General features: G+C 36.4%; 396 protein-coding genes, 3 tRNA genes, 1 pseudogene and 1 riboswitch (2 of these 401 cut by a window edge). Of the genes and pseudogenes, 202 read left to right on the forward strand and 198 right to left on the reverse strand.

The annotated features are described in order from the left end of the window. The 5 genes from ZA07_RS05415 to ZA07_RS05435 form a co-directional block, all read right to left on the reverse strand. On the reverse strand, positions 1–456 hold the beginning of the coding sequence (locus ZA07_RS05415) for a regulatory iron-sulfur-containing complex subunit RicT (RefSeq protein ID WP_053970707.1). 774 nt of this gene lie to the left of the window's left edge; 456 of the gene's 1230 nt are visible here — the first part of the coding sequence; it begins with the start codon at positions 454–456; the stop codon falls past the left edge of the window. A 117-nt stretch (positions 457–573) separates the two neighbouring features. Beyond that, positions 574–1578, reverse strand: coding sequence for a radical SAM protein (locus ZA07_RS05420; RefSeq protein ID WP_053970708.1), 1005 nt, complete (start codon positions 1576–1578; stop codon positions 574–576). Positions 1579–1600: 22 nt separating this feature from the next. Then, on the reverse strand, positions 1601–1831 hold the full coding sequence (locus ZA07_RS05425; protein WP_053970709.1) for a ferredoxin: 231 nt from the start codon (positions 1829–1831) through the stop codon (positions 1601–1603). Continuing rightward, positions 1831–3075, reverse strand: coding sequence for a peptidase U32 family protein (locus ZA07_RS05430; protein ID WP_053970710.1), 1245 nt, complete (start codon positions 3073–3075; stop codon positions 1831–1833). The genes ZA07_RS05425 and ZA07_RS05430 overlap by 1 nt, the downstream gene beginning before the upstream one ends. 3 nt (positions 3076–3078) lie before the next feature. Continuing rightward, the gene (locus tag ZA07_RS05435; protein WP_053970711.1) at positions 3079–4158 is read right to left on the reverse strand and encodes a rhodanese-related sulfurtransferase; all 1080 of its coding nucleotides are present in this window, start codon (positions 4156–4158) and stop codon (positions 3079–3081) included. 308 nt (positions 4159–4466) lie between these two features. On the opposite strand from ZA07_RS05435, the gene ZA07_RS05440 reads away from it, so the two are divergent. From ZA07_RS05440 to ZA07_RS05460, 5 genes are all read left to right on the forward strand, one after another. Then, a complete protein-coding gene (locus ZA07_RS05440) occupies positions 4467–4871 on the forward strand; it encodes a hypothetical protein (protein WP_053970712.1) in 405 nt (134 codons plus the stop codon). A gap of 124 nt (positions 4872–4995) precedes the next feature. Next, positions 4996–5439, forward strand: a complete 444-nt coding sequence (locus tag ZA07_RS05445) for a hypothetical protein (RefSeq protein ID WP_157492070.1) — start codon at positions 4996–4998, stop codon at positions 5437–5439. Between the two features lie 21 nt (positions 5440–5460). After that, complete coding sequence (locus tag ZA07_RS05450) at positions 5461–6246, forward strand: hypothetical protein (protein WP_053970714.1); 786 nt, start codon at positions 5461–5463, stop codon at positions 6244–6246. 79 nt (positions 6247–6325) lie between these two features. Next, on the forward strand, positions 6326–7735 hold the full coding sequence (locus ZA07_RS05455) for a hypothetical protein (RefSeq protein WP_053970715.1): 1410 nt from the start codon (positions 6326–6328) through the stop codon (positions 7733–7735). Positions 7736–7839: 104 nt separating this feature from the next. Next, positions 7840–8751 (forward strand): CPBP family glutamic-type intramembrane protease, encoded by a 912-nt coding sequence (locus tag ZA07_RS05460; protein WP_157492071.1) that lies wholly within the window; start codon positions 7840–7842, stop codon positions 8749–8751. Here ZA07_RS05460 and ZA07_RS05465 read toward each other — a convergent pair. After that, entirely contained in the window at positions 8748–9692 is a 945-nt protein-coding gene (locus ZA07_RS05465; protein ID WP_053970717.1) for an FAD-dependent oxidoreductase, read from the reverse strand. The genes ZA07_RS05460 and ZA07_RS05465 overlap by 4 nt on opposite strands. 449 nt (positions 9693–10141) lie before the next feature. Here ZA07_RS05465 and recA point away from each other — a divergent pair, with 449 nt between their 5' ends. The 4 genes from recA (at position 10142) to ZA07_RS05485 (ending at position 13888) form a co-directional block, all read left to right on the forward strand. After that, positions 10142–11149, forward strand: a complete 1008-nt coding sequence (recA, locus tag ZA07_RS05470) for a recombinase RecA (protein WP_053970718.1) — start codon at positions 10142–10144, stop codon at positions 11147–11149. A 107-nt stretch (positions 11150–11256) separates the two neighbouring features. After that, complete coding sequence (locus ZA07_RS05475) at positions 11257–11682, forward strand: hypothetical protein (RefSeq protein ID WP_157492072.1); 426 nt, start codon at positions 11257–11259, stop codon at positions 11680–11682. Between the two features lie 29 nt (positions 11683–11711). Continuing rightward, positions 11712–12254 carry an RNA polymerase sigma factor gene (locus ZA07_RS05480; protein WP_053970720.1) on the forward strand — a complete coding sequence of 181 codons (543 nt, stop codon included), beginning with the start codon at positions 11712–11714 and terminating at the stop codon, positions 12252–12254. After that, positions 12254–13888 carry a hypothetical protein gene (locus ZA07_RS05485; RefSeq protein WP_053970721.1) on the forward strand — a complete coding sequence of 545 codons (1635 nt, stop codon included), beginning with the start codon at positions 12254–12256 and terminating at the stop codon, positions 13886–13888. The genes ZA07_RS05480 and ZA07_RS05485 overlap by 1 nt, the downstream gene beginning before the upstream one ends. Before the next feature lie 86 nt (positions 13889–13974). On the opposite strand, the gene ZA07_RS05490 is transcribed toward ZA07_RS05485, so the two are convergent. After that, the gene (locus tag ZA07_RS05490; protein ID WP_053970722.1) at positions 13975–14712 is read right to left on the reverse strand and encodes a 1-acyl-sn-glycerol-3-phosphate acyltransferase; all 738 of its coding nucleotides are present in this window, start codon (positions 14710–14712) and stop codon (positions 13975–13977) included. 123 nt (positions 14713–14835) lie between these two features. Here ZA07_RS05490 and trpS point away from each other — a divergent pair, with 123 nt between their 5' ends. After that, positions 14836–15804, forward strand: coding sequence for a tryptophan--tRNA ligase (trpS, locus tag ZA07_RS05495; RefSeq protein ID WP_053970723.1), 969 nt, complete (start codon positions 14836–14838; stop codon positions 15802–15804). On the opposite strand, the gene dprA is transcribed toward trpS, so the two are convergent. After that, positions 15801–16901: a DNA-processing protein DprA gene (gene dprA / locus ZA07_RS05500; RefSeq protein WP_053970724.1), complete on the reverse strand. Its 1101-nt coding sequence runs from the start codon at positions 16899–16901 to the stop codon at positions 15801–15803. The genes trpS and dprA overlap by 4 nt on opposite strands. 105 nt (positions 16902–17006) lie before the next feature. On the opposite strand from dprA, the gene ZA07_RS05505 reads away from it, so the two are divergent. Both ZA07_RS05505 and ZA07_RS05510 read left to right on the forward strand, forming a co-directional pair. Then, a complete protein-coding gene (locus tag ZA07_RS05505; protein WP_053970725.1) occupies positions 17007–17945 on the forward strand; it encodes an SPOR domain-containing protein in 939 nt (312 codons plus the stop codon). 98 nt (positions 17946–18043) lie between these two features. Continuing rightward, a complete protein-coding gene (locus ZA07_RS05510) occupies positions 18044–18556 on the forward strand; it encodes an acyl-CoA thioesterase (RefSeq protein ID WP_053972056.1) in 513 nt (170 codons plus the stop codon). Between the two features lie 4 nt (positions 18557–18560). On the opposite strand, the gene ZA07_RS05515 is transcribed toward ZA07_RS05510, so the two are convergent. From ZA07_RS05515 to ZA07_RS05600, 19 genes are all read right to left on the reverse strand, one after another. Beyond that, the gene (locus ZA07_RS05515) at positions 18561–19784 is read right to left on the reverse strand and encodes a murein hydrolase activator EnvC (RefSeq protein ID WP_053970726.1); all 1224 of its coding nucleotides are present in this window, start codon (positions 19782–19784) and stop codon (positions 18561–18563) included. Next, positions 19784–20563 carry a DUF4292 domain-containing protein gene (locus ZA07_RS05520; RefSeq protein ID WP_053970727.1) on the reverse strand — a complete coding sequence of 260 codons (780 nt, stop codon included), beginning with the start codon at positions 20561–20563 and terminating at the stop codon, positions 19784–19786. The genes ZA07_RS05515 and ZA07_RS05520 overlap by 1 nt, the downstream gene beginning before the upstream one ends. Then, a complete protein-coding gene (locus tag ZA07_RS05525) occupies positions 20563–21930 on the reverse strand; it encodes a lipopolysaccharide assembly protein LapB (protein WP_231628635.1) in 1368 nt (455 codons plus the stop codon). Before ZA07_RS05525 ends, ZA07_RS05520 begins: the two co-directional genes overlap by 1 nt. A gap of 22 nt (positions 21931–21952) precedes the next feature. Continuing rightward, positions 21953–22969: a nucleotidyltransferase family protein gene (locus ZA07_RS05530; RefSeq protein WP_053970728.1), complete on the reverse strand. Its 1017-nt coding sequence runs from the start codon at positions 22967–22969 to the stop codon at positions 21953–21955. Positions 22970–23045: 76 nt separating this feature from the next. Then, complete coding sequence (gene dut, locus ZA07_RS05535) at positions 23046–23480, reverse strand: dUTP diphosphatase (protein WP_053970729.1); 435 nt, start codon at positions 23478–23480, stop codon at positions 23046–23048. A 1-nt stretch (position 23481) separates the two neighbouring features. Further along, complete coding sequence (locus ZA07_RS05540; RefSeq protein WP_053972058.1) at positions 23482–24909, reverse strand: polysaccharide biosynthesis C-terminal domain-containing protein; 1428 nt, start codon at positions 24907–24909, stop codon at positions 23482–23484. A 156-nt stretch (positions 24910–25065) separates the two neighbouring features. After that, positions 25066–25926: an ATP synthase F1 subunit gamma gene (atpG, locus tag ZA07_RS05545; RefSeq protein WP_053970730.1), complete on the reverse strand. Its 861-nt coding sequence runs from the start codon at positions 25924–25926 to the stop codon at positions 25066–25068. A gap of 70 nt (positions 25927–25996) precedes the next feature. Continuing rightward, positions 25997–27577 (reverse strand): F0F1 ATP synthase subunit alpha, encoded by a 1581-nt coding sequence (gene atpA, locus ZA07_RS05550; RefSeq protein ID WP_053970731.1) that lies wholly within the window; start codon positions 27575–27577, stop codon positions 25997–25999. A gap of 77 nt (positions 27578–27654) precedes the next feature. After that, positions 27655–28191 (reverse strand): ATP synthase F1 subunit delta, encoded by a 537-nt coding sequence (gene atpH, locus ZA07_RS05555; protein ID WP_053970732.1) that lies wholly within the window; start codon positions 28189–28191, stop codon positions 27655–27657. Between the two features lie 5 nt (positions 28192–28196). Further along, positions 28197–28697 (reverse strand): F0F1 ATP synthase subunit B, encoded by a 501-nt coding sequence (locus ZA07_RS05560; RefSeq protein WP_053970733.1) that lies wholly within the window; start codon positions 28695–28697, stop codon positions 28197–28199. An 81-nt stretch (positions 28698–28778) separates the two neighbouring features. Next, positions 28779–28970 (reverse strand): ATP synthase F0 subunit C, encoded by a 192-nt coding sequence (gene atpE / locus ZA07_RS05565; RefSeq protein WP_053970734.1) that lies wholly within the window; start codon positions 28968–28970, stop codon positions 28779–28781. A 32-nt stretch (positions 28971–29002) separates the two neighbouring features. Next, positions 29003–30124 carry a F0F1 ATP synthase subunit A gene (atpB, locus tag ZA07_RS05570; protein ID WP_053970735.1) on the reverse strand — a complete coding sequence of 374 codons (1122 nt, stop codon included), beginning with the start codon at positions 30122–30124 and terminating at the stop codon, positions 29003–29005. A 115-nt stretch (positions 30125–30239) separates the two neighbouring features. Further along, positions 30240–30629: a DUF6168 family protein gene (locus ZA07_RS05575; RefSeq protein ID WP_053970736.1), complete on the reverse strand. Its 390-nt coding sequence runs from the start codon at positions 30627–30629 to the stop codon at positions 30240–30242. Continuing rightward, a complete protein-coding gene (locus ZA07_RS15870) occupies positions 30622–30858 on the reverse strand; it encodes an AtpZ/AtpI family protein (RefSeq protein ID WP_231628636.1) in 237 nt (78 codons plus the stop codon). Before ZA07_RS15870 ends, ZA07_RS05575 begins: the two co-directional genes overlap by 8 nt. Beyond that, positions 30812–31237, reverse strand: coding sequence for a polymer-forming cytoskeletal protein (locus ZA07_RS05580; protein WP_053972059.1), 426 nt, complete (start codon positions 31235–31237; stop codon positions 30812–30814). Before ZA07_RS05580 ends, ZA07_RS15870 begins: the two co-directional genes overlap by 47 nt. A gap of 13 nt (positions 31238–31250) precedes the next feature. After that, positions 31251–33812: a hypothetical protein gene (locus ZA07_RS05585; protein ID WP_082316582.1), complete on the reverse strand. Its 2562-nt coding sequence runs from the start codon at positions 33810–33812 to the stop codon at positions 31251–31253. 105 nt (positions 33813–33917) lie between these two features. Next, positions 33918–34625 (reverse strand): ABC transporter ATP-binding protein, encoded by a 708-nt coding sequence (locus ZA07_RS05590; RefSeq protein WP_053970737.1) that lies wholly within the window; start codon positions 34623–34625, stop codon positions 33918–33920. Between the two features lie 12 nt (positions 34626–34637). Then, positions 34638–36122, reverse strand: coding sequence for a DUF5687 family protein (locus tag ZA07_RS05595; RefSeq protein ID WP_231628637.1), 1485 nt, complete (start codon positions 36120–36122; stop codon positions 34638–34640). A gap of 15 nt (positions 36123–36137) precedes the next feature. Continuing rightward, positions 36138–36539, reverse strand: a complete 402-nt coding sequence (locus ZA07_RS05600; RefSeq protein ID WP_053970739.1) for a DUF2059 domain-containing protein — start codon at positions 36537–36539, stop codon at positions 36138–36140. A gap of 117 nt (positions 36540–36656) precedes the next feature. Between ZA07_RS05600 and ZA07_RS05605 the strand changes: the two genes are divergently transcribed. After that, the gene (locus tag ZA07_RS05605; protein WP_053970740.1) at positions 36657–37718 is read left to right on the forward strand and encodes a ferredoxin--NADP reductase; all 1062 of its coding nucleotides are present in this window, start codon (positions 36657–36659) and stop codon (positions 37716–37718) included. 23 nt (positions 37719–37741) lie between these two features. Here ZA07_RS05605 and ZA07_RS05610 read toward each other — a convergent pair whose 3' ends face one another. Both ZA07_RS05610 and ZA07_RS05615 read right to left on the reverse strand, forming a co-directional pair. After that, positions 37742–38758, reverse strand: coding sequence for a glycosyltransferase family 9 protein (locus ZA07_RS05610; protein ID WP_053970741.1), 1017 nt, complete (start codon positions 38756–38758; stop codon positions 37742–37744). Between the two features lie 9 nt (positions 38759–38767). Beyond that, the gene (locus ZA07_RS05615; RefSeq protein WP_053970742.1) at positions 38768–39379 is read right to left on the reverse strand and encodes a DUF4254 domain-containing protein; all 612 of its coding nucleotides are present in this window, start codon (positions 39377–39379) and stop codon (positions 38768–38770) included. Positions 39380–39450: 71 nt separating this feature from the next. On the opposite strand from ZA07_RS05615, the gene upp reads away from it, so the two are divergent. Continuing rightward, complete coding sequence (gene upp / locus ZA07_RS05620) at positions 39451–40110, forward strand: uracil phosphoribosyltransferase (protein WP_053970743.1); 660 nt, start codon at positions 39451–39453, stop codon at positions 40108–40110. On the opposite strand, the gene ZA07_RS05625 is transcribed toward upp, so the two are convergent. After that, positions 40099–41025, reverse strand: coding sequence for a DUF6427 family protein (locus tag ZA07_RS05625; protein ID WP_053970744.1), 927 nt, complete (start codon positions 41023–41025; stop codon positions 40099–40101). The genes upp and ZA07_RS05625 overlap by 12 nt on opposite strands. Positions 41026–41141: 116 nt before the next feature. Between ZA07_RS05625 and ZA07_RS05630 the strand changes: the two genes are divergently transcribed. Further along, entirely contained in the window at positions 41142–41369 is a 228-nt protein-coding gene (locus ZA07_RS05630) for a hypothetical protein (protein WP_053970745.1), read from the forward strand. On the opposite strand, the gene purD is transcribed toward ZA07_RS05630, so the two are convergent. Then, the gene (purD, locus tag ZA07_RS05635; RefSeq protein WP_053970746.1) at positions 41364–42635 is read right to left on the reverse strand and encodes a phosphoribosylamine--glycine ligase; all 1272 of its coding nucleotides are present in this window, start codon (positions 42633–42635) and stop codon (positions 41364–41366) included. The two genes, ZA07_RS05630 and purD, sit on opposite strands and share 6 nt — an antisense overlap. Positions 42636–42760: 125 nt before the next feature. On the opposite strand from purD, the gene ZA07_RS05640 reads away from it, so the two are divergent. From ZA07_RS05640 to ZA07_RS05650, 3 genes are read left to right on the forward strand one after another with little or no spacing between them, the layout of a single operon-like run. Further along, on the forward strand, positions 42761–44029 hold the full coding sequence (locus ZA07_RS05640) for a phenylacetate--CoA ligase family protein (RefSeq protein WP_231628638.1): 1269 nt from the start codon (positions 42761–42763) through the stop codon (positions 44027–44029). Between the two features lie 3 nt (positions 44030–44032). Then, entirely contained in the window at positions 44033–45124 is a 1092-nt protein-coding gene (gene wecB, locus ZA07_RS05645; protein WP_053970748.1) for a non-hydrolyzing UDP-N-acetylglucosamine 2-epimerase, read from the forward strand. A 3-nt stretch (positions 45125–45127) separates the two neighbouring features. Further along, positions 45128–46294 (forward strand): glycosyltransferase family 4 protein, encoded by a 1167-nt coding sequence (locus ZA07_RS05650; RefSeq protein WP_053970749.1) that lies wholly within the window; start codon positions 45128–45130, stop codon positions 46292–46294. Here ZA07_RS05650 and ZA07_RS05655 read toward each other — a convergent pair. The 25 genes and pseudogenes from ZA07_RS05655 to ZA07_RS05775 form a co-directional block, all read right to left on the reverse strand. Further along, a complete protein-coding gene (locus tag ZA07_RS05655) occupies positions 46291–47646 on the reverse strand; it encodes an undecaprenyl-phosphate glucose phosphotransferase (RefSeq protein ID WP_255349986.1) in 1356 nt (451 codons plus the stop codon). The genes ZA07_RS05650 and ZA07_RS05655 overlap by 4 nt on opposite strands. 97 nt (positions 47647–47743) lie before the next feature. Beyond that, positions 47744–48871: a glycosyltransferase gene (locus ZA07_RS05660; RefSeq protein ID WP_053970750.1), complete on the reverse strand. Its 1128-nt coding sequence runs from the start codon at positions 48869–48871 to the stop codon at positions 47744–47746. A 1-nt stretch (position 48872) separates the two neighbouring features. Continuing rightward, entirely contained in the window at positions 48873–49937 is a 1065-nt protein-coding gene (locus ZA07_RS05665) for a glycosyltransferase family 1 protein (protein ID WP_053970751.1), read from the reverse strand. Then, positions 49924–51267 carry an O-antigen ligase gene (locus tag ZA07_RS05670; protein WP_053970752.1) on the reverse strand — a complete coding sequence of 448 codons (1344 nt, stop codon included), beginning with the start codon at positions 51265–51267 and terminating at the stop codon, positions 49924–49926. The genes ZA07_RS05665 and ZA07_RS05670 overlap by 14 nt, the downstream gene beginning before the upstream one ends. Continuing rightward, the gene (locus ZA07_RS05675; RefSeq protein ID WP_157492073.1) at positions 51248–51967 is read right to left on the reverse strand and encodes a hypothetical protein; all 720 of its coding nucleotides are present in this window, start codon (positions 51965–51967) and stop codon (positions 51248–51250) included. The genes ZA07_RS05670 and ZA07_RS05675 overlap by 20 nt, the downstream gene beginning before the upstream one ends. Before the next feature lie 452 nt (positions 51968–52419). Then, on the reverse strand, positions 52420–53610 hold the full coding sequence (locus ZA07_RS05680; protein ID WP_053970754.1) for a glycosyltransferase family 4 protein: 1191 nt from the start codon (positions 53608–53610) through the stop codon (positions 52420–52422). Further along, the gene (locus tag ZA07_RS05685) at positions 53561–54541 is read right to left on the reverse strand and encodes a glycosyltransferase (RefSeq protein ID WP_053970755.1); all 981 of its coding nucleotides are present in this window, start codon (positions 54539–54541) and stop codon (positions 53561–53563) included. The genes ZA07_RS05680 and ZA07_RS05685 overlap by 50 nt, the downstream gene beginning before the upstream one ends. A gap of 3 nt (positions 54542–54544) precedes the next feature. After that, complete coding sequence (locus ZA07_RS05690) at positions 54545–55453, reverse strand: sulfotransferase (protein WP_053970756.1); 909 nt, start codon at positions 55451–55453, stop codon at positions 54545–54547. 2 nt (positions 55454–55455) lie between these two features. Beyond that, positions 55456–55575 (reverse strand): annotated as a pseudogene (locus ZA07_RS16365) (acyltransferase); the annotation flags it as partial. A gap of 237 nt (positions 55576–55812) precedes the next feature. Further along, the gene (locus ZA07_RS05700) at positions 55813–57120 is read right to left on the reverse strand and encodes an oligosaccharide flippase family protein (protein WP_197276703.1); all 1308 of its coding nucleotides are present in this window, start codon (positions 57118–57120) and stop codon (positions 55813–55815) included. A gap of 238 nt (positions 57121–57358) precedes the next feature. After that, complete coding sequence (cysN, locus tag ZA07_RS05705) at positions 57359–58612, reverse strand: sulfate adenylyltransferase subunit CysN (RefSeq protein ID WP_053970759.1); 1254 nt, start codon at positions 58610–58612, stop codon at positions 57359–57361. 52 nt (positions 58613–58664) lie between these two features. Continuing rightward, positions 58665–59570 (reverse strand): sulfate adenylyltransferase subunit CysD, encoded by a 906-nt coding sequence (gene cysD, locus ZA07_RS05710; protein WP_053970760.1) that lies wholly within the window; start codon positions 59568–59570, stop codon positions 58665–58667. After that, positions 59567–60166, reverse strand: coding sequence for an adenylyl-sulfate kinase (gene cysC, locus ZA07_RS05715; RefSeq protein WP_053970761.1), 600 nt, complete (start codon positions 60164–60166; stop codon positions 59567–59569). The genes cysD and cysC overlap by 4 nt, the downstream gene beginning before the upstream one ends. A gap of 14 nt (positions 60167–60180) precedes the next feature. Then, entirely contained in the window at positions 60181–60609 is a 429-nt protein-coding gene (locus ZA07_RS05720; protein WP_053970762.1) for a DUF2061 domain-containing protein, read from the reverse strand. Between the two features lie 3 nt (positions 60610–60612). Further along, a complete protein-coding gene (gene cysQ / locus ZA07_RS05725) occupies positions 60613–61413 on the reverse strand; it encodes a 3'(2'),5'-bisphosphate nucleotidase CysQ (protein ID WP_231628640.1) in 801 nt (266 codons plus the stop codon). Continuing rightward, positions 61400–62446, reverse strand: coding sequence for a GDP-L-fucose synthase (locus tag ZA07_RS05730; RefSeq protein WP_053970764.1), 1047 nt, complete (start codon positions 62444–62446; stop codon positions 61400–61402). Before ZA07_RS05730 ends, cysQ begins: the two co-directional genes overlap by 14 nt. Before the next feature lie 7 nt (positions 62447–62453). Then, the gene (gene gmd / locus ZA07_RS05735) at positions 62454–63572 is read right to left on the reverse strand and encodes a GDP-mannose 4,6-dehydratase (protein ID WP_053970765.1); all 1119 of its coding nucleotides are present in this window, start codon (positions 63570–63572) and stop codon (positions 62454–62456) included. After that, entirely contained in the window at positions 63569–64429 is an 861-nt protein-coding gene (gene rfbD / locus ZA07_RS05740; RefSeq protein WP_053970766.1) for a dTDP-4-dehydrorhamnose reductase, read from the reverse strand. Before rfbD ends, gmd begins: the two co-directional genes overlap by 4 nt. Continuing rightward, positions 64419–64970, reverse strand: coding sequence for a dTDP-4-dehydrorhamnose 3,5-epimerase (gene rfbC / locus ZA07_RS05745; RefSeq protein WP_053970767.1), 552 nt, complete (start codon positions 64968–64970; stop codon positions 64419–64421). The genes rfbD and rfbC overlap by 11 nt, the downstream gene beginning before the upstream one ends. Next, a complete protein-coding gene (gene rfbA, locus ZA07_RS05750; RefSeq protein WP_053970768.1) occupies positions 64967–65839 on the reverse strand; it encodes a glucose-1-phosphate thymidylyltransferase RfbA in 873 nt (290 codons plus the stop codon). Before rfbA ends, rfbC begins: the two co-directional genes overlap by 4 nt. Further along, positions 65836–66891 (reverse strand): dTDP-glucose 4,6-dehydratase, encoded by a 1056-nt coding sequence (gene rfbB / locus ZA07_RS05755; protein WP_053970769.1) that lies wholly within the window; start codon positions 66889–66891, stop codon positions 65836–65838. The genes rfbA and rfbB overlap by 4 nt, the downstream gene beginning before the upstream one ends. Then, on the reverse strand, positions 66884–67936 hold the full coding sequence (locus ZA07_RS05760) for a hypothetical protein (RefSeq protein ID WP_053970770.1): 1053 nt from the start codon (positions 67934–67936) through the stop codon (positions 66884–66886). Before ZA07_RS05760 ends, rfbB begins: the two co-directional genes overlap by 8 nt. A gap of 10 nt (positions 67937–67946) precedes the next feature. Further along, on the reverse strand, positions 67947–69635 hold the full coding sequence (locus ZA07_RS05765; protein WP_053970771.1) for a hypothetical protein: 1689 nt from the start codon (positions 69633–69635) through the stop codon (positions 67947–67949). 27 nt (positions 69636–69662) lie between these two features. Then, the gene (locus ZA07_RS05770) at positions 69663–71165 is read right to left on the reverse strand and encodes a GH3 auxin-responsive promoter family protein (protein WP_053970772.1); all 1503 of its coding nucleotides are present in this window, start codon (positions 71163–71165) and stop codon (positions 69663–69665) included. Next, positions 71165–72034, reverse strand: a complete 870-nt coding sequence (locus ZA07_RS05775) for a M23 family metallopeptidase (protein WP_053970773.1) — start codon at positions 72032–72034, stop codon at positions 71165–71167. Before ZA07_RS05775 ends, ZA07_RS05770 begins: the two co-directional genes overlap by 1 nt. A 117-nt stretch (positions 72035–72151) precedes the next feature. Between ZA07_RS05775 and tatA the strand changes: the two genes are divergently transcribed. Beyond that, complete coding sequence (gene tatA / locus ZA07_RS05780; RefSeq protein WP_053970774.1) at positions 72152–72334, forward strand: twin-arginine translocase TatA/TatE family subunit; 183 nt, start codon at positions 72152–72154, stop codon at positions 72332–72334. Positions 72335–72405: 71 nt separating this feature from the next. Here tatA and ZA07_RS05785 read toward each other — a convergent pair whose 3' ends face one another. The 3 genes from ZA07_RS05785 to pgk form a co-directional block, all read right to left on the reverse strand. Beyond that, positions 72406–73392 (reverse strand): DUF4837 family protein, encoded by a 987-nt coding sequence (locus ZA07_RS05785; RefSeq protein WP_053970775.1) that lies wholly within the window; start codon positions 73390–73392, stop codon positions 72406–72408. Between the two features lie 29 nt (positions 73393–73421). Further along, positions 73422–75020, reverse strand: a complete 1599-nt coding sequence (locus tag ZA07_RS05790) for a LysM peptidoglycan-binding domain-containing protein (RefSeq protein ID WP_082316584.1) — start codon at positions 75018–75020, stop codon at positions 73422–73424. Between the two features lie 95 nt (positions 75021–75115). Then, entirely contained in the window at positions 75116–76303 is a 1188-nt protein-coding gene (gene pgk / locus ZA07_RS05795; protein WP_053970777.1) for a phosphoglycerate kinase, read from the reverse strand. Positions 76304–76377: 74 nt separating this feature from the next. Between pgk and ZA07_RS05800 the strand changes: the two genes are divergently transcribed. Continuing rightward, positions 76378–77532, forward strand: coding sequence for an ATP-binding protein (locus tag ZA07_RS05800; RefSeq protein ID WP_053970778.1), 1155 nt, complete (start codon positions 76378–76380; stop codon positions 77530–77532). Between the two features lie 57 nt (positions 77533–77589). On the opposite strand, the gene ZA07_RS05805 is transcribed toward ZA07_RS05800, so the two are convergent. The 11 genes from ZA07_RS05805 to ZA07_RS05855 form a co-directional block, all read right to left on the reverse strand. After that, entirely contained in the window at positions 77590–78093 is a 504-nt protein-coding gene (locus ZA07_RS05805; RefSeq protein ID WP_053970779.1) for a hypothetical protein, read from the reverse strand. Between the two features lie 171 nt (positions 78094–78264). Further along, positions 78265–80067: a hypothetical protein gene (locus tag ZA07_RS05810; RefSeq protein ID WP_053970780.1), complete on the reverse strand. Its 1803-nt coding sequence runs from the start codon at positions 80065–80067 to the stop codon at positions 78265–78267. Positions 80068–80182: 115 nt separating this feature from the next. Next, the gene (locus ZA07_RS05815; protein WP_157492074.1) at positions 80183–81025 is read right to left on the reverse strand and encodes a hypothetical protein; all 843 of its coding nucleotides are present in this window, start codon (positions 81023–81025) and stop codon (positions 80183–80185) included. A 126-nt stretch (positions 81026–81151) separates the two neighbouring features. Then, positions 81152–81997: a DUF4249 domain-containing protein gene (locus tag ZA07_RS05820; protein WP_053970782.1), complete on the reverse strand. Its 846-nt coding sequence runs from the start codon at positions 81995–81997 to the stop codon at positions 81152–81154. 1 nt (position 81998) lies between these two features. Further along, a complete protein-coding gene (locus tag ZA07_RS05825) occupies positions 81999–84374 on the reverse strand; it encodes a TonB-dependent receptor (RefSeq protein WP_053970783.1) in 2376 nt (791 codons plus the stop codon). A gap of 132 nt (positions 84375–84506) precedes the next feature. Beyond that, entirely contained in the window at positions 84507–85409 is a 903-nt protein-coding gene (locus ZA07_RS05830) for a LytTR family DNA-binding domain-containing protein (RefSeq protein ID WP_053970784.1), read from the reverse strand. Between the two features lie 83 nt (positions 85410–85492). After that, the gene (locus ZA07_RS05835) at positions 85493–86005 is read right to left on the reverse strand and encodes an OmpH family outer membrane protein (protein ID WP_053970785.1); all 513 of its coding nucleotides are present in this window, start codon (positions 86003–86005) and stop codon (positions 85493–85495) included. Positions 86006–86216: 211 nt separating this feature from the next. Then, positions 86217–87083: a class I SAM-dependent methyltransferase gene (locus tag ZA07_RS05840; protein ID WP_053970786.1), complete on the reverse strand. Its 867-nt coding sequence runs from the start codon at positions 87081–87083 to the stop codon at positions 86217–86219. 115 nt (positions 87084–87198) lie between these two features. Then, positions 87199–89076, reverse strand: coding sequence for a tRNA uridine-5-carboxymethylaminomethyl(34) synthesis enzyme MnmG (gene mnmG, locus ZA07_RS05845; protein WP_053970787.1), 1878 nt, complete (start codon positions 89074–89076; stop codon positions 87199–87201). Positions 89077–89139: 63 nt separating this feature from the next. Further along, positions 89140–89559 carry an rRNA maturation RNase YbeY gene (gene ybeY / locus ZA07_RS05850; protein WP_053970788.1) on the reverse strand — a complete coding sequence of 140 codons (420 nt, stop codon included), beginning with the start codon at positions 89557–89559 and terminating at the stop codon, positions 89140–89142. Further along, positions 89552–92974, reverse strand: coding sequence for a DUF4175 family protein (locus ZA07_RS05855; protein WP_053970789.1), 3423 nt, complete (start codon positions 92972–92974; stop codon positions 89552–89554). Before ZA07_RS05855 ends, ybeY begins: the two co-directional genes overlap by 8 nt. Positions 92975–93072: 98 nt before the next feature. On the opposite strand from ZA07_RS05855, the gene gltX reads away from it, so the two are divergent. Continuing rightward, entirely contained in the window at positions 93073–94587 is a 1515-nt protein-coding gene (gene gltX / locus ZA07_RS05860; RefSeq protein ID WP_053970790.1) for a glutamate--tRNA ligase, read from the forward strand. 53 nt (positions 94588–94640) lie between these two features. Here the strand turns inward: gltX and ZA07_RS05865 are convergent, their stop codons facing one another. Then, complete coding sequence (locus ZA07_RS05865) at positions 94641–95324, reverse strand: hypothetical protein (protein WP_053970791.1); 684 nt, start codon at positions 95322–95324, stop codon at positions 94641–94643. Positions 95325–95396: 72 nt separating this feature from the next. On the opposite strand from ZA07_RS05865, the gene ZA07_RS05870 reads away from it, so the two are divergent. Next, on the forward strand, positions 95397–96326 hold the full coding sequence (locus ZA07_RS05870) for an SPFH domain-containing protein (RefSeq protein WP_053970792.1): 930 nt from the start codon (positions 95397–95399) through the stop codon (positions 96324–96326). Continuing rightward, positions 96326–96715 carry a hypothetical protein gene (locus tag ZA07_RS05875; protein ID WP_157492075.1) on the forward strand — a complete coding sequence of 130 codons (390 nt, stop codon included), beginning with the start codon at positions 96326–96328 and terminating at the stop codon, positions 96713–96715. The genes ZA07_RS05870 and ZA07_RS05875 overlap by 1 nt, the downstream gene beginning before the upstream one ends. Here the strand turns inward: ZA07_RS05875 and ZA07_RS05880 are convergent. From ZA07_RS05880 to ZA07_RS05895, 4 genes are all read right to left on the reverse strand, one after another. After that, complete coding sequence (locus ZA07_RS05880; protein WP_053970794.1) at positions 96712–96915, reverse strand: hypothetical protein; 204 nt, start codon at positions 96913–96915, stop codon at positions 96712–96714. The genes ZA07_RS05875 and ZA07_RS05880 overlap by 4 nt on opposite strands. Positions 96916–96988: 73 nt before the next feature. Continuing rightward, on the reverse strand, positions 96989–98143 hold the full coding sequence (locus ZA07_RS05885) for a GNAT family N-acetyltransferase (protein WP_053970795.1): 1155 nt from the start codon (positions 98141–98143) through the stop codon (positions 96989–96991). A 53-nt stretch (positions 98144–98196) separates the two neighbouring features. After that, entirely contained in the window at positions 98197–98679 is a 483-nt protein-coding gene (locus ZA07_RS05890) for a DUF1761 domain-containing protein (RefSeq protein ID WP_053970796.1), read from the reverse strand. Between the two features lie 114 nt (positions 98680–98793). Next, positions 98794–100827, reverse strand: a complete 2034-nt coding sequence (locus ZA07_RS05895; protein ID WP_053970797.1) for a glutamine--tRNA ligase/YqeY domain fusion protein — start codon at positions 100825–100827, stop codon at positions 98794–98796. A 104-nt stretch (positions 100828–100931) separates the two neighbouring features. Between ZA07_RS05895 and ZA07_RS05900 the strand changes: the two genes are divergently transcribed. From ZA07_RS05900 to ZA07_RS05910, 3 genes are all read left to right on the forward strand, one after another. Continuing rightward, positions 100932–101141: a zinc ribbon domain-containing protein gene (locus tag ZA07_RS05900; RefSeq protein WP_053970798.1), complete on the forward strand. Its 210-nt coding sequence runs from the start codon at positions 100932–100934 to the stop codon at positions 101139–101141. Next, positions 101141–101503 carry a dihydroneopterin aldolase gene (gene folB / locus ZA07_RS05905; protein ID WP_053970799.1) on the forward strand — a complete coding sequence of 121 codons (363 nt, stop codon included), beginning with the start codon at positions 101141–101143 and terminating at the stop codon, positions 101501–101503. The genes ZA07_RS05900 and folB overlap by 1 nt, the downstream gene beginning before the upstream one ends. A gap of 53 nt (positions 101504–101556) precedes the next feature. Next, a tRNA-Cys gene (locus tag ZA07_RS05910) sits at positions 101557–101627 on the forward strand. Positions 101628–101666: 39 nt separating this feature from the next. Here the strand turns inward: ZA07_RS05910 and ZA07_RS05915 are convergent. From ZA07_RS05915 to rnr, 3 genes are read right to left on the reverse strand one after another with little or no spacing between them, the layout of a single operon-like run. After that, positions 101667–102347, reverse strand: coding sequence for a LysE family translocator (locus ZA07_RS05915; RefSeq protein ID WP_053970800.1), 681 nt, complete (start codon positions 102345–102347; stop codon positions 101667–101669). A gap of 58 nt (positions 102348–102405) precedes the next feature. Then, the gene (locus ZA07_RS05920; RefSeq protein WP_053970801.1) at positions 102406–102705 is read right to left on the reverse strand and encodes a heavy metal-binding domain-containing protein; all 300 of its coding nucleotides are present in this window, start codon (positions 102703–102705) and stop codon (positions 102406–102408) included. After that, positions 102706–104901 carry a ribonuclease R gene (rnr, locus tag ZA07_RS05925; RefSeq protein ID WP_053970802.1) on the reverse strand — a complete coding sequence of 732 codons (2196 nt, stop codon included), beginning with the start codon at positions 104899–104901 and terminating at the stop codon, positions 102706–102708. Positions 104902–105480: 579 nt separating this feature from the next. On the opposite strand from rnr, the gene rpiB reads away from it, so the two are divergent. From rpiB to ZA07_RS05950, 5 genes are all read left to right on the forward strand, one after another. Continuing rightward, positions 105481–105915: a ribose 5-phosphate isomerase B gene (gene rpiB / locus ZA07_RS05930; protein WP_053970803.1), complete on the forward strand. Its 435-nt coding sequence runs from the start codon at positions 105481–105483 to the stop codon at positions 105913–105915. After that, on the forward strand, positions 105915–106826 hold the full coding sequence (locus ZA07_RS05935) for a cation diffusion facilitator family transporter (protein ID WP_053970804.1): 912 nt from the start codon (positions 105915–105917) through the stop codon (positions 106824–106826). Before rpiB ends, ZA07_RS05935 begins: the two co-directional genes overlap by 1 nt. Further along, on the forward strand, positions 106826–107278 hold the full coding sequence (locus ZA07_RS05940) for a GNAT family N-acetyltransferase (protein WP_053970805.1): 453 nt from the start codon (positions 106826–106828) through the stop codon (positions 107276–107278). The genes ZA07_RS05935 and ZA07_RS05940 overlap by 1 nt, the downstream gene beginning before the upstream one ends. Before the next feature lie 121 nt (positions 107279–107399). Continuing rightward, positions 107400–108080 (forward strand): hypothetical protein, encoded by a 681-nt coding sequence (locus ZA07_RS05945; RefSeq protein ID WP_053970806.1) that lies wholly within the window; start codon positions 107400–107402, stop codon positions 108078–108080. Between the two features lie 74 nt (positions 108081–108154). Next, complete coding sequence (locus tag ZA07_RS05950) at positions 108155–108613, forward strand: SRPBCC domain-containing protein (RefSeq protein ID WP_053970807.1); 459 nt, start codon at positions 108155–108157, stop codon at positions 108611–108613. A gap of 69 nt (positions 108614–108682) precedes the next feature. Here ZA07_RS05950 and ZA07_RS05955 read toward each other — a convergent pair whose 3' ends face one another. From ZA07_RS05955 to ZA07_RS05995, 9 genes are all read right to left on the reverse strand, one after another. Beyond that, positions 108683–109078, reverse strand: coding sequence for a hypothetical protein (locus ZA07_RS05955; RefSeq protein WP_053970808.1), 396 nt, complete (start codon positions 109076–109078; stop codon positions 108683–108685). Positions 109079–109086: 8 nt separating this feature from the next. Then, positions 109087–109932, reverse strand: coding sequence for an OmpA family protein (locus ZA07_RS05960; RefSeq protein ID WP_053970809.1), 846 nt, complete (start codon positions 109930–109932; stop codon positions 109087–109089). Between the two features lie 46 nt (positions 109933–109978). Beyond that, positions 109979–111628, reverse strand: coding sequence for a S41 family peptidase (locus ZA07_RS05965; RefSeq protein WP_053970810.1), 1650 nt, complete (start codon positions 111626–111628; stop codon positions 109979–109981). Positions 111629–111635: 7 nt separating this feature from the next. Then, positions 111636–112013 (reverse strand): ribonuclease P protein component, encoded by a 378-nt coding sequence (gene rnpA, locus ZA07_RS05970; protein WP_053970811.1) that lies wholly within the window; start codon positions 112011–112013, stop codon positions 111636–111638. A 45-nt stretch (positions 112014–112058) separates the two neighbouring features. After that, entirely contained in the window at positions 112059–112664 is a 606-nt protein-coding gene (gene pncA, locus ZA07_RS05975; RefSeq protein ID WP_053970812.1) for a bifunctional nicotinamidase/pyrazinamidase, read from the reverse strand. Then, positions 112661–114061 carry a nicotinate phosphoribosyltransferase gene (locus ZA07_RS05980; RefSeq protein ID WP_053970813.1) on the reverse strand — a complete coding sequence of 467 codons (1401 nt, stop codon included), beginning with the start codon at positions 114059–114061 and terminating at the stop codon, positions 112661–112663. The genes pncA and ZA07_RS05980 overlap by 4 nt, the downstream gene beginning before the upstream one ends. Before the next feature lie 77 nt (positions 114062–114138). Beyond that, complete coding sequence (locus ZA07_RS05985; protein WP_053970814.1) at positions 114139–115953, reverse strand: M1 family metallopeptidase; 1815 nt, start codon at positions 115951–115953, stop codon at positions 114139–114141. 220 nt (positions 115954–116173) lie between these two features. Further along, a complete protein-coding gene (locus tag ZA07_RS05990) occupies positions 116174–117784 on the reverse strand; it encodes a S8 family peptidase (RefSeq protein ID WP_053970815.1) in 1611 nt (536 codons plus the stop codon). 20 nt (positions 117785–117804) lie between these two features. Next, positions 117805–118665 (reverse strand): MBL fold metallo-hydrolase, encoded by an 861-nt coding sequence (locus ZA07_RS05995; protein ID WP_053970816.1) that lies wholly within the window; start codon positions 118663–118665, stop codon positions 117805–117807. A 161-nt stretch (positions 118666–118826) separates the two neighbouring features. Here ZA07_RS05995 and ZA07_RS06000 point away from each other — a divergent pair, with 161 nt between their 5' ends. Together ZA07_RS06000 and ZA07_RS06005 are read left to right on the forward strand one after the other, a co-directional pair. Then, positions 118827–119186 carry a DUF202 domain-containing protein gene (locus ZA07_RS06000; RefSeq protein ID WP_231628641.1) on the forward strand — a complete coding sequence of 120 codons (360 nt, stop codon included), beginning with the start codon at positions 118827–118829 and terminating at the stop codon, positions 119184–119186. Between the two features lie 23 nt (positions 119187–119209). Continuing rightward, positions 119210–120991: an SLC13 family permease gene (locus ZA07_RS06005; RefSeq protein WP_053970817.1), complete on the forward strand. Its 1782-nt coding sequence runs from the start codon at positions 119210–119212 to the stop codon at positions 120989–120991. Here the strand turns inward: ZA07_RS06005 and ZA07_RS06010 are convergent. Together ZA07_RS06010 and ZA07_RS06015 are read right to left on the reverse strand one after the other, a co-directional pair. Continuing rightward, a complete protein-coding gene (locus tag ZA07_RS06010) occupies positions 120957–123197 on the reverse strand; it encodes a SulP family inorganic anion transporter (protein WP_053970818.1) in 2241 nt (746 codons plus the stop codon). The genes ZA07_RS06005 and ZA07_RS06010 overlap by 35 nt on opposite strands. Continuing rightward, positions 123194–124036, reverse strand: a complete 843-nt coding sequence (locus ZA07_RS06015) for a universal stress protein (RefSeq protein ID WP_053970819.1) — start codon at positions 124034–124036, stop codon at positions 123194–123196. Before ZA07_RS06015 ends, ZA07_RS06010 begins: the two co-directional genes overlap by 4 nt. Positions 124037–124150: 114 nt before the next feature. Between ZA07_RS06015 and ZA07_RS06020 the strand changes: the two genes are divergently transcribed. Then, the gene (locus ZA07_RS06020) at positions 124151–125986 is read left to right on the forward strand and encodes a sodium:proton antiporter (protein WP_053970820.1); all 1836 of its coding nucleotides are present in this window, start codon (positions 124151–124153) and stop codon (positions 125984–125986) included. On the opposite strand, the gene lepA is transcribed toward ZA07_RS06020, so the two are convergent. Beyond that, complete coding sequence (gene lepA / locus ZA07_RS06025) at positions 125983–127779, reverse strand: translation elongation factor 4 (protein WP_053970821.1); 1797 nt, start codon at positions 127777–127779, stop codon at positions 125983–125985. The genes ZA07_RS06020 and lepA overlap by 4 nt on opposite strands. 123 nt (positions 127780–127902) lie before the next feature. On the opposite strand from lepA, the gene ZA07_RS06030 reads away from it, so the two are divergent. Further along, positions 127903–130326: a TonB-dependent receptor domain-containing protein gene (locus tag ZA07_RS06030; protein ID WP_053970822.1), complete on the forward strand. Its 2424-nt coding sequence runs from the start codon at positions 127903–127905 to the stop codon at positions 130324–130326. Here ZA07_RS06030 and ZA07_RS06035 read toward each other — a convergent pair. Then, positions 130323–131426, reverse strand: a complete 1104-nt coding sequence (locus ZA07_RS06035; protein WP_053970823.1) for a PD40 domain-containing protein — start codon at positions 131424–131426, stop codon at positions 130323–130325. The genes ZA07_RS06030 and ZA07_RS06035 overlap by 4 nt on opposite strands. A 61-nt stretch (positions 131427–131487) precedes the next feature. Between ZA07_RS06035 and ZA07_RS06040 the strand changes: the two genes are divergently transcribed. Both ZA07_RS06040 and dusB read left to right on the forward strand, forming a co-directional pair. Then, positions 131488–132714 carry a M20/M25/M40 family metallo-hydrolase gene (locus tag ZA07_RS06040; protein ID WP_053970824.1) on the forward strand — a complete coding sequence of 409 codons (1227 nt, stop codon included), beginning with the start codon at positions 131488–131490 and terminating at the stop codon, positions 132712–132714. Then, on the forward strand, positions 132714–133709 hold the full coding sequence (gene dusB / locus ZA07_RS06045) for a tRNA dihydrouridine synthase DusB (RefSeq protein ID WP_053970825.1): 996 nt from the start codon (positions 132714–132716) through the stop codon (positions 133707–133709). The genes ZA07_RS06040 and dusB overlap by 1 nt, the downstream gene beginning before the upstream one ends. Here the strand turns inward: dusB and ZA07_RS06050 are convergent. Continuing rightward, complete coding sequence (locus ZA07_RS06050) at positions 133706–134917, reverse strand: ABC transporter permease (RefSeq protein ID WP_053970826.1); 1212 nt, start codon at positions 134915–134917, stop codon at positions 133706–133708. The genes dusB and ZA07_RS06050 overlap by 4 nt on opposite strands. Next, complete coding sequence (gene rbfA, locus ZA07_RS06055) at positions 134918–135313, reverse strand: 30S ribosome-binding factor RbfA (protein WP_053970827.1); 396 nt, start codon at positions 135311–135313, stop codon at positions 134918–134920. 72 nt (positions 135314–135385) lie between these two features. On the opposite strand from rbfA, the gene mce reads away from it, so the two are divergent. After that, positions 135386–135790, forward strand: coding sequence for a methylmalonyl-CoA epimerase (gene mce, locus ZA07_RS06060; protein ID WP_053970828.1), 405 nt, complete (start codon positions 135386–135388; stop codon positions 135788–135790). 81 nt (positions 135791–135871) lie between these two features. After that, a tRNA-Ile gene (locus ZA07_RS06065) sits at positions 135872–135945 on the forward strand. A 123-nt stretch (positions 135946–136068) separates the two neighbouring features. Here the strand turns inward: ZA07_RS06065 and rhaT are convergent. Together rhaT and ZA07_RS06075 are read right to left on the reverse strand one after the other, a co-directional pair. Further along, positions 136069–137112 (reverse strand): L-rhamnose/proton symporter RhaT, encoded by a 1044-nt coding sequence (gene rhaT / locus ZA07_RS06070; RefSeq protein WP_053970829.1) that lies wholly within the window; start codon positions 137110–137112, stop codon positions 136069–136071. 140 nt (positions 137113–137252) lie between these two features. Then, positions 137253–138299: a GntR family transcriptional regulator gene (locus ZA07_RS06075; protein WP_053970830.1), complete on the reverse strand. Its 1047-nt coding sequence runs from the start codon at positions 138297–138299 to the stop codon at positions 137253–137255. A 171-nt stretch (positions 138300–138470) separates the two neighbouring features. On the opposite strand from ZA07_RS06075, the gene ZA07_RS06080 reads away from it, so the two are divergent. From ZA07_RS06080 to ZA07_RS06095, 4 genes are all read left to right on the forward strand, one after another. Continuing rightward, the gene (locus tag ZA07_RS06080; RefSeq protein WP_053970831.1) at positions 138471–140567 is read left to right on the forward strand and encodes a bifunctional rhamnulose-1-phosphate aldolase/short-chain dehydrogenase; all 2097 of its coding nucleotides are present in this window, start codon (positions 138471–138473) and stop codon (positions 140565–140567) included. Positions 140568–140689: 122 nt separating this feature from the next. Then, positions 140690–141967 (forward strand): sugar isomerase, encoded by a 1278-nt coding sequence (locus ZA07_RS06085; RefSeq protein ID WP_053970832.1) that lies wholly within the window; start codon positions 140690–140692, stop codon positions 141965–141967. Positions 141968–141982: 15 nt separating this feature from the next. After that, on the forward strand, positions 141983–143362 hold the full coding sequence (locus ZA07_RS06090) for an FGGY-family carbohydrate kinase (RefSeq protein ID WP_053970833.1): 1380 nt from the start codon (positions 141983–141985) through the stop codon (positions 143360–143362). 4 nt (positions 143363–143366) lie between these two features. Continuing rightward, a complete protein-coding gene (locus ZA07_RS06095) occupies positions 143367–144515 on the forward strand; it encodes an alpha-hydroxy acid oxidase (protein WP_053970834.1) in 1149 nt (382 codons plus the stop codon). An 89-nt stretch (positions 144516–144604) separates the two neighbouring features. On the opposite strand, the gene ZA07_RS06100 is transcribed toward ZA07_RS06095, so the two are convergent. Beyond that, complete coding sequence (locus tag ZA07_RS06100; RefSeq protein ID WP_053970835.1) at positions 144605–146266, reverse strand: family 78 glycoside hydrolase catalytic domain; 1662 nt, start codon at positions 146264–146266, stop codon at positions 144605–144607. A 172-nt stretch (positions 146267–146438) separates the two neighbouring features. On the opposite strand from ZA07_RS06100, the gene ZA07_RS06105 reads away from it, so the two are divergent. The 7 genes from ZA07_RS06105 to ZA07_RS06135 all read left to right on the forward strand — a co-directional run bounded on the left by ZA07_RS06105 (position 146439) and on the right by ZA07_RS06135 (position 159677). Then, a complete protein-coding gene (locus ZA07_RS06105; RefSeq protein ID WP_053970836.1) occupies positions 146439–148748 on the forward strand; it encodes a glycoside hydrolase family 3 protein in 2310 nt (769 codons plus the stop codon). A gap of 192 nt (positions 148749–148940) precedes the next feature. Next, entirely contained in the window at positions 148941–151976 is a 3036-nt protein-coding gene (locus ZA07_RS06110; RefSeq protein WP_053970837.1) for a TonB-dependent receptor, read from the forward strand. A gap of 13 nt (positions 151977–151989) precedes the next feature. Beyond that, on the forward strand, positions 151990–153489 hold the full coding sequence (locus ZA07_RS06115; protein ID WP_082316586.1) for a RagB/SusD family nutrient uptake outer membrane protein: 1500 nt from the start codon (positions 151990–151992) through the stop codon (positions 153487–153489). Positions 153490–153555: 66 nt separating this feature from the next. Further along, positions 153556–155463, forward strand: coding sequence for a cellulase family glycosylhydrolase (locus tag ZA07_RS06120; protein ID WP_082316525.1), 1908 nt, complete (start codon positions 153556–153558; stop codon positions 155461–155463). Between the two features lie 486 nt (positions 155464–155949). After that, positions 155950–156342: a hypothetical protein gene (locus tag ZA07_RS06125; protein WP_053970840.1), complete on the forward strand. Its 393-nt coding sequence runs from the start codon at positions 155950–155952 to the stop codon at positions 156340–156342. A 3-nt stretch (positions 156343–156345) separates the two neighbouring features. Then, on the forward strand, positions 156346–158973 hold the full coding sequence (locus ZA07_RS06130; RefSeq protein WP_053970841.1) for a DUF4132 domain-containing protein: 2628 nt from the start codon (positions 156346–156348) through the stop codon (positions 158971–158973). Then, positions 158970–159677: a HesA/MoeB/ThiF family protein gene (locus ZA07_RS06135; RefSeq protein WP_053970842.1), complete on the forward strand. Its 708-nt coding sequence runs from the start codon at positions 158970–158972 to the stop codon at positions 159675–159677. Before ZA07_RS06130 ends, ZA07_RS06135 begins: the two co-directional genes overlap by 4 nt. Before the next feature lie 56 nt (positions 159678–159733). Here the strand turns inward: ZA07_RS06135 and ZA07_RS06140 are convergent, their stop codons facing one another. From ZA07_RS06140 to ZA07_RS06165, 6 genes are all read right to left on the reverse strand, one after another. Beyond that, on the reverse strand, positions 159734–160153 hold the full coding sequence (locus ZA07_RS06140) for a hypothetical protein (protein WP_157492076.1): 420 nt from the start codon (positions 160151–160153) through the stop codon (positions 159734–159736). Positions 160154–160183: 30 nt separating this feature from the next. After that, positions 160184–160918 carry a hypothetical protein gene (locus tag ZA07_RS06145; RefSeq protein ID WP_053970844.1) on the reverse strand — a complete coding sequence of 245 codons (735 nt, stop codon included), beginning with the start codon at positions 160916–160918 and terminating at the stop codon, positions 160184–160186. After that, positions 160918–161607: a hypothetical protein gene (locus ZA07_RS06150; RefSeq protein WP_157492077.1), complete on the reverse strand. Its 690-nt coding sequence runs from the start codon at positions 161605–161607 to the stop codon at positions 160918–160920. Before ZA07_RS06150 ends, ZA07_RS06145 begins: the two co-directional genes overlap by 1 nt. Before the next feature lie 2 nt (positions 161608–161609). Further along, on the reverse strand, positions 161610–161897 hold the full coding sequence (locus ZA07_RS06155; protein WP_053970846.1) for a helix-turn-helix domain-containing protein: 288 nt from the start codon (positions 161895–161897) through the stop codon (positions 161610–161612). Between the two features lie 76 nt (positions 161898–161973). Then, positions 161974–162738, reverse strand: a complete 765-nt coding sequence (locus ZA07_RS06160) for a hypothetical protein (RefSeq protein ID WP_157492078.1) — start codon at positions 162736–162738, stop codon at positions 161974–161976. A gap of 16 nt (positions 162739–162754) precedes the next feature. Continuing rightward, positions 162755–164041: a site-specific integrase gene (locus tag ZA07_RS06165; protein ID WP_197276704.1), complete on the reverse strand. Its 1287-nt coding sequence runs from the start codon at positions 164039–164041 to the stop codon at positions 162755–162757. Positions 164042–164613: 572 nt separating this feature from the next. On the opposite strand from ZA07_RS06165, the gene ZA07_RS06170 reads away from it, so the two are divergent. Further along, on the forward strand, positions 164614–164793 hold the full coding sequence (locus tag ZA07_RS06170) for a hypothetical protein (RefSeq protein WP_231628642.1): 180 nt from the start codon (positions 164614–164616) through the stop codon (positions 164791–164793). On the opposite strand, the gene ZA07_RS06175 is transcribed toward ZA07_RS06170, so the two are convergent. After that, the gene (locus ZA07_RS06175; RefSeq protein ID WP_053972063.1) at positions 164790–165380 is read right to left on the reverse strand and encodes a riboflavin synthase; all 591 of its coding nucleotides are present in this window, start codon (positions 165378–165380) and stop codon (positions 164790–164792) included. The genes ZA07_RS06170 and ZA07_RS06175 overlap by 4 nt on opposite strands. 63 nt (positions 165381–165443) lie before the next feature. Here ZA07_RS06175 and pdxA point away from each other — a divergent pair, with 63 nt between their 5' ends. The 6 genes from pdxA (at position 165444) to accC (ending at position 170470) form a co-directional block, all read left to right on the forward strand. Continuing rightward, the gene (pdxA, locus tag ZA07_RS06180; protein WP_053972064.1) at positions 165444–166490 is read left to right on the forward strand and encodes a 4-hydroxythreonine-4-phosphate dehydrogenase PdxA; all 1047 of its coding nucleotides are present in this window, start codon (positions 165444–165446) and stop codon (positions 166488–166490) included. Between the two features lie 73 nt (positions 166491–166563). Beyond that, positions 166564–167109 (forward strand): DUF177 domain-containing protein, encoded by a 546-nt coding sequence (locus ZA07_RS06185; protein ID WP_053970850.1) that lies wholly within the window; start codon positions 166564–166566, stop codon positions 167107–167109. 6 nt (positions 167110–167115) lie between these two features. After that, positions 167116–167319, forward strand: coding sequence for a 50S ribosomal protein L32 (gene rpmF / locus ZA07_RS06190; protein WP_053970851.1), 204 nt, complete (start codon positions 167116–167118; stop codon positions 167317–167319). A 180-nt stretch (positions 167320–167499) separates the two neighbouring features. After that, positions 167500–168495: a beta-ketoacyl-ACP synthase III gene (locus tag ZA07_RS06195; RefSeq protein ID WP_053970852.1), complete on the forward strand. Its 996-nt coding sequence runs from the start codon at positions 167500–167502 to the stop codon at positions 168493–168495. A gap of 37 nt (positions 168496–168532) precedes the next feature. Next, a complete protein-coding gene (accB, locus tag ZA07_RS06200) occupies positions 168533–169030 on the forward strand; it encodes an acetyl-CoA carboxylase biotin carboxyl carrier protein (RefSeq protein ID WP_053970853.1) in 498 nt (165 codons plus the stop codon). 84 nt (positions 169031–169114) lie between these two features. Then, the gene (gene accC / locus ZA07_RS06205) at positions 169115–170470 is read left to right on the forward strand and encodes an acetyl-CoA carboxylase biotin carboxylase subunit (RefSeq protein WP_053970854.1); all 1356 of its coding nucleotides are present in this window, start codon (positions 169115–169117) and stop codon (positions 170468–170470) included. A 29-nt stretch (positions 170471–170499) separates the two neighbouring features. Here accC and ZA07_RS06210 read toward each other — a convergent pair whose 3' ends face one another. Then, positions 170500–171036, reverse strand: coding sequence for a hypothetical protein (locus ZA07_RS06210; RefSeq protein ID WP_053970855.1), 537 nt, complete (start codon positions 171034–171036; stop codon positions 170500–170502). A gap of 64 nt (positions 171037–171100) precedes the next feature. Between ZA07_RS06210 and ZA07_RS06215 the strand changes: the two genes are divergently transcribed. The 3 genes from ZA07_RS06215 to ZA07_RS06225 are packed head-to-tail and all read left to right on the forward strand — an operon-like array spanning position 171101 to position 175439. Beyond that, on the forward strand, positions 171101–173833 hold the full coding sequence (locus tag ZA07_RS06215; RefSeq protein ID WP_197276705.1) for a reprolysin-like metallopeptidase: 2733 nt from the start codon (positions 171101–171103) through the stop codon (positions 173831–173833). 47 nt (positions 173834–173880) lie between these two features. Then, on the forward strand, positions 173881–174993 hold the full coding sequence (locus ZA07_RS06220) for an FAD-binding oxidoreductase (protein ID WP_053970857.1): 1113 nt from the start codon (positions 173881–173883) through the stop codon (positions 174991–174993). 35 nt (positions 174994–175028) lie between these two features. Next, positions 175029–175439: a 3-oxoacyl-ACP synthase gene (locus ZA07_RS06225; RefSeq protein WP_231628643.1), complete on the forward strand. Its 411-nt coding sequence runs from the start codon at positions 175029–175031 to the stop codon at positions 175437–175439. A 1-nt stretch (position 175440) separates the two neighbouring features. Here ZA07_RS06225 and ZA07_RS06230 read toward each other — a convergent pair whose 3' ends face one another. The 3 genes from ZA07_RS06230 to ZA07_RS06240 form a co-directional block, all read right to left on the reverse strand. Next, a complete protein-coding gene (locus ZA07_RS06230) occupies positions 175441–176352 on the reverse strand; it encodes an ABC transporter ATP-binding protein (protein ID WP_053970859.1) in 912 nt (303 codons plus the stop codon). A gap of 26 nt (positions 176353–176378) precedes the next feature. After that, entirely contained in the window at positions 176379–178451 is a 2073-nt protein-coding gene (locus ZA07_RS06235) for a prolyl oligopeptidase family protein (protein WP_231628644.1), read from the reverse strand. Between the two features lie 126 nt (positions 178452–178577). Further along, entirely contained in the window at positions 178578–180131 is a 1554-nt protein-coding gene (locus ZA07_RS06240; RefSeq protein ID WP_053970861.1) for an aldehyde dehydrogenase family protein, read from the reverse strand. Between the two features lie 120 nt (positions 180132–180251). On the opposite strand from ZA07_RS06240, the gene ZA07_RS06245 reads away from it, so the two are divergent. The 8 genes from ZA07_RS06245 (at position 180252) to ZA07_RS06280 (ending at position 193553) form a co-directional block, all read left to right on the forward strand. Continuing rightward, positions 180252–181322, forward strand: coding sequence for an isoaspartyl peptidase/L-asparaginase (locus tag ZA07_RS06245; protein ID WP_053972065.1), 1071 nt, complete (start codon positions 180252–180254; stop codon positions 181320–181322). A gap of 76 nt (positions 181323–181398) precedes the next feature. Further along, positions 181399–186966, forward strand: coding sequence for an alpha-2-macroglobulin (locus tag ZA07_RS06250; protein ID WP_053970862.1), 5568 nt, complete (start codon positions 181399–181401; stop codon positions 186964–186966). Further along, on the forward strand, positions 186963–187682 hold the full coding sequence (locus ZA07_RS06255; protein ID WP_053970863.1) for a YqjF family protein: 720 nt from the start codon (positions 186963–186965) through the stop codon (positions 187680–187682). The genes ZA07_RS06250 and ZA07_RS06255 overlap by 4 nt, the downstream gene beginning before the upstream one ends. Beyond that, entirely contained in the window at positions 187679–187990 is a 312-nt protein-coding gene (locus tag ZA07_RS06260) for an antibiotic biosynthesis monooxygenase (RefSeq protein WP_053972066.1), read from the forward strand. Before ZA07_RS06255 ends, ZA07_RS06260 begins: the two co-directional genes overlap by 4 nt. Positions 187991–188139: 149 nt before the next feature. Then, positions 188140–189318, forward strand: coding sequence for a mannonate dehydratase (uxuA, locus tag ZA07_RS06265; RefSeq protein WP_053970864.1), 1179 nt, complete (start codon positions 188140–188142; stop codon positions 189316–189318). A 142-nt stretch (positions 189319–189460) separates the two neighbouring features. Continuing rightward, positions 189461–191812 carry a penicillin-binding protein 1C gene (pbpC, locus tag ZA07_RS06270; RefSeq protein ID WP_197276706.1) on the forward strand — a complete coding sequence of 784 codons (2352 nt, stop codon included), beginning with the start codon at positions 189461–189463 and terminating at the stop codon, positions 191810–191812. A 130-nt stretch (positions 191813–191942) separates the two neighbouring features. Continuing rightward, complete coding sequence (locus tag ZA07_RS06275; RefSeq protein ID WP_053970866.1) at positions 191943–192851, forward strand: AEC family transporter; 909 nt, start codon at positions 191943–191945, stop codon at positions 192849–192851. Between the two features lie 99 nt (positions 192852–192950). Further along, entirely contained in the window at positions 192951–193553 is a 603-nt protein-coding gene (locus ZA07_RS06280) for a hypothetical protein (protein WP_053970867.1), read from the forward strand. A 249-nt stretch (positions 193554–193802) separates the two neighbouring features. Here the strand turns inward: ZA07_RS06280 and ZA07_RS06285 are convergent, their stop codons facing one another. Further along, positions 193803–194345 (reverse strand): YciI family protein, encoded by a 543-nt coding sequence (locus ZA07_RS06285; RefSeq protein WP_053970868.1) that lies wholly within the window; start codon positions 194343–194345, stop codon positions 193803–193805. Next, entirely contained in the window at positions 194333–194806 is a 474-nt protein-coding gene (locus tag ZA07_RS06290; RefSeq protein WP_053972067.1) for a CYTH domain-containing protein, read from the reverse strand. Before ZA07_RS06290 ends, ZA07_RS06285 begins: the two co-directional genes overlap by 13 nt. A gap of 44 nt (positions 194807–194850) precedes the next feature. Between ZA07_RS06290 and dinB the strand changes: the two genes are divergently transcribed. Next, complete coding sequence (gene dinB / locus ZA07_RS06295; protein ID WP_053970869.1) at positions 194851–195951, forward strand: DNA polymerase IV; 1101 nt, start codon at positions 194851–194853, stop codon at positions 195949–195951. A gap of 3 nt (positions 195952–195954) precedes the next feature. On the opposite strand, the gene pyk is transcribed toward dinB, so the two are convergent. The 5 genes from pyk to ZA07_RS06320 all read right to left on the reverse strand — a co-directional run bounded on the left by pyk (position 195955) and on the right by ZA07_RS06320 (position 200225). Then, positions 195955–197388: a pyruvate kinase gene (gene pyk / locus ZA07_RS06300; protein ID WP_053970870.1), complete on the reverse strand. Its 1434-nt coding sequence runs from the start codon at positions 197386–197388 to the stop codon at positions 195955–195957. Then, positions 197388–197876 carry an IPExxxVDY family protein gene (locus ZA07_RS06305; protein WP_053970871.1) on the reverse strand — a complete coding sequence of 163 codons (489 nt, stop codon included), beginning with the start codon at positions 197874–197876 and terminating at the stop codon, positions 197388–197390. Before ZA07_RS06305 ends, pyk begins: the two co-directional genes overlap by 1 nt. A 105-nt stretch (positions 197877–197981) precedes the next feature. Then, positions 197982–198722: a ribonuclease III gene (gene rnc / locus ZA07_RS06310; protein ID WP_053970872.1), complete on the reverse strand. Its 741-nt coding sequence runs from the start codon at positions 198720–198722 to the stop codon at positions 197982–197984. Positions 198723–198730: 8 nt separating this feature from the next. Further along, the gene (fabF, locus tag ZA07_RS06315; protein WP_053970873.1) at positions 198731–199981 is read right to left on the reverse strand and encodes a beta-ketoacyl-ACP synthase II; all 1251 of its coding nucleotides are present in this window, start codon (positions 199979–199981) and stop codon (positions 198731–198733) included. Positions 199982–199991: 10 nt separating this feature from the next. Then, positions 199992–200225: an acyl carrier protein gene (locus tag ZA07_RS06320; RefSeq protein WP_053970874.1), complete on the reverse strand. Its 234-nt coding sequence runs from the start codon at positions 200223–200225 to the stop codon at positions 199992–199994. Positions 200226–200407: 182 nt separating this feature from the next. Between ZA07_RS06320 and purN the strand changes: the two genes are divergently transcribed. From purN to ZA07_RS06340, 4 genes are read left to right on the forward strand one after another with little or no spacing between them, the layout of a single operon-like run. Further along, a complete protein-coding gene (purN, locus tag ZA07_RS06325; RefSeq protein ID WP_053970875.1) occupies positions 200408–200974 on the forward strand; it encodes a phosphoribosylglycinamide formyltransferase in 567 nt (188 codons plus the stop codon). Then, entirely contained in the window at positions 200967–201608 is a 642-nt protein-coding gene (locus ZA07_RS06330; protein ID WP_053970876.1) for a viroplasmin family protein, read from the forward strand. Before purN ends, ZA07_RS06330 begins: the two co-directional genes overlap by 8 nt. 57 nt (positions 201609–201665) lie before the next feature. Continuing rightward, positions 201666–202592, forward strand: a complete 927-nt coding sequence (locus ZA07_RS06335; protein ID WP_053970877.1) for a PfkB family carbohydrate kinase — start codon at positions 201666–201668, stop codon at positions 202590–202592. 60 nt (positions 202593–202652) lie between these two features. Then, positions 202653–204551 carry an amidophosphoribosyltransferase gene (locus tag ZA07_RS06340; protein ID WP_053970878.1) on the forward strand — a complete coding sequence of 633 codons (1899 nt, stop codon included), beginning with the start codon at positions 202653–202655 and terminating at the stop codon, positions 204549–204551. 653 nt (positions 204552–205204) lie between these two features. Here the strand turns inward: ZA07_RS06340 and ZA07_RS06345 are convergent. Further along, positions 205205–205813, reverse strand: a complete 609-nt coding sequence (locus ZA07_RS06345; protein WP_053970879.1) for a superoxide dismutase — start codon at positions 205811–205813, stop codon at positions 205205–205207. A 122-nt stretch (positions 205814–205935) separates the two neighbouring features. Here ZA07_RS06345 and ZA07_RS06350 point away from each other — a divergent pair, with 122 nt between their 5' ends. The 5 genes from ZA07_RS06350 (at position 205936) to ZA07_RS06370 (ending at position 215475) form a co-directional block, all read left to right on the forward strand. Further along, on the forward strand, positions 205936–209073 hold the full coding sequence (locus ZA07_RS06350; protein ID WP_053970880.1) for an exodeoxyribonuclease V subunit beta: 3138 nt from the start codon (positions 205936–205938) through the stop codon (positions 209071–209073). A gap of 30 nt (positions 209074–209103) precedes the next feature. Next, a complete protein-coding gene (gene kbl / locus ZA07_RS06355) occupies positions 209104–210297 on the forward strand; it encodes a glycine C-acetyltransferase (RefSeq protein ID WP_053970881.1) in 1194 nt (397 codons plus the stop codon). Positions 210298–210423: 126 nt separating this feature from the next. Continuing rightward, positions 210424–211782, forward strand: coding sequence for an OmpA family protein (locus tag ZA07_RS06360; RefSeq protein WP_053970882.1), 1359 nt, complete (start codon positions 210424–210426; stop codon positions 211780–211782). Between the two features lie 64 nt (positions 211783–211846). Then, positions 211847–214588, forward strand: coding sequence for a PD-(D/E)XK nuclease family protein (locus tag ZA07_RS06365; protein ID WP_053970883.1), 2742 nt, complete (start codon positions 211847–211849; stop codon positions 214586–214588). A 107-nt stretch (positions 214589–214695) separates the two neighbouring features. After that, the gene (locus ZA07_RS06370) at positions 214696–215475 is read left to right on the forward strand and encodes a hypothetical protein (RefSeq protein WP_053970884.1); all 780 of its coding nucleotides are present in this window, start codon (positions 214696–214698) and stop codon (positions 215473–215475) included. Positions 215476–215618: 143 nt separating this feature from the next. Here the strand turns inward: ZA07_RS06370 and ZA07_RS06375 are convergent, their stop codons facing one another. From ZA07_RS06375 to ZA07_RS06385, 3 genes are all read right to left on the reverse strand, one after another. Then, entirely contained in the window at positions 215619–216038 is a 420-nt protein-coding gene (locus tag ZA07_RS06375; RefSeq protein WP_053970885.1) for a hypothetical protein, read from the reverse strand. A 180-nt stretch (positions 216039–216218) separates the two neighbouring features. Then, positions 216219–216292, reverse strand: a tRNA-Ala gene (locus tag ZA07_RS06380). Between the two features lie 60 nt (positions 216293–216352). Next, entirely contained in the window at positions 216353–217150 is a 798-nt protein-coding gene (locus ZA07_RS06385; protein WP_053970886.1) for a universal stress protein, read from the reverse strand. A gap of 47 nt (positions 217151–217197) precedes the next feature. On the opposite strand from ZA07_RS06385, the gene ZA07_RS06390 reads away from it, so the two are divergent. After that, positions 217198–217698, forward strand: a complete 501-nt coding sequence (locus ZA07_RS06390; RefSeq protein WP_053970887.1) for a GNAT family N-acetyltransferase — start codon at positions 217198–217200, stop codon at positions 217696–217698. Beyond that, entirely contained in the window at positions 217695–219029 is a 1335-nt protein-coding gene (locus tag ZA07_RS06395) for an MATE family efflux transporter (protein WP_053970888.1), read from the forward strand. The genes ZA07_RS06390 and ZA07_RS06395 overlap by 4 nt, the downstream gene beginning before the upstream one ends. A 290-nt stretch (positions 219030–219319) precedes the next feature. Here the strand turns inward: ZA07_RS06395 and ZA07_RS06400 are convergent, their stop codons facing one another. Continuing rightward, positions 219320–219961: a 2OG-Fe(II) oxygenase gene (locus ZA07_RS06400; protein ID WP_053970889.1), complete on the reverse strand. Its 642-nt coding sequence runs from the start codon at positions 219959–219961 to the stop codon at positions 219320–219322. A gap of 89 nt (positions 219962–220050) precedes the next feature. On the opposite strand from ZA07_RS06400, the gene ZA07_RS06405 reads away from it, so the two are divergent. Both ZA07_RS06405 and ZA07_RS06410 read left to right on the forward strand, forming a co-directional pair. Further along, the gene (locus ZA07_RS06405; protein ID WP_053970890.1) at positions 220051–220500 is read left to right on the forward strand and encodes a 6-carboxytetrahydropterin synthase; all 450 of its coding nucleotides are present in this window, start codon (positions 220051–220053) and stop codon (positions 220498–220500) included. Positions 220501–220568: 68 nt separating this feature from the next. Beyond that, positions 220569–221321, forward strand: a complete 753-nt coding sequence (locus ZA07_RS06410; RefSeq protein WP_053970891.1) for a UDP-2,3-diacylglucosamine diphosphatase — start codon at positions 220569–220571, stop codon at positions 221319–221321. On the opposite strand, the gene ZA07_RS06415 is transcribed toward ZA07_RS06410, so the two are convergent. From ZA07_RS06415 to ZA07_RS06435, 5 genes are all read right to left on the reverse strand, one after another. After that, positions 221318–222583: an MFS transporter gene (locus ZA07_RS06415; RefSeq protein ID WP_053970892.1), complete on the reverse strand. Its 1266-nt coding sequence runs from the start codon at positions 222581–222583 to the stop codon at positions 221318–221320. The genes ZA07_RS06410 and ZA07_RS06415 overlap by 4 nt on opposite strands. Before the next feature lie 69 nt (positions 222584–222652). After that, on the reverse strand, positions 222653–223756 hold the full coding sequence (locus ZA07_RS06420) for an OmpA family protein (protein WP_053970893.1): 1104 nt from the start codon (positions 223754–223756) through the stop codon (positions 222653–222655). A gap of 27 nt (positions 223757–223783) precedes the next feature. Beyond that, positions 223784–225469, reverse strand: coding sequence for a single-stranded-DNA-specific exonuclease RecJ (recJ, locus tag ZA07_RS06425; RefSeq protein ID WP_053970894.1), 1686 nt, complete (start codon positions 225467–225469; stop codon positions 223784–223786). Between the two features lie 6 nt (positions 225470–225475). Beyond that, positions 225476–227389 (reverse strand): peptide-N-glycosidase F-related protein, encoded by a 1914-nt coding sequence (locus tag ZA07_RS06430; RefSeq protein WP_053970895.1) that lies wholly within the window; start codon positions 227387–227389, stop codon positions 225476–225478. 2 nt (positions 227390–227391) lie between these two features. Next, the gene (locus ZA07_RS06435; RefSeq protein WP_053970896.1) at positions 227392–227814 is read right to left on the reverse strand and encodes an OsmC family protein; all 423 of its coding nucleotides are present in this window, start codon (positions 227812–227814) and stop codon (positions 227392–227394) included. Positions 227815–227880: 66 nt separating this feature from the next. Here ZA07_RS06435 and ZA07_RS06440 point away from each other — a divergent pair, with 66 nt between their 5' ends. The 7 genes from ZA07_RS06440 to ZA07_RS06470 all read left to right on the forward strand — a co-directional run bounded on the left by ZA07_RS06440 (position 227881) and on the right by ZA07_RS06470 (position 236823). Further along, positions 227881–228471 (forward strand): carboxymuconolactone decarboxylase family protein, encoded by a 591-nt coding sequence (locus tag ZA07_RS06440; RefSeq protein WP_053970897.1) that lies wholly within the window; start codon positions 227881–227883, stop codon positions 228469–228471. Between the two features lie 186 nt (positions 228472–228657). Continuing rightward, on the forward strand, positions 228658–230550 hold the full coding sequence (locus ZA07_RS06445; RefSeq protein ID WP_053970898.1) for a DUF3604 domain-containing protein: 1893 nt from the start codon (positions 228658–228660) through the stop codon (positions 230548–230550). Positions 230551–230590: 40 nt separating this feature from the next. Then, positions 230591–232492, forward strand: a complete 1902-nt coding sequence (locus ZA07_RS06450) for a DUF3604 domain-containing protein (RefSeq protein WP_053970899.1) — start codon at positions 230591–230593, stop codon at positions 232490–232492. A 51-nt stretch (positions 232493–232543) separates the two neighbouring features. Beyond that, positions 232544–234415: a DUF3604 domain-containing protein gene (locus ZA07_RS06455; RefSeq protein ID WP_082316528.1), complete on the forward strand. Its 1872-nt coding sequence runs from the start codon at positions 232544–232546 to the stop codon at positions 234413–234415. Positions 234416–234419: 4 nt separating this feature from the next. Further along, a complete protein-coding gene (locus ZA07_RS06460) occupies positions 234420–235292 on the forward strand; it encodes a peptidyl-prolyl cis-trans isomerase (protein WP_053970901.1) in 873 nt (290 codons plus the stop codon). Next, entirely contained in the window at positions 235289–236281 is a 993-nt protein-coding gene (locus ZA07_RS06465; protein WP_082316529.1) for a HupE/UreJ family protein, read from the forward strand. Before ZA07_RS06460 ends, ZA07_RS06465 begins: the two co-directional genes overlap by 4 nt. A 59-nt stretch (positions 236282–236340) precedes the next feature. Continuing rightward, on the forward strand, positions 236341–236823 hold the full coding sequence (locus tag ZA07_RS06470; protein WP_157492079.1) for a hypothetical protein: 483 nt from the start codon (positions 236341–236343) through the stop codon (positions 236821–236823). Here the strand turns inward: ZA07_RS06470 and rsmI are convergent, their stop codons facing one another. Continuing rightward, the gene (gene rsmI, locus ZA07_RS06475) at positions 236824–237495 is read right to left on the reverse strand and encodes a 16S rRNA (cytidine(1402)-2'-O)-methyltransferase (RefSeq protein WP_053970903.1); all 672 of its coding nucleotides are present in this window, start codon (positions 237493–237495) and stop codon (positions 236824–236826) included. Between the two features lie 132 nt (positions 237496–237627). On the opposite strand from rsmI, the gene ZA07_RS06480 reads away from it, so the two are divergent. Further along, positions 237628–240978 (forward strand): gliding motility-associated C-terminal domain-containing protein, encoded by a 3351-nt coding sequence (locus ZA07_RS06480; protein WP_197276707.1) that lies wholly within the window; start codon positions 237628–237630, stop codon positions 240976–240978. Here the strand turns inward: ZA07_RS06480 and ZA07_RS06485 are convergent. Further along, positions 240975–241709, reverse strand: coding sequence for a hypothetical protein (locus ZA07_RS06485; protein WP_053970905.1), 735 nt, complete (start codon positions 241707–241709; stop codon positions 240975–240977). The two genes, ZA07_RS06480 and ZA07_RS06485, sit on opposite strands and share 4 nt — an antisense overlap. 103 nt (positions 241710–241812) lie before the next feature. Between ZA07_RS06485 and ZA07_RS06490 the strand changes: the two genes are divergently transcribed. The 4 genes from ZA07_RS06490 to ZA07_RS06505 all read left to right on the forward strand — a co-directional run bounded on the left by ZA07_RS06490 (position 241813) and on the right by ZA07_RS06505 (position 245138). Next, on the forward strand, positions 241813–242487 hold the full coding sequence (locus tag ZA07_RS06490; RefSeq protein WP_053970906.1) for a thymidine kinase: 675 nt from the start codon (positions 241813–241815) through the stop codon (positions 242485–242487). Beyond that, positions 242453–243559, forward strand: a complete 1107-nt coding sequence (gene alr, locus ZA07_RS06495; protein ID WP_053970907.1) for an alanine racemase — start codon at positions 242453–242455, stop codon at positions 243557–243559. Before ZA07_RS06490 ends, alr begins: the two co-directional genes overlap by 35 nt. Positions 243560–243624: 65 nt before the next feature. Further along, positions 243625–244026 (forward strand): large-conductance mechanosensitive channel protein MscL, encoded by a 402-nt coding sequence (gene mscL, locus ZA07_RS06500; protein ID WP_053970908.1) that lies wholly within the window; start codon positions 243625–243627, stop codon positions 244024–244026. Positions 244027–244148: 122 nt separating this feature from the next. Next, entirely contained in the window at positions 244149–245138 is a 990-nt protein-coding gene (locus ZA07_RS06505; RefSeq protein WP_053970909.1) for an aspartate-semialdehyde dehydrogenase, read from the forward strand. Positions 245139–245423: 285 nt separating this feature from the next. Here ZA07_RS06505 and ZA07_RS06510 read toward each other — a convergent pair whose 3' ends face one another. Further along, the gene (locus ZA07_RS06510; protein WP_053970910.1) at positions 245424–246563 is read right to left on the reverse strand and encodes an ATP-binding protein; all 1140 of its coding nucleotides are present in this window, start codon (positions 246561–246563) and stop codon (positions 245424–245426) included. Positions 246564–246585: 22 nt separating this feature from the next. Then, complete coding sequence (locus ZA07_RS06515) at positions 246586–247338, reverse strand: SDR family NAD(P)-dependent oxidoreductase (protein WP_053970911.1); 753 nt, start codon at positions 247336–247338, stop codon at positions 246586–246588. A 307-nt stretch (positions 247339–247645) separates the two neighbouring features. Between ZA07_RS06515 and ZA07_RS06520 the strand changes: the two genes are divergently transcribed. The 13 genes from ZA07_RS06520 to ZA07_RS06580 all read left to right on the forward strand — a co-directional run bounded on the left by ZA07_RS06520 (position 247646) and on the right by ZA07_RS06580 (position 261191). After that, positions 247646–248455 (forward strand): DUF4382 domain-containing protein, encoded by an 810-nt coding sequence (locus tag ZA07_RS06520; RefSeq protein WP_231628646.1) that lies wholly within the window; start codon positions 247646–247648, stop codon positions 248453–248455. A 147-nt stretch (positions 248456–248602) separates the two neighbouring features. Next, positions 248603–249607, forward strand: a complete 1005-nt coding sequence (locus ZA07_RS06525) for a MoxR family ATPase (protein ID WP_197276708.1) — start codon at positions 248603–248605, stop codon at positions 249605–249607. Between the two features lie 65 nt (positions 249608–249672). Beyond that, a complete protein-coding gene (locus ZA07_RS06530; RefSeq protein WP_053970912.1) occupies positions 249673–250539 on the forward strand; it encodes a DUF58 domain-containing protein in 867 nt (288 codons plus the stop codon). Position 250540: 1 nt separating this feature from the next. Further along, positions 250541–252226: a BatD family protein gene (locus tag ZA07_RS06535; RefSeq protein ID WP_231628647.1), complete on the forward strand. Its 1686-nt coding sequence runs from the start codon at positions 250541–250543 to the stop codon at positions 252224–252226. Then, positions 252226–253230, forward strand: a complete 1005-nt coding sequence (locus ZA07_RS06540; RefSeq protein WP_053970913.1) for a VWA domain-containing protein — start codon at positions 252226–252228, stop codon at positions 253228–253230. Before ZA07_RS06535 ends, ZA07_RS06540 begins: the two co-directional genes overlap by 1 nt. Next, on the forward strand, positions 253231–254268 hold the full coding sequence (locus ZA07_RS06545; RefSeq protein ID WP_053970914.1) for a VWA domain-containing protein: 1038 nt from the start codon (positions 253231–253233) through the stop codon (positions 254266–254268). It abuts the gene before it with no gap. A gap of 89 nt (positions 254269–254357) precedes the next feature. Next, the gene (locus tag ZA07_RS06550) at positions 254358–255221 is read left to right on the forward strand and encodes a tetratricopeptide repeat protein (RefSeq protein ID WP_053970915.1); all 864 of its coding nucleotides are present in this window, start codon (positions 254358–254360) and stop codon (positions 255219–255221) included. Positions 255222–255247: 26 nt separating this feature from the next. Beyond that, entirely contained in the window at positions 255248–257026 is a 1779-nt protein-coding gene (locus ZA07_RS06555; protein ID WP_053972072.1) for a BatD family protein, read from the forward strand. A gap of 2 nt (positions 257027–257028) precedes the next feature. After that, complete coding sequence (locus ZA07_RS06560) at positions 257029–257793, forward strand: tetratricopeptide repeat protein (protein WP_053970916.1); 765 nt, start codon at positions 257029–257031, stop codon at positions 257791–257793. 66 nt (positions 257794–257859) lie between these two features. Further along, a complete protein-coding gene (locus ZA07_RS06565) occupies positions 257860–258162 on the forward strand; it encodes a hypothetical protein (protein ID WP_053970917.1) in 303 nt (100 codons plus the stop codon). 72 nt (positions 258163–258234) lie between these two features. Beyond that, the gene (locus ZA07_RS06570; RefSeq protein WP_053970918.1) at positions 258235–259827 is read left to right on the forward strand and encodes a SulP family inorganic anion transporter; all 1593 of its coding nucleotides are present in this window, start codon (positions 258235–258237) and stop codon (positions 259825–259827) included. A gap of 51 nt (positions 259828–259878) precedes the next feature. Next, positions 259879–260508 (forward strand): carbonic anhydrase family protein, encoded by a 630-nt coding sequence (locus tag ZA07_RS06575; protein WP_053970919.1) that lies wholly within the window; start codon positions 259879–259881, stop codon positions 260506–260508. Positions 260509–260564: 56 nt separating this feature from the next. Then, positions 260565–261191, forward strand: coding sequence for a carbonic anhydrase (locus ZA07_RS06580; RefSeq protein WP_053970920.1), 627 nt, complete (start codon positions 260565–260567; stop codon positions 261189–261191). Between the two features lie 90 nt (positions 261192–261281). Here the strand turns inward: ZA07_RS06580 and ZA07_RS06585 are convergent, their stop codons facing one another. Together ZA07_RS06585 and ZA07_RS06590 are read right to left on the reverse strand one after the other, a co-directional pair. Then, the gene (locus ZA07_RS06585) at positions 261282–262373 is read right to left on the reverse strand and encodes an HmuY family protein (protein WP_053970921.1); all 1092 of its coding nucleotides are present in this window, start codon (positions 262371–262373) and stop codon (positions 261282–261284) included. A gap of 13 nt (positions 262374–262386) precedes the next feature. After that, positions 262387–264519, reverse strand: a complete 2133-nt coding sequence (locus tag ZA07_RS06590; RefSeq protein ID WP_053970922.1) for a TonB-dependent siderophore receptor — start codon at positions 264517–264519, stop codon at positions 262387–262389. Positions 264520–264598: 79 nt separating this feature from the next. Here ZA07_RS06590 and ZA07_RS06595 point away from each other — a divergent pair, with 79 nt between their 5' ends. Genes ZA07_RS06595 through ZA07_RS06610 form a run of 4 tightly spaced genes read left to right on the forward strand, consistent with a single transcriptional unit; the run spans position 264599 to position 269664 of the window. Beyond that, on the forward strand, positions 264599–265504 hold the full coding sequence (locus ZA07_RS06595) for a DUF6607 family protein (RefSeq protein ID WP_053970923.1): 906 nt from the start codon (positions 264599–264601) through the stop codon (positions 265502–265504). Positions 265505–265509: 5 nt separating this feature from the next. Next, complete coding sequence (locus ZA07_RS06600) at positions 265510–266982, forward strand: ankyrin repeat domain-containing protein (protein WP_053970924.1); 1473 nt, start codon at positions 265510–265512, stop codon at positions 266980–266982. 5 nt (positions 266983–266987) lie between these two features. After that, a complete protein-coding gene (locus ZA07_RS06605) occupies positions 266988–267476 on the forward strand; it encodes a DUF2271 domain-containing protein (RefSeq protein ID WP_053970925.1) in 489 nt (162 codons plus the stop codon). Positions 267477–267486: 10 nt separating this feature from the next. Next, positions 267487–269664 carry a PepSY domain-containing protein gene (locus ZA07_RS06610; RefSeq protein ID WP_053970926.1) on the forward strand — a complete coding sequence of 726 codons (2178 nt, stop codon included), beginning with the start codon at positions 267487–267489 and terminating at the stop codon, positions 269662–269664. On the opposite strand, the gene ZA07_RS06615 is transcribed toward ZA07_RS06610, so the two are convergent. Beyond that, entirely contained in the window at positions 269661–270191 is a 531-nt protein-coding gene (locus tag ZA07_RS06615; RefSeq protein ID WP_053970927.1) for a CvpA family protein, read from the reverse strand. The two genes, ZA07_RS06610 and ZA07_RS06615, sit on opposite strands and share 4 nt — an antisense overlap. Before the next feature lie 51 nt (positions 270192–270242). Here ZA07_RS06615 and ZA07_RS06620 point away from each other — a divergent pair, with 51 nt between their 5' ends. The 9 genes from ZA07_RS06620 (at position 270243) to ZA07_RS06660 (ending at position 279859) form a co-directional block, all read left to right on the forward strand. Continuing rightward, positions 270243–270599: a hypothetical protein gene (locus ZA07_RS06620; RefSeq protein WP_053970928.1), complete on the forward strand. Its 357-nt coding sequence runs from the start codon at positions 270243–270245 to the stop codon at positions 270597–270599. Between the two features lie 34 nt (positions 270600–270633). Next, positions 270634–271653 carry a phenylalanine--tRNA ligase subunit alpha gene (gene pheS, locus ZA07_RS06625; RefSeq protein ID WP_053970929.1) on the forward strand — a complete coding sequence of 340 codons (1020 nt, stop codon included), beginning with the start codon at positions 270634–270636 and terminating at the stop codon, positions 271651–271653. 125 nt (positions 271654–271778) lie between these two features. Then, a complete protein-coding gene (locus ZA07_RS06630) occupies positions 271779–272270 on the forward strand; it encodes a GbsR/MarR family transcriptional regulator (protein ID WP_053970930.1) in 492 nt (163 codons plus the stop codon). A 15-nt stretch (positions 272271–272285) separates the two neighbouring features. Next, positions 272286–273410 carry an efflux RND transporter periplasmic adaptor subunit gene (locus ZA07_RS06635; RefSeq protein WP_053970931.1) on the forward strand — a complete coding sequence of 375 codons (1125 nt, stop codon included), beginning with the start codon at positions 272286–272288 and terminating at the stop codon, positions 273408–273410. 19 nt (positions 273411–273429) lie between these two features. Beyond that, the gene (locus ZA07_RS06640) at positions 273430–276570 is read left to right on the forward strand and encodes an efflux RND transporter permease subunit (protein WP_053970932.1); all 3141 of its coding nucleotides are present in this window, start codon (positions 273430–273432) and stop codon (positions 276568–276570) included. 2 nt (positions 276571–276572) lie between these two features. Continuing rightward, positions 276573–277988 (forward strand): efflux transporter outer membrane subunit, encoded by a 1416-nt coding sequence (locus ZA07_RS06645; RefSeq protein WP_053970933.1) that lies wholly within the window; start codon positions 276573–276575, stop codon positions 277986–277988. Between the two features lie 29 nt (positions 277989–278017). Further along, positions 278018–278833: a universal stress protein gene (locus tag ZA07_RS06650; RefSeq protein WP_053970934.1), complete on the forward strand. Its 816-nt coding sequence runs from the start codon at positions 278018–278020 to the stop codon at positions 278831–278833. Positions 278834–278858: 25 nt separating this feature from the next. Beyond that, positions 278859–279449, forward strand: a complete 591-nt coding sequence (locus ZA07_RS06655) for a TetR/AcrR family transcriptional regulator (protein WP_053970935.1) — start codon at positions 278859–278861, stop codon at positions 279447–279449. A gap of 14 nt (positions 279450–279463) precedes the next feature. Then, positions 279464–279859 carry a hypothetical protein gene (locus ZA07_RS06660; protein WP_053970936.1) on the forward strand — a complete coding sequence of 132 codons (396 nt, stop codon included), beginning with the start codon at positions 279464–279466 and terminating at the stop codon, positions 279857–279859. Positions 279860–279921: 62 nt separating this feature from the next. Here the strand turns inward: ZA07_RS06660 and ZA07_RS06665 are convergent, their stop codons facing one another. Further along, entirely contained in the window at positions 279922–280404 is a 483-nt protein-coding gene (locus ZA07_RS06665; RefSeq protein WP_053970937.1) for a hypothetical protein, read from the reverse strand. 81 nt (positions 280405–280485) lie between these two features. Then, positions 280486–280878 (reverse strand): hypothetical protein, encoded by a 393-nt coding sequence (locus tag ZA07_RS06670; RefSeq protein ID WP_157492080.1) that lies wholly within the window; start codon positions 280876–280878, stop codon positions 280486–280488. A gap of 329 nt (positions 280879–281207) precedes the next feature. On the opposite strand from ZA07_RS06670, the gene pckA reads away from it, so the two are divergent. Continuing rightward, the gene (gene pckA / locus ZA07_RS06675) at positions 281208–282830 is read left to right on the forward strand and encodes a phosphoenolpyruvate carboxykinase (ATP) (RefSeq protein WP_053970939.1); all 1623 of its coding nucleotides are present in this window, start codon (positions 281208–281210) and stop codon (positions 282828–282830) included. Positions 282831–283002: 172 nt separating this feature from the next. Here pckA and ZA07_RS06680 read toward each other — a convergent pair whose 3' ends face one another. Beyond that, a complete protein-coding gene (locus tag ZA07_RS06680) occupies positions 283003–284004 on the reverse strand; it encodes an NAD(P)H-dependent glycerol-3-phosphate dehydrogenase (RefSeq protein ID WP_053970940.1) in 1002 nt (333 codons plus the stop codon). Positions 284005–284257: 253 nt separating this feature from the next. On the opposite strand from ZA07_RS06680, the gene ZA07_RS06685 reads away from it, so the two are divergent. From ZA07_RS06685 to lysM, 3 genes are all read left to right on the forward strand, one after another. Then, complete coding sequence (locus tag ZA07_RS06685) at positions 284258–286513, forward strand: tetratricopeptide repeat protein (protein WP_053970941.1); 2256 nt, start codon at positions 284258–284260, stop codon at positions 286511–286513. 116 nt (positions 286514–286629) lie between these two features. Beyond that, the gene (locus ZA07_RS06690; RefSeq protein ID WP_053970942.1) at positions 286630–287568 is read left to right on the forward strand and encodes a hypothetical protein; all 939 of its coding nucleotides are present in this window, start codon (positions 286630–286632) and stop codon (positions 287566–287568) included. 157 nt (positions 287569–287725) lie between these two features. Further along, positions 287726–288211: a peptidoglycan-binding protein LysM gene (lysM, locus tag ZA07_RS06695; RefSeq protein WP_053970943.1), complete on the forward strand. Its 486-nt coding sequence runs from the start codon at positions 287726–287728 to the stop codon at positions 288209–288211. A 55-nt stretch (positions 288212–288266) separates the two neighbouring features. On the opposite strand, the gene ZA07_RS06700 is transcribed toward lysM, so the two are convergent. The 7 genes from ZA07_RS06700 to ZA07_RS06730 form a co-directional block, all read right to left on the reverse strand. Continuing rightward, positions 288267–288704: an OsmC family protein gene (locus ZA07_RS06700; protein ID WP_053970944.1), complete on the reverse strand. Its 438-nt coding sequence runs from the start codon at positions 288702–288704 to the stop codon at positions 288267–288269. Between the two features lie 112 nt (positions 288705–288816). Beyond that, positions 288817–289401, reverse strand: a complete 585-nt coding sequence (locus ZA07_RS06705; RefSeq protein ID WP_157492081.1) for a hypothetical protein — start codon at positions 289399–289401, stop codon at positions 288817–288819. A 35-nt stretch (positions 289402–289436) separates the two neighbouring features. Continuing rightward, a complete protein-coding gene (locus ZA07_RS06710) occupies positions 289437–289937 on the reverse strand; it encodes a hypothetical protein (RefSeq protein ID WP_053970946.1) in 501 nt (166 codons plus the stop codon). A 20-nt stretch (positions 289938–289957) separates the two neighbouring features. Beyond that, complete coding sequence (gene nadD, locus ZA07_RS06715) at positions 289958–290536, reverse strand: nicotinate (nicotinamide) nucleotide adenylyltransferase (protein ID WP_053970947.1); 579 nt, start codon at positions 290534–290536, stop codon at positions 289958–289960. 2 nt (positions 290537–290538) lie between these two features. Continuing rightward, the gene (gene gmk, locus ZA07_RS06720) at positions 290539–291111 is read right to left on the reverse strand and encodes a guanylate kinase (RefSeq protein WP_053970948.1); all 573 of its coding nucleotides are present in this window, start codon (positions 291109–291111) and stop codon (positions 290539–290541) included. Next, entirely contained in the window at positions 291104–291805 is a 702-nt protein-coding gene (locus ZA07_RS06725) for a hypothetical protein (protein ID WP_053970949.1), read from the reverse strand. The genes gmk and ZA07_RS06725 overlap by 8 nt, the downstream gene beginning before the upstream one ends. Continuing rightward, on the reverse strand, positions 291802–292659 hold the full coding sequence (locus tag ZA07_RS06730; RefSeq protein ID WP_053970950.1) for a YicC/YloC family endoribonuclease: 858 nt from the start codon (positions 292657–292659) through the stop codon (positions 291802–291804). Before ZA07_RS06730 ends, ZA07_RS06725 begins: the two co-directional genes overlap by 4 nt. A gap of 119 nt (positions 292660–292778) precedes the next feature. Here ZA07_RS06730 and ZA07_RS06735 point away from each other — a divergent pair, with 119 nt between their 5' ends. Further along, a complete protein-coding gene (locus ZA07_RS06735) occupies positions 292779–293255 on the forward strand; it encodes a thioesterase family protein (RefSeq protein ID WP_053970951.1) in 477 nt (158 codons plus the stop codon). Here the strand turns inward: ZA07_RS06735 and ZA07_RS06740 are convergent. Then, positions 293242–294150, reverse strand: coding sequence for a DMT family transporter (locus tag ZA07_RS06740; RefSeq protein WP_053970952.1), 909 nt, complete (start codon positions 294148–294150; stop codon positions 293242–293244). The two genes, ZA07_RS06735 and ZA07_RS06740, sit on opposite strands and share 14 nt — an antisense overlap. Beyond that, positions 294143–294496 carry an arsenate reductase family protein gene (locus ZA07_RS06745; protein WP_053970953.1) on the reverse strand — a complete coding sequence of 118 codons (354 nt, stop codon included), beginning with the start codon at positions 294494–294496 and terminating at the stop codon, positions 294143–294145. The genes ZA07_RS06740 and ZA07_RS06745 overlap by 8 nt, the downstream gene beginning before the upstream one ends. An 84-nt stretch (positions 294497–294580) precedes the next feature. Here ZA07_RS06745 and ZA07_RS06750 point away from each other — a divergent pair, with 84 nt between their 5' ends. Further along, a complete protein-coding gene (locus ZA07_RS06750; protein ID WP_053972073.1) occupies positions 294581–295045 on the forward strand; it encodes a DinB family protein in 465 nt (154 codons plus the stop codon). Here ZA07_RS06750 and ZA07_RS06755 read toward each other — a convergent pair. Then, positions 295034–295747 carry a DUF3298 and DUF4163 domain-containing protein gene (locus tag ZA07_RS06755; protein ID WP_053970954.1) on the reverse strand — a complete coding sequence of 238 codons (714 nt, stop codon included), beginning with the start codon at positions 295745–295747 and terminating at the stop codon, positions 295034–295036. The two genes, ZA07_RS06750 and ZA07_RS06755, sit on opposite strands and share 12 nt — an antisense overlap. A gap of 86 nt (positions 295748–295833) precedes the next feature. Between ZA07_RS06755 and ZA07_RS06760 the strand changes: the two genes are divergently transcribed. After that, entirely contained in the window at positions 295834–296973 is a 1140-nt protein-coding gene (locus ZA07_RS06760) for a cystathionine gamma-synthase (protein WP_053970955.1), read from the forward strand. Positions 296974–297040: 67 nt separating this feature from the next. Here ZA07_RS06760 and ZA07_RS06765 read toward each other — a convergent pair whose 3' ends face one another. Further along, complete coding sequence (locus ZA07_RS06765; RefSeq protein WP_053970956.1) at positions 297041–297850, reverse strand: glutamate dehydrogenase; 810 nt, start codon at positions 297848–297850, stop codon at positions 297041–297043. Positions 297851–298060: 210 nt separating this feature from the next. On the opposite strand from ZA07_RS06765, the gene gdhA reads away from it, so the two are divergent. The 3 genes from gdhA to recO all read left to right on the forward strand — a co-directional run bounded on the left by gdhA (position 298061) and on the right by recO (position 302582). Beyond that, the gene (gene gdhA / locus ZA07_RS06770) at positions 298061–299404 is read left to right on the forward strand and encodes an NADP-specific glutamate dehydrogenase (RefSeq protein WP_053970957.1); all 1344 of its coding nucleotides are present in this window, start codon (positions 298061–298063) and stop codon (positions 299402–299404) included. Between the two features lie 116 nt (positions 299405–299520). Beyond that, entirely contained in the window at positions 299521–301863 is a 2343-nt protein-coding gene (locus ZA07_RS06775) for a two-component regulator propeller domain-containing protein (protein WP_053970958.1), read from the forward strand. Next, positions 301863–302582, forward strand: coding sequence for a DNA repair protein RecO (gene recO, locus ZA07_RS06780; protein WP_053970959.1), 720 nt, complete (start codon positions 301863–301865; stop codon positions 302580–302582). Before ZA07_RS06775 ends, recO begins: the two co-directional genes overlap by 1 nt. A 9-nt stretch (positions 302583–302591) precedes the next feature. On the opposite strand, the gene ZA07_RS06785 is transcribed toward recO, so the two are convergent. Then, positions 302592–307550, reverse strand: a complete 4959-nt coding sequence (locus ZA07_RS06785; protein WP_053970960.1) for a choice-of-anchor D domain-containing protein — start codon at positions 307548–307550, stop codon at positions 302592–302594. A 116-nt stretch (positions 307551–307666) separates the two neighbouring features. Between ZA07_RS06785 and ZA07_RS06790 the strand changes: the two genes are divergently transcribed. After that, positions 307667–308140: a regulatory protein RecX gene (locus tag ZA07_RS06790; RefSeq protein ID WP_053970961.1), complete on the forward strand. Its 474-nt coding sequence runs from the start codon at positions 307667–307669 to the stop codon at positions 308138–308140. A gap of 48 nt (positions 308141–308188) precedes the next feature. Here the strand turns inward: ZA07_RS06790 and ZA07_RS06795 are convergent, their stop codons facing one another. The 3 genes from ZA07_RS06795 to ZA07_RS06805 form a co-directional block, all read right to left on the reverse strand. Continuing rightward, complete coding sequence (locus tag ZA07_RS06795; protein ID WP_053970962.1) at positions 308189–308716, reverse strand: DUF6646 family protein; 528 nt, start codon at positions 308714–308716, stop codon at positions 308189–308191. Between the two features lie 34 nt (positions 308717–308750). Then, positions 308751–309614 carry a cupin-like domain-containing protein gene (locus tag ZA07_RS06800; RefSeq protein ID WP_053970963.1) on the reverse strand — a complete coding sequence of 288 codons (864 nt, stop codon included), beginning with the start codon at positions 309612–309614 and terminating at the stop codon, positions 308751–308753. Between the two features lie 122 nt (positions 309615–309736). Beyond that, positions 309737–311551 (reverse strand): TonB-dependent siderophore receptor, encoded by a 1815-nt coding sequence (locus tag ZA07_RS06805; RefSeq protein ID WP_231628648.1) that lies wholly within the window; start codon positions 311549–311551, stop codon positions 309737–309739. A gap of 82 nt (positions 311552–311633) precedes the next feature. Here ZA07_RS06805 and ZA07_RS06810 point away from each other — a divergent pair, with 82 nt between their 5' ends. From ZA07_RS06810 to ZA07_RS06835, 6 genes are all read left to right on the forward strand, one after another. Further along, positions 311634–313133, forward strand: a complete 1500-nt coding sequence (locus tag ZA07_RS06810) for a PLP-dependent aminotransferase family protein (RefSeq protein WP_053970965.1) — start codon at positions 311634–311636, stop codon at positions 313131–313133. An 80-nt stretch (positions 313134–313213) separates the two neighbouring features. Then, positions 313214–314956, forward strand: a complete 1743-nt coding sequence (locus ZA07_RS06815) for a sodium:solute symporter family protein (protein WP_231628649.1) — start codon at positions 313214–313216, stop codon at positions 314954–314956. A gap of 161 nt (positions 314957–315117) precedes the next feature. Continuing rightward, positions 315118–317340 (forward strand): ATP-binding protein, encoded by a 2223-nt coding sequence (locus ZA07_RS06820; protein WP_053970966.1) that lies wholly within the window; start codon positions 315118–315120, stop codon positions 317338–317340. A 1-nt stretch (position 317341) separates the two neighbouring features. Continuing rightward, positions 317342–317755 (forward strand): response regulator, encoded by a 414-nt coding sequence (locus ZA07_RS06825; protein ID WP_053970967.1) that lies wholly within the window; start codon positions 317342–317344, stop codon positions 317753–317755. A gap of 3 nt (positions 317756–317758) precedes the next feature. Continuing rightward, positions 317759–318319 (forward strand): response regulator, encoded by a 561-nt coding sequence (locus tag ZA07_RS06830; RefSeq protein ID WP_053970968.1) that lies wholly within the window; start codon positions 317759–317761, stop codon positions 318317–318319. After that, positions 318300–318869, forward strand: a complete 570-nt coding sequence (locus ZA07_RS06835; protein ID WP_053970969.1) for a biliverdin-producing heme oxygenase — start codon at positions 318300–318302, stop codon at positions 318867–318869. Before ZA07_RS06830 ends, ZA07_RS06835 begins: the two co-directional genes overlap by 20 nt. A 52-nt stretch (positions 318870–318921) precedes the next feature. On the opposite strand, the gene ZA07_RS06840 is transcribed toward ZA07_RS06835, so the two are convergent. The 7 genes from ZA07_RS06840 to ZA07_RS06870 form a co-directional block, all read right to left on the reverse strand. Then, positions 318922–319206, reverse strand: a complete 285-nt coding sequence (locus tag ZA07_RS06840) for a F0F1 ATP synthase subunit epsilon (protein WP_053970970.1) — start codon at positions 319204–319206, stop codon at positions 318922–318924. A 78-nt stretch (positions 319207–319284) separates the two neighbouring features. Then, complete coding sequence (gene atpD / locus ZA07_RS06845; protein WP_053970971.1) at positions 319285–320793, reverse strand: F0F1 ATP synthase subunit beta; 1509 nt, start codon at positions 320791–320793, stop codon at positions 319285–319287. A 167-nt stretch (positions 320794–320960) separates the two neighbouring features. After that, positions 320961–322625, reverse strand: a complete 1665-nt coding sequence (locus ZA07_RS06850; protein ID WP_053972075.1) for an SGNH/GDSL hydrolase family protein — start codon at positions 322623–322625, stop codon at positions 320961–320963. 11 nt (positions 322626–322636) lie between these two features. Then, a complete protein-coding gene (locus tag ZA07_RS06855) occupies positions 322637–325405 on the reverse strand; it encodes a TonB-dependent receptor (RefSeq protein WP_053972076.1) in 2769 nt (922 codons plus the stop codon). A gap of 204 nt (positions 325406–325609) precedes the next feature. Next, entirely contained in the window at positions 325610–327457 is a 1848-nt protein-coding gene (gene glmS, locus ZA07_RS06860; protein ID WP_053970972.1) for a glutamine--fructose-6-phosphate transaminase (isomerizing), read from the reverse strand. A gap of 12 nt (positions 327458–327469) precedes the next feature. Beyond that, positions 327470–329119 carry a DUF4270 domain-containing protein gene (locus tag ZA07_RS06865; RefSeq protein ID WP_053970973.1) on the reverse strand — a complete coding sequence of 550 codons (1650 nt, stop codon included), beginning with the start codon at positions 329117–329119 and terminating at the stop codon, positions 327470–327472. 22 nt (positions 329120–329141) lie between these two features. After that, the gene (locus ZA07_RS06870) at positions 329142–329948 is read right to left on the reverse strand and encodes a glycogen/starch synthase (protein ID WP_053970974.1); all 807 of its coding nucleotides are present in this window, start codon (positions 329946–329948) and stop codon (positions 329142–329144) included. Between the two features lie 109 nt (positions 329949–330057). On the opposite strand from ZA07_RS06870, the gene panC reads away from it, so the two are divergent. The 7 genes from panC (at position 330058) to ZA07_RS06905 (ending at position 337579) form a co-directional block, all read left to right on the forward strand. Further along, positions 330058–330906: a pantoate--beta-alanine ligase gene (gene panC, locus ZA07_RS06875; protein ID WP_053970975.1), complete on the forward strand. Its 849-nt coding sequence runs from the start codon at positions 330058–330060 to the stop codon at positions 330904–330906. Positions 330907–330919: 13 nt separating this feature from the next. Further along, positions 330920–331270 carry an aspartate 1-decarboxylase gene (gene panD / locus ZA07_RS06880; protein ID WP_053970976.1) on the forward strand — a complete coding sequence of 117 codons (351 nt, stop codon included), beginning with the start codon at positions 330920–330922 and terminating at the stop codon, positions 331268–331270. 1 nt (position 331271) lies between these two features. Then, complete coding sequence (locus ZA07_RS06885; RefSeq protein WP_053970977.1) at positions 331272–332231, forward strand: lysylphosphatidylglycerol synthase transmembrane domain-containing protein; 960 nt, start codon at positions 331272–331274, stop codon at positions 332229–332231. A 75-nt stretch (positions 332232–332306) separates the two neighbouring features. Further along, the gene (locus ZA07_RS06890; protein ID WP_053970978.1) at positions 332307–333449 is read left to right on the forward strand and encodes an alpha/beta hydrolase; all 1143 of its coding nucleotides are present in this window, start codon (positions 332307–332309) and stop codon (positions 333447–333449) included. Between the two features lie 81 nt (positions 333450–333530). Next, positions 333531–334775, forward strand: a complete 1245-nt coding sequence (locus tag ZA07_RS06895; RefSeq protein WP_053970979.1) for an alpha/beta hydrolase — start codon at positions 333531–333533, stop codon at positions 334773–334775. Positions 334776–334838: 63 nt separating this feature from the next. Next, complete coding sequence (gene radA, locus ZA07_RS06900) at positions 334839–336200, forward strand: DNA repair protein RadA (RefSeq protein WP_053970980.1); 1362 nt, start codon at positions 334839–334841, stop codon at positions 336198–336200. Between the two features lie 62 nt (positions 336201–336262). Then, positions 336263–337579 (forward strand): serine hydrolase, encoded by a 1317-nt coding sequence (locus ZA07_RS06905; protein ID WP_053970981.1) that lies wholly within the window; start codon positions 336263–336265, stop codon positions 337577–337579. Here ZA07_RS06905 and ZA07_RS06910 read toward each other — a convergent pair. Continuing rightward, positions 337576–340428 (reverse strand): MFS transporter, encoded by a 2853-nt coding sequence (locus ZA07_RS06910; protein ID WP_231628650.1) that lies wholly within the window; start codon positions 340426–340428, stop codon positions 337576–337578. The two genes, ZA07_RS06905 and ZA07_RS06910, sit on opposite strands and share 4 nt — an antisense overlap. Positions 340429–340620: 192 nt before the next feature. Here ZA07_RS06910 and ileS point away from each other — a divergent pair, with 192 nt between their 5' ends. The 5 genes from ileS to ZA07_RS06935 all read left to right on the forward strand — a co-directional run bounded on the left by ileS (position 340621) and on the right by ZA07_RS06935 (position 346371). Beyond that, entirely contained in the window at positions 340621–344025 is a 3405-nt protein-coding gene (gene ileS / locus ZA07_RS06915) for an isoleucine--tRNA ligase (RefSeq protein ID WP_053970982.1), read from the forward strand. A 4-nt stretch (positions 344026–344029) separates the two neighbouring features. After that, the gene (locus tag ZA07_RS06920; protein WP_053970983.1) at positions 344030–344410 is read left to right on the forward strand and encodes a TraR/DksA C4-type zinc finger protein; all 381 of its coding nucleotides are present in this window, start codon (positions 344030–344032) and stop codon (positions 344408–344410) included. A 58-nt stretch (positions 344411–344468) separates the two neighbouring features. Next, complete coding sequence (locus ZA07_RS06925) at positions 344469–345095, forward strand: hypothetical protein (RefSeq protein WP_157492082.1); 627 nt, start codon at positions 344469–344471, stop codon at positions 345093–345095. Between the two features lie 30 nt (positions 345096–345125). Further along, on the forward strand, positions 345126–345746 hold the full coding sequence (locus tag ZA07_RS06930; RefSeq protein WP_053970985.1) for a lipoprotein signal peptidase: 621 nt from the start codon (positions 345126–345128) through the stop codon (positions 345744–345746). 205 nt (positions 345747–345951) lie between these two features. Next, the gene (locus ZA07_RS06935; RefSeq protein ID WP_082316533.1) at positions 345952–346371 is read left to right on the forward strand and encodes a lipocalin family protein; all 420 of its coding nucleotides are present in this window, start codon (positions 345952–345954) and stop codon (positions 346369–346371) included. Positions 346372–346570: 199 nt separating this feature from the next. Here the strand turns inward: ZA07_RS06935 and ZA07_RS06940 are convergent, their stop codons facing one another. Genes ZA07_RS06940 through ZA07_RS06955 form a run of 4 tightly spaced genes read right to left on the reverse strand, consistent with a single transcriptional unit; the run spans position 346571 to position 349395 of the window. Beyond that, positions 346571–347134 carry a 5-formyltetrahydrofolate cyclo-ligase gene (locus tag ZA07_RS06940; protein WP_053970987.1) on the reverse strand — a complete coding sequence of 188 codons (564 nt, stop codon included), beginning with the start codon at positions 347132–347134 and terminating at the stop codon, positions 346571–346573. After that, a complete protein-coding gene (locus tag ZA07_RS06945) occupies positions 347131–348102 on the reverse strand; it encodes a succinylglutamate desuccinylase/aspartoacylase family protein (RefSeq protein WP_053970988.1) in 972 nt (323 codons plus the stop codon). The genes ZA07_RS06940 and ZA07_RS06945 overlap by 4 nt, the downstream gene beginning before the upstream one ends. Then, entirely contained in the window at positions 348102–348974 is an 873-nt protein-coding gene (gene rimK / locus ZA07_RS06950) for a 30S ribosomal protein S6--L-glutamate ligase (protein ID WP_053970989.1), read from the reverse strand. The genes ZA07_RS06945 and rimK overlap by 1 nt, the downstream gene beginning before the upstream one ends. Further along, the gene (locus ZA07_RS06955) at positions 348952–349395 is read right to left on the reverse strand and encodes a RimK/LysX family protein (protein WP_053970990.1); all 444 of its coding nucleotides are present in this window, start codon (positions 349393–349395) and stop codon (positions 348952–348954) included. The genes rimK and ZA07_RS06955 overlap by 23 nt, the downstream gene beginning before the upstream one ends. Before the next feature lie 109 nt (positions 349396–349504). Between ZA07_RS06955 and uvrC the strand changes: the two genes are divergently transcribed. The 11 genes from uvrC (at position 349505) to ZA07_RS07010 (ending at position 365780) form a co-directional block, all read left to right on the forward strand. Continuing rightward, the gene (gene uvrC / locus ZA07_RS06960) at positions 349505–351295 is read left to right on the forward strand and encodes an excinuclease ABC subunit UvrC (RefSeq protein ID WP_053970991.1); all 1791 of its coding nucleotides are present in this window, start codon (positions 349505–349507) and stop codon (positions 351293–351295) included. Then, on the forward strand, positions 351295–353535 hold the full coding sequence (locus ZA07_RS06965) for a patatin-like phospholipase family protein (protein ID WP_053970992.1): 2241 nt from the start codon (positions 351295–351297) through the stop codon (positions 353533–353535). The genes uvrC and ZA07_RS06965 overlap by 1 nt, the downstream gene beginning before the upstream one ends. 182 nt (positions 353536–353717) lie before the next feature. Next, the gene (locus tag ZA07_RS06970) at positions 353718–354875 is read left to right on the forward strand and encodes a homogentisate 1,2-dioxygenase (protein ID WP_053970993.1); all 1158 of its coding nucleotides are present in this window, start codon (positions 353718–353720) and stop codon (positions 354873–354875) included. A gap of 17 nt (positions 354876–354892) precedes the next feature. Continuing rightward, on the forward strand, positions 354893–356053 hold the full coding sequence (gene hppD / locus ZA07_RS06975; protein WP_053972078.1) for a 4-hydroxyphenylpyruvate dioxygenase: 1161 nt from the start codon (positions 354893–354895) through the stop codon (positions 356051–356053). Positions 356054–356192: 139 nt separating this feature from the next. Beyond that, positions 356193–356975 (forward strand): DUF3108 domain-containing protein, encoded by a 783-nt coding sequence (locus ZA07_RS06980; RefSeq protein WP_053970994.1) that lies wholly within the window; start codon positions 356193–356195, stop codon positions 356973–356975. A 3-nt stretch (positions 356976–356978) separates the two neighbouring features. Next, complete coding sequence (locus ZA07_RS06985) at positions 356979–357902, forward strand: tryptophan 2,3-dioxygenase family protein (RefSeq protein WP_053972079.1); 924 nt, start codon at positions 356979–356981, stop codon at positions 357900–357902. Beyond that, positions 357860–359191 carry a peptidoglycan DD-metalloendopeptidase family protein gene (locus ZA07_RS06990; RefSeq protein ID WP_053970995.1) on the forward strand — a complete coding sequence of 444 codons (1332 nt, stop codon included), beginning with the start codon at positions 357860–357862 and terminating at the stop codon, positions 359189–359191. The genes ZA07_RS06985 and ZA07_RS06990 overlap by 43 nt, the downstream gene beginning before the upstream one ends. 3 nt (positions 359192–359194) lie before the next feature. Further along, entirely contained in the window at positions 359195–360841 is a 1647-nt protein-coding gene (gene pgi, locus ZA07_RS06995; protein ID WP_053970996.1) for a glucose-6-phosphate isomerase, read from the forward strand. A gap of 182 nt (positions 360842–361023) precedes the next feature. Continuing rightward, the gene (locus ZA07_RS07000) at positions 361024–363558 is read left to right on the forward strand and encodes a TonB-dependent receptor (RefSeq protein WP_053972080.1); all 2535 of its coding nucleotides are present in this window, start codon (positions 361024–361026) and stop codon (positions 363556–363558) included. Between the two features lie 12 nt (positions 363559–363570). After that, the gene (locus ZA07_RS07005; protein WP_053970997.1) at positions 363571–365238 is read left to right on the forward strand and encodes a choice-of-anchor J domain-containing protein; all 1668 of its coding nucleotides are present in this window, start codon (positions 363571–363573) and stop codon (positions 365236–365238) included. A 101-nt stretch (positions 365239–365339) separates the two neighbouring features. Then, entirely contained in the window at positions 365340–365780 is a 441-nt protein-coding gene (locus ZA07_RS07010; protein WP_053970998.1) for a hypothetical protein, read from the forward strand. Between the two features lie 56 nt (positions 365781–365836). Here the strand turns inward: ZA07_RS07010 and ZA07_RS07015 are convergent, their stop codons facing one another. Further along, positions 365837–366895, reverse strand: a complete 1059-nt coding sequence (locus ZA07_RS07015; protein WP_053970999.1) for an endonuclease — start codon at positions 366893–366895, stop codon at positions 365837–365839. 139 nt (positions 366896–367034) lie between these two features. On the opposite strand from ZA07_RS07015, the gene ZA07_RS07020 reads away from it, so the two are divergent. Then, entirely contained in the window at positions 367035–369815 is a 2781-nt protein-coding gene (locus ZA07_RS07020; RefSeq protein ID WP_053971000.1) for a TonB-dependent receptor, read from the forward strand. 11 nt (positions 369816–369826) lie between these two features. Beyond that, the gene (locus tag ZA07_RS07025; RefSeq protein WP_197276710.1) at positions 369827–371149 is read left to right on the forward strand and encodes a DUF5689 domain-containing protein; all 1323 of its coding nucleotides are present in this window, start codon (positions 369827–369829) and stop codon (positions 371147–371149) included. Between the two features lie 53 nt (positions 371150–371202). Here the strand turns inward: ZA07_RS07025 and ZA07_RS07030 are convergent, their stop codons facing one another. Continuing rightward, entirely contained in the window at positions 371203–372156 is a 954-nt protein-coding gene (locus ZA07_RS07030; RefSeq protein WP_053971002.1) for an endonuclease, read from the reverse strand. Positions 372157–372264: 108 nt separating this feature from the next. On the opposite strand from ZA07_RS07030, the gene hflX reads away from it, so the two are divergent. Further along, positions 372265–373479 carry a GTPase HflX gene (gene hflX, locus ZA07_RS07035; RefSeq protein ID WP_053971003.1) on the forward strand — a complete coding sequence of 405 codons (1215 nt, stop codon included), beginning with the start codon at positions 372265–372267 and terminating at the stop codon, positions 373477–373479. Positions 373480–373523: 44 nt separating this feature from the next. Here hflX and ZA07_RS07040 read toward each other — a convergent pair whose 3' ends face one another. The 18 genes from ZA07_RS07040 to ZA07_RS07125 all read right to left on the reverse strand — a co-directional run bounded on the left by ZA07_RS07040 (position 373524) and on the right by ZA07_RS07125 (position 390543). Then, positions 373524–374462: a DUF3078 domain-containing protein gene (locus tag ZA07_RS07040; protein WP_053971004.1), complete on the reverse strand. Its 939-nt coding sequence runs from the start codon at positions 374460–374462 to the stop codon at positions 373524–373526. Positions 374463–374539: 77 nt separating this feature from the next. Then, a complete protein-coding gene (locus tag ZA07_RS07045) occupies positions 374540–375043 on the reverse strand; it encodes a DUF2480 family protein (RefSeq protein WP_053971005.1) in 504 nt (167 codons plus the stop codon). 18 nt (positions 375044–375061) lie between these two features. Then, the gene (locus ZA07_RS07050; protein ID WP_053971006.1) at positions 375062–376897 is read right to left on the reverse strand and encodes an ABC transporter ATP-binding protein; all 1836 of its coding nucleotides are present in this window, start codon (positions 376895–376897) and stop codon (positions 375062–375064) included. A 13-nt stretch (positions 376898–376910) separates the two neighbouring features. Then, positions 376911–377237, reverse strand: a complete 327-nt coding sequence (locus ZA07_RS07055) for a DUF59 domain-containing protein (RefSeq protein ID WP_053971007.1) — start codon at positions 377235–377237, stop codon at positions 376911–376913. A gap of 2 nt (positions 377238–377239) precedes the next feature. Next, positions 377240–377662, reverse strand: a complete 423-nt coding sequence (locus tag ZA07_RS07060) for a SufE family protein (RefSeq protein ID WP_053971008.1) — start codon at positions 377660–377662, stop codon at positions 377240–377242. Positions 377663–377714: 52 nt separating this feature from the next. Then, the gene (locus ZA07_RS07065; protein ID WP_053971009.1) at positions 377715–378494 is read right to left on the reverse strand and encodes an META domain-containing protein; all 780 of its coding nucleotides are present in this window, start codon (positions 378492–378494) and stop codon (positions 377715–377717) included. 120 nt (positions 378495–378614) lie between these two features. Beyond that, complete coding sequence (locus tag ZA07_RS07070) at positions 378615–379694, reverse strand: zinc metalloprotease (protein ID WP_053971010.1); 1080 nt, start codon at positions 379692–379694, stop codon at positions 378615–378617. A 173-nt stretch (positions 379695–379867) separates the two neighbouring features. Further along, complete coding sequence (locus tag ZA07_RS07075; RefSeq protein WP_053971011.1) at positions 379868–381085, reverse strand: aminotransferase class V-fold PLP-dependent enzyme; 1218 nt, start codon at positions 381083–381085, stop codon at positions 379868–379870. Positions 381086–381094: 9 nt separating this feature from the next. After that, the gene (gene sufD, locus ZA07_RS07080) at positions 381095–382408 is read right to left on the reverse strand and encodes a Fe-S cluster assembly protein SufD (RefSeq protein WP_053971012.1); all 1314 of its coding nucleotides are present in this window, start codon (positions 382406–382408) and stop codon (positions 381095–381097) included. Positions 382409–382499: 91 nt separating this feature from the next. Continuing rightward, positions 382500–383252 (reverse strand): Fe-S cluster assembly ATPase SufC, encoded by a 753-nt coding sequence (gene sufC / locus ZA07_RS07085; RefSeq protein ID WP_053971013.1) that lies wholly within the window; start codon positions 383250–383252, stop codon positions 382500–382502. A gap of 6 nt (positions 383253–383258) precedes the next feature. Next, positions 383259–383630 carry a hypothetical protein gene (locus ZA07_RS07090; protein ID WP_053971014.1) on the reverse strand — a complete coding sequence of 124 codons (372 nt, stop codon included), beginning with the start codon at positions 383628–383630 and terminating at the stop codon, positions 383259–383261. A gap of 17 nt (positions 383631–383647) precedes the next feature. Beyond that, positions 383648–385096, reverse strand: coding sequence for a Fe-S cluster assembly protein SufB (gene sufB / locus ZA07_RS07095; RefSeq protein WP_053971015.1), 1449 nt, complete (start codon positions 385094–385096; stop codon positions 383648–383650). Positions 385097–385114: 18 nt separating this feature from the next. Further along, positions 385115–385444, reverse strand: a complete 330-nt coding sequence (locus ZA07_RS07100; RefSeq protein WP_053971016.1) for an iron-sulfur cluster assembly accessory protein — start codon at positions 385442–385444, stop codon at positions 385115–385117. Positions 385445–385558: 114 nt separating this feature from the next. Further along, positions 385559–385984, reverse strand: a complete 426-nt coding sequence (locus ZA07_RS07105; RefSeq protein WP_197276711.1) for a DUF4251 domain-containing protein — start codon at positions 385982–385984, stop codon at positions 385559–385561. Positions 385985–386126: 142 nt separating this feature from the next. Then, on the reverse strand, positions 386127–387200 hold the full coding sequence (locus ZA07_RS07110) for a cytochrome-c peroxidase (protein ID WP_082316534.1): 1074 nt from the start codon (positions 387198–387200) through the stop codon (positions 386127–386129). 10 nt (positions 387201–387210) lie between these two features. Then, a complete protein-coding gene (locus tag ZA07_RS07115) occupies positions 387211–387975 on the reverse strand; it encodes an MbnP family protein (RefSeq protein ID WP_053971018.1) in 765 nt (254 codons plus the stop codon). Then, complete coding sequence (locus ZA07_RS07120) at positions 387972–389294, reverse strand: hypothetical protein (protein WP_053971019.1); 1323 nt, start codon at positions 389292–389294, stop codon at positions 387972–387974. The genes ZA07_RS07115 and ZA07_RS07120 overlap by 4 nt, the downstream gene beginning before the upstream one ends. A gap of 7 nt (positions 389295–389301) precedes the next feature. Then, positions 389302–390543, reverse strand: coding sequence for a choice-of-anchor B family protein (locus ZA07_RS07125; protein WP_053971020.1), 1242 nt, complete (start codon positions 390541–390543; stop codon positions 389302–389304). A gap of 154 nt (positions 390544–390697) precedes the next feature. Here ZA07_RS07125 and thiL point away from each other — a divergent pair, with 154 nt between their 5' ends. Further along, on the forward strand, positions 390698–391738 hold the full coding sequence (gene thiL / locus ZA07_RS07130; protein ID WP_053971021.1) for a thiamine-phosphate kinase: 1041 nt from the start codon (positions 390698–390700) through the stop codon (positions 391736–391738). 2 nt (positions 391739–391740) lie between these two features. Here thiL and ZA07_RS07135 read toward each other — a convergent pair whose 3' ends face one another. The 4 genes from ZA07_RS07135 to ZA07_RS07150 form a co-directional block, all read right to left on the reverse strand. After that, positions 391741–391965, reverse strand: a complete 225-nt coding sequence (locus ZA07_RS07135) for a hypothetical protein (protein ID WP_053971022.1) — start codon at positions 391963–391965, stop codon at positions 391741–391743. Positions 391966–392031: 66 nt separating this feature from the next. Then, positions 392032–392304, reverse strand: coding sequence for a hypothetical protein (locus tag ZA07_RS07140; RefSeq protein WP_053971023.1), 273 nt, complete (start codon positions 392302–392304; stop codon positions 392032–392034). Positions 392305–392364: 60 nt separating this feature from the next. Continuing rightward, positions 392365–393141 carry an alpha/beta fold hydrolase gene (locus ZA07_RS07145; RefSeq protein WP_053971024.1) on the reverse strand — a complete coding sequence of 259 codons (777 nt, stop codon included), beginning with the start codon at positions 393139–393141 and terminating at the stop codon, positions 392365–392367. Positions 393142–393197: 56 nt separating this feature from the next. Then, entirely contained in the window at positions 393198–393854 is a 657-nt protein-coding gene (locus ZA07_RS07150) for a hypothetical protein (protein ID WP_053971025.1), read from the reverse strand. 106 nt (positions 393855–393960) lie between these two features. Here ZA07_RS07150 and ZA07_RS07155 point away from each other — a divergent pair, with 106 nt between their 5' ends. After that, complete coding sequence (locus ZA07_RS07155; protein WP_053971026.1) at positions 393961–395283, forward strand: aspartate kinase; 1323 nt, start codon at positions 393961–393963, stop codon at positions 395281–395283. Positions 395284–395333: 50 nt separating this feature from the next. Here the strand turns inward: ZA07_RS07155 and ZA07_RS07160 are convergent, their stop codons facing one another. Then, positions 395334–396626 carry an aminopeptidase P family protein gene (locus ZA07_RS07160; RefSeq protein WP_053971027.1) on the reverse strand — a complete coding sequence of 431 codons (1293 nt, stop codon included), beginning with the start codon at positions 396624–396626 and terminating at the stop codon, positions 395334–395336. 213 nt (positions 396627–396839) lie between these two features. Here ZA07_RS07160 and ZA07_RS07165 point away from each other — a divergent pair, with 213 nt between their 5' ends. From ZA07_RS07165 to ZA07_RS07190, 6 genes are all read left to right on the forward strand, one after another. Beyond that, the gene (locus ZA07_RS07165) at positions 396840–397514 is read left to right on the forward strand and encodes a succinate dehydrogenase cytochrome b subunit (protein WP_053971028.1); all 675 of its coding nucleotides are present in this window, start codon (positions 396840–396842) and stop codon (positions 397512–397514) included. Between the two features lie 11 nt (positions 397515–397525). After that, entirely contained in the window at positions 397526–399538 is a 2013-nt protein-coding gene (locus tag ZA07_RS07170) for a fumarate reductase/succinate dehydrogenase flavoprotein subunit (protein WP_053971029.1), read from the forward strand. Position 399539: 1 nt separating this feature from the next. Further along, entirely contained in the window at positions 399540–400295 is a 756-nt protein-coding gene (locus ZA07_RS07175) for a succinate dehydrogenase/fumarate reductase iron-sulfur subunit (protein ID WP_157492083.1), read from the forward strand. A gap of 85 nt (positions 400296–400380) precedes the next feature. Beyond that, a complete protein-coding gene (locus ZA07_RS07180; protein WP_053971031.1) occupies positions 400381–402150 on the forward strand; it encodes a DNA mismatch repair protein MutS in 1770 nt (589 codons plus the stop codon). Positions 402151–402190: 40 nt separating this feature from the next. Then, positions 402191–402757 (forward strand): hypothetical protein, encoded by a 567-nt coding sequence (locus tag ZA07_RS07185; RefSeq protein WP_157492084.1) that lies wholly within the window; start codon positions 402191–402193, stop codon positions 402755–402757. Between the two features lie 53 nt (positions 402758–402810). After that, positions 402811–403593: a nitrilase family protein gene (locus ZA07_RS07190; protein WP_053972082.1), complete on the forward strand. Its 783-nt coding sequence runs from the start codon at positions 402811–402813 to the stop codon at positions 403591–403593. On the opposite strand, the gene ZA07_RS07195 is transcribed toward ZA07_RS07190, so the two are convergent. Beyond that, complete coding sequence (locus tag ZA07_RS07195; RefSeq protein ID WP_053971033.1) at positions 403580–405190, reverse strand: Ig-like domain-containing protein; 1611 nt, start codon at positions 405188–405190, stop codon at positions 403580–403582. The two genes, ZA07_RS07190 and ZA07_RS07195, sit on opposite strands and share 14 nt — an antisense overlap. Positions 405191–405244: 54 nt before the next feature. Continuing rightward, a complete protein-coding gene (locus tag ZA07_RS07200) occupies positions 405245–405931 on the reverse strand; it encodes a ComF family protein (RefSeq protein ID WP_053971034.1) in 687 nt (228 codons plus the stop codon). Between the two features lie 146 nt (positions 405932–406077). Between ZA07_RS07200 and ZA07_RS07205 the strand changes: the two genes are divergently transcribed. The 3 genes from ZA07_RS07205 to ZA07_RS16000 all read left to right on the forward strand — a co-directional run bounded on the left by ZA07_RS07205 (position 406078) and on the right by ZA07_RS16000 (position 408748). Further along, complete coding sequence (locus ZA07_RS07205; RefSeq protein WP_157492085.1) at positions 406078–406962, forward strand: hypothetical protein; 885 nt, start codon at positions 406078–406080, stop codon at positions 406960–406962. Between the two features lie 64 nt (positions 406963–407026). Next, complete coding sequence (locus ZA07_RS07210) at positions 407027–408568, forward strand: glycine--tRNA ligase (protein WP_053971036.1); 1542 nt, start codon at positions 407027–407029, stop codon at positions 408566–408568. Between the two features lie 9 nt (positions 408569–408577). Then, positions 408578–408748, forward strand: a complete 171-nt coding sequence (locus ZA07_RS16000; protein ID WP_157492086.1) for a hypothetical protein — start codon at positions 408578–408580, stop codon at positions 408746–408748. 37 nt (positions 408749–408785) lie between these two features. Here ZA07_RS16000 and ZA07_RS07215 read toward each other — a convergent pair whose 3' ends face one another. The 4 genes from ZA07_RS07215 to ZA07_RS07230 form a co-directional block, all read right to left on the reverse strand. Continuing rightward, complete coding sequence (locus ZA07_RS07215; RefSeq protein WP_053971037.1) at positions 408786–409928, reverse strand: efflux RND transporter periplasmic adaptor subunit; 1143 nt, start codon at positions 409926–409928, stop codon at positions 408786–408788. A gap of 2 nt (positions 409929–409930) precedes the next feature. Beyond that, positions 409931–414253 (reverse strand): CusA/CzcA family heavy metal efflux RND transporter, encoded by a 4323-nt coding sequence (locus tag ZA07_RS07220; protein WP_053971038.1) that lies wholly within the window; start codon positions 414251–414253, stop codon positions 409931–409933. Between the two features lie 78 nt (positions 414254–414331). Next, positions 414332–414718 carry a hypothetical protein gene (locus tag ZA07_RS07225; RefSeq protein WP_053971039.1) on the reverse strand — a complete coding sequence of 129 codons (387 nt, stop codon included), beginning with the start codon at positions 414716–414718 and terminating at the stop codon, positions 414332–414334. A 56-nt stretch (positions 414719–414774) separates the two neighbouring features. Next, complete coding sequence (locus tag ZA07_RS07230; RefSeq protein WP_053971040.1) at positions 414775–418209, reverse strand: hypothetical protein; 3435 nt, start codon at positions 418207–418209, stop codon at positions 414775–414777. Positions 418210–418330: 121 nt separating this feature from the next. Here ZA07_RS07230 and ZA07_RS07235 point away from each other — a divergent pair, with 121 nt between their 5' ends. The 8 genes from ZA07_RS07235 (at position 418331) to ZA07_RS07270 (ending at position 437260) form a co-directional block, all read left to right on the forward strand. After that, a complete protein-coding gene (locus tag ZA07_RS07235) occupies positions 418331–419095 on the forward strand; it encodes an exodeoxyribonuclease III (RefSeq protein ID WP_053971041.1) in 765 nt (254 codons plus the stop codon). Positions 419096–419111: 16 nt separating this feature from the next. Beyond that, a complete protein-coding gene (locus ZA07_RS07240) occupies positions 419112–420068 on the forward strand; it encodes an OmpA family protein (RefSeq protein ID WP_053971042.1) in 957 nt (318 codons plus the stop codon). 329 nt (positions 420069–420397) lie between these two features. Beyond that, the gene (locus ZA07_RS07245) at positions 420398–425872 is read left to right on the forward strand and encodes a choice-of-anchor L domain-containing protein (protein WP_082316535.1); all 5475 of its coding nucleotides are present in this window, start codon (positions 420398–420400) and stop codon (positions 425870–425872) included. A 22-nt stretch (positions 425873–425894) separates the two neighbouring features. Next, positions 425895–426812: a type IX secretion system membrane protein PorP/SprF gene (locus ZA07_RS07250; RefSeq protein ID WP_053971044.1), complete on the forward strand. Its 918-nt coding sequence runs from the start codon at positions 425895–425897 to the stop codon at positions 426810–426812. Between the two features lie 20 nt (positions 426813–426832). Next, a complete protein-coding gene (locus tag ZA07_RS07255) occupies positions 426833–428746 on the forward strand; it encodes an OmpA family protein (protein WP_053971045.1) in 1914 nt (637 codons plus the stop codon). A 390-nt stretch (positions 428747–429136) separates the two neighbouring features. Continuing rightward, positions 429137–434386, forward strand: coding sequence for a fibronectin type III domain-containing protein (locus ZA07_RS07260; protein WP_082316536.1), 5250 nt, complete (start codon positions 429137–429139; stop codon positions 434384–434386). A gap of 22 nt (positions 434387–434408) precedes the next feature. Continuing rightward, positions 434409–435326, forward strand: a complete 918-nt coding sequence (locus ZA07_RS07265) for a type IX secretion system membrane protein PorP/SprF (RefSeq protein ID WP_053971044.1) — start codon at positions 434409–434411, stop codon at positions 435324–435326. Between the two features lie 20 nt (positions 435327–435346). Beyond that, the gene (locus ZA07_RS07270; protein ID WP_053971047.1) at positions 435347–437260 is read left to right on the forward strand and encodes an OmpA family protein; all 1914 of its coding nucleotides are present in this window, start codon (positions 435347–435349) and stop codon (positions 437258–437260) included. A gap of 63 nt (positions 437261–437323) precedes the next feature. Here the strand turns inward: ZA07_RS07270 and ZA07_RS07275 are convergent, their stop codons facing one another. Together ZA07_RS07275 and ZA07_RS07280 are read right to left on the reverse strand one after the other, a co-directional pair. Further along, the gene (locus ZA07_RS07275) at positions 437324–438868 is read right to left on the reverse strand and encodes a ribonuclease E/G (RefSeq protein WP_053971048.1); all 1545 of its coding nucleotides are present in this window, start codon (positions 438866–438868) and stop codon (positions 437324–437326) included. Between the two features lie 302 nt (positions 438869–439170). Beyond that, positions 439171–439470, reverse strand: coding sequence for an HU family DNA-binding protein (locus tag ZA07_RS07280; RefSeq protein WP_304438205.1), 300 nt, complete (start codon positions 439468–439470; stop codon positions 439171–439173). A gap of 126 nt (positions 439471–439596) precedes the next feature. Here ZA07_RS07280 and mutY point away from each other — a divergent pair, with 126 nt between their 5' ends. The 4 genes from mutY to gldD all read left to right on the forward strand — a co-directional run bounded on the left by mutY (position 439597) and on the right by gldD (position 443089). Next, positions 439597–440652, forward strand: coding sequence for an A/G-specific adenine glycosylase (mutY, locus tag ZA07_RS07285; RefSeq protein WP_053971050.1), 1056 nt, complete (start codon positions 439597–439599; stop codon positions 440650–440652). A gap of 71 nt (positions 440653–440723) precedes the next feature. After that, entirely contained in the window at positions 440724–441173 is a 450-nt protein-coding gene (locus ZA07_RS07290) for a single-stranded DNA-binding protein (protein WP_053971051.1), read from the forward strand. 27 nt (positions 441174–441200) lie between these two features. Continuing rightward, the gene (locus tag ZA07_RS07295; protein ID WP_053971052.1) at positions 441201–442505 is read left to right on the forward strand and encodes a gliding motility-associated protein GldE; all 1305 of its coding nucleotides are present in this window, start codon (positions 441201–441203) and stop codon (positions 442503–442505) included. Further along, entirely contained in the window at positions 442505–443089 is a 585-nt protein-coding gene (gene gldD / locus ZA07_RS07300; RefSeq protein WP_053971053.1) for a gliding motility lipoprotein GldD, read from the forward strand. The genes ZA07_RS07295 and gldD overlap by 1 nt, the downstream gene beginning before the upstream one ends. Positions 443090–443139: 50 nt before the next feature. Here gldD and ZA07_RS07305 read toward each other — a convergent pair whose 3' ends face one another. Next, positions 443140–443670, reverse strand: coding sequence for a heavy-metal-associated domain-containing protein (locus ZA07_RS07305; RefSeq protein WP_053971054.1), 531 nt, complete (start codon positions 443668–443670; stop codon positions 443140–443142). A gap of 87 nt (positions 443671–443757) precedes the next feature. Between ZA07_RS07305 and ZA07_RS07310 the strand changes: the two genes are divergently transcribed. After that, a complete protein-coding gene (locus tag ZA07_RS07310) occupies positions 443758–444636 on the forward strand; it encodes a DMT family transporter (protein ID WP_053971055.1) in 879 nt (292 codons plus the stop codon). Between the two features lie 40 nt (positions 444637–444676). Here the strand turns inward: ZA07_RS07310 and ZA07_RS07315 are convergent, their stop codons facing one another. Next, entirely contained in the window at positions 444677–445405 is a 729-nt protein-coding gene (locus ZA07_RS07315; RefSeq protein WP_053971056.1) for a hypothetical protein, read from the reverse strand. Positions 445406–445555: 150 nt separating this feature from the next. On the opposite strand from ZA07_RS07315, the gene ZA07_RS07320 reads away from it, so the two are divergent. The 7 genes from ZA07_RS07320 (at position 445556) to ZA07_RS07350 (ending at position 453641) form a co-directional block, all read left to right on the forward strand. Beyond that, entirely contained in the window at positions 445556–446008 is a 453-nt protein-coding gene (locus ZA07_RS07320) for a DUF4199 domain-containing protein (RefSeq protein ID WP_053972083.1), read from the forward strand. Between the two features lie 98 nt (positions 446009–446106). Next, on the forward strand, positions 446107–446589 hold the full coding sequence (rplU, locus tag ZA07_RS07325) for a 50S ribosomal protein L21 (protein ID WP_053971057.1): 483 nt from the start codon (positions 446107–446109) through the stop codon (positions 446587–446589). A gap of 24 nt (positions 446590–446613) precedes the next feature. After that, entirely contained in the window at positions 446614–446874 is a 261-nt protein-coding gene (gene rpmA / locus ZA07_RS07330) for a 50S ribosomal protein L27 (RefSeq protein WP_053971058.1), read from the forward strand. Between the two features lie 134 nt (positions 446875–447008). Then, positions 447009–448592 (forward strand): tetratricopeptide repeat protein, encoded by a 1584-nt coding sequence (locus ZA07_RS07335; protein ID WP_053971059.1) that lies wholly within the window; start codon positions 447009–447011, stop codon positions 448590–448592. Between the two features lie 161 nt (positions 448593–448753). Continuing rightward, entirely contained in the window at positions 448754–451603 is a 2850-nt protein-coding gene (locus ZA07_RS07340) for a TonB-dependent receptor (RefSeq protein WP_082316537.1), read from the forward strand. A gap of 4 nt (positions 451604–451607) precedes the next feature. Continuing rightward, a complete protein-coding gene (locus ZA07_RS07345) occupies positions 451608–452615 on the forward strand; it encodes a phytase (protein WP_157492087.1) in 1008 nt (335 codons plus the stop codon). Positions 452616–452681: 66 nt separating this feature from the next. Further along, positions 452682–453641 (forward strand): metallophosphoesterase, encoded by a 960-nt coding sequence (locus tag ZA07_RS07350; RefSeq protein WP_053971061.1) that lies wholly within the window; start codon positions 452682–452684, stop codon positions 453639–453641. Between the two features lie 129 nt (positions 453642–453770). Here ZA07_RS07350 and ZA07_RS07355 read toward each other — a convergent pair whose 3' ends face one another. Together ZA07_RS07355 and ahcY are read right to left on the reverse strand one after the other, a co-directional pair. Beyond that, the gene (locus ZA07_RS07355) at positions 453771–454238 is read right to left on the reverse strand and encodes a very short patch repair endonuclease (RefSeq protein WP_053971062.1); all 468 of its coding nucleotides are present in this window, start codon (positions 454236–454238) and stop codon (positions 453771–453773) included. Between the two features lie 117 nt (positions 454239–454355). Continuing rightward, the gene (gene ahcY / locus ZA07_RS07360) at positions 454356–455672 is read right to left on the reverse strand and encodes an adenosylhomocysteinase (RefSeq protein WP_053971063.1); all 1317 of its coding nucleotides are present in this window, start codon (positions 455670–455672) and stop codon (positions 454356–454358) included. A gap of 63 nt (positions 455673–455735) precedes the next feature. On the opposite strand from ahcY, the gene ZA07_RS07365 reads away from it, so the two are divergent. The 8 genes from ZA07_RS07365 to ZA07_RS07400 all read left to right on the forward strand — a co-directional run. Continuing rightward, on the forward strand, positions 455736–456362 hold the full coding sequence (locus tag ZA07_RS07365) for a 4'-phosphopantetheinyl transferase superfamily protein (protein WP_053971064.1): 627 nt from the start codon (positions 455736–455738) through the stop codon (positions 456360–456362). Further along, the gene (locus ZA07_RS07370; RefSeq protein WP_053971065.1) at positions 456362–457111 is read left to right on the forward strand and encodes a geranylgeranylglyceryl/heptaprenylglyceryl phosphate synthase; all 750 of its coding nucleotides are present in this window, start codon (positions 456362–456364) and stop codon (positions 457109–457111) included. Before ZA07_RS07365 ends, ZA07_RS07370 begins: the two co-directional genes overlap by 1 nt. Next, the gene (locus ZA07_RS07375) at positions 457108–457368 is read left to right on the forward strand and encodes a thiamine-binding protein (protein WP_053971066.1); all 261 of its coding nucleotides are present in this window, start codon (positions 457108–457110) and stop codon (positions 457366–457368) included. The genes ZA07_RS07370 and ZA07_RS07375 overlap by 4 nt, the downstream gene beginning before the upstream one ends. Further along, positions 457352–457984, forward strand: a complete 633-nt coding sequence (gene pnuC / locus ZA07_RS07380; protein WP_053971067.1) for a nicotinamide riboside transporter PnuC — start codon at positions 457352–457354, stop codon at positions 457982–457984. Before ZA07_RS07375 ends, pnuC begins: the two co-directional genes overlap by 17 nt. Then, entirely contained in the window at positions 457945–458517 is a 573-nt protein-coding gene (locus ZA07_RS07385) for an AAA family ATPase (protein ID WP_053971068.1), read from the forward strand. Before pnuC ends, ZA07_RS07385 begins: the two co-directional genes overlap by 40 nt. After that, entirely contained in the window at positions 458507–460066 is a 1560-nt protein-coding gene (locus ZA07_RS07390; RefSeq protein ID WP_053971069.1) for a DUF4301 family protein, read from the forward strand. Before ZA07_RS07385 ends, ZA07_RS07390 begins: the two co-directional genes overlap by 11 nt. Further along, the gene (gene arfB, locus ZA07_RS07395; RefSeq protein ID WP_053971070.1) at positions 460066–460470 is read left to right on the forward strand and encodes an alternative ribosome rescue aminoacyl-tRNA hydrolase ArfB; all 405 of its coding nucleotides are present in this window, start codon (positions 460066–460068) and stop codon (positions 460468–460470) included. Before ZA07_RS07390 ends, arfB begins: the two co-directional genes overlap by 1 nt. Before the next feature lie 79 nt (positions 460471–460549). Continuing rightward, a riboswitch (TPP riboswitch) is annotated at positions 460550–460641 on the forward strand. A 129-nt stretch (positions 460642–460770) separates the two neighbouring features. After that, positions 460771–461373, forward strand: the 5' portion of a protein-coding gene (locus ZA07_RS07400; protein ID WP_053971071.1) for a TonB-dependent receptor. It continues 1602 nt past the right edge of the window; only the first 603 of its 2205 coding nucleotides appear in the window; its start codon is at positions 460771–460773; its stop codon lies off the right edge, out of view.

Below are 461373 nucleotides of genomic sequence, written 5' to 3' on the forward strand. Positions count from 1 at the left end.
TTCCAAGCCCAAGTCTATTGCAAACTGACGGGCTTTCACCTTCATTTTTTCTTCCTTTTCTCGACACTCTGTCCATATATCTATATCCTTTTGAGAGGCTTTTCTATAGATCTTTAGAACATCGGTCTTAGTGTCAAATTTCTTCCTTTTGATTTGTACTCTTACTAATTCACCAGTAAGCGTAACCATTCCTACATCATGACCCGATTGGGCTTGTGTCGAAACGACATCACCAATTGAAAGCGATAAATTTTCGTTATTTATATAATAGTGTTTTCTTCCATTTTTAAAACGCACCTCAACCCAATCATAAGGTTTTTCCCCATTGGGCAAAGACATGTTAGAAAGCCAATCAAAAACAGTTAATTTGTTACAACTGTCCGTTCCGCACGTACCATTATTCCTACATCCCTTTGGCTGACCGTTTTTTCCAGTCGCGCAACTTCCACATCCCATAAATACTGTATATATATTGATTCTGAACGAGATAAACCCTATTTCAGAAGACGATTAATAAAAATTGTTCAAGATGTAAAGATAAGATTATTCTAATGAGATAAAAAACCTATTTTTCTAATTGAAATCCACCTCGTAATTTAGTCTGTTAGAAAGCGATTTTAAGGTCTTTTTAGACTTGAAGATATTGGAAAACAATTGCTTTTCCCAGCCTATTTTTTTTGAATACTCGTTAAAACTTTCCTCACGCCATTGAAACCCATTTTTCCAAAACTTTTGAGGGGATACATAGCAAAAAGTATAATCAAAAATAAGACTGGAATCATTGATTGATTCCTTACTTGGAATTTGGTCTGGCGCCAACAAAACAATATTATTTGCTTTGCAATTGGTTCTTATTTGGCCAATGATATTGGGATAGTCCTTCCGTAAAACATCTAGGTCAAATTCTTGATATTCTGTATTTCCAATTTTTTGAATAGGTCTAATTTGAAGTACATCAAAACTCTGCCCATCAAAATGCTTAAATAGGTGCGTTAACTCATGAAAATTATCCTTATTGAATGTATAATTGATTCTCACCTTAAAATCATAGCGCTTCTTTAACTTGGCAAATGCTTTAAACGCCTCATGAAATTTCTCATAGTTTGCCTTTTTCATAAACCCTTCATAGCTTTCTTTAGTAACCCCATGAAGAGAAATGGTAAATTCATTTAAACCGGCATCCAAAAGTTCCTTGATACTATCTTCGGTCAATAAATTGGCATTGGTAGTTATGGAAATATAAGGTACCTGATATTGCTTTCCCAATGCGACAATCTTTGGCAGATTTTTATACAAAGTTGGCTCTGTACCACAACCTATCTGAAGCTTTAGAGCTCTCTTAAAAATGGCTTTAGCCACTTGCTCCAACTCTTCTTCTTTAAACTGACCTTTGAGAGTTTTCACATAATCGGCATCTGTAAAATAGCACATTTTACATCTGAGGTTACATGCTAAAACAGGGTCAAGATTAACCGCTAAATATCGCTTGTTCAACTTATGCAATAAATAGAGTCCCAAGAATTTAACCTGGTGGCTCTTTATTTTTCTATTAAGTTGTAAAAGCTTGTAAATATCCATTCGACGTAGTAGGGTTTACCTATTAAACGTTTTTGACCGAAATTATTTTAACGGGACACGCCTTTGCGGCTTGATCACAGGGTTCAAAAATAGTATGGTCTGGCGACTTCAAAGTAAAGAATCCTTTTTTTTCTTGACTTCTTAGAAGTACTGACTTCCCATCCTTTTTTGACATTTGAAATTGCTCTGGTGCTAGTTCCACACAGTAATTACATCCTATGCATTTATTTCTTTGTAGGGTAACTACAACCATTAAGCTTCCACTTTATTTTCTACAATTTTGTAGAGTTTGTCAGAAGGACGCACTCTAAAAGGAATCGGAATGGTTACTGAATCGCCTTTCCCACCTTTTTCAAGCTTTTCATCATTAACCAACATGGTATCTACGGTAATTTCTTTGGAACCCGTGGTAGGACCTGTTATTAAAATGGTATCTCCAAGTGACAAATCATAGGCCTCGATTTTAAATTCGGCAATACTTGTTTTGGGATAATAATGAACTCCTTTCCCTATATATACTTTCTTTTGGGTAGCATGAGACCCAGAACCTTTACTCCATTCTCCAAGTTTTTGACCTAAGTAATAACCACTCCAGAAACCTCGATTGTATACTTTTTCCAATTCTTGCATCCAACCGATCACTTTTTCTTTACTATAGGTTCCTTCTTCTATACTATCAATAGCTTCACGATAACATTTTATAACCTGAGCCACATATTCTGGAGCTCTTCCCCTACCTTCAATTTTTAAAACCTTGATTCCAGCATCCACGACTTCTTCTAGAAAATCAATAGTACACAGATCTTTTGGAGACATGATGTACTCATTATCTATCTCCATTTCAAATCCAGACTCTTGGTCAATGACTGTATATTTTTTTCTACAATTCTGTTTACAAGCCCCTCTATTTGCTGAAGAATTATGAGAATGTAAACTCAAGTAGCATTTACCAGACACCGCCATACACAAAGCACCATGACCAAAAATTTCAATTTCCACCAAACGTCCAGAAGGCCCTTTGATTTGTTCCTTTTCAATCTGTTCGGTAATCTTTTTGACCTGCCTTAAACTTAGCTCTCTACTTAATACCATAGTATCAGCAAACATGGCATAAAACTTTACCGTTTCAATATTGGTAATATTGATTTGCGTAGAAATATGCACCTCCATTTGATGTTCGCGAGCCATAGCTATCACCGCCTGATCCATAGCAATGACCGCCGTAATATTTGCCTCTTTGGCCTTTTTGACAAGAGTTTTCACTATGGACAAATCATGGTCATAGATAATGGTATTCAAAGTAAGGTAGGTTCTAACTCCTTTTTCTTGACATCTTCTGGATATTTCAGGAAGGTCGTCTAAAGTAAAGTTAATAGAAGCTCTTGCCCTCATATTGAGTTGCTCCACTCCAAAGTATACCGAATTGGCCCCATTGTCCAAGGCTGCCTGTAAAGATTCAAAATTACCCGCCGGCGCCATTAATTCTATCTGCTGCATAACTTAGTCTTTTAACACATTGGGTTGTAATACTTCGAATATGTTTCGCAAGTCTTGCTTAAAAGGTAGGTGATCTGCTCTTCCTTTTTTGAATATATCATTGCTATTTCCCTGCCCTTTTCTCAAAGCCTTTTGCTCCTCATAAGGTAAATGGATGATTTCCTGGCAATTGGTTGAACAGCAATTCTCCATCTTTTCTTTACATTCATCACACTGAATAAAAAGCAGGTGGCAGGCTTCATTGGCACAATTAGTATGGGTATCTGCTGGTTTCCCACACTGATGACACTGAGCGATAATATCTTCTGAAATGCGCTCGGAGCGTCTTTCATCAAAAACAAAATTCTTTCCTATGAATTTGTTCTCCAGTCCCTCGGCGTTAACCTGTCTAACATAGTTAATGATCCCTCCTTCCAACTGAAACACGTTTTGAAATCCACGATGTTTGTAATAGGCACTGGCCTTTTCACAACGGATTCCTCCAGTGCAATACATGACCAAGTTTTTATCTTCTTTGTGATCTTTTAAATCGTCCTCTATGATAGGTAAAGACTCCCTGAAAGTATCTACATCAGGAGTTACCGCATTTTTGAAATGTCCTATTTCGCTTTCATAATGGTTACGCATATCTACCAACACCGTGTTTGGGTCTTCAATAAGCTCATTGAATCTTTCGGCATTGACATGCACTCCAATATCAGTCACATCAAAGGTTGCGTCATTTAAACCATCGGCTACAATTTTATCACGCACTTTGACTTTCAATTTTAAAAAGGCAAAGTTGTCATGTTCTATGGCGATGTTAAGGCGTACATCCTTTAAAAAGGTGATGGTATCCAAATGGGATTTGAAGGCATCAAAATTTACGGCTGGCACTGATAATTGGGCATTTATACCTTCGTGGGCCACATAGATTCTTCCTAGGACATCTAGTTGGTCCCATGCTAGAAACATATGGTTCCTAAATAATTCTGGATTGCCAATTTTGGCGTATGTGTAGAAAGAGATGGTAAGCCGGTCTTGACCCGCTTCCTCAATTAGTTTCGCTCTTTCTTTAGCACTTAAGTTATTGTACAGTTGCATGCTATACCAATGGTTTAAGGTTAAAGATTAAATTTTTGAGCTGCAAAGGTAATGTTTTTTAACTATTTGCATTAAAACATACCATCAAGCCTCAAAAGCGTAAGTTTTACCCAAGTTATTGTTGGTGATTTGGCAATCAAGTATGTATCTTTTTCTAAGCCTTAATGAGATTTAAAAAAAATTAATTCCGCTGCGCCCTATTGGTCCGAACCAAACTTGAACGGGGTTTAAGTAATCTCTGGTTCTTTTCATTTAAGGTACTAGCTTTTGTAGGATTTTTAATTATTTTTAGCCTGCAAAAACCAAAAATGGAACACGTCAAATTGTTTAAGCGGAGAAAACAACTATCAATTGCAATTGGAGTAGTTGGTTTACTTTTCATTTTGTTAGTCATTCTTGATCGTACGACTGACTTAGGAATAGGTGAACATTTTCCTTTAGTGGGTTTTATTTTTGTGATCCAAATGTTCTTAAATTTTGGAAATTTCAAGAAATACTTTTTTCAATTTGACAAACAACACATCAAATGGAGATTTCCTGGTATGGCTGAACCTAAGGTTATCGTTATTTCGGAAGATTCCATGGATATTACAACCAACTGGAAAGGTGTACAAATAAACCACGAAGACCAATATTATGAGATTTTGACCGACGGTTTATGGAAAGGAGAGAAAAAGCTCATCTACAAAACATTGAAACAATATTATAGTTGAGCCGAATACGGTCTTTTCTCACATAAATCGTTTCAAAATAGCTTAAAATGAGGTTCTTTAGCTATCTTTAATCCCATGCGGGCTTGTAAAGATCTCGTTAAAAACGCCATTGTTAAAAGACCTTATGAGACTTCTTTTATTTTTAATCGCTACTTTTTTGACAATTCCTTGGACCAGTGCCCAAAAGAACATGGAAAACAGGGAGCTTGTATTTGACTCCATGGATTTGAAAATAATTCAGCGAGCCGATTCCATACTTTCGGATGCGGCCATTTGGAACAAGCATGATGACCGCCAATGTGATGATGACATAACCAATGGCAAGTACAGTTTGTTTTGTGCTCTTTTCAAAGCATCCATTGATGTTTCTGGAGAATACATCCACAGAAGGCCCAGTCTTCAAATTGTGAGGTTCACCTTGGAGAAATATGAAAACGGTCGCGTTATTAACCATAGACTTATGGATTGGAACAACCACGCTGACACTACCTTCGAAGAGGTAAAGCAAGTTTTACGGGAATCTGAAGAAGTGGTGAAACAACAACTAAACAAATCAACCAAAAACTAATTGGACATTTAAAATAGCATTATGAAGTACATTTTTCCTTTTTTGATCTTTAATCTTTTATTTCTAGGTTGCTCTAATAATCATGTTGAAAAAAAAGGCTTTCAAGTAAGTGATATCACCGAAGATGAAAGTGGTCAAAAAGTAGTTGGACTTCTCATAGACTCCCTAAAACTGGAAACTAGACCCAGAAATGTTCTTTTGACCTATAACAATGAGCACCGATTGACTCCAATCTATAAAGTGAACTATAATAAAAAAACAAACAAACCTTTTGTGGGCTCCAATTTGTATCATTCTACTTGGAATGATGATGATAGGAAAGGAAACAATTGGAACAATAACTTCATGCCAGGTTTTGAAGCGATTTACGGTTATAACTTTGTGAACGTTTCCCATTACAACAACTTGACAAATACTGAAAACAAACTTTTTGACAAACCTGTTTTGATCAAAACCCTTTACTATCCCGCCTTTTCCAAAGACACTCTGAATTATGAGCCTGTAAAAAGAGGTTATTACATGGTATCAGTTTATGATGAGGACTCTAACAAAGATGGTTTTATAAATATGAAGGACTTGAGAAGACTCTATCATTTTGACATAGACGGAAAGAATAAAACGACACTAATCCCGAAAACACATTCGGTCATGAGTTCGGAATATGATCCTGCCAATGACCTCATGTACGTTTTTGCAAAAAAAGACAGCAACCAAAATGGGCAAATGGAAACTGAGGAGCCCACAGACATTTTTTGGATTGATCTTAAAAACCCTGAAAAGGTGGGAAAACAATATCAAGCTGAATAAAATAACTTCCAAAAGTCCCCATTTATAGAGTTGCCGATAATTTGGGATATTGCCTATTTTTGCTCATGTTTGAACATCTATGACCCACAAACAATTTACTTTTAGGACCACCAAGCCAGAACAGAAGCAACACTGTTCTATTGTTACCATCGATAATTACTATTTACAGTTTAGCAATGACCTGAATTATACCTTTTCAGAATATAAAGGCACTTCCATCCATCTGTTAGGGAATCTTTTTGACTACATACGTACAGAGGCATCCAATCAAGAACTATTGGACACTTTAGCAAATCAACAGTCAAAGGAGGACTTTTTTAAAATGCTCAACACTTTTTATGGTGAATATGTCCTTATTCATGCCACCCAAGAATCCTTGATTGTATTGAATGATTGTTGCGCCCAAAGAGAAGTATATTATACCGAGGACTATAAGGATTTAGCTTCAGAATTACACTTCATTTCATCAACATGGGAACATCCAAAGAATCATGCTTATTATAATTCCAAGCTTTATGATCAAAAGAAATTATTTATAGGGACCACAACTCCAGACCCATCTATAAATCACTTGTCCCCTAATCATTATCTGGATTTACTGAACAAAAAAACGGTTCGTTTTTTCCCCTTTTCAAAAATAACTCCTCAATCTATCAATGATGTTGCCAATAAAGCCGCACTCATGTTGAAAGGTTATATTAAAGCTATTGCAAACAGACATCCTATCATTCTGCCTGTTACTGGAGGATTTGATAGTCGATTACTATTCCTTGCCAGTTTATCAACGGAATGTGATTATTTTGTTTTCCAACATGATAATATGAATGAGTCCCATTATGACATTCAAATAGCCAAAAAGTTAACTCATTTGTTCAATAAAAAACTACATGTTATTGAAGATGGAGCAACTGATATCACTTCAAACAAAAACAATTCTTTCAAAACTGACTATCAAAAATTCATTCCTGGCAAAGTAATAATCAATGGAAACATAAGCGAGGTAGCTAGAAATTTTTTCAATTACATTAAGCCAGTTTCTGGAATAAAACTTGCTGTTCTTAATGGTTTTTCCACCAACAACTTTGTAACAAATCATTATGATCAATGGTTGACCAAAAACCAACGCCCATTTGAAACTTTTGGTTATAACATGCTAGATATGTTTTATTGGGAAGAGAAAATGAGCAATTGGGCCGCTAGATCAAAAACAGAAAATTCCAAAGAAGGTTTAGAGGTCATGTCTCCCTTTAATTCTCGAGCACTTTTAGAACTGCTTCTTTCTACTAAAAGAAAAGACCGAGATAAGTACACAAGCAAGCTTTACCAAAAGATTATAGAAAACTTGGCGACCAACCATAAAACCATAAATGGAATCCCTACAAATCCTGATTTTGAGAGAAAAAAGGCGATGTTTCTCAAAAAAATAGGGTTATTTCAATTTTATGATGAGATACTGTTAAAAGTAAGGATTCTGAAACGAAAGATTTGAGAACTTCAAATCATGATTATTAAATAGTATCCTGTAAACCCCATTTTATAGGAGCACAAACTTGCTTTACTTTGTTAAATCCATTCAATTATAAAATTATACGTTTGACTTTAAAAAATAAAAAACACAGTTGGTTGCTAATTTCTGGAATAGGCATGTTCTGTTTAGGAATAGTAACCTCTTTTTTTGTAGACTTAAATTTAGCAGAAAACTATAAAACTTTTGAAAGTTACACTAGGGTTGGATTCCCTCTTTTTCTCGTTTTCGCAATTTTTATAGCTCCTATTTTTGAAGAATTGAGTTTTAGAGGAGGCTTTGTTCAATCCAAAATTATAAGAGCTATCTCCCTTATTGGTTTGATTATCTTTTTCTTTCTGACCCAAAGTTATTTAACCAAAGTAATTACCATTATCTATTTAGTTTTATTGATTGTTTCTTTTTTTAAGAAAGAGGTCTCTTTACTAGTCCCTTTAGCCCTACTCAACGCTTTTCTATTTGCATTATTCCATCTGGACACCGATCATTTGATAAGCTGGAATGCATTAGCTGGATTTAGCTTTAGAAGTGCTTTTGCATTTTTTGCCATTTGGATTTGTATCAATTTTAATCTATTAAAATCCATACTTTCCCATTCCGTGTGGAATTTAAGCCTAGTGTTAGTTTTTTCCTATTCCCTATTTTTCCCAGATGAAACCATTCAACATTATGAAAACGAAAACATACATGTCACTTGGAGCAGGACTTCAAAAAAGTTTCATGGAAAAGTGAACTTTCCAACTATGAACCACATAAAGGCAACAAGTTGTGAAGCTTCATTTTTATTAAAATCTGTGCTATGGAGCGATATGACTGCAAGCCAAACAGATCAGTTCATACCTACCGAACTTTTTATGGATTATCATTTCGAAATTAAGTTAAAAGATTCTACAGCTAAACAACCTAACTTATACCAACCCATCAAACAATTTTTACTTGATGAAGAATTATTGATGATTACAAAACCTGAAGAGAATTAAAGTTGCTTTTTAAAACGCTCTGCCAATTCCATGGCACACCCCCAAGCTACCGTAAAACCGGCACCACCATGACCGTAATTATGAAAAATGTTGGAGTATTCGGCATCATATTCAAACCGCACTTCGCTCCTTAAAGGTCTCAAACCCACTAAAATTTCTAAAACTTCCGGTTGTTTCTCACTTAAGCCCGAGGTTTTCAATCGGTCCAAAATTTTTTGAGTATCGACATCATCTACTTGTTCATTATAATCATTAATATAGTCCGTCCCACCCACAATGCTATCTGTACTTCTATTGAAGATATAAGTCAGCTTGCCAGGTTCTGTTGAGTTGACACAAGATGCTCCTGTTAGCTTTTCACACCTCAGGATCTGTCCGCGCATGGGTTTTAAGTGAATATCCCGACACAAATCCTTAGCCCCCATTCCCGTGCAATTAACAACCCTGCACCCTAATGAGGCCATTTCTTGAAGCGATTTTACTTCCTTCAGGATAAATTGTCCATCAGCATCCAAAAATTTCTGAAATAAATAAGGCAAATATAAAGGCGGTTCTGCTAAAGGTACTTGAGCCAAAAAAGCATTTTCAACACCCTTTGGTAGTTCATGGTCATGGGCTTTTCTAACTTGGTCATCTGGTAAATGAGAAGTCCAAGACGTATCACTTTCAGAATTATAAACTACCATGAACGGTATGATAGACACGCCATTTTTCAGACTTACTTCTTCTAAGTATTTCTGATAGGAATACGCAGCCCATTTATTTGCCTTTTCAATGGGATGCACTTCAAAAGGAAACCAAATAGCACCCACTTTATGGGATAAGGTCTTTTGAAACGGTTCTTTTGAAACGATTTCGACTTGAAATCCCTTTTCCTGTAGTTGCAGAGCTGTTGTAAGCCCAACAATGCCGCTACCAACCACCACAACTTTCTTTTGCATAAGCTCTTTATCACTAAGTTTTCAAAGATATTTAAAAGCGTCTTTAAAACATTCTTTTTATTCTTGTAAAACCCCTAAAAACAAAAAGCACTTTATAGAAACTATAAAGTGCTTTAAGTAGACTAACTCGTTATTATTAATTCAATTTTTTTCTCAAAAAACAAAATCAAAAAACGAGTTAACCACCATCGGCTTTACAGTTGCTGTTTATAAAAACAGGAACTGAAACACCCCATGCGTTAATAAATTTCTTAAAAAATTTCATCTGGTAATCATTTTAAATTAAACATTCCGGATGAAAATTTGCTGCACTCTGCAGCTCTTTTCATAGCAAAAGTTCCCCACTTTATTCTATAGATGCAAAAAGAATAAAAAGGTTGCGTCATAAAATTGTAAACTGATAAAAGTTGTAGTATTTTAGCATTTATCACAATGAAAAAAAACAGAGTATGAGCAGCGAGAAAGAAGCCAAATTAAAAGCATTAAAATTAACCTTAGATAAATTAGATAAAGCTTACGGAAAAGGAACTGTCATGAAGATGAGTGACCAAGCGGTTGCTGATATTGAGGCTATCTCATCTGGTTCTTTAGGCTTGGATTTAGCACTGGGTGTTGGAGGATATCCACGTGGCCGAGTGATTGAAATTTACGGACCAGAATCCTCTGGTAAAACCACCTTAACATTACATGCTATTGCCGAGGCTCAAAAAAAAGGAGGCATCGCCGCTTTTATTGATGCAGAACATGCTTTTGATCGATTTTATGCCGAAAAGTTAGGAGTTGATTTAGAGAATTTAATCATCTCCCAACCAGATCATGGAGAACAAGCATTAGAAATAGCAGACAACTTAGTGCGCTCAGGGGCCATTGACATTATTATTGTGGATTCGGTTGCTGCATTAACACCCAAAAGTGAAATTGAGGGAGAAATGGGAGACTCCAAAATGGGGTTACACGCCCGATTAATGTCTCAAGCTTTGAGAAAGTTAACGGCTTCCATCAGCAAAACCAATTGTACCATGATTTTCATCAACCAATTACGTGAAAAAATAGGGGTCATGTTTGGAAACCCTGAGACCACCACAGGTGGAAATGCTTTGAAATTCTATGCTTCCGTAAGGTTAGACATTAGACGTTCTACCCAAATAAAAGATAATAACGGGGATGTTTCTGGTAACAAAACTCGTGTTAAAGTGGTTAAGAACAAAGTCGCACCACCGTTTAAAACGGCTGAATTTGACATCATGTATGGAGAAGGAATTTCTAAAGTGGGAGAAGTTCTAGACCTAGCTGTTGATTTTGGCATTGTTAAAAAGAGTGGGTCATGGTTTAGTTATGAAGATAGCAAACTAGGGCAAGGAAGAGATGCTGTTAAAGCCTTATTGAAAGATAACCCAGATTTGATGGATGAACTTGAACAGAAAATCAAGGAAGCTATCAAAGAAAATCAACAATAAAAAAACAAATCCCGAAAAATTCGGGATTTTTTTATATCCAGACGCAACCTTTTTATTCATTCTGCATCTACTAAATGAATTGTTAAACCAAAGATATACTTGATTCAATGATGAGGAGTTTTAAAATATTTGTAACCTTGGTTTTGACTGTAGTCATGTTTCAATCTTGTAGCCTCAGTGATGATGACACAATCAATGTTCAATATGAATTGTTACCCGTTGAGGAAGCCTTTTTGCCCACAGAAATGACCGTTAATGAAATTTATGAAATATCGGTCTCTTATATTCTGCCTACCGATTGTCATGCTTACAATGACATTTATTATTCCAAGGTCGATTTTGAAAGAACGGTAGCCATTGTTTCAGCCTATTTTGCAAATAATGAGCCCTGTGAAACGCAAACTGCCATTTTTGAAACCAACTTTAATTTTAAACCCCTAAATTCAGGGACCTATACTTTTAAGTTTTGGAAAGGAACAGATGATTCGGGAACAGATCTCTATGAAGAAGTTCTGGTAGAAGTTTCAGAGTGAGTTATTAGATTTAATTAATTCAAAACAATGTGAGTTTAAAGCAACTCATACAAAAATGTAGTAATCATGATACCCAAGCACAAAGCGAATTATACCAGATATATTCGGGTAAATTGTTTTCGGTTTGCTTGAAGTATTCAAGAAATTACGCGGAGGCGGAAGATAATCTGCAGGATGCGTTTGTGACTATTTTTAACAAAATAGCACAATTTAATCATAAAGGTTCTTTGGAAGGATGGATGAAACGAATCACCGTCAATACAGCGCTTCAAAAATATAGAAAACAAGGTGTTTTTGAAATTATTGATGAAGCTCATATTGAAGATGTGGAGGTGGAAATTGAAGATGATGATATTACTATTGATTATCTGTTGAAAATTATTCAGGATTTACCTGACAGGTACCGACTCGTTTTCAATTTATATGTTATGGATGGTTATTCCCATCAGGATATTGCTGAATTGCTATCTATTTCATCCGGAACATCCAAATCCAATTTAGCCAGAGCCCGAAAGATTTTAAAAGAAAATATTGAAGATTACAAAAGGCGAATGAATTCGCAGACGCTATAATGAGTGATAAAAAGCACATAGACCGAATTTTTCAAGAAAAATTCAAGGATTTTGAAGTTGCGCCTAAAGATCATGTTTGGAAAAACATCCAAAAGGAACTTCAAGTCGAAGAAAAGGATACTAAAGTAATCCCTGCCTGGTATAAATGGGCCGGTGTTGCAGCCTTGTTATTAATTCTATTGACCGTTGGTGGTCTTGTTTTTACCAATCTTGATGTGGTGCCAAATGACAAGATCTTAAACCCTGAAAATTCTGTTGTGGATACAGAGCTTCCTGATTCATCCAGTTCAAATGAAGGAGATAATTTAAACATCATTAATGATCGAGAATTCAATGATTCTCCAAGTGTGAGTGATAATGGGCAAGAAAATCAAGAACAAATCAACCTCCAAAACACAAATACCAATAGAGCAAATCCATTAACCCAAACTTCAAAAGATAACAACTTCAAGCCCCAAGACAATTCCAGAACGGGAAACAACTTAGTTGATTCGGTTCATACGGATGCTACCGCATCAACTGGTCTAGCCAACAATGTAAAATCGAACGTTGGAGATTTTAAAGAAAACGCAAAAGAGGACCTAGAAGACAACAATCAAGCGTATTCAAAGGCTTTGGCAGACAACGAGAACAACTCCAAATCCCAAAATAACAAGCTTAACAATCCTTCTGGAATATCCAATCAATCTAAAGACGTAAGATTAACTACAGAGGAAAATCCACTTGTTCAAAAGAATGCATTGGAACAAAATAAATATGAAAACGCCCTAGCTACCCACCAGATAAATAAAGACTCAACAGCCATTAAGGCTGAAGAAAGCATTGAAAATTTCCCTGAAAAAGAAAAAGAGATGTCAATTGAAGAGGCCATCGCCGAGGCCGAAGAATCAAAGGAAAAAGATGAAAAAGAAAAATTAAAAAACAGGTGGCAAGTGTATGCAAACATTGCCCCTGTTTATTACAATTCCTTAGGCGATGGCTCTCATATTGATGAACAGTTTGTGGGAAATTCAAAAACTGGTGAAGTAAATACCAGTTATGGTGTCAATGTAGGTTATGTGATTAATGAGAAATTAACTATCAGAACAGGAGTTAATTCATTAAAACTTAGTTATGACACTAATGATGTCATTCTTTATGAAACCCCAGGTGGGGGAACTGGAGGAAATCCACAATATTTAAAGAATTTAACCATGGCCCCAGGAAATGAATCCATTAATGCCATTAGCGCTGATAATTTGGGTGTTCAAACTGTAAGCTCCATGTTTGACGCCAATGCTGCCATAAGTCAAAGAATAGGTTATTATGAAGTGCCCTTAGAACTGGAATACACCCTAGTTAATAAGAAATTTGGCGTAGGTGTCGTAGGAGGTTTTAGCACATTCTTTTTAAATCAAAATGAAGTTTATTCAGAGTTTGAGAGCTACAACACTTACATAGGTGAAGCCAACAATATCAATAATGTGAGTTTTTCTGGAAATTTGGGAATTGGATTGAATTACAAATTCTCTCCCAAGTTCAAGTTCAATTTTGAGCCTGTTTTCAAATACCAGTTTGGAGCTTATGAAAATACATCTGGAAATTTCAACCCTTATATCTTAGGGGTTTATACCGGATTCAGTTTTAAGTTTTAGTTTTTAGTTGGTTAGATTGTTCATTGGTATAAAAATTCCAATAGAACAACTAGGGAAAAGCTGCTTGGTGTCATAGGCAGCTTTTTTCAGTTTTGATAACTATGAAGGCTCTTTAAAATAACGTTTCTAGATTTTTCATTTAACTCCTTGGTAGTCGCTATAGTATAATCCTTTGTTTCTATAAATGGTAAAATCTTGGCTCTCATTTTACCTGGACTTCCACTAAAAAAGGTATAAGAGAACCGTTTTATATTATCAGGAAACACCATGGGCACGATGGGAATTTGGTGATTGATTGCCAATCGAAATGCACCATCCTTAAAACTATCGAGCAAAATAGACTCATCAGGAACTCCTCCCTCAGGAAAAATACAAATACTTAAACCTTGCTTCAATCTCTTTTGGGCTCTCAAAAAAACTGCCTTCCTGCTTTTTTCTGAACTGCGATCAACTAATATACAGGTACGTTTATAAAAGAATCCAAACAATGGGATTTTGGCTAGCTCCTTCTTACCCACAAAAACAAAGGGATTTTTAACAGCTACTAACATCAACATGATATCGGCCATAGAGGTATGATTGGCAATAAACATATAGCTTTCCTTTCTCTGAGGTGTTTGATCTCTGTCAATTTTTACTCGGAAGCCCATTCCAACTAAAATGAATTTGGCCCATAATCTAGCAATCCTGAAGAAAAACGGATACCAAGATTCATTGGCGATAGATATTAATAAAATAGGAAATAATATAATGATGGGTAAGGCCACCAAAATGTAAAACCAAATTCTATATAAAAGCCAAAAAGGATATTTAATAAATTTCATTGGCAACAAAAATAGTATTTATCTCCATATTCCTACAGAATGATAAAAGTTTAAATTCTAACACCTTCTACTTTTCATAATTCTTTAGGATTGGTTACTTTTGCTGTCCAATATTTGAAATCCATGGCGAGAATTTTAACAGGAATCCAGAGTACAGGGACACCACATTTAGGTAATATTTTAGGTGCCATTTTACCAGCGATAGACATGTCTAAAAAAGAGGAAAATGACTCTTTTTTGTTTATTGCCAATTTACACACCTTAACCCAAATCAAAGATGCTGCAGAACTAAGAGAAAACACCTATTCTGTTGCGGCAACCTGGCTAGCCTTCGGTTTAGATATTGACAAAACCGTTTTCTATAGACAAAGTGATATTCCACAAGTTACTGAATTGTCTTGGTATTTAAGTTGTTTCTTTCCTTACCAAAGATTGACTTTAGCGCACAGTTTTAAAGACAAAGCCGATAGGTTGGCAGACGTCAATTCTGGGTTGTTCACCTACCCTATGTTGATGGCAGCTGATATTTTGTTATACGACGCGAACATCGTCCCGGTTGGGAAAGATCAATTACAGCATATAGAAATGACACGAGATGTGGCTTCTAGATTCCATGCTAAAATGGGAGACACCTTTGTATTGCCAGATGCCAAAATTGAAGAACATGTGATGATTGTTCCTGGTACTGATGGCGAGAAAATGAGCAAAAGTAGAAACAACTTTATCAATATCTTTTTGGATGACAAGAAACTGAGAAAGCAAATCATGTCCATCCAAACTGATAGCACCCCACTTGAGGAACCTAAAGACTGGAAAACCTGTAACTGTTTTGCTATCTATTCTTTATTAGCTTCTGATGAAGAAGTAGAAACCATGAAATCCAATTACGAAAAAGGAGGCTATGGCTATGGACATGCCAAACAAGCTCTTTTTGAATTGATTGTTGAAAAATTTGCAGAAGCGAGAGAAAAGTATCATTATTATATGAATAACCTTGAAGAAGTTGATAAAGCCCTATCAGTAGGTGCTGAAAAAGCTAAAAAGGTTGCAAATGATGTACTTTCTAGAGTTAGGGAAAAAGTAGGGTATTAAATAAGTTCAAACAATTTGCCTGGTAAAGGCCTAACGACGCCTTTCAATTCCATATTCAAAAGAATACCAGCTAATTTATAAGTTGGCAACTGGGTGTCTAGAGCAATCACATCCAGCAACTGCTTTTTTTGATCCTTTAAATAGTTGTAAATAAGCTGTTCATGCTCATTTAAATCCACAAACAGTTGTCGCTGTATGGTTGGCTTTTCCTGTTCCAATTTCCAGTCCAACATAAAGGGCACATCCATGGAATTGGACAACATCTGTGCCTTTTGTTGCTTAATCAGATTATTGCACCCTACACTTTGGCTATCGGTCACCCGACCAGGAACAGCAAATACCTCCCGGTCATAAGAGTGGGCAATATCAGCCGTTACCAAGCTGCCTCCCTTTTCGGCAGATTCAATAACAATGGTCGCTTCACTCAGGCCAGCAATAATACGATTCCGTTTTAAAAAGTTCTTTCGGTCAAAGTTCGAGGTACTGCAAAAGTCGGTAAAAAAACCACCGTGAGCTTCTACTGATTTCACATATTTCGAATGAACCTTAGGATACATATCGTTAAATCCATGAGCTAAACAACCAATCGTTTGAAGGTTATGATCTATGGCAGCCTTATGCGCTGTAATATCTGTCCCATAAGCAAAACCAGAAACAATAATGGGATTAAATGGAGCCAAGTTCTCAACTAATTTCTTGCAAAATTCCATGCCGTGGTTTGTGATTTTACGTACCCCAACAATACTAATAATCCTTTGATTATTCAGGTTGACATTTCCCCTTTGAAAAAGTAAAATAGGGGCATCGATACAGTGTTTCAATCGTTCGGGATAATCCGATTCCATAAAATAAAGGCAGGATATTTGATGAGTCTGAATAAAACGAAATTCATGTTCTGCCTCACGTAAGTGGTTCGCATCAAACAGACCTTCCAAACTTGCTGCTCCAATCCCGTCGATTTTTAATAGATTGCCTCTTTTTTCTTTTAAAACAGCTTCTGCAGACCCGCATACACCAATTAGCTTTTTAGCTGTTATATCCCCTATTTTAGGAACATGTTGCAATGCCAGGGTATAAATTAATTGCTGTTCGGTCATGGGTATCTGTTTGAAATACAACCTACAAGAAACTAAATTTTATGATGTTAATAAATAGTTAAGGGTAAAATTTATTGATATACAAAAATTTCTAACTTTGTTTTTATGCACTTAGAGACGTACATAAGCGATTTATTATACCGATACGAATGCGTGACCGTACCTGAATTTGGTTCCTTTTTAACCCAAAGGGTATCGGCGAGCATTCATTCATCTACAAATGCCTTTTATCCGCCTAAAAAGATTTTGTCTTTTAATGAGCAAATCCAAAAAAATGACGGTATTTTAATAAGATACGTAGCTGATGTAGAAAAAATCCCTTATGAAGTAGCATCCAAAAAGGTAGCTAAACACGTGAAGTCCATAAAATCGTATATGACCGAGGGTGAAACCATCTCCTTTCATAATATTGGTGATTTGACCCTTAATTCGGAAGGTCGTATGCTTTTTGAGCCTTCCTATCATCTTAACTATTTAACAGATGCCTTTGGTCTGGCTCAATTTAATTCGGACACCATAACCAGAGAGGTCTTAAAAGAAGAGGTTGAAGCTATTGAAAAAGTAGTGCCATTGACGGTCACTCCTGAAAAACGCCAATCCAGAAACTATTTGAAATATGCAGCCGTTGCTGTTATTGCATTAAGCCTAGGTGGCTTTTTAGCATCTAAGTTTTATGTGAATCAAATAGAAACACACAACCAAATGGCTCAGGAAGAAGCGAGCCAGCAATTAGAAACCAAAATCCAAGAAGCAACCTTTGTAATTTCAAACCCATTACCTGCAGCGACTTTACCAGTTAAAAAGCTTTCTGGAAATTACCACATTGTTGCCGGTGCCTTCAGAATAGAAGAAAACAGTGATAAAAAAGTAGAGGAACTTCAAGCTGAAGGGTACAATGCTCGTAAAATTGGTGTCAATAGATTCGGACTGCATCAAGTGGTTTATGCCAGTTATGAAAGTCGCTCAGAAGCTCTAAAAGCGCTTCAAGACATCAAGAAAAATGATAACAAAGCGGCTTGGTTGTTGGTTAAAGAACTAGATTAAAACACTCCATTTTCATACAGCTATTTTCAGTTTTTAGGCATTTATCCTATCTTCTTTGAAATAACCCGTACCTTTGCACCTCATTTTTGATGTTAGGTATGCAAATGAAAACTCCAGAACAATCCAAAACAACCATGACGGACTTGGTACTTCCAAGTGAAACCAACCCATTAAACAATTTATTTGGTGGCGAACTTTTAGCCCGTATGGATCGTGCAGCCAGTATTGCTGCCAGAAGACACAGCAGACGTATTGTTGTAACCGCTTCTGTAAACCATGTAGCTTTTAATAGAGCTGTTCCCCTAGGCAGTGTTGTAACGGTTGAAGCAAAGGTATCCAGAGCCTTTAAAACTTCTATGGAAGTGTTTATTGATGTTTGGATTGAAGACCGCGAATCTGGAAATCGTACCAAGGCCAATGAAGCTATCTACACTTTTGTGGCTGTAGATGAAATAGGCAAACCTGTACCTATTCCAGAAATCACTCCTGAAACTGACTTGGAAAAGGAACGTTATGCTGCTGCTTTAAGACGTAAACAACTTAGTTTGGTATTGGCTGGAAAAATGAAACCTCAAGAAGCTACAGAACTTAAGGCCCTATTTGAAGAATAGATTTTTACATCTGAAAAATCCAATCGGCTGGATTTTGGGTGTTGATTTCCTTCCAAATACTAAATTTCAATGTGGTTTCACCATTGCTAGGGTTGGTAAACACTTTTCCTATAACCTGTTTGGTATCTACCATGTCTCCAGGGTTGACAAATACTTTGGATAAATTGGTGTAATTGGTAATGTAATTACCGTGTTGTATCATGACCAACACATTCCCGTGTCTAATGGCCTGTACTCTTAAAACCTTTCCTTTATAAACGGCGCGAACATCGGCATCCTTTTCAGTAGCAATTCTTACCCCATTACTTTGAATGGTAATGGTTCTGTCAATTGGGGAAGGTTGCTTTCCATAGCGTACTTTTACAACCCCTTTTTCTACGGGCCAGGGCAATTTCCCTTTATTAGCTACAAAACTACTTGCTAAGGCCTTATCCTCAGGCGTTAAAGCAAAACTGCTAGTATTGGTACTTTTACCTGCTTTCTTATTTGAGTTGGCAATAGCCTCACGGATCATTTTTTCAATTTCTTTGTCAATACGGTCGGCCTCCTTTTGCTTTTCTTTGATTTGATTGCGGTACTTACTCAGGTTTTGATTGATGGAGGCCATCAAAGATTGTTGCTGCTTCAACTCACCTTCTAATTCCCTTTGAGCCACTCTATTTTCAGCAATCAACTTTTGCTTGTCATCCTTTTGCCTTAATAATTCTTTATTGCTTTTTTGAAGTTCGGCAGTCTTCACTTTAATCGCTTCTCCTTGCTCCTTTTGAAACTTGGAGTATTGGGTCATATACTGAATGCGCTTATATGCTTGTTTAAAGTTGCTAGAAGACAATAAAAACATGATTCTGCTTTGCTCACTTTTACTCTTGTAAGAGCGTAAGATCATTTTAGCATAATTCTCCTTTAAGGTTGTCAGTTCGTCACGTAGCTCTGATATTTTCTTTTGATTAGCGTTGATTTCACGCGTCAATAAATTGGCCTGTTGGTTGGTGACCTTAATTAAATTCTTTCTCACGTTCACCTTATAGCTCAAATCTTCTATTAAGCTGGTTTGTGACTTTTTTTGTGATTGATTTTTAAATAACAAATCATTGATTTGTCGTATTTCTCTTTGAAGTTCTTGACGGCGCTCCTCAAGTTCCTTTTGCTTCTTACTTTGTGAAAAAACAGAAGAGGTGAAACACATCAAAAAAATGACGAAATATGTAGCTAGTTGGTTATGGCGCATTATTCAAGTTCTATTTCTTCAAAGCCCGAAGGAATCTTAAACGGGAACCTTAAATCTTCATTCAAAGATATTGATTTGTACTCCAATTCTATGGTAGTTTGTTGATCCTTTTCCAAAGAAATAACTCTTAAATTTTCAGGAAAAACTTCCTTTTCTACTTGTTGATAGCTCAAATAATCAATCTCCAAAAATCGATTGGTTGCAGACTGTGCCAATTGTTGTGACTTCATCTTGAAATTTCTCCCGCTTATGATATAAAACAGCTCAAACAATGCTGTTTGGTCTTTGGGTTGAAACAAATAGGAATTATCATTGATAGACATATCAAAATCTGTTCTATTCAGTTCAAAAAGGGACTCTCCCATTAGGATGTTCTGCACCATTTTAAAGTCCACTTGTGTTCCTAAAATTTTACTGATATAAGCAAAATCACCATCAAAATAGGTGTTATCCAATTTGTTGTAGAAACTTACCTTTTCAGGTGTTACCTGAGCCCTTATCACATTAAAAGCGGCAGTAATCCAGATGATTTCATCCTTTTTCATACGTAATGTAATGGTATGGGTTTGGGAACTTTGTCCTTCCTTATAAACCAAACGTACCTTGGATTGAAGGGTCTTGAAATCGGCTAATCGCTTTTTGTTTTCCTTAAGCACTTCTTTGGCAGAAAGGGATAAGTTATTTTCACCTTCAACTAAAGATTTTGTTGACTTACAGCCAACAAAAACCATAAAACACATGCTTACTACTATGGAAAAATAGACAGATGATTTGCTCATTAATTGGTAGATTCTAACTGTTTGGCTTTATCACTAAACGTTTTAGCCTTCTTTGTATTGTTTAATTGGGTATAGGACAGGCTAAGTTGGTTATAAAAATCTGATTCCATTTTGGTATCTTCAATGATATAATCCAAACCTGTTTCTAAAACCTCTGCTGCTCTATTGAACTTCCCAAGTTGATTTAATGCTACGCCATTGATTAAATAGAAAAGGGGCTGAGACGGATACTTCAATAAGGCATCACTACTTTTGGCTTCCACCTTTTCAAATTGTTTTAAGTCCAACTGAAGGAGCATTATATTCTTGAGCAGTCCAAAATTTCCCGAATCCACTTGATAAGCCTTTTCAAAATATTCCAACGCTTTGGTCTTATCGCCCTTGTTCAAAAAATAGTTGGCAACACCTTCATAGGATTTTCCATTTTCGGAATCCAAATTTAAAGTAGTAGCTTCTACTAAATCAGCTTCATACTCTGGATGCTCTTTTACAAAATTGACAAAATCTGAAAGTACCATAGTTTTGGCTTCTGGATTTACCTTTAGACTCCCCATCACAATTTTCATAGATTCAATAGCCTCTTGGGTTTGCCCGTCCTCTAAATAAAACTTATAAAGAGCTAAATGCACCAACTCAGAATTGGGCTTGATCTCAAGTAACTTTTTTGCAGTCTCAAAGGCCTTCTCGTTATCGCCACTTTCACTGTATCGATAAATCAACGCCAAATAGTTGGTTTCTTCATCGGGGTTGCTTTCCAGACGATCTTCCAGGTTTTCAATTTGATCCTTTTTACGACCAGTAGCGGCATAAATTTGATTTCTTAAATGATCTCTAGAAGAGGATACACCACGCTTTTCATCCAACTCATCCAATATTTTTAAGGCATCTTTGTATTCTTTATTATCAAAATACAAATGAGCCAAATCTTCTTTATATTTAGGATGATATTCAACTATATCCTCAACCGTTCTGATGGCTCTTTTGTAATCCTTCTGCTGCATGTAAACATCAAAAAGCTCATTGGCATACCATTCATTGGTTGGTTCCATTTTAACGGCATCTTTCAACGCCTCCTCAGCGGCTCCAAAATTTTTGAGTTTGTTGTAGTTTTTACCCAATTCATAATAAAATACCGATTGGGATTTATCCATTTCAATACACTTCAATAAAGCAGTAACAGCTCGGTCGTAATTTTCAATGGCCTTTTGCTTTAACGCCTCAAAGAACAGTTCCTGTTTCTTATCCTCCACTTCACCCAAATCATCATTTGGGGTTTTATTGAAATCAACCTGCGCCTCCATTCCCAAAGGTAAAAAGGAAAGAAACCCAAAAAATAAAATGAATATGTAACGGTTATATTGCAACATAGTGGTTTAGTCGAAACAAAAGCTATTCCAAAACAGAGTAATCACCTATACTTACTCTTGAGAAATTTCCATCATAATAAGCGTGATTACCTATCATGGCTTCCTCTAAATTAGCATTTTTAATAGTAGAAGCGCTCTGTATTAAACTATTTTTAACGGTAGAGTTCTCTATGATCGTTTGATTCCCGATTGAAACGTTAGGACCAATGGTGCTATTTTTCAAAATGACCCCCTCCCCAATATAGCAAGGTTCGATGATTTTAGAATTTTCTAAAGTTACACTTTCTGAAATCAGGTTTTCCCCATCGCTTTGAAGGAAATTCAACATTTTACCATTGGTTTCTACGGTAATGGCCTTGTTTCCACAATCCATCCACTCATCAACCGTACCCGTCTTAAAAATGCGACCATCTGCCATCATACGCTTGATACCATCATTAATTTGATATTCCCCTCCATTCATGATATTTTCATCCAAGACTTCTTGAAGCTTTTCTTTTAAAACTCCAATATCCTTAAAATAGTATATCCCGATAACCGCTTGGTCTGAAATAAATTCTTTTGGTTTTTCTACCAATTCAACAATTTCCTTTAGGTCGTTTAATTTGACAACCCCATAGGCTTCCGGATTTTCCACCTTTTTTGTCCAAATTACGGCGTCTGCTTCTGGATCCAAATCAAAATCAGCACGAATCAAGGTATCAGCATATGCTACAACCGCAGGACCTGACAAGGAGGGTTCTGCACTCATGATGGCATGACCTGTACCTAAAGGCTGATCTTGGCGGTATATGGATCCTTTAGCTCCTAAATTGGATGCCAGTTTTTGCAAACTTTCAACAACATCTTCACCAAAAAAAGCCGGATCTCCGAGTACAAAGGCAATTTCTTCAATAGGTTGGTTCAAAACCTTTGCTATATCCTTAACCAACCTATGAACAATAGGTTCTCCTGCTACAGGAATTAGGGGTTTTGGAACCGTTAACGTATGTGGTCTAAGTCTGGAGCCACGTCCAGCCATGGGTACGATTATTTTCATATTAGTGCCCGCTAATGCGGAATCTTTTTTAATTCAACAAAATACTTTGACCTACTCCTAAAAGGTCATTCGAGGTTTACTTTACCCCAGTGCTACCAAATCCACCAGCACCTCTTGAAGTTTCAGATAAATCATCTACTTCTACCCATTCAGCTCTTTCATGTTTTGCTATGACTAATTGGGCGATTCTTTCACCATTCTCGATGGTGAAATCCTCATTGGATAAATTGACCAAAATCACACCTATTTCTCCTCTATAATCCGCATCAATGGTTCCGGGTGCATTTAAAACTGTAATGCCCTTTTTGGCTGCCAAACCACTTCTTGGTCTAACCTGTGCTTCAAAACCTACAGGCAATTCCATAAACAACCCTGTTTTTACAATGGTTCTTTCCAAAGGTTTTAGGGTAATTAATTCATTGGTAAAGGCTCGTAAATCCATTCCAGCCGAAGCCAAGGTTTCATAACTAGGTAAATCGTGATTGGATTTATTGATAATTTTTATCTTCATCTTAATTTTTTAATAAGCGTTTTAAGTCTTTTCTTTCGACTATAATGACAACCCCCAAAAATACTAAAAGCAAAATGGTACTCATAAGATAATTACTTTTAAATCGGAGATAAATGATACCGGATAAAATAACTGTTAGCCCCAAATAAAGTAAAATTTTACCCAAATCATATGGAACGGGATAATACCTTTTCCCAATGACATAGGATAAAACCATCATAATCCCATAAGCTGCCAAAGTGGCCCAAGCAGACCCCATAAATCCTATCCTAGGAATCAAATTATAATTTAATGCTATAGTAATAAATGCGCCTACCAGTGACAGATACATTCCAAATCTGGTTTTATCGGTTAACTTATACCAAATGGCCAAGTTAAAATATATCCCCAAAAACAGATTGGCCAACAAAACGATGGGAACAATATCAATGGCTATCCAATAAGAAGAATCACGAACAACCAACTGCTTGAATAAATCAAAATAAGCCATAATAAACACCATCATTAAGCTTCCACAGATCACAAAATATTTCATGATATCTGCATAGGTTTTTTTGGCATTTTGGTTTTCGGCATAATTAAAGAAAAATGGTTCGGCACCCAAACGAAAGCCCTGAATGAAAATAGTCATAAAAACAGCTATTTTGTAGCAACCACTATAAGCCCCGTTAATATCCTTTCCCAATAATTCTGGCAACAGCCATTTATCAAAATTCTCATTGATCACATATGCCATTCCTGCGACCATAACAGGCCAACCATAATTCAGCATTTGTTTAAGAATCTCCATGCTGAATTGGATTTTGGTTTTTATAAAGTAAGGCGTCAATAGAATAAAGGTTACAACACTAGCGGCCAAGTTTGCAACGAATATATATTTCACTAAATCTTTTGAATCATAGCCTGGATACCCTATTCCAAATTTTGGAATAGCCCACAGGAAGAAAAAATTCAAAACAACATAAATAGCAATATTTGTTAATTTAATAGCCGTAAACTTAATGGGCCTTCCTGTAGCCCTAAGAAAGGCGAAAGGCACAACAACCAATGTATCTAAAGCTAGTACTCCTAAAAGCAAATTAAAATAAGACAACTTCAAATTGACCAAATTTGCCAAAGCGTCATTATTCAAGAAAACCACCAGAAAGAACAACACCGTAGTCACGGTAAGACTTATAAAAGCGGTTGAAAACACTTTATCTTTATCCTGATGTTTACTGAAAAATCTGAAAAAGGCCGTTTCCATACCGTAGGTAAGCAGCACATTAAAAAAGGCAGCATATATATAAAAGGTGGTATTATCTGAATAACTGGTTGTTTCCAGTTTATCGATATGCAAAGGCACAAGCACAAAATTCATCAATCTAGGCAAAACAGTTGCCAAACCGTAGATGATGGTATCCTTTAAAAACTTTTTAAGTGCGCCCAAATAATAGGTATTTAATTCTGCTAAAAATACGTTTTTATGCAAGTATATGCAACGTGTATGACTATAATAGGGGAATTGGTCCTTATAAAAGAAAAAAGCCCCACAACGTGAGGCTTTCTATATTTCTGAGCCAAAACATTTTGGCATCTTGTTTTATTATCCGTTTAGGGCTTCTGCACCACCTACGATTTCCAAAATTTCGTTGGTAATAGCCGCTTGACGCGCCTTATTGTAGGTTAACGTTAATTGATCTTTTAACTCCTTGGCATTATCAGTTGCTTTGTGCATTGCAGTCATACGGGCACCATGCTCAGAAGCAAATGAATCACGCACAGACTTGTACAATTGTGTCTTTAATGATTTCGGAATTAAGGTTTGAACGATTTCCAATTTGGAAGGTTCAAAAATATAATCCAAGTTTTTATTGGCTTCATTCTCCACTGGAACGATTGGTAAAAATTGTTCCGTCATGATAATTTGAGTAGCAGCGTTTTTAAACTTGTTGTATATCACTTCGATTTTATCAAAATCTCCAGCAACAAACTTGTTCATCATCCACTCTGCAACTTCAGCGACATTATCAAATGTCAAATCATCATAAATATGGTTGTGATTACCAATTACATTGAAACGCTTAGAAAGTACATCGTTCCCCTTTTTTCCTATAGTTACAAAAGAAACTTCTTTACCTGGATACACTTCTGTAGCCAAACGGGTTGCTTCCTTTATAACATTAGAATTGAAGGCTCCACATAAACCTCTATTGGAGGTAATTGCAACTACAAGTACTTTTTTTACTTCTCTTTGCTCAGAGTACTTACTTCCAGAATCGTCATCTAAAGTCGCACTCAAATCTCTAAGAAGTTCAGTCAGTTTATCTGCATAGGGTCTCATCGCCGTAATAGCATCTTGAGCCTTCTTCAACTTTGCAGCAGATACCATTTTCATAGCACTGGTAATCTGCATGGTTGAACCAACCGACGTAATTCTACTGCGTATTTCCTTTAAGTTTGCCATATTTTAGTCATTAGTATTGAGTATTCAGTAGTTAGAATCTTAGCTCTCACTACTCAATACTAAAATCTAGTTATGCTCTATATTTTTCTGATAATTCTTTAGCTACTAAAGTTAAGGTATCGATTACCTCATCAGTTAATTTTCCAGCTTTTAAAGAATCCAATACATCTCTATGCTTAGCATTTAAGAACTCTAAATAATCTCTTTCGAATTCCTTTACTTTCTCTACAGGAACATCTCTCAACAAGTTTTTAGAACCTGCATAGATAATAGCTACCTGATCTTCTACTGTAAATGGATCGTTTTGAGCTTGTTTTAAGATCTCAACGTTACGCTTTCCTTTTTCAATCACATTTAAAGTAGCTGCATCCAAATCAGAACCAAACTTAGCGAAAGCTTCCAATTCACGGAATTGGGCTTGGTCTAATTTCAAGGTACCTGCCACTTTTTTCATAGATTTAATCTGAGCAGATCCACCTACACGTGATACAGAGATACCAACGTTAATTGCAGGACGTACCCCAGAGTTAAATAAATCTGACTCCAAGAAAATCTGTCCGTCTGTAATCGAAATTACGTTAGTAGGAATATAAGCAGAAACGTCACCAGCTTGTGTTTCAATAATTGGTAAGGCCGTTAAAGAACCTCCTCCTTTTACAATTGGCTTTAATGATTCTGGTAAATCATTCATTGTTTTTGCGATTTCATCATCAGCAATAACCTTTGCAGCACGCTCTAACAAACGAGAGTGTAAGTAGAAAACGTCTCCTGGATAAGCCTCACGTCCTGGTGGTCTTCTTAATAATAAAGACACCTCACGATAAGCAACCGCTTGCTTAGATAAATCATCATAGATGATTAAAGCAGGACGACCAGTATCTCTAAAATATTCACCAATTGCAGCTCCTGCGAAAGGTGCATATACCTGCATTGGAGCAGGATCTGATGCATTTGCAGCAACGATAGTAGTATAAGCTAACGCCCCCTTATCTTCAAGAGTTTTAGCGATGTTAGCAACGGTTGATGCTTTTTGACCAACTGCTACATAAATACAGTAAACAGGCTGTCCAGCATCATAAAATTCCTTTTGATTTAAGATAGTATCAATACAAACTGTTGTTTTACCAGTTTGACGGTCACCAATTACCAACTCTCGTTGACCACGTCCTACAGGAATCATGGCATCGATAGACTTAATACCAGTTTGTAATGGCTCATTTACCGGTTGACGGAAAATAACCCCAGGAGCTTTACGCTCTAAAGGCATCTCATAAGTTTGCCCTTCAATAGCACCTTTACCATCGATTGGGTTACCTAATGTATCAACAACACGACCAACAATACCTTCACCAACATTGATAGAAGCGATACGATTGGTACGTTTTACAGTTGCTCCTTCTTTAATTTCTTTAGAAGGACCTAACAATACCACACCAACGTTGTCTTCTTCCAAGTTCAAAACCATTCCTTCAAGGCCTGATTCAAACTCTACTAATTCCCCGTATCCAGCATTTGATAAGCCGTATACACGAGCAATACCATCACCAACGGTAAGTACTGTTCCTACTTCATCCAATGAAGCACCTGCTTCAAAACCTGATAGTTGTTGTTTTAAGATTGCTGATATTTCAGCCGGTTTTACTTCTGCCATCTTTTTAATTTATTTAAATCCCTCAACTTTGCTCGGGACATGTATTAGATGTTAGATACCTGTAAGGACCTAACTATTTAATTTAATATAAATTCTCTTTTAAGTCTGTTTAATTTATTGGCGATACTCGCATTGTATTGAATATCCCCAACTCGTAAAATGAATCCACCAATGATGTCCTCATCCACTATATTTTTTATCTCTGCTTCCTTCCCGGTCAATTCTTTAACCTTAGCCAACACTTTTGTCTTTATATCATCTGTCATAGGAACAGCTGTAGTTACTTTAGCAACTTGCATATCATTCAAATGATCAAACAATAAATTGTATTGCACTGCAATTTCATCTAAAAGCGCTATACGTTTATTGGCAATTAAAGTGTCTATTAAATTGCTTGTACTAGGGGTGATATCTTTGAAAGTACCAACTAGTATCGATTTTTTAATAGCCGATCTAACCACAGGACTTTTAAGCACATTCTTTAGGTCTTTGTTATCTGCAATGGTCTTTGAGATTAGTTTCATATCATTGTTTACAACCTCAGTTGTATTTTGATCTTTTGCTAAACTCAAAATGGCTTTTGCGTAACGTGCTGCTGCTCTAGTTCCTGCCATGGTTATTAATTTAAGGTTGTTTCACCCAACATAGATTCTACCAAATCCATTTGTTTGTCTTTGCTAGACAACTCGCCACGCACTACTTTCTCAGCAATCTCTAACGACAAAGTGGCCACCTGGTTTTTCAACTCGGTCATAGCTAATCGCTTCTCGCTTTCAATAGCAGATTGTGCGGCCTCAATCATTTGATTGGCTTGAACTTGTGCTTCATCTTTTGCATCAGCAACCATTTTAGCCTTGATTTCTCTAGCCTCTTTAAGCATTGCCTCACGCTCAGCTCTAGCTTCTTTTAATAATCTGTCGTTATCTGCTTGAAGGTTTTGCATTTCAAGTTTTGCATTTTCTGCAGCTTTCAATGCATCTTCAATTCCTGATTCTCTTTTCTCAACAGCATCAAGAATTGGTTTCCAAGCAAATTTTCTCAACAATAATACTAATCCAACAAAAAGCAATAATTGCCAGAAAAATAGTCCGAATGAAAATTCATTAATTAACTTATCCATTTATATCTCGGTTATATCTAATTAATCCTTTTTTAATAAAACACCAGCTATAACCAACCGTTATAGCTGATGCTTGTGTTATTATGCCGCGAATAAAGCAGCAAATCCAATACCTTCAATAAGGGCAGCTGCAATAAGCATAGCTGTTTGGATTTTTCCTGAAGCTTCAGGTTGACGAGCAATAGCTTCCATAGCTTGTCCACCAATTCTACCGATACCTAAACCAGCACCGATAACAATTAAACCAGCTCCTACAATGTTTGGAATAGTCATAATATATATATTAAATAATTAAACATTCAATTTTAGTGATCGTCGTGGTGTTCTTCTACAGCCGACCCAAAATACAATGCTGAAAGCATGGTAAAAATATAGGCCTGCAAAGCAGCAACCAACAACTCTAATAAGGATAAAACAAACGCCAATCCGAAAGACAACGAACTTCCTATCCAGTTTTTAAAGATAAACATCAAACCAATGATACTCATCAATACAATGTGACCAGCTGTGATGTTAGCATACAAACGAATCAATAATGAAAACGGTTTGATAAAAGTTCCTAACAATTCAATTGGTGCTAAAATGATTTTCATTGGAACAGGTACTCCTGGCATCCAGAAAATGTGTTTCCAATAATTTTTGTTACCAGAGAAAGTGGTAATCAAATAGGTTAAAATTGCTAAAGCAAAAGTCACTGCTATATTGTTAGTAACATTAACTCCTAGCGGCGTTAAACCTAATAGGTTGATAATCCAAATAAAGAAGAACACACTCAACAAAAAGCTCATGTAACGCTTGTAATGCTTCAACCCAATATTTGGAATAGCAATATCATCACGAATGTAAAGAACTATAGGCTCTAAAAAACGACCCATTCCAGATGGAAGCGCTCCTTTTTTATATGATTTTGCCATGGAACTAAACATCCATAGAAGCAAAAGACCTACTATAAAAATGGTAAAGACATTTTTAGTGATTGATAAATCAAAAGGCTTTGCGTTAGTTGGATGATGGTGGTCATCTAGAGTTATGTCACCTTGTGCATTGGTTTTGTAAACCTTATTATGGTAAAGTTTGTAATATTCACCTCCTACCTCAGCAACTTCTTCTCCATGATGGAATTTTGAAGACGAGAACACTTTTAATCCCCCATCCCATAAAATAACTGGAAGTGGGAATCCGATGTGTACTTTTTCTCCCGCATCATTGGTATAAGAATACAAACTAAAATCATGCGAATCTAACAAGTGATGATTTATGTATTCTTTAATCTCTTTCTTGAGTCCTTCTTTACCCTCAACACCTGGAGCAACTTCTTGAAGTTCCATCTCTTCATGTTGATTTTCACCATGTTGAGCTAACATAGTAGAAAGGGACAAAGAGGCTATAAAAAACAAAAGCAAACTAAAAACTGACTTTCTTGGCATGTCGAAACAAAAATTGTATCCTTAAAAATTGGTGCAAAGGTATGCTTTTATCTCAAAATCAAAAAAGAAAATTTTACATTATTTTGGAATGCTTCTTTCACCCCTTAAATTGGGACTAATCTAAACTGTTTAAGAGCCTTACGCCTCCAAAAGTTTCTGTAATCAAGGAAGTTGCATAGGGAACAAAAAATGAAGTGAACTCCAGAGTCGATACTTCATTGTCGGCATGATAGGCTGGGTAAAAGAGAATGAAAAAAAAGATAAACTTCAAAAAGCTTCCAAGCATAAATAAAAATCCCAACTGATCTCTGAATTTTTCTTTGAAAAAATACAAACAGAACAGAATCCCCATGGCCAAACAGGTATTCACGATATAAGCCAAAACAATTTTATGCTCATAAGGTGGCAGCTCCATTTGTTTTAAAACGACTGTATGGATAAAAAAAGCAATCAACGAGGTGATTGCTATTATTAAAAGGTATATGAATAATCTCTTTTTATTCATTCAATTTATTAATTTGTTTCAATACCACATAAAGGGAAATACCTACTCCCAATAAAGTACAGACAATAAGAAATAACTTGCCACCATCGGTAAATTTGCCATCCAGCCATTTACCCAACAGCACAAACAAATAAATGGTGATTCCCATTTGAATGGCAACCCCAGACATGGCAGCCAGATTCTTAAGCTGATTGCCCTTGTTCTTGTTTTCTTTCTTTTGGTTGTCCACCTTGGTTAAATTCCTTTACGGCTCCTTTCATGGCGCAATTTACATTGAAGGTTGCTCCTGGTTCTACAGATAGTTTCCCTAATACCACTTCACCCTCAACATGGGCTGAAGATTTAAGATTCAAGGTTCCTGATAAATTTAATTTTCCGGAAAACTTTCCTTCAAAATGTGCATCGGTACCATTTAAGGTTCCTTTAATCAATCCTGATTTTCCTACCACAACTTTCCCTGGGGTTTTGATATTTCCTTCAACGATACCGTCAATTCTAATATCTCCCTCGCTGGTTAAATCACCAATAATTTTGGTTCCTTTCGCGACAATGTTTTGATTCGATGATGAATCAAAAGATTGCTTTTCCTTTTTGTTTTCTGAAAACATAGCCATCTTACTTTTAGTTATTAGTTTCTAAATAATTCAAATAATCATCCATGTTCTTATGAATTTGGATGATTTTATAGTTTGAAGACGAAACTGGGAAAAACTGATGGACAATCTTGTCTTTCTTCCTTTCCTCAAGCGCTAGGGCAAATCCTTTAGCACCTTCTCTACTCTTCAAACCATGAACTACTACAAAGGTAGTATTGGGGTTATAAATGTCAATGGAAGTGGACAGTTCAAATACATTAACCTGTTCTACCTCCTTGTCTAATTTCTTTTTAAATGCTTCCAAGGTTTCTGAATCGGCATTGTTGAAATAATACACGATTTTAAAATTGGTTTCATTAGCATTTTCAGCGAAATCCTTCACAGCCAATTTAGGCAATACTTCAGTTACCATGCGTTGCGCTTCAATGCCTTCTGGTGTGTTTGAATAATTTACTGCCACCTCATTAATACCCTTAGAGTATTTTTCAAATCCATATAAACGTCCTTCTGCTGTGGCTTTTAATATTTCAAACTTCGGCGCCATAGGATCGCCTTCCAGTTGGGTGATCATTTCAGATGACTTGCCAAGAACTTCTGCATAGTTTTGATCTTGCAACTCTTGGTACAACCTTTCATAAATACTTTCTGGACTGTTTTCATCCTTTTGGGTTGCCGACTCTGGATTTATCAGTATCGCCGCATATCTTGAATCTGGGTATTCTGAGATAATCTCCTGTTTTATTCTTTCAGCTTTGGCTGTTTCTTCCAACTCTAGATACACACGATATAAATTGTACTTGGAAGGAAGAATGAGTTTTTCCTCTGGATCACTTTCCAACAAAGCTTCCAAGCGATTTTCAGAAAGTCGATATTCTTTGAACTTCTCCTTATAAATAATACCCAATTGGTAATAAGCAAAATTGCGTTCTTTGGCAATGCTATCTATAGCCGTTTGTTCCACTGGAATTTGCCCAATGTAATAATTAGGGTCAAACATTTCAGTTTCATCAATTGTGGCAACTTCCTCTTCTAACTCTTCGGTATTTGACGTTCTTAATTGATTGGAAGACCACCTCCAGTTGTCCTCAGGAGCCCTATCTCCCCAAACCTGTCTGAATTCATTTTTCCCAAATGAAATGGTATTTTGATTGTAGAAATAAAAACTTGAGGCACTTTGTGGATTTGGACCTCTATTGGTTTTACTTACCAAATTATCATTCACAGTAACCAATCCTTGATTGGCCATTCTTTCTGCCGCTTCTTGACGTTCCTTTTCTTCTTCAGCTTTCACCTTTAAATTTTCAGTATATTGCGTAAAATATTCCAATCGCTCGGTGTCATTCATAGCCACCAAGCCTAAAATACTGTCATTTGATTCAGCAATATCCTCATAGAGTATGACATCTTCTAGGTTATCCCTTTTTCTCTTGATAATTCGATAAGGCTTCTTATTTTTTTCCATGTTCAACATGGTGCTGTCGTAATATAAACCAGCAGTCTTATACTCTGCTTCATCAAAATAATAATCTCCTAAGATTACATAATTTCTGGCTCTTAGTTTTTTATCTCGGGTAGGCGTTCTTAAAGACTTGTTGTAATATACCAAGGCTAAGGAATCCATTCCTTCTGTCAAAAAGAACTCTCCCTTTTGGTGATAGATACGATCTAAATAGGGACGGTTTTCACGATTCTCTTCAAGCTTTGTCAATAACTCAAGAAACGCCAATTTATCTCCTTTATCATAATCAAAATTCTTGGCCTTTTCCAAATGAGCACTTATATAGTAAATTCTTGGAGTTCTTCTATTCAGTTCAATAACTTGATCAAAGGCAATGTTGGCACTGTCTTTATACCCCAACTCATTATATAATTGTCCTTGAATAAATCTGTATCGCCCTCGTTCGTCATCATCTTTGGTGCTATTGCTTGCAGTTTCAAGTTGTGTAACAGCACTGTCCAAGGATTTGGTATTGATATAGGCTTGTGCCAACATGGAAGTAGCATCTGCCAAATCTTGACCTTGAATATCTTCTTCCAACAACTTTTTCAAATTCTCAATGGCCAACTCATCATTGTCTAAACGAATATTTGTCTTCTCTCTCCAAATTTTCGCCTGATTGATTTTATCACTAGCTGGATATCTATACAATATGTAATTAAAGGCCTGTAAAGCTGGAACAAATCGTTGGTCAAAATAACGGGATTGACCCAACAATAAATAAGCCTCATCCATTTGCGGATTGTATTCCTTTCCAGAAATACTCATACTGTGTTTTTGAATGGCAATAATGGCCTTGTCTTCGGCCCTGTTGAAGTTTTCATTTTTGCTTTGACCAGGAAGAATCACATCTTCAAAAACCTGCATTCTTTCTACAGGCAATATTTGCCAATAATCATCCTGGTAGGCCGTATTAAGGGTTTTCTTTCCTTCTTCCAACGCCAAATAACCATTATATAACGCATTGTATTCTGCAGTTACGGCATGATAATTTCTACTTACAAAACTGTTTTTCTTTCTGGAGCAGGCAGAGAACAATATTGCAATGGAAAAAAGCCAGATACCTATTTTTACAAAAGAAGTCTTCAAATGTTGGTTATACTTGGTTATTAAATAACTAAAAACGGCCACACATATTATGTGTAGCCGTAAAAATAAGCATCTTTTTGAATTATCTTATAAATTGAATATTAATTAAGCGCTTTCAGTTCCTGAAAAATGGGCTTCCAATTCTTTTAAAGTAGCATCACTGGTTACCAAATCCTTAACTATTTCTCCTTTTTCAAGTACTACAATACGCTCACAAACATCAGTAACATGTAAAAGATCATGACTGGAAATCAATACGGTAACACCTCTTTTTTCAGCTAATTCCTTGATGATGTTTTTGAGTCGAATTTGTGTAGTTGGATCCAAATTGGCAAAAGGCTCATCTAGAATAATCACTTCTGGATCTCCAATCAAGGCTGCAACAATTCCCGCCTTTTTTTGATTTCCTTTACTTAAATCCCTTAAATATTTCTTCTGCCCTAAGATTTCTCCATGAAAAAAATCTTCAAACTGGGCCAAAAGCGCATCTACATCTGCTTTGTTTCTTCCTCTTAACTCCCCAATAAAATAGAAATACTCCTCTGGAGTCAAATAACCGATTAAGAAACTCTCATCAATAAAGGCCGAAGTAAAAGGCTTCCAATCTTCACTCAAATTCACTTGAATCTCATTGTTCTTAATAAAGCCTGTGGAAGGATTAATTAAATCCAACAACAAACTGAAATAGGTGGTTTTACCCGCCCCATTGTTCCCAACCAGACCAAAACTTTGTCCTTTGGGAATATCCAGCTCCTCTATTTTTAGAACGGTCTTCTTATTATATGTTTTTGAAAGGTTTGATGTCTGTATCATAATTTTGAGGTATTAACTGTCCTGACCAAAGGCACTGATCATTTTATATTTTGACTCCAAATATTTTTCCGTTATAAATCGCATTAATTTTTGATGGAACAAGATTCCTATAATTCCCAATATGGCCAACACGGCACAACCCGTCTCAAAATTGGAAATGGCGTAAACACCACCAAAAATAGCCAGTGGTAATAGCATTAAAGGAATTCCGATAAGCCACTGTACGGCACCTGTTCCTTGGTAATTAAATGCGGCTCTTTGGCTAAGGTCTATTTTCTTCCTGTTAAACGCCCCTCCAAACAATACCACGTGGGTATTAATCCCAATATTATATAGGGCTGCCGCAAAATGAGCCAATAAAATTTTCCATCCAAAATATACATAAGGGATACTCAACACAAAAAGAATAATCACACTCATGGCCATAAGGGTAAACTTAGATTTTAAGTACTGCTCATACTTGATATTTTGGCTCATCAGCAATTTGTAGTAGGCACTATCCCAAGCTGGAATGAATTGGCCAAAACTGATCATAAAAATACCCGTCACAAAAATCCCTACAAATCCAAAAATCCAAGGCATTTCTTGATAGGTGGGATTGGGATAAAATGCCAAACCATATAGTAATCCAATTATCATTAAAAAAGCTGAGGATTTAGATCTCTTGTTTCTCCAAATCAGCTTTAAATCCAGTTGCATGAATGGTGCTAAATCACCAAACCTTTTGGTCCAACCTAAATCAGCCACATTTACCTCAGCTACCTTGGACTTTAACGAGCTATCCAAATACAATTTTTGTTTTAAAATCTTGAAATTAAAGAGATAAACCCCTACCAAAATCAAAATCAAAACTATCAGATAAATGGGTTGATTATATACCGCTGTAATGGCATTCCCCGTGAATTTTGACAGTGAAACAATATCAAAATAATTCAGTGCAAAAAGGCCTCCAACCAAGACAATAATTGGCAAAAAGGCCAGCTCACTGTCTGACGAAAAACTTTCAATAATGAAATTCAAAAAGTTCATTATTAAGGTCATGATGATCATGGCCAAAATCCAAACCAATACCGACACCAATGGGTAATCATTAATAATTAACATGACGCCAAATGGAATGACGGCAAATAATGGCAAGAAATTAATAAAAGAAAGTGTCGATTTTCCTAAAACATAATTGACAACCTTACTTCTTTTGACGGGCAATGTCAATAATGGCTTGACACTCATTACTGGCAATTTCTGAAAAAAGAACCTTATCATAAGCTCAGCCAACCACCAATAAAATAACACGCCATTTACAATAATGAGCGGGTTCTGATCTGGAAACTGCTCTTTAAGAATAGGATATAAAGCAACACCCATCACCAAAAAGGAAGCCATAAAATATAAAGCCAATAATATCAAAAGGATATTAAGTGCCACACTTTTTTGCCAGTGGGACGACCTAAAAAACTGCTTCCATTCAAGATTTAAAAAATGAGAAATTTTCATCATTTGAAAGAGTTGGTTCTACATATATTTTTGAGCAATCTGCTGAAGTTTCATTCCCCAGCTTTGACCAATGACCATCCCTTTTTGAGATAATTTAGACTGGCTAGCTGATAGTTTTTTACCCAATTCTGTTTGGTAAAATTTATTTAATTCTACTATTTCTTCTTCTGAAAATTCATTCATGTAAACTTGAGCCAAATCTGTGTACAATTGGTCTAAAGTCCCTTTGGCTTCCTTTAAATAATCAGGCTTTTTGTCCTCTGGCACCATATTTCCAATTTGGGTAATCACATCCTCAAACATTTGGGTTGCCCCCGTTGCTTTTATTAATTGAATGGTTTGTGATTTTAAAGAGGCGTCTTCTTGAGCTTGAAGTGAAATAGAGAATACAAGCGCCAATACAAAAAATAGGTTTTTCATAATTAAATATCAATTGATTAATAGGATTCAAGTAATGAGTAACAATATTACCAATTTTGTTACAATCACAGTCTTAATTGAGCAGAATGTTCCCTATTTTTGTGGAAAATTTATTCCATGGAATTTCACAAACTATCCATAAAAGATATTCAACGCGTTACTTCTAAATCAGTAGCCGTAAGTTTTCAAATACCTCAAGATTTAAAATCTGTATTTACCTTTCAAGCAGGCCAATACATTACACTTAAGGCTCAAGTAGACGGTGATGAAGTAAGAAGAGATTATTCTTTATGCTCTTCACCCAAAAGTGGTGAATTAATGGTTGCCATTAAAGAAGTAGAAGATGGTACCTTTTCAGCATTTGCCAACAACGCCTTAAAAGTAGGGGATGTAATTGAAGTAGCTCCTCCAAGAGGACGCTTTATATTTACGCCTAATGATAAAATCACCAAAAATATTGCAGCATTTGCTGCAGGAAGTGGAATCACTCCTATCATGAGTATTATTAAATGTGCTTTAGAGGAAGAAGTTCACAGTAAAATGGTTTTGGTTTATGGTAATAAATCGACAGATGACACCATGTTTATGGATGAATTGCTTGATTTACAACACCAATTTAGTGAGCGATTAGCCATTCAATTGGTTTTTAGTCAATCTCCAGAAGATGATGCCATTTTTGGACGCATTGAGAAAAGCACTGTCAATTTGGTCATGAAAAACAAGTATAAGCACATCGATGTAGATGCTTACTATTTATGTGGACCTGAAGGCATGATCTTTACCGTAAAAGATGTCTTGATTGAAAATGGCGCTGATGAAGATCGCATTCATTACGAATTGTTTAAAGCAGCCAATTCTGATGAAGTGAATGTAGATTCAGATATTGCCTCTGGAACTGGTAACACTCACGTAACGGTAACTGTTGATGATGAGGAAATTTCATTTGAAATGTCTCCTAAACAATCCATTTTGGAAGCGGCCTTAGACCATGATGTAGATGCACCATATTCTTGCCAAGGAGGTATTTGCAGTAGTTGTGTTGCTAGATTGAAAGAAGGAGAGGCTACCATGAGACAAAACAATGTTCTTACGGATAGCGAGATTGCGGAAGGTTTAATTTTAACCTGTCAAGCTCATCCCACTACTTCCAAAGTAGTCGTTGACTATGACGATATCTAAATTTAAAAGGGTATTATTGAGAGCTAGATAATAGCATTCACTTTGTTGACTATTGTTTCTGGCGAGATTGTTCGTGCAGCCTCTTGATAATCTTTTGGATATTTGTTCCCGTAAATCGATGTTGGAATTTGCGGGAACATTTTTCTATTAGGTACTAGGGAATAATCTGAAGGTTGATTAAAAGGTGTAAATCCTGCATATGGATGCGTTACTCCCCAAACTGTAATGACTTTAACACCTTTCATCGCTGCCAAATGACCATTTCCAGAATCCATGGAAATCATGACGTCCAAATTGGAAATCACATCCAGTTCCTCTTGAAACTGAAGCTCCCCTGCTAAATTTATAATGTTACTATGAGGGTTTTCTAACTTCTTTAATTGCTTAATTTCATCCTCTCCGCCACCAAACAAAAGCACTTTGTGTTTTTCAGCTAATTTGGAAATTACTTTTTCCATTAAATCCAAAGGATACATTTTGCCTTTATGAGCAGCAAACGGCGCAATTCCTACCCACTTCAAATGATCCTTTCCAAGTATAGAAAGTACGTTGTCGTTTAAAGTTTTTCTTTTAGGAAATTGAGGTTTTGACAAATTCAAAGGATAGCCCAAGGTTTCAAAAACATCGCCATATCTCTGAGCAGAAGTTTTTAATTGGGAAAAAAGCTTTCCCGCAACCAAAGCTTTCTTTTCTGCCCGTCCTTTATCAATGGCAGCCGACTTAAAATCCATTAAGAAAAATCTTAAAATTTTAGATCTTAGTACGTTATGAAGGTCGGCAACGGCATCAATTTGATGTTTCCTAAGTTCTCTAGAAAGTTTAAACAAGCCCCACATTCCTTTATGGTTGCCCTTTAAATCAGCTTCAAAAACCGTAAGATTGGGGATTCCTTCAAATAAGGGACTAAAAAATCCTCGAGTTAAGACGGTTAATCTCAGGTTGGGGTTTTCATTTACCAACTCTCTGATTACTGGCACAGAAATAGCTACATCACCCATAGCAGATAAACGAATTACCAGAATATGCTTGGGTTTACCCATATAAAAGGACTATTTATTGGCTGCTCTTAAAACTGGATTTAATTCATCATCGTTGTACATTTTCATTTGTTTATAAACTTTCATGTACTTGTCACCATTAGAAATATCATTCAATAAATCATCAATGGCAGTTGATAAATCTGTGCGTTGTTCCAAAAGCACATTTAATTTATTTTGACAGGCTTCCCTATGGGCCTCAGAAGCATCTTCCCTGTTGGCTTCAACAGCCATGTGATATATTTTCAATGCCAAAATGGAGAGTCTGTCAATTGCCCATGCGGGACTTTCAGAATTAATCTTGGCATCCGATTTTACTTGTACATCTTTGTACTTATCTAGAAAATAACTATCAATAAACTCAACCGTATCCGTTCTATCTTGATTGGAAGCATCTATTTTACGCTTTAGCGTCAAAGCTGCTACCGGGTCAATATTGGGATCCCTAATGATATCCTCGTAAGCCCATTGAACCGTATCAATCCAACATTTCCTGTATAAAAGGTGACCCAATAAATCTGATTCTTTATCATACTTATTTTCAAATGGTTGATCTACAGTGTTTTTAACCTTATAGGTTTGAATAGCTTCTTGGAATATTTTGTTAGCTTTATCTGAAATCATAACTTCTAAATTATAGATACAAATATACTTCTTATTATTAACTTTACTACAATCAACAACACGCCTTTGATATGCAAATTCACGATCTTTCAAAAACCAACTCACTTCTGAATAAATTTATTTCTGAATTACGAGATGTTTCCATCCAGAAAGATGCCATGAGATTCAGAAGGAATATTGAGCGTGTGGGAGAAATTCTAGGTTATGAATTAAGTAAAACACTAACCTATTCTAATCAAGAGGTAAGCACACCTTTAGGAACTTCAACAATTTCATTGCCCGATGAAGCCATTGTACTTTGTTCCATTTTGAGAGCCGGAATCCCTTTGCACCAAGGCCTTTTAAACTATTTTGACAAAGCCGAAAATGCTTTTATTTCTGCTTACAGACATCATAAAGACGATCCTAAATCCTTTGATATCATGGTAGAATATTTAGCTTGCCCAGATTTAGATGGTAAAACACTTATTTTGGCTGATCCTATGCTGGCCACAGGACAGAGCATGGTAGCCACATTTGAAGCTTTAAAACCCTTTGGAACTCCCAAAAGCATTCATTTGGTAAGTGTTATAGGAGCCAATGAAGGTTTGAATTTCGTCTCAGAACATTTTAATCAAGATGTTCACCTCTGGATCGCTACCGTTGATCAAAAATTAAATGATAATAGCTATATAGTTCCTGGTTTGGGAGATGCGGGTGATTTAGCCTTTGGACAAAAACTACAAAATTAACCCCACCACCGGAGTCAATACCAGAATCCAAACCAATACTTCCTGAAACCATTTTTCATTAATGATTTCAAAATAATTAGTAAGAATTATGGATAAAGGCACAAATAAAAAAATGAATTCAGCACCTGTTTTATTTGGAGAAATAATAAGGATTAATATAGAAATAATCGTAGCAATCAAAATCAAAATAAATGAGGGTTTATAACTCTTGGATTTAGATTTTATATTCCTCACATAATAAAAAAGCGACCAAATAAAATAGGCTATAATTATGGTAGCAGAGGTAATAATCTGTGGTTTGTTTAAGGTTGAAAAATCTAAACTTATTTGATATGGCATGCTCCACAGGTATTCAGACAAATTCATTTGGAAAATAATCATAAATCCTACCGCAATCATAGCTATTGTTAACATGCCTAAGATAGGAATAAACCAATCTTTAATATTTACGATTCTAAAGAGGAATAAAGCAGCAAAAATAAGAATGAAAAACAACCCAGACCAGAAATAAAACAAGGTGGCAACGCTTATCCATAGAGCCGCGTCAAAGAGCTTTTTCTTAACCTCCTTTTGAGTTCTTAAACTCACTATTCTACGTAGGGCAAACATCACAAACAAGTTGGCAAAAATCAAATTGGTATCCAAAAAAGTTTGTGGAATCATGGTCATAAAGAGGGTGAAAAACAACACCCTGAAACTATTTTTTTTGGTTAGTTTGTTCTTGCTAGTTACAAAGTCAAAAACAAAAACGGTCACCAAAACAACACCAAATATGCCGGCTTGTTTAAAAAACTCCAAAAAACCAAAAGGAATATTTGTTAAAAAAAGTTTAGAGATGACAAATGCCACAAGTAGCACCAAACTAATGATAACTAGGTGTATAGGCTTTGATTTACTAAAAAAATTGGCAATCATAAATCTCAGGGTTTTCCAAAACAACTATTGACTATCCTTAGCCAAGGAATAATTAAAAAACAATCCTTTTAAATTAATTTGAAAAAAATGTACTTTTGTCAGGTAAATATAAAACTATGAAAGATTTCTTTTACGCGATACAGGATTTATTTGTAAATGTTTTGTTTGCTCCATTAGATGCTCTTAGAGCATTAGAGCTTGAAAGTTGGGCTGCTGCAAACACTCTAAATTGGATTTTCATGATTGTTGGAGCAGTTGCTTTCACATACTGGATGCTACAACTTAAAAAATACAATGATAACAATGAGGAAGATAAATCAATTTCTTCCCATTCTTACCTATAAATCAAATCCGATATCCTTACGATAATACATCTTATCAAAATTTAGTTTTTCTATATTTTGATAAGATTTTTTTAGTGCCTCTTCGTAAGTATTTCCATAGCTAGTCATAGCTAGTACACGTCCGCCAGAAGTAACTACTTTACCATCTTTTAAAACTGCTCCGGCATGAAAAGGTATGGAACCTTCAATTTCATTCAGTCCTGTTATTTCTTTACCTTTTTCATAAGCTTCTGGATAACCTCCTGATACGGTCATTACTGTTGTTGCAGCACGCTCATCAATTTCAATTTCAATAGCATCTAAAGTACCATTAGCCATAGCAACCAACACATCAACCAAATCATTTTTCAGTCTTGGCAAAACAACCTCCGTTTCTGGATCCCCCATTCTCACGTTATATTCGATAACCTTTGGGTCTTCCCCTACCTTAATCAATCCAATAAATATAAACCCTTGGTAAGGAAGGTTGTCTTTTTGTAGTCCCTCTACGGTAGGCTTAACAATTTGACCCTCAATTTTATTCAAAAACGCTTCTGTTGCAAATGGTACTGGAGAAACAGCACCCATTCCTCCTGTATTCAATCCTGTATCACCCTCACCTATGCGTTTATAGTCTTTTGCTGTAGGCAAAATCTTGTAATTTTTCCCATCGGTAAGTACAAAACAACTTAATTCGATACCATCCAGGAATTCTTCGATAACCACTTTGGAACTGGCATCACCAAATTTGGCGTCAACCAACATGTTTTTCAATTCCGCTTTGGCTTCATCTAAATCGTTTAATATCAAAACCCCTTTTCCGGCTGCCAGTCCATCTGCTTTAAGAACATACGGAGGATTTAAGGTTTCTAAAAATTTGAAACCTTCTTCTACATTACTGGCATTGAAACTTTCATAGGCTGCAGTTGGAATCTCATGACGTATCATAAACTCTTTTGCAAACTCTTTACTGCCTTCAAGTTCTGCAGAAGCTTTTACCGGGCCAATAACAGGAATGTTTTTCAAGACTTCATCATTCAAAAAGAAATCATGAACCCCCTGAACCAAAGGATCTTCTGGCCCAACAACCACCATATCAATTTGCTCTCTTAAAACCAATTCTTTAATAGCTGGGAAATCGGTCACTCCAATATTCACATTTTCTGCTATGTTTGCCGTACCTGAATTTCCAGGTGCAACAAATAGTTTTTCGCATTTTGGACTTTGAGCGATTTTCCAAGCAAAGGTATGTTCTCTACCTCCAGAACCAAGAATTAAAATAGTCATGATATTTGATGTTTGCTGCAAAAATAATTGCTTTTGGGCTTAAAAAATAATTATTTTACAAAAACATAAATCCTTTCATCCTCTTGAATTTATTTGATCTTTCTTTGAAATTAAATGGCTTTCCATTGCGAAAAGCCAAGATCAAATTAGACCAAATCCAAAAGTTGGAGGATGAAGCTTTCGAATCATATCTTCAAAAGCGGAAAAAGGACATAGTTACCTACCATTTAGAACACAACCCCTTTTACAAACAACTATCTCAAAATGTGGATCCCAATCGTTGGGAAAGCCTTCCAGTTTTAACAAAGAGAGATTTGCAACAGCCTCTAGAAAAAAGGCTTTCCAAAGGGTTTACCGCAAAAAATGTGTATGTAAATAAGACGTCGGGTTCTTCTGGCGATCCCTTTATTTTTGCAAAGGATAAATTTTGTCATGCTATGACTTGGGCAGTCATTCAAAATCGATTTGGTTGGTATGGATTGGATTTTAATGTGTCAAAACAGGCTAGGTTTTATGGCATCCCTTTGGACCAAAAAGGGTATTACAAAGAACGATTTAAAGATTGGTTGAGTAATAGGTATCGATTTTCTGTTTTTGATTTAAGCGATAACGCTCTGAGATTATGCCTTGAGAGATTTAGAGAAACTCCATTTGATTACATCAACGGTTATACCTCTTCAATTTTACAATTTGCTAAATTCCTAAGCAAAGAAGGCCTTATTCTTAATTCAATTTGTCCAAGTCTTAAAGCTTGTATGGTAACTTCAGAAATGCTGTTTGAGGAAGACAAACTGATAATGGAAGCTTCCTTTGGCATCCCTGTAATTAATGAATATGGCGCCTCTGAACTTGATTTAATTGCATTTCAAAATCCCAACGATGAATGGCTTTTGAACAGCGAAACCTTATTTGTAGAGGTTTTAAATGATGAAAACAAACCAGCTAAACCAAACGAAGAAGGCAAAATAGTTATTACGTCTCTTTACAATAAAGCGCATCCCTTCATTAGGTATGAAATTGGAGATTTAGGCATTTTATCTGGAGAGAGTTCCTGTAAAAAGCCTATTTTGAAAAAGCTAATTGGACGAACCAATGATATGGTGGTTTTGCCTAGTGGAAAAAAAGCCGCTGGACTAACCTTCTATTATGTTACAAAAGCTGTCATTGAAAACGATGGGAATGTGAAGGAATTTGTAGTTGACCAAATAAGTCCCAACACTTTCAAAATCAAATATGAAAGCACCAAAGATTTGAGCCAAGAGACCAAACAAAATATCGTATTTCAATTGGAAACCTATCTTGAAAAAGGTTTGAGTATTCAATTTGAGCGAAAGGAAAAAATTAAACGAACAAAATCAGGTAAACTCAAACAGTTTACCTCGCTAGTAAAATAACATATGAATATCACAATAGTTGCTGGTGCCCGGCCCAACTTTATGAAAATAGCTCCAATAATTGCCGCTATAGAAGAGAAACAAAAAGAGGGATTCAACCTTCAATATAGACTGGTACACACGGGCCAACATTATGATAAAAACCTGAGTGATACTTTTTTTGAGGAATTAAACATTCCATATCCTGATATCAATCTAGAGGTTAAAAGCGGAACACAAGCTCAGCAAACAGCTGCCATTATGATTGGATTTGAAAATGAGCTTAAAAGGAATCCTTCAGATTTGGTATTAGTAGTAGGCGATGTTACATCTACCATGGCATGTACAATTGTTGCAAAAAAAGAAGGAGTTAAAGTAGCTCATATCGAAGCCGGAATAAGGTCTGGAGATATGACTATGCCTGAAGAAATCAACAGAATTGTCACTGACAGTTTAACTGATTATTTTTTTACTACTTCAACCTATGCTAACCAAAACCTAAAAGCATCTGGAGTTCCTGACCAAGCAATTTATTTTGTTGGAAATGTAATGATTGATACCTTACTTAAAAATGAAAAAAGATTTTCAAAACCCGAAATATGGCATTCGCTTGATTTAAAGGATAAGCATTATTTGGTGATGACCATGCATCGACCAAGCAATGTGGATGAAGAACATCAACTAGAGAAATTAATTACAACGATCGTTAAAAAAAGTGATCAAACCCCCATTATTTTTCCCGTTCATCCCAGAACTGAAAAAATGCTAAAAAACCTTAATCTAGATTTTGAAAAACTGCATTTAGTAGCCCCATTAGGGTATTTGGAATTTAATTATCTCGTAAAACATTCGAAAGGCGTGTTGACCGACTCGGGGGGCATCACCGAAGAGACCACCGTAATGAATGTTCCTTGCATCACTCTTCGTGAAAACACAGAAAGACCTGAAACTTGTGAATTAGGAACCAACATTTTAGTCGGCCATGATCTTTCCAAATTGGATTTAGCATTAGACGATTTGCTTTTCAATAAATGGAAGGAAGGTTCCATTCCAGAGTTATGGGACGGAAAAGCTGCAGAACGAATTGTTAATCAAATAATTCAAATACATCTGTAAAACGTGAAGGAAATTTGCATTATAACAAACTATTTTCCTCCAGAAACAGGTGCGGCTTCCAACAGGATTTTTCAGCTTGCAGAAGGTCTTAAATCCAAAGGATTTGAAACGACTGTTATTTGTCCACTACCCAATTATCCAACCGGAAAAATATTCGCTGAATATAAAGGCAAATTAAGGCGTCTAGAGGATAATAATGGAATAAATGTATGTCGGCTTTGGATTTTTGCTAGCAATTCCAAAAATAAGCTCTTACGACTTTTATCGATGCTTTCCTTTAGCTTGAGTTTGATTTGGTTTGCTATTTGGAATAAAATCCCGAAAACGGTCATTGTCCAATCACCACCCTTATTGGTGGCCTTTACAAGTATGTTCTTTTTAAAAAGTAAAAAAAGAAAATTAATCTTAAACGTAAGTGATTTATGGCCTTTAGCCGGATTAGAACTTGGTGCTTTTAAAAAAAATCTCAATTACCGCATCCTAGAAAGAATCGAAAAACATAACTACCAAAAGGCCCATTTAATCTTAGGGCAAAGCGAAGAAATTTTATGTCACATCAAAAAGATATACCCAGAAAAAGAACTGTTCCTATATAGGAATTATCCAAATTTTAAATCACCTTATTTACCCGAAGCTCTTACAGATGAAGAAAGAAAAATCAAATTAGTTTATGCTGGCCTTCTCGGAATAGCACAAGGCATTTTAAAATTGTGCAACAACCTAGATTACTCCAAAATTGAATTTCATATTTATGGCTCTGGTGCCGAAGAAGATTCAATTAAATCCTTCATTGAAGCAAACAATCATTTACCTATCTTTTTCCATGGATCCTTGTCCAGAGAAAAATTACATAAAGAACTTTTGGATTATGATTTGACTATCATTCCATTACTCAACAGAATTTATGGGTCTGTACCTTCAAAAATATTTGAATACGCCAAACTTGGACTTCCAATGCTTTATTTTGGAGGTGGCGAAGGTGAAACTATTATAGAAAAAAATTCACTAGGCTGGGTTGTTGAACCCGGTAATTATAGTTTGTTAAATGATACGATAAATAACATTCGTCTCAATGTGCTTACTTTGGATAAAAGAAACAATATACAAACGAAGGCCGAAGTTATTTTTGACTATGAAAGACAACTAAACGAATTGGTTAAAATAATCTAATACGCTTTTTCATCACCTTTAACGGCGCTGATAAAGGTTTTAACTATTATCTTGAGGTCTAATAGAACAGACCAATTTTCGATGTAAAAAATATCATATCTAACTCTACCTATAATGTCTTTGTCGGTTTCAACCTCCCCCCTAAAACCACTTATTTGAGCTAACCCAGTAATACCTGGCTTTACGAAATGTCGCACCATGAACTTATCAATCTTTTTTGCATAAATGTTGGTATGGCTCACCATATGGGGTCTTGGGCCCACTACTGACATATCTCCAAAAAGAACATTGAAAAATTGGGGCAACTCATCAATGCTTGTTTTTCTAATGAATTTACCAACTTTTGTTACCCTGTTGTCACCTCTAGTTGCCTGATAAAGGTGTGCATCATCATTTGGAGTCATAGATCTAAACTTATAACAATCAAATTCTGTATAGTTAAATCCATTTCTAGACTGTTTAAAGAAGACTGGACCCCTAGATTCTAATTTAATTAGAATGGCGATAATCGGTGTTAACCAAGAGAGGATAAATACTATCACAAAAGAAGCAAAAAGAATATCAAAAGCGCGTTTAAGAAATTTGTTGACGGGCTCTTCAATTGGGATATTTCTTAAAGATAAAATAGGGATGTAATCATAATACTCATATCGCAGTTTTTTGGAATAAATATCCTTATTGTCCGGTAAAAACTTCAGTATTTTAAGATTGTTATCGGCATAATCGATGACCCTTAAAATTTGATTGTTGGACAATTCGGATATGGAACAATAAATTTCATCAATTCGCTCTTCGTTCATCAACCTAAAACAAGATTCCAAATCAAAACTCTCCTTGTCCTTTACATTAAATGTTTTTTTGTGGATATAACCATATTCTGGATTTTGAGTGAAAAATTTCTCAAGTGCAAGTGTTTGTTTGTTTTTCCCTAAGATGATAGTATTTCTGAAATTTCCACCAAAAGCAGATCGATATTTTTGAAGCAAATAATAAAGAGTAAACTTAAAAAATCCAACTAAAACAAAACAATTGAAAATATATCTGGCAATTGTCAAATGATTTGAATCCAACTCACTGAAAAACCCAAAAAAGGCAAAAACGATAAGAGTGAATAAAAATATTTGTTTTAATAATAAAGAAAAGATACTAATCTCTCTAGTATACCTATATACCTCATAAAAATTTGAAAAAAGAGATAGAATGACCCATGACAAATTGATGTAAATCATGAACGACCAAAAAAATTCTGGTTCGATCATAAAGGAGGCCAAAAAAGAAATCAACAAAAGATCTATTAGATAAGAAATAGGTCGGATGTATATTGAATATCTTCCGTGTTTAATTGTACTCACGCAGTGTTATTGGCTGTTAGTTATGTAAAACATAACTAACAAAATTAAAATTTATTATGCTGAAATAAGAAAATGTAAAAATAGAACAACTAAAAAATCATATCGAATTAACTTGCTTTAATTTAAACTCTTGATATTTCTCTTCGACAAAGGTCTTAAATTCATTTTCAAATCGTTTCCTTGAAAATTTCTCAGCATGCTTCCGGATTTCTTCAGGGTTGAATTTCTTAGTTTCAAAATAATCTATTGCCCCTTTTATACTTTTAATATCTTGGTCTCTAAACAATACTCCGGTTTTATCATGCAGTACAGTCTCATTAATACCTCCCTTACCCAATCCAATTATTGGAGTTCCACAAGCTTGAGCTTCAACTGGAATAATCCCGAAATCTTCTTCAGCAGCAAAAACAAAGGCTTTTGCAGAGCTCATGTACTTGTGAAGGTCCGATTGGCTCAAAAAACCTGTAAATTCGATATTGGATTTTGCCATCTTTTTTAAACGCTTCATTTCAGGACCATTTCCCGAAATAATCAATTTCTTTTCGGGCATTTGGTTAAACGCTCCAATTATTAAATCCATTCTTTTATAGGAAACCAATCTGGAAGCTGTAAAATAGTAATTCTCTTTGTTGCTATCAACTTTAAAAGATTCCACATCAACAGGAGGATATATTACAATTGACTCTCTATTATATATCTTTTTAATTCTTTTAGCAATATAATGAGAGTTTGCAATAAAGAAATCGACTCTATTCGAGTTAATCACATCCCAAACTCTAATTTTATGCAAAATATATTTGGCGAAATAAGATTTTAATCCAGAAGTTAAATTCGCATTTGACAGATACTCATGATAAAAATCCCAAGCATATCTCATAGGCGAATGACAATAACAAATATGAAGTTGGTTATGATTTGTTAACACCCCCTTTGATACAGAAGAAGACGAACTTACAACCAAATCATAATTTCTCAAGTCAAATTGCTCTATAGCCATGGGAAAAAAAGGCAAATATCGTCTGTGGTTCCTTTTTGCTCCTGGAAAATTTTGAATAAAACTCGTATTAACAGGTTTTGATTTCAGAATTGATTTTTTATCGTCATAATTTAAGAAATCGATTAAAGCAAAATGCTCAAAATCATCATAGACATTGTTCATTGAATGAATGACCTTCTCTGCACCTCCATTTACATAATACCAATCATGAACTAAAGCTTTTTTCATTTCAAGACTTTTTTATTAATTCAAAAATACGGGATTCCATTTTTTCTGATGATACTTTCCAGTCATACTTTTTATAATCCCAATTAATATTTTTGGTGTCATTAAGAGTGTCTATTATTTTACTTTTTATGTCAGCTGAATCGTTGGGATTAAAATAAACAATAGAATCTCCACAAATTTCATTAAAGACAGGGAGATTAGAAGCACAAACCTTTTTTTTGTGAGCTAAAGCCTCAATAATGGGAATACCGAACCCTTCATATAAACTGGGATATACAAATATTTTGCAATTTTGGTATAACTCATTTAACTCAAAGTCATCAATATTTTCCATAAATTCAACCCCTTCTACCCCTTCATATTCCATTTTTTTAAAATTTGAAGATTTTTCACCAACAACATATAATTTTAAGTCAGGAATTTGTAAATCAGAATATGCTTGAATTAATCCTTTTAAATTTTTCCTTGGATTAAATGAAGATACTGTCAAGATGTAATCATGCTTAATATATTCCTTAACTTTTTGCGAAATTTTATTTTGATTATTTAATTTGGAGTAGTTTATAATATTACTACGAACTCCATTATAAATTACAGTTATTTTTTCCTTCGGGATCGAATAATTATTTCGAATCTCTTCCTTAGAAACATAACTTACTGTAAAAATATGTTTTGCTCTTTTGGCTATTAAAGGAATTAGCCAATTATAATAGGTCGAAAATCTTGAAGAAAACCATTCTGGATGCGTTTTAAATGCCAAATCATGCAAAGTTATAATTTGACTTTTTAAAATTACTGGTCCCGTATTACAAAATGATAATGCCACACCCTTTTTCTGGATAACATATAATGGAAATATTGTTTGCTCCCACAAATGACCACTTATAAATTTAGGTCCTATTTTCTTTACACCTAAAATACTTGCATATTCTTCTTGTATAATATTACATGGAGAAACAAACTCAATATTCAATTTTGATTTTACTAATTCTAAAGAAATTTCTATAGCAAATCTTTGTACTCCTGATATTGACTGAGTTAGAAATCTTGAGTTAACTATTATCATTAAATCTCTTTACGTTAAACAAAAACAAACTGCTAAAAAAAGCAAAGAACATAACACCATCAGATCTTGATAAAATGTTTTCTGTCAAAGAAACAAGTATAATAATTGAAATAAAATATAGATGTATTTGATTTACATTTTCAATTGCTATTCTCCAATGCTGAAATATTAAAATTAAGAATATAAGTAATCCTATAATACCTGAAGCAACAATAAAAAACAAAAATTGATTATGTGTATTATAATTATGCCATGTATATATCTTAGCTCCAATTTTATTATTATAGCAAGTATTTAATTCATCTTGAGAGTCACCAACCCCAACTCCAAACAATAGATTATCTTTCACAATAGATAACGCACAGGTATATATACCGTTCCTAACATTTACAGACGAATGATTATATGACTTTTCATTTTCCGTAGGCATTTCAAATTTATAATTAATAACCTCATCAACCCTTACCTTAAAAGGAGTTACACTGAAATAGCCTATTGTTAATAAAAAAATTGTCGTAGCTATAAAAAGTAATTGTTTTTTAATTTGGACTCTTTTCAATACAACCGCACTATAAAACCCCGCTATCACCAATGAAATTACTGGCATTCTGCTTGATATTATAAATAACCAAAACAACAAAACTCCACTAGCAATTAGAACACAAAATCCTATATTTTTTTTTGAACGAATTAAAATTAATCCTTGTTTCACTAGAAAAAATATACTAAAAACACCCCATAACCCTTGATAAGTAGGATGCGTATCTACTAATCTTAAAAGAAAACTTCTAAATCTTCTTGTTTTAATTACTGAAACAGTATTCTGATCTATAATAAGTTTATCACCAAGTCTATTACTTATAATTTCTTCTTTTGTTAAATCAGCTAATAATATATCTAAGTTAAAGAGAACACAAATTATTTGATAAAAAACTAATATTAGGACGGAAATGGAAAATCCCCATAGAATGCGATTTATCATTCTTTTTTCGATCCTCTCCTTGTTTAAATAAAAAATAATTGGAAAAATTACAAAAGGAAGGATTTGCGTTAAACGTCTTACTCCAACCTCTAGGTTTTCTGAATATAATAATGTTAAACAAAGACATACAAATGGTAATATTGAAAACAATAAATAAAGTAAGTATTTCTTGTTTAGATTATTTTCATATTTCTTTTTAAAATCAATATTTAAAAGACCAAAAAACACCCATGATATGGTAAGAATACTTCTCATTCCAAAAGTTAAAATTGGAAAGAGCCCTATTAAATAAGTAATTATTACATAGAAACTAAATATTATATTACTTTTAGGTGTCTTTAAAATCATTCTCAACTTTTAGATACATCATTGGTAATAATACAATAAAAGGAATTGCCTGAGTTAAGGTTATAAAAAAGCCAGCGAAAATAACACCAATAATCATTGCTCCTAATTTTAAGCTATGCTTCGATTTTTCAAAGAAAAACAGCAACCATAAAAAAATACCTATAATCCCTGTTGAGAATAGCATCAATAACCAATAGCTATCCAAAACAGCCTCTGCCTTTATAGTACCATCTCTAACTGCGGCTCCCATTTCCCCGATTGCTCCTCCAAATAAAGGGTTATATTCTATGTCTATTCTATTTAACCATACATCAAACCGAATCCAAATGGATTTCACCGATAAAATGTCAAATTGATTTAAGATTATAAAGAGTATGAATCCCAAAGGGATTAAGTATTTCCCCATTTTTAGGGTTCTTTTTAAATTCCTTTCATTACCTAAAAAATTAACGATAAAATAAATTATGAAAGCCAAAAATGCGCTTCTTGTAAATGAAGATACTAATAGAAACAGGGCTAAATATTTCTTTTTGGAAAATTCCTTGGTCCGATCCATTAATATATAAGTAAATAGCGCAAAATAGGCTAAGGCTCCAGAACTACCTACAATTCCTGGTGAACGCCAAAACCTACTAGCAAAATTGCTGATTTGAAATTTGTAAACATCATCTACTCCCCATTGATATCTTCCTACTAGCATCTTCATAAAATCTTCGGGACCTAGGTAATAAGTTAAAAAAACAAAAACTAAATTTAGAACTACAAATACGTGTAAACACTTTAAAATAATCTCAAATTGTCTCTTTGAAATCATTGTTTGGTTATAAATAAATGTTAGTATTACTAACATAAAAACCTCCCTAAAGGTCAGGTAAATACCTGACAAAGTATGGTTATTAAAAATTAATAATATAAATAGAAATATCGAGTATAAACTAACTATAAAATCGATTTGACTTATTTCCAGCCTCTTAATAGATTTTATTAAAAAAACAATCAGTATGAGTAGAAAAGATAACGGATGTAGTACTGATTTAAGTTCCCAAAAACCAAATATGTTAAAAAAGAAATAGGTTAAAACTCCCTGTGTGGAAAACACTTGGGTCAATATCCCTATAAACATTAAATGATTTAGATTTAGTTTCAATTGGATTAATTTAAAGACAATACCTTTTTATAGGCGTTGATATATTTATCAGTGATTGTTTTATTGTCAAATTGGTTTAAACTATTGTATATTTCAATCTTGTGCTTGTCTTCTGCAATAAATTCTAAAATAGAATTCATATTCAATTTCTTTACCGAATTCAATAATGGTATCAATTCGACAAGCCCTCCCTTTTCTGAAACAAAAACAGTTAATCCCATTTGGGCCGCTTCAATAACAACCCTACCAAAAGGTTCTTCCCATTGTGAAGGGACAATTAGTGCATCTAGTCCTTTATAGAACTCCATGGCATCCACAAAACCTACAAATTCAATTTTTTCATTGGTATAAAAAGATTTCAAGTAATCTACATAGTCACTTGAACCTCTTCCTGCTATTTTCAATTTCCAGTCTTGATTTTTCAAATTATCGGAACAAAAAATACCCAACAAGAGCTCGAGCCCCTTTGCCTCATTTAAGGCTCCTATATATCCAAAAACATTTTGCTTTTTTGTCTTGTTGCTTTTTTCTTTGACATCTATTACCGCATTATAAATATATTCTGTTGGAATATTCTTACTAAGACCTGAGTTCAAGTGTCTTGATACTACATATTTACTTATTCCGATAAAGCGATCTACATTTTTATTTATTTGTTTAAACTTCCAGTGACTCAAAATAGAACAATCTCTACATAATTTGTCACAGACCTTGCCATTTTTATACAAAGTATTCTTAAAACACATCAAATAATAGTCCCTTGCAGTGTGTATTATAGGATACTTTTTAGATTTTAGATAACTTAATAGTGAAGTTGAAAAGCCACTTAAATTATTTGTATGAATAATATCTGGTAATTCTTCTTTTAAAATTGCGTCAATATTTCTGTTATATAAAGAAAAGTAAGTATCAATGACATGCCAAAATGATTTTTTAAATTTTGAAACAGATTTGTTTTGAAATGGCCAATATATATTCCTATTAGCTAGATAATATACCTTTATGCCATTTACAATTTGAATTTTGTTTTTATTTGCAGCACTTAAGGATATAACAACTGCATTATGCCCTAATTGATGCAACCCCTCTGCTAATAATTGAACCGATTTTTCTGCACCACCCACAAAATGAGGTGCATAAAGTGTATTAATTAAGACTACCTTCAAAGGTTTTACCAAGATTGTTAGTTTTTGCATGCTTAATAGCCAACAAAAATATCTTAAAGTTTTGACTTAGCCCACAATTAAAAAAAAGAATGAAAGTAAAAATGGCAAGGTTAATTGAATACACCGCAGAATTCTTAGTCAAATACCTTTTCTCAAAAATCATTCGATTTCTAATGGTATAATATATTCTAAACCTAGAGCCTTTACTTATAGTTTGAAAAACCGTTTGGGATGTACTATTTACACTCCATGATTTATCAATATCCCTAACTTTACTGTTAAGTAATAAAATGATTTTTTTACTCATTTTGGTAATACGGTAACTCCAGTCATGGTCATCCGAATACAAATAAAACTCCTCGTCAGGAAACCCTATGTCATTTATTAATGACTTGTGAAAAAACATGCCTCCATATGGTGCATAAGCAATTCTCCCAGATGTGATCTTACTGTTTAAAGATTCTCGTTTCTTAAATGGTTTTTTTAATTTCTCCATTAAACTGAATCCATAGAAACTATTTGGTTTACTCAGTACCAAATTTGGGTTCTCACTGAGTATTGCTGTCTTATATTGATAACGATCTGGCCTGTAAGATAATAAACAAGCCGTTTCATTATCTTTTCTTACCCAATAACTATGTATATTTTCAAGAGCGCCTTCTTCAGGCTCGTTATCATCATCAAGTAACCAAATATACTCATGCTCTGATTTTTGAAAAACATACTTTAGACCAATTTTAAATGCTTTTGCAGAACCTTCATTAACCGTATTCCAGATAACATGTAAATTAGGGCTATACTTCGTTTGAAAGTTTTGTAACAAAACTTTACTCTCATTTTCTGAATTATTATCTACAACAACAACTTTGGATACCCTCTCTTTAAAACAAGTCTCAATTACTCTTTTTAGTAAATGAAATCTATTTGAATATGTAACTATAATTACAGTTGTATTTAACATAAATTATTCCCAAGCCTTTATTTTTTTACCTAAAACCTTTTCTAATTCATTGATGTCCTCAACAAAGAACCTATTCTTAATCAAATCACGATCATATGGAATTTTCTTTTCAGAATCATTTAGCAACTTTAAGTTCTTTTTATAAACAAATTGTTTTAAAACAACTCTCAAGTTTTTGGGCAGTACTTGTTTCAAAAAATCCTTGATTTTAGATGGTGTATTTAAAAATTTTGAGACCCAAAGAAATTTTGCTTTCTCAGCGGGGTTACTTTTTAAATCCAAATTCAATTCCTGATGATTTACACCTAAAAATTCCTGTATTTCATTTATTACGATCTCTTTATTAGCCAAAAACTCTTCAAATATAAAAACCCTCACATTGTCTTTAGGGAATTGTTTATAAATGTATTTTAGAGTTCCTGAGTATTGCCCTCTGGATATATAACCAAAATGGTTTTTTTCAAAATGACCAAGTTCTTCAGACTCATAATCTTTATGATATTTTGGACTTGAAAGCCGCAATGGTTCATTTTCAAGAGCATCTAAAAAATCAAACTCTTCATACCCCCTTTTTTTACTCATTAAATAATGAGAAAAAGCTCTTTTAACAGGGTCTCTCAATAAAAAGATAATTTTAGTATCTGCTCCAAAACAATCTAAGATCCGGTCAATAGACCTATTTTCAATTTGTAAGTTAGGGTTAATATTTCCAATACACTTTTCATCGTTAAAAGTTTTGAAATAAGTCTCAAAATAATATTTTAGACCCTTAGCATACACTTCATTTACATCAAAAAAATGAGCCTCTTTTTCAATCGGCAAGTAAATTTCAGAATGCTGTTTTAAAATATCATGTAAAAGTGTTGTGCCTGCTTTTTGTGCTCCAATACAAAAAAAATGGACTTTATTCATTCTCTAATTCTAATTATTTTACCCGGTACTCCTCCTACTATTCCATTTCGAGGAACATTTTTAGTTACCACCGCATTTACAGCAATAATAGCACCTTCTTCTATTGTGACTCCTTTGTTAATAACTATACCGTGTCCTACCCAAAAATTATCTTTAATTGTAATAGGATCTGTAATAATACCTTGTTGTGTCATAGGCTTATTTAGATCCTTAAAGTCAAGGTCTGTATCTCTAATTGATACTGAATCTGCAATCATAACATTTTTTCCAATCAAATGGTTTGACATCAAAATAATACTCTATACTGGATCCCGCACATTTAGGAATATGTAAAAAAATGACTTTATGTTTATGACTTATCATTTGAATAATGGTATTGATAGTATTCCCGTAAACTTTCTGGCAAAATAGACTTTAGTTATATTTTCTAACGCAATAACCAAACTGGTGGCTGTTGCCGCTCCAATAGCACCAAATTTTTGTATTAAAATAAAATTCAAAAAAATATTAAAAATAGCATATCCAGTAGAAATGTAGCTATGAACTTTTCCAAACCCGCATAATATCAATAGTAACCCCGAACACCCAGTGCTAATATTAATTAATTGCCCTAAACCAAGAATAATTAAAATATTATAAGCTTCTTTGAACTCCACTCCCCAAAGCCCTAATATAGGTTTACCTAATAAAATGAATGCAAATAAAAATAAGATTCCAATAGGAACTAAAAATAAGGTAACTCTTTGAACCAAAACTTGTAAGTCACTTTTCTTATTAAGTTCATAAAATGAAGCTATTTTGGGTGCTAACGACGAATTTGAAACTTGTAAAAAAAACAAAACAAATAACGCTAATCTAGAAGCAACACTGTATAGTCCAACTTCTGCAGAATCACTTAACCAGCCTAACATAATAACATCTGTTGAAGTAGATATAATAACCATCGAAGAGACCAATAAAAGTGGTAACGAATCTTTTAGAATAGAAGGGTCATACACTCTTTTATAGTTCTTTTTCCGAAACAACTTATGCCAATATGCTCTAGCCGAAAAAAAAGTTACTACCTTACCAAGAGCGTAGAGCAAAATAATATTAAGAATGGTAATTTCTACAGCAAAAATCCAATAAATTATTAATCCTATTCCTATTATTACTGAAGTTAAAACCTCCTTGAGCAAATTACTTTGCCAAACTTTGCGATATCCATTAATACCACTCGCATATATTTGTCCTATCGTTTGAGGAAGTATTGCACAAAACATAATTAGGAGGGGAGTATAGATGAACTCTGATTCAAAAATTTGTTCAGCTAAATATCTAGAGCTTAAAATACCTAGAACTATAACAGTAAATGACGAAAACAGGCCTATAATAACACTTGAATAAATATTATTATTAATTGAACTGAAATCTCTTTGGCTTACTCCAACAGATATGTTTTTAACGAGAACATTATCCAATCCGAGAGTTGAAAATACCATAAGAATTGTTATAATTTGATTAATTAGGTTGATATTCCCTAATCCTTCAGGTCCCAAAGTCTGACCAATAAAAATACTTACCAACAGTCGTGCAATTATCCCAAAAATTTTTACAATCATAGAATAATAACCCTTACTAAATACTTCTTTTGTATGGATATCTAAATTACTTAGCCTTTTCTTCAATCTTATGGGCATAAAAACGTATAACAATCAAATATTCAAAACTAAAAATTATATTCGATTTGATTTTTTAAAAAAGAAAACGGTAATTAACTTAATGAAGCTAATTCTTAGAAAGAATTAAATACTGTAATATAATAGCTATTCTCTTTTCCTCAGTAATTGATATTTTTAATGACTTTGAGATATGTATTCAAAAAATATTTAATTAATTAATGGCTAGACAATTAACGCTAAAATATCACACCACCATCCCGGCAGCCACAGTTTCATTAGTTGCATCATCAACCAAAATAATACTTCCAGTCGTTCTATTCTCTCTATATGAATCCACCATCAAAGGTTGGGTAGTACGTAGTTTTACTTTACAAATATCATTCATGGTCAACTCCTTGTCATCTTCTTTTCTTTCCAAGGTATTGATATCAATTTTATAGACAACTTCTTTAATCATCGCCTTTTGGTCATTTGAAGTGTGTTTTACAGTGTATTTTGCTCTTGGCTTAGCCGGACTGTTATTCAACCAACAAAGCATTACCTCGATGTCCTGACTAGCCTCAGGCTTATTGTTTGAGCGAACGATCATATCTCCACGACTAATGTCTATATCATCTTCTAAAGTAATGGAAACCGACATGGGCGCAAAAGCTTCATTTACGGCACTATCAAAGGTATCTATTGAACGGATTTTGGAAGTAAATCCAGATGGCATCACTGTGACCTCATCACCAGGTCTAAAAACACCACTCGCAACACGTCCTGCATAACCTCTATAGTCCCTAAATTCTCCTTGCTGCGGTCTTAAAACCGTTTGAACAGGGAAACGCGCATCTACTTTATTGATATCACTACTTATGTGCATGGTTTCAAGGGTATGTAAAAGAGGTGCGCCTTGATACCAATCCATATGCTCAGATCTGTTCACCACATTGTCTCCCAACAAAGCAGAAATAGGAATAAATCGAACGTCTTTTACCATCATTTTAGAGGAAAACTCTTCAAATTGCTCAATCACTTTTTGATAAGCATCTTCCTGAAAATCAACTAAATCCATTTTGTTGATACACACTATCACATGGGGGATTTGCAATAAAGAGGCAATAAAGGAATGCCTTCTGGTCTGCTCAATAACTCCATGTCTGGCATCGACCAAAATAATGGCAGCATTAGCTGTTGAAGCCCCTGTTACCATGTTTCTGGTATATTGAATATGTCCAGGCGTATCGGCTATAATAAACTTACGCTTTGGTGTGGTAAAATATCTGTAAGCCACATCAATGGTAATTCCTTGTTCCCGTTCATCTCTTAATCCATCTGTAAATAACGCCAAATCAACGCCTTCATGACCTTTTTTCTTACTCGTGTTCTCAATGGCCTCAAGTTGGTCTTCAAAAATGGACTTTGAATCATATAACAACCTACCGATTAAGGTACTTTTCCCGTCATCAACACTCCCTGCAGTTGTAAATCTTAATAATTGGTTATTGTCTAACATATATTTTTATTAGTAGTACTATAATTGAATTATAGAATAATTGATGTTTAATTTAAAAATACCCTTGACGTTTACGGTCTTCCATAGCGGTTTCAGAACGCTTGTCATCACTTCTGTTCCCTCTTTCTGTTTGTCTCATAGCGGAAACTTCATTGGCAATCTTTTCAACGGTATCTGCATCGCTTTCAATACCACCTGTAATAGTAATATCTCCTAAAGTTCTAAAACGTATCTTCTTGACGACTATTTCTTCTGTCTCTTCAAGCATTAAAAATTCTGAATTGGGTATCCAAGAATTGTTTCTCCAAACACACTCTCTTTCATGAGCAAAGTATAAGGATGGTATTTGAATGTTTTCCCTTTTTATGTAATTCCAAACGTCCATTTCAGTCCAATTACTGATAGGAAATGCTCTAAAGTGTTCTCCTTCAAAATGCTTGCCATTGAAAATATTCCAAAGTTCTGGACGTTGGTTTTTAGGATCCCATTGTCCAAAATCATCTCTATGTGAAAAGAAACGTTCTTTTGCTCGTGCCTTTTCTTCATCTCTTCTTCCTCCACCTATGGCACAATCTACTTTATGTGTTTCTATGGCATCCAATAAGGTAGTTATCTGAAGTGCATTTCTGGTTGCGTTCTTTCCTCTTTCTTCTGCTACTCTCCCTTGATCAATTGATTCCTGTACAGAGCCTACAATCAAATTGACACCCAACTCGTCAATCAAATCATCACGAAATTTAATGGTCTCAGGGAAGTTGTGTCCCGTATCCACATGCATTAAAGCAAAAGGAATTTTACTAGGGTAAAATGCCTTTCTGGCTAAATGCGTCACTACTATCGAATCCTTTCCTCCAGAAAAAAGAATAACCGGATTTTGAAATTGAGCCCACACTTCACGCAATACAAATATCGCTTCACTCTCTAACTCGTCTAAATAATTTAAATAATACTTACTCATGATTGCCTTGACAATTTTGGCGTTATAAATTCAATAATCCTAATGACTGCTTCGTCAACAGATTCTTTTTCCGTTTTTATTTCAATATCGGGATTTTCTGGGGCCTCATAAGGGGCAGAGATTCCAGTCATATTTTTTATTTCACCGGCTCTTGCCTTCTTGTAGAGTCCTTTCACATCCCTTCGTTCACATTCCTCAACACTGGTGTTGATGTAAACCTCAACAAAGTTAACATCTTTGACGATTCTTCTTATGTTATCACGGTCTTTTTTATAGGGCGAAACAAAAGCCGCCAAAACCACCAACCCAGCATCTACCATCAAACCTGCCACTTCTGCAATTCTGCGAATATTTTCAGTTCGATCTTCTGGAGAAAAGCTTAAATCATTATTAATTCCCTTTCTAATGTTATCACCATCAAGAGTATAGGTTTTAATTCCCTTTTCAAATAGTTTTTGCTCTACAACGTTAGCAATTGTCGACTTCCCTGATCCCGAAAGTCCTGTGAACCACAATAAAAAAGAGTTATGTTTATTCGATGTCCTGCGATCTTCTTGAGACACCTGATATGAGTGGGGTATAATGTTCTCCTTCATTTCTTATTTCTTTATTAATCAACCTCTCGGTTAGGAAGTCCAAAATTGATGCGATACCAAATTCTTTCATGAAAATAGTATAAAGTCATTTTAGTTAGAACTTCAGCAAGACCTATTTTTAAACCAGCCATAGGATTTCCAGAAATAATCCAAGCTAAGGTCATAGTATCTATGGTCCCTATCATTCTCCAAGTAATGGTTTTAGCAATATGTCGTTTCTTGCTTTCCAAACGTCTCCCATCTTTTGAAAGATTGATTTTAAACCAAACTCTTTCATGCAGATAATAAAGGATAGATTTGGTGGTTACCTCAGCAAAACCTATTTTCAATCCTGTCAAAGGATTTCCTGTTATTAACCAAGAAAGCAGAATGGTATCTAATGTTCCTACCAATCGCCAAGTGATGGTTTTTGCAATATGTCGTTTATAGGAAACGTCTGCCATAAACTATCTACTCACCAAAAAATAACTGTTCAACAAGTTTTCTTTATTGTACTGTAAAGGTTTATCCGTTTCCTTAGAAATAACCTGTAAGCCAACAGCATTACATATGGCCTGACCTGCTGCTGTGTCCCACTCCATAGTAGGAGCGTATCTTGGGTAAACATCAGCATTCCCCTCTGCCACCAAACAGAATTTTAAAGAACTACCTTTGGAGACAATCTCGACATCCTTGCCTTCATTTTTAAGACACTCGACAAAGTCTAATGTATCCTGATTCATATGGGAACGACTCCCTACAACTTCAATTTTATTTGACTTTTCAGTCTTTGGACTTAAGGCTCTAGCCTTTATCATTATTTCCTCAAAAGAAACATCATGAGAGTCAAGCTCAACTTTAAAGGCTTCCTCTTTAGTCACATCAGCAAAATATAACGATTTTACAGCTGGGACATAGATTACCCCCAATTGTGGTTTCCCCTGTTCTACCAAGGCTATATTAACAGTAAATTCGCCATTACGCTTTATAAATTCTTTGGTCCCATCTACTGGATCAACCACCCAACAAGTATCCCATGTTTTCCTTACAGCATAGTCCACTTGTTTATTTTCTTCACTTATGATTGGAATTTCGGTTGGTATTAAAAATGAATTGATGATATCATTTGATTGTTTATCAGCTTCTGTTAAGGGAGATTTATCATCCTTATATTCCACATCAAATACAGAATCATAGACTTCCATAATTCTTTCACCCGCCTTTAAGGAGGCTTCAATAGCTATTTTTAAATGATTATTTATTGACATACCAATCATATACTTTTTTAATTCCGTCCTTTAATTCAATTTGATGTTTCCATCCTAGGCCATTCAGCTTAGAGACATCTGTTAATTTTCTCATGGTTCCATCAGGTTTTTCAGAGTTAAAAACCAACTCTCCGTCAAAACCAATAATTCCTTTTATTGTTTCTGCCAGTTCCTTTATAGATACTTCCTTACCAGTTCCAATATTAATATGGGTATTTCTGATTTCCTTAGCTCCCTCTGAATAGGTATCTTCAAAATTTCTATTTTCCATTATAAAAACACAGGCATCAGCCATGTCCTTTGACCACAAAAATTCCCTCATTGGCTTTCCTGAACCCCAAATCTCTACACTTTTTTCGCTAATACCAAATTTTGATAGATAGGATTTTGCCTCTTCAATAGAATCCATTTTCAAATCATTTAAAACTTCCTCAATATTTCCGTCATTAAGAAGTTTAGCTAAATGGATTTTACGTATCAAGGCCGGCAAAACATGAGATTTTTCCAAATCAAAATTATCATTTGGCCCATATAGATTAGTTGGCATAACCGAAATAAAATTAGTGCCATACTGAATGTTATAACTTTCACACATCTTTATCCCAGCAATCTTAGCAATGGCGTAAGGCTCATTGGTATATTCTAGAGGATCTGTTAGCAAGTAATCTTCCTTCATGGGTTGTGGGCAATTCTTTGGATAAATACAAGTACTTCCCAAGAACAATAATTTCTTAACTCCATGAACATAACTTTGATGAATCACATGATTCTGAATCATCATATTATCATAAATAAATTCAGCTCTATACACATTGTTGGCTATTATTCCACCAACTTTTGCAGCTGCTAAAAAAACGTATTCCGGCTTTTCGGTTTCAAAAAATTGCTCGACCCTTTCTTGGTTGGTTAAATCTAGCTCAGCATGGGTTCGAGTAACGATATTGGTATAGCCTTTGTTTTTTAAATTCTCAAGAATAGCGCTACCTACAAGTCCTCTATGGCCTGCAACATAAATCTTTGAATTCTTGTCCATAGACTAATTATTCGAAATAGTTATTGATTCGGTATCCACCTTCTTGAAGGTATTGCTGCTTCTGCATCAATATAAGATCACTTTGCATCATATCCTCAACTAAAGCAGGTAAATCATATTGAGGCACCCAACCAAGCTTTTCCTTGGCCTTTGTTGCATCTCCAATTAATAAATCTACTTCTGTTGGGCGGTAGTATTTTTTGTCAACAGCAACAACTTCTTTTCCAATTTCCAGTTGATAATCTGGATTAGAGCAAGATTTGATATATCCTTTTTCCTCTGATTCTTCTCCTTTAAATTCCAATTCAACCCCAATATGAGCAAAACACATTTTCACAAAATCCCTAACGGTTGTTGTTTTCCCAGTAGCGATTACCCAATCTTCAGCTTCCTCTGCTTGAAGAATCATCCACATCATTCTGATGTAATCCTTGGCATGTCCCCAATCGCGTTTCGCATCCAAGTTTCCTAAATACATTTTATCCTGTAACCCTAAAGCAATTCGAGAAGTAGCTCTCGTGATTTTTCTGGTTACAAAAGTTTCTCCTCTTATGGGTGATTCATGATTAAATAAAATCCCATTGCAAGCATACATTCCGTAGGCTTCTCGGTAGTTAACAGTTATCCAATACGCATACATTTTGGCAACAGCGTAAGGGCTTCTAGGATAAAAAGGTGTGGTTTCTGTTTGAGGAACTTCCTGCACCTTTCCATATAACTCTGAAGTTGAAGCTTGGTAAATTCGTGTCTTCTTTTCCAATCCCAAAATTCTAATAGCTTCTAATATCCTTAGTGTTCCAATTCCATCAGCATTAGCCGTATATTCTGGGGTTTCAAAAGAAACGTGAACATGGCTCATAGCTGCCAAATTGTAAATCTCATCGGGTTGAACCTCTTGGATTATTCGAATTAAATTGGTACTATCTGTTAGATCTCCGTAATGAAGAAAAAAGTTCCTGTGCTCTTCATGAGGGTCTTGATATAAATGATCTATTCTATCGGTATTGAACAAAGATGATCTTCTTTTAATACCATGTACAATGTAATCTTTCTTTAAAAGAAATTCACTTAAATAGGCTCCATCTTGTCCAGTAACCCCCGTAATTAATGCTACTTTTTTACTCATTTTATTTGATTAATAACTTTATATAAACTATCCCTCCAATAAGGGATTTCAATATTCATTTGTTTTTTGATTTTGGCTTTATCCAAAACACTAAAGCTAGGTCTTTTTGCCGGAGTTGGATAAGCTTCTGAAGGAATATTTCCAACTTTTATTTTATCATTCCCCTGAATGTCAAAAATCGCCTTAGCGAAATCATACCAACTAGCAACACCTTCATTACTGAAATGATAAATGCCATATTGCTCTGAATTATTCTTTATAACATCTAAAAGCACAATTGCTAAATCTCCTGCATATGTAGGCGTTCCTACTTGATCTCCCACCACATTCAATACTTCTCGGTCCTCCCCTAATTTCAACATCGTTTTTAAAAAGTTATGCCCGTATTCCGAATATAACCAAGAGGTCCTTATAATGAAATGCTCTTTTAATTTGGCTTGAATTTCAAGTTCTCCTTGAAGCTTTGAATACCCATAAACTCCAAGTGGATTTGTTTGAGCTTCTTCGGAATAAGGAATAGACTGGCTACCATCAAAAACAAAATCGGTTGAAATATGAATGAGTTTTGACTTATGTACTTGGCATGCCATCGCTAAATTTTCAGCTCCAAAAGCATTAATTTCATAAGCCATTTTCTCATCACTTTCAGCCTTATCTACGGCAGTATAGGCCGCACAATTGACACACCAACTTATTTGATTTGTTTGAAAAAAATCCAAGACATTTTGCTTATTTAAAATATCAAGATCTTGAACATCTGTAAAACAAAATTCAAAATCTGAATAGGAAGCTTGAAGATCTTTGATACATTGACCCAATTGCCCGCTAGCTCCTGTAATTAGTACCTTATTCTTCATTTAAATATGCTTCAAAAGTTGGTAAAACAAGATCCTTTTCTGATAATTGTGCCTGTTCCAAAGGAAATTCCCAATCAATGTTCAATGATTTGTCATTGTATATAATGCCGCCTTCTGATTCTTTATTATAAAAATTATCGCACTTATAAGAAAAAATAGCGGTGTCACTAAGCACTATAAAACCATGTGCAAAACCTCGAGGAACAAAGAACTGTTTTTTATTTTGACCAGATAATTTTACGGAAACATATTCCCCAAAAGTCTCTGAGTTTTTTCTTAAATCAACAGCTACATCCAACACTTCTCCTTGGATTACCCGAACCAATTTGGCTTGGGCAAAAGCCCCATTTTGAAAGTGTAAGCCCCTTAAGACTCCTTTAGCAGAGAGAGACTCGTTATCTTGAACAAATTTTACCTCTGCACCAATAGTCTCATTAAATTTTTCTTGGTTAAACGATTCAAAAAAATAGCCTCGTTCATCCTCAAATATCTTTGGTTCAATAACGAAGCATCCTTTTAATTTAGTTTCCTTTCCTATCACCCCTCTTTATGTTTAAGAAGTCCTAACAGATTTTTACCATACCCACTTTTCATTAAGGGCTCTGCCAAATCTTTAAATTCCTGTTCCGTTATAAATCCCATTTCAAAAGCTGCTGCCTCGATAGATCCTATTTTCAATCCTTGACGCTCCTCAATCACTTCAACAAATTGAGAGGCTTGCATTAGGGATTGAAAAGTACCCGTATCTAACCAAGCCGTCCCTCGGTCCAAAATACTCACATGCAAATTACCTTGCTCTAAATAGGCTTTATTGATATCAGTAATTTCCAATTCACCACGGTGACTGGGTTTGATATTCTTTGCAATTTGAACAACTGAGTTATCATAAAAATAAATCCCCGGAACCGCAAAATTGGATTTTGGGTTTAATGGTTTCTCCTCAATAGAAATGGCTTGTCCTTCATCATCAAATTCAATAACCCCGTAACGCTCCGGGTCGTGAACGCGATAAGCATATATGACCCCTCCATTAGGGTCATTGTTGCTTTGAAGTAGGCTAGAAAGACCAGTTCCATAGAAAATATTATCTCCCAATATTAAGGCTACCTTATCATTTCCAATAAAATCAGCTCCAATAATAAAGGCTTCAGCCAACCCATTTGGAGCTTCCTGAACCGCATATTCAAATCTACAACCATACTTCTTACCATCTCCCAATAAATCTTGAAAAAGAGGTAAATCTTTAGGTGTAGAAATAATAAGGATTTCCCTTATTCCAGAATATATAAGTGTAGACAACGGATAATATATCATCGGTTTATCATACACGGGCATCAATTGTTTGCTTACCGAGAGAGTTAAAGGATGTAATCTAGTACCAGAACCACCGGCTAATATGATTCCCTTCATGATTGATATTGCTTTTCGTAATACGTTTGATATGCTCCACTAGTCACATGGTTCAACCATTCTTGATTAGATAAATACCAATCTATGGTTTTTGAAAGCCCCTCCTCAAATGTCACTGATGGCTCCCATCCTAATTTCTCATTGATTTTGGAAGCATCAATAGCATATCGTAAATCATGTCCAGGCCTATCTTTAACATAGGTTATTAATTCTTCAGAAGTTCCATTGGCATTACCCAATTTTTCGTCCATTTGCTTGCAGAGCAATCTTACCAAATCAATATTCTTCCACTCATTGAAACCTCCTATATTGTAGGTTTCTCCATTTTCGCCTTCATGAAAAACCAAATCAATAGCCCTAGCATGATCTATGACATAAAGCCAATCTCTTGTGTAATTACCATCACCATAAACTGGTAATGGTTTTTTATTGATAATATTATTGATAAATAAAGGAATTAACTTCTCAGGAAATTGATTCTGTCCGTAGTTGTTGGAACAATTTGAAATTACATAAGGCAAATCGTAGGTTTCCCCATAAGCTCTAACAAAATGATCTGAGCTCGCTTTAGAAGCCGAATATGGTGAGTTTGGAGAATAAGGTGTAATTTCAGTGAACAAGCCGCTTTCCCCAAGTGTTCCATAAACTTCATCTGTGCTTATATGATAAAATCGTTTTCCATCAAAATCATGCTCCCAAATGCCCTTGAAAGCATTTAAAAGATTTAAGGTCCCGATAATATTTGTTTTCACAAAAGCCAACGGATCCTTTATAGATCTATCCACATGCGATTCAGCTGCTAAATGAATAACGGAATCAAACTGATATTGTTTAAATAATTTATTGATAGATTCCTCATCATTGATATCGGCCTTAAGGAAGTGGTAGTTCTCTTCTTCTTCAATATCTTTTAAATTCTCAAGGTTTCCGGCATAAGTCAAACTATCCAGATTATAAATTTGATATTCAGGATACTTGTTTACAAACAATCTCACAACGTGAGACCCTATAAAGCCCGCTCCTCCTGTAATTAGGACATTATTTTTATTCATAGGCTTTAGCAAATTTTACCAATCTAGAAGTTAAATAAATGACACATAACATAAGAAATGCCAAAACGGGAAAGATCAGAGCATATCTATTATACCAATCAGATGTTTTATTCCCAACGTATTGAAATTCAGAAATGACATCAAAAAACACATCTTCTTCTACCTTTCTTTCTTCTAAGCTTTTCAATGTATTTCTTAACTCTATTTCTTTATTCAATAAATCATATTCTCTAGTATTTGATCTATCCTTGCTAAGTGAAAGTCCTTCGCCCAAAATAAGTTCAGTACTAGTAGATTTGGAATCTTCTTCTAAAACATTGATATAAATTCTTTGTAGAGAGTCCACCTTAGCCAATTGTTCCAAAATGTTATTCTTTTGAATCGTTATTAGGGAATCCCTTTTTCTTTTCTTAGTCTCAGTGTATTCATTAGTAAATGCATTATTTAATCCCTTTTCCAATTTCGGAAAAATATCCTGTCTTAAAGAAAAAGCTTCGATTTGAAAAATACTGCCGGAATAAACACTTCTATTTTCTATATACTCCTCATAGGAAATCGTCGATGCTCGAGTACTATCCAAAGACCTAATAAAGCTATCATATTCTTTTATTCTTTCATTTTCAGTTTCTGGACCTGGGCTAATTTCAAAACTTAAAACTTCTTGAGCCTCTTCTTCACTTAAATCAAAGAAGTTTGAAAAAGTTGCATAGTCCTGATTGTCAATAAGAGCATTATAATAATTGATGTTAGTAACCAATTGATATTTTGAGTCAAAATAAGGTCTGACTAACATGGATGAAGAATAAACATCTGGAGATATTTTCTCCAATGCAAAACCCAACACTCCAGCTATGACCATTGTCACAACAATAATTTTAAAATTGACAATTATTACCTTCAGAGCATAAATAATAACAGAAAAAATTGCCTTAAAAATAGAGCCTATAAACTTGAACAATCTATTAAAGGCATCTCCTATAAGTTTAAATAATTGTCCTAAATCAACCTCTTCTGTCGATTGGTTGTTTGATGAATTTTCGTTCATTAGTTGATCGTTAATTTAATATTTGGTGCAAAATTTTTCTTGTTATTAAATAGGTTGGCTTAACCCCTGTAGTTCCCAAACCTCCTGAAGCCAAAGTACTTCCTGTTTCCAAGGGATTATCACTGGCATAATAGGCATATCTCACCTTAACATTTGGATTGATACTACCCCTAACTTTGGAAGCTGATTGAATGGCTTTTTGATAGTGAGCTCCTTCCATTTCCAATCCAATGACATTCCATGTAGAATTGTAAAAAAACCTCAAAATGTCCCTGTTTTGAAGAGAGGTACCTAAAACAGTAATCATAGTGCCTTCAAAAACATCAATTCCTTCTCCTTCTAAATCTGATTTTTTCAATTCATTCTCAAAAGGATAATTATCGGCTGTACCTTCGAAAATATGAGCTGAAGGAATCATTATATCACCTTTACCGCCTTCTAAAATACCTGCTTTTCCCATGATGGATATAGACTGAACATCAAGATGCTTTTTCTTGCCATTTGGGCTATAAGGCTTCAGCAATTCATCAATTGTCTCATAAGCCTGCTCTCCAAAAGCATAATCCATCACTAAAATAACAGGTTTATCCTTTAGTATTTTTTCTTCATCTACAGAGATATCCCCATGAGAAAAATCCATTTGAGATGTATCAAATAATTGTACATCAATATTGGTTCCAGAAGTATCTTCTATATATATCATTCCTTTTTGCAACGCTTCCTTGAAGATTTTATTGCGTAAGGCTTTGTTTTCATTTTTACTGATGTCTTCATAAATTTCAAAAACACCCTTTTTTGCCATGAGTGATTTCAAGGCTGAAGGCGCAAAACATACATTCATGACACTATGCATATTCGCACTAATTATATGAATTGGCCTATCCAATAGTCCTTTTGAGAACATCACTTCCTTGATACGATCTGCCCATATTTCTCCGTGTATATGATGTCCCAATCGCTCTCTCAATACTGGACTGAAAGTAATGGTTCGTTTATTACCATTGATTTGTTCTTTAATGGCTAGTTTTCCTAACCAATAAACGATTTGCAACAATCGTTCAGGTTTGCCATCCATCGCAAACTTGTCGTATACGGCCAGTAATTCCTTAAAAGTTCTACCCAAAATATTAGCGGTGTGGGTAATGGCCACTTCCCGTTCTTCCTGAGTTAACTTTTTCTTTGATAAAACGGCCTTTTCCAACTTTACCCAATCTCTAGTTGTATTGCCACTTTCATCAATGAGAACACGCTTACTTATTTTATGAGACTCAACAAATAAAAAGGTTAAATGAGTTAAAATATCATAAATTTCAGAGCGGCCACGAGTGATTTCAATGTTCATTTGCTCCTCATCAATCCGGTAACAATTACGTCTTCGTTTGGGAGGAATTATGGGTTTAAAATGAGAATTGGCATAACCCTCATCACTCGTAAGGTTAATATAAGAACATTCTTCAATCCCATAAGGGAGCCTTTCTATCACATATAACAATCCCTGTAATTCAGCTTTCTCATCTCCAATAGATCCATAAATCTCAGGTCGTAATAACAACAGAGCCTCCCTAAGGGTCTCTCCAGACACTCCCATTGGTTTATAAAACCCTCTATTGAAAAGATGTCTCATAGTGATGTACATCCTTTCAATGGCATTGGAACTCTCCTGAGCCCTAGTTCGTTCGTGCTGATTTAACTTACTCATAATGAATTTTGGAACGCAAATATAACACTATTTAACCAATATGAATTCTTCAAGAGCATCTGCAATTTTACGATCATTGGATAGTCTAGGAATTTTATTTTGTCCCCCCAACTTTCCTATGGATTTCATGTAATCTTGAAAACCATTTTTCTTGATTGGCCTAATAACCAAAGGCTTTAGCACCTTTCCAACGATTAAATCATAATAATAGCTGTTTTGATTTTGTAACGCCAAATCTATTTTTGATGAAATTACTTCCAGATTGGCAGGAAGCTTCTCAAACTCTATAAACCATTCATGGTATGGTAATCCTGCAGTCGGGTTAATTTGAGGAGCCACTGTAAATTCAGTGACTTCTATTTGATGAGCATCCATGGCCTCGTTGAGGGCATACTCTACTTCCTTCCCAATAACATGTTCACCAAAAGCGGAGATAAAATGCTTTATGCGGCCTGATACAATGACCCGATAAGGTTTTATGGAAGTAAATTGAACTGTGTCTCCAATATTATAGGCCCACAATCCAGCATTGGTAGAAATCAACATAACATAATTGACTCCTATCTCAACATCTTTTAACGTTAATCTTTTTGGGTTCTCATCAAAAAATTCATCAGCTTTTACAAATTCATAGAATATTCCAGAATCCAATAATAACAACATCCCCCTTTCTCCCTGTTTATCCTGATAAGCAAAAAAGCCTTCACTGGCAGGGTATAATTCGATACTATCGACTTTTCGGCCAATAAGATTTTCAAATTTCGTTCGGTAAGGTTCATAATTAACCCCTCCAAAAATAAACAGGTTAAAGTTTGGAAATACTTCACCAACCTTCTTCCCTGTTTTTTCTATGATCCTTTCAAAATACATCTGTACCCAAGAAGGAATTCCTGAAATTATGGTCATATCCTCAGGAAGTGTTTCTTCTACTATGGCATCCACTTTGGTTTCCCAATCTTCAATACAATTGGTCTCCCAACTAGGCATTCTATTCTTCTGCAAATATTTTGGCACATAATGAGCAACTATCCCTGAAAGACGTCCTAACTGAATACCATTCTTCTCATCCAAAATGGGACTTCCTTGTAAAAAGATCATCTTGCCATCAACAAAAGCTGTATTTCCAGTTTCTGCCACATACATCAGAATAGCATTTCTTGCGGCCTCCACATGAAATGGCATGCTTTCCTTTGTTATAGGGATATACTTAGCCCCAGATGTAGTTCCAGATGTTTTGGCAAAATAAAGGGGCTTGCCTTTCCAAAGTACATTTTCTTCACCTGCAACAACTCTCTCTACATAAGGTTTTAAAGCCTCATAATCTCTTATAGGCACCCTATTTACAAAATCTTCATGGCTTTTAATCGTCCCAAAATCATGATCTTTTCCAAAAGCAGTTTTCTCTGCTTTTTTTATAAGCTCAAAGAAAACTTTCTCCTGGGTTTCAATCGGGTTCATGGCCCATTTTTGTACAGACTTATGGACTCTTTTGGCAAATGGCTTAACTAAGGCAGCTTTTAATGAAAACATTAATTAAAATCGATAAAATTGGTTGGATTGATCGGGTAGCCATCTTTCCACAGTTCAAAATGTAGGTGAGGTCCCGAACTTAACTCACCTGTATCTCCAATTGTTGCAATAACCTCTCCTGATTTAACCAACTCACCTTGGGTCTTGTTTAGTGAAGAGTTATGCTTATAAACAGATATTAATCCATTCCCGTGTTCAATAATCATGACGTAACCCGTCTCTGCTGTCCATTCAGCAAAAATAACTGTTCCATCTGCCGTTGCTTTAATTGGTGTGTTTTCTGGAGCAATGACATCTATAGCGTAGTGCTTTTCATCAAAATTATACTCCTGTGAAATGGACCCACTTATAGGAGGGAACAGCACAAAATTAATCGTTGAAGTGGCAGTTTCAAACAAATTGTATTTGTCTTCTTTCTCAACTTTTAAACGTAGTAAAGAATCCTCTTTGGAAGGTTTCAAATTAATTACAGAAGCATCCAATTTAGCATCTTCAATTGTTGAATCCCTATTGAATTCTTGAGGACTCACCTCGCCATGAAGTACCTTTCTAATAGACTCAAAATACTTTTCGTTTATGGCCATAAGCCGTTGCAAAGAATCTGTTTTATAATTCAATTCAACAGCCTTCTCTTTTAAAGCAGTAGAAGAATAGCCTGGAATATATTCTCTGAGAGGTGTAAAAGCAATTAAAAAAATGGTTCCCAAAACCAAAAAGATGGATGTTAAGGACATCAACACAAAAACATTTAGGCGGTTTAACCTAAAGGATAAGCGCTCTTCAAAAGTATCTTCATTTAAAATAACCAGTCGGTACTTGTGAAGTAGCTTCTTCTTTATTTTCTTGGATTTCTTTTTTTCCGCAGTCATTATCTAACAAAATTAATTAAAATAATTCATGGCTATGTTTAGTTAATGCTAAAGTTGTTATGAAAACGCTTTTATTGAAGTTTAATTATTAAATTTGCCCCATAAATAATAGATGTTATGATAGCAGCAAGTATTTTTTTAGCAGTAGGTCCTTGGCAAATCGTTTTAATTGTCTTGATTGTTCTATTGTTATTTGGAGGTAAAAAGATTCCTGAATTGATGAGAGGTTTAGGTAGTGGAATTAAGGAGTTTAAAGATGCTAGCAAAGATGAAAATGCATCAACAGATAAAAAAGAGTAACTACTTTTTTGACCTATAAGAAAAATGCCCGACAATTGTCGGGCATTTTTTTATTCCATTATTTAAAACTGTTACTCCTCATCAAATTTGATGGATCTAATGATTGATTCCAGTTCAAAGACATAATCTCTCTTCTCTACAGAAGGAGCAAAAACAAAACCTTCTGCAACTAAAAGCCTATTGTGCTCCTTATCGTCTACAATATAGTTGATAAATGGGCCAGCCATAAAATCCTTTTTCACATCCCACATTCCTTTGGTTTCAATACTTGATTTTCCATCAATACTCGTGTCAAAAATAAAGGGAGCATAAGCATCATCTGTGGTCATGTGGGTTCCATCCAACCTTCCAGGAATATGAGTTCTTCCAATTGAATCCCTTAGCTTCAAAATATCTCCCACAAGGCTATCTCCCTTTTTAATGGCGCCATAAGGCAATTCATAAAGCATTAGGTTTGAGTGCCCTGTGGTAATGTCTTTTCTAATCCAGTAAAAATCATCCTTATCAACCGCTATTCTATAAGCCGATGGAAATGTAATAGAGATACCCAATTTCTTTTTGATGGTATTATTGACATTAGGAGATAACTTAATTCGTCGTTGTTGCTCCTTAATTTCTTCCGCCTTAAAAGCCGCTATGATATCATCTTCATGACCCTTTATTTGATCTATGATTGCTTCTTTAGTTGGCCCAGTAACCAATACTACTCTTTGAGGTCTGGCATAAACGTCCTTTAAAATTTTTACGTTAGCCTCTTGGGTTGTTTCAATCTTCAAAACGGTTCTGTTTTGAGTTACAAACCCAGAAAAAACAGCAGGTGGAATTTGATTCATTGTGAATAAAGGCTCGTCCTGTGGCAAACCATCTACCGGTGCGGCTAAAACATTTCTAATGGTTTCACCAATACTTCCTTCCCAAAAATCATTGCTTAACACCACAGAAAGGTGGTTTATTTTTCCTGAAGATTCTGGTAGTACTCTAAAGTTTGAAGATTTTTTTCCATCGCTTTTACAAGAAGCTATCAGTAAAATAGCTAGGAAATAAATAATTTTTTTCATGATGTAGTGTTCAATTTGATGGAACTTGATTACCCTTTACTTATTTTTAATTTCATGCCGGGTTTTAAGTTGTTACCACTAATATCGTTCCATTCTTTAATATTATCAACAGAAACTCCAGGAAATTTTTTAGAGATGCTCCACAAAGAGTCTCCTTCCTTAACTACATAGGTTTTAAAATCATCTGGAGACTGGGTTTTGGAAGCATTGGTTTTGTTACTATTTGAACTCGTTGGTTTAGAAACCATATTTCCAGGTTTTCTTGGGTAAATGGTTAACCTTTGACCAATATTGATGTTATTGCTTCTTAATCCATTCCATTGTTTAATCTGGCTTACCCTAACACCATATTTGCGTGCAATGCGCCCCAAATAATCACCACTTCTCACTCGATACGTAACCTTGGCATCAGCTTCAAAAAACTGAGGTAAAGGCTTTTCTCTTTTATTGAATTCAGCTTTGGCAAAACTATAAATGCTATCCTCATTGTTTACAAACATCCCTATCGATTTTCGAGGCAGTCGCAAATAGTATTTTTTGCCCTCAATTTTTGGGATGATGTCGAGTTTGTAAGACGGATTTAAAAACTGAAGTTCCTCAATGGGTACATCGGTCGTTTCTGAAATTTGATCCAAAGAAATCATGTCTTTCACCAAAACTGTGTCAGTTTCAAAGTAATGAAACAAAGGTCTTTCCGATTTAAAACCGTGTTCCTTGGCATATTCAAAAATATACATTGTGGCTAAGAAAGCTGGAACATACCCAGCTGTTTCACGTGGAAGATTGTGCCTAATATTCCAATAATTGGTATAACCACCCGATCTTCTTATGGCCTTAGAAACGTTCCCAGGCCCCGAATTGTATGCTGCAAGAGCCAAATCCCAATCGCCAAAAATACCATATAACTTAGACAAGTATGCCGCCGCTGATTGGGTGGACATAATAGGATCGCTACGCTCATCTACATAACTACTCACATCCAAACCATACATCTTTCCAGTGGTAAACATGAATTGCCATAGACCTGTAGCACCCACTCTAGATTTGGCTCGCGGTTTTAAAGCTGATTCCACTATGGAAAGGTATTTCATTTCTAAAGGAATGTCGTAGTTGTCAAATTCGGCCTCAAACATGGGGAAATAGAAATGACTCAATCCCATAATGCGTTCAAAATAATTCCTACGATCTTTTAAAAATCTCTTGATAACACTCTCCAAAGACGGATTGTATTCCACATTAAAAGGGGTCTTGGCATTTAGTCTGGCCAATCTAGCCTTTAGGGTATCTGTAGATAGTTCTGGATAATCTACTGGTTCAAAATCGAGTTCTGAAACGGTTTTATAAATCGTGTCAAAAAGGGTATTGCTATAAAGCTCCTCCAACCACTTTTTGTCAATGCTCATGGCCAATTCGTGATCTTCCAAATGACCAAAACTCAAAGAATCCTTGACGGGAATGCCTTTTACAAAATGCTTTTTACCATCTACAATGGTATCCACATCTAGTCCTTCCATCTCATTTAATTCGGCCTCTGTATATCCTAACTCTTCCCGGTCAACCCGCAAAGAATCTTGACTCCACATAAGCTGACCAAAAAATAGCAAACCAAAAAAAATACCGTATTTCATAAATGAGTGTTTTGTTTCAAGCATACAACGCCAAAATATTAGAATTCTTATAAAAAACAAATCGGCACAAATTCTGTGCCGATGTTTACTTAAATCTATTCTAAAATAGCAGCAATACCCGGAAGTGTCTTGCCTTCAAGACTTTCCAACATGGCGCCACCACCTGTACTGACATAACTTACTTTGTCTTCAAAACCAAATTGTTTCACTGCAGCAACCGAGTCACCTCCTCCTACTAAAGAGAATGCGCCATTTTTAGTGGCTTCAGCAATGGAATTCCCCAATGAAATGGTTCCTTTGGCAAAATTCTCCATTTCAAAAACACCTAAAGGTCCGTTCCATAAAATGGTTTTACATTGGTTAACAACCTTATCAAAATTCTCTAATGTTTTAGGTCCGGCATCCAAACCTTGCCACCCATCAGGAATTTTATCTACATCAACAATTTGCGTCTCTGCATTATTAGCAAAATCGTTGGCGGCAATAACATCTACTGGTAAATGAACCTCAACGCCTTTTGCTTTGGCTTGTTTTAAAATATCTAATGCCAATTCTTGTTTGTCATCCTCGCATATGGAATCACCAATAGAACCTCCTTGGGCTTTCACAAAAGTATAGGTCATTCCTCCACCAACAATCAGATGGTCTACTTTATCTAAAATATTTTCTATAATGGTGATTTTTGAAGAAACCTTAGCTCCTCCTAATACAGCTAAAACAGGTTTTTCGCTGTTATTTAAAACCTTGTCAATACTGTCTATTTCTTTTTCCATTAAGAAACCAAAGCATTTGCTTTCTGGGAAAAATTGAGCAATAATGGTGGTAGATGCATGAGCTCTATGTGCTGTTCCAAAAGCATCATTTACATAAAAATCACCCAAGCTCGCCAATTGTTTAGAGAACTCTACATCTCCTGCTGTTTCTTCGGAATGAAAACGTAAATTTTCAAGTAATAAAATTTCACCTGGCTTTAAGTTTTGAGCAGCTTCTTCAGCTTCTTGCCCTATGCAATTTGATGCAAACTTCACCTCAACACCCAAAATATCTTCAACTTTTGGAACAATATGCCTTAAAGAAAACTCATCTTGTGCTCCTTTAGGCCTACCCAAATGAGACATCAAAATACAACTACCACCATCTTCCAAGATTTTTATAATAGTTGGTTTTGCAGACACAATCCTTGTAGCATCAGTAACCTCAAATTTATCATTTAAGGGAACATTAAAATCGACTCTGATTAAAGCTTTTTTGCCCTCAAAGTTAAAGTCATTAAGTGTTTTCATTTTTTAAAAATTTAGAAACACAAATATAATTCTTTCCTTTCAGAATAAGGATGTAATTCTGTTATCTTTGCCTTATGCAGTTTCGCGAAGTTCTAGGTCAGGAGCACCTAAAAAATCATTTGGTACAAAGTATTGAGAACGGAAGAATTCCGCACGCTCAACTGTTTGTTGGTCCCGAAGGTTGTGGCACCTTACCTATGTCTATTGCCTATGCCCAATACCTATTATGCCAAAATGTTGAAGGTGAAAATACCGGTGGTAATGAATCTTGCAATTTAAAATTCAATAACCTCTCCCATCCCGATTTACATTTTGCCTTTCCAGTGGCAGCCAATGACAAGGTTAAAAAGCATCCTGTGTCCAATCATTTCATGGAAGAATGGCGCGAACTCTTGAAGGAGCAGCCTTATGGCAACCTGTTTGACTGGTACAAAAAACTCCATATCGAAAATAAACAAGGCCAAATTGGCGTGGATGAGGCCCTGGAAATTGTAAAGTCGCTTTCGCTTAAATCTTATGAAGGTGGTTATAAAGTGATGATTATTTGGATGGCAGAGAAAATGAACGATGCCGCTGCCAATAAACTATTAAAGCTGATAGAAGAACCGCCAAACAAAACGGTTTTTATCTTGATTGCTGAAGACGAAGGACAGATTATAAATACCATTAGATCCCGCTGTCAGGTATTGCATTTTCCTCCTTTGTCTGAAAATACCATTACCGAAGCCCTTGTGAAAAATTACGATCTTAAAGAAGAGGTCGCTATTAAAATTGCACATCAAGCTGATGGCAACTATAACAAGGCTTGTGATTTGGTTTATCAAGACAGTGAGGACACCCAATTTGAAACTTGGTTTATTTTTTGGGTGCGAAGTGCTTTTAGGGCCAAGGGGAACAAAAGTGCCATACACGACTTGATTAGTTGGAGTGAAGAAATTGCCAAAACAGGTCGTGAAACCCAAAAGCAGTTTTTACACTTTTGTTTGGGCTTTTTTAGACAAGCTATGTTGATGAATTTTAAGGCTCAGGAATTGGTTTACTTGGAAACCCAAACCAAAGGCTTTGATCTCAGTAAATTTGCGCCCTTTGTACATGAAAACAACATTTTGGATATTTCCAACGAGCTTCAGGACGCCATTTACCATATAGAGCGTAATGGGAACGCTAAAATTATTCTAACCGACTTATCTATTAAATTGACGCGACTGCTTCATAAAAAGCCAGGGTAAGAAGTTTATAGCTTTTGGTTCCCTGTATAATCCAATTAAAAATTGCAACTATAATTTCTAATTGTTTATAACATAAATAGTTTTAGAAACAAATGAGCTTCTTTCTAATAACCTTAAGGAATCTTTATAGCTAATCATTACTTCATCCTTAATCAACCCTTCCAAATAATATTTTCCAATACTGTCAAAATTCTTGCTAAAATGAATTACTGGATTTCCTGTTTTGATGTCATTCTTATTAGGATAAAAAGAATCCTTTTTTTTAGCCACTAACAAATCGTCCTTATTATCAATAACATAATTAGTATTTTTTCTAATATATAACGACACCATTCTAAGGGTATCATTCCCTTCAAACAAGTTTTTAGTTATAGTATCAAAGCTACTATTGTACTTTACAAATCCCTTAACTTCTTTGTTAATTATAACTGTATCAGGAAAAAATAATTCTACATAATTTCTCCCTTCGAACTTTTTCTTCTCGTCAATAAACCCGGTCCTTTGTTTACATGATACTATTAGGAAAAACATCAATATTAACAAAGCTAATTTATATCTCATATTGTAATTATAAAATAGAACACCATACTGACAGTGGAAGTCTTTAACATAAAACAATACAAACTTACACAAAAACATGTGTTATCTGTTGTTAGAATTTTGAGAATGGATATAACAGCAATAAGAGAAAAACACTACCTTTTCCAATATTTGTTAAAGAAAATCATTGCATCAAGCCATCACCAACTCTGGAATTTCAACAGCGTTTAAATCTTCTTTACAATTTTCCAATTCTTGTATAACTGACTTACCAAGAGCTGATGAAACAAACAACTGTTGGTAATAAGCAATCCCATCAAACAAATGCGTCTTAAAAGTCGTCCATTTTTTGATTTGCTTGGTCGTTACCTCTAATGACATATCAGCAAGTTCATTTTTAATATAATCCACATACATCTTGAGTTCCTTAACAAACATATGGGGACGGTTTTTATGCGATAACACCGACTTATAGCCATAAATATGTTGCATCATCTCAGAAAGCTTCACCTCCTTATCAAAATAGGCCATATTGGGTCCCGGACATATCACTACGCCTTGAGCTTGCCCTTTAATGGGTAGGTTGTTTTCCAAATATGACGCATTGGCCAAACCAACACACAAACAAGCCTTTTCGGTGATTTTAGCCTTCGCGCTTTCATAAGCTTCATATGTCAACTCACCCCTTTTAGCTTCTAACTCCTCGAGTTTCACATCTTGGTATTTTTTAGATGCCGTACAGGTTCCCTCGGGATCCAACTCTTTACTGAGTGCCAAATATTTTTTAGGACAGGAACTTCCTGCTTTATGAGCATCAATACGCTGTTGCTTGTAAAACTCGTTGGTTGTACCCTTGATGGTATTAAAGGGAACTCCTAGCGGTGAAATACCGCTTAAATGCAAGTCCTCTTCTTGCGCCTCAGCCAACAAATTTCTAGTTTCCTTATCTACCGAAGTGGCTTCGGGCACCAATAAAAATGGAGATCCCCAACCTACTGAATCTACTTGATAATGATCCAGTAAAAATTGGTGTTCTTCGGCAGTTCCTACACCCCCTTGTACTGTAATCTTGAGTTCCAATGGTTGCTGAGGAACCGATTTGTCCTTCTGACTCAACGAAGCTACCAAAACGGCATGGGTTTCCTGTATCAGTTCGTCTCTTTTCGTTTTGAATTCTTCCAAAATGGGCCCCAATAAATAGCCCTCTGTCGCAAAAGCATGTCCTCCACAATTCAAGCCCGATTCAATACGATATTCTGAAACCCAAAGGCCCTTTTTAGCCAAAAACTTCCCTTGAATGGTTGCCGACCGGTAATCACTCACCTTCAGAATAATTTTCTTATTCAAAACCCCTTGTTCGTTGGGAAAAAAATCATCAAAGTTTTCAAAATAACTGTATAATCTGGGATTCATCCCAGCCGAAAGTACCACAGAAGAATGCAGCCTACTTTGGGCAAACCCTCGAAGGGATGCATGTGCATCATTAAAGGCAACAGGGAGTTGTTCTCCTTTATTAAAATTATCCTTATCAACCTTGGTCATGATATTCACATCAATATCGCCTGGTTTTAAATGCGCTTCTAAATAATGCTTGATTTGCTCTTTAAAGGCAGCTCCCTCTTCTAGTAAATGGGTAAGTCCTTCCTTGATACTAGAAGTATTTGGTAAGGTAGCCATAAACTGTTCTAAGGCCGATTTGCTCTCAATCAATTCTGCTTTGAATTTGGCGAATTTGTCCTTTACAATGGTATCTACTAGATTGAGGTATGACGTCACACGTTGAGCACGGTAATCTTGAGCTTTTTTTGTGATTTCTTGATAAGGCAGCTGGATCTTTTCGCTGTAAAAAGCGTTCATTCGCTCCATCAACTCATCATCAATGATAGAGATTACCGAGGAAATGCCGTAATGAGCCACTCTTATGGGGCTGTCTATGGTATAGGATAATCCCATTACAGGAATATGAAAGCTATGGATGGGTTTAGGATTGGTCATCTTTTAATCTTTAAAATTTAGACAAACCACAAAAATGACCAATCCTAAGTTAATAAAAGCTGACAATTGTCATGCTAAAGGAAAAATAAAGGAATCTTATTAATAAAGATCAAGCTTATATATCATGGCATCGTGATGAATATTCATCTATCATGTCGGTATACATTTTTACAAAAAAAGCCGCGTATAACTTATCCTCTTCTTTTCGCTTGTTTTTCCCGCCTTTGATTGTTTTCAACTTTTGTTTGACCTCTTTCCTGAAGTTTTTGTAATCCTCCTTATGGGCCTTTTGAAACGATTTATCATCAAATAAGACCTTTTGTTCTTCCAGATATTCCAAAAAAGCTGGACAATCAGAGCCTGCCATTTCAAAAGATTTCAAGAATTTATCTCCTATTTTTCCTAAATTGAAGAGGTTGATTCTATTGAAATCTATAGGAATATAGGCGTGTTCTTGATTTTCGTTTTTGATATATGCCAAAACATAAGCCATTTCACAACCCATTCCGCTTCCACAATTATAGACCTTAATCCCATATAGATTGATGTCTCCTTCCCGGATAAGGGGTATCATGACCTCTCTATTCAAGTCAACCACTTCCATATTAGAATTGATGGTCTTTACCTTTATTTTTTCATATTTAATGGTATCCTCATCCTTTAATAAGATGGATTGAATGTCCTCTAACATGATATCTTGTTTTTCCCCTTTTAATTCCTTTACGAAGGTGTAAAACTTCCTATCTAAGTTTGTTCTAGATTCAATAGAAAACTGATAGCCTGAGAACTCCACAGCATTTGGTTCATCAAAATCCTTGACAAAGCCTCTTAAGGTATTACCATCACTCAATTCTATTTCACAAGGGATGTATTCCTTTTTTGAAAAGTTAAAAACCAATTGGGAGTAGGTACTGGTCACAAAAAGGAGAAAAACGATTTGGAGCAAAAATTTGTTCATGATTTAGTTGGTTTAAGTTTTAAACAAAAAAAGCAACTTTATGGCAAAAAACAAGAGGTTCTTTTAAAATTGTGAAAGTCAACAATAAGTGACTTCAATCTAAACCATTCCACACTTCCTACAACCCTACTCAACCGTATAGCTTCTTTTATCTACTTCTGTGACTCTAAAATATCCAAAGGCATAATTAGCCGGTTGGGTTTCATTGATGCAATTCCCTTTTACCTGAGCAGCCAAAGAACTAAAAGGATCACCCTGCGAACTGCTTTGCTCGATTAAAATACGGATGTAATTGTAATATGCTTCAGAAATACCATAAAGGTCTACGGCAACCACATCTCCCGCTTGAAAGGGACGTTCACCATTGTCCTCATCATCTTGCTTTTCATAAAAATCATGAATCTCATTTCCGTTGACAAACTCATCAGACAAATCGTATAAAGAGGCATAAGTCTCATAATCGGCCTGATATCGGAATAAATAGTAGTTTTCCTCATCAGCAGGATCAGTAAAATAGACGTTAACCTCCAATAGTTCGTCGTCAAATCCGCCTTCCACACTTTGAGTAATATTACTTATTTCCGCCACCGGAGTCATTACTTCTGTGGCCGTGTAGGTTTCTCCTTGATACACCACGGTAAGTTCATAGGTGTTACCAATAACGGGAACAAAACTGGATGTTGTATAGGAGCCATCATTCATATCATCAAACATAAAAGTCTCTCCAGAATCAAGGTTTTCAACAACTACAGAAGCTCCTGTAACATCCGAGTTACTGGTAGTATCAAAATAGGGTGTTGAAAGTCTTAATTCGATGCTTTGCTCATTACCTGCGGTACCTTTTTCCCAATCCAAAGAGGCTTCAATGACCAATCGGGTTGCCGCTGTTGGTACATCCACATCAATGACGTCTTCACAGGATACTAACGTTATAAAACCGCTTAATAAAATATATAGAATCTTTTTCATCATACTAAAATTTAAAATTATAGGAAACCGATGGAATAGCTCCGAAAATGGAAATTCGGGTCGCTTCATTCATACCAGTTTGTCGGTTCTGACTAAAACTAATCGATGCGGCATTCCTCCTGTTATAGACATTGTAAATTCCAAAAACCCATTCCGATTTCCATTTTCTACCAGCATTCTTCCTTGGAGTCAGCGTAGCCGAGAGATCCAAACGGTGGTAAGCAGGCAATCGGTCTTGATTTCGATTGGAATAGCTTGCAATAGATAAACCTTCGTACTCATATTGTCCGTTAGGATACGTAACTGGTCGTCCTGTTTGGAAAATAAAATTGGAACTAAAAGTCCATTTATCATTCAGTTTGTACATACCAGTAACCGAAATATCATGAGTTCGGTCATAAGGCGTGTTGTACCAATCCCCATTGTTTATTCCAGGACCGCCAGCGTTTCCGCCTAAAGTACGTTGCTCAGATTTGGATAAAGTATAGGACAACCAACCGGTAAGGTTGCCTTTATTCTTTCTGAACAAGACTTCCAACCCATAGGCACGAGCCTCTCCATTTAATATTTCTGTTTCTATATTGTTGTTTCCTATTAAATCAGAACCGTCGATATAGTCAATACGGTTGTCTATTTGTTTGTAATAGGTTTCCAGTTCCAGACTAAAGGCATTATCCATCAATTTCTTATAATAACCCAAGGCATACTGATGTGATATTTGCGGCTCAACATAAGGGCCACTGGGCGTCCAGACATCTAAAGGCGTTACCGAAGAGGTATTGGACAAGAGATGTAAATATTGGGTCGATTTGGTGTAACTTGCTTTTAATGCTGTTTGGTCATTCATTTGGTATGACAACCCGATTCTAGGCTCCAAATTCCCAAAACTTTTGATGCTTTCCCCTTTTTTGTAATAAGTTTCGCTGGCTACCTCTCCTCTTTCATAAATACCTATTTGGCTGTTATAAACTACCGGAGCATCGTTTACATACTGTGATATGGGTTGGCCACCTAATCTGGAAAAGTAACTATACCTAAAACCATAGTTTAAATTCAGTTTTTCAGAAAGTTCATGCTCTGCTCCTACATAAAAAGCACCCTCAAAGGCTCTTTTATCATCCAATTTTAAATAGTTGATGGATGATGTTTCGGAGGTTGGACTCACCTCCCCTGGATTCAACTTATAACTGATACCGCTAACTCCAAAATCCAACTTCAATCGGTTATTGACATAATAACCAAAATCGTATTTTAAATTATAGTTTTGGATATCTGCCAACCAATCCAACTCAATAAAATCTAAGATAATGCGATAATCATATTTGCTGTAAATAAGGGACAAGTTGGAAAACAATTTGTCGTTAAAAACATGGTTCCATCTTAAATTGCCAGAGATATTTCCATAGTTGTTTTCGATTAAATCAGAAAGGGTAAACCCATCACGACCGAAATATCCTGACAGATACAAGCGATTGTTTTGATTGAGCTCATAATTGGTCTTTAGGTTTAAATCATAAAAGGATATTTTATCGTCCTGAACATCTTCAATCAAGGGCATAAAGAGATGAGCGTAAGAAGCGCGACCAGCTACCAAAAAAGACCCTCTTTGGTTGAACAAGGGTGATTCGGCAGACAATCTACTGGAAATCAATCCTATACCTCCATTTAAATCAAACTCCTTACTATTTCCGTCCTTCTGCCTGACATCCAAAACAGAAGAAATTCTCCCGCCGTATTTCGCTGGAATATCTCCCTTGTAAAGTCTGATATCTTTGATCGCATCGGCATTGAATACTGATATAAAGCCGAACAAATGGGACGTATTATAGATAATGGCTTCATCAAGCAAAACCAAGTTTTGATCAGCTGCACCACCACGTACATGAAATCCAGCAGAACCTTCGCCATTATTCGTTACTCCCGGAAGCAATTGAATAGATTTAACTACATCTGCCTCACCCATGACAACTGGAATTTGTTTAATGGTCTTAGCATTAAGTTTGGAAACGCTCATTTGAGGATCTCTTAAACTGATACTCTCTGATTGCTCAGCTTTGATAATAACCTCGTCCAGAGCTGTGGAGGACTCTTCCAATTCTAAGTTAAAATTTAAATTTTTAGTTAGACTAACTTCCTGCTTAACAGCATTATAACCTATATAAGAGATAGTTAAGGTATAATTTCCCGCAGGAGCCTGAAGTGAAAAAAATCCATACTCGTTTGTCGTGGTCCCAAAGTTGGTCCCTTCTAAATAAACGGTGGCGCCCATAAGGGTTTCACCGTTACTTTGGTCCTTGATTGTGCCACTGATACTATAGGTTTCCTGAGCATGAATTAAGGACGCCATAAATAACAGGCAGATCAATAAAAAGTATTTCATTAAAATTATTTGATTTTTGATTGATTGTTTATGGTTTCAAAACTAACGCAAAGAAACTTGAAATATTTAATGAAAGCCAAGGAATAACAGTCTTTTGGAGTGAAATATGGTTAATTTGGAGTGAATGATTCCCTATCGTAAATTGGTTTCTAGAATTTCCTGTTTCATTTCCTCAGAAAAAGATTTTGAAAGAGGGACTTTTAATTCATCATTCCCCTTAAATAAAACAAACTCTTTATTGTTTGATCTTATCACGTGTTCCAGCTGTAGAATATTTACTGCAAACGACCGATGGCATTGTTTGATAGGAAGATGTTTTGTTTCAGCCAACAAGTTTTTTAAGCGGTTCCTAATAATATGCTTCCTAACAGTAGAATCTTTCCAAAAATAAATCATAACATACTGATTATTAGCCTCTAAGAAAATTAATTGTTTTAAAGGTATGGTAATTTCCAATTGGCCATTTTCATCTTTGAATTCAATCATTTTGGATTCATCTGTATTTTTAAACTTGCGTTGATAAGCTATCATTTTACTAGTCAAATCATTAACCTCAATTTTTAATTCTTTAATGACTATAAAAATAATGCTACCAATAAAGGGAAACAAAAGTATCACCAGTGCCCTGAAGTAGTTATTCAACTGAAACCAAACATCCATTTCTTGTTCAAAATCATTGCCCAAATCGGGTATAATAAAAGAAAGTCCGAAGGAAATTACCGTTAAAAGAAAGGCCTCGAAAAGAAACCAAAACAAATATTTTTTAATGGTTACATCATTGAAATTTAAAGCAGGCCGAAGCAAAAACTGTGATATAGATAACCCAAGAATGGCAGTAAATGCAATAGATAGAAAGAATAGGAATTTACTTAATGGTGTATTTATGGGGTTCTCCATTTCTTCATGTATCCCATAAGGTTGAAACAAAATGAGAAATAAATAGGCAAAAATAGCGGATGCCACGATATAAGCCCATTTCCTTGTAGGCGTATTAAAATAATGAAAAGGTTGGTTTAAAAATTGATAGATTTTCATACCTCATAAAGTCTAGAACTTACAAACTTTACAACATGTTATATTATTATAAAAAAAGCCAGTATTTAAACTGGCTTCTTGTATTACTTTTTATAGGAATCATTCAATTCCTTTAAAACGGCATCGGTTATATCTGTTTCAGCTTTACCAAACAACACACTACCTCCTTCATTCTTACCTAAGATAAATGTATAGCCATTTTTCTCTCCATAAGCTTCTACCTTTTTATCAATATTATTGATAAGTGAATCTATTTGAGTGGTATAATTTCTTTGGATGGCAGCCTGGTCCATTTGGATCTGTTGCTGGATTCTTTGCCATTTTTGACCAAAAATCTGATACTTCTCCTCTTGGGTAGATTGCGGTGCATTGCCATATTTAAGTTGCACATCCTCAGCTTCGGCTTGATAAACGACATTCAAACTGTCGTTCTTTTTTTGAAAAGCCTGCTTTTCTTTTTCAAATTGAGCTTCAAGATCCATTTTTTCTTGATACTCATTAATTAATTTACTGTTATCTACAAATCCGATTTTTTGGGATTGATTGCAAGAAGATAACAAAATGGCAGAAACAACTACCAAACCAATTTTTTTCATAAACGATTTTATTAGTAAAACACAAATGTATAAAAGTGGCAATAATTGTATAAAAATTAAAATCACTAGTTATATAATAATAATTTATGCAAGCAGCTGAAGCAATAAGAGATATCAATCAAAATTGAATCGCATAAAAGCCAAATAAGCCCGATTCTGCATTTTGACGCACCAATAGGCATCTGAACCCTAAAAACCCTCTCAGAGGCTCTTATTTTGAATAATTGGTCTTTTTTAGCACATAAATCAGCGAAGAATATTCCTTTGAGCTTCTAGCCTTCCAATTTGACTTAAATCCAGTCCAAAATGCCTTAATAGGATTTGATGATCCTGTGAGATATTTTTCCGAAAGCAAACTCACATAATAGGAATCAAATTTCATTGGATGAATTTCTGTTACCTGCATATGGTTTTCTTTCGCACATTGAGTTATACTAGTTTTAGAAAAGTGCCAAAGATGTCTAGGCACATCATAAGCGGCCCAAAACTGTTTGTAATGTTTTGCGTCAAAACTTTTAAAATTGGGAACCGCAATAATTAATGTCCCTTCCTCTTTCAACAACAAGTTAAATTGCTTCCATTGCAAATCTAGATTTGGCAAATGTTCTAAAACATGCCAAAGGGTAATGACATCAAAACCGGCTTCCTTTTCTTTAACTTTCTCTAAAGTTTCAAATAGTTCCTTCCCAATTTTATTTTGAGCAATGCTTCGAGCTTGTTGGTTTGGCTCTACACCATAAACATCCCACTGATCTTTTTTGGCAGAATTCAAAAAATCTCCCGTACCACATCCAATGTCTAAAAGCTTTTTTTCAGAATTGTGATGTTCATTTATTAATGCTACTTTTTTCTTTAAAGAATATTCACGAACCAAATGATATACCTTTTCAAAAAGATTGCGCTTCGAATCGGTATGTGAAATGTAATCTTCACTTTCATAATACCTCCCTAATTCTTCAATCTTTGGTTGTGGTTTGGTCACCAGCATATCATAATGAGCATCATATTCCAAAGTGAATTCTTCTTGGGAGACCGAATGGTCTTTAACTTTTAATGGCAATTGGGGAATGGATTTCATAAAATATTCAACATTTGAAGCATCTTAAAAGTGCTACAAAAGATATCCGGATTTAATAGAAGTTTGCAATAAAGTAAATTTTCTTCTTGGTGTTCCACGTGGAACGATTCATAAATTATCGACCCATATAAACCAATAAAACCGAAATATCTGCTGGCGAAACACCACTAATTCTTGAAGCCTGGGAGATCGTTACTGGTTGAATTTTGTTCAACTTTTCCCTTGCTTCAAAACTCATAGATTTCAATTGGGAATAGTCAAAATTCTTTGGGATTTTAATATTTTCGAGCCTTGTCAATTTATCAGCATTGTTCTTTTCCTTTTCGATATAACCAGAGTATTTCACTTGAATTTCGGTTTGCTCTATAACTTCTGAATCCAAATTATTCTCTTCGATGTACTCAGAAACATCACTAATTCGACGCATATCATCTATCGTGATATTAGGTCTAGCGAATATCTTAAACATTTTATCAGACTGTTTCATCGGAGCAGAATCCTTAGCTTCCAAAACGGGATTAATGTCTTCTGGCTTGACGCTAGTATCTTTAAAAAATTGAACAAATGCAGATGACATTTCCTTCTTCTCCTCCATTCTCCTGAGGCGCTTTTCACTGGCCAATCCAATCTCATAACCCTTAGGTGTTAATCTGAAATCAGCATTATCTTGTCTTAATAGAGTACGATATTCAGCCCTAGAAGTAAACATACGATAAGGTTCTTCTGTACCTTTTGTTATCAAATCATCTATCAAAACCCCAATATACGCCTCACTCCTACTTAACATAAAAGGATCCTTTTCCTGAACCTTTAAACTGGCATTAATACCTGCCATCAAACCTTGAGAAGCTGCCTCTTCATAACCCGTAGTTCCGTTAATTTGTCCGGCAAAATACAACCCAGAAACCAATTTGGTCTCTAAGGTATGTTGCAACTGTGTAGGTGGAAAATAATCATATTCTATTGCGTATCCAGGTCTAAAGAATTTGACATTCTCAAATCCTGGCACCGAACTCAATGCTTTAAATTGTACGTCCTCTGGCAGCGATGTTGAAAATCCATTCACATAAACCTCTACCGTATTCCAACCCTCTGGTTCCACAAAAAGTTGGTGTCGATCCTTGTCAGCAAAACGATTAATTTTATCTTCAATTGAAGGACAATATCTAGGACCTAAACTTTTAATGCGACCATTGAACATTGGAGATCTATCAAAACCTTCACGTAATAAATCGTGAACTTCTGGACTTGTATAAGTCATATGACAAGACCGCTGATGTGTTAGAGGTTTGGTGATATCTAGATATGAAAACTTTTCAGGATTGTCATCTCCTGGCTGGTCAATCATTTTAGAATAATCTAAAGATCTTCCATCAACTCTTGGTGGTGTTCCCGTTTTCATTCTTCCAGAATCAAAACCTAATTGTACCAATTGTTCGGTAATTCCAGTAGCAGCATTTTCCCCAGCTCTTCCTCCCCCAAAATTCTTTTCACCAATATGAATTAAACCATTCAAAAAGGTACCGTTAGTTAAAACAACTGTTTTGGATTTTATTTCAATACCCAAAGAAGTTTTTACTCCAACAACCCCATCACCTTCCAATAATATACCAGACACCATTTCTTGGTAAAAATCCAAATTAGGTGTTTGCTCCAAAAGCATTCTCCAATCCTCAGCAAAACGCATTCGATCACTTTGCACTCTTGGACTCCACATTGCTGGCCCTTTAGATTTGTTTAGCATCTTAAATTGAATAGCAGAAGTATCACTCACAATCCCACTGTATCCACCTAAGGCATCAATCTCCCGAACAATTTGACCTTTAGCAATACCACCCATAGCAGGGTTGCACGACATTTGTGCAATATTTTGAAGATTCATTGTAATTAGCAGGGTTTTACTACCCATATTAGCAGCAGCAGCAGCAGCTTCACTACCAGCATGACCAGCACCAACTACAATAACATCATATGTATCTCGAAATAAACTCATATTAGTGTTCCACGTGAAACAATCATGTTTCAATTTTGATTAAGCGTGCAAATATAAGGCGAATTATGAGAACTGTGCAAGCTTCTCTAAACAGTCATTCTCCTTTTGTCTCATCAAGGCTTTATCACTTTCAGTTTTGTCTTTATATCCACAGTAATGTAAAATACCGTGAATCATAACCCGGGAAAGTTCTTGATCAAAACTTACGTCAAAATCAGAGGCATTATCAGCTACTCTTTCAACTGAGATAAAAATATCTCCATGTAATATTTTTCCGACTTTATAATCAAAGCTAATGATGTCCGTCAAGGTATCATGATCCAGAAATTCCACGTTTATTTTATGAAGATAATCGTCATCACAAAAAATGTAATTGATATCACCCATAACTAAACCCTCACTTTCGATAACACTTTGAATCCATTGAGAGTTCTGTTGTTCATTATCAATTTTAAAATCTGTTTCGTAATTGTAATTAATCATTAGTTTGCTTAAAATATTCTTTTACTTTTTTATTATACACAGGCTGTAATGGTAATGCCTGTCTGTTCAAAATTTCATCAGTATTGAAATACTCCTTAGCTGTAGGGATTTTATCCTGACTGGTATTTTGATACTGCTTATCATTGGTTTCAGACTCGCGCTTATTTTCCTTTCCTTGTTTGAAGGTAGCATTCTCCATCTTCAACAATTGATGTTCAAAACGCTTCATTTGCTCTACTGTTTGTTCTGTAAGTCCTTTATTTAGCAAATCCATTTCAACGTTTTCCATTTGTTTCAGTAAACTATTGCCGTTAGGATTAATCCCAGCTTCTTTTAAACGATTCTCAAGTTCTTGTCTAATCTGACTTTGTTGCTGATATATTTGAAACAATAATTCGTTTTGCGATTCAGAATCCATTCCATTATTGCTTTGTTTTTGGTCTCCGTTTTGACCATCACCATTCTCTCCACCACTTTGACCATCTTGACCCTCACCCTTTTCGCCTTGACCCTTTTGCTCACCTGCCTCCTTACCCTTCTGTCCTTGTACTTTTTGAAGACCTTCTTGTGCTTGTTTATTCAATTCTTCCTGACTCATGATAATATCTGGCAAACCCTCTTCTGGCTTTTGACCTTGTTGGCCCTTACCACTACCCTGCCCCTGACCTTGGGCATTCATTTGCATTTGCATGTTGTTAAGAAGATTACTTAAAAAATCAGCCAAATTGTTAGCAGAAGTAATGGTATACTGTTGGTTACTCACCCCTTGATAAATACGGTTATCAGAAAAATGATCCATGGATTTATCAATATTAAAAAAGACATCATAAATTTGCTGATTGACAAATTCAGAGATTTTAGGTTGTCTTAAAGACAGAGCAAACAAACTATCATCAATGTGAGAAAAATGTTCTTTTAAAGCGTACTGCCTTTTCAAATAATCAGCATACTTATTGTGGTTTGGTTGGATATCCTTAAACAGATCCATCAAATTTTCTTGATCGAAAGAAAACAGTATCAGATTGTCCAAAATCTTTCGTAGCATTTCAATATCCTCTTGCATTTGTTCACCACCGCCGCCCATCATCATCATAGACTGTTGCATTTGCTGGCTCATCTGTTTCATTTTTTGACCAGCCTGCTTTTGTTTTTTTGAAGCGTTTTGGTTATTCTGTTGGGATTCCTGTTTCTTTCCTTGGTTTGAATTTTCTTCTTGCTTTTCCAATTCATCTGAAGCCTCTTCTTGATCCTTCTTAATATCATCTTCCATCTTTTCGTTATTAGGCAACTTCATTGGCTCAATAAGTTTTTCGTTTTCCTTTTCCAAGGCATCCATTTCCTTTTGAAAATCTTCGAACTTTTTATTCAGACTATCTTGATCCGATTTTTTATTTTCCTCTTCGTCCTTATTGCTTTGTTCCAATTGTTCATCTGCCAATTCATTCAACTCCCCTTGAAGCTTTTCCATTTTCTTATTGATGTAATAGCGTTTGGTCAATTCCAACAATTGCTCTAAGCTTCGTTTTTGATTTTTGTTTTGTTTGGCTAATTGCTCTAATTTTTCAGATAACTCTTCTTTATTAATTTTGTCTTGCAATTTTTGAAGCTCCTCTAGCAATTTTTCGTCTTCCTTTAATTGCTTTTCATTATCCTTTAACCGTTCCTTTAAATCCTCCTTAAAATCATCTGATTCTTGATCTTGTTTAAATTTCTCCAAATTATCCGTGAGCTTCTCATTATAATTCTGCATCATTTCCTCCTGTTGCTTTTGACGCTTCAAGAAATTCTCCAATTGTCTTTTTTCATTAAAATTGAGTTCCGACTTCTCCTTTTGCGTTCGTGACAACTCTTCTAATTCCTTTTGACGTTCATCAAACTTTTCCAAAGATTTATCAAGATCTTGAATGGTTTCATTCTGTTGATTGAGCTGTTCAGCCTCTTCTTCTAATTTTGTTGATTTTCTATAGGTATAAACCTTGCTTTTAGTTCCTTTAAAATGATTAATAGCATCATTATCAAATACTTGAAAATAAAGTTCGTAATTCACGCCCTCCTCCAATTCTAGTTGATTAGGAAACACACTAATAAAATCTGTAATGTTGGTTGACTCTATTGGAATGGCAACCACCTGTTTATCAAACTCATTGCTAACTGGATAATAAACTAATTGCAACTTACTAAGTCCATAATCATCACTGGCTTGACCTTTAAAATATAATGTTTTTTGGTCCGTAGAATCTAAAGCCATTTGCAGCTTCAATTCTGGGAATTCATCCTTTATCACATTGATATTAAAGGATAAATGCTCATAGTCTTTCAAGGAAGCATTACTCGTACTGATATCATACGGAAATTTGTCAAACACCTGCTTTGTTCCTTCAAAATAGCCAGATCCAGTTCGTTCTAAACTTAAAGTATCGGTTCCATAAATAGAAACCGCATCGGTTGTTTTTGTTTTTAACTTCCATGTAATTTGGGTCCCTTGAGGCACATTGGCATTACCAGTACTTTTTAAAATCTCATCGGTTCTTTTGGTATAGGACGGATAATCCAAAACCATTTCAAAATCCAAAATACTAGGAACACTTGTAACCGTGAGTTCATAAGGTTTGGAAGTAACAGCTCCCGATGTAAAATGAAACTGAACATCCTTCTTGGGTTGTTTAAAGACAAATTCAAAATCCCCAAGTCCGTTGTGGTTTAAAAAATAGGATTCCCCATTAAAATTAATTTTGGCATTCTCGGGGAACACGTCACCTGCCGTCTTTACCTGAAGTTTAAAATCCTTATTTTCTATAGCTTGCAAATCTTCATTGACCACAAAAAATTGAAACGGTGCTGGTGGCTCATAAGCCGTTTTAAAGTTAACCACCCTCGTATAGCTATCACTAAACCAATTAATTTTTCCAGTAATAACAGATATTAAAATGATAGCGATAGGAATAGCTGCATACTTTAAATACTTGGCGTTTTTATTAAAATTGATTGCCAACTTAAATGGTACCGGCGATAATTCGGTTGATTTTTGTTCGATGCTCGCTAACAACAATTCAGATTGCTGAGCGTCACTTCTCAATTGTAGAACATTAAGCAATTTATCATTGACCTCAGGAAAATGATTTCCAATGATTGTAGCCGCATCTTTATAATCAATACCCTTTTGAAGCTTAAAAAGGCGCATCAAGGGAATGACAATGAACTTCACAAAAAGGGCAAGTTCCACCAATATAAACACCCAGAACAAGACGGTCCTAGCTGTGGTATTTAGCCATAATACATATTCAATAAAAAGAGTGAACAAGAAATAAAGCAAGCCAATGGAAAAAAACAAAATAGCACCCTTAAGCAATTCATTGGTATAATAACGCCTTATAAACTGCTCTAATTTGTTCTGAATGGTAGTAAAATGGCTCAATTTCCTTACTTTCTGTATTAACTTACTAATCTACAATTTTATTTTTCAAACCCTTGATAATAATGTGTTAATTGTATCTTTGCACAAAATTACAAAAGATGAGTAAAAACGTTCGCGTTAGATTCGCTCCTAGTCCTACAGGACCTTTACATATTGGAGGTGTACGTACTGCCCTATTCAATTATTTATTTGCCAAGAAACACGGTGGTACTTTTGTACTTCGTATCGAAGACACAGACCAAAACCGCTATGTTGAAGGAGCTGAAAACTACATTGTAGAATCTTTAAAATGGTGTGGAATTCCATTTGAAGAAGGACCGGGTACCAATGAAAAATTTGGACCCTACCGTCAAAGTGAACGTAAACATCTTTACAAAGCCTATGCAGACCAGTTGATTGCTGAAGGAAAAGCTTATTATGCTTTTGATACAGCAGAAGAGTTGGATGCTCATAGAAAAGACCATGAAGAAAAAGGGAAAACCTTTATTTACAATTGGCACAACCGACTTAAACTTCAAAATTCATTATCTCTTTCTGCTGAAGAAGTTCAAGAAAAACTAAATGAAGAAGAAGATTATGTGATTCGTTTTAAATCGCCCCAAGATGAAACGCTTCACTTAAAGGATATCATTAGAGGTGATATAAAAATTGACACCAACACACTTGATGACAAGGTTCTGTTTAAAGCAGATGGCATGCCTACTTACCACTTGGCCAACATTGTGGATGACCACCTTATGGAAATCACCCATGTGATACGTGGTGAAGAATGGTTACCATCATTAGCTTTACACGTGATGCTTTATGACGCTTTTGGTTGGGAAGCACCAGAATTTGCTCATTTACCATTGATTTTGAAACCTACTGGAAAAGGTAAGTTAAGCAAACGTGACGGAGATAAATTAGGGTTTCCTGTATTCCCTTTAGCTTGGAAAGATGAGCAAACAGGAGATATTTCAAGAGGTTACAGGGAAGATGGTTATTTCCCTGAAGCTGTAGTTAATTTTTTGGCGTTTTTAGGTTGGAACCCAGGAACCGAACAGGAAATTTTCAGTTTAGATGAACTTATTGAAGCATTTGATCTTGAAAAAGTTCATAAAGCAGGTGCGCGCTTTGACCCAGATAAAACCAAATGGTTCAATCATCATTACATGCAAGAACAACACAATGATGACTTGGCCGAACAATTTAAAATCGTCTATCCTGAGGAGCTGAACGACATAGATATCAATTATATTTCTATGGTTATTGGCCTGATCAAAGAACGAGCAACTTTTGTTTATGATTTTTGGAATCTTGGACATTTCTTTTTTCAAACTCCAGTAGAATTGGATGAGAAATCAGTAAAAAAAGCTTGGAAAGAGGATACACCAGAATTGATGAAAGAACTCATTATAGTAGTTGATTCCATTCAAGATTATTCACAAGAAGTGATTCAAAATACAATTAAAGGATGGATCACGTCCAAAGAAATTGGATTTGGAAAGGTGATGATGCCTTTAAGACTTTCGCTGGTAGGATCGTTGCAAGGTCCCGATGTTTTTGATATCATGTATATGATAGGAAAAAATGAAAGCATCAGAAGAATTGACAATTTACTAAATACCCTATAAAAGAAAAAGCGGACCTTCTAAGTCCGCTTTTTTATTTTCTAGTTTCTTACTTTTTAAAATGTAATCATCGCTGTAAAGGCAAGCATGGATTGATTTCCTTTTACTTTACCATCATTTCCAGTAAGATCCAAACTGTCTTTGTTTAATCTGTTCAACATGTTTGTGAATCCGTAGATGTATTGTGCTTTAATTCGGAAATGGCTAAAGCCTGCTGAAAGTCCGACTGCTCCATCTACATTAAAATTGTTGATATCGGTAATATCTTCCGCCAAAAGATTCTCATAGTTCTTAATAAAAAACCCTTCTTTACTGTCATCCTTCATTTCCATGTCGCTGTTATATTGAATCATAGGACCTAAATCCAAAGTCAAAAAACTCTGAACAATTTTAACATGCATCAACAAGGCAATTTGAGCTGTAAACACTTTATATTTTAGGTATTCCTCATCCATCCCAAATTGTAATGGCGTAGCCGCAATACCAACGTTATTTTCAGCCAATTGAATGGTGTAACTCATATTGTACCACTTATGTGGTAGGTCAACAGTAGCAGAAGCTCCTACCATCCAACCATCTTCTTTTTGGGTTTCAAAATTATCGGTTAAAATGTCATATTGTGTGATACCTCCATAAATTCCAAAACCATTTTTAATGGCATAAGTTTTATGTTGGGCCGTTGAAATTGTAACAAATCCTACTATAAATGCTACTAATAAGGTAAGTTGTCTTTTTTGCATTGTTCTTACATGAGATTTAGACAAATATAAACTAATTTAGATTTTATTGTTAAAAATGTTAAAACCACCGCCATGTCCATTCTTTTAGTTCCATTTTTTGTTTTAGGATTATTAATTGTTCTGCTATCTTTTTTTACTGTCAAACAGCAATCTGCAGCCATTGTTGAACGCTTTGGGAAGTTTCAAGCCATTGCACAATCGGGATTGCGATTCAAGATTCCTTTAATTGACCGTGTTGCTGGCAGATTGAGTTTAAAAATTCAACAATTGGACGTTATTGTTGAAACCAAAACACTTGATGATGTATTTGTAAGATTAAAAGTATCGGTACAATTTGTAGTTATCAAAGACAAAGTATATGATGCTTTTTACAAATTGGATTACCCACACGACCAAATAACCAGTTATGTGTTTGATGTGGTACGTGCCGAGGTACCTAAAATGAAACTCGATGATGTTTTTGTTAAAAAAGATGATATCGCTATAGCCGTTAAAGCTGAATTGAACGATGCCATGTTGGATTACGGATTTGATATTATTAAAACCTTGGTTACAGATATCGATCCTGATGCACAGGTTAAATCGGCAATGAACCGAATTAATGCCGCTGAACGCGAAAAAATAGCCGCCCAATATGAAGGTGATGCCCAAAGAATTTTAATCGTTGAAAAAGCTAAAGCTGAAGCCGAAAGTAAGCGTTTGCAAGGTCAAGGTATCGCCGACCAAAGACGTGAAATTGCACGCGGACTGGAAGAGTCTGTAGAGGTTTTAAATCGTGTCGGTATCAATTCTCAAGAGGCCTCTGCTCTTATCGTTGTAACCCAACATTATGACACCTTACAATCTATAGGTGAAGAAACCAATAGCAACTTGATTCTTCTACCAAACTCTCCTCAAGCAGGAAGTGATATGCTAAACAATATGGTCGCTAGCTTTGCTGCCAGCAATCAAATTGGTGAGGCAATGAAACGCCAAAGAGAAGAAAAAGAAGGTAAAGAATAATGCTCATAAAGTACAAGAAATCCTGGGTTATAGGCCATTTTATCTTTGGCAGTATTTGGTTGGTATTTGGAATTATATTTGCGCTTGATACCATCAACTGGATTCCTTCCTTTTATGCCATCATGGCTATCTATTACATAGCAATGGGTTTCTACCTTTGGTATTATAACTATCTAACCTTAAATAAGGATGCCATTCAAATCAATGGCTTTTTAGGTAAAAAGATGAAATGGGAAGACATCAAAAACATCTCCCATTTTGCAGGTGAAATAAAGGTTAAAACCGAATCCAAGAAAATGGTTATATCTAAACAATTTGTTGATTCTGCCACTTTTAAAACCATAAAAAACTATCTTAAAACAACCTATAAAGGAGAACTCTCTATCTAGTGTTCTTCTTTATAGGTTTCTAATTGGGCTTTTAAGCTATTCAAATACTCTTGAAGTTCCTTGTTGCCAACTTTTGGATGGTCTATGCTGGGTATGGTGTCTGGATTTTCATCCAAATATTGATATAATTCGGGATAGTGCTCTTCTATTTCCCTAGTTAAATTAGAAATTTCTGTTAATAAATCTTGTGTGTTTTTCATGATACAGACATTTTTGAATGTAAAATCTTAAGTTAGGAAATTCCTAAGGAACCTTGAAACATTTATGTTTTATTTAATGTTTAAAAGGATGCCTTTCCTCCCATTTTTTTGTTGGGTTCATTAGTTTGAAAATCTGTCGAAACAAGGCATTCAGAAGCAAATTGGTATGCTTCATAAAAACAACCATAGGTAAAGCCTCAGCACCCACAGAGCTTTTTATTTCCATAGCTGTTCTGGCATACACCACGTTTTGAAATCCTTGGTTGATTCCATAGGCAGCCATATCATAGAGCATGTTTAAATACAGTTGATAGGTATATTGATAATTAGGATGGTAACCTAAAAAGTAGGTTTCCAGCTGGCTTTTGTTAATTAATAGCGTGTAAAACCCTATTAATTCATTGTCCAGAAAATATCCATAAACTTTAAAGGCATCCTTTAATTCCGATTTGAGGGATATAAAGTGATTTTTAGGAAGTATAAACGTATTAAAAGAGGCATTGTCTGAAACCGTTTTGTAATATTGATATATGGTATCACTTAATGTCCTTACCTGTTCTATATCCAATTCCTCTTTACGGATGTTTTTAGCCTTTTTCAGAGCTGTTCGGTATCGTCTTAGGTATTTCTTGTTTAAGTCGGTTAAATAGTCATCAAACGTCTTCCAATGATCCTTTACTTTCAAAATCATATTAGGTTGAACTTCTACCCTGTTTAATTGTTCTTTTGTATACACCCTGGAGTTACCAAAAGGTACTTGATCTGAAAAGTAATCCTTCCAAAGGATGACACGAATCTTCTTATGATTTTCCATTTTTATTTTTAACCTCAAATCGTTTAAGGCTCGTATGATGGCGTCACAAAAATCATCCTTGGAAATTTCTTTGGTATGATAAAGGCTATGTTGTCCAGTGTGAGTCATATTACCAACAACCAACATATTTCCCCTTAAAACAATTGATAAAATATTTTTTAGAGAACGTAGAAAAAAGCCGTCTGTACGCTCTCTAAACATATCTCTCAAATACAATTCGATTCTCTGAATAATGGCAATTCCAACTAATCTTTGCTCCTTAAAAACGCCTACATAATACCAAGAAATATTATTGGGACTGGCCAACTCCATGGCTTTTAGATAACTCTCCTGTAAGAATAAATCATTCTTGGATAAAACCGACCACGCTTCTGGAAGATCTTTAAATGAGTTGTATAATTTGTAAGTTGTCAAAAAATCAGAAACGTCTATAAGGTATCTTTATCATGGAAATGAATTTTCTTTTCTTATTTCCATCCACAAACTAAGGCACCAATAAGGGTCAAGCAAATTACCCAATATCCACTATTAATAAGAATGTATTTCCAACTTTTTCTTTCAAACAAAGCAATGGTGGCAATCATGGGAAATGCAAAGAACAAACTGGCCAAGAAACCATGTAAAGCTCCATGTTTAAACGTTCTGTAAACGTTTCCATAATCATCCATAAAAGCTTGAAATGAAGGTAATGCATTACTTGGATCACCACCAACCATACTTATAGCCCCAGTTTGATGAATGGTTAAAAATTGCATTTCCATAGAAATCATAAATGCAAACAAAAAGGACAAACCAAAAATAAGTGCCATATTACCAGCCTTTACTTTCTCTTCTGTAAGACCTGCAGCTGTCATCCATGCAGATCCAAATACTTTAGGATTATAATAGATAAAGCCTACTACAAAGGTGGATGCCGCAGCGACAACCAATGCTAAAAAATTAATTTCCATATCGCTATTATTTAGTTAGTTACATTTAAAGATATGAAATTTCATCATTCAAAAGCCTCCAATAAAAAAACCCGGAAAATAATTCCGGGTTCATAATGCTATAAAATCTTAAATTTAAAGGTTAGCCGTTTCTGCTACCAAAATATCATTGGTATCTTCCTGAGCCTTTTCAATAAATTCTAAAATATCATCATGCTTTTCTAGGCCTTGTTCCAAAAGCACTCCCAACGCAATAGCAGTAGCTATTCTGGTTCCAACTTTCTTAGCTGCTGTTCCAAATAACGGTTGCAAATCTTCATAAGAAACTTCCTTGGCGAGCATCTTAATTTCTTCTTTTACCTTTTCTTGTTTATCCGCTGGATAATTCGTGTATTTCTTTCCTAATTGTTTAATAACCTCTATTGCTGGTCTTTTGTTTTGCTGAGGCTTTTGTTGTGTTTGAGGTTTAGGTTCTGCAGGTTTGGTTTGTTTGGCCCAATTATCTCTTAACCCAACTGTTTTATTAAATACCAAGCTATCCGCGGTAGAATCATCATCTACATTAAAATAACCCAATCTTTGAAATTGGAACCTATCTCCTGTTTGCGCCTCCGTTAAACTTGGTTCCACAAAGGCTTCAATCACCTTTAAGGAATCTGGATTTAAGAACTCCATAAAATCCTTTTCTTCATCCGTATCTGGAGCTTCATGCATAAATAATCTATCATATTCACGTACTTCCGCCTTTACAGCATGCTTGATAGACACCCAATGTAACGTTCCTTTTACTTTTCTCAAACTAGCCTCAGTGCCACTACCACTCAAACTTTCAGGATCATAAGAACATCTAATTTCTGTAATATTTCCATTGGCATCCTTTACAACACTTTCCCCTTTGATGATGTAAGCATTTTTAAGTCGCACCTCTTTTCCTAAGGTAAGTCTAAAATATTTACTGTTGGCTTCTTCTTTGAAATCGTCTTTTTCAATATATAATTCTTTTGAAAAAGGTACTTTCCTGAAACCAGCACTTTCATCTTCCTGATTGTTTTCTGCTTCCAACCATTCAACTTGATCCGAAGGATAATTTTCAATAACCAATTTAATCGGATCCAAAACAGCCATTACCCTAGGTGCCGTTTTATTTAAATCTTCACGAATACAAAATTCCAATAAGGAAACATCAATAACATTATCTCTTTTGGCTACTCCTACCCTTTCGATAAAATCTCTAATGGCAGCAGGGGTATATCCTCTTCTACGTAAACCAGAAATGGTAGGCATCCTCGGGTCATCCCAACCTTTCACTATACCCTCTTGAACCAATTTGAGTAATTTTCTTTTACTCATTACGGTATAACTCAAGTTCAATCGTGCAAATTCACGTTGTTTTGGCAATAATGGTAATTCTTCTTGAGAATATGGATAAACACTTTCCTTAAACCAGTTGTATAATTCTCTATGTGGTTTAAACTCCAAAGAACAAAGTGAATGGGAAATTTGTTCAATGTAATCGCTTTCTCCATGGGTCCAGTCATACATTGGATAAATGCACCAAGTATCTCCTGTCCTATGGTGATGTTTCTTTAAAATACGGTACATGATGGGATCCCTCATCAACATATTGGTATGCGCCATGTCAATTTTTGCTCTTAAAACATGTGCCCCTTCATTGAATTCGCCATTTTTCATTCTTTGAAACAAATCCAAATTTTCTTCAATCGATCTATTTCTATATGGTCCATCCACCCCAGGAACTGTTGGAGTTCCCTTTTGTTCGGCCATAGCCTCACTCGATTGGGAATCTACATAAGCTTTTCCCTCTTTGATAAGTAAAACAGCCCAATCATAAAGTTGTTGAAAATAATCTGAAGAATACAATTCATTGGCCCAAGTATAACCTAACCAAGATACATCCCTCTTAATAGCATCTACATATTCCTGTTCTTCTTTAGCGGGATTGGTATCATCAAATCTTAGATTAACAGGAGCATTATACTTTTCTCCCAAACCAAAACTAATACCAATGGCTTTAGTGTGTCCAATATGCAAATACCCATTAGGTTCTGGTGGAAACCTAAACCGTAAATCATTTTTTGGCAATCCATTTGCCAAATCCTCTTCTATGATGTGCTCTAAAAAATTTAGAGATTTCTTTTCTTCAGACATAAATGCTTAACTTATTCAAACTGCCCAAAATTAAGCAAAATATAAACTTAAGCGAGGGTTTTTGTTAAATACAGAATGATTATTTTTATAAAAAATTAAAAGCCATGTCTCATATCAGTTATACCTGTCCTAAATGTTCAAACAAAACATATCAACTTGGGCAATTGAGAGCTACAGGAGGTACACTCTCCAAAATTTTTGATGTTCAAAATCAAAAATATACTTCCATAACTTGCAAAAGATGTAGTTATACCGAATTTTACAAAGCCAAAACCAGTGCTTTAAGTAATATTTTTGATTTATTTACAAACTAATGGGAGTCATAACATTACAAAATATCAGGGTCTTTGCGCATCATGGATGCTTGAAGGAAGAAACCAAAATTGGTAGTGATTATCGTGTGGATTTGGAAATTGAAGCTGATTTAAAAAAATCTTCTAAAACAGATCAACTATCTGATACAGTGGACTATGTTTTTTTAAATAAGGTCGTTAGAGAAGAGATGAAAATACCATCCCACTTACTTGAAACGGTAGCCAAACGTATCTTACAGCGCATCCTTAAAGAAGATAAACTTGTTAAAAAAGCAACGGTTTGGGTCAGTAAATTAAATCCGCCTATTGGAGGTGATGTTGAAATGGTTACAATAAAAATGACCGAAAAGAAGAAAAAATAAATGGTAAATGGGGTAAAAACGTAATTTTTGTTACATTTGCAATCCATTTTAATGGCGTCTTGGCCGAGTGGCTAGGCAGTGGTCTGCAAAACCATCTACAGCGGTTCGAATCCGCTAGACGCCTCAAGAAAGCTTCTAATATTAGGAGCTTTTTTCTTTTTTATCAGTCAAGTGGGTTGATTTGTTCGAATTTCTCTTTGATCATCTCCTTTTCTTTCGGGAAAAAACCTTGTGCCAATAACAGAAGGCCAAATCCCATAATAACCAAAGCGACTATTTTTTTGGTTTTAAAAATAGCTCGAGGATTCAATCTGTTTTTTAAAGTTTTAGCAATAGAAATCTTGACTAGATCTACTAAAAAATAGGTAGCTAAAATAGTAGCTAAAAAGACAAATAAATCCTGATTGGTTTCAGTCAATGAATTTCCTATGACAATAAAACCCAACCATCCTAAAAGTACTCCAATGTTTATAAAATTAAGTAAGAACCCTTTAAGGAATAGCTTTTTAAAGTTCTTTTTAATCTCTACCCTATGATATTCTCTCACTATTTCCCTAAAAGATTTGGAAGTTTTTATAAAAGAAATAAAGCCATAAACAGCCAATAGAACGCCTCCAAAAACAAGAAAATTAGGGTCATCCTTTATTTTATCAAGGAGTTTGGTTGTACTATAAAAGGCAACTAAAATGAATAAAACATCGGCCAGTAATACTCCAAAATCAAAAATAACCGCACTTTTAAATCCTTTGGTAGCACTGGTTTCCAACAGAACAAAAAAGACCGGACCAATGGTAAATGATAAGAGAATACCAAATGGAATGGCCGCTAAAATGTCATCTAACATAAAACCCTGAAAAACTTTCTAACAAAGTTAGAAAAAATATATGGTACCCTAAGAAGAGTTATTGAACCTTTACAGCAGTACCCGTAATAGAAACCAATAAAAAGGTACTTTGAGGAAACGTTTCTATATCTATTTTTATTCCTACAACAGCATTAGCAGACAGTTTGGAGGCATTTTCCTTTAATTTTTGAAAGGCTTCTTCCTTTGCTTCATTTATACTTTCTTCCAAGGAAGCAAAATAGGTTTCCTTTTTAAAGGTGAATGTCGTCTTTTGGGCATTTACCGATACCCCTGTAACAATACCTAAATAATCAATAATTTGATGGCTTTCAATGCTATTGGTTGTGCTTAATATCATTTATTGATCTTCTAATTTACCCAACAAAATAAAATCCAAGTGCTTTTTAACCAAATCGGTATTTTTCACTTTAACCACTACTTCATCACCCAATTGATACATGTTTTTGGTTTCCCTTCCGATGATTGCAAATTGGCTTTCATCAAATTCATAATAATCGTCACTGATATCACGAATTCGAACCATACCTTCGCATTTATTTGAAATTATTTCTACATAAACACCCCAATCGGTAACCCCAGAAATTACACCTGCAAACTCTTCATCTTTATGATCCTGCATAAATTTAATTTGCATGTATTTGATGGAATCCCGTTCTGCCTGGGTTGCTAAATATTCCATACTGCTGCAGTGGCTACACTTATCTTCATACACCTCTTCACTTACTGATTTACCACCATCTAAATAGTGTTGCAATAAGCGATGTGCCATGACATCTGGATACCTCCTAATAGGAGATGTAAAATGGCTGTAATATTCAAAAGCCAATCCGTAATGACCAATATTGAACACTGAATATTCTGCCTTACTCATACTTCTTATGGTAAGTGTATCTACTAGGTTCTGTTCTTTCTTACCAACCACATCTTTTAATAAGTTATTTAAAGAGGCTGTGGTACTCTTTCTATCCTTGAAGTTAAGTTTGTACCCAAACTTACCAACTACGTTTTGTAGAGCCGCTAATTTGGAATCATCTGGTTCGTCATGGATACGATAAACAAACGTTTTTTTAGGTGATTTTTTACCTACAAACTCTGCAACCTTTTTATTGGCTAAAAGCATGAATTCCTCAATCAATTTATTGGCATCCTTACTGCTCTTAAAGAAAACACCAACTGGATTATTCTCTTCATCCAAATTGAACTTCACCTCCACTTTATCAAATGAAATAGCTCCTTGACTCATGCGTTTACTTCGCATAATTTTAGCCAAATCATCCAATTTCAAAATGGCATCTGCAATAGATTGATCTGCTGTATAGGCTTTTCCAGTAAGAGAGACCTCTTCAGGAATGTTATTAGATTTCGTTTCTATAATAGCTTGAGCTTCTTCATAAGCAAACCGAGCATCGCTATAAGTTACAGTTCTTCCAAACCACTGGTTCTTAACTTCAGCCTTATCGTTTAATTGAAATACTGCTGAAAAGGTAAATTTCTCTTCATGTGGCCTTAGGGAACAAGCAAAATTAGACAACACTTCAGGAAGCATTGGTACTACCCTATCTACCAAATAAATACTGGTACCACGTTCATAAGCTTCTTCATCTAAAACGGTATCAGGCTGGACATAATGGGATACATCGGCAATATGAATACCAATTTCATAGAGCCCATTATCCAATACTTGGAATGAAAGCGCGTCATCAAAATCCTTAGCATCCTTGGGATCAATTGTAAACGTAAGGGTTTTACGCATATCCCTTCTTTTTGCAATTTCTTCAGCTGAAATGGACGTATCAATTTTACTTGCAAATTCCTCAACCTCATGAGGAAATTCATAAGGCAACCCATATTCAGCTAAAATGGAATGGATCTCCGTCTGATGGTCTCCTGGTTTACCTAAAACTTTTAGAATTTTTCCATAAGGAGAATCTGCTTTTTCTGGCCAATCTTCAAGAGAAACCAATACTTTATCCCCATCTTCAGCCTTATTGGTTTTATTGATAGGTACAAAGATGTCCTTGTACATTTTGTTGCTATCAGGTATGACAAAGGCATAATTACTATGTAATTGAACGACTCCAACATATTCACTTTTCTTACGTTTAATTATGTTGGTAATCTCCCCTTCTAGCTTCCCTCTTTTTCTTCTTTTGTATAGATAAAACTCAACTTCATCACCATCCAATGCTTTGTTTACATTATTAGATGCAACGTAAACATCATCCTCAAAGTCATCACAAATGATATAACCAGATCCTTTTGCTGTAATATCTAGAATTCCCGAGTAGTATTGTGTGGTAATAACAGCTTTAAACTTGCCTCTTTCTACTTCTTCAATCTCTTGCTTCGCTTTAAGTTGCGCTAGTTTCTTTATAATTTGATTCCGGCTACTGGCATCATTAACTCCAAGTTTAGCCGCAATTTGTTTATAATTGAAGGTTTTATTTCGTTCTTTTTTCAGAATACTCAAAATAGTTTGGGCCAAATTACCTATACCACCTGAGCTATTTCTTTTCCTTTTCTTTCTAGCCATAAAAAACTGATTCAAACAAATCTACTGTTTAATATATTAAGAAAAGAGCTTTCGTTAAAAGTTTATCCACATTTAATATCATATTTATTTTTCTTATTTAAATTTTTTAAAAGAATAATGATAATGATTATTGCTTGTTAATAGTTAGAATAACTTTTTTAAAAAATATTTTGAAAACACATAGTTTACGTTCTATTAATAATTAATTAACAAAGGTTATTGATTTAAATAGTTCATTATTAGCTTAATGTTAAATACTATTAACAACTGTTGAGAACGCATGTTAATAGTTTCATCTTAATAAATTGTTAAAGAAATGGATGTTGATATTAAAAATTTAGCTGCTGATAACTTAGCTAAAAATTGTAGAGTTATTTTTTTGATATCAGGATTTAAATTCTGTTTGGAAATTTAATTGACTTTTGAAAATTTTTCTTTTAGAAAGAAATTAACAGTTATTAACAAGTTATGAATACTAATAACAACAGTAACTAACAACCTATAAAATTTGTAAACAGTTTTGAAGGGGCGTTTTACCACATTTTGTACCTTTACAGCCTTAATTTATTTGCCAAAACTATGAAAATCTCTATTGGAAACGATCACGCTGGAACCGATTATAAATTTGCTGTTATTGAGCACCTTAAAAGTAAAGGTATAGAAGTTACTAACTATGGAACCGATTCCAATAGTAGTGTTGATTACCCTGATTTTATACACCCTGTTGCTAATGATGTTGAAAAGGGACAAGTTGATTTTGGTATCATTATATGTGGTAGTGGAAATGGGGCTAATATGACAGCTAATAAACATCAGGGTGTTCGCTCTGCCTTATGTTGGAATAAGGAGATTGTTCAATTAGCAAGAGAACATAATAATGCTAATATTTTAAGTATTCCAGCAAGATTTACGGCTTTGCCTCAGGTGTTGGAAATGGTCGATGTCTTTTTGGAAACAGCCTTTGAAGGTGGAAGACACCAAAATAGGATAGACAAAATTCCTGTTTCCTGTTAATGGGGCACCAACATTCACATAACCATTTAACTAAAGATACTAAGGACAGGAATCTGATGATTTCTATTGTTCTTAATATTTTGATTACTGCTGCTCAAGTAGTGGGAGGTCTGGTTTCTGGAAGTTTATCTTTATTAAGTGATGCGCTTCATAATTTTAGTGATGTCATTTCACTTATTGTGAGTTATATAGCTTCAAAACTAAGTAAACAAAAAGCTTCGTTTAATAGAACTTTTGGTTATAAAAGAGCCGAAATTTTGGCAGCTTTTGTAAATGCATCAACCCTTATCATTGTTGCTTTTATATTAATTAAAGAAGCTATTAATAGGTTTCAAGATCCGCAAACCATAGATTCTGGTTTGGTTATTTGGCTAGCAATCTTGGCAATTGCCTTTAATGGGTTTAGTGTCTTGCTTTTAAAAAAGGATTCCAATCACAATCTCAATCTCAAATCCGCCTATCTACATTTATTAACTGATATGTTGGCTAGCGTAGCGGTTTTGGTAGGTGGTCTTTTAATGAAGTACTATGAGTTATTTTGGGTGGATAGTTTGTTAACTTTGTTAATAGCTCTTTACCTTATTTGGGTGGGATTTGATTTGCTTAAATCCTCTACTAGAATGCTTATGTTGTTTACCCCAGATTATATTGATATCAAAGAAGTGGTGCGTACTGTGAATAAACTGCCTAAAGTAAAAAAACTACATCATGTGCATATCTGGAATTTGAGCGATCATGAACTTCATTTGGAAGCACATTTAGATTTAGAAGAAAATATGTCGATCACCGAATTTGATGAACTTCTTCACAGAATAGAGATGGAGCTGCATGAGAAATTTGATATCAATCATGTTACAATTCAACCAGAATTTGATAAAAACGACCCTAAAGAAGTCATAGTACAAGACTAATGTTAGAGATTCAAATAAAGACTTTTGATGAGTTGCAAACCAAAGAGCTATATGATTTGCTTCAATTAAGAAGTGAAGTCTTTGTGGTGGAGCAGGATTGCGTATATCAAGATATTGATGGAAAGGATCAAAAAGCACTTCATGTTTTGGGTTATTATCAGAACCAATTGGTAGCTTATACCAGACTCTTTAAACCTGGTGATTATTTCGAATATTCTAGTATTGGTAGGGTGGTAGTTAAAGAGTCTTTCAGACAATTTGGTTTTGGGAAAGACATTATGAAGGCTTCCATCAAGGTGATTGAAGAGGATTTTAAAGGAAAAGTAATAAAAATATCTGCCCAATGTTACCTTAAAAAATTCTATAATGAATTAGGGTTTATTGAGGAAGGTGACACCTACTTGGAAGATGGTATTCCTCATATGGCAATGTATAGAAAGCTTGAAGCTTAATACATTTTTGAATTATCTAATTATTTTTTTCCTAATTTCAACATTGTAAATAAATCAATATTTACAACCTATCTTCAATATTAAACTAATACATAAGATATATAAAATTGAACTTATATCTATGAAAATCAAAATTTCAGCAATATTATTTTTTACCTTTTATATGTTTGGATTTGCTCAAAGAGACAGATCCAATTGTCCCAATTTTATAGGAGAGAATTTAAATGGAATTGAGAAACATCCAGATTGGAAAATTTTAGCGCAATCAACAGGAGACTTAAATAAGGATGGTTTAGATGATGTAGCTATCATTCTAGAATCAAAGGATAGTATTCAGGTTAAAAAATGTTCTAATTGTAAATTAATTAAAAGCAAACCTAGAGTTATTCTGGTCTTATTCAATCAAGACAGTAAACAAACGGTTGTCATTCAAAATAATGAGTTCATAGCGAGAGGGGATGAGGGTGGCATGGTTAATTATCTTGAACCTGAATTATCAATCAAAAATGGATGGCTGAATATTTTTTATCAATATACACGATCACATCAGTCTTATACCTTTGAATTTAGAAATAACCAAATGGAACTTATTTTAGCTGAATCGGTTGGTGTACATTCAGCTAGTGGTGATTTTGAAAGTGATAAGTTTGACTTTATAAAAGGAATATTAACCTCGGAAACTGGAAATATATCCCAAGAGAAGAGTAAGAAAGAAATCTTCAGATTGGATATCCAACCTAAATCACTTAACGAATTTGGAGAAATGTATGAATGGGAAGTATTTGAAAATAAATACTTGTAAAGTATTGTAGTTTAATCTTTTAACTAACTTTATACTGACCTGATAAAAGGGATCATTTACTAAAAACATAAATCATGAAAAAGTTGCAATACTCTTTAGATATTAATGCCCCAGCAGAGAAAGTGTATAACACCATGCTTGGTCTAGAAAACATCGAAACTTATAACCTATGGACAGCTGAATTTAATCCCACTTCCACTTATGAGGGAAGTTGGGAAAAGGGATCAAAAATTTATTTTGTTGGGACCGATGAGAATGGCAAAAAAGGAGGTATGGTCTCAGAAATTGCAGACAATATCCCACACAAATTTATTTCCATTCGTCATTACGGAATTTTGGATGGCGACAAAGAAATCACTGAAGGCCCAGACGTTGAGAAATGGGCTGGCGGATTGGAAAATTATTCCTTTCAAGAGGAAAATGGAGTGACAACAATAACGGTTGAATGTGATATGACTGAAGATTATCAGGATTATTTTGATACCACTTGGCCAAAGGCTTTAAAAAAACTCAAAGAACTTTCCGAAAACTAGAATTTTTGTGGAATTTAATGAATGGAGAATAAATTATTTAACCTCGGAATTCAAAAAGGGATATCCTTTTTATAATAGGATGGAGCATAAAGATCCTACAAGTAAATGCTTGATAATAAAACTTCGGTATAAAGCTTTGGATTGATCTAATTTTGAAGACTTAAAGGCGAAATAAACAAGAAATGCAAAGTTAAGAATGGTAATAATACTTAAGATGGTTCTGTTGTGATAAAATAGAAACAGGGCACAGACCAAAATACATAAACAAATAACTACATACGATTGTAAAACCAACCTATCAATAGATTGGTCCAGTGCTTTGTTTGCAAAAAACATGGTACTTAAACCATATAGAATCAACATGGCTTGTTCGTTCAAAGTACCTTTAGTATATAGAAAAGTAAGAAATATGGTAAGTAGAATGACCAATATTTCGGTCAAGTAGTGATTTAAAAATTTATTCATTGAGAAAATTAATTGTTGTCGCCAACATAGGTAATTAAAATTTCGACTCTTCTGTCAAATTTAGCTTCGCCACCAAGTGGAAATTTGCGACGAAGTCCCACATATTTCATACGTTTTTTATCAACACCACTTTTGGCTAGATAATCATAAATATACTTGGCACGAGCTAGGGATAAATTGCGTTTTTTTGTTTTTCTATCTACCGCATCCCTACTGTATTTGGTACAGCAAACATGGCCTTGAATGGTAAAGTAAATATCATCACGTTCTATTAAAACCTTAGCGATATCATCCAGTACGGGCTTGGATTCTGGTAACAGTGTCGTATAACCTGTTTTAAACAAAATATTGTTTAAAGTTACTTTATCGCCAGTTTTTAAATCACCATTGATAATTTCCCGAAACTCTTGGGCCTCTTCCGGTGTCGTTTTCTTTTCTTTTCGAGGGGGGTCATAGGGATGCACGATAATTTCAACCTTTCGGTTCAAACCACGGATTTTCTCAACATTTTCTTCTTGAACAACTTTAAGTAGAATTTCACCTTTACCATCAACGTTGCTTATTTTGGAATCGTCCAATTCGTTGTTTGAAAATATGGTTTTTATGGAATTGGCACGTTTCTGAGACAGATCCAGATTGTAGTTGGTACTTCCACGATCATCACAAAAACCATAAATAGAAACACGCTCTATATCTACGGTGTCTAAAGTTGAAATAAAAAGTAATAACCTGCTTCTTTCAGTTTCAGGAACATCAAATTGATCAGTTTCAAAATAGACCACATGGTTAAATTCCTTTTGGGCTAAGGCATTGAAACTACAAACAAAAATCCATATAAAGAGTAGGTTTTTCATTGTATGCTACGGATAATAGCAATTAAATATAGTAAATTATTAAAAATTAACCCTTCTTCAATCTCAAATAATCATAATACGTCTCCAAATTTGAAAGAATCTCAGTAGATTTCTTTATTTCGGGGTTATGATTTTTATAATAATCATACAAACCTTCTCTGTAAACGTAGCGTTTTACTATTTCGTCGGTTAATAGCGATAGTATTTGATCCTTATTTTGATTGATAGCAAGCTCCTTAGAGTTATTTAAGGTTTGCAACAATTGGTTGTATTCATTTTTGATATTATCCTCTAAATCTTCTTTTATGGCTTTTTTATGAACCTCACTTAGTGCTTTTTCTGTTTCTGTTACGAAGGAAAAGTCATTTGATTTAAGATATTTTTTGAAATCCTCAAAATCAGAGTTGCCTAATTTAAATTGACCGATGTTTTCTAGATTGGGATGTTTGTAATAATAGTTGGTTGCATAATCAAAAATCAGGAAATCATTTAAAATGGCGTCTGTGACCGCAGAATTCTTACTAATTTCCATAGCTTCATCTGGTTGTACACCACCTCCATCATATACCTTTCTACCTCCTTTGGTTTTAAATTCGTTGTAGTTCTTTTTGTCAATTCTTACGGCATTTCCTTGTTCGTCCCTATGCCAATAATCTAATGCTTGAATACAGCGACCAGAAGGCGTATAATAGCGTGAAATGGTTATTTTTAATTGGGTACCATAAGTTAAAGGTTTGGGACGTTGTACCAATCCTTTTCCAAAACTTCTAGAACCTACAATGACAGCACGGTCTAAATCCTGAAGGGAACCAGATACAATTTCACTTGCCGAGGCACTACTGCCGTTGATTAAAACAACCAATGGGATTTCAGTATCAACTGGATCTTTAGAAGTATAATAGGTTCTATTGAATTTTTCCACTTTGGATTTGGTCGTAACTACCAATTGACCTTTTGGCACAAATAAGTTCACAATGTTAACAGCTTCATGCAAAAGTCCTCCTGGATTTCCTCTTAAATCCAAAATCATTTTTTTGGCTCCTTGAGCCTTTAAATCCCTAAGTGCATAAGAGGTTTGTGCAGAAGCTTTGGTATTAAAAGCATTCAAAACAATATAGCCTGTTTTATCGTTGATCATAGAAAAATAGGGTACTGCATCAATTTCAATTTCAGAATGTTTGATTTCGGTGGTGTATTGTTTTCCTTGTCTCACATAGGTCACATTGGCCGAACTATTAGCCGCCCCTTTTAAAAGCTCCCCAGCATCGTCCTTAAAGTCGGCCACAACGGTGTTGTTTACCTTGATAATTTCATCTCCTGCCTTTAAACCTGCTTTATCGGCAGGATATCCTTGGTAGGGTTCCACAATCAAAAGTTTATCCTTCAAAACCCTTACTTTGGCACCAATTCCTGTGTAATCTCCAGTGCGTCTTATCTTTTCAGCCTCTACATCCTGTTCGTTATAGAATTGGGTATAGGGGTCCAAATCTTCCAACATGCTTTTAATGGCTTTGTCCATCAAATCAGCTGGATTGGTCTCATCTACATAACTCATGTTTATTTCCTTAAACAAGGTGGTGAAGATTTCCAATTGTTTAGCTACTTCAAAGAAGTCATTTTTAAAGGAGGAGGCAGTAACCAAAATAGCTAATGCCAGTATGGGGATTATGATACGGGTCTTTAATAATCGTTTCATAGCAGTACTAATCTTTATGGATGTGTTTTAAAAATTTGGAAAACAACTTTTTAGAAAGGTCATTTATTTCATGAAAAGTTAGTTTGTCTTTCCCAATGTACAAAATCATAAACGCATATTGCTCGTCAATGTTGTTAAATATATCCCATTTATTTAATCGATAAGCTTCCCTTAACAAGCGTTTTATGTGGTTTCTGTCTACGGCTTTTTTAAATCTTTTTTTGGATACAGAAACACCTACTTTACAAGGAATGTCATCTTCAAAATGGGTTTTTATGTAAACCATCCGAAGGGGATAGGCAGAAACACTTTTTCCTTCAGAAAAAAGGGCTTCAATCAATTTTTTGCTTTTTAGTTTTTCAGCCTTGTGATAGGTATGATTCATGAGGCAAAGGTAGGCATGTCTGATTTATAAATAAGATAAAAGAGTTTAAAGGTCTTTGGTACTTATTATTTTTACTTGATGCTGTTTTAAATCCTTAAGTGCAAAATCTAAAGTTTCTTGAGCAATAGCCTTGGTAGCATCGCTAATGAAATAGGTTTCAAACCCTTCACTCTGCGCATCTTTGGCGGTGTAGTAAACGCAATAGTCTGCCGCTAATCCGCAAACATAAACCTGTTTGATGCCTTTTGATTTTAAATAGGCTGAAAGTCCTGTATGATGGCGTCTACCATTATCAAAAAAACCGCTGTAACTATCTGTTTTTGGATCCATACCTTTTCTGAAAATAGCAGAAACAGCATTCATATCAAGAGTTTCTGAAAACTGCGATCCTTTACTTCCTTGAATACAGTGGTCTGGCCATAATACTTGTTTAATTCCAAAAAGATCAATCATATCAAACGGTTTTAAACCATCATGATTGGAGGCAAAACTCAAGTGGTTTGGAGGATGCCAATCTTGAGTGGCTACCACCAGGTCAAATTGGTTTTGCAATTGATTTACAGTGGGAACGATGGTGTCTCCTTCTGGAACGGCCAAAGAACCACCAGGTAAAAAATCATTCTGTATGTCAACAAGTATTAACGCTTTCATTTCTTTTGATTCTTTAGGTCATCTCTTAGTACTTCTACGGCTCTACTTATACCCACTTTATAAACATGCGGATTATCAAAACGTTTGTGTTCACGAGGAAGTAACTGTAAGTTTTGTTTAGCCATTTCTGCGATTTCCTGAGTGCTTTTTTTGGCTATGGATCTCTTACCTTGATTCATAACTTCGCGCAACATGGGTTTCCCTTGTTCTGATGCAATAGCCATAGCTTTATGGGGTTCAAATGGATGTACCATTTCATTGGGTGTTTGTTCTGTTTCCATGGCAATAGCATCTCCCATATAAAGCCCATTAGGATTCAAATAACGATATACCTGCTTTGATCCAGGAAGATTCATTTTTTTAAGGTTTTCTGAAATTTTGATTCGTGGAATCCCATCAAAACTACACAGTTTATAAACCCCGTCAAGTGCACCGTTAGAGCGACCAACTACCAAATTTGTTCCCACGCCATAAATGTCTATAGCGGCTTCCTGTTCCTTCAAACTTCTTATCACATGCTCGTCCAATTGGTTTGAGGCTGCGATTTTCACCTCAGGAAAACCTGCAGAATCCAGCATGTTTCTGCAAGTTCGCGATAGGTACGCCAAATCACCACTATCCAATCTTATGGCAGCCAATTGATGTCCTTTTGATTTTAAATGTTTAGCTACTTCAATTGCATGAGGCATGCCACTTTTTAAGGTATTGTAAGTATCTACTAATAAGGTGCAATTATCAGGAAAGGTCTCGGCATAGGCCATAAAGGCGGTTAATTCCTCATCGTAAGACTGTATAAACGCGTGGGACATGGTACCAGAAATGGGAATTTCAAATTCCTTTCCTGCCAATACATTAGAGGTACTATCAAACCCGCCAATATAGGCAGCTCTTGAAGCCAATAATCCAGCATAACCTTGGGAACGGCGCAAGCCAAACTCTGAAAGGATGGCTTGTTTTCCTGCCACATAACGAACCCGACTCGCCTTGGTAGCAATCAGTGATTGAAAGTTAAGAATATTGAGCAAATATGTTTCAATAATTTGGCACTCTACCACAGAGGACGTAACAGATAGAATAGGGGCAAAGGGAAAAACCACTTGGCCTTCTTCCATGCTTTTTATATGTCCTCCAAAGGAGAACCTACCCAAGTATTCCAAAAAGTCTTCCCTAAAACCTTGATCCTTGAGGTAGGCCAGATCATCTTTGGTAAAAGAGACTTTCTCAAGCCAATCTAAAACCTGCTCCAAACCGCAGAATAGAACATAACCACTTTCAAATGGATTTTTTCTAAAGAAATAATCAAAAGTGGCCACGGTGTTATGCTTTCCATGGAGAAAGTAAGATTGCGCCATGGTAAGCTGATATAAATCTGTATAAAGACCAGAGGATAAATTCATGTGGATTTAATTAAAAACTAAAAGCGGATACTATGATTATCATAATATCCGCTTAAAGATAAGGATTACTCTGTAAATTATTCTTTTTCCTTGGAGTTGTTACTTGGATTCACATCTGCCATCCTTCCTTTAGGGTCTATGGCAACTGACTGAACCTCTTTTTTAGCAGTAAAGGTATATGTAGGGTAGGCCCAAGCCCAATCTGACATAATAGTTGCGTCTGTTGGTTTTTCACCGCGCATAATGCGTAAAGGAATGTATATATCTTCGGTTGAACCATCGGTGTAGGTTACTGTAAGATCCATAGGCATAGGCATTAACCCAATACGCTCCAAAGTAACTTCTTTGCCAGCAATTTCTTTTACTCCATAATCAATGGTGTTGGTTGTTTGTCCAAAATCAACCAAATACCAATCCAGTTCTAAACCTGATACTTTCTCTGCCACACGAATAAAATCCATAGGTTTTGGATGCTTGAATGACCAATCATCGAAATACTGTTTAATGGTTTTGTTGAGGTTTTCTTCACCCATGACATAACCTAATTGCGCCATGAAAACCTCTCCTTTAACATATGCGGCCAAACTATAAATTTGGTTGAATGCATATCGGTCTGCGTGGGTGGTAAGAGGTTGCTCTCTTCCAGAGGTTGCCAAATAAGCGTAGTATTTATAGGAATTTGAGAAAGGATTCTCTTTGCCTTCATCCATCACTTCATTCATGGCGACATCACTGATATAACTTGTAAAACCTTCATCCATCCATTCGTGACGCACTTCATTGGTAGCCAACAAAAACTGAAACCAAGTATGAGCCATTTCGTGGGCAGTGGTACCAATAAGACCACCAAGTTTACTGCCTCCTGTAATTAAAGTACACATGGCATACTCCATACCGCCGTCACCACCTTGAATTACAGAATATTGTTTGTATGGGTATTTCCCCACATGATTACTATAAAAAGTGATAAGATCAGCAGCTTTGGGCTGAAGTTTTTTCCAGTTTTCTTGAATGGAATCTGCTCCTTTGTAGAAGAAATGGAGCATAGGACCATTTTCTACTTGAAGTTTATCATGAACATATTCAGGGTCTGCCGCCCAAGTAAAGTCATGTACATTAGGTGCTACAAAATGCCAAGTCAAGGTTTTACCTTTTACTTTTTTAGCTTTTCCAGATTGGTAACCATGACCAACTTCTTCTGGATTCTGAAGATATCCTGTTCCGCCAACAACATAATCTTTGTCAATCGTCAAGGATATATCAAAGTCACCCCAAACACCGTAAAATTCACGTCCAATGTAAGGGTCTGCGTGCCATCCTTCATCATCATATTCGGCCATTTTAGGATACCATTGGGTCATGGAAAGAGCAACGCCATCTTTGTTGTTTCTACCAGAACGACGAATTTGTACAGGAACTTGTGCATTGAAAACCATATCAAAGGTTACTTTTTCCCCAGGTTGGATAGGCTTTGCTAAATCAACCTCTAAAACAGTTCCAACTACATTGTAGGTAAGGTCTGTGCCATTTTGTTTTAAAGAAGATACTTTTATAAAACCGATTTCGTCTTCCTTTAATTTACTAATACGATCTCCAACTCTAGAATCTGGATCAGCAATCGTACGTGAACGTAAATCCATTTCACTTCCGGGTTGGAAGGCATTAAAATAAAGATGATAGAATACTTTATTCAACACATCTGGAGAATTATTGGTGTACACCAAGGTTTGTGTACCATCGTATTGATAGTTGTCCACATGCATGTCGATATTCATTTTGTAATCCACGTGTTGTTGCCAATACCCAGCCTTAGGCTGTTCGACAGGTGGGTCTATTTTTGCAAATGAACTTAGAGAAAAACTAAGCAAGATGAGAAAAAGTGTCTGTTTCATAAAAAATATCAAATGTTAAAAAATAATCGGGAGGCAATTTATAGGTTTTTTGTAAAATGCCACTTCTATAAAAAGTTAATTTATTTAAAATTCAATGTCCCTCAGACTTTATTAGAGGCATCCACGAGATAAAGTATGAAGGAAAATGAATGCTATTTTTGATTAAAGATAAAAAAAGCCCATCCAAACGGATGGGCTTTTAGTATAAGTTAAAATAAGATTATTTTATCTTAGAAGCTACGATTAAAGCGTTGTAGGCATTAGCCATTTTTTCGCTTTTTGATAGATCTCCAAAAGGTCTAACATCATTTGCATCACCTCCTACTACAACTTTAGTGTTGATAGGTAAACCAGAGCTCAAGATGACATCTTTAACTTGTGCTGCGGTCAAATTAGGGAAATAAGAACGAACCAAAGCAACAACTCCTGCTACAGCTGGAGCAGCCATTGAAGTTCCTCCTTTTGTATCGTATTGATCTTTAAATGGTACTGTTGAATACACACTTGCCCCTGGTGCAAAAACATCTACATTGATTTTTCCGTAGTTTGAGAAACTAGCAACCATATTAGATCCATATTTAGGAGCCAAAGCACCAACTGTAATGAAATTGTTTGAAACTTCTGGACCGTTATCGACTTGATCGTTTGGATAACATGCTTTTTTATCTAAGTCAATACCTTCATTACCTGCAGCATTTACAAAAACCACATCGTGTTCTCCTGCATATGCAATAGCATCTCTCACCCAATCACTATGTGTTGCGTAGTATTTTCCAAAACTTCCGTTGATTACTTTAGCACCATTATCAACTGCATATCTGATAGCCAAAGCGATATCCTTGTCATACTCATCTCCGTTAGGAACCGCTCTGATGCTCATAATTTTCACATTGTTTGCAACACCGTTAGCTCCTAAACCATTGTTACGTTCTGCAGCAATGATACCAGCTACGTGAGTTCCGTGGCTTTCACCTTCTTCACTAGGAGTTACATTTCCATTTCCATACCCTACATCAGTCAGGTCATCCACGTTATCTCCTGTTTTTCTACCATTGAAATCCTTGTTAAGGTTGTAATCCAATTTATCAGAGAAGTAATCCAAACCTCCTTGCAATTCTTCTAATGCTGCCTCAGCAGAATCCAAACCATTGCTGTACATGTATTTCATCATGCTTACATAGCGGTTTAATTCTTCATCGGTAGAAGTAATGCCATTTACATCTTCTGGTGTGTAATCTTTTTTACCCAAATGAGCTGCAATGGCTTTGTCTGCTGCTTCTACTTGTTTGAATATTTGTTCGTATTGTGTTTTTTGAGCAACAGTTTTTTGATATTCTTTTTCATATTCCTCTTTGGCTCTTTCAAAATCTGGGTGAGACGTATCTCCTTTAGCCAAGATTCTTACATATTCCAATTGCTCATCGTAACCATCACCTAGGAAATTCCAACCGTGTACATCATCAACATACCCGTTTTTATCATCATCGATACCGTTTCCAGGAATTTCTTTTTCATTGGTCCAAACCACACCATCCAAATCTTCGTGGTTGATATCAATACCACTGTCTATAACAGCAACAATTACGGTTTGTCCTTTATTATCCTTAATAATTTCTGAATATGCTTTATCCACACTCATACCAGGAATGGTGTCTTTCACCAAATCCAAATGGCCCCAATTGTGTTTTTCACTTTCGGTAAGTTCTGAGACTTTTAGAGGGGTTGTGTCAACGTTTTCAATTGGTGTAGAAACAATATCAATACCAGAACCGCAACTAGAAAGAATTGCGGCAGCAACTGCTGAAAACAATACAGGTTTTAATACTCTCATTTTTTTGAATAATTTTTTAATTAGTTAAATATGTCATCACAACTAAATACTTCATTGACTCTTACACCTTTATCCGTGTTTTGAACTGTAATGATTTCATTGTGTGCATCGTGCTCCAAAAATAAGTAATAATTGTTACTTGCTGCCAAATTGAGAAACTTTTCTTTCTCGTCTAAAGTCAAGAGCGGCCTAGTATCATACCCCATGACAAAAGGAAGAGGTAGATGACCTACAGTAGGTAACAAATCGGCCATAAAACAAATGGTTTTGTCTTGATAGTGAATCATAGGAATCATTTGCTTGTCTGTATGACCATTTGCAAAGAAAATGTCAAATCCCAATTCTGACGATTTTAAGATATCCTGCTCAGGAAGTGAGACATGTTTCAAATGTCCGCTTTCCTGCATAGGAAGAATATTTTCAGTCAAGAAAGAAGCTTTTTCTCTTCTATTAGGTTCTGTGGCCCATTTCCAATGATCTTGGTTGCTCCAAAAAGTAGCATTCTTAAAGGCTGGTTCGTAACCTGTTCGGTCTTTATTCCATTGAATACTCCCACCACAATGGTCAAAATGTAAGTGTGTCATAAAAACATCGGTAATATCGTTTCGGTGAAATCCATGTTCTTTAAGAGCCTTATCAATAGAATCGTCTCCCCATAGGTAGTAGTAACCAAAAAATTTGTCTGATTGTTTGTCTCCCATTCCGGTATCAATCAAAATCAAGCGGTTTCCATCTTCAATAAGAAGGCATCGCGCTGCTATATCAATCATATTATTGCTATCTGAAGGATTGGTTCTGCTCCAAATGGATTTTGGAACAACCCCAAACATGGCACCGCCGTCTAATTTGAAGTTCCCGGCGTTAATTGGGTATAAATTCATAATTATGTAAATTAATTCATCTGCAAAATACTAAAACATCCCCTATTTTTTAGTTTGAACAATAAGATATTAGCCCTATTTTAACATTACAAAACAGTCATTACAGGGTGATGGTTTTTAAGGGAAGAAAAAAACATTTATTTTTATAGAAAAGGATTCTTATGAAACCATCAGTTAAAAACCCGTTGAAGATAAAAGAGATGAAACTGCTTAGGTTTGGAAGGGATTTTAAACCGGATGAGCAGATTATCCTGAGAGATTATTTGGCCATTGAGCGCACTAGATTGGCAAACGAACGCACCTTGCTTTCCTACATAAGGTCCTCACTTTATCTTTTACTTGCTGCTATGGCATTCTTTCAACTTAAAAATTATGCCGATTTTAAATATGTGGCATTCATTTCCCTAGGGTTTAGTTTTATATTTTTTGTGATTGGAATTTATCGGTTTATACTCCTAAAAAAAAGTTTAAAGCGGTTGTATTACTTATCTCAAAGCAAACAAGAACAACATGATTCCTAATTGAGGTTTAATTCTTATCACCTATGAACATAGATCTGATCATAACGTTTGCAATTATTATTGTTGGTGTTTTTTTGTTTGTTCGGGATTACTTTACCATAGACACCACGTCAATCCTTATTATGGCCATGTTTATTGTAGCGGGTGTTTTGACCCCTGAAGAAGGTTTTTCAGGATTTAATCATCCTGCAACTTTAACTTTGGGATGTATTTTTGTGTTAAGTGCCGGAATCTTTAAATCGGGAATCTTAGATAATTTAAGTTACAGTATTATCCGAATTGCCAAGGTAAATTACGTCATGGCGCTTATCATTTTCTGTTTGATATCAGGAGTGTTTTCTGCTTTTATAAATGATACGGCGGTGGTTGCTCTGTTATTGCCCATTGCCCTTACTGTTTGTAAAGAAGCAAATATCAAACCTAGCCGATTGCTTATGCCTATTTCCTTTGCAGCTTTGTTTGGAGGCACTTGTACACTGATAGGCACATCTACTAATATTTTGGTGAGCAGTTATTCAAAAAAATATGGAGTTGAAGCTTTTGGAATGTTTGAGTTCAGTCTGGCAGCATTGTGCTTAATGGCCATTGGCTTTACTTATTTGATTGTTTTCAGTCCACTTTTACTTCCGAAGAAAAGAGAAGTGGAAGAAGATTTTACCATCAATGCCGAAAATTATATCACGGAATTGATTATAAGCGACGAATGTAAAGATGTTGGGAGGTCCATTGCTAATTCAGACTTGGTTAAAGAATACAATATCAATATTCTATCTATTTTGAGAGACGGCATTTTAATTCATGAGTTTTCGTCAGAGACCAAAATATTTAAAGGTGATACACTAAAAGTTATTGCGATTCCAAAAACCTTAAACCGGTTATTGGATGTTGATGGTATCAAGATAAGTGGCGCTCAATTGGTTACCAGTGGAAATGAAGATTCTCAAGGCTATCATATTTATGAGGTAATTATACCTTTTGGTTCTGACTTAATGGGCAACTCCCTAAAAGAACTTCATTTTAGAAGACGTTTTAATTGCTCGGTAATTGCTATTAGGCAAAGGGGAGAGGTAATGTATGATAAACTATCTTTAGTTAATCTTAAAGAGGGGGATATGCTTTTGATTATAGGAAAGGAAGAGGATATTAAACAACTAGAGGTTAAGAACAGAATTGTTAGACTTACAGAACATGAAAAAAAACGAGTAGACTTAAAGAAGGCCATTCCAGCGATTATTATTGGTGTTTTGGTAGTCTTGACAGCCGCATTGAATATAACGACCATTTTAATAAGTGGAATGGTTGGTGCCTTATTGATGATTCTTTTGGGTATTTTAAAACCTAAAGAGGCCTATCAAGCAGTGGAGTGGAAGGTCATATTTATGGTTGCAGGTGTGCTTTCTATGGGAACAGCTTTGGAGAAAACAGGTGGTGCCCAATTGATTGCTGATGGCATTCAAGCCAGTTTGGGACAATATAATGCCCATGTCACATTGAGCGTTTTGTATTTGGTCACTTTTTTATCAACCAATTTAATTTCCAGTAAGGCCACTGCTGCTTTAATGACTCCTGTTGTGATAAGTTTGGCTGCCTTAATGGGTGTTAGTGAACGCCCCTTTTTGGTTGCAGTTATGTTTGCCTGTTCTTTGACATTTATGACGCCTATGAGTTATCCTACCAATACCATGGTGTATGCTCCGGGAAATTATAAGTTCTCAGATTTTTTAAAGGTTGGAACGCCTTTAAACATCATTATTTGGTTAGCAGCCTCCTTTATAATTCCGTATTTCTTTCCGTTTGCGAAGTAGTATGAGTTTTGGTTTCAATGACTTCTTTAAGTCGTTTTCCAAAATCCAAAAGGATTTTCATTTCCTTAATTGTCGCTAGTCGTTCCTTATTGAAGATTAAAAGGTGAGCTCCGTCTGCCTGCACATGATAATAATTATTGCTTTCAAAGAACTGAATAAGGTCCTTACCAAAGAAGTTCGTAATTCCTTCTTCATCGTCGCCTTTTAAATAAAACCTCTTTGAAAAATCTGGATAATCTTTGAGGTCAATATCCTTGAGACCCGCTAAGGAATAAACCCGCTCCAAGAATCCTTCCTTGTCAAGTGTAAATGAAGGTATTTCATCATTTAAGCTAATATGCAGCATGGTGCTTCTAATCACTTCCTTGGCAATTAGTTCGCCTTCAAAATATTCTACATCAAATAAATTCAGTGAATTATTATCGTTGGATAATCTATTGTAGATATAATTAACTTGTTTGGTATTGAAATAATGAAAGTCATATAAAAAGGAAATTTCTCTGTTTTTTTCAGCATGGTATTCCAAACCAAATCGATCAGAGGTTTGAATAAGGTCTCTTTGCCTTTTAGTAAGATTGCTACCAATGAGTCCGGAATCGGTCAATAGACGTCTTAATGCAAAAGGATGCTTGGATTCGGCATCATGCATATCCAGACCAATAATTTCAAAATTACCTCCTTTTTTTGCGAAAAGCTCTTGATAACTACTGATGTTGTCCATTACAGTATGATCTACAAATTCACACATAGAAAAGTCCAATACCACATCACGGTCCTCTGGAATGGCATCTAATTTGTCTTTAAGCTTGTAATAATTTAAAAAGCTACAGAAGTGTTTAACGCTAACAAAAAAACTACCATTTCCTGATTCCTCTTTGTACATTAAAACATTAGGTTTAATAAGGTTTCTTGTAAAAAGACTGAGGTTTTTATTAATTACAATATGAATGATCAGGGTCATGGCCACCCCGCTTAAAATTCCAGATATAAGACCAACCTTTAAGGTGATGATCAAAGTCACAAAAAAAATGATGAATTGTTCTTTACCTATTGAAAATACTTTTTTAATAGTGTCTGGAGAGGCCAACTTATAGCCTGTAAACACCAAAATAGCCATTAAGGCTGGTAGTGGAATTCGTGCCATTTCAGAACTAAAAAGAACAATAAACAATAGCATAAACAAGGCATGGAAGAAGTTGGAAGATCTATTTGAACCTCCGTTATTTACATTTACTGAACTTCTAGCAATAACAGTCACTACATTCAAGCCTCCCAGAAAACCACTCCCTACGGTAGCCAATCCCAATGCTTTTAAGTCTTTGTTGACATTGGATCGTCTTTTCTTAGGATCTAATTTATCCACAGCCTTAATGCTCAATAAAGATTCGATGCTGGCAATTAGAGTTAAGGATACCACACTATCCCAAAAGTCGAGGGTAGCCCATTGTGAAAAATCTATTTTTGGAATCTTAGTGATAATCTCATCGATATGTGGGATTCCCGAAATCATATAGTTTTTATCAATAGGATTATTTTCATGAAGAACTAATTCAAAATAGTAACTCAATCCTATGGATAGTAATACAATCCACATGGGAGCGGGTACCAATTGAAAGTATTTGTTTCTAATCTTAGGATAAAAGAACATGATAAACAAACTAACTGTTCCAACAATGGCCGCAAAAATGAGACCTTTACTGTCATAATGAATGGCGTCATTGATAGTAAATGGAATTTCAATCAAATAATCCATGGTGTCTTCACGCTTAATTTTGTGGGCTAACATGATATGAAATTGTTTGCCTAAAATGATAAGACCAATGGCCGCCAACATGCCTTGTATGGCGGACGAAGGGAAAAAATTAGCTAATTTTCCTAACCTTAAAAAACCTAAGATCATCAATAACACCCCTGAAAAAATGATTGCCGCATAAGCACCTTCAATACCTAGGGTTGTTATGGCAACCAAAAGGACGCCTACCAACCCATTCCCAGGACCAGTAATCGTAATGTGACTTCCCCCAAAAAATGAAACTAGTAAACCACCTACTATAGCTGTTATAACCCCTGCTATTGGAGGGGCTTCACTAGCCATTGCCAATCCCAGACCAAGAGGCAACGCAATAAGACTTACCACAAACCCAGAGAAAATATTTTTGGGTAGGTCACCAATGAATTCCTTTATAAGTACTTTTCTGGGTGTCATCTTATTATCAAAACATCTGTTGGTAGCTCAGTTAGGATATGCTCAATATCATGGGGGAATAAACGATCCAAAAATGTAAGTTTGTCTGGGGCGTTAGTAACCAATAGATCGGCTCTAACGACTTCTGCAAAATGCCCAATAGAATAACCTCGCCTTCCAAAAATGGGTTGAGTTTTAATTTTTATGTTCTTTTTGAACTCTTCAGGAGTTTCTTCTAGTATTTTTATGACTCTAGATTTTTCGCGGATACTGATGCGTTCTTTGACAATATTGGCTCTTCGAAGGGAGCGATCGTCATTAACATTGACGGCAACTTCCTGTTGGGTGATTTCCTCAACAACGGTAACCTTTGAAGCTCCTAATTTAGAGCCAACAAAAAATCCATAAGAGATGGTTTTGGTAGCTTTTTCATCTTTAAGGCCATTGATGACTACATGTTGACACGGTACGCGTTCAACAGAAGGTTTGATTAACAATAATACCGAACAACTGGCATTTCTTGTAATTTTTCTTGCGATGGATCCCACATAGTATTTCAAAATGTTTTCACGCTTTAAAGCTCCTAGAATAATTAGGTCTAAGCGTTTTTCTTGAATAACGTTTAGAATCACTTCGGCGGGATCACCTACTTTAAAAACGATTTCAAAGTCCAGATTCTTTTCAATGAAAGGAGACAGTATTTTTTGAATATCCTTTTCCTTTCGGTGTGAATGGATACCTACATGAATAAGCACCAATTTTGATTTAAAGAACAAAGCTAATCGGCTAGCCTCATAAAGGTTAGCTTTCAGGGTGGGTGAAAATGCAATACCAATACCTATGGTATTAAAGTAATTCAAGGTTGTAAGGTTGTTAATGTTGCGTTAGAAAGATACTATTTTTAGAGGATTTACCCTAGTTTTCCTTCCGAGATATCCATTTTTGTGGTATAATTACAATATCAAAATTAAAGTATGTTAGAATTAGCAGGAATCATTATTTTGGGTATACTGGCACAATGGGTTGCTTGGAGATTTAAAATTCCAGCAATCCTTCCTTTGATTTTAATAGGATTGTTTGTGGGTCCTATCGCATCTGAGTTCATAACTTCTGATGGCCGTAAATGGATAGAACCTGTTTGGAATGGGAAAAATGGACTTTTCCCAGGGGAAGGACTTTATTACTTTCTTTCTCTTGCTATTAGCATTATTCTTTTTGAAGGTGGTCTCACCTTAAAGCGAAGTGAGATTAGAAATGTTGGGCCAGTCATCACAAAACTGATTACTGTTGGAGCATTCATAACCTTTATCGGTTCAGGTATAACGGCTCATTATCTTTTTGGGCTAGACTGGCGTTTGGCTTTTTTGTTTGCTGCTTTGATTATAGTAACGGGTCCTACTGTGATTACGCCAATTTTACGAAATATTCCTTTAAAAAAGGATGTCTCTACGGTCCTAAAATGGGAAGGAATTCTTATTGATCCTCTGGGGGCATTGGCTGCGGTTTTGGTTTTTGAATTTATAAGTGTTGAAGGAGATTCTGGATTTACCAAAACGGCCTTAATTGAGTTTTTCAAAATCATTTTATTTGGAGTCACGTTCGGTTTCACCTTTGCTCATGCATTGGCATTTGCCATTAATAAGAAGTTGATTCCTCATTACTTATTAAATGTAGTTTCCCTTTCCGTAGTGCTTTTGGTTTATGTGGAATCTGAAATTTTCGCTCACGAATCAGGTTTATTGGCGGTAGTGGTTATGGGACTAGTTTTAGGGAACAGCAAATTGGAAAATATAAAGGAGTTATTGTACTTTAAGGAGTCCTTAAGTGTCTTGCTGATTTCCATTCTTTTTATTCTACTGGCGGCGAATATTAACATGGAAGATTTGTACCTGATTTATAATTGGAATACGGTCTTTTTATTCTTGATTGTCGTTTTGATTATTAGGCCTTTATCTGTTTTTGCAAGTACATTTGGTTCCCCACTCAAGACCAAAGAAAAGGTTTTTATAAGTTGGGTTGGACCAAGAGGTATTGTTGCTGCTGGTATTGCCTCTTTATTTGGAAGTAAATTATTAAAACAAGGGGTAGCAGGAGCCGAATACATCACCCCGCTTGTGTTTACCATTGTATTGGGCACGGTTTTACTCAACGCAACAACCGCTCGTTATTTTGCAAAATGGGTGGGTGTATTTTTGAAAAAGTCTGAAGGAATATTGATTGTGGGAGCCTCTAGGGTGGCTAGATTAATAGGTCATTATTTGGTTAACAATGGTCGTCATGTGGTGTTGATTGATAGCAATATGAACAACATTGCGAAGGCAAAGGAACTTGGGTTGGAAGCCATTCATACCAATATTTATTCGGATACACTTTCTGATAACATCGAGTTGAATGATGTAGGATATTTAATGGCATTGACAGCCAACTCAGAAATCAACAAATATGCAATTAATAAGTACGGCGCCCAGTTTGGTGAAAACGGTTCCTTTAGATTGATTTCACAAAAGGAAATGGCTGATGATAAAAACAACCCAAGAGAGGGCTTATTTTCACATACCGATGATTATGTGAGCTTAAGTAATGTGACCAGTAATTATCCTTCTGTCAATGAAATTGATTTAGAAAATTTTGAGCATTTTAAACGGTTAATAGATATTTCAATTTCCAACAAAAATATCATCCCGCTTTTTATCAAAGATCCTAATGGGGAATATGAAATTATACCATCCCATAGTAATGAGATAGAAGCGATAGAAAGTGGCTCCCAATTGGTATATTTGGGAAAACCATTTGATGTTGAAAAAGTCTAGTCGTTAAGCTTTAAAACGGCCATGAAGGCTTGTTGAGGTATTTCTACATTCCCAACTTGACGCATACGTTTTTTACCTTTTTTCTGTTTTTCCAATAGTTTACGCTTTCTAGAAATATCCCCTCCATAACACTTGGCAGTAACATCTTTTCTTAAGGCCTTAATGGTTTCCCTAGAAATAATCTTAGCACCGATTGCTGCTTGAATTGGAATGTCAAACTGTTGGCGAGGAATCAATTCCTTTAGCTTTTCACACATCCTTTTACCAATGTTATAAGCATTATCCGCGTGAATTAAAGCTGAAAGGGCATCTACCTGTTGCGCATTCAATAAAATATCTACACGCACCAATTTGGAAGCTCTCATACCAATAGGAGCATAATCAAAAGAGGCGTAACCTTTGGAAACCGTTTTTAAGCGATCATAAAAATCAAATACAATCTCTGCCAAAGGCATATCGAAAGAAAGCTCGACACGCTCTGGTGTTAAATAAGTTTGATTTTTAATCTGTCCACGTTTCTCAATACACAAGCTCATTACAGGGCCAACAAAATCAGCTTTAGTAATGATGGTTGCTTTGATAAAAGGTTCTTCAACACGATTTAAAGTAGATGGTTCAGGTAAATCGGTTGGGTTGTTAACGATGATGACATCGTCTGGGTTTTTATTTGTAAACGCATGATAACTAACGTTTGGTACCGTAGTGATCACAGTCATGTCAAATTCACGTTCTAAACGTTCTTGGATGATTTCCAAGTGGAGCATTCCTAAGAATCCACAACGGAAACCAAATCCTAAGGCAGCTGAACTTTCTGGTTGAAACACCAAAGAAGCATCATTCAGCTGGAGTTTTTCCATAGATGCTCTTAAGTCTTCATAATCTTCGGTATCTACAGGATAGATTCCCGCAAAAACCATCGGCTTGACATCCTCAAAACCACTAATAGCATTTTTAGTTGGCTCTTTTGAGTCTGTAATGGTATCACCTACCTTGACTTCCTTTGCCTCTTTTATTCCAGTGATTAAATATCCCACATCACCAGCTTTAATCTCATTTTTTGGATGTTGGGTAAGCTTTAAAGTCCCTACTTCATCCGCATAATAAGATTTGCCGGTTGCAATAAATTTAATCTGTTGATTCTTTTTAATAGAACCATTAATGACTCTAAAATAGGTTTCAACTCCTCTAAAAGGATTATAAACCGAATCAAAAATTAAAGCTTGTAAAGGTTCATCTGGATTTCCTTTAGGTGCTGGAATCCTATCAATGATTGCCGTTAAAATTTCTTGAATCCCAATACCTGTTTTGGCACTGGCAGGAATTACTTCGCTAGGATCACAGCCCAATAAATCAACGATATCATCAGTAACTTCTTCAGGATTGGCGCTGGGTAAGTCCACTTTATTTAGGACAGGAATGATTTCCAAGTCGTTTTCTAAAGCCAAATACAAATTAGAAATAGTTTGTGCTTGTATACTCTGTGCGGCATCTACCACCAACAGAGCGCCTTCACAGGCGGCAATGGAACGGGAGACTTCATAACTGAAATCAACGTGACCCGGAGTGTCAATTAAATTGAGAACATAATGCTCCCCTTCGTGGACGTAGTCCATTTGGATGGCATGGGACTTAATGGTTATTCCTCTTTCGCGTTCCAAATCCATACTATCCAACAATTGATCTTGTTTTTCTCTTTCTGTCACAGACCCGGTAAAATCCAATAATCGGTCGGCCAGGGTACTTTTCCCATGATCAATATGTGCGATAATACAAAAGTTTCTTATGTTCTTCATGTATAACCTTAGGCTTAAATATTTTGCAAATATAGTTGTTTTCTTATGTTTTGAGTTTCAATTACGGAAAATCCGTAAACAATTTTTTAAAAGAATTTATATATTGCAGGTCTAATCGATTATATGAAAATTAACGTTTTCGCCTTTTTTTTAATAGCAATTCTGTCGCCCCTGCAACATTTTTCTCAAGAATTAACAATTTCAGGAGTCGTTAACGATGCAAACTTTGAGCCGTTTTCATACGCCAATGTCATCTTGTATACGGTTGATCAGCCAAAGATTATTGCGGGTACTTCAACAGATGACTTTGGAGGGTTTACCCTAGGAAACGTTCCAGCGGGTAATTATTTGCTGGAGATAACCTTTGTGGGTTATAAAGATTACACCAAAGAAATCCAGGTGGTACAAGATATGGATTTGGGCATTATTACTTTGGAAGAAAGTGCCGAAGCTTTAAATGAAGTCAGTATCATTGTAAATAAACCCACTATAAAAAAAGAAGCTGACAGATTGGTTTTCAATATTGAAAATACAGCAATTTCTGAAGGAAATATGATGCAGGCTGTGAAAAGTACTCCCGGTGTTTTAGTGATGGATGGAACCATTCAAGTTAAAAGTTCTCAGCCCACGGTTTATATCAACAATAGAAAGGTAGAATTAACTTCGGATGAGTTGATGCAACTTCTTGAGGGAACCCCTGCAGACGCTATAAAATCTATTGAGGTTATTACCAACCCGCCGGCCAGTTATGATGCTTCTAGTGGCGTAGTCTTAAATATCATAATGACCAAAAACTTGGCTACTGGTTTTAATGGTTCTGTTTACGGGAATTATACACAAGGGGTTTATCCCAGATATCAAGGTGGAGCTAATGCCTATTTTAAAACCGCTAAGGTCAATTTTTTTGCTAATTATAGTTATAATCATGTCAAAATAAATAGACGAAATGATGATGGTGTTAATTATTTAAATGACAACAATGAGGTTTATGAAACTTGGAAATCTGATGTTGATCGAAATATTTTAACCAAAGCGCACAATGCCAGTTTTAATTTTGATTATTATATCGATGATTACAACACATTGAGTTTATCATCCAATTTATTGATGACACCTTCAATAAACACCAAAATCACAAATAATACTCAGGTGTTTGATGCCAATGAAGTTTTTCAATCTAGGTTTTTAACAGAAAACCAAACCAATGATGACAAATATAATGTAGGGGTAGATTTGGGTTTTGTGCATTCGTTTAAAGAGAATGGTGGTAAATTAGCTTTCAATAGCCATGTTACCTTTTATGACTTCCAGAGAAATCAAGATACTGATAACTTTTATTTTGATTCAGATAACAACTTTGTTGCTCCTACGGCCTTTGAAACAGAATCCAATCAACAGACCAATATTATCACTTCACAACTGGATTATAAAAAACCTTTGGGCGCCACTGCCGAATTTGAAATTGGAGTTAAATTCTCTAAGGTGAAAACAGAGAGTGACATAACCAGATTTGATTTTGATTTTACAAATGAAGAGCCCATTTTTAATGAAAATTATTCCAATGCTTTTGATTATGACGAACTTGTTTATGCGGCTTATTCCAATTTCAATAAGGAATGGGAAAAGTTCAGCATTAATGCAGGTTTACGTATGGAGCAAACCAATATAGAAGGGTTGTCTGTAACTGCAAATCAAACCAATACCCAGGATTACCTAGAGTGGTTTCCGTCCTTAAGTTTAAAATATCAATCGGAAGGCAATTTTAATTTATATGCTAATTATAAAAGAAGCATTCAGCGTCCTGACTTTAAGGATTTAAATCCTTTTACCTTGTTTTTAAATGATTATATATTGGTAGTAGGGAATCCGTCGCTACAGCCTATTTTTACAGATCATATAGTTTTAGGCACTACCTTAACCTCCTTTTTTATGGTTGAGGCTTACTACAAGAATATGGATGGGAACTTCTATGAAATACCCATTCAAGACAACATTAATAATACAATTACCTATACGCCTGTAAATTTTGATAACACCACCGAGTATGGATTGGATCTCATCTCTTATTTTAATGTAACTGATAACTGGTTTATCTATGCGGTCACTTCTTTCTACAGAATTGAAGATAATGTAAGCTTTTCCATGGGCTTTCAAACATTAAATCAGTGGTCTAATTATAGTATTTTAAGCAATAGTTGGTCATTTTTGAGCGATAGGAGTTTAAAAGCTGACTTAGCTCTTACCTATGGGTCTAAAAACTTACAAGGTTTAATGCTTTCCGAAAGCAGGTTGATGTCTGACTTGACCATTTCAAAAACTTTCTTGAATAAAAAGTTAGTGGTTACATTAACAGCCAGTGATCTCTTTAATATGTCAGATTTTGAAACTTCTACGAGATATGCTAACCAATATAGTTATTACAATACCAATTTGGATAACCGTTGGGTAAAATTAGGGTTGCGTTATAAATTTGGAAATACCAAATTAGAAACCAATCAAAGGCAATCTGAAGTCAAGGAGACCGAGCGTATTAGCGAACGTGATTAATCCACCCAGTCAGCTATAAATAAATTGGTGTCATGACCACCACCGTTGTTACGGTTGGATGAAAAGATCAACTTTTTACCATCATTTGAAAAAACAGGGAAGGCATCAAATGTAGTGCTATGTGTCACACGCTCTAAATTTTTGCCATCGAGATCAATCATATATAAATTGAAGGGGAATCCTTTTTCTGCTTCAAAATTGGAAGAAAACAAAATTTTCTTTCCTGATGGATGAAAAAACGGACTCCAGTTGGCATTACCTAAATTGGTCAATTGTCTTAGTTCGCTTCCATCAGCATTGCAAATATACAGTTCCATTTCTGTTGGCTGCACAAGACCTTCAGCTAGTAGGCTCTTATATTCTTGAATCTCTTCTTCTGTTTTTGGTCGTGATGAACGGAAAATGATCTTGGTTCCGTCAGGAGAGAAAAAGGCGCCTCCATCATAACCCAACTGATCAGTTATTTGGGTAACTTCAGAACCATCGATATTCATGGTGTATAGTTCCAAATCTCCACTTCTTGTTGAAGTGAATACAATTTTATCACCCTTAGGCGAAACCGTAGCTTCTGCATCATATCCTTTTTCATTGGTCAATTGGTTTACGATGTTGCCTTCTAAGTCAGCTACAAAAATGTCATACGTATCATAAATTGGCCAAACATATCTACCGTTCAAGCGTAATGGAGTTTCTGGGCATTCTTCGCCTCCTAAATGGGTGGAGGCATATACAATATGTTTATTGTCTGGGAGAAAATAGGCACAAGTGGTTCTCCCTTTTCCTGTACTAATCATAGGAGGAATATTATCCTTAAAAGTATCTCCCGCATTCATTAAAAACATTTGATCACAATTGACGCCCCAGTTTTTGTTGTTGGATTGAAAAATGATTTGTTTATCATCAAAACTCCAATAGGCCTCTGCATTATCACCTCCAAAAGTGATCTGTTTTAATGATTTAAAATGAGTTTCTTCTGGGTAAATAAGAGTGTCAACCCATTTGGTTGCTCCACTTGTAACATCTTCAGATTGTTTTTTGTCTGATTTACATGAAAGAACAACTGTAAAAAGTATCGATAGAAGGGTTAGCTTTGATTTCATATAGTTAGGCTTACAAATGTGGTGATTATTACCTATTTTTGCGCAAAAATATAAATTTAGTATGAAACATATAACGCTACTGGTTCTTTTTGTAACGCTATGGGGTTGCAAAAAGGAATACACCTATAAAAATGAGATTAAGGAAGATGTGGTTTTTCTTTCTGATGACAAATTGGAAGGACGTGAAACAGGGACGCAAGGTGAGCAGGAAGCGGCCAATTATATTGTAAAGAGGTTTAAAGAAATGGGATTGGCGCCCAAAGGAACTGAAAACTATTTTCAACCCTTTAATTTTAAGCCAAAGACCAATCCACATGATGAAGTTAAATTTGTAACGATGGAGGCTGATGGGACTATTACAGGGACAAATGTGTTGGGATATATAGATAATCAAGTAGAACAAACAGTTATTATTGGTGCTCACTATGACCATTTAGGGTTTGGTAGTGAAGGCTCTTTATATCGTGGTGAAGAGAAGCAAATTCACAATGGGGCCGATGATAATGCTAGCGGAGTAGCAGTGATGTTGGATTTAGCAGGGAAACTGCAAAAGGCCAACACCTCAAACAACTATTTATTCATGGCTTTTTCTGGAGAAGAAATGGGTTTGTTAGGGTCTAATTATTTTGCTAAAAATTCTACCATAGATTTAGAACATGTAAATTACATGATTAATATGGATATGGTAGGAAGATTAAAGCAAGATAGTACTTTGGCTGTTTATGGAGTAGGGACCTCGCCAAGATTTAAGCAGGTTCTTTCGGCTACCAATAAGAGCTTTAAAATCATAGAGAACGAATCTGGGATTGGACCTTCAGACCATACTTCTTTTTATCTTCAAGATATTCCGGTTTTACATTTTTTTACTGGGCAACATGAAGATTATCACAAACCAAGTGATGATTTTGATAAATTGAATTATGACGGAATGAATTTGGTTTCCAACTATATTTTTGATGTAATTTCTGAATTGGACGGTCAAGGAAAAATGGCATTTAGAAAAACCAAAAATGAGAGTGAGGAAACACCAAGATTTAAAGTAGGAATGGGTGTTATTCCAGATTACTTGTTTGATGGTAAAGGCATGCGAATAGACGGTGTAAGTGAAGGAAAACCTGCTAAAAGGGCCGGTTTAGAAAAGGGAGATATCGTCATTAAAATGGGTGATAGTTCTATTGTAGATATGATGAGTTATATGAGGGCATTGGCCACCTTCAAGCAAGGAGATACCACTAAGGTAGTTGTGACAAGAAATGGCACGGAAGTAGAAAAGGAATTGATATTTTAATGGCAAAGATTGGAGACAAAGATTTAGGAGCCTTCCCTTTATTGTTGGCACCTATGGAGGATGTGAGTGATCCACCATTCCGCGCGTTGTGTAAGGAGCAAGGTGCCGATGTAGTGTACACTGAGTTTATTTCAAGTGAGGGCTTGATTCGAGATGCTGCTAAAAGTGTCATGAAATTAGATATTTATGAAAAAGAGCGTCCTGTGGGGATTCAAATATTTGGAGCCAACTTGGATAGCATGTTGCAAACCGTAGACATAGTTGAAAAATCTAAACCGGATTTTATTGACATCAATTTTGGTTGTCCCGTTAAAAAGGTGGTTAGCAAAGGAGCAGGGGCAGGCATATTAAAAGATGTTTGTCTTATGGAATCTTTAACTGCTGAGATGGTTAAACGCACCAATCTTCCTATAACTGTAAAAACGAGATTGGGTTGGGATCATGACTCCATTAAAATTGTTGAGGTTGCCGAACGTCTTCAAGATGTGGGTATTCAAGCCATCGCTATTCATGGTAGGACGAGAGCTCAAATGTATAAAGGAAATGCAGATTGGAAACCCATTGCTGCAGTAAAGAACAATCCAAGAATGCATATTCCAGTTTTTGGTAATGGCGATGTGGATACTCCCGAGAGAGCCGTGGAGATGCGAGATTCTTATGGTTTGGATGGTGCCATGATAGGTCGCGCCACTATAGGGAATCCTTGGTTTTTTAAACAAGTCAAACACTATTTCAATACAGGTGAATATTTGCCTGCGATTTCTTTGGAAGATCGGGTCCACGCGGCCAAAAGGCATTTACAGATGGCTATCGATTGGAAAGGTGAAAAGCTAGGTGTTTTTGAGACCCGAAGACATTATACCAATTATTTTAAGGGGATTCCCAACTTTAAGGATTATCGAACTCGAATGGTTACTAGTGATGAATCTAAAGATGTCTTTGAGACATTAGATGAGGTGCTTGAAAAATTTAAGCATTTTGATTTTGCTACTTAAGAAGCAGCTTCAATAAGTGATTTTGAAATTCTTCCAGAGGCTATTTTGGAGGCAATAATACCTAAAATAGAAATGGTAATTAGAACCACCAGTACATTTATACTTTTTAATGTTACAGGGTAGGCTAGATTGTTGGTTAACATGACCAGAGAAAAGGCTTTTTGCAGGATTACCAAAATGACACCCAGTATCAAGCCGATAACTCCTCCCACAATAGACATTAGACTGCCTTGAAAGAAAAACACTCTTCGAATATCTTTTACTTGTGCACCTAAGTTGAAAAGAGTTTTTAAATTTTTCTTTTTGTCAAGAATCATCATAGTAATAGATCCAATAACATTGAAAAGGGCAATGATAAGCACCAAGGTGAAAATAAGGTAAACTACAAGATTTTCGGTGTTCAACATTTTATATAGGGCGTCATTTAGTTGGGCTTTATTTTTTACGACTACTTTATTACCCAAAATTTCCTTTAGTTCATTCCTAACATCATCTTCAGAAGTGTTGGGTTTTAGTTTAAATTCTATAGCCGAAATTTGAAGATTTTCATATCCCAAAAGAGCTTGAGCCATATCTATGGGGGCAAAAATATATTTATTGTTAAGCTCTTCACTAACGTCAAAAATACCCACATTGACAGCATCAAAACTGTTATAGGCTTGTTTTAGAGAGGTGATTTGTCCTTTCCCTGGCTTTGGGACATATAAATTGACTTGTTTGCCATAATCGACAATTCCAAAGGACAAGGAACTTGAAATGCCTAATCCCGAAACAATTTGGTTGGATTTTTGGGCAAGCCAACTACCATAAAATATCACAGAATCTATTTTGTTGACCTGGTCATAATTCCCATCAACACCCTTAATAAAGGCATTAGGGTAGCTTTTTCCATCGAAAGTTACAAAAACACGTTCCTCTATGACTTTTGAAAATTGGGCAATGCTTTTAGAGTTTTCCAATTGCATTATTTCTTTTTGTGAAAGCGTAAAGGACTTTCCTGAAGTTGCTTCAGCCTTTAGGTCAGGATCAATGATGGAGGTGAATTCCAATGTAAAATCTTTGAGTCCTGAAAATCCAGACAATACTATAAACAAAGCTGCTGACCCTAAAATAACACCAATGGCAGCAATTATAGTGATAAAGTTAATCGCATTATTGGAGCTTTTAGAAATTAGGTACCGCTTGGCAATGTATAGGGAAAAATTCAATTAGGATTTTTTTCGTTTGTCTAATAGATTGGGGTCCTTTATTGGGTTTTCTTCTCCTTTTAAGGAGCTCTCTATTTTATCAATGTATTCCAAAGAATCATCAATGAAGAACTCAAGTTGAGGCATTTTTCTCAATTGATTTTTAGTTCTTTGTGCCAATTCATGCTTGATTAAGTGGGAATTGGATTTAATGCCTTCCAAAAGTTCTTTTCCCTTGTCATTAGGGAAAATGCTTAAATAGACTTTTGCAATCGATAAATCTACAGTTACTTTCACTTGAGTTACCGATATAATGATTCCCTTCATGCCGCCTTGTGTAGCTGACCCTTGTAGTACTTCAACCAAATCTTTTTGTAGTACTGAGGCTATTTTTTTTTGTCTTTGACTTTCTTCCATATGGCAAAAATAACGGATATTTGATGATAATCTTATGATCGAGGTAACGATTAACTTCAATAAGTAAAAATAATGAATAAAATTGAACACATTGGCATTGCTGTAAAAAGCCTTGAAAATTCCAATCAACTTTTCGAAAAATTATTTGGAGAACCACATTATAAAATTGAAGAGGTATTAACTGAAGGAGTCAAAACATCATTTTTTAAGGTAGGGTTGAATAAAATTGAATTATTGGAGGCTACAAACCCAAACAGTCCTATAGCCAAGTTTATAGAGAAGAAAGGAGAAGGGATTCATCACATCGCATTTGATGTAGAAGATATAGTCCAAGAATTGCAGCGGTTAGAGCAGGAAGGGTTTACAATTTTAAATAAAGAGCCCAAAAAGGGAGCAGATAACAAGTTGGTTGCCTTTTTACACCCAAAGACTACAAACGGAGTTTTGGTGGAATTATGTCAAGAGATTCGGGACTAAAAAATGTTGTGAGGTTTTAAAATATGTAGTAATATTGCACACTCTTTTATATAGAGTGTTTAAAGTGTACTTTTGTACAGCGGTCCCATAGCTCAGTTGGTTAGAGCATCTGACTCATAATCAGAGGGTCACTGGTTCGAGCCCAGTTGGGACCACGAGTAATCCTCGTAAAGCCTTTTAAAACAAGGAGTTACGAGGATTTTTATTTTTAAGGGGACAACAAAAGAGACAACATTGTTTCAGGAAATTCGAGTTAAATTGTCCAGGTGTTCAATAAATTAATCTAAACTGTTTCCAATCCCAACAAGTGCTATTGAACCTAATAAACAGATAATTCCCAAATAAAGAAATTTTAAAGTAGATTTTTTTACACCTCTCCATTCCTTTAGCACTATGCCCCATAAATTGCCTACAAGGATAATAGATGCCATATGAAGTATCCAACTACTTGCGCCGTTTCCTAATTTACTTTCTCCCATACCATAAAAAAAGAATTGTAAAAACCAAATAGTACCTGCTAAAGCAGCAAAAAGATAGTTTTTTCTTAAGGGTTTACTTTTGTCTAAATACTGATTAAAACTTCTATTTTTAAAGTTTAATGCCATACACCAAATAAAATTTGTGGCAAAACCACCCCAAAGTAAAACAGCAAATGTGATGTTGTTTTGAAATAACGGGTTGACTCCACGAGCCATAGATGCTTCTGCTAAAGGCTTTCCGGCTTCAATACCATAGTTAAAACAAGCACTCAAAATTCCAGAAAATATGGCAACGAAAATTCCTAATTTGATGTTGTATTCAGAATTGTTTTTGTCAGACTTTAAATCTTTATCTTTTAAGAACCCTGCTCTGCCTAAAAGTACAATAGAGATAACACATAATAGAATACCTAAAAGCACCACTTGTCCACCTGTTTTAGATGCCATCATTGAGATAGTTTCCTTACCTTCTGTATTTGTAAAGTCATAATAGATAGCCGGTAAAAGCGATCCAAAAACAGATGTAAACCCTAAAATAACGGAATTACCTAGTGACATTCCTAAATATCTTATTCCTAAACCATATGTTAGACCTCCTATGCCCCATAGAACTCCAAATAGGATCACGTAAAAAATGGGGTAGTTACCACTAAACACAACACTTAGGAAGTCCGGAAAGAAAACCCATGCAGCTAAAAATGGAACTATCATCCAAGAGAAAAACCCTCCAACAATCCAGTAGTTTTCCCAATTCCATTCCTTAACTTTTTTAAACGGCATATAAAAACTTCCGGCAGCAACCCCTCCTGTAATATGAAATAGAAAACCTAATAAAATATTCATAAGTAAATTTTAAATTTAGAACTAACTAAGATTAATTACTTAGTATAGTTTGAAGTCAAATTTTGAAACATTTGCAAAGTAAAAATGATGCAATAAGGTTGCATCCTGTGGTATCCTGTGAAAAGATTTTTAAAGGCAGCTTATAAAGAATTTCTCTCTATATATTTAAACACATTTTTCACTTTTTCCTTTTTATTTTTCAAAACCATATAGGCCGCAGTTTCACCCATAGCAATAAAATCGGTGCTTATAACTGTTATTCCTAAAAGGTCTTTTAAAGGTGTTTCATTATACGAAATGACACCAATATCATCACCAAGATTTAAGTTTAAAGCCCTAATTTGTCTAATAAGATTTACTAAATCCCTTTCCTGTATAGTGATAAAAAGGTCTTTTTCTTTAAATTCCATATCTTCATATACTTCACTTAAAATTTCAAAATCGAGATTATTTTCTGAGCAAAACTTGGTGAAACCATGTAGGATTCTTCTAGGATATGGGTGAACAGACTTATTAGGATAAACCAAAATAACCTTCTTGTAATTTTTTATCTTATGTAGTCCTTCATTCAAGGCATTATAGATGTCAAGTTTAAAATCTTGGTAGATGGAACCGTAATTTCCTTTAATATTAGGTTTGGTGTTATCTAACATGATTAATTTATCCTTTGGGATTTTTTCAACTACTTCGAGAACCTTTTCTGTAGCACTAACATGGTTCTGATTTTCATCCCTAAAATGGGGCATTATAATATAATAATCATGACCACCTAGATTTTTTTCCAAAGAACGAATAAACAATGTTTCATCACAATGGTATATGGATAAATGAACATGAGCATTGGGACCAATCTCATTTACAAAACTGTTATAAATCATCATCTTGTAGGTGCTGGGTTTATTTACAAGAAAGAAGATATTTAGTTTTGAAATCAAGTCAGTTTTAGCGGTATAAAAGCCTTTCCCTTTAACAGATACAATAACCTGCTGTTTTTTTAACTGTTTATATGCTTTTTCAACTGTATCTCTAGAAAGTAGTAACTCCTCACTAAGTTCATTAATGGAAGGAATCTTTTCACCTATTTTCAGCTTTCCCTTAGATATGTCATTAATAATTGAATCAATAATTTGTTTGTACTTTGGTACACGTGAGTTATTATCTATTTGAATATTGATGTTATCAGACATATATAGGGATAATAATTTGGAAGAATTTTTATTTTCTAAAAATAAGACTTAATGCTTTATAAAATTTAATAATTACAAAAAAAGTAAAATTGATTTAGCAGTATAGTACAGGATGCTACCTAAATCAATATCCAATATTTTTGAGCTAAATCTTACTTATATTAAACACAAATGGAAAAAACTTTTCAATATGTAGATTATTTATGGGATGAAGCTAAGGCAGCATCGCTTGGAGATGACCAAATCGCATTATTTCTCTATCGTTCAAACATCCTGGGATCAGATTTAAGAATTACCAATTACGGTGGTGGAAATACAAGTTGTAAAACCATTGAAAAAGATCCTTTAACTAATGAAGATGTAGAGGTAATGTGGGTAAAGGGTTCCGGGGGAGATATTGGAACATTAACCAGCAAAGGGATTGCAGGACTCTATACAGAAAGACTAAGAAATCTTAAAAATGTATATAAAGGATTAGCAGATGAGGATAGAATGGTAGGGCTATTTAATCATTGTATTTATGATTTGGACAGTAAAGCACCTTCTATTGATACGCCTTTGCATGGATTGTTGCCATTCAAACATATAGATCATCTACACCCGGATGCCCTTATTGCTGTGGCTGCAGCTAAAGATAGTGAGAAGATTACCAAAGAAATTTGGGGAGACACTATGGGCTGGGTTCCTTGGCAAAGACCTGGTTTTGATTTGGGTTTACAGTTAGAAAAATGTCTTAATGATAGTCCAGGTATTCGAGGTATTGTTCTAGGTAGCCATGGTCTTTTTACTTGGGGAGATACATCTTATGAATGTTATGTAAACAGCCTTGAAGTTATTGAAAAGGCATCATCTTATATTGAAAATAAGATTAATGAAAATGGAAGTGTTTTTGGAGGACAAAAAATACAGTCTTTGCCTTCTGAGCTTAGAAAAGAAAAGGCTGCAGAGTTGATGCCTTTGTTACGAGGATTAGCATCTTCAGAGAACCAAATGATAGGTCATTTTACAGATACTGATGTTGTTTTAGAGTTTATTAATAGCCATGATTTAGAGAGATTAGCCCCTATGGGAACCTCTTGTCCAGATCATTTCTTAAGAACCAAAATTCAACCGTTAATATTAAATCTTGAGACTTCTGAAGACATCACTGATACAAAAGCAATTCTAGAAAAATTAGAACCTTCTTTTGAAACTTACAGACAGGAATATAAAGACTATTATAATACTTGTAAGCATGATAATAGTCCTGCAATGCGAGACCCTAATCCTGTAATTATTATATATCCAGGAGTGGGTATGTTTAGCTTTGCTAAAAATAAACAAACATCAAGAGTTGCTAGTGAGTTTTATATTAATGCTATTAATGTTATGAGAGGTGCTGAAGCTATTTCAGAGTATACATCTCTTCCTAGACAAGAGGCATTTGATATTGAGTATTGGTTGTTAGAAGAGGCTAAATTACAACGTATGCCGGCAGAAAAACCATTGTCTCGAAAGGTGGCAATTGTTACAGGAGCTGCAGGAGGAATAGGTAAAGCCATAGCAGATAAATTAGTAGCTGAAGGAGCAAATGTAGTTTTAACCGATATAAGTCAGGAAAATTTAAATAGTGCTTTAAAGACTTATAAAAGAGATGAAGCTTCTGTTGTACTTTGCGATGTAACGAAAGAAACGTCTATTAATTATGCTTTTAAAGAAGCTTCTCTCGCCTTTGGAGGTGTAGATATTGTAGTTCATTCTGCTGGTTTAGCCATTTCAAAATCTTTAGAAGACACAACGATTGATGATTGGGAACTTTTACAGAATGTATTAGTAAAAGGTCAATTTTTAATGGCGCAGAAAGGTGTTGAAATCATGAGAAAGCAAGGTTTTGGGGGAGATATTGTTAATATTGCAAGTAAGAATGGGTTAGTTTCTGGTCCAAACAATGTAGGGTATGGAACAGCTAAAGCAGCACAACAGCATATGACTAGATTATTGGCCGCAGAGTTAGGTAAAGACCACATTAAAGTCAATACTGTAAATCCTGATGGAGTTATTGTTGGAAGTAAAATTTGGGAAGGAGAGTGGGCAGAAGGAAGAGCTAAAGCCTATGGTATAAAAGTAGAAGATTTACCAGCTCATTACGCTAAAAGAAACCTTTTAAACGAAATCATACTCCCTGAAGATATAGCTAATGGCGTTTTTGCGTGTATTGGAGTTCTAGAAAAGAGTACAGGAAACACAATTAATGTAGATGGCGGTATGCCAAATGCATTTGTTAGATAGATACTAGACCCTATTATTATCGTTAAGCTGGACCACTTCTCATTATAAGTAGTCTGAATTTTTTGAAATAGTTTATAAGTTGTTCAGCTCTAACGTTAATATTTAATATTGATAACAAAAGAATGAGAATTGATCTTAATCAAATTGCCGATTTAAATAAAAATCAATCAACTTTCGAGGTTGAATTAGAACTTTTAAGAAAGAAATATTCAAAGAAAAATATTTCAATAAACTCCATTATTGAAAAGCTAATCGAATTTCAAGTGGCCATCCCTAGTTGGGCTTTAGGTGCGGGAGGGACACGATTTGGAAGGTTTTCTTATGGAGGTGAACCGGCTTCTTTAGAACAAAAATTAGATGATATAGGTGTTTTACATGCACTAACAAAATCAGCTGGAGCTGTCTCTCTTCACATACCATGGGATATACCTAAAGATGTACAAGCGTTAAAAGAAGTAGCCCAAAACCATGGGATTGTTTTTGATGCAATGAACTCTAATACATTTCAAGATCAACCAAATGCTAACGAAAGCTATAAATTTGGATCTTTAAACAGTGTTCATGAAGCCTCTAGAAATTATGCAATAGAGCACAATTTAGAAGTTATTAAATTAGGAGAGCAATTAGGCTCAAAAAGTCTAACTGTTTGGTTAGCAGATGGGGCTAGTTTTCCAGGTCAATTAAACTTTCAAACAGCGTTAAAAAACACTGAAAGCAGTTTAAAGAATATTTATGAAGGCATGCCAAATGATTGGAAGTTGTTTATAGAGTATAAACCCTATGAACCTAATTTCTACAGTACCACTATTCAAGATTGGGGTACTTCATTTATGTTAGCAAATGCCTGTGGAGAAAGAGCTTATACTCTGGTTGATCTAGGACATCACCTACCAAACACAAATATCGAGCAAATAGTTGCTACTTTAATGCTAAGAGGTAAGTTAGGAGGGTTTCACTTCAATGATAGTAAGTATGGTGATGACGATCTTACCGTTGGTTCAATTAAACCTTATTCACTATTCTTAATTTTTAATGAGCTCGTTTATGGAATGGAAAATAACTCCAAAAACCCATATCCTGCTTGGATGATTGATGCTAGTCACAACATAAAAGACCCTTTAGAAGATCTATTACAATCTTTGGATGCTATTTTATTGGCTTATGCTCAAGCATTATTAGTGGATCAAAAGGCACTAAGAGAAGCTCAAGCTGAAAGTGATGTAGTAGCTTGTCAAGAGATTTTACAAGATGCCTATAGAACTGATGTGAGGCCATTATTAATGGCAGCCAGAAGTAGGAGTGGTGCAGCTGTAAATCCTTTACAGGTTTATAGAGATTTAAAAGTTAGGGATGCTTTAATAAAAGAGCGAGGTATGAACAATAGGGCGACAGGACTTTAAGGTAAAATTCAATCTATGAGTAAGAAGAAAGTCACTGCTATTTTTGATATTGGAAAAACAAATAAAAAGTTTTTTCTCTTTGATAAGAATTATCAAGAAGTTTATAGATCCTATACCCAGCTTCCAAATACGGAAGATGAAGATGGCTATCCTACCGAAGATATTATCAAGCTACAGCAATGGATAAAAGATTCCTTTCATTTTATATTAGATAGTGAAGAATATCAAGTTAAAAGCATCAATTTTTCAACTTATGGGGCTAGTCTAGTACATTTAGACCACCGTGGCAATGTATTAACTCCCCTTTATAACTATACAAAGCCAATAGAAAAAGAAATCACTGATGAGTTTTATAATTTATATGGGGATGAAATAAAAATAGCTACAGAAACTGCTTCGCCACAAGCAGGTATGTTAAACTCGGGTCTTCAACTATTTTGGTTAAAAAGAAAAGATCCTGATACTTATAAAAAAATAAAATATTCTTTACATCTCCCGCAGTATCTATCTTTTTTATTTACAGGAATACCTGTAAGTGAGTACACGTCTATAGGATGCCATACTAATTTATGGGATTATAGAAAAAATGATTACCACCATTGGGTATATGAAGAAGGATTTGATAAATTACTAGCACCTATTGTTCCAACATCTGCAAGCATTAATACGTCTTATAAAGACAAAAAAATAAAAATAGGAGTTGGTATTCATGATAGCTCTTCAGCCTTGTTGCCATACATTTTAAGTAAGAAAAAGCCTTTTTTATTATTGTCTACCGGTACCTGGAGTATATCTTTAAACCCTTTTAATGAGCAAGATTTATCTGAAGATGATATAAAAAATAACTGTCTTAACTATTTAAGGATTGATGGGAAACGGGTAAAAGCTTCTCGCTTTTTTATGGGCAATGAATACCGTATTCAAGTTGAAAAACTGGGTAACCATTATGGCAAGGAATATGGGTATCATAGAAATGTAAAGTTTGATAAGGAACTCTATCTAGAGCTTATAGAAAAGCCTTCTATCTATTTTAAATTTGAAGGAATTTCGTTACAGCGAAAGAAACTTCACAAAACAGATCTTAAACCATTTAATACATTTGAAGAGGCTTTTCATCAATTAATGATTGAGCTTATGGAGTTACAAATACATACCATTAAAAACGCCATAGGAAATTCTGATATCAATACCATTTATATTGATGGAGGATTTACAGATAATGATGTGTTTATGAAATTAATGTCACTTCATTTTAGTGAGTTTCGGGTACTTGCAACAAAGTCACCTTTAGGGTCTGCTTTAGGTGCTGCTATGGTAACTTCAAAAAAGGAAATAGATTCTAGGTTTTTAAAAGAAAACTATCAAATGAAAAAACTAATCCCAACGTTATTATAATCTTATGGCTTTTCCATTTAACACTGAATATCCGTCTATAGAGTCTTTAAGAGAGAGGGCTCAAAAGCGCATGCCCAAATTTGCTTTCGAGTATTTAGATGGTGGATGTAATGAAAACATCAATATTAAAAGGAATACGAGTGAAATAAGGGATATTCAATTAAAGCCTTGGTATTTAAAAAACTATAAGGATTCACATTTAAAAACTAAACTATTCGGGATAGAATATGATGCTCCCTTTGGAATATCCCCAGTGGGATTACAAGGATTGATGTGGCCCAATGCCACTGAAATTTTAGCTAAGGCTTCTTTAAAGCATAACATTCCATTTATATTAAGTACAGTTACAACAAGTAGTATTGAAAGAGTGAGCGAATTAACTGAAGGGCGAGCTTGGTTTCAACTTTATAATCCTAAAGAAGATTGGTTGCGAAATGACATTATCCAAAGAGCAGAAGATGCGGGCTGTCCTGTATTAGTATTACTTTGTGATGTGCCCACATTCGGCTATCGTCCAAAAGAAATCAGGAATGGTTTAGCAATGCCTCCACAAGTCAACTTTAGGAATGTTTTACAAGTCTTAAATAGGCCTCATTGGGCATTACAAACATTGAAGCATGGAGCTCCAAAATTTGCCACTATGGAAAAGTATATGGAGAATGGGATGAGCATAAAACAATTAGGTAAATGGATGAATGCAACCTTTTCAGGTAGATTAAATGCAGAAAAGATTAAACCTATTCGTGATTTATGGAAAGGGAAATTGGTCTTAAAAGGAGTGGCATCAGAAGAGGATACGCAAGAAGCTATAAAATTAGGATTTGACGGGATTATAGTGTCAAATCATGGAGGAAGACAGTTAGACGCGGGAGAATCAACTATAAAACCATTGTCTAGAATTGCTGAAAAATATAAAGATCAAATCACAGTTATGATGGATAGTGGCATCAGAACAGGTCCAGATATTGCTCGAGTTATGAGTAGTGGTGCAGATTTTTCTTTTATGGGAAGATCTTTTATGTATGGTGTTGGTGCTTTAGGTGAAGAAGGAGGAGATCACACGATTGCGATGTTGAAAATGCAATTACAACAAGTTTTGGAACAATTGTGTTGTGAAAAAGTGTCTGACTTGCCCAACTTTAAAATAAGTTAATAACTCTAAATATTTCATTTATCATTTTAAAAGAATTGGTCAATAAAAAAGAGGCTTTTTAAGCCTCTTTATTTATTACCTGTTTAAATTTAATTCTGAAATATCTCTGGATATTTTCTAATGAAATATACGGGAGTACAACTCCATGCATGACAGTAACTATTTACTGGGTAAAATTGATAGGGTGAAAGTTCTTCATTGTTTGGGTCATAAACTTCCCAGAATGTGTCTGCGCCTTTTTTCACCATACCGCCCCAATAATTTTCAATCAATTCTCTAGCATCTTCTTTTAAGTCACTATCTATTAAAGCTTGTACGTAATAATGATACAAATAGGGGCCTCCAGGTTTTATAGCATTCTTATAGTCTTGTAAATTGTGCAAAATGTTTCTGGCTTTTTTAGGCTTAACAACATCTGCTAAAATCATCCAAGATTGTGAAGCATAGGATACTTGCCTGTCCTTACCGCTAATAAAAAGACCTAAATCTTTATCGTATAGATGTTTTAACGCCCCAGATGACATGCTTTCGATCCATTTAGGTAGTTGTTTTACCTCACTCTTTTTATTTAATTTTTCTGCTAAATCCAAGGTGCCTTTCATGCTGTAAATCATAATACCTTGTAGAGCAGTTTGTCTATCTAATTGATCATTCCAATCTACAAACAACCACCATTTGTTTTTTACTGCTTTGTCGGCATTAAACACACCATCTTCTCCTAAATAAGTAGTTATATGATCCATTTGTCTTTTAGCAACTGGCCAAAGGTCATTGGCAGTTTCAGTATCCCCAGTGGCATCCAAATAATCTCTGAGAATGACATTGTATAGAATGGCATAATCAAACAAAAAAGGTGAGCCCTCTTGGGCGTGTGGGCTTGGATATTCAAATACATTAGAATATAAAAAGCCATCTTCTTGTGCGAGGGCAGCAATAAGATATAAACAACGTTTAGTGAGCATATGGTTTTCGTATGAATACATATTAGCTAACGCTTGAAGATAAAGGTCTCCTATCCAAAGTCTTCGATCTCTTTTTGGGCCGTCCTCAAAAACGGTCTGCATACATTCACTTAGTGTATTTAATCCAACTTGGTCAATTTTTTTAATTAATTCAGATGAGGTTGCACTTAAGTCTGTAATTTCACTTGTGGCCGAAGTTGTTGCTTTTACAGAGGCTTTAGTCAAAGAAAAATCAAAATAAGGAGAGCTCCCTAAGACTTCAACTTTCACATATCTAAAGGATAATCTCCTTTCTAGGGTTATTGTTGAAGGAATACTCATTACTGTTACTATTTCGTCTTGTAACCAAGCACGACTTAATCCTCCTGGGTATGGGTCAAAAGGGACAGATACTTCTGAAGGCACCTCCCCAAACGTAAATTTTAATCTAACTGGAGCATCAGTGACCCCAAATAACGTATTTAATGAAAAAGTAAACTGCCCTGTAATGTGTTCTCCAAAATCCAGTATGATTCCAGATTGGGTTTTTAGAGATGTCTTATAAAAGTCATCTAGTCCTCCAATAGATTCTGTTTTATAGACTTGAAAAGCGTTAGTATCTTTAATAGTTTTTACTAAGTCTATAGGGTGTTTTATAGTCTCTTTTAAAGAAGGGATATTGTTTTCTGCTATATCCAACCATTTGCGCCTTTCATCTGGACCATAATAATCTTGAGAAAACCCCAAGAAATTAGATAACAAAATGGATAAAATTAAAAACCATTTAAAGTTTGAAAAAGAGTGTTTCATTTCTTAATTATTAAAAGAATTGTTTAAGCGTTAAAGATACTTCAATACAGAAAAATTGGTGTCCTGTACTATGCTGAATGACTTATTTCATTAATTAATTATCACAGTATAGTACAGGATACTTTTAGCGTGATAGAAAATTAAGTTTGCATTATACAAATAACACTTCATAATGAAATATAAAAGTTTACTAAATATCCTATCTGCGATATTTGTTTTAGGTGCTATTTCTTGCAAAGCACAAAATGTACCACAACTTGGCAAGAATCCAATAAGTGAGGTCATTAAGGCCATGACCAATGAAGAAAAAGCGCATATGCTTCTTGGTTCAGAAATGTTTGGCGACTCTATTCATGGGGAGCCTAGAATGAAAGCGCCTGGTTCTGCAGGAACAACTTATACCATTCCAAGATTGAATATTCCTGCTTTATTATTAGCAGACGGGCCTGCAGGTGTAAGAATTGCTCCAACTAGACCAAATGACTCTCATACATATTATGGTACGGCATTTCCTGTAGGGACTGCATTGGCCTCATCTTGGAATACAGAATTGGTAGAGCATGTGGGTGTCGCCATAGGAGAAGAAGTAAGAGATTATGGCATAGATGTTTTGTTAGCGCCAGCACTAAATATACATAGAAACCCTCTTTGCGGGAGGAATTTTGAATATTATTCAGAAGATCCATTGGTTTCAGGAGAAATCGCAGCAGCATATATTAATGGGGTTCAATCAAATGGTGTGGGAACATCTGTCAAACATTTTGTAGCCAATAACCAAGAAACAAATCGCTTTTCGATTGATGCTCAAATTAGTGAAAGGGCAATGCGAGAAATTTATTTAAAGGGGTTTGAAATGGCCATTAAAAAGGCGGAACCTTGGACCGTGATGTCTTCCTATAATAAGGTAAATGGGAAATATACATCAGAAAGTCATGATATTCTGCAAGATATTTTGAGAAATGAATGGGGTTTTAAAGGTTTTGTGATGTCCGACTGGTTTGGAGGCTACGAGAGTTTAGAAACCATAGGAAATGGAAATAGTAATGTTGTAGCACAAATGAATGCCGGAAATGATGTATTAATGCCAGGAACTCAAAATCAATACAATTTACTCCTTGAAGCAATAAATAGTGGTGAGCTTTCGGAAGAGGTTGTCAACAGAAATATTGAAGCCATTTTAAAAGTGGTTCTTCAATCACCTGTTTTTAAAAATCAAAAATTTTCCAACACTCCAGATTTAAAGGGGCATGCAAAGATTGCAAGAGAATCTGCCGCAGAAAGTATGGTTTTATTAAAAAATAATGATGGCATTCTTCCATTTTCAACAAAATCTAAATCTGTGGCTCTTTTTGGGACAACCTCATACAATTTTATTTCAGGAGGTACTGGAAGTGGAGATGTTAATGAAGCCTATACAGTTTCTTTATTAGAAGGCTTAAATAATTCAAGTGTTAAAACAAGTAATTTTATTGAAGAAGCCTATGTGGGTTATGTGAAAGAAGAAGCCGAAAAAGAAAGAAAAAGGAGGGAGGCAAACGGAGCTATATTTACTCCGCCTAAAAGAATGGTGGAATTGGATGTGCCAAACAATTTAATAGATCAATCTGCTAAACAAGATGCTATGGCTATTATTACCATTGGTAGAAATTCTGGAGAGTTTGGGGATCGAGACATTAATGAGGATTTTTATTTAGCACAAGATGAGATTAAATTGATTGAGAATGTTTCCAAGGCATTCCATGAGCAAAACAAAAAGGTAGTGGTCATTTTAAATATTGGAGGAGTTATAGAAACATTTACATGGAAGGATAAAGTAGATGCCATTCTATTAACTTGGCAATTAGGACAAGAAGGGGGGAATGCCGTTGCAGATGTACTTTTAGGAAAGGTTAACCCATCAGGAAAATTACCTATGACTTTTCCTGTAGATTATAACAACCATCTTTCATCCGTAGGGTGGCCAGGAATGCCGGTAAGTGACCCCAAAGAAATCGATTACAGTGAAGACATCTATGTAGGGTACCGCTACTTTGACACCTTTAACATTGAACCCTCTTATGAGTTTGGATTTGGTAAATCTTATACATCGTTTACCCTTTCGGACCTTTACATAAGTGATAGGATAATCCAAAAGGAGGTGAAAATAAAAGTAAAGGTTACTAATAATGGTTCTGTTTCTGGAAAAGAAGTTGTGCAGTTATATGTATCTGCCCCTGGAATAAGCTTAAAAAAGCCTAATATGGAATTAAAAGGGTTTGAAAAGACAAAAATATTAAAACCAGGACAAAGTCAAATCCTTGAATTTATAATTACATTAGATGATTTGGTTTCTTTTGATGATAATTTAAATGCTTGGGTTGCAGAAAATGGGAACTATAAAGTTTACCTAGGTAATTCTTCTAAGAACTTAATCTTAACTGAAACTTTTGATCTTAAAAAGGAAACAATCGTGGAAGAAGTTCATGATTTATTTAAGAATTAAAAGATTCCAGAGTCAATTTTAAAAATCCTCTAACTATAGAGGATTTTTTTATTCGAAAAAGCGAAAACGATATAGCATTTCACAAAAAAAGTAAATGAAGCCTCATAGTACAGGATAGTTTTACCTTAAAATACTGTTAATATTGATCAATTATTCAAAACAACTAATGTTTTACAACTAATTATTTATTTTATGAACAGAAAATTATTAATTCAAAAAAGGCTCTTTATAGTTACTTTTTTCTTAGGCTGTCTCTTTGGTTTTAGCCAGGAAAGAATAATTACTGGTACTATAGTTGATGAATCAGGGATTACAGTACCAGGAGCTAATGTCATTTTAAAGAATACTTCAATAGGGACGATGACTGATATGGATGGCCAATATTCTCTTGAAATTCCAGAAGAAGGTAGTGTGCTGGTTATTTCATTCATGGGTTACAAACCACAAGAGATTGTAATTGGTTCTCGAAGTACCATTGATGTTCAATTGGAGCCAAATTTAGAGATGTTGGATGATGTGGTGATAGTAGCTTATGGCTCACAGAGTAAAAGGGATGTCACTGGATCTGTTCAAACAGTTGATAGTGATGAGTTTAAAAATGAGCCTGTGCCACAACTCGCTCAGAAATTACAAGGAAAAATTACTGGAGTTCAAATTACTCAAAATACCGGTATTCCTGGACAGGGTATGACTGTAAGAGTTAGGGGAGCGGCATCAATCTCTGCTGGAAGTGATCCACTTTATGTTGTTGATGGCTTTCCTCTTCAAGGAAATATTGCAAATATTAATCCAGATGAGATTGAAAGTATTTCCATTTTGAAAGATGCTGCTTCAACATCTTTGTATGGTTCAAGAGCATCTAATGGGGTCGTATTAATTACCACAAAAAAAGGTAAACATGGTAAAAACAAATTTGGATTAAGTGTTTACACGGGAATACAATCTATTCCAGAAAACGGAAAACCAGATATGATGAATGCCCGCGAGTTTGCTCAGTTTAAAAAAGAAATTGCCATTGAAAGAGGACAGGATGTACCTGAAATCTATCAAAATCCTGAGCAATATGGAGAAGGAACAAATTGGTTCAATGCAGTAACAAGGCCAGGAATTGTTCAAAATTATACAGTATCCTTTTCAAATGCTAATGATAAATCAAGTACCTCAGTTATTGCAGGGTTTCATAAAACGGAAGGGGTTCTTTTAAATTCTGATTATACACGTATTTCTCTTCGTGCGAATACAGACTATAAGTTTAATGACAGAATAAAGGTTGGATTCAATATTGCTCCTACATATACAAATAATAATACACCCCAGAGTGATGGTATTTGGTATAATTCACCAAGTATAGTGCAATCTGCTATCCTTACCAATCCATTAGCTCCATATAAAAATCCAGATGGGTCCATACCTTTAGCTGTAGGCTGGGAATATGGAACAGCTGCTTCACCTAACTGGTATAACCAAGTGCAAATAGTTAAAAACCAATCTGAGTCATTAGGGTTGCTATCAAATGCATTTATCGAAATAGATGTGTTAAAAGATTTGACTTTCAAGTCAATGGTAGGGGTTGACGCCGGTCATAGTGTTTCAGATTTCTTCTCTCCTTCAACAGCGGGAAGTATTTTTAATCCACCTAATGAAAGTGATACATCAAGAATAAGTGGTTCTCATTCCAATAGTTGGGCGTATTCTTGGCTTTGGGAGAATACATTAAGTTACAAAAAATCTTTTGGAGATCACAATTTTGATATTTTAGGAGGATATACGTTACAAGCTGCACGTTCTGAAAGTGCTTCTATGTCGGGAACTGGATTTCCTGACAATAGAGTTGAAACTCTTAATGCTGCCACTGAAATTACTGGAACTAGCGATATCCAAGAGTGGAGTTTGACTTCATTTGTTGCTAGAGTAAATTATAACTATAAAAATAAATACCTATTAACAGGGGCTATTAGAAGAGATGGATCCTCAAGGTTTGGCCAAGATAACAAATGGGGTAATTTCCCTTCTGTCTCTGCAGGTTGGGTGGTTTCTGAAGAATCATTTATCCCTGAAAGCAAAGTTTTATCTTTCTTAAAGTTAAGAGGATCATTTGGTGTTACAGGAAACAATAATATAGGGAATTACCAGCAATATGCTAATGTCGTTCCGACTAATAATCCATTCAATGATGTGCTTTTAAATGGTAGTAGCTTGGCCGGATTAAATAATACGGAACTTGGCTGGGAAACCAGTGAGCAACTGGATGCAGGTATCGATATCAACTTTTTTGATAACAGAGTTCAATTCACTTACGATTATTATAATAAAGTGACTGATAACCTTCTTTATTCGGTAGAAATCCCAATTTCTTCAGGGTTTTACAACTATGTAACCAATATTGGAAAAATAAAATTCTGGGGACATGAATTTACTTTGAATACAATAAACATTGATAAAGAGTTCAAATGGAATACTAACTTTAATATTTCTTTTAATCGAAATGAAGCTCTTGAGTTAGGTACAGCTAATTCTGCAATCTATGGAGACATGACAATTACAGAAGTAGGTCAACCACTTGGTCAGTTATATGGATTGGTTTGGGATGGTATCTACGAAACTCAAGAAGAATTTGACAATTCTCCACATCATGAAGGAGCAGAGGTAGGAAGTGTCAAGTATCTTGACATGAATGGAGATGGAGTAGTTACAAATGATGATAGGGACCGAAGACCTATAGGTAATACAGCACCTAAGTTCAATTATGGATTTACAAATACGTTTTCATATAAGAATATAGATCTATCTATAGTTTGTCAAGGGGCGCATGGGCATAAAATTGCAAATATGTCTGAAAGATTTACAGGTAATTTAGATGGTGCATTCAACGTGTTAAAAGATCTTGAAAATAGATGGAGGTCTGAAGATAATCCTGGTAATGGTCGTTGGGGGAAAGCATCTGGAAATACTGGTCCTGAAAGAGACTGGGCTAGTTCGAAATGGGTGTATGACGCAAGTTATTTAACAATTAAAAATATAACTCTCGGATATAGCTTTACAGAATCTAAGTATGATTATTTAAAGGGATTGCGAATTTATACGAGTTTGCAACAAGCCTTCGTTTTTACCGATTATCCAGGAGGGAACCCAGAAGTATCTGCGGGAGTTGGACTGTTTTCAGGTGTTGATAACACAACCTATCCCGTGCCAAGAACATTAACTTTTGGTGTTAATTACAATTTTTAAAAAAAGGAAAGATATGAAAAATAGAATTTTAGTAATAGCTATAGGATGCTTCAGTTTATTGGGGTGTAGTGATGACTTTTTAGAGAAATTACCGGAAACAGTGGTTTCTGGAGAAAACTTTTACAAAACAGAAGAGGATTTCAGATTAGCCAATGTAGGCATGTATGTTCCGTTAAGGAATTTATATGGAACAGGTCTTGCAGACTATGGGGCGTGGTCAATGGGTGAAATGAGATCAGATAATACATGTTTCATTTACAATGAAGACAATAGGGGGTATGCCGATAGAGAATATGTTGAGCAATTTATTGATGATCCCAATAGTGGTGCAATTTCAAATAAATACCAAAACGACTATATCATTATTGGAAGAGCTAACCAAATTTTAGATAAGATTGATGCTGGGGAATTTGACCAAACTCAAAAAGATAATTATAAGGGACAAGCATTGTTTTTAAGAGCTTTTGCTTATTTTGATTTAGTTCAATATTTTGGAGATGTGCCTTTGGTTTTAACTCCTCCAACAACATATGAGGAAACAATTACCGGCCAAACCGCAAAAGAGGAAATATATAATCAAATAATAGGAGACCTTGCTTTAGCGGGGACACTATTGCCAAACAAAGCTACCCAGCAGGTTGGTTTTGTTGCAGATGGTGCAGCATGGACCCTTTTGGGTAATATTTATCTTGTTTTGGAGCAATGGCAAAATGCAGTTGATGCTTTAATGAATGTTGAGGGGTATTCATTGCTTGGTAATTACTCAGATATTTACGAGCCAGCCAATAAAAATCACTCTGAGTCTATTTTTGAAGTTCAATATTACGCTGATCAAACTTCAGGGGTTTCCAGTAACTTTGCTTATAATTTCCTTCCGATTCTTTCAAACCCAGGTGTTATTCCTGGATTCCCTGATGGGAATACCAATGCATATGCAGGTTGGAATACACCTACCCCGGATTTAATCGCAGCTTATGAAGATGGAGATTTAAGATTTGATGCTTCGATTGAATTATTCACGGGAGATGACTATGTTGATATTCCATTCATAAAAAAATATGTTCATGGATCTGATGTAGCTCCAAATACTAATGATAATTGGCCAGTTTATAGATATGCAGAGGTGCTTTTGTTTTTGGCCGAGGCTTATAATGAGCTAGGTAATACCACAGAGGCATTAAATTACCTTAATATGGTCCATGCACATCCAAGAACTGGTTTAGATCCTTTATCCTCGTCTAGTCAAGCCGAACTTCGTGATTTAATTTTACACGAAAGACGAATTGAATTAGCCTTTGAAAATAAACGTTGGCTTGACTTGGTGAGGACTGATAACGTGTTGGAAGTAATGACAGAACATGTGCAAAACATTTTAGCAAATCCAACGGATTATTATTACCCAGCAAATGTATCACCTCCTGGTTATAATGTGGCAGAGTATCGTCTTCTTTTTCCAATTCCACAAAGAGAAATTCAGATAAATCCACTGTTACAACAGAACCCAGGTTACTAAACTTGAAAGAGCCATTGCAGACTTTAAATGTAATGGCTTTTTAATTATTCTTACTTAAATAATTATATGAGATACCTTCTTTGTTTTATGGCGCTCATTTTGAGTGAGTATAGTTGTTTTTCGCAATTCAGCGAAAAGGACTATTTAAAAGCCGATGGCACAGTCTTGCGGAATGAATTTGGTAAAGGAGATACTATTAATCTTAGAGGGACTAATTTGGGGTCGTGGTTAAGTATGGAGTATTGGATGTGTCCTCTGGGTACAGGCTCTCTTAATCGAAACCAGTGGACGGTAATATCTTCAACAGGTATTGATAAAAATGGGTTTAACGCCTTTGATGGGAATTATGATACAATGTGGACAGCAAGTTCTAATAACCATGAAAAGGAGATTATTATTGATTTGCAAGAAAAGCATGTGTTTAATAGACTTTCGTTCCATTTAGGGTCTTTATCAAATGGTTATGCTCAATCATTCTCTATCGAAGTTTCTGATGATAATAAACAATGGGAAACTATTTTTAATGGGCAAACCGATCAAAAAGACATAGTAGTACAGCTGCCAAACATCTATTTTAAACGCTACCTAAGAATTATTAATCAGAATAAAAATATTCAAACTTGGTCAATTGCTGAAGTTTATTTGTACATGGAAGATGATATAACAGTCAGGAACTCTTTAATTAATCGGTTTGGAGTAAAGGATGCGGATGCTCTTTTAGACGCTTATCAAAATTATTGGATCACTTCAGATGATTTAGATATCATTAAAAGGATGGGAATGAATATGGTTCGAGTGCCGTTTTATTGGATGGAATTAATGAACAATGATGGTTCTATAAAAAAGAATGGCTTTAGACAATTAGATTGGGTAGTTAGTGAATGCGCAAAAAGAGAAATTTATGTGATTTTAGATTTGCATGGTGCTCCAGGTGGTATCAATGGTTTTATAACCAGTGGTCAAGCTCATATTAATGATATTTGGACGGATAAAAAGTATCAAAAAATGACGATTGACATTTGGAAGTCTATTGCTGACCATTTTAGAGGAAACCCTACTGTAGCTGCTTATGATTTACTCAATGAACCATTTAGTAGTAATAAAGACAAGTATCCCATACATGAGTTGTATGATAATATTTATAAAGAGGTTCGAAAAATAGATTCAGATCATATTATTTCCATAGGAGCTTTTCCTGTATTCTCTTATATGGTGCCGCCTTCTCATTATAATTGGAAGAATGTGTTGTATCAGGTACATCATTATAATGAGGACAAAGAGAATTTTGAATCTCAAAAAGGCTATGTTGATGCTATTGTTAAAGAGGTGGCTCAGCACCAGTATTTATGGAATGTTCCTATTCTAGCAGGAGAGTTTAATTTCTGGAACTTTCCGAGTCTATGGGAGGATTATTTATCGCATTTAAATGGTCTTAATGTATCATGGAGTAATTGGGCATATAAAAACAAAAGGGTGGATAGTCCCATTGAAAATTGGGGTTTTTATCAAAGTAATACGAACGAAGTGCCCAATTTACAGAAAGACTCTTTCTCTGAAATTAAAACAAAATGGAGTCAATTTACTACTGAAAATTTCAGAGAGAATACGGTGCTAAAGGACGTGGTTTCAAGGAATACTGGAGCAGCGGTATCAAGACCTCCACATAACCAAAGAATAGAAATTAATTATGAGGGAAAGAAGTTATTACTTTTGGTTAAGTGTGTTGATGACGGTAAAGTGACTTTTCAAAATGAAAAAGGGCATTTTTTAGGTTTAAACAAAGTGGATAACACACTTGTTTTTAATGATGAAAAAATCAACAACATGGCTAAATTTTCGTGGATAAAAGTATCACCTTCCCGGTTTTCACTTTTAGGACCTAATAATAGTTTTGTTAGCTTTGATGTGAATCAGCTTTATTGCAAGTCAAAGTTGATTTCTGCAAAGGAAATTTTCGACTATATAATTAGATAAGAACAAGCAATTAGCTTAATTGATTTAATAATTCTTGCAGCTGTTTTTTCAATTCTATGATATCGCCCTAAGTCGCCGGCAATGAATTGGGGGCCAATATTTTTTTAACTCGTAAACTGAGGCGTCGGCTATTAGGTTTTCAGCAAATATATAGGTTATGTTGGTTTTGGGGTTGTTTGTGCTTTTTGAATCTAAATCAGGCAATTGCTCTTCGGAAATTTTCTCTAAAGGCAGAATGTTTTTGCTGCCAATCGTTGTATTAGGCTCTAGCTTTTTTTGTTAAATTTCTATTGCAGGTTGGTTTTTTATCGTCATGCCCAGGCATGGTTTTTCTTCGTGGCGTCCTTGTTTAAATGATTTTTATGGTCTTAATCCGTTAAAATAGGTGTTATTTAACCTTTTTAGATAGTTGATAAAAACCATTTAAGATTTTTTTCATTTTTAAGGTTCCCCTAAAATTGTTTATGTTTAGTAAAATTTTTAGCCATGACCATAACTATCAACGATGAAACCTTAGCGGGTAAACTTCTCAACAAAATCAAAATTGAAGTCCAATCAGAGACCATCACTTTAAAAGATCTTATTGCTGCTCGAGTGCAGGCTGAAGTTGAGGCCTACAACCAAAAAAGTAAGGACTATTTCAATGGCCTTGTGATCCCAGTCCAAGCTGAAAAAACACTTAATGGCTACAAGTTAAAGGATGGAAATAGTAAAATTGATATAGAGCAACAGACCTTTATTGCATGGGACGCTTTCCAAAAAAACGGATACTTTGTTTTGATTGATGATGAGCAGGCAGAAGATTTAGAGCAAGAACTTCTCGTCAATGAGAACACCAGTATTTCTTTTGTTAAACTAACACCGTTAGTTGGGGGATAATATATGGGAATTAAAGACACTTTAAAGTCGCTGTTTAAGAGTAATCAAAGCGACCTAGAAATAAACTTAGAAAGCAAACATCAAAAGAGGTTTGATCAAGACCTAAAACAGGTCGTTGATGAAATTAACGATACCTACAATTCTCCTGGGTGGTATTCAGTCATTACTTGGGGGAAATTAAAGTCTTATAAGGTGATTAAAGGCCGAAGTGCCTCTTATAAGAAAGAATTGGTTGTTTATTTGATAAGGCGCTTCAATGACATTAAAAAGAAGAATGACAAAAAAAAATCTTGGACTAGTCGTGATCCTGAAAGATTATTGGAATCTATATATAGTGAACTTTTAAGTGGATTGTTAAGATCTGATTTAAGTTATGAGATTTCTGAACTTGAATATCTCTTAAAAAAGTACAAGAAATCTGATGAAGCGAATATCAGAAAATTTGTTGAATGGCCCATTGGATTTACCATTCAACAGCTTGAGCGTATCATCAAAAAAGATGGTATGTCTAACGAGCTCAAGACGTTCTTGGAAGGTTTCCTAAAGTGGCCACAAATGAAACAAGAAAGAAGCTATTGGGGCACCGACATGGAAAAAGTCAGATTGAAAATCCAGAAATGGGTGTTTGAAGACGATCATGAAGAAGGCACCACACTTCCTTATAAATTAACAGCAGATCGGTTTGGAAAAGTGGTCAATCACGATATTCAAAGCCTTGATAAAGAAATGATAAATTCAGTTTATGAATTAGCCCATTTATTTATAACGGCCAAGTCATCCAAACCAACCCAAAAATACCTAAAGGCTACCAGTGAAGTCATTGATAACATTGGAATTACTAAGTATAAAGCATTGATTCAACCGTGGATTGAACTTGTTTGTTCTCTTAAGGAGATTATAGTAACCAAAACAGACACCTATGGTGGGCGCACATATACCTATAATACCCATGAGTTCATAGATGAAAAAAATCTTGTTTTCTTGAAGGGAATGGTTTGGAGCTTGGTTAAGTTCTATGATTCTAAAACCCTAGAGTTAGTGGCCAAACTAGCTGAGAGATCCTTTAAAAAAATACCAGGAGTGGGGCCAGCAGCCGCTGCCGTAGGAAATGCTTGCTTGTATGTGTTGGCAAATTCCAAAGGACTGGAAGGAATCAGTCATTTATCGCGTTTAAAACTCCGGATCAAACAGAATAGCACCCGAAATTTAATTACTAAATATCTGGAAGAAGCGTCAAAAAAATTGGGGATATCGTCCTCTGAAATTGAGGAATTGTCCATCCCTGATTTTGGATTGATACAGGGTGAGAAGTCGATTGATTTTGAAGATTATAAACTGAGATTGCGTGTTGAAGATATAGGAAAGGTAAGTTCGGTTTGGATAAAGCCTGATGGAGCAACTCAAAAATCCACGCCTTCCTTTGTTAACCAATCAGAATCCCATAAAAAGGTTCTTAAAAAGGTTAAATCAGACGTGGCCCAAATAAAAAAGTATCTTACTGCTCAAAGAGACCGCATAGATCGCATCTATTTGGATGACCGCGTTTGGAGTTTGGAAAATTTTGAGAAATTTTATTTAAACCATGGTCTAGTCAGTTTTATCGCCAAACGACTATTGTGGCAATTTAAAAAGGAGAAGGATTACCACACGGTCATGTGGGTTGACGGACAATGGCTGGATGAACATAAGGAAGTTGTTCATTGGATTGACGAAAACACATCGGTTAGGTTGTGGCACCCCATTTATGACTCAGTAGATCAAATCATGTTTTGGCGTCAGCAATTTGAGGAATTGGAAATAAAACAACCTCTTAAGCAGGTTTATAGGGAAGTTTATTTGTTGACTGATGCTGAAATCAATACCAAGACTTATAGCAATAGGATGGCGGCTCATATATTAAAGCAACATCAATTTAATGCCCTAACTTCTGTTCGAGGATGGAAGTACACACTTATGGGAGCCTTTGATAATGGCGTGGATGCAGAAATGGCTAGCATTAAAATGATTAAACACGACATAACGGCCCAATATTGGATCAATGAATTAAATGCTGATGATGCTTTTAATGATACTGGAATCTGGAACTATGTAGCTACAGACCAAGTGCGTTTTATTGATAAGAACATGGAAGTTATGGATTTGGTTGATGTTCCTAAGCTAGTTTTTACAGAGGTCATGCGAGATGTAGATCTGTTTGTAGGGGTTAGTAGCGTGGGGAATGATCCCGAATGGCGTGATAATGGTGGATTGCCCCAATATGGCGATTACTGGACAACATACTCTTTTGGTAACCTTACGGAAATAGCCAAAACAAGAAAGGATATCATAGAGAAACTACTTCCAAGGTTAAAAATTAAAAAAGTAGCCCATATCGATGGGAAGTTTTTGATTGTTAAGGGTTCTAAACGAACTTATAAAATCCATATTGGAAGCACCAATATACTTATGGCGCCAAACGATCAATATTTATGTATTGTCCAGGCAAGAGGAAAGGAGGCTATTACAGACAAGGTTTTCTTACCATTTGAAGGAGACAGAGGCCTTTCGTTGGTTCTTAGTAAAGCGTTCTTGTTGGCAGATGACCACAAGATAACAGATCCTACCATTTTAAGCCAAATCAATCGATCGTGACGAATGATGAAAGGTATACGGTTCAAGAACGTCTTCCTGAAATAAACAAGGAAGGTCAACTAAAAATCAATAGAGCTCATGTAGCTATTGTTGGCTGTGGTGGCTTGGGCTGTTTTGCAGCATTGTCCTTAACAGGTTTAGGTATTGGCCGATTAACCTTGATTGATGGTGACACCGTTGAACTGCGAAATTTACAGCGGCAACTGTTATTCAAAGAAAGTGATGTGGGGCGTTTTAAAAGCTCCGTAGCAAAGGAAACCTTAGAGCATAGAAATTCTACCATTAAAGTTATTGCCCACAATAACTTTTTAGCTCCGGAAAACTTGAAGAACTACTTTGAAGGAGTTGATGTGATCGTTGATGGCACTGATAATTACTCAAGCCGACTTTTAATAGACAGCTATTGCTCTTACCATAAAATACCTTTAGTCTTTGCAGGAGTTAAAGGCTTTGAAGGTCAGGTTTCGGTATTTAATTACAAAGGAGGCAAATCCCTAAAAGAGGTTTTTAGGCAGACGGAAAACATTTTCCGAGCGGAAAATTGTAGTGATTCTGGGGTCATGCCCTATGTAGTTGCAGCTACAGCTAATTTTCAGGTAAATGAGGTGGTAAAAATAATTTTAGGCTCTAAAGAAGTACTTCAAGGAAAACTCTTGTATTTTGATATGATGAAGCTTGTATTTAGGACTTTGTTATTGAAATAGAGTCCGTTTCCTATTAATTGACCGCCTTTTGATTTATGGTAAAAACGTGGAAAAGGTTAGTACCTGTTATTCACAAGCTGTTGAATTTGAATCTTGAGTTCTTCAATGTCTTTTTTTAACGTTTTAAGATCTCCTTTTGTTGCGTTCAATGAATCCGGAGACAAAAGCTTTTTCAACCCATAAACAGAGGCATCTGCCAAAAGGTTACCCGCCGCGGCGTGGGCAATATTGCTCTTGGGGTTCTTGGGGCTATTTGAAGCTACATCTATTAATTGCTCCTTGGAGACATCCTCTTTGGGTAAATTTGTTATTGGTACTAATTGTTGGTTTATACCGTGTTCTTTTTGATAGTGTCCGGGCACATATTTGTATTTATTTCGTTTATAGCTAGCCATGGTCTTACAACTTGTTGTACAATACACATGGTTTTTTCTTCTAGGTTCGAAATCCGTTTTGCAAAATTTGCACTGTTTCATGATTTTAATTTTTATGGAATTAGGCTTGTGTTATCTTCTAAAGCTTTTTCCTTTAAATACAATGATATTGAACATTTCAAACAGGCGATCATATACTCTGGAGCCATATCTATCTCCTAAATCCTGCAACGTTTGAACAACATCCATTTCTAGATTGGAGAAATTACAGATCATATGGGTTAGCAACCTGGAATCATATCGTTCCAAGATGACCCTTTTCATGATATCTGTTTTCCCATAGTTACTAGCTATTTCTTCAGAGCTTAAATCGTCCAAAAGGATGGTGCCCGTTTTCATGTTTTTGAAAAACGCACTTTTGTCCTCAGGTGTACCACAAGATTCAAAGGTATTGACTACAGAAGGTGTGGAAAACATTTTATACCTCAGTCCGTCAAAACGTTTGAACAACGTCTCAAAGGTTTTCATGATATCTGTTTTTCCGACACCAAACCCACCGATAATCAAAAGGCCTTTATTGAAACTCGGAATACTTAAATCCCCTTTCAATGCGGAGCAATCAAAAAACCTTGGATCTCTCAAAAAATAGTAAAAAATAGGCATGAAGTTTTCGATGGTTTGCTCTTCATAAATAAATTCTTTACCGTGTATTCTGGCAAACTGGTCTATAAATTTTTCCCATAGTTGGGTTTTACCTATTTGATGTTGCTTAAGGATGTTTTCCATATCTTTTTCATTGTTTTCTCGGCTCATAAAAGCCATATTACCTAAATGACCTCCTATGCTGTTAAATTGACCTGTTCTCATTATCTATTGGTTAGCATTTTTGGTGTTGTTTTCTTAAATTTTTCATTTTTTGACCACTTGATCAGTCTTTTTTTAATTTCAAAAAATCGCTCGGTTTCAAACCGCATGGTCTTGCCATCTTGTGACATTTCAGTCCAATACTCATAAAAAGCATTCAAAATTTCATTAGAATAATTGGGTGTGTGTTCAAAAACTTGTTTTTTGAAAAGGCTTTTCCTCTTTTCTATTGTTATTTGATTATCGTCTTTATTATACTTATTAGTTGTTGCTAATGGAATGTGATTGGTTTGTGATGGGTTTGTGTCTGGATTGCTAGCTGGCTTGTCATTTGGCATGCTATTTCGCTTGTCAAAATAATTTTCAAAGTCTCCGTTTGCAGGATCAACAATAAAATCAGGCAGATTATTAATCCTCACTTTGGTATATGAGTTGGAAGACTCCAAAGCAACATGACCAGATTCCGCCAATTTCTTCAAAGCTGTCCTCACTTTACTGGTGGTCATGCCAGTTTCCACAGCAAGCTTTTTATTGGAAGTAATAAACTCTCCTCTTTTGACGGTGATCCCTTGCCATCGCTTATCCATATAGTTGACCTTTAAAAGGCAGTGAATAAAAACTTGGCAAGTATTTACATCGGTATACCATTCCCAGTCAACAAAGTCACGACGTAATTGTATAAATCCCGTCATTTCTATGATTGTTTTACTAATTTGTTGAGGATGTCGCTTTTCTTGTAGTAAACTCTGTTCCCTAAACGATAGGAAGGTAATATTCCTGATTTTCTCCAATTCCAAAGTGCCTGTTTAGAACATTTTAGAAATGAAAGTGTTTCATCTACGGTTAGTAAATCGTCCTCATTGTTTTTTTCTGAGGGTAGCGCGTTCATAAGCTTGGTTAACTTATGGTCAACTCCTAGAAGAAGATCATCTATAAATTCCTCGGGAGATAATTGATAGAAATGTAATTTTTTTGAACTCATGTTATCTATTTTGATTATGGGTTCAAAATTGGGGTGAAAGTAAAATTTATACAGTCCAGTAGGTACTGGTACCCTATTAAATCATTTTTGAATGAGGTATAGTTAGTCCGTTTTTTTTAAATTTTTCCCTTACTTCTTGATTTTTTTCATCATCGGGATTGGAATATTTTCTAAGGGTTACATCGGAAGGAGATTCTTCAAAATTGAAGGACTGTAAAATTTGTCTAGCAACTGCTGAATAGTTAATGTCTCCAGAATTATGCAGTGGTGGATCTATGTATCCATTGTCAATTAACTCACCTATTATAAAAGCTAAATGAGCAGGCTTTCCCTTCCAGTTTAAAACCTCAGAATTTATAGAGGAATCAGACTGGGCTAATGCATTCCTAATTATTTCTAGTCTCTTGGGTAAACTTGAATTAAAACTTGAAAAAAACGATTTATGCTTGAAAACATGAATGTTAATAGATTCATGGTATACGGTATTGTCGGTGATAAAAAAACCATGGTCCAAATCTTTTTCTGCTCCTCTTTTAATGTTTTCTTGAAGAAAAATAGGGTTGTTCAAAATGTTTTCAAACTCTGGAATAACTTTTAATTCAAGAATTTTAAATAATCGAGAAGGATTGTTAGAGTTTTCTATTTGGAAGTATAAAAAGTCTTCGAGATCTAAAATGTCTATATCGAATAAGACTTGGTTTAAAAATAAAAGGAAATAAAAATCCTCTGGTAAATTTGGTTTAATAAAGTTGTAATTATCTAAGAAATTTGAATGATCAGTTTTTGTTTGTTCAAGTTCATTGTAGGGCAATGGATTAATTGCGAAAGGGGTTACATTCATAATGGTAGGGAAAGGATTAATTATTAAAAAAAGCTGAATCAGCAATTTTTAAAGCTTTTTCTTTTGGTGTAGCCTTAATATAATTGTAAAATTCTTTTTCAGAGGTATGTCCGCTAATTGTCATTATGTCAATAACGGGCATTTTTGATAAATAAGCATTGGTACAAAAAGATCTTCTTGCTGAATGCGTTCCTATCAATTCATATTTCGGCAGCAATTGTTCCTTGAGTTCTCCTCCAATAGTTTTTCTTGAAAGAACCATTTCTTTTATTTTGGCCTTTCTTCCAATTTTTTTAAGGTACGTATTAATATCCTGATTATTCATTTTCTTGGGAAGGTCACCTTTGTATCTCAATTTCATTATTTCAATAATCTTAGGGTGAACAGGTATGTAAATCGTTTTATTCGTCTTCTGTTGAGTTATTTCAAATACTTGTTTTCCTCCAAAATTAACAATATGGTTTTTATTTAAGCCATTATAGTCAGAAACTCTCTGTCCTGTATAGTACCCTATAAGAAAGATATCCCTTGCCCTTTCCCATTCTTTGGTTTTGGAAAGGTCCAATTTATATAGATCGTCGATTTCATTTTCTGTTAGGTAAATAGAGGTGGTTCTCTCCTGCATTCTTTTAAAGTCTCGATGTTTGTATTTTAAACAAGAGTTGAAACCATCATCGGTAGCCCTATTCAATAAGGCTACTAGATTTTTAATGTGTTTGTCTATGGTATTTGCGGCATAATCTTGGTCTTCTAAATATTTGACGAACAAATCGTAAAAAGTGAGGTCAAATGCTCCAAAATCAAGATTGAATGCATATTTTCTGTTGAAAGATTTTAATTGTTTAATGGTTTGTTTATAAGCTCTAATGGTAATTAGGCTTAATCCGGAGCCTTTGGATTTTAGCTCCTCCTGAAAGGTCACAAAGTTATCACTAAACTCAAAAAAAGATTGGTTCTCATTAGGTTTCTTTATTCTGGTGTCTAAAGAATCTAAGTATAGGTTCTTTAATTTAAATTTACTTTGTTTGTCTTCTTCTTTTAAGAGGGAGTAGTTTTTTAAAAATATAGACTTAATACTTGCTAGCTTGCTATTGATATCATCTCTATTTGTAATAGTCGATATATTTCTTACCCTTTGGTTCTTAGAATCCCAATTTGCTGGTAATATTTTAAAACCAGTAGTTAATTTTATTCTTTTGCTCCTTCCATAACTGAAATCAAAAAGAATAGGTGTTGGTTTTTTATCGTTCGGAGATTTCAATCGGAATTTTAAGGTTCCTGAGGTGCTTTTTACGGTGCTCATGTAATAGTTAGTTTTAATAAAAAGGGACAACATTGGGGACAACATAAGGTTGAAAAGTTGTTATTTCAAATATATTAAAAATATTTACAATCTCTATTAAGCCTAGTAAAACAAGGGATTTTAGTAGCAATGGATTAAAATAAGATCAAATAGAATAAACTAAAAAATAGTCCAGTTGGGACCACATTAGTAAAATCAAGCCTTTCAAGAAATTGAGAGGCTTTTTTCATATTGAATAGTCATGGGGCTTTTGTCTTTATTCAATTGAGAGTTTCTTTTTTCTTCTTGGAAATAGAATTTTAGGTTTTTACCTCTTGGCACATGTATAGGTTTAACTCTTTACAGGAAATACCAATTATCAATATCTTAATAAACAGAAGTCATTTTTAAACATAACGATATTTGAAATCAATTGAAAAAAATTATATTTGACCGTTAAGCTATTAATTGTAAGTGATTTATCAAATTCCAAGGGGTTTGGTAGGCTTTTTAATGAAATTATTTTGTTGAAAATCATTTTTTTATACTTTTACAACTGAATGAAAACATATCCCAAAACAATAATGACAACAATGTTCATTGTATTAATAAACATTGTTTGCGTAGCGCAAGGGATTCCCTCATCTGATGTGCCCCCACCAACACCACCACCGCCAGGATTAGCTCCTATTGATGGAGGCTTGCTCGTAGGTTTTATTATTGGATCTGTTATAGGAATAAGATCATTCCTAAAAGGTTCGAAGAGAAACTAATGACGCTTGCCCATTAAACGATTCACGTATTTCCCAATTACATCAAATTCTAAATTAACTTGATCTCCCTCCTTTAGGTTTTTGAAATTGGTATGTTCTAAAGTGTATGGTATGATTGCTACGCTAAATTCATTTATTTTTGAATTTACGACGGTTAAGCTGACACCATTAACAGTAATAGAGCCCTTTTCTATGGTTATATTGTTTAGAGTAGCATCATATTCAAAAGTAAAAATCCAACTTCCATCCTGATTTTCAATATTTTTGCATTGGGCAGTTTGGTCAACATGGCCTTGAACAATATGTCCATCCAATCGATCACCTAATTTCATAGCTCTTTCCAAGTTCACATAATCCCCTTTTTTTAAGGGCCTTAAATTGGTCTTGTTTAGAGTTTCGTCTATGGCTGTTACGGTATATAGGCTGTCATTTATTTGTACTACGGTAAGACATACACCATTATGGGCAACACTTTGGTCTATTTTTAATTCATTGGTGAATGAACATTCAATGGTAATATGCATGTTGGAGTCTTCTTGCGATATATCCTTTACAATTCCTAAATCTTCAATAATTCCCGTAAACATGGTTGTCATTTATTTGGTTAAATTTGCATGGATAAAATTACAAACAAAAGTTATCTTAACTTCATGAAGCAAGAAGAAAATATTATCGTTGGTATTTCTATAGGAGATTTAAATGGGATTGGTCCAGAAGTGGCCCTTAAAACTTTTGAGGACCCCAGAATGCTGGAATTTTGCACCCCTATCATTTTTGCCTCTGTTAAGGTGGTCTCTTTTATAAAAAAACAATTAGGCTTAACACTTAACCTTAATGGAATTAATGATCTAAATAAGGTAGTCCCAGGTAAGATTAACGTTTACAATGCTTGGAATTCTGGAGTTAATATAAATTTTGGTAAAGAAGATCCAGTAGTTGGAGAATTTGCCATTAAATCTCTGTTTTCTGCTACGAAGGCCTTAAAGAGTGGTCAAGTCGATGTTTTGGTAACGGCACCTATTAATAAACATAACATTCAGTCAAAGGATTTTCAATTTCCAGGTCATACAGATTATTTGGCGAAAGAGCTAGGCGGAAAAAGTTTAATGTTCATGATTCATGATGATTTAAGAGTTGGTTTGCTTACTGATCATGTTCCTGTAAAGGAGGTGGCTAATCATATTACAAAAAAGTTGATTAAAGAAAAGGTTGCCATGGTGATTGATTCTTTGAAAATGGATTTCCAGATTGCAAAACCAAAGGTTGCTGTATTAGGCATTAATCCGCATACAGGCGACAATGGTGTAATAGGAAAAGAAGATGATGAAGTTTTGAAGCCAACCCTACTTGAAATACGCGAAAAAGGGGACTTGGTTTATGGCCCTTATTCTGCTGATAGCTTTTTTGGCTCCAAAAATTATCAAAATTTTGACGCCATTATTGCAGCTTACCATGACCAAGGGCTTATACCTTTCAAAACCTTGGCTTTTGGGAAAGGGGTTAATTTTACAGCGGGCTTGACAAAGGTGAGAACCTCGCCAGATCATGGTACAGCGTATGAAATTGCAGGAAAAGGTGAGGCAGATGAAACCTCTTTTAAAGAAGCGGTTTTTAAGGCAATTAGTATTTTTAGGAATCGTAATGAGTATGAGAAACTTACCGAAAACCCTTTAAAATTGAAGCAGAAAAAGTTATAAACAAAAAAATGTTTATAAACATTCCTGGAGTAAATAAATTTTGTATATTTGCGGGCTCAAATAAGATGTGATAATGAAGTCATTGAAGGAGTTTAATATCCAATTCGTTGGATTAAAATTAGGGAAACATCAATTTGAGTACGAGATCACTAATAAGTTCTTTGAGCATTTTGAGTTTCAAGAGTATAACAGTGCCGAAGTTAAGGTTCAAATTGAATTAAATAAAAAAACAACTCTTATGGAGTTGCATTTTGATATTCAAGGATTTGTCAATGTCAATTGTGATTTGACTAATGAGCCTTATGATCAGCCAATTGCTAATACATTTGATTTGGTTGTTAAATTTGGTGAAGAATATAATGATGAAGAACCAGATTTATTGTTTATTCCTCATGGGGAATATCAAATTAACGTTCAACAATATATTTATGAATTGATAATTTTGTCAGTTCCAGCAAAGCGAATTCATCCAGGTGTAAAGGACGGTACGTTAGATTCTGAAATACTTAAGAAGCTTGAGCAACTTAGTCCAAAGCAGGATAAAGAAATAAAGGAAGATACAGAGGAAACAGATCCTCGATGGAATACATTAAAGAAACTATTAACGGATAAAAAATAAAGAATAATGGCACATCCTAAGAGAAAAATATCCAAAACTAGAAGAGATAAGAGAAGAACACATTATAAGGCAACTGTTCCGCAAATTGCTACGTGTCCTACTACTGGGGAAGCTCACTTATACCATAGAGCTCATTGGCATGAAGGAAAGCTTTACTACAGAGGACAAGTGTTGATTGACAACTCTGAGGCAGAAGAAAATTTAGCATAAGTACTATGCGCGCATATATTAAAACGCTCACCTGTGAGCGTTTTTTTTGTGATAAATTTTTATAGAAGTCAAAAACAACTTAATTTGCATAAAATTTAACCAAAACGGAGTGTTTTTTTAACTTTTTGGGGTTAAATAGCCTTTTTTGTGCCGTTTTTTGGGTCAGTTAATTTAATAGCTATGAGTAAAATCTCAGCAGCCATAACAGCTGTAGGTGCTTATGTGCCAGATTTCGTGTTGACCAACAAGTTACTTGAAACTATGGTCGATACCAATGATGAATGGATTACCACTAGGACTGGAATCAAAGAGAGACGTATTCTCAAAGAAGAAGGACAAGGAACTTCTTTCCTTGCCATAGAAGCAGCCAAAGATTTATTAAAGAAGAAAAATTTAGATCCAAAAGAAATTGATTTGGTCATTGTAGCAACAGCTACGCCAGATATCTTGGTGGCCTCTACGGCTGTTTACACAGCAACACAAATAGGAGCAACCAATGCTTTTGGATATGATTTGCAGGCGGCATGTTCCAGTTTTTTATACGCTATGTCTACTGGAGCTGCTTATATTGAATCAGGCAGATATAAAAAGGTTCTAATCATTGGAGCCGATAAGATGTCGTCTATTATTGATTACACCGATAGAGCAACCTGTATTATTTTTGGAGATGGTGCCGGAGCCGTTTTGTTGGAACCAAATGAAGAGGGACTAGGATTGCAGGATGAATACTTGAGAAGTGATGGACAAGGACGAGAATTCCTTAAAATTGAAGCAGGTGGATCCATTTTGCCGCCTTCAAAAGAAACTGTAGAGAAAGGTCAGCATTTTGTGCACCAAGATGGAAAAACGGTTTTCAAATTTGCTGTGTCCAATATGGCCGATGTTGCCGAAAAAATAATGACCAGAAACAACCTATCTCATGAAGATGTGGATTGGTTAGTTCCTCACCAAGCAAACCTTAGAATAATCGATGCTACTGCCAACAGAATGAAACTCGATGATTCTAAAGTATTAAAGAATATACAAAGATACGGTAATACAACTTCAGCCACTTTACCATTATTACTAAGTGATTTTGAAAAACAATTCAAGAAAGGTGATAATTTGGTCTTCGCCGCTTTTGGAGGTGGATTTACTTGGGGTTCTATTTACCTGAAATGGGCTTATAACTCCTAACTAAGACAACTAATAGAATTTTTAACAAAAAGAAACTATGGATTTAAAAGACATTCAAAACTTAATCAAATTTGTAGCAAAATCTGGTGCAAGTGAGGTTAAATTGGAAACAGATGATGTTAAAATAACCATTAAAACAGGATCTGATGACAAAGAAACGACAACATACGTTCATCAGGTTCCAATGGGTGCCCATGTGGCTCAAACACCTGCAGTAGCTGCACCGGCAGCTCCTGCTCCTGCAACTAGTGATGCGGCGCCAGTAGCTCCTGCAACAACGACAGAAGATTCTAAATACATTACAATAAAATCTCCAATTATTGGAACATTCTATCGCAAACCATCTCCAGATAAACCAACATTTGTTGAAGTTGGCCAAACGATTAAGGAGGGAGATGTGTTATGTATTATTGAGGCTATGAAATTATTCAATGAAATTGAATCAGAGGTTTCAGGAAAAGTTGTAAAAGTATTGGTTGACGATTCATCACCAGTAGAATTTGACCAACCATTATTCTTGGTTGATCCTGCTTAAACTTATTTATCACAAATTTCAATTCTCAAATTCCACAAGTTAATTGGGAATTTGCTTTTTGAAGATTGAAAATTGGAAAAAATTATGTTTAAAAAAGTATTAATAGCCAATAGAGGTGAAATAGCACTACGTGTTATTAGGACCTGTAAAGAAATGGGCATCAAAACAGTGGCTGTGTATTCTACTGCTGATGCCGAAAGTCTTCACGTAAAGTTTGCAGATGAGGCCGTATGTATCGGTCCTCCATCCAGTACAGATTCTTACTTAAAAATTTCAAATATCATTGCAGCTGCAGAAATTACAAATGCAGATGCTATTCACCCTGGATATGGATTCCTTTCGGAAAATGCCAAATTCTCTAAAATCTGCGAAGAGCACAAAATAAAGTTTATTGGAGCTTCTGCCGATATGATTGAGAAAATGGGAGATAAGGCTACGGCAAAGGCAACTATGAAAGAAGCTGGAGTGCCTTGTGTGCCGGGTAGTGATGGTATTATTGAAACCTATGAAGACTGTGAAAGAATAGCAGAAGAAACAGGTTATCCTGTCATGCTTAAAGCTTCCGCAGGAGGTGGAGGTAGAGGTATGCGTGCGGTTTGGAAAAAGGAAAATCTAAAAGCCGCTTGGGATTCTGCTAGACAAGAATCGAAAGCAGCCTTTGGAAATGATGATATGTATATGGAGAAGCTTATTGAAGAGCCTCGACATATAGAAATTCAAGTGGTAGGTGATTCTACAGGTAAGGCTTGTCATTTATCAGAAAGAGATTGTTCCATTCAACGTCGACACCAAAAGCTAACAGAGGAAGTGCCTTCCCCTTTTATGACTGATGAATTAAGAGAGGCCATGGGTAAGGCTGCTGTTAAGGCTGCTGAATATATCAATTACGAAGGTGCTGGAACCATAGAATTCTTGGTGGATAAGCACCGTAATTTTTATTTCATGGAAATGAATACCCGTATCCAGGTTGAGCACCCAATTACCGAGCAGGTGATTGATTTTGACTTGATTAGGGAGCAAATTTTGGTTGCTGCTGGTGTTCCAATTTCTGGAAAGAATTATTTGCCAAATCTTCATTCTATAGAATGTAGAATTAATGCCGAAGATCCATATAACGATTTTAGGCCTTCACCAGGTAAAATTACAACCTTACACGCTCCTGGAGGACATGGTGTACGTTTGGATACGCATGTATATGCGGGATATACCATTCCGCCCAATTATGATTCCATGATAGCCAAGTTGATTACAACGGCTCAAACTAGGGAAGAGGCGATCCACAAAATGAAACGTGCCTTGGATGAATTTGTGATAGAGGGTATTAAAACCACTATTCCTTTTCACAGGCAATTGATGGATCATCCAGATTACTTGGCTGGAAATTATACCACTAAGTTCATGGAGGATTTTAAAATGGCTCCTAAGGTAGAAGAAGAATAAAAATAAAACTCCGGTTAATCCGGAGTTTTTTATGCCTTAATTTTACCTTCTATATGTGATAGTATTTGAGGGACCTCGTCAATTTGAAAATCTAATTGAAAAAACAATTCACCTTCTTTTTCTTCAAACTTAAGAGACCCAGTCTTTATAGGGTAATAGCCCGTTTGACCTCGACAAAAGCATAATCTTCCAAAAACCATATTGAGTTTCTCCAAATCCTGATTTTCGTATACGTTTTTGTCAAAATTTGGGGGCAATTCAAAAAGGACCAATTCGATGTAACTTGCATCCTGTAAGTTGGGATCTACATTCTTTTTAAATTCAAAAGAGATAACACAATGATTTCCATCCTGAATTTCGGGATAAAGGCTGCCAATGTTATCTTTTAGTAAGACAAGGTTCTTTGAAGTCAGTGTTTCTAAATTGCAAATGCCAGTTTCTGGGCAATAGACAGAAGTGGAACCGCTGAAGTTTTTGTTAGAATCCTTCGAAGATTTACACGAGGGAATTAGAAAACCTAAAATTATAATAGTTGCTTTGATTAAGACATTTTTAAAAGTAATCATGTTAAAACTTTGCACTAATGAAAATAAGGTCATAATTTTAAATAATCAATTAACTAGTATAAAAATGAGAAAAAATTACACAAAATCATTTCTTTTTTTATTGATTTTTGGTTTTTCATTATCACTTTTTTCACAAAATGAAAAAGGTGTTTGGACAAAGACAACCAATAAAAATACAAGAAATGCCACTTTGGCTTTTGGAAAGGCCTTCCCTTCAAAAGCAGAATTTTACCAATTGGATTTGGGCTTGTTAAAGTCCAAATTGCAGAGTGCACCAAATAGAAGAACCAACCAAGGAATTTCTAATCTAATCATTGAATTTCCTAACTCTCAAGGAGGCTTTGAAGCTTTTAGGATTAAAGAGGCCTCTGTTATGCATGAAGATTTACAAGCAAATTTTCCTAATATTCGCTCGTATGTAGGTACAAGTGTAAATCATCCCGGCAGAAAAATACGCTTCAGTATAACTCCTAAGGGATTACATACCATGACGCTAGGAAACATTGAAGCAACAGAATATATCGATCCTTACATGAATAGTGAGGACACATATATGGTTTATTCTAAAAATGATTTGCCTGTGATAAATGATTTTGTTTGTGAATTCGAGGATGATTCAATGGATTCAAATAAGAACAATGTTCAATCTCAGTTTTTTAATGCAGATGATGGCTTATTGAGAGATTATAGGTTGGCACTAGCTTCTACAATAGAATACTCAGAATTTCATTGGATGGCTGCTGGGTTAACAGCATTAGATTCCGAAGCAGATAAAAAAGCTGCGGTTTTGGCTGCTATGGTAGTCACAATGACACGTGTGAATGGTATTTATGAGCAAGATTTATCTGTAACGATGACCTTGGTGCCAGATAACTTAGATATTATTTATATTACTTCTGATAGCTTTGATAATAACAATGCATCTACCTTAATAAACCAAAGTCAAACGGTAATCACCAGCGTTATAGGTACAGCCAATTATGACATTGGCCATACATTTAGTACTGGTGGAGGAGGCTTAGCTGGATTGGGTGTTGTTTGTAATAGTACTCAAAAAGCAAGAGGAATTACAGGTTCGCCATCACCAGTAGGGGATGCCTATGATGTAGATTATGTAGCTCATGAAATTGGTCATCAATTTGGTGCACCTCACACTTTTAATGGTAATACAGGTAACTGTGCAGGAAGTAACCGTACCGCATCCAATGCTTATGAACCAGGTAGTGGAACAACTATAATGGCCTATGCGGGCATTTGTGCTCCTCAAAACATTCAAAGTAATAGTGATGATTATTTTCATCAAAAGAGTTTACAAATGATGTGGGATGTTATAACCACCTCTGCAAACTGTGCTACTACTACCGATACAGGAAACAGTGCTCCTACTTCTGATGCTGGTTCTGATTACTTAATTCCTATGTTAACCCCTTATAAGTTAATGGGAGCATCGACAGATGTAGACGGAATAGATACTCATACATTTACTTGGGAGCAATATGATTTAGGACCAGCTGGTGTTCCAACAGAGACTACAGCGTCTGGACCAATGGTAAGATCATTTAAAGGCACTGAAAACCCAATAAGATACATTCCTAATTTACAAGATTTGTACATCACCAACGGGTCTACTGATTGGGAAAAATTATCTGGGGTAGCCAGAGATTTAAACTTCAGACTGACCGTAAGAGACAATGATGAAGCTGGAGGTCAAACTGCTGTAGATGAAATGACTGCTACTGTTACTACTAGTGCTGGACCTTTCTTGGTAACTTCTCAAACAGAAGATCAGTTGGTTTGGACTCCAAACGAAACAGAAACAGTTACATGGGATGTTGCAGGAACTACAGGAAATGGTGTCAATACGGCTAATGTAAATATTTTATTATCAACTGATGGCGGACTGACATATGGTACCATATTAGCCGCAAATACTCCTAATGATGGTTCAGAAGCTATCACAGTACCTAATGTTTCTGCTCCTTACTGCCGAATTATGGTAGAGGCTGCTGGAAATATCTTTTTCTCTGTGAACCAAAAGTTCTTTGCAGTTGGGGATTATGTTTATGAACCAGTAAACGTATGTGAAGATTATACATTTAATCTAGATGCAGCTATAACAGAAAGTAGTGACAATAGTTATCCTGGAATATCTATGACTATAAATGATTCCTTTACCATTTCAGATATTAAAACACATGTGGATATCACACACCCAAATATGGGTCAAGTTAATGTGTTGTTTTGGTTTCCATGGTCAACTGCATTGAATACAGGTATCTGGTACAATGAAACTTCTTGTACAAATGCAGATATGGATAAATGGTTTGGATTGGATGGTGTTGATCCTACTTGTTCTACTAATGATGACACTGAATTTACACCATACACCTTGACTAATTTCACAGATGCTGTTGGTGAGAATAGTGCAGGTGATTGGATTGTTTATTTTAAAGATGTAGTTGTTGATGGGTCAGGAGGAACACTTAATACATTTACGATACAGTTATGTAGTGAAGATGTAGCTCCAGTATTATCGACTGAATCATTTGAAATTAATGACCTTGCTGTTTATCCAAATCCTAACAATGGAAATTTCACCGTGAAGTTTAGACCTACATCAAGTCAGGTAGGATTGGAAGTTTTTGATATTAGAGGAAGACAAGTATTCAAAAATGAATATACCGCTTCTGGAGATTTTTCTGAAACAATACAATTGAATAATGTTCAATCTGGATTGTATTTATTAAACATTATGGATGGTTCCAAAAAGGTTACCAAGAAAATAATAGTTAACTAAATAAAATCTTTTAAATTATCAAGGCCCCAATTAGGGGCCTTTTTTATATGAATTTATCTTATTGGGAAATAAAATCGTGGCTCACAAAAGTAGATTTCACCATTATAGGGAGTGGTATTGTTGGGTTAAATACTGCCCTTAATTTAAATGAAAGATTCCCGGAGTCTAGTATTTTGATTTTGGAAAAAGGAATTTTGCCCCAAGGCGCTAGTACTAAGAATGCTGGTTTTGCATGTTTTGGAAGTTTGAGCGAACTTTTAGATGATTTAAAAACCCAATCGGAAACTGCAGTATTTGAACTTGCCAAAAAGCGTATTAATGGATTAGAACTCTTAAGAAAGCTGGTGGGGGATAAGGGAATGGGGTATGATCCAAATGGGGGGTATGAACTGTTTCTTAAGAAGGATCCCATTTATGAGGAATGCATGGAAAACATTTCTCGAATTAACAAGTTATTACAGCCACTATTTAATAAAAATGTATTTCAGGTTTGTGAAAATAAATTTGGGTTTCAAAATATTAAAGACCAATATGTATTTAATCCATTTGAAGGGCAGCTAGATACTGGAAAGATGATGGAAAGACTATTGCAAATGGCCCAAAATAAAGGAATCAAAATACTAAATGGAATTGAGGTGTTGTCATTTTCAGAAACGAATCATGGTGTTCAGATAAAGACTAAAGAATTTGAGTTTAGTACCTCTAAACTATTTATAGCAAACAATGGATTTGCATCACAGTTAATGGAGCTACCTGTTAAACCTGCTAGAGCACAGGTCCTAATTACCAAACCAATAGAAGATTTACACATCAAGGGAACATTTCACTTGGATCAAGGATATTATTACTTTAGAAATATCGATAATAGAATTTTGCTTGGAGGCGGTAGAAATTTAGATTTCAAAGGGGAAGAAACAGTTGAATTAAACCAAACTGAATTAATACAGAATTCATTGGAAGCCTTATTAAAAACGGTCATATTACCCAATAAATCAATTGAAATCGATCATAGATGGAGCGGTATAATGGGTGTTGGCGAAACAAAAGCGCCCATTGTCAAACAATTATCCAACCATGTTTTTGCTGGTGTTAGACTGGGAGGGATGGGTGTAGCAATTGGTAGTTTAATCGGTAAGGAATTGGCAGAATTATTAGATTGATGATAAAGGAAGAACTTCTTAAAATCTGTTTGGAAATGACCAAAGCTCGGATTAAGGCTATTCAAAAAGGCATTTATGAAATTCAAGAGTCCATGTTGTCTGAAACAAAAAGTAGTGCAGGTGATAAGCACGAAACAGGAAGAGCTATGTTGCAATTAGAACGTGAAAAAGCAGGTAACCAGCTGTCCGAAACGGAAAAACTTTTGGAAATCTTAAAAAGGATTAATCCGAAGCATGTATCTGAAAATATTGGGCTAGGTAGTGTAGTCTATACTTCAAGACACAACTATTATATTGCTGTTAGTTTAGGTGAATTAAGTGCGGATGGAATAGCTTTTTATGCTATATCACCAAATACTCCCATGGGTAAAATTTTAATTGGAAAACAACTTCAAGACACCATAAACTTTAATGGTCAAACCTTCCAAATAACGAAAATCGAGTAAATTATTTACTTATAGAAAGAAAGACTGTTTCTCCTTCTTCCAAAGCATGAACATGATGAAAGTAAATGGATTTTCCTTTGTATATGGCTTCTATCAAAAAAGTTTGTCCTAAAAAATAGGATTTTTTGATAACAGATTCCATTTCCGAGTGGTTAACTACTTTTAATTGGTGGGCATAAACAATTTTCTCATCAATCTTATTGTATTCTTCAAAGAAGGAAGCAACTAATTTGTTTTTCGGGTGATTATACAGGGACATGGGTGTGCCTTGTTCTAGAATTATGTGATCATTCAGAACTATCATTTTATCAGAATAAGGGAGTACATCCTCTTTATCATGGGTTGCCACCACGCAACTAACATTGTTTCGTTTTAAGTAGTTGAAGAAATTTCTTCTTAATGGGTGTTTTTTAAAATTATCAATATGTCCAAAGGGTTCATCGAGTAACATAATTTCGGGCTCTTTTGCAATTGCTCTAGCTAGTGCTACACGCTGTTTTTGTCCGCCACTTAGTGTTTTTACCTTTACTTTTGCAAAGTCCGTAAGACCAACTACTTCAAGCAATTCTTCAACGCGCTTCTGTTTTTCTTCCGGATAAAAATTGGAAAGATGTTTTCCCACGTTTTCTTCCACTGTAATAAAAGGCATTAAATCAAATTCCTGAGCTACGTATTTCATGAAAGGGTAACCAACAACTAGATTGTGTTTAGGTCCAAGCACTTCGACATCTTTCCAAAAAATCTGTCCATGGTCCAAATCCATTTCTCCATATAGAAGTTTTAAAAGCGTACTTTTTCCAGACCCGCTTTCACCAATTATGGAAACATGTTCACCTGGTAAGACTTCAAACGAAATATCTTGTAAAATTGGTGTTTTATTATAAGAAAAGGATAGGTGATTTACTTTAAGCATGTGCAAAAATACCAATAAAAAATGCCCTAGCCCTTTATTTTTTCATGTACTTCAACAGGAAGTTCTTTATAACCCATATTAAATAACGTAAAGCCATAAATATCCGCCCATTCTTGCATTTGTAAAGAGATTGGTTTTCCTTCACCATGACCAGCATTGACGTCGATACGAATTAATACCGGATTTTCCCCAGTTTGTTTTTGTTGAAGTTCTGCTGCAAATTTATAACTATGTGCTGGAACCACCCTATCATCGTGATCGGCGGTGGTGACAAGGGTAGCCGGATATATTTTGTTGTTTTTTACGTTATGAACTGGCGAATACCCCAAAAGATAATTGAACATAGCTTCACTATCCTCAGCAGTTCCATAATCATAGGCCCAACCTGCACCAGCTGTAAAGGTATGGTATCGTAACATGTCTAGAACACCTACGCCGGGGATTGCTACTTTCATTAAATCTGGTCTTTGGGTCATTGTGGTACCAACGAGCAATCCACCATTGGATCGACCAGAAATAGCTAAAAATTCTGAAGTGGTGTACTGTTTTTCAATCAAATATTCCGCGGCTGCAATAAAGTCATCAAATACATTTTGTTTTTGTCTTTGTGTTCCCGAATTATGCCAGTCTTTACCATATTCACCGCCACCACGCAAATTGGGGACAGCATAAATACCGCCTAAATCTAACCAAACCGCATTGACGACACTAAAAGCAGGAGTTAGACTGATATTAAACCCACCATAACCATAAAGCATGGTAGGATTCTTTCCATGACGCTTTAATCCTTTTTTATAAGTTATGATCATCGGGATTTTAGTCCCATCCTTTGAACGGTAAAAAACCTGTTCACTTGTATAATCAGAAGGATTGAAATCAATTTTTGGTTGCCAATATAAACTTGATTTTCCAGAAGTGGGATCAAATTCATAGATGCTATTAGGGGTCTTGTAATTGGTAAAACTGTAATAAAGTAGCTTTTGATTTTCTTTTCCAGAGATAGGAGTAGTGCTCCCCTTTCCGGGTAGATCAATAGTTCTTACTAGAACACCATCATATTGATATTGTTTAATCGAACAAATGGCATCTGTCATGTATTCAGCAAAAATAAATCCAGCACCTTTGGATGGAGTTAAAACATATTCTATTTCAGGAATTAGATCAATCCAATTTTCCGGTTTTGGATTCCTTGCATCAACCATAACGATTTTTCCATTAGGAGCCTTCAAGTTTGTGTATAGAAACAGATGGGTTTCATTATTGTCTAGTAAATAGGTGTCCGAATCACAGTGATCCAAAACAGTTAAAAGGGGTGTTGCTTCATTTTGAAGGTCTTTTAGGAATAACTTGTTTCCTGAGGTAGAAACTCTAGGGGTCAAAATGAGATATCTACTATCTTTCGTTACAGTAGCATAAATATAACGGTGCTTTTCCTCTGCTGTAAACCCGTAAATTTTTAGGTCTTGCCTTTGCTTAGTTCCTATTTTATGATAGTAAACTTTATGTTGGTCTGTTTTTGAAGACAATTCACTTCCTTTTGGTTTGTCATAACTAGAGTAGTAGAAACCCTCATTGCCTTTCCATGATAATTGACTGAATTTTATATCAACCAAAGTATCTCCTATCTGTTCTTTAGTTTGTGTGTCTATCACAACTACTTTTCTCCAATCGCTACCACCTTCAGAAATCGAATAAGCTGCCAAGGAACCATCTTTGGTAAAACTGATTTGGGATAGAGATTTGGTTCCATCTTTTGAAAATGAATTGGGATCTAAAAAAACTTCATCATCTCCAACTTCCCTTTTTCGATATAAAACACTATGGTTTTGAACACCATTATTTTTATAATAATAGGTCTCATTTCCTTCTTGAAATGGCGCCCCAACCTTTTCATAATCCCATAATCCTTTCAGTTTTTCAGCAATGGTATGACGATAATCGATTTGATTTAAATATTGTTTGGTAACTTCATTTTGAGCTTTCACCCAATCTTTAGTGTCTTTACTTTGATCATCTTCCAGCCAGCGGTAAGGGTCAAGTATTTCGGTTCCAAAATAGGTGGATCTGGAATCCCCTTTTTTTGTTTCAGGGTATTTCATGGTTGATTTTTTATCCATTTAATGTCTCCTAAATTAGCTAATTTATGTTGTGTTGAGTCAGTAAGTATGGGAATAAAAAAACCGTTTCGGTGAGGAAACGGTTTTGAATATAGAGTTTTTGTTTTTTTATAAATCAAACTTGATTCCTTGCGCTAAAGGAAGCTCTGTTGTATAGTTAATGGTATTGGTCTGCCTGCGCATATACACTTTCCATGCATCAGAACCTGATTCACGGCCGCCACCAGTTTCTTTTTCACCTCCAAAAGCACCTCCAATTTCGGCACCTGAAGTTCCGATGTTTACATTGGCAATACCACAATCTGAACCGGCATGAGATAGGAATCTTTCAGCTTCTCTTAAATTATTGGTCATAATTGCTGAAGACAGGCCTTGAACCACTCCGTTTTGGATTTCAATAGCATTTTCAACATCTCCCGAGTATTTCATAAGGTATAAAATGGGAGCAAAGGTTTCGTGTTGAACAATCTCAAAACTGTTTTTAGCTTCTGCAATGGCAGGTTTTACATAACACCCACTCTCATAACCTTCTCCTTCAAAAACACCACCTTCAACCAAAACAGTTCCTCCTTCTTCAACTACTTTTTCTAAAGCGTGCTGATACATAGAAACGGCATCTTGATCGATAAGTGGACCCACGTGATTATTTTCATCCAATGGATTACCTATTCTTAACTGGTTGTATGCTGCAACTAGGGCATCCTTCACTTGGTCATAAACACTCTCATGGATAATAAGGCGACGGGTAGAAGTACAACGTTGACCACAGGTTCCTACAGCCCCAAAAACAGCTCCTATCACCGTCATTTTGATATCCGCATCAGGGGTGACAATAATGGCATTATTACCTCCCAATTCCAGTAAGCTCTTTCCAAGTCTTGCTGCCACCTCTTGAGCCACGATTTTACCCATTCGGGTTGAGCCAGTAGCTGAAATCAATGGGACTCGTTGGTCTTTGGTCATATATTCTCCAACCTTGTAATCCCCATTAACTAGACAAGAAATACCTTCTGGAAGGTCATTGTTTTTTAGAACTTCGGCGATTAAATTTTGACAAGCAATGCCACAAATAGGTGCTTTTTCACTAGGTTTCCAAACGCATACATCACCGCAAATCCAAGCAAGTGCCGTGTTCCAACTCCAAACTGCTACAGGGAAATTGAAAGCAGAAATAATACCTACAATTCCCAGCGGGTGGTATTGCTCATACATTCTATGTCCAGGGCGCTCACTGTGCATGGTAAATCCATGAAGTTGACGTGAAAGACCTACTGCAAAGTCGCAGATATCAATCATTTCCTGAACTTCTCCTAAGCCTTCTTGATAACTTTTTCCCATTTCATAAGAAACCAATTTGCCTAAAGCTTCCTTCTTTTCTCGAAGCTTGTCTCCAAACTGTCTTACTATTTCACCCCGTAATGGAGCGGGTTTTAATCGCCAGGTTTTGAATGCCTCTGAAGCGGTCTTCATCATCTTTTCATAATCATCCTTTGTGGTGGAAGTTACCTTGGCAATTAATTGGCCATCAACGGGAGAATAACTCTCAATGATGTCTCCATCACCAAAGCAATTTACTCCTGTGGATGTTCCTGGATTTATTCCTTTAACACCTAATTCGTTTAGTGCTTTTTCGATTCCAAAATCGGTTGCAACTGCTTGCATAATTAGTTTTTTTATAATTTATAGCTGTGTTTTTTGCGAAGGTACTAATATTAAGTGGCTTATTTAAACGATGTTGGTTCAAAAATATTAACTTTATTGTTCTTATTAAGACTCCAAATGATGAAATCAATTGCACCTATATTTCTGGTATTTTTTTGGCTACTGTCATGTCATCAATCCCAAAATCAAGGGAAGATAGACCAGGGATTTTCTTCTTTGGAAAAATCGGAAACCAAACCACAATCCTTTGCTATTGTTATTCATGGTGGTGCCGGAACCATTCTTCGTGAGAACATGAGTGCTGAGCAAGAAAAGCAATATCGGGATAAGCTTGAGGAAGCAATAAAAGTGGGACATCAAATCTTGAAAGATGGAGGTAGTAGTTTGGATGCTGTGGAGAGAACCATTAATGTTTTGGAGGATTCGCCATTCTTCAACGCTGGGAAGGGTGCTGTTTTAACCAATGAAGGGACTGCCGAATTGGATGCCTCCATTATGGATGGAAAAACACTGAATGCTGGAGCTTCGGCTGGAACCAAAACTGTTAAAAACCCCATTTCTTTGGCGCGGGTTATCATGGAGCAATCACCACATGTGATGATGGCTAGTCAAGGAGCAGATATTTATGCTAATGAACAAGGGTTGTCTACTGTTGATCCTTCCTATTTTATTATTGAAAATCGCGTACAATCCCTAAAACGACTTCAGGAAGCCGAAAAGAAAAAGAAAACGTCCCAAAAGCAAGGTTTTTATGATTCCAATATTAAAGATTCTAAGTTTGGAACCGTAGGTTGTGTGGCTCTTGATAAAAATGGGAATTTGGCAGCGGGTACTTCTACCGGCGGTATGATGAACAAACGTTGGGGTCGGGTTGGTGATTCTCCAATCATTGGGGCCGGCACCTATGCAAATAATGCTACATGCGGGATCTCCTGTACGGGTTGGGGTGAATTTTTTATTAGAGGCATGGTAGCTTATGATATTTCGGCATTGATGGCATATAAAGGCATGACTTTAAAAGAAGCAGCCAAAGAGGTAATTCAAAAGAAAATTCCTGAAATGGGTGGTGACGGTGGACTCATTGCAATTGACAAAACGGGCGAAGTGGTCATGGAATTTAATACGGCTGGGATGTTCCGCGCTTCTATGAATGATCAAGGTGATTTATATATTGGCATGTTTTCTGAGTAACTTATCAGAGTATGACTAAAAATTCATAATTTTTAAAATTTAATATTAACCTACTTTAATACAGTCATTTTAAACAATGATAAAAAGCAAGTACCTCTCAATTCTACTAATAGGGTTATTAGTATTTTCCTGTAAAAAAAATGATGTAGAAACCAATAATATCTACAGATTTAAAGAGTATATCAGTTTTACTACCTCGGGTTTGGTTTCGGTGGCAGACCCCATTCAAATTAATTTGGCCAAGGAGGTAGAAGGGTGGTCTCCAGACATGGCATTAGATAAAAAATTGCTAAAGGTTGACCCTTATGTAGAGGGGAAACTTACAGCAGTAAATAACCATGCCCTCGTTTTTACTCCCGATGAACCCTTGGATTCCGATACGGAATATACCGTGACTTTGAAACTTAAGGATGTGTATAAAGATGTTTCAAAGGAATTATCTGAATTTACCTTTCAATTCAAAACTATTAGACCCAATTTTACTGTGGTAACCAATAGCCTTCAATCCTATGATAGGGAATGGCAGTATTTAGAGGGTGCGTTAAAGTCAGCCGATATCATTTCCATTGAAAAAGCAAAAAAGCTTATCCAAGCGACTCAAAATGATGAGTCTCTTGCTATTGTTTTTAATGAGGAAAGCACTGCTTCTAGAAATTTTGATTTCAAAATAGATAGTATTCACAGGGAAATTGAAGATGATCACATATTGATTAAATGGGATGGGGAAGCGATTAAAGCGGATAACAAAGGAGAAAATTCTTTTTTAATTCCCGGGATCAATAATTTCTCAATTATAGATGTTTCAGTTACCCAGAATCCAGAGCAATGTTTGGTTTTAAACTTTTCAGATCCATTGAAAAAGGAACAAAATTTTGATGGGTTAGTAAGTATTGAGAACTCAGCTACCCCAAAATTTTTGGTCAATGGAAATGTGCTGAGGGTTTATCCTAGTTCAAAATTGGTCGGAAATATTCAAGTAGATGTTTTTCAGGGCATCACCAATACCGAAGGCTATAAATTGAAAAAACCATTTTCAGAAACGGTTTCTTTTGAAGAGTTGAAGCCTCAAGTGAGGATGTTAAGCAGTGGCGTGATTTTACCCAATTCCAAAGAGTTGAAATTAAATTTTGAGGCAGTTAACCTTAAGGCTGTTGATGTTAGGGTTATCAAGATTTTTGAAGACAATGTGCTTCAGTTTTTACAGGAAAATGATTTTGGCGACACTTACACAAGTAATCTACGACGCGTGGGAAGAAGGATTGCAAAAAAAACAATCCCATTAGTTCAAAACGAACAGGAATATCAAGGGAAGTGGAAAGCTTATAGTTTGGATCTATCCAAGTTTTTTCAGGCTGATCCAGGCTCACTTTACCGCGTGGAAATAAGTTTTGAGCAAAGTTATTCCTTATATCATTGTGATTCTAATGATACGGTTTCAAGTAACGATGAAGAGGAGGAGTATTATTATGAAGAGGACTACATGGAAAACCTAAGTGTAGATTATAACGAAGATGAAGAATTAAGGGAAGAAGCTTACTGGGATAACTTGACGTATCGATATAAAAATTACACTTACAATTGGAAGGAACGTGAAAATCCTTGTCACAGTGCCTATTACCATGAAGAGAGAGTTGTTTCCCAAACCTTGTTGGCTTCCAATTTGGGAGTGGTTGCAAAAAGAGGAAATAACAACACCTATTTCTTTGCAGTAACCGATTTGCTAACTACAGAACCAGAAGCAAATGCAACGGTTAAGCTTTACAATTATCAACAACAAGAACTTGTGCAAAGCACTACGGATGAAAAGGGTTTTACCATGATTGACTCAGATCAATTTGCATCCTATGCTGTTGTAATCAAAGGTCGCAGTAAGGCCTATATTAAATTGAATGATGGAAATTCACTGTCACTAAGCAAGTTTGATGTATCAGGGAATAAACTGCAAAGAGGATTAAAAGGCTATTTGTATGGGGAAAGAGGCGTTTGGCGACCAGGAGATACTCTTCATTTGGCGTTTATTTTGAACGATAAGGATAATGAACTTCCGAACGGCCATCCAGTCAAATTGGAGCTCACAGATCCGAATGGTAAAATGGTTTACAAAGAAGTGAGATCAGAGCATGTGAATCAATTTTATAAGTTTACAGTGCCCACAACCACTGATGATATAACAGGTAATTACAGTGCCAAGGTCTCTGTAGGAGGAGCCAAATATTACAAAACCATCAAGATTGAAACGGTCAAACCCAACCGATTGAAAATAGACTTGGATTTTGGAGACGGCATAATTACCAAAGAATCTTCCTTGATGGCTGATTTGGGGGTACATTGGTTACATGGTGCGCCAGGTAAAAATTTAAAAGCTGAAATTAAAGCTAAATTTACAGCATCTTCTCAAGGATTTGACCATTACAAAGGTTATACCTTTCAAGATCCATCCAAAGTTTTTAAAACAGAAGAATTAACTGTTTTTGAGGGAAAAGTTGACGAAAATGGAAAGGCTAATGTTCATAAACAAATTAATCTGGAAGGTAGTGCGCCAGGATTGTTAAAAGCTCAATTTTTGGTGAGGGCTTTTGAAAATGGAGGAGATTTTTCCATTGATGCTTTTAGTAAAATCTATGCGCCTTATGATGCCTTTGTCGGTTTAAAAATGCCTGAAGGAAATCAATATGGTGGGTTTGAAACTGGAAGGAACCAAACCTTTAAAGTCGTTTTGGTAGATGCCCAGGGAAAACCGTTACAACGTGAGGGCTTAGAGGTAAAAGTGTATAAAGTGGAATGGCGTTGGTGGTGGAATGCATCTTATGATAACCTTTCCAGCTATGTTTCAAATAATTACCACAGGGCGGTTTATGATACCAAACTGAATACAAATTCAAAAGGAGAAGGTGCTTTTAACTTGAATATTCCAGATAGTGGAAGAGGGCGTTATTTAATTAGAGTTATTGACACAAAAGGAGGCCATTCTACTGGAAGTACAGCCTATTTTTATAAAAATTGGTGGGATGCTGTTCCCTCTGGAAACAAAGATGCGGCCAAAATGCTGGTATTTAATGCAGACAAAGAAACTTACCAAACGGGAGAGACCGCTAAAATAACCTTTCCTTCCGGGGAAGAAGGACGTGCTTTGATTAGTATTGAGAATGGTACCGAGGTGCTTGACTACAGATGGGTAAAGACTGAAAAAGGTCAAACATCGGTTGACGTTCCTATTACTCCAGAAATGGCACCCAATGTGTTCGTTAATATTTCTCTCTTGCAACCACATGCTGTCACTTCAAATGATTTACCCATTAGGTTGTATGGTGTTATTCCCTTGATGGTCGAAAATAAGGATACTAGACTTCATCCTCAATTGGATATGGCCGATGAGCTGAAACCTGAAACCGAGTTTAAGGTGACTATTTCAGAAAAAAACAATAAAGCCATGACCTATACCTTAGCCGTTGTGGATGAAGGATTATTAGATTTAACCCGATTTAAAACACCAAATGCCTGGGATGATTTTTATGCCCGAGAGGCTTTAGGAGTTAAAACTTGGGATCTTTTTGATCAAGTGATTGGTGCCTATTCAGGAAGTATTGATCAAGTGTTTTCTATTGGTGGTGATGGTTCTATTGAAAAAGGTAAGAACAAAAAAGCCAACCGATTTAAACCGGTGGTCATGTATTTAGGTCCTTTCAAATTAGAAGCAGGTCAAAAAAAGGAGCATCATTTGATGATGCCAAATTACGTTGGCTCAGTAAGGGCTATGGTTGTAGCTGGAAACAATGATAAGGAAGCATACGGGAATGTTGAAAAGGCAATCCCTGTTAAAAAGCCACTTATGGTTTTGGCAAGTTTGCCAAGAAAGTTAAGTCCTTCAGAAAAAGTGCAATTACCTGTCACAGTATTTGCTATGAAACCGCATGTCAAGTCGGTGGAAGTGAGTCTTAAATTAAGTGAAGGACTTTCCATTGTAGGAGAAAAAATCCAAAAAATTAACTTCGATAAACCTGATGAGAAAATGGCCTATTTTGAATTGGATGTCCATAAGGTTAAAGGAATTCAACAGATAGAAGTGGTTGCTCGGGGTAATGGAGAAAAGGCGACTTATAAGGTAGAGTTGGATGTATTGAATCCAAATCCTATTTCTTCAAAATCAACGGATATAACTCTGAGCGCCAATGAAAGCAAGAATATGGAGATTAGAACTTTCGGAATTGAAGGAACCAATTCGGCTACCGTAGAGTTTTCTACTATTCCTCCAATGGATTTTTCAAGACGCTTACAATATTTGATTCAATATCCTCACGGGTGTGTAGAGCAAACCACATCAAGTGTTTTTCCACAGTTGTTTTTAACTGATATTTTTGATTTAACCGTTGATAAAAAGAAAGCCATCCAACAAAATGTGGAGGCAGCCATTAAAAAGCTGGCTTATTTTCAAACCTCAGATGGAGGTATGGGTTATTGGATGGGAGCTTCTGAGGTGAACGATTGGGGGACCAGTTATGCAGGTCATTTTTTGTTGGAGGCAGAACGAAAAGGATATGCCTTACCGGTGATGTTTAAGTCCAATTGGTTAAAATATCAAAAAATGGCAGCTCGGGATTGGAGGCCAAGTTATCGCATTTACCATTCTGATTTATCACAAGCTTACCGTCTTTATACTTTGGCTTTGGCAGGCGAGCCTGATTTGGCTGCAATGAATAGGTTGAGAGAATTCAGTGAAATTTCAAACGAAGCCAAATGGCGATTGGCTGCGGCTTATGCTTTAGCGGGCCAAAAGGAAGCTAGTCAAGCTTTGTTGAAAACCGCAAATATAGAATTTGAACCTATCAGAAATGATTATTATACTTATGGATCTGTGGATAGGAATCGAGCTATGGCTCTGGAAACTTTGGTCTTGGTAAAGGATGGGAAGATGAGGGAATTGGCTGAGCTTATTGCTAAAGAATTATCTGGAAATCGCTGGATGAGTACACAAACAACAGCCTATAGTTTACTGTCTATTGCTAAAATGGTGGAAAGTAATGGTGGAAAATCTTTAAAATTATCGTACATTTTAGATGGTAAAACTCATGATATTGAAACTTCAAAATCTATGGCTACTAGGGAGCTTTCTATAAAAAATGGAGTTAACTCTTTGAGTATGATCAATAAATCAAACAATGTGGTTTATGTAAGAGTTTTAAATTCTGGAAAATTACCATTGGGAGAGGAGTTGGTAGAGCAACGCGGATTAAGTGTATCGGTGGTTTATAAGGATCTAAAAGGAAGTCCTATAGATATAAAGACCTTGCAACAAGGACAAGACTTTTTAGCGACTATTCAAGTATCCAATTTGAAATCATTGGCTGTTAATAATGTCGCTCTAACGCAAATCATTCCATCTGGGTGGGAAATAATAAATACCCGTTTCACCGATTTTGGTGCCGCAACCACAAGTGAGGCAGAGTATATCGATATTAGGGATGACCGGGTGAGTTATTATTTTGATTTGGACAAAAAGGGAAAAAAGGATACCAAAACATTTCAGATAATGTTGAACGCCTCTTATTTGGGAACGTATTACTTACCAGGCATTCAAGCGGAGGCTATGTATGATGATGATTATTTGGTAAGAACTAAAGGTAATTGGATAAAAGTTCAAAAATGAAAGTAAAGGAAATCGAAAGCATTACAGATCACCGACCTTTTAAGATTCCAGAGGAATCTTGGAAATACTATCAAGAATGGAACCAAGCCATATTCATGCACTGGAGGATATCTTTGAATGACTTGAGAGCATTGGTGCCAGAGGTGTTTGAAATTGATATGTTTGATGGCTCTCCTTGGATTTCTTTAGTGGCTTTTGATATGAATAATATTGGTATTAAGAACATCCCGAAAGTGCCACATATATCAGATTTTCATGAACTTAATATTCGCACCTATATCAAATACCAAGGAAAACCAGGGGTTTATTTTTTGAGTATGGAAGGGAGTAAGAGATCATCTTGTAGGGTTTTGAAAGCGTTTTCAAAACTCCCTTATCGGTATTCCAATATAAAAAGAAATACATTCAGCTATAATTCTAAAAATCCAGCACAACAGGATCATTATTCTGTCACTTATCGGGTTGGGGACAGTTTGGAACATAAAAGCAAGCTTGATTGTTGGTTAACTGAAAGGTATGCTTTATTCCATCCATCCAAAAAAGGGGTGTTTGAATATAACATTCATCACTTACCTTGGCCAATGAAGGAGATTCAAATAAAGGATTTGGAAGTTAATTATCAAGGATTCCCAGAGCTAAGTGAACAACCTGAGCTAGTACACTACTCTCCCGGAGTGAAGGTGATTACTTGGAAGAAAAAGAAACATTCTCTTTGAAGACCGAATTTGTTCCATATTATGCTGTGATTTTCTCTTCCATTCAAACCGATCAATTAGAAGGCTATTCAGAAATGGCCGAAAAAATGGAACAGTTAGCGAAAAACCAACCTGGGTTTATTGCTTTGGAAAGCGCAAGAAGTGGTTTGGGAATTACAGTCAGCTACTGGAAAACCCTCTCAGATATTTCCAATTGGAAAAAGCATTCTGAACATATGATAGCTCAGGAATTAGGCCGATTCAATTGGTATGACTGGTACCATGTAAGGATTTGCAAAGTGGAGCGGGAGTATACTTTTCAGAATTAAAACGAAATTGCGGTTTATAAAAACGTTCTAGATTTTCTGTCTTTTATTTTGAAATTATAGATGAAGCCTTATGTTTGATATAGATATATTCGGAGAAGAGAATAGTAGTATTTAATCCTTTCCTAAGAAAGACAAAAAACAAATAAGCTATGGAGCAAACTTGGCGTTGGTATGGTCCTAAAGACCCCGTATCATTATCAGATATAAAACAAGCTGGGGCTACAGGTATTGTGTCAGCATTGCATCATATTCCTAATGGAAGTATATGGGATATTGATGAAATTATGAAGCGAAAAAAGGACATTGAGAAATATGGTCTTACTTGGAGTGTTGTAGAGAGTATTCCAGTTCATGAGGAGATAAAAACCCGTTCTGGGAATTTTAAAAAATACATTGAAAACTATAAAAAAAGTATTGTAAATCTAGCCCAATGTGGAATTCAAATTGTGTGCTACAACTTTATGCCCGTTTTGGACTGGACTAGAACAGATTTAAATTTTACAGTTGAAGATGGTTCACAAGCTTTACGATTTGATGCAACAGCATTTGCAGCGTTTGAATTGTATTTGCTCAAACGACCTGGAGCAGAAGAAATATATTCGGAAGAACAAAAATCGAAGGCAAAAGCATACTTAGAGGGTTGTTCTGAGTCAGAAAAAACAAAATTAATAAGCAATATTATTGCTGGATTACCTGGTGCTGAAGAAGGTTATTCGATAGAACAATTTCAAAAGGTACTAGATTCCTATTCGCAAGTTGATGCTGACACTTTAAGGAAGAATCTCATTTTGTTTTTAAAAGAAATCATCCCGATCGCAGAAGCCAATAAAGTTTTGATGTGTATCCATCCAGACGATCCACCATATCCTATTTTAGGTTTACCCAGGGTTGTGAGTACTGAAGAAGATTATGCATATCTTTTTTCAGAAGTCCCCCAATTATCCAATGGGATGACATTTTGTACAGGATCTTTAGGTGTTAGAGCTGATAATGACTTATTGAATATATTCAAGCGATTTGCCGATAGAATCCATTTTTTACATTTAAGAAGTACTAAACGGGATGCGGAAGGAAACTTTTATGAAGCCAACCATCTAGAAGGAGATGTGGATATGTTCGGGATTGTTAAGGAGGTCGTTTTGGAAGAAAAAAGAAGAAATCAAGAAGGTAGAGATGACCACCAAATCCCCATGCGTCCAGATCATGGTCACCAAATGCTTGACGATTTGAATAAAAAAACAAATCCAGGCTATTCAGGAATTGGTAGATTAAGAGGACTGGCTGAATTGAGGGGATTGGAGATGGGAATCTCAAAAAGCCTTATCTAGACAAAAACCTGAACTATCTTAACTCTTAGTTGTTCTCAAATAAGAATAGCTAGGGGTTTATTTTTATATATGGGTTTTCATTAGCTTTGAGGGAGAGTATTAAATGGAGTTTATTGACTCCAAATTTTGAAGCTGTAAAATTGTGTTTTTAAAAGCCAATTACATATATAAAAACAAGTTTAAAATTGCGGTTATTTTAGGACTGATAGTGGCCTACGCCTTTTGTCTGCCAACAACCTTGTTCAAAGAACCCACCTCTACTGTTATTACAAGTAAAGAAGGCATTTTGATGGGAGCCAAGATTGCCTCAGATGGACAATGGCGATTTCCAGCAAGTGATTCGGTTTCAAACAAATTTAAGACTTGTATCCTTCAGTTTGAGGATGAATATTTTTATAATCATCCGGGGTTTAATCCCATTTCGATAATCAAGGCTTTAAAGGAAAACCTTTCAAATGGTGAAATAAAAAGGGGCGGGAGTACGATTACGCAACAAGTAATAAGGCTTTCACGAAAGGGACAGCCTAGAACCTATTTTGAAAAGGTAAAGGAACTCATTTTGGCAACGCGGCTGGAGTTGAGGTGTTCCAAGGACGATATACTATCTATGTATTCTAGCAATGCCCCTTTTGGAGGGAACGTAGTAGGATTGGAAGCGGCTTCATGGAGGTATTTCCATAGAAATTCATCTGATCTATCGTGGGCTGAGAGTGCAACTTTGGCTGTGTTGCCAAATGCTCCAAGTCTCATATATCCAGGCAAGAATCAAACCCAGCTATTGAAAAAACGAAATGCGTTACTAAGAAAGCTGAAAGAAGAGAATGTCATTGATGAAATTACTTATGAATTGGCTGTAGCCGAAGAACTCCCACAAAAACCATTTGCGCTTCCTCAAAAAGCACCTCATTTATTGCAAAAAATGGCATTGGAACAAACAGGGAAACGGTTGGTTACTAGTTTGAATTATGCTTTACAGAATCAAGTTAATCGAATAGTAAAAAACCACTACAATCAAATACGGCAGAATGAAATCTATAATGCTGGCGTTTTGGTTTTGGATGTCCATACAAGAAAAGTGTTATGTTATGTTGGGAATACACCAACCGATAAAGCGCATCAAAAAGATGTAGATGTTATTGATAAGCCAAGAAGCACAGGAAGTGTTTTGAAACCGTTCCTCTTTTCTGCCATGTTGGATTCTGGTGAGCTTCTGTCCCAATCTTTGGTGGCCGATATTCCAACCCAGTTTGGAAGTTATGTGCCAGAAAACTTCAATAAGGAGTTTGATGGTGCCGTACCAGCTAATCAGGCACTTTCTAGATCATTGAATGTGCCATCCGTTAGGATGCTCAAGGAATTTGGTTTGGAAAAATTTTATCGCACTTTGAATATGTTGCATTTGAAGGATTTAAAATACGGTCCCGACCATTATGGGTTGTCCCTTATTTTAGGAGGATCTGAAAGCAATTTATGGGATTTATGTAAAAGCTATGCAGCCTTATCTTCAACAGTGAATCATTATACCGAAACTTCTAGTGAATATTATTCCAAAGAATTCTGCGAACCCATTTTTTTTCAAAATCAGGAAGTTGATTTTGGTTATTTAAGTTCGTCAAAAACCTTATTTGATGCGGGATCGATTTATTTGACTTTAGAAAGTCTCAAGGAAGTTAATCGGCCTGTGGGAAATGAGAATTGGGAGTTTTATGACGACTCCAAACAAATTGCGTGGAAAACAGGAACCAGTTTTGGATTTAGGGATGCATGGGCTATTGGGACAACCAAAGATTATGTGGTAGGGGTTTGGGTTGGTAATGCAGATGGTGAGGGACGACCAGGTTTGGTGGGTATCCAAGCTGCTGCTCCCATATTGTTTGATGTATTTGATTTGTTGCCTCAAAGCACGTGGTTCTCCATTCCTTATGATGAACTCCAGGAGGTTGAAATTTGTGAGCAAAGTGGTTTTAGGGCTTCTCCAAATTGTGAAACGGTCAATAAGGAATGGGTGCAAATCTCAGGATTGAAAACAAAGCCTTGTCCATATCACGTGTTGGTTCATTTGGATCAAGAAGAACGATTTCAAGTGAATAGTTCTTGTGAATTTTTAGGAGATATAAAGTCTAAACCCTGGTTTGTATTGCCTCCTTTAATGGCCTATTATTACAAAAGGAAAAATCCGTTTTACAAAGAGTTACCCAAATTGAGAGAAGACTGTGTGGGAGAGTCCAAACCATCTATGGCTTTTATTTATCCAAAAGCAAACAACCAGATTTTTCTTCCGAAGGATTTTGATGGTCAAACAAATGAACTTATTTTAAAAATTAGTCATTCCCAACCAGAATTCCGGGTGTTTTGGTATTTGGACAATCAATTTATTGGTCAAACCAAAGACATTCATGAATTGGCAGTTTTACCTTCATTTGGCAAACACACTATTACGGTTATAGATGAAATGGGATCTGAAATATCTAGAGTCATTCAGATTTCGAAGTAGGTAATTTGGGAATACTAAAAAAGAGGTCTATTTAGTTCAGATTCTAGAATATAAAGGCATTATTTTTAATTTTTTAAAGCATCAAGAAATTGGCTTTACAATTATCTTTGTCATATAAATTTTTGCGTTTGTGTCTAGTATAATCCTCCTCTTTTTATGTCTTTTTTTAGGGTTTATTTTTAAAAAGACCCAAATATTTCCCAAGGAGACGGTGGTGGTTCTAAATAAGTTTGTCATTTATATTTCGATCCCAGCGATGGCCTTATATTATTTGCCAAAAATTGAGATGTCTCCAAAGTTGCTTTTCCCAGTTGGAGTCGCTTGGTTAGGGTTTTTAATTTCTTTTCTTTTGTTTTCATCTTTAGGAAAATGGTTAGGTTGGTCCAAAAGTTTAACAGGATGTATGATCTTAATGTCAGGATTAGCAAATACATCTTTTGTTGGGATTCCGGTTATTGAAGCTTTATATGGTAAAGAGGGCTTAGAAACTTTGGTACTGGTTGATTTACCAGGAACTTTTATTATGTTGTCTACGGCGGGAGTTACTGTGGCAGCTATGTATTCTCGAGGAAGTACGAGCTTAAAGCAAATAACAAGACGTATTCTAAGATTTCCTCCCTTTATGGCATTTTCTTTTGGAGTGCTATTGATCTTATTGCAGTTAGAGGTTCCTGAGGTAGTCGACTCTGTTTTTGAAAAATTATCTATGACCATTTCCCCTTTGGCTTTGGTTTCAGTTGGATATCAATTGAATTTGGAACGAAGAAGCAAGCACTGGGGATTTCTTATAATGGGGTTAAGTTACCAACTGATATTGTGGCCTTTAATAATTTTTATTTTATACAAAAGTGTTTTTAATCAATCTGGAGTAAATATTAATGTTTGTGTATTGGAAGCTGGAATGGCGCCTATGATTACTGCAGCTATTGTTTCCACAGCCTACGGACTCAAGCCGAAACTCAGCAACATGATGGTTAGTATAGGTATTCCTGCATCCTTTTTAACTTTGGGTATATGGTATGTTATTCTTTCTATCTAATCCATCTGTATTCTTTTTCACCTCGTTATTTTTAGTTTTGACCTATTTATTTTTTCATTTGGGTAGCGGCATATTAGTTTTATCACTTAAACAAACATTATGAAAAAACTTATGATTGCGTGTATTTTGGCCGGAAGCTTCAGTCACGCTATTTTTTCTCAAGACCCATATCTACAGGAGCATGGAGAAAAAAAGGTGCTTTTGATACCTGATGAAGAGTATAAGCTGATTAAAGATGAATTGGATCTTACTAAAAAACAAAAAAAAGAACTGAAGGTTGTATATGAGGATCGTCAAGAAAACTATAATTCATTGAAAGAAGTTTATTTGGAGAAAATGGATAGTTTGCCTCAGAAAGAAAGAAAAGAAAAAACAGGTTTTCAGGGACATGAAGGTAGAAGGCCCCAGTTTGATGGAGGAGGGGGGCAACCACCGGGTGGTGGTAAAGGTGGGCCAGGAGGTCCTCCGCCAGGACGACGTGAAAGGCCAAAGAATGATGATGAATCTACTAAGGCATTTCCCGTTTTTGATGAACATACTGGAGATTTACTTTATGATGAAGACATGCACAATAAGAACGAATTTTTCAAGGCTAGAGTAAAGAATATTCTTACTGAGGAACAATACAAGCAATGGGAAGAGATGACTCAATTTTCTCCTCCACCAAAACCAGATGACTTTCAAGAAGAAATAAATGATTAATGATTATAATAATTTTTTAGTAGAAGTCTAAAACCTTAGATAATACTAATTACTCCTATAGAAAGCATCTTTGAGAATGTCAAGATTCTTAAGGGCTTTATTCTAGAAATAATAAGACAATATAATCCCATATAATAGCAATTGGAAACACATAAAAAGGATTGATGACGGATAATTGGAATCATTGAATTAACAATTCACATAATTGAAAATAAGGTGAAAATTGGACGAAGGTATTTCAAGATCTTGTCATCTCAAAGGGAAACCTTTGGCCGCCCACCAAGGATGGATTTCTATAGTCAACCTTCCCGATTTAACCATAGGATCTAGATTCGCCAAACTATCTGCCATTTTCAAAGTTGGAACATTGTAAATAGTAATTCCTCTTATATCTCCATCATCTCCAAAAGGACCGGAGATGTCGGCATAACCTTTTTCATACATTCGTGTTAAGTGGGCTAAATGTTCTTCTTGTAACTTTTTTGCCTCTTCCTCATTTTGTGACCTAATCGGTCCTCTTTTAAGGAAAGCAATAAAATACTGTTGCATTAAAATGGTGTCTTGAGTTTTTGGATCTACATAGTCAAAGATCTGGAAGCCTTTGTCTGTGAGTTCCTGTTTTATTTTAAGAGGGGACTTTGGTTTCTCTACCTCGGTAACATCAGTAGCGACCGAATCAATAGGAGCTTCGATAGCTTCTTCAATTTCTAAGGTTTCATTTTTAGGCTCTTTACAATTGAAGGATATCAAAATCAAAAGCGTAAGGATTAAGATGTTTTTTAGTGTTTCCATGTGTTATAAGGATTTTTGCTCAGTTGGGAATTGTAATAATTTGTTTCTCCAGTAACTTCTTTTCCTAACCAATCAGGTCTCTCAAAAGATTCTGTGGTTGACTCTAATTCTATTTCTGCAATGATGAGACCTTTATTGTCTCCATAAAATTCATCTACTTCATAGGTGTGATTTCCAATTGGAATTTCAAACCGGGTCTTTTCAATTATTCCGGGTTCACATAACTTCAAAAGTTCTTTTGCCTCATCAACCTTTATATTTTTCTCCCATTCAAATCGAGAGAGGCCATCTTCCGTTGACTTTCCCTTAACCGTTAAAAAGGCTTGATCTCCTGAAATGCGTACTCTTACGGTTCTTTCGGGAGTGGAATTAAGAAAGCCTTGTACCAAATAGGTTTTCTTTTGAGCTTCTTGTTTGAAAGCTTTTGAAGAGACTAAAAATTTGCGTTCTATTTCAACCATATTGGATGTGATATCGTCATTTAAAAATAGCATAAATTTGTGTTATGGACCAAGATATACCTATTCGGAAAATAATTCATGTGGATATGGATGCTTTTTATGCTTCGGTTGAACAAATGGATCAACCAGAATTGAAAGGTAAACCGATTGCGGTAGGCGGAAGTAGTAAACGAGGAGTTGTAAGTGCTGCAAGCTATGAAGCTAGGAAATTTGGTGTGAGAAGTGCCATGAGTGGGATTCAGGCCAAACGGCTATGCCCTGAGTTGATTTTTGTAAAGCCAAGATTTGAGAGGTATCACGAGATTTCTAAACAAATTCGGAAAATTTTTATGGATTATACCGATAAGGTAGAGCCCTTGTCTTTGGATGAAGCGTACTTGGATGTAACTGAGAATAAAAAAGGACATCCTAGTGCAACCATGGTTGCCAAGGAAATAAGAGATAGAATCCTTGAGGAAGTGGGATTGACGGCATCTGCGGGCATTTCCATCAATAAATTTATTGCAAAAGTAGCCAGTGATTTTAATAAACCCAACGGTCAAAAAACTGTCAATCCTGAGGAGGTTTTGGATTTCCTTGAGGCTTTGGATATCAAAAAATTTTATGGAGTGGGCAAGGTTACAGCCGAAAAAATGTATCAGTTAGGCATCTTTACGGGCAAAGATTTAAAAAATAAGTCACTGGAGTATCTTGAAGAACATTTTGGCAAGTCGGGTAAGTATTATTTTTACGTTGTTAGGGGTATTCATACTAGTGAAGTGAAGCCTAATAGGATAAGGAAATCCTTGGCAGCCGAACGGACTTTTAGCGAGAACCTTTCCTCTGAGGTTTTTATGCTAAAGAAGCTGGATCATATTGTCGATGAGGTGTCCAGGAGACTTCAAAAAAGTAACGTGTCTGGAAAAACGATTACTTTGAAGATTAAATACAGTGATTTTTCGCTTCAAACACGCAGTAAAACTTTGCCTTATTTTGTTCAGGATAAGAGTTTAATTCTTGAAACAGCCAAAGAGCTGCTATACCAAGATAGATTGCAAAATTCGGTGAGGTTATTGGGGATTTCACTGTCCAATTTAAATACTGAAAAACAAAAAACGCCAACAGAACCAAATTCTGTTAGCGTTCAATTGCGTTTTGAGTTTTAGATTTTATTTTGAAATTTCTCTAATACGTAATGTATTAGTCATTCCTTTCTCTTGAATAGGCATAGAAGCTAAACTAATTACCATGTCACCTTTTTTCACATATCCTTTTTTCTTGGCTATTAAGTTGACATCTTGAATAGTCTTATCTGTTGAAACCATTTTGTCATAATAAAAGGCATTAACACCCCATAAAAGACTTAATTGTGTCAAAATATGTTTGTTTGAAGTGTACACCAAAATATGAGATTTTGGTCTCCAAGCAGAAATTTGAAACGCGGTATAACCACTATTGGTCAAAGTGGTAATAGCTTTTGCATTAATTTCATTGGCCATCAAAGCTGCATGGTAACAAACAGATTTAGTAATATATCGTTTGGTTTTGATGTGTGGTGGTGATTGCGGTACCTGAATCAAAGCTGAGTCTTCAACACTTTTTATGATGTTAGACATGGTTTTGATAACCTGAACAGGATATTGTCCAACCGAAGTTTCTCCTGAGAGCATTACGGCGTCAGCCCCATCCATAACCGAGTTGGCAACATCATTTACTTCAGCTCTTGTAGGAGTCAAGCTTGAAATCATGGTTTCCATCATTTGGGTCGCAATGATTACAGGAATTCTTGCTTGTTTAGCTCTTAACACCAATTTTTTCTGAACCAAAGGCACTTCTTGAGCTGGAATTTCAACTCCTAAGTCCCCTCTTGCTACCATAAGACCATCGCAATAGGCTACAATTTTATCAATATTTTCAACAGCTTCTGGCTTTTCAATTTTTGCCACAATAGGAATTTTTTCACTACTGTGTTCTTTAATTAAGTCTTGAAGCTGAATTAAGTCTTCTGCATGTCTTACAAATGAAAGAGCAATCCAATCTACCTTTTGTTTGATAGCAAAAATGGCATCTTCTATATCTTTTTCAGTTAAGGCAGGTTGCGATATTTTGGTATTTGGTAGGTTAACACCTTTTTTAGACTTTAAAGGTCCTCCTTGAATAACACGGGCTTTAACTTCTGATTCCCCATCTGTAGAAACCACCTCAAAAATCAATTTCCCATCATCCAACAGGATTTTTTCACCGGGTTTGGCGTCTTGAGGGAAATTTTTATACGTCATGTAAACTCGCTCTTTGGTGCCTTCAAAGCGCTCACCGGTAGCAAAGATGATTTCATCTCCTTCTTTGACAAAGACATCACCTTTCATCACACCAACTCTCAATTTAGGACCTTGCAGGTCACCTAAAATAGCAGCATTATATTCGTATTCTTCATTGAGTTCACGAATCATTTTAATGCGCTCTTCAACATCTTTATAATCGGCATGGGAAAAGTTAATTCTAAAAACGTTAACGCCTTCATCTAACATGCCTTTAAGAACTTCTTTACTACTTGTAGCAGGACCTAAAGTCGCAACTATTTTGGTTTTTTTCTGTTGTAACATTAATTAAAAATTAAGTTGTCTTTTGATTTGATTAGGTTGGGTTCAATTTTATACGCCGTTGAAATTTGGGATATTTCCTGAATTCGGTTTACGATGCGTTTATCAACTTGAAATTGGTGGAAATCGTCGCAAATTTTAAGGAAATAGTTTACATTTTTAAATTCTGGCATCAAATAAAATGTTTTGGTTATTTTTTTGTCATCACCAAATAATGTTGAACCATCATTTTTAGTATCAGAGAGTTCTACTTTACAAATGTTTGATACCACATTCCAGATGGTCATTTGAGAAGGATTCTCCCATTCAAACAATGAAAATCTTGCATTGTTTTTAAAATCTACATCCTCTCGTTTTCTTACTAAACGAAGGTTTAATGCCTTGTTTAGCAGGTAAACCAAGCGGTAATCTTCAATAGAGGTATGAATGCCAATTAAGGTATACTCTATCTCATCGAAAAAATCATCAAGGTTTAGCTTACGTATTGCCATACAACCAAAATTCGGTGTAAATATAGCACTTCTAACCGTTATTTTTGTAAACGGAACTTTAATCTTCCCAAGTATTTTCTACGAAAACGTTGTAGGGTCAGTTGTTTAGAAAGATTTGGATATTTGTTTCTGAAAGACAAAAAAGGCGCGTTTGGATGCTTTCTCTTCTGCTTTCTTTTTTGAAGTAGCCCTAGCTTTAGAGACGACCTTGTTGTTAATGGAGAGTTTCACTGAAAAATGCTTCATCTCATCATTGCCAGTATCTTCATAAACATCATAATTGAAGGTTTTCTTTTCCTTTTGACACCACTCAATTAAAAGGCTCTTGTAACTAATGACCTTACCTTCAAGTTTTTCAATGTCAACATAAGGGATGATGACTTTTTTATAGATGAATTTTTCGCAGTATTTATAACCCCTATCTAGGAAAATGGCACCAATAAGTGCTTCAAATAAATTGCCATAAATATTGTCGCCAAACTGTCCTTTAGGAATTTTACTCTCTACCAAGGAAATTAAATTAAGCTCTTTGCCCAATTCGTTAAGATGTTCTCGGCTTACAACCTTAGAACGCATTTTAGTCAAATAGCCTTCGTCTCCTCCAGGAACTTCTAAATATAAGTGGGAGGCGATCACAGCGCTCAACATGGCATCACCCAAAAATTCCAAACGCTCATAGTTAATAGGATTTCCCTTATCGTCCTTGATATTCATGGATCGATGCGTGAAGGCTGTCTTAAAATATTTTAAGTTTTTTGGTTTGAATCCTAAAATATTACGAATAGAAATAAAAAAATTCCCGCCACTGTTGGAACGGGAATTTAATATGTTTCGAATGTTTTTCACTCGCTATTTTAATCAAGTTTCTTGAACAATACGCAGGCGTTATGACCACCAAAGCCAAAGGTATTGCTCATGGCTACTTTAACGTTTCTTTCTTGTGCTTTATTTAATGTTAAATTAAGTTCAGGATCAATATTTTCATCTACAACTTGATGGTTGATGGTTGGAGGAACCAAATTGTGTTCCATAGCCATAATAGAGGCAATGGCTTCAATGGCTCCTGCAGCACCTAACAGGTGTCCTGTCATGGATTTTGTAGAATTGATATTAATGTTTTTGGCATGGTCTCCAAATACTTCCTTAATGGCTTTCAATTCAGCTACATCCCCTAGAGGGGTAGAAGTTCCGTGGGTGTTGATATGATCAACATCCTCAGGTTTTAGACCTGCATTTTCCAAACAATTTTTCATTACCGCAACAACTCCAATACCGTCTGGGTGAGGTGCTGTCATATGATAAGCGTCTGAGGATAATCCTCCTCCTACAACCTCGGCATATATTTTTGCTCCTCTCGCCTTGGCATGTTCATATTCTTCAAGAATGATTGCTCCAGCTCCTTCACCTAAGACAAATCCATCTCTGGTTGCATCAAAAGGACGTGAAGCCGTTTCTGGGCTTTCATTTCTTGTAGATAATGCATGCATTGCGTTGAATCCGCCCATACCAGCAATGGTAACAGCAGCTTCACTACCTCCGGTAACAACCACATCACAGTGGCCCAATCGAATGTAGTTTAATGCATCAATCATGGCATTTGCAGAAGAAGCACAGGCTGAAACCGTCGTATAATTAGGTCCCATAAATCCATTTTTAATGGAAATATTACCCGGTGCAATATCTGCAATCATTTTAGGTATAAAGAATGGATTGAATCTCGGAGTACCATCTCCCGCTGCAAAGTTTAAAACTTCATCTTGAAATGTTTCCAATCCTCCTATTCCTGCTCCCCAAATAACACCAACCCTCAATTTATTGATTTTGTCCAAGTCCAAATTCGCATCTGCAATGGCTTCATCAGAAGCGACCATCGCATATTGCGTAAACTTGTCCATTTTCCGAGCTTCTTTGCGGTCAATAAAATCGGTAACGTTAAAGTTTTTTACTTCACAAGCGAATTTGGTCTTGAACTTTTCAGTGTCAAAATAGGTAATAGAAGCCGCTCCACTTTTCCCATTTTTCAGGCCTTCCCAATATTCATCCTTGGTATTTCCTATAGGGGTAAGTGCTCCTAAACCGGTGACTACAACTCGCCTTATTTCCATAAAAAATAACTTATTTTGCGCCTTCTATGTATGAGATAGCTTGACCTACTGTTGCAATGTTTTCAGCTTGATCATCAGGAATTTGAATATCGAATTCTTTTTCGAACTCCATGATTAATTCCACAGTGTCTAATGAATCTGCTCCTAAATCGTTAGTGAAGCTTGCTTCAGGAACTACTTCGTTTTCATCTACACCTAATTTGTCTACGATAATCGCTTTTACTCTTGATGCAATGTCTGACATAATCTTTTAATTTTAAGTTTTAATTAGGACGCAAAAATAAAAAACTTTATTTTAAAACATACCTTTGGGTTAAAAATGTGATTCTAAATTTACTAAAATAACCAATAAGTATTTCGGTTTTTGCATTCTATTTGTAATTATTTATTCTTTTTTTTGCTGAGTAACAACTGTCATAACAATAAATGAAACGAATTGTAATCTTTGCCTCTGGTAGTGGGTCTAATGCCGAAAATTTAATTACTTTTTTCCAAGAGAGAGAAGATGCTTCTGTGGTTTTGGTTTTAACTAATAATCCACAAGCCAAGGTGCTTGATAGGTGTAAAAGGTTGAAGGTTAGTGCTTTGTCTTTTAATCGTATAGCGCTAGTGGAAACCAATGATGTTTTGGGGCTTTTGAAGAATGCTAAACCAGATTTAGTTGTTTTGGCTGGATTTTTATGGAAATTCCCTGAAAACTTGTTGCATGCCTTCCCAAACAAAGTGATTAACGTGCACCCTGCTTTACTGCCAAAATTTGGGGGTAAAGGTATGTATGGTATGCATGTACATGAAGCTGTGGTGGCTAATAAAGAAAAAGAAACCGGGATTACCATTCATTACGTGAATGAGCACTATGATGAGGGAGCTATTATTTTTCAAGCCTCATGTCAAGTTGAGTCTACAGATACGGCCGAAGATGTGGCTGCCAAAATTCATGAGTTGGAAATGGAGCACTTTCCAAAAGTTGTTGCAAAGCTGTTGAATGAGTAAGAAAAAGAAAAAATACTATACCGTTTGGAAAGGGAAGCATACTGGTGTTTTTGAATCTTGGGAGGATTGTAAGGCTCAAATTAAAGATTTTCCGGGTGCCATCTACAAGTCCTTTGGTTCCTTTGAGGCTGCTAAAAAGGCTTTAAAGGGGAACTACAAAGATTATGTTGGGAAACAAAAGACCTTTGTTAGTCTATTGACAGACGACCAATTAAAGAAAATTGGTTTACCCAATACAAATTCCATATCAGTCGACGCGGCTTCAAGTGGTAATCCAGGAAAGATGGAATATCAAGGTGTAGATACACAAACCAAGAAACGTATTTTTCATCAAGGCCCATTTGCTGAAGGCACCAATAATATAGGTGAGTTCTTGGCCATTGTACATGGCTTGGCGTTATTGAAGAAAAAAAATAGTGATAAAATCATCTATACGGATTCCAGAACGGCATTAAGTTGGGTAAAAAAGAAAACCTGTAATACAAAATTGGAACGTTCTGAAAAGAACAAAGACCTATTTGAACTAGTAGATCGAGCTGTTAGTTGGTTGAAAAACAACACTTATCATACGGTGATAGTCAAATGGGAAACGAAAGCTTGGGGTGAAATTCCAGCGGACTTTGGAAGAAAATAGCATTCGTATATTCAAGCTTAAAACACTATATTTGCACCAAAATTCTGAAACCTCCTTATGGGTAAATTAGTGATTGTAGGAACAGTAGCTTTTGATGCTATTGAAACGCCTTTCGGTAAAACTGATAAAATTCTTGGTGGTGCCGCCACATTTATAGGACTGGCTGCTTCTCAATTTGAGGTAGATTCGGCTGTGGTATCTGTGGTTGGTGGGGACTTTCCAAATGAATATTTAGAGCTTTTAGAAAGTAAGAATATGGATATTTCTGGAGTTGAGGTAGTGCCTCATGGCAAAACATTCTTTTGGAGTGGTCGCTATCACAACGATATGAATTCCCGAGATACGCTTGCAACAGAATTAAATGTGCTGGCTGATTTTAAACCAGTTGTTCCAGAAAATTTTAAAGATGCCGATTATGTGATGTTAGGAAATTTACATCCAAACGTCCAATTAGGTGTTTTAGAACAAATGGAAAAGAAACCCAAATTGGTGGTTTTGGATACCATGAATTTTTGGATGGATAACACATGGGATGAACTAATGGAGGTGATTAAAAAAGTGGATGTTATCACCATTAACGATGAAGAGGCTAGACAATTAACTGGAGAGCATTCTCTTAAAGTGGCGGCTAGAAAAATTCAGGAAATGGGGCCTACCTATGTGGTTATTAAAAAAGGGGAACACGGCGCTTTATTGTTTAATGGAGGCAATGCTTTCTTTGCTCCAGCCTTACCGTTAGAAGAAGTTTTTGATCCAACTGGTGCAGGGGATACATTTGCAGGTGGATTTATAGGCTATTTGGCGAGTGTAGATAATGTGACATTTGAAAGCATGAAAAATGCGATTATTTATGGATCAACTTTGGCCTCATTCTGTGTGGAGAAATTTGGAACCGAAAGGATGAAACACCTGTCAGCCAATGAGGTAAGGAAACGCCTGCAGGAGTTTAAAAAATTAACACAATTCGAAATTGAATTAACATAAATTAGCGCGCTCAAAACTGAGCGCGTTTTTAATTAAGAACAACAACACAACAAACAGGAAATGAGTGACGCTATAAAACACGAATGCGGGATTGCACAACTTAGGCTTTTAAAGCCACTTGAATTCTATAAAGAGAAATACGGAAGTGCTTTTTATGGAGTAAATAAGATGTACTTAATGATGGAGAAGCAGCACAACCGAGGTCAAGATGGTGCTGGTTTTGCAAGTATTAAGTTAGATACCAAACCTGGTGAAAGATATATCAGTCGCGTTAGGTCTATTGCGCAACAGCCCATTCAAGATATTTTTGATCAAATTAACCAAAGGATCAATAAGGAGCTGACAGAACATCCTGAATATGCTGATAATGTAGAGCTTCAAAAAAAGCACATTCCATATGTAGGAGAAGTGTATTTGGGTCACGTTCGCTATGGTACGTTTGGTAAAAATAGCGTGGAGAGTGTACACCCATTTTTAAGACAAAACAATTGGATGCATAGAAATTTAATTGTTGCTGGTAACTTCAATATGACCAATGTAAATGAGTTGTTTGATAATTTGATTCGTTTGGGTCAACATCCTAAGGAAAAGGCAGATACCATAACCATTATGGAGAAAATAGGTCATTTTCTTGATGATGCAGTTGCTAAGCTTTACAAAAAGTTAAAAAAAGAAGGTTACAGTAAAAATGAATGTTCGCCATTGATTGCAGAACGTTTAAATGTTGCCAAAATCTTGCGAAAAGCTGCCAAAAACTGGGATGGTGGTTACGCCATGGCTGGGTTGTTGGGTCATGGAGATTCATTTGTTTTGAGAGATCCAGCGGGAATTAGACCAACCTATTACTATAAGGATGATGAAATTGTCATTGTAGCTTCAGAAAGACCTGTTATTCAAACGGTATTTAATGTGAACTATGACGATGTTAAGGAATTAGAGCCAGGGCATGCGATTATAACTAAAACTACAGGAGAGGTTTCGATTAAAAAGATTTTGGAGCCACTACCAAGAAAAGCATGTTCCTTTGAACGTATCTATTTCTCTCGTGGAAGTGATGCCGAAATTTATCAAGAGAGAAAAACTTTAGGTAAAAAGTTAATTCCTAAAGTGCTGAAAGCTGTAAATCACGATACGGATAACACCGTGTTTTCATATATTCCAAATACAGCAGAAACATCCTTTTTTGGGATGATAGAATCTGTTGATCAGTATTTGAGTGAGCGAAAAACAAAGGCTATTATTGCTGGAGATGGAAAATTAACAGAGCAGGAAGTAATAGATATTTTATCTCAAAAACCGAGAATTGAAAAAATTGCTATTAAGGATGTGAAGTTAAGAACTTTTATTACAGAAGATAGTAGTCGTGATGATTTGGTGGCACACGTTTATGATGTTACCTATGGTGTTGTCAAGAAGGATGATAATCTGGTTATTATTGATGATAGTATTGTTAGGGGAACTACCTTGAAAAAGAGTATCATTAAAATGTTGGATCGATTGAACCCGAAAAAAATAGTGGTAGTTTCATCTGCTCCACAAATCAGGTATCCAGATTGTTATGGTATTGATATGGCTAGACTTGAAGATTTAATTGCCTTTAGAGCTATGTTGGAATTATTGAAGGAAAACGATAAATATCATATGGTGGAGGAAGTTTATCGCAAGTGTTTAGCGCAAGTAGAGCTTGAAGATAAGGATGTTAGAAACTTTGTAAAAGACTTATATAGCCAATTTACTGCAGAGCAAATTTCAGATAAAATATCTGAGCTTATTTCTGATGAAACTGTAAATGCGGAGGTTGAAACTATTTTCCAATCGATAGAAGATTTGCATGAAGCATGTCCTAAAAATTTGGGAGATTGGTATTTTACTGGGAATTATCCAACACCAGGTGGAAATCGCGTGGTGAATAGAGCTTTTATTAATTTCTTTGAAGGAAATAGGGAGAGAGCATATTAACCATAAAATTTGATATATACGGTTCGTCCTATAAATCAGTCTTTTAATCTAATATATGTGCATTTCGTCTATTATTTATTTCGAAATGAGAAAATCCATCTAATTTAGTAAGACCATAACATAAGTAGGTTAAGTTCATGGTAGATTTGGGGCAAAAAAAGGTGAACACTTGTTCGCCTTTTTTTATGCCCTTTCTTATTTCAAGTCCTTCAAAAACCCAATTTTATCCTTTTTTAATGCTTCTTGTCTAATTTTTAGGCTGTTGGACTATTTTATTTTATGATTTCATTGCTTTCGAAGTTCTTTGAACTACCATAACATAAGTAGGTTAAGTTTATGGTAGATTTGGGGCAAAAAGGTGAGCACTTGTGTTCACCTTTTTATTTTATATAATTTGTTGCAAGTCAATCTTTTTTAATCTGTATTTCCTGATTTTCTAACTTTTAACAGATTTTAAAACCGTTTATCTATTTTCTATTATCATTTGATTTCTTTCCTTTTATATTTGAACCACCATAACATAAGTAGGTTAAGTTTATGGTAGATTTGGGGCAAAAAAGGTGAACACTTGTGTTCGCCTTTTTTATTTTCTAGAAATAAAAAAAGCAGTCCATTTGGACTGCTTTTTTTATCATGTGAGTTATGCTTAGAAATTATTTTGCTTCAGCATAGCGTCTTTCAACTTCATTCCAATTAATTACCTTGAAAAAAGCTTCAATGTAATCTGGTCTTCTGTTTTGGTAATTTAAGTAATAGGCGTGTTCCCAAACATCAAGACCTAAAATTGGAGTTCCAGTACAACCAACACCTGGCATTAAAGGATTATCTTGATTTGGTGTAGAGCAAACTTCAACTTTTCCTCCCTCATGAACACATAACCAAGCCCATCCAGACCCAAATTGTCCTGCCGCTGCTTTACTAAAGGCATCCTTGAAAACTTCAAAAGACCCAAATTCAGCTTCAATAGCATCTTTAAGTTCTCCTGATAAACGACCTTTATCTTCAGGGTTCATAACTTCCCAGAAAAGACTGTGGTTATAAAAACCACCACCGTTATTTCTAACAGCTTTGTTGTCCATATCCAAATTGATAAGGATGTTTTCGATGGTTTTTCCTTCTAAATCTGTTCCTTGAATTGCATCATTTAATTTACTTGTATAACCTTGATGGTGTTTTGTATGATGAATTTCCATGGTACGAGCATCGATATGTGGTTCCAATGCATCATACGCATATTTTAGTTTCGGTAATTCGAAAGCCATAATATATTGTTTTAAAGTTTATAAAAAATTTCCCTCAAATTTACGGATAAATGCGTTCAATTAAAAATAATATATCCTTATGAAATCATTGATACTTCTTATCTTGTGTTAAATTTTTATTAATGACGTCAAGCTCTCCTTTTCTGATTTACAGTGCTTCTGCAGGAAGTGGCAAAACTTATACTCTAGTTAAAGAATATCTCAAAGTGCTTTTGAAGCGTGATAATCTAGATCACTTCAAGCATATTCTAGCTATCACTTTTACAAATAAGGCTGCTGGAGAGATGAAATCGAGAATATTGGAAAAATTAAAGGTTTTTTCAAATTCGGTGGTTGATGGTCAATTAGATTCCATGTTGCTCGATATATCTAATGAGATTGATCTGGATCAAGTCTTAATTCAAGAGAAGTCGGCACAACTTTTAAAATATATAGTTTACAATTACTCGGCTTTCAATGTTTCTACTATTGATGGGTTTACCCATAAATTAATAAGAACCTTTTCTCATGACCTAAAGGTTCCTATGGATTTTGAAGTGGAAATGGATGTTGACCAATTGTTGGGAGAGGCCGTGGATGCATTAATTGCTAAGGCTGGAATTGATAAGAGCCTTACTCCTGTTTTAGTGGATTTTGCTATTGAAAAGGCAGATGAGGATAAAAGCTGGAATATAGCTTATGACCTGAATAAAATAGCTAAATTACTTCTCGGAGAATCAGATTTAGAACATGTTGAAAAACTTAAAGGTAAAAATCCTGAAGACTTTAAAATCCTAAAACAGTTTTTAAAGGAGAAAATTGAAAGGACAAAGGAGGAACTCATTGGGTTGGCAAATAAAACCCTTGAATTCATTGCGTCCTGTGGCTTGGAACCAAGTCACTTTTATAGCAGTTACTACCCTAAACTGCTGGAAAAGGTTTCGGAGGGAAATTTTGAGGTCAATTTTGAAGTCCAATGGATCAATAAGTTTTTGATCGGAGAGCAGTTGTATACTGCAAAGCAAGCACCTGAAATTTGTTCTATAATTGACAGCATTCATTCAGAATTGGCTAGAGTCTTAATGCAGATAAAGCAGCTTATATTTCAACTGGAGTTTTATCGTGTTTTTTATAAAAATATTACACCACTTTCTGTGCTTCATGCCATCAACAATGAATTGAAATTGCTGAAGGAAGATCAAAATAAACTGTTGATTTCAGAATTTAATAATTTAATTAGTAAAGAGATTAAGGATCAGCCTACGCCATTTATTTATGAACGGTTGGGAGAAAAATTCAGTCATTTTTTTATTGATGAGTTTCAAGACACATCTGTGAAACAATGGGATAATTTACAACCATTATTAAGCAATCCATTAGATAATAGAATTGGGTCAGTACTGTTGGTTGGTGATGCCAAACAGGCTATTTACAGATGGCGTGGTGGAAAAGCAGAGCAATTTCTTGATCTGGCCAATTCAGAAAGAGACTCTCCATTTCAAGCTGAAAAAAATATTGCTAATCTTCCGGCCAATTTTAGGAGTCATCAAACCATAGTAGAATTTAATAATGGGTTATTCGATTTCCTAGCAAAAGGTTTTTTTGATCATTCAGATTATTCAAACCTTTATACTTCAGCAAAACAAGAGGTAAAGTCGCTTGATCAAGGATTTGTATCATTGGAATTTTTGGAACTTCAAGACGAGGACAGCAGAGAGGAGGCTTATTGCATCAAAACACTAGATATAATTTTGGCTAACCAAAAAAAGGGATTTGAGTTTGGTGAGATCTGTGTTCTTGTAAGGAAGAATAAAGAAGGGATAGCCATTGCAGATTATTTGAATGATCAAGGCATTCCTGTTATATCTTCTGAGTCTTTGTTGCTTATTAACTCTCCGGAAGTTTCATTTGTTATTGATTTTTTAACCTGGATGGTGCAACAAGACAATAAAGAAGCTCAGGTAGATTGGTTATATTATCTGTCTCAGCAAATACAACCTGATGCTCCCCATCAATTCATTCAAAAATTTATTAATGAAAGTGCTGAAGACCTATTTGAAAAACTTCAAGCATTAGGTTTTGATTTGGATTATAGTACCGTGATGGAATGGCCACTTTTTGAAATGACTGAAGATATCATTCGGTGTTTCAAGCTGAATAGGACATCTAATGCATATTTGCAGTATTTTCTGGATGTTGTTTTTGAATTTTCAGAAAGCAAGAGCTCTGACTTGCCTTCATTTTTGGAATATTTTGAAGAGAAAAAGGATAAGCTAAGTATCGTGACACCGGTAGATCAAAATGCAGTTCAAATCATGACGATTCATAAATCTAAAGGCTTGGAATTTCCTGTTGTGATTTTCCCATTTGCCGATTTAGAAATCTACCGAGAGCAAGATCCTAAGGAGTGGTATCCTTTAGATACGAATACATTCTTTGGGTTCGAGGAGGGGCTTCTCAGTTTTAATACGAGTATGAAGGAATTTGGTGATGTAGGGGAAGCAATTTATACACGACATCGCGCAGAGCAACAATTGGACAATATTAATTTGTTATATGTTGCTTTAACCAGAGCTGAAGAACAGTTATATGTCATATCAAAGCAAACAAAGGTTAAAAGCATGGTTGATGATTTGAAATCCTATGCAGACATCTTTGTTAAATATTTAGAACACCTCAACGAGTGGGGTGAGGGGAAGTTAGTTTATACATTTGGTACTTCAGAAAGGATTGTAAAAAGTAAGTCTGAATTACCAAAGAAAGTGAAAGCGTTAGAATTTATTTCAGTTTCAAGAAAGGACCACCAATTGGAAATTTCAACCAAATCAGGAATGCTTTGGGATTCTAATCAGGAGAAAGCACTAGAGAAAGGTAATTTGGTTCATAAGTTACTTGCTAATATAAGAACCATTGATGATTTAGATTTTGTATTTGCTGAATTCAATGAAATGGTTTTGAGCGATTTTGAAAAGGAAGAATTGCTGACCCAATTGCGCAAAATTATTTTCCATCCCCAGCTTCAAAAATACTTTGAAGGAGAATCTATAAAAATCAATGAACGGGATATCCTTTCTACCTCAGGAGCTATTTATAGACCCGACAGGTTGGTTATTGACGGTCAAAGAAATGCCACTATTATTGACTATAAAACAGGTAAGGCCCTGAAAAAACATGACCAACAATTACTAAGCTATGAAAAGGCGTTGGGTGAGATGGGAATAAAAACCGTAAAGAAAATACTTGTTTACATAAATGAAGAATTTGAAATAAAAGAGTTTTAACTTTACAACCAAATCAATCTAATTTAAATCATGTACGGAAAGATTAAGGAATATTTACAGCAAGAATTGCAAACAATTAAGGACAATGGCCTTTTTAAAGAAGAGCGCATTATTACCTCGGCTCAAGGGGCTGAAATTATCTTGAATACGGGCGAAAAGGTTTTAAATTTTTGTGCAAATAATTATTTGGGACTTTCCAATCATCCTGATGTGGTTCAAGCGGCTAAGGACGTTATGGATACACATGGATTTGGAATGTCATCTGTTAGGTTCATATGTGGTACCCAAGATATTCATAAGGAATTAGAATCGAAAATTGCCTCTTTCTACGGTACAGAGGACACTATTTTATATGCTGCAGCTTTTGATGCCAATGGAGGTGTTTTTGAACCATTATTAGGTCCAGAAGATGCGATTATTTCAGATTCTCTAAATCATGCGTCCATCATTGATGGGGTTCGGTTATGTAAAGCCGCAAGATATCGTTATGAAAATAGTAATATGGAAGATTTGGAAAGCCAGTTGCAAGCAGCTAATGAAAATGGTGCTCGGTTTAAAATCATAGTGACTGATGGTGTGTTTTCCATGGACGGATTGGTTGCGCCCTTAGATCAGATTTGTGATTTGGCTGATAAGTATGATGCCATGGTAATGATAGATGAATGTCACGCTGCTGGGTTTATTGGAAAAACTGGAAGAGGAACCTTAGAGGAAAAGGGCGTCTTAGATCGCATTGATATTATTACGGGGACCCTTGGTAAAGCCTTAGGTGGTGCTATGGGGGGATATACCACAGGTAAAAAGGAAATTATTGAAATGTTACGTCAACGATCAAGGCCTTATCTTTTTTCAAACTCTTTGGCACCGGCTATTGTAGGTGCTTCTATTGAGGTGTTTGATATGTTGGAAAATGATACAGCCCTAAGGGACAAGTTGGAGTGGAATACAAATTACTTCAAAGAAGGAATGAAAAAAGCTGGATTTGATGTCATAGACGGGGATTCTGCTATTGTGCCTATTATGCTATATGATGCCAAGCTATCTCAAACTATGGCTAATTTATTATTAGAAGAAGGAATTTATGTTATTGGGTTCTTCTTTCCCGTAGTGCCAAGGGATAAAGCAAGAATTCGAGTACAACTTTCAGCAGGCCATGAAAAGGCTCATTTAGACAAGGCTATAGCCGCTTTTGTGAAAGTTGGAAAAACGCTTGAAATTATATAATCAAATTTAGACAAATGTGAGTATTCATGGGTTAATATTCAATATTTTTCTATATTTGTCTTTGTTAATAATATTTAACAACTTACATTTGCTTACAATTAACACTTAAAAATTAAATTTTTGAATATGAAAAATCTTAGCAGATTACTGTTTGCAATGTTGCTAGTTTTGAGCTATAGCAGCATGAATGCACAAGATGAAAACAATCCATGGGCAATTGGTATTGGAGTGAACGCTGTTGACTTTTACCCAGTAGGTGAGGATGCTCCTCGTGGTGGTATGTTTGATGAGTATTTCAACGTAGGAGACCACTGGAATATTTTACCTTCACTATCAAGCTTATCCATTGCAAGATATATAGATGCTGGTTTCAGTGTTGGAGTAACTGGATCTATCAATAGAATAGACAAATGGGGAGATATGGAAGTAGACGATCTTTCTTACTATGGTGTTGATGGTACTATCAAGTACAGCTTCGGATCGCACATTGGATCTTCAGTTTTTGATCCTTACCTTGGTGTTGGTGGGGGTTACACTTGGGTAGATGAAATCGGTGCAGGAACTGTGAATGGAACTTTAGGTTTCAACGTATGGTTTACTGAAAACATCGGTTTAACTGTTCAAAGTGCATACAAACATGCTTTCGAAGATTATTTAGATACACACTTCCAACACACTGCTGGCATTACTTTCAAATTTGGAGGTAAAGATACTGACGGTGACGGAATCTATGACAAGGATGATGCTTGTCCAGAAGTACCAGGTTTACCAGAATTCAATGGTTGTCCTGATACTGACGGTGACGGAATCGAAGATTCTAAAGATGACTGTCCAAACGAAGCTGGTACAGCTGAGTTCAACGGATGTCCTGATACTGATGGTGACGGAATCGCTGATAAAGACGATGATTGTCCTTCTGTAGCTGGATTGAAATCTCTTAACGGATGTCCAGATTCTGACGGTGACGGTGTTGCTGATAAGGATGATGAGTGTCCAAACGAGGCAGGTCCTGCTGCAAATAAAGGATGTCCTTGGCCAGATACTGACGGTGATGGTGTTCCAGATAAAGATGACTTATGTCCAGAGAAAGTAGGTACTGTAGCTAACAACGGTTGTCCAGAAGTAACTGAAGCAGTTCAAAAAGCATTGAATGCTTACGCTAAAACAATCTTGTTTGACACTGGTAAATCAACTATTAAAGCTCAGTCTGAAAAAGTATTAGGAGATATCATTGCAATCTTGAAAGAGTATCCAAACGCGAAATTCAACATTGAAGGTCACACTGATAGTGTTGGTAGCGAAAGCTCAAACCAAAAATTATCTCAAGAAAGAGCTAGTTCTGTAATGACTTACTTAATCGAAAACGGAGTAGCTTCAAGCAGATTAACTCACGAAGGATTTGGAGAGTCTAAACCAATTGACACTAACAAAACTAGAGCTGGTAGAGCAAACAACAGAAGAGTTGAAATCAACTTAGTGAAATAAGTAATATTCAATAAATTATTTGAAAAACGCCTCGAGAAATCGGGGCGTTTTTTATTTTTAGGATATGACAACATTCATCAAGGAAGTCCTCTTAGATTTAAAGAAGAAACAAGTGGATTTCTCTCAACTAACTTTTATTCTCCCTAGTATTAGGGCAGGGGTCTTTCTAAAGCAGGAATTGGCTTCTATATTAGAGAATACTATTTTTTCACCTGAGGTAATTAGCATTGAAGAATTCACTCAAGAATTGTCGGGCTTAAAGCCATTATCAAATGTGGAATTGCTTTTTGAGTTTTATAACGTGTATAGTCAATTGACTGAGTCATCAATAAGGGATTCCTTTGAGGGTTTTTCTAAATGGGGCCAAATATTGTTGCAAGACTTTAATGAGGTGGATAGGTATTTAATCCCTGAAGAAGATATATTCAACTACATTAGTGCTATCCAGGATTTAAAAGTTTGGTATAAGGATGAATATGCCACCGATTTTATAAAGCAGTATAAGGCTTTTTGGGGTAAGTTACTGGATTACTATCAAACACTGAGAGAAAGTCTCTTAAATAGCGGCTATGGCTATCAAGGTCTTGTTTATAGGCAGGCCGTTTCAAACTTAGAGGATTATATACAGTCTTCAAAAAGAACACATGTTTTTATTGGTTTTAATGCGCTCAACCAAGCTGAGGAATCTATTTTCCAAGAACTTTTGCAAAATGAGATGGCAAGTGTCTATTGGGATATTGATAAAGTCTTTTTTGACAACAAGCTTAATGATACCGGTTTGTTTTGTAGGAAATATCGGTTTGACTGGCCTTACTATAAAAAGCATGCTTTTAATTGGGTCTCAAACTACTATTCTGAAAGGAAAGAAATAAATATTTACGGCGCTCCAAAAAGTATTTCCCAAGCTAAACAAATTGGAAATATTTTGAAGGCGGGAAATTTAGATATTACAAAAACAGCTGTTGTTTTAGCAGATGAAAAGTTTTTATTGCCAACATTAAATGCCCTTCCGAAGGACATCCAAACCTTAAATATTACCATGGGATTAAAACTGGAGTCCGTTCCCATGGCAAGTATGTTTGAGAAGCTATTTTATTTGCATAAACAAGGGAGGAGTACCATGTATTTTAAAGATGTTGAAAGCATCTTGGCACATCAGCATATTTGGCCTCTTTTTCAAACGGGAAATGAAAATTGGGCACAGAAAATAATTCAAGATATAAAACTTAATAATTTATCTTTCTTAACCATTGAGAAACTTAAAGAATTAGCTCCCTACCACCATAACATAATAGATGTTTTATTTTCAGATTGGAAGCATCGTTCTGAAATAGCTTTAGAGCGAATCGACCAACTTGTATTTTTAATTAAAAAACATTTGGAGGTTCAAAAGGAGGATCAAAAGTTGGCCTTAGAGTATTTGTATAAATTCCATGCTTTGTTCAATGACCTGAAGCATTTACAGCATCGCTTTGAACATCTTCAAACAATCAAAACACTTCATGAAGTTTATAAAAATTTGTTGGGGTCTGAAACTGTTGATTTTGTTGGAGAACCACTAAGCGGACTTCAAATTATGGGGATGCTTGAAACTCGGGTGTTAGATTTTGAAAATGTAATTATTGCCTCAGTGAATGAGGGTGTATTGCCAGCGGGGAAAAGCCAGAATTCATTTATTCCCTACGACGTCAAACTGACCTATGGTTTGCCAACTTATAAAGAGAAGGATGCTATTTATACGTATCACTTTTTTAGGTTGATTCAAAGGGCTAAAAAGATACATATTATTTACAATACGGAAGTGGACCATTTTGGAGGAGGGGAGAAGAGTAGACTTCTACGCCAAATGGAGTTGGAAGGTATTCATGAAATAGAAGAACAAATGGTGCTTCCTCATGTTCCGCCCATTCAAAAGGAATTAAAATCAATTCCTAAAGATCAGACTATTTTGCAAATACTTCAATCCTATGCATCAAATAATGGATTTTCACCTTCTTCACTGACGAGTTACATCAGAGATCCTTTTACGTTTTATAAACAACGGGTCTTAAAAGTGAAGGAATATGAAGAAGTTGAAGAAACTGTGGCCGCCAATACTTTGGGAACTGTTGTTCACAATACTTTGGAGGATTTTTACAGACCTTTTGTGGGATCGTTTTTAGAGGTTGAAAAACTAAAGGCGCTCAAACCTAAAATTGCTTCCATGGTAAAAAAGCACTTTGACGGTATCTATAAGATGGGTGATATTACCAAGGGTCAAAACTTAATTGTTTTTGAAATAGCAAAGCGTTACGTTTCCAATTTTTTGGATAGGGAAATACAGGAACTTCAAAATGGTAATACCATTAAATTATTGGCTGTTGAAGAAGACAATAAAATAGCCATCCAAATCCCAGAACTTGATTTCCCCGTCTTTATAAGTGGTAAGGTAGATCGTATAGATGAGTTTAATGGGATGACACGTATCATTGACTATAAATCAGGTAAGGTCGATCCTGGCCAAGTCGAGATAGTCAATTGGGAAGACCTTGTTACAGATTATGATAAATACAGTAAAAGCTTTCAGGTATTGACCTATGCATTAATGATACATGAAAAACAATTACGAACACTGCCATTTGAAGGGGGGATTATTTCTTTTAAAAACTTAAGTAAGGGTTTTATGAAGTTTGGAATCAAAGATAATCCAAGGTCAAGATCAAAAAATCAATTGATTACTCAAGAGGTTTTGAAGTCTTTTGAAGTAGAATTGAAAAAACTGATTATCGAGATTTTTGATTTGAACACCCCTTTCGTAGAGAAGTAATTAATCTTTCTTCCAAGATTATTAAAAAATACGTCAAATGACGTATTGTGCCAAGAAAGTGCTTTGTTGATATTTGAAGTATATGAATATCTTATATACTTAATATTATGAAAACTAAACAACTAGTCACTTTTCTATCACTTTTTATTGCAATATCGACAATGGGTCAGGATAAAGTGAAATATTCTGATGATGAAATCGATATGCTAAAGGCATATTATTTCAATGAAGGTTTCAATACTCCAGCAACCAAAAAGGTGTCTACCTTGGTTATGAAGAATGGAGCAATTCATAAAGGATATTGCAAAAGTATTGTCACTAAAAAGGGACAAATTCACCAGCTGTATTTCAAAGATAGTATTTCAGGAAATAAAGAAACTTATAAGGCTGAGGATATATCAGAAGCATATCTATTTGCAAGTGGTATGGAGAAGTTTAACAAGATGTCCAAAAAATTCAGTAATTATGGAATGGGAGGTAGAAATAGTGTGGATAAATTGACTTCGAGTGATGAGATATATTTCATAAACCAAAAAGTAGCTTTAAAAAATAAGAAAGACGAGAAAGAATTTTTAATGCAATTAATAAACCCTAGTTTCAGTAAATTCATTTCCGTTTATCATGATCCTTTTGCAAAGGAAACACAAGGAATGAAATTTGGTGCAGCTCCTAAAATAGGCGGAGGTATTATTAAGTCTTATTATGTGCAAAAAGGAGATAAGATTATTTGGCTTCATAAAAATGACTTTGAGGAAAATTACCAATTCCTTTTTGGTGACAACGAATCTTTCATGAAAAAATACCCCTATAATTCGGTAAACTGGGATTGGTTTAGTGCCTTAGTAAATGAATATACCAGACTGGCATTGGAAGATGAAAGTGAATAATTTTTTGTCAAAATAAGTAAAATAAAAACCCCATGAAACATTGATTTCATGGGGTTTTTATTTTGGTGAAGTGTTTTGGGTTACAATTGATGAAATCCCTTTTTAACTTTTAAATATAGTTGAAAAAACTCTAGTTGAATGGACTATTCTAGTCTTTTAAACTTATATAGACATCCTTCGTCGCAATTTAAATAGGCAGGTGACAATAGAAGGAAGCCATCTTCAAAATTATAATATTCAACAAAAGTTGCTGGTGGGTCTCCAAGGGCAGTACTAAAATCTTCACAATTATAAACAAGGGTTAGAGTGTTGTTTGTTAAGATGTAGTCGCCCGTAGAACATTCTGAAAATTTGTTTGAATAGAATGTTTCATCTTCTTTAAATTGATAAATATATCCATTCTCGATAGCATTCCATTGATTTCCATTACTAAGGCCAAAGAAGGTTGCTTCTAATTGCCATAGTCCCAACAAATTGTCTGGTTGTTCGATATCCATTTCATCATTTTCATTATTAGAGCAACCAAGGATTAGTAATGGTATTATAAATAGAAATTTTTTCAAACTTGATAAATTAGGGTGATTGATATTTATTTAGAGTGTGAATAAAATTATAAAATTTTTAAAACTTAATTAAAGTTATCAAGAAGGATTCACATTCGTTTTTTCAACTGCATTTCGTGTGCAAATATGGGGCATAAAAAACGCAACCAATTATTAATTAACTGATTGCGAATTTAAAAGTGGAGCATATCGGAGTCGAACCGATGACCTCTACGCTGCCAGCGTAGCGCTCTAGCCAGCTGAGCTAATGCCCCAAGCTCTAGAATGCGAAAATACTACTTTTTCTAAATAAATTGAGTTTCTTTTAAAAGATTTTATTGAATGCCACTGAGCACCAGAACAGGCATCGTACTGCAGTGAAAGTCCTTTTTTAAAATGGTATTGCTTTCCCATAATTTGGTGAAAAAACCACGTTTACGTCTTACCACACAAAGAAGATTGGCTTGATATGTTTGGTAATTCTCTAAAACGCCTTGAAAAGTTGTTGGACTTTCAACATGGGAAAATTGATGGACTAGGGATTCTAATTCAGGATGTAAATTAAAATCTGCTTCTTTGTAAGTAGGCGTTTTGACTAAAAGAAGATCTAGTTTCGCATTAAAATGTTCCATGACTAATTTTAATGGCTCTAGAACACCTTCTTTTTTGATGTTGGCCGATTTCATTGCCAATAATATTTTGGAGATGGGTTCAAACACATAGTTTTCAGGAACTATTAGCGCGGGAATCTGTGTTTGTTTAATCACTTTTCCAGAGGTCTGTCCTAAATATACCTCTTCCTTGATAGAGGTTGTTCTTGGGGCGATCATTAATAAATCAATTTGAAGATCAGATTGAAGGGTCTCCAAAGTGGAAATGAGTTCCCCAATGATGGATTTCGAAATGATTTCTACCCCTTTTTGATCCACCGATTCGAGAAGTAATTCCAATTCTTTTTCTACTTCGTCAACCAAATAGTTTCCAACCTTGACACTAGTTCCTGAGTGTGGATAGATATCATTGATTTTAACTAAATAAATTTTCGCATTAAATGTGTGTGCAAAATCAATTGCATATTGTAGCAAACCTTTGGCATTTCCAGAAGATCCAATCAGAACTAAAATATTCCTCATAATTCAAATAATTAATAAGTAATTTGGAAACAAAATTACAGATAATCTTGATAAGAAAAGCCCAATTGGCAGATTTGGATCGCTTGCTTGAAATTACAGGAGCATGTGCGAATCATATGCAGGAACAAGGCATATTTCAATGGAATGAATTCTATCCAAGTTTTGAAGCCTTTAAAACCGATGTAAACCGTCAGGAATTATACGTTTATGAATTAGAGGGTACTGTTCAAGGATGTGTTGTACTTTCAAGCTTTAAAGATGCCGAGTATGAGACCGTGGAATGGTTAACCCCAGAAAGCAAGCACCTATATATCCATCGTTTGGCAGTTCATCCCAAGGTTCAGGGTCATGGACTCGCTAGAGAATTAATGACATTTGCCGAACAATGGGCAATCGATAATAACTATGATTCTATCAGATTAGACACGTTCTCCAAGAACCTCCGAAACCAAAATTTTTACGAACTTCGCGGTTATAAACGATTGGGTGAAATATATTTCCCCAAGCAGAGCGAATTTCCGTTTTATTGTTACGAACGTCTCTTGTGACTACCGATTTAAGTTTAAAACATATCAATAAATTGGCTATCCCGGCATTGATTGGTGGCATATCCGAGCCTATATTGTCTTTGACCGATACGGCGGTTGTGGGTAATATGGAGCTGAATGCTACAGAATCTTTGGCAGCCGTAGGTATTGTAGCCACTTTTTTATCCATGCTTATTTGGGTGTTTGGCCAAACAAGAAGTGCGATTTCTTCTATTATTTCTCAATACCTGGGAGCCAATCGCCTTCCTGAAGTCAAATCATTACCTGCACAAGCCATTACTATTGTAGTCTTGATCAGTTTACTGATTTTGGCCATAACTTTTCCTTTTTCCAGACAAATTTTCAAGCTGTATAATGCGTCAGGACTTATCCTGGAATACTGTGTGGAGTACTTCAGAATCCGTATTTTCGGATTTCCGTTCACCCTTTTTACCATAGGTGTGTTTGGTGCTTTTAGAGGGCTTCAAAACACATTCTATCCCATGGTGATAGCCATCATTGGTTGTGTGTCTAATGTGCTTTTAGACCTGGTTTTGGTATATGGTGTGGAAGGTTTTATTCCCGCAATGAATATCCAAGGGGCTGCCTATGCCAGTGTGATTGCCCAAATTCTTATGGCATTGATTTCCGCGTTTTACTTGTACCAAAAAACACCATTGCCTCTTGTGGCGACTTGGCCTCTAAATAAAGAAATTAAAAAATTCACTTTCATGGTCCTCAATTTATTTGTGAGAACTATAGCTCTTAATGTGACACTTTATTTCGGTTCTTCTTATGCTACAAGTTATGGAGCAAACTACATAGCGGCCTATACCATTGCCATTAATCTCTGGTTTTTGGGAGCCTTTTTGATAGATGGATATGCTAGCGCCGGTAATATTTTATCGGGTAAATTGTTAGGAGGAAAGCGGTATCATGATTTGATACAGTTAAGTAACAAGCTTATTATCTATGGGATTGTAGTTGGAACAATCATGGCGTTAATTGGTACAGCGACCTATAGTTCTATTGGGCGTATTTTTACAGATGATGAAGCCGTTTTACGAGAGTTTTACAAGGTCTTTTGGATGATTTTAGCAATGCAGCCCTTGTGTGCCTTGGCATTTATTTTTGATGGTATGTTTAAGGGGATGGGAAAAATGAAGTATTTGCGCAATTTATTGTTGGTAGCAACCTTTGGGGTTTTTATCCCTGTTTTACTTTTTGTTGATTACCTGAATTTGCAACTCTATGGCATTTTTATTGCTTTAACTGTCTGGATTATTGCCAGAGGAATTCCCTTAATCGTAAAATTTCGAAAACTCTTTTTACCCCTTGCCCAAAAAGCGTAACTTTGGTTAGTAAATTCACTAAGTGATATGTTTTTGTTGAACTTTTTGCAGGAACCAAGCATTGAGGAAAAAATCAAAAATGCACCTGATAAAGGCTATGAAATAGGCGTTTTTATCGGGACTATGTTGCCTTTTTTGGTTTTGGTCCTGGTAGCTTATCTTATTTATAGATACAACAAAAATCGCGTCGATAAATAATACGTTATGGGAGGAAATATGTTATTTCTGCTGTTGGCAGTCGTTTTAATTATTATTTATATCTACAATCGAAACAGAAGGCTGTAAGCAGTCTATCTGGTTTTTAACCAACCAGTGATACTCAACCTTCTTGTGTTAACGGGCTTGACCTCATGTTCGATAATTTGGCTTTCAAAAATAACCATACGACCCGGGAAGGGGTAAATAACTTTTTTAGTTTCCTCGCCATTTTCATTGAGATAAAGTACCAATTCACCACCATTTTCTGGTAACCAATTTTCGTTGTTTAAATAGCAAACAATGGATAATTTTCTTCTATCATCATTCTGAAAGGTGTCCAAGTGACGCTTGTAAAAAGTACCCGTAGGATAAACGGCATAGTGAAACTCCTTTTGTAAGATGCCCAAAAAGCAGGTTCTATTTAAATAGGAAATCAGGTTGTTTACCTTATCAAAGAACATGGTTTCAGCGGGAGTTGCCTGATTTTGGTCCAGCCACATGATATGATCGCCCCTTATGGATTTAATGATATTTTCATTGACCCTATTGCCAATGGCGGCCTTTTTAAAGGAGTCTTCTTTATAATTATCTAAAAGGGAATTACGAAGCGCATGCACTTCTTCTTCGGTAAAAAAGGTCTCAACAATGCTATATTGTTGATGCATTAAATCAGATATAATCTGCTCATACTGCGGATTTTCAATAAAATCCAATTGCTCAAAAAGCTCTTCCATTGACTTCAATCACAAAAAGTGCGCAAATGTAATTTAAAAACCCATAGATTTTACAAATTCAATACCTTTGCAGTGAAATTTTTTTAGTGATGAGCCAAATAAGAATTACCAAGCAATTTTCCTTTGAAACAGGACATGCTTTATACGGGTACGATGGAAAATGTAAAAACGTTCATGGTCATAGTTACAAATTGGCGGTGACCGTCATTGGGCAGCCTATAGAAGATACTACCAATGTGAAATATGGAATGGTAATCGATTTTGGGGATTTAAAAAAAATTGTCAAGGAAGAAATCGTGAATGTCTTTGATCATGCTACCGTGTTTAATAAAAACACGCCACATGTGGAGTTGGCAAGGGAATTGGAGAGTCGTGGCCACAATGTATTGTTGGTAGATTACCAACCCACTTCCGAACGTATGGTCATAGATTTTTCAGAAAAAATAAAAAGCAGATTGCCAGAGAATATCCAGTTGCACTCGTTAAGACTGCAGGAAACAGATTCCAGTTATGCCGAATGGTATGCAAGCGATAATTAGTTAAATTTGATAAATTGAATTGTCGCAATTAGCCCGTCAAAGGGTACGCGCCATTTAGTATCGACTATATGAAAATCCCCGCCGGAAAGAAAATATATTTTGCTTCAGACAACCATTTAGGTGCTCCCACATACAAAGAGTCATTGCCTAGGGAGAAGAAGTTTGTGGCATGGTTGGATGAAGTTAAGGAGGATGCAGCCGCCATTTTTCTGTTGGGTGATTTGTTCGATTTTTGGTTTGAATACAAAACCGTTATTCCAAAGGGTTTTACTCGAACTTTAGGGAAGCTAGCTGAAATTACTGATTCTGGAATTCCTGTCTTTTTCTTTGTGGGCAACCACGATTTGTGGATGAATGGGTATTTTGAAGAAGAACTGAACATTCCAGTCTATCACAAACCTCAAGAATTTGTTTTCAACAACAAGGTATTTTTAATTGGTCATGGTGACGGATTGGGACCGGGAGACAAAGGATACAAACGAATGAAAAAAGTCTTTACCAATCCCTTTTGTAAATGGCTATTCAGGTGGTTACACCCCGATTTGGGCGTTAAATTGGCAACATACCTTTCGGTGGAAAACAAATTGATATCAGGAGAAGAAGATGCTAAATTTTTAGGGGAAGATAACGAGTGGTTGGTGCAATACTGTAAACGAAAACTGGAGACCAATGCCATTGATTATTTTGTGTTTGGTCACCGGCACTTACCACTGGAAATAGACCTAGGAGGGAATTCCCAATACATCAATTTAGGAGACTGGATCGGCTATTACACCTATGGCGTTTTTGATGGGGAGAAGATGACTTTGGAAAAATATTAATCTTCCTCATGTGCTTCCATATCCTTGGTTAAATCCAAGCGTCTAAAGGAAGGTGACACCAAACCTGTGGTGATTACGGTTAATAAGGTCATAGTACCTCCAAAAACGACTGCAGTGACTGTTCCCATAAGTTTTGCGGTTAGACCACTTTCAAAAGCACCCAATTCGTTTGAGGAACCTACAAAAATGGAGTTGACCGATGAGACGCGTCCACGCATATGATCTGGGGTTTTAAGTTGTAAAATGGTTTGCCGAATCACCACCGAAACGCCATCAAATACACCACTAAAGAATAAAGCGGCCAAGGAGATCCAAAAGTATTGTGACAAACCAAAAACAATAATACTTACCCCAAATCCAAACACGGCCCCGAGCAACTTAAATCCAGCTTTTTTGCTTAAAGGCATGTAGGCGGTTACCAACATGGTAAGCAAAGAACCTACTGCGGGAGCTGCCCGTAAAACGCCGAACCCTTGGGAGCCTACTTTTAGAATGTCTTGGGCAAAAACCGGTAATAAGGCTACGGCACCTCCAAACAAAACAGCAATCATATCTAAGGTGATGGCTCCTAAAATGGCTTGGTTTCCAAACACAAATTGAATGCCTTCTTTCAAACTTTTTCCTACCGATTCCCCAATTTTAGGATTGAGAATGGGCTTTTTGGAAATATTAAATAACGCAGCCAGCGCTAAGACTACGCAACCAAAAATAAAAAGCATGGTCCAATGAACCCCTATCCAGTGAATGGAAAACCCAGCTAGGGCAGGTCCCATTACGGCAGCCATTTGCCAGGTAGAGCTACTCCAAGTGGCGGCATTGGGGTAAAGTTTTTTGGGAACAATCAAAGCCACTAGGGAGAATACCGTAGGGCCAATGAAAGCGCGAACAAAGCCACCAAGAAATACCAAAAAGTAAATGGCATACAGGATGAGCTTGGTGTTCCAGTCGGCCACAATCTGATCCCAGGTTAAAAGGAACAGGGCAAAACTGATAAAAGAAAACGCTACAATACACTTGATGAGTAGATTTCGTTTTTCATTCTGATCGACAAAATGACCCGCATAAAGCGCCATTAGGACCGCGGGTACAACTTCCATCAATCCGATGATACCCAATGAAAAGGGATCTTTGGTCATGGAATACACTTCCCATTCAATCACTATAAATTGCATGGACCAGGCAAAAACCAAGGCAAACCTGACAATAAGGAATATATTGAACTCTTTTATACGAAGTGAAGCGTATGGGTCTTTTTTGGCCATTTGGTTTTGGGAATTGGAAACTCAAATGTACAATTTGAAATTGGGTTTAGGAATTCTATTAGAAGTAAATTAAGAGGCTATAAGTTTAAATTCTACCCGTCTATTTTGCTCCCGTCCAGCATCCGTTTTATTACTTGCTTTGGGCTTGGAGCTCCCAAAACCAAACCATTTAATTCTCTGCGAATCCAAACCTTTTTGAATCAAATAGTCTGATACGGCTTTGGCGCGTTGTTCAGATAGCTCTTGGTTTCTTTCAGATGTTCCCACGTCATCTGTATGACCATAAATCTCCACAGACAGGTTGGGATGTTTTTTTAAATGCTCGTAAAGGGCATTCAATTCGTCTTTGGAGTTTGGAAGGAGGATGGATTTATCAAATTCGAAAAGAACATTTTTTAAGGTGTAGACTGTTTGTTCTTCAAAGCTTACTGAAGATTGTTTTGCAGGTTTTTCAATCTGTTTTATCGGTTTAAGATGAAGGGGCTTTATCTCGACATCATCAATGTAGTAATATCCCATGGGCTTCAATTCATTGCTTTCAAGCTTTTCCACATCAGCATTCAAATTGCTTTCAAAATTGCCAATAAGAAAATAGGTCTCAAACCCTTTGGCTTTGTAAGTGGTTTTTATTTCTACCCATTGGGTTTTATCATTTACATACCCCTTATTAAAAATAGGTCTGTAACTAACATTACTTGATTTTTCTGCAATCCTTTTAGCATTGATGGCTCTATCATAATTAATGTTACTCAATTGATGGTCTAAAAAATAAACCCCAAAATGTTTAATGGCTCTGTTGGATAGTTCTGCGAGACTGACATAAAATGAGATCTGATACGTGCTGTCTTTTTCTAAAGTAGTGGCCAAGGTTCCTTGAATGTATTCGCGGTAATTTCCATAGGCAAATCCATAAAAACCAGCATAACCCTTTCCTGTTCTCGCTTTTTGGTACCCGTTGAAATTTTTGTAACCTACTATCTGACTACACTCATTAAAATAATCGGGTGTCCCACCTGTTGGGCGCAACCAATGGTTTACACCATTGCCTCCTTCTTTGAGGCTGATATAGCCAATGCTTTCTGGGCAGTTTTTATAATCTTCAAAGCTGGAATTTAAAACCAAGTTTTGAGCATAAAGCCCTGAACAAAATAGAAAAAGAAAGAAAAATCTCATAACAAGCGGAACGAAAAGACGACTCACTTATTTTATGTCCCTTAATTTTAATTGCAAGGAAGTCTGTCCGTTCCAGTGGTTTTCATCTACCGAATAGACTGCTTTAAAGGTTTTTGGTTTTTCGATAAGAGGTAACTTCTCACCCAATCCAAAGCCTATGGCCACAAAGGAGTCGCTGTCATTTTGTTTGACATTAATCCTGAGGTGTGAGCCATCTCCCACACATTTTCCATAACCGGTATCTTGAAGGTCTTCTGTCATAAAAATGGGAGTCATGTTACCTGGACCAAAGGGTGCAAATTGTTTTAGAATGCGGTAAAACTTAGGCGTGATATCACTTAAAGGAATCTGGGCATCAATTTTAATTTCAGGGGTTAAAAGGGTTTTGTCAATGGTGTTTGAAACCACATCTTCAAAAGCTTGTTTAAAGGCTTCGTAGTTTTCTTCTTTAAGCGTTAACCCGGCAGCATACTTATGACCACCAAACTGCTCAATGTGGTCGCTACAGGCTTCCAAGGCATTATAAACATCAAACCCACTCACCGATCGAGCTGATGCAGCCAGCTTATCACCACTTTTTGTAAATACCAAAGTGGGTCTGTAGTAGGTTTCGGTTAATCGGGAGGCGACAATGCCAATGACTCCTTTGTGCCAAGAATCTTGATACACAACGGTTGTGTAACGTTCTATTTCGTTTTTCTCCAGAATTTGCTCCAGCGCTTCTTCTGTAATACGGCTGTCTTCTTCTTTTCTATCAGAATTATAGGTTTCAATGGCCTTTGCAAATTCTACGGCTTTTGAATAATCTATTTCCGTTAATAATTCCACGGCATGATTGCCATGTTTCATACGTCCAGCCGCATTGATACGAGGTGCAATAATAAACACCACATCGGTGATGGTCAATTGGTCTTTTTTTACTTGAGCAATAATGGCTTCAAATCCAGGTCTTGGTTGGGTATTGATCACCTGCAAACCAAAATAGGCCAAGACTCTATTCTCTCCTGTAATAGGGACAATATCAGCACCTATGGCGGTAGCTACTAGATCAAGATACTCCATAAGATCTTCTGGCGTTTCTCCCTGTTTGGAAGCCAAGGCCTGAATCAATTTAAAACCCACACCACATCCGCATAATTCTTTGTAAGGATATTTGCAATCTTCCCGTTTGGGATCCAAAACAGCCACCGCTTTTGGAAGTTCTTTACCAGGCCTGTGGTGGTCACATATAATAAAATCGATGCCTTTTTCTTGGGCGTAAGAAACTTTATCTAATGCTTTGATCCCGCAATCCAGAGCAATGATGAGACTGAATTCGTTATCATGGGCAAAGTCAATACCTTTAAAAGAGACCCCATAGCCTTCATCATACCTGTCCGGAATGTAAGTAGCCACCAAATCAGTCCGGGTCCTTAAATAGGTGCTCATTAAGGAAACCGCGGTAGTACCGTCAACGTCATAATCACCATAAACCAAAATTCGTTCATCATTGATTAAAGCTGTTTTAATGCGTTCTACAGCTCGATCCATATCGGTCATTAAAAACGGATCGTGCAAATCACCCAAACTTGGGCGAAAAAAGGTTTTGGCTTCTTCAAAGGTTTCAATACCACGTTGAACCAGCAAACTCGCAACTGCACTTTCCACCTGTAAATCGTTGGAAAGGGTAGCTACTTTTTCTGGTTGAGGTTTGGGTTTGATGGTCCAACGCATGGGCAATTATTCTTTGACTCTGATATAACTTGAATAAATCTCTTGATCGTTTTTTAAAACAACCACTTTGTAATATTGATTCTTAGTAAGATACGATAAATTTAAATCAATTGGTCCAGATTTAAAATTTGGATAATAATGTTCTTCATATACTTGGTCCTCCTTCTCTCTATCAACAATTTTAATGGTCACTTTTCCAGCTGTATTTGAAAAGTAATCAATGCTTACTGGGCCATAAGTATTTCTAGGAAAGGCCGTCACCTTTTCAGCTGTATCTAAATGATACGTCTTGGTTGAATAGACTTTAAAGTTATAAACGATATCATTTCCAAAATCGGAATTGAAGTGTTTAATAGCCCGTCCCTGTAAATCCTCAAATCTAATTTCTCCTCTGCCAGCCGTATCGTGGTACCAAAAATCAAGACCATCGCCTACACTATCGGTCAATTTAAATTGATAGAGACCTTCTTTTAGTCGGATGGTATCCCGATACACTTTATTCGGTTTGATTTCGGTGGTATCTTTTACAAAAATAGATTGCCCTTCAGCATTTGTGAAACCATAGATGTTTTCACTTTGTTTTTGGTTGGTTTTATAATAAACAACAAATTCTTTTGGGAGGTGGTCAGGACGTTTGTACTCGGTCTCCAAAGAATTGTCATGAGAAAAAGCATCCTTTTTCCCATTTGGCTTACTTAAACGGATTTGAAACATAGCAGTTTCCTTGTCTGTAAAAATGATTTCAGGGAGTTTCAGTTCTTGTGTTTCTCCAAATGCTAAATAACCTTTCCATTGGTAGGTTTTTTGAGGTTCACCTTTCAAACCATACTGAATGTCTAAGCTCTCCAATGCTTTAGAACCATTGTTTTTTATTTTGATAATGGGATAGCCCAAAGTAGGATTTCGTCTGCTGTTCACATCCGATCCTGAAGGTTCGATGACTTCCAAAAGGGATACATCGTTTTGATTGTTGGGAGCTTCATATTCAATCACATAGGCCGTGATGACTTCATCTGCGCTAGGGTCTTCGGTTTCATAAGGTTCCATGTTGATGTCCATCACAAAAGGTTGCCCTTTTTCTATGGGTAGCACCAATTCATCGGGTTGCAGCAAATATCCGGGACACCAATTGGCCCGATCAAAAATCCAAGTACCAGCTTGGGGATATAAAGGGTTGCTTCCACAGCTCGTCCAAACATCTTTATGATCTATTAATTTATCATTTACTAACACCTCCCGATATTTACTGCAAAACTCACCGCAACCATTGGCGTCCATACCATGTCCGGTATGAAGAATTTTAATTTTAGCAACGCTCGTTTTTTTGTGAAGTTTGATATTTTGAGGAGTTAGGTGGCTTTCAATGGGGTTGTTTTTATCTCCATATCGAAACTTGCCATCATACACTTTATGAATGGCTAAAGGATGAGCAACAGGTTCTCCAAAAGTGATTTCAAAATCAACAGAAATCTTCCAGCCTCGTTGTTTGTTGTCTTCATAACCCGTATGAATGTATTCCACTTCAATATCATCTCTCAGTAACATGCTGAAATCAGTGACATCCAATTGCCATTTGAAGCTCCAGTCCTTTTGATAAAAGGCGCCATAAGGTGTCAGCATCCTAGCAATTTCATAAACGGTGGTGTCTTTTTTGGAACGGATGTTAATCTTGTCGGCATAATCCCAGTGGGCGCAGTTGATGGAATCAGGACACTCAAAAGTTAAGTTTAAAATGATACTCCTGATATCTCGTTTTTTACTAGGAAATTTCACCCAATGTTTATAACTGTTTTCCCCTTTGGAAGGGTCAGTGACAATGACTTCCTGATTATGGGAAATGACATGGGACTTATTTTGGGCCAATAGAAAATGGGTGCCTCCAAGAATGAGGAAGCACCCTATTAAAATTCTTAATTTCATAGTTAGTGATTGTGGTAATGGATAGCAATCTTTATTTCAGCAAATTGACGGAACATTTCCATGACGCCACAATATCTTTCAACTGATAAATCTACCGCCTTTTTAATTTTCTTTTCATCCAATTCGCTTCCGTGAAAGTGATATTCTACCAACACTTTATTGTAGTATTTTGGGTGTTCTTCGGTAAGTTCCCCATGTACATCTATTTTGAACTTGGTGTATTCAACTCTCATTTTTTTAAGAAGAGACACCACATCCAAGCCAGAACACCCTGCTAATGACGACAGCATCAAAGCTTTTGGGCGCAGGCCTTCACTTTGTCCACCATGTTCTGGAGAGGCTTCTATAAAAAAGGTGTTGCCACTAGGGTTGTTTGATTCGAATAGCATCCCTGATTCCCATTGAGTTGTCACTAAATCTGTCATCTAAATAAAATTTTTTGTTACTTGAAGTTTCAAAAATACCACTTAAAAATCTAAAAAAGAACAATTATGCCGTTAGTTACACCCTTACCTGCAGACCATGATTTAGAAACCAAAGAATTGGCAAATTTCTTTAATGAAACCTTGGGCTTTTGTCCTAATTCTGTGTTGACTATGCAACATAGACCCGCCATTTCGAAAGCTTTTATAAATCTCAATAAAGCCGTTATGGCCAATGAAGGGAAGGTTACTTCTGCACTAAAGCGGATGATTGCCTGGGTAAGCAGTAATGCTACCGGTTGTAGGTATTGTCAAGCCCATGCCATAAGGGCTGCAGAACGCTATGGTGCCGAACAAGAACAACTGGATAATATTTGGGATTACAGGACGCACCCCGCTTTTAGTGAAGCAGAGCGGGCGGCATTGGATTTTAGTTTGGCGGCCTCCCAAGTTCCCAATGGTGTAACTGAGGAAATAAAAACAAGACTTTATGAATACTGGAATGAGGGGGAAATTGTAGAAATGTTAGGTGTGATTTCTTTATTTGGTTATCTAAACCGGTGGAATGATAGTATGGCGACAACAATTGAACAAGGTGCTGTAGCAAGTGGTGAACAATATCTGAGTAAGCATGGTTGGGAGAAAGGGAAGCATCTTTAAAAAGTTTTTATAGGGAGAGAGAAATAAAAGAAATCTTGTTACGTACATTACATTATTTGATGGTTAACTTTTTATAATTTAACCATTTACCTTTTAAATTATCTTTTTAAAATGTTAACTTAGTAGACCCTTGAGTTAATTGAAGCTACACCAATTACATTTTTGTTGACTTAACACATAGGTTCTATGAAACGTCTGCTATTTCCATTCCTCGCGTTATTTCTTCTAAATGGTTGTAAAAACAATACTAAAGAAGAGACTGTAACTAATAATTCTTCTGTTGAAGAAGAGGCTACCAACACAAGTGTGGCCACGAATCCTTTAAAAAATGTCTATTGGGGAGACACCCACAACCACACAGGCAACTCTTTTGATGTATTTTTATTTGGTACCCCAAATTCAACTCCTGAAATCGCTTATCGTTTTGCCAAAGGAGAGGAAGTAGAAAGTCCAACAACAGGTAAACCTTGGAGGCTTTCAAAACCTTTGGACTTTCTGGTAGTGGCCGACCACGCCGAATTAATAGGGTCAATTCCATTGATGTATAAAAATACCCCTGGCATTTCTGATACAAAAACAGGAAAGGCCTTTTTAGGAATTGCGCCCAACAAATCAGAAGAAAACATGCAAACATTGTATGATATTCTTAATTACGCAGCCTTCGACCAACCTAATCAGTCGAACTTGACAGCGAAAGATTTAATTAATGATTTTGGAGGTGAAAAAGTTAGCGATGCTTGGAATAGTTATATTGAAACTGCTGAAAAACACAATGATCCTGGGAAATTCACCACACTTATAGGATGGGAATGGTCTTCTAACAATAGTGGCGCCAACTTACATAGAGTTGTTTTTATGCCTCAGGGAGGTGATGTGGCTAAACAGTTTATACCCTATAGTGCTCTAGAAAGCGATAATCCAGAAGACCTTTGGGCTTGGCTTGAAACCACAAGTAAACGAACAGGCGCTGAGTTTGTGGCCATCCCACATAACCCAAATATTAGCTTAGGGCTTATGTTTCCCGAAACCCGTTTAAACGGACAACCTGTAGATAAGGCCTATGCCGAAGCCCGAATGAAATGGGAGCGCTCCGTAGAAATTACCCAAATTAAAGGAGACTCTGAAACCCACCCGGCATTGTCTCCCAACGATGAATTTGCCGATTTTGAAACCTACGATTTTGCTTTAACTCCTGATGGTACACGACCTGCTCCAACCAAAGCAGATTATGTTCGCTCAGGTTTAAAAACCGGATTGGAACTTGAAAAGAAAATTGGAGCGAACCCTTATAAAATTGGATTTGTAGGGAGTTCTGATTCTCATACGGGTATGTCGGCTATTGAAGAAACCAACTTTGCAGGAAAGGGCCAACATGATTCCGAACCAAAGAAACGAGCACACCCTACGGGCATTGGTTCATCCAAAGGATGGGATATGGGAGCTGCAGGATGGGTAGGTGTTTGGGCCGAAAGTAACACGCGCCAAAGTATCGTGGATGCCTTCCAACGTAAAGAAGTTTATGCTACCACAGGACCTCGCATCACCTTACGTGTGTTTGGAGGCTATAATTTTGCTGAAAGTGACCTGAATGCTGAAATGGTTAAAACAGGCTATGATAAAGGCGTACCTATGGGTGGCGATTTAAATAAAACCGATGAGGGTACAGTGCCTGGGTTTTTAATATCTGCATTAAAAGATCCTGATGGCGCAAATCTTGACAGAGTTCAAGTAGTTAAAGGCTGGTTAAAAGCAGATGGCACTGCTGATGAGAAAATATATGACGTTGCCTTATCAGATGGCAGAACAGACGGTAAGCAAAAAGTTGGCAATACTGTAGATATTAAAACCGGAAAATACACTAATAGCATTGGGGCTACAGAGCTAAAAGTATTTTGGCAAGACCCCGATTTCAATCCTAATCAAAGTGCCTTCTATTATGTGAGAGTTTTAGAAATACCAACACCAAGATATTCCTTATTGGATGCTATAACCTTGGGCATTGACGTTAAAGAAACCAATCACCCTGCGACTATTCAAGAAAGGATCTATAGTTCGCCAATTTGGTATAATCCAAACTAATTTACAGCTATAGGTTACCATAATCTGAAACACATAAATTATGACAAAATCTAGTTTTTCAATAATCACCTTGTTTGTACTTCTTTTGGTGAGCTGCAAAGACACACCAAAAGAACCCACTGTTACAGACAATCCCCCTGAGAAGGAAACCTCCATTACATCAAGCATTCCCACCAATCCCTTAAAAAATGTGTATTGGGGAGACCAGCACTTACACACTGCTTGGTCTGCTGATGCCGGAGCTGTCGGTACACGTTTAGGTCCTGAAGACGCTTTACGTTTTGCTCGAGGTGAAGAAGTGATTAGTGCTACCAAACAAAAAGCCAAATTAAACCGTCCATTAGATTGGTTGGCTATTACAGACCACTCCGATGGTGCTGGAGTTATTACCGCGGTGATTGAAGGAGATGAAGCTGTTATGGGCGATCCCATTGTAGCTCAGTACTATGCAGATATGGAGGCAGGAGGCGAAAAAGCGGCTGCCGTAATGATGGATTTGATTAACCGCCAATCCAACAACAATTTACCTCCAGTGTTCACAGATCCTGAATTTGCTAAATCCGTATGGTTAAAAAACATAGACATTGTTGAGAAATTTAATGACCCAGGAAAGTTCACTGCTTTTATTGCTTATGAATGGACCTCCAACTTTGGAGGGGGTAACAACCTTCATCGAAATGTCATATATCGAGATGGTGGAGATATTGCCAGACAAATGAGCCCCATGACCACCTTCGATTCGGAAAACCCAGAAGATTTATGGAAATGGATGGCTAATTTTGAGGAAAAAACTGGTGGTTCGCTGTTGGCCATTCCGCACAATGGAAACCTATCAAACGGACTTATGTTTAAAAATACTGCATTTGGCGGAACTCCTTTAACAAAAGAATTAGCAGCCTTACGTAATAAATATGAAGTACTTTACGAAATTACCCAAGGTAAAGGCACCAGCGAAACACATCCCATTTTATCACCTAATGACGAGTTTGCCAATTTTGAACTTTGGGATAAAGGGAATCTGGTAATGGTACCCAAAACCAAAGACATGTTGCAAACCGAATACGCCCGAAAAGCCTTAAAAGATGGTTTAAAACTAGAAAGCGAGCTTGGGGTCAATCCCTTTAAATATGGATTTGCAGGAGGTACGGACTCTCATACGGCACTTTCTACGGCCGAGGAAGACAATTATTGGGGTAAATACGCCTCTTCCGAACCCAGTGCAGAACGCTGGTCTGAAAAAGCTTTAGATTTCCCATCTGGATATGTTCGAGGATGGCAATTAGGCGCTTCCGGATATACTGGTGTTTGGGCTGAATCTAACACAAGGGAAGCCCTCTGGGATGCCATGAAACGTAAAGAGACCTTCGCTTCTACTGGTCCTAGAATGAGTGTTCGATTCTTCGGTGGATTTGAATATACCGCTAGCGACATTGAGGATCCTAATTATGTAGTCACAGGATATGATAAAGGAGTTCCTATGGGTGGTGATATTAGTAATGCTCTGGAAGTTAAGGCGCCCACATTCTTAATCAGCGCAGTTAAAGATCCTGCCAGTGGTAATTTAGACCGTATTCAGGTAATCAAAGGTTGGTTAGATGCCACTGGAAACACCCACGAAAAAGTTTATAATGTCGTTTGGGGTGATGCCGACAAACGAAAATTGGATGCCGAGGGTAACTTACCTCCAGTTGGTAATACCGTAGACGTAAAAAATGCTTCTTGGGAAAATACCATTGGCGCTACCGAATTGAAAACCTTTTGGCAAGATCCCGATTTCGACCCAACACTCAAAGCCTTTTATTATGTGAGAGTTCTAGAAATTCCTACTCCAAGATGGACAACCTTCGACGCCGTGAAATACAATTTAGAAATGACCGACGATGTACCCCGCACTATACAAGAACGTGCCTATACCTCGCCTATTTGGTACAATCCAAATTAATTATTAGAAAAGAAAAGAAAAGAAAAGGTATGAACTAATAAAAACAACATCATGAAAAAGTCCATTTTTATTTCAGCCTCCTTCATAATCATGTTCTTGATTGGATGCAAGAATGACCCCAAAACCAATGTTAGTGAATCGGTGAGCCATGCTGAGGAATCAACAACGGAATCTAAAGTAAAGGTTAACCCCAATAAAGATGCTTATTTTGGCAACCTTCACGTACACACCAGTTGGTCCTTTGATGGTTACACTAATGGTTCTGTAACCACTCCAGATGATGCCTATCGTTGGGCAAAAGGTGAAGCCATTCCTGGTGGAGGTGGTGGCGGTGATTTACAAATAAAGGTTCCTTTAGATTGGTACGCTGTTTCGGATCATGCAGAATACATGGGCGTATTCAAAAAAATGGAAGACCCCGAAAGCCCATTTAGTAAACTCCCCATAGCAAAAAGAATTACTTCTGATGATGTCTCTGTATCTTTTGCAGCCTTTGCTGAAGTATTGGATGGCATGAATAAAGGAGTGCCTCAAGATGAATTGACCGATTCCAATTTAGCCAAATCCCTTTGGAAAGAGATAATTGCCATTGGCGATAAACATAATGAGCCAGGAAAATTCACAACCTTTTCTGCTTTCGAGTGGACTTCGGCACCAAACAATCGCAATCTTCATAGAGTTGTTTTGTTTGGCAATAATTCCAATATTCCAAGCCTGCCCTATTCTGTATTTGATTCTGCAAAACCTGAAGATTTATGGGTTTACATGGAAAATGCAAGAACTAAGGGAGCTACACTATTAGCAGTTCCTCATAATGGGAATGCCAGTGACGGAATGATGTTTGAATTAGTAGATTCTGAAGACAATGCCATTACCAAAGCCTATAGTGAGACCCGAATGAGAAATGAGCCGCTCTATGAAATCACTCAAATTAAAGGGACCTCAGAAGTGCATCCAGACCTGAGTCCTAATGATGAATTTGCCAATTTTGAACTATGGGACTATACCCTTTCTGCCATTACAGAACGCCCTAAAAATAGAAAAGGAAGCTATTTAAGAGAGGCTTATAAAGATGGATTAAAATTAGATAGTGAAGGAGCAGGAAATCCCTTTAAATATGGTATTATTGGAGATTCCGATACCCACAACTCGGCATCCAGTATAGAAGAAGACAATTATACCGGAAAATTTGGAATGGAAAACAATCCTGAGCATCGCCTTGAAGGAATTCCTGGAAATAAAGAAGCCAGTAACCAGCAAATACGTGAGTTTAGCTCTGGAGGATTGGCTGGGGTTTGGGCCGAATCAAATACCAGGGAATCCATTTTTGAGGCCTTGAAAAGGAAGGAAACTTTTGGGACTTCAGGTCCGCGTATGAAAGTGCGGTTCTTTGGTGGTTATAATTATTCTGAAGATTTAGTAAGTCAAACTAATTGGCTCAATACCGCTTATGAAAGTGGTGTACCCATGGGAAGTAACCTGCAGTCATCTACTGGGAAGTCACCTACCTTTGTGATACATGCTGTCAAGGAAGCCGATGGTGCTAATCTTGATCGTATTCAAGTTATAAAAGGTTGGCTGGATGCCAATGGCAAGACCCATGAAAAAATATACAATGTTGCCATGTCTGATGGAAGAACGGCAGAAAGCAACGGCAATGTTTCTGATGTAGGAAATACGGTAGACATTAAAAATGCGTCTTACACGAATGATATTGGAGCTACTGAATTAAAAACCGTTTGGACCGATCCCGATTTTAACGCCCAACAATATGCCTTTTACTATGTAAGGGTTTTGGAAATCCCAACGCCACGATGGAGTACGTATGACGCCAAAACTTTAGGTATAGAACCTCGAAAAGATTTGCCTGCAACCATTCAGGAACGAGCTTGGAGTAGCCCAATATGGTATAACCCAAACTAATTTTATGAAACAACTACTTAAAGAACCCCTAATTCACTTTTTCCTATTAGGCGCCTTATTATTTGTGTTATATAGTCAAGTTAACAAAAGTGATACCGAACAGGATATCGTTATTGACAATGCCGATGTTGAACATATGGCCGAACTTTGGCGCATGCAGTGGCAGAGGCCTCCAACTACTGAAGAGTTGCAGGGACTTATCGACAAGTACGTGAATCAAGAAGTTTTGTACCGGGAAGCGCTTAGAATGAACCTAGACCATAACGACGAGATTGTCAAGCGTAGGTTGGCTCAAAAGATGGAATTCCTTGGGCAGGATCTTTCTGGTTTAGTGTCACCAGCTTCAGAGAAAAATCTTAAAGCTTATTTTGAAGCGCATCAAAAGGACTTTGAAACACCCTATCTCTACAGCTTTTATCATGTCATTTTCACTCCGGATAATCACACTAATCCTTCAGAAAAAGCTAAAACAGTTTTGAGGGAATTTAAGGAGACTTCGCCTTTAAAAATGAAAACCTACGGGGATAATTTTCCTTTAGATTTTGAAATATCAGATACTGATGCTTTCTTCTTGAAAAGAGAATTTGGAGAACAATTTAGCAAACAACTAGAAACTTTGCCAACAGGGCAGTGGACAGGCCCTATCGTCTCTGGTTATGGGGTGCACTTGGTGTATATTGAATCTCGAACACCTCCGAGTATCCCAAACTTTATAGATGTAAAAGATGAGGTGCAGCGCGAATATGAATACCAAATGGAACAAGAAAGTCAAGAGGCCATCCTGAAAGCGCTGAGAGACAATTATAAGGTACGCATAACTGCAGACAATCTTGAAAAAGCCACCACGGACGAACTTGCCCAAAATCAACAACCATGAAACGCTTCCTTCGTTACATTCTATTGGAGTTTATATTATTGCTGGCTCTTCCCACAGAAGCCCACGAGATTAGGCCAGCCTATTTACAGATGGTTCAACAAAGCGACACCCAGTACCAAATACTATGGAAAGTACCTGCTATGGGTGATATGTCATTAAAGATATACCCGCGTTTCGAAGATGGCTTTCAGCTGAGCGAATCGGGACTCCCAAGGTCTGTAAGTGGTGCTATGATACACAATTACACACTTGTGGGTAACCATCCTTTGGAAGGAAGTTCTATTGAAATTGTCAACCTTAACAAAACCATGGTAGATGTCTTGGTGAATATTACCTACCTCAATGGTGAAAAGGTTTCCTTAATGCTCCGTCCAGATGCGCCTATGGCTGTTTTACCGGGTAGCAATAGTAAATGGCAAGTAGTCAAGACTTATACCATTTTGGGAATTGAACACATATGGTTTGGTATAGACCATCTCCTATTTGTTCTGGCGCTTATCATTATAACAACAGGGTTTAATAAAATTGTGAAAACCATTACAGCATTCACCTTAGCCCATAGCATTACTTTAAGTTTAGCGGTTTTGGGTTACGCCAATTTACCCGGACCTCCTGTAGAGGCTATTATTGCTTTGAGTATAGTGTTTTTAGCCTTGGAAATGATCAAAATACATCAAGGCAAACCCACTTTAACGGCTCAAAAACCATGGCTGGTGGCTTTTAGTTTTGGCTTACTTCACGGTTTTGGTTTTGCAGGTGCTTTAACTGAAGTGGGATTACCTCAATCGGAAATTCCTTTAGCTTTAGCCTTTTTTAATATTGGTGTAGAACTTGGACAAATTGTTTTTGTTGTGGTTGTATCTGCTATTCTATATGTATTAGCATTTAAAAAAGACTGGTCTTTAGTTGCTAAAAAAGTGCCGGCCTATGCCATAGGATCACTTGCTGCTTTCTGGACTATTGAACGTATTATTGGATTTTGGGGTTAGGAAAGTCTTAAGATTAGATAATGTGCCGTTTAAAATACAGAATAACCTAATCAATATTTATGAAAACACTTCTTTTGACACTTTGTTTCGTTTTAATGACTCCCAAATTGGAGGTGGCCAAAGACCCTATAATTGGCACCTGGAAAATGACCAAATTGGTTTGGCAATATGAAAATGGCACTACAAAGGACAGGGCGCTAGGTAAACATGCCTTACATAAAACCTTTACGTACTATGGTGATGGTAACCTTTTATTTAGGGAATACCTTTACAATGATGAAACCGATCGTTTTGATTTACCCGGGAATGAAATAACAAAAGGGACTTGGATTAAAGGAGAAGGACAAGAATATCAAAGGGAAATGAAACGGTATTATGGAGACAAATTATCATCTAGCTACCCCAATTCTTCTCGTGTTTTTGTGTTTTCTGAGGACCAAAACTCCATGCAGATAACCACAGATTTTGAAAAAGACGGAACCATATTTGAAGGAGATAATAAACCTGTTAAAGAGGTGGCCTATTTTGTAAGGATGAGATAACTATTTTTTCCCAGCTACCACAATTGCAATTTCCCCTTTAGGTGGCTTTTGAGTGTAATAATCTAAAACCTCTTTGGCTGTGCCACGAACGGTTTCTTCATACAGTTTGGTAAGTTCTCGAGAGACCGATACCTGGCGGTCTTCACCAAAGTATTCACAAAAGTGTCCTAAGGTTTTAATGAGTTTATGCGGACTCTCATAAAAAATCATGGTTCTGGGTTCTTCGGCAAGCAAGGTCAAGCGGGTTTGTCTACCTTTTTTAACAGGTAAAAAGCCTTCAAATACAAACTTGTCGTTAGGTAAGCCACTATTCACCAAAGCAGGTACAAAGGCAGTAGCCCCAGGCAAACATTCTACCTCTATGTTGTTTTCTATAGCGGCCCGGGTCAATAAAAACCCAGGATCAGAAATGGCTGGGGTGCCAGCATCACTTATCAAGGCAATAGATGAACCGCCTTTAAGACGTTCTATTAGCCGCTCTACCGTTTTATGTTCGTTGTGCATGTGGTGTGACTGGGAGGGCGTTGTAACCTCAAAGTGCTTGAGCAATTTACCAGAAGTTCTGGTGTCCTCGGCGAGAATCAAATCGACGTCCTTTAAGACCTCAATGGCTCTAAAGGTCATGTCTTTTAAATTTCCAATGGGAGTAGGAACAATATAGAGTTTGCTCATTTTGTAACGTTGAATGTTCAAATTTACAATCTTTTAGGGTATCTTAACGCAACCAAAAAAGGAATTTGACGTCTACTATAAAACCAACCTATGCTTCAAAGGATCTTACTATTCTGTTTCTTCCTGTTCAGTATGCCATTTATTTTTTCACAGACGACAGATTTGTCGGTCTCGGTTGCGGCTCAAAATTTGGAAGGAAGTGATGTGTCGCAGGTTCATATTTTAGAAGATTTTCAATATGTTGTTACCATAAGTAATTCTGGAGGGGCAGTAAGCAACGCCACCTTTTCTATTGGCCTGAGTGATGCGGTAATTGTGGAATCTTATACGTCACAAAACAATTTGGGAGGAGCTAGTTTAGCATCCGATTTTAATTTGGAAGGAAGTAATGTGCTAACAGGAACAGTTCCTAATTTACCAAACAATTCCAGTGTAGAAATCAAGATCATGGTTACGGCACCGCCAACTCCTGGGGGGATTGCCATAAATGCCTCTGTAGCGGCTCCAACAGGCACTACGGACGTGAATATGGGAAATAACCAATCTATTATTTCTATGGACGTGGTTGATCTTCCCATTGATTTTACGGTGTCCCACTGGCAGGTGAGTCCGCCAGAAGGAACTGGTATTAGCGCTTGGGGAGAAATGGTGACTTATCAATTTACCATTACGAATAACAGTGTCATAGACTATCCATTAAATTGGTTTTCTGGCCGCATGAATTTGCTTTCCAATATTAATGCGGGGAAGGCCTTTGTGGTTTTGGAATCTTTAAGCTGTATAGGAGCAAGTGGGGGTATGGATTGTACAGATGTTTCGGGTACAAGCGGGACAGCTGTTGTGAGCTCTTCACAAAGTGTTTTTACCTTTTCAAGTCCTATCGAGTTTACAGCTGGTGGATCTTTGACCTTTGAAGTGCAATACCAATTTACTGGTGCTACTTGTGCTCTAGCCCTGGAACCTCTGGAAGTGGGAAGTTATATTCGATTGAATATAGATCATGAAAATGAGTCTTCAGACGATTCCAATATTGTTGAAACGGGCCTTTTGGAAAGTGAGCTCTGTGATGCAACGGATGTTTGTATAGACACCGTTCAAATCAATCCAGAGCCTACTGAGGTAGTTGGATGGGGAGAGGAAGTTACTTTGGTGACAACTGTTTGTAACAATGGACCCATGGACTCTATTGTGGAGTTCTTTCTTCAGAATTTAAGTTCGGCGCTTATTGATTGGGACGTTATTTCATTGAACTGTACGGCTACCACGGGTGACGTTGGTTGCGATGATTTTGAATTGAGTATAACCGAAATGTTTTGGACCAGTGATACGTTTGTTTTACCGGCCAATACAACGATTACCATTGAAACCGTAGTCGTTTTTAATGGGCCTGAATGTGCTACAAGTCCGGGGACTTTATTGGCCACTTTAAAAAGTGTGATCAATATCATGCAGAGTGGGCTTTTTGACACCAACACTGATAATAATTATCAATCTGACAATGTCATTTTAGAAATGTTGCCAGATTGCCCAACGGCAGATATTTTTGTTTCAAAAGATCAAATATATCCTGAACTGCCCATTGGTTCGTCAGAAGATAATACTGCCTATTGGGGCGAAATCACTTATGAAATCACAGCCCAAAATAATACAGAAGTAGATGTTCCTATTGGACTACAAGACTACATAACTGTAGTGCAAGGAGTAGATATCACTGGTACTTTGGTTTCGGTTGATTGTGTTTCAACAACGGGTTCTGCCACTTGTTTCGCCCTGGAGCATTTGTATATAGGACAGGTTTTTGATGGGCTTCCCGAAGGTGGTGAGGATGATGTTTTGTGGGAGATTTTGGAAGCTGATAATTGGATGTTGCCTTCTCAAAGTTCGGTGACCTTTCATGTGGTGGTAGATTGGCAACCCAGTTGTTCTGATGAGGATGTTTATGTAGATAACCATGTGACCATTGATTATTTTAGCAATTTGGTAGTAGACAACAATGAGAACAATAATGAGACAAGCGTAAGAACCTTTTTGGCACCTTGCGTGGATTTGCTAGTGCAGACCTTTCCAGAATTTCCGCAGGTCAATATCAACCAAGGGTTTAACTGGATTGTAGATATTACCAGTAGCAGTGCTAGCTATAATGCTGTCAATATTGATTTTGAAAATATTTTGGGAAATGAATTCATTATTAATGGTACACCTACTTGTACGGTTACCAATGGTAATGCTGAATGCATGAGTAATATCAACATCAATGGAAACACCCTAACAGGGATCATCCCATTTATGGATGCTAATTCCACAATTCGGGTGATTATCCCGGTAAATGCACCCAATTTTGGTGGCGCTTTCACCAATACGGTTTCAGCAATACCAAATCCCGAAGATAATGAGGAAATATCTCCAGAGACCAATATTTCCATTAGTAACGTGCAAGTAATTGCACCCTTTTTAGTGAAGTCCTTTGATCCAGATATGATCTATGAGGGACAGCAAACTACCTTGACATTTACCATTAATAATACTTCTACCAGTCCGCAACAAACGGGTATTGCGTTTGTGGATAATCTTCCCAGTGGAATGGTATTAAATGGTCCTCCCACTTGGGTCATGGCCAATGGGGCCACAGGTGATTTTGTTGGTGATATAGGCGATACGTTTGTGGGTATTACCAATTTGAGTATCCCACAAGGGATTTCGAATTGTACATTTTCTGTAGAGGTAACAGCCAATGAACCGGGAGTTCTGGTCAATGCGTATACCAATTTTAGTGATTTCGTGAATATTGATGCCACCCAAACCTTTGCAGAGCTTACCGTTTTGGAGGATACTACAGATGTCGATGTTGCTGTAATCAAATCAGTAGAGCCAGGTGAAAGTTCTCTGGGTGAAAGTGTTGAGTTTACCATCCAAGTCACAAATAATGGTTCTTCCACAGGGAATAATATAGAAATAACCGAGATGCTTCCTACCAGTTTTGTGGTGGATAATTATGAGGTAAGTGCGGGTATTTTTGATATAACGACTTACATTTGGGGTCTTTCCAGTTTGGCGCCCCAGCAAACAGAAACCTTGACTCTGGAAACTACCATCGTTTCATCTTCTGGACTTACCAATGTGGCAGTGTTAACAGGGCTTCTGGAAACAGATAGGGATGAGACAAACAATGTTGATGAGGCATCGGTGACCTTGGATAATTGTTTGGAAATACCTCAGGCATTTACTCCCAACAATGACGGATTCAATGATTATTTTGTGATTCCGTGTCTTCAGGATTATGGTTCCAATAATATCCAAATCTATAATCGATATGGCACCACTGTTTTCAAAACAAAGAATTATGACAATAACTGGAATGGAAAACCAAACCAAGGAATCTTGCATGACTCCAAGGCACTATTACCGGTAGGCACCTATTACTATGTCCTAGAGGTTGATGCTTTGGAAAAACCTATGGTTGGGTGGGTGTATTTGACGTATTAATTGAATTTACGTTCTATAATTTCCATGAAACGTTCTTCAAACTCTTCTTTTCCTGCCCAATTATTATGATCAGGTTTGATCAGGTTTTGGATTAGATTTTCGGCATCTTCAAAATCGTCCAGTGTATTAATTTGAGAGATCACACGGTCATAATCTTGCGAGTTACCACCAAACAGATGTTTGATAAAGGCAAGTTTATCGTTTAAGCCTATGGTGAAACCACCACGATTAATATGGTCGTTTAGAGATTTCTTTCCGTTGCCTTGTTTGGAGAGTGGCTCAAAAACGGGAGTTTCTTTATAGTCGGCCGTTATTTCGTCAAAATCGTTTTTGTGGTATTTGGGTTGATTTGGGATGGCTTTTTCAAACAGCTCATCTACCTGTTGTGATTCTTGAGGCATGTGAGCTACCATATCCTTGATTTTTTCAATGGCAGGTTCCATAATTTCTTCATGCTCATTATCATCCAAATTAATGTAGATTTTATCATCAATTTCAATGTTGTCGCTAATATTGTGATTGAATGCTATATTAATGAGGTCAAAAAAGGAAGAATCACTTTCTATAGTGGGTAAATCTTCTTGAAAATTATCTCTAGCAAATTTTAAAACCGTAAGTTTTTCATACAGCGCCGCTACTTCACGATGCATTTTGTCAATATCATCCTTTCCTTTTAATTTAAGGATTCTATGGGCAATGCTCATCAATTCAGCTTCCAACTTCTTCTTCATAACTTTTAAGATTTAATCCAATATATGCTTTTGTTTTTTAATAAATTTACGCCACCTTTATACAGAACGAGTCATCACCCTGATTTAGTGTTAAAATTACAAAATGTTTCTCGAAAATACGGTAAATCATAAAGAACAATTTGGTTGGATTGAAGTGATATGTGGATCTATGTTCTCGGGTAAGACCGAAGAATTGATTCGTAGATTGAAGCGCGCCCAATTTGCCAGACAGAAGGTTGAAATTTTCAAACCGGCTATAGACGTACGCTATGATGAGGATAAGGTGGTGTCTCATGACTCCAATGAAATAAGGTCTACACCTGTACCGGCTGCAGCCAATATTCCCATTTTGGCAGATGGTTGTGATGTTGTAGGGATCGATGAGGCCCAGTTTTTTGATGATGAGATTGTAAGGGTTTGTAATGACCTTGCTAATAAAGGGGTACGTGTGATAGTAGCTGGCTTGGATATGGATTTTAAAGGAAATCCATTCGGACCCATGCCGCATCTTATGGCAACAGCCGAATATGTTACTAAAGTGCATGCCATTTGTACGAGAACAGGAAACTTGGCCCAATATAGTTATCGTAAATCAAAGAGTGACGATTTGGTTTTGTTGGGAGAGGTTGATGAGTATGAGCCTTTGAGTAGGGCTGCGTTTTACAAAGCTATGTTGCGTGACAAAGTAAGGAACATGAAGGTAAATGATCCTGAAGTGGTTATTAATAAATCTAAAGAAGACCATGCCGAAGACCAAGGAGACCCTATTGGAGATTAACCTGAATTCTCTAGCTCATAACTTCCAATATTTAAAATCCCAAATTTCAAATAACACCAAGTTTCTGGCTGTAGTAAAAGCCTTTGCTTATGGTAGTGATGCGGCTGTAATTGCTGGTGAACTTGACAAATTAGGAGCTGATTATTTTGCGGTGGCCTATTCTTATGAGGGAGCCGCCTTGAGGGATTCTGGTATAACAAAACCTATTTTGGTATTGCATCCCCAGCCAATTCATTTTAATACTATTATAGAGAGATGTTTGGAGCCGAATCTCTATAGTTTTAAAGTACTTAAGGCGTTTATTAAAACAGCTGAAGAAGGCAATCAAATAGATTATCCTATTCATATTAAATTCAATACAGGTTTAAATAGATTGGGATTTAATGAGCAAGATGTTCCAGAAATCATTCAAATTTTAAGTACTACAAAAGCTGTGAAGGTACGATCCATATTATCGCATTTGGGTGCTAGTGAAGATCTGAATGAAAAGGAATTTACAGGAAAGCAAATTAATTTGTTTAAAAACATAGCAGTAACTTTTGAAAGCCAGTTGGGAACCAAAGTCCTTAAGCATATGTGCAATACTTCGGGTATTTTAAATTATCCAGAAGCGCATTTTGATATGGTAAGAAGTGGTATTGGTTTGTATGGTTTTGGGAATTCGGAGTTGCAGAATAAAAATTTCAAACCCATAGCAACATTAAAATCGGTTATCTCTCAAATCCATCAATTGTATGAAGGGGATAGCTTGGGATATAACCGAGGATTGATTGTTGAGAAGCCTACGAGGACTGCTACTATTCCAGTAGGTCACGCTGATGGTATCAGCAGACTGTATGGAAAAGGAAAGGGTTATGTTTTAATCAATGGTCAAAGGGCTTATATTTCTGGGAATGTTTGTATGGACATGATCATGGTGGATGTTACCGATATTGACTGTGAAGAAGGTGATGAAGTTATCGTTTTTGGAATGGCTTCAACTGCCGATCAATTGGCACAAAGAGCAGGCACCATTTCCTATGAGTTGTTAACCGCTATATCACAGCGCGTTAAAAGAAAGATTATCTCATAATTTTTGTTTTAGGGATTGGTTTTTTTCTATTTTCGTACTAGTTCTAACTATTAATCAATATTATTATGTTAAAAGAGTTTAAAGAATTTGCCATGAAAGGCAATTTGGTGGATATCGCCGTCGCGTTTGTAATGGGTGCTGCTTTTAATAGTGTTGTTACTTCATTTACTGGAGGTATCGTTTCCCCACTAATTGGTTTGATTTTCAAAACCGATTTCAAGGACTTAAAGTATGTTGTAGAAGAGGGTACTTTAAATGAAGCAGGAGAAAAGGTGGGAGAAGTGGCTGTTATGTACGGTGAGTTTTTGACCAACTTGTTGGACTTCATCATTGTAGCCTTTGTAATGTTTATGATTGTTAAGGCTGTTAATGCAATGAAAAAGAAGGAAGAGCCAGCTCCAGAAGCGCCAAAAGGTCCAACTGAAACAGAATTGTTGGTAGAAATAAGAGATTTATTAAAAAAATAATTATTCGCTACACTATATATTCTAAACCTAAAACCACCCAACACGGGTGGTTCTTTTTTTTAATTAAAATTCATGGAAATTTGAATATTAATTACTTTTGTAGCTTATTAAATTTTTAAATCATGAAAATAGCAGTTGTAGGCGCCACAGGTATGGTTGGCGAGGTGATGTTGAAAGTTTTGGAAGAAAGAAACTTTCCAGTATCTGAATTAATTCCAGTAGCATCAGAAAGAAGTGTAGGGAAAAAGGTGACTTTTAAGAATAAGGAGTTCACTATTGTTGGTTTGGAGACTGCTGTGAAGTTAAAACCTGAAATCGCTATTTTTTCGGCAGGTGGGGGAACCTCATTGGAATGGGCTCCTAAGTTTGCTGAAGTTGGAACTACGGTTGTAGACAATTCATCAGCATGGAGAATGGATCCTACCAAAAAATTGGTAGTTCCAGAAATCAATGCCAAAGTTTTAACAAAGGAAGATAAAATTATTGCCAATCCTAATTGCTCAACCATTCAATTGGTAATGGCATTGGCACCATTACATGACAAATACAGAATGAAGCGTGTGGTAGTTTCAACCTACCAATCGGTTTCTGGTACAGGTGTAAAGGCGGTCAATCAAATGGAGAATGAAGTAAAAGGTGTGGAAGGCGAAATGGCCTATCCTTACCCTATCTTTAAAAATGCGCTTCCTCATTGCGATGTGTTTGAAGATAATGGATACACTAAAGAAGAGATGAAATTGGCACGTGAGCCTCAAAAGATTCTTGATGATAAAACGTTTTCCGTTTCCGCTACTGCAGTGAGAATTCCAACGGCTGGAGGGCACAGTGAATCTGTGAATGTGGAGTTTGAAAATGATTTTGACTTGGCTGATGTGAGAACTTTGCTAAGTGAAACACCAGGTGTCATCGTTCAGGATAATCCGGGAGCTAATTCCTATCCGATGCCTATTTATGCGCACAATAAGGATGAGGTGTTCGTAGGAAGAATTAGAAGGGATGAAACACAACCCAATACGTTGAACATGTGGATTGTGGCTGATAACTTAAGAAAAGGAGCAGCTACCAATGCGGTCCAAATTGCTGAATATCTAGTAGAAAAGGAATTAGTGTAATCACTTCCAAAAATATAATACATGTGAAAACCACCTTCTGTAAGGTGGTTTTTTTATCACCTCATATTTTAATTAATCTTTGCTCGGTTATGAATTGATTGTCAATAGGGGAGAAAAGCAGGCAAACAAAAACCTGCCTTATGAACCACTTAAATTTCATAAAGGCAGGTCTGTAAAATCGATTAATAGCATTCCAAATGTCGCTATTAATTTTAAACCAGACACTAAAAATCTATCAATAGCATGAAAATCTGATAAGTTGCTTTGATTTGTATTTTATTGGGATTAACTGTATTTCACCATTCTTAGAATTCTCATGGCGTCTTTGTATAGGGTGTATATTTCCTCATTGTAAGCCTTTAGGTAAGGTCTAATTTCAATGAGTTTATCAATAGCATCATGAAATAGATTAAAATAGCAAAGGAGGTAGGTGATAGGTAAGTTTTTGAGGTCGTGTTCCTCATGGTTGCTTAAACTCATTCCTTTTTTTAATTTCTCTAGGAGGTTATTGTTTGTATTATAAATATGATAGAGTACCCTTTTGTCATATTGCGGGGGTTGAAACAATAAATCGGTTTTAATGTGGTAGGTAGCATTGTTTTTAAACTCAATTGTGGTTTCTTCAAGTGGGTAATATTTATAGGAATTCTGAAGTCCCAAACGAACATACTCAATAATCTTAAATGTGTTTTCGTCATATTTAATAGAAACCTCGTCTAGATTGGAATAAAAAAGTCTAACCTGCTCGTTAATTAACTTGATATCCACCCGGGAGAAAAACACTTCCTCTTTAACCACTTTCTTCAGGCCAGCCCAACATACCACGAAGTACTCCTTAAATACCTTGTATTGGGGCGAAAAATCTTTTCGTGTATTCATGAAATCAAACACACCGTCCAGAGTGTGTTCTATGTTGTTTTGGGCATGCCTTTCAATATCAGCAACAATACTGGAATTGTTATCTTTGATTTCGATATCAAATACTTTGGGCATACTCATACTGCCATCCCTAAAGAAAACGGACCCTCCATAGTACTTCCAGATATTCTTTCTAAGGGAAGTTATCTTGTTATCGCCTTTAGCTCTAATAGTTACCAAACCCACTACTTTGTCGTCTGGCAAATGGGGAAAGGGAATGTTTTCATATTGCACGATAGGGGGATTGGTCAAATAGGCATTGATTAAGTTTTGAATTTTACTATCGTCAAAAAAATCAGTCCCTACAATTTGATTGTCTTCGTCCTCAACTCCAATAACAATAAAGGAATTGTTGTTAGGGTTGCTGTTGGAGAGGGCACAAATATGCTTTAAGAATTTGGCCTTTCCTTCTTTGTGCGAAATATCAATTCGACGCTTTTTGTCATAAAAACTGTTCTCATCATTGTGAGCCAATAAGTTTTTAATGAGCAAGCGTTTGTTAATCATGATAAAGATGGGGAAGATTTAACTAAACTTCCTTTTTTAATATGGTTGATGAGGCTTGAGCTGTTGGAAAAATAAGCATGTCTGCAATATTCACATGAGGAGGTCTGGAGACAGCAAAATATATCGCTTCGGCAATATCCTCCGCTTGAAGCGCTTTATAACCTTTATAAACATTATCGGCTTGTGAGCCACCTTTAAATCGAACCTTGGAAAACTCGGTTTCAACCAATCCAGGATTGATAGCTCCTACTTTGATGCCATAAGGATTCAAATCAATACGCATACCTTCTGTGATAGCTAGTACAGCATGCTTACTGCCACAATAGACATTACCCTTAGGATAGACTTCTTTTCCGGCCGAAGAACCTATATTTATGATATGTCCAGATTGTCTGTCTCGCATAGAGGGAATAATAGCTTTGCTTATATATAATAGTCCTTTGACATTGATATCCATCATAGCATCCCAGTCGTCAAGAGATCCTTCATCTATGGGGTCTAGCCCATGGGCATTTCCAGCATTATTAATTAGGATATCAATCGTTTTAAAGGAGTTTGGTATAGAGTCAATAGCTTTAAAGACTTCGTCTTTGTCTCTCACGTCAAAATTTAGGGTTGTTACGGGTACAAGAGGCGACAATTCTGTTTTTAATTCATCTAGTCTGTCTTGTCTTCTTCCACAAAGAATAAGTTGAATGCCTTTTTTAGCAAATTCAACAGCTGTAGCCCACCCTATGCCACTGGTTGCGCCAGTAATTAATGCAGTTTTGGTCATGTTGTTATTAATAGATCGTTTAATTCCTCATAAAAATAATTAAATCAGGCTTGAAAAGCATAGGTAAGGAACAGGAAAATAGGATTTTTAAACATATCCAAATACAGACTTCTCTATTTTCAGAATTTACTATGTCTTAAAGGAAAGGTACTTTTGTTTCTGGTCTTACGGATTTGTTTTTTGGAAAATGTCGGTTGAAACACCTTGTTTTCATTGGGGTTTAACAAACTTTCACATTTTAAAAAGGTCTTTTTAAGAAGATTTGTGCGTATATTATTTCAAACGAAGTTTAACCAAATTTAATTTTATGATTCGATTCAAACAACTTACACTAACACTACTAAGTATACTAACTCTTACCTTTATGGGATGTAGCGATGATGACGGTGATTCAACCCCTCAAGCTAGTACATCTCAAATATCTGTTAAACTGATGGATGAGCCCGGAGACTATGAGCATGTTTTTGTAGAGGTACTAGATGTCATGGTCAAAGTGAATGATGAATCAGAAGGAGAAGATGGATGGGAAAGTTTGGGAGCCATCAATACAGGTATTTATGACTTATTGGAACTAACAGGCGGTATTAATGTGCTTTTAGTTGATGATTACACCATTCCTGCTGGAACTTTAAACCAAATCAGATTGATTCTTGGCGATGAAAATACTATTGTTATTGATGGTGTATCACATCCTTTAAATACGCCTAGTGCACAACAATCAGGATTGAAAATTCAAGTGAACCATACATTAGAGCCAAATATCCACTATACCTTTTTATTGGATTTTGATGTTGATGATTCTATTGTAGAAGCAGGTAATTCAGGAAACATTAATTTACATCCAGTCATCAGAGCGACTACAGAAGCTGACACTGGAGCCATAGCGGGAAGCATTCAAAATGATGTGCAAACTGAAATTGTAGCAACCAATGGTATTGAAACAGTTTCCACTTTTGCCGATGAAGATGGTAATTTTGTTTTGGTAGGTTTAACAGGAGGTACTTACATTGTAACTGTAACACCAGATCCAGAATCCTTATTGACACCAATTGAAATTCAAGACGTTGAAGTAACCGTAGGGAGCACAACGCAATTAGACCCTATCGTATTAGAGTAATATCCGTTTCTTTTAAATATATGTTAAAGAGCAGCAATCCTTTGCTGCTCTTTTATTTTTAACCTTACCTTAACAGCATCAAAATAAAAATTTTAACAATTTGCACCTCTTTAACGAGCAAAAAAACATACGGCTTAAATTTTGAATATGATGGAAGAAACAGGCACCATAGACATCAAATCAATCAATGAGAAAATTGAAAGGGAAAGTGCTTTTGTAGATTTATTGACCTATGAAATGAATAAGGTCATTGTGGGTCAAAAGCATATGGTTGAACGGTTGTTAATAGGTTTGTTGGGTCAGGGACACATTCTGCTGGAAGGAGTTCCTGGATTAGCAAAAACACTAGCGATTAATACCTTGTCTCAGGCTGTTGATGCTAGCTTTAGTAGAATTCAGTTTACACCAGATTTACTTCCCGCAGACGTAGTAGGTACCTTAATATATAACATGAAAGAGAATGATTTCTCTATCAAAAAAGGACCTATTTTTGCCAATTTTGTTTTGGCAGATGAGATTAACCGTGCTCCGGCAAAAGTACAGTCTGCCTTATTGGAGGCGATGCAGGAAAAACAGGTTACCATTGGTGACGAAACTTTTAAACTGGACAAGCCATTTTTGGTAATGGCAACACAAAATCCTGTGGAGCAAGAAGGTACTTACCCGCTCCCAGAAGCACAAGTAGACCGTTTTATGTTGAAAACGGTAATCGAATATCCGTTACAAGCAGAGGAGCAACTTATTATTAGAGCCAATTTAAAAGGGGCTTTTGAAAAAGTAAATGCAGTTGTTTCTATTGATCAAATCTTACGTGCACAACAAGCAGTTCGCGAGGTTTACATGGATGAGAAAATTGAAAAATATATACTCGATATCATCTTTGCGACACGTTTCCCAGAGAAATATAAACTTTCAGATTTAAAACCGCTTATCTCCTTCGGGGCCTCTCCGCGTGGTAGTATCAATTTGGCAACAGCTGCCAAATGTTATGCTTTCTTAAAACACCGTGGTTATGTGATTCCTGAAGATGTAAGAGCTGTGGTTCATGATGTGTTGCGTCACAGAATAGGAATTACCTATGAGGCCGAAGCCGAAAACATTACTTCTGTAGATATTATCAATAAAATAGTAAATGAGGTAGAGGTACCTTAATGGAAGTCTAAAGCCTAGTCTTTTTCATTTCAGTTATTAAGGGCTTTAAACTTGAGGACTAATTTATGGATACGAAAGAATTACTTAAAAAGGTACGTAAAATAGAAATCAAGACACGTAGGTTGTCTGATCATATCTTTGGAGGGGAATATCACTCTACCTTCAAAGGTCGTGGTATGACTTTTTCTGAAGTTCGCCAATATCAATTTGGGGATGATGTAAGAAGTATTGATTGGAATGTGACGGCACGATACAATGAACCTTACGTGAAGGTGTTTGAAGAGGAACGTGAACTAACCATGATGTTAATGGTGGATATTTCAGGTTCTGAAATGTTCGGTACCAGTCAGCAATTTAAAAATGAAGTCGTTACCGAAATCGCCGCTACTTTGGCGTTTTCTGCTACCCAGAACAATGACAAGATTGGGTTGATTTTGTTTTCAGAGGATGTTGAACTTTACATTCCACCCAAAAAAGGTAGGTCTCACGTTTTAAGAATTATCAGGGAGCTCATAGAGTTTGAGCCTAAAAGCAAGCAAACCAATATTTCTGAAGCTTTAAAGTTTTTATCCAATGTGATGAAAAAGAAGGCCATTGTGTTTGTTTTGAGTGATTTTATATCAGATGATTATCAGCGTACCCTAAAGATTGTGTCTGGGCGCCATGATGTTACAGGGATACGCGTTTATGACCAGCGTGAGGAAAGTATTCCTAATCTGGGAATGGTTCAAATGCAAGATGGGGAAACGGGAGAGATGATGTTGGTAAATACGTCTTCCAAATCGGTAAGAAGGCAATACGAAGCTTATTACCACGACAAGGTAAACTATTATAAAGACAGTTTTGCCAAATCTGGTGCAGGCAGTTTAAGTTGCCGAACCGATGAAAGCTATGTGAAAAAATTATTAGGATATTTCAAAAGAAGAGGATAGAATGTGTAAAGATTGGTTGGATAAAAAGTATCTTAAAAATAGGCGAGCTCGAGTTTTAAAGCCTGTTTTTTCTTTTTTATTGGTACTTACTTCATGGTTTAGCATGGGACAAGTTACCACCTCCATAGATTCCACCTCCATTAAAATTGGGGAACAAATCACCTATCAAATCAAGGTTGAAAGTGAACCTGAAGATTTGGTTCTTTTCCCAGAAGGGCAATCCTTCAAACCCCTTGAGATGATTGAGTCTTATGCGGTGGACACCATTAAAAAGGACGCCAATTTTGAATTAATTAAAAAATATGGGTTGACCCAATTTGACTCCGGAACTTATTTCATTCCGAAGCAAAAAATAGTTGTGGGTAGTAAATCCTATTTTACAGATTCCCTTAAAGTTGAGGTCAACAACATTCAAATAGATACAACAAAGCAAGGACTTTATGATATCAAGCCGCTAATTGAGGTTAAAAAGCCTAGTAGTAATTGGTTTCAAACCCTGTTGATCATACTAGCTGTTATTGTGGTCCTTGGTGCTTTGGCTTATTGGTTTTTCTTCAGAAAAAAACCATTGACCGAAGAAGAGAAAATTGCTTTACTTCCACCTTATGATCGTGCCAAGTTGGCTTTAAAGAAACTGGAAGAAAGTCCGTATTTGGAAAATTCGGAATACAAGCAATATTATTCTGAATTGACTCTGGCCATCAGGAATTATTTGGATGAAAAAGTATATGACCACGCCTTAGAAAGTACTACTGATGAGTTAATCAACAGATTAAGACTTTTAAAGGATGGAAATCAAATTGATCTAAGTGTTGAAACTATAAAGAACTTGGAGTCCATTTTAAAAAGAGCCGATTTGGTGAAATTTGCCAAGTCTGAGCCAGATAAGGAATTGGCCAAGTTGGACAGGCAAACCGTTGATTTGGAGATTGATCATGTTAAAGAAGCCCTTCCAGAGCCTTCGGAAGAAGAAAAGCTCATGGATGAACAATATAAACTGGAGCAAGAGCGCAAATTAAAGCGTAAAAAGCAATGGACTTTGGCCGGAGTGATAGGAGCCTTTATTGTTTTGATATTTGTTGGTTTCGGTTTGAAGTATGGCTTCAGTTATGTGAAAGATAAGTTGTTTCAAAATAACTATTTGGAGCTTATGGAAGGCGAATGGGTTGATAGTGCCTATGGGGTTCCACCTGTTTATATGTCAACACCAGAAGTTTTAAAGAGGATAGATAAAGATACGGATGACAGCATCATGACCAAGACCACAACCTTTACTTACGGTTCGGTTGAAGATTTGGGAGTGTCCGTCAGTACGACCGTTAATCAGAATCAAGGACAGCAGCAACAAGGGATGCAACCACAACAAGGACAACAGACTCCTAGCAATCCAGAAATTGACTTGAATGCTGCAGGAGAAAAAATAATGAAGGGATTCGAAGATAAAGGAGCTACTAATATCCTTACTAAGCAAGATAAATATACGACCCCAAATGGAGCCGAAGGATTGAATGTGCATGGGACATTCAGCGTATCGGGTGAAGAAATGAATTATTCTTTGTTCTTGTTTGTAGCAGAGAATAATGCGGTATTACAGCAAATATTGATTACTTGGCCACAAAACCAAGAATATGCCGAGAAGATTGCCAATAGAGTCGTTGGTTCCATTGAATTAAAAAAGCCTGAATGATGTTTGAGGGATTTGAGTTTCAAAATAAAGAGTTTTTTTGGTTGCTATTGCTACTGCCAATAGCATTGGCATGGTATATTTTTACCTATAAAAGGCAAACAGCCGAGTTAAAGATTTCAAGTTTGAAAGGTTTTAAAGTGGCTAATTCCTGGTTGCCAAAAACCAAACACATTCTTATTCTTTTAAGGTTGGCTGCCTTGGCACTGGTTATTACGGCTATGGCAAGACCAAGAACTGTTGATGTTTCAACCAAAACCAAAACGACACGAGGAATCGATATTGTTATGGCGATAGACGTTTCTGCAAGTATGTTGGCTAAGGATTTGAGACCAAACAGATTGGAAGCATTAAAAAGTGTAGCAGCTCAATTCATAAAGGAGCGACCGAATGACCGAATTGGCTTGGTGGAATATGCAGGTGAGAGTTATACAAAAACGCCAATTACAAGTGATAAAGCAATTGTTTTACGCTCCTTGGAAGACATCAAATACAACAAGGTGATCGAATCGGGGACAGCTATAGGAATGGGATTGGCCACTTCAGTAAACCGATTAAAGGATAGTAAGGCTCAAAGTAAGGTTATTATTCTTTTAACCGATGGTGTGAACAATACCGGTTTTATTGATCCAAAAATTGCCAGTGAATTGGCGGTAGAATATGGTATAAAGGTATATACCATAGGATTGGGAAGCAATGGAATGGCGCTTTCACCTGTGCAAATCTTACCTAATGGTAATTTTCAATATGGTAGAGTACAGGTAGAAATAGATGAAGCACTTTTAAAAGATATAGCCAAAGTAACTGGCGGAAGGTACTTTAGAGCAACCAATAATGAAAAGCTAACAGAGATCTATGAAGAGATCAATAAATTGGAAAAAACAGAGATAGAAGAGTTTAAATTCTATAATTATCAAGAAATGTTTCGTCCGTTGGTATTGTTGGCTGCTTTGTTGTTGATGGTTGAATGGTTATTAAGAATAACAGTTTATAGAAGTTTTGTGTAGATGTTTCAATTAGAAGAAAAAATATGGTTTTGGGGCTTACTGGTAATACCAGTATTGGTTTTGTTTTTCTTGTTGTTGCAACTTTGGAAAAAAAGAGCAGGGAATAAGTTTGCAGATAAGACGTTACTTAAGAGACTAAGTCCCAATCAATCTTTATTTAAATCGGCCTTAAAGCTATTTTTGCTTTGTTTGGCTTTTGCTTTTTTGGTGATTGCTTTGGTCAATCCTAAAATTGGCACCAAACTAGAAACAGTTAAACGTGAAGGGGTAGATGTGGTTTTTGCTATAGATGTTTCAAAAAGTATGTTGGCAGAAGACATTGCTCCAAACAGGTTACTGAAAACCAAGCAGCTGGTTACTCAAATTATCAATAATTTGGCGAGTGACCGCATCGGAATTATTGCCTATGCCGGGAATGCTTATCCGCAACTTCCCATAACGACTGATTATGCCTCCGCAAAAATGTTTCTTCAAAACATGAATACCAATATGATGTCGTCACAGGGAACAGCCATCAATGAAGCTATTGAGCTGGCAAAAACGTATTATGATGACGAAGACCAAACCAACCGGGTTTTAATTATCATTTCTGATGGGGAAGATCATGGCGAAGGTGCAGAGCGTGCCGCAGAAGAAGCTTCAGAACAAGGAATACGCATATTTACCATAGGTGTTGGTGACGTTAAGGGAGGTCCAATTCCTATTAAAAGAAATGGTATCGTTCAAGAGTATAAAAAAGATAGTAATGGGGAAACTGTTATTACCCGTTTAAATGAAGAAACCCTAAAGAATATTGCATCTGAAGGAAATGGAGAATATATTCACGGGGAAAATACAACTGAGGTTGTAGAAAAGATTTCTGACGAATTGAATAAAATGGATAAAAAGGAATTTGAGTCGAAACAATTTGCCGATTTCAAAGACCAATTTCAATGGTTTTTGGCAGCAGCCATTTTATTGCTTTTTATTGATATTTTCCTTTTGGAACGTAAGACAGAATGGCTAAAACGTTTAAATCTCTTTAATGAAAACCTTTAACTTTTATAAATTTTTTAACTGTCATCAAATCATCTGTTTGCTATATTCGTCTGTTATTTAAAGCCTAAATTAAAGAAATGACACGTTAAATGAACCGGATTATTACCTACATATTTTTAGTATTTACCACCGTTGGGCTAGCTCAAAATAAAGAGCAGGAGAAAAAGGAAGCTTTAGATTTAGAGCAGTCTAATGATATGGTTTATAACGGTAATGAATATTTAGGAAGTGATGATTATACCGCTGCAGAAATGGAGTATAGAAAGGCTATTTCCAAAAAATCCAGCAATGTTGCCGCATCCTATAACCTGGGGACCTCTTACTATCAAAACGGCAACATGGATGAGGCTCTTTTTAGATTGCAGGAAACTGTGAAAAAGGCGACTTCAAAGGAGGAAAAGCACAGAGCATTTCATAATATCGGTAATATTTTGATGAAGAATGAAAAGTGTAAGGAAGCCGTAGAAGCCTTTAAAAGTGCCTTAAGAAATGACCCTAAGGATGATGAAACCAGATATAACCTCGCGTTAGCTAAAGAATGTGCTAAACAACAGCAGGATCAAAATCAAGATCAAGACGATAATAAGGACCAAAATCAAGATCAGAACCAAGATCAAAATCAGGACCAGCAAAATCAGGATCAACAAGATCAAGAGAATAAAGACCAAGAAGGTGATCAAGATCAAGATCAAAAAGATGAGGGTGACCAAGAAAAGAAAGATGGGGACGATCAGAAGGATGACGAAGGCCAGCCTAAGGATGATAAACAAGATGAAGGCAAAGGAGATGATCAAAAGGATCAAAAACCGCCTCAACCACAACCAGGGCAGTTATCTCCTCAGCAAATTAAAAACCTGCTAGAGGCCATGAATAATCAAGAACAAAAGGTTCAGGAAAAAATGAATGCTGAAAAGCAGAAGGGCGTAAAAGTCCCAACAGATAAAGATTGGTAATGAAGATGATAAATGAAGCAAAATCCATGAAAACATTAAAGTACATATCAGTTCTACTTTTTCTACTTTCTACTGGCTTTGCTACAGCTCAAGTAACATTTGAGGCCAAGGTAAGTAAAACCACTTTAGGGGTCAATGAACGTCTTAGGGTGGACTTTGAGATGAACAAGGATGGTGATAATTTCAATCCTCCAAACTTTGACAACTTTATGGTTGTAGGCGGACCTAACCAAGCAGTAAGTCATTCTTGGGTGAACGGAAAGAAATCTTTCAGTAAAACCTATAGTTTTTATTTAGCTCCTAAAGGTTTGGGAACCTTCACAATCAAACAAGCAACTATAGAAATTGATGGTGAAATTTATAAAACCACACCAGTAAAAGTCAAGGTTACCAAGGCTGTTGATAAGCCAAAAGATGGAAATAATGCCGATTATATAGCTTCTGAAAATATTCATTTGGTGGCCGATGTTTCCAAAACAGACCCTTATTTGAATGAAGGCATTACCGTAGAATATAGGTTGTATGTTTCAGCCAACACAGGGGTTAGTAATTGGCGTGAAATAGAGAGCCCCAAATATAGTGACTTCTGGAGTCAGAACATTGATATTAAGGTGCCTAAAGTTCAAAATGGATCCTATAAAGGAGAACCTTATCGTTATGTCGTTTTAAGAAAAACTGTTTTATACCCTCAGAAATCAGGAAAACTGGAAATCGAACCTTTAAGCTTGGATATCACCATTGAGGTGCCAACTAATAGAAGGGATATTTTTGGGAGTCGTTTAATGACCCAAGTGCATAAAACCATTTCTGCTGGAAGTAAAACCATAAGGGTAAAACCTTTACCTGAAGAAGGGAAACCAGCTAATTTCACCGGAGCTGTTGGAGAGTTCGATTTTGCAGTAGTTACTTCAAAAACAGAGTTGAATGCTTCCGAATCCTTTAGAGCGAAATTAGAGGTAAAAGGAAAAGGAAACCTAAAGTTGTTTGAAATTCCAAAACCTACTTTCCCTAGTTCTTTGGAGGTGTATGAACCAGAACATGATGAAAATGTTAGGACAGATGAAAAATTAGGCATGAATGGAAGCATTTCAGATACCTATACCATCGTGCCTCAGTACAAAGGAAAGTACCCTATTCCAAGTATTTCCTTTTCATACTTTGACTTAAAAACAAAATCATATAAGGAGGTGTCTTCTGGTGAAATATTGATAAGTGTGATTGATGGACCAACTAATAATTCTTCTTCTGATAATGCGATTACATCTGTTAAAGCCAACAAACAGGAAGTAAAAACAAAAGGAAATCACTTAGCTTTTATAAAGACAGATACAAGTTTAAGCCCAATTGAAGGGGATGATTTTTTTGGCTCGAATGGTTTTTGGGCATTATTGTTGGCGCCTTTATTGGCCATTCCATTGGCTATAGTGTTTAGACGGAAAGCCGATGAGCGTCGTGCCGATGTGGTGGGAAATCGCTTGAGACAAGCAGATAAATTGGCCAAAAGGTATTTGGGAGAAGCCAAAAAATCACTTGGTAACAAAGAAGCATTTTATATTGCTCTGGAAAAAGCTTTGCATAATTATCTAAAAGCGAAATTGAGTATTGAAACGAGCGATATGAGTAAAGAAAAAATTCAAGCTCTGTTGCAAGAAAAAGGAGTAGAGGAGCCAACTGTTTTAAGCTTTATGCAGATTTTACATAACTGTGAATTGGCAAGATATACGCCCATAACACAGGTTGAAATGCAACAGGATTATCAAAAGGCAGCTGAGACTATTAATTTGGTTGATAAACAAATGCGATAAGGATGAAAGGATTGATGAGGATATATTTGTTTTTAAGTTTATTTTTTGTTGCTGGATTCTTAGGGTATTCGCAAAACGATTCTCTTTTTAAGCAAGGAAATAAACTTTACAATGATGGGGAATACCAAGCAGCTATAACTAAATATCAGAAGATATTAGAAAATGGGAAGCATTCGGCAGAAGTCTATTTCAATTTAGCCAATGCCCATTATAAATTAAATCATATAGCACCCAGTATTTATTACTACGAAAAGGCATTACAATTAAAACCCAATGATAAAGACATTAATAACAATGTCGGGTTTGCAAGGAATATGACCATTGATGCCATTGGAAAGGTGCCAGAAGTAGGTTTTTCAAGATTTATGAAATCCATTATTAATACCTTTTCATATAATACTTGGGGTATGATATCAATAGGATTCATGATTCTATTTGTTTTATTCTTTTTAACTTATTATTTTACCTATTCTACGGGGAAAAAAAGAGTTTCCTTTGTATTGAGTCTGTGTTCCTTTGGAGTCAGTCTTACCATGCTGTTTTTTGCTTTTAGTAAATCGGGACTGGACGCCAAGGACCAACCTGCCATTGTTTTTGCACAAGAAACCCAGGTGAAAAGCGAGCCCAATTTAAGAAGTAATGAGGTGTTCTTGTTACATGAAGGTACCAAGGTTCAAATCTTGGATACCGTTAATAATTGGAAGCGAATCAAATTAGCCGATGGAAAAACGGGTTGGATCATTGCAGGAGATTTGAAAGCCCTTTAGTTTTAGGTTAATTCTCAAATTTATTAATTGGCAAACCTTATATTTGTATAAGAATAATTTATACAAATGTTTAAACGGCTGGTTTCTACATTCTTTTTTGTGGTTTTTGTTGCATTTTTAACAGGGCCGACAATTCTCTCCATAATTGATGATGGTTATGATGTCACCGTGTTTTATAATTTGAACGAGGAAGAGAACATCCAAAAGGAAATTGCGAAACATTTAGAAGTTAAATTTTTAGAGAGTAATTACAGCCACTTAAACTCAGTATTTCAAGAGGACTCAGACCTTATAGTGTTTTACCAAAAGGCGTATGCACCTCTAAGTCAAGAAAATATTTACCCCCCTCCCGAGAAGCACTTGCATTAGTTTTATTTTTCGTTAACTTTTCTAAAAAAAGTTAAATACATAGTTATTATTTAACATCTAAAATAGCATAGTATGTTTAAAACAATTAAAAGTGACTTGCCGGCAAGTATTGTAGTGTTTTTTGTAGCCTTACCCTTGTGTTTAGGTATAGCTTTGGCTAGTGGGGCTCCTCTTTTTTCCGGATTAATTGCAGGAATTGTAGGCGGTATAGTTGTAGGGGCTTTAAGTGGGTCTAATATTGGTGTTAGTGGTCCAGCAGCAGGTTTAGCTGCTATTGTACTAACAGCCATAGGATCATTAGGGGGCTACCAAAATTTTTTAGTAGCCGTTGTTTTGGCTGGAATTATTCAAATCATTTTAGGATTCCTTAAAGCAGGAATTATAGGGTATTATTTCCCTTCCTCTGTTATTAAGGGGATGCTCACTGGAATAGGAATTATCATAATATTAAAACAAATCCCTCATTTTTTTGGATATGATGCAGAACCTGAAGGAGCTGATAGTTTTATAGAAGCCAGTGGAGAAAATACGTTTTCAGCCATCTTTCATGTAGCCGATAATATTTCTCTCGGTGCAACTTTAATAGGAATTGTGGGATTGTTAGTTATTTTGTTCTGGGATAACATCTTGGCTAAAAAAGCTAAATTTTTTAAGATTTTACAAGGCCCCTTGGTAGCAGTCGTATTAGGAATAGTATATTTTATTTTAACTCAATCCCATGAGTCTCTGTCAATAGATTCCTCACATCTCGTTTCGGTGCCTATTCCAGATGATTTGAATTCATTTTTAGGCCAGTTTAGTTTCCCTAATTTTTCAGCGATAACTAACTCAGAAGTTTGGTTGGTTGGTTTTACCATGGCTTTGGTAGCCAGTTTGGAAACTTTGTTGTGTGTGGAAGCTACTGATAAATTGGATCCAGACAAAAACGTAACACCAACCAATCGTGAATTACTCGCACAAGGTACCGGAAATATCATCTCTGGTTTAATAGGTGGTTTGCCCATAACACAGGTTATCGTGAGAAGTTCAGCAAATATACAATCTGGTGGGAAATCGAAATTATCTGCAATTATACATGGCTTCCTTTTATTAATTTCAGTTATTCTTATTCCAAGGTTATTAAACAAAATACCTTTATCAGTTTTAGCTGCCATCTTATTGGTAGTAGGCTATAAATTGGCTAAACCAAGTTTGTTTAAGAAAATGGTTAAGATGGGGTGGAAACAATATGTGCCCTTTTTTGTGACGGTATTGGGAATCGTATTTACTGATCTCCTTGTTGGAATTAGTTTGGGCTTAGGTGTTGGAATTATTATCATTTTGATCAAAAGTTATCAGAACTCTCATTTCTTACATATTGAAGATAGAAGTAATGACCGTCACAAAATAAAAATGACTCTTGCGGAGGAGGTCACCTTTTTTAATAAAGGGGCTATTCTAAAAGAATTGGAAAACCTTCCAAAAGATACGTATCTCGAGTTAGATTTAATAAATACGAGATACCTTGATCAGGACATCATTGAGATTTTAGAAGATTTCCTATACAAGGCAAAAGAAAGAAGAATAGATATCAAATTAGTTTCAAAAAGAGGGGTGGTTGAAAATCCAGAAAGTTTTGTGGAGTTTTTCAAGACACGGCCCAAATCAAGTAAAAGTTTAAGTTAATGGTTTCGCAAATTTTATCGAGAAGCAAACCAACGATCCAAATAGAAAATTATGAAAGCACATACTAAGGAAACACAAGCTACAATGACTCCAGAAAAGTCATTGCAATTCTTAAAAGAAGGAAATTTAAGATTCCAAAATAACTTAAAAGCCAATAGAAATTTATTGGAGCAAGTTAACGATACCAGTGAAGGACAATTCCCATTTGCAACCATTTTGAGTTGTATTGATTCCAGAGTTTCTGCAGAATTGGTTTTTGACCAAGGATTGGGAGATATTTTTAGTGTACGAATTGCAGGTAATTTTGTAAATGAAGATATCTTAGGAAGTATGGAGTTTGCATGTAAATTGGCAGGAACCAAACTTATTGTGGTTTTGGGTCATACCAGCTGCGGTGCTGTAAAGGGAGCCTGTGACCATGCTGAAATGGGAAATTTAACCAAGCTGATTGAAAAAATCACTCCGGCTGTGAAGGCAGTGAAAGAACCTTCTGAAGAAAGTATGAGAACCTCTGAAAATCTGGAGTTTGTTGATTCAGTTTCAGAGAAAAATGTTCATTTAACCATTGAAAGAATACATTCTGAAAGTCCTATTTTGGACGAAATGGAAAAAAATGGAGAAATTAAGATTATTGGAGCCATGTATGATATTAATACGGGAGCTGTTACATTTTTTGAATAGAAATAGAACATAGCGATTTTTAAAAAATTAATGATTTTGTATTTTTAATGTAGCACATGGACTTAAATAGAGTATTCGAAAATAACGAAATATGGATCCGAGAGAAATTGTCTAAGGACAAGGATTATTTCAATAAATTGGGCGCAGGTCAAAGTCCGCAATTTCTTTATATAGGTTGCTCAGACAGTCGGGTAGATGTCGAAGGACTTATGGGTTTGGAACCTGGAGAAGCTTTTGTCCATCGTAATATAGCCAACATGGTTATTGCAACCGATTTAAATGCCATGTCTGTGATAGAGTATGCTGTTAATCATCTCAAGGTTGCAGATGTGGTCGTTTGTGGACATTATGCCTGTGGAGGTGTTAAAGCAGCCATGTTATCGGAAGATCTGGGATTATTAAACCCATGGTTGCGAAGTATACGGGATGTTTACAGATTACATTCAGAAGAACTAAATGCTATTTTGAATGAAGATGAAAGGTATGATAGATTGGTAGAGTTGAATGTTCAAGAACAATGCGTCAACTTAATTAAAACTGCCGCTATACAAAAGGCTGTTAGAGAGCGAGGGTTAAAAGTTCATGGTTGGGTTTTTAATGTCCATACGGGAAAACTTATAGATCTAAAAATTGATTTTGAATCTATTCTGGAAACAATTAGGCAAATTTATCATTTAGATTAAATAAACCCTTAATAGTAAATCTAAAAAGCCATTGCATTTGCAATGGCTTTTTGACTTAAAAACTAATTCTACCTTTAAAATATAAAGTGCTTATTGTAATAAACTATAGACAAATTCTGGATAGCCACGTTCTCCTGATTCGTTAGACATAGCTAAAAATTTAAGCTTGTAAAGGTTGCCATCGGTATCTTTGACAATGTAAAAAACATTATCCTTAAGAGAAGGTTGAGTTCCAGGGCCACCGCCATTCCTCCAACTACTTCCTAAAGTTCTTTGGTCGTTATACACAAAATTATTTTCCACCACATTAGATAAAGCAAACGTGTTGTAAGTCATGTCAGTTTCCTCTTCGGTATCAATCATATATACACCAACATTAGCTTTTGAATTATTCACCACAAAATCTGAGTACCCATAGGCCCCATAATTTTCAATTAAATTGGTAAAGACGGTAAAGTTTAGATCCCAGTTTGTTGAGGTTGGTTCAATGTTAACTTCACTGTTTGTATTGAAACTAAAGAAAGTGAAGTTATAATCAGTATTTTTTGTAATAGTTACTTCTTGATGAGTGGTAGCATCCAATTCAGCATATTGCAAGATATAATTGTTTCCATCTTTTAACACACGGATTTTCATCCATCCCCGGCTTTCTCCCGTCACAGAAATGCTTCCAGTTTCAGGTGTGTCGGTTCCAACTTCATATCCTAAATTCAATAGGTATACTTTGTTATCAGAATCATTTTCAGAAATCTCTGCTATTGCAGTCCCAGAGATATCTCCGTTTGGCGCATCTACAAAGGCAGCACTCTCGCTTTGAAAGGTTCCAACCGCAGCAAAAGGTTGCAGTTCCTGTACCTCCTGGTCACTTGAGGTAACTACATCAATATCAGTGGTAGTAAGGGCGGCAGCGGCCATATAGATAGAACCGTTGATAGCTACTCTAAAGCTATCACCAGAGTAAAATCCCAAATCCCAAGAATCACGTTGGATGCTTGTAGTTGTATTAGTACTTAAATCTACATATACTTGGTTTTGTTGATTCGGTCCGCCTATTTCTGGAGTGACATTGGCACCCTCAATAATAATATTAATGGGTCCAGTGGGCGTGTCGTCTTCACTGCTACAACTTGTAAAACCCAAGACGGTAGCTATACATAAAACAGAAAAAAATTTGTTGATCATAATGGTTTTGATTTTAAATATTCAGATTGTATAAAAGTTTTAAATAATAGGAGCGTCCATAACCCAATAGCAGGGATTGACTTCCATTGGAATGTGTCCCTCCTGAAGCAGAATTGCTGATATCTACAGAGGTTATATCCAAAAGATTTCTGGCGCCCAAAGTAAGTGTGAGGGCATTGTTAAAAACCGATTTTTTCAAGGAGGCATCCAGCCACCCATAACCATTGGTAGTTTGCTTTGCATAAAGGGAATTTCCGTTGTCGTCTTCCCCAGAGGCTAAATAGGTTTGCTGTGGTCCTTGGTATTTGAAAAGCATGGTTACAAAAGTATTCCACTCCTTAAGGTGATAGGTACTACTGGTATTGATTTGGTAAGCATATAAAAAGTCATCATTGCCATTGACTTCATTATGGTTAATGCGGGAAATACCTTGGATGGTAGCACCTAGCTTTAAAGTCCATCGCTCTGTATTTATAGCATTGTCTGAGGTGATTCCCCATAGTTTGTAGGCATCAATATTAATGTATTGATATTGAAGAGGCAGAGTGTTTACAACCGCCAAGTCAATTTTGTCTTGAACATCTATAAAACTTAATTTCAGGGAATTCAACAAAGACATGTCACCTAGATAACTGTTCTTTTTAAAATTGATAAAAGCTGTAATTCCGTTTTCTGGTTTTAGGTTTTCATTGCCTCTTACATCGTGGTTGGAATCGACAAAGTAGTAATAGAGTTCTTCAAAATTTGGGGTTCTGTAAGAAGTGCCCACATTTGCTCGTAATTGAAAACCGTGGGATAATAAGTATCTGGCACTCAGACTACCGGTCAGTTGCGAGTGGTATTTGCTGTTGTACTCATAGCGTAATCCCGGTCTTAGCGATAGGGATTGGGTTACATTGTATTCCGACGAACCAAATAAGCCATAATTACCTTGAGTATGTGTTTTGTCTTGTTGTGTATAGTCCCCAGAAGCTTGGGTGTCAAACCCTTCAATATATCTAGTTTCATAACCCAATTGAAAATTGAAATCCTCACTTTTTATCAAATTATTGACAGCTCCTTTAGAGAAAATCACCTTGCTAGATTGGTAGGTTTCATTGGTTTCATCCGTTTTTTCTTTGGTAAGAATGTAGTAGTTAAATTCGTTAAGGTCTCTTTCTTGTTGTTGAAATGAAAAGGAAGCATCATAGTTGATTCCAGATTCCAATCGTCCATTGATATTGAGGTTGTTAACCCATCTATTGGTTCTGAAAATCTTATCCGAAGCTGATGGATTGCTGGTTTGAGTTTCAACATCTATGTTAGATCTTACAGCTCGGTCATAGTAGTTCAGGATTTCATTGAAATACTCAAACTTGTAATTCAAGTTGAATTTTTCTGTTCGGTAATTAATCATAGCGTTACCAGTCCATTGTGTTTTGGGCAACCACTCATAACCGCGTAAACTATCGTTGAAGTAATGGTCCCTACCTTGGCTATTATTTAAATAACCCGCAAATTGATTGCGGTTAAAACCTAGTTTTCCAAACCATTTGTCTGAAAAATTATGAGCTAAGTTTAAGCCTTGAATATGCCTCCCCTTGTCAAACCAAGCGTATTCATCGCCTACAGTTTCTTCTTGCAAAAGAGCTTCTAGTTTCCAGTTACTGTCAATGGATTTTTTCGTGATAATATTAATTACTCCTGAAACGGCATTGGCTCCGTATTCCACACCCATAGCACCTTCAACAATTTCAATGCGTTCAATGTCATCCAAATTGATTTGTGTAAGATCCATATTGTTCCCAAGTCCGTTATCACTAACAAGTGGGATATTATCTACCAAAATATTAAAGTATTGAGAGTCCAGACCGAAAAAGGAAATGGTTGATTTTCCAGATTGGGAATTGGGAATAATGGTAAGGTTTAAATTAAAGTTTAGCAGGTCTGCTAAATTATTGGCTGCTTGATTGTCTATTTGTTCACGTTTGATAACAATGACGTTATGCACCGATTTTTTTATGGATTGTGGATTGTATTGGCCCGTAACCACGACTTCAGTCAATTGTTCTGTAAGGGTTGAGTCTTGTTTGACCTCTTGGGAGAAGGTAAAGTAGCTTAAAAAAAGCAAAAAATAAATAACGATTTTATTTTTATTTAGACTCATTCTTGATTAGATTTGCTGCAAATATATCATTGTTATTTGAAATTAGTCTAAATAAGTATAAAAAATAAATCCAAAAATTATGAAACATGTTTTTACTTCACTTTGTTTAATCGTTTTATTAAACTTTTACGGGTTTTCTCAGTCTAAAAAACGACAAGATCAAGAAGCTATAAAAGAGATGTGTGGTTGTTATGAAGTAACTTTTAATTTTGCAGAAACTTTTGAATACTCTGGTGATTCCACTTATGTGCCTTCTAAAACAAAGCATGATCGCGGACTGGAATGGGTACAATTGGTTGAGGATGAATCCAACAAAATTTCGATGCAACATTTATTGATTGTAGGAAAACCAGATAGTCCATACATTGTGAAGCATTGGAGACAGGATTGGGAATTTGAAAACACCCACTTTTACATGTACGATCATGATAATAAATGGCAGTTTGTAACTCTTCCTAAAAATGATGTTAAAGGACAATGGACGCAAAAGGTGTTTCAAGTAGATGACAGTCCGCGTTACGAAGGTTCAGCTTCATGGGTTCATGTAGATGGCAAAAGCTATTGGGAAAATGAAGCTTCTGCACCACTTCCAAGACGGGAGTATACCACTAGAAGTGATTATAATGTAACTATCAGAAGAAACCGTCATGAAATAACCAAAAATGGTTGGATTCATGACCAAGATAATGACAAAGTGATTCGTGAAGCAGGTAAGGATGATGTAATTTTGGCGCAGGAAAAAGGATACAATACCTATGAGAAGGTCGATGATTCCAAATGTCAGGCAGCTCAAGATTATTGGTCCAAAAATCAAGGGAAATGGGCCGTGGTAAGAACAAAATGGAGTCAAGTATTTGCCAGACACCAAGATTTAATTCTTGCTGAAAAAGTAGATAATAAAGGACTGTTTAAATATTTGTTGGATGACGCAAACTACCAAACAGCTGATCAAATTAACCCAGTAATTGATTCCTTCGTAAAATAAGTTATATGATAAAGAATATTTTATTCGTTTTAGCACTAATTCAAGTAACGGTTGGTGTGTCTCAAGAAAATGTATTTCTGAACAGAGATTTTTGGAAAGCAAAACCTACCATGGCATTGGTAGATGAAAAGATTAAAGAGGGTAATGACCCAGCCCAAGCCAATGGGAACAATTTTGATGGTGTGGTAATGGCCATTTTAGCCGATGCTCCTTATGAAACCATCACTCACCTCATTTCTCAGAAGGGGAACGATGTTAATAAATTGACCCATGACGGTAGAACTTATGTGTTTTGGGCTGCCTACAACGGAAATACCGAATTGATGCAGTTTCTTATTGATCGTGGTGCAAGAATGGATATAACAGACGACCATGGTTTAACTCCTTTGAACTTTGCTGCAGGTCGCGGACAAATGAATACTAAGGTATATGATATTTGTTTAGCCAACGGTGCCAATCTTCAAAAGGATGTGAATAACCATGGCGCCAATGCCTTACTTCTTGCCGCTCCAAACGATCAAGATATTAAATTGATAACTTATTTTAAGTCTAAAGGACTTGATGTGAACAGTGTTGATAGAGAAGGTAACGGGGTGTTTAACTATGTGGCTAGAACTGGTAATCTAGAATTATTGAATCAACTTCTTGAAAAGGGAATCAAAGGAAATGATCAGGCCTTTTTATTTGCCGCTGCTGGTGCTAGAGGAAGTGCCAATGGAGTTGAGGTTTATAAATTTTTGGAGACTAAAGGTTTAACTCCAAATGTCACCAATGACGAAGGTCAAACCCCTTTACATATTGTCGCAGCTCGCAGTAAGGATAAGGAAGTTATAAACTATTTGTTGAAAAAAGGACTAAGTGTCAATCAGGAAGATCACAATGGCAATACCCCTTTCATGAATGCGTGTCAAAGAAATGAATTGGAAGTCGTTCAATTATTAGGGGAAGATGTCAAGCAAATCAACCATGCCAATAAAAAAGGTGAAACAGCTTTGTACTTGGCAATTGCAGGGAATAAATCCAATGTAGTAGGTTACTTGATAAATAAGGGAGCTGAAATAGGTGTAACAACTGCAGAAGGGAACAATTTGGTTTTTGCTTTGTTAGAATCTTACAATGCTAGGAACAAAGAAGCCTTCGATGGTAAGTTAAAACTATTAAGTGAAAAAGGTTTAGATCTCCAACAAGAACAAGGTAACGGTGATACATGGTACCACCTAGCGGTTAAAAAGGGAAGCAAGGAGCTTTTAGATATGGCTGCTAAAATGAATTTGGATATCAATGCCAAAAACAAGGAAGGAAATACGGCCTTACACTTGGCTGCTATGAAAGCTAAGGATGATCAAATCATGAAATGGTTGCTTAACCATGGTGCCAATAAAAAAATCACCACCGAATTTGAAGAAACAGCACACGATTTGGCACAAGAGAACGAGTTGTTAGAAAAGAATCAGGTATCAATAGAATTTTTAAAATAAATAAAATGTTTAAAAAAGTAAGTTTTTTATCATTCTTGACCTTGTTAGTATTAGGGTTTTACTCCTTTACTAATAATGTAGATCCTATTAAGTATAAATGTATGGTTCAAATGACCAATTATACTGGTGAAGGCGCGTATATCGTTATTTCGTTAATCAATCCAAAAGGGGATTATGAAGAAACGCTATATGTTCAAGGGGATGACAGTGAGTGGTACAATACTTTGGAATCTTGGTGGAAATTTTATGGTAAAAAGCGTAATAACATCGATGCCATTACAGGAGCCACTATTTCTGGAGGGGAACGAACCATTTCTGTTATTTCCATAGATGATTCAAAAATCAATGCAGGTTATAAAATTCGATTTGAGACCGCAGTTGAAGATCAAGAATATTATCAAACGGATTTGGAATTTCCGTTAACTACTGAGAGTATTAAAGACAAACATGAAGGAACAGGATTTATCCGATATGTTCGTATGATGCCTAATTAAAGAAACATTTATGACCATTTCAATTTGGAGATACAGTCACTTGGCGTTGGCTGTATCTTCCTTTGTATTTATTCTTTTGGCCTCGATTACCGGAATTATTTTGGCATTTCAGCCTATTTCGGAACAAATGCAGCCCTATCATGTTTCCGATTTGGGCCAAGTTTCTTTGGCGGAAACCGTAGCTGTTTTTAAAAAGAATTATTCAGAGATTATTGAAATAAATATTGATGCAAATGGTTTTGTTGCGGCTTCTGTTTTTACAGAAGATGGTGAAAATTTAGAAGGATATTTCAATCCAGAAACAGCGCAGTATTTAGGGGAGAAAATAAAACCATCACCTTTTTTTCAATGGGTCACCAATTTCCATAGGTCCTTATTTTTAAAAAGCACAGGGAGGTTTCTAGTGGGGCTTTTCTCCTTCTTTTTGTGTTTAATTGCGCTCTCTGGATTAGTCTTGGTGATTAAACGACAAAGAGGACTCAAACAGTTTTTCTCCAAGGTTGTCAATGAAAACTTTAACCAGTATTGGCATGTTGTATTAGGCAGATGGTCATTGATTCCAATAATTATAATTAGTTTAACAGGAGTCTATTTATCCTTAGAAAAGTTTGATGTTTTACCCCAAGAAGCAAATGGACACCATGTAAATTTCGAAACGCTTAAAGCAAGTCCTGTCAAACCTATTTCTGTATTTAATTCCACTCAACTTTCTGAAGTTAAGTCCTTGGAATTTCCATTCTCTGATGATGTAGAAGATTATTTTATTCTGAAACTAAAAAATAGGGAGCTAGCCATAAATCAGTTTACTGGCGAGATTTTAAGTGAGATTCCGCAGTCTAATTTCCAACTGTTGTCCAGATTAAGTTTGAATCTGCATACAGGTAAGGGAAGTATATTATGGTCTTTAATTTTAGCTATAGCAGGAGTCAATATTATCTATTTTGTGTATTCCGGTTTTGCCATGACCTTAAAACGTCGGAAGTCGCGCTTGAAGAATAAATTTAAAAAGAATGACTGTGAGTATATCATTTCGGTCGGTTCAGAAAACGGTTCTACTTTTAGTTATGCCCAAGTGCTCTATGAAGGATTGCTAAAGGCCAATAAAAAAGTGTTTATTTCAGAATTGAATGATTTTGGAGATTACCCAAATGCCAAACATCTTATTGTCATGACGGCGACTTATGGTCAGGGCGAAGCACCAACAAATGCCAATAAGTTTTTGGACATCGTAAAGGACATGAAGCCATCAGGAGTCAACTATTGTGTGGTAGGGTTTGGATCTTTGGCTTATCCAGATTTTTGTCAATTTGCCTTTGATGCAGATGAAATAATGAATTCTAGATTTTCTCAGTTTTTGAAGCCATTCACCATTAATGATAAATCCATAGAATCTTTTCAGAAATGGGTTAATAGGTGGTCAAAAAAAGCAGAAATTCCGCTATCGATAGCATTGGAAGAGCTTCAAACAAAACCAAAACTAACCAAAAAGGCAACCATTCTTTCCAAAACGGATGTCCATAATCAACCAGATGATACTTTTTTATTAACGCTTAAATCCAAAGGGTATCAGAGGTTTCAATCTGGTGATTTATTGGCTGTTTATCCCAAAAATGATTATAGGGAACGTTTGTATTCTATTGGGAAAGTGAAGGGCCACATGCAATTGAGCATTAAGTTTTATGAGAACGGTCTGGGATCAAATTACCTTTATAACGGCGAAGCAGGAGATATTCTAAAAGGAAAAATTATAAGTAATACCCATTTTCATCTTCCAAAGAAGAAATCTCAAGTCATGATGATTGCCAACGGTACTGGGGTTGGCCCATTTTTAGGGATGATTGATGAAAACAAAAAACATGACATTCAATTGTATTTAGGGTTAAGAACCCAAGATTCCTATGAGCTCTATAAATCACAGGTTGAGGGCTATTTACAAGATAGGAAACTTCGTGGTTTTCAATTGGCATTGTCTCGGGAGCATCATAAAGCGTATGTACAAGACCTACTTTTGAATGATGCCGAAAAGGTTGCAAAATTACTGTTGAATGGAGGAACCATCATGCTTTGTGGCTCCTTGGCTATGCAGAACGGAGTCATAAATGCTTTGGAAACTATATGTTCTGACTATGCTCAAAAACCATTAAGTTATTTTCAAAAGGAACAGCAATTAAGGATGGACTGTTACTAGGAAGCGTTTTCATCTTCTTTAGTGGGACGCTCTATCGCATTAGCATTTCGGTCCATAATAATCGGGAAAATGGTAGGCAATAAAGATTGAACCGGTTCATAAAGCACAGAGTCCTTCATGTGCTCTTCTTGTCCCAAATCGATAGTATCATTATATTTCCCGTAAATGACCAAAAGAGCACTTAGAATCAATGCTATTTTAAGTCCGCCAAAAATGGCTCCAAGTAACCTATTTAAAATACCCAATGCTGCAAAATCGGCCAGTTTAGTTAAAGCTTTCCCTGCAAGGGCAATAGCTAAAACGATAATTAAAAAAGTAATGGCAAAAGCTACAATGGAAATGGTATTTTCTTCCCACTCAAAATGTTCTTTGAGAAGGTCAGAGGCGAAATAACTGAAGTGAATCGCTCCAAAGACACCCGCTACCAGGGCAACCAAAGATGCAATTTCTACAAACAGACCTTTCATAAACCCTCGAACAATTCCGAATAATATGAGGGCGGCCAAAACAATATCAATAATGCTCATAGGTGTATTATTTCTGTAAATATACTGTAACTTTGCAACTTTAAAATTATTATGTCTAGAGACGAACAATTAAAGGAACGTTGGGAACTCGTAGTGACCAAATTATCCACTCAATTTGCAGACGGAGACCCATTAGATCTGGATGCTATTATCTATTTAATAGGGGTTCAGGAATTGGGACAGTTACATAGAAAATTTAAAAAAGACCATAAAGTCGATTTGATGCATATAGCTATTTGTAGGCTATTGGAGCCATATGGCTATTATGAGTTTGATTTCTTTGATGATGAGGGATGGCCTCATTATAAAGTCAAGGAACAACTTCCTAATTTAAAATCTGGAGAGCAAAGTGTTTTAATGAAGGAAGCCATTGTAAACTATTTTTTGGAAACAGAATATATCAAGTAAGATTTATTAAATTTGCCACTCATTTTTAGGAGTTATGATAGATAAGATTAAAGAGTTGATTGCTGAAGCAGAGGAATTTAAAGCTCAGTCGAAAGATGAGATTGAAGCTTTCCGAATCAAATATTTAGGTAAAAAGGGTTTGCTTAATGACTATTTCAAGGAGTTCAAGAATGTTGCAAACGATCAAAAAAAGGAATTTGGACAAACTATCAATACTCTAAAATCTACGGTTCAGGAGAAGGTAAATACTCTAAAGGAAGAGTTTGAAAGCAAGGAAGAGGAAAAGGGTATTTATGGGGATTTAACCCGACCAGGCGAACCTATTGAAATTGGGTCTAGACATCCTATTTCCATAGTAAAAAATCAAATTATAGATATATTTTCGAGGATAGGTTTTAACGTGAGTGAAGGACCAGAGATTGAAGATGACTGGCATAACTTTACAGCATTGAACTTGCCTGAATACCATCCAGCTAGAGATATGCAGGATACCTTTTTTATTCAAACCGATCCAGATATTCTTTTAAGAACACACACCAGCTCTGTTCAGGTGAGATATATGGAGAATAACAAGCCTCCAATTAGAACGGTGTCTCCAGGAAGGGTTTATAGAAATGAGGCTATTTCAGCTAGATCACATTGTTTCTTCCATCAAGTGGAAGGGTTGTATATTGATAAGGATGTAAGTTTTGCGGATTTAAAGCAAACGCTTCAGTATTTTACTACGGAGATGTTTGGGAAATCAAAGATTAGGTTACGTCCTTCTTATTTCCCGTTTACGGAGCCAAGTGCTGAGGTTGATGTATATTGGGGCTTGGAAACGGAAGTAGATTATCGCATTACCAAAGGAACCGGTTGGTTGGAAATCATGGGTTGTGGAATGGTAGATCCTAATGTATTGGAGAATTGTGGAATCGATTCAAAAACCTATTCTGGATTTGCCTTTGGTATGGGAATTGACAGAATCGCCATGTTGCTTCATCAAATAGGCGATATTCGACTGTTAAGTGAAAATGATGTTCGTTTCTTAGAGCAGTTTAAGTCCGCTTTATAAAAAGCACCACATAAATAGATTTGAAGTCCGATAAACATCGGACTTTTTTTATTTAACAATTTTTTAACTTCGATAAGTTCGGAATTGTCCGAACCAAACGTACCTTTGTTTCAAACTTTCTGAAAATGGACCAAGATCTGGTAGAAAAAAAGAAGCTTTTAATTGAGAAGTTAGGTGTGTTTATTGAAAAAAGAGACAATCTAGCTCCAGTTGCAGCAAGAATACTGTCCTATATTATTCTAACGGGGAAAACCGGAACTACCTTTGAAGATTTGGTGACCGATTTATGTGCGAGTAAAAGTACTATTTCAACCCACCTAAATCATCTTTTGGATTTAAAGTCTCTTAATTATTTCACCAAACCTGGAGATAGAAAAAAATACTATATCCTGAATAGAGATTCCATAATACAAAACATGGATAAAATGATTCAAATGTGGAAAGCTGAGTTGGACCTTCATTTGGAAATTAAACAATACAAAAAAGACAAGAATGTAATACTTGACGATGAGTCAAAATTTGAAATGACATTTCATGACGATTATATCACTTATTTAAATGTGGTGATGGAGTCAGTAGTAATATTAAAAGAAAAATTAACCGAAACACATTCATAATCCGAGTACATTAAAATGAAAACATTGAATTATCGCCTAGTATCGCTTTTTATATTGTCGATTTGGATATATAGCTGTAAACAAGAACCTCAGCAAAGCCAACAACAAGCTCAGGCATTACCATTTGCCGTTACTGAAATTCCTCAAAAGGACATTACATCCTATGTGACTTATCCAACAACCATAGAAGGAACTATAAATAGTGAAGTTCGTGCTAAGGTTTCAGGATACATTCAAAAGGTTTTAGTAGATGAGGGGCAAAAAGTAAAAAGGGGACAAGCTTTATTTAAGCTAGAAACCCAAAGTTTGAGCCAAGATGCCGAAGCAGCCAAGGCAAGTGTCAATGTGGCGCAAGTTGAGGTTGAAAAATTAAAGCCATTGGTAGACAAGAACATCATCAGTCCGATGCAATTGGAGACGGCTAAAGCTAATTTAGCTCAAGCCAAAAGTAACTACAACAGTATTTTGGCTAACATAGGCTATGCTACTGTTACAAGTCCTGTTGATGGATATGTAGGCGCTATTCCTTATAGAGAAGGGTCTTTAGTAAGTGCTACAAATGCTAGACCTTTAACCACTGTCGCTAGTATTGAAAACGTATATGCCTTTTTCTCAATGAATGAAACGGAGTACCTGAACTTTTTACAACAGACCGAGGGTAAAACGCTTCAAGATAAAATAAACAATTTCCCAAAGGTGGGATTGCTTTTGGCTAATGGTCAAGCATATGACCAGAAGGGAACTATAGAAACAGTAACGGGTCAAATAGATGCAAACACAGGTACTGTTAGTTTTAGAGCTACCTTTAGTAATCCTAATCTATTACTTACTAATGGGAATAGTGGAACTATTGAAATTCCTAAAAATTATGAAAATGCTGTGGTAGTTCCACAGTCAGCAACTTTTGAGCAACAAGGACAAACCTTTGTATATAAAGTGGACGAATCGAATACAGCAGTGGCAACTTTGATAACTATTGCAGATAAGTCAAATGAACTATATGTTGTGGGGTCTGGTGTTAAGGCTGGAGACCTTATTGTCGTTAAGGGAATCGGAAAATTACGTAATCGTACACCGATACAACCACAAAAGATGGCTTTTGATAGTATTGTTAAGCCTATTAAACCTCTTTTTCAATAATATTTAGAAGACAGAAATTATGTTAAAAACATTTATAGAAAGACCGGTATTGTCTACCGTTATTTCCATCATTATAGTGATTCTGGGTGTTCTGGGCTATACCACGTTGCCCGTAGAACAGTATCCAGATATTGCACCACCAACCATTCAGGTGAATGCGACTTATCCAGGAGCAAGTGCCGAAACTATTTTGGAAAGTGTGATTATCCCGATTGAAGAGCAGATTAACGGTGTTGAGGGGATGACTTATATGACCTCTTCTGCTGCCAACAACGGTACCGCTAATATTACCGTTTTCTTCGATCAAGAAATGGATCCGGATATTGCTGCGGTAAACGTTCAAAATAGAGTGTCGCGTGCTAATCCCTTATTGCCTCAAGAGGTTGTACAAACTGGGGTGACCACACAAAAACAGCAAACATCAGCTTTGATGTTCCTTTCCGTATATTCAGCAAATGATGATTACAATGCAACATTCGTTCAGAATTATTTAAAAATCAACGTTATTCCTGCATTACAAAGGGTTAATGGTGTTGGTGACGTCAACGTATTTTCCAACCAGGATTATGCAATGCGTGTTTGGTTGAAACCAGAAAAATTGGCCGCCTATAATTTAGTTCCAAGTGATGTAACTGCTGCCTTACGTGAGCAAAGTTTAGAGGCTTCTGCCGGATCGTTAGGTCAGAATGACGGACAGGCATTTTCATATAATATCAAGTATAGTGGTCGTTTTAAAACTGAAAAACAATATGAAGATATTATTGTAAAAGCTCTTGACAATGGAGAATATTTGAGGCTTAAAGATGTTGCTAAGATAGAATTAGATGCTCAAGGATATGACTCATACGGTTTTACAGAAGGGCATCCAAGTGTCAATATGGGTATTTACCAAACGGCAGGGTCGAATGCACAAGAGATTATCAATAGTATTAAAATAGAATTAGATCGTTTGTCTAAGGATTTTCCAGATGGGATTGATTATGAAATCAATTATGATACCAATAACTTCTTGACTGCTTCCATGAATAAGGTTAGAAATACCTTGGTAGAAGCTTTCTTGTTGGTATTTCTGGTAGTGTTTATTTTCTTGCAGGATTTCCGGTCTACTCTTATTCCAGCCATTGCAGTGCCAGTGGCAATTGTTGGAACCTTCTTTTTCTTGAATTTATTTGGTTACTCCGTAAACTTATTAACCCTTTTCGCCTTGGTATTGGCAATTGGTATTGTGGTGGATGACGCCATTGTAGTTGTTGAGGCGGTACACGCCAAAATAGATCAAGGGGCTAAAAGTGCGAAAACAGCAACATTAGATGCGATGCATGAAATTTCGGGAGCCATTATCTCAATTACTTTAGTTATGGCGGCCGTATTTATACCTGTAACTTTTATTCAGGGGCCAACAGGAGTATTTTACGAACAATTTGGTGTCACATTGATTGTTGCTATTTTAATATCGGCGGTGAATGCCTTGACCTTAAGTCCAGCATTGTGTGCGTTACTTTTAAAGGGTCATGACGACCATGAGGATAAAAAGAAAAGTTTCCTTCAAAAATTCTACGATAGATTTAATGCTGGGTTTAATGCTACCACCGAGCGCTATGGAAGATCTTTAACATTTTTATACAAAAACAAGTGGGTTTCAGCTGTTATTTTAATATTGTCAGGAGTTGGGATATACTGGGCAGCAAATAGTACACCTACAGGTTTCGTGCCTAATGAGGACCGTGGAATCATCTTTATGAATGTGGAATTACCTGCGGGTGCTTCTATGGATAGAACCAGTATGGTAACCCAAGAAATGTATCAAAAAGCCAAACAAATTCCTGGTGTAAGAGGAGTTACTGTAATCAATGGTAGAAGTTTAATTAGTGGTGCTGGTACCAATTATGGTCTGGGATTCGTAAAATTAAATGATTGGTCAGAACGTGAAAGTGAAGATCAATCCTCCAATGCCATTATAGGTAAATTATTTGGAATAGCAGCGAGTATTCCAGATGCCAATATTATATTCTTTGCACCACCAAGTATTCCAGGATTTGGACTTTCTGGAGGATTTGAAGTGAACTTGTTAGATAAATCAGGAGGAAGCTTTGAAGATTTAGATGCTACCACCCAGCAGTTTATAGGTAATTTGATGAAACACCCAGAAATTCAGTATGGACAATCGTCATTTAACACCAAATATCCGCAGTATGAATTGGATATCAATGTGCCATTAGCAAAACGTTTTGGGGTGCCTATCAGTAGCATTTTCTCAACCCTACAGGGTTATATCGGAGGGGTATATGCAGCAGACTTTGCAAGATTTGGTAAGCAATACCGTGTATATGTACAAGCGCAACCTGAAGATAGAAGTGATGCTAGTTCCTTGAATGAATTATATATTAAGACCGGTAGTGGTGATATGGCGCCAATCACGCAGTTTGTAAGTTTAAAGCGCGTTTATGGTCCGCAAACGGTAACCCGTTTTAACCTTTATAATTCAGCAAAGATTAGTGGGGCATCTAATCCAGGATTCAGTACAGGTGACGCCATTGCCATTGTTAATGAAGAGATCAAAGGATTACCTAGTAATTATGAAGTAGCTTATTCAGGGTTATCCCGTGAAGAGGTAAGTGCAGGTAACCAAACAGTCGTTATTTTCCTTTTGGTAATTGTGTTTGTATACTTCTTGTTGGCAGCGCAATATGAAAGTTATCTATTACCATTTGCAGTTATCTTGTCGTTGCCTTTAGGAGTATTTGGAGCGTTTTTCTCAACCAAAGTCATGGGATTGGAAAACAACATCTATTTCCAAATTGCCTTGATCATGTTGGTAGGGCTCTTGGCTAAGAATGCTATTTTAATTGTGGAATTTGCGTTGCAGCGACGCCGACATGGTGAAGACCTAGTAGATGCTGCCATACATGGAGCTAAAGCTCGTTTAAGACCTATTTTGATGACATCTTTTGCGTTTATCCTAGGTTTAATGCCACTAGTATTGGCAAAAGGAGTAGGTGCTGAAGGAAACAATTCCATTGGGACTGGTGCGGCAGGAGGTATGTTGATAGGTACTATTTTAGGAGTATTTGTTATCCCCATCTTGTTTATACTATTCCAATGGTTACAAGAAAAAGTATCAAGTAAACCAGCTGTTGTTGAAATAAAAGAAGAAAATTAATCATGATTTCTATTATAAAAAATATTCTTATGAACCGTGTGGTATTAATAGTGCTTGCAGCTTCAACTTTGCAAAGTTGTTTTGTTGCCAAGGAATACCAGAGACCGGAATTTGAAGAAACAACCAATCTTTACAGGACAGATAATTTGCCACAAGATAGTTTGTCAATGGCAGATGTATCATGGAAAGAGATGTTCACAGATCCTTATTTGATACAATATATTGAAGAAGGTTTACAAAACAACTTGGACATTCGTGTGGCTATCCAACAAATGGCTGCAGCAGAAGCTTATATGAAACAAGGAAAAGCTGGGTATTTGCCAAGTCTAAGTGCTGGAGCTTCAATGACCCATCAAGAATTGTCTAAAAATAGTCAATTTGGTTCCTTCTTTAATGGTGCTATTAACCAGTATGAGATCACTGGAAATCTATCTTGGGAAGCGGATATCTGGGGTAAAATAAGAAGTAATAAAAGAGCGGGTGAGGCGAATTATTTACAAAGTGTTTCCGCACACCAGGCTGTAAAAACCGAATTGATAGCGAGTATAGCCACTACTTATTACAGTCTTTTGGCTTTAGATTCTCAAAAGGCAGTTACCGAGCAAACCATTGCAGCAAGAGAAAGTAGTGTAACTACCATCCAAGCTTTAAAGGACGCAGGTCAGGTAAATCAGGTGGCTGTAGATGGAAATATCGCGCAGTACAACAATGCAAAAGCACTATTGATAGATGTTGAAGTTGCCATTTTCCAAACTGAAAACACATTGAATTTATTGCTGGGAAGACCGGCCCAAGAAATTCAAAGAACCCAGTTGGATGGTCAAAACCTTCAAGCCGAAATTAAATTGGGAGTACCTGCAACGTTGTTACGTAATAGGCCAGATGTGATGGCTTCAGAATATGCCTTGATCAATGCGTTTGAATTGACAAATGTGGCGAAAAGTAACTTTTATCCATCGCTTACCATTACGGCTTCAGGTGGGTTGCAAAGTTTGGAATTGGATGAATTGATTAATGTCAATTCTCTTTTTGCCAATATCGTTGGTGGATTGGCTCAGCCTATTTTCAATAAAAGGGCTATTAAAACACAACATGAAGTGGCATTGGCACAACAGGAACAAGCATTGTTGAACTTTAAGAGAGCTTTGTTGGTTTCAGGTAATGAAGTTTCTAATGCTTTATATAACTATGATGCCTTAACAGAAAAATATGACTTTAGGGAAAAGGAAGTAGAAGCTTTAAGACAAGCTGAAACAAATTCTGAGGAGTTATTGGTTAATGGTTATGCCACATACTTAGATCTGTTAACTGCCAGACAAAATGCACTAAGTGCAGAGTTGAATTTGATAGACAACAAACTTCAGCAATTATTGAGTGTGGTCAATTTATACAAAGCCCTTGGTGGTGGATGGAAATAATAATTAGGTCTTAAAAAAAAGCATTAATCATGAAAGCTATTTTTGTAGCTACAAATTTTTCTGAAACATCAGACAATGCTGTCCTCTATTCGGCATCTTTGGCACAATTGTTTCAAGCTAAGCTTGTACTATTCAATTCCTTTAAATTGCCTGTACACGCCGCAAATACTTGGTTGACGGTAGAAGCGATGGAGAAATTGATAGAAAAGAATAGAGCTAAGTTAAAGGAACAAGCCGAGGATCTTTCCAAAGCGTTCAAGATTCAGGTTGAATATGACTGCCAATATATAGACTGGGAACGTGAGGTAGACACTTTAATGAATAACCATGGTGCACGATTATTGGTTATGGGAATGTCGGCTAAATCCATGGAACAGAATTTACTTGGCAACCCGACAACCACATTGATCAGTATGAAAAAATTCCCTGTTCTAGCTGTACCCATAGGTGCCAAATTTAAGGGAATTGACAAGATCCTTTTTGCATGCGATTTAATGCAGGCGATTCCACTTAGAACATTAGCACGGTTAAAGGAAATTGCCGAACAGCTCAAATCGCAAGTAACCATGTTCTATGTTGAAAAGAAAGTCAACGAGTTACAGGCAGAGAATCCTATTTTTGAGCATATTGAAAAAGGCTTGGAAAATGTAGTCCATGTTTATAAGAAAGTAAATTCTGATACGGTTATTAAGGAAATTGAAAAAGAAATCCTGGAATCCGATTCAGATCTGCTCGTAATGATTCCAAAGAAATATGGTTTTTGGGAGTCTATTGTGCATAAAAGTAAAACAAGGGTCATGGCTTCGGGGCTTAATATTCCGTTGCTATCTATTCCTGTAGATTAAATTTTAAGAGTAAGTTTTATTTGAAATGACCACAAAGCAAGATGTTTTAGAATGCTCTATTTCCAACTTTACCAAGTTTGGAAGTAAACGGTTCACTATGGATGAGCTTGCCACTACTCTTGGTATTTCAAAAAAAACTATTTATAAATTCTATTCAAGTAAAGAGGATCTAGTAATTGCTAGTGTAAAGTATTTAATTGATGACTATAATCAGGTAGTCGATGAAATAATAAGTCAATGTCCGGATCCTCTTTTTTGTATTCTTAAGATTTACGAAAAGGGGTTTGAGCGTTTGTCATATTTTAAACCATCTTTCATCTTTGGTTTAAAAAAATACTACCCTTTGGCTAATAAATTGTTTGATGAATTCAGACACCGATTCGTAAGAGAAAAAGTTTATAGTTTGTTAGTCAAAGCCCAAGAACAAGGTCTCTTGGTAGATGAGGTCAACTTAAACCTTTTCTGCGATTTGTATTTTAACAGGATTGAGGAAATCGCTTTTTTACATGATAATTTGTTTCAAAGATATTCTTCACATGAGCTTCTAGATCATTTCATTGTTTACAGCTTAAGAGGAATTACTAAGACCACTTATGTGTTTCCTAAACTGAAATAAGTTAATTTTACAGCATGAGAAAAGATATTGAAATCCCGAAGGTAGAAGGGGTATTTTGTGCTGCTGTCAATGAATTTAATCAAGTTCACAGAACCCAAGATTGGAACGTATATTTAATCAATGATAAAGATGTGCCTTTGGAAATGGTTTTAATTGTTTCCAGGGGATATTCGGCTGACAAGGAAACTTCTCTTATGAGGCATAAGTTGGAACAGTTGCCAGCAAAAAGTTATGCTAAGGTTGAGTTTTTACATGAGGATGTTTTAACCTTGAACAATGAATTTAAGGTGACTTTCTTTGAAGGGAATACTATGTTTGAAAAGACGTTCTTATTTCGACCCAATACTATCAACTTAAAGGCACTACAACCAATACCTTTAATGCAGGAAAAAGGTGTTGTGGTAAAGTAGAAAGATCTAAATAAAAAGAAACAAAGCCTCAAAATAAATTGAGGCTTTTGTTTTTCAATCTATTAAGATAAATGGTTATTTAAGATTTTAGCCCACTTTTGCGCCATAGGATATTCATTTCCCAATTGCGCGTTGAAATTTTCGCTGTACAGGATAAAATCTGCTAGCTTTTTTTCGTGTGTTTTATGTTTAAAACTAAGTTCTACTTGGGTTATAATTTCCTTTTTATCTTGCCCAGAACGTATCGTTTTAGATTGGGTATGGGCATAGCATTCGACTACGTGTTTTAAATCTACTTCATTTTCCAATGCTACTTCATCATTTTTTTTAACAAAGAAAGCCATTTGGTTGACTTCATCGAGGCCTATGGCATAATCACCACATTGTTCCACAGTTGAAATCTGGCATTGGCGATTTTGAGCCATTTGGTTTAAAGTGTTTATAACGTGTTTTTTCTTTTTATTGCTTCCTACTTGTACGGCTACAAAAGGGAATATACATATACTAACTATGATGGAACCCAATAGGGTACTTGCTACATCCATTTTTTATAAAATTTAAATTTGAAATAAGTTGAATATGGTCTTGTTGTTAAAGACCGCTAAATTTTTTAAAAATGGGATGCATTACCAATGGTAATGAAAGGGGAAAATGATTTGTGAAACCCCAAGAAAAATTTGAGGCTCTTCATTATGTAGTGTAAAGGTACTACTGCAAGCAGGGGTATAATTCTGTAAATGAAATGGCAAATACCCAAAATAATGGGAAGAATCGGTATCAAAAATGACCTCTAAATCTGTTCCAAAAGTGGGAGCATATTCAAGAGGTTCAGAATGATTAAGGATACAATTATCATTTGTGGATACATCAGCCTTGTTCCCGTGGTTCAATTGGAATTCAGAAGACAAGCTTTCACAAGCTATTTCCTTGTTTAATGAAAACCCAACAAGCGAGAGAAAAAAGAAAAATCCAAAAATGTAAACTAACTTTTTCACAGAACAAATGTACATGATATTCATGTTAAGTTTTTGCAAAAAATAGGGGTCATGGGCATTTTTTTTCAAAAAATCTTCTTGAAATGATTCCAAATTAAAGCATTAGAAGATTAAGAAAACGTTATAGTTATCAATAAGTTAACTCTTATTTTAAAGACTTAATATGACTTTTTTCATGTTTATTTTTACATATGTCGTATACCTTTGATATGTAATTAAACAAGTAATGCCGTTTAAGTCACGGGAAGAGCTTGTAACCTGGGAATTATTAAGGGTAAATTTTGTATTTGACACTTAGATCGTTCTCAGCAACTAGATGAGATTATAATTAGTAACAATAAAAAATTAAGAAAATGGGAACTTTAGTAGAAGCCGAAAGAAACCTAGAAAAATATGGTTTGAAAGACACGGTAGTTCATTGGAATTTAAGCCCTGAATCCCTTCAAAAAATAACCGTTGAAAAAGGGATGGGGCAGGAAACTGCAAATGGCACCCTAGCCGTTAATACAGGAAAATTTACAGGGCGTTCACCTCAAGATAGATTTTTGGTACAAGACGAGTATACCAAAGATAAAATCTGGTGGGGAAAAATAAACAAACCTATTTCTCCTGAGAATTTCAACAAATTAAAAGACGAAGTCGTTGAATACCTTTCTGGTAAAGAAATCTATGCTAGAGATGGGTATGTGTGTGCCGATCCAGAGTACAAATTAAATGTTAGAACTGTTACAGAATTTCCTTGGTCAAACTTGTTTGTCAACAACATGTTTTTAAGACTTTCTGAAGAAGAACTTGAAACATTTGAGGAAGATTGGTTGGTGCTTTGTGCTCCTGGCTACGTAGCTCCAGATCCAGAGGCTGTTGGATTAAGACAAGGAAACTTCTCAATTATCAATTTTACAGATAAAATTGCATTAGTTGGAGGTTCAGCCTATACTGGTGAGATGAAAAAAGGAATATTTACAGCCTTGAACTTGATTCTTCCAGTAGAAAGAAACGTATTGCCTATGCACTGTTCTGCTAATGTGGGTGAAGAAGGTGATACAGCCATTTTCTTCGGATTATCTGGAACAGGAAAAACAACCCTTTCTGCAGACCCTAACAGAAAATTGATTGGTGATGATGAACATGGTTGGACAGCCAACAACTCAATCTTCAATTTTGAAGGAGGTTGTTATGCCAAAGTTATTGACTTAACAGAAGAAAAAGAACCAGATATCTTCAGAGCAATCAGACCTGGAGCTTTACTTGAGAATGTTATCATAAATAATGGAGAAGTAGACTTTGAAGACAGCACCATTACTCAAAATACACGTGTAAGTTATCCAATCGAACATATAGATAACATTCAAGTTCCTTCTTATGCTGATAATCCTAAGAACATATTCTTCTTGACTTGTGATGCTTTTGGTGTGTTGCCTCCAGTATCTAAATTGACTCCTGGTCAAGCAGCTTATCACTTTATCTCTGGTTATACCGCTAAAGTAGCTGGTACTGAAGCTGGAATTACTGAGCCTGTACCTTCATTCTCTGCTTGTTTTGGAGCACCATTCATGCCATTGCACCCTACTGCATACGCTGAAATGTTAAGCGCTAAAATGCAAGAAGCAGGCGTAAATGTTTGGTTGATCAACACTGGATGGAGCGGTGGCCCTTATGGAGTTGGTTCTAGAATCAAGTTGAAATATACAAGAGCTATGATTTCTGCCATCCTTAATGGAGAATTAGATAATGTAGACTTCGAACAACATCCAATTTTCGGATTGTTCATGCCGAAGTATTGCCCAGGAGTTCCAACTGAAATTTTGGATCCGATGAATACTTGGTTGCAAAAAGGAGCTTACATCAGTAAAGCAATTGGATTAGCACATTCATTCCATTTGAATTTTGAAAAATTTGCTAGTCAAGCTTCCGCACAAATTATGGAAGGTGGACCGCTTATTGATGAACACCATCAATTAGCTGACACGATATAAAACAATTTTTAGTTATTAATTATTGAAGTGCCTGCCTAATCTTCAGATTTTGGAAAACTTACTGAAGATTTAGGCAGGTTTTTATTTTTACACCTGGAGGTTAGAATATAATGCCTAAATGGGGAGTTCCAAAACTGGAATCCGTCAGAGTTAAATAAAAAATAAAGCGATTTTAATCCAGTTTATCTACAAGCTTACTGAATACCTTTTTGGTTTCTTTCCCTTCATATAAAACGGCATATACGGCATCAATGATAGGAAGTCTGGTTTTCTTTTTATTATTTTCATTGAGAAGATGAGCGCTTTTGGTCGCATAATAACCTTCGGCTACCATATTCATTTCCATCATGGCACTTTTTACAGTATAACCTTTCCCAATCATGTTTCCAAACATGCGGTTTCTGGAAAAAGTAGAATAGCCGGTTACCAATAAATCCCCTAAGTAAGCTGAGTTATTGATGTTTCGTTTCATCTTGTGCATTTTCTTGATAAAACGTTTCATTTCCCTAATGGCATTACTCATCAAAACACTCTGGAAATTGTCTCCATATCCCAGGCCATGAGCAATACCAGCAGCAATAGCATAAATGTTTTTTAGCATGACAGCATATTCTAATCCTATGACATCATCACTGATTTTGGTTTTGATGTATTCGCTAGAAAGTTTACTGGCAATTTCTTTGGCTTTTTTTGAATCGGCACAGGAAATGGTCAAATAAGAAAGACGCTCTAGAGCAACCTCTTCAGCATGACACGGTCCAGCAATAACAGCAATGTTTTCAAAAGGAATGTGATAGATATCGTGAAAATGTTCACCAACCAACAAACCAGATTCAGGAATAATTCCCTTAACGGCAGAAACAATCGTTTTATTGGAAATATCCACCGTTAGTTTTTCAAGTTCAGACTGCATAAAAGCAGAAGGGACTACAAAGATAAGAACATCGGCATAGGTAGCCATTTCATTGATGTCATTGCTTAATTTCAGCATGGAAACATCAAATTCTACAGAGCTTAAATAACTGGGATTATGCTCTTCCTTCAGTAAGTGTTCTTTGATATAAACACTTCTCATATACCATCCAACTTCATTTAAATTTTCGCACAACATTTTTACAATGGCTGTTGCCCAACTGCCTGCCCCAAAAACGGCATATTTAAGTGGTTTTTCCATAAAAGGATTTCAAATATCAATAACTTAATCAAAAGTACATAAAATTAAAGTGTTTAAAAAAGCAGAACAGCAAGGAGTAGGTTTTTTATGAATATTCTAATGGAAAGAGGGTTTGGGTGTAATTATGGAGTGCGTTTTTGAGAGAACTTTTTCTAGCTGAAAAATAAGTTGGTAATTTGTCTTTTGATCCTTTGTATATCGTTTATAATAAGTATTTTTAAAGGGTCAAATACATTCATTTCAATCCAATAAGTTGACTTATTTAAACTTCAAAACATCCCTAGTTAAGCTATTCGTCATTGCTTTTATTTTGCTATTGAATTCCTGTAAAGAAAAAGCAACTTATGAACCAGTTACTGAAGATACCGTGTTTTTATCAACCAAAGAACTTCCAGATAGTTTGTTTGTTGGCGACAGCAATTGTAAAACGTGTCATCAAAAAGAATATGCAGACTGGCAAGGATCACATCATGATAAGGCTATGGAATTGGCTAATGCTAAATCGGTTTTGGCACCTTTTGAAGGAGAAGAGTTCACGAGTTTTGAGGTCACTTCACGGTTTTATAAAAAGGACGGTGACTTTTACGTGAATACCGAAGGCCCAGAAGGCACTTATGAAGATTACAAGATCATTTACACTTTTGGAGTAACGCCTTTACAGCAATATATCGTCCAGTTTCCCGATGGGAAGTTTCAATGCCTGAGTACGGCTTGGGATACTGAAAAAGAAGTATGGTTTAATTTATATCCAGACTTTAAAGTAGTGCATTCTGAATGGTTGCATTGGAGCAATAAGGGACTTAATTGGAACACCATGTGCTCGGATTGTCATTCAACCAATGTGAAGAAGAATTATCATTTGCAAACAGATAGTTATAATACCCAATACGCCCTTATTAATGTGAGCTGTGAAGCTTGTCACGGACCAGGTAGGGAACACGTTGAAGAGGCTAGTCGTCTAGGGGACAAATACAAGCCAAAAGGAAATATGCGTATGACTTTGTCAACGCCACCAAAACAGTTGGTTGATGAATGTGCAAGATGTCATATGAGAAGGGAACAATTTACCAATTCCTTTAATTATGAAGGAACCATGTTAGATCATTATTTTCCGCAATTGTTAGAAGAGCCTTTCTACTTCCCAGATGGCCAAATTTTGGATGAGGATTATGTCTATGCCTCATTTACCCAAAGTAAAATGTATAAAAACAATATTGCGTGTAATAATTGTCATAATTCACACTCCTTAGAGTTGAAGTTTGAAGGTAACATGTTATGCGCCCAATGTCATGCAGCGGCAACTTATGATTCGCCATTACATCACAAACACGAAACCAATACAGAAGGTTCCAAATGTATCAATTGCCATATGACAGGAAGGTTTTATATGGGAAATGATTTTAGAAGAGATCATAGTTTTAGAGTCCCTAGACCTGACCAGAGTTTAAAATATGGAACGCCAAATGCCTGTGTGGATTGCCATACTGATAAGGACAACGAATGGGCTTGGAAAGAGTTTCAAAATTTATATGGGGAAGTGGATTCCATCCATTTTTCAGACAAATTGATTCCAGGTGTTTTGGGTCATGCTAATGCAGAGCATGGATTGTTGGATTTGATTAAAGACACCTCTGAGAATGAATTGGTGCGAGCCTCGGCAGTTAAAGCCTTAGGGCATTATGAGTTGGACCCTTTAATCAGAGAGTATTTAAATTGGCTGAATGATGCTTCACCCATGGTACGTGGGGCAACGTTAGATGTGTTGAGCAACATCAATAATGCAGACTATGCCAATTATTTCTTGCCGTTGTTGAATGATAAGAAAAGATCGGTAAGGGTTAAGGCGTTTTATGCTTTGGCCACCTTAGATGCGTCACAAGTCCCTGCAGAATATTTAGAGAGCTATAAAAAGGTGGAAGAAGAATTTTTTGGATACCTAGATGTGACTTCAGATTTTGTGGGCGGGTTGGCCAAAAGGGCTAATTACAATATTAAGAAGGGAAACATTCAGGAAGCTATTTCCTATTATGAGAAAGCCATTGAAGTAGATAATTTGGATAACCGTTTAAGATATACCTTAGCCAATTTATACTACAACGTTCAAGCATATGAGAAGGCTGAACAAACATTTAGGGCCATCACAGAACGGGAGCCCGATTTCGGGCCTACCTATTATTCGCTAGCGCTTTTGTATGCTGAGTTGGGTAGAACGGATGATGCCATAAGGGAGATGAATACCGCGATTATAAAAATGCCAGAGAACATTAGAACCTATTACAATTTGAGCTTGCTTTTTGACCAAAAGGGAGATAAGGGAAATGCTGAAACAACGCTTATAAAAGGGTTAAAAATGGATCCTAACAATGCAGATTTATTGTATGCCCTAGCATTTCATTATTCAAAATATAAGGAAATGAACAAGGCTTTAAACATTGCCGAAAAGCTCATGCGCCTATATCCCAATAATCCGCAATATTCTAACTTTTACAGGCAATTACAAAGCAATTAACGGGTTCATGGTTTAGATTAAACCAACCTTGAAATAGCCTTCTTAAATCTCCGGTAAGGTTTTTTGGCACGTAATTTGGTTTCTTTTAAGAGTAGAACTTTTAAAAGCGAAGGATTATGAAAAAAATAAAACTACTTTTTGTTGCAGCCTTCTTGATGTTGTTTGCAACTTCTTGCCATCATGAAGAGATTATTGTAGAATATCAACCAGGTCCTTCACAGAATGCTTCCTTGGAGCAATTGTTGAGGTCTTATGAACTTTGGTATGTCGATATCAATCAAACTGTGGGGTATGGTGAAACACCTTTTTTACAAATAGCCTTTACGTTATCATTTAGAGATGGTGTCTTGTTTGCTAATAATAATTTGGTTGGCTTTGGAAGCCAAGGTAACGGATTTGGAATACCAGTTGGGGACTATGAGACAAGCCAGATGATTTTGGATGTATATCACGATATTGATGGTTTTCAGACCTATGATGTTTACCAAATAGATAGCAATACCATTGAATTGTATAACCCTAATAATGACACATCCTATTTTTTAAATGGGTATCAAAGAAGCAACTTCGATTACAATTTTATCTTCTATGATAACATCCATTATTTTCTGCAAGAGTATGAGGCTTGGGAAAAGACTTATACCAGTAACTATGGTGCTATTAATGAATTTGACAACGAGAATTTTCTTCAGTTTTTAGCTGGAGGTAACGATAGCACTTTTAGAAGCTCTCAGGATCCTGTGGGATCCAACCCAAATTATTTGTATTGGGACTATACTGGAGTTTATGGAGTAGGCGATGTTTCCAACAACATGTACCTTAAAAAGCTTGTCTTGGATTATGATTATTTTGCCAATGAATATTTTGATTTGAGTGTACTTAATGATCAAACCATTGAGTTGTACCACCCAGCATCAGGAACCGTTTACGAATTTAAAGGAAGAGGGTACATTCAATATATGAAATCGGCAGAAGGCAAACAGACCAAAGAGCCTAAACAAAGAAAACGAACCTCTAAAATGAAGGACAACCCAAGGACTTCTTCAAGGGTTTAAATGCTGATACATATAATTATTTGAAAACCCAGATCATAAGGTCTGGGTTTTGTGTAATATAAAAGGTTAAATAAATGTTTAAATAGCTGGTTTTAATTGGATTTGGATTAAAATTTAAGGAATTTAGTATCTAACATTAACACTAAATTTTAAAACTATGGGATTATTTTCATTTATAAAAGAGGCAGGAGCCAAGGTATTTGGAACAAGTAAACCAGCTGTTGATGATGCCGCTGATGCTGCTGCAGCCAAAAAAAGGGTTGAAGAAGCCGCCGCTAGTCAGCTAGAGGAAACCATTCAAGACCTATCACTTCAGGTTGATGGTTTAAAAATTGATATTTCTGGGGATACTGCCACCATTACTGGTGCGGCCTATGATCAAAAAACAAAGGAAAAAGTAGTGCTTGTAGTGGGGAATACCAGTGGTATTGCTGTGGTAGATGATCAAATGACGGTCACCAATCCAGAGCCAGAAGCGCAATTTTATACAGTTGAAAAAGGAGATACGCTAAGTAAAATAGCTAAAGAATATTATGGGAATGCCATGAAATACCCTGTTATATTTGAGGCCAATAAACCTATGCTGAAAGATGCCAATTTAATCTATCCAGGACAAGTGTTACGTATTCCAGCTTTAGATTAGAGATCTTTTTAAATAAACTAAAAAGCCCAATCAAAATGATTGGGCTTTAATATTTTTAGGAGTTGAAAGTAACACTCAAGGAAATGGGAACCGCCTTTAAGGCCTTAGATACAGGGCATCCGACTTTGGCTTTTTCAGCTAGTTCTTTAAACTGACTTTCGTCCATATTGGGTACCTTACCTTTTAGATCCAAATTAATTTGTGTAAAGGCATAACCTTCATCTTGCTGTTCCATGGTAATGGTGGCATCCACATCCAGTTCGTCTGCGACAAATCCAGCCTCCTGAATTTGAAAACTTAGAGCCATGGCAAAGCATCCCGCATGTGCTGCTGCAATCAATTCTTCAGGATTGGTTCCTGCCTTTCCATCTTCATTCTCAAAGCGTGCTTTGGTACTGTATGGGGTTTTGTTTAAAACATGACTTGGACCTGTCAAATATCCGCTTCCATCTATTCCTTTGCCTTTCCAAATGGCATTTGCTTTTCTCTTCATTTTTAGTATTAGTTTAATGGTTATTCACTAAAGTTAAAGCAATGAGTAGACAATGCTAGTTAAAGAAGTTTTAAAGTTTAGATTTAGATGAAATAGTATGGTCATAGATATTTTATGTCCTATTCCTCTTTTTTATTCTTTCAATTCCAAAGTGATACAAACAGATAATTGTCAAAACGACTATGATTTTTCCTAATAAACCGGCAATTAAATACCCTGTTTCCATTTCAAATGGACTATTCAGCGTCCAGCTACTCGGAAGATAGTCTCGATGCAGTGAGGTCACAAGAATTACGAAACGCTCGAATGTAACAACAAACAAGAGGCCGATAATGACTCGAAAAATTAAGTATTTATTGATAAATTTTATTCGATATGCTTGGGTAAGTAAGAACCAAAATATGGGTTGTGCCCAAATGGCGAAAGCATATTTTCCTGTCAACCTGTTGTGGTAGTCGTCTTTTTCAATACCATGTTGCAATTCCAAATAGTAAATCCAAATGTCAAGTAACCATAAAGCAAACCAAACAAATCCGAGGTAAATGATTAATTGTACGGCGCTATTATCAAATTTGGGAAGGAAGGTTTGATCCTTCATGAAAGTTTTCAAAAGAAAGTAGAGGATGGAATAAAACCCAAACCCAACAAAGAGATCGATCCGTATAAAGTCGGTAATAAATCTTATAATGTCTCCCATGGCTTAGGCTTTTACTACATGAGTAAATTGAGGGGTTAATTTAAATTTAAAACGACAATTATTGAAATTCCAATTAGAGCGATTAGTAAGGAGAGAAAATTCATTTTCAATTTCTCGCTTTTATCAATTCCATAGACTAGAGTACAATTTTCTCTGCTATTCATTAATCCAATACATACTAGTAATACTATAAATATCCCTGAAATAATTACAATACTTCCTTCTCTATCAATACTAGAAGTGAAAATGGCATAAATGAATAGTATAATCCAGAAAAAGTAAGTAGATAAAATAAGTGACCAACCAATTTTATTATCCAAGAAAATTCCAATAAAGGGAATTAGCAAAATTAGAGAAGACCTTAAAATGGTAGTGGTAAATATTATTTTTAAACACCCAATAATTCCGCCTGGATCATCTATCGAATAATAGTACTCTAATAATTGATTGATATCACGTATAAATATAATGATGGCAATGATGAAGATAGGAGCTTTTATAAAAAAATAGAGTCTTGGCTTATTTGTTTCTTCCAAAAGGTTTAAATTTTTGAATACTACCTATAAAAATTCATTTCGTCCACATAGTTCCAAACATGTTCTGGTAACAGGGGTCTTATGTTCTTGCCATCTTTTATGGCCTTACGGATAAACGTGGAGGAAATCTCCATGATTGGAGCCTCTACAAACGTCACCTTGTCGTGCTGGTGGAATTGGGTTTCTATGTGCCCCTCAGAGATTCTGGGATATACATAAACTTGGTAGTTTTCCAAAATCACCTCATAGTTTTTCCATTTGTGGAACCCTTTTAAATTGTCTTCGCCCATGATCAGACAGAAATTGTAATTGGGATATTTTTCCTCCAAGTGGATTAAGGTATTGATGGTATAATTGGGCTGCGGCAAGTGAAACTCAATATCCGAAGGTTTAAGGTGGGGGTAATCCTGTGTGGCCCTGTAAACCATTTCAAAGCGGTGGTGGTTATCAAGCAGGGTACTTTTTTTCTTAAAAGGGCTGTGGGGAGTCACCACAAACCACACCTGATCTAGATCGCTAAACTCGGCCATGTGGTTGGCAATCACCAAATGCCCCACGTGTATGGGGTTAAAGGTCCCAAAATACAACCCTATTTTCATACTTAGTTATTGATGAAGTTTTCTACCAACATCTCGGCCTCGTGTAGTGCTTTATCGAGATTGTCATTTTCAATAATGACATCAAACAAAGGCGCTGTTGCCAATTCAGCGCTGGCTTTGGCAACCCGCATGTTTATTTTGTCTTCGCTTTCTGTCTTTCTCTTTTTCAGTCTTATTTTTAACTCGTCAATACTGGGAGGTTTTACAAATATGGCCAAGGTTTCTTGGGGATATTTACGTTTGATTCGCAAACCACCAGACACGTCAATGTCAAAAATAACATGCTTTCCGTGGGACCAAATCCTTGTAACTTCAGATTTTAAAGTGCCGTAAAAATTATCGCGGTAGACTTCTTCCCACTCCAGAAACTCTTCATTTTTTATCTTTTTCTTAAATTCTTCAGCAGATAAAAAATAATAGTCCTTACCGTCCTTTTCTGTACCTCTTGGTTCTCTAGAGGTAGCCGAAATAGAAAACTCCAAGTTCAGTTTGTCTAAGCCTAATAAGTGTCTTACTATGGTTGTTTTTCCAGAGCCCGATGGGGCAGAGAATACAATAAGTTTTCCTTTATTCATATAGTTCGTCTTCTAGTGGGAGGTTGCCAATTGTCATGCGCAACGATTTCCCTTTCTTTTTTAATTTTATTGGAAATTCCTTTCCTTTTTTAAGTCCCCAATCATCTAATAAGTCTGTGTTTAAAAATAAAATGGAGACAGACAAATTTGAGTCGTTTTTAAGATTCAATAGCCATTCCAAATCTTCTTCAAAGTACTTTTGAGATTGTCTATATTTATTCCAAGTTTGAAAAATGTAATAATCAGATTTTGGTAGCGATGATAGTTCTACCGGTTCTCCTTTTTCATTTTCCAATTTGCTTAAAAAGTTCTTGAAGTTGATCTGGGAATCAGAAGGGCAAGGACTGTAATTGGTTTCAAATTCCTGAAAAGCACTTGTCAATTGAACTCCAGAACATTCTTCGCTACCTTGATAGCAATACTTTTCACCTGTTTGACCATTGAAAAGCAGGATGTCAGAGTTAAACCCAAATATAAAATTCTTATAGATGGAAATACTATCTTTTACCTTATCAATCTTCATGAAGTAAGTTTGTTGTGTAGGGTCTGATTCATTTAAATAGGCCAGAACACTTTCCTTACTCTCTACTTTTGGATTTTTAAATCCTATGGCTTTCCTGACAACAGTGACGCAGGAAGTTATAATAAATAGAGAAATGAAAAATCCAATGAAAAGAAGGCGAGACAATCTCATAATACGTTAAGTAACTGCTCTTTTATCTTTTCAAGTTCGTCTTTCATTTGCACTACCAATTTTTGCATAGGTGCATAGTTGCTTTTAGAACCTATGGTATTGATCTCCCGGCCTATTTCCTGAGCAATGAATCCCAGTTTTTTACCATTGGAGTCTTGAGAATTGAGAGAGTTTACAAAGTAATCCAGGTGGTTTTTTAAGCGGACTTTCTCTTCGTTAATGTCAAATTTCTCTATGTAATAAACCAATTCCTGTTCAAAACGGTTTTCATCAACCTTCTCTTTGATGTCGGCAATACCTTTTCTTAGGCGTTCGCGCACCCCTTCAATCCTCTCGGGATCCATGTCAATTACTTCGGTTAAAAGTTGGTCTATATTAGCGATGCGCTGTTTAAAGTCTGCTTCAAGGGCTTTTCCTTCGTCCAGTCTATAGGTAGCAATGGCTTTTAAGGCATCTTGGGTACCCTTTAAGATGGTTTTCCATTCTTGCTCATCCATTTCGTCACGTTCGGTATTCAAGGCATCTGGGAAGCGAACAGCCATTTTTAAAAGTTCGGTTTCGTCACCATTGACTACCTCTCTCAGTTGATGAATGTATTCCTTAACAACCGGAAGGTTTACCGTAGTGCTAGTAGTTTCACCAGTCAGTTCCACATAGATGGAAAAATCAATTTTCCCTCTTTCTAACTTTTGGGCAATCATTTTCCTGAGTTCCAGTTCCTTTTCCCTGTATGCAGAAGGCATTCTGGCATTCAAATCAAGGTTCTTGCTGTTAAGTGATTTAATTTCAATGGAAATTTTTTTTGTAGGCAGCTGCAACACAGTCTTACCATATCCAGTCATGGAATGTATCATAAACTATCATCTAAAGTTGTACAAAGTTAAGGAAATCCAAAGGTTTAGAAAACAACGAATTTATATTATGCATGCACAATATATTTTTGGTATTTTTACGGCTTTAAAATTTGAAACAGATGTTTGTAAAAGAATTTGAAATACGCTGGAGTGATGTAGATGCTAATCGCCATTTGGCCAATAGCGCCTATACCAATTTTATGAGTCATACCCGTATGGCCTTTTTGATAGAAAAGGGATTTACAATGAAGGAATTGGCTAAGTTCAATTTAGGTCCCGTGGTATTTTATGAGCATATGTATTATTTTAAGGAAACCTTTATGGGGCAGGCTATAAAAGTGAGTTTACAAGTGTCGGGCTTGAGCGAGGATGGCAAATTCTTTAAGTTTGACCATAATTTCTATAACCAAAAAGGTGAAAACCTAGCCCACTGTGAAATGTTAGGTGGCTGGATGGATTTAGGTGCTAGAAAATTAACCTCCTTACCTGAGGAGTTGTTGGATATCGCCCACGAGTTTCCCAAGGCTCCCCATTATCATACCATTACCAAGGAAGATACCAGAAAACACAGTAAGACACCGGTTAATTTGGAGTAGTCAATTTTGGCTTGGGCCGTCTGGTAACCAAATAAACCCCAGAGAAAATAAGAACTGACGCCACAATTTTGACTGAATTAACATGGTCACTTCCCATAATCACTGCAAATATTCCCGCTACAACTGGTTGTATGTATAAGAAGATACTTACTGTTGAGGCCTTTAAATGCTGAAGCGCTAAAGGATTCAAAAGATAGGTCCCAAAGGTGGCTGCAATGACCACAAAGAGCACCGATAACCAGATATAGGGTGTGAATAGATGCCATTCTACCGCAGCAAGCTCTGAATATCCAAAAGGTAGAACCATAATGCTTCCAAAGAGAAACAACCATCTTATAAAAGTAAACGGATGGTATTTGGTAGCAAGTTTTTTTAGAAGGATGAGGTAGATGCTATAGGAAACGGCATTGATGAAAACTAGAAAATTACCTAGCATGATATCATCTCCAGACTGGGTGCTTCTGCCGTAAACTGATAAAATAATGGCTCCCGAAAAACCCAAAAGAATTCCCAACATCTTTAACAAAGTAATGCGCTCTTTTAGGAAGATGCTTGAAAATACCAGCACCACAATAGGAACAACCGTCATAATCACAGAGGCGTGAATGGGTGTTGTGTATTCTAGACCTTTAAAAAAGGTGAGCATGTTTAAGACCAGACCAAAAAAAGCAGCCACGATAAACCGAACAAAATCTTGGGATTCTATTTTCTCTCGAGGCGTAAATAGACTCAACAACCAAAACATGCATGTGGCGCCTAGGACTCTCAAAAGAATAAATCCAAAAGGTCTCACGTGACCTGCATCAATCACATCATTGGCAAAGGTGAAAGTAAGTCCATAAATTACCTGGACCATAAACACGGCAATAATGGAAAGGATTCTGATTTTATTCATTGACCGCCTGCTTCGCTTGTTCAACAACCTTAGCTGTGTTGCCAATAAAAATTTGGTCATTGATAATGATCACGGGCCGTTTTAAAAAAGTGTAATGTTCAAGAATATAATGTTTGTAATCCTTTTCAGTTAAATCTTGGTTTTTCAAGTCCATCTCTTTGTACAATTTGGCCCTTTTGCTGAAAAGAGCTTCATAGCTTCCAGAAAGTTCTGCCATCTCCTCAATTTGCTTTACAGTGATAGGTTCTGTTTTAATGTCTTGATATATAAAGTCTGAAGGTAGGTTCAAATCTTTGATAATTCTTAAACACGTATTGCAGGATTTAAGGAAATATACTTTTTTCATGAGATAGCATTCAAAATTTAACGTTGCAAAATAAAGGCTTTTAGTCAACAAACAAGTATCTTTAGCACTATAAAAATGAATGGTATGGATTTTATTTTTGAGGTACTCCCTAAGTCAAGACTGTTTTTTGAAAAGGTATTAAATGAAACATCTTTAGACGATTTAAACAAGATTCCTGACGGGTTTAATAACAATATTATTTGGAATATTGCACATGTTGTGGTTACCGAACAGCTATTGGCGTATAAGTTAAGTGGGTTAGAGCCTAATGTAAGTGCAGATATGATTCAAACCTATATGAAAGGGACAAAGCCGCAAGGAAGCGTAAGCCAAGAGTTTGTAGATGAGTTAAAGACTTTGTTGTTTTCTACCATAGAAAAAACCGAGCAAGATTATAAAGATATGTATTTTACCAATTTTCATGAATACACAGTTTCAACTACGGGGAATACTTTGAAAACCCTTGATGATGCCCTTCGGTTTATATTGTTTCATGAAGGCCTGCATTCAGGCTATGTCATGGCTTTGATGAGAGCGTTAAAAAGCTAAAAAAGACTTTACTTCTTCATAAGGAATCCGAAATTCAATCATTCCAGTTGCATAGGGACCTATCTCGTAAGGGTTGTATAAGAAGATGACTCCTTGGTCATCAAAACCCATATTTTCTGGCATGACAAAACTGGTATCCTCAAAAAGGATTTTATCGGTTTCTATGACTTCCTTTTGAAAATAAGCCTCGGCCACTTTTTTAAAATTCTCTTGGTCTGAAATTAATTCGTTTTGCTCCATAGGCCTGCCGGTTTGTGGGTCAAAATTGAAAAATGTGATGGAGGACATGCCATGTGCACCACCTGTGAAGACATAACTATCTACAGATATGCAAATCAAGGTTGGGCTTTGATAGCTAATTTCACCCTCTATGTCGGCTTCCCATTTCATTGGAGAGTCAGGAAAATCAGTGATGAAGGTAGCATATTCATTATTGAAATCTGAGATACTTTCTTTAACTGGCATGGTGTAGACTTGATCAGGATCGCCAATATGAAGTATGATAGAAACAAAGGTTTCTAAAGTTTGATTAATTTGTAAGGAGGCTTCATCATCACCTTCAGCAAAAGGTATTTTTATAGTCACATAGCTGGGATCATCAACAGATTCGGATATTTCCGAAAAGACTACTGAAGAATTTTCATTTTTACAAGAAAAAACAAGAATAACAAGAAGGGCAATTGTAAGGGCTTTGAATTTCATAAAAGGTAGTTAAATTCAATCTTAAAGATAGCCATTTGCATTTGAATAGATGGGTAGAAAGCCTAACTTTGTCAAAATTTTTTAGCATGAAATTCAATACAAAAACCATACATGGAGGACAAAAACATGACCCAGCTTATGGCGCAGTGATGCCTCCCATTTACCAAACATCAACTTATGCCCAAAGTACGCCTGGTGGACACAAAGGGTTTGAATATTCCAGAACACATAACCCAACTAGACAGGCTTTGGAGAATGCCTTAGCAAGTATAGAAAATGGAACTCACGGATTAGCTTTTGGCTCGGGTTTGGCAGCTATTGATGCCGTTATGAAATTATTAAAGCCTGGAGATGAGGTGATATCCACCAACGATTTATACGGAGGATCTTATAGGTTGTTTACGAAAATATTTCAAGACTTCGGAATCAAGTTTCATTTTGTGGGTATGCAGGATGTGTCAAAGATTGAAGATTATATCAATGAAAATACCAAATTGGTTTGGGTAGAAACTCCTACCAATCCGATGATGAACATTATTGATATTAAAGGGGTTTCTGAAATAGCCAAAAAGCACAAGTTGTTGTTGGCTGTAGATAATACGTTTGCTACCCCTTACCTTCAACAGCCTTTAGATTTAGGTGCAGATATCGTTATGCATTCTGCAACTAAGTATTTGGGCGGACATAGTGATGTGGTTATGGGTGCTTTGGTCGTTAAAGATGAAGAATTAGCAGACCGATTGTATTTTGTTCAAAATGCCAGTGGTGCTGTTTGTGGGCCACAAGATAGCTTTTTGGTTTTAAGAGGTATCAAAACCCTTCATGTTAGAATGCAACGTCATTGTGAAAATGGGAAAAAGGTCGCTGAGTTTTTGGAAAGTCATCCAAAGGTGGAAAAAGTATACTGGCCAGGATTTGAATTCCATCCTAATCATGAGGTGGCTAAAAGCCAAATGAGTGATTTTGGGGGAATGATTTCATTTACCACAAAGGGGAATAATTATGAAGAAGCCATTAAAACAGTAGAAAACCTTAAAGTATTTACATTAGCTGAATCTTTGGGAGGGGTAGAATCCTTAGCTGGTCATCCCGCAAGTATGACACATGCTAGTATCCCTAAAGAGGAGCGTGAGAAAACAGGAGTGGTCGATTCCTTGATTAGACTAAGTGTGGGAATTGAAGATGCTGATGATTTGATAGAAGATTTGAACCAGGCCTTAGGGTAAAACCGTTAAGTAATAAAACAAAAAGAGCCACATCATAGTGGCTCTTTTTATTTATGTATAACTTTTTTTAATCCAAATAGTAAATATAACCAAAGTTCAACCAAAGCAACCAGTCGTTATATTTGTTGTAGCTCAATTTATGGTTAAGGCCATCAATCCAATCACTACCATAATACTGCCAGCGCATATCAAGCATTAAGTCAGATAATTTGGTAAGTTTGTATCTAACACCCACACTGGTAACAAGCGACCAAGTTGAGCCTGAGTCTAAATTAAGAGGGTAGTAATCAGGAGGATCGGAAGCGTCCCACCATCCAAAATCATCATCTAAATCAAACCCACCATATATATTGGCAGGATCCATAACATTTCCGGTACCAAAAGTTGTCCAGGAGTCTGGGTGGTAATTCACGTAATGAATACCCAAACTAACAAAGGGGGCAAAACGATAACTAAAAGCTTGAAAGGAACGAATGCTCAAAGGGAAGTATTCCAATTGCATCCCGATATCAAAATTTTGAGCCTCACCTTTATGTGGTTTTAACCTCGGTGCATTGGCATAAGTACCAAAATGATCCAAGGGTGTATAATTCCAGGAAATTTCACTTCTTAACTTAAAATGATCATTGAAATAAGTATCTGTAGAATAACAATTACACTCTGCACTATAGGAAAAGTTGATGTAGTGAATGATACCTATTCCTATTCCCGTATTTCCAAAGTTGGTTTCTTCGTTATTTCTAATTCCGTAATCTGAACGGAACTGAACAGGACCTATAATGGCTCCAATTTCATGCGAAAAGCCTAACTGGGAAAAGCTAACCTGAACACTGAAAAGTAGGAAAAGTAGGGCTAATGGTAATCTCTTATAGGACATAGTTCGCGTTAAGTCAGTAGTATAAGTGATTCACAAATATATGAAATGCTTGGTATCCACCAAATTAAAAAACTTACTGAAAACCATATAGATAACAGATGCCTTAAATTTGCATTAAAAAATTGTGAAAATTTAAAAAAATCACCGTTTAAATTTAAGATAACGTATATTTGCACCCGTTAAACTTAATATTATTTGATATCTTCAAAAATGGACAACAAAATTGAAGCTTTTTTAGACCTTGTTAAGCAAAGAGACTCTCACGAGCCAGAATTCTTACAAGCTGTAGAGGAAGTAGCCGAGACGGTTATTCCTTACATTGTTGAACACGATATTTATTATGGCAAAAACATTTTACTTAGAATGGTGGAACCTGAAAGAGTTATTTCTTTTAGAGTTTGTTGGGTAGATGATAAGGGAGAAATCCAAGTAAATAGAGGATATCGAGTTCAAATGAACTCTGCCATTGGGCCATATAAAGGAGGATTGCGATTCCATCCTTCAGTAAACCTTAGTATTTTGAAATTCTTGGCTTTTGAACAAGTATTCAAGAACAGTTTGACTACACTACCTATGGGAGGTGGAAAAGGAGGAAGTGATTTTGATCCTAAGGGAAAGAGTGATAATGAAATCATGAGATTCTGTCATGCTTTCATGTCGGAGTTGTTTAGACACATTGGAGCAAGTACAGATGTGCCTGCTGGTGATATTGGAGTTGGATCAAGAGAAATTGGATTCTTATTCGGAATGTATAAGAAATTAAGAAATGAATTTACGGGTGTTTTAACCGGTAAAGGACTTTCTTGGGGAGGATCTTTGATTAGACCAGAAGCTACAGGTTATGGAACGGTTTACTTTGCAGAAAGTATGCTTAAAACTAAAGGAGATAAAGTAGAAGGTAAGAATGTGGTTATATCAGGTTCTGGAAATGTGGCGCAATTTGCTGCCGAAAAGGTTCTTCAATTAGGAGGAAAAGTATTGACCATGTCTGATTCTTCTGGATATATTCTTGACGAAGAGGGTATTGATGCGGAAAAACTAAAGTTTATCATGGACTTGAAAAACGTTAAACGAGGTCGTATTAATGAATATGTTGATGCTTATCCAAATGCCAAGTTTTTCAGTGGAGAAACTCCTTGGAAAGTGGCTTGTGATATGGCATTGCCATGTGCTACCCAAAATGAACTGCATGGAGATGACGCTAAGGCTTTAGTTGATAATGGTTGTTTCTGTGTTAGTGAAGGAGCAAATATGCCATCAACAAAACAAGCGATTGAAGTTTTCCACAAGGCAAAAATTTTATTTGCTCCAGGAAAAGCATCAAATGCTGGTGGTGTAGCTACTTCTGGTCTAGAAATGACTCAAAACTCATTACGTTATAACTGGACAAGAGAAGAAGTTGATAAAAAATTAAAGGAAATCATGGAAGATATTCATAAGTCTTGTATCGAATATGGTAAAGAAGATGATGGATATATTAACTATGTTAAAGGAGCAAACATTGCCGGATTCGTTAAGGTAGCAGATGCTATGTTAGCACAAGGGATTGTTTAAATTTCACACAAACTAATTATTAAAACCTCCAATTTTGGAGGTTTTTTTATTTGATATTGTATGATTTTATCCTAATTATCGTTAGATATAAATATATTTGACGCAGTAATTTATTTATGATAAGAAAAGTCCTCTTAATTGTTTATTTATTGATAAGTGGCTTTGTTTCAGGGCAAGATTATTCTTCCCTGTGGAAAGGTCATTACTCCTATTTCAATATTCAAGATATATCTCAGGGAAATGGTAAAATTTATGCTGCAGCTGAGAATGCCATATTTTCTTATGATACGACCACATCAGAATTAGAAACCATTGATACAGTGAATGGTTTATCTGGAGAATCCATATCTGCGATTTATTATAGTGAAGCCTATATGATGTTATTGGTCGGTTATGAGAACGGTTTGATTGACATTGTCAAGGAAGATGGTAGTATATTGAGTGTAGTTGATATTCTGGACAAACCTACCATTCCTCCAAATACCAAAAGAATTAATCATTTTAAGGAAAATGAAGGGGTAGTTTATATTTCTACTGACTATGGTATATCTGTCTATGATTTGCTAGCTCTTGAATTTGGGGATACTTATTATATTGGAACTGGAGGGGCCCAAATACCAATTAAACAAACCGCTTTACAAGGTGGTTTTATATACGCTGCCTGTCAAAATAGCAACGGGTTAAAAAGAGCGCTGGCATCCAGTGATGATTTAATAGATTATCAGGAGTGGGTTAACGTCTCGGGGGGAAATTTTCTTGCAGTACAGGATATAGGTGGGCAGTTATATGCTATACGGGATAACCAAGAAGTTTCCCGAGTTCAAAACGGTTCGTTGATACCATTAACCACTTATCAAGATATGCCCCTAAGTATGAAAAGTACTTCAGAGTATTTGATCATTACCACCCAGAATGAAGTGTTTGTTTATGATGTCAATTTTAATCAATTGGCGTATGTCCATTTGAGTCTGACTGAAGCCAATTCTTTTACCTCTGCAACTGTAAAGGATGGATTTCTTTATATCGGGACAGCAAATATAGGTAAGTTAAAGTCGGCACTTACTGATGCAACCATTTTTGAGACAATTTATCCGGATGGACCTTTAAGAAATGGAGCTTTTTCAATTCAGGCTAGACAATACAATTTATGGATGACTTATGGAGATTACACTTTAAGTTATAATCCAGCTCCAGTAAGAACATTTGGAATTAGTCATTTAAATGGAGAAAGCTGGGTAAATATTCCTTATTCAGAAGCATTGGGAGCTAGAAATTTAAATAAGATGGCCATCAATCCCTTTAATATTGGACAAGTTTTTATAAGCTCTTTTTTCGATGGAATCCTAGAAATTAATGATGATATACCTACCGTTTTGTATAATGAGTCTAATAGTGGATTGGAATCTTTAATATTACCTAACAACCCAAATTATAAAAATATAAGGCAAAGCGCCTCTATTTTTGATTCGAATGGAATATTATGGACATTAACAGCCAGAGTTGCCAAACCATTAAAGTCTTATGATCCTACAACACAGCAATGGCAAGGATATTCTTTTGGCTCTCTTTTTTCTGCAGATGAAGCATTAACCGCAGAATTCGGTTATTCGGATATTGAATTAGATGCCAATGGGAATAAATGGATTGGAGGATATCGAATGGGATTAATTGGTTACAGTTCTAATGGGACACTGAAAAACATGGCTTCAGAAGAGGAAAATTTACCAAGCCCTTTTATTACTTCATTGGCAGTGGATAAGCAAAATCAAGTTTGGGTTGGGAACTATAAAGGGTTAAGAGTACTCTATAATACAACTGGTTTTTTTGATGGCTCTGTTTCTCAATTGGAATCTATTATCATCCTAGAGGATGGGGTTCCTAAAGAATTACTATATGAACAATATGTTACCGATATTGAGGTTGATGGAGCTAATAATAAATGGATAGGAACATTTTCGTCAGGATTATTTTATCTAAGTTCCAATGGTCAAGAAACCATCTATCATTTTACCAAAAAAAACTCGCCTCTTCCATCCAATAACGTGGTTGATATTTCTATTGATGAGTCCAATGGAACAGTTTACATTGCAACAGCTAATGGATTGGTGTCATTTTCTTCGGGTGGCTCTGAGACGACATCAGATTTTGAAAATTCATTCGTCTTTCCCAATCCAGTAAGGCCTGAATTTAATATGAACAATGATAAAGTAAAAATAAGAGGCTTACCTGAGAACGTCAATATTAAAATTTTGGATATTGAAGGTAACTTGGTGGCCGAGGCCAAATCAAATGTCAACATGAGATATAGAGGCTATAATCTTGAAATCGACGGAGGAACGGCGTTTTGGAATGGTAGAAATTTGGGTAATAATACAGTTGCCTCTGGGGTCTATCTTATTATGCTTTCAGATTTGGATACCTACGAAACCAAAGTACTGAAACTAATGGTGGTAAGGTAATGATTGCTAAAACCAAAGGTATTGTACTATCTTCAATCAAGTATCAGGACCATGACTTAATTGTTAGATGTTACACGGAAAAGTTCGGTACGATAAGTTTCCTTTTGAAGGGTGTGATGAAATCTAAAAGGGGGAGCAAAAATGTTGCTTTTTTTCAGCCTTTAACTCAATTGCAATTAGAAGTAAAACATCAATCGAATAGAAGCCTGCATTACATTCAAGAAGTCAAGGCGTATTATATTTATGAAACCTTACATTCCAATATTATCAAAGGCTCATTGGGAATGTTCTTGGCTGAGGTTTTAAGCAGTAGTTTGAAGGAAGAAGAACCAAACGAAAACCTATTTGCTTTTATTGAAACAGCTTTTCAATGGCTGGATCAAGAATCTCATTTTGCCAATTTTCATTTATTATTCCTTTTGAACCTAAGCAAACATCTTGGGTTTTTTCCAGATGATTACCTAAAGGAAGAACGGACCTTTTTTGATCTTCAAGAGGGAAAGTTTGACAAGGAACAACCTAAAAGAGGCATTGCTGGAACCCAGGTTGTTTTATTAAAGACTCTTATGGATTCCGATATTCAATCCATTAATTCGATTAAATTAAATGCAAGCCAACGGCAAGAATTCTTGAACACACTTTTGTTCTATTATGAATTACATCTTGAAGGATTTAGAAAACCAAAATCTTTAGATGTCTTCAACCAACTATTTCATTAAACCGATTCTCTACCTTTTTATCGCCTTTTTGGTAATTTCTTGGTCATTATTTAATGTTATCTTTGCTAAATAAGCTGAGCAACTTAGTGATGAAAGATCCAAAACCTCTTTTGAAGAAGATCCTATAAAAGTCAATAAAGATCTGCCCAAAAGATCATAAATTTCAATTTTTTCGATGGTCTTATTCTTCCCAACCGTAAAAGAAACCATTCCATTTTGAAGCTCAACAATTGTTAAGTCATTTGTGTCCAATACTGATTCTGAAGTAGACAACGCATTGGTTTGAAAAACAATTTCAAATCGGTCATTGAATTCGCCTTGTTCAGAGGAGAAAGTATAGTCTGACGAGGATAGATCATGGTAAATATTCAAGAGGTTATCTTTTAAATAAATAATGTTGGAGTTTAGAAATTGGCCTTCTATTTGTGCTAAACTTAGAGTATAAATAGTTGGTGTATAAATAGTCGTAGAAAATCCTAATGGAATTACTTCGTTTATGTCCAAGCTTAAATCAGATTTTCCTTGAATAGCAAATTTTGAGTCTATATTCTCTATAAGAGAATATAACAAGGCATTTTGACCAGTAGACATATTTCTTGGAGCATCATAATACATGCCATCGTAATCGTCGGAAGCGTTTTGAAAATAGCCAACTAAAATCTGATTAAAGGCTCCATTATCTGAACTCAAATTAATCCAAAGTCTATTATTGTTATTAGTTGTAGCTCTAAAGAACTGACTATTATTTCCAGTAACTCTCATAGCATTATTAAACACAGTTGAAGAGTAATATCCAGGTCCCGAAGTGGCGCCAGTTTTTTTTCCTATAACAAAAAAGCCTTGACCAGATGGAACGAAATCTTCAGGAATATCACTGCCATTTGATGAAGCAATGCCGCCTGAGCCATTAATCATTGCATAATCATTTTGCGAAAAGTTGAGACCTTCATTACCTGAATTTCCGGAACTAACATCTGTATCACTTGACCAGAGATATAGAACTCCTTCCAAAATGGTCGAATTGTGATTGAAAAATTCCAAAGCATCTATGGCACAAGGGTAAGGATTACCTATTAAATTCCAATTGTTATAAATTACTGTGTTATCAATATAAATGTTGACATCGATATTCCCCGTATTGAAAGCCCCCCCGTCCGATTGGGTGCCTTCAAATATATATTGGTATTGATTACCAGGGATAAAACCAATTACATTATGTGTGGCAGCATAACCACTACCAGGGACCATTTGTCCAGTAGATTGTACTACCCAATCATCGCCATTGTCATCGATATCATCCTGTCCTGTTATAAATGTATTAGAATTACCATCTTCAATAAGATCATCGTTGAATAAGGAAGCATTATATGAAAAACGTCTATTGGGGTTGGCATCAATTAATGCCGTTTCAATTTGACCATTCTCAAGGGGAGAACTCCAATAGGTATAATCATACCAATATTGTAAGGGAGCTGTAAGCTTGGACATCGTATTTTTAGCTGATGTATTGTTGAGTGTGAAGGTACCAGAGTCTTGGATTTGAACCAAACTCCCTTGAGGGGCTACATAGATTTCTCCATCAACAATAATGTCATTAACCACAGAAACGTAATATCCATTATCAATATCTAAGGAATAATTTGGATTAATTAATAAATTACATGCCACAAAACTTCCAGAAGTTGAGGTATCATAGTCTCCGTTGATGATAGCAATAGTGTTTGAAGTTGGATTGGAAGGAGACCAAGAGGAGCCATCCCAAGTCACAGAATCCAGCTCCAATAATACAGCATTAGAGGCCGTAAAGCATGTTTGGTCATCTTCTCGAATCTGACAATAAAATTGGTAATCAACCACTGGAAATATGTCTAGGATCTCCAAAATGGCAGTGTCAGAATTATTAAAGGTTGCATCATCCGTAATTTCTGTCCAACCGGAATTTCCGGGAGCTAAATAGCACCATTGATAAGCTAAGGAGTTCCCTCCACTATATCCTTCATCTGCTGCAACACTAATGGTCGCTGTATTACAGGATTGATTGATGGTAGGGCCAGAGGTGATGCTTGGGGGCACTCCAGTTGAAAAATCAAAAGTTCCAATATCTGTATAATCGACAGGAGAAAAGGAGTCCCAATCGTTGGAATTCCATGTGGTGCTGGGAGCTATAATACCCGTATTTTTTCGTCTGTAGGTGTAATTTTTGGAGGCAATCGTAAAAGAATCACCAGAGGTATCTCCCCACAAATCAATCCAAGTGGTTCCATTATATAGTCTAATATGATCGTCTTCATTGATGCCATTCACGTTACTTGATTGATCAAAACCATGTGAGGCATGGGCATCAGTTGCGTCAGATTGTCCAAAAGCAAGTACAAAAACATCACCGTTAATAATGCTTCCTGAGAGGGTGACTGAACTTGTCGCGGTACTAGCTCCATTATTGTGGATACGGATTTCATATCCAGATAAATTCACGGTTGCCCCAGTACCATTAAAAATTTCTACATAAGAGTGGTGTCCAGTTCCATGATCAGTGACCTCACTGATAAATAATTCTGTTGGAGAAATGCCCGAATTACCTTCACAACTTGATATCTGATTGTCTATCACTATAAACAATTCTGAACTTAGGCACCCCAAATCATTTGTAATTTCTAGACTTCCTGTGGTTGCTCCAGAAGGGACACTTAATTCGAGTTCAGTTGAGGAAATTACATTGACGGAGCTAATAGATACACCATTTAGAGTTGCTGTGGTTGCAGAACCAAAGTTAATTCCTGTAATATTTATGATAGTGGCTTCTGGTCCAGACATTGGTGAAATTGTAATTGGAGATGCAGCGCAATCTCCGTTTCCTTGAACTTGGAAGGTATAAGGGTTCTCATCACTGTCGTTACTTATAATAGTTATGGTAGATGTCCTAAGTCCAACACCAGTGGGTGAAAAAACAATTTCAAAATCCACTTCGGTATTTGAGCTAATTGTTGACGGACTGGGGTTCAAAGAAATTGAAAATTCAGTGGGATTGGACGAGGTAATACTTGTTAGATCCAGGTCTGACGTACCTTCATTGCTTACATGAAATGTCTTGGGAGAAGAAGAATCACCCATGACAGTAGCTGCAAAAATGGTATTGTAACCAATATTAGGAGAGGAACCATTAGGAATTGTTCCTCCGGTATTTCTCTCAATATCAATCTCTGGAGCAGGAGTAAACCCTTCTCCAGTTAAATTAATGGTACAACTTCCTTCGTTAGGGTCATTGTTGTTGATTGTTATGGTTCCATTCTGTGTGCCGTTGGTCGTAGGCGTAAATGTTACGGTAAAGGTTTGGGAATTGCCTGCAGAAATGGTAATAAGTCCAGTAGGAGATACCGTGTAGTTTCCAGTGATTCCCAATGAAGTAATGTCTAGATCGGCGGAGCCAATATTTTCAATAGCAAAGGTGATATTAGTATTAGTGGACAAGGCTTGTGAGCCAAAGTCTATAGTATAACCACAGTTTTGATTGGTTGAGGTGTCATCAACAAGTTGAAGTTCTGGGGCGGGAGTTGTGCCTCCACAAGTTAATTCAACGTCGTCAAAGTAAAATGAACCACTTGATCTATTACTCATGTACCATCTTATATAATAATCATTAGACAAGTTTAAGTTTATAGAGAATAGCTGATAGTTTGTAGTTACATCTCCAGTATTACTACCGTTAGCAATAATAATTGAGGCATCATACCAAGAAATACCGTCATCAGAATATTGCACATTAACTGTGAAATTGGAGCCAGTGCCAGAGGTTCTTGCCCAAAAGCTTAAGGTATTGGGATCTGTTACCATTGAAGTACTTATCCAATCATCCTCGTCATTCATACCAGCCTTCTGATAGCCGGAATGTGGATTTCCGGTGTTAAAATAAGAACCGTTATTAGTCCATCCTGTCGGTTGTCCACTTTCAAAACCTGTATTTAAGCAAGGATCAGTAATCGTAGTTTCATCTCCAGTTAGAGGGTTTGTTGTGTTATAATCAGGACCTCCTGTACAACTACTATCGTTATAAGCAAATACAAAAAAGTAATATTGTGTGATTTGTGATAAACCCGTTGCACTAAATGTTGTAGCATTTGAACCTTGTACTACAGTGCCACTACCAATAGTATCGCCAGCAGAATAGGTTGTTCCGTTAACTGGGTTAGCTCCTAATGTTGAAGACGTACTTACAACAACCAAATATTCATCTGCTGTAGTAGCTGTAAAGTCACCATCAATTGTAGACCCAGTAATACCACTAAATGTTAGGTTGGTTGGTTGGTTAGTCGGTGCCGAACATGGAGAGGCGCTAGTTCCAATTATTTCTGCATCATCAACAATCCAATATTCGTTGGCAGAATTATTGGTCATAATAATTCTAACTCTCAGTTCATTAGAGTTAGGTAATCCATCTATAACTATGGTGCTATAACCATCTGTTGTTCTGTATCCTCCTCCTGAAGGAGTATATATTGTAGCATTGTTATCTCCATCATAAGTTGTTAAGGAAGTTCCCGTTCCTGTATCAAAAGACCAAATAGCATTATTATTTCCTTGTACTTCAATTTCCTGAGACCAAGTTACTCCATTATCTTCACTAATCTCAAAATAAACTTCATCACTACCATCAGCACCATTTCCTGAGGTTGCTGAAAAAGAGGCTAATCTACAGGTAAAATATATGTTTGAATAAGAAGAAGCATCAACACTGGAAAAAGTAATGGTATCTGAACCATTATTAACTTCTATTGAACTTGATCCACTAACAAAGTTATTGTCACCAGCAGGAAATGGTCCTGTGCCAGTAGCAATAGAACCTCCTGTATATGTCATTGTAGGTGTTGCGGGAGATGTTTCGAAATCTTGAATTCCAATTGTCACCTGGCCAAACCCAATGTTTAAAGCGCTGAGAAAAATAAAAAAGAGGAGGGTGTATTTTTTTATCATGGGGTATTTGGATTAATTACATGTAATAAGGGACTGACAAATATAAATGAAAAGACCTAAAAAACAACAAGTTACAAATATCTTGTTATTAACAAATTGTTATTAATTTTGAGGGTATGGATACAGGAAAAACGTTTACGGTTGAAGAAGCGCAACGAGCCCTAGAAAATTATTGTGCTTATCAAGAACGATGTCACAAGGAAGTTAGAGAAAAGTTGTTGGGTATGCGAATGATTCCTGAGGCTGTAGACCATATTATTACCCATCTGATTCAGGAAAACTATCTTAATGAAGAGCGGTTTGCCAAAGCTTTTGCCCGAGGCAAATTCAGAATTAAGAAGTGGGGAAGAAACCGAATTATCAGAGAGCTAAAATTCAGGGATATCTCTAAATTCAATATTGAAACAGCTTTAAAAGAGATTTCTCCACAAGCATATCAGGAAACCCTTCATGAACTGGCAGTTAAAAAGGCGGATGGAATCAGGGAAAGCAACCTCTGGAAAAAAAAGAAGAAGCTGGCAGACTACCTCTTATATCGTGGATGGGAATCGCACTTGGTTTATGAAAAAGTAAGTGAATTAATTTCATAAAAAAAGTCCAGCAACATGCCGGACTTTACTTTTAAAAATAAAAATGTTTTATAAGTTGAAAACAGCTCCCACATTAACGTTAAACTGATTGTAAAGATGTTCTGCTGGTGTTAGGTTGTCATTGTATTTGGCAATAGGGAACTGTGCCTCGGTATATAAACCGAATCCTTCTGTGAAGAAGTATCTGGCTCCTACATGGCCTCCAAAGTTTTTAAGGCTTAGATTTAAACCAGGGTACAGGTCAAAATTCTCATCAATGTTCAGTACGTTTCCGATATTGGCATTAAAGCGGGCCTTTAAATCAAAGCGATCTGTGAAATCTGCTTTTTCAACGACAGTTCCACCATAAACAACCACATCTTTATCCAAACCATTTGAAATTCCCAAAGCATAGCTTGAGGACACACCAACCGAGATGTTTTCTCCTAAACCATAATCATAAGATAGATTAATACCCGTAGCAGAATCTTGGAAGTTAGCACCAATTTGTAGTTTTTGGTCTCCTTTACCCTTGAATGCTTGTGCGTGAACAAATGATACAGCTAATAAGGAAAGGGCGCATAAAAATTGTTTCATAGTAATAGGTTCTAAATTTTACTAATCAAAAGTACTAGATACTTTTGAGATATCTATGGGTTTTTACAACGGCTTGTTCATTTTTCCAATCAATCCATTTTTGCCCTTGTACCCGTCTCATCAAATTATCTATATGACGCATAACGAAAATGTTATAAATGGCTTTGCCTAAATTCTTAGGTTTTTTGGGTATGGACCTCAAGCTCATCGAGAATCCTGGGGTGATATAACGCATATAGTGCCAATAACCTTCAGGCATATAAAGGACCTCGCCATGGTTGAGCTCGGTTTTAAAACCTGTTGCATGCTGTAATGCAGGCCATTGAGAATAATCAGGATTGGAAAAGTCGATGTCTTCTCTTGTGATTAGGGAATGCGGAATCTTATAAAGTACTTTGTTCTGATTTTGATCAAAAAGAATGATCTCCTTTTTTCCTTCAAAATGGAAATGGAAGATATTGGCTAGGTCAATATCATAGTGCATAAAGGTATAGGAATTCTCGCCTCCAAAGAAGAGCATCGGCAGTCCTTTCATTAATTTTAAGCCAAAATCAGGGTAGGTATAATCCGCTTGTAATTGCGGTACTTCCTTTAAAATGTTCCATAAAAAAATGCGATAACGGGTAGGCTCATTTTTGAGTAAATCAATGTAGTCACCCATTTTCATTTTAGAGTGGGGTTCGTTAAAACCATCTTTATGGCTTACGGGGCGGTCATCATAGAGAGGAACTATTTTATCACCAGCAATGGATTTCATATAATCTAAATTCCATTTTGAAAACGCTGGCCAATCCTCAATAAAACGCTCAATAACCACAGGTTTTTGAGGTTTGTAAAACTCTTTGAAAAAGGTGTCCTTATCTAGGGTCTTTACGCGAGGAATGGTTTTTAATTGCACCTAAATTGAAATGATGATTAACCTTTCAAAGTTAAGAAAAGGTTGCCAAAACTTTCATAGAGATCTGTTAATAAAAAAACCCAAACGCTTCGTTTGGGTTTAGATTCTATGTGTTTTTATCCCTATTTAAATCTATAATTAAGACCGAAAAGAAGGTTGCCTTTTGGCATGGGAACTAAGTTCGTTTCATAATATTCTTCATTAAAAATATTGTTGGCAAAAACTGAAAGTTCCAATTGGTTGATGATAACCGATAACCCAGCGTCATACACAGTGTAAGCTTGTCCAGAGGTTCTTTCGGCATATTTATATACAATCGTAGGTTGTAAAATATTAAAGAAACGTCCTTTATAGGTTGCGGTTACTTGATGTTTTAAAGAATTGATGGAATAGCGCGAGAAAGCAATATCCAAATCTTTGACTTCGTCATCAATAAAGGTATAACCTAAATCCATGAGTTGTATAGCACCTGCTATATCAAAACGATAATTGATATTGGCCTCAAATCCTTTGGTGTTCAAATCTCTGATATTAGTAGCTTGCCAAAGATCATCTTCATTTTCCTTGACATAGTCAATCAATTTTTTGGAATCACGATTAAAGAATGCCAAAGATCCATTCCATTTTGCACCTAGATATTTGATACCTATTTCCTCTGCCATAGCCTCTTCAGGATCCAATTGGTCGTTACCCAAAGTCGTTGGGTCGCTGTAGTACAGGTCAGTATAGGTTGGGATTCGGTAAGTATAACCAACATTTCCATAAAATTTAAATTGTTCTGAAATGGAATACCCAATGTCAACCCCTGGGAAGGCATGAAACTTAAAATCTGAAAAATAGGTCAGAGCAACTCCAGGAGTCACATCTAGTTTATCATTTAGAAACTTGAAACGATGCTCGAGGAAAAAATTGGTCATGAAGCGTTCGCGGTCCCCTAAATTATTGCTGGAAAGATATACTTGTGCCAAATCAACCCCAAATCCTGTTGTTCCTAAAGAAGATGAATAAGATCCATGAAGTTCGGCAGCAACTTTGTTGGTGATATGTAAATTTCTGTAAACCTCGGGGTTGCTACGAATGAAAACATATTCATCCTGATTTCTTCTCCAGTACAATCTCGGTTTTAAGGTGAGGTTGTTATGTTTGTAAACAGAAGAAAGTCCTACCAAACTTGCTTGGGTTTCTTCATATTGATCGGTTGCAGATGGGGTAGAATAAAAACCATTGGCGCCAAATTTACGCTCCTGAAATGTTGCAATGAAATCAATAGGCATATGGTTCTTGTTAAAGCTACTTTTGATAAAATAGTTTTGGTTGTCATAATCGGTATTATAGCGATATCCTTCAGAAGTATTTCTAGAATAATGCACCAAATGAGAGGTATTCTGTAAATTACTGCTCACCGTAACTTCTGCATTTTTTTGACCAAAAGAGCCACCTTGAACTCCTAATTTCACCTGGTTTTCCAAAGCTTTTTTAGTAACAATGTTCACTGCACCAGTAAAAGCATTTTGACCAAAAACTCTGGCTGCCGGTCCTTTTATAATTTCGATGCGTTCTATGACATCTAAAGGTAAGATAAGGTTCATGGTATGATGACCTGTTTGGGCGTCTTCCAGTTTTATTCCATCAATTAAAAGAAGGGTTTGGTCAAAACTCCCACCTCTAATGTATAAATCAGCTTGTGAACCGGCGGTACCTCTACGTCTTATATCAACCCCGGCTACCTGCTGCAATAAATCCACTACATTGGTAGCGGCACTTTTTTGGATCATTTCCGAGTTGATGACGGTGATGGTTCTAGAATTTTCTTTAAATGGAAGTTCAATTCTGGAAGAGATAATCACCACTGAGTCTAAATCTTGTTGAGGGAAATCCTGAGCTTGTGTCAAGAAGATACCTGCGAGAAAACTAGCTAAGAGGAGATTTAATTTCATAGTATATTTCATTAGGGATTTTTAAAAAACGATGCAAAATTCGTAATTTTCCGGATTAGTAAACTAGTCCAGTTTTAAATCAATGAATAGTCCGGTTTTAGATCGAGTAAAACAATTAATACAAGTCGATAAATCGGCTACCCAGCCCGTTTATGTTCAAATTTCCCAACAAATAATCAATGCTATACAAAGGGGATATATAACTAAAGGTACAAAACTTCCTGGTACACGGGTGTTTTCCAAAGCTTTAAATATACATAGGAACACGGCTGTGGCTGTTTATAATGAATTGGCAGCGCAAGGATGGGTAGAAATCTTGGCAAATAAGGGATCTTTTGTACTGGTTCCTGAAAGGAAGAAAGAAGCGATTGTAGCACATGCATTTCAAGTGGATCAAATCAATAGGTATCCCGATAAAACAGGTTTTCCATTTCAAGCTTCCTTTCATTTGGCTTCTACCAGAGAATATTCAGAGGCAAAAATTAGTATCAATGATGGTCAGCCAGATTTGAGATTGCATCCTGCCCATCAGTTTTCTAGATGGTACAATTCTACTTTAAAGCGTAGAAACTTGCCGAGTAAATGGCATCAAAATGAAGACTCCTTCTATTTTAATTATGAGACTCAGTTGTGTAACTTTTTGAATGCTACTCGTGGGTTCAATATGAAGCCTCAAAATTTGATTAGTACCAGAAGTACCGAAATGAGCTTGTATGTGGTCTCTCAATTGCTTTTGAAAAAAAGGGATGTGGTTTTGGTAGGTGATTTAAGTAACTATTCTGCCAATAGAATCTTTCAACAAGTAGGTGCCGATGTAAAAGTTATTCCGGTTGATCAAGATGGTTTGGATGTCAATTATATAAAAACCCATTTTATCAAGAAATCTATTAGGTGTGTCTATATAAATCCGCAAAGGCATTATCCCTCCAATCAAACATTAAGTGCTGAAAGGCGTCTGCAGCTTTTGGAGTTGGCCAAAGAATATCAATTTGCCATCATTGAAGATGATTTTGATTATGATTTTCAGTATGAAGGTTCGCCTATGTTGCCTTTAGCAAGCTCTGATACACACGGAATGGTAATTTATTTGGGCAAGTTTGGTCAATCTTTATTTCCGAGTTTTCAAACCGGTTTTGTAGTAGCTCCTAAAAACTTGATTTCTGAGGCTAAAAATTATTTGGAATTACTAGATGCCCAAGGCGATTTGATTCAGCAACAAATGCTATCTGCGCTTATCTATGAAGGTGAAATCCACCGCTATTTAAAAAAGAATGTGTTGCTTTATAAACAGCGACTGGAGGTTTTATGTAACCAATTAGATTTTCATTTTGGAGATATTTTAAAATGGGAAAAACCTACTGGTGGACTTGCGATTTGGCTACAATTTACTGAGCCAATTTCCTTGGTTCGTTTTTCAGAAGAGAGTGTCAAGGAAAATGTCTTTCTTCCCAAAACTATTTTATATCAAGATAAGAATACTTGCGCCATCCGTTTTGGGTTTGGTCAACTTAATGAAACAGAAATAGAGTACGTTATAGATAGCTTGAAAAGTGCCTATTTAAGGATCGCAAAATCTCACTAGGTTTAGAATATTATTGAATGAAATCAAATTGTGGAATGCTTGAAGTTTATATTATATTTAGCAGATAAATAAACGCTTTCATGATTCATCTTTCTTCCTTAGACTTTGTTATAATTGCTTTGTTCTTTGCATTTTCTATCCTAATAGGTATTGTAGTCTCCAAAAAATCAGGGGAAAATAGCTCTGAGTTTTTTCTTTCTGGACGAAACATGCCGTGGTGGCTGTTGGGGGTATCTATGGTAGCAACAACCTTTGCAGCTGATACACCTGGATTGGTTACTGAATTGGTGAGAACCAATGGGGTTTCTGGGAACTGGGTTTGGTGGGCTCTGTTGCTTACGGGAATGCTCACCGTATTCTTTTATGCCAAACTATGGCGAAAATCTGGAATTACTACGGATTTAGAATTTTATGAATTGCGGTATTCTGGGAAACCAGCTAGTTTTTTAAGAGGATTTCGCGCTATTTATTTGGGGGTTATTTTTAATATAATCACTATGGCCGGTGTTTGTTTGGCCGGCTCTAAAATTGCCAATATTTTATTGGGATTATCCCAACAAGAAACGCTGCTATATTCTTCAATTATAGTAGTCATTTATTCATCCTTAGGAGGTTTAAAGGGGGTATTGATTACAGATTTCTTTCAATTTCTTTTGGCCATGGTTGGGTCTGTTTGGGCGACAATTTATATTGTTAATTTGCCTGAGATTGGTGGAATGGGAGAGCTTTTGCAACATGAAAATGTTTCAGGAAAACTTAATATCCTTCCAGACTTCTCAAATACTGAAACATTAATAACGTTGTTTATCATCCCATTTGCGGTGCAATGGTGGAGTACTTGGTATCCTGGAGCAGAACCCGGAGGTGGTGGATATATTGCACAACGTATGTTGGCCGCCAAGGATGAAAAGCACGCCACTTGGGCGACTCTGTTTTTTAATTTTGCTCATTATGCTTTAAGGCCGTGGCCATGGATTCTCGTAGGTTTGGCTTCTTTGGTTGTGTTCCCTTCTTTAGAGAGTATTGGAGTCGCCTTTCCTGGTTTGCATGAGGATATGCACGGTCATGATGTGGCCTATGCGGCTATGATGACTTATTTGCCTGCAGGCTTAATCGGTTTGGTGATTACCTCTCTCGCAGCCGCCTTTATGAGTACGATTTCCACACAATTGAATTGGGGTAGTTCCTATATTGTTAACGACTTTTATGGAAGATTTATAAATGAAGGTGCTAGCGAAAAGCAGAAAGTGCTCGTTGGTAGAATTTCTACCGTGCTATTAATGGTGTGCGCTGCCTTATTTTCCTTTTATATCAAATCAGCTAAAGACGTTTTTGATCTGTTGTTACAAATAGGAGCAGGGACTGGACTGTTGTTTATTCTTAGATGGTTTTGGAAGCAAATTAATCCGTACAGCGAGATTGCGGCCATGGTGATTTCATTCATTATTGCGGTAGTGTTTTTTGTTAATGGAAAATTGGAACAACCTTGGTTTGAGTTACAAGGCTATATGCAATTGATAATTGGTGTGGTCTTAACCACTATAGGGTGGATTGTTGTGACCTTAATGACACCGCGAAGTAATCAAGAAACACTTGAACATTTTGAAAATGTAGCCTTTGGTAATGAAAGTAAATTCAAAAATATTGGTTATAAGATATTAGCTTTCTTTCTTGGTGTCATAGGAACTTACAGCGTGTTGTTTGCTACTGGTTATTATATTTATGGTAAAACCTTGGCCGCATTCTTATTGACTGTTGTAGCAATCATATGTGCCTTTGTTTTGAAAAGAATTTGGAACAAGGTTCTTGATGAGGTGGAATAAACTTTAGAAGCTAATTTTACCCAAACGATATTTAAATGCTTAATTATCAATAAAATAAAATTTTGTTTATTAAATATCTGGTATGTTGATAGGAATAGAGGGCAATATAATAAGTGAGTAACCTAAATTTACCTATCTTCCTAACATTATAAATTCCATATATGTTGAATAAATTAACCGCTTATCCCAAACGAGTTGATCTTGATAATTGTGAGGATGAACCTATTCAGTTTATAGGGCAAGTTCAAAATCATGGATTTTTGCTTGTCATAGACAGTCAGAGGAACATACTACAATGCAGTGCTAATATCAAAAGTTTTTTAGGGATTGAAGCTGAAACAATTCTAGAAAGTACCTTTAATAAATTCCTTAGTAGAGAGTCTTATGATAAGTATCTGAATTGGGAATCGGATGGGGTTGATCATATACCTTTTATTGTAAATTTTGGCGATAAGGAATTTGTTTGTATTCCTCATAGACAAGACGAGTTGATTCTACTTGATTTTGAAAAGGTAAATGAAGATTGGAATCCAGAAGAATTTCAGCAATCCATGATTTCGGTGTTCAGAAAGTTATCATCTACGCAATCTTTGAATGAGCTGTGTGATAAAGCTGCTAATTTGATCAAAGAACTTTTGGAGTATGATAGAGTGATGATTTACCAGTTTGATGAAAAGTGGAATGGAACTGTCATTGCAGAGTCTAGAGAAGACCATTTGGAGTCTTGGCTAGGATTGCATTATCCAGCTGGTGATATTCCTGCTAATGCCAGAAGATTGTTCCTAGAGCAGGGAGTTCGGATACTTAGTAATATCCGTGAGCAATATGCGCCGTTGGTGCCAAGTTTAAATCCTTTGACTCAAGCTTTAGTTAATATGGGCAAATCCCATTTAAGAGGTTCAAGTGCTATTCATATTGAGTATTTAGAAAACATGAAGGTGGAGGCCACCTTAAATTGTGCCATTGTTCATAATGGAATATTATGGGGACTTATATCCTGCCATCATTATAATAGTAAATTCATTGATTATAGAAAAAGACAATCTTGTTCGCTTCTCGCAGAGATGTTTTCAACTCAAATTAGTCAGAAATTATCAAACACCTATTTGGCCAGGATTAATCAATCAAGTTTTGTAAGGGCAAAAATCACTGAAAATGTCAGTAAAAATTGGGATATTATAGAGGGGTTGACTGTATTTGATACGAATGCTACCAATTTATTTAAATGTGATGGATTTTGTATCGCTTATAATGAAGAAATCGTCATTTTAGGAGAAACACCAGCGAAAAAAGATATTATTCCTTTGCTGAATACCTTACATGATAAGTCACTATTCAATGAAGGGTGTTATGCCACCGATAGTTTGATGAATGTTATCAATTGGACCGAAGAACAAGCAGAGATAGTTTCAGGTCTGTTGGTTTGCAAGCTTTCAAAGCGGGTTGATGAAGCTTTGTTGTGGTTTAGATCGGAGCAAATTAATGAGGTAAGTTGGGGGGGAGACCCGAAGTCACATCAACACGCAGATAAATCGGTAAGATTAAGTCCAAGAAAATCTTTTGAGAAATGGACAGAGAAAGTAAGGTATACATCACAACCATGGAAAGATTACGAAATTTCCACAGCATTGGCCCTTACTAATGATATTAAGAATGTGATTGTAACCAAATTTGGAGAGATTTCGCAGCTAAATAATAAGCTTTACAATTTAAATCAGGAGTTGGAAAGCTTTAGTTACAGCGTGAGTCATGACTTAAGAGGTCCACTGAGGAGTATTGATGGATTCGCTCAAATTCTATTGGAGGATTATGGAGAAGTTTTGGATAAGTATGGTAAGGATACTTTAAATACTATTATTGGCTCTGCAGAAAAAATGAACCGATTAATGGATGAGATTCTAAGTTATAGTAGCTTAAACCAATTGCGGTTACAGATACGGGAGATTGATGTGATAGAACTTTGCGATGAAATTATTCAGGATTTTGGGTTATTAAAAGAATTTCCTTCAACAGAATTCTCTATACAAGAAAATATTCCAAAAATTAAGGGAGATAGGACGATGATGTATCAATTATTTTCCAATTTACTTACAAATGCGTTCAAGTATAGTGTTAAAAGTAATCCACCAAAGATACAAATCAGTCAGTATGTAGCGGATAATCATCACATTTTTCAGGTCAAGGATAATGGAATAGGATTCAATCCTAAGTATAAAGAAAAAATATTTGGTATCTTTAACAGGTTGTCCAAGGAAGATTTTAAAGGCACTGGTGTTGGATTAGCCATTGCTCAAAGAGTCGTTATTAAACATCATGGTGAAATTTGGGCAGATAGTGAAGAGGGAAAGGGAAGTACTTTTAGTTTTTATTTAGAAGAAGATTGACATGCAAAAGAAAACGATAGTATACATAGAAGATAGGCTTGAGGATATCATGTTACTTGAAAGAATTGTTCGCAAAGAATTTAATGATATTCATTTAATTTCTCTGAATGATTCTGAGCAAGTACTTGAATTCATTAACAACGGCGAGTTCGCCAAATTATCGGCTAGTTTGGTTTTATTAGATATAAAAATGCCCAAAGTAAATGGGTTTGAACTATTGGAAGCTCTGCAAGAGTTTATACATTATGAGAATATTCCAAAAATAATTTTCAGCAGCAGTACGCATCTTTCAGATATCAATAAAGCTTATCAATTAAAATGTAATAGCTACGTAGAAAAGCCAAAGACTTACCTAGAATTTAAAAACACGCTCAACAGCACCTTATCATATTGGTTAAATATTAATTTAAATTAGGGAATGACCACAAAACCTATTAGAATACTCATTGTTGAAGACAGCATAACAGATTCCGCCCTTATTCAAAGACAACTCGAAAAAATTTTCACAGAACCTGAAATCAGAGTTAGTGATTCCCTGCTTAATGTAAGATATACAGCTAAAACATTTTTTCCGGAAATGGTTTTTACCGACTATGATTTGGATGGTTTTACAGGTGAAGATGTGTTATTGACTTTTAAAGAGCTTTTCCCACGCATTCCAATAATTGTTATTACAGGGACACTTAATAGTGAAGAATTGGCGGCAAATGCCATTTTAAATGGCGCTTCAGGATTCTTTCTCAAAAAGAATATGAATGAACTTGCAGACAGAATGAAGCCAGTAATCAATAAAATTCTCACTGAAAGGAAGGAGTTTTTTGAACGGATGGAAGAGGAGCAAAAGAGAAGAGATAAACTTCAAAGGGTACATGCCTTGTTGAAAGAAGCTTCAAAACCCACGGATCAGGAGAATGTAAAGGAATATTACGAAAAACTTTTAAAAGAAATAAGCGACAATCTTGACACCATCATCAAATAATATTCTCAAAAGACTTAAGGAAGAGACGCAAGTACTTCATGCCAATGTTGAAAATTTAAGTGGAGCCGATAAAATTTTAAACTATACGATTCAAAAAGAAGAGTACAAAGACCTTCTTCAGAAAAACTACCAGGCTTATCAACAAGTAGAAAACTTGATTGAGCCTTTTCAGGACTCACCCGAATTGAAATCATTATTTCCAAGAGATAAAATATCTTTTTGGGCGTATGAGGACTTAAATAGGCAGCCAAACCCATATAATAAGATTGATTTACAATTAGAAAATGCTTTTCAAGCTTTAGGGGCCTTGTATGTTTTAGAAGGGTCTACTATGGGGATGTCAGTTATTGCGAAACATTTGGAAAGGTGTGAAGGATTGGTTTTAAATAAGCCGCAAAGACTTTATAGTCAAAATTCGAGCAAGATTCAGCGATGGCTATCATATAAAGAGCAAGTAAATGAACTCCAATTTTCTAAACAAGAAGAAGATGAAGTTGTTAAAGGTGCTAACAAGGCCTTTTTGATTTTTCAGAAGAGCTTTCTGTCATAAAAGTAAAAAGCCCGATCGGTAGATCGGGCTTTTTACTTTTATTATAAATTCATTACTCGACTAGAATAATGGCTTTATTATCTTTCATTTCTAAAGTTCCAGAGTTGATTTTAAGTTTTAAAAGCTTGTCTTCTGGTACCAAAGACCCATGTAGTTCATCATAAACCAATTTGCTATCGGAATGCGTATGAATCTTAATGGTTCCTTCTTTCAATAACGACACGATAGGAGCGTGGTTATTTAACATTTGAAACTCTCCCATAGCTCCAGGCACAACTACAGAATCAACTTCTGAACTGAAAATGGTGGCTTCTGGTGATACAATTTCTAAATACATAGTTTCTTAGTATTTAGTAATCAGTAATTAGTAATTAGTGGATTAAAGCCAACTGCATACGGCATACTGCTTACTGTTTTACGCTTCCGCTAACATTTTCTCTCCAGCTTCAATAGCATCTTCAATAGTTCCCTTAAGGTTGAAAGCTGCTTCTGGTAAGTGATCTAATGCACCATCCATAATCATGTTGAAACCTTTGATGGTATCTTTAATATCTACCAAAACTCCAGGAATACCAGTAAACTGCTCAGCTACGTGGAAAGGTTGTGATAAGAAACGTTGTACACGTCTTGCTCTTGATACGGCCAATTTATCTTCTTCAGATAATTCTTCCATACCTAAGATGGCAATAATGTCTTGTAATTCTTTATAGCGTTGTAATAACTCTTTTACTCTTTGTGCACAGTCATAGTGCTCTTTTCCTAAAATGTCTGCAGTCAAAATTCTTGAAGTAGAATCTAACGGGTCTACCGCTGGATAAATACCAAGCTCAGCAATTTTACGAGACAATACGGTTGTAGCATCCAAGTGGGCAAACGTTGTTGCAGGCGCTGGATCCGTTAAATCATCCGCAGGTACATAAACCGCTTGTACTGATGTAATAGAACCTCTTTTGGTAGAAGTAATACGCTCTTGCATCGCCCCCATTTCTGTTGCTAAAGTTGGTTGGTAACCTACCGCAGATGGCATACGACCTAAAAGTGCAGATACCTCAGAACCAGCCTGTGTAAAACGGAAGATGTTATCAACGAAGAAAAGTACGTCTTTTCCTTGTCCGTCTCCAGCTCCATCACGGAAGTACTCAGCAATAGTCAAACCAGACAAAGCAACACGTGCACGTGCTCCTGGTGGCTCATTCATCTGTCCGAATACGAAAGTCGCTTTAGAGTCTTTCATAACGGCTTTATCTACTTTTTGAAGATCCCATCCTCCGGCTTCCATAGAATGGATGAAGTCATCACCATACTTGATAATTCCAGACTCAAGCATCTCTCTTAAAAGGTCATTTCCTTCACGAGTTCTTTCACCTACACCAGCAAATACTGATAAACCACCGTGACCTTTTGCAATATTGTTAATCAACTCCTGAATCAATACCGTTTTACCTACACCGGCACCACCAAATAATCCAATTTTACCTCCTTTTGCATAAGGCTCGATCAAATCGATTACTTTAATACCTGTAAATAAAACTTCGGTAGAAGTTGATAAATCTTCAAACTTAGGAGCTTCCCTGTGAATTGGAAGTCCGTTGTCTCCAGTTTTTGGTAAGTTTCCTAATCCGTCGATGGCATCACCCATTACGTTGAAAAGACGTCCGTAAACATCGTCTCCAATTGGCATTTGGATAGGAGATCCTGTTGCAATAACTTCAGTCCCTCTACTCAAACCATCGGTAGAGTCCATCGCAATAGTACGAACAGTATCCTCACCAATGTGAGATTGAACTTCAAGTACTAATGTGGAACCGTCTGGTCTGCTAATTTCTAATGAATCATAAATCTTTGGAAGTGCAGTCTCAGAACCAAATTCAACATCGATAACTGGACCTACAATTTGTGCAACTTTACCTGTAACTTTTGACATTACTTATGTATTTAATATTATGCAATTTAATTGAATGAAAACGCCTCTGGTTTTCGCGCTGCAAAGATATGTTTTTTAATTTAATATAAAATATGTTTTTAGGGTTTTTGGCTTCAAAAAAAAACGCCCACTTTAAAGGGGCGCTTTTTTTTATGCAATGTGTTGGATTACTGAATGTAAACTCCTGTAAAATCTACTGGATTAACCCCTTGAATATTTGATCCATATTTGGCGTTTATCACTTCCAAAATTTTGTTTGCAATTACTGAATAACCTCTTGGAGATGGGTGAATTCCATCTAAAGAAAAGGTTCCTCCAGTGACGTAATCTGCAGTCATAAATGCACTTCCAGCTTGATATCCAGTGTTGGCCACTTCTGTAAAAAAGCTATTGACATCAAAAAATGCCAAATCGTTGGTCATCGCTGCATTTTCAATGATATTGTTAAAGGCCGAAATAGCATTGTTGACATCCTCTTGTTCTTCTGGTAAAAGGACCCATTGGTCATCCATGGCATAGGTAATTCCTTCTAAGGAAAACATGCCTGCCAATTGTTGGGCGGAGGCAGCTGGAATACCATTGTTGATCAATTGGGTTGCTAAAGTGGTTGCTGAGGCAGTATTCAAGGTTCCGATAACCGAACTACTTGTCAAGACAACTAAATCGTCAGCAGTGGCTTGTCTACATTGTCCGTACTGTTGCCCTAAAATATTAGCGATAAGTGGCGCTGCTTCTGGAGGTAAACCAAATTGACCAATAAAAGCAGGAAAAGTAGGACTGCTGTTTAAAGCAAATTCAATAGACGCTGAAATATCTGTTAAGTTTTCATCTTTGATGACAATGGCACTTGCTGCATTTTCATTGAATATAATGGCTCTTTCTGGTTCGCCTAATGCTGTAAAAACACCATTTAACGCGCCAAAGATCATATTTAGAGTGGGTATTTGCGGACCAAAATCTGGATTGGTTGGGTCTAATGGCGCATATGGCACGGTATTGAAATATGGGGTTGAAGTCACATCTGGAATATTCATAATGACCCCTTCTGCACCTCCTGAAACCATGGTTTGAACCAAGCCATTATATACTTGAGCAAATACATTGGAGTTAGTAATATCATTAGAAGCATAGGTCGATGGGTCCAAATTCCCAGTCACATTATGATCTGTCCCAGACCCACCAGATGCGGCGTAACCCAAAACGTCATTATTTCCTATCCAAAGAGAGAAAAAGGTTGGATTCATAGCCATGGCATCAGCTATAACAGTCGTGTTTGGTGATGTTGCCATTCTCACAAAATAAGGATTAGCTGCACCAACAGCTAAATTGGCAAGGTTCCCATAGCCAGGAGCTACCAAGTGGTAAGTTTTGGCTCCAGGAACTCCCATGTTGTTAAATGGGCCGTTTAAAATATTTGATACTTCAGTAGAAGGCGTACCGCTCACCACTGAAGGTGTTTGTGTCGCGATATCGAAAAACATTCTAGGAGAAGCAATCGGATTTCCTCCTAATAAAAGACCTCCAATGTCGTCATTCATATAGGGTTGGGTAAATTCCCCTCCTCCGGCCAAGGCAAATTGACCAGCCAATAGGTTTGGGAAGGACACCTCTTGTCCCATAGCAAAAAGGGCATTGTCAGAGTATCCTGCTGTTAGTGAATTTCCAACACTTACAAAGGTTGAAAAGTCTGCCGATCCACTACTGTATTGAATGTCTGGGTTCCCTTCTACAACCTCATTGTTGACAGGGTCTGAAAGAGCGTCTATATCGCTGTCACAGGCATAAAGTACAAGTGAAGCAGTTAGAATTAAAGAAATATATTTAATTTTCATAACCAGTTTTTTTAATTGTTGAATGTCCAAGAAATGTAATAAAGAGCTCCTACTGCTCCTGAACCTGGAGCACTTACATATTCATAGCCCAAAATGTTGGAGCCTCCTAATTTAAAAGTTGATTTGATACTTGAAATGGTATAATTAATTTGGGCATCAACGGTACTTCTTGCAGGTAAATATGCATCAGCAAAGGATGATTGCCATAGGTAGGTGTCATTCCATCTCCAATTCACATTAAAACCAAAATTTTTAAACAATTCGTTGTGGCCTAGACTTGCTTTGACTTTATGTTCAGGGGTATTGAAGGATGTTTCAAATCCTGGGTCGCTTGCTTCATCAAAATCCAATTTGGCATAGGTATAGTTGACACCAAAATTAAACCCATTCCATACTTTGGTGTTAAACCCAATAGAGGCGCCATAAGAATTGATATCTGCCGTTGAATTTGTATAGGTTTGGTAAGCTTGGTAGTCACCATTTTGTAATGCTAATAAGGATAAACCATTATCTCCAGCTTGTCCGTATAAAGGAGTTAGAACCGTTTTATTAGAAATAAAATCTTCATATTGGTTATAGTAAACACTCAAATCAATATTGACGCGTTCTACAATACCACGATACCCCACTTCATAAGCGGTCACTTTCTCCGGTTTAACTAGACCTACATTAATTGCTGTTGGATTACCAGCATTAACAGATGCCAAGTCAAATGCATTAGAATAAGCATCACCTCCATTTAACTGTACATTTGGAGCTCCTACAATGGCAGCACCGTTTGTACTTAAAGGTGCGCTTGTAGCGGTATATCTGTCTAGATTGGAAGGAGAAGAACCGACCAATATGGCACGTCCTGCATTTAAACCAATAAACAAATCTTGAGTTGTTGGATTTCTAAATCCTGTTTGGTAAGAAGCGCGAATGTTGTGCTTTTCAGCTTCATCTGCTGCATAAACAAAAGACACTCTTGGAGAAAAGAAGCCATCGAAAAATTCTGATTTGTCATAACGAACAGACCCAGTGAATTTTAATCGGTCACTTAATAATTTTTTCTGAAGTTGAACATAGGCTCCATATTCATTATAATCAATAGAACCATCATAGTCTGTGTAGATAGTACCTCCAGAATTTAAGGAATATTGTCTGTAAGAACCTCCAACCATGATGTCAACAACATTAATTAAATGACTTAAATTGTAATTGGCATCCACGTGGTAAATTTTGGAGTTGTCCTTGAACTTGGCACCAGTTTCTAGGTTAGGATCAGAAGTAACTCTGTCGAAAGTATTGTTAAATGCATCTGTTCCAGGCATCAATCTTCCAGTATCTGCTGCAGATCGTGCTGCGAGATGTGCTGCCGCTTCTTGCTCTGAAGTTGGGTCAAAAATACCTTGTCCTGCCAGATATCCCAAATAGGCACCAGCATAATCGGTAAACCATTGGGTGTCTCCTTTCCATGCTCTATTCATATTAATCGCTGCGAAACGAGAATCATATGAATTACCAGCCTTTTCTGCAGTAGTGTATCCTCTTACAAAAAAGTTCTTGTTTCTTATTTCCAACTTATGTTGTTGCATTAAGAAATCTTTGATGGAATATCTATTGGCTCCTTGATAGATGGTACTTCCTCTACCTATTTTGGAATTCCATATGATTTCGAAATCATTTTCCCAAGGTCTATAATATAGTCCAAAGTCAGCCTTTAAACTTTCAGCATCGTAATTCATTAAATCCACTTCGTTATAACCAGTCCTTGATACCATTGAAGAACCATAATTTGTTGCTACTGGTATTGGAAGTGCTCCAGCGGCAATTTCATCAAAATTTAAAGTAGTGGATACTTCATCGCCGTATACATTTAATCCGTCATATCCAGGGTCATTTCTGTTCCAACCTGGGTTGTTGAAGTCTCTATAATCTGTAGCATACCATTCCGTACCATTTAAAAATGATAAAGACGCTTTAGCTGCAAATTTTTCACTGAATTTATAGGCAGCTCTTATTCCTACGTCAACATATGTATTATCCCCGGCATTTTGACTAGAAGTCATCCCTGTTTTGCCATAAACACTAATACCAGAATGCTCAAAAGGATTCTTACTGGTCATGAACATGATACCATTGAAAGCATTTGCTCCATATAGCGCAGAAGAGGCACCAGGCAATAATTCAACGGAGTTAACATCTAATTCTGACATCCCTAATAGATTTCCAATCGGGAAGTTCAAGGCTGGCGATGAATTATCCATGCCATCCACCAACTGCATAAATCTTGAATTGGCAAACGTGGCAAATCCTCTAGCATTTACCGATTTAAAAGTTAAACTATTGGTGTTTATGTCAATACCTTTTAAATTTTCTACAGAATCATAGAAGGAGGCCGACGCTGTATTCTTGATTTCAGTGAGATCCATTCTTTCGATGGTCACTGGGGATTCCCTTATTCTTTCGGGAGTCCTTGATGCAGAAATAACAACTTCATCCAACGAAGTTCCTTCTTCAAGGATAAAATTGACTTCCTGATTATTTTGTGTAATTTCCATGGTTTCAGAAGTGAATCCTACGCTACTTGCTTGGATTGTAAATGGAGGGTCCTGTTCTACTGAAAAGGTAAAACGACCGTCAAAATCGGTTGCCGTTCCTTGAGACCTTCCCATTACCACTACATTTGCTCCAGGTATGGGTTGTCCATTATTGTCCGTAACCGATCCTGAAATTGTTGTTTGAGAATATGTTGTAAAACATAGTAACAACAAAAACATCGATAGAATTGATTTCATTTGTGAGTCTTGGTTTTTGATTAATTCGATTAGCAATATATATAAATATGGGGCAAAATAATGCATTTTTCTTAAAAAAGTATGCGTGCATAGTAAATTTTCTCAAAAAAGATATGTTAAATTTGATTATTTACTATTTGTGAGGGCTTTAAAATAAAAAAATCCCGAAGAATTCGGGATTTTATGTATTTGAAAATCAGCAAGTTATTCAACTGTAACTGACTTTGCTAAATTTCTTGGCTGATCAACATTTTTTCCAAGCATAACTGCTATGTGGTAAGATAAAAGTTGCAATGGAATAGTCGTTACCAATGGTGAAAGGAATTCGGATGTTTCCGGAACCTCGATAACATGATCTGCTAATTCCTTTACGTGAACATCCCCTTCAGTAACAATACCAATGATTTTCCCTTTTCGAGATTTGATTTCCTGAATGTTACTTACAATTTTTTCGTAATGCCCCTTTTTTGTAGCAATAACCACAACTGGCATATGCTCATCTATCAAGGCAATAGGACCGTGTTTCATTTCCGCAGCTGGATAGCCTTCGGCATGTATGTATGAAATTTCCTTTAGTTTTAAGGCGCCCTCTAAGGCGACTGGAAAATTAAACCCCCTTCCTAAATACAAGAAATTTCTAGAGTCTTTATATATATCTGCAACAGTTTTTACTAAATCGTCTGATGTCAAAGCTTTTTCTACTTTAGCAGGAATGCCTTCCAGTTCAAATAGATAGCGTCTAAAATCACTGCTAGATATAGTGCCTTTAGCTCTGGCTAATCTTAAAGCCATTAAACTTAAGACGGTTATTTGGGTCGTAAAGGCTTTAGTAGAAGCTACCCCAATTTCAGGACCGGCATGAGTGTATGCTCCAGCATTTGTCTCTCTGGCAATAGAAGAGCCTACCACATTACACACACCAAAAACAAAGGCTCCTTTGGATTTGGCCAATTTAATGGCGGCTAGGGTGTCTGCTGTTTCTCCAGATTGCGAAATAGCGATAATTAAATCTTTTTCTGATATGACCGGGTTGCGATACCTAAACTCAGAGGCATATTCAACCTCTACTGGAATTCTAGCTAAATCTTCAAAAATATATTCAGCTACAATACCTGCATGCCAAGAGGTTCCACAGGCCACTATGATAATTCTTTCGGCATTGAGGAATTTTTTCATGTTGTCCTCAACTCCTGCCATTTTTATAATGGCCTCGTCGGTCAAAAGTCGTCCTCTAAATGTATCTAAGATAGCACTTGGTTGCTCGTAGATTTCTTTAAGCATAAAATGCTCATAGCCTCCTTTTTCAATTTGCTCCAAATTCATTTGAAGTTCTTGAACATAGGGATCTACCAGGCTATCATCTTTTATTTTACGGACTTTTATTTCTTTTCCTAAACGTACAATAGCCATTTCTTCGTCTTCAAGATAAATGGCATTTTTGGTATACTCTAGGAAAGGAGAGGCATCACTAGCAATGAAAAATTCGTTGTCTCCAATTCCGACAGCCAATGGACTTCCAAGTCGAGCAATAACGATTTCTTCTGGTCTGTTTTTGTCAAAAACAGCAATGGCATATGCACCAACAACTTGGTTAAGGGCTGTTTGAACAGCTTTTCCTAGTTTGACATCTTCTTGCTTCTTAACATCTTCAATCAGGTTTACCAATACTTCTGTGTCAGTATCTGACTTAAAGTGGTATCCTCTTGAAATCAATTCCTTTTTAAGGGACTCATAATTTTCAATTATCCCGTTATGAATGATGACTAAATCACCAGAATTTGAGTAATGTGGATGGGCATTAACATCATTGGGTTCCCCATGGGTTGCCCATCTAGTGTGACCTATAGCTAATTTCCCTGTGCTTGGGATTTCTTTTGAAACGCGATCTTCTAGATCAACTACTTTACCTTTGGTTTTACAGACGTTTAAATCGGTGCCATCAAATAAAGCAATACCAGCACTGTCATATCCTCGGTATTCTAATCGCTTCAAGCCTTCCATGACTATGGGATAAGCTTCACGGTGTCCTAAGTAACCTACAATTCCACACATCGGCTTTTAATTTTAATCTGGTTCTGAATAAAATACTTCTAATTGAATTCTTTGATCTTCAGGTACATTTGGATTGCTGCCATGAAGTATTGTTCCTTTTGGAGAAAGTACTGCACCCCCAGATATAGCCTCTAAGTCACTTGTCGGTTTTACCTTAAAAGGGGTTATTGAATTAACGTTTGTAGACACAAAAAGCCCTAATTTGAAATTGGTAGAATCTTTTAAAAGGATATTATTTAAGTGTTCAGTAACCCTAATTTTGTATCTATATCCCCTACCATTTTCGTCTTTTTCCAATAAAGTCGATTGGTAAATTTTAGAATTTAATGGATTGGAGGTGTTTGTTGTCAGGTCATAATAATAATCAATGATGGGAACATTGTTCTTCAAATCGAAAAGAGTTAGCCTTTGAGGCTCTTGGGATTCATTTTGAGCAAAAACTGCATCCTGATCCATGTATATAACCATGTTGGCCTCATTAATTAGCCTGGATGGATTTCCATTGTCATCCTTAAAGGCGCTTATAAAATCGTCATATACTGACTCGTCTTTGAATAGGTCTATGATTGCAACTGAGCCTTCTCCTCCTTTTAAAAATAATTGCTCGTCACCATTGAATTCATCAGCATTGGCATCTGCATTTTCAATAAGTGTAATTGAAGGATCATTTTTAATAATTGAAACACGGTTACCAGAGAAGGACATTTCAAAAATATCTTGATCTCGGACATTGTCTTCTTCTTCGTTATTATAGTATAAATTGACGCTTGCACTTGAAGCTTCAAAATTTAACATAAAATAACTGCCTTCTCCATTAACGGGCTCTACTTTAAAATATAGTCCTCTAAAAAAATTAGTGAAATTATTTTTATTGCTAAGTTCCGGTTGAAATGGAGCTTCAGCATCTGGGTCGTCTGATTGTGGAGGAAAAAATAATTCTTGCCAAAACGAATCTGGTTGCTCGGTTAATTTTAATCTCAAGCTAGGAGCAATCCTTTTGTCTTCGATATAGGTTGGCAGTCCATCTTCGTCATAAATAATTTCTCCGTCCTCATCCCTTTCATAATCTCCCAGACTTATGGCATTTGGATTGATGGTGAAATTCTCATTTACATATAACAATTCACCTTCGTTGTTACCATTGTCAAAAGCACTTAGATCTGAATAGTAAAGTTGTTCTACTACTGGTTCTGATGCTTGGTCGTAATCACTCAAGAAATAATTAGATCTATAAACCGACAATTTCATGGGTGATTCGTTAAAGATAGAATCTAACTCGTAGGTTGAATTTCCTTCGGAGTCGGTGCCGGTAACATTAGAAAAATAAGGAATGGTCACTACAATCGAGTCAAAAACAGGGTCGGTTCCCCAATCTGGACTGTAGCTGTCAGGTATAATTTGGGTGACCACATGGGTTGTGGTTTGCCCATAGACAGGATCATCATAAATTCCTAAGCTGTTAGCAGGTAATCCAGATGTTTGCACTGCATCAACCATTTTGTTATAAGCTGCTACTGCATATTTTTGACTTGAAGTTCCAAAATTATGGTCTCCTTGCAAGTCACTATCTGACGATATAAATTCTTTCTTACAACCTGTTAAAAGGAGTGAAAATATAGCAAATGCACCAACTGTTTTAAATAGATTCATGTTTCTTTTCATAGAGGTTTTAGGGGTAAAACGTTTAACCTAGCAATTCATTGTAAAACTCGGTGTAAGCATCTGAAAAATCATCAAATGGTTTAAAATCCAATACCGGTTTGTTGGAGTTGGTTAAGTAGTTTTCCAATTCATCAGGGATGACTTCAGAACCTACAATTAAGGCATCAGAGTTGTCTATGGCTACCTTCATTAAGTTGTTGTAAGTTGGTTCTTCCAAGGTATTGACCATGGCATCACTGATATTGTCAAATTTAATTTTCCCAGACATGCCTTTATTCAATGTGCCATCAAAGCTTTGTCCGTAAATGGAAGTTACTATTTTACTTTCGTTAAATAACGGTTCGTCTTGATAGTATTCTTTTAGATAAAGAGGCAATAAAGAAGCGAGCCAACCATGTACATGAATAATGTCTGGAGACCAATTTAATTTCTTAACCGTTTCAATAACGCCTTTTGCAAAGAAAATGGCACGCTCATCGTTGTCTGGAAAGAGATTACCTTCTTCGTCGGTTAATGTTGCTTTTCTTTTGAAATATTCGTCGTTGTCAATAAAGTAAACCTGAATACGTTCCTTTGGAATAGAAGCTACTTTAATGATAAGTGGCATATCTAAATCATTTATTACCAAATTAATTCCTGAAAGTCTAATCACCTCGTGTAGTTGGTGTCTTCTTTCATTAATATTACCATATCTTGGCATAAAAATCCTAATTTGCCCACCTTGTTGGTTTACCATCCTTGGGGCTTCAAACGACATGGAAGAGATTTCGGTTTCGGGTAAATAAGGCACTACTTCAGATGATACATACAATATCCTCTTATCTTTCATAAACTTGTAAGTTTTTGGCAATTCAGAATAAAAAACATGCGAAATTACAAAATTTTATGCAGATTCCCTTTAAAATATTAATTTTGCGCCCGTTAATTTTTTACTAAATATGCCAATTTTCAAGGATAAGAAAAGTTTGCAGAAGGTTATTCATGCTTATAAATCTAAAGGAAGTAAAATAGGTTTAGTGCCTACTATGGGGGCTTTACACGAGGCTCATCTGTGCCTAGTTAGAGAAGCTTTGAATGATAATGATTGGGTGGTGGTGAGTATTTTTGTGAACCCAACCCAGTTTGATAAAAAGGAGGATTTGGAGAATTATCCACAAACTTTGGAGCAGGATGTTGCTTTGTTGAAGGAAGTTTCCCAAGATATTTTAGTTTTTGCACCATCTGTTGAGGATATGTACGAAGGAAATACGGTAGCAGAGCATTTTGATTTTGGCGGTTTGGAACACGAAATGGAGGGTAAATTCAGGACTGGCCATTTTGATGGTGTAGGAACCATTGTAAAGCGCTTGTTTGAAATCGTTGAACCAGATGTCGCCTATTTTGGAAAGAAGGATTATCAGCAGTTACGGATTATTGAGAAAATGGTCGAAAAGCATCAGATACCCGTATTGATTAAGGGTTGTGAAATTCACAGAGAGCCTAATGGATTGGCGATGAGTTCCAGAAATATGAGGCTTACTCCAGATCAACGAGAAAAGGCTTCTGTAATTTATAAGATCTTGAATACTGCCAAGGAAAAGTTTGGCACAAAAAGTGCTAATAAAATTGCGGAATGGGTTGAAAAACAGTTAGCTAAGCATGCCATGTTTCAATTGGAATATTTTACTATTGCTGATTCGGAAACATTAAAACCAATTCAAAGAAAGTCTAAAAATAAACATTACAGAGCGTTTATAGCGGTATACGCTGATAAAATAAGATTGATTGATAATATCGCTTTAAATTAATTACCTTTGCCACATGCAAGTACACGTAGTAAAATCTAAGATTCACAGGGTAAAATGTACAGGTGCAGACCTAAATTACATTGGGAGTATCACTATTGATGAAGACCTAATGGAGGCTGCTAACATTATCCAAGGTGAGAAGGTTCAAATAGTGAACAATGATAATGGAGAACGATTAGAAACTTATGTGATTCCTGGACCAAGAAATAGCGGAGAAATTACATTGAATGGAGCGGCAGCAAGGAAAGTATCGGTTGGAGATACTTTAATCCTAATATGCTATGCCATTATGGACTTTGAGGAGGCCAAAACGTTTCAGCCTGCTCTTGTTTTTCCGGATGAAAGCACCAATTTATTGAAATAATTTGAGCTCCACATTAAAGAAATATTCAAAAATCATACTCCCAATTTTATTGGGAGTTTTTTTAATGTGGTTTTCACTGCAGCAAGTGTCCTTCCATGAATTGTTGGGATACTTTAAAAATGCCAATTATACTTGGGTTGGTTTAGGAGTTCTTTTTGGGATATTAAGTCATTTATCAAGAGCCTATCGATGGAAATACCTATTAGAGCCTTTGGGTTACAGAGTAGATTTTTGGAATAGTGTGATGTCTGTATTTTCAGGATATTTAATTAACTATACCATTCCTAGAGCGGGTGAAGTTGCTAGAGCCTCCTTACTTACCACTTATGAAGAGGTGGAATTTGAAAAGGTTTTTGGGACCATTGTGGCTGAAAGAATGGCCGATTTACTTATGATGGTTGTAGTCATATCGATGACCCTCTTCATTCAATTTGATTTTATTTCCAGTTTTTTTATGGGTAAGTTTCAAAGTCAAAATTTGGGTATTGGTTTGTTTTTGTTGCTTTTAGCATTTGGAGCGTTCGCTTTTCTAGTTTTTAAAAGTTCTTCCAAATGGGCTATTAAAATAAAGCACTTCGTCAATGGTTTGGTTCAAGGGGTTCTAAGTATTACAAGAATGGAAAATAAATGGGCTTTTATGGGGCATACCGTATTTATTTGGGTGATGTATATACTCATGTTTTATGTAGTAACCTTTGCAGTTGATGAATTGCGAGGTGTCACTCTAGGTATGGCTTTGTTAGGTTTCATTTCTGCTAGTTTTAGTATTGCAGCAACCAATGCGGGCATAGGTGCTTACCCATTAGCTGTATTTGCAGCTTTTTCCCTTTATGGGCTTGCAAAAGCTCCTAGTTTGGCATTTGGTTGGATCACCTGGGCCTCCCAAACTTTTATGCTGGTGCTTTTGGGTGGATTGTCTCTAATCTTATTGCCAATTTATAACCGATTGAAAAATAACTGATTCCGAAACATTTTTATTTTAAAACCTACATCAAATTTGCTATCTTGCCATAAGGTACGAACTTAACCCCTATTCATGAAAAGATTTATCTGCCTCACTTTTGTTCTGCTTTTATTTCAGTCGTTGACTGCCCAAGTTATTTATGAGCCTTTCAATTCGGCCAAATTAGGGCGTAATTGTGAAATTAAAATCCAATTACCTCGCGGATACGATTCCGAAGAGAAAATTGAATATCCATTGATTGTGGTTCTTGATGGAGACTACTTGTTTGAGCCAGTAATAGGTAATGTAGATTATCAGTCTTATTGGGACGATATGCCTGGTTGTATAGTGGTAGGGATTAATCAAGATCAAACACGTACCGATGACTTTTCGGTTACAGAGGAGAATTATTTTCCATCGATGGATGGGGCTAAGTTTTTTGAATTTGTAGGACAGGAATTGGTGCCCTATATCAATGATACGTATCACGCATCTGATTTTAGAATCATAGTAGGTCATGATTTGAGCGCCAACTTTTTGAATTTTTATTTGTTCAAGGAATTGCCTCTGTTTAGAGCTTATGTATCTTTAAGTCCAGACTTGTCACCTATGATGGTTGAAAGGTTGGGAGAAAAGATGCCAGCTGTCCAGACAGATACATTTTACTATTTGGCTACTGGAGAAGAAGATGCCTCTGCTTTAAAAGAAGGGATCGAGGCCTGTAATGCAGTTTTATCTGCCGTCGAAAACCCTAAATTTCATTACCGTTTTGATAATTTTGAAGCTACAAACCATTATTCATTGGTAGGGTTGGCATTGCCAAAAGCCATTAGTCAAATATTCAATTTGTACAAGCCTATTACTAAAAAGGAATATCAAGAAGACATCCTTACCTATGAAGGGTCACCTTATGATTATCTAGTTAAAAAATATGAAAGTATTGAATCTTTCTACGGGTTCAAGAAAAAGCTGATTGAAAATGATATTCGAGCTATAGCAGCTGCTTCTAATAAAAAAGATGATATTGAATCTCTTGAAAATTTGGCTAAATGGGCTAAAAAAGAATACCCAGATTCTATGATTAGTTCGTACTATATGGGTATGTGGCATGAAAAGGCTGGCGATTTGAAACGTGCCTTACATAGCTACCAAAGTGGTTTGCTTCTTCAATCATCCCAGTTTATTGATAAGGATATGTTGCTTGAAAAGATGTACGAAATTAAGGGCGAGAATTAATCAATAGTGTATTTCGTCGAAAAAATTTAGCGTTTTAGCTAATAAGTAGTATGTTTACGTCGCAATCTAACTCTACTTATCATGAAAAAAGCTTTACTCCTAACACTAGCTTTAACCATTATTGGTGTTACTTTCGCCCAAACATCTACCAAAGTTTTTGAGTCTTCGAAGCTGAATTCTAAAAGAACACTTAAGATTCATTTGCCAAAGAATTATGACCCAAGCTCGAATTTGAAATATCCTTTGGTTTTTGTGTTTGACGCAGATTACCTGTTTGAGCCAGTAGTGGGACAAACCAAGTTTCAATCTTACTTTGATGAAATGCCAGGTTCCATTATTGTTGGTGTAGTTCAAGGAAATGAAAGAGTTTATGATAGTTTTTTTGATGATGTAACTGGATTACCATTAGAGTCTGGGGCTCGTTTTTTTGAATTCGTTGGTCAGGAATTGATTCCGTATTTGGACTCTAAATACAAAACAAGTGATTTTAGAGTGGCGGTTGGTCACAACATTATGGGGAACTTCATCAACTCCTTTATGTTAAAAGACAAGCCCTTGTTCCATGCCTATGTGAATTTAAGTCCAGATTTGAAAGGGTCTATGGGAGACAATATCGTTCATAGATTATCTAATGCAAGAAGTGAATTTTTCTATTATATGGCTACGAGTACAGATGATAAGCGCATGTTGCATGAGACTATCATGGAAACAAATGGAAAGATTAAACAAATAGAAAATACCAATGTCACGTATTATTTTGATGAATTTAAAGACGAATCCCATTATACTTTGGTAACGGGAGCTATTTCTAGGGCTTTTGATAAAATATTTGAATTGTATAAGCCATTGCAAGAAAAGGAGTTAAAGGAAAAAGTACTTCCTTATGAAGGTACTTTAGATAAATATTTAGTGGATCGATACAAAAAGATTGAAGACCGTTTTGGAATCGTTAAACCTATTGCTGAGGAAGAGTTTCAAAAAGTAGTAGCTGTGGCCGAAGAACGGGAAGACTTGGATTCCTTGGAAAAATTAGGAAAATTAGCCAATAAGGAATATCCAGAATCCATGTTAGGTGATTATTATCTTGCTCAGCATGCAGAGAAAATTGGGAAACCTAAAAAAGCAGTTAAATTTTATGAAGAAGCTTTGCTGCTAGATGCGACAACCAGTATCACTTATGAAGATGTTTCATTAAAATTACAGGAGATTAAAGCCACTCTAGAAGAACAGGATCTTGAAGATCAAAACTTGGAAGGAGAGGGCGCTGAAATTTTGACAGAAGAGCCAACAGAAGGGGTAGCTGTCGAAGGTAGCACTGAAGATTAAAATTCTCAAGTTACTCCACAATAATCCATAAATATCGCTTATTTTTAGTCCAAATTTTATTTTGTGGCTAAAGTCAAAACAACCTTTTTTTGTCAAAATTGTGGTAGTCAGTTTTCCAAATGGCAAGGGCAGTGTACTACTTGTAAACAATGGAACACCATTGTGGAAGAAGTCGTTCAAAAATCTGAAAAAAGCGATTGGAAATCTTCTACATCTTCACCCGCAAAACGCGTTTCAAAGCCGTTAAAAATTGCAGAAATTGATTCAACAGAAGAATCAAGGTGGAACACTTTAAACCAGGAGTTCAACCGGGTTCTTGGTGGTGGTTTGGTTCCTGGGTCTTTAACGTTACTTGGAGGGGAGCCTGGAATTGGAAAGAGTACGCTACTCTTGCAAATTGCCTTAAAACTTCCTTTTAAAACCCTTTACGTTTCTGGGGAAGAGAGTCAAAAGCAAATAAAAATGCGTGCCGAACGAATCAATCCTCAAAACACAACCTGTTTGGTACTTACAGAAACAAACACCCAAAACATTTTTAGGCAAATAGAGACGGTGGAACCAGATATTGTGGTCATTGATTCGATTCAAACCTTACATAGTGATTTTATAGAATCTTCTGCGGGTAGTATTTCTCAGATTAAGGAATGTACAGCTGAATTGATCAAGTTTGCAAAAGAAACGGCAACTCCGGTTATATTGATTGGGCACATTACAAAGGATGGAACAATTGCTGGTCCGAAAATATTGGAACACATGGTCGATACGGTTCTTCAATTTGAAGGTGATAGAAACCATGTATTTAGAATCCTAAGGGCACATAAAAACCGATTTGGCTCAACTAATGAATTAGGGATTTATGAAATGTTGGGTTCCGGCCTAAGGGAAGTGAATAATCCAAGTGAGATTCTTATTTCTGAAAAAGATGATGAGTTGAGCGGTCATGCTATTGCAGCAACTTTGGAAGGAATGAGGCCTTTGATGATTGAGGTGCAGGCCTTGGTTAGTACCGCTGTATATGGGACACCACAACGTTCTGCAACTGGATTTAACGCAAAGCGTCTCAATATGCTTTTAGCGGTATTAGAGAAACGTGCTGGCTTTAGGTTGGGTGCTAAAGATGTGTTCTTAAATATCACTGGAGGTATTACGGTAGATGACCCTGCTATTGATTTGGCAGTAGTGGCATCAATTTTATCGTCAAATGAAGATGTCTCTATACCACAAGACTATTGTTTTGCTGCGGAAGTGGGCTTATCTGGTGAAATTAGACCCGTTCAGAGAGTGGAGCAACGTATATTTGAAGCAGAGAAGTTGGGCTTTTCTAATATCTTCATCTCAAAATTCAACAAGCTATCTCTAAAAAATACCAAGATTAAAATTCAATTGATTGCCAAAATAGAAGATTTGGTTGGGTGGTTAGTTTAATTCTTTAGAACTTTAATATTCATCTTAAATCATTTATATTTAGGGAGATATTGTTTTACATTATGAAAAGAACACTTTTGCCTATAGTTTTTCTTGGCGTTTTTATTTCCTTAAGTTTTATTTTCTATCCTATTGACGGGTATGAAACGACTGGTATTAAACGATTATACCAAATTCAAAAGTTTAAAGAGGATAGCATTCCATATAAACGTATTCCGCCTGGGGCTTATAAAAATTTGGCAGATATTAAATTGAATCTAACTAACATCAAAGAAGATAGTGTTGATTTGATATTGTCAGAGGATAAAGATTTTGAAAGTCGGGTCAATAAGCTATTTCCTAGTGGGAAATATTCAGCCGCTGTACTGGATATGTCTGATCCCGAGAACCTCAAATATGCGGCTTATAAGGAGAATGTGGGATATCAGCCCGGTAGTGTAGGTAAGATAGCTGTTTTAAATGCTGTGTTTTATCAATTGGGGAAATTATGTCCAGATTCTTGGGAGGATAGGGTTCGTTATTTGAAAAACAGGAATGTGTCGTCTCGATATTGGGGTACTGGTGACCATCATACCATACCAGTTTATGATATAGAAAAAGATAAATTGGTTAAGAGAAAAGTACAGGCAAGTGATGTCTTTTCTTTATATGAATGGTTGGACCATATGGTATCTGTAAGTAACAATGGCGCCGCTAGTGTAATGTACCGCGAAGCAATGTTAATGGCTGCTTTTGAAGAATATTATTTTACGTTGACTGAGGAAGAAGCTGAAAATTATTTTAAGGAAACACCTCGAGATTCATTAACCAATTTGGCAAATATGGTGGTTAATGAACCATTAAGAGAATTGGGTATTAGTGAAGATGAATGGCGCTTGGGAGGTATGTTTACCAGAGCTGCAGAAAAATATGTTGGCCGAAAGGGAGGAAGCATAGGGACGCCACAAGGCTTGATGAAATATTTAGTCAAATTAGAACAGGGTAAAGTAGTTGACGCGCAATCAAGTTTGGAGATTAAGCGTTTACTTTATTTGACAGACCGACGTATTAGGTATGCGAGATCACCTAAATTGGATAGCGCCGCGGTTTATTTTAAATCTGGAAGTTTTTATAAATGTGATAGGGAAAAGGATCCAAATTGTAAGCAATATGCTGGCAATGTCTACAATTATATGAATTCAGTTATCATTGTCGAACACGATGATGGTACCAAGTATATAGTTTGTTTAATGACCAATGTTCTCAACAAAAATTCGGCAGGAGCTCACATGTATTTAGCTGGAAAAATTGACGATTTGATTACGAAAGATCATTTGGATAGTATGCCCTCCGAACTTGATGTAGAATATAGGGATGATGAAGATCAAGGCGATGGTTAAGCAGAATTGGCAAACTGTTTCATAGTTTCGGCTGCATAGATTCTTATGGCTCTATTGGTGTGTTTTTGCATGTCTGAAACTTCCGATGAAAGAGTGGATAAATTGAGAACTTTTATTAAGTGTAAAACTTCTAACTTAACACGATTATCTCTTTTCTTGAGTAAAAGTTTGAGGTAGGCCTTTTCTGGAACAATATTGATTTTTAAAGGGACATGCTTCAATTCTTGCTCTTCAACAATATAATATTCCACTAATGGTAAAATTCTATTGCTTAGTTGACTTTGTAATAAATTGTCCAAGAATTCCAAAGCGTTGATTCGTGCTTCTTTTGTTTCACTCAGAATACCCGAGTAACTCACATTCATATCTGCCTCTTCGTAGAGAATGCTCAATAGTTTGAAAATGCAAAGAAAGCTTTGATCTAATTGTTTTTCCAAAAGGTCCTTTAAACTTTCCTGAGCGATTTTTATTTCGAATTGGTCATCATCTTCTTGGTGCTGAATAGCTTGTGATTTCAACACGTAAATTATGGAACTTAAAACATCCAAAGTTTCCTTGGCAAACTCACATTCTCTTATTATTGATTTTTTGAAAGATCTACGGTTGAAAATGAGATTCTCGTTTTTTGATTTTAATTTTACCAATGCTTTTGAAGCTTCAAGTCTGATATAAACATCTTCGTTTTTAAGTAACCTGGATAGCATTTGCACTGAGTTTTGTGTTTCAAATGCCCCGATTATTTTTGGAATAAATCGCTTGATTTCATCATCCAAATTGATTTCATCATCTATATGCAGTAAGCGAGTTGAAATATCGGGTCCATAAGTTTTTAAAGCTTTTATGGCTTGATTTCTGAAAGCTTTTTCCTTTAAAAATGGGGTTAATAACGGAATGTAATCTTTTTCCAATGTAATAGCAGCTGCTTTAATGGCACGTTTTACGATATACTTACTTTTATTGTATAAGTGAACATTAATGAAGGGGTAATATTTTTGAATGCCAGAATAGGCTATGGTTTCCAATAGCTCTGCAACTTCCACTTTATTAGAAAATCCATCGGGAGCACTTAATTCTTGGACCCAATCTGAAATTCGTGATTCCAAATGATATTTTTTAGCCAATTTTTTGTTTTGTGATGTTTCCTTAGCTAAACAAAGTAAAGCTGCCCTGGCTATTCTTGGGTCATGATGGTTTAAAAATTGATCAAAAAATGCTGTTTTGCTTTTATAAGAGAAATCCAATAAATATTCAAGGGCATAATAAATTACTTCGGGGTCTGGTTCCATTAATAGTGCTTCAATCTTTTCTTTAGATACGTCCGATTTAAAATGATGTAATTGCCGAATTACAGCTTTTTTAATTTTGTTTGAGGGGTGTTTTAACAACTGAATAATTTCTGGTTTGAGTGCCGAAATTTTATAGGGGCTTAATCTTCCCAATAAATCAATAATTTCCTTTGGGGTAGCTGAAATAAAAACTTTTCTAGCATATGCCAAGGTAGAAGCTTTATTATGCTTCTTTTCTTCATGATGGTCATAGTTTAAGTTGCGTTGGATATTGAGTCTAAATGAATTAAAATAAGTCTCCCGGAGTTTATAGATTAGAATTATCCAAAGGAGAGAGAAGAACACTACCAATAAGGTGAGATGGAAGGACTCTAATTTTAATTTCCTAACCATTATAAAAAGCATGAGACCAGCAAAACCTGTTGCCATACTATCAACGGCCACATCTATAAAGGATTTGGCTTGATTTTTAATCTGGAATGGTATCGGCATGATTGATAATTCCGTTGCAGCTTTATTTAAACTTTGTTTAAAACTACCATCAATACCTTTGATTAATATTAAAACCCATAATTCTGGAATGGCAATGAGAAGCAAACTTCCTAAAGCGATGCCCAATGGTAGGATTAATAGGGATGAAGATACGCCTAGTCTACTAAGTAATTTATTAGTTAAAAACAATTGAGTCCCTAAGGCTATGACATTAAAGGTAGAAAACCAAAACCCAAAAAATGAGGCGAGTTTATCTGGGTTTGTGATAGACTTGTGGGCCAAATCACTAAACTGGAAATCTACTATTTTGGCAACAATCACGCCCAGTCCAGTAATAAGGGCTAAATATGATAAATGCTTTGATTTTAAAACAATTTTAAATGCTGATTCATGTGATGAAGTTTCAACTTGTATTCGCTGTTTTTTAGTGAATTCATTTAGTTTTTTAACCCTCCAGTGCCAGATTTGTTGAATAACTGGGATACAGCACAAAATAAAGAAGGAAGCCAATAAGATGGCATCTCCGTTACTATATCGAGAAACAATAATACTTGTAAGATAGCCACCAAAAATACCACCAGCTATAGCTCCTGCTCCTATAAAACCAAAAAGGCGTTTTGCTTCTCTTGCATTAAAAACCAAATTGGCTAACATCCAAAACTGAGAAGTAGCAATCACGGCAAATAGAGCAACACCTACATAATAGATATACAAATAGTATTCCCCTAAGTTTCCAGAGTTCATGATTAAATAGAGGGAGATAAACCCTAAGCTAAAGAAAATTAAGGTTGTAGTAATTACCTTGTTCAATGAGAATCTAACAACAGCACGATTGTAAAAGTAGGTTATACAAGTGGCAATCACGGCCACTAAAATATATCCCAAAGGCAAGTGTTCGGCTCCCAATTTTGACAAGAACAGAGCATTAACAGTGGGTTTTACGATTAATAAAACGGTAATTATTAAAAAGATATAAAGCTGCATTAGGAATGAAATGCGAATTTCTCCGTCTCGCAGCCCAAATGTTTTGTTGATTAAGGCTCTTATCAAAATGTAAGAATGATTATTCACTTAATATTAAGCATTCTAAATCAATGCGTATAGGGAATTAACAAAATTTAAACTTTCTATGGAGGGGTGTTTTTGGGTTTGTTAGCAAATGAAACCGTTTAATCAGCGTCAGTCATTCTAAAATCCCATATTTTATCAGCTTATTTCTCTAAAAATCATTAATTTCGCACGTCGATTTGAATACATGTAACAATGAGTAAGAAATTCCCTGAATATAAAGGCCTTGACTTGCCAAATGTGGCTAGTGAAATCCTTGATTATTGGAAAGAAAATAACATATTCGAAAAGAGTGTCACCACACGAGAAAACGCTAAGCCATTTGTGTTTTTTGAGGGTCCACCGTCAGCTAATGGCTTGCCTGGTGTACACCATGTTTTGGCACGAGCTATCAAAGATATATTCCCTCGATACAAAACCATGAAGGGATTCCAAGTAAAGCGTAAAGCTGGTTGGGATACACATGGTTTACCTATTGAGTTGGGTGTTGAAAAGGAGCTGGGAATTACTAAAGAGGATATCGGCAAAACCATTTCTGTTGAGGATTATAATGCTGCCTGTAGAAAAGCTGTAATGCGTTATACTGATGTTTGGAATGACCTTACAGAAAAAATGGGGTATTGGGTTGATATGGATGATCCATACATCACCTATGAGCCCAAGTATATGGAAAGTGTTTGGTGGTTGTTGAAGCAAATTTATGACAAGAATTTATTGTATAAAGGCTATACTATTCAACCCTATTCGCCAAAGGCAGGAACGGGTCTAAGTTCACACGAATTAAACCAACCAGGAACCTATCAGGATGTTACTGATACAACAGTAGTGGCTCAATTTAAAGCTAAACCAGAAAGCTTACCTGATTTTCTTCAGGGAGAAGGGGACATTCATTTCCTAGCATGGACCACAACACCTTGGACGTTACCAAGTAATACAGCTTTAACTGTAGGACCAAAAATAGATTATGTATTGGTCGAAAGTTTTAACCAATATACTTTTGAGCCAATAAAGGTAGTTTTAGGGAAGCCTTTAGTTAACAAGCAGTTCTCTGGTAAGTTTTTTGAGGCTGAATCGGCCGAAGATATTGCCAATTATACCCAAGAAGATAAAAAGATCCCTTTCCGCATTCTTAAAGAATTTAAAGGGAGTGATTTGGTAGGAATCAAATATGAGCAATTGTTGGCCTATGCCTTACCTTTTGAAAATCCAGAAAATGCGTTTAGGGTGATTTCTGGAGATTTCGTAACTACCGAGGATGGTACTGGAATTGTGCATACGGCGCCTACTTTTGGTGCAGATGATGCCTTAGTTGCCAAACAAGCGACCCCAGAAGTGCCTCCTATGTTGGTCCAGGATGAAAACGACAATTTAGTTCCATTGGTGGATTTACAGGGTAAATTCCGGCCTGAAATGGGAGAATTTGCAGGTCAATATGTGAAGAACGAGTATTATGCAGATGGAGAGGCTCCAGAAAAATCTGTTGATGTTGAGTTGGCCATCAAATTGAAAATTGAAAATAAAGCCTTTAAGGTTGAAAAATATAAGCACAGTTACCCGAATTGTTGGAGAACCGATAAACCAATTTTGTATTATCCATTAGATTCTTGGTTTATCAAGGTGACTGATGTTAAAGAACGTATGGTTGCCTTAAACAATACTATTAACTGGAAACCTAAGGCTACAGGAACAGGACGTTTTGGAAATTGGTTAGCCAATGCCAATGATTGGAACCTGTCGCGTTCGCGTTACTGGGGTATTCCTTTGCCTATTTGGAGAACTGAAGATGGAAGAGAAGAATTGTGTATAGGTTCGGTTGAAGAATTAAAGTCGGAAATGACCAAAGCAATCGCAGCGGGGGTTCTAGATCAAGATATTTTTGCCGACTTTGAAGTGGGGAATATGACTGATGACAATTATGACAAATTAGATTTACATAAAAATATTGTTGATCAGATTACCTTGGTATCCCCTTCTGGGAAACCGATGAAAAGAGAAAGTGACTTGATTGATGTTTGGTTTGATTCTGGTTCCATGCCATATGCACAGTGGCATTATCCGTTTGAAAATAAAGAGAAAATAGATGGTCATACTTCTTATCCGGCCGATTTTATTGCCGAAGGGGTTGATCAAACCAGAGGTTGGTTCTATACACTGCATGCTATTGGAACTATGGTGTTTGATTCGGTAGCTTATAAAAATGTGGTATCAAACGGACTCGTTCTTGATAAAAACGGACAGAAAATGTCCAAGCGTTTGGGGAATGCCGTTGATCCTTTTGAAACACTTTCCACTTACGGGGCAGATGCTACCCGTTGGTATATGATTAGTAATGCCAACCCGTGGGACAATCTTAAATTTGATATAGAAGGAATTGAAGAGGTAAAACGTAAGTTCTTTGGAACACTTTACAACACCTATTCGTTCTTTTCTTTATACACCAATTTAGACAATTTTACTTATAATGAGGCGGATTTACCTTTGGAAGAACGTCCTGAATTGGATCGATGGATTTTATCGGAATTGCATACTTTAATTCAAAAAGTGGATGCGTTTTATGCCGATTATGAGCCTACCAAAGCGGCTAGAGCTATTTCAGATTTTACTCAGGAATACCTGAGTAATTGGTATGTAAGGTTAAGTAGAAGGCGTTTCTGGAAAGGAGATTATGAAACAGATAAAATCTCTGCTTACCAGACACTTTACACTTGTATGGTGACTTTGGCTAAGTTGGGAGCTCCTATTGCTCCATTCTTTATGGATAAGTTATATCAAGACTTGAATGGTGTGACCCAAAAAGAACCATTTGAAAGTGTACATTTAGCGGAGTTTCCGCAATTTGATGAGGTGTTTGTTGACAAGGAATTGGAACGCAAAATGGAAGCTGCGCAAACTATTTCTTCATTGGTACTTTCTTTAAGGGCCAAAGAGAAAATCAAGGTACGTCAACCATTACAAAAGATTATGGTTCCCATAGATAACCAACAACAAAAAGAAGAAATCTTGGCGGTTGGGGATTTGATTAAAAGAGAAGTCAATATCAAAGAAATAGACCTTCTAGAAGATGCTTCTGATATTTTGGTTAAGAATATCAAACCAAACTTTAAAGCTTTGGGACCTAAATATGGTAAGGATATGAAGTCTATAGCGGCTAAAGTGGCTCAATTTAATGCGGATGACATCAAAAAAATAGAGCAAAATGGCGAAATTGACGTTGATATTAACGGAAAAAATATTACTTTAGGCAGCGATGATTTTGAAATAACGTCACAAGATATTGAGGGTTGGTTGGTTGCCAACGAGGGTTCATTAACCGTTGCCCTTGATGTTACCATTAATGAAGATTTACGTGAAGAAGGTATTGCCCGTGAGTTGGTAAACCGAATCCAAAACCTACGTAAAGATTCAGGATTTGAAGTAACCGATCGTATTGATGTTTCCCTGCAATGGGAAGAAAACATTGAAAAGGCAGTCGCTTCAAATATGGAATATATAAAAGAAGAAACACTAACTGAAGAACTTGAAATTTTAGATCAAGTGAATGATGGTATAGAAATTGCTTTCGACGAAATAAATACCAAGTTGTTCATACAAAAACATTAAGATTATGTCAGTAGATGCAAACGTAAGATACTCAGATAAGGATTTAGCAGAATTCAAAGCCATAATACAAGAGAAAATTGAAAAGGCCAAACATGATTTGGAGCTGATTAAGAGCGCTTATATGAATGATTTGAATAATGGTACAGATGATACGTCTCCAACATTTAAAGCCTTTGAAGAGGGGAGCGAAACCATGAGTAAGGAAGCCAACTCCCAGTTGGCCATTCGTCAAGAGAAGTTTATTAGAGACTTAAAGAATGCCTTGATTAGAATTGAAAACAAGACCTATGGTATTTGTCGTGTTACCGGAAAACTAATAAGCAAAGAACGCTTGAAATTGGTGCCTCATGCAACTTTAAGCATTGAAGCCAAAAACATGCAATAAAAAATATATTAAAAAGATCTAAAGCGCTTCAAATTTATATTGAAGCGCTTTTTGTTTTATGAAGATACATATTAGCTGTTTTTTAATGTTTTTGGGAACCCTATTTGCGTTCTCTCAAAAGGTCACTTATAAAACCTTTGATGACGATTTGGTGGCATTTTTGCAAATAGATTGCGACCAGTGTTTTCGAATAAACTTGGAAAACACCAAACAAGATAGGATAGAAATTCAAATGGCTGTTGAGGGGGAATATAATGAACAGGTCATTTTGTTGACGGAATCGAATTTGGATAGCTTAAAGATTACTACGGCATTCCAACCTATCTTTAAAGCTCCAGACGATAAATTGGCAGCTCATAAAGCTCTTTCCATTGTTTTACATGTTAAGGTTCCCAACGATAAAGTTGTATCTGTAAGAAGTGATTTGGCCTCAATTATGGTGCGAGGGCAATATCATAAGCTCAGGGTAGAATTAAAGCAGGGGCATTTTGATGGCTGGTTGCACCGCCCTAATATTACAGTGCATACCCTTCAAGGCGACATAAATTTAGTGACTGATCAAGGAAATACCCACCTCATTTCCAAAAATGGAAGCGTCTCTAAAGAAACTTTAGGTACGGGTTCTAATGATATTGATTTGAGGACTATTAACGGAAACATTCGGTTGCGTAAAACTGAAGAATAATTTTCTATTTTTGCTATTCAAATACGCTGCATGTCCTTAAAAAAATCCCTTGTTTTTATCATTCTTATTTTATTGGTAGACCAGATTAGTAAAATATATATAAAGACCCATTTTGTCTTAGGGGAAGATGTAGCAATTTTCAAATGGTTTAAGATTTATTTTGTGGAAAATGATGGGATGGCGTGGGGGACCAAAATAAGTGATTTTATTCCTTTTATGTCCGATCGGGTAGCCAAGTTATCCTTAACTATTTTTAGAATCGTTGCCATTTTAGGTATAGGCTATTGGCTTTATGATGTTACCAGAAAAAGGACTTCTAAAATTATGATTTTGGCGGTGGCCTTAATATTTGCAGGGGCATTGGGTAATATTCTGGATTCCGTTTTTTATGGAATTTTGTTTAGTGATAGTTATGGCCAAGTAGCTACGTTTTTACCACATGAGGGAGGCTATGAATCCATGTTTCATGGGAAGGTGGTTGATATGCTTTATTTTCCTATTTGGAAAGGATATTTGCCTGAATGGATTCCTTATTATGGTGGTCAATTCTTTACATTTTTTGAGCCTGTTTTTAATGTAGCCGATGTAGCCATCAGCACAGGTTTTGGGATGCTAATTGTATTTAACCGACAGGCTTTTTCAAAGAATTAAATTCTTTAAGAAAAACTACTTTTTTATAAGTCGTCCTTTCTGCTTCCATTGGGGAGGTGTGTGGTTGATTTTTAAGGATAAGACATCAAAACAGTTTCAGTTCAAAAGCAAGGGAAACTCTTGAGGCTTTCCAAAACTTGGTGATAATGTTTATATTTGACCCCAAAATAAACCATTCACATCTCTTTAGCCTAAATATTGCCCCATGATAAAACAAAACTACTTATTCTGGTTTTTAATGCTATTTATTTTATTTTCTTGTTCTTCTAATGTCGAACAAGGAAGTTCTCAAAATCAAAATAGAGCTTTATGGGGTGTATGGGGTCATGTTGCACTTTCAATAGAGGGAGGGGATCCAATTACTTTATATTGCCCTTTGATACTTTCTGTAGGAGCGACAGATTTTCAAGAAATGCGATATTACAATGATGCCTGTGAGTCTTTAGATAGAACCATAGGTACTTACGTTTTTGAAAATTCTCTTATCACCTTTCAGGAAACAGACGGCCCATCCTATACCTCTACAGTCATATCACTAACAGACAATGAGATGGTAACACAAAACATAGATTCTTATAGTGATGAAGTCATGGAGCATACTTGGGAAAAACTAGATGACATTTAAAACTAGGCTGAATTTCATCAAATAAAGTAAAAAATACGTAGAACTACGTATATCAATGAGGAGCTAAAATTATTAGTTTTGTCATCCCAAAGATTTTTGATCTTACCTATGAATACCCACGCTAGCGCCTAACATTGTTGGGTGCTAGGGGTTATCAAATTGTTACCCCTTAATAATTGATTTAACTAAATTAATTTTTTTAAAAAGCATATACCTTATCCGGGGTAACGCAATAATCCAAATTGATATCATTAGCAAATCGTTCTGCAATATGGTCTTCAGGCTCAAAAAAGGACAGTCCTATTTTTACGGTATCAGGTCCGCAATCTGCAAGAAATCGATCGTAAAACCCTTTGCCATAGCCTATTCTATGCCCTTCTTTGTCAAATGCCATTAAAGGAACGAATACAACCTCTAATTTAGAAGAAGGAATAGGAATTCCGTCAACAGGCTCTGGTATGTTATAGGAATTTTTTTTAAGAACTGTGGCATCTGTCAATAGGTAATGAATCATGGTTCCTGTTTCAAAATCACTTTTGGAAAGGACGATGTTTTTGTCTTTTCCCGAGAGAATATGAATGATATCGTCTGTATGAACTTCTTTTTGTTCAACTATGGATAGGAAAATGTGATAAAAGCTGTGATTCCAAATATCCAATGTCAACAGTCTATTTGCAATTTGAAGGCTAAGATTCAGGATATCATCTTCACTTAGGGTATTTCGTTTGGCCTTGTAGGCTTTCCTCAATTCCTGTTTGGTCATTTTAATTTGGTAGTAATATGAAACAAAGCATCTCCTTGGTAAACGATAGGGGACTCATTCACATTGATAATGTATCCTGAATTAAAGGCCTTGACGGGATGTATAAATTTTCCGTAAGGATCTGTTATATGACCTAAAACATCTCCTTTGGATACCAAACTATTGACAGTGATGGTAGCCTTGAACATGCCAGAAAAATTGGCTCTTTGCCACCTGCTTGTCAAAATGAAAACGGGCTTCTTCCTAGGACGTGTTACCTTGAATTTTGTTGACAGCATGTCCAAATGCTTTAGCGTGCGCTTAATTCCCTCTACGGCTGTCGCTGATATTTGAGGGTCTATATGGTTAGATTTACCTCCCTCAAACAACAACATTGGGATGCCTAACTTGCTGGTCACATTTCGAAATGATTTCTTAATGTTTTTAGAGTATAGCACAAATGGCGCATTAAAAACCTGAGCCAAATGGTCTAATTCGGGGTCGTTTTTGACTATTCTTATTTGTGGTGCATTAAAGCGGCCCGCTCCCCCTGTATGGAAGTCCATAATGAAATCAACATCAGGGATGACCTCATTCACTAATTTATAAGCCACCCTGCTCGCTAATGAGCCCTTTTTAGTGCCAGGAAATACACGGTTCAAATCACGGCCATCGGGAAATTCCCTGGTTAGGTTAATAAACCCAAACACATTAATTACCGGTAAGCAAATAATAGTTCCTCGTTTGGGTTTGTTAATTCCTAAGGAAATAATTTGTCTTACAATTTCAACTCCATTAACTTCATCGCCATGTAAACCACCTGTAATCAAAACAACAGGTCCGGGTTTTTTAGAGCGTTCAATAATCACAGGGACATCCACACTGGAAGAGGTATGCAAATTGGCCACATCAAAGCGTAATTCACATCGTTCGCCTTCACGAATCTCCTTTCCTAAGACATGAATGGATTTTTTCTGTGAGTCGGTCATTATTTGTTTCTTTCTATGTAGGTAAGTATAGCTCTAGCAATGTTACGTCCCGTAGCCTTTTCTATGCCTTCTAAACCAGGAGTTGAATTGACTTCTAGTAAGAGAGGACCTCTAGCAGATTGTAGCATATCCACCCCACAAACAGGCAATTTCAATGCTCTTGCCGCTCCCATGGCTAATTTTAGTTCTGAATCACTTAGCTTTATCAAGGAAGCTGATCCGCCACGATGTAAATTGGAGCGAAATTCACCTTCTTTACTCTGTCTTTTCATAGCGCCTACTACTTGACCATCAACCACCAAGGCTCTTAAGTCGGCCCCTTTCGCTTCCTTAATGAATTCCTGAACGATAACCCTAGCTTGCAAACCATTAAAGGCTTCTAATACAGATTCGGCTGCGTTTTTGGTTTCAGCCAAAACCACGCCCAACCCTTGGGTGCCTTCCAGAAGCTTTATAATAACGGGTGTTCCGCCTACGTGTTCAATGACTTCCTCAACATCTCGTGAATAGTTGGTGAAAACCGTTTTAGGCATGCCAATCCCGGCTTTACTTAGGCGTTGTAGGCTTCTTAATTTATCTCGAGAGCGAATGATAGCATCAGAAGTGGCTGTTGTAAAAACTCCCATCATTTCAAATTGCCTTACAACGGCACAACCGTAAAAAGTAACCGATGTCCCAATTCTGGGGATGATGGCATCCACATAATCCAGATATCTGTTTTTGTAATAGATGGTGGGTTTTTCCTTTTCGATAATAATATCGCATTTCAAAGGGTCGATCACTTCTACTTCGTGACCTCTTTTAAAGCCTTCTTCAATTAGGCGTTCTGTTGAATACAGGTTGGTGTTTCTAGACAGAATGACAATGTTCATGGGCACATTGGTTTTGGGATAGGTTTTGTTGACTTACATCAACCAAAAATTTTTTGTTTAAAAATTGTCTTCCAAGCAAAACGGGAAACTTCATATCATCCCGCGTGCTTAAAGTTAAATTAATTGTATAGGTTTTACCAAATAATATGATACTGGATTTTACTTTAAATCGATTTTCCTTAAATCCATTACTGCTTTTAACATCCGTTTTAGAGTAGGAATCAAATATTACTTGTTTCCCACTAAAGTTGGGGTGACCAGCACTGTAAAAGGTGCAGTAAAGCTTTTGGTCCTTTTCTTCTATTTGCGAACAATGGATCGCAGAAGTATAAGCTCCGGTATCAATTTTTACATCCACTTGAAACAATCCTAGCTTAGGGAAGTCTGCTACGTCTGTCCTACCAATTATTTTCTTCTCCATCTCTTAGGGTTTTAAAAAGTGGCACAATGTAAGGAATATGATGCTTCAAAAAGCTTAAATTTACATTAAATTTCAATGCATTGATAGATATATCTGTAACTTTGGGAAAATGGCCGACACATCGCTCGAAATTCAATTGAAAACGCTTCCGGATTTACCGGGAGTTTACCAATATTTTGATAAGGACGGTAAGATTCTTTACGTGGGAAAGGCTAAAAACCTAAAGAAACGGGTTTCTTCCTATTTCAACAAACATCATGATTATGGCAAGACAAGAGTACTTGTTAAGAAGATTGCCAACATAAAGCATATTGTAGTTGATACAGAAACAGATGCGCTTTTGTTGGAAAACAATCTCATTAAAAAGTATCAGCCACGTTACAATGTGATGCTTAAGGATGACAAATCCTACCCTTGGATTTGTGTGAAAAAAGAACGATTTCCTAGAGTTTTTAGCACTCGTAGGGTTATAAGGGATGGTAGTGAGTACTTTGGTCCTTATACCAGTATGAAAACAGTTTCCACCTTATTGGATTTAATAAGGGGGCTATTTCTGTTACGCACTTGCAATTATGATTTGTCACAAGATAAAATTGAGGCAGATAAATATAAGGTTTGCTTGGAGTATCATTTAGGTAATTGTAAGGGGCCTTGTGAGGGTTTGGAAACAGAAGTAGCTTATCATGAAAATATTAACTCGATAAAAGAAATTTTAAAGGGAAACTTTAAAGATTCTCTGAATCAGTTTAAGTCGCAGATGAAAGCCTATGCCGAGGAAATGCGTTTTGAGGAAGCGCAAAAAATAAAGGAAAAAATAGAGGTGCTAGAAAATTACCAATCTAAATCTACTATTGTAAATCCTAAAATTAGCAATGTAGATGTCTTTTCCATTGTGAGTGATGAGAGCTTTGGGTATGTAAATTTTTTGCAATTGTCTTATGGCTCAATAATTAGATCTCATACTCTTGAAATCAAGAAAAAACTTGAGGAAACTGACCATGAGTTGTTGGAGTTAGCCATCACAGAACTAAGACAGCGGTTTCATTCGAAATCAAAAGAGATATATGTGCCATTTGATGTTGAAGTGGGAGGAGGAATTAAAATAACAGTCCCCAAGTTGGGTGATAAAAAACACCTTTTGGATTTATCGACCCGCAATGCTAAGTACTATCGATTGGAACGATTAAAACAGGTGAAGATTACAGATCCAGATAGACACGCCAATCGCATTATGGCCCAAATGAAGGCTGACTTAAGATTAAAAAGAGAACCTAGGCATATTGAGTGTTTTGATAATAGTAACATTCAAGGAACGAATCCTGTGGCTGCATGTGTGGTATTCAAGGATGGTAAGCCTAGTAAAAAAGATTATAGACATTTCAATATAAAAACAGTTGAAGGACCCGATGATTTTGCCTCTATGGAAGAGGTTGTATATCGCCGTTACAAACGTTTGCTTGAAGAAGAGCAACTCTTACCACAATTGATCATAATTGATGGGGGCAAGGGGCAATTGTCCTCGGCTTTAAAGAGCTTGGATGTTTTGGGTTTGAGAGGTAAGATTGCGATAATCGGAATTGCTAAACGTTTGGAAGAATTATTTTATCCAAATGACCCAATTCCCTTATATTTAGATAAGAAAAGTGAAACCTTAAAAGTCATTCAGCAACTTAGGAATGAAGCACATCGATTTGGGATTGAACACCATCGGAATAGACGAAGCAAAACAGCATTGAATACCGAGTTAGAAACCATTCCCGGTGTAGGAGAAAAAACCATAGTTGAGTTATTAAAAAAGTTTAAGTCGGTAAGAAGGATATCCCACGCGAAATTGGATGAGCTGGAAGCGGTAGTTGGGAAGTCTAGAGCTGAAAAAATATATAAATACTATCATAATTAATGAAAAGCCCCATTGTTTTTCTATTGCTTTTGTTTTTCGTAACATCTTCAGCTTTTTCTCAGGCTAGAACTGATGATGAGGTAAAGGTGGGACTCGTTTTAAGTGGTGGTGGTGCCAAGGGGTTGGCACATATAGGTGCTCTTAAGGTTATAGATAGCTTGGGGATTCGGATTGATTATGTAGCTGGAACTAGTATGGGGGCTATTGTTGGTGCCTTATATGCCTCAGGTTATTCAGGAAAAGCCCTAGACTCCATTTTTCGGGATGTCGATTTTGATAAAATAATAAATGATGAGTTACCTCGGGCATCTAAAACATTCTACGAGCGGGACAACTCAGAGAAATATGCCATTACCCTTCCCTTTGATAATTACAAAATCAACTTACCATCAGCTCTTTCAAGAGGGCAAAATACGTTGAGTTTATTATCACAGTTAACATTGCATACCTGTGATGTTGATCAATTTGATCAATTGGATATTCCTTTTTTCTGTGTGGCTACCAACGTAGAAACTGGGGAACCGGTGATTTTAGATAAAGGCAGTTTACCGCTATCTATTGCGGCAAGTGGAGCTTTCCCGTCATTATTTCAACCAGTCATTATTGATGATCAAGTTTTGATTGATGGAGGTGTGGTCAATAATTATCCCATTGATGAGCTGAAAGCCAAAGGTATGGATGTGATTATAGGGGTAGATGTACAAGACGGTTTGGCTGATAGAGACCAATTAAAATCAGCCTTGTCTATTCTTTTGCAAATCAATAATTATCGTACCATCAATGACATGAAAGGAAAGATAGAACGAACCGATATTTATATTAAACCAGATATTGAAGATTTTACTGTTATGTCTTTTGATGATGGAAATGAGATTATTTCCCAAGGGGAAATTGCAGCCAAAAAACTGGCAGATACTTTAAGCCATTTAGCTAAAAGACAAACGAAAGGGCCAAGGATTCAAAAGGCAATTAAATCTATTGATAGTCTAAGAATCAACTCCATTATTGTTTCGGGAACTGAAAAATACACTAGTAGTTACGTGATAGGTAAACTGAAATTTAAAGCTCAGAGCGATATCTCTTATGAGGATTTGGTTACTGGAGTTAATAATTTGGCTGCAACCAATAACTTTCAGAGTGTGATAAACCGCTTGAAGTCGTCAAAATACCAAAAGGGCTATGACCTGTATATTCATGTAAAAGAAAGTCAGCTTAAAACTTATTTTAGGTTTGGACTACACTATGATGAATTGTATAAATCGGCCGCTTTATTGAATTTGACGCGAAAATCGGTGTTATTTAAAAATGATATTGCCACCTTGGATGTGGGATTGGGAGATAATATTAGATACAATTTTGAATACTTTATTGATAAGGGATTTTATTGGAGTATCGGATTAAAGTCTAGATTTAACCAATTTCAAAAGAACGTTTCATCTCGGTTAATAGATCCTTATCAAGCGGTTCAACCCTTCAACAGCATTAATAAATTTGATGTAGAGTTACAGGATTTCACAAATCAGTTTTATTTTCAAACCTTGTTTCGTCGTGATTTTGCCCTCATTCTAGGAGCAGAACATAAACATTTAAAAATTCACTCAGAGACTGTGGCCTCAGGAGATGATGAGGGAGAGACCTTATTTGAGAATAGTAATTATTTGAGTGTATTTGGGAAGTTGAAATTGGATACTTTTGATAACAAATACTTCCCCAACCAGGGCTTTTATTTGGATGGTGATTTTCACTTGTATTTGTATTCATCTGATTTCAATAGTGATTTTACCGAGTATTCCATCGCCAAGGGGACCTTTGGATATGCTAAAAATATTACTAAAAACTTTACGGGGAATATTTCGGTTCAAGGAGGCTTCCGGATTGGCGAAAATGAAAACCCTTACCTTGATTTTGTTCTTGGGGGCTATGGAAACGACTTTATAAATAATTTTGAGGCATTCTTTGGCTATGATTTTATGAGCATTCCCGGAGATAGTTATATCAAGGGGCTTGTCACTTTCGATTACGAAATCTTCAAGAAAAACCATATCAATGTGTCAGCTAACTTTGCCAATGTTGGTAACGACATTTTTACCAATGGAGAATGGGTGACTGCTCCAAACTTTTCTGGCTATGCTCTAGGCTATTCCTTGGAAACCTTTATTGGACCCATTGAGGCAAAAATGACTTACTCACCAGAACTTAAAGAGAGTATTTGGTTTTTCAATGTGGGATTTTGGTTCTAATTATTTATTATTTGTGATTTTTTTTGTCATATTTGCAAAATATGAAGCTTTTTTGGACCTATTTGTTACTTCATCTACATATTCTTATCAAGAGAAATCCTGAATAGGGCTACATATTTTGTATCTTTAGAAGCCTAAAAATTTAGGTGAAATCATTAATTTTTTAATTTAAATTTTAAAGCATGCCTTTATATCATAAGCTGGGAAAAATTCCTCCCAAAAGACATACACAATTCCGTAAGGAAGACGGTAGCCTGTATTATGAGCAACTCTTTGGTACGATTGGTTTTGATGGGATGTACTCCAATATGTATCATGAACAACGACCTACTCAGGTTAAGGAAATCAGAAACCAATACAATGTTTCCCCAAAAGTTGCCAAGGCCAACAACATGCAATCCTATCGCTTTAGGGGCTTTCAAGTGCCACCAGAAAACGATTTCTTAGAAAGTAGAAAAACGGTTTTGACTAATAGTGATTGCAGTATTATTTTAGCTGCACCTAAAAAATCCACAGAGGATTATTTTTATAAAAACACTGATGCAGACGAATTAATTTTTGTCCACAAAGGCACAGGCAAGTTGAGAACCCATTTGGGGAATTTAGACTTTAAATATGGAGACTATCTATTAATCCCAAGGGGAATTATTTACAAAATTGATTTTGATACAGAAGATAACCGATTGTTTATAGTGGAGTCAAGAAGACCTATCTATACCCCAAAAAGATATCGCAATTGGTTTGGGCAGTTATTAGAACATTCTCCTTTTTGTGAGAGAGATATTAGAAAGCCGGAAGAATTGGAAACTTACAATGAAAGTGGTGAGTTTTTAATCAAAGTGAAAAAGCAGGATGATATTTTTGACATGATTTATGCTTCTCATCCATTTGATGTTGTAGGCTATGATGGCTATAATTTTCCTTATGCTTTCTCGATTCATGATTTTGAACCGATAACTGGGCGCATTCACCAACCGCCACCAGTGCATCAAACCTTTGAGACTGATGCTTTTGTGGTTTGTAGTTTTGTGCCACGGTTGTATGACTATCATCCTGATAGCATACCAGCACCCTATAACCATAGCAATATAGATAGTGATGAGGTGTTGTATTATGTGGATGGCGACTTTATGAGTAGAAATGATATTGAAGCAGGTCATATTTCATTGCATCCTGCTGGTATTCCTCATGGGCCACATCCTGGAGCTACAGAAAGAAGTATTGGGAAGGAGAGAACAGAAGAATTGGCCGTTATGGTAGACACCTTCAAACCTTTACAAGTTACCGAAGAAGCATTAAAAATAGCAGACGAAGATTATTTTAAATCTTGGTTGGAATAACCTTAATAAAAAGCAAAATGAGCAAAGAAATTAAATCAGTAGACTACGGTCTAGAAAAAATATTTGAGGGGGCAGAAGACTTCTTGCCTTTATTAGGAACCGATTATGTAGAATTCTATGTGGGAAATGCTAAACAAGCGGCTCACTTTTACAAAACGGCGTTTGGCTTTCAATCATATGCTTATAAAGGATTAGAAACTGGCAGTAAGGAGACTGTTTCTTATGTATTGAAGCAAGACAAGATTAGATTGGTGCTAACAACGCCATTAAACTCAAAACATCCTATCAACGAGCATATCGTTAAGCATGGTGATGGTGTTAAAGTGGTGGCTCTTTGGGTGGAGGATGCTAAATCTGCCTGGGAGGAAACAACCAAACGTGGCGCTAAATCATACATGGCACCACAAGTAGAAACTGATGAGTTTGGAGAAGTGGTACGTGCAGGGATTTATACTTATGGAGAGACCATCCATATGTTTGTGGAACGTAAAAACTATAATGGTCAATTTCTACCAGGTTTTGTTAAATGGGAGTCCGATTACAATCCAACTCCTGTTGGGTTAAAGTATATTGACCACATGGTAGGGAATGTAGGTTGGGGAGAAATGAATACTTGGGTAAAATGGTATGAAGATGTCATGGGATTTGTAAATTTCCTTTCGTTTGATGACAAACAAATCCATACAGAGTATTCGGCCTTAATGAGTAAAGTAATGAGTAATGGAAATGGGCGTATCAAATTTCCAATAAATGAACCGGCTGAAGGTAAAAAACGTTCTCAAATTGAGGAATATTTAGATTTTTATGAAGGAGCGGGAGTTCAGCACATTGCTGTAGCTACAGATGATATCATCAGTACGGTTTCTGATTTAAGATCAAGAGGAGTTGAATTCTTATCTATTCCACCAGAAGAGTATTACAGAGCAGTACCTGGAAGATTGGAAGAATTTAGCCATGAATTGCGTGAAGATATTGAAACCTTAAAAAGTTTAGGTATTATGATAGATGCCGATGAAGAAGGTTATTTGTTGCAAATTTTCACCAAGCCAGTTGAAGATAGACCAACCTTGTTTTTTGAAATCATTCAAAGAATGGGAGCTCGAGGTTTTGGAGCTGGAAACTTCAAAGCTCTTTTTGAATCCATTGAAAGAGAGCAAGAAAAGAGAGGAACTCTATAATGCAGAATATTAATTCTTTCTTAAATAACTCCTTCAATTATATTGAGGGAGTTGTTGTTTTATAACTTTGGAATGGTAATTGTCATTTAATTGCAACATAAATTTGAATGAATAAAAATTACATTTGTACCTAACAGTTATGAAGAATCTTATATCTATTGCCCTATTTTTACTAATAATGCCTAAATCCTGGGCACAAACTGAAAGCGCCTTTGATACAGGAGAATGGTTTCGTTTTGAAATGAGTTATAGCGGTTTCTTTAAAGCAGGAGAAGCCACATTAAAAGTGAATAATGGCTCCTATAATGGAAAACCAGTTTACCACGTTGTTGGAAAGGGATGGACAACCGGTGCTATCAAATGGTTTTTCAAAGTAGAGGATTTGTATGAGAGTTATTTTGATAAAGTGCACATACGTCCCTATAGATTTATCAGAAAGATTGATGAAGGGGGGCATACCAAGAATATTGAAATCACCTTTGATCATGAACAAAATAAAGCGCTTGTAAATAATATTAAGCATAGCCGTAAGGCAGAATTTGATACCAAGCCAAACATTCAAGATATGGTGTCTACCTTTTACTATTTAAGGAATAATTTGGATGTCGATGACCTGAATGTTGGGGATGAGGTGTTTGTTAATATGTTCTTTGATGAAGAGAATTATGGATTTAAAATAAGATATTTAGGGTCAGAAAATATAAAAACACCTTTTGGAAAGGTAAATGCTCTAAAGTTTCGTCCATATGTTATGGCGGGGAGGGTGTTTAAGGAAGAGGAAAGCTTAACGCTGTGGGTGTCAAACGATCAAAACAGGATACCGTTACGTGTCAAAGCTGATTTGGCGGTTGGTTCTTTGCGTGCCGAATTGAATGCCTTCAGAGGATTGAAATACCCATTTAAAATAATTGTTGAAAACTAACTAATGGAAACTAAAAAAGATATAACCAGCCAATTAGAAGAGAAATATAAAAATTTGGGTCAGGATGTAGATGCCCATTTGGAAGGGTTGCTTTATGGGAAACTCATTAATTATTGGGATTACATTCAGACAGATGCCCTTTTAAACTTGCAAGTGCAACGCACTGTTCTTCCAGATGAGATGGTTTTTATAATGTACCATCAAATCAATGAACTCCTATTTAAAATGATTTTATGGGAAATTGATCAAGTAGCCAAGGAACCAAATATTTCTGCCGAATTATTTACTGAAAAACTGATGAGAATCAGTAGGTATTTCGATATGTTGACTTCGTCCTTTAATATTATGAAGGATGGGATGGAAGTGGAGCAGTACAATAAATTTAGACATACTTTAACCCCTGCTAGTGGTTTCCAAAGTGCCCAGTACCGTAAAATAGAATTTGCATCTACTGAATTGATTAATCTGATAGACCACAGGTTTAGGGAAACCATAGATAGAAATACCTCATTTGAATACGCTTTGGAGCATTTATATTGGCAAGCAGCAGGTAAGGACTACAAAACAGGCAAAAAAAGTTATACATTAACAGCTTTTGAAGAGAAATACAAAGATGAATTTATTAGATTTGCGGAATTCTATAATACACATAACCTCTGGACTAAGTTCAAAGAGCTTCCAGACAGTGTTAAAGAAGACAAGAGTTTAATCGATGCAATGCGTCATTATGACCAAACTGTTAATATCAAATGGGTCATGGCGCACTATAATACGGCCAATCATTATTTAAACATTGGTGGTAAAACAGCAGAAGCCACGGGTGGAAGCGAATGGGTCAAGTATATGCATCCCAAATATCAAAGAAGAATATTTTTTCCGGATTTATGGACCAAAGAAGAATTGAAGCACTGGGGAGAAAATGTCTAACTTTTTTAACAGCCGCCTTACTGGTAACTAGTTGCGGTAAAAAGAAAGAGTCTCTCCCTATTGAGGAAACCGAAGAAATAGCCATTGTAGAACCCGAAGACACTTTTGAGTTTGGGTTCAATCTTAATGATTATGTTGTTAAAAGGGATACTGTCCGGTCTGGAGACAGTTTTGGCGTTATTATGGAACGCAATAGATTAGGATATCCTAAAATCTTTCAAATTGCTGAGGGAGCCAAATCTAGTTTCGATATCACCAAACTACAAATAGGGAAGCCCTATACCTTGCTTTGCTCTAAAGATACCTTGCAGGAGCCAAAATGTTTTATTTATCAGCCTAATAAAGAAGAGTATGTGGTGGTCAATTTCCAAGATTCCATTCATGCTTACACAAATAGAAAGCCTGTTACCTATGTTGAAAAGGAAGTCGCTGGGGTTATAACCAGTAGCATTTCTGAAACCTTGGAGGATTTAGGAATCAGTCCTAGGTTGACCTTTAAATTGGCCGATGACATTTATGCATGGACCATTGACTTTAGAAGGCTACAAAAGGGAGATCGCTTCAAGGTTATTTACACAGATAAGTATATTGATGATTCCATTTATGCAGGAATTGCCGATGTAAAAGCCGCATTTTTTGAACACAATGGTGAACCTTTTTATGCCTTTGAGTATGAGACAGACAGTATTAAAGGGCTTTCTGATTACTTCAATGAAGAAGCAAATAATTTACGACGAGCCTTCCTAAAAGCTCCAGTAGAATATAAAAGAATTTCCTCACGTTATAACCTAAGGCGTCGTATTGCTCTTTATGGCAATAAAATTCGTCCGCATAAAGGGACAGACTTTGCTGCCGATATAGGTACTCCTATTCGAGCCACTGCCAACGGTACGGTTATCAAATCGGCTTATACGAGAGGAAACGGAAATTACGTCAAAATCAAGCATAACGCGACCTATAGCACCCAATACCTGCACATGAAAAAGCAAAATGTGAAAGTTGGGCAATTTGTGAAGCAGGGAGATGTGATAGGCTGGGTAGGAATGACAGGAAACACCTCTGGGCCGCATGTTTGCTATAGATTTTGGAAAAATGGGGTTCAGGTGGATCCCTTTAGACAAAAGCTTCCTGCAGCTGAACCTATTGCAGATAGCTTGAAAACTTCTTATTTGGCTTTTATACAGCCTTTGAAAGAGCAATTGGATCGCATTCCTTTCAAAGAAGTTCCCGCAGAGGAAGACGTTCTTTTTGAAAACTCAGATGAAAATTTAATCAGTCAGGCACATTAATAAATGGCATTACCTAAAATAAACCCAACCGAAACCAAAGCTTGGTCTAAGCTGTCAGGTCATTTTGAAACCGTAAAAGGATTACATCTTAAAGAGCTCTTTGCAGAAGACGCAGCGAGAGCCTCAAAAATGACAATTCAATGGGAGGATTTTTATGTTGATTATTCCAAAAATCGAATCACAGAGGAAACTTTTTCTTTGTTGATGGAGTTAGCTGATGAGGTTAAACTTAAAGAGGCCATGAACGCCTATTTTTTGGGAGAGGAAATTAATGAGACTGAAAAGCGTGCTGTTTTGCATACGGCCTTAAGAGCGAAACAAAGCGATGAGGTTTTTGTTGATGGTAAAAATGTCATGCCAGAGGTATTCGCCGTTAAGGATCAAATAAAGAAATTTTCTGATGATGTAATATCAGGAAATAGAAAAGGCCATTCAGGTAAAGCATTTACAGATGTGGTTAATATTGGTATTGGTGGTTCAGATTTAGGACCAGCAATGGTTGTAGAAGCCTTATCCTTTTATCAAAACCATTTAACAACCCATTTTGTGAGTAATGTTGATGGTGATCATGTGAATGAAGTAATTAAGCACTTGGATCCAGAAACGACTCTATTTGTAATTGTTTCTAAAACATTTACAACTCAAGAAACGATATCTAATGCAACAACCATAAGAAATTGGTTTTTGTTGACTCAACCAGAAGAAGCTGTAGCAGATCATTTTGTAGCTGTATCTACCAATATTGAAAAAGTTCAAGAGTTTGGTATTGCTGAGAGTAATATTTTCCCAATGTGGGATTGGGTAGGTGGTCGTTTTTCACTTTGGAGTGCTGTGGGACTATCTATCAGTCTATCTGTAGGTTTTGAGCATTTCGATGCGTTGCTGTCTGGAGCAAATAAAATGGATGAACATTTTAAAACCACTCCTTTTGAAGATAACATTCCGGTTGTTCTTGGACTTTTGACGGTATGGTATAATAATTTCTTTGGTTCTGAAAGCGAAGCAGTCATTCCTTATACTCAATATTTGAATCAATTTGCTACTTACTTGCAGCAAGGTATTATGGAGAGTAACGGAAAATATATTGACAGAAATGGCCAAAAGGTGAATTATCAAACTGGGACTGTTATTTGGGGAGAACCTGGAACCAATGCGCAACATGCCTTTTTTCAATTAATTCATCAAGGGACTAAGTTAATTCCGGCTGATTTTATTGGATTTGTAAACGCTCTTCATGGTGACCAGGACCACCAGGAAAAACTTATTTCCAATTTTATTGCGCAAACAGAAGCACTTATGAACGGTAAAACTTCTGAAGAGGTTTTTCAGGAATTTAAGGAAAAAAATGAGAGCCTAGACACGGTTAAAGAGCTTTTTCCTTTCAAAGTTTTTGAAGGAAATAAGCCTACTACTACTTTATTTATTAACAAATTAACCCCAGAAAGCCTTGGAAAACTGATTGCTTTGTATGAACATCGCATCTTTGTACAAGGTGTTATTTGGAATATTTTCAGTTACGATCAATTTGGAGTTGAGTTAGGTAAGCAATTGGCTAACAATGTTTTAAAAGATTTAAAATCACAAGATGTTGGAGCTCATGACCCGTCAACTTCAGGTTTAATCAAACACTTCAAGAAAAATCTTAATTAATTGTTAATTAAACTGTTGACTTTTTTATAAATTTCATCAGTGTTTTCCCCGATTTATCTATAATTTAATCAGGCATTTAGTTAAATAATTAATATGCATGCATAATTAACTATTTCATAATGTTTGAACTAATTAGTTATGTAATTTTGCGAAAAAATTTAGAAACCAATTTCTTAATTAACATGAAGAACATTACTAGATTAATTTTTCTTGTAGGAGCAATTTTGTTTTCTGCATTTACGATGGCGCAATCGACTGTTACTGGAACAATCATTGACGCTGAAATGAATGCACCGATGCCTGGTGTAAATGTTGTAGAAAAAGGCACAACCAATGGAGTTTCCACCGATTTTGATGGAAACTTTAGTATTACAACCAAATCAAATGATGCTGTGCTGGTTGTTTCGTTTATCGGGTATTTAACTCAGGAAATACCTGTTTCTGGAACTTCTAATTTGGGCAATATTACAATGCAAGTCAGTGAGTTTGGTCTTAGTGAGGTTAGAATTATAGCCTCGGTGGCTGTAGATAGAGAAACTCCAGTGGCGGTTTCAACTATTAAAGCCAAAGAAATTGAATTGAAATTAGGGAATCAGGAATTCCCTGAGATTTTAAAATCCACACCAGGGGTATATGCTACCAGAGCTGGAGGTGGTTTTGGAGATGGTCGAATCAACTTAAGGGGGTTCAGTTCAGAAAACGTAGCCGTTTTGATCAATGGAGTGCCGGTAAACGACATGGAAAATGGTGTAGTTTATTGGAGCAACTGGGCTGGTTTAAGTGATGTAACAAGTTCAATGCAGGTTCAAAGAGGTTTAGGAGCTTCTAAGGTAGCTGTACCATCAATTGGGGGAACCATTAACATTCTTACCAAAACAACTGATGTTGAAGCCGGAGGTAATTTTTACACCACTTTAGGTAATGATGGTTATAGAAAATTAGGGGTTACTTATTCTACAGGATTGTTTGACAATGGATTTGCTGCAACTGTATCTGCTGCCAAAACTGATGGTGATGGATATGTGGATGGAACAGAGTTTAACGCATTGTCTTATTTTGTGAATTTATCGCAAAAGTTTAATGACCAACATACCTTATCATTTACTGCTTTCGGTGCTAAACAACGTCACGGTCAGCGTCAAAATAGACATTTAATTTCCACTTACAGAGCTAGTGAAAGCGGTATTAAATACAATTCTGATTGGGGATATAAAAATGGTGAGGTTACTCATATAGAAGACAACTTTTATCACAAACCACAATTGTCGTTAAACCATTATTGGAATATTAGCGAAAAATCAAGTTTATCTACAGCTGTTTATGCTTCCTTTGGATCTGGAGGGGGTGGAGGAACCCGTGGGGAAAATAAATTTACCAATCCCGCCTATAGAATTGGTCCATTGGGTCCTGTTGATCTAGATAGAATCGTTGATGAGAACATTGCAAATGGAGCTGAGGGATCAGAATCTATTTTAAGAGCATCTAGAAATGACCATAACTGGTATGGCGTTTTATCAACTTACAAAACAGACCTTACAGACAATTTAGTATTATTAGGAGGTTTAGATTTTAGAGATTATACAGGATCACATTTTTATGAGGTAACAGATCTATTAGGAGGTCAATATTGGGCTGATAATAGTGATGTAAACAATCCAAACGCAGCTTTACAGGTTGGAGATAAGTTCAACTATTATAACGATGGTAAAGTGGGTTGGTTAGGATTTTTTGGTCAATTAGAGTATTCTAAAGATAAATTGGCTGGATTTGTTTCTTTAGCAGCCTCAAATACCTCATATAAAAGAATTGACTATTTCCAATATACTGTTGATGATCCTTTAAGGGAAACAGACAGATATAATTTCTTTGGGTATCAAGTTAAAGGTGGTGCAAACTACAACTTAACAGATAACCATAATGTCTTTGCTAACATTGGTTATTTTGAAAAGGCACCAGGATTTGATGCGGTATTCATTAACTTTAATAACACTGAAATCAATGAAAATGCAGAAAATCAAAAGATTTTAAGTTTTGAGTTGGGGTATGGATTTAGAAGTGAAAAACTATCTGCCAACGTCAACCTTTATAGAACGGCTTGGAGAGATAGAACAGAAACCAGAACCTTCCAATTATCTGAAGATGAGACTGGTTTTGCCAATATTCTTGGGGTAAATGCTATTCACCAAGGTATTGAAATAGATTTTGCATATAGACCTTGGGATGATTTAACTCTAACAGGGATGGCTTCTTTTGGAGACTGGAGATGGGAAGACAATATTGAAAATGTTGAAATTAGAGATGAGCAACAAGAGTTGGTTGATACCGTTGATATTTATATAGAGGATGTACATGTAGCAGATGCGGCCCAAACTACTTTTGCTTTAGGTCTTAATTATAGAGTATTACCTAGGACTAATATTTTAATTGATTATAATTATTATGACAATTTGTACGCCGATTTTGACCCTAGTGATAGAGGTGATGAAACAGCACCTGAAGCATGGGAAATGCCAGCTTATGGATTGTTTGATGCGGGTATTAGTCATGGATTTGATTTTGGTCCATTTGAAGCAACCCTTTCTGCAAGAATGAACAATGTTTTTAATACTGAGTATATTTCAGATGCACTTGATGGAACAAATTCAGACGCATATACATCTTTAGTCTGGTATGGAGCTGGAAGAACATTTACCGTTGGGGCTAAAATTAACTTTTAAAAAAACTGTATTATGAAAAGAATAATTAATGCATTAATGATTGTTGGACTGGTCTTAGTAGGGTGTAACCCTATGGAGGACATCCATAATGATATAGACTCTGTTGATAATCCAGTAGTAGGTTCTGCTGAATATACGCTAACCGATGAGGATTATGAAGAGTTAGAATTGGGTTTTGGTAGTTTCGATTCTGAAGATCAAGCGAAAGAATTAATACCAGGTTTACTAGCTGACATGTATCCTTATTGGGGTGCAGGATCTTCTGTTTTGGTTGGATATAATTTATATATTGGTAATGCTGAAGGCGTAAGTGATTATACAGGTGCTGAGGTATATGAATTAACTACAGCCGATTACGCAACCACGGGAAGTGACGCATTTGGTTTTTACCCAGATACCAATGCTACTGAAGCTATTATTGATATTCTAGGAACACAAATCGCCAATCCAGTAGAAGGGCAAATGGTTTTAGCAACCTATAACCATTATACGGAAACCCCAGATGTAGGTTTAGCCGTTATTGAAGAATTTCATTTTAATGGAGATTTAGAAGGCTTTGAAACAATCAATGTTTTAGGAGACCAAATATGGGAAACTGCTTCATTTGGAGGAGTTGAATATGCTTTTATGAGTGGTTATGATGGTGGAGCTCAAGACAACGAAGATTGGTTGATTTCAACACCTATTGACCTTGATGGGGAATCTGATATCAGATTTCAAATTAATCAAGCAATCAATTACGCTTCAGATTTAGGATTGTTGACCATTTTAGTGTCTTCAGATTATTCTGGTGATCCTGCTGCTGCAACTTGGGAAGAAATTACATTGGCAAATGCTCCTGAAGGAAATAACTGGACGTTCGTATTATCCGAAGATTATGATTTATCCGCTTATGATGGTGAAATCATTAACGTTGCTTTTAAGTATGAATCAAATACTAGTGAAGCTGCTTCATGGGAAATTGACCAGGTACTAATCAAAGCTTTGGGTGTTTCTGGAGACTATGATTCTAAAGGAGAATACTTTGTATATACAACAGATGGATGGGAATCTGCCGAGGGAGTTTATTACTTAAGTTCAGCTGATTATGACTCTATGGGAACAGCTTCTGGTCAACCAGGACAATACAATAATTTCAGTAGTTCTGTGCCTGCAGACAGCTATATTCCAACATTCTTAAGCATAACTTACCCATATGCTCAAGAGGAGGATCAAATGATTGTTATATATAAGTATTACTCAAGTTCTGCTGGTGCAGTTCAAACTAGAGGAAACCTATATACTGTAATTGATGGAATGTGGACACCCCATGAAACAACAGTGGCTACTACGTTGCAGTTTGGGCATGACGGTGTGGAGTGGGTTCCAGATAATACGATTCAGTATACTTTAACGGCTTCAGATTATGATTACGTGGCTACAACTTATGCATCGGTTTCAGGGTTTGAATCGGCAGCTGGTAATCTTGCTACCTATGGTAACTTTAATAGAACAGGAGGTAGTTCTGGTTGGACTGATGACATGATGATTACAGTTTTAACGGATTTACTTGGAAATGTAATTGCGCCATCTGCTGAGGAAGGTCAAAAATATGTTTTAAGTTATGATATATATAACGGAAGTAGTGCAGTAGAGAGCTTTGCTTTTATTAAAGAGGGTGGAGAGTGGATTTTAAATTAATAATCCTGTGCTAATAAAACAAAAAACCTCTTCAAAATGAAGAGGTTTTTTTATACATTTTAATTAGTATTTTTGTTTTCTCATCTTAAACAGTTAAACACATGTATGACATTGTACAAAATTTACATTCCTATTGGGCTTATTTGGTATTGACCGTACTTACAGTTGCCGTAGTAAACAGTATTATCAAGGCTCTAGGAGATAGAGAATATAAAGCTCTTGATTTTAGAATTTCACTGTTCACCTTAATCGTTTCCCATATTCAGTTATTGATTGGGTTGGTGCTTTATTTTGTGTCACCACGCTTAAGTATGTTTAGCGAACTAGGTATGGGAGGTGTTATGAAAAACGCATTGTTAAGATTATATTTGGTGGAGCATCCTTTAGTTAATATCATTGCCATTGTACTGATAACTATGGGTTACTCAAAACATAAAAAGAAATTGGTTTCTAAGTCCAAATTCAATACGGTTGCCATCTTTTATTTATTCGCTTTGATTCTACTTTTATCCAGAATTCCTTGGGATGTTTGGATGGCTTAACAAATAAAAAAGTCGCTTTTAAGGCGACTTTTTTATTAACTATAAGGATGAGATTTTTATTCAGATATTTCTTTAATCACATAGACATATACGGGAAAGTGATCACTAAAACCATCGGTGAATCCACCATCTGCAAAGCTCCTTAAAGGATATCCTTTATACCTTCCATACTTTCCTACCAAGTAGTTCTTATTGTAAATACCTGCCTGATAAAATTTAAAGGTTGAAAAGTCTTTGTCTAATAAAGGCTTTGAGATTAAAATTTGATCAAACAAGCTCCAAGCGTCTCTATAGGCCGTTGTACCTAGTCCTTTTCGATAAAAGCTCTCATAGGGGTTGTAAATGCCTTTAAACTCTACCTTGTCTCGGTCTTTTTCGGCATTTAGTACTTTTTTGACACTTTCATTTGTTGGGTCGTCATTCAAGTCGCCCATCAGGAAAATTTTCGCATAGGGATCATCGGTTTGCAATGAATCAATAATCTTTTTACTCAATTTGGCGGCCGCAACACGTTTTGGTCGACTTCTAGCTTCACCACCACTTCTAGAAGGCCAGTGATTAACTAGTACATGAATCATGTCACCTTCTAGAGTCCCGCTGACCAATAGTTGGTCACGAGTATAAACACGCTTTCGGGAATTGTCATCATAAATTTTCAATTCGTGAGAGCTTGTATGTAAAGGAGTGAAAAACTTTTTTTGGTAAAGCATAGCTACATCAATTCCTCTAGCATCTGGAGAGTCATAGTGTATAATGCCATAATCTCTTCCTAAAAGTAGGGGATCATTGATCAAGTCTTCAATAACTTGTCTGTTTTCAACTTCAGATATTCCAATAATTACTGGAGAGTTATGGGTGTCATCCAAACCGATATCTGATAGTACTCGAGCCATGTTGTGGACTTTCTTTTTGTATACCGTCTCAATATCTCCTTTCATTTCCATGATTGGACTGGCTTCATCAAATTTTGAAGTGTCATTAATGGTGTCAAACAGGTTTTCCAGATTGTAGAACGCAATGGTATGAATTTTATAAGTCTTTTTTTCTTGAGCATTAAGTTTGCTTGTTCCAATGGCCAAAAAAAGGCAGTAAAATAGGATAATGTGTAATTTCATCTAATCAATAAGTTAACTTTAGGTTACCAAAATACAATTGTCGGGCCAAATGTAGATATTTATCATAAATAATGTAAATTTGGGCGCTTTAATTAATTATTACTTAACGCATAAGAAGTTATTAATCTTAAATTCTAACATGAAAAAACGCTTATTGATTTTTTTAGCGGGATTTTTTTCATTGGCCTTTACTTTTGCGCAAAGCACCTTGATAAAAGGTAGTGTAAAGGATGCAGCAACCAATGAACCTCTTCCCGAAGTTACTATTACTATTGAAGAAACAGGACAACAAACCCAAACTGATGCGAAAGGGGAGTTTGTTTTTTCACAAAATGTCCCATTAGGTGAGCAAATGCTTAGGCTCACAAAAAACGGGTATGCTCCCAAAAGGTACCCTATTGTGGTAAATGAAGGAAGTATCGTAGATATTTCTGATATGATTTTAGATATAGACGTCACAGATACGGTCGATTTATTTACCATTACTTTATCTGATGACGAACTAAACAATGATACCAGCGGTGCCGATAACATATCGGGTTTATTGCAATCATCCCAAGATGTGTATCAGCGAACGGCAGCTTTTGAATTCAGCTCTTCCTTTTTTAGGGTTCGGGGTATGGATTCTGAGAACGGTAGTGTTTTGATCAATGGGATTGAAATGAATAAATTATATGATGGCAGACCACAATGGAGTAATTGGGGAGGTTTAAACGATGTCTTAAGAAATCAGGAGTTAACCACGGGTCTTCAGCCTTCAGATTATAATTTTGGTGGATTTATAGGAACAAATAACCTTAATGTTAGAGCCTCGAGATATCGTCAAGGTGGTCGTGTAACCTACTCTTCATCAAACCGCAGTTATACGAATAGGGTAATCGGTAGTTATGCTACTGGAGAACTAAATGGAGGTTGGTCTATGGTGTTTGCCGTAGGTAGACGTTGGGGTAATGAGGGCTTCCAAGACGCCACCCTTTATGATGCTAATTCCTTCTTTACCTCTATAGAAAAGAAACTAGGAGATAAGCATTCTATAAATTTTACGTCTATGTACGCCCCAAACAGAAGGGGGAAATCATCTCCAAATACCCAGGAGGTATATGATTTAAAAGGAATTAAATACAATGAATATTGGGGTTGGCAAGATGGAGATAAGAGAAACTCTCGAATCAAGACGATTGAAGAGCCCATCTTTATGTTGAACCATTATTGGGATATCACTGAGAAAACCAAATTAAATACCAACATAGGTTACCAATTTGGAAAAATTGGTAACAGCCGTTTAGACTGGAATGGTTCGAGATTGAATGATGCTGGAGTAGCTGTAGGAGGCGGTTCTAATCCAAGTCCGGCTTATTACCAAAAGCTTCCTAGTTTCTGGTTAGGATTGGATGATGGTCCTAATTATGAAAATGCCTATTTGTATGGACAGGATTTTATAAATGACGGTCAGATAAATTGGACGGATATGTACCAACATAATTTAGAAAATGTGGGTGGTCATTCTACATATATTCTTTACGAAGACAGAACAGATGATTCTCAATTTACTGCAAATACTATTTTAAGTTCAGAAATTAACCAAAACATCCTTTTAAATGGAGGTTTGACTTATAGAAAATTGAAATCAGAAAATTTTGCTGAAGTTCTTGATCTATTGGGAGGTAATAGCTATCTGGATGTAGATACGTTTGAATCTGATCCAGACAGACAGCAAAGTGACATGAACAATCCATTTCGTACTGTAGGTGTTGGAGATAAATTTAGATATAATTATAATCTCCATGCTGATATTATTTCTGCATATGCTCAAGCCAAATTTAAATATAACAGAGTTGATTTTTATGTGGCAGGAAATGTTGGTAAAACCAATTATTACAGAGAAGGCTTGTATAGAAATGGTTCCAATGCTGAAAACTCTTTCGGAAAAAGTGAAGAACTCGATTTTACTGGTTTAGGAGCTAAAGCAGGATTCACCTTTAAAATTTCAGGGAAGCATTTGATAAATGCAAATGCGGGATATCAAGCTAAAGCGCCTAATTTGAGAAACACTTTTTCAAATTCTAGGGTGAACAATAATATTATCCCAAATATAACAGAAGAGAAAATTACAGCCTTTGATGCAAGCTATGTCTATAGATCACCTATAATAAATGCAAAGCTTACAGGTTACTACAACAAAATAGAAGATGCCAATGAGGTCTCTTTTTATTATGCTGATGGGGTCATCGGATTTGATGATGTAGCAGAATTTGTTAGCGAAACTTTACAAGGTGTTGATAAGAGATATTTGGGTGCAGAATTAGGGATTGAGGCACAAGTTTTACCAACCTTGAAATTGAAAGGGGTCGCCGCTTTAGGTAATTTTACCTATGACAATAATCCCAATCTTATCTTGTCTTCCAATGATAGGGATGTGATTGTAGGACAATCAAATCTAAAAGATTACAAATTGGCAAGTGGTCCTCAAACCGCAGCCTCCTTAGGTTTTGAATATCGTGACCCAGATTACTGGTGGTTTGGAGCTACCGTAAATTATTTTACCAATACCTATGTAGATGTTGCACCTTTAACAAGAACCAGAAACTTTTATTTAAACCCAGTTGATGAAATTCCTTTTGATGATTATGACCAAGAAGTGGCTAGAGAATTGTTAAGACAAGAGGAATTTGATGACTATTTTACCGTAAATTTAATAGGAGGTAAATCTTGGAAGATAGATGACTATTACATTGGTTTCTTTGCTAGTGTTAACAACCTTTTGGACGAAGTTTACAAGACTGGAGGGTTTGAACAAGGCCGAAATGCAAACTATAGAGAACTTTTGGCAGATGAAAGTAGGGATACACCTATTTTTGGTTCCAAATATTGGTATGGTAGGGGAGCTACCTACTTTGTAAATGTATACTTTAGATTCTAAAAAAAATGATTATGAAAAATATAACTTCAAGCTTTATGAAAACAACTAAATTATTTAGTTTGATGTCTATCATGGCTCTAACTGTGTTGACATCTTGCGTAAATGACGATGATTATAGCATCCCCAACGTTGGAGATGCTCAAGAGCCTAATATTTCTGCAACCACAACGATTTCTATTGTGAAAAGTATGTACGATTCCAGTACTGATGCTATTGTAGATTTTGATGAACAAGGAAACGATTTAGTGTTAGAAGGGTATGTGATTTCTAATGATGAGGCTGGTAACTTCTATAAAACTTTGATTATTCAGGATGAACCTGAAAATCCAGTTGCAGGTATTCAAATTGATATCGATGATCCTACGTTATATGATTTATACAAGCCTGGACGTAAGGTTTATGTGAAATTAAACGGATTGGGTATGGAGAATCAAAATGGGGTCCTTCATATAGGGACCATTAACGGGACAAGCGTAGAAAGAATTCCTGCCGTTACTTATACTGATTATATCATTCGCTCTACAGAAGTTGCAGAAATCGTTCCTAAAGTTATTACTCCAGGAGCCTATACAGATGCCAATTTAAATCTATTGGTACAAATTGACGATATGCAATTAAGAAGCGAGGAAGTAGGTTTACCATATGCTAATGCTGATGACACTTACACGGTAAATAGATATTTGAAGAATTGTGGAGATGATTCTCAAATCATTATTAGAAACAGTGGATTTGCTGCTTTCAAAAGTCAGTTGTTCCCAACAGGAAGAGGAACCGTAACGGCTGTTTTCAGTAAATACAATAGTGATTATCAGTTGTTCATTAGAGATACAGAAGATGTAGCCTTTGATGGTGAGCGCTGTGATCCTTTGTTTGAAGAGTTTTTTGAAACGGGATTCACAACTTGGACAGCTTATAATGTCATTGGGTCTCAAGTTTGGATTCCAAATTCTTATGGGAACCCAGGTTATTGTGCTGCTATGTCAGGTTATAGTGGTGGAAATCACGAAAATGAAGATTGGTTAATCTCTCCTGCTATTGATTTGACTGGAGTAACCGAGGCTATTCTTAATTTTCAAACTGCTAAAAACTATAATGGAAATTTATTAGAGGTTTATATGGCAACCAATTACTCTGGGGGAGATCCTAATACAGATGGTGATTGGACGCCTCTATCTGCTACTTTATCAGCAGGAAGTTGGAGCTGGACTGATTCTGGTGACATTGATGTTTCGGCCGCGGCTGGAGGTAATTTATATATTGCTTTTAAATACACATCAACAACTTCGGCTTCTTCTACTTGGGAAGTTGATAACGTAAAAGTTTTTGTTCCATAAGGAAGGATTATTAAAAGAATAAAAAAAAGCCCGATTAAACAATCGGGCTTTTTTTATTTATGAAGTATAAGATAAACCGGAAAATGATCACTATAGCCCCCTTTGTATTTGGTGCCTACATAGGTTCGAAAAGGTTCCCCTTTAAAAGGTCCCCTAAATAATTTTAGGAAGTCTTCATCAAAAATATCAGCCTTTAGATAGGTCAATGTTCCTGGTATTCTTTCAAAAAAAGACGTACTCAAAATAATTTGATCAAATAAATCCCAAACAAAGTCATGTCGTGTGGTGCCGCGACTCTTGCTATAAACTTGTTCCATAGGATTGAACAAATCCTGATTGTTCACCAAATTTTTAATACTTTCTGTGTCGGGGTTATCATTGAAATCTCCCAAGATGATAAATTTGGCTTCAGGCTCTTCATATAAAATCGTCTCCATTATTTCGATTAACTTATTGGAAGCTGCCATTCTTTTGATATTGGATTCTTCAAGGCCTTCACGTCGGGATGGCCAATGATTCACAATAACATGTACTTTTTCACCATCAAATAGACCCGATACATGTAGGATATCTCGTGTATAATCTTTTTCCCCATCTACATTGAATATGTCAAGTGCATGTCTTGAGGCTTTTAGTTTATGGAATACCTTTTTATTATACAATAAGGCCACGTCAATGCCACGTTCATCTGGAGAATCAAAATGAACAAAATCATAATGAATGTGAGCCAAGTGTTGGGAGCTAATTAAATCTCTTAACACTAATTCATTCTCCACTTCAGATAAACCTACCAAAGCAGGAGGGAATCCAGTTTCGTTCTCACCTATCTGGGAAATAGCAAATCCTAATTTTCTAAGCTTGTTCAGATATCTTTTAAACGTCCATTTTTTAACCGAATCAGGAAGAAATTCATTGTCTTGGGTCAGTTCATCATCATAGGTGTCAAAAAGGTTTTCAAGGTTATAAAAGGCAACGGTATATTGTTTTTTATTGTGAAATGAAGGCATGTCCCTTTGATTGCAAAATGGTTGTACTTATAAAGATACAGATATATCAGTGGGCAATTTTAAAAAATTTGATTTAATCCTTGTAACTTTGTCGTATATTAATGATATATGCTAGAAAAGAAGGACATAGACTTAGAAAAGGCCGTTTTGATTGGTATCGTAAACCAAGAACAGGATGAGGCAAAGTCCAAGGAGTATTTAGATGAATTGGAGTTTTTAACTTATACCGCTGGCGGAGAAGTTGTAAAACGGTTTACACAAAAATTGGAGATGCCCAATCCAAAGACTTTTATTGGGAAGGGTAAGATGGAAGAGGTGCAGGAATTTATTAAGGAGAATGAAGTGGGAACTGCCATTTTTGATGATGAATTATCTCCGGCACAGGAAAGGAACATCAGCAAGATGCTTAATTGTAAAGTGTTGGATCGAACCAATTTAATCTTGGATATTTTTGCACAAAGAGCCCAAACCAGTTATGCAAGAACTCAGGTAGAATTAGCGCAATGTGAGTATCTGCTTCCTAGATTAAAAGGTATGTGGACACACTTAGAGCGTCAAAAAGGGGGGATTGGTATGCGTGGTCCTGGTGAAACGGAAATTGAGACGGATAGACGTATTGTAAGGGATAAAATATCGCTTTTAAAGGAGAAGATTAAAACCATTGATAAGCAGATGGCTGTTCAAAGGGGGAATCGCGGACAAATGGTTCGTGTGGCGTTGGTAGGATATACCAACGTTGGGAAATCGACTTTAATGAACGTCATAAGTAAGAGTGAAGTATTTGCAGAGAACAAATTGTTTGCCACCTTGGATACAACGGTTAGGAAAGTCGTTATAGGGAACCTACCATTTTTGTTAAGTGATACTGTTGGATTTATTAGAAAGCTGCCAACGCAGTTGGTAGAGTCTTTTAAAAGTACCTTGGATGAGGTTCGGGAGGCTGATTTACTGCTTCATGTGGTAGATATTTCACATCCTAATTTTGAAGAACATATTGAATCTGTGAATAAGATTCTTGGTGAAATAGAAAGTATTGATAAACCAACGATAATGGTTTTCAATAAAATTGATGCCTATGAGCCTGAGCCTTATGATAAGGAAGACTTAATGACTGAAAGAACCAAAGCGAATTATTCCTTAGATGAATGGAAAAAAACGTGGATGGGTAGAATAGGAGACAATGCTTTGTTTATCTCGGCACTAAATCGAAATAATCTAGAGGATTTTAGAGCTAAGGTGTATAATGAAGTAAGGAAAATACATATCACCAGATTTCCGTACAACCATTTTTTATATCCCGATTACAACGAATTTACTGAATAAAAAAACACGCCAATTGGCGTGTTTTTTTATTTAAACTCTTTCTTTTAGAAGGAATAGCTAATCCCGAAAGTAGAGTAATATTGAATTTTGTTATCAACGTTGTCAAAATCAGGAACAGGCTCTCCTGACTCTACGGTCCAATTATCCAAGGCGTAGTTAACTGCCTCTTGCTTGTTACCTCTTAAGCCGATTTCAAAACCTACCCCAATGCCTTTCCAAATGGAATAGCTAGCCGAGTTAATCCACGTCCAATTAGATAGATCTGAACTCTTGTAACTTTGAAAAGCGGAAAGGTTTGACATGAACTTAAATTTATTCATCGTTCTGGTATAATTGGCCACAATTTTAGCACCTAAAGATGAATCAAAAATGGCATCATTATCTGCAAAAACGAAGTTATAGTTTATTGGATGTACCACAACGACTAAATTGGATATAGGTGTCCAAGTAACACCAACCCCTAAATCCAAATACCCTGGATCGTTAAAATTGTTTAAAAGAGTTGTTCTGTATTCCCCTAAGGTAGATGCTGCTAGCTTTGAAGACAGCTTGTAGCCAAATAGTGAGGTAACGTTAAAAACATCTACAGCTTCTCTCCATCCTTCTTCATCGGTTGGGTCATCTTTGTCATCAAATTTCACCCAGCCTAAATTAAGGTTGGCTTGGTTGTACCAAAAATATTTTTCTCGATCCAATTTGGCGTGCGGGTTAAAGGTAATATTGATATTCCCTGAAGCATTATTCGGCGATCCTTGGGCATACCAATTACTAAATTCTGACCAACTCCCACCTATGGTACCAAGTGCACCAAACTTCCAACCTGGAAATTTGTCAATCTGGGATTGTAAATCATCGACTTTTGACTGTAAGGCGTCAATGGAGTCTTGTTTTGAGGCTTTTTCAGCTTTAAGTTCTTCTAAGGTTTGGGCATTTGCTGCAATCGAAAAACACAGCAAAGAAAATGATAGTAATAGCTTTTTCATAAATATATATTATATGTAATAAATGATGGTTCAAAAATAACCATTTTTGCCTAATGGCTCTAAATAAAGTACTTAGATTATTTTTTGTATAAAGGAACAGTGGAACAAGCTTCCCCAAACATTAAAGATTTAGCCACTGGTTGCAATTTGGAAATTAAAAGTGTGTAAGCCGAATCGGGTATGGGTTTGTCAGAGCATCCTTTAATGATGACTGGTTTGTCTGCAAACTCATCCAATTCCAATTCATTGATGACTTCTTGAAAAATAACGGTTTCCAATAATTCAAGGCTGCCAACCACAATTTTTTTAGCAAATGGTTGCAGTTTGGTGGTCAATAAAAGATAAGCCCAAGATGGAATAATGGCATCTGCCGAACAGCTAAGTGCCACGTATGTGTCCTGATATTGGCTCCAATCGTGAGCTTCTACAAAAGTCCTAAAATCTTTTTCTTTTAGAATGATTTCTTGAAACAACCAGTCTTTAATATCAAATAAAATTCTGTTGCCTTTTGGATAGAATTCCTCCAAATCCAAAGTTTTTAGTTTGCTGTTTGCTACGCGATTAACAATTTCTCCTGACATGGTACAAAGTTACATAAATTACTTATAGCCTTCCGCTTGCAATGTAAACAGTTCGGCATACAGTTTTTGATTCGTCATCAATTCCTCGTGAGGGCCTATCTCTAAAACTTTACCCTCTTCTAGAACCAGAATGCGATCAGCTTGTCTTACCGTACTAAATCTATGGGAAATGATGATGCTGGTTTTTCCTTTCGTCAATCCAATAAAGCGTTCAAAAACATCACTCTCTGCTCTAGCATCCAATGCGGAGGTTGGTTCGTCTAAAATCATAACCTTGGCATCTTTCATATAGGCTCTGGCTAAGGCTACTTTCTGCCACTGTCCTCCGGATAATTCCATACCACTTACAAATCGTTTTCCTAATTGTTGATTATATCCATCTACTAGGGAATCAACCACTTCATTAGCTAAGCTTAATAATGCTGCATTCTCTATTTTATTTTGGTTTTCAAGTTCCTCAATGTCACCTATGGCAATGTTCTCTTTGAGCGTAAATTCATATTTGAAAAAGTCCTGAAAGATCACGCCAAAATACTCTTGATACGCTGCTTTGTTGAAACGATTGATATTTATTCCATCTAGCAAGATTTCTCCAGAGGTGGGTTCGTAGAATCTTAAAAGTAATTTAATCAAGGTCGTTTTTCCTGCGCCATTCTGGCCTACGAAGGCAAGTTTTTCTCCTGCTTTGAGTTGGAAGTCGATGCCCTTTAAAATTTCGATTTCCGATTCGGGGTATGAAAAATGAACGTTTCTGAATTCGAATCCGCTTTCTATTTTTTGGGGAAGAGGCATGTCTTCTTCAGTCGTTGAAGAAATGGAAATATCAATGAAATCAAAATAATCCTTAAGGTATAAGGCGCTTTCTGATATTCTTGTAAATCGAGAGAAGAAATCTTGAAGGTTCTTTGTTAATCTATTGAAAGACCCTGAAAGAAAGGTCAATTCACCCAGAGTGATGACCCCTGAAAGCACTCTGTAGATGATAAATGTATAGGCTGCATAATAACTTAGCGACCCTAAAACATTAAATAAAAAGCCGTAAGATGACCGTTTGATGGCGAGTTTTCTATTCAGTTTGTAGTATAAATGGGAAAGCGTTGAAAAACGATTAACCAGAAAATCTGTAAGTCCAAAGAGTTTGATTTCTTTGGCCGTTTTGTCATTGGCTCCAATGTATCTCAAATAGTCCAATTCACGGCGCTCTGAAGTCCAACTTCTAGCTAAGGAATATTGTTGCTGACTAAATTTAACTTCATTGATAAATGAGGGAATAATACTTAAAACCAAAAGGATGATTAATAAAGGCTCAAAATAAATCAACCCAGCCACTAAGGATATGATGGAAATCAATCCTTGAGCTTGTCCCAAAACATTTGACATCAATCCAACCCTGCCTGTGGTTTGCGTTCTGGCACGTTCCAGTTTGTCATAGAATTCAGAGTTTTCTAAAAGACTGATATCTACTTGATGTGTTTTTTTAATGATTTTGACAGAAGTGGTAATATTGTATTCGTCCCCTAAAAGACCATCGGTTAGGGAAATAGCACGACTAATCAGGTCAGAAAGGATGACCAGAATAAACTCGATAATCACATAAGTCCAGAGTTGACTATAATCTGTAATTTCAAGATTGGTTTGGGTGACAATTTCGTCAATAATCAGTTTGCCTACCCAAAGGATAATAACGGGTAATAATGCTCCTATTAACCGGCAAACCGCTGTCCATAAAAACAATCCTTTGTTTACATTCCAGATTTCTTTGAAGAACCGTGGAATGTAAGCTAAGGCGTTAAAAGACGATTTTAAATTAGTTTTTTGATCCTCTTGTAAGGATTTTGGTATATGTCTGGGCATTCAAAGAATGATATTAAAGCATCCCTAGCTCTAATTTTGCTTCTTCACTCATTAAATCTTGGCTCCAAGGTGGGTCAAAAGTGATTTCTACCTCGGCACTATTAACCTGATCTAATGATTTTATTTTTTCCTCCACTTCCATGGGTAATGTTTCTGCAACTGGGCAGTTGGGAGTGGTTAAGGTCATCAGGATTTTAACGTCATAATCTTCATTGACAAAGACATCATAAATTAATCCCAATTCATATATGTCTACTGGAATTTCAGGGTCAAAAATAGTTTTTAAAACCTTGACTATCTGTTCTCCGAGAGCATTTGTATCTATAGTGGAATTGCTCATACTTAACTTAATTGTGTTTGGTATGCAATAGCATACATTTTCAGTTGTTTTATCATACTAACCAAACCGTTGGCCCTAGTAGGAGAGAGGTGCTCTTTTAATCCAATTTCATCAATAAATTCAGTATCCGCCTCAATGATGTCTTTTGGATTTTGATTAGAGAAAACCCTAATGAGGATGGCAATAATTCCCTTGGTAATGATGGCGTCGCTATCTGCTGTAAACAAAACTTTGTCATCTTTCAGTTCAGCGTTTACCCACACTCTACTTTGACAGCCTTTTATTAAGTGGTCTTCCGTTTTAAATTTTTCATCTATAAGCGGAAGCGATTTTCCCAAATCTATCATATATTGATAACGCTCTTCCCAGTCATCAAACATGGAAAACTCTTCAATAATATCTTGTTGAATATTTTTAATGCTCACGACCAATTGTTTTGTGCAAAAATACAACTTGAAACATACCTATTTGAATAAATTAGGGTTTTTCAACAAACGATAACATTTCATTAACTAAATCGGCAATTTCTTCTGGGGGATTTCCATGATCAAAAGCGGGAGTTTGAAAGGTTTCTCCATTCTTGGTTATTTTCAAGGTAGCAATGAGTGCTCCATCAAATTGATGATCCTTAGAAGGAACCTCAAGGTTTTTTAATTCTTCTAATTCCAATTTATTGGCTTTTTCCAAAATGGAGGATAAAGCCTCCAAATTAAGTTCTTTACTGGAAGGAAGTCCTCCCCTTGTTTTTTGATAACTAATCGAATTGTCATTCAAGGTCACTTTCAAAAAGGAACCTCTTGTTGTAGCAGAATATTCTAGAATGTATGGGTTTTGTGTCATTGTTTTTTGATTGGAAATCTTAATTTGATTGGCTATAATAAGGGTTTTGTTATCCTCATCTTTTAGGTATAAGGTGTTATTCTTGAATTCATAATTTTTTACCTGATCCAATATTTTCAGGAAATGATCTTCAACTTTCATTCCTTCTCCTGGGCAGAGTTTTTTGGTTGTTGCTAATGGACCAAAATTCAACTTTTTGTCTGATGTCTTATAATTGCCCGTAAACCTGTTGCATCCCGCAAAACCAGAAACCATTTTGTTTTCATCATTAAACTCCATAGTTAGTTTTGAAGGTAATGTGGTTAAACCATCAATAGTTGAAATTTCATAAGTTCCGCTAATCATGGTAGCAGTTTCCTTGGCGCTTCCACAAGCATTGAAAATAAGTGAAAAGCATATGATATAAAGAAGTTTCATTAGTATCTTTTTAGTGTTACAAAACTAATATTACAAAAAAGAAGCCAAACTGAATGTGAAAGCTATGGTAAATAAAAAAGCGCTCTATTTTGAGCGCTTTTAATATTTATGAGAAGAATCTTAGTTTCCTGCCAATGAAGCTCTAGCTCCACCAGACTCAAACAAAGCTCTCATTCTAGTATTTTGACCATTCGTAAACATATACATACAATCATCATAGACATAATCCATGTAGTTCATAGTCATATCTGCTGTTTGACAATTTACGGTTGGATAAGAAGGACAACCATAGTTAGGTCCATTTGATGGAGGTGTGTCCTGTACAAAATCATCTTGCTTACATTGACCATCACCCCAGATATGACGTAAGTTTAACCAGTGACCTACTTCGTGGGTAGCTGTTCTACCATGGCCATAAACGCCTCCAGCAGCATTTTCGCCAAAGAAATCAGTTCCAATTACAACACCATCAGTTGAAGAAGGTCCTCCTGGGAATTGAGCATAACCTAAAATGCCGCCACCAATTTCACATACCCAAATATTTAAATAGGTAGAAGGATCTGTTACATCTATTCCTCCTTGACTACTGTGCTTCATAGCATCATTAGTTCCCCAAGAGGATTGGGTGCTAACAACTCTATTTACAGTGTGAAGTGTAAAAGAAATTCCACAATCTGCTACATCACCAGAAAATTCAGAAGGTACGCCACTTGTGTTTGAGTTGTTATTGTTGAAATCCTCATTTAAAACAGCTATTTGCGAGTTGATCTGTTGAGTTGTCACTTGATTAGAATATTGCTCTATGATATTCACTACAACAGGGATGCTTACTGGATCTGTGAAGCCTGGATCTGGGTCAGTACCACCGCCGCCGTTGTTTCCACCACCATTTCCATTTCCGGCGCCATCTGGCTTTTTAGCAGCTATAGCAGCTCTTAAATTGTATTCTATATCATACATTGTTTGTTCTAAACCTGGATTCTCATTTAATAAGCGGTTTAGGTTCACCATGGAATGGCAGGATTTCTGTCCAGAGGCTACACGTGATTGCTCATCAATATCAGCATCGGTGTAAAGATAGAAGTCACTCATGTCAACTTTAGCCTGTTGATCATTGTTCATAGTTTCTTTGGAGTCATTACTACATGAAGTAGCAAAAATCATGGCCAAGGCCGCCATACTTAAAATTACTTTTTTCATCTGATTCTATAAATTTTGAATTAAGTGAATCGGAAGATATAAAAAGCAATTTATTAACTAAAAAAAATGTTAAAAAATAATGGATATTTCGATGAATGACTTAAAATTTTCACATTTGGAGCAAAAAAAAGACGCTTTTTTTAAGCGTCTTGTATATTGTAAAGTTTTGATTTTTAGGATAGCATCATTTTGGCTTTCTTTACACCAGATACCAATAAATCAATTTCATCTTTGGTATTGTAAAAAGCAAAAGATGCCCTTACTGTTCCAGGAATTTTGAAATAATCCATGATCGGTTGGGCACAATGGTGTCCTGTGCGAACAGCAATTCCCATTTTATCTAAGATGGTTCCTACATCATAAGGGTGGATTCCTTCTAGATTAAATGAAATCACCGATGTTTTATGTTTTGAAGTCCCATATATTTTCAGACCTTCAATTTCTAAAAGCTTTTCAGTTGCATAAACCAAAAGTTCATGTTCGTAAGCTTCAATATTTTCTAAACCTATTTGATTTAAGTAATCTACGGCAGCCCCAAAAGCAATACCACCACAGATGTTTGGCGTTCCAGCTTCAAATTTATGTGGCAGATCCGCGTAGGTTGTTTTCTCAAAAGTAACTTCAGCAATCATCTCGCCTCCACCTTGATAGGGGGGTAATTTATTTAACCATGTTTCTTTTCCATAAAGCATGCCTACACCTGTTGGCCCACACATTTTATGGGCAGAAGCCACATAGAAATCTACATCCAGAGCTTGTACATCAACTTGAATATGGGGACAGGCTTGGGCGCCATCTACCAATACCGCTGCTCCAACTTCGTGTGCCTTTTGAATGATATGTTCAATAGGATTGATAGTTCCCAAGGCATTCGATATATGATTTACAAATACCAATTTGGTTTTATCAGTAAGTAAGTTTTCAAATTGTTCAATTACCAATTCACCTTCATTGTTCATTGGGATGACCTTAAGAATAGCTCCTGTACGTTCACAAAGCATTTGCCATGGTACGATGTTACTGTGATGCTCTAAGGCGGAGACTATGATTTCGTCTCCCGACTTTAAAAAAGCAGAAAACCCATTGGCAACCAAATTAATACCATGGGTAGTTCCAGAAGTCATAATGATTTCAAAAGCATGTTTGGCATTAAAATGCTTTTGAATGGTGTGTCTGGCTTGTTCGTATTTGTCGGTAGCTTCTTGGCTCAATTTATGAACTCCTCTATGAATGTTGGCATTATAGGAGCTGTAATAATCTACAATACAATCAATGACCTGTTGTGGTGTTTGCGAGGTCGCTGCATTATCAAAATACACCAAGGGTTTATCATTGACTTTTCTTGAAAGAATGGGGAAATCTTTTCTTATGTCCTGAATGTCTAGGGCCATAAATTTATTTTATAAATCAAACCCAATATTCACCCCAAGCTTTTTGGCTATGAGTTTGGTGATTCTTCTTTTAATTTCGTTGATTTTGACAGATTCCAATACCGTGTTACTAAAAGCAAACATCAAAAGTGCTCTTGCCTCTTTTTCTGGAATTCCACGAGATTTCAAGTAAAATAGCGCTTCTTCATCCAACTGACCAATAGTACAACCGTGAGAACATTTTACATCATCAGCAAAAATCTCAAGTTGTGGTTTGGTGTTAATCGTAGCTTTGTCATCCGCCAAAATGTTATTATTAGCTTGGTAGGCATTGGTTTTTTGCGCTTCTTTTTCAACAATCACTTTCCCGTTGAAAACACCTGTAGATAGATCCCCAAAAATTCCTTTGTAATCCTGGTGGCTTTCGCAATTAGGCTCTATGTGATGAACAAGGGTATTGTGATCTACATGTTGCTTGTCTCCAATAATGGTAATTCCCTTTAAAGTAGAATCGATTCGTTCCCCGTGTTGGTAGAAATTAAGATTATTTCTCGTAACGTTTCCTCCAAAAGAAAACGTGTGAACTGAAGCAATACTTTCTTGTTTTTGTTTGATAAACGTGTTGTCAATTAAAGACGCATTCAGATTGTCGTTCTGAATTTTATAATAGTCAACAATAGCTCTCTTATTGGTGAAAATTTCAGTAACACTGTTAGTCAAAACAGGGTTATCTGTTAAGCTTTGGTGTCTTTCGATGATTTGAACATGCGAATTTTCATCTACAACAATTAAGTTGCGAGGTTGTAACATCAAAGAAGCTTCAGAACCTGTAGAGAAATGAACTATTTGTATTGGTTTTTGAACCAGTTTGTTTTTAGGAATATGAATAAAAGCGCCTTCTGTAGCAAATGCCGTATTCAATGAGGTCAAACTTTCTTTATTGGCCGCCTTGTTGAAATAGTTTTCAATCATGATGCGGTACTTAGGCTTTGATAGTGCTGCCGACATAAGGCAGACATCCATTCCCTCGTGTGTGGTTTGGGACAAATGGGACGAATATTTCCCGTCAATAAAGATGATTTTGAAGGTGTCAATATCATGAATCAAATAGGGCTTGATCGCATGATACTCAACGGCAGTCTCTTGTTTTGGGAATAAACTGTAATTGTGTTTTAAAACACTGTTGAGTGAGGTATATTTCCAAGCTTCTTGTTTTTTTGTTGGAAACCCTTGTTGTTCAAAATTCTTGATGGCCTCATTTCTTATCTCGTGAAGAGGAGAGCTGTCTTCCAAATAATCTTCGACAGCAAAAAATGAGGACACTAATTTATCTTTTAAATCCATTTGTATAAGTTGCAATGTTAAAAAGTTTGAAAGCTAAAATTTGGTCTATTTTCTGCTTCAACTTCTTGACGTTTTACGTTTTTCATCAGTGCTATGCACCTACTTCTTCCTTAATCCAATCGTAACCTTTGGCTTCTAACTCATGAGCCAATTCTTTGGAACCAGATTTTACGATTTTTCCATTGTAAAGAACATGTACAAAATCTGGCACTATGTAGTCTAATAATCTTTGGTAGTGTGTAATCACGATAACCGCATTGTCCTTACTCTTAAGTTTGTTAACGCCATTGGCAACAATACGAAGTGCATCGATATCCAATCCAGAATCGGTTTCATCCAAAATAGCCAATTTGGGCTCTAGCATAGCCATTTGGAAAATCTCATTACGTTTCTTTTCACCACCCGAGAATCCTTCATTTAAAGAACGCGATAGGAACTTTCTGTCTATTTCCAAAAGTTCTGCTTTTTCGCGAATTTTTTTAAGCATTTCGTTTGCTGGCATTTCTTCTAAACCTTGAGCTTTACGGGTTTCATTGATTGCCGTTTTCATGAAATTGGTAACTGATACCCCTGGGATTTCAACTGGGTACTGAAAGGATAAAAAGATGCCTTTATGGGCACGTTCATCAGCTCCCAATTCATCCATAGGCTCATCATTCAATAAAATCTCACCTTCTTCTACTTCATAATCTTCCTTACCTGCAATTACAGATGCTAGGGTACTTTTACCAGACCCATTAGGTCCCATAATTGCATGAACCTCTCCAGGTTTAACCTCTAGATTGATTCCCTTTAAAATATCCTTGCCTTCAATGCTGGCGTGTAAGTTTTTTATCTTTAACATACGCTTTTATTCTCCTAATTTTATGACATTGTTTGTGCTTTCAGTGGGCTTACTTACACCTAATATTTCTACAATTTCTACACGGTAATCCCAACCTTCTTCTCCCTCTGGTTTCGGAATGATTTTTCCTTTAATTGAAACGGGAACCATGTCTGTATCTTCTTTTTTGTAGGGTTTAACCATATCATCCAACTCATGCATTTTTTCGTTGATGATTACTCCATAAATTTCTTGAGACGTTTGTAATACAGCCGCATCAGCCAAATAAACAAACTCTCCTTTCAATTCCTTTAAGTCGGCTGAATCGCTTGCTTGTTTCGTATCATTTTTACAAGCTGAAATAGCAGTGATCATCAATAAAAACAAAAGTTTTTTCATATGATTTATAATTATGATTATCCTACCGAACCTTCAAGGCTGATTTCAAGTAATTTTTGAGCTTCTACGGCAAATTCCATAGGGAGTTTGTTTAATACTTCCTTGCTAAATCCATTCACAATTAATGCAATGGCCTTTTCTGTGTCTATACCTCTCTGGTTGCAATAAAAAATTTGGTCTTCTCCAATTTTACTTGTAGTAGCTTCGTGTTCTACTTGAGCGGTTTTGTTTTTTGCTTCAATATAAGGAAACGTATGGGCTCCACATTCATTACCCATTAATAAACTATCACATTGTGAAAAGTTTCGTGCATTTTCCGCTCTGGAATTAATTTGTACCAAACCGCGGTAACTGTTCTGGGATTTTCCAGCCGAAATACCTTTTGATATAATCGTAGATTTGGTGTTTTTCCCAAGGTGAACCATTTTGGTTCCAGTATCAGCTTGTTGGAAGTTGTTGGTCACGGCAATGGAGTAAAATTCACCTACCGAATTATCACCTTTCAACACACAACTAGGGTATTTCCATGTTACGGCACTACCTGTTTCTACTTGAGTCCAGGAGATTTTTGCATTTTTCTCGCATAATCCTCTTTTGGTCACAAAGTTAAAAACACCACCTTTTCCTTCGCTATTTCCTGGATACCAGTTTTGAACGGTTGAATACTTAATCTCTGCATCATCCAAGGCAATCAATTCTACAACAGCAGCATGCAATTGATTTTCGTCTCTCATAGGTGCAGTACAACCCTCAAGGTAACTTACATAACTTCCTTCGTCAGCAATTACCAAAGTTCTTTCAAACTGTCCAGTTCCCGCTTGATTGATTCGGAAATAGGTAGAAAGTTCCATAGGACATCTTACTCCTTTAGGAATGTAGCAAAAACTACCATCACTAAATACAGCACTGTTCAAGGCAGCATAGAAATTGTCCTTTTGAGGTACAACAGTTCCAATGTATTTTTTAACCAATTCTGGATGCTCTTGAATGGCCTCTGAAATGGAACAGAATATGATGCCTTTTTCAGCAAGGGTTTTCTTGAAAGTAGTTGCGACAGAAACGGAATCCATAACCACATCTACTGCTACACCTGTCAGTTTTTTTTGTTCGTCTAAAGAAATACCAAGTTTGTTGAAGGTTTCCAATAATTCAGGATCTACTTCATCCAAACTTTCATATTTAGGCTTTTTATTGGGAGCTGAATAATAGGAGATGGCTTGAAAATCTGGTTTTTTATAGGTTACATTGGCCCATTCAGGTTCCTCCATTTGAGTCCAAGCGCGGTAGGATTCCAATCGCCATTCTGTCATCCATTCAGGTTCGTTCTTCTTTTTTGAAATGGCACGAACTATCTCCTCGTTTAAACCTACAGGAAGCGTGTCAGATTCTATATCGGTATAAAATCCATACTCGTATTCCTTGGTTTTTAATTCTTCTCTTAAGTCGTCTTCAGTATATTTAGCCATAATGTCTCGCTTCAAAAACTACAGTGAAAAAGATTCACCACAACCGCAGGTTCTGTTGGCATTAGGATTGTTGAAAACAAATCCACTTCCGTTTAGGCCTCCAGAGTAATCTAAGGTTGTTCCTATAAGGTACAAAAAACTCTTCTTGTCAACAATGATTCTCACACCATTATCTTCAAAGACCTTATCGTCCTCCAGTTGTTCTTTATCAAATTTTAAATCATATGATAACCCAGAACAACCACCACTTTTAACTCCTACGCGCACAAAATCTGCCGAAGAGTCAAATCCATCTTCAGTCATTAATTCAACGACTTTTTTTCTAGCTGTATCAGATACTTTTATCATAGTTATTTAGAAAATTTCCAAATTGGATGCAAATATACAATATAAGTAGGGTTTTACCTCATAACCTAACATTATATTAGCAAATAGGTTAATAGGCAATCATTATAGTGGGATTCATTCCCTTATTTCTGAAATACTACCGTTGTAAGTGATGGGATCGCGATGGGAACTGCTCACGTACATAGAGGCAGATCCTTTTCCACTTATGGTTAAATTAATCTGATAATTTTCAGATTTTTCATGGGCCTTAAACTTGATGATGATCCTTTGCTTTTTGTCGTTAAATTCTGTTTCAAACGAGGTGTCTGTCGACTCAAAACGGATACCTTCATTAGTAGACCCTGCCATTCTTACAATTCCAAAGTAGGGCAATCTAGCGGTAACGGTATCTTGTTTAACTATTAACTCATTATAGTTTGTAGTAAGGTCAACCCTTCGGCCATTTCTGGTATTTAACCATTGTCCTGTAAACTGAAACTCACCCGATTTTACCAATTTTTTGGTTTGCTCATAGGCAAGCTCTTTTGCTTGTTGTTTCAATTCTTTTTTTGTTTGACTAAATGCTTTAAATGCTGGGTTAGCACAAAGAAAACAAAACAGTAATACCCAATGTTTCATAGCAATGTTAATACAGTTTCTAAGATTAACAAGTTACAAAAAAATGAAAGAATTGATTTGAAATTTAAGGAATGAAATCTGGGTTGTTAAGGAAGGATGGGTCTGATAATGATAGTAAAAAAGCTTTGAGGTCCGCTTTGTCTTGTTCGGTTAATTGCACTCCGCCTTGGTTTACTGTTTTCATAAGTGGATCTACAGTTGGTGAATTTTGAAGACCTTCACTATAGTGATTGATTACTTCATCTAAGGTTGCAAACCTGCCATCGTGCATATAGGGCGCCGTGTAGGCTAAATTTCTGAGTGATGGTGTTTTGAATTTGCCATTATCGGCAGGATCTCCTGTGATGTCCCCCAAGCCATTATCTGAGAATGTACTGTCTAATGCGTTATTGTGAAAAGCGTTATCAGTCCATAATGGATTGTTTGGATTTCCGTGGCAATGAAAGCAGTCGCCTCTGTCTTCATCCATAAAAACAGCTAAACCATTTTGTTCTTGTGGCGTCAAGCTGGCTGTGCCTAGAAAGTAATTGTCAAATTTTGAGTTGGCAGAAATAAGTGTTCTTTCAAATTGGCCTAAGGCTTTGGTTGCCAAATCACGCGAGATGGGTGCATTTCCAAAAGCGGCTTGAAATAATTCTGGGTACTCAGGGTGGTTATTTAATCTGTCCACAACTGTTTCCCATGTATTTGCCATTTCAGTAGGGTCTTCAACTGGTAGGGAGGCTTGATGTTCCAAACCGAAGGAGCGCCCATCCCAAAAAAAATGTTCATCAAAATTCCAAGCCAAATTAAATAACGGCATGGAATTTCTGATTCCTAAATCGCCGTTGACACCCGTGCTGAAGGTATTGATATCTGTAAAACTGTTTTGTGGCATATGGCAGCTTGCACAAGCTTGTGAAAAATCTAGGGATAGAATTGGGTCAAAGAACAATTTTTTTCCCAAGGCAATGCCTTCTTCCGTTTGTGGATTGTCTGCAGGGATTATAGGATCAATTAATTGATTTTCAAAAATTTGAGGGATGTTCAAGGTTGATGGTGTTGGGCCGGCAGGGATGTCAACATATTCCTCTGAAGAATCATTGGAACATCCTAAAATGATAAAACCTAACAATAATAGCTTGTAAAAAGTTTTCAAGTCAACCTATTTAATTAGTTACCTGTCCTATACTAAATGCAGTGGCTGCATTTTGTTGCATCATTTTTTGGGCATCATAATTTGGCATGAGGGAACTACTATATTGATTTAGGTCCCAAAGGTTAGGGTTTTTGAAAAGTTCGGCCAAATTGAATTGAATTTCGATTTCTGTATTATGGGAAATGAAAATGCTATTTGTAAACTCAAAATTGACAAAGTTTTGCTCAAACTCTGTATCACTTAGTTTAGCCGTACCATGGTGATAATTGTAAGGGGTCGCAATAGTGGTGTCTACGTTAAACATACCATCCATTTGTAAAAAATGATAGCCACCACCTAGCATTTGAGGCCAATTCCATGAAGCTGAATTCAATTCGGGATAAGCGCCGTCAATATTGTCCATCTCGTTGAATCCATAAACAAATTTAAGAGTATAGAGGCCTTCTGGTAAAGAGCCCTCGGGACTAAAAAGGGACGTACTGGGGTCTGAAAGATCTACTAATTGGTAACCGTTCAAGATGAAAATATCACCGTCTGCATTTTCAAAAACTATTTTCGAAATCAAATATTTAAGATTAGAAATATTTAAGGTTTCGCCATGAGCATTAGTGAATTGGGTGGTTATTAAATCATCAATGCTTACATCGGTTCCATCCCAATTTTGAGTAAACCTAAATGTAGGAGTTGCCAGATTTGATAGGTCAAGGTTATCATCCTTGTCTTCAAAGCAAGAAATTAATAGAAGGCACAGGCAAAAGCTTAATAATCTTTTCATTTGGTTTTTAAAATTAACAAATCTGTAAATCCTTTGTTTTCGGGTATGTCATAATCTGAACTACTTGATTCACCAACCGCAATAATTCTGCCATCATTTAGTTTTACGGCATCATAAAAGTAATCAATTTGTGAACCGCCAATGGACCAGGACTTTAAAACAAGACCTTCTGGATCTATTTCCATTAACCAAGCGTCATTTTGTCCATTGTTGGTGCTTAAATCACCATTAATGCTCCTAGAACTACCTGAAATAATATAGGTGTTAGAGGTAGTATTAAAAACAGATCTTCCTGCATCAAACCCTGTACCTCCAAACGATTTTTCCCACATGATATTGCCTTCGGAGCTTATTTTAACAAGCCAAAGATCGGCTGCGCCATGATTTGATGAAACATCTTCATCTTGACTTCTGGTATCGCCCACAATCAAATAGGCGCCATCAGTAGTTTTGGTGATGCTTCGCGCTTCATCAATTTCAGATCCGCCAAGTGATTTTTCCCAAATAATGTCGCCATTGGTTTTTGAAATTTTAATGACCCAAAAATCATAGGTCCCCTTATTGCTTGAAATATCTACATCATTACTGTCTGATGAGCCAACCAAGATAAAGGCATTATCATCTGTTTCTACCACGTCATAGGGAGTGTCTGTAAAAGAACCTCCATAATATTTGCTCCATTCTATATCTCCAAGAGAATTTAGTTTCAAGCCCCAATAATCACCTCCAGCATGCTGTGCTTTATTAGTGTTTCCAGCACCTCCCGATGCCGTTACATCCAAGATTCCAGAAATAAAAAGACCACCATCTGTAGTTTCAATAACCGAAAGACCTGTGTCTATCCCAGAGTAGCCAAAAGAATGCTCCCAAAGGATACTGCCCTGAGAATCTAATTTAACCAGCCAATAGTCTTGCAATCCTGCGTTTTCAGAAACATCTAAATCGCTACTAGATGAATGACCAATAATGGCGTAACCACCATCTGTGGTTTGAATGATTCCATTACCACGGTCATCGGCACTTCCGCCATAAGTTTTGGACCATTCCAACAGGTCAAGGGCATTAAATTTCAACACCCAAAAATCAAAACCTTCTTCGTTCTTGTCTTGAATGTCTCCATCAGCACTTTGGGTATGTCCTAGAATAGCATAACCACCATCCAATGTAGGAATAATGGATTGTCCACTTTCATTTTTTGAGCCCCCCAAGGTTGTAATCTCCAAAGTCTCTTCTAGCACTGGGTCTATCGAAGCTGAATTTTCTTCGGAACACCCAAGGAAAATAAAACTAAGAAGTATAGGTAGACCAATTTGCTTCATTTTTTGCTTATTGATGTCTTACAATGAAAAGACCACGATCAATATCGCTTATAATGATGTTACCACTATTGAAAAAGGGGTAAACATTCCACGCTCCATGAAAACCTGTATTATCGTTTTCGGGGTAGGTGTCAAAAAAACCTATTTCCGTCATGGATTGTGAGCCAATTCCAGAAATGTCAACAAATCTCACCCCAGCATTGTAATTGGCCAAATAAAACATATTGCCGTTAACATACCCGTTGTGATCTATGGCAGCGGTTGGGCCAAAATAATCGAAGTATAGGTTTGGATTGTCTAAATCTGTGAAATCAAAAATGAGTGTTCTGGTGTTATTTCCATAGCTCATTTCGTCCACTTCATCTCCAAGGACAAAATAGGTCATATCTTCAGTAAACCATCCTTGGTGTGTATATCCAATATTATTATAAGTTACGGAGGAAATAATGATTGGGTTTGATTTATCTGTTACATCTACTAGAACCACATTATCTGCATTGCTGCCGATTAAAATTTCATGATTTTGGTAGTCTTGGTCTGGACCATTATAAGTTACGACTTGAGCGTCATGTGAATAGCCGTCCCCAGAAAAGCCACCTTCACCTATTGGATTTAAAGGATTTTGAATATTAATAAAATGTGGTCCTCCAGATAAATTGGGTGCATTGGAACCTACGATATAGGCATAACCACTTTCTTCGTTGATTACTATATTATGGGCTGTTCCGAAACCAGAATAATGGGCGTCTTCAGTAAATTGTTCTGGAGGATTTTCAACATCTCTCAACTTTGTTAAGTCAAACACTTGCATGCCATGGTTTGCGGCTTCACTTACAATAAAGGCATAATTGTTATAAACTTTTACATCGCGCCAAATACTTGTGGAAGATGCCGTAGCCAACCTTCCTAATAGAACAGGTTCTGAAGGGTTTGAAATATCAACAAAAGCAGTGCCATGTGTTGAGCATACAAGGGCATATTCTTTACCTGAAATGGGATCTGTCCAACCCCAAGAGTCATTTCCCTCAGCATTTGAAGCGCCGGCTAACATTTCTATACCAATATGAGCCATTAAATCATAGGAATTGCAGGGATATATGTCTGCAAAACCGTTTTCACAGGGGGATTGAGCATTAATATTTGGGGTAGATGGGTTGGGGTTTTCAATATGATCATTGTTATCGTCGTTACAGCCAATCAAAATTAAAGTAACAAATAGCATGGTAGATATTAATTGGGCTCTTTTCATTTGGGTAAAGCTTTGTTTTTAAATCGGGAGGAAAGATACAAAGCTTTTTCAAATTAGGATAGGTTCTTATCTATTCTGTTCCAATTAGGTAGTCAAAATCAATATTTTGCATGTTTTCGTGGATTAATTAATCGTAGGGTTTTAATTTTGCAGTATGATTGAAGATAAAAACCAAAGTAAAACAGATTTGGGGCAATTAGGAGAATTTGGATTAATTGACCATTTGACCAAACATTTTGAAATTAAGAATAAATCGTCTATCAAAGGAATTGGAGATGATGCTGCTGTTCTAGATTTTGATCAGAAACAAGTGGTAGTAAGTACCGATATGTTGGTAGAAGGGGTTCATTTTGACCTGGCCTATATGCCTTTGAAACATCTGGGATATAAGGCTGTTATGGTTAACTTGAGCGATATTTATGCCATGAATGCAAAGGCAACTCAGATTACAGTATCACTTGCTGTATCCGATAGATTCCCGTTAGAGGCATTAGAAGCGTTATATGCTGGCATTGAAACTGCAGCAAAAATATACAATGTAGATGTCATTGGAGGCGATACAACCTCCTCAACGACAGGATTGATTCTTTCTGTTACTGCTATTGGAGAAGTAGATTCGAAAGATGTGGTTTATAGAAAAGGTGCAAAACCTAATGATTTAATTGTTGTTACCGGAGATTTGGGAGGGGCTTATATGGGACTTCAGGTATTGGAGCGAGAAAAGGAAGTGTTTAAGGTGAATCCTCAAAGTCAACCCGATTTAGAACCTTATACATATATCATTGAAAGACAATTGAAACCTGAGGCTAGAAAGGATGTGGTTGAGTTATTCAAGTCCTTAGATGTAAAACCAACTTCAATGATTGATGTGAGTGATGGCTTGTCTTCAGAAACCATGCACCTATGCAAACAAAGCAATGTAGGTTGTGAGCTTTATGAAAACAAAATCCCATTAGATCCGCAAGTTATTTCAACATGCGAAGAGTTTGATATTGATAGTACCACCATAGCGCTCAATGGAGGCGAGGATTATGAGCTTTTGTTTACAATTGATCAAGACGATTACCCTAAAATTAAAGGAAATCCCAATTTTACGGTTGTTGGTTTTATCAAAGAAAAGGAAGCTGGAATGCAATTAATCACTCGGGGAGGAACGAGCATTGAATTAAAAGCCCAGGGTTGGAATTCTTTTTAGATTTAAGCCGTTAAGCAACGTCGCTTTTTCGCCTTCTTTTTTTTGTAGACATCATTCAAAATGGAATTGATTTCACGGTATTTATCTGTTAATGGCCTGAGATGGCCATTTTCACCGGTGGTCATTTCCTTTTTGCAATGAATGCACTTAAATTCTTTAACATGGGTGGTCACTTCTTTGGTCACTCTGAATTCATGGCCAGCGAAGGAGCAAATAAAATTCTTCATAGCTATACTTTGTTCATAGGACGTGACAAAGTATATAAAAAAAAATCGAAAATTAGAATGAATCGACTAGCAAATTTGGGTTGAAAAGGTTTTTTCTTTTAAACGTAGAAGACGTTTGCTATACATTTCTTCTAGTAAATTATTGATTTCCCTGTATTTAGGTGTTAAAATAGTGAGGTTTCCATTGCTGTTTGTGGTTAGTTGTTTTTTACAACATTTACAGGTGTATTCGTTAACGTGTTGCGTTACTTTTTTAGACACTTCATAATGATGTCCAAACAAATCACAATACATTCTCGTAATGGAAAATGAACGGTTGGTGTTGACATTTTTATTCATGGCTGTTAGATTTAGTGTTCTAACTTAGGAAAAAATGTCTTTAAAATAGTCAAAACGCATTTAAAAATCGATGAAATGCACTATAAAGTCAGATAAATCTTCCAAATTCTCTATGTAACTCATGTGTCCACCGCTTAATTCCAAAATCTCAACATCCGAATTTTCAAAGAGTTGACGTGTGGATTTTGGATTCATTACAGGGTCATGTTGACCGATAACAATCATTTTCTTGCATTCTAATGATTTAAAAAAGTCAGTGCGGCTAGGTCTTATTTTCATCCCTTCCAATGCGGCTATTATTCCCTGAACGGGCGTTTTTAAGGCTTGTTTTTTAATTTGGAAAATCTCATTTTGGAAGCGTTCCCTGTTCTCTGGAGCAAATAAATTGGCTACAGACATGCCAACAAACGTCTGTTGGTTATGTTTAACTGCCTTAATGGCTCGATCTCTATTCTGCTTTTTTTCTTCTGAATCTGGTTCTGAAGTTGAATTCACCAATCCTATGCCGTTAATTTTAGAAGGGAATAATTCTGAAAAAGCCAAAGAAACATAGCCTCCCATGGAATGTCCAATAATTACTACATCCTTAATGTTTAAATGATTTAATAAGGCATTTATAGACTTGGCCATATCTTCCATGGTATGGATATAGCCCAAGCAAGGGGTCTTACCGTGACCGAATAAGTCAATAGCTATCACACGATGTGTTTTGGAAATAACCAATGCAATTTCCTTCCATATCGTAAGGTCTTCCAAGAAACCATGCAGTAGCACGACAGTTTTTCCTTCACCGTTATCCCTATAGTTTATAGCGACGTTCTTATAATTATAAATCATCTAAGAGGGTTATAATGCAAAGATAAAGGGTGTTATATTAATTGAGTTGTTTAAAATTAAGATTTTAAATTTTTAATTACTGAAAAGGCGCGATCTACCAAATCGTCTTCAACCAAAACGGTAAATTCGTTGGTAGTAGAAACGACTTCGTATAAAGATATGCCCTCCCAAGCGAGTCTTTTAAATATTTGATAATACAAACCGGGTATTCTTGAATTGTTGACTGGGAGGTTAATGCTAATGGCAGACAAGTTTTTATTGAGACCTATTTGTTTTTCATTTTTAAAACAACTCATTATTTTTTCTGATTGGGAGCTGGAAATAATGATATTGCTTTCTAAGATACCTCTTGTAAAGGCGTAGAAAATATTTGGAGAATTATCTATTTGCTCTAAAATTTTTGAATGACTATTTATTAAGGATGGTGAATTCTGAAATGTGAAATCGCTGAGGTCAGAACGTACCGTAATATCTCCGAGGCTTTTCATAGCTTGTTTCAATTTTGGTGTTGTTCCAATGTTAGAAGGCGCATGATACCTTCTAAGTGCCATCATAATGGCTCCTGATTTTATGTTTTTTTTTAGCATGCTTTCTACTTGGGGTTTTAATTCCTCTGCTAAAGCAGAAAAGTTTACAATATTTCTATGGAGCGCTTCTTCCAAAAAGGGTTGGTTAGCCAAAATTTCTTCCACACAAGATGCTGTTGTTTTCATTTTGTTAAATAATTAACATTATGTGCAAAATTAGACTAAATTTTTTATTTATAATGTTTATTAGGAGTTCGATGAATAATTTAGCGCCATTAAATTACTAGAAACCATGTTGGTACTTAAATTCGGAGGAACGTCTGTTGGGTCTGTTGAGAACATGTCCCATGTTAAAGACATCATTAATGATGGACAGCAAAAAGTGGTTGTACTGTCTGCTATGTCTGGCACAACCAATGCGCTGGTTGAAATTTCAAATGCTTTAAAAGGGGGGAATGCTTCATTAGCACTTTCACTTATCGATGCCTTAAGATCCAAATACATCGAAGTTATTTCTCATTTGTTTGAAGATGAGATGTTGGCTGTAGAAAGCGAACAATACGTTCGTTGGATTTTTAAAAACATTCAAGACTGTGCCCAAGAATTTTATACAGAGAGATCCTATAATCAAATTGTGGCTCAAGGAGAATTCCTTTCGACCTTTTTGTTTAGTAGGTTTTTACAACAGGAAGGAATCAATGCTCAATTAATTTCGGCTTTGGATTTCATGAGAATCGATAGAACCAATGAGCCTGATATGTTTTATATCAAACAAAATTTGAATAGAATTTTGACCGAAACGGAACCGGCCGATATCTATATTACACAAGGATTTATTTGTTTGGATGCTGAGGGTTATGTAGCGAACCTACAACGTGGCGGAAGTGATTATACTGCTACTATTATTGGTGCGGCAATTAAGGCTACAGAAGTTCAAATTTGGACAGATATTGATGGATTCCATAATAATGACCCTAGACATGTGCCTGACACACATGCCATTTCCAATTTGTCATTTGATGAAGCAGCTGAGCTCGCCTATTTCGGGGCTAAAATCTTGCATCCCCAAACAGTGATGCCAGTGCGTGATTTGGATATTCCAGTCAGGCTAAAAAATACCATGGAACCAAAAGCGTATGGTACATTGATTACCAATGAAATTCATGGAGAAGGTATAAAAGCTATTGCGGCCAAAGATGATATCACGGCTATTAAAATCAAATCTGGTAGAATGCTTTTAGCTCATGGGTTTTTGAAAAAAGTTTTTGAGGTTTTTGAGAAATATGAAACCTCTATTGACATGATAACTACATCAGAAATCGCTGTGTCACTAACGATTGATGATATCACCTATATACGTGAAATTGTAGAAGAACTTAGTAAGTTAGGTTCTGTTGAAGTAGATAGTTATAGAACTATTGTTTGTTTGGTAGGAAATAATATCGTGTATCACCCAGATACCCCTAAATTATTCCAAATCATGCAGGATGTCAACGTGCGAATGATAGCTTACGGAGGAAGTAACAACAACATATCCCTTTTAATCAATACAAGCGATAAATTAGAGACCTTAAGGAAACTAAATCGTTATGTATTTGAACCTGAATTAGTATAGGTTCTGAATTAAGTGAAAAAAAGGATGGTTTTTAACCATCCTTTTTTGATTTATGAATTCATTAAAGCTTCGATTTCCTCGGCTTCAATTGGAATATTCTTCATAAGATTTAAGGGCTCTCCTTTTTCTTGGACAACGACATCGTCCTCTAGACGAATTCCAAACCCTTCATCAGGGATATAAATTCCTGGTTCTACGGTGAACACCATATTGGCTTTTATAGGTTCGGTTAAAATACCATAGTCATGTGTGTCTAATCCCATGTGGTGACTGGTCCCATGCATGAAATACTTCTTGTATGCCGGCCAATCAGGATTTTCATTTTGAACATCAGCTTTGTCCAGTAATCCCAGTCCCAAAAGTTCTGAGGTCATAATTTTTCCAACTTCTACATGGTAATCGGCCCATAAAGTTCCTGGCACCAATAATTTTGTGGCCTCATCCTTTACTCTCAAAACCGCATTGTAAACGGCTTTTTGTCTGTCAGTGAATTTTCCATTGACAGGGATGGTCCTACTTAAATCGCTTGAATAATTGGCATATTCAGCAGCCGTATCAAATAGAATTAAATCACCATCCTGGCATTGCTTATTATTTTCTATATAATGCAAAACATTGGCATTGTTTCCAGATGCAATAATGGGTGTATAGGCAAAACCTTTGGATCGGTTTCTCAAAAATTCATGCATCATTTCTGCCTCGATTTCATACTCCCAAACCCCTGGTTTAACAAATCCTAAAACTCTTCTAAAGGCCTTTTCTGTAATATCACAGGCTTCTTGAATCAAAGCGATTTCTATAGGATCTTTTACAGAACGCAACCTTTGTAAAATAGGATTGCTTTTAGCTACAGAATGGGCAGGAAACTTTTCTTTTAACCATTTATTGAATCGGTCCTCACGTGTTTGAGTTTCAATACTAGCTCTGTAGTGCTCATTGGTATTGATGTAAACCGTTTCACTTTGAGACATCAACTCTTTAAAAATTCTCTCAAATTCTGAAAGCCAATAAACCGTTTTGATTCCCGAGGTTTCAAGCGCTTTTTCCTTGGTTAATTTTTCACCTTCCCAAACAGCAATATGATCATTAGTTTCTCTTAAAAATAAAATTTCACGGTGATTTTCTTTGGAGCAATCTGGAAATAAAACCAAGATACTTTCTTCTTGATCAACGCCGCTTAAGTAAAAAATATTACGATCTTGTTGAAATGGCATGGTGCTATCGGCACCTATGGGATAAATATCATTTGAGTTGAAAACCGCCAAACTGTTTGGCTTCATCTCAGAAATAAATTTTTTGCGATTTCGAACGAAAAGCTGACTGTCTATAGGTAAGTATTTCATTTTTTAATTATTTTTTTCAAAGGTACTTAAACGCTTAATGTCATAAAAAAAATGGATGCCAAACTTATCTTAAGGCATTATGTTTTTTCAAGATTTTTCAATTGTCATTGCTGTTTGTTTAAAATCATTCTAAATACTTATTTAAAGTGACATAGATTTTCCTAAATTGTAGCGGTAGTATATCTTTGTGGGTATTTAAATTAAACTACAAAAATGAGCGGAATCTTTCATTCTTCGATCGGAAGAAAATTTGCCATGGCTCTCTCGGCTTTCTTCCTAATGATTTTCTTATTACTACATTTTTCTGTAAACTTAGTTTCCGTATTTAGTGAAGATGCCTTCAATCAAGCATCCCATTTTATGGGTACAAATCCGTTGGTGCAGTTCTTAATGCAGCCAATCTTGATTTTAGGTGTTATTTTTCACTTTGTAATGGGCTTTGTTTTGGAGTTAAGAAACAAAAATGCACGTAGCATTAGTTACGCCAAGAACAATGGTGGGGCAAATTCTACTTGGATGAGCCGTAATATGATTTATAGCGGATTGGCAATTCTTGCCTTTTTGGTGCTTCACTTTATTGATTTCTGGTTGCCAGAGATTAATACGAAGTTCATTCAGGGAGATATTTCTGGTCTCAATATTGATGGCAATTTTAGATATTACGAAGAGCTAGTTCATAAGTTTGAAAACCCATTACGAGTTGGAGCTTATGTGATTGCTTTTGTGTTCTTGTGCCTACACTTGTTGCACGGATTTATGTCGGCTTTCCAATCAGTTGGAGCTAATAATAAATACACAAAAGCGTTACAAGGATTTGGAAAGGCGTATGCCATTATTCTTCCAGTAGGATTTATTTTCATCGCATTATTCCATCATTTTAGTCACTAAAAAATTCTAATATGGCTTTAGATTCAAAAGTACCAAAGGGGCCCATTAAAGATAAGTGGACCACTTATAAAGATAAAATCAATTTAGTTAACCCAGCAAACAAGCGTCATATTGATGTAATTGTGGTTGGAACAGGATTGGCAGGTGGTTCGGCAGCTGCAACCTTGGCAGAATTAGGGTATAATGTAAAAGCATTTGCTTATCAAGATTCACCACGTCGTGCGCACTCCATTGCGGCACAAGGGGGGATTAATGCTGCTAAAAATTACCAAGGTGATGGTGATTCAACTTACAGGTTGTTTTATGATACTGTTAAAGGAGGAGATTACCGTTCTCGTGAGGCTAATGTATATCGTTTGGCTGAAGTATCTGCAAACATTATTGATCAATGTGTGGCCCAAGGGGTTCCATTTGCTCGTGATTATGGCGGACTTTTAGATAACCGTTCATTTGGTGGGGTTTTGGTATCTCGTACCTTTTATGCCAAAGGTCAAACTGGTCAGCAGCTTTTATTGGGTGCCTATTCAGCGATGAACCGACAAATTGCTCGTGGAAAGATTGAAATGTACAACCGCCATGAAATGTTGGATGTTGTTGTTGTTGATGGAAAGGCTAGAGGTATTATTGCCCGTAATTTGGTGACTGGAGAAATTGAAAGACATTCAGCGCATGCTGTTGTGATAGCCTCAGGAGGTTATGGAAATGTTTATTTCCTATCCACCAATGCTATGGGAAGTAACGCCACTGCAGCTTGGAAAATACATAAAAAAGGAGCCTATTTCGCTAACCCATGTTATACACAAATTCACCCAACTTGTATTCCACGTTCAGGAGACTATCAGTCTAAATTGACATTGATGTCTGAGTCCCTTCGTAATGATGGACGTATCTGGGTGCCTAAACACATGGATGATGTAATGGCTATTCGTGAAGGTCGTAAAAAGCCAACCGATTTATCCGAAGACGAAAGAGATTATTACTTAGAGCGTCGTTACCCGGCGTTTGGAAACTTAGTGCCTCGTGACGTAGCATCCCGTGCTGCCAAAGAGCGTTGTGATGCTGGTTATGGTGTAAATGCAACTGGAGAAGCTGTTTATTTGGATTTTGCTTCAGCTATCGAGCGCTACGGTAAGGAGCAGGCTAAAATTCACAATATTAAAGATGCTTCTAAAGCAAAAATTACCGAGCTAGGAGAAAAAATCGTTGAAGCGAAATACGGGAACTTATTCCAGATGTATGAGAAAATCGTTGATGAGAATCCATATAAAACGCCAATGATGATTTATCCAGCTACCCACTATACCATGGGTGGTGTTTGGGTTGATTACAACTTGATGACTACCATTCCAGGATGTTATTGCATTGGGGAAGCGAACTTCTCAGATCACGGTGCAAACAGATTAGGAGCCTCAGCTTTGATGCAAGGTTTGGCCGATGGTTACTTTGTATTACCATACACTATTGGAGATTATTTGGCAGATGACATTCGTACAGGAAAAATTTCAACGGAAACCAAAGAATTTGATGAAGCTGAAAAAGCGGTTAAAGATCGCATCGATTTCTTCATTAATAACAATGGAACCAAATCTGTAGATCATTTCCATAAGCGACTAGGAAAAGTGATGTGGGATAAAGTTGGAATGGCTAGAAACGAACAAGGTTTAAAAGAAGCTATGGCTGAGATTAAACAAATTCGTGAAGAGTTCTGGAAAGAGGTCAAAGTGCCGGGAGGTGCTAGTGAAATGAATCCGGAATTGGAAAAAGCAGGACGTGTGGCCGACTTTTTGGAACTAGGTGAATTATTCGCTAAGGATGCCTTAATGAGAGAAGAGTCTTGTGGAGGTCACTTTAGAGAAGAGTCTGTTGAAGAAAGTGGTGAGCAAAAAGGAGAAGCTAAACGTAATGACCAAGATTTTGCTTTTGTAGCAGCTTGGGAATATAAAGGAGAGCCTGCTGATGCCGTTTTACACAAAGAACAATTGGAATTTAAAGATATTGAACTAAAACAACGTTCATACAAATAAGATAGACATTATGAATTTAACACTTAAAATTTGGAGACAGAAAGACTCAAATACTAAGGGTCAAATGGTCGATTATAAAGTTAATGATATTTCAGAACACATGTCTTTTCTTGAAATGATGGATGTTTTGAACGAGCAATTGGTAAACTCAGGTGAAGAGCCTGTCGCATTTGACCATGATTGCCGTGAAGGAATTTGCGGTATGTGTTCGCTTTATATCAATGGGGAGGCACATGGGCCGGATCGTGGTGTAACAACCTGTCAATTGCATATGCGTATGTTTAATGATGGCGATACTATTACCATCGAGCCATGGAGAGCTACAGCATTTCCAGTAATTAAAGACTTGGTTGTTGACAGAACAGCCTTTGAGCGTATTCAACAAGCGGGAGGATATATTTCAGTAAATACCTCTGGTAACACTCAGGATGCCAATGCGATTCCTATTTCAAAGGAAGCGGCAGATGAGGCTATGGATGCCGCTACCTGTATTGGTTGTGGTGCTTGTGTTGCAAGTTGTAAAAACTCGAGTGCTATGTTATTTGTTGGAGCCAAAGTATCTCAATATGCTTTGTTACCACAAGGCCAAGTTGAAGCTACAGAACGTGTATTAAACATGGTGAAACAGATGGATGAAGAAGGATTCGGAAACTGTACAAATACTGGAGCATGTGAAGTGGAATGTCCAAAAGGAATTTCTTTAGAGAATATTGCACGTATGAACCGTGAGTATTTAAAGGCTTCCTTGAAAGGCTAATATTTAGATTCAAAATATTATAGAAAATATAAATTCTCCCAAGTGAAAGCTTGGGAGTTTTTGTCTATAGTCAACAGATGACCTCATGAAAGATCCAAATAACTTTTATCAACACCAATTAAAAATCCATCAGCAAAGCGTTGAAAGGCTCAACAAACAAATGTATGTTTTGAGTATGTTGAGGTTAACCGTGTTTTTATTGACCGTTGCAGGGGTTTATTTCTTTTTTGAAAACTTGCCATTGGCAGGCGTAATTTTCTTGGTTGGAACCGCTTTGTTTGGTTTGCTTCTTTTAAAGTACATGCGCACTAAAAGAAAGCGGAATCTTCACAAGGCTCTTGTAGGAATTAATGAGGAAGAATTGGAAATAGGTAAAGGCAAATTTCATCATCGGGATCAAGGAATGCGCTTTAATGATGCACTTCATGAGTATGCTTATGATATAGATTTATTTGGTAAGGGATCCTTTTTTCAATTTCTTAACCGAACACGTCTGGAAGAGGGAAGTGAAACCTTGGCCCACTTATTGAAAGCTAATGATGTTGAGAATATTGTTTCCAAACAACAAGCTATTCAGGAATTAGATAAGAAGGCTGAATGGCGACAGGAATTTTCAGCCATCGCCTCTTTAATCAAGGTTGAGGTTCCTGCCAACCAAATTTTAAAATGGTTAAAGGAGCATCAAAGTTTTGTGCCAGCGATGATGAGGTGGTTTCCAACTGTTTTTGGGTTGGGTTCTGTAGCATTGGTTGTTTGGTCGGCTTATGATTATAGCCATTTGACCTTTTTGGGATATTGGTTGATGTTGGGGCTAGGGATCACAGGAAAATATTTGAAGAAAATAAATGTCTTAGCTTCCAATTCTGATAAGGTAAAGGAAACCTTTAGGCAGTATGCATTGCTTCTAAATAAGATAGAAAATGAATCGTTTTCATCTGAAATGCTTCTGGCCAAACAACAGCAAATTCAAAGCCACCAAGAAAAGGCTTCGGCTATTTTTAGTCAATTTTCCAAACACTTGGATGCCTTAGATAATCGAAATAACATGATAGGCGCCATTTTTGGAAATGGATTGTTTTTGACCGATCTTAAAAATAGTTATAAGATTGAAAAATGGATTCGTCAATATCACCAAACAGTGGCTCATTGGTTTGAAGCGGTAACGTTTTTTGACGCTTATAATTCCTTAGGAAATTTTGCTTTCAATCATCCAAGTTATGTGTATCCAGAGATTGTAGATAATAGGTCTTGTATTAAGGCTGAGTCTCTTGGTCATCCTTTATTGCCAGCGCAGAAACGCGTTGATAGCGATCTTGAAATAAATCAGGAACAATTTTTTATAGTTACTGGAGCTAACATGGCTGGGAAGAGTACCTTTTTAAGAACCGTTTCACTTCATATCGTAATGGCCAATATGGGTTTGCCAGTTTGTGCCAAATCAAGCCAGTACCATCCGGTTAAATTGATAACCAGTATGCGAACCAGTGATTCTTTAACCGATGATAGTTCCTATTTCTTTTCCGAACTTACTAGATTGAAGTTTATTGTAGATGCCATTAAAGAGCAGCCCTATTTTATTATTCTGGATGAAATTTTGAAAGGAACCAATAGTACTGATAAGGCTATTGGCTCTAAAAAGTTTGTTGAGAAATTGGTGGCTTCAGATGCTACTGGTATTATCGCAACACATGACCTTAGCTTGTGTGAGATTGAAAAGGATTTGGAGCCGGTTAAAAACTATTATTTTGATGCCCAAATCATCAATGAAGAACTCTTTTTTGATTACAAACTTAAAAAGGGAATCTGTCAAAATATGAACGCCAGTTTTTTATTGAAGAAGATGGAGATTGTGTAGTTTTATAGAAAAGGCTAAATTTAATTTTGAACCACTTATTATGAAATTAATTATTTGGAGCTTTTTATTTTTTATTGGCTTCACAGCAATATCTTATTCTCAATCTAATTCCAAAAAAATTGCGAATTATATTTGTTTAACTCCTACTATGTTGGATCAGCAAATGGCTCAAAAAAAATATGAGCTAGACTTGCCCGAAAATTGGTGTGCTTACCTAGGTTTTCACGATATCTTATCATTTTCACCTAAAACTGTATTTAGATTAGATGAAAACTATTACCAAAATTACCTAACAGTGGCTTGCTATGATAACGCGACTTATAAAAGTAATGATGTTGAGGAATCTTTGAAAAAGCATGTTTTCGGCTTAAAGGGAGGATCCATTTATAATCCGAAAATTTCTTCAGCGGAACATGGTATTTATGGTAAATATTATATTATCCATCAAAATTCTATTCAACAAGGTGAAAAAGTAGTTAGGTTGAAGGTTTTATTTAATTATCTTGGACAAGATTATATTCTGAGTTACCAAGTTTTAAGTTCTAATTTTGATAAAAGTTTAGACGATATAAATGCTATAATAGATTCCTTTAAAATTAAAGAATAGCAGGCTCTTCTTATTCTTGCCAGAAATTGTAAGAGTATTTTAAATGTATGGTTATGTCGAATGATTATCTTCAAGTTTGTCTTATTCAATCCCACCTTTTTTGGGAAAACCCCACTGCCAACCGTGAGCAATTCTCTAAAAAGATAGCAGCTGTTTCAGAACAAGTCGATTTGGTAGTGCTTCCAGAAATGTTTTCCACGGGGTTTAGCATGCAGGCCAAGAAATTGGCCGAATCTATTGCTGGGGAAACGGTAAATTGGCTAGTTAATCAAGCCAAGACCCATCAGATAGGGTTAACAGGAAGTTTGATCATACAAGAAGACAGTCAATTTTTCAATCGACTCTTTTTTGTATTTCCAGATGGAACATTTCAAACCTATGACAAGCGGCACACTTTTACCTTGGCTGGTGAAGACCGTGTTTATAAAGCTGGTAGTGAAAAGTTACTTGTAGATTATAAAGGGTGGAAAATTTGTCCGCTTATTTGTTATGATCTTCGCTTTCCTGTATTTGCTAGAAATACCGAAGATTATGATTTGCTTCTCTATGTCGCCAATTGGCCCAAATTAAGAATAGATGCTTGGGATACCTTGCTTAAAGCTCGTGCCATAGAAAATATGAGTTATTGCATTGGTGTTAATCGAATTGGACTGGATGGCAATGGTTATGAGTATTCGGGACATTCTGCAGCCTATGATGTTTTGGGAAATAAAATATCGATCCAAAATAAGGAAACAGAATGGATGGATATCGTTTCCTTAAGAAAGGAACATATTATAACTAATCGTAATAAACTAGGTTTTTTAAGGGATAGAGATCGGTTTAGTTTGTTATGATAAAATCTTCAATGTTTTCCCAGTTGGCATTGGCTTCAAGAATATCCGAAGAATAAATAATTCGTTCGGGCTGCTGCCTTTTTAGAACATTTCCAGAGTCATATTTGCCATTTTTATTGGTGTCATAAATCACTCTAATTCTATAATTTCCGGTATCGATATTAGTGAAGTCAATAGGTTCTTCTTTTTCACTATACTGTTCATATTTGACTTCCCCTTTATCATTTGTTAATTGAACAATCACAGGATATTGTGCATTTTTTAAATTGATTCTTGCATTGCCATAGTCAGATAGCTTTTTGGTGCTGATAGTGTATTTTAAACTGTCGTTTGTATCTCCAAAAAAGTCTGTAAATGCCTGTGGCAAAACATTTACTTCATATTTATTGCTTTGAGTTTTCTCAAAATTAAAAACCAAGTGGTTTAATAAAGTATCCAGTTTGGTTTGAAAGGGAACATCTAAGGAGTCCTTATCCATGATACTTATATTGTCCTCTTTAATTTCATAAAAGGGTGTGCTAGCTGATAGAATGAAATCTTCATTGAAGTTAAGTGTGGATTTGCTTTCATTCTTAATGGTTAACGTATCTCTCGGTTGTTCACTAATTTTAACGGTGAAATCTTCTTCATAATCTTTATTTCTAACCTTGAAAATAAGGGAGTCTACTTCCAATCGCGGTTTGTACCAATAGTCTAAGGTATCTGTAGTGGCATTTTTTGTGATTCGATAAGAATAATCTTCAGGAACATCAGATTGCACCAGTATCTCCATGTTTTCGTAACCCCCTTTGTATCCAAATGCAATACGTTCCCCAGAAACCAAACGAGGTCTAATAACCTTGGGGTCAAGTTGCTCCTTAAATAATTTAAGATCATAAAGAGCCGAATCGTTTGGAACTGTAATTGGTGTTGGATGAAAAGCAATTTTATCTGTTGCCTGCTGGAATTTATTATCTTGATTGGCATCTTTCATGGCAAACAACATGTATTGTCCAGGCTTAATATTTTCTATGGTAAACTGGGTAAGGCTATCCAAGGTGTTGGTAATATATCTGGGTTGATCCTTAAATATGATAGAATCGGTGTAAGTACTATCCATTTCATATAGCATGACAGAAACAAAGTTGTCTGGTTTAATCAATTCGGCGTCCAGAATATTTCCAGAAACTGTTAAGGAATCAATGTAATCTCCTGTTGAAAAAACATAACGGAAGTAGGGATACGGATTTTCTTCGTTATTATCAACAATACTATTGCCAAAATTGAAGGCATAGGTAGTATTGGGAGCCAAAGTATCTTTGATATTTATCCTTATAAACTTACTAGCACCGCCCAAGGGTGTTATATCTGGTTTTGTGTCCATGGGAGGGGAAATGATAAGCTGCTTTTGTATGTTTTTGATCTTTACATACTCATCAAAATATATGGTAATGACATCCCCTGAAAAATTGGTTGAGAAATTTTCTGGTTCAGATTTTACAATAATGGGCGGATCTTCATCTTTTGGGCCGCCTTGTGGTCTTCCTCTATTGGCACAGTTTACTAATATTAATCCAGCTATTATTGAATAAATAAGGTTTTTGAACAGTTGATTCATTCCTCTTTTAAAAATTTACACAAAGAAACAACTAATTTGTTATTAACGAAATTACTATTGGGCTATTGCCATGGAAGCAAGACTAATTTTAACATTTTTTGCTTGAGTTAGTACATTAAAGCATGCCTCTATAGTGGCTCCAGTGGTAATAACATCATCAACTAACAATAGGTGTTTGTTCGCAATTTTTTCATGATTTTGAAGTTTGAAGATTTCTGTATTGTTCCACCTGGCCCATCGGTTTTTTCCAACTTGTGATTGGGTGTTGGTAACTTTGATTAAGATTTCGTCCATGTATTCTGCATCCAATTCATTGGCAAGCTCTTTTGCGAATCCTGCCACTTGGTTATATCCTCGTTTCTTTAGTTTGTTTTTGTGCAAAGGCACTGGGATGACCATGTCAATCGCTCGGTAAGCCTCATGTTCCTTTAACTCGGCACCCAGCCAGGAGCCTAACATATAGCTAACTTGCTCTTGGTTTTTATATTTAAGATTGTGTATTAATTGTTGGGTGAGTCCCTTTTTCTCATATACAAGGAGGGAAGTGGCTTGTTTAATGGGGATTCTTCCATAAAATATTTTCTTGACTTCATTTTCTGAGTCATGAGGATGATTTAAAACTGGTAAATCATGTCGGCAATTGGTGCAAAGATGTAGTTCGTGATCACTCAAGGCATCATGACAAGCCAAACACACTTTTGGAAAGAACAAATCGATAATATCTGTGAGGTATTTCAGCATAGCTTAAAGATAAATATTACTTTTTTAACTGCTTTATTAAAGAATATGTGCTGTTTGTAGAGTTTTATCAATTATTTTTTCAGTTTATCGATAAAAATTATTTTAAATCCTCTTTCTTGTTAGATTCGCGAAATAATCCCGAAGTAATGATAGTTAACCCTCAATTATTTAACTATAGATTAATTATCGGTGCATTAGCAATAGCAATTGTTGTATTAGGGTCTTATAGTTTTTCCACTTATCAAACCTTAAAAAATCATCAAGATTTTTTAGAGCAGGAAGCCCATTTGGTTCAAAATGAATTGTCTCAAATGATTCAAAGCTATGACGAGGTAAAGACAGACAACAAGGAGCTAAACCAAGAATTAAAGGATTCAAAAACCAGAATGGAGCTGGCATTAGATTCTTTAAACATTATGAAAGCTGATGCGTCTTTGATATCTAAGTACAAAAGTCAATTAGCGATTCTTAATAGCGAAAGAACGCGACTATTTAAAAAAATAAAATCTATTCAGGTTGAGAATGACCTGCTACAAACTCAGGTTGATTCTGTTTCAAATGAATTGGTATCCAAAGTTTCCTATATAAAAGATTTGGAACTTGAGAATCATTTTTTGACAACCACCCTAAGTAAGGTTGAAGCGCTATCTGCCGATAATGTGCATGCCGAAGCCTTAAATTCCATTAATTTCGGAACGATTACAACTACAGATAAATTGAACAAACTTGACCATATTGAAGTTTGTGCTACTCTTTTAAGTAACAAATTAACTCCTATAGGGAACAAAGAAATTTATGTTCAAATTCTAAATCCACAGAATGAAGTTGTGGAACCTAGAGGGTCTATATCAAATAAAACAAATACCTTGACTTATAGTGGTAAAACAACCATTCAGAACATTAGTGATGAAATGGATGTTTGTACCAAAATCAATATCAATTCGAAGGCTAATTTAACTGCTGGCGTTTACAAAATTTTTATTTTCCAGGACATGCTACCATTAGGAGCTACTGAAATGGAACTTAATTAACTAACTCATTTATATTTTTAAAGAAACCGTTCCATTAGTTGGAGCGGTTTTTTAATTTTGCCATATGACAAATCAAGACGATCAATTTAAGAAGGTTATATCACACGCTAAGGAATACGGTTATGTGTTTCAAAGTAGTGAAATTTACGATGGGCTAAGTGCGGTTTACGATTACGCCCAAAATGGTGTAGAATTAAAGAAAAACATACGTGATTATTGGTGGAAGGCCATGGTGCAAATGCACGATAACATTGTTGGTATTGATGCTGCTATTTTTATGCACCCAACCACATGGAAGGCTTCTGGTCACGTCGATGCGTTTAATGATCCGTTAATTGATAATAAAGACTCCAAAAAACGCTACAGGGCTGATGTCTTGGTAGAGGACTATGTGGGGAAATTAGATGCTAAAATTGAGAAGGAAGTTAAAAAGGCCGAAAAGCGCTTTGGAGATGCCTTTGACAAAGATCAGTTTTTGGCAACCAATCCTAGGGTTTTAAAATACAAGGAAGAAGGAGAGGCTATTTTAAAGCGTTTGGGTAAATCTTTGGAAAATGAAAATTTAGCTGATGTGAAAGCACTTATTGAGGAACTGGATATTGCAGATCCTCTAACCGGAAGTAAAAACTGGACCGATGTCAAACAGTTTAATTTGATGTTTGGAACTAAGTTGGGTGCATCCGCAGATAGTGCCATGGATTTATATTTAAGGCCAGAAACGGCACAAGGTATTTTTGTGAATTTCCTAAACGTTCAAAAAACAGGACGTATGAAAATTCCTTTTGGAATCGCCCAAACAGGAAAGGCCTTTAGAAATGAAATAGTTGCCAGACAGTTTATATTTAGAATGCGTGAGTTTGAACAAATGGAAATGCAGTTTTTCATCAAGCCGGGAACGCAGCAAGAATGGTTTGACTACTGGAAGGAAACAAGGTACAAATGGCACCAATCATTAGGGATGGGAGCCGATAATTATCGCTTTCATGACCATGAAAAATTAGCCCATTATGCCGATGCCGCTACAGATATTGAGTTTAAATTTCCTTTCGGATTTAAAGAATTGGAAGGAATTCACTCACGTACAGATTTCGATTTAAAACAACACGAAGAGTTTTCAGGTAAAAAATTACAATATTTTGACCATGAAGAGAATAGAAGTTATGTGCCTTATGTGCTAGAAACTTCCATAGGTTTAGATCGAATGTTCTTGGCGGTATTCTCAAATTCTTTGGTAGAAGAAGAACTTGAAAATAACACCACCAGAACAGTTTTAAAAATACCAGCGGTGTTAGCGCCAACTAAGGCAGCCGTATTGCCTTTGGTTAAAAAGGATGGTCTTCCTGATATCGCCAAAAAAATTGTAGATGATTTGAAGTGGGATTTCAATGTGGATTATGATGAAAAAGATGCTGTAGGTCGTCGCTACCGTCGTCAAGATGCTGTTGGTACACCATTCTGTATTACCGTAGACCACGATACTTTAGATGATAACACTGTGACTATTCGTCATCGCGATTCTATGGAGCAAAAACGCGTTAAGATTTCAGCACTTCGCGATATCATCAAAAAAGAGGTGGATGTCAAGGAATGGTTGATGAAAATGTAATTGGGCTAAATGAACAAACAGAAAGTTATTCGATTTTTGGGGATCTTGTTAATGGTTTTTGGGGTTACCTTTTTAGATTACGACCAACCTTCTTTCTCTGAAAATGCCAAAGCTTACATAGCGCTAATATTAGGAGCTGTTATCGTTTTGATAATTTCCTTTAACAGTTATAAAAAATAAGAAAAGCCCAAGTTTTAACTTGGGCTTTTCTTATTTTTTAATGCCCATGCCCCGAGTCTCCTTCATTATCCAAAAGGGAGGTTCCTTTTATTAAAATATCTTTTCCTTTCAATTTATCGGGATTTAGAATCTCGGTGGTTTGTTCGTAGGTTTCACCCAATGGCACTTCTGTTTTTTCAAAATAGTAGGCCGTTTCGGTGGTTTCTGCCAAGGTTAAAACATAGGCTTCATTCTCAGTTTTTATGATAGCTTCATTGGGCAATCCTTTAGCTGTTTTTTGACTAACTGAAATATAAGCTTCTACATACATCCCAACAATAAAGTTGGCCTCCTCTTTATTCAAATGTCCGTGTACTTGAACTCGTCTTGTATTTTCATCAATGGTAGTGCCTACCAAATGCACTTCTGCTGTATAAATATCATTGGAAGCTTCGGGTATTTTAAATTGAATGGTTTGTCCCTTTTTAATTTTCATGATGTCTTTTTCAAAAACCGATAATTCCAAATGAATGTGGTCTGTATCCACAATTTCCATTATAGTATCAGCTGGCGAAACGTAATTCCCATTGCTAATGTTTACCTTGGAAACACTCCCAGAAATAGGCGCATAGAGATTAATGGATTTGGATATGTGTCCTTCTTCAACCGATTTAGGACTGAGGTTCATCATTTCCAATTTCTTTTTTAGGCCATTGTAATGGGCCAGATTGCTTTTATAGTTGCTTTCGGCTTGCAGATAATTTTTTTGTGAGGTAATGTTTTCATCAAACAATGTTTTTTGTCGCTCATACTCACTCTTTAGAAAAGTTAATTTTTCTGCTGCTTCCAGATATTGCTGTTGTATTTCAACATATTCGGTGTTTTCTAGTGTGACCAATAATTGTCCTTTTTTTACCAAGTCACCCACAAGAAGAGGTGTTTTGGTGACATATCCTCCCATAAAAGTGGTGATATTTGATTTGTTGTGTGGGGGCACATCAATCATTCCGTTTACTTGAACCGTTTCCTGAAAATGGTATTCAGAAAGTTGGCCCAAGGCCATAGACTCTCCTTGAAATTGCTCTCGGGTAATTTCCAGCTCGTGGCTAGATTCATTTGATTCTGCAACTGGGGCTTCTTCAGGATTGCTTTTGCAGGAAACAACAAAAAGTAATAAAAGAAGGCTATATAGATATTTCATGATTATAGAATTAAAAAGTTAAGTTGAATGACGGTTTGGTTGTATAGATTAAGATTTTGGAGGTATTCCAATTCGATGTCCTTGGCAGTTTCAATACTTTGAATGTATTGAAAGAAGTCAATTTCACCTTCTTTAAAGGTTCTTTGTGCTGTTGAAATGATTTCCTCTGAAAGTGTTTTTCCTTGTGATTCATAGTAGGAAATAGCCTCCTCATATTGTTTGAGGGTGGCCAACAAACTTTGTTGTTTGCTTTTCAGAATTTGCTGATAGTTTTGCTGCTCATAGGTAATACGGTCTACAGCAATTTTGCTGGCCTTTATTTTTGATGCTTGCCCAGAAAACAAAATGGGTATTTTAACTCCAAATTGATAGCCTATCAAATTTCCATTGAGTTGACTGTTGGTCCCTTGAAAATATTCAGCACTTAAATCAGGCAGTAAATCTTGTTTTTCTTTGACTTCCAATGCCTGAAAGTATATTTTGGAAGATTCAAAAAAGTGAAGGCCCGGATTCGTGTCAAGTCCTAAAGTATTTACTTCTAATCTGGTTAGAATTTCATCATCAATTTCAAAATCTAAGCTGTCTAATTGTATCACTTTTTTAAGAGTTTCCTTAGATTTTGCAACTTCTTGTTGAGCTTGTTTAAAGACCGTTTCAATCTGTTTTTGCTTGGATTGTGCAGTTATCATTTCCAAATAATTGGTTTCTCCCAGTTCAAACCTTCGTTTGGCAGATTTGGAGAAATTTTGGTATAAGCTATCTAGAAATTGGTAGGTGTCGGCTTTTCTTTTTGAATATTTCAATTGGTAAAAAGCAGTATAAACTTCTTTAGTCAACTGAAGCGTCTTAAGCTCCTGTGCTGATTGTTGCCTGTTGTATTGTGCTTGATTTACTTTCTGGTAAGCAAAATATACGGTTGGAAATTTAAAATCCTGAGAAATACCCCAAACCTTTAAAGGCTCATTATTTATAGCCAAATTATTTTCGTCATAGTGATAATAAACCGCCATTTTATCAAAATTGAAGGCTGATCCAATTAGCGCTTTACTTTCTTCGGTCTGTGCTTGGGAGGCTTTTAATTCGTTGTTATTCTCAATGGCCAATGCTACGGCTTCCTCGATACTTAAAGGTTGTTGCTGCGCTTGCATTTGGAACCCGACCAAGATTACAACCGCCGTAACAATGGATTTCTTTTTAAAACGTACTTTTCGGGGTTTTTCAAACCAAGCGTAAAGAACGGGTAAGACGACTAAGGTTAAAAGGGTAGCGGTAATTAAACCTCCAATGACGACGGTAGCCAAAGGTCTTTGAACCTCGGCACCTGCATTGGTAGAAATAGCCATAGGTAGGAAACCAAGAGCTGCAGCACCCGCAGTTAAAAGAACAGGTCTTAAACGCTCTGAGGTCCCTTGTTTGATGAGGTCCTCAATGGTCGCAAAATCACCTTTCTTTTTGAGTTCTTTAAAATGCTCAATGAGTACAATTCCATTTAGAACAGCGATCCCGAAAAGAGCGATAAAACCAACACCTGCCGAAATACTGAAAGGTAAATCTCTTAGCCAAAGTAATAGGATACCACCAACCGCTGATAATGGGATTGCTGAATAGATCATTAAGGCATCCTTAATCGATTTGAAGGCAAAATGTAGCATGATGAAAATAAGAACCAGTGCAAGTGGTACGGCAATCATCAATCTGTTTTTAGCTTGTTGGAGATTTTCAAATTGACCTCCATAGGTGATGTTGTAACCTGCTGGAAGACTGAGTTCCTTTTTAAGGATGTTTTGAATATCATCGACCACCGATTGTAAATCCCGATTTCTAACATTAACACCAACTACAATGCGTCTTTTTGTGTCATCTCTCGAGATTTGTGCCGGTCCTGTAGTGTATTCAATATTGGCTAATTCATTTAAAGGAATTTTGGTGTTATTAGGGCCATCTACATAAAGTGTCTTTAAGTTGTTGATATCCTTACGATATTTGGAATCTAAACGCATTACCAAGTCAAATCTCTTTTCGCCTTCAAAAATGCTTCCGGCTGTTTTACCAGCAAATCCCATAGATACGATATCATTTAAATCGGAAATGTTAAGGCCGTAGCGTGCAATTTTATCTCGGTTATAAGTAACGGTCATTTGTGGTAGTCCTGCTACTTTTTCAACAATAATATCCGAGGCACCTTCTACATTTTGAATCAGATTTTTTATTTGGTTGGCTTTATTAGCCAAAATCTCCAAATCGGCTCCAAAGACCTTAATGGCAACATCGGCTCTAACTCCAGTAATAAGCTCATTGAAACGCATTTCTATGGGTTGGGTGAATTCGACGTCCATTCCTGGGATAACTGATAATGCTTCTTTAAACTTATTGGCCAATTCATCTTTGGTTTCTGCAGATACCCATTGGTCCTTGGGTTTTAATTTGATGATAACATCACTTTGTTCCATTGACATGGGATCAGTGGGAACCTCTGCGGCGCCTATCCGACTAACGACTTGGTCCACCTCTGGAAAATTTTTGATGAGGATATTTTCAATTTTAGTAGTAATCTCTATGGTTTTATCTAGTGAGGTTCCCGTTTTTAAAACAGGTTGAATCACAAAATCACCTTCATCTAAAGTTGGCACAAATTCTCCTCCCATGCTGCTGAAGATCCAAATACTTGCAAGCAACAACGCGGCAGACATACCAATAACATATTTTTTATGGTTGAGTGCCCAATTGATTACAGGTTGGTATTGCTTGTTCATAAAGGCGATAAGTCGCTTGGACAGGTTGTTTTTCTTTTCCTTAGTAGGTTTTAAGGCTAAGGAAGAAATTACTGGCACATAGGTTAAACATAGGATCATGGCGCCAATTAAGGCAAAACTAAACGTGAGAGCCATGGGTTTAAACATTTTTCCTTCAACACCACTGAGTGACAATATAGGGATGAAAACGATTAAAATAATAAGTTGACCAAAGATGGCTGAATTCATCATTTTGGTAGCACTCTTTTTAGTGATGGCATCAATGGCCGATTGTCTTTCGCCTTTTGTTAAGGTCTGGAGCTTGTCAGCATTACTTGAAATTTGGAAAGCTATAAACTCAACAATGATAACAGCGCCATCAATGATAATTCCAAAATCGATAGCTCCTAGGCTCATTAAATTGGCATCCACCCCAAACACATTCATTAAGGTAATGGCAAACAATAAACTTAAAGGAATCACCGAAGCGACAACTAAGCCCGACCTTAAATTTCCAAGAAGAAGAACCACTACAAAAATAACAATCAAAGAACCTAAAATGAGGTTTTCGGATACGGTAAAGGTTGTTTTGTCAATCAGTTCACTACGTTCTAGAAAACCATTTATATAAACACCTTCGGGCAAGGTACTTTCTATGGATGCTATACGTTCTTTCACCGCTTCAATGACTTGCTTGGAATTTCCATCTTTCAGCATCATGATTTGTCCAAGTACTTTTTCTCCCTGACCATTTCCTGTGATAGCACCAAAGCGAATAGCGCTCCCATAACCTACTGTCGCAACATCTCTAATATAAAGGGGGACACCATTATTTTTGACCACGATGTTTTTAATGTCATTTAAGGATTTTGCTAAACCCTCGCCTCTGATGAAATAGGCTTGGTCTGATTTTTCAATATAACCACCACCCGCAACACTATTATTTTTTTCCAAAGCATCATAAACCTCAGAGATGGAGATATTCATAGCCGCTAATTTCTGCGGATTGATGCTAACTTCATATTGTTTCAAGTAGCCGCCCCAGGTGTTGATTTCAACTACGCCGGGAATACCCGACAATTGACGTTTTACTATCCAGTCTTGGATGGTACGTAGTTGGGTTGTTGAGTAGGAACCTTTGTAATCTGGTTTGACATCTAAGGTGTATTGGTAAATTTCTCCAAGCCCTGTGGTAATGGGCCCCATTTCTGGAGTTCCAAATCCTTGTGGGATTTTTTCGGTGGCAGATTTTATTTTTTCGGCCAAAAGCTGTCGTGGTAAATAGGTGCCCAGATCGTCGTCAAAGACTATTGTTACCACCGAGAGTCCGAATTTGGATACCGATCTAATTTCCTTGACTCCGGGAAGGTTGGCCATTTCCAACTCTACGGGATAAGTGATAAATTGTTCAACGTCTTGGGTGGATAGGTTTCTGGATGTGGTGATAACTTGAACTTGGTTATTGGTAATATCAGGAACCGCACCAATGGAAATTTGGGTTAAAGAATAAAGTCCAAGGCCAAATATTCCAGCTGTAAATAAAAGGATGATGAGCTTGTTTTTTAAGCTCAGTTTGATGATGTTTTCTAACATAATTCTTTTAGATAATTAAATAAATATGACCCATGTCGCCCTGTGGATGGGCGCTGGTCTATCATTTCTAAGGAAGAATTATGCTGTTTTGGGCGGCTGTAATAGGGGGTATTTTTCAAAAATTGAGTGTGATTCCTTGTAAAAAAAGTTGCAAGGAATCTCTACAAATTCTATTTGATCAAATTCGATATTTGAATTTTCAAACGTAAAAACCGGACTTAAATGGGAGCACATTTGATGTTCATGCTGGAACGGGAGATCCTCATGTTGGTGGTCCCCTTGGTGCTTTTCTTTGGAGTTGCCATAATGTTCAGCTAAAAACTGAAGAAAACTGTCACCATAGGCCTGTTTGTGGAATTCGGCATGTTCAAAAAAGGTGTCCAAATGAACCAAATCGCCTACTTCAAAACTGATGCTTTGAAACAGGATTAAAAAGGCATAGGTTATGGATAACAATTTTTGCATACCACACAAAAATACCATTTTTTTGAAAAGAAATGATGTAACAAACGTTACATTACTTAAAAATAAGCCTTTAACTGTACGGTTCCCGTATGGATTACCTGGCTAGTTTCGCTTTTACGTCCCATATAATTCAGGTTTAAATCCAAGTATTGCGTGATTTTCTTTTGTGCCAATAAACTCCATGTTAAATTTTTTCCAGGTTGCAAGCCTTCCATCATTTGATAGGAAACAGGCGTATTGGCATTTCCTGAAAAATCATTAGAAATGTAATTGAATTCTCCATTTATAGCGGCACTTTGTGTGTCGGCAAACGAGAATGATACACCATAGTTTTGTTGTTTCAGGGTTTCAAAATCACCAATGGTATTTTCTTTCTGATTGTTTTTATAAAAAATATCAAATCGCGTATTGTCATTAAGTAAGTAGGAAAGCTTAGGGAATAATAAGGTTTCATCAATATTGAAATTTTTACTCGCATAATTTTCACTTGAAGACTCTGTGTTATTAAAATAGGATTCCACATTTAGTAGCCAACTTTCTGCAAATTTGTGATTAAATTGAAGTTTGTGGCTAACCAGGGAGTTTTCAATTTGTCCTATGGTGAGCGTGTTTTTGGTCCGGTTTTGTAAATAGGTGTAGCTACTTGTAAAATGTTGTTTACCGCGATTAAAGAAGAAAATATTTCTGAAATTGGATTGCAGCCCCAATTCGTTTTCCAAATCGTCTTTAAATGGATTTAAGTTGAAGCTACTTCCTTCCCTCAAGTGTTTTCTATCAACTAAGTAGGAAGTTTGGTTGTAAAAGTGAGCCAAGAATTTTTGTAAGTGATTATCCGAAACAGACCATTGTTGAAAGTTCATAGTTAGGTTGGCACTTAGTCTGTTTTGATGGGTCTTCAGATAGACTTGATTGGGAAGTAACACTCTAATATACATTCCTTGATCCTGAAATTGAGCAATTTCAAACTCTTCCAGTTCCTGAATGCCATTGTTGTTATAATCTATCCAAGTGTAATTCCCTTGGCCTGGTTCAACTTCCACATAAGTGAAATCCTGTTGAGGTAAGGTTCCTGAGTTGGTTTCGTAAACGGTATTTAAAAGGAGAATTTGATTGAAAAACTTTTGACTGTATTGGATTCTGGAGTTTAATGAATTTTCATCCTCGTAATTTGGGTCTTCTTGCTTCAAGGTCCTGTAATTGATATATGCAGCAAGATTGGTGTTTTGGTTGTTGATTAATCTTGAGTCAATATAGTAAGTGTTGGAAGTATTGACCCTTTGTAGATCTCCAGCCCTTAAGCTATCATTTACCCGAAACTTATAGCCTATTTCAGCAAAGACATTGGTGCTATCGCCAACCCCGGTAAATACTTCGGCCGATTGATATCTTTGACTTAGTGCCGTATAGTTTCCCGTTAATTTTTCCTTTTGCTCATTGTCTTCCATGGCTAATTTAGTCCCGGCCCATCCTTTATTCAGACTATAGGTTAAAACATTGTAGCTCCTCAAGAAAGTCGATTCGTTAGTGTTTGAATTCGCATTTAAAAAACTGGACAAGGACCTTATTTGCCATTTGTTCAAATGAAAATTGACATTGTAGAGATGTCTACTTCCATTAAAGTTTTCAGAATAATTTAAGTATTCAAATCTATAAGTTGCTTGCCCTTTCTGATGATGAAATAAATTAAACCCAGACTTAGCTAATGTTTGATTACCTAGTTCAGTGGCAAGTAGTGGGGTTGATGAGGTGCCTAAATTCCAATCGCGATTAAATTCGGCATTGTAAATTCTTTGTATGGATTGAAAATTTTGATGAATGTAATCGGTATCAATAAAAAGATCCAAATTCCACAAACTGTCCTTTTTTATCACATTTTGATTCCATGCTATCTTTCCTGCAAATCCGTCGTTGTCATCATTGTCCAAACTAGAAAACAAATTCTCATCACTTTTACTTCCAGCCAGTTCAAACGAGATATCTGTTTTGGAAATGGGTTTGTAATGACCGTTTACAACACCTATTTGGAGCTTAGTGGGGGCAATAAGCTGAATGATGGGAGCATAATTTCCTTGTGGGACACCACCTATTGGTTCAACATATTCATAGATAGTGTTGATGGCATTGGTGCTGCTAATGATGTAATCTCCTTGATTTTCTCCTACCTGGGTAAATTTGACACTGTAAAGTTCATCATCGGGATTGTTTGAAAACACAAATATCTCAATACCATTCAGGATGTCTATTCGGTAAAGAATTCTATTTTCATTATAGCTCTCGGGAACTGCAGAAGGGGCTACCATCAAAGTAGTGTCATCTCCTGCTTGTGAGAGTGTTTCCACTTGATCGGGAGATAAGTTTTGCTGTAGCGGGTTGTTTTTGGAATCATTTTCACTGTATATGGAAGCGCCTATTTGTAGTTTTTCACTTTCATATTGGCCTCCGCCATAAACAATCAGTCTGGAATAGTTTCTTTCGCTGTATTGATAGTCTACCGTGACACGCATTTCGGAGGTTACTGGAAAAGTGGAATTGAAAATGATTTCTCCAGCATTGTAATCGATAATGTAATCTTTGTTTTCGCCCCTTTGTAAGGATACACCGTTAACATAAACAATTTCACTACCAGATACGATTAACACATATAATTCTTGGTTGGGGCCTTTAAGTTTGTATGGACCTTGATTTCCTTCTTGGGTATTAAACTGGCTGGTTGTGAACTGACCTCTTACCAAAGCTCCAGAGGCAAATAATTGTGTTTGCGATTCGGGATGATTTAAAGTAGCTCCTAGGGCGAGACCTTGTACTCTTTTGGTGAAATTAGCAAAATAGGATTGGGTATTGGTTAAATCAATGTCTCCTGCTCGTATTTTCCAGTTATCACTGAATAATTCTATAAAGACTTGATCAAATTCATCCAAACGCTGGGAATATCCGCTTTCCTGAAGGGGAATATTGGCATCTTGAATAGAGGCTCTCAAGGATACCTTGTCACTTAGTTTACCTGTTATCTGCAAATCCAATTCACTGTTTAAAACCGAGTTTTGATTGTTCCCAATGACGACTCCCCTTGAAATACTCCCAGAGGTGCTCAAACCATCAAAAGGAGTGAAGACTTCCTTTTTACTAGGTTGTTGCAGTTTATACAAACGGTTGAGGTTTTCATTGCTTTCAACGATGATGTTTTCATCCAATTGCTTGTAAGTTTTGGTTAAAAATTCAGGGTATTTTAAGTAGCTTATTATTATGGTGTCAGTATCTATTTTTTTTTTGAAGGTCAATAAAGACTTTGAGAAATCTACTAGGTAATGGGATTCATCAATATAGGAGCTGTCTTTTGTTTTGATGGAGAAAAAGCTGGGGTTGATACTAACGCTATCAATAAGAATACTATCTCTTGTAGCTACCTTTTTTGACCTGAAGTTAGAATCCAGATTTTGGCCAAAGGAAGCCATTCCAAGCAAAAGGAGTAGGCATGTTAGCGTTAGTTTCATCAAATAGTAAACAGAATATTTTTCAAATTATTTTGTTAATAGCTTTTGAAAAAAAGGTGTTGGCTTCTCTGTGGTAAATGTAACGCATTATTTATTTTAGCTAAAATTCAAAAAGGACTTCATGAAAATCATTTCTTATAATGTAAATGGTATAAGAGCAGCAATAAACAAAGGATTTCTAGATTGGTTGAAATTAGCCAATCCCGATGTCATATGCATCCAAGAAATCAAGGCTATGAAGGAGCAGGTAGATGTTGAAGCTATTGAAGAAGCAGGTTACAAATACCATTATTGGTTTTCGGCCAAAAAGAAGGGATATAGTGGTGTTGCAATTTTTAGCAAGGTGAAACCAAATCATGTAGAGTATGGTACTGGAATTGAATCCATGGATGATGAAGGCAGAAATCTCCGCGTTGATTTTGATGGGTTTTCGGTAATGAGTTTGTATTTGCCATCAGGAACCAATATTCAAAGATTAGATCATAAGTTAGAGTATATGGCCATGTTTCAAGACTATGTTGATCAATTAAAGAAGAAGATACCTAACCTGATTATCTGCGGCGATTACAATATATGTCATGAAGCTATAGATATTCACGACCCTGTGAGAAATGCTAAGGTATCTGGTTTTTTGCCCGTCGAGCGAGAATGGATAGGTGGGTTTATTGATAGCGGTTTCATTGATTCATTCAGATTTTTTAATAAAGAACCACACCATTATAGTTGGTGGAGTTATAGAGCAAACGCTAGAGCCAATAATAAAGGATGGCGTATTGATTATTGTATGGTGTCAGAGCCTTTGAAAGACCAAATGCAACGTGCGGTCATTTTGCCCGAGGCAATGCATAGTGATCATTGTCCTATTTTAGTTGAAGTTAAATCCTAAATTCTTATTAGAGTTCATGAAAAGTCGATTCCTTTTAATTCTTACCGCCATTGTTTTTGTTTCCTGTGTTTCTCCTAAAGTATATAAGGACTTAGAGAGTAAGTACAACGCGCTTCAAGAAGACCATCAAAACTTAAAGAAAAGTTATGATGATTTATTGGCTGAGAAAAACCAAGCACAAAATGAATTGAATACATTATTGGCGGATTATGAAAAGTCTCAATCAGACCAGAGCAAATTGTCGGGAGAATTGGCTGCATTAAAGTCCAATTATAACAATCTAAAGAATTCTTATGATGCTTTGGAAGAAAATAGTTCTTCGGCTTTGGCTGAAAATGCACAAAAAAACAGAGAATTATTGGCGAAATTGGAAGCTAAAGAACAGGCTTTGGCAGCAGAAAGCGCCAGACTTGAAACATTAAGAAGGGAATTAGAAGAGCGATCTAATAGGGTTGCAGAATTAGAAGGAGTCATAGCAGCCAAAGATGCCGCAATGACACAATTAAAGGATGCCATCTCGAGAGCCTTAACAGATTTTGAAGGTAAGGGTTTAACCATCGAGCAAAGAGACGGGAAGGTTTATGTATCTATGGAAAACAAACTGTTGTTTGAATCTGGAAGTTGGGCGGTTGGTGCTTCAGGACGTCAAGCTGTGAAACAATTGGGAACAGTATTGGCTGATAATCCTGAGATTGCAGTGCTAATTGAAGGACACACAGATAATGTGCCTTATTCAGGAGGTGGTAACCTCCAAGGAAATTGGGATCTTTCAGCTAAAAGAGCTACAGCTATTGTTCAATTGTTAATGGAGAACCCTCGAATAAAACCTGATAATTTAACGGCCGCTGGTAGAGGAGAGTTTTTACCCATTGCTTCCAACGATTCTGCAGAAGGAAAAGCAAGAAATAGAAGAATCGAGGTGATTTTAACACCAAAGCTCGATGAGATTTCAAAGATTTTGAATGAAATATAGCAAAAGAGATTCTTGCAACCGATATATCCTTTTTCTTGAAAGAAAATAAATGATTACCTCAAGATTTCAAGCAATATTATCGGTTTCATAGTTTTAGGTAGTGGTTTTTCTTCAAAGTGAATTTTTTTGCCATTTTTTGGGGTCTTAGCTCTGCTCGCACTTTATCGAATAAAAAAGCTTTTTGTCTATTTAATAGGAAGAGCCCAATTTATGAGTTTCTTTTTTTATAATTTTTGGCTCTCAAAATTCTTATAAATTCTAATTAGAATTGAAGAATTACTTGGATGTCGTAAGACGAGAAAGAAAAAAACAACTAACTTATTTAATTTATGAAGAAAACTACATTCCTTCTACTGCTGGCTTTTATGTTGTCAATTTGGCACGTAAAGTCGCAAGTGATGATAGGGTCGGGTACAATCGAGACAGCGAATACCCCTTTCGAGCCCTTCTATGGTTACACGTACTCTCAGTCCATCTATTTGGCTGACGAAATTAATGCGTCTGGTGAAATTACAGGTTTACAATGGTATTATAGTGGTACGTCGGCATTGCCAGATAGCCAAGATTTGGTGATTTATATGGCTGAATCGACGACTTCATCTTTTCCTACCACTGCAGATTGGGAGCCATTTGCAAATTTTACTCAGGTATATTCTGGTGGAATTACAGTAGAGGCTGGGGTAAATGGCTGGGTTCAAATTGTGTTTGATACCCCCTTCACCTATTCAGGAGCAGATAATTTAATTATTGCCGTTGATGAAAATATGCCATCTTATGATTCTTCATCAGATGATTTTCATAATACTAATATGGGGACTTCTAGGTCTATCTATTATTATAATGATGGGACAAACCCAGATCCAGCGTCTCCGCCAACATCTGGTTTTAGTTTGGGAGTTTCGAATAATGTTCCAAATATTATATTAGATGGTATTACACAAGCTTGTCCTAACCCTTCTGATTTAACAGTTAACTCTTCTGGGTTGGATAGTGCAGAATTAGCTTGGACTGAAAATGGAGATGCTACTTCTTGGAATATTGAATTGGTTGAGGCTGGAACAACTCCAACAGGAACAGGAAATTACACAGCAGACGCTAATCCATTTACTGCTACAGGTCTTACTTCTGGTACTAGCTATGAATATTATGTTCAAGCCGATTGTGGAGCTGAGCAAAGTGGATGGATAGGCCCTTTCTCATTTGATACGCAGTTATGTGATGTGACTGAGCAGTGTGAGTACACATTCGTGATGACCGATTCATTTGGAGATGGTTGGAATGGAAACACTATGACCATTTCACAAAATGGTGTAGATGTAGAAACAATTACTTTATCTTCCGGTTCTTCAGGGGAGGCTCCGATAACTTTGTGTGATGGTGAGCCATTTGAAGTATTTTGGAATACAGGAGGTTCATGGTCAGGAGAGGTTGGAGTAGTTATTCAAGCCTTTGGTGAAGATTTATTTACAATGCCAAGTGGTTCAGGTTCTTTACAAGGAACAACTATTTATTCTGGAACAGTAAACTGTACGCCGCCGAGTTGTGCGATACCTACAGATCTTACTGCCGATAATATCACGGCTTTTACCGCAGAATTAAGTTGGACAGATAATAACACTGGTGTTTCTTCTTGGAACATAGAAGTTGTTGAAGCTGGAACAGCTCCAACAGGTGTGGCAACAGACGTTGCAGATACTAATACAGGTTTTGAGGTAAGTGGTTTATCTGCTATAACAGAATATGCTTATTATGTTCAAGCAAACTGTGGAGATGAAGATGGATTAAGCAACTGGGCTGGACCATTCTTTTTTACTACAGAATGTGCTGTTTTTGTCCCTCCTTATTTACAAGAATTTAATTCATTTATCCCAGATTGTTGGGCTGAGGCTGATAGTGGTGATCCTACAACAGGACCAGGAGATTTTGGAGATACCTGGACTTGGGCTGAAGGTGGATTTGCTAACGTTGGTTGGGCAGGTGCCTACAGAATTAACTTATATGGAAACGCGAAAAGCGACTGGGTACTTTCTCCTGAGTTCAATTTAGATGGTGGTCCTTGGCAATTGGAATGGGATTTTGCCATTATGCAAGGATTTGGAACTGATACAGCTGGAACTTTAGGTTCTGATGATCAAGTTCAACTTCTAATAACTACTGATGGTGGTACTACATGGACACCTATTGAAGAGTGGGATAACACATCTATTGTTCCAATTGGAGGTGACCATTTTATTTACAGTTTAGAAGCTTACACAGGTGTAGTTCAATTTGGAATCTGGGCCTCAGAAGGTGCCGTTTCTGATTTTGCAGATGCAAGTGTAAGTTTTGATAATTTCGAGATTGTTGAAATTCCTTCTTGTCCACAACCTACTTCATTGACGGTGGAATTAGTTGATATGACAACTGCTATATTGGAATGGACTGAGTATGGTACAGCTACTTCATGGAATATCGAGATCGTAAATGTTGATCTTGGTGAAACACCAGATGGAACACCTGATTATACTGGTGTTACGAATCCTTATACTGTAATGGATTTGGATCCAGAAACGAATTATGAGTATTATGTTCAAGCCGATTGTGGTGTAGATGATGGTACTAGTACATGGAGTGGTCCAAGAGATTTCTATACTGGATATTGTATTTCTGTGCCAACAAGTAATGATGGCCAAGGAGTTACCAATGTACAAATTGAAACTACAAACTATCCTAGTTTTGGAGATGTAACCTACGAAGATCATACTGACGGTGCGGTTCAAAACTTGTTCCAAGGTTGGGAAACCACGGTTAATGTAAGTTTTGCAACAGGATTTTCATACTATACAAATATTTGGATTGACTTAAATGACGATTTAGTTTTTGATAATGATACAGAGTTGTTCTTTCAAGGAGAATCTGTCTTTACCAATCCAACAACTTTAGAGTGTATTTTTACATTGCCTGTAGATGCAAATCCAGGTTTACACAGAATGCGTATTGGTACTGCCGATGGTGGTCAGCTTAATCCAAATCCATGTTATAATGGATCATGGGGTGTTACTTTAGATTTTACAGTAAATATTGTAGAGCCTACATGTGAACTTCAGGAAGCTACTTTCGCATTGGTTGATGACTGTGCTAACGGTGATCAATTCTTAATCGACGTAACTTTGGTATCTATGGGAGATGCTACATCAATCACTATTGGTAGTGATTATGATGATGCAACAATAGAAGCTACAGAGGCTGGAACTTATCAAATTGGACCTTTCCCATTTGATACAACTGTTATCGCTTATGCAATTAATACTAATGATTCAAACTGTTTAATTAACAGTACACCATTCTTACAATTGGCGTGTCCTCCAGACAATGATAATTGTGATGCGGCTATTGAAGCTGGAGTGAATGAAACATTTGTTTGTGATATCGTTACTCCAGGTGTTATGACAGGTGCAACTCCTTCAGGTGCTCCTGCAGGATGTGCCGGTGCTAATGATGATGATGTTTGGTTCTTCTTTGAAGCTACAGATGCTAATCTTATTGTTTCAATTAACAATATTGTAGGAGATGAAACCAACCTAGACATGGCTCTTTATTCAGGTACATGTGGTGATTTTACTGAATTAGCTTGTAGTACAACTACATCGGCTATTGTAAATGACCTTGTGATTGGAGAAATTTACTATGTAAGAGTGTTTACAACCAATCAAGGGGTTTATGAAGCTACATTTGATTTGTGTATCAGACCTATTCCAGGTCCAGTTCAAACAGATACAACGACTTACACCTATGAAGAATTGGTAACAGATGTGCTTATTGATTCACCTTGTGCAGATGTATCAAACATCACTTATTCTGGTCAAGAAGGTATAGGTTATTTCTATACTGAATCTCCAGGGTTTGCCTTTGAGGATGGTATTGTATTGGTTAGTGGAAATGCGGACTCTCCAAACTTAACTGGTCCTAACACAGGTGGTCCAAGTCTTCAAAACAGTGGAGGACAAGATCAAGATCTGTTTGATTATATTGAATCAACAGGAATTGACCCAAGTTTATTCAGCTATAATGATTCAGCCGTTTTAGAATTTGATTTTGTTCCATTTGTAGATGAATTTTCTTTCAATTTCTTATTTGCTTCAGAAGAGTATGGAACATTCCAATGTTCGTTCTCAGATGCCTTTGCATTTTTCTTGACAAATACAGAGACTGGAATTACTGAAAACTTGGCAGTAGTACCTGGTACTGGTGATCCAATTTCGGTACTAACGATTAGAGATCAAGCTTATAATGCTGGTTGTGGATCTGTAAATGCTGAGTATTTCGATAGTTATTTTGGAACCAATGGTGTAGATCCTTTAGCAGCTCCAATTAACTTTAATGGTATGACTATTCCGATGGCAGCTTCTTCTACGGTAGAAATTGGAGTTACTTACCATATTAAATTAGTAGTAGCTGATAGAAATGACTCTATTTTAGATTCTGCTGTATTTATCCAAGGTGGAAGTTTAAGTTTAGGAGAGATTGACTTAGGTGTAGATATTACCATTGCCGATGGAACTGCCCTATGTCAAGGTGAACCTGTTGTTCTAGATACTGGACTTGAAGGAGCTTACCACACATGGTATCAGGATTTTGTAGAGATTCCAGGCGAGAATACTTCTGTTCTTACAGTTACTGAACCAGGTAATTACTTTGTGCAAGTTGGGGAATCGGCGCAGTGTTCTGTTTCTGATGATATCAATGTTGAATTCTTACCGTTACCAGAGTTTGTTACTGAGGCGGTTCCACTGGAAGAATGTTCTGGTGAGGACTTCACAGAATTTGATTTGACTCAAAATGCTGAAAGTATTTTGGATGGTACTCAGGATCCAAGTGAATTTACATTTGCTTATTATACAACTGAGCAAGATGCCATGGATCAAACAAACCCAATTTTAGATCCAACAGCTTATGTTAACGTCTCCAGCCCACAAACTATTTATGTTGGTGCTGTTAATTCTACTACTGGATGTTATGACTCTACTTCTTTTGAGATTTCAATCAATCCATTACCAGAACCTGTTCAGCCAGATGATATGTTTAGCTGTGCTGATATGGATGGATATGCAACATTCGATTTAGAAACTCAAACAGATGTAATCACAGGAGGTCAAACAGGTTACCTAGTAACTTATCATGAGTCAATGGCTGATGCAGATGGTGCAATGAATGCGTTAACGTCACCATTTGAAACAATGCCTCCTCAAACTATCTACGTTAGAGTAGAGGATGAAATGACCGGATGTTATGCGACTACCATGTTTGTAGCAGACCAATATCCATTTGAGGATGCCTCTTTCTCTTATGATGAAGAATTTATCATGTGTTCTGAAACAGGTATAGCTATCACGGCTACTGCAGGAGGTAACTTTGCCATCGTGGAACCAGCAAATACAACAGCTGTTATTGATCCAGATACAGGTATGATTACAGGAGCTGGTAGTGGTGCTACTTATGTAGTGTCTTATACTACGACAGGACCATGTCCTCAAACTACAACAGTTACGGTTGAAATGGACACTTGTATCTTCCCAGAGGTAGTAACACCAAACGGAGACGGTAGCAATGACAGTTTCGATCTTACCGGATTTGGTGTGAGCAGTCTGGAGATTTTTAACCGATACGGGACGAAGGTATACAGTTTCACCGGAGCTTACACTGATGAGTTCAGGGGCGTATCTGATGACGGGGATGAGTTGCCAACGGGAACTTATTTCTACGTTGTGAAGTACAAGGACACCGAGGTAAGGACAGACTGGTTCTATATCACCAGAGAACAATAATTAACGCAACCAGAAAAAGATAATGAAAAGACTATATATATTAATCGCTATGGTACTGATCGGGATGGTTGGGGCACATGCCCAACAGGATCCACAGTACACGCAGTACATGTACAATATGAACGTGATGAACCCCGCTTATGCGGGGTCCTTCGAGGGACTGTCCCTTGGGGCGCTTTACAGGAGCCAGTGGGTCGGTGTCGATGGGGCACCCAAGACGGCGACCTTCAACGGTCACATGCCCGTAGGGCGCAAGGTAGGGCTAGGTCTGTCGTTTGTTAACGACCAGATCGGACCTGTAAAGGAGAACAATGCCTATGTTGACTTCAGCTATACGCTCGAGTTGGGCGGCGGTCACAAACTGGCCATGGGGGTCAAGGCAGGAGCTACGTTTTATGACGTAGGTCTTACGGGCCTTGACAGGCTTGATGCCGATGACCCATTGTTGGGAGAGGACGTGAACAGTGTGTCCCCTAACGTAGGGGCGGGTTTCTACCTTTACAAGCCGGATACTTATTATGTGTCTCTTTCCATGCCGAACATCATCAGCACGATCCATTTGGATGCTGAGAACGGGAAGAAGGTAGGATCTGAGACGCAGCACTTTTTTGCGGCTGCGGGTTATGTTTTCGGGTTGTCAGACAACTTCAAGCTAAAGCCACACGCGATGATGAAGATGGCCTTTGATGCACCTATGACCTTTGACGGGAACTTGAACCTTTTCATGTACGATATCGTTGAACTTGGGGTTGGTTACCGTTTGGAGGATTCCTGGACGGCGATGGTAAACTTTATGATCACGCCACAGTTGCGCGTGGGCTATGCCTATGACCATATCGTGAGCGACCTTGACATCAACGCGAATGCCTCCCACGAGATATTCCTCAACTTTGATATCCTGCTTTCGAGAAAGGTATCCCGTTCACCACGTTATTTCTAATCATCCAATCACACAGAATTATGAAAAAGCTCAACATATTTATACTTATAGCAATGATCGGGTGCCTAGTGGGATATTCCCAGAACGCGGCGACCGAGACAGCTGACCGATATTACCAGAACTTTGAGTTCGTTAGAGCGATCAAGAGCTACGAGAAGCTGGTAGAGAAGGGCAAGGGCGACGAGTACGTATACCGTCAGTTGGCCGAGGCCAATTACAACATATTGAACACCGAGGAGGCAGAGAAATGGTACTACAAGGTACTTGAGAGCACTCCCGGAGATGCAGAGATCGTTTACAAGTACTCTCAGATGCTCAAGGCCAACGGGAAGTACGACCGTTCCAATGAGTACATGCGCAAGTTTGCAGAGTTGAAGCCAAACGACCAGCGAGCGGTAGCCTTCATGGAGAACCCGGACTATATTCCACAGTTGTTGGAGAAAGAGAAGACCTTCCGTTTGAAGAACCTGGACATCAACAGCGAGCAGTCCGACTTCGGAGGTACGATCAAGGACGGTAAGTTCTATTTTGCCACGGCAAGGAACAAGTCAAGAAAGACCTATGGTTGGAACGAGCAGCCGTTTTTGGATATCTACGTATCCGAGGTGACTGCAGATGGCTTTATGGAAGCCGACCAGATAGATGGCGACGTGAACACGCAGTTCCATGAAGGAGTTGCGGCGATCAGTCCCAATGGTACGACCATGTACTTCTCCAGAGAGAGTTTCTCGGAGGGGATGTACGAGAAGGACAGTACCACCAGAAGAAAGATCAGTGTGAACAACCTTTTCGAGGCTACCTTTGATGGCGAGAAATGGGGTTATGTAAAACCGTTCCCATTGAACAGCAACACCTTTACGATCAAGGACCCTAGCGTGAGCAAGGACGGAAAGACCCTTTACTTTTCCTCTGATATGCCAGGGGGTCACGGAGGTTATGACATCTACAAGGTATCCATCAATGGAGACGGTACCTACGGAGATGCGGTTAACCTGGGAGACATTGTCAATACCGAGGGAGATGAAGGTTTTCCTTTTATAAGCAGTACCGATGTCCTTTACTTTTCATCCAACGGGCACTTGGGTCTAGGAAACCTGGATGTTTTCTTTACCAAGCTTGACGGCGGGTCTTACCTGCCTGTAAGAAATGCAGGAGTGCCAGTGAACGGTAACATGGACGACTTTGCCTTTACCATCGATGAGGAAAGCGGGGAAGGATTTGTATCCTCCAATAGAGAAGGTGGCAAGGGAAGCGACGATATCTACCAGGTGTTCAGACTTCAGCCAATGTGTACTGTAGACCTTATTGCTATGGTTACCGACAGCCAGAGCGGGGAGCCATTGCAGGGAGCCAGCGTATCTGTATACGATGACCAGGGAAGCATGTTGCTTACCCAGTTGACCGATGCAGAAGGAAAGGCAACTTTCTTGGTAGAGTGCGACAAGCAGTCTGGTCTTGAGGTGAGCATGGACGGTTATGAGAGCGAAAATGTAAGTGATCACGGCACATTAGATCAATCGACTAAATCCAAGGTGGCCCTGGATCCGATCGAGATGATCGTTGCAGAGGACCAAGTGGTACTGAACCCTATCTACTTTGAGTTCGACAAGTCAAACATCACGCCAGAGGCCGCCTTTGAACTTGACAAGTTGGTACAGGTGATGAACAAGTACCCTGATATGGTGATCAACGCGACTTCACATACGGACAGCCGTGGATCTGCCTCATACAACGAGAGATTGTCTGACAGACGTGCCAAGACGACCGTACAGTACGTGATCTCCAAGGGGATCGATGCCTCAAGGATTACAGGTAAGGGTATGGGCGAGAGCGATCCAAAGGTAGATTGTGGAAGCAACTGCAGCGAGGAGGAGCACCAATTGAACAGAAGGTCTGAGTTTATCATCACCACTGGAGGTCCACAGGACCAATAGGGAGATGGAGGACCCAAACATAAGAGCATAAAAAAAGCCCTACCAAACGGTAGGGCTTTTTTATACATGCTAGTTGATGAAATATTGGGAATTCAATAAAATTCTTAGGATTGGAAAGATGGTAGTTTGATATATTATTAAAATGTTAGGTAAATTTCTCTAAATGCTTTAAAATGTTCATTAAAAATGTTAAAATAAAGTTAAATCTATTCATCGAAAATTCCTGTATTTAATCTATAAACTACCAATTAATCGATGGTTGAGGAGCTTTTTTTATACATTTAGTCCTTAAAGTTTACCTAAAATGTTCATTAGTTGAATAGAATAAATTTTCATTCAAAGGATTCATTTTTCAAGTAAATCTAATTTAAAACCACTCCTTAACACAAAATGAAAAGAACTACATTATTTGTATTTATGAGTTTTATGATGCTTTGGCATCTCAATGCTCAGGTCACGATTGGTTCCGGAACATTGGAATCAGAAAATGCACCATTTGAACCGTGGTATGGGTATTCCTATACTCAAACGGTTTATTTGGCTGATGAAATTAATGCCTCTGGGGAGATTACAGGGCTTCAATGGTACTATAGTGGTACATCTGCTTTACCCGACAGTCAGAGTTTGGTAATTTATCTTGCAGAATCCACAAGAACAGAATTCGCCTCTACAACAGATTGGGAGCCGATTGCTAGTTTTACCCAAGTTTATTCAGGAGGAATAACTGTTGAAGCTGGTGTGAATGGATGGGTCCAGATTATTTTCGATACCCCATTTACTTATTCTGGTACGGATAATTTGCTTATTGCAGTAGAAGAAAATATGCCATCCTATGATTCGTCTGGAGATGATTTCTATAATACGGAGGTAGCAACAAATAGATCGATATCACATTATAGTGATGGAACTAATGCCGATCCAGCTTCACCGCCTACAGCAAATAATATTGATAATACCATAGCAAATGTGATTTTGGATGGAATTACTCAGGCTTGTCCAAACCCAGCCGATTTAACTGCCGGTACGGTCGAAGCTTTTTCAGCTGAATTATCATGGACTGAAAATGGTAGTGCAACGGCATGGAACCTTGAAGTTGTTGAGGCTGGAACCGCACCTACTGGAACAGGTAACTATACGGCAGATGCCAATCCTTATACAGTAACATCTTTAAATCCTGGGACCGATTATGAATATTATGTACAGGCGGATTGTGGAGATACAGATGGTTTAAGTGGTTGGATTGGACCATTTTCTTTTACAACTCTAGAGGTTTGTCCGAGTCCATCTGATTTGACAGTTAATTCCACAGGATTGGATAGTGCTGAATTAACATGGACTGAAAATGGTAGTGCTACTGCATGGAACCTTGAAGTTGTTGAAGCTGGAAGCTCGCCTACTGGAACGGGGAATTATACAGCAGATGCCAACCCATATACAGTAACGGGCTTGATGGCCGGTACAAATTATGAATACTATGTTCAGGCCGATTGTGGTGATGCAGATGGAGTGAGCAATTGGATAGGGCCATTCGCCTTTGATACGCAACTTTGTGATGTGAGTGAGCAGTGTGAGTACACATTCGTGATGACAGATTCATTTGGAGATGGTTGGAATGGAAACTCAATGACCATTTCTCAAAATGGTGTAGATGTGGAAACAATTACCTTATCTTCCGGTTCTTCAGGAGAAGCTCAGGTAGCATTATGTGATGGTCAACCATTTGAACTATTTTGGAATACTGGTGGTTCTTGGTCTGGAGAAGTTGGAATAGTTATTCAAGCCTTTGGTGAAGATTTATTTACAATGCCAAGTGGTTCAGGTTCTTTACAAGGAACAACTATTTATTCTGGAACAGTAAACTGTACACCTCCTTCTTGTGAAATCCCAACCGATCTAACTGCAGATAATATTACTGCTTTTTCAGCTGAGTTAAGCTGGACAGATAGCAATACTGGTATTTCTTCTTGGAACATAGAAGTTGTTGAAGCTGGAACAGCTCCAACAGGTGTGGCAACAGACGTAGCAGATACTAATACAGCTTTTGAGGTAAGTGATTTATCAGCCATAACGGAATATGCTTATTATGTTCAAGCGAACTGTGGAGATGAAAATGGGGTAAGTAACTGGGCTGGACCATTTTTGTTTACAACTACTTGTGATGTATTTCTACCTTATTACCTTCAAGAATTTGATACTATTATTCCAGAGTGTTGGGATGAAGCCAATGATGGAGATCCCACAACAGGGCCTTCAGATTTTGGAGCAGGGTCATGGACTGGTGATGGTTTTGCAAATGTTGGTTTTTCAGGAGCATATAAAATTAATTTATTCACAACAGGTAAAAGCGATTGGATCATTTCACCAGAATTTGATTTGACTGGTGGTCCATGGCAATTTGAAATCGATGTAGCTTTTATGCAATTTGCAAGTTCTACAACGGCTTCAACCCTAGGATCAGATGATGAAGTTCAGGTTTTAATTACTACAGATGGCGGTGCTACCTGGACACCTATTTTCGAATGGGATAATACAACGGTCATTGCAGTTGGTGGAGAACATTTCATTTTTGATTTAACGCCTTATTCTGACATGGTTGTTCAGTTTGGTATTTGGGGATCTGAAGGTACTGTAAATGATCCAGAAGATGTTGATGTTTCGGTAGACAATTTTGAAATTCGAGAAATTCCTACTTGTCCTGAACCAGTTGAACTTTCAGCAACAAACCTCTCTTTAACATCTACCGAGATTTCTTGGGTTGAGTTTGGAACGGCTGAAGTGTGGAATGTTGAGTATGGACCTGCAGGATTTACTCCAGGAAGTGGAGAGGGAACAGTATTAATAGATGTTACTAGCCCGCATGTATTAGAGGGCCTTGATTCTGATACTTCTTATGATTTTTATGTGCAAGCTGATTGTGGTGAGGGTGATGTGAGTATTTGGTCTGGACCAGGAAATTTTTATACAGGATATTGTGAATCTGTACCAACAAGTAATGATGGTCAAGGGGTTAGCAATACTGTTATTTCTACAACTTCATTCCCTAGTTTTGGAGATGTAACTTACGAAAATCATACAGATACGGTAGTGAATATCTTCCAAGGTATTTTGGCTAACTGTCAAGTTACTTTCGCTACAGGATTTACATACGACACCAATATTTGGATTGACTTTAATGATAATTTGGTTTTTGAAGCAGATGAATTGGTTTTTGACGGTGTTTCTACAAACCAAAACCCAACCACATTAGATGCTTCATTTGTTGTTCCTGCCGACGCCCCATTAGGGGAACACAGAATGCGAATTGGAACAGCAGATTCTGGACAATCAACACCTAATCCATGTTACAATGGATCTTGGGGAGTTACCTTGGATTTCACAGTAAACATCATAGAGTTGACCTGTGTCATGCCTGAGGTTGAATTTAGTTATATGGAAGATTGTGATAACCTTCAAGGGTTTATAGATGTGGTTATTTCTGATATCGGAGATGCAGAATCTATTTTGGTTTCCAATAACGTTGATGCTACAACTATTCAGGTTACTGAACCAGGTACTTACCAAATGGGACCATTTACTCTAGATCAATCGGTATTCGTTACCGTTGAAAATGAACAAGACAGTAACTGTACCATTAATAGTCCAACTTATTTGACTACTTGTCCAACATTTTGTTTGGATGCACTGCCTATCTGTGCGTCTGATATATGGTATCCAAGTATTACAGGAGATCAGGTTGCACCAGATTATCTAGATTATGGTTGTTTAGGGTCTCAACCAGATCCACAATGGAATACCATAATTTTTGATGAACCTGGTGATTACCAATTCTCTTTAGATCAAACAACAGGAGATGGAGGAACAGGAACAGGATTGGATATTGACTTTATCGTATGGGGACCATTTGATAGCCAAGACGCAGGTTGTTTCTTATTAACACCTGAGTTTGAAGCAGACTGTAGTTATTCTGCTACTGCTTCAGAAACGATTAACCTTAATGGGGTTCAAGCTGGAGATTTATATGTGATATTAATAACAAATTTCTCGCAACAAGATGGATTTTATAACCTTTCTCAAGATTCTGGTCCTGCGAATGGAACCAATTGTGAGGTAGTTTGTGATGTAGTTATCGAAACAGTTGATGGAGTAGATGTGACTATGTTGCCGGAAGGAGAATCTATTGATTTTTGTGGTGTTGAAACAGTTACCCTAGTATCTGAATCTCCTTATGCAGACACATTTGATTTATACAATGATGGTATATATGTTACCACCAATACAACAGGAACTTTTGAAGTATCTGAATCAGGTTCCTACTTTGTGATAGCTTATGGTGATATCTGCGAGGGTACTTCAACATCTGCTACTGTCATGGTTAATCTATTTAATCTAGCATCTATAAATGAACCTGCTGATATGGAAGTTTGTGATGATGCTAGTAATGATGGTTTTGCAGAATTTGATTTTGAAACCCAAACAGCGGTAATTATTGGCGAAGAAGATCCAAGTGTTTATAATGTTACTTATTATGTGTCTCAAGAGGATGCTGATGCAGCAACAAATGAATTGCCAGTTCTTTTTACCAATACTTCCTCTCCTCAAACAATCTATGTAAGAGTAGAAGATGCCAGTTCAGATGGAGGGTCAGATTGTTATGTGGTCACTTCTTTTGAAATTATGGTAAATCCTTTGGATGACGCTTCATTTACATTGACAGCAACTTGTGATGGTGCCATTGCAACTGTTTCAGGAACAACAGGAGGCTCTTTTGTTCTAAATCCTGATTTAGGTGATGGAGCTGTTGTAGATCCTGCTACAGGTACTATAACTGGAGGAATTCCAGGAGCCATATATACTGTTGACTATACAACTACAGGTGTTTGTCCAGCAACTACTTCAGAAACAGTCGTAGTATTGCCTCAAGAGGATGCTTCGTTTACTCTTGAAGCTGATTGTTATGGTGCTAGTGCGACAATTACTGGAGATGTTGGAGGAATCTTTGCTTTTGATGAATTCCCTTCTGATGACGCTCTTATAGATGCTACAACTGGAGAAATAACAGGTGGTTCTTCAGATACAACTTATGTTATTTCTTATACAACAAGTGGGCCTTGTCCTGCTTCTTCTATACAATCTGTAACAACCTATGCTGAGGAAGATGCTTCATTTGAGATGACAGCAACTTGTGATGGAGGTATAGCAGATGTTTATGGAGATTTAGGAGGTACCTTCGAAATTGTAGAGCCAACTAATACCGATGCTGTAATTGACTCTGAAACAGGAGAAATTACTGGTGGTCCAGGAGGAACAGAATTTACAGTGAGCTATACAACTTCAGGCCCATGTCCTGCTACGGAATATGTAACTGTAATGTCAGATACCTGTTTATTCCCAGAGGTAGTAACACCAAACGGAGACGGCAGCAACGACAGTTTCGATCTTACCGGATTTGGTGTGAGCAGTCTGGAGATCTTCAACCGATACGGGACGAAGGTATACAGTTTCACCGGAGCTTACACTGATGAGTTCAGGGGCGTATCTGATGACGGGGATGAGTTGCCAACGGGAACTTATTTCTACGTTGTGAAGTACAAGGACACCGAGGTAAGGACAGACTGGTTCTATATCACCAGAGAACAATAATTAACGCAACCAGAAAAAGATAATGAAAAGACTATATATATTAATCGCTATGGTACTGATCGGGATGGTTGGGGCACATGCCCAACAGGATCCACAGTACACGCAGTACATGTACAATATGAACGTGATGAACCCCGCTTATGCGGGGTCCTTCGAGGGACTGTCCCTTGGGGCGCTTTACAGGAGCCAGTGGGTCGGTGTCGATGGGGCACCCAAGACGGCGACCTTCAACGGTCACATGCCCGTAGGGCGCAAGGTAGGGCTAGGTCTGTCGTTTGTTAACGACCAGATCGGACCTGTAAAGGAGAACAATGCCTATGTTGACTTCAGCTATACGCTGGAGTTGGGCGGCGGTCACAAACTGGCCATGGGGGTCAAGGCAGGAGCTACGTTTTATGACGTAGGTCTTACGGGCCTTGACAGGCTTGATGCCGATGACCCATTGTTGGGAGAGGACGTGAACAGTGTGTCCCCTAACGTAGGGGCGGGTTTCTACCTTTACAAGCCGGATACTTATTATGTGTCTCTTTCCATGCCGAACATCATCAGCACGATCCATTTGGATGCTGAGAACGGGAAGAAGGTAGGATCTGAGACGCAGCACTTTTTTGCGGCTGCGGGTTATGTTTTCGGGTTGTCAGACAACTTCAAGCTAAAGCCACACGCGATGATGAAGATGGCCTTTGATGCACCTATGACCTTTGACGGGAACTTGAACCTTTTCATGTACGATATCGTTGAACTTGGGGTTGGTTACCGTTTGGAGGATTCCTGGACGGCGATGGTAAACTTTATGATCACGCCACAGTTGCGCGTGGGCTATGCCTATGACCATATCGTGAGCGACCTTGACATCAACGCGAATGCCTCCCACGAGATATTCCTCAACTTTGATATCCTGCTTTCGAGAAAGGTATCCCGTTCACCACGTTATTTCTAATCATCCAATCACACAGAATTATGAAAAAGCTCAACATATTTATACTTATAGCAATGATCGGGTGCCTAGTGGGATATTCCCAGAACGCGGCGACCGAGACAGCTGACCGATATTACCAGAACTTTGAGTTCGTTAGAGCGATCAAGAGCTACGAGAAGCTGGTAGAGAAGGGCAAGGGCGACGAGTACGTATACCGTCAGTTGGCCGAGGCCAATTACAACATATTGAACACCGAGGAGGCAGAGAAATGGTACTACAAGGTACTTGAGAGCACTCCCGGAGATGCAGAGATCGTTTACAAGTACTCTCAGATGCTCAAGGCCAACGGGAAGTACGACCGTTCCAATGAGTACATGCGCAAGTTTGCAGAGTTGAAGCCAAACGACCAGCGAGCGGTAGCCTTCATGGAGAACCCGGACTATATTCCACAGTTGTTGGAGAAAGAGAAGACCTTCCGTTTGAAGAACCTGGACATCAACAGCGAGCAGTCCGACTTCGGAGGTACGATCAAGGACGGTAAGTTCTATTTTGCCACGGCAAGGAACAAGTCAAGAAAGACCTATGGTTGGAACGAGCAGCCGTTTTTGGATATCTACGTATCCGAGGTGACTGCAGATGGCTTTATGGAAGCCGACCAGATAGATGGCGACGTGAACACGCAGTTCCATGAAGGAGTTGCGGCGATCAGTCCCAATGGTACGACCATGTACTTCTCCAGAGAGAGTTTCTCGGAGGGGATGTACGAGAAGGACAGTACCACCAGAAGAAAGATCAGTGTGAACAACCTTTTCGAGGCTACCTTTGATGGCGAGAAATGGGGTTATGTAAAACCGTTCCCATTGAACAGCAACACCTTTACGATCAAGGACCCTAGCGTGAGCAAGGACGGAAAGACCCTTTACTTTTCCTCTGATATGCCAGGGGGTCACGGAGGTTATGACATCTACAAGGTATCCATCAATGGAGACGGTACCTACGGAGATGCGGTTAACCTGGGAGACATTGTCAATACCGAGGGAGATGAAGGTTTTCCTTTTATAAGCAGTACCGATGTCCTTTACTTTTCATCCAACGGGCACTTGGGTCTAGGAAACCTGGATGTTTTCTTTACCAAGCTTGACGGCGGGTCTTACCTGCCTGTAAGAAATGCAGGAGTGCCAGTGAACGGTAACATGGACGACTTTGCCTTTACCATCGATGAGGAAAGCGGGGAAGGATTTGTATCCTCCAATAGAGAAGGTGGCAAGGGAAGCGACGATATCTACCAGGTGTTCAGACTTCAGCCAATGTGTACTGTAGACCTTATTGCTATGGTTACCGACAGCCAGAGCGGGGAGCCATTGCAGGGAGCCAGCGTATCTGTATACGATGACCAGGGAAGCATGTTGCTTACCCAGTTGACCGATGCAGAAGGAAAGGCAACTTTCTTGGTAGAGTGCGACAAGCAGTCTGGTCTAGAGGTGAGCCTGGACGGTTATGAGAGCGTAAAGGTAAGTGTTGACGGTACATTTGATGAATCGACTACTGCAGAGGTGGCCCTGGATCCGATCGAGATGATCGTTGCAGAGGACCAAGTGGTACTGAACCCTATCTACTTTGAGTTCGACAAGTCAAACATCACGCCAGAGGCAGCCTTTGAACTTGACAAGTTGGTACAGGTGATGAACAAGTACCCTGATATGGTGATCAACGCGACTTCACATACGGACAGCCGTGGATCTGCCTCATACAACGAGAGATTGTCTGACAGACGTGCCAAGACGACCGTACAGTATGTGATCTCCAAGGGTATAGATGCCTCAAGGATCACAGGTAAGGGTATGGGCGAGAGCGATCCAAAGGTAGATTGTGGAAGCAACTGCAGCGAGGAGGAGCACCAATTGAACAGAAGGTCTGAGTTTATCATCACCACTGGAGGTCCACAGGACCAATAGGGAGATGGAGGACCCAAACATAAGAGCATAAAAAAAGCCCTACCAAACGGTAGGGCTTTTTTGTTATCTGATTTCTTTACCATTTTTATCTAAAAAATGATATTCTAAATATGTGTAAGCATCTCTAGGTAAAATTTTTACCCATTTTTTGTGTTCAAAAAACCATTTTGAACGTACTGATGGAAATCCTTTTGTTAAAAAGGCTGCTATAAAAGGGTGTGTGTTTAAGGTTACCTTTTTATAGTCTTTTTTAAAGATTTGTTCTAAATCGTGGGTGATCTTTTGGACTAGAACAATTGGTGCTTCAACTTCTTCGCCATTAGTGCCGTTAGGATTTTCCTCACGGGTTTTAATGTTCATTTCAGGTCTTACACGCTGTCTTGTAATTTGTACCAATCCAAATTTACTTGGAGGTAATATTTTGTGTTTTGCCCTATCATCTTTCATTTCTTCCCGAAGATGATTGTAAAGGGTCTTTCTGTTATCAGCTTTTGTCATATCAATAAAGTCAATGACTATGATACCACCCATATCACGTAATCTTAATTGCCTGGCTATTTCTGATGCCGCAATTAAATTGACTTCCAATGCTGTTTCTTCTTGGGTTTTAGCTTTGTTAGAACGATTTCCACTGTTCACATCTACCACATGTAGTGCTTCAGTGTGTTCTATTACTAAATAAGCTCCCTTGGCCATAGAGACAGTTTTACCAAATGAAGTTTTGATCTGTCTTTCTATCCCAAATTTTTCAAAAATGGGTACATTGGATTGATGTAACTTAACTATAGATTCTTTCTTAGGTGCAATTTCTTGCACATAATCTTTGATTTTAATATAAAGCTCCTCATCGTCGATATGAATGTTTGTAAATGTGTCATTAAACATATCTCTCATAATTGAAGAGGCTTTATTGAGCTCTCCCAATACTTTACTGGGATGATGAGCTTTGTGTAATTTTTTACACATGGCCGTCCAACGACCTAAAAGATTTTGTAAATCTTTATCTAATTCGGCTACTTTTTTGCCTTCTGCTACTGTTCGTACAATAACTCCAAATCCAGCCGGCGCAATACTTTTTACTAAGCGTTTTAAGCGGTCTTTCTCTTCTCTATCTTCTATTTTTTGAGAAATAGAAATACGATCGGAAAAAGGAACTAAAACTATATAGCGACCAGCAATTGATAATTCAGAACTGATTCTGGGACCTTTCGTTGAGATAGGTTCCTTGACAATTTGTACTAGAATAGATTGGTTTGATTTAAGAACGTCGTTAATTTTTCCGTCCTTATCAATGTCCTTTTCAAATGGGAAATTCTTAAGAGAAAAATCTTTTAGTTTACCTGTGCTTACACGTTTGGTGAATTTTAAAAGAGAGGGAAGTTTTGGTCCTAAATCATGATAATGTAAAAAGGCATCTTTTTCGTAGCCTACATTTACAAATGCAGCGTTTAGACCAGGAACGGCTTTTCTGATTTTGGCTATAAACACATCACCAACAGAAAAGTTGTTACCACCTTCATCTTTTTGTAATTCAATTAGTTTTCCATCTTTTAATAAGGCAAAATCAACATGTTCAGAATTAGATCGAATAATCAATTCTTTATTCATTGTGTTAATTTTTATCCATCACGCTAAGCATGATAGATGGATTAAAAAATAATTTGTTCACAGGATTTTAAATCCGTGGAGTTGGTTAAAAACGCAAGGTTTCGTTTTACTCAACTCTTTTCAAAGAACGTTTTGGTTAAAAAACCAAAAAAGTAGTTAGACAACTACTTTTTTGACTTATTTTTTCTTTTTGTGACGATTAGCGCGTCTTCTTTTTTTACGCTTGTGCGTTGCAACCTTGTGTCTTTTGCGTTTTTTACCACTTGGCATGTTGTACTCGTTTTTTTAAATTATTACTGTGTTTATTTAACTTCTACGTTAGATTTTACACCTTCTACAAATACTTTAGCTGGTTTAAAAGCTGGAATATTGTGAGCTGGTATTTTAATAGTTGTATTTTTGGAGATATTTCTACCAGTTTTTTCTGCTCTTGTCTTAACAATAAAGCTACCAAAACCTCTAAGATAAACATTGTCTCCAGCTTCTAATGAAGTCTTAACTTCATCCATGAATGATTCAACAGTTGCCTGTACATCACCTTTTTCAATTCCTAATTTTTCAGAAATTCTTGCTACTAAATCTGCCTTAGTCATTTTATTTATTTTTATTATGTTACTATTAAATTAAAAGGGTTGCAAATATAGGAATTAAATATCCAATTCTTCAAACCTAAAACACTAAAATTTAATTAAATAAACAATTATTTTTGCTTTTCGTATTTATCTTAAATGACTATCACAAAAAATTTAACCTCTTGGTATTCAAACAGTAAAAGGGATTTGCCATGGAGAAAAACAAAAGATCCATATCGTGTTTGGTTATCAGAAATAATTTTACAACAAACTCAAATCAAGCAGGGATTGCCTTATTATGAACGGTTTATTTTAAGGTTTCCAAATGTTTATGACTTGGCCAATGCCTCTGAGGAAGAGGTTTTGAAATTGTGGCAAGGGTTGGGTTATTACTCTAGAGCCAGAAATTTACATGCAACAGCAAAGTATGTTGCCTATGAATTAAATGGTCAATTCCCAGAGACCTGCGGTGGTTTATTAAAGCTTAAAGGTATAGGAGATTATACTGCAAGTGCCATAGCATCTATTTGCTTTGGGGAACCAAGTGCTGTTTTGGATGGTAATGTCTATCGTTTCCTATCAAGGTACTTCGGAATTGATACACCTATTAATACGTCCCAAGGATTTAAAGTTTTTAAGGCTTTGGCTCAAGATATTTTGGACGATAGGGATCCAGAAAAACACAATCAAGCTATAATGGAGTTTGGAGCGCTTCATTGCACTCCAACAAACCCAAGTTGTGACACGTGCCCTTTTCAGAATACCTGTGTGGCATTTGCCGAAGGAAAGACTTCTGAGTTACCTGTAAAACTTAAAGGTAAAAAACCAGAAAAAAAGTACTTCAATTTTTTAGTTTTTCTTTCAGATAATGAAACCATATTGGAGAAACGAAAGGGTAAAGGGATTTGGAAGAACTTATTTCAATTTCCATTAGTGGAAACTTCAAAAAGTTTAAAGGTTCAGGAGGTTCAAGTTTTGGTTGATCAATCTGAATTGTTATCCAACACTGTTTCTGAAATATACCTATATAATGAGGACGATATCGTGCATAAATTATCCCACAGACACCTTTATACCAAATTTTGGATTGTATTAACTGATAAATTACCTGTTGAGGGCGTAAATTGGGATCTAGTTAAAAAATATGCGGTTCCTATATTAATTGGAAATTTTTTGGAGACCTTTAATTTCCAAGAGGTTTTAAAAGAATAATAAATTTTTATTAAATTTAAAGTAGTCATAAGCAAATATGTAACTTTGCTAACTTAAATTTCAGGAAAATTATGTCAGGTACATTAAATAAAGTGATGCTAATAGGGCATTTGGGAGATGAAGTGAAAATGCATTATTTTGAGGGTGGAGGTTGTGTAGGTAGGTTTCCTTTGGCAACAAATGAAACTTATACCAACAGGCAGACCAATGAACGTGTTACCAACACCGAATGGCATAATATTGTAGTGAGAAATAAAGCGGCAGAGATTTGTGAAAAATACCTAAGTAAAGGAGATCGTATTTATGTTGAAGGTCGTATAAAAACGAGAAAATGGCAAGATGAAAACGGGAACGAAAGATATTCAACAGAAATCCAATGTACAGATTTTACGTTTTTGACCACAAAGAGTGAAAGTGAAAGACCATCTGGCGATTTTCAAAACAAGCCATCTGCACCTAAACAAGATTCACAGGTAAGTGAACCAATGATAGATGATGATAATGATGATCTTCCTTTCTAACCATATGTCTAACTAAACCATTGATAATTGGACCCTGAACCCCCGAGTTTAATCATCAATTTATTGACCGCGGATATTTCAATTGTCCTAGGTTTTGTGCTGCTTTTTATTCTGTTGATTTGTTCAGCGCTGATTTCTGGTGCTGAAGTAGCATTGTTTTCCTTGAGTAGAACCGATTTGGAGGAAGGCTTTGGAGAAAAGTCCAATGCAGTTCCTATTTTGACCAAATTGCTTGAAAGACCTAAAAAATTATTAGCCACCATTTTAGTAGCCAATAATTTTATAAACATTGGTATTGTTATTTTGTTCTCCTACTTAGGGGAATTCTTGTTTGCTGGTTTGATTTCTCCAGTTTTGAAATTTTTATTGGAGGTTGTTCTTGTTACTTTTTTAATCCTGCTTTTTGGTGAAATATTGCCTAAAATTTATGCAAGTCGAAACCGAGTCAAGTTTGCTTCCTTTATGTCTTATCCACTTCGTGTACTGGATGTGTTTTTCTCTCCGCTAAGTCTTCCCATGAGAAGTATTACATTGGCTATTCATAATAAATTAGGAAAGCAAAAATTAAATTTTAGTGTAGACCAATTGTCCCAAGCTTTGGAGTTAACTAGTGAGGAAGATACTACTAAGGAAGAGCAAAAAATCCTTCAAGGCATTGTTTCCTTCGGGAATACAGATACCAAACAGGTTATGAGGCCAAGAATAGATATTTTTGCTATCAATATTAATCAAAAATATACTGAAATTATATCGGGGATAGTGAAACAAGGGTATTCCAGAATTCCAGTTTATGAAGACAATATTGATAACATTAAAGGGGTTTTGTATGTTAAGGATTTACTTCCTCATTTAGACAAAAAACAATTGGATTGGACGACTTTACTACGGGAGCCATTTTTTGTTCCAGAGAACAAGAAGCTGGATGATTTGATGGTAGAGTTTCAAGAAAAGAAAGTGCATCTAGCTGTTGTAGTGGATGAATATGGGGGAACCTCAGGATTGATTTCTTTGGAAGATATTATTGAGGAGATTGTGGGTGATATCAGTGATGAATTTGATGATGAAGACCTCGTTTATTCCAAATTGGATAATAACAACTATGTGTTTGAAGGTAAAACACCGTTGAAGGATTTTTATAAAATTATCAAGTTAGAAGACGATACTATTTTTGAAAGTTCAAAGGGGGAAGCTGAAACTGTTGCTGGATTTGTTTTGGAAATTTCGGGAGGGTTTCCCAAATTGGGAGCAAAAATAAATTATCATGGTTATATTTTTACCATAGAATCATTAGATAAAAAACGTATTAAACGATTAAAAGTTACCTTGCCATAATGTTGAAAAATTTATTGTCCCTTGCTATATTATTTATTATCACCTGTTCTTGTAAGGATGATCCTGTTCCAAAACCAAATGCATTTTTGCGATTGGAATATCCTGAAGCTACTTATAAAGAGGTAGATCTTAAACTCCCGTTCACTTTTGAAAAGAATACTATGGCAGAGGATGTGAAAATTAGGCAATTGGATAGCGCAACAAATAGTTTTGGTATTGATTTGAGTTATCCTAAACTAAAAGGAACCATATTTTTGACCTATAAAGGGGTAGACCAAAACAAGGACAAGTTGATCGCCTACCTCAGGGATGCCCAAAAATTCACACAAGAGCATACTAGAAAAGCTGATGAGATTTCCGAACAGGTGTATGAAAGTAAAGACCGTAGGGTCTATGGGATGTTTTATGAAGTTGGGGGTAATGCGGCATCACAGTCACAATTTTATATTACAGATAGCATCAACCATTTTTTGACGGGATCCTTATACTTTTATGCTAAACCAAATTACGACTCCATTCTTCCTGCAGCTCATTATTTGGAAAAGGATATCAGATATATTATGGAAACTGTTAAGTGGAAATAAAAAAGCATCCATAATAGGATGCTTTTTTATGTCTTTATTATGCTGAACTTTTAAGCCTTCGCTTTTTGTGCACAACAAGCCATTTTACAATCTTCTTTGCAAGTCATGGGTTTGTCATTGGAAGCAGTTTCTTTTACTTCAGCTTTTTTACCAGCACAACAGTCTTTAGTACACCCAGGTTTACAAGCCATGGTCTCAGATGAAAAAGAGTCAACCTTTTTTAGGTCTTTAACCTCATATACTTCTCCAGCTTTTTTTACGGTTTCTTCAAGAGACGCAGGTGTTACTTTGGCTTCATCATATTCAACCATAGCCAATTTTTTATCAAAATCTACCTTGGCCGACTTGACACCTTCCATGTGAGCCATTTTGTTTTCAATGGTTTTAGCACATCCCATGGCGCAGGTCATGCCTTCAATGGTGAATTCAGCCTTGGCATATGTTGCATTAGGGTCAAGTTCCTTTACCTCGCTTGAAGTTTCCATTTCAACGGTTTTTACCTCTGGAGAAACATTGTCTTTACAGGAGGTTAAAAATGTTACCACAACAAGTATGGCGAAAATATGTTTTAAGTTTTTCATTTGTTTAAAGTATTTAATGTCACAAAATTAAGAATTCTTCTCGGTTAATTGCCCTAAATATATGAATTTTGCATTTTGTAAAAATTGATGAAAAATTCTCAAAATAAGTGGTTTTATTTAGTGCTCCTTTCTTTAATATGGGGGACTTCATTTATCCTGATAAAGAAATCTCTATTAGGCTTGTCGGCTTTTCAAATGGGTGCCTTACGCACTATCATTACAGGTTTTTTTCTATTCTTAGTGGGATATAAGCGTATTAAAACCATTTCATCCTCAGATTGGAAATGGCTGGCTTTGTCAGGTTTCTTAGGATCCTTAATGCCTGCGTTTCTTTTTGCAATTGCTGAAACTGAAATTGATAGCGCCATAGCTTCCATGCTAAACTCTTTAGTGCCCATTTTTACTTTGATTATGGGCGCTTCTATATTTCATATTAAGTCTACCAAAAGGCAATTGATTGGGGTGATGATAGGATTTGTGGGGACAGCTGTTTTAATTTTTCAGGGGGCTGAATTGAATCCCGATCAAAACTATTTGTATGCGGCATTTATCATTGTGGCGACTATCATGTATGCAGCAAATGTGAATATTATTAAAAGGAATTTGCAACATGTAAAACCTCTAACCATCGCAGTAGGTAATTATGCAACCATTGTATTGCCTGCTGTTTTAGTGCTTTTGTTTTCAGGTTTTTTTGAAAATGAAAGATTGAACCATCCTGAGCTAAAACAATCACTGATTTATGTGGTTATCCTTTCTTTTTTTGGTACAGCTGTAGCAAAAGTATTATTTAACAAGTTGGTACATATGTCATCCCCAGTATTCGCTTCCTCCGTTACTTATTTGATGCCTGTTATTGCTTCGGTTTGGGGCGTGATTGATGGAGAGAAGTTTGGTGGGGTTCAAATCATTGGTTCTGCTCTAATATTATTGGGGGTTTACTTAGCGCAGAGGAAGAATAAATAAAAAAGGCCTTAACAAGGCCTTTTCCAAATTAAAGTATTTTCTAGTTAAAGTCTTCGTCGGTAACGCCTTCGTTAAATACTACGCTTGTAAATGTAATATTGATGGATTGCATTCCAGAGACCATATCTTGTTTGAATGGAAATAGAATTCCGTCTATTTCTTTGTAATCTGAGTAAGCTATTATGGAGTTTGCAGTGCCGCCTTCTACTTCCACCTTTTCCAGTAGGTGGGTTTTGGTATTGTAGAATCTGTAACTTTTAGTGGCTTCATCCAATACTTTTATTTTGTAAAGCTCTTTGTCACCTTCAGTAACGATGCCTTCTAATGCTATCTCATCACTTTTAGCATATAATTCTTGAAACAAGGTGTGCTTTCCTTTCTTTGGAGCGATTTGCTCTTCGGTTAGATCTACTTTCATTCCTTGTTGCTCAACATATCCTTTTTCACCATCAAACACTTGTTTATTTAAAAGGCCCATGCCCTCGGCGGTCATTGCCATGTATTCTTTATTAGGTACTTTTATTTTCATTTCGGTGGAAATAATCATAGGAGCTCCTGGGATAGTAACGGTTCCTTGGATTGCAGCGGTTTCAATCGATTTTAATTTCTTTTCGCCTCCAATGGCCTTAATGTATTCCTTGTAAACGGTTTGGGCTGTGACGCCATTTGGAGCGGCTTTAATTTCTGGAGTAGTTGTTGGTGTTGCTTCCTGAGCTTGTAAATTGAATCCTAAAAAGGCTATAAGGGCTGTAAAAACTATTTTTTTCATGTGTTGTTTATTTTATTATTTGGCTATTGGTATGCAAGTTATGATTTATGTTACAACTATGTAGCTAAATGTAAATAAGTTCATAAAGTTTTTAATAAATGACATTTTTTTCGGAAATTGAAAGGACAACTAATTAAAAATCAAACAAAAATGGATTCTTCCTTGTCAGTTTCGGTAAAATATGGATTCTTTATTTCATTGGGCCTAATCGGCTATTTTTTGATTCTTCGTTTGTTCGGGTTGCATCAAAATATATGGTTACGTATATTAAATGGAGCGATTATGGCCTATGGCTTATATGCCGCCATCAAAAGTTATAAGTTGGCGTCTGGTATGGAATTTAATTATACGGAAGGGTTCAAAACTGGCTTGTTTACTGGTTTTATCGGAACTTTTCTATTTATGATTTTTATGGCCATTTATCTTTTTCATTTGGATCCAGAGTTTATGAATAGCATTCTTCAAAAGTTTTTAAATGGTAATTACGGTGGCGGTATGTTATTGTTTATCATTCTCATTGAAGGTTTTGCTTCAACTGTGGTGCTTACCCTATCGTTTATGCAAATTTTCAAAAACAGCAAGAAAATAGGTCAATTTGAATAAAACGTTTGTAGATTAATTATTTAGCAGTATATTTGCACCCGCCTTAGCCAGCTGGCAGGCACATTTTAATTTAAATTAATTAACATAAACGTTACGCTATGTACGCAATTGTAGAGATAGCAGGGCAACAATTTAAAGTTGAAAAAGACCAAAAAGTGTTTGTTCATCGTTTAGCTACCGAAGAAGGTAAAACAGTATCTTTTGATAATGTTTTGATGGTAGGAGACGGAGACAAAGTAACTTTAGGCGCCCCAGCTATAAACGGAGCTCAAGTAGGAGCAAAAGTTTTAAAGCACCTTAAAGGTGATAAAGTTATCGTTTTCAAAAAGAAACGTAGAAAAGGTTACCGTGTTAAAAACGGTCACAGACAAGCATTAACTGAGATTGTTATTGAAAGTATCGTTGCTTCAGGTGCAAAACCAGCTGCTAAAGCTGAGAAAAAAGTTGAGGCTCCTAAAGCTGAAGCTTCTCAAGATTTAAGTGCTTTGACTGTTGCTGAATTAAGAGAAATGGCGAAAGCTAAAGATATTTCAGGATATTCTTCAATGAAGAAAGCTGAATTAATCGAAGCTTTAAGTTAATAACCAAAATAAAATCGAAATAAAATGGCACATAAAAAAGGAGTCGGAAGTTCGAAAAACGGTAGAGAATCAGAATCGAAACGATTAGGAGTTAAGATTTTTGGTGGTCAAGCGGCTATCGCTGGTAACATTATCGTAAGACAAAGAGGTACTGCTCACCATCCAGGTGAAAACGTATACGCTGGTAAAGACCATACTTTACACGCTAAAGTTGATGGTATCGTGAAATTTGAAAAGAAAAAAGACAACAAGTCTTATGTTTCAATTGTTCCATTTGAAGCATAATTACAGCTCTTTTTCAATATAACTGGAAACCCTTTCAATTTTGAAAGGGTTTTTTGTTTTCTATTATTTAATGTTCTTATCATTTTTAAGTAACATTGAAACTGTTTCTTTGGATATTTTACTTTAACATATCCATGAAATTATCTCTTCCTTTAAAAGGAACCCTATCCTTGCTGCTTAGCTTATTTATCCATACTACTATTCTGGCACAAGGAAATTATCAAATGGAGCACTTGACTTCCAAAGTCTCCGAGTTTAAGGAATTACTTCAAACTTCAAAACAGAATCATGACTTGGACGGACTCATTCAAGTTCAAAGTAATTTAGGAGATTTTTATGATAGGTTGGGCATTGCGAATGAGGCTATTAAACACTACCATGAAGCGTTAGTGAGTCAAAAAATGGAAGATACTACTACCATTTATCTTAATAATCAATTGGCTTCTGTTTATATATCTTTAAAAAAGTATGGGACAGCTCAGGATTATTTGACTCGAGGATTAATGCTATCAGAAAAATTATCTTTTAACAAAGGAGAGGCAGTGGCGTTAGCTCGTTTGGGAACTGTGGCCGAAAAGCAAAAGAGCTATGATCAGGCATTGGATTATCAAAATCAGAGTTTTTTGCTTTTCGAAACCCTTAAGGATAGTACTGGAATGGCTATATGTTTGGAAAACATAGGTAGTGTTTATGAAGATTTAGAGTCTTATGAAATGGCTTTCCAATATTTTCAGCGTGCGGAACAAATGGGACATCATAGTCCAAACAATGTTTTAATTAATATCATTAATAATTTAGGAGATTCTAAAAGAAAAAAGGGGGAATTGGAAGAAGCTCTATTCTATACCAAGAAGGCTTTAGATCTGTCTCAAAAAACAAAAAATATTCATCAAGAAGAGAGTGCTTTAAAAGACATGGCTCGCACATATTCAAAAATGGAACATTTTGATTTGGCCTTGAACTATATGAATAAACATGCAGAGGTCTTTGAAAATGAAATTGAAAGAAAAAATGCCCAACAAGTAAATACGCTCCAAGTTTTATACAACGTCAAAGATAACGAAGCAAAACTGGCCTTACTGAGCAAAGAGAATGAATTGAATAACATTAGGCAAACGGTTTTATTATTGATTAGTCTGTTTGTTCTTGCGGTACTGCTAGGGTGGTTTTTGTATTATAAAAAGAAGCAGCAGCAGGAATCCAATATTATTAATTATAAACAAAAATTATTGCAGGCAGAATTAGAAAGGAAGACGGCAGAAGAGGCTTCCTTGCAGCGCGAAGTAGATTTTAAGCTTTCGGCATTAACCAATTATAGTTTGCATTTGGCTCATAAAAACAAAATGTTGAATGACGTTTCCAAGACACTAACCAATTTGAAGGATAGAAATCAAGCTATGATAAAACCGAAATTGGAGGAATTAATAAAGGAAATAGATTTCGATTTATCCAAAGATAAGGAGTGGGATGAATTCATGGGATATTTTGAGCAGATCCATCCTCATTTCTTTCAGCGTTTGAATGCTCTTGCAAATCCAGAACTTTCTCCTACAGAATTACGGCTAGGCATGTTACTTCGCCTCAACTTGTCTTCAAAGGAAATAGCTTCCATTTTAAGAATTACTCCAGATAGTGTTCGAATTGCTAGATATCGCATGCGAAAAAAACTGCCACTTGATTCCAAGGAGGATATTCAGTCTTTTTTAGTGAATTTATAGAAAGTTTCCTCAAACTTAATTCAATGTTACCCCTTTGTTAATGTTGCCTTGTTTTATAGCCAGAATAGGTGGTTTACTCACTTTTTGTTAACGCTAATTTTAGCTTGAAGCCAAGATGGCAATATAGTTTTGTGTCCAACTAATTGATACAAAAAATGACAATGAAACTACTTTTTAAAAATCTTTTTATTTGGTGCCTAATTATTTTTGGCGCTAACTCCATGATGGCCCAGAATGGGATTATTAGGGGGATGATTACAGACAATAATGGATTGGTCGTTCCAGGGGCATCCGTTATTGTAGAAACGACTAACAAAGGAGCTATTTCTGATTTTGATGGAACCTATACCATTTTAAATGTGCAGGAGGGTACTTACATCATTACTGTAAAATATCTAGGATACGAAAATATAAGCCAAGAGGCTATTGTTCCTGCTTCTGGGACGGTTACTTTAAACTTTACGCTTTCTGGTCAAGATACCGAATTAGATGAGGTATTGATTACCGGGTATGGTTTAAGCGGACAAGCAAGGGCTCTTAACACACAAAAAAACAAACAGAATATAACAAACATTGTTTCTACAGATCAAATAGGGAAATTTCCTGATGCCAATATCGGGGACGCTGTAAAGCGTATTCCGGGTATAACCATGCAAGTAGACCAAGGTGAAGCCAGAAATATCATCGTTCGTGGTTTAGCACCTCAATTGAACTCTGTAACGTTAAATGGTTCTAGAATTCCATCTGCAGAGGGAGATAACAGAAATGTTCAAATGGATTTGATCCCTTCAGATATGATTCAAACCATTGAGGTAAATAAGGCTGTGACGCCAGACATGGATGCAGATGCATTAGGAGGATCTGTTAACTTAATAACAAGAACATCACCACAAGGGTTCCGTTTATCGGCTACCGCTGGTTCAGGTTTAAATTTTATCACCAACAAGCGTATTTTAAATGGATCCTTCCTATTAGGGGATCGCTCTAAAAATGACAAGTTTGGGTGGATGGTTTCGGCATCTTTCAATGACAACGCCTTCGGAAGTGATAACGTAGAAGCAGAATGGGAAGATGAATTTGAATATAATGCAGGTGATGAAGACAATTTAGAAGCTGTAAATGTGAATCCATATGCCAGTGTGTTTGAAATGAGAGAATATTTGGTGCAACGTATTCGAAGAAGCTTCTCTGCAAATTTTGATTATAAGTTTGATAAAAACAATACCATTTACTTCAAGTCCATTTACAACTGGAGAGACGATAGAGAAAACAGATATCGTTTGGAACATGAAATTTTAGATGGGGAAGATATTTCTTTTGATGATTTCACCGTGGATAGTAATGGAAATTTAACCAGTTTCCCAGTTGAAGCAAAACGTCAGACTAAGGGAGGTATTGATAACAATAGAAATCAAAATGCCAGACTGGAAGACCAACGTATGCAAAACTATAGCCTAGGAGGAGACCACTTGATTGGTAAAGTGAAATTAGACTGGATGGCATCTTTTGCCAAAGCTTCTGAAGAGCGTTTAAACGAGCGTTATATTGAATATGAAAGTGAATATGGAATTGCTTTTAACAACAATGAAGATAAACCTTTGTTTTCCCCTTTAAGTCAAGCTGATGCTGATTATAACTTGTTTGAGTTGAATGAAATCACCGAGGAAAATCAATATACAGAGGAGGAAGATATCAACATCTTTGTCAATGCTCAATTTCCTTTTTCGATTGTTTCAAATCAAGAAGGATTCTTAAAAGTTGGAGCTAAAACCAGAATGAAAAATAAGAATAGAACCAATGGTTTTATTGAGTATTCTGATGAAACTGGAGCATTGGAAATGTTAGGAATGGTTCCAACCCATAATTACACAGATGAGGATTATTTGGCAGGAAGCCAATACCAATTGGGGTCATTTGCGTCTTCAGAATTTTTAGGAGGATTGAACTTATATGATTCTAATTTATTTGAAGGTGAAGATTTACCTGAAGAATACCTGACCGCCAATTTTGATGTAAACGAAGATGTATTTGCAGGATACCTGATGTTAAATCAAAACATAACAAATAAATTTTGTGTCCTGGCCGGGGTAAGATTAGAGCATACCTCAATTGAAAGTGAGGGGAATGAATTGATTTTTGATACAGATGGTGATTATGCAGGAACCAATGTATTGAAAGACAAAAATGATTATACAAACATACTTCCTGGCGTGCACTTAAAATATGATGTGACAGAAAATACCATTCTTCGTTTATCATGGACCAATACTTTGGCTAGACCAAATTATGTAGACTTGGTGCCTTACCAAGAGGTGAATAATGAAGATGAAGAAATATTCTTAGGAAATTCTGAATTGGACCCAACTACATCTATGAACTTTGACCTTATGGCAGAACACTATTTCAAGTCTGTAGGTATTATTTCTGGAGGTTTGTTTTATAAGAATATCGACAAATTTGTTTATACCAGACAGACCGAAAATGCTGATGGTTATGAGGTGTATCAGCCATTAAACGGTGAGGGAGCAACAGTTTTTGGAGCTGAAGTTTCTATCCAAAGAAGATTGGATTTCTTGCCTGGGTTTGCTAAAAATTTCAGTGTGTATTTAAACTATACCTATTTAAAGTCTGATGCCGATGGAATTTACAATGAAGATGGGGAAGAAAGAACTGATTTAGATCTTCCTAACACAGCTCCTAATATGTTCAACGGATCTTTAGGATACGCTGGAAAGAGATTTAGTTTGAGATTATCTGCCAACTATTCTGATTCTTATATCGATGAAATCGGTGGACGCGCTTTTGAAGATCGTTATTATGATGAGCAATTCTTCTTAGATTTTAATGCTAATGTAGCATTATCTAAAAATCTAAGTGTCTATGCGAGCTTAAATAACATCACCAATCAACCTTTACGTTACTACCAAGGGGTAAAAGGAAGAACCATGCAGATGGAATACTATGAAAAAAGATTAACCTTTGGATTGAAATATGATTTATTTAAAAAGTAAACAAATGAGAACAGGCTTATTAATCCTAGGGTTAATAAGCTTATTATTCTCATGTAAACCTAATTTAGTAGAAATAGCTCCTGATGTTATCACAGAAAGCACCTTGCATGATACAGATGATCCAGCTATTTGGGTGAATAAAGAAAATACAGAAGAAAGTATAGTTTTTGGAACCGATAAAGATACCAATGGAGCCATTTACGCTTTCAATTTGCAAGGGAAGATTATTGAGGAGAAGACCTTGCGTGGAATGAAACGTCCAAATAATGTCGATGTAGCTTACGATGTGAAAATCAATGATTCGACCATAACAGATATACTTGTTTTTACAGAAAGAGAGCGTGAGCAAATACGTGTATTTTCTATTCCTGAAATGAAACCCTTAGATCAGGGAGGGTTTAAAGTGTTTCAAGATACATTAGAGAATGAATGGAATTTACCTATGGGAATTTCTATTTACAAATCACCAAAAAGTGAGAAGGTGTATGCAGTTGTGGGAAGAAAAAATGGCCCTTCAACAAATTACTTGCATCAATTTGAATTAATTCCTGGAGGAGATCATTTAGAGTTCAAGTTGGTACGTGAGTTTGGTAACTTTAGTGGTAAAAAGGAAATTGAAGCGATTGCAGTAGATAGCGAGTTAGGCTATATCTATTATTCTGATGAAATGAGCTGTGTTAGAAAGTATTTGGCTGAGCCAGATGCAACTAATGAAGAGGTTTCCTGTTTTGGTGGAGATACATTTAATAGAGATATAGAAGGGATAGCCATTGCTTCTTATAAAGACGGGGAAGGTTATATTATTGTGTCAGATCAGCAGGAACATGCCTTTAATGTTTTTGATAGAAAAACCAATGAGTTTTTATATGCAAAAAATCTGGGAACTCTAGAGACTGACGGATGTGAGGCCTACACGGGCTATTTAAACGAAACGTTTAAAAATGGACTGTTTGTTGCTATGAATGACAATAAAAATTTCTATTTCTACGACCTGTCTAAAATCGTTGAGTAACAACTTAAAGTAAACGTTAAAGGTACAGAGTTCATATTTCTATGTGCCTTTAATAATTCTAAAAACATGCACAGAATTTTATTTTTTATTTTGGCTTTAACTGTTTGTCAGATTCAGGCTCAGAGAAAGTACTATAATCAAAATGAAAATGCCAATTTAAATCAACTTCAAGTAGAAAAGGAGGCATTTCATTTTTATGTTATTGGTGATTGGGGTAGAAATGGTCATTTTAAACAAGTAGAAGTGGCTGATATAATGCAACAAGCTGGATTTATATTGGAACCTGAATTCATCATTTCTGTGGGGGATAATTTTTACCCCGATGGAATCGCTTCTGTAAACGACCCTTTTATTAAGAGTAGTTTTGAAGACATTTATTACGGGTCTAATTTATTTTGTCCGTGGTATGTTATTTTGGGAAATCATGGTTACAGAGGAAATTACCAAGCTCAGTTAGATTATTCTCAGGTAAGTCAAAGATGGAATATGCCCGATCATTATTATGAATTTGAGAAGACTTTAGAGGATGATAAAACCCGAGCAAAATTTTTATTTTTAGATACCAACCCTTTTGAAGACGATTATTATCACGAGGAAAAATATCAACAAGTAAAAACTCAAGATTCCTTAAAACAAAAGAAATGGTTAGAAGAAACATTGAAAAATTCTACCGCCGACTGGAATATAGTTATTGGACATCATCCATTATACACTTCCGGTAAACGAGTAGATGACAAACCTTATGTAAGATATCATTTGGAGGATCTTTTCGAAACTTATAAAGTGCCTGTTTATTTTGCAGGTCACGAGCATGATATACAGCATTTAAAACCCAAGGGTGTGTACACCCATCATTTTGTTTCGGGTGCAGGTTCTGATGTTCGACCTACGGGAGAGTCAAATTTCACGAAGTTTTCTAAATCTGAACAAGGATTTTTAATAGTTAGTTTATTGCCTTCAAAAATGTTGGTTCAAGCTGTTAATTGGAAAGGAGAGATTATGTATAAAACAGAAATTGAACTATAATTTCTGTAATATTATAATTAAAAACTCATAATCTAGGAGCCAAAGAGACAGATGGTTTTGATATGGCAACAATATAATTGGCAATAGTTTCCATTTGCACTCCCCTTCATAAATTGAAGGGGATTTTTTTTACCAGATTCGGCCGGTTTCAATGTAAATCAAAACATCATTGAGGCATGTTTTCAATTCATGTTTGATCTCGTGGCTCCAAAACCGGAAAACGGTAAACCCTTTTTCAGCAAGCGCCCGATTCACTTCACGGTCCCGTTGCATGTTTCGCTCTATTTTTGGAATCCAAAACTCCCTATTGGTCTTGATAGTTTGTTTTCTTTCGTCCCAATCATACCCATGCCAAAATTCGCCATCAATGAAAATGGCAAGTTTGTATTTTTTAATGGAGATGTCTGGATTGCCAGGGAGCTTGTTGTTTAAGCGAAATCGAATGCCTTTTTTCCATAGCGCTTTTCGAAATAGCATTTCTGGTTTGGTGTTCTTGCCACGAATTTTGCTCATCATCTTGGAGCGTTTTGTAGTGGTATAGAACCCAGATTCTTCATTAAATCGAGGAACTTTTATTTTGACTTCTTGATATGCCATGTGTTGGTAATTTAAGCATTTTTTGAGCTAAAAGAAAACCCTTACATCACTGCAAGGGTTCATCTTAATATCTAAAAGCGAAGCGATCTATATGTTCTAGAAGCGCTAGCAGTCTTATTAATATCTGTAGTATTCTGGCTTGTATGGACCTTCAACTTTAACACCAATATATTTGGCTTGGTCTGCTTTCAATTCAGTCAACTCAACGCCAATTTTTTCCAAGTGCAGTTTGGCTACTTTTTCATCCAAATGCTTAGGAAGCATATAAACTTCATTAGCATATTTGTCACTGTAGTTCCAAAGTTCTATCTGTGCTAAGGTTTGGTTAGTGAATGAGTTACTCATTACAAAACTTGGGTGACCTGTAGCACAACCAAGGTTTACCAAACGACCTTCTGCCAATAGGATAATATCGTTTCCATTAACCGTGTATTTATCTACTTGAGGTTTGATCTCAACTTTAGTGCTACCATGATTGGTTTTTAACCAAGCTACATCAATTTCATTATCAAAATGCCCAATATTACAAACGATGGTTTTGTCTTTCATGGCTTCAAAATGCTCACCACGAACAATGTCTTTGTTTCCTGTGGTCGTGATTACAACATCCGCTTTCCCAACTACAGACTCCAAACGTTTTACTTCATAACCATCCATAGCTGCTTGTAAGGCGCAAATTGGATCGATTTCAGTCACGGTAACAATACTTCCAGCTCCTCTAAAAGAAGCTGCAGTTCCTTTACCTACATCACCATATCCACAAACCACAACACGTTTTCCGGCTAACATGACATCAGTAGCACGACGAATAGCATCCACAGCACTTTCTCTACATCCATATTTGTTATCAAACTTCGATTTGGTTACAGAGTCGTTTACGTTAATGGCTGGCATAGGTAATGTGCCATTTTCCATACGCTCATACAAACGGTGAACTCCAGTAGTAGTTTCTTCTGAAAGTCCCTTGATTCCAGCTGCCAATTCAGGATATTGGTCTAAAACCATATTGGTTAAATCTCCACCGTCATCCAAAATCATATTTAGAGGTTGTCTGTCTTCTCCAAAGAATAAAGTTTGTTCAATACACCAGTCAAATTCTTCTTCGTTCATACCTTTCCAGGCGTAAACAGGAATTCCAGCAGCAGCAATGGCAGCAGCGGCATGATCTTGTGTAGAGAATATGTTACAAGAGCTCCAAGTTACTTCAGCACCAAGGGCTACCAATGTTTCAATAAGTACAGCTGTTTGAATGGTCATATGCAAACATCCAGCAATTCTAGCGCCTTTTAAAGGTTGTTGTGCACCATACTCTTCTCTCAAACTCATTAATCCAGGCATTTCAGCCTCAGCCAATTCTATTTCTTTTCTTCCCCAATCTGCCAATGAAATATCTTTCACTTTATATGGTACGTAAGGAATTGTTTTTGTGCTCATAGTTGTATATTTACATTCAAAATTTTAGACCGCAAAGATAAATAATAAGTTTTAGAATTTTAAATGCCACTGTATAAAACACTTAATCCCAACCCCAATACCACCATTAAAATTTGGAAAATCACTGAGTCATACGACTATTTGAAGCAGGATGTGATTTTGAGACCAGTTTGTGAAACACGGGTTTTGGGAATGAAAAGTGAACTGCATCAACGTGGTTTTTTAAGCGTAAGACACTTGCTGGCGGAATTTGGCTATACTGATGAAGACTTGTATTATGATGATAATGGCAAGCCTCATTTAACGGATGGGAAGCATATTTCTATTACCCATTCTTTTACCTTCTCAGCTGTTGCAGTAAGTGATGATGTGATTGGAATCGATATTGAAAAGCAACGAGAAAAAATAGGAGTGATTGCCCAAAAGTTTTTGGACTATGAATTTCTATATTTAAAAGAAGAAGACCCAGAATACATCAATAAGCTTACGGTTATTTGGTGCATCAAGGAATCGCTTTATAAATTATTCGCAACCCCGGGTCTGAGCTTTTTGCAGCATACTCTGGTGATTCCATTTACAATGGAAGAAGCGGGTACTAAAGCTTGGATAGATTATCAAGGTTCAAAATCATCATATCAGTCAGGATTTTTAGAATTTGAGGGATTTACCTTTGCTTATGCCATTCCATAATGAAATCGGTCTATTCTCACATAAAGCAATCCATTGATAAGGGAGAAAAACTACTTGCAGTTTTAATGGATCCTGATAAGGTAAAGTTGGAAACCGTTCCTGAGTTTCTGAAAAAGGTGAATGCTTCCATAATTCAGTATGTTTTTGTAGGTGGAAGTACCGTAGAAGCAGACCAAACTGAAAAGTTGGTAGTCCAAATAAAAAAGCATACCAATTTACCCATAGTGATTTTTCCAGGGGATGTGAACCAAATTACTTCTGAAGCAGATGCTTTATTATTCTTGAGTTTAATCTCGGGAAGAAACCCAGATTATTTGATAGAAAAACATGTGCAAGCTATTCCCATTTTGAAAGAGACCCAATTGGAAGTTATACCTACCGGCTATATTTTAATTGAAAATGGGAAAGAAACGGCTGTAGAAAGAGTCACAGGCACCAAACCAATCAGTAAGACTGAAGTGGAGTTGATTGCAAATACAGCCAAAGCGGGAGAGTTGATGGGCAAGCAATTGATTTATTTGGAAGCCGGAAGTGGTGCACAACAACCTGTAGCCAATGATGTGATTGAAGCAGTACGAATGGAACTTAAAATTCCATTAATTGTTGGTGGCGGAATAAGAAACATGCAACAAATGGAACTTGCCTATGGTGCTGGAGCCGATATGATTGTTATCGGTACCGCGTTTGAGGAAGATGAATCCTTTTTTGAAGAACTAAAATTAGAATCCAAATTAAAACATATATCATGAAAATATCAGTAGAATTAACCTTGACGCCTATTCAGGATAATTATGAGCCATCTATCATTCATTTTATTAAGAAATTAAGGGAATCAGAGTTTAAGGTTTTGGAAAATCCTTTGAGCACACAAGTTTACGGCGATTATGATACAGTAATGCGAGTTTTGACTGTTGAAATCAAAGAAGCTTTTGAACTTATAGAACGTGGCTTGTTATATATGAAAATTGTTAAGTCAGACCGCTACGACTATGAACCACATTTTTGATTGGTTTTTTGCGCAATATGAAGGCGTAGATACTCATTTAGTTGTTTTAGAACTTATTGGGGTTGTCTTTGGTTTTTTAAGTGTGTGGTATTCCAAAAAGGAGAATATTTTGGTTTATCCTACCGGGATCATAAGTACAGCGCTCTTTGTTTACATCTTATGGGTTTTTGGATTACTGGGAGATATGCTTATCAATGCCTATTACTTTTCCATTAGTATTTATGGATGGTATTACTGGACTCGAAAGGATGGGAACAATCAAGAAGTGCCTGTCACCAAAACCACCAAAAAGGAGCAGCTCTGGAGTGTCATTATATTTATTCTTACCATCATTTTTATAATTGTGGTTTACGCCGTCAATGATAAATTTAACCACTGGACGGCCTATGTGGATACACTCACAACTGCAATATTCTTTGTGGGCATGTGGCTTATGGCTAAGAAGAAGCTAGAAAACTGGACCTATTGGATTATAGGTGATGTGATATCGGTGCCCTTATATTTTTATAAAGGCCTTATCTTTACATCATTTCAGTATCTATTGTTTACCATCATCGCCATTTACGGTTATAAGGCATGGAAGAAAAGCTTAAACAGCAATCCCGAAATATCATAAAAGTAGTCCTGTTTGGTCCCGAATCAACAGGTAAAAGTACGTTGGCTGAAGGATTGGCAAGCCATTATCAAACTAAATGGGTTCAAGAATATTCGCGTATTTATGCTGAGGAAAAGTGGCAATTGGGAGAAACACTATCTGAAAAAGATGTCCTTCCTATAGCATTTGGGCAAATGAAGGAGGAAAATAAATTATCTAAACAAGTAGAAAGACTCCTTATTTGTGATACCGATTTGTTAGAGACGAAGGTGTATAGCGAGTGGTATTATTCTGGGTTTTGTCCAGACCCCGTGCAGAAATTCGCTCTAGAAAACACCTATGATTTGTATTTTTTAACCTATATTGACCTTCCTTGGGTTGCTGATAATATTAGAGATAAACCCAATGAAAGAGAAGAAATGTTTCAAACATTTCAACAAGCATTAATCAATCACAAAAGACCTTTTGTTTTACTCAAAGGGGATCAAGCTACCCGATTTAATGAAGCAGTAAAACAAATCGATAAACTTTTATCAAAAACGTATGGCATTTAAAAATAAAGACCTTAAACAAATTAAAAGTAAAGGCTTAACCGAAGAAAAAATCAATGAACAAATTGAGCTATTTAAAAGCGGACTTCCGTTTTCAAACTTGGTAGAAGCGGCTACTATAGATAACGGTATTTTGCGACTTTCAGAAGTAGAAGAGGCTAAAGCCATTGAAAAATTTGAGGCGGATAAAAATAGTTTGGACATCGTAAAGTTTGTTCCGGCATCTGGAGCCGCGACCAGAATGTTTAAATTCCTTTTCCAGTTCTTGGATGAATACAATCCCGAGAAAGAAAGTCTTAATTCTTATGTCAACAATCATGACACTAAGGACTTGAATTTATTCTTTATCGGTTTAGAAAAGTTTCCATTCTATTATGAAGTTATGGAGGAACTCAAAAAGGCATATCCAGACTTGGAAAGCAAAAACATCAATGAGCGATCCTATCTGTTTGTCAAGGCTATGTTGGATCCCAAGATGTTAAATTATGGTGATTGTCCAAAAGGGTTGTTACCATTTCATGAATATAAAAATCAGGTAATTTCAACGGCCTTTGAAGAGCATTTATTTGAAACGGCACTTTATGCTCCTTCCAATAGTGCCACTCAAATCCATTTTACGATATCTGAAAACCATCAGGATAAGTTTAAAAAGGAATTTGACCGTATTGAAGAAAAAGTTGAAGGAAAGACAGGATCTAAATTTGATATTTCCTTTTCCTATCAAAAGCAATCTACTGATACTATAGCCGTTACGCCAAAGGACAAACCGTTTAGAAATGAAGACGGTTCTTTGCTGTTCAGGCCATCAGGTCATGGCGCATTGATTGAGAACCTCAATGATTTGGAAGCTGATATTATCTTTATGAAAAACATAGATAATGTGGTGGTTTATAAGTACAAGGAAGATGTAGCAAAATATAAAAAGATGTTGGCGGGGATTCTTATTGAGGTCCAGCAACAAGCTTTTGAGTATTTAAAGCAAATGGATGACCATCAATTATCTGAATCAGAAATAGAAGAGGTGGCGGCTTTTCTTTCACAGCACTTAAATGTGAGAATCTCTCCAGAATTTGAAAAATATAAAACCAAATATCAAATAGCCTATTTGAGAGACAAATTAAATAGACCTTTGAGAGTCTGTGGCATGGTCAAAAATGAAGGTGAACCGGGAGGTGGTCCATTTTGGGTGAAGGATGAATTTGCGAACGTTTCTCTTCAAATTGTGGAATCGGCACAAATCAACTTGAAAAATAAGAAGCAAAAAAGCATATTGAAAAATGCCACTCATTTTAACCCTGTAGATATCGTTTGTGCCGTTAAGGATTACCAGGGCAACAAATTTGATTTAACCCAATATGTAGACCATCAAGCGGCTTTTATCACTAAAAAAACCAAACAAGGTAAAGATTTAAAAGCCTTAGAACTGCCCGGACTTTGGAACGGTAGTATGGCTTTTTGGAATACTATTTTTGTTGAAGTTCCTTTAATAACTTTTAATCCCGTGAAAACGGTCAATGATTTATTAAAAACCACCCATCAAATTAAGGGGTGATGGTACAAGAGGAAGCTCTCATATCAGAATTGCAATTTTCAGCCATGAGGAGTTCGGGTGCTGGTGGACAGAATGTCAACAAGGTATCCAGTAAGGTAGAATTGCGTTTTGATGTGGAAGCTTCTTTGGCTTTGAATGAAGAGCAAAAACAAAGCTTGTTTGAAAAACTTCAGAATAAGATCAGTAATGAAGGGGTTTTGATTCTTCAATGTGATGAAAGTAGAAGCCAACATAAAAATAAACAGTTGGTGATTGAACGCTTTTTGGCAATGATTCAGCAGGCATTCAAGAAGCCTAAAAAAAGAAAACCTACTAAAATTCCAGCATCTGTTAAAAGAAAACGGCTAGATAATAAACGCAAACAATCTGATAAAAAGGCCAATAGAAAGCCACCTGAAATATAAAGGTGGTTCATATTTCAAATTTGGGGGATCTTTTCTGTTTTTTCCTTGTTAATTGTTAATTCTTCATTAATTTTGCGCCGTTCTCATAAAGGGGTGCCTAATATCGGCTGAGATCATACCCAATGAACCTAGAACAGGTAATGCTGTTTAGGGACTACGAACGTTAAGAAAACATCTAGTAGATGTTTTTAGTGAGTATCAAAAAAGCTTTGCTTTTTTACTGCTTTTAACGCTCAAAATAAATCATTTAACAACAAAGAATAATTGCCTCTTTTTATTCGCTAAAATTTATTTTATCGAATGAAAATTTTATTCAAATCAAGTGTTCTCCTAGGGCTATTAATAACTACCACAACAGGGTGGTCACAGGAGAATCCATCAGAAACAACCCAAGATTCAACCAAACTGGAAAGCCTGGATGAGGTGTTGGTAAAGGCCGTAAGGGTCAATGCTACATCTCCTATTACCCATTCCAATGTCACGGGTGAAGAATTGGAAAAGCGAAATTTAGGTCAAGACATTCCAGTCCTGTTAAACTTTTTACCTTCGGTAGTGACCACTTCAGATGCTGGTGCAGGTGTGGGGTATACGGGAATTCGTGTTCGTGGGGTGAGTTCCCAATCTACTAATGTAACTATTAACGGGATTCCTTACAATGATGCAGAATCATTAGGAACCTTCTGGGTGAATTTGGGAGATTTTGCTTCTTCAGTAGAAAGTTTGCAACTACAACGTGGGGTTGGTACCTCCACAAATGGTTCAGGGGCTTTTGGGGCGAGTATCAACGTGCTTACTGATGCCGTTTCAAAAGAGTCTAGCGGACAAATTTCCAATTCCTTTGGAAGTTACAATACCAGAAAGCATACTGTAAAGTACAGTACCGGACTTATGAATGACCACTTC

The sequence above is a fragment of the Mangrovimonas sp. ST2L15 genome (assembly GCF_001280515.1).
In the GTDB taxonomy this organism is placed as follows: Bacteria; Bacteroidota; Bacteroidia; order Flavobacteriales; family Flavobacteriaceae; genus Mangrovimonas; species Mangrovimonas futianensis.

Excerpts from the sequence above, each read along its gene's own strand:
- ZA07_RS05420 (WP_053970708.1), bottom strand. The coding sequence starts at position 1,578 with ATGGATATTTACAAGCTTTTACAACTTAATAGAAAAATAAAGAGCCAC.
- ZA07_RS05425 (WP_053970709.1), bottom strand. The coding sequence starts at position 1,831 with ATGGTTGTAGTTACCCTACAAAGAAATAAATGCATAGGATGTAATTAC.
- ZA07_RS05430 (WP_053970710.1), bottom strand. The coding sequence starts at position 3,075 with ATGCAGCAGATAGAATTAATGGCGCCGGCGGGTAATTTTGAATCTTTA.
- ZA07_RS05435 (WP_053970711.1), bottom strand. The coding sequence starts at position 4,158 with ATGCAACTGTACAATAACTTAAGTGCTAAAGAAAGAGCGAAACTAATT.
- ZA07_RS05440 (WP_053970712.1), top strand. The coding sequence starts at position 4,467 with ATGGAACACGTCAAATTGTTTAAGCGGAGAAAACAACTATCAATTGCA.
- ZA07_RS05445 (WP_157492070.1), top strand. The coding sequence starts at position 4,996 with ATGAGACTTCTTTTATTTTTAATCGCTACTTTTTTGACAATTCCTTGG.
- ZA07_RS05450 (WP_053970714.1), top strand. The coding sequence starts at position 5,461 with ATGAAGTACATTTTTCCTTTTTTGATCTTTAATCTTTTATTTCTAGGT.
- ZA07_RS05455 (WP_053970715.1), top strand. The coding sequence starts at position 6,326 with ATGACCCACAAACAATTTACTTTTAGGACCACCAAGCCAGAACAGAAG.
- ZA07_RS05465 (WP_053970717.1), bottom strand. The coding sequence starts at position 9,692 with ATGCAAAAGAAAGTTGTGGTGGTTGGTAGCGGCATTGTTGGGCTTACA.
- recA (WP_053970718.1), top strand. The coding sequence starts at position 10,142 with ATGAGCAGCGAGAAAGAAGCCAAATTAAAAGCATTAAAATTAACCTTA.
- ZA07_RS05475 (WP_157492072.1), top strand. The coding sequence starts at position 11,257 with ATGATGAGGAGTTTTAAAATATTTGTAACCTTGGTTTTGACTGTAGTC.
- ZA07_RS05485 (WP_053970721.1), top strand. The coding sequence starts at position 12,254 with ATGAGTGATAAAAAGCACATAGACCGAATTTTTCAAGAAAAATTCAAG.
- ZA07_RS05490 (WP_053970722.1), bottom strand. The coding sequence starts at position 14,712 with ATGAAATTTATTAAATATCCTTTTTGGCTTTTATATAGAATTTGGTTT.
- trpS (WP_053970723.1), top strand. The coding sequence starts at position 14,836 with ATGGCGAGAATTTTAACAGGAATCCAGAGTACAGGGACACCACATTTA.
- dprA (WP_053970724.1), bottom strand. The coding sequence starts at position 16,901 with ATGACCGAACAGCAATTAATTTATACCCTGGCATTGCAACATGTTCCT.
- ZA07_RS05505 (WP_053970725.1), top strand. The coding sequence starts at position 17,007 with ATGCACTTAGAGACGTACATAAGCGATTTATTATACCGATACGAATGC.
- ZA07_RS05510 (WP_053972056.1), top strand. The coding sequence starts at position 18,044 with ATGCAAATGAAAACTCCAGAACAATCCAAAACAACCATGACGGACTTG.
- ZA07_RS05515 (WP_053970726.1), bottom strand. The coding sequence starts at position 19,784 with ATGCGCCATAACCAACTAGCTACATATTTCGTCATTTTTTTGATGTGT.
- ZA07_RS05520 (WP_053970727.1), bottom strand. The coding sequence starts at position 20,563 with ATGAGCAAATCATCTGTCTATTTTTCCATAGTAGTAAGCATGTGTTTT.
- ZA07_RS05525 (WP_231628635.1), bottom strand. The coding sequence starts at position 21,930 with ATGTTGCAATATAACCGTTACATATTCATTTTATTTTTTGGGTTTCTT.
- ZA07_RS05530 (WP_053970728.1), bottom strand. The coding sequence starts at position 22,969 with ATGAAAATAATCGTACCCATGGCTGGACGTGGCTCCAGACTTAGACCA.
- dut (WP_053970729.1), bottom strand. The coding sequence starts at position 23,480 with ATGAAGATAAAAATTATCAATAAATCCAATCACGATTTACCTAGTTAT.
- atpG (WP_053970730.1), bottom strand. The coding sequence starts at position 25,926 with ATGGCAAACTTAAAGGAAATACGCAGTAGAATTACGTCGGTTGGTTCA.
- atpA (WP_053970731.1), bottom strand. The coding sequence starts at position 27,577 with ATGGCAGAAGTAAAACCGGCTGAAATATCAGCAATCTTAAAACAACAA.
- atpH (WP_053970732.1), bottom strand. The coding sequence starts at position 28,191 with ATGGCAGGAACTAGAGCAGCAGCACGTTACGCAAAAGCCATTTTGAGT.
- ZA07_RS05560 (WP_053970733.1), bottom strand. The coding sequence starts at position 28,697 with ATGGATAAGTTAATTAATGAATTTTCATTCGGACTATTTTTCTGGCAA.
- atpE (WP_053970734.1), bottom strand. The coding sequence starts at position 28,970 with ATGACTATTCCAAACATTGTAGGAGCTGGTTTAATTGTTATCGGTGCT.
- atpB (WP_053970735.1), bottom strand. The coding sequence starts at position 30,124 with ATGCCAAGAAAGTCAGTTTTTAGTTTGCTTTTGTTTTTTATAGCCTCT.
- ZA07_RS05575 (WP_053970736.1), bottom strand. The coding sequence starts at position 30,629 with ATGAATAAAAAGAGATTATTCATATACCTTTTAATAATAGCAATCACC.
- ZA07_RS05580 (WP_053972059.1), bottom strand. The coding sequence starts at position 31,237 with ATGTTTTCAGAAAACAAAAAGGAAAAGCAATCTTTTGATTCATCATCG.
- ZA07_RS05590 (WP_053970737.1), bottom strand. The coding sequence starts at position 34,625 with ATGATACAGACATCAAACCTTTCAAAAACATATAATAAGAAGACCGTT.
- ZA07_RS05595 (WP_231628637.1), bottom strand. The coding sequence starts at position 36,122 with ATGATGAAAATTTCTCATTTTTTAAATCTTGAATGGAAGCAGTTTTTT.
- ZA07_RS05600 (WP_053970739.1), bottom strand. The coding sequence starts at position 36,539 with ATGAAAAACCTATTTTTTGTATTGGCGCTTGTATTCTCTATTTCACTT.
- ZA07_RS05605 (WP_053970740.1), top strand. The coding sequence starts at position 36,657 with ATGGAATTTCACAAACTATCCATAAAAGATATTCAACGCGTTACTTCT.
- ZA07_RS05610 (WP_053970741.1), bottom strand. The coding sequence starts at position 38,758 with ATGGGTAAACCCAAGCATATTCTGGTAATTCGTTTATCTGCTATGGGT.
- ZA07_RS05615 (WP_053970742.1), bottom strand. The coding sequence starts at position 39,379 with ATGATTTCAGATAAAGCTAACAAAATATTCCAAGAAGCTATTCAAACC.
- upp (WP_053970743.1), top strand. The coding sequence starts at position 39,451 with ATGCAAATTCACGATCTTTCAAAAACCAACTCACTTCTGAATAAATTT.
- ZA07_RS05625 (WP_053970744.1), bottom strand. The coding sequence starts at position 41,025 with ATGATTGCCAATTTTTTTAGTAAATCAAAGCCTATACACCTAGTTATC.
- ZA07_RS05630 (WP_053970745.1), top strand. The coding sequence starts at position 41,142 with ATGAAAGATTTCTTTTACGCGATACAGGATTTATTTGTAAATGTTTTG.
- purD (WP_053970746.1), bottom strand. The coding sequence starts at position 42,635 with ATGACTATTTTAATTCTTGGTTCTGGAGGTAGAGAACATACCTTTGCT.
- wecB (WP_053970748.1), top strand. The coding sequence starts at position 44,033 with ATGAATATCACAATAGTTGCTGGTGCCCGGCCCAACTTTATGAAAATA.
- ZA07_RS05660 (WP_053970750.1), bottom strand. The coding sequence starts at position 48,871 with ATGAAAAAAGCTTTAGTTCATGATTGGTATTATGTAAATGGAGGTGCA.
- ZA07_RS05665 (WP_053970751.1), bottom strand. The coding sequence starts at position 49,937 with ATGATAATAGTTAACTCAAGATTTCTAACTCAGTCAATATCAGGAGTA.
- ZA07_RS05670 (WP_053970752.1), bottom strand. The coding sequence starts at position 51,267 with ATGATTTTAAAGACACCTAAAAGTAATATAATATTTAGTTTCTATGTA.
- ZA07_RS05675 (WP_157492073.1), bottom strand. The coding sequence starts at position 51,967 with ATGCTAGTAGGAAGATATCAATGGGGAGTAGATGATGTTTACAAATTT.
- ZA07_RS05680 (WP_053970754.1), bottom strand. The coding sequence starts at position 53,610 with ATGCAAAAACTAACAATCTTGGTAAAACCTTTGAAGGTAGTCTTAATT.
- ZA07_RS05685 (WP_053970755.1), bottom strand. The coding sequence starts at position 54,541 with ATGTTAAATACAACTGTAATTATAGTTACATATTCAAATAGATTTCAT.
- ZA07_RS05690 (WP_053970756.1), bottom strand. The coding sequence starts at position 55,453 with ATGAATAAAGTCCATTTTTTTTGTATTGGAGCACAAAAAGCAGGCACA.
- cysN (WP_053970759.1), bottom strand. The coding sequence starts at position 58,612 with ATGTTAGACAATAACCAATTATTAAGATTTACAACTGCAGGGAGTGTT.
- cysD (WP_053970760.1), bottom strand. The coding sequence starts at position 59,570 with ATGAGTAAGTATTATTTAAATTATTTAGACGAGTTAGAGAGTGAAGCG.
- cysC (WP_053970761.1), bottom strand. The coding sequence starts at position 60,166 with ATGAAGGAGAACATTATACCCCACTCATATCAGGTGTCTCAAGAAGAT.
- ZA07_RS05720 (WP_053970762.1), bottom strand. The coding sequence starts at position 60,609 with ATGGCAGACGTTTCCTATAAACGACATATTGCAAAAACCATCACTTGG.
- cysQ (WP_231628640.1), bottom strand. The coding sequence starts at position 61,413 with ATGTCAATAAATAATCATTTAAAAATAGCTATTGAAGCCTCCTTAAAG.
- ZA07_RS05730 (WP_053970764.1), bottom strand. The coding sequence starts at position 62,446 with ATGGACAAGAATTCAAAGATTTATGTTGCAGGCCATAGAGGACTTGTA.
- gmd (WP_053970765.1), bottom strand. The coding sequence starts at position 63,572 with ATGAGTAAAAAAGTAGCATTAATTACGGGGGTTACTGGACAAGATGGA.
- rfbD (WP_053970766.1), bottom strand. The coding sequence starts at position 64,429 with ATGAAGAATAAGGTACTAATTACAGGAGCTAGCGGGCAATTGGGTCAA.
- rfbA (WP_053970768.1), bottom strand. The coding sequence starts at position 65,839 with ATGAAGGGAATCATATTAGCCGGTGGTTCTGGTACTAGATTACATCCT.
- rfbB (WP_053970769.1), bottom strand. The coding sequence starts at position 66,891 with ATGAATAAAAATAATGTCCTAATTACAGGAGGAGCGGGCTTTATAGGG.
- ZA07_RS05760 (WP_053970770.1), bottom strand. The coding sequence starts at position 67,936 with ATGAACGAAAATTCATCAAACAACCAATCGACAGAAGAGGTTGATTTA.
- ZA07_RS05765 (WP_053970771.1), bottom strand. The coding sequence starts at position 69,635 with ATGAGTAAGTTAAATCAGCACGAACGAACTAGGGCTCAGGAGAGTTCC.
- ZA07_RS05770 (WP_053970772.1), bottom strand. The coding sequence starts at position 71,165 with ATGTTTTCATTAAAAGCTGCCTTAGTTAAGCCATTTGCCAAAAGAGTC.
- ZA07_RS05775 (WP_053970773.1), bottom strand. The coding sequence starts at position 72,034 with ATGACTGCGGAAAAAAAGAAATCCAAGAAAATAAAGAAGAAGCTACTT.
- tatA (WP_053970774.1), top strand. The coding sequence starts at position 72,152 with ATGATAGCAGCAAGTATTTTTTTAGCAGTAGGTCCTTGGCAAATCGTT.
- ZA07_RS05785 (WP_053970775.1), bottom strand. The coding sequence starts at position 73,392 with ATGAAAAAAATTATTTATTTCCTAGCTATTTTACTGATAGCTTCTTGT.
- ZA07_RS05790 (WP_082316584.1), bottom strand. The coding sequence starts at position 75,020 with ATGAAATACGGTATTTTTTTTGGTTTGCTATTTTTTGGTCAGCTTATG.
- pgk (WP_053970777.1), bottom strand. The coding sequence starts at position 76,303 with ATGAAAACACTTAATGACTTTAACTTTGAGGGCAAAAAAGCTTTAATC.
- ZA07_RS05800 (WP_053970778.1), top strand. The coding sequence starts at position 76,378 with ATGCAGTTTCGCGAAGTTCTAGGTCAGGAGCACCTAAAAAATCATTTG.
- ZA07_RS05805 (WP_053970779.1), bottom strand. The coding sequence starts at position 78,093 with ATGAGATATAAATTAGCTTTGTTAATATTGATGTTTTTCCTAATAGTA.
- ZA07_RS05810 (WP_053970780.1), bottom strand. The coding sequence starts at position 80,067 with ATGACCAATCCTAAACCCATCCATAGCTTTCATATTCCTGTAATGGGA.
- ZA07_RS05815 (WP_157492074.1), bottom strand. The coding sequence starts at position 81,025 with ATGAACAAATTTTTGCTCCAAATCGTTTTTCTCCTTTTTGTGACCAGT.
- ZA07_RS05820 (WP_053970782.1), bottom strand. The coding sequence starts at position 81,997 with ATGATGAAAAAGATTCTATATATTTTATTAAGCGGTTTTATAACGTTA.
- ZA07_RS05825 (WP_053970783.1), bottom strand. The coding sequence starts at position 84,374 with ATGAAATACTTTTTATTGATCTGCCTGTTATTTATGGCGTCCTTAATT.
- ZA07_RS05830 (WP_053970784.1), bottom strand. The coding sequence starts at position 85,409 with ATGAAAATCTATCAATTTTTAAACCAACCTTTTCATTATTTTAATACG.
- ZA07_RS05835 (WP_053970785.1), bottom strand. The coding sequence starts at position 86,005 with ATGAAAAAAATTGGTTTGGTAGTTGTTTCTGCCATTTTGTTATCTTCT.
- ZA07_RS05840 (WP_053970786.1), bottom strand. The coding sequence starts at position 87,083 with ATGAAATCCATTCCCCAATTGCCATTAAAAGTTAAAGACCATTCGGTC.
- mnmG (WP_053970787.1), bottom strand. The coding sequence starts at position 89,076 with ATGAGTTTATTTCGAGATACATATGATGTTATTGTAGTTGGTGCTGGT.
- ybeY (WP_053970788.1), bottom strand. The coding sequence starts at position 89,559 with ATGATTAATTACAATTACGAAACAGATTTTAAAATTGATAATGAACAA.
- gltX (WP_053970790.1), top strand. The coding sequence starts at position 93,073 with ATGAGTAAAAACGTTCGCGTTAGATTCGCTCCTAGTCCTACAGGACCT.
- ZA07_RS05865 (WP_053970791.1), bottom strand. The coding sequence starts at position 95,324 with ATGCAAAAAAGACAACTTACCTTATTAGTAGCATTTATAGTAGGATTT.
- ZA07_RS05870 (WP_053970792.1), top strand. The coding sequence starts at position 95,397 with ATGTCCATTCTTTTAGTTCCATTTTTTGTTTTAGGATTATTAATTGTT.
- ZA07_RS05875 (WP_157492075.1), top strand. The coding sequence starts at position 96,326 with ATGCTCATAAAGTACAAGAAATCCTGGGTTATAGGCCATTTTATCTTT.
- ZA07_RS05880 (WP_053970794.1), bottom strand. The coding sequence starts at position 96,915 with ATGAAAAACACACAAGATTTATTAACAGAAATTTCTAATTTAACTAGG.
- ZA07_RS05890 (WP_053970796.1), bottom strand. The coding sequence starts at position 98,679 with ATGGAAATTAATTTTTTAGCATTGGTTGTCGCTGCGGCATCCACCTTT.
- ZA07_RS05895 (WP_053970797.1), bottom strand. The coding sequence starts at position 100,827 with ATGTCTGAAGAAAAGAAATCTCTAAATTTTTTAGAGCACATCATAGAA.
- ZA07_RS05900 (WP_053970798.1), top strand. The coding sequence starts at position 100,932 with ATGTCTCATATCAGTTATACCTGTCCTAAATGTTCAAACAAAACATAT.
- folB (WP_053970799.1), top strand. The coding sequence starts at position 101,141 with ATGGGAGTCATAACATTACAAAATATCAGGGTCTTTGCGCATCATGGA.
- ZA07_RS05915 (WP_053970800.1), bottom strand. The coding sequence starts at position 102,347 with ATGTTAGATGACATTTTAGCGGCCATTCCATTTGGTATTCTCTTATCA.
- ZA07_RS05920 (WP_053970801.1), bottom strand. The coding sequence starts at position 102,705 with ATGATATTAAGCACAACCAATAGCATTGAAAGCCATCAAATTATTGAT.
- rnr (WP_053970802.1), bottom strand. The coding sequence starts at position 104,901 with ATGGCTAGAAAGAAAAGGAAAAGAAATAGCTCAGGTGGTATAGGTAAT.
- rpiB (WP_053970803.1), top strand. The coding sequence starts at position 105,481 with ATGAAAATCTCTATTGGAAACGATCACGCTGGAACCGATTATAAATTT.
- ZA07_RS05935 (WP_053970804.1), top strand. The coding sequence starts at position 105,915 with ATGGGGCACCAACATTCACATAACCATTTAACTAAAGATACTAAGGAC.
- ZA07_RS05940 (WP_053970805.1), top strand. The coding sequence starts at position 106,826 with ATGTTAGAGATTCAAATAAAGACTTTTGATGAGTTGCAAACCAAAGAG.
- ZA07_RS05945 (WP_053970806.1), top strand. The coding sequence starts at position 107,400 with ATGAAAATCAAAATTTCAGCAATATTATTTTTTACCTTTTATATGTTT.
- ZA07_RS05950 (WP_053970807.1), top strand. The coding sequence starts at position 108,155 with ATGAAAAAGTTGCAATACTCTTTAGATATTAATGCCCCAGCAGAGAAA.
- ZA07_RS05955 (WP_053970808.1), bottom strand. The coding sequence starts at position 109,078 with ATGAATAAATTTTTAAATCACTACTTGACCGAAATATTGGTCATTCTA.
- ZA07_RS05960 (WP_053970809.1), bottom strand. The coding sequence starts at position 109,932 with ATGAAAAACCTACTCTTTATATGGATTTTTGTTTGTAGTTTCAATGCC.
- ZA07_RS05965 (WP_053970810.1), bottom strand. The coding sequence starts at position 111,628 with ATGAAACGATTATTAAAGACCCGTATCATAATCCCCATACTGGCATTA.
- rnpA (WP_053970811.1), bottom strand. The coding sequence starts at position 112,013 with ATGAATCATACCTATCACAAGGCTGAAAAACTAAAAAGCAAAAAATTG.
- pncA (WP_053970812.1), bottom strand. The coding sequence starts at position 112,664 with ATGAAAGCGTTAATACTTGTTGACATACAGAATGATTTTTTACCTGGT.
- ZA07_RS05980 (WP_053970813.1), bottom strand. The coding sequence starts at position 114,061 with ATGAATTTATCCTCTGGTCTTTATACAGATTTATATCAGCTTACCATG.
- ZA07_RS05985 (WP_053970814.1), bottom strand. The coding sequence starts at position 115,953 with ATGAAACAGACACTTTTTCTCATCTTGCTTAGTTTTTCTCTAAGTTCA.
- ZA07_RS05990 (WP_053970815.1), bottom strand. The coding sequence starts at position 117,784 with ATGAGAGTATTAAAACCTGTATTGTTTTCAGCAGTTGCTGCCGCAATT.
- ZA07_RS05995 (WP_053970816.1), bottom strand. The coding sequence starts at position 118,665 with ATGAATTTATACCCAATTAACGCCGGGAACTTCAAATTAGACGGCGGT.
- ZA07_RS06000 (WP_231628641.1), top strand. The coding sequence starts at position 118,827 with ATGAAACCATCAGTTAAAAACCCGTTGAAGATAAAAGAGATGAAACTG.
- ZA07_RS06005 (WP_053970817.1), top strand. The coding sequence starts at position 119,210 with ATGAACATAGATCTGATCATAACGTTTGCAATTATTATTGTTGGTGTT.
- ZA07_RS06010 (WP_053970818.1), bottom strand. The coding sequence starts at position 123,197 with ATGACACCCAGAAAAGTACTTATAAAGGAATTCATTGGTGACCTACCC.
- ZA07_RS06020 (WP_053970820.1), top strand. The coding sequence starts at position 124,151 with ATGTTAGAATTAGCAGGAATCATTATTTTGGGTATACTGGCACAATGG.
- lepA (WP_053970821.1), bottom strand. The coding sequence starts at position 127,779 with ATGAAGAACATAAGAAACTTTTGTATTATCGCACATATTGATCATGGG.
- ZA07_RS06030 (WP_053970822.1), top strand. The coding sequence starts at position 127,903 with ATGAAAATTAACGTTTTCGCCTTTTTTTTAATAGCAATTCTGTCGCCC.
- ZA07_RS06035 (WP_053970823.1), bottom strand. The coding sequence starts at position 131,426 with ATGAAATCAAAGCTAACCCTTCTATCGATACTTTTTACAGTTGTTCTT.
- ZA07_RS06040 (WP_053970824.1), top strand. The coding sequence starts at position 131,488 with ATGAAACATATAACGCTACTGGTTCTTTTTGTAACGCTATGGGGTTGC.
- dusB (WP_053970825.1), top strand. The coding sequence starts at position 132,714 with ATGGCAAAGATTGGAGACAAAGATTTAGGAGCCTTCCCTTTATTGTTG.
- rbfA (WP_053970827.1), bottom strand. The coding sequence starts at position 135,313 with ATGGAAGAAAGTCAAAGACAAAAAAAAATAGCCTCAGTACTACAAAAA.
- mce (WP_053970828.1), top strand. The coding sequence starts at position 135,386 with ATGAATAAAATTGAACACATTGGCATTGCTGTAAAAAGCCTTGAAAAT.
- rhaT (WP_053970829.1), bottom strand. The coding sequence starts at position 137,112 with ATGAATATTTTATTAGGTTTTCTATTTCATATTACAGGAGGGGTTGCT.
- ZA07_RS06075 (WP_053970830.1), bottom strand. The coding sequence starts at position 138,299 with ATGTCTGATAACATCAATATTCAAATAGATAATAACTCACGTGTACCA.
- ZA07_RS06080 (WP_053970831.1), top strand. The coding sequence starts at position 138,471 with ATGGAAAAAACTTTTCAATATGTAGATTATTTATGGGATGAAGCTAAG.
- ZA07_RS06085 (WP_053970832.1), top strand. The coding sequence starts at position 140,690 with ATGAGAATTGATCTTAATCAAATTGCCGATTTAAATAAAAATCAATCA.
- ZA07_RS06090 (WP_053970833.1), top strand. The coding sequence starts at position 141,983 with ATGAGTAAGAAGAAAGTCACTGCTATTTTTGATATTGGAAAAACAAAT.
- ZA07_RS06095 (WP_053970834.1), top strand. The coding sequence starts at position 143,367 with ATGGCTTTTCCATTTAACACTGAATATCCGTCTATAGAGTCTTTAAGA.
- ZA07_RS06100 (WP_053970835.1), bottom strand. The coding sequence starts at position 146,266 with ATGAAACACTCTTTTTCAAACTTTAAATGGTTTTTAATTTTATCCATT.
- ZA07_RS06105 (WP_053970836.1), top strand. The coding sequence starts at position 146,439 with ATGAAATATAAAAGTTTACTAAATATCCTATCTGCGATATTTGTTTTA.
- ZA07_RS06110 (WP_053970837.1), top strand. The coding sequence starts at position 148,941 with ATGAACAGAAAATTATTAATTCAAAAAAGGCTCTTTATAGTTACTTTT.
- ZA07_RS06115 (WP_082316586.1), top strand. The coding sequence starts at position 151,990 with ATGAAAAATAGAATTTTAGTAATAGCTATAGGATGCTTCAGTTTATTG.
- ZA07_RS06120 (WP_082316525.1), top strand. The coding sequence starts at position 153,556 with ATGAGATACCTTCTTTGTTTTATGGCGCTCATTTTGAGTGAGTATAGT.
- ZA07_RS06125 (WP_053970840.1), top strand. The coding sequence starts at position 155,950 with ATGACCATAACTATCAACGATGAAACCTTAGCGGGTAAACTTCTCAAC.
- ZA07_RS06130 (WP_053970841.1), top strand. The coding sequence starts at position 156,346 with ATGGGAATTAAAGACACTTTAAAGTCGCTGTTTAAGAGTAATCAAAGC.
- ZA07_RS06140 (WP_157492076.1), bottom strand. The coding sequence starts at position 160,153 with ATGAAACAGTGCAAATTTTGCAAAACGGATTTCGAACCTAGAAGAAAA.
- ZA07_RS06145 (WP_053970844.1), bottom strand. The coding sequence starts at position 160,918 with ATGAGAACAGGTCAATTTAACAGCATAGGAGGTCATTTAGGTAATATG.
- ZA07_RS06150 (WP_157492077.1), bottom strand. The coding sequence starts at position 161,607 with ATGACGGGATTTATACAATTACGTCGTGACTTTGTTGACTGGGAATGG.
- ZA07_RS06155 (WP_053970846.1), bottom strand. The coding sequence starts at position 161,897 with ATGAGTTCAAAAAAATTACATTTCTATCAATTATCTCCCGAGGAATTT.
- ZA07_RS06160 (WP_157492078.1), bottom strand. The coding sequence starts at position 162,738 with ATGAATGTAACCCCTTTCGCAATTAATCCATTGCCCTACAATGAACTT.
- ZA07_RS06165 (WP_197276704.1), bottom strand. The coding sequence starts at position 164,041 with ATGAGCACCGTAAAAAGCACCTCAGGAACCTTAAAATTCCGATTGAAA.
- ZA07_RS06170 (WP_231628642.1), top strand. The coding sequence starts at position 164,614 with ATGTTCATTGTATTAATAAACATTGTTTGCGTAGCGCAAGGGATTCCC.
- ZA07_RS06175 (WP_053972063.1), bottom strand. The coding sequence starts at position 165,380 with ATGTTTACGGGAATTATTGAAGATTTAGGAATTGTAAAGGATATATCG.
- pdxA (WP_053972064.1), top strand. The coding sequence starts at position 165,444 with ATGAAGCAAGAAGAAAATATTATCGTTGGTATTTCTATAGGAGATTTA.
- ZA07_RS06185 (WP_053970850.1), top strand. The coding sequence starts at position 166,564 with ATGAAGTCATTGAAGGAGTTTAATATCCAATTCGTTGGATTAAAATTA.
- rpmF (WP_053970851.1), top strand. The coding sequence starts at position 167,116 with ATGGCACATCCTAAGAGAAAAATATCCAAAACTAGAAGAGATAAGAGA.
- ZA07_RS06195 (WP_053970852.1), top strand. The coding sequence starts at position 167,500 with ATGAGTAAAATCTCAGCAGCCATAACAGCTGTAGGTGCTTATGTGCCA.
- accB (WP_053970853.1), top strand. The coding sequence starts at position 168,533 with ATGGATTTAAAAGACATTCAAAACTTAATCAAATTTGTAGCAAAATCT.
- accC (WP_053970854.1), top strand. The coding sequence starts at position 169,115 with ATGTTTAAAAAAGTATTAATAGCCAATAGAGGTGAAATAGCACTACGT.
- ZA07_RS06210 (WP_053970855.1), bottom strand. The coding sequence starts at position 171,036 with ATGATTACTTTTAAAAATGTCTTAATCAAAGCAACTATTATAATTTTA.
- ZA07_RS06215 (WP_197276705.1), top strand. The coding sequence starts at position 171,101 with ATGAGAAAAAATTACACAAAATCATTTCTTTTTTTATTGATTTTTGGT.
- ZA07_RS06220 (WP_053970857.1), top strand. The coding sequence starts at position 173,881 with ATGAATTTATCTTATTGGGAAATAAAATCGTGGCTCACAAAAGTAGAT.
- ZA07_RS06225 (WP_231628643.1), top strand. The coding sequence starts at position 175,029 with ATGACCAAAGCTCGGATTAAGGCTATTCAAAAAGGCATTTATGAAATT.
- ZA07_RS06230 (WP_053970859.1), bottom strand. The coding sequence starts at position 176,352 with ATGCTTAAAGTAAATCACCTATCCTTTTCTTATAATAAAACACCAATT.
- ZA07_RS06235 (WP_231628644.1), bottom strand. The coding sequence starts at position 178,451 with ATGAAATACCCTGAAACAAAAAAAGGGGATTCCAGATCCACCTATTTT.
- ZA07_RS06240 (WP_053970861.1), bottom strand. The coding sequence starts at position 180,131 with ATGCAAGCAGTTGCAACCGATTTTGGAATCGAAAAAGCACTAAACGAA.
- ZA07_RS06245 (WP_053972065.1), top strand. The coding sequence starts at position 180,252 with ATGAAATCAATTGCACCTATATTTCTGGTATTTTTTTGGCTACTGTCA.
- ZA07_RS06250 (WP_053970862.1), top strand. The coding sequence starts at position 181,399 with ATGATAAAAAGCAAGTACCTCTCAATTCTACTAATAGGGTTATTAGTA.
- ZA07_RS06255 (WP_053970863.1), top strand. The coding sequence starts at position 186,963 with ATGAAAGTAAAGGAAATCGAAAGCATTACAGATCACCGACCTTTTAAG.
- uxuA (WP_053970864.1), top strand. The coding sequence starts at position 188,140 with ATGGAGCAAACTTGGCGTTGGTATGGTCCTAAAGACCCCGTATCATTA.
- ZA07_RS06280 (WP_053970867.1), top strand. The coding sequence starts at position 192,951 with ATGAAAAAACTTATGATTGCGTGTATTTTGGCCGGAAGCTTCAGTCAC.
- ZA07_RS06285 (WP_053970868.1), bottom strand. The coding sequence starts at position 194,345 with ATGGAAACACTAAAAAACATCTTAATCCTTACGCTTTTGATTTTGATA.
- ZA07_RS06290 (WP_053972067.1), bottom strand. The coding sequence starts at position 194,806 with ATGGTTGAAATAGAACGCAAATTTTTAGTCTCTTCAAAAGCTTTCAAA.
- dinB (WP_053970869.1), top strand. The coding sequence starts at position 194,851 with ATGGACCAAGATATACCTATTCGGAAAATAATTCATGTGGATATGGAT.
- pyk (WP_053970870.1), bottom strand. The coding sequence starts at position 197,388 with ATGTTACAACAGAAAAAAACCAAAATAGTTGCGACTTTAGGTCCTGCT.
- ZA07_RS06305 (WP_053970871.1), bottom strand. The coding sequence starts at position 197,876 with ATGGCAATACGTAAGCTAAACCTTGATGATTTTTTCGATGAGATAGAG.
- fabF (WP_053970873.1), bottom strand. The coding sequence starts at position 199,981 with ATGGAAATAAGGCGAGTTGTAGTCACCGGTTTAGGAGCACTTACCCCT.
- ZA07_RS06320 (WP_053970874.1), bottom strand. The coding sequence starts at position 200,225 with ATGTCAGACATTGCATCAAGAGTAAAAGCGATTATCGTAGACAAATTA.
- purN (WP_053970875.1), top strand. The coding sequence starts at position 200,408 with ATGAAACGAATTGTAATCTTTGCCTCTGGTAGTGGGTCTAATGCCGAA.
- ZA07_RS06330 (WP_053970876.1), top strand. The coding sequence starts at position 200,967 with ATGAGTAAGAAAAAGAAAAAATACTATACCGTTTGGAAAGGGAAGCAT.
- ZA07_RS06335 (WP_053970877.1), top strand. The coding sequence starts at position 201,666 with ATGGGTAAATTAGTGATTGTAGGAACAGTAGCTTTTGATGCTATTGAA.
- ZA07_RS06340 (WP_053970878.1), top strand. The coding sequence starts at position 202,653 with ATGAGTGACGCTATAAAACACGAATGCGGGATTGCACAACTTAGGCTT.
- ZA07_RS06345 (WP_053970879.1), bottom strand. The coding sequence starts at position 205,813 with ATGGCTTTCGAATTACCGAAACTAAAATATGCGTATGATGCATTGGAA.
- ZA07_RS06350 (WP_053970880.1), top strand. The coding sequence starts at position 205,936 with ATGACGTCAAGCTCTCCTTTTCTGATTTACAGTGCTTCTGCAGGAAGT.
- kbl (WP_053970881.1), top strand. The coding sequence starts at position 209,104 with ATGTACGGAAAGATTAAGGAATATTTACAGCAAGAATTGCAAACAATT.
- ZA07_RS06360 (WP_053970882.1), top strand. The coding sequence starts at position 210,424 with ATGAAAAATCTTAGCAGATTACTGTTTGCAATGTTGCTAGTTTTGAGC.
- ZA07_RS06365 (WP_053970883.1), top strand. The coding sequence starts at position 211,847 with ATGACAACATTCATCAAGGAAGTCCTCTTAGATTTAAAGAAGAAACAA.
- ZA07_RS06370 (WP_053970884.1), top strand. The coding sequence starts at position 214,696 with ATGAAAACTAAACAACTAGTCACTTTTCTATCACTTTTTATTGCAATA.
- ZA07_RS06385 (WP_053970886.1), bottom strand. The coding sequence starts at position 217,150 with ATGAGGAATATTTTAGTTCTGATTGGATCTTCTGGAAATGCCAAAGGT.
- ZA07_RS06400 (WP_053970889.1), bottom strand. The coding sequence starts at position 219,961 with ATGGAAGAGCTTTTTGAGCAATTGGATTTTATTGAAAATCCGCAGTAT.
- ZA07_RS06405 (WP_053970890.1), top strand. The coding sequence starts at position 220,051 with ATGAGCCAAATAAGAATTACCAAGCAATTTTCCTTTGAAACAGGACAT.
- ZA07_RS06410 (WP_053970891.1), top strand. The coding sequence starts at position 220,569 with ATGAAAATCCCCGCCGGAAAGAAAATATATTTTGCTTCAGACAACCAT.
- ZA07_RS06415 (WP_053970892.1), bottom strand. The coding sequence starts at position 222,583 with ATGGCCAAAAAAGACCCATACGCTTCACTTCGTATAAAAGAGTTCAAT.
- ZA07_RS06420 (WP_053970893.1), bottom strand. The coding sequence starts at position 223,756 with ATGAGATTTTTCTTTCTTTTTCTATTTTGTTCAGGGCTTTATGCTCAA.
- recJ (WP_053970894.1), bottom strand. The coding sequence starts at position 225,469 with ATGCGTTGGACCATCAAACCCAAACCTCAACCAGAAAAAGTAGCTACC.
- ZA07_RS06430 (WP_053970895.1), bottom strand. The coding sequence starts at position 227,389 with ATGAAATTAAGAATTTTAATAGGGTGCTTCCTCATTCTTGGAGGCACC.
- ZA07_RS06435 (WP_053970896.1), bottom strand. The coding sequence starts at position 227,814 with ATGACAGATTTAGTGACAACTCAATGGGAATCAGGGATGCTATTCGAA.
- ZA07_RS06440 (WP_053970897.1), top strand. The coding sequence starts at position 227,881 with ATGCCGTTAGTTACACCCTTACCTGCAGACCATGATTTAGAAACCAAA.
- ZA07_RS06445 (WP_053970898.1), top strand. The coding sequence starts at position 228,658 with ATGAAACGTCTGCTATTTCCATTCCTCGCGTTATTTCTTCTAAATGGT.
- ZA07_RS06450 (WP_053970899.1), top strand. The coding sequence starts at position 230,591 with ATGACAAAATCTAGTTTTTCAATAATCACCTTGTTTGTACTTCTTTTG.
- ZA07_RS06455 (WP_082316528.1), top strand. The coding sequence starts at position 232,544 with ATGAAAAAGTCCATTTTTATTTCAGCCTCCTTCATAATCATGTTCTTG.
- ZA07_RS06460 (WP_053970901.1), top strand. The coding sequence starts at position 234,420 with ATGAAACAACTACTTAAAGAACCCCTAATTCACTTTTTCCTATTAGGC.
- ZA07_RS06465 (WP_082316529.1), top strand. The coding sequence starts at position 235,289 with ATGAAACGCTTCCTTCGTTACATTCTATTGGAGTTTATATTATTGCTG.
- ZA07_RS06470 (WP_157492079.1), top strand. The coding sequence starts at position 236,341 with ATGAAAACACTTCTTTTGACACTTTGTTTCGTTTTAATGACTCCCAAA.
- rsmI (WP_053970903.1), bottom strand. The coding sequence starts at position 237,495 with ATGAGCAAACTCTATATTGTTCCTACTCCCATTGGAAATTTAAAAGAC.
- ZA07_RS06480 (WP_197276707.1), top strand. The coding sequence starts at position 237,628 with ATGCCATTTATTTTTTCACAGACGACAGATTTGTCGGTCTCGGTTGCG.
- ZA07_RS06485 (WP_053970905.1), bottom strand. The coding sequence starts at position 241,709 with ATGAAGAAGAAGTTGGAAGCTGAATTGATGAGCATTGCCCATAGAATC.
- ZA07_RS06490 (WP_053970906.1), top strand. The coding sequence starts at position 241,813 with ATGTTTCTCGAAAATACGGTAAATCATAAAGAACAATTTGGTTGGATT.
- alr (WP_053970907.1), top strand. The coding sequence starts at position 242,453 with ATGCCGAAGACCAAGGAGACCCTATTGGAGATTAACCTGAATTCTCTA.
- mscL (WP_053970908.1), top strand. The coding sequence starts at position 243,625 with ATGTTAAAAGAGTTTAAAGAATTTGCCATGAAAGGCAATTTGGTGGAT.
- ZA07_RS06505 (WP_053970909.1), top strand. The coding sequence starts at position 244,149 with ATGAAAATAGCAGTTGTAGGCGCCACAGGTATGGTTGGCGAGGTGATG.
- ZA07_RS06510 (WP_053970910.1), bottom strand. The coding sequence starts at position 246,563 with ATGATTAACAAACGCTTGCTCATTAAAAACTTATTGGCTCACAATGAT.
- ZA07_RS06515 (WP_053970911.1), bottom strand. The coding sequence starts at position 247,338 with ATGACCAAAACTGCATTAATTACTGGCGCAACCAGTGGCATAGGGTGG.
- ZA07_RS06520 (WP_231628646.1), top strand. The coding sequence starts at position 247,646 with ATGATTCGATTCAAACAACTTACACTAACACTACTAAGTATACTAACT.
- ZA07_RS06525 (WP_197276708.1), top strand. The coding sequence starts at position 248,603 with ATGATGGAAGAAACAGGCACCATAGACATCAAATCAATCAATGAGAAA.
- ZA07_RS06530 (WP_053970912.1), top strand. The coding sequence starts at position 249,673 with ATGGATACGAAAGAATTACTTAAAAAGGTACGTAAAATAGAAATCAAG.
- ZA07_RS06535 (WP_231628647.1), top strand. The coding sequence starts at position 250,541 with ATGTGTAAAGATTGGTTGGATAAAAAGTATCTTAAAAATAGGCGAGCT.
- ZA07_RS06540 (WP_053970913.1), top strand. The coding sequence starts at position 252,226 with ATGTTTGAGGGATTTGAGTTTCAAAATAAAGAGTTTTTTTGGTTGCTA.
- ZA07_RS06545 (WP_053970914.1), top strand. The coding sequence starts at position 253,231 with ATGTTTCAATTAGAAGAAAAAATATGGTTTTGGGGCTTACTGGTAATA.
- ZA07_RS06550 (WP_053970915.1), top strand. The coding sequence starts at position 254,358 with ATGAACCGGATTATTACCTACATATTTTTAGTATTTACCACCGTTGGG.
- ZA07_RS06555 (WP_053972072.1), top strand. The coding sequence starts at position 255,248 with ATGAAAACATTAAAGTACATATCAGTTCTACTTTTTCTACTTTCTACT.
- ZA07_RS06560 (WP_053970916.1), top strand. The coding sequence starts at position 257,029 with ATGAAAGGATTGATGAGGATATATTTGTTTTTAAGTTTATTTTTTGTT.
- ZA07_RS06565 (WP_053970917.1), top strand. The coding sequence starts at position 257,860 with ATGTTTAAACGGCTGGTTTCTACATTCTTTTTTGTGGTTTTTGTTGCA.
- ZA07_RS06570 (WP_053970918.1), top strand. The coding sequence starts at position 258,235 with ATGTTTAAAACAATTAAAAGTGACTTGCCGGCAAGTATTGTAGTGTTT.
- ZA07_RS06575 (WP_053970919.1), top strand. The coding sequence starts at position 259,879 with ATGAAAGCACATACTAAGGAAACACAAGCTACAATGACTCCAGAAAAG.
- ZA07_RS06580 (WP_053970920.1), top strand. The coding sequence starts at position 260,565 with ATGGACTTAAATAGAGTATTCGAAAATAACGAAATATGGATCCGAGAG.
- ZA07_RS06585 (WP_053970921.1), bottom strand. The coding sequence starts at position 262,373 with ATGATCAACAAATTTTTTTCTGTTTTATGTATAGCTACCGTCTTGGGT.
- ZA07_RS06590 (WP_053970922.1), bottom strand. The coding sequence starts at position 264,519 with ATGAGTCTAAATAAAAATAAAATCGTTATTTATTTTTTGCTTTTTTTA.
- ZA07_RS06595 (WP_053970923.1), top strand. The coding sequence starts at position 264,599 with ATGAAACATGTTTTTACTTCACTTTGTTTAATCGTTTTATTAAACTTT.
- ZA07_RS06600 (WP_053970924.1), top strand. The coding sequence starts at position 265,510 with ATGATAAAGAATATTTTATTCGTTTTAGCACTAATTCAAGTAACGGTT.
- ZA07_RS06605 (WP_053970925.1), top strand. The coding sequence starts at position 266,988 with ATGTTTAAAAAAGTAAGTTTTTTATCATTCTTGACCTTGTTAGTATTA.
- ZA07_RS06610 (WP_053970926.1), top strand. The coding sequence starts at position 267,487 with ATGACCATTTCAATTTGGAGATACAGTCACTTGGCGTTGGCTGTATCT.
- ZA07_RS06615 (WP_053970927.1), bottom strand. The coding sequence starts at position 270,191 with ATGAGCATTATTGATATTGTTTTGGCCGCCCTCATATTATTCGGAATT.
- ZA07_RS06620 (WP_053970928.1), top strand. The coding sequence starts at position 270,243 with ATGTCTAGAGACGAACAATTAAAGGAACGTTGGGAACTCGTAGTGACC.
- pheS (WP_053970929.1), top strand. The coding sequence starts at position 270,634 with ATGATAGATAAGATTAAAGAGTTGATTGCTGAAGCAGAGGAATTTAAA.
- ZA07_RS06630 (WP_053970930.1), top strand. The coding sequence starts at position 271,779 with ATGGACCAAGATCTGGTAGAAAAAAAGAAGCTTTTAATTGAGAAGTTA.
- ZA07_RS06635 (WP_053970931.1), top strand. The coding sequence starts at position 272,286 with ATGAAAACATTGAATTATCGCCTAGTATCGCTTTTTATATTGTCGATT.
- ZA07_RS06640 (WP_053970932.1), top strand. The coding sequence starts at position 273,430 with ATGTTAAAAACATTTATAGAAAGACCGGTATTGTCTACCGTTATTTCC.
- ZA07_RS06645 (WP_053970933.1), top strand. The coding sequence starts at position 276,573 with ATGATTTCTATTATAAAAAATATTCTTATGAACCGTGTGGTATTAATA.
- ZA07_RS06650 (WP_053970934.1), top strand. The coding sequence starts at position 278,018 with ATGAAAGCTATTTTTGTAGCTACAAATTTTTCTGAAACATCAGACAAT.
- ZA07_RS06655 (WP_053970935.1), top strand. The coding sequence starts at position 278,859 with ATGACCACAAAGCAAGATGTTTTAGAATGCTCTATTTCCAACTTTACC.
- ZA07_RS06660 (WP_053970936.1), top strand. The coding sequence starts at position 279,464 with ATGAGAAAAGATATTGAAATCCCGAAGGTAGAAGGGGTATTTTGTGCT.
- ZA07_RS06665 (WP_053970937.1), bottom strand. The coding sequence starts at position 280,404 with ATGGATGTAGCAAGTACCCTATTGGGTTCCATCATAGTTAGTATATGT.
- ZA07_RS06670 (WP_157492080.1), bottom strand. The coding sequence starts at position 280,878 with ATGAATATCATGTACATTTGTTCTGTGAAAAAGTTAGTTTACATTTTT.
- pckA (WP_053970939.1), top strand. The coding sequence starts at position 281,208 with ATGGGAACTTTAGTAGAAGCCGAAAGAAACCTAGAAAAATATGGTTTG.
- ZA07_RS06680 (WP_053970940.1), bottom strand. The coding sequence starts at position 284,004 with ATGGAAAAACCACTTAAATATGCCGTTTTTGGGGCAGGCAGTTGGGCA.
- ZA07_RS06690 (WP_053970942.1), top strand. The coding sequence starts at position 286,630 with ATGAAAAAAATAAAACTACTTTTTGTTGCAGCCTTCTTGATGTTGTTT.
- lysM (WP_053970943.1), top strand. The coding sequence starts at position 287,726 with ATGGGATTATTTTCATTTATAAAAGAGGCAGGAGCCAAGGTATTTGGA.
- ZA07_RS06700 (WP_053970944.1), bottom strand. The coding sequence starts at position 288,704 with ATGAAGAGAAAAGCAAATGCCATTTGGAAAGGCAAAGGAATAGATGGA.
- ZA07_RS06705 (WP_157492081.1), bottom strand. The coding sequence starts at position 289,401 with ATGGGAGACATTATAAGATTTATTACCGACTTTATACGGATCGATCTC.
- nadD (WP_053970947.1), bottom strand. The coding sequence starts at position 290,536 with ATGAAAATAGGGTTGTATTTTGGGACCTTTAACCCCATACACGTGGGG.
- gmk (WP_053970948.1), bottom strand. The coding sequence starts at position 291,111 with ATGAATAAAGGAAAACTTATTGTATTCTCTGCCCCATCGGGCTCTGGA.
- ZA07_RS06725 (WP_053970949.1), bottom strand. The coding sequence starts at position 291,805 with ATGAGATTGTCTCGCCTTCTTTTCATTGGATTTTTCATTTCTCTATTT.
- ZA07_RS06730 (WP_053970950.1), bottom strand. The coding sequence starts at position 292,659 with ATGATACATTCCATGACTGGATATGGTAAGACTGTGTTGCAGCTGCCT.
- ZA07_RS06735 (WP_053970951.1), top strand. The coding sequence starts at position 292,779 with ATGTTTGTAAAAGAATTTGAAATACGCTGGAGTGATGTAGATGCTAAT.
- ZA07_RS06740 (WP_053970952.1), bottom strand. The coding sequence starts at position 294,150 with ATGAATAAAATCAGAATCCTTTCCATTATTGCCGTGTTTATGGTCCAG.
- ZA07_RS06745 (WP_053970953.1), bottom strand. The coding sequence starts at position 294,496 with ATGAAAAAAGTATATTTCCTTAAATCCTGCAATACGTGTTTAAGAATT.
- ZA07_RS06750 (WP_053972073.1), top strand. The coding sequence starts at position 294,581 with ATGGATTTTATTTTTGAGGTACTCCCTAAGTCAAGACTGTTTTTTGAA.
- ZA07_RS06755 (WP_053970954.1), bottom strand. The coding sequence starts at position 295,747 with ATGAAATTCAAAGCCCTTACAATTGCCCTTCTTGTTATTCTTGTTTTT.
- ZA07_RS06760 (WP_053970955.1), top strand. The coding sequence starts at position 295,834 with ATGAAATTCAATACAAAAACCATACATGGAGGACAAAAACATGACCCA.
- ZA07_RS06765 (WP_053970956.1), bottom strand. The coding sequence starts at position 297,850 with ATGTCCTATAAGAGATTACCATTAGCCCTACTTTTCCTACTTTTCAGT.
- gdhA (WP_053970957.1), top strand. The coding sequence starts at position 298,061 with ATGGACAACAAAATTGAAGCTTTTTTAGACCTTGTTAAGCAAAGAGAC.
- ZA07_RS06775 (WP_053970958.1), top strand. The coding sequence starts at position 299,521 with ATGATAAGAAAAGTCCTCTTAATTGTTTATTTATTGATAAGTGGCTTT.
- recO (WP_053970959.1), top strand. The coding sequence starts at position 301,863 with ATGATTGCTAAAACCAAAGGTATTGTACTATCTTCAATCAAGTATCAG.
- ZA07_RS06785 (WP_053970960.1), bottom strand. The coding sequence starts at position 307,550 with ATGATAAAAAAATACACCCTCCTCTTTTTTATTTTTCTCAGCGCTTTA.
- ZA07_RS06790 (WP_053970961.1), top strand. The coding sequence starts at position 307,667 with ATGGATACAGGAAAAACGTTTACGGTTGAAGAAGCGCAACGAGCCCTA.
- ZA07_RS06795 (WP_053970962.1), bottom strand. The coding sequence starts at position 308,716 with ATGAAACAATTTTTATGCGCCCTTTCCTTATTAGCTGTATCATTTGTT.
- ZA07_RS06805 (WP_231628648.1), bottom strand. The coding sequence starts at position 311,551 with ATGAAATTAAATCTCCTCTTAGCTAGTTTTCTCGCAGGTATCTTCTTG.
- ZA07_RS06810 (WP_053970965.1), top strand. The coding sequence starts at position 311,634 with ATGAATAGTCCGGTTTTAGATCGAGTAAAACAATTAATACAAGTCGAT.
- ZA07_RS06815 (WP_231628649.1), top strand. The coding sequence starts at position 313,214 with ATGATTCATCTTTCTTCCTTAGACTTTGTTATAATTGCTTTGTTCTTT.
- ZA07_RS06820 (WP_053970966.1), top strand. The coding sequence starts at position 315,118 with ATGTTGAATAAATTAACCGCTTATCCCAAACGAGTTGATCTTGATAAT.
- ZA07_RS06825 (WP_053970967.1), top strand. The coding sequence starts at position 317,342 with ATGCAAAAGAAAACGATAGTATACATAGAAGATAGGCTTGAGGATATC.
- ZA07_RS06830 (WP_053970968.1), top strand. The coding sequence starts at position 317,759 with ATGACCACAAAACCTATTAGAATACTCATTGTTGAAGACAGCATAACA.
- ZA07_RS06840 (WP_053970970.1), bottom strand. The coding sequence starts at position 319,206 with ATGTATTTAGAAATTGTATCACCAGAAGCCACCATTTTCAGTTCAGAA.
- atpD (WP_053970971.1), bottom strand. The coding sequence starts at position 320,793 with ATGTCAAAAGTTACAGGTAAAGTTGCACAAATTGTAGGTCCAGTTATC.
- ZA07_RS06850 (WP_053972075.1), bottom strand. The coding sequence starts at position 322,625 with ATGAAAATTAAATATATTTCTTTAATTCTAACTGCTTCACTTGTACTT.
- ZA07_RS06855 (WP_053972076.1), bottom strand. The coding sequence starts at position 325,405 with ATGAAATCAATTCTATCGATGTTTTTGTTGTTACTATGTTTTACAACA.
- glmS (WP_053970972.1), bottom strand. The coding sequence starts at position 327,457 with ATGTGTGGAATTGTAGGTTACTTAGGACACCGTGAAGCTTATCCCATA.
- ZA07_RS06865 (WP_053970973.1), bottom strand. The coding sequence starts at position 329,119 with ATGAAAAGAAACATGAATCTATTTAAAACAGTTGGTGCATTTGCTATA.
- ZA07_RS06870 (WP_053970974.1), bottom strand. The coding sequence starts at position 329,948 with ATGAAAGATAAGAGGATATTGTATGTATCATCTGAAGTAGTGCCTTAT.
- panC (WP_053970975.1), top strand. The coding sequence starts at position 330,058 with ATGCCAATTTTCAAGGATAAGAAAAGTTTGCAGAAGGTTATTCATGCT.
- panD (WP_053970976.1), top strand. The coding sequence starts at position 330,920 with ATGCAAGTACACGTAGTAAAATCTAAGATTCACAGGGTAAAATGTACA.
- ZA07_RS06890 (WP_053970978.1), top strand. The coding sequence starts at position 332,307 with ATGAAAAGATTTATCTGCCTCACTTTTGTTCTGCTTTTATTTCAGTCG.
- ZA07_RS06895 (WP_053970979.1), top strand. The coding sequence starts at position 333,531 with ATGAAAAAAGCTTTACTCCTAACACTAGCTTTAACCATTATTGGTGTT.
- ZA07_RS06905 (WP_053970981.1), top strand. The coding sequence starts at position 336,263 with ATGAAAAGAACACTTTTGCCTATAGTTTTTCTTGGCGTTTTTATTTCC.
- ileS (WP_053970982.1), top strand. The coding sequence starts at position 340,621 with ATGAGTAAGAAATTCCCTGAATATAAAGGCCTTGACTTGCCAAATGTG.
- ZA07_RS06920 (WP_053970983.1), top strand. The coding sequence starts at position 344,030 with ATGTCAGTAGATGCAAACGTAAGATACTCAGATAAGGATTTAGCAGAA.
- ZA07_RS06925 (WP_157492082.1), top strand. The coding sequence starts at position 344,469 with ATGAAGATACATATTAGCTGTTTTTTAATGTTTTTGGGAACCCTATTT.
- ZA07_RS06930 (WP_053970985.1), top strand. The coding sequence starts at position 345,126 with ATGTCCTTAAAAAAATCCCTTGTTTTTATCATTCTTATTTTATTGGTA.
- ZA07_RS06935 (WP_082316533.1), top strand. The coding sequence starts at position 345,952 with ATGATAAAACAAAACTACTTATTCTGGTTTTTAATGCTATTTATTTTA.
- ZA07_RS06940 (WP_053970987.1), bottom strand. The coding sequence starts at position 347,134 with ATGACCAAACAGGAATTGAGGAAAGCCTACAAGGCCAAACGAAATACC.
- ZA07_RS06945 (WP_053970988.1), bottom strand. The coding sequence starts at position 348,102 with ATGACCGACTCACAGAAAAAATCCATTCATGTCTTAGGAAAGGAGATT.
- rimK (WP_053970989.1), bottom strand. The coding sequence starts at position 348,974 with ATGAACATTGTCATTCTGTCTAGAAACACCAACCTGTATTCAACAGAA.
- ZA07_RS06955 (WP_053970990.1), bottom strand. The coding sequence starts at position 349,395 with ATGGAGAAGAAAATAATTGGTAGGACAGACGTAGCAGACTTCCCTAAG.
- uvrC (WP_053970991.1), top strand. The coding sequence starts at position 349,505 with ATGGCCGACACATCGCTCGAAATTCAATTGAAAACGCTTCCGGATTTA.
- ZA07_RS06965 (WP_053970992.1), top strand. The coding sequence starts at position 351,295 with ATGAAAAGCCCCATTGTTTTTCTATTGCTTTTGTTTTTCGTAACATCT.
- ZA07_RS06970 (WP_053970993.1), top strand. The coding sequence starts at position 353,718 with ATGCCTTTATATCATAAGCTGGGAAAAATTCCTCCCAAAAGACATACA.
- hppD (WP_053972078.1), top strand. The coding sequence starts at position 354,893 with ATGAGCAAAGAAATTAAATCAGTAGACTACGGTCTAGAAAAAATATTT.
- ZA07_RS06980 (WP_053970994.1), top strand. The coding sequence starts at position 356,193 with ATGAAGAATCTTATATCTATTGCCCTATTTTTACTAATAATGCCTAAA.
- ZA07_RS06985 (WP_053972079.1), top strand. The coding sequence starts at position 356,979 with ATGGAAACTAAAAAAGATATAACCAGCCAATTAGAAGAGAAATATAAA.
- ZA07_RS06990 (WP_053970995.1), top strand. The coding sequence starts at position 357,860 with ATGGACCAAAGAAGAATTGAAGCACTGGGGAGAAAATGTCTAACTTTT.
- pgi (WP_053970996.1), top strand. The coding sequence starts at position 359,195 with ATGGCATTACCTAAAATAAACCCAACCGAAACCAAAGCTTGGTCTAAG.
- ZA07_RS07000 (WP_053972080.1), top strand. The coding sequence starts at position 361,024 with ATGAAGAACATTACTAGATTAATTTTTCTTGTAGGAGCAATTTTGTTT.
- ZA07_RS07005 (WP_053970997.1), top strand. The coding sequence starts at position 363,571 with ATGAAAAGAATAATTAATGCATTAATGATTGTTGGACTGGTCTTAGTA.
- ZA07_RS07010 (WP_053970998.1), top strand. The coding sequence starts at position 365,340 with ATGTATGACATTGTACAAAATTTACATTCCTATTGGGCTTATTTGGTA.
- ZA07_RS07015 (WP_053970999.1), bottom strand. The coding sequence starts at position 366,895 with ATGAAATTACACATTATCCTATTTTACTGCCTTTTTTTGGCCATTGGA.
- ZA07_RS07020 (WP_053971000.1), top strand. The coding sequence starts at position 367,035 with ATGAAAAAACGCTTATTGATTTTTTTAGCGGGATTTTTTTCATTGGCC.
- ZA07_RS07025 (WP_197276710.1), top strand. The coding sequence starts at position 369,827 with ATGAAAAATATAACTTCAAGCTTTATGAAAACAACTAAATTATTTAGT.
- ZA07_RS07030 (WP_053971002.1), bottom strand. The coding sequence starts at position 372,156 with ATGCCTTCATTTCACAATAAAAAACAATATACCGTTGCCTTTTATAAC.
- hflX (WP_053971003.1), top strand. The coding sequence starts at position 372,265 with ATGCTAGAAAAGAAGGACATAGACTTAGAAAAGGCCGTTTTGATTGGT.
- ZA07_RS07040 (WP_053971004.1), bottom strand. The coding sequence starts at position 374,462 with ATGAAAAAGCTATTACTATCATTTTCTTTGCTGTGTTTTTCGATTGCA.
- ZA07_RS07045 (WP_053971005.1), bottom strand. The coding sequence starts at position 375,043 with ATGTCAGGAGAAATTGTTAATCGCGTAGCAAACAGCAAACTAAAAACT.
- ZA07_RS07050 (WP_053971006.1), bottom strand. The coding sequence starts at position 376,897 with ATGCCCAGACATATACCAAAATCCTTACAAGAGGATCAAAAAACTAAT.
- ZA07_RS07055 (WP_053971007.1), bottom strand. The coding sequence starts at position 377,237 with ATGAGCAATTCCACTATAGATACAAATGCTCTCGGAGAACAGATAGTC.
- ZA07_RS07065 (WP_053971009.1), bottom strand. The coding sequence starts at position 378,494 with ATGAAACTTCTTTATATCATATGCTTTTCACTTATTTTCAATGCTTGT.
- ZA07_RS07070 (WP_053971010.1), bottom strand. The coding sequence starts at position 379,694 with ATGAAAAAAGTAATTTTAAGTATGGCGGCCTTGGCCATGATTTTTGCT.
- ZA07_RS07075 (WP_053971011.1), bottom strand. The coding sequence starts at position 381,085 with ATGGCCCTAGACATTCAGGACATAAGAAAAGATTTCCCCATTCTTTCA.
- sufD (WP_053971012.1), bottom strand. The coding sequence starts at position 382,408 with ATGGATTTAAAAGATAAATTAGTGTCCTCATTTTTTGCTGTCGAAGAT.
- sufC (WP_053971013.1), bottom strand. The coding sequence starts at position 383,252 with ATGTTAAAGATAAAAAACTTACACGCCAGCATTGAAGGCAAGGATATT.
- ZA07_RS07090 (WP_053971014.1), bottom strand. The coding sequence starts at position 383,630 with ATGAAAAAACTTTTGTTTTTATTGATGATCACTGCTATTTCAGCTTGT.
- sufB (WP_053971015.1), bottom strand. The coding sequence starts at position 385,096 with ATGGCTAAATATACTGAAGACGACTTAAGAGAAGAATTAAAAACCAAG.
- ZA07_RS07100 (WP_053971016.1), bottom strand. The coding sequence starts at position 385,444 with ATGATAAAAGTATCTGATACAGCTAGAAAAAAAGTCGTTGAATTAATG.
- ZA07_RS07115 (WP_053971018.1), bottom strand. The coding sequence starts at position 387,975 with ATGAAAAGATTATTAAGCTTTTGCCTGTGCCTTCTATTAATTTCTTGC.
- ZA07_RS07120 (WP_053971019.1), bottom strand. The coding sequence starts at position 389,294 with ATGAAGCAAATTGGTCTACCTATACTTCTTAGTTTTATTTTCCTTGGG.
- ZA07_RS07125 (WP_053971020.1), bottom strand. The coding sequence starts at position 390,543 with ATGAAAAGAGCCCAATTAATATCTACCATGCTATTTGTTACTTTAATT.
- thiL (WP_053971021.1), top strand. The coding sequence starts at position 390,698 with ATGATTGAAGATAAAAACCAAAGTAAAACAGATTTGGGGCAATTAGGA.
- ZA07_RS07135 (WP_053971022.1), bottom strand. The coding sequence starts at position 391,965 with ATGAAGAATTTTATTTGCTCCTTCGCTGGCCATGAATTCAGAGTGACC.
- ZA07_RS07140 (WP_053971023.1), bottom strand. The coding sequence starts at position 392,304 with ATGAATAAAAATGTCAACACCAACCGTTCATTTTCCATTACGAGAATG.
- ZA07_RS07145 (WP_053971024.1), bottom strand. The coding sequence starts at position 393,141 with ATGATTTATAATTATAAGAACGTCGCTATAAACTATAGGGATAACGGT.
- ZA07_RS07150 (WP_053971025.1), bottom strand. The coding sequence starts at position 393,854 with ATGAAAACAACAGCATCTTGTGTGGAAGAAATTTTGGCTAACCAACCC.
- ZA07_RS07155 (WP_053971026.1), top strand. The coding sequence starts at position 393,961 with ATGTTGGTACTTAAATTCGGAGGAACGTCTGTTGGGTCTGTTGAGAAC.
- ZA07_RS07160 (WP_053971027.1), bottom strand. The coding sequence starts at position 396,626 with ATGAAATACTTACCTATAGACAGTCAGCTTTTCGTTCGAAATCGCAAA.
- ZA07_RS07165 (WP_053971028.1), top strand. The coding sequence starts at position 396,840 with ATGAGCGGAATCTTTCATTCTTCGATCGGAAGAAAATTTGCCATGGCT.
- ZA07_RS07170 (WP_053971029.1), top strand. The coding sequence starts at position 397,526 with ATGGCTTTAGATTCAAAAGTACCAAAGGGGCCCATTAAAGATAAGTGG.
- ZA07_RS07180 (WP_053971031.1), top strand. The coding sequence starts at position 400,381 with ATGAAAGATCCAAATAACTTTTATCAACACCAATTAAAAATCCATCAG.
- ZA07_RS07185 (WP_157492084.1), top strand. The coding sequence starts at position 402,191 with ATGAAATTAATTATTTGGAGCTTTTTATTTTTTATTGGCTTCACAGCA.
- ZA07_RS07190 (WP_053972082.1), top strand. The coding sequence starts at position 402,811 with ATGTCGAATGATTATCTTCAAGTTTGTCTTATTCAATCCCACCTTTTT.
- ZA07_RS07195 (WP_053971033.1), bottom strand. The coding sequence starts at position 405,190 with ATGAATCAACTGTTCAAAAACCTTATTTATTCAATAATAGCTGGATTA.
- ZA07_RS07200 (WP_053971034.1), bottom strand. The coding sequence starts at position 405,931 with ATGCTGAAATACCTCACAGATATTATCGATTTGTTCTTTCCAAAAGTG.
- ZA07_RS07205 (WP_157492085.1), top strand. The coding sequence starts at position 406,078 with ATGATAGTTAACCCTCAATTATTTAACTATAGATTAATTATCGGTGCA.
- ZA07_RS07210 (WP_053971036.1), top strand. The coding sequence starts at position 407,027 with ATGACAAATCAAGACGATCAATTTAAGAAGGTTATATCACACGCTAAG.
- ZA07_RS16000 (WP_157492086.1), top strand. The coding sequence starts at position 408,578 with ATGAACAAACAGAAAGTTATTCGATTTTTGGGGATCTTGTTAATGGTT.
- ZA07_RS07215 (WP_053971037.1), bottom strand. The coding sequence starts at position 409,928 with ATGAAATATCTATATAGCCTTCTTTTATTACTTTTTGTTGTTTCCTGC.
- ZA07_RS07220 (WP_053971038.1), bottom strand. The coding sequence starts at position 414,253 with ATGTTAGAAAACATCATCAAACTGAGCTTAAAAAACAAGCTCATCATC.
- ZA07_RS07225 (WP_053971039.1), bottom strand. The coding sequence starts at position 414,718 with ATGCAAAAATTGTTATCCATAACCTATGCCTTTTTAATCCTGTTTCAA.
- ZA07_RS07230 (WP_053971040.1), bottom strand. The coding sequence starts at position 418,209 with ATGAAACTAACGCTAACATGCCTACTCCTTTTGCTTGGAATGGCTTCC.
- ZA07_RS07235 (WP_053971041.1), top strand. The coding sequence starts at position 418,331 with ATGAAAATCATTTCTTATAATGTAAATGGTATAAGAGCAGCAATAAAC.
- ZA07_RS07240 (WP_053971042.1), top strand. The coding sequence starts at position 419,112 with ATGAAAAGTCGATTCCTTTTAATTCTTACCGCCATTGTTTTTGTTTCC.
- ZA07_RS07245 (WP_082316535.1), top strand. The coding sequence starts at position 420,398 with ATGAAGAAAACTACATTCCTTCTACTGCTGGCTTTTATGTTGTCAATT.
- ZA07_RS07250 (WP_053971044.1), top strand. The coding sequence starts at position 425,895 with ATGAAAAGACTATATATATTAATCGCTATGGTACTGATCGGGATGGTT.
- ZA07_RS07255 (WP_053971045.1), top strand. The coding sequence starts at position 426,833 with ATGAAAAAGCTCAACATATTTATACTTATAGCAATGATCGGGTGCCTA.
- ZA07_RS07260 (WP_082316536.1), top strand. The coding sequence starts at position 429,137 with ATGAAAAGAACTACATTATTTGTATTTATGAGTTTTATGATGCTTTGG.
- ZA07_RS07265 (WP_053971044.1), top strand. The coding sequence starts at position 434,409 with ATGAAAAGACTATATATATTAATCGCTATGGTACTGATCGGGATGGTT.
- ZA07_RS07270 (WP_053971047.1), top strand. The coding sequence starts at position 435,347 with ATGAAAAAGCTCAACATATTTATACTTATAGCAATGATCGGGTGCCTA.
- ZA07_RS07275 (WP_053971048.1), bottom strand. The coding sequence starts at position 438,868 with ATGAATAAAGAATTGATTATTCGATCTAATTCTGAACATGTTGATTTT.
- mutY (WP_053971050.1), top strand. The coding sequence starts at position 439,597 with ATGACTATCACAAAAAATTTAACCTCTTGGTATTCAAACAGTAAAAGG.
- ZA07_RS07290 (WP_053971051.1), top strand. The coding sequence starts at position 440,724 with ATGTCAGGTACATTAAATAAAGTGATGCTAATAGGGCATTTGGGAGAT.
- gldD (WP_053971053.1), top strand. The coding sequence starts at position 442,505 with ATGTTGAAAAATTTATTGTCCCTTGCTATATTATTTATTATCACCTGT.
- ZA07_RS07305 (WP_053971054.1), bottom strand. The coding sequence starts at position 443,670 with ATGAAAAACTTAAAACATATTTTCGCCATACTTGTTGTGGTAACATTT.
- ZA07_RS07310 (WP_053971055.1), top strand. The coding sequence starts at position 443,758 with ATGAAAAATTCTCAAAATAAGTGGTTTTATTTAGTGCTCCTTTCTTTA.
- ZA07_RS07315 (WP_053971056.1), bottom strand. The coding sequence starts at position 445,405 with ATGAAAAAAATAGTTTTTACAGCCCTTATAGCCTTTTTAGGATTCAAT.
- ZA07_RS07320 (WP_053972083.1), top strand. The coding sequence starts at position 445,556 with ATGGATTCTTCCTTGTCAGTTTCGGTAAAATATGGATTCTTTATTTCA.
- rplU (WP_053971057.1), top strand. The coding sequence starts at position 446,107 with ATGTACGCAATTGTAGAGATAGCAGGGCAACAATTTAAAGTTGAAAAA.
- rpmA (WP_053971058.1), top strand. The coding sequence starts at position 446,614 with ATGGCACATAAAAAAGGAGTCGGAAGTTCGAAAAACGGTAGAGAATCA.
- ZA07_RS07335 (WP_053971059.1), top strand. The coding sequence starts at position 447,009 with ATGAAATTATCTCTTCCTTTAAAAGGAACCCTATCCTTGCTGCTTAGC.
- ZA07_RS07340 (WP_082316537.1), top strand. The coding sequence starts at position 448,754 with ATGAAACTACTTTTTAAAAATCTTTTTATTTGGTGCCTAATTATTTTT.
- ZA07_RS07345 (WP_157492087.1), top strand. The coding sequence starts at position 451,608 with ATGAGAACAGGCTTATTAATCCTAGGGTTAATAAGCTTATTATTCTCA.
- ZA07_RS07350 (WP_053971061.1), top strand. The coding sequence starts at position 452,682 with ATGCACAGAATTTTATTTTTTATTTTGGCTTTAACTGTTTGTCAGATT.
- ZA07_RS07355 (WP_053971062.1), bottom strand. The coding sequence starts at position 454,238 with ATGGCATATCAAGAAGTCAAAATAAAAGTTCCTCGATTTAATGAAGAA.
- ahcY (WP_053971063.1), bottom strand. The coding sequence starts at position 455,672 with ATGAGCACAAAAACAATTCCTTACGTACCATATAAAGTGAAAGATATT.
- ZA07_RS07365 (WP_053971064.1), top strand. The coding sequence starts at position 455,736 with ATGCCACTGTATAAAACACTTAATCCCAACCCCAATACCACCATTAAA.
- ZA07_RS07370 (WP_053971065.1), top strand. The coding sequence starts at position 456,362 with ATGAAATCGGTCTATTCTCACATAAAGCAATCCATTGATAAGGGAGAA.
- ZA07_RS07375 (WP_053971066.1), top strand. The coding sequence starts at position 457,108 with ATGAAAATATCAGTAGAATTAACCTTGACGCCTATTCAGGATAATTAT.
- pnuC (WP_053971067.1), top strand. The coding sequence starts at position 457,352 with ATGAACCACATTTTTGATTGGTTTTTTGCGCAATATGAAGGCGTAGAT.
- ZA07_RS07385 (WP_053971068.1), top strand. The coding sequence starts at position 457,945 with ATGGAAGAAAAGCTTAAACAGCAATCCCGAAATATCATAAAAGTAGTC.
- ZA07_RS07390 (WP_053971069.1), top strand. The coding sequence starts at position 458,507 with ATGGCATTTAAAAATAAAGACCTTAAACAAATTAAAAGTAAAGGCTTA.
- arfB (WP_053971070.1), top strand. The coding sequence starts at position 460,066 with ATGGTACAAGAGGAAGCTCTCATATCAGAATTGCAATTTTCAGCCATG.